Consider the following 461,373-nt stretch of genomic DNA (forward strand, 5'->3'; position numbering starts at 1 on the left):
GCTCCTGGCCCATCGCCAGCCGATTCAAGCCGATCTCGGCTTGTAGGCTTCCTTTACCATCGCCCAACGCGGCGGCCTTGCCGAACATTATGTTCGCCATGTCGTGTTTGCCTGCCTGCATAAACGCATTTCCTAATAGGTAGGCCAATCGAGAGTCTTGCGGGTTGTGGATTTGGATAGGGCGAAGTAACTCGATCGCTTGCTCCGGTTCGTTTTTTTTCAACAGAATTGTGGCTAGCAGTGTGTATGGGCCGGACTGTTCGGGGAATTGCTTGACATAAAGGCGGAGATATTCGGCAGCGAGATCGAATCGCTGTAGGCTGTAATTTACTAAGCCGGACAGCATCAAGGTCGAGCCATGCGCGGATAAGTATTCCGGCTTTATCGATGAAATTATATCTGCGGCGGCTACCAGCTCCTTGGCAGCGGCTTCCTTTTGCTTATTTTTATCCAGTAACACTGCGTTTAGGTAAGCAGCCTTGGGTTCGAACGGGTAGGTCTTCCGCACGTATTCCAAATCCTGCTTGGCTTTATCGTCCTGTTTTAAGTCCATCAACAAACCGGCCCGCGCCAAACGGGTGTCGACGTGGTCGGGATTCAGTTCGACCGCCTTGTCGTAAAACTTGAGCGCTTCCTCCAGCTCCATATTGGCATGCTTGATAGAACCTTTGGCGAACCAGGCGCCGTGGTCGTCTGGTTGGATCTGCATGGCTTTATCGGCAGCCAGATCGGCACCTTTCCGGTCGCCGCGCTTTAACAGCGCATTGGCGCGGCCGACGACCGCGGCGACGTGGCTGGGATCGATTTGCGCCGCACTGTCGAATTCGTTCAAAGCTTCGCTGATTTGATTGAGCTGAAGATAGGCGTTTCCGCGGTAGACATGCAAAATCGGACGCAACTCATTGTTGAACTTGACCGGATCGATTTCCTTGATCAAGTCGTTGTAGCGGATTTCATACGTATAGAGTTTGGCCAGATTCTCGACGATTAAAGAAGGGTCTGCGCCCAGTTGCTTGGCCAGGTTCAATTGCACTTCCGTTTCGGAAAGCGATTTTTGTTGCAAGTAGATATCGCCGAGTAACACGTGGGCAGCGACGTAACGTTCGTTCTGCTGCAGCGCGTTTTTCAGCTCGATAATGGCTGCTTCGTTGTTATGTTCCCGATAGGCCTGCAACGCCCGCTCGTAATATTGTCCGGCCAGCACGTCGTCGGCTAGAGCGTAGTTTATGGGCGCAATACCGGCAACCAATAGCCATGTGCCGAAAGTGATACGCGAGGGTAGTTTGGATATGCGCATGGGGGGGGGGACCGTTTTCGTTCAAAAAGTCGGCATAGGATAGCCGCAAAGCGGATTTGTCTCCAGTTAAGCGACATCCGCATTTCATAACGTCCGGCGCTGGGTTGCCGTCTGGAAGCGCGGGCCGCATTCGGCTTGCGTTTGATCGGAATGGTGTCCGTCAAAATCTTGGCATTGAGTTGTAACGCTCTGTTTTTGAATCAAATATTATTGTGGTCTGCTTTTTGCTTTTCGGCGATTAAAGTAATTTGGTGAAATATCGATGAACTCTTTATCGTTTCAGCAACAGCAAAAAGCCGAACGTCTGACCGACGCGTTTCGCTTGTTCAACGAGCTTTCCGCGAATTTGACTCATTCCTACCAGGGCCTGGAAGAACAAATCGCCAGGTTGAATCGGGAACTGGCCGCCGCCCGCGACGAGCGTCTGCGCACCTTGGTCGAAAAAGAGAGGTTGGCCAGCCGTTTGCAGCAAATTCTGGCGGCATTGCCGGCGGCGGTGGTGGTGTTGAATGCGCAAGGCGTTGTAGTCGATTGCAACAACCATGCGCTGGATTACCTCGGCGAACCGTTGCTCGGCCAATTCTGGTCCGATGTCGTGGGCAGAAGTTTGCAGCCGGTGTTCGAATCTCCGCACGAGCGGCAATTGCGCGACGGTCGTAAAGTCAACATCACCCACAACGTGCTCGGTAACGATGCCGAGCAGGTCATCCTGCTGTCCGATGTCAGCGAAATCCGTTCGTTGCAGGAGACGCTGGTGCAGCAGAAGCAGCTCAGCGCGATGGGGGAAATGGTGGCCGGTCTGGCGCATCAAGTACGCACGCCGTTGGCGACTGCGATCCTGTATGCCTCGCAAATGAATCGGCCCGGAATTGCCGACGACAAGCGCCGCCAGTTTTCCGCAAAAATTCTGGAGCGCCTGCATTACCTGGAGCGGCAGGTCAACGACATGCTGATCTTCGCCAAGCAGGGGCGGATGGCGATGCAGGGTTTTTCATTGAACCGGTTGATGGCGCATTTGCGCGAAGCCAAGGATGGCTTTAGCGGCGAATTGGATATCGACAACTCGGTCGGAGACCTGTTGTTGTTCGGCAACCAGGACGCCCTGCGCGGTGCGTTACTGAATTTGATCAACAACGCCGCGGAAGCCGGTGCGCGAAAAATCAGCGTGCGGGCGACGGTCGGGGTTGGCGGCATCGCTATCAGCGTCGCCGACGACGGTCCCGGAATCGCACCCGAGCAACGCGCCAAATTGTTCGAGCCTTTTTTTACTACCAAATCCAACGGCACCGGTCTGGGTTTGGCGGTCGTCGAAAGCGTTGCCCGTGCCCACGGCGGCACGGTCGGTTGCCGCTCCGCGCCGGGAAACGGCGCCTGCGTTACCTTGACGCTGCCCTGCAGCAACCAAAACGCGTTGAGCCTGTCGGCCGGCGCCGCCGCTACGGAGAAGAGCCATGAAGCAGTTTGATGTATTAATCGTTGAGGACGACGCGGCGCTGTGCGAAGCCTTATGCGATACCTTGGAAATCGAGGGTTACCGCGTCGCCGCCGCCAAAAACGGTACCGAAGCGCTCAGCCAGTTAGCCAAGCATTCGGTTCGGCTGGTGGTCAGCGACGTACAAATGCCGGTGATGGACGGCTTTCAGTTACTGCGCAATATGCAGCAAAAATTCGCCGATACTCCGGTGCTGTTGATGACCGCTTACGGCACGATCCCCAAGGCGGTCGAAGCGATGCAGGCCGGCGCGGCCGATTATTTGATCAAGCCCTTCGAAGCGACGGCATTGGTCGACAAGGTGGCGGCGTTGATCGCACCGTTGCCGCAGGTTACCGTCGAGCGAGTGGTCGCCGACGATGCGATGAAAAAACTGTATGCTTTGGCCGGCAAGGTGGCGAAAACCAACGTGACGATGCTGTTGGAAGGCGAAAGCGGCGTCGGCAAGGAGATCTTGGCACGCTATATCCATAAAAATTCCCACTACCATGCCGGACCGTTCGAGGCGATCAACTGCGCGGCCATTCCGGAGAACATGCTGGAAGCCATGTTGTTCGGCTACGAAAAGGGCGCATTCACCGGCGCAATCCAGTCCGCACCCGGTAAGTTCGAGTCGGCGCAGGGCGGCACTTTGCTGTTGGACGAAATCTCGGAAATGGATATCGCACTGCAGGCCAAATTGCTGCGGGTATTGCAGGAAAAGGAGGTCGAGCGGCTCGGCAGCCAACGCAAGATCGCGCTTAACGTCAGAATTTTGGCGACCACCAACCGCAAGTTGAAAGACTATGTCCGGGAAGGCCGGTTTCGCGAAGACCTGTATTTCCGCCTCAGCGTATTTCCGTTAAAGATACCGGCCTTGCGCGAGCGGCCGGCGGATATCGTGCCGTTGGCGCAGCAACTGGTGCAAAAACATACCGCGCCGGGCCGGCCGCTGTGCCGTTTCGACGACGCGGCATTGGACAAGCTGTGCCGGTATGCGTGGCCGGGCAATGTGCGCGAATTGGAAAATGTCGTGCAGCGCGCGTTGATCTTGCAAAATAACGGCGTTATCGGCGCCGACGAGCTGATTTTGGACGACGAGACCGCGATTTTGCCGGCCCAATCTGCCGCCGGGCAAACAATTGCCGTAGAATCCTGGGCCTACGACCCGGCTATCGATATCCACGAGGCCGGCAGCTTGGGCGAGGGCGTGCGCTCCGCCGAAGAAAAAATTATTTTGCAAATGCTCCGCGACGCCAGCGGCAGCCGTAAAGCCACGGCGGCCAAGCTCGGCATCAGCCCCCGTACCTTGCGCTACAAGATTGCGCGAATGAAGGAAGCGGGGGTGGCTGTGCCTGGCTAGGAGTATTGGCCTGGAAAATGCTTGCCTAGTGGCAGGCAATACACACGAGTCAATATCATGTCAGATATCAATGTCAACCAAGTCCTGGCCCAGATGCGGGCCATGTCCATCGAAGCCGGCGGCAAAGCGCAGCCGGCCGATAGCGGCGGCGATTTTGCCGCGATGCTGAAACAGTCCATCGATTCGGTCAACCAGACGCAGCAAACCGCCAACAATTTGGCGAAGTCTTTCGAAATGGGCCAGAGCGACGTCAGTCTGGCCGAAGTCATGATTGCGTCGCAAAAAGCCAGCGTGTCGTTTCAAGCCATGTTGCAAGTACGTAACAAGCTGGTCGATGCGTACAAAGACGTGATGGGCATGTCGATTTAAGCGTAGCGGAAGCCGGCCATGAGCGAGTTGGACAGAAATCTACCGATGGATTCGCGGCCGCAAGCGACGGCCGAGAACGGTAAAATGCAACAGGCGCTGACCAGCCTGAGCAAGTTGCCGGTGTCGCGCCAAGTCGGTCTGATGCTGGGGTTGGCGCTGAGCGTGGCCATCGGCGTCGCGGTGGTGCTGTGGTCGCAGGCGCCGGCTTACGATTTGCTGTTCGCCAGCGTCGCCGAAAAGGATTCGGCCGAGATTCTCGATAGTCTGGCCAAATTGGGCGTGGACTACAAAGTCGAGACCGGCTCCGGCGCGATCATGGTGCCGGCCGATAAAGTCAGGGAATTGAAGCTGAAGCTGGCCGCGCAAGGTCTGCCGCGCAGCGCCAGCCTGGGCTACGAACTGTTGGACAAGGAGAACGGTTTCGGTACCAGCAAGAGTGTCGAACAAATGCGCTTTCAGCGCGCCTTGGAAGGCGAAATCGCGTTAACCATCCAAACCATTCAAAACGTCAAGGCCGCCAAAGTCTTGCTGGCGATTCCGGTGCAATCGGTGTTCGTCCGCGAACGAAAAAAACCCAGCGCATCGGTCGTGGTCGAGCTCTACCAAGGGCGCTCGCTGGAAAAAGAGCAAATCGAATCGATCGTGCATCTGGTGGCGTCCAGCGTGCCGCTGATGGAAGCCAGCCAAGTCACCGTGGTCGACCAAAAGGGCCGGCTGTTGAACAGCAAAGAAGGCGGCGAAGACATTTCGCTGTCCAGCAAACAATTCGAGTACAAGAAAAATATCGAAGAACACTTGCGCGAGCGCATCGAGAATATCTTGACGCCGCTGGTCGGCGGCGATGGCATGCGCGCGCAAATTTCGGCCGACGTAGATTTTACCGTCACCGAAAAAACCCAGGAGATGTTCAATCCGGATTTGCCGGCCTTGCGCAGCGAACAAACTCAGGAAGAAACCAATTCTTCGTCTAAAGTTCAAGGCGTGCCGGGGGCGTTGTCCAATCAGCCGCCGCCGACCGGCGTCGCGCCGGAAGTGGCCAGCGGCCAGGAAAAATCGGCGACCGGCGAATCCGGTGCGGCCAGCAAGTCGGCTACGCGCAATTACGAATTGGATAAAACCATCACCCATACCCGCTTGGCGACCGGGGCGTTGCGCCGGCTGTCGATCGCGGTCGTGGTCGACGACAAAAAAGTGGTGCAAGCCGACGGCAAGGTCGCGCAACAAGCTTATTCGCAGGAAGATTTGAACCAACTCCGGGATCTGGTCAAGCAGGCGGTGGGTTACGATAACAGCCGCGGCGATCAGGTCACGGTAACCAATGTGGCGTTCAAACTGCCCGAGGCGTTGGAAGACCTGCCTTCCGAACCGATTTGGGACCAACCCTGGTTCGCCAGCGCGCTGAAGCAGTTGGGTGCGGTGTTGGTGGTGCTGCTGCTGATCATGGGCGTGTTGCGGCCGGCGCTGAAAAGTTTGATCACCAAAGAAGAACAATTAAAGGCTCTGGAAGAAGCGCGGGCGATTGCCGAAGCCACCGGCGGCGTGGTGCGTTTCGACGAAGAGGGTCGGCCGGTCGCGGTTCCGGTCGAGGTCGACCAGGAAACCGGCGAAATTCATGCCTTGCCGAGCGCGATGGAAGACTTGTTATTGCTGGAAGCGCCGCAAAGCTACGAGAAACGTTTGGAATACGTACAAAAAATGATCGACGAAGACCCGAAATTGGTCGCGCAGGTCATCAAATCCTGGTTGAAAGACGATGGCTGAGGACGACAAGTTTAACAAAGCGCAACGCGCATCTTTGCTGCTGCTGGCGGTCGGCCAGGATAGGGCGGCGTCGGTGCTGCGGCACATGGGGCCCAAAGAAGTGCAGTTGGTCGGCTCGACTATGGCCCAGCTCGGCTCGATCACGTCCAGCATGATCGACCAAGTGTTGGAAGAATTCATCATCGAAATCAAGAACGAAACCGGCCTGGGCCTGGATTCCGACGAATACATCCGCAATATGTTGACCAATGCTCTGGGGGCGGACAAGGCGGGCAGCATCATCGACCGCATTCTGCTCGGCGCCAACAGCAAGGGTATCGAGCAGTTGAAGTGGATGGATACTCGCGCGATCGCCGATTTGATCCGGCTGGAGCATCCGCAGATCATCTCCATCATTTTGTCTTTGCTGGACGCCGACCAGGCCGCAGACGTGCTGACTCTGCTGCCGGAAAACATGCGGTCCGATATATTGATGCGGATCGCTACGTTGGAAGGCGTGCAACCGGCGGCATTGCGCGAGTTGGACGACATCATGGAAAAACAACTGACCGGCAGCGAAGGCGTCAAGTCTTCGCAAATCGGCGGTATCGACGCCGCAGCCAACATCCTCAACTTCATCGAAAGCGGCATCAGCGATCCGATGATGCAGGATATCAACGAAATCAACTCCGATCTGGGCCAACGCATCCAGGACAAGATGTTCGTGTTCGGCGATCTGATCAACGTCGACGACCGCGGTATTCAAACCCTGCTGCGCGAAGTTTCCACCGATCAATTGTTACTGGCATTGCGCGGTGTCGAGGCGGCGCTGCGCGACAAAGTGTTCGCCAATATGTCGCGCCGCGCCGCGGAAATGCTGCGCGACGATCTGGAGGCTGCACCGCCGGCACGGCTCAGCGAAGTCGAGGCTGCACAGAAAGATATCCTGGCGATCGCCAAACGCTTGGCGGATGCCGGCGAATTGAGCTTGGGCGGCGGCGGCGGCGATGAGTTCGTCTAAACCCACCAAGTTTTCCGAAGACGAATTACAGGCCTTGAATCCCTGGACCGGCCTGCAGGATTTCAAGGCGCCACCGCATTCGGAGCCGGTGGAATTGGAACAGGCGACCGAAGTTTTGACGGTCGAACAGATCGAGGAAATCCAAAAACAGGCTTACGAAGAAGCCTTCGAACAGGGTCGGCAACAAGGTTTTGCCGAGGGCAGGGCGGAAGGCCTGGAAGCCGGTCGCAAGCAAGGTTACGAGGAAAGCCTGCATCTGCTGCAAACCCAGGCCGCCGAATTGGCCGGTTTGCTCGACGCGTTAAGCGAACCTTTCAAAAAGCTCGACGATGCCGTGGAGCAGGAATTGGTGAAACTGGCGATTGCCATCGCCAGCCAATTGATCCGGCGCGAGCTCAAATCCGAACCCGGCGAAATCGTTGCCGTGGTCAGGGAGGCCATCAAAGTCCTGCCGCTGGCTGCGCAGAAAGTCACCGTGAATTTGCACCCCGAGGATGCGGCATTGGTACGCAGCGCGCTGAAATTGGACGAGAGCATGCCGCCTTGGCGGTTGCAGGAAGATCCGTTGTTAAGCCGGGGCGGCTGTATCGTCGAAACCGAAGTCTCCCGAGTGGACGCCAGCGTCGAAAGCCGGCTGGCGGCCGTCATCGCCAACGTGCTGGGCGGCGACCGGCGCGAGGACGTCGAGAAATGATTCCGAATGCCGACCGTTCCGAGTTGTGGTTGGCCCGCCTGCGGCCTTACCGGCAACGCTTGCACGAGCCGCTGGAAATGGTGGTCGAGGGCAAATTGTCGCGCATGGTCGGCTTGACTCTGGAGGCGGAGGGTTGCCGGGCTGCCATCGGTTCGTTGTGCCAAGTCGTCACCAAGTCCGGCAAAATCATTACCGCCGAAGTGGTCGGTTTCAGCGGCGCCCATCTTTACCTGATGCCGACCGGCGACACCCACGGCCTCGAGCCCGGCTGCCGGGTAATTCCGATGGGAAAGAACAGTTTGGCTCGGGTTGGATTCGGTCTGCTGGGCAGGGTGCTGGACGGTTCCGGCTATCCGTTGGACAACAAAGGCCCGCTGGATACCGATGCCAAGGTGTCGTTGGCCGGCACTCCAATCAACCCGTTGAGCCGCAAACCGATCCGCGAAGCCTTGGATGTCGGCGTCAGAGCGATCAACGCCGTCCTCAGCGTCGGCCGCGGCCAGCGGATGGGCCTGTTTGCCGGCACCGGGGTCGGTAAAAGCGTGCTGTTGGGGATGATGACCAAATTTACCAACGCCGACGTGGTCGTGGTCGGGCTGATCGGCGAACGCGGCCGCGAGGTCAACGAATTCGTGTTGAAAATTCTGGGCGAGGAAGGCTTGCGCCGGGCCGTGGTGGTGGCGTCGCCGGCCGACGACTCGCCGTTGATGCGGATGCACGGTGCGATGTTGGCGACCAGTATTGCGGAGTATTTTCGCGACCAGGGCCTGGATGTTCTGCTATTGATGGATTCTTTGACGCGCTATGCCCAGGCCTACCGGGAAATCGCGTTGGCTATCAACGAGCCGCCGGCGACCAAGGGCTATCCGCCGTCGGTATTCGCCAAACTGCCGCAACTGGTGGAACGGGCCGGTAACGGCGACGAGGGCGGCGGTTCGATTACGGCTTTTTATACAGTTCTGGCCGAAGGCGACGACACCAACGATCCGATATCCGATGCGGCACGCGGCGTTCTGGACGGCCATGTCGTATTGTCGCGCAGCCTGGCGGAATCCGGACACTATCCGGCCATCGATATCGAAGCGTCGATCAGCCGGGTGATGCCGGACATCGTCGAGGCCGAACACATGCAGATGGCGCGGGACTTACGCCGGCTGTATTCGATTTACCAGCAGAACCGGGATTTGATCAGTGTCGGCGCCTACCGCGCCGGCTCCGATCCGCGTATCGATCGCGCAGTGGCCAAGAACGCCGCGATCATGGACTTTCTGCAACAGAGTATGGACGAGTCGGTCGATCTCAGCCGCAGCATTAGCGAGCTGGCGCAATTATTGGCAAGCTGATGAAAAAGTCGCAACGCCTGAATGTGGTCATCGAACTGCAAGCCCGCCAGGAACAGGATGCGTTGGCGGCATTGGGCGCCGCTCAACAACGCTTGCGCGAACAGCAAGCGCAATTGGATAGCTTGCAGAATTACCGGGTGGAGTATTTGCAAAATTTCGCCGCGCGCCAGCAAAGCGGAATACCGGTCAGCCAACTGCTGGAGTTCAGAGCGTTTTCGGAAAAACTGGACAGCGCAATCGATAGCCAACGGCAGGTGGTAGCGCAATACGAACGCGAGGTACAACGGGCACGCAAGCATTGGGAAGATTCCCGGCAACGGACCAAAAGTTTGCGGAAAGTCAGCGAGCTGGCGTTGGCCGAAGAAGTCAAAATCGAACAAAAGCGGGAACAGGCCGAGCAAGACGACCGGGCTGCGCGCATGGTAAACGGCAATGGCACGGGAAGTGCTTGATGCCAGAAAAACGTCAGGAGAATGGTCATGAATATACAAAGCTCTAATCCGCTGTCGATGCTGGCCGCGTCAGATGCGGCGGCCGGTTTGGGCGCCGGCATGCTCGGCGACGGCACAAATGCCGGCCTGTTTTCCGCAACTTTCCTGGATCAACTGGCGCAACTGCAGCAATGTTTGGCAATGAAGGTCGCCGGAAACGGCGGCGAATTGGCGAATTTGCCGCAGTTGGGCGGTTTGTCTGCCGAAAATTTGACCGGCCGCAACCTGCAGGAATTTGCCGCTCTGTTCGGCAATAACGTGCCTGCGGCAACCAAACTCGATCAAGATATCGATTTGGACGATACGATGGCGGCTTTGGCCGACGTCTTGCAGTATTTGCAGAACCTGGATGCTGCACCGGCCGTGGCGCAAACCGTCGCTGCCGATTCCGGTGCGCCGGCCGCAGGCGCTGACGTTGAGGCCAAAGCCGATGCCGCAGCCGATGCACAGACGGCCGCTATCGTCGGCTCGCCGCTTCAGAATTTCACTAAACCGGCCGAAACGCCGATGACTCAGGAAGCGGTGTTGGACGACGCGTTGAAAAATGCCGATGCGCTGGGTCAGGCCTTGGCCGTGGTCAAGAAAAATGGGTCGGACTCGGTCGGGCAAAACCGGCAAGACGCTACGTCGCTGCTGGGTAAAGGCGAGCCTTCGGCTGCGTCCGCTGCCGATGCCGGTCTGGCGCAGGCCGTGTCCGGCCAGAACGCCGCCGGGCAAGGTACTCAGGATAACGCCAGCAACGAACCGGCTGCCGAGCCCGATGTGCTTGCGCCGAAAAGCGCCGCGGTTTCGGCCGAGCACGGCAAGGGATTTTCGGCGCTGGCGGCCGATATCGCCCAGTTGTCGAAATCGGCCGACGCGGCCGCACCCACTGCCGCGCCGCAAATTTCCAGGCATTTGAACCATCCGGAATGGAATGCCGAACTCGGCGAAAAATTGCTTTGGATGCACAAACAGGATATCCCGTCGGCCGAGATCCGGCTTAACCCCGAACACATGGGGCCTATTTCGATCAAAATCGACGTCAACCAGGATCAAACCAGCGTGTCGTTCACCACTCAGCATGCCGGAGTCAAAGAAGCCATCGAAGCTGCCTTGCCGAAACTGCGCGAAATGTTGAGCGAGCAAAAATTGGATTTGGCGGACGTGAACGTATCCCAACAACACGCCGAACAAAAACAGGGCCGCGAATCCTACCAAATGGCCGGCGACCAGCGCCGGAGCGGCAATCAAGATCCCGATTCGAACGACACCGCGGCCACCAACGCCGCCGCGGCCAACATTCTGGACGAAATCGAAGCCGGCCGCGCCATCGCCAGCAACGGTTTGCTGAGCCTGTTCGCCTGATCCCCGACCGGCGTTGCCGCAAAAATCGCTTTGCAAAAACAACGCCGGTTTCTATAATGCCCAGCTTTTTGGGGTCTTATGGCTCCGAATCCTTGCTTCACTGCCCGCGGGCGGGAAGCTTTTCAAACCGTAAGGAGAAATCATGCGACATTATGAAATCGTCTTCTTAGTCCATCCTGACCAAAGTGCTCAGGTGCCGGCTATGGTAGAACGTTATAAATCCACCGTTGAAGAAGCCGCAGGCAAAATTCACCGGTTGGAAGACTGGGGCCGTAGACATTTGGCCTATCCGATCAAGAAAATTCACAAAGCGCACTACGTGCTGATGAATATCGAATGCGACCAAGCCACTCTGGAAGAACTGGAAGCCGGTTTTCGCTTCAACGACGCGATTCTGCGTAGCCTGACCTTGACGAAAAAGGAAGCTATCACCGGTCCTTCCGTGATTGCCACCAGCGGCAGCGACGGCCAGAAATCGGCCGGCCGAGCCAAGGGAGAAGCCGAAGAAGAAGTGGAAGCTGAAGCTGAAGTCGAAACCAGCGACGAAGCTGAAGTAGTCGCCGATTCAGAGTAACCCAACTTAACGTAGAGAATTTTCATGGCACGTAACAATATCAGACGTAAAAAAGGTTGCCGTTTCAGCGGCGAAGACGCAATCGTGATCGATTACAAAGATCTGGATTTGCTCAGCGAATACATCACCGAAACCGGCAAAATCATTCCGAGCCGGATTACCGGTACCAGCGCGAAATACCAACGGCAGTTGACTGCAGCAATCAAACAGGCTCGTTTCCTGGCTTTGTTGCCGTTTTGCGACGCGCATAAGTAACGGATTCGCAGCGCGGAGGAAGCAGGCATGCAATTCTTGGCCGCTTTCATCATGAAGGGAAGGATGCAAGCGATGACCGTTGCATCCAGTTTGGCTTTGTTTTCCCTGCTGTTCCCTCCGATAAGTATCGTTAGTTCGGCCTCGCTCGCATTGGTCACGTTGCGGCGCGGAGCCGGCGAAGGCATGTACGTGTTGGTGTGCTCCTGCTTGGCGGCCGGGATATTGAGCCTGCTGTTGCTAGGTAACTACCAATACTCGTTGATGTACGGTCTGGCGTTCTGGTTGCCGGTGTGGTTGATCTCGATCGTGCTGCGCGAAGGCAGGCATCTGGTCGTGGCAATCGAAATCGCCGTGTTGCTCGGAGTCGCCGCAGTATTCAGCATTTACAGCTTTCAGGAACATCCGGCGCAATTTTGGCGGCAAGTCCTGGAATTCATGATTCAGCCGATGCTGAGCGGGCAGAGCGATGCCGCCGTAGAGCAGATTCATCAATCCGCCGACACGTTGGCGCATTACATGACCGGCGTCGCGGCGGCGGGCAGCGTTTGCGGCTTGTTGTTGGGGCTGTTTTTGGCCAGATGGTGGCAGGCGGCGCTGTTCAATCCCGGCGGCTTCAGAAGCGAGTTTCTGGCTTTGCGAGCGCACATGCCGTTCACGCTGGTTACGCTGGCGCTGATGGCGGTGGCCTGGTTGAGTCCGGAAGGCATTGCCGAATTTTGCTGGAACGTGTTGTTGGTTGCGTTCGTGCTGTACGTCTTCGTCGGTACTGCGGTGCTGCACGCGGCTTTTGCCAACAGCAAGGGCGGCCGGTTCATGGTGCCGTTCCTGTATATCACGCTGATGTTGGTGCCGCACGTGACTGCCGTGGTCGTCCTATGCGGCTTGAGCGATACTTGGCTGGATTTGCGAAACAAATTTAAACCCAATGGAGCGTAAAGCTCCCGATTTTTCGACATTCGAGTCGAACCAAGAGGTATAAACGATGGAAGTCATTCTTCTGGAAAAAACCGCCAACCTGGGCAACCTGGGCGACAAAGTCACCATTAAAGCAGGTTATGGCAGAAATTACCTGATTCCGCAGGGTAAAGCCGTTCCGGCAACTCCGGCTAAAATTAAGGAATTCGAAGAGCGCCGCGCCGAGTTGGAAAAACAAGCTGCCGAGAAATTAGCCGCTGCCAACGCTCGCGCCGAAGCTTTAAGCAAGTTGGCTATTACGATTGCCCACAAAACCGGCGATGAAGGCCGTCTGTTCGGTTCGGTCGGTACTCAGACCATTGCCGATGCGATTGCCGCGGCCGGCGTCAACGTCGAAAAACACGAAGTGCGCCTACCGAACGGCGTGATCCGTAACATCGGCGAATACGACGTCGCGATTAATTTGCACTCCGACGTCGTCGCCACGCTGCCGATCAAAGTCGTAGCGGAGTAAACCCTTGATCATCGTAACCGGTGGCGCCGGCTTCATCGGCAGTAATCTGGTATTGGGTCTGAACGCCCGCGGTTACGATGACATCGTGGTGGTCGACCATTTAAGCAACGGCGTTAAATTCCGCAATCTGGTCGATTGCCGCATTGCCGACTATCTCGACCGCGCCACTTTTCTGGAACGCTTGCAACAAGGCGTGTTCCGGGCCGAATCGATAGAGGCCGTATTCCATCAGGGGGCCTGTTCCAGCACTACGGAATGGGACGGACGCTACATGATGGAAAACAATTATGAATACAGCAAAACCCTGTTTCATTATTGCCAAAGCCACAAAATCCCATTCATCTATGCATCTAGCGCGGCAACTTACGGCGCCGATCTAACCTTCAAGGAAGAACTGGCCTACGAAGGGCCGTTGAATGTGTACGGTTATTCCAAGTTTCAATTCGACCAATATCTGCGCCGCCAGACCAAGTTGACGGCGCAGGTGGTCGGTCTGCGTTATTTCAACGTTTACGGGCCGCGCGAGGCGCACAAGGGCAGCATGGCCAGCGTGGCGTTTCATTTGCATAACCAGATCCAGCAATCCGACGAGCTGAAATTGTTCGAAGGTTGCGACGGTTATGGCGACGGCGAACAACGCCGCGATTTCGTCTACGTCGGCGACGTGGTTGACGTGAACTTATGGTTTCTGGATCATCCCCAAGCCAGCGGCATCTTCAATTGCGGGACCGGCCGCAGTCAGACTTTCAACGACGTCGCCAACGCGGTGATTCGTTACTACCAACGCGGACATATCCAATACATTCCGTTTCCGGAGCATCTGAAAGGTTGCTACCAGAGTTTTACCGAGGCCAATCTGGAAAAACTCCGAGCCGCCGGTTGCAACCATCAGTTTAAAGCGGTGGAAGAAGGCGTGCAGCTCTATATGGAGTGGCTGAACCGATAGCGTTAGCCCCGCTCATTCCGAAAAATCCTGGTTACGGTCGCATTCCAAGCGCGTATGCTTATAGCGATAAGCATAAAAACAGCCAAGGAGCACCAAATGTCCCAAGCCTACCGATACATTCGTTGGTTTAACCAACTGAGCATCCAGGATATCCCGCTGGTTGGCGGCAAGAACGCGTCGCTCGGCGAAATGTACCGGGCCTTGGCCGGCGAGGGCATCCGGGTGCCGAACGGTTTCGCGATCACTGCCGAAGCCTATCGCTACCTATTGGATCAAGCCGGCGCCTGGCCGCGGTTGCACGAACTGTTGGACGATGTCGACGCCGATGACGTCGCCGATCTGGCGCGCCGCGCCCAACAGGCGCGCGAGCTGGTCTACGCTGCGCCGCTGCCGGCCGATTTGCAGGCCGAGATCAACGCCGCATTTGCCGAGTTGCAGTGCGAATATGGCGCCGACATGAGCGTTGCGGTACGCAGTTCGGCCACTGCCGAGGATTTGCCCAACGCCAGTTTCGCCGGCCAGCAGGATACCTATCTGAACATCCGCGGCGGCCAGAGTTTGCTGGATGCCTGCAAGCGTTGCTTTGCCAGCCTGTTTACCGACCGGGCGATCCATTACCGCATCGACCAGGGCTTCGACCATTTCAAAGTGGCGCTGTCGATCGGGATCATGAAAATGGTGCGTTCGGACCTGGCCGCCAGCGGCGTGATGTTTTCGTTGGATACCGAGTCCGGATTCAAGGATGCAGTGTTCATTACCGGCGCTTACGGCTTAGGCGAAAACGTGGTGCAGGGGGCGGTCGATCCGGACGAGTTTTACGTGCACAAACCCACCTTCGCTCAAGGTTACCGCGCGGTGCTGCGGCGCAATCTGGGCGCGAAAAAAATCAAGATGGTCTACAGCGACGGCAGCACCCGCGAACCGGTGCGCAATGTCGCTACTGCCAACGACGAGCGCCGCCGCTTCTGCATCAGCGATGGCGAGGTGCTGGAATTGGCCGATTATGCGATCAAGATCGAACGCCATTACGGCCGGCCGATGGACATGGAATGGGCCAAAGACGGGCTCGACGGCCGGCTCTACATCGTCCAGGCTCGACCGGAAACCGTGGCTTCGCAACGTAGCGGCAATGTGTTGGAACAATATCGATTGTTGGGGCAGGGCCCGGTCGTCGCCCGCGGTCACGCCGTCGGTAGCAAGATTGCGGCCGGCAAGGCGCGGGTGATCGCCGGCGTTGCGCAATTGTCCAGCTTCAAGCCCGGCGAGGTGTTAGTCGCCGACATGACCACGCCGGACTGGGAGCCGGTCATGAAAACCGCCGCGGCGATTGTCACCAATCGTGGTGGCCGTACCTGCCATGCGGCGATCATCGCTCGCGAACTGGGCGTGCCGGCGGTGATCGGTTGCGAAAACGCGACGACGGCAATCGCCAGCGGCAGCGAAGTCACGGTCAGTTGCGCCGAGGGCGATGCCGGCAAGGTTTATCAAGGCCGAGTCGAATTCGATGTGTTGCGGACCGATCTGGCGCAAATGCGGCGGCCTAAGACCAAGATCATGCTGAATCTGGGCAATCCGGAACTGGCCTTCAAGCATAGCTTCCTGCCGAACGACGGCGTCGGCCTGGCGCGGATGGAATTCATCATCACCGAATACATCAAGGCTCATCCGCTGGCCTTGATTCATCCGGAGCGAGTCCGAGATGCCGGCGAGTTGCAGCAACTAAACCAATTGACCGAGGGCTACGCCAAAGCCGAAGAGTTTTTCATCCAGCGCCTGGCCGAAGGCGTGGCGACCATCGCCGCCGCGTTCTATCCCAAACCGGTCGTGGTCAGGATGTCCGATTTCAAAACCAACGAATACTCCACTTTGCTGGGCGGGCGTTGGTTCGAGCAGGACGAGCCCAATCCGATGATCGGCTTTCGCGGCGCCTCGCGTTACGTGCATCCGGCCTACGCCGAGGGCTTTGCGTTGGAATGCGCGGCGATGAAGCGGGTGCGCGAGACGATGGGATTAAGCAACCTGATACTGATGATCCCGTTTTGCCGGCGGCTGGACGAAGCCGAAAAAGTACTGGCGGCAATGGCCGGCCACGGCTTGAAGCGCGGCGACAACGGTTTGGAAATCTACGTGATGTGCGAGATTCCCAATAACGTGATTCTGATCGATGAGTTCGCCAAATTGTTCGACGGTTTTTCGATAGGGTCCAACGACTTGACCCAATTGACGCTGGGCGTCGACCGCGATTCGGAAATCGTCGCCAACGACTTCGACGAGCGCGACCCCGGCGTCAAAACCATGATCCGGCTGGCCGTGGAAGGCGCGCGCCGCAACGGCCGCCATTCGGGTTTGTGCGGCCAGGCGCCGTCGGATTATCCGGAAATGGCCGAATATCTGGTCGAAATCGGTATCGATTCGATGAGCCTCAATCCGGACACGGTGCTGGCGACGACGCAACGGGTATTGGCGTTGGAACAGCGCTTAGGGCGGTAGCCAAGCGATTGCTTGCATAGGCCGCTGTTGTTGCCGCGCAAGCCGGCAGTTGCCGTTTTCTGTGTGGTTGCCGGAGCGGAGGTGCAAAAACCGCGCTATGCCATTTCTCCAAACTGCGTTGTTATAATTTCCGCCTATTACTCGGGAGAACTCCATGCCGGATTTTCTGCTTCATGCCGCACGCCAGGAAACCGCTACGCCGGCCGGCGCGGGTTAATTTGCTTATGAGAATCCTCTACACGCTGCTGTTTCATCTGGCGTTGCCGATGGTGTTGCTTCGCTTGTATTGGCGCGGGGCCAAAGCTCCCGAATACCGGCGGCGCTGGCGCGAACGCTTGGGGATTTACCCGTTTCAATCGCGGCAGGGCGTACTCTGGTTCCATGCGGTATCGGTCGGCGAAGCCGAGGCGGCGTTTCCGTTGATCAAATTGATGCAATCAAGATATCCGGAACTGCCGGTTTTGGTGACGACGACTACGCCGACCGGTTCGGCCCGGGTGCGAGCGGTTTTGGCCGAGCGTGTCGAGCATGTTTACTTGCCTTACGATTTGCCGATCGTAGTGCGACGCTTTATCGCGCATTTCCGGCCGCGTCTGGCCGTGGTGATGGAAAAGGAGATCTGGCCGAATCTGTTTGCCGCTTGCGCCGAGGCGGCCATACCGTTGTTTATCGTCAATGCGCGTTTGTCGGCGAGGTCGGCGCGCTCTTACCAAAAAATTCCGGGCTTGGTGCGGCCGGCTTTGGCCAGTGTCGTAGCGATTGCGGTGCAAACCGATGAAGATCGCGCCCGGTTTATCGAGATCGGCGCTGAACCCGGAAAAGTTCGGATGCTCGGCAATATCAAATTCGACGTCACCATCGACCCGGCGGCGGTTGCGAAAGGGCAAAGCTTGAAGGCGCAGGCGTTTGCGGGGCGCTGGGTATTGGTCGCGGCCAGTACCCATCACGGCGAAGAGGATGCGCTTGCCGACTTGTATCCGCAACTAAAAGCTGCGCTACCCGAGTTGTTGCTGCTGATCGTACCGCGCCACCCCGAACGCTTCCAGCCGGTCAGAACGTTATGCGAGCAACGCGGTTTGCGCGTGGTGATGCGTAGCGAGCAGCAGCCTTGCAGCGCACAGACCGACGTTTATATCGGCGATAGCATGGGCGAATTGAAAATGCTGTATGCCGCGGCCGATGCCGCATTCGTCGGGGGCAGTTTGGTGCCGGTCGGCGGGCACAACGTGCTGGAACCGGCGGCTGTCGGCGTACCGGTAGTGTTCGGTCCGGAAATGTTCAATTTTCAGGAAATTGCCGAGCGCATGCTTGCCGCGGAAGCAGCGATTCAATGCGCCGATGCCACAGCATTGTCGGCCGCGGTATTGCGCCTGCATCGGGACGGCGCGTTTAAACACCGTCTGGTGGGCAACGCCAGGCAGTTTGTTGCCGACAATCAAGGTGCGGCTGAGCGGACCGTTGCGTTATTGGCTGAAAGTTTAAAGGTTTGAACCCGGCTCGGCGGTTTGGCGGAAAGCGCGCGGTGTTTTCCGTTATAATTCGTCGGTTTTTAATTTTTTAGGTGTATAGCGGATTATGTCGGATATTAAAAAAGTGGTGCTGGCCTATTCGGGCGGTCTGGATACTTCAGTAATCTTGAAATGGCTGCAAGACGTTTACCAATGCGAGGTGGTGACGTTTACCGCCGACATCGGCCAGGGCGAAGAGCTGGAGCCGGCACGGGCCAAGGCCAAAGCAGCCGGCATCAAGGAAATCTATATCGACGATTTGCGCGAGGAATTTGCCCGCGATTTCGTATTTCCGATGTTTCGCGCCAATACCATTTACGAAGGCGAATATCTGTTGGGTACCTCCATTGCCCGGCCGCTGATCGCCAAACGTTTGATCGAAATCGCCAACGAAACCGGTGCCGACGCGATTTCCCACGGCGCTACCGGCAAAGGTAACGACCAAGTGCGTTTCGAGCTGGGCGCTTACGCCTTGCGTCCGGACATTAAAGTCATTGCGCCATGGCGGGAATGGGATCTGAATTCCCGGCAGAAGCTATTGGATTACGCCGAACAACACGGTATCTCGGTCGAGATGAAGAAGGGCAAATCCTCGCCGTACTCGATGGACGCCAACTCGCTGCACATCTCTTACGAAGGCCGGATTCTGGAAAATCCGTGGACCGAGCCGGAAGAAGATATGTGGCGCTGGAGCGTGTCGCCGGAAAACGCTCCGGATCAAGCCACTTACGTCGAATTGGACTATCGAAACGGCGATATCGTCGCTATCGACGGCGAACCGCATACGCCGCACCAAGTCATGGAAAAACTGAATAAAATCGCCGGCGCCAACGGCGTGGGCCGTTTGGATATCGTCGAGAACCGTTACGTGGGCATGAAATCGCGCGGCTGCTACGAAACTCCGGCCGGTACCGTGATGTTGAAAGCCCATCGTGCGATCGAATCTCTAACGCTCGACCGGGAAGTGGCGCATTTGAAAGACGAATTGATGCCGCGCTACGCCTCGCTGATTTACAACGGTTACTGGTGGAGCCCGGAGCGCAAGATGTTGCAAACCATGATCGACGCCTCGCAAGTCAACGTTAACGGCAAAGTGCGGGTCAAGTTGTATAAAGGCAATGTGATTGTGGTCGGTCGCCAATCCGAAACCAATAGCTTGTTCGACGAAAATATTGCGACCTTCGAGGAAGACGGCGGCGCTTACAACCAAAAAGACGCCGAAGGCTTTATTAAGCTCAATGCGCTGCGGATGCGGATCGCCGCAAAAAAAGGCCGTTGAAGGCGAGGGCAGAAAACAGGACATTTTTATTCAAGCTTGTATAATGCCCCGATAACTTACCGCCGGCCGTACGGTTTTCTTGGCCGGCGGGCGGTAAAGCTTCCCGATTAGCAACATTAAAACAATAATGAGCGACATGCCTGAGATTAATCTGGATGAAGTCACCAGCGACAAGCGTGAGATTGTCTATTTGCGGACCGCAAACCAGCATCAGGGATTGGTAAAAGCCAACCGCGTATTGTTACTGTTGGTGATGGGATTGATGGCCGTCGTATTCGTGCTGGGCTTTGTGTTGTTGCCCCGGCAAAACCTGCTGACCGAAATCCAAAAACATCAAGCCATTTCCGCGGTTTATGCTACCCAGAATCCGGCGTTATCGGCCGAGATCAGCGCCTTGAAAGGGCAATTGTTCGGTTTGTTGAGCGGCTCTATCGAAAGCAAATTGCGCACCTTGGAAGAGAATATCAAAAAAGGCAGCGTGGCCGATTCTTTGGATACGATACGCGATTTGAAAGGCGACGTAAAAATTCTGACGACCTATTCGATCGACTCTCCGGCTAGAGTCGACGGTGCCGCAGTTAACCAAGCCTTGATCAAGGAATTGAACGATGTGAAGGATTTGGTTTATCTGACCTTCGTCTCTTGCGGTTTGATGATCGCGGCCATTGCCGGAGTTTGGTTGCGTAGCCGCTACCGTCTAACGCATCAACGCAGTAGCCAGACTTATCTCGGCAGAGGCGATTAGCCCGCTTTTATGTAGGCAACAAAAAAGCCGCTATCCGTTTGGATAGCGGCTTTTTATTTGCCTATTGATGGCTACGATTATTTTTTCAGATATTCGTAAACAGCGTCGATAGCTTGGTCTTCAGTGTAACCGGCTTTTTTGACAGGACCGACTTCCATGATTGCTGCGGTCGCTTTAGGCATGCCGTTTTTGCCGTTTTTCAGAACGCTGGAGAACTGGTCTTTTGGCAGTTTGCCGGCTTTGATCAGTTCTTTCAGTTGTGGGTTGGAAGCGATGTCATGGCAAGCGCCGCAACCACGGCCGAAAGCGCGCTCGTAAATTTTTGCGCCGATTTCTTCCGCTTCGTTAGCTGCAACTTGGCCGCTGATCGCGATAAGAGCTGCGCCTACTAATAAACCGAATGATTTTTTCATTTTCTTCTCTCGTTGTGTTTAAAAAAAGAACTGCATATTGTCGTTTTGAATAAGCAGCTCATTGGGAAGTTAAGCGGGTAAAGGATAGGGAACTTTAGCAAAAAATTCAATCGATTTTCTGTTTCGCTCCGGCCTTTAACCCGCTTGCGGCCTGATTTTTCCAACCAAAACTTAAATTTGGCTGAAATCGGGAAATTGTCCCGCAACCGCCCATCAGACGGGTTGAAACCACTCCAATTGCTCGCGCAAGCGCACGACGGTGCCGACGATAATCAGGGTCGGCGGCTTTATATCGGCATTTTCCACTTTTTGCGGCATATCGCTCAGCGTTCCGGTAATCACACGTTGGTGGCGAGTGGTGCCTTGTTGAATCAGTGCAATCGGTTGGTCGGGCGGACAGCCGTGTTCGATCAAGGATTGGCAAATGTTTTCCAGTCCGACCAAGCCCATGTAGATCACGATGGTTTGGTTGGGGGCCGCCAATTGGCTCCAATTCAGATTGATATTGCCGTCTTTCAAATGGCCGGTAACAAAGGTGCAGGATTGGGCGTGGTCGCGATGGGTCAACGGGATGCCGGCATAGCTGGCGCAACCGGCTGCTGCGGTGATGCCGGGTACCACTTGAAACTGAATACCCTGTTGCAGCAACGTTTCGATCTCTTCGCCGCCGCGGCCGAAAATAAACGGGTCGCCGCCTTTCAAGCGCGCCACCCGTTTGCCGGACAAGGCCAGGTCGGCGAGTAGCTCGTTGATGGATTCCTGCGGCAGACTGTGGTTGCTGCGTTGCTTGCCGACGTAGATTTTCTCGGCGTCGCGGCGGGCCATTTCCAGAATCTCTTTGGAAACCAGCCGGTCGTAAACGACCACGTCCGCCTGTTGCATCAACCGCAAGGCGCGAAAGGTGAGCAGGTCCGGATCGCCCGGTCCGGCGCCGATCAGATAAACTTCGCCGCGGGGGAGAGCCTGTTCGGCCGCATCGAGTTTGGCCCGCAATTCGGCGGCGGCTTGGTCGCGGCGCCCGGAAAATACCAACTCGGCGATATTGCCTTGTAGCGCGTCTTCCCAAAATACTCGGCGCCGCGCCGCTTCCGGCAAGCGTTGTTTGACCAAAGATCTGAATTCTTCGGCAAATTGCGCCAGCAGGCCAAAGGCGCCGGGAATGGCGGCTTCGACCTTGGAACGCAGCAAGCGAGCTAAAACGGGCGATACGCCGCCGGAAGATACCGCGACGGTCAATGGCGAGCGGTCGACGATGGCCGGAAAGATGAAGCTGCATAAGTCCGGATTATCGACCACGTTGACCGGTATGTTGCGCGCATTTGCCGTTTGTGCGACCGCTTCGTTGACGCTTCTGGTGTTGGTAGCGGAAACGGCCAGACACATGCCGTCCAGATCGCTAGCGGCGAAATTTCTTTGCAACAGGGTAACCCGGCCCTCGCTTGCCAACTCGGCAATGCTGTTGCCGATCTCCGGCGCGACCACGCTAATTTTGGCGCCGGTTTTTAGCAATAGCTCAATTTTCCGGCTGGCGATTTCGCCGGCGCCTACCACCAGACAAGGCTGGTCTTTGAGTTTTAAAAATAGCGGAAAGTAATCCATGGTCCTTGATTTTCGCGGTCTGGGGTTGATGTTATGATACTCGGCGTTAAGTTAGGATTGAGCGAATACCGATATGATTGAATTTGATTTGGAAGTCGACGCCAGCGGTTTACAGTGTCCGTTGCCGTTGTTGCGCCTGAAAAAAGCCATCATGGAAATCAACAGCGGCTCGGTGGTCAAGGTGATTGCCACCGATCCGGCCGCTCATTTGGATTTCGGCGTTTACATCGATCAAGCCGGCCATCAATTGGTTCACAATTTAAAAGACGCCGACCGGCAAATTTTCTACATCCAAAAAAAATAACCCGCTTAGCGCAGGCTGATGATAGGCCAGTTGGCCAGCTCTGCAGCTTGGCGCAACTTTTCGTCGGGATCGACGGCGACCGGCCGGTCCACCAGATTCAACAGCGGCAGGTCGTTGTGAGAGTCGCTGTAAAAACAGGAACCCGCCAGCGTTTCCGCCGATTCTGCCAACCAATCCCGCAATAGCTCGACTTTACCTTGTTGAAAGCAGGGCGTGCCTTCGAATTTGCCGGTATAGCGGCCGTCTTTGAATTCGGGCGTCGTCGCCAGCAAGTTGTCGATGCCGTAAAGTTTCACGATCGGTTCGGTCACGAACCGGTTGGTCGCGGTAATCACCAGCAGCGTGTCGCCGGCCTGGCGGTGCCGGTCTATTAGTTCCCGTGCCGCCTCCAGCATGATCGGTTTAATCAAGCTGTCGATAAATTCATCTCGCCAGCGATAAAGCTGTTCGGCATCGTGCCGCGCCAGCGGCGCCAGCGAAAAATGCAGAAATTCGACGATGTCCAGCGTGCCTTGTTTGTAATCCTCGTAAAACTTTTTATTGGCCTGCTCGTAATGGTCTTTGTCGACGATGCCGCGATCGACCAAAAATTGCCCCCATAAAAAATCGCTGTCGTCGGCGATCAGCGTGTTATCCAGATCAAAAATCGCTAAGCTCACGGCAAACCTGTCGTCGTAAAGAAAAAGATAAGGCCTGTAGCGTCGGCCGAGTATTTGTGGAACAATTGCGGCATTAATTTTAATGGCCGCACCGTTGTTGATTTTAACATTCCGGCATTAACAACCGGGCGGCAAATGATACAGGTTTTTTACATGATAGACTCGAAAGGATACCGGCCGAACGTCGGGATTATCCTTTGCAATGACGAGGGTCGTGTGTTTTGGGCCAAGCGCAAGGGCGCAAATTCGTGGCAGTTTCCGCAGGGCGGAATCGACGGCGACGAGGACCCGGAAACCGCGATGTACCGGGAGTTGTGGGAGGAGACCGGACTGCGCGCCGAACATGTGCAATTGCTGGGTAGAACCCGTTACTGGTTGCGCTATAAATTACCCGACCGTTATATCCGCAAAAATTCCACGCCGCTATGCATCGGACAAAAGCAGATTTGGTTCATTTTGCGCCTGAACACCGACGAGTCGATGGTGCGCTTCGATTGCGGACACAAACAGGAATTCGATAGCTGGAAATGGGTCGAGTATTGGTATCCGCTGAAGGACGTGGTCTACTTCAAACGTCGCGTTTACCGCAAGGCGATGGACGAGTTGGGCGCTTTGCTGATTGCCAACGATGTCGGCGTAAATGCCGAAAGTTATTTGTCAGGCAGATTGGAGGCCGGCTAGTAACTGTTTAAATCCAGCCGCAATTCCGGCTGTTCGGCAGCGATCCTGTGGCAGGCCGTTTTCAGGCTGCCGTCGGCGTACAGTTCGAACACGCGGTAACCCGGGGGCTTGATATCCAATGCAAATTCCGTTGCGCCGGGCTTGAATTGGAAGCAACTGGCCGGTGCCGAGACGATTTGGATAGTCCGCTGTTGCTGGGCAATTTCCTGATGCACATGGCCGCAGGTAATGGCTTTGACTTGCGGATAGTTTTCCGCAATCCGTAACAATTCTTCGCCGTTCTCGATCATCATCGTATCCATCCACGGGCTGCCGCTGGCAACGCATTGGTGGTGCACGGCCAGCAAGGCCGGCAAAGCGCAAGCCGCCAAGGTTCGATCTAAAAAGTCCAATTCCTCGCCGGTCAAATAGCCGCCGGGACTTCCCGGTTTTTGGCTGTTCAAACCGATAATTTGCCAATCCGGAAATAACCATTGCTTGCGGCAACTCAACGCGCCTGCGTTCAATTCGCGCTGCATTAACGGCCAATCGTCGTGGTTGCCGGGCAGGCACAAGCAGGGCGTAGCGTAATGGCGTAAATGGCCGGCGATACGGCGGTAACTGTCAGGAGTGGGGTCTTGGCCCAAGTCCCCAGTCAATAAAACCAAATCGAATGTGCCGTGGCTTTGAAACGCTTCGTTCAAGATTCGCGCGAAGTAATATTCGGTATCCACGCCCAACAGCGTGTCGCCGGCATGCGGCAGGACATGCAGGTCGCTTAGTTGCAGGACTTTCAGCGCGGGCATGGCTTAACGCAGATAAGGGAAGTAGGCTTGGCTGTTCGGGTGTACCAAGCTCAACTCGTCGTCGGCACCGATCCATTTGTAGGCACTGTGTTGCTGAGCCGGTAGCCGGGACGACTCTATCCCCAGACTCAGTTGGTAGCCCAACACCACGTAATGGGTGTTGATGCCCGGCGCGTCGGCAAAATTGGTGTCGTATAGATGGGTAAACGCACCCAATAAGCGGCCATCGGCAATGTCGCGGGCGTCGCCCAATTCGGTTGCAGTGATACGGCGGAAGGCTTGTTCCAGCGTTTCCGATTTGAAAATTCTGCCGCCCGGTACGAACCAATAGCCTTGGGCCGGCTGATTGACGCGTTGGCCCATCAGAATCTTGCCGTCAGTAGAGCTGACGATCAAATCGATCGATACCAGCGGTGTCAAATTAACTACGTTAAGAAAGTCCTGTTTGGCGAGCATTGATTCCCTCCGGGGCAAGCGCGAATTCGAATTAAAGTACGTCTTTATACAATAACTTGGAGTTGCGTTGGTAGTTGTAGGCGCTCTGCATCGGCGCGGGCAAATCCTCGACCGAGCAGGGTGTGAAGCCGCGCTCGACGAACCAGTGCAAAGTCTGGGTAGTGCGGACGAACAGACGGCGGATGCTGCGGGTCCGAGCCTGGCTGACCAGATAGTTCAGCAGGCTGTCGCCGCGGCCGCCGTTGCGGTAGTCGTTATGGACCGCCAAGCAGGCCAATTCGGCACTGCCCGCATCGGCCATAATATGGAATGCGGTGCAGCCGATGATCAGGCCGTCGCGCTCGATGACGATGTAATCGCCGATTTCCATCTCCAATTTTTCCCGCGAACGTTTGACCAGGATGCCCTGGGCTTCCAGCGGTTTGATCAGCTCCATGATGCCGCCGATATCGTCCAGCGTCGCCGGCCGAATGGTTTCGAAGGCGGTGGAACTGACCAGCGTGCCGACGCCGTCGCGGGTGAATAGCTCCAGCAGCAATGCGCCGTCGACATGGCGGTTGATCAGGTGGGCGCGCTGCACGCCTTGCCGGCAGCTTTGCATCGCCGCCGTCAGCGATCGGGCCACGGCGTCCGGTAGTGCCGGGGTTTTATTCAACAATTCAGCGGCTTGCTCGGTAGTTAGTTGCAATAGCGCTGCGCCGGACGCCGGGTCTATGCAGCTTTGTTCGGTCAATAAAATCAGTTTTTCGGCCTGCAACGCAATGGCCACTTCGGTCGCCACTTCTTCGGCCGACAAGTTGAACACCTCGCCGCTGGGCGAATAGCCGACCGGCGAAATCAGCACCACATTGTTTTGGTCCAGTTGCTGGTGAATGGCCTGAGCATCGATCTTGCGCACCGTACCGGTGTAGCAATAGTCGATACCGTCCAGCACGCCAAGCGGTTTTGCCGTGACGAAGTTGCCGGAGGCGACGCGGATTTGGGCGCCGGCCATCGGCGAACCGGAAACGCCCATCGACAACAACGCTTCGATTTCGACTCGTACCAGGCCGGCCGCCTGTTTGACATATTGCAACGTGGTGGCGTCGGTGATCCGCAAATGGTGGTGGAATTTTGGCGTATCGCCGTGTTCCGCCAATTGTTCGTCGATCTGGGCTCGGATACCGTAGACCAGCACCAGCCTGACGCCCAGGCTTTTCAACAGCGCGAAATCGTGAATCAGATTGTCGAAATCGGCTTCGCCGACCGCATTGCCGCCGAAAAAAATCACGAAGGTGCGATTGCGGTGGGCGTGGATATAGGGCGACGAATTTCTGAACCAGGCGACGAAGGTAGACTGTGGTGCCATTCGGTAGGTATCGTAAAAAGTTAAGACTCAAGCCTATTCCGCCGGGGCGGGGCAGAATGGGAGTATCAAAAAATCCTGGGATGAATTTGCCCGATTTTCCCCGCCGGAACCCAGCTTGCGCGGGATGTCATTTACCATCAAGTGATTGGCAAATCGCAATCGGTTAGTTTAACCGTCTGCCGCAAAGGCCGCTACCCGCACGGGCAAACCGATTACTTCAAAGATTTCCAGCGGCCGGCGACGTAATCCAGCGCTTCCTGGATATTCAGGTCGCGGGTGCCGCCGCCGGTACGGACGAAAAACTTAGGGGTGTTGGCGATATTGAGAAACACCGGCCGCAAGGCCGGCGAAACGATCACCCGGCACACGTCTTTGTTATCGATCCTGTGAAACAGAATATGTACGAAGCGGCACAAGTCGGCACCCAAGTTCTCGGCGATCGCCGTAATCAGGGTTTGCTCGAAACCGTCCTGGTCGCTCTTTTTCAAGGTCTGAAAGTCTTGCTCAAGGCCGACGATCTCGCCGTTGTCGGCCACGCCGATCAATAAGGTGCCGCCGACGTGACTGTTGAAAAATCCGGCCAGCGTTTTCAACACCACGCCTTCCAGGGAACGGTTGACGCGTTGTTCCTGCAAATCCCAGCGTAGCGTCGATTTGAATTCCAGCAACGGCCCTTCGCCCTGGCGGATGATGGTCGGCAAGTCTTTATCCAACTCGGCTTTCAGCGCATCCAAGTCGACCAGGCGTTTATGCAGCACCTGGTAAAAACCGAGCGACAGCAAACCCAGCAGCGCGCCGATTTCGGCATAGAACAGGATTAGATTGTTCTGGTTGATCTGCCCCGTCATCACCTCGGCAAATTGGCCGATGACGAATTCTATCGACGAAATTGGATCGGCATTACGTTCGCGCGAGCTGATGTAATCGTAACTGGGCGCCAACAGAAAAATCCCCATCCCGGCGCCGATCCAGGCGGCCAGAAAATAGATTTTCAGTTTTTGCTTCCAGATGTTCAGCAGCAGCAGGAAAAAACGTTTCACGGCGGAGTTGGGATTTTGAATCGAGTCGCGTTAGGGGAACAACAGCCGACCTTGTTCGGGAAAGCTGTGTTTGCGTAGTTGTTCTGTCGTCAAGCTCGGGCCTTGCCAAACGTAGGCTCGGGATGCGCCGGCCATGCTGGCCAATTCGGCGAAAGCGCGAATTTCGATTTGAGTTAAGCCGCCTTCCAGCATCGTTAATGGATGCATTACGACGATGGGGCGGCGCACGAAAAAGCCTAAGGGTAAAACCCGTTTGATCAGGTGCGCCAGAGTCCGTTGGGCAGCGGTGAAGTCGGCCAGCAACGTGCGTGGATGGGAGAAGCCGTTTTCGATGCGGACATTGGGCTTACCGGTTAGGTGCTTTGCCATCGATCCCACTGCAATAACTGAATCTCGGCCCCGCTTAGTCTCAATTGCCAGTAACGGCGGTTCGGCCAGTTTGCGTCCGGTTTCGGCATGGGTGATTTCGATCAACTCAGGCGTTACAGCGATGTAAAGCGTATGGCGAAACAGGTAGAGCATGGCGTCGTTCATAATTCGGCTGCGTTGGCGTTTAAAATCTGCTTATTCTACTCAACGCTGCTCAAGGGTTTGAAACCCTACAGAGTCTCAAACCCGGCTATCGCACAATTACACTGCTGCTTTGGCGAGTTCAGTCTGCTTCGAGCTTCGACAAATCCCTTACAGCACCTTTGTCGGCGGAAGTGGCAAACGCGGCGTATGCTTTTAAAGCGACAGAAACTTTGCGCGGCCGCAGCTTGGCCGGCTTCCATCCCAGCTTATCCTGCTCGGCGCGGCGTTGAGCCAATTCCTCGTCGGACAGCAAAACGTTGATAGAGCGATTCGGAATGTCGATGCGAATGCGGTCGCCGTTTTTTAGCAAGCCGATGGCTCCGCCGGCAGCCGCTTCCGGTGAACAGTGGCCGATCGACAGGCCCGAGGTGCCGCCGGAAAAGCGGCCGTCGGTCAATAGCGCGCAGGCCTTGCCCAGACCTTTGGATTTGATGTAGCTGGTCGGATACAGCATTTCCTGCATGCCGGGGCCGCCCTTGGGGCCTTCGTAGCGCACCACGACGACATCGCCGGCCTTGACTTTGTCGGCCAGGATGTTTTCCACCGCTTCGTCCTGCGACTCGACTACATGGGCATTGCCTTCGAACACCAGCAGGCTGTCGTCGACGCCGGCGGTTTTCACCACGCAACCATCCAGCGCGATATTGCCGTGCAGTACCGCTAAGCCGCCTTCTTGGCTGAAGGCGTGTTCGAACGAGCGGATGCAGCCTGCGGCGCGGTCCAGGTCCAGACTCGGCCAGCGCGCGCTTTGGCTGAAGGCGACCTGAGTCGGAATGCCGCCGGGACCGGCCAGGTAAAAGGTTTTCACCGCATCGCTGGGATTGTTCATCACGTCCCATTGCGCCAAGGCATCGCCCAACGTTTTGGCGTGTACGGTCGGGACGTCGGTGTGCAGTTTACCGGCCCGGTTCAACTCGGCCAGAATCGCCATGATACCGCCGGCGCGGTGTACGTCCTCGATATGGTATTTGTTGGTGTTGGGCGCCACCTTGCACAACTGCGGCACCACGCGCGACATGCGGTCGATGTCGGCCATCGTGAAATCGATGTTGGCTTCTTGCGCGATAGCCAGCAAATGCAGAATGGTGTTAGTCGAGCCACCCATCGCGATGTCCAATGCAATCGCGTTCTCAAAGGCCTTGAAACCGACCGAGCGCGGCAACACCGATTCGTCGTTGTGCTCGTAATATTGTTTGGCCAGTTCGACGATGCGGCGGCCGGCTTGTTTGAACAATTGTTCGCGGTCGGCGTGGGTAGCGACCACGGTGCCGTTGCCCGGCAACGACAAGCCCAGCGCTTCGGTCAGACAGTTCATAGAATTGGCGGTGAACATGCCGGAGCAAGAGCCGCAGGTCGGACAGGCCGAGCGTTCGACCGCTGCCAAATCGTTGTCGGAGACTTTGCTGTCGGCCGCCATCACCATCGCGTCGATCAAATCCAGTTTTTTGATGTCTGCGCCTTCGGCCAGACGCACTTTACCGGCTTCCATCGGTCCGCCCGAGACGAAAATCACCGGGATATTTAGCCGCATCGCCGCCATTAGCATGCCGGGGGTGATCTTGTCGCAGTTGGAAATGCAGACCAGCGCGTCGGCGCAGTGGGCATTGACCATGTATTCGACGCTGTCGGCGATCAGGTCGCGGCTGGGCAGGCTGTACAGCATGCCGTCGTGGCCCATGGCAATGCCGTCGTCGACCGCAATGGTGTTGAATTCTTTCGCCACGCCGCCGGCCAGTTCGATCTCGCGCGCGACCAATTGGCCCAAGTCTTTCAAATGCACGTGGCCGGGTACGAATTGGGTGAAGGAGTTGGCGACCGCAATGATCGGTTTGTTGAAATCGCCTTCTTTCATGCCGGTGGCGCGCCACAATGCGCGCGCACCCGCCATGTTTCGGCCTTGAGTAGTGGTATATGAACGGTATGCAGGCATGGTGATTCCTACTAAAAGTAGAAAGCGGCAACGGTAGATTGCCGCGTTGAAAAGGGTGTCGTTAACCGCGGCAGAAGCCGATGGTTAAAACCGTTAACGATTAAAACGTATCCCAACCGCTGGAGCGGCGGCGCCAACTTATTTTTGGCAAAATGAAGCCGAGCAGTACGCCAAACAACGATAGGCCGCCGCCGTAAAGAAACCAGTCCTGGTTGGTGTTGTCGGTCAATGCCAGGTTTTCCCGCTTCAGTTGTTGCAGTTCGCGTTCGACTGCGATGACGCGTTCCTGCAACTGGTCGCGTTGTTGTTTCAGTTGGATCGCGTTGGCCGCGGTTTGTTGCAATTCGCTGAGGTCGGCACTGAGTTTGTCGCGTTCCTTGCTGATTTCCTGGCTGCCGGCCTGGGAAGCTTTCAGTTGCTTGTTTTCTTCCTGCAACGCTTCCAGTTTTTTGTTCGCGGCTTCGAGTTGGTTGCGGGCACTGGGTTCGCCGCTCAAATAACGCGTCAGGATAAAGCCCTCGGAGCCGCTGCCGGTTTGGATGTAGGTGTAGCCGTTCTCGGTGTTGTCGCCCAATACTGTAACCGGCGCGCCGTTTTCCAGCATCTTGACGATTTTACTGCGTTCGCTTTCGCCGCTGCGTAAGGGCACTTCGACTTTATCCGTGACGTAAGCCGTTTTGGCTAGCGCGATATTGGTGAAAAACAGGCTGGCAAACAGGCAGATAAAAGGCTTTTTCACGGTATCACTCGTCGGTCGGCTTTTGAATAAAGCGGCGATTCTAGCGAAATTATCGGCAGATGAGAAATTCCAGTAACGCTTTCTGGGCGTGCAAACGGTTCTCCGCTTCCGGAAAAACCACGCTTTGCGGGCCGTCGATCACCTCCGCGGTGACTTCTTCGCCGCGGTGTGCAGGCAAGCAATGCATGAACAGCGCGTCGGCCTTGGCCGCCGCCATGGTAGCGGCGTTGACTTGGAAGTCTTTGAATACGAATTCGCGTTTCTTTTGCTCTTCTTCCTGGCCCATGCTGGCCCAAACGTCGGTGACGACCAAATCGGCCTGATGCGCGGCCTGTTCCGGGGTATTGAAGAATGCGACCCGGTCGCCGGCCGGATCGACGATGCTTTGCAACGGGCGGTAATCGACCGGGCAGGCGATGTTCAGTTTAAAGCCGAACTGGCGCGCGGCGTTGATGTAGGAGTGGCACATGTTGTTGCCGTCGCCGATCCAGGCCACGGTCTTGCCGGCGATGTCGCCGCGGAATTCGAAATAAGTCTGCATGTCCGCCAGCAATTGGCAAGGATGCTTTAGATCGGTCAGACCGTTAATCACCGGAACCCGCGAATGCTTGGCAAAGGTGGTGACGGTCTCGTGTTTGTGGGTGCGCAGCATGATGCAATCCACCATGCTGGAGATGACTTTGGCGCTGTCTTCCAACGGTTCGCCGCGGCCCAGTTGGGTATCGCGCGGTGACAAAAACAATGCCGTACCGCCGAATTGGGCCATGCCGGCCTCGAACGAGATTCGGGTCCTGGTCGAGGATTTTTCGAAAATCATCGCCAGCACTTTGCCTTTTAACGGTTGGTAGTCGGGATCGCGATGGCGTTTCAGCTCGATTGCCCGATGGATCAAAGCGATAAGCTCGGCGCTGGTTAAATCCAGCAGGCTGGTGAAGTGTCTGGGTTGCATGGCGATTTACCTGCTAAAGTCCTGAATGAGCGCCGCCAAGGTTTCGGTCAGCGTAGCGATTTGGGCGTCGTCGATGATCAACGGCGGCAATAACCGGATGGTGTTGTCGGCGGTGACGTTGATCAGCAGGCCTTGAGCCAAGGCCATGCCGACCAGTTGGGCGCAAGGCCGATCCAATTCGATGCCGATCATCAAGCCTTTGTTGCGGATCGAAACGATATGCGGATTGCCGGCCAGGGCTTGCTGCAACGCTGCATGGATTTTTTCGCCTTTTTCGGCCGCTTGGGCTATCAAGCCGGAGCCGGTCAACGTTTCCAGTACCGCCAGCGCCGCACTGCACGCTAACGGGTTGCCGCCGAAGGTCGAACCGTGGTTGCCGGCCGTCAACACCTCGGCCGCTTTGCCGCGCGCCAGGCAGGCGCCGATCGGCACGCCGTTGCCCAAGGCTTTGGCCATCGTGCAGACATCGGGCAAGATGCCGTTGTGTTGATAAGCCAGAAATTTTCCGGTACGGCCGACACCGGTCTGGATTTCGTCCAGTATCATCAACAAGTTATGGCGGTCGCACAATTCGCGAATCCGGTTTAGATAATCGGCGGCCGGGATATTGACGCCGCCTTCGCCTTGCACCGGTTCCGCCATGATCGCCACAATGTTGCCATCCGCCGCGATGGCGGCTTCCAGCGCCGGAATGTCGTTGTACGGCACGTGGCTGAAGCCGGCCAATAACGGTGCGAAACCTTGTTTGATCTTGCTGTTGCCGGTCGCGCTCAAGGTGCCCATGGTGCGGCCGTGGAAGCTTTTTTCCATAGTCAGCACCACCGGATTGTCGATGCCGCGTTGGTGGCCGTATTTGCGGGCGATCTTGATTGCGGCTTCGTTGGCCTCGGCGCCGGAGTTGGCAAAAAACACGTTGTCCATGCCGCTCAGCGCGATCAAACGGTCGGCCAATTGCGCTTGCAGTTCCACACCGTACAGATTGGAGGTGTGCAGCAGGGTCTTGCTTTGCCGACACAGGGCTTCGTGGACGGCAGGATGCGCGTGCCCCAAGCTGCACACGGCAATACCGGCTACCGCGTCCAGATAGCGTCGGCCTTCGCTGTCCCACAACCACGCGCCTTCTCCGCGCGAAAAAGTGACCGACTGGCGGGCGTAAGTGGGCATGATATGGCTGGTCATTTGCAAGGCTCTGAAGGTGTTTTAAAAAACGCAGTTCGCTTGAAAAAAGCGCGCGATTATATTTTTTAAACGCTAGCGAAGCAAACAATAGTTTCAGCCTGGCTCATTTTTCAAATTCCCGCAGTTTTCGGCAAACTCGCGCCGGTCAGCGCCGGTGCGCTGTTATAAATTTGTAATATAGATGCAGTAGAGTTCCGTCATTTAAAGCCGTTTCGGCGGCTTGGGCTTGGCAGGCTACTAACTTTCAAGGGATTTGCGTTGAACGAGAACGAGCATCTGATAGACGATAAAAAACACATCGTTTCGATAAGGCTGAATAATTCCGACCGGATTGCGGTGCGTTCGACCGCCGCCAGACTATTGGTGCGCGAATCCGAGTTGTACCGCTTTGCCGTCTACCATTTACTGAATCGTTTGCACAAACTCCACGACGACGCTTGCGTCGGCAGCGATTTATTGCCGTTGTTCATCGAGTTCAAAAACGAGCTGAATACCTACTTGGGCCTGAAGAAGCACCAGTTGTTTAAAATCTTCAATGGCCGCAATCCGGAACCGGAAAAATTCGTGTCGATGGCCGATATCGAATTGTTGCTGCTGCCGCGGCACGCCGTGCGCCAGCGCTTACAACAAATGAACGAAGCCTTGCCGCAAAAACGGGCCGATACCGACGCATGGTTGCACGCCTATTTGCAGGAAAAATACCGGTTCAGCGCTTCGCTGGAAGACGGCGAGTTGACGGCGCTCGACGATAACGCTGCGGAACCCGGCGCCGTTTGAAACGGCTGCGGTCGCGGTTGCAGCCTTCGGGGCTGGCGAAGCGCCGGCTCGGACACGATAACCTAAGACCGGAATAACCTATGGCGGCCGCCGCCGGCTGGACAGACCGCCCGCGCTTTGGCTATGCTCGGCCTTCATGCCGAACCGCACCAAACCACGCTAAAAACAAGGGGTTACGGTTGCGGCGTGGCTGGGTGCGGGTGGTTTTGGCGGGGTAAAGTGGAAAGAAAACGGAAAGCTAAGCCGGTTTGCATTTCCCTTTTTTGGTGTCTTGGTTATACCAGCATTCGCGGCCGTTTCGGATAATCCTTATCCAGTGTTCCTTTACTTCGGTTTCTTCTGCTTCGGTGTCTTCTGGGGTTGCTTCTGTTGCCGGCTGTTGTTTTCGTTTCAGCTTGGCTCTGCGTTCGGCGTCCTTTTTTAGCGAGTCTTGTTCCAGCATCTTGAAGGCGTGCATTGCTGCGGCGTATTCAATTTCCATCGGGTTTAGCCAGCGTAAGGAACGATAAACCTTTTTTAGTGAAACTGGTTGTGCTGGCGGCTCCTTGGTCTTCTCTTTATCGTCTAGGGCGGCTGCTAATCCGATAAAGCAAATAATCCAAAAAGCAAGTTTGATCCTGCGGACTCGTGCGGGTTCTCTGTATCTCATGGCTACTCTGCGGCCAAGCGTTCCACCCTTCCCGCAAGGGCTGAAACGTCGTTACTGGTAACGTTTTTTCCATCGCCGGCTTACCTTAACCGCTAAGGCTAAGCCTGCTTTAGTTTTGCTCTGGTGTTCTCAATCTCTGGGCTGATTTGCCCGATCTCTGGCGCGGTTTGGTCCGTCATTAGCCAAAGTGCGTATTCCGGCCAATTGTGTGTAATCGCCAAAAGGTGTTCTTCGTTCGCCTTCTGTTTCCCTAACTCGATGTTTGCCCATGTCTTGGCGTTTATGCCTGTGACGTGTTCGAACTGAGTTCGGTCGTATCCAAGTGTTTCTCTTATTTGGCGTATTTTTCTTTTCATTCTAGGTAAATATTACTTGACTAATATTTACCTAGTGGGTAATATTTAGCCATCTTCTTAAAACCGTCCACAACCAACCAAAACCAACCGAGGCAATCATGGAACAGGACAATACAAAAAGCAATATTCCGGGCCCGTCGCCCTTCGTGCCGTTGTTGACCATGCATCGCTATGGCGAGTTAACCGGCCAGACCTACGATGCCATCAAGTTTCAAGCCTTGAATGGTGACTTACCTACCTTAAAGGTCGGCAAGCGTCGGATGGTCAACATTTTGAAACTTTGCGAAATCGCGGCGGAGTAGGGGGTTTTATGGAAAATCAATTACACCATTCGGCCTTTACTACTTTTGAATGCGAGATTGAGTCGGTCCTTTACCGTGTTCAGCGCGGATCTGTGTCTTTTACTGCGGTTCGCGAGCTACGTGAAAAGGCTGATTTTGTCGCTCGTATATTTTCGGAGTCGTCCGTTATGTGGGCGCGCTTTCGGGCTCTTTGGGAAGCTATCGGCGATTGTTACCGTTTTGCCTGCCATGCTGATATGGCTGATTCCGCCAGTCGCTCTAGCCTGGTCTCTAAACTTCAAAAATTGGTCGAAATCGTTCGTTGCTGGCGGTTGCAGGCTAGCCCATTGCGGGAGGCGTTCTAATGTCTCGCCAAAAGCTTTTCTACTCCCGCACCTTTCGCCGCCGGATACGAAACGGTGCCATTGTTTACGCCGGTTCTCGTTATGTCTCGCCTGCGTTCGATTATCTGGAAGGCACGGAAGTGGATGTAACTAAGTTCGGCTACGAAGTCGGCACCTTTGATATTTCAAAGCTGTTTGTACAGGTGCGGCCGTTCTCGTTGGTTTGTCCTGGCTTCTGGTGTTTTCCTACCAATGGCGAGGGGGTTTTATGCTAATCAGCGCCAAAACCCTAGCCGATACCTGCGACTATCTTGTCAATTCCTGCCGTCGTGACATCAACCGAGCGCCCGACGAACTGGAACGCTGCAAGGCTCGTTACCGTGAAAATCTGCGTGGTTTGTCTTTGCTGTTGATCGGTCGGCGCGAAAAAAGCCACGTAGAAAACGCCATTAAGCAAATTGAAACCATACAACCCCGGAGGGCCAAACATGGCTAACCAAACACTTGACCCGTTGGCCGACGCCGATTTGCCGGCCGACTACATGCCCGAGCGGGCCGACATGGCCGAAGCCAAGGCGAAAGAGCGCACCTTCCGTACCGGCGTAACCAATGACATTTATTTCAAGCTTGAAAAGGAAAGCGTGGAACGTGGCATTAAGCCCTATGGTTTGACACAGCGCGTCATGACTCTTTACGCCCTGCGAAAATTGGTCTACGTCCGCGACCTGCCGGCGGAGCTACAAACCGCAATCGCGGCCCACTACGCCGCCCAGCCTCCGCTTGTCATATGAGTGCGGCCAGACACTTCTGGGGAATGGGGCCTTTGCCGGTTCAATTCTTTCTAGTGGGTTTAGGTTGGGGGGGAGCCTCTCGCCGTCGCATCGGTCGCGGCCCAACCTTGCGCGGGCCGGTGAGGGCGTCAAGGGCGCAGCTTGCGGAGAGCGAAGCGGCCCTTGACGCCCTCGGCGGTTTGCGCAAACTCGGCCGCAAACTGACCGATGTGCCGGCTAGGGGCTTCTCCCCAACCGGCCTGGGGGGGAGTCTTGAGCCCGAGCGGAGGGAGCAAATCAAAATAAGCGGCGCAGCCACATTAATTGGCAAGCGGAGCGCGCAGCGTAGCGGAGGCGAGAGGGATTGTAGCGTAAATGGCCGGGCTTACGCGGTGTTAGCAATGATGCCCGGTTATTGTAGCGGAAAGCCCGGCCCGTAGGGCTCGCACTATGCACTACAGCTATCAGCCCGACTACATGCAAAAGCCACGGCCCGACCTGCGGCACTACGCGCCAAAGGCCGAGCTAATCGACTTTTTCGAATCACAGATTGAACGGCTATCGATCCAGCTTGAAGACGAAACCTTAACCCCGAAACAACAGGCGGTAAAAGACCAGCTACTTCAAAACTATCAGCACCACCTAAACAGATTAAACCAACCGGCGCTTATCGCCACCCACAACCAACCGTAACAAACTGAGGCAATCAACATGCAAACCAATGACCTGGAAACCATAACTACAACGTTCGTCGGTCAAGTCGAATCTGCCACCAAATACGAGATTGACGCCGATAACAAAGGCGCGTCCTTATGGGTGACTAAGCCCACCAGCGGCCGCAATCCCAACGTAATCGGCCGCGAAATCATAAAAGTACGCATGCCCCACGACATGTTCGCCAAACTCAAAGCCGACCACGACGCCGGAGATATTCAATTCCCGTGCTTAATGGAAATCCAAGCCGAAGTTGACATGGGCGGCGGCAATCGCGCAGCACTAACGGCAATTAGCATCCGCAAACACATACCCGAGCCGTTAGATGTTTCGGCCGACAAAATCGACACAACGACCGGCGAAATCCTACCCGGTCCCGGTGCGGCCATGGCTGAAGGCCTAAAACCCGATGCCAAAACCGACATAAAACCAGACAACAAAACCAAATAAACAGCCATGCAGACAATTGCCTGCAATGGCGAACTGACCATAACCGGAACCGCTACGCTAATCACCGATGCGAGCTGTTCTGGTACATGGGTTGCGGTCGGAGTGGGTGAGCCATTCAACCCCGCAACGCTTGACCCGTCTGCCGTCGTCGGTGCGATCGGCAGCGGCTTTATAGTGGCCGGAATCCCTCTGTTAGTGGTTCTTCTCGGTCGTATCGTCCTTGAACAAATTAGAGGTTCAAACAATGACTAACTCAAAACGCAAAAACGCAAGCTTTCTACTGAAAGCTTTTCTGGGCTTATTCCTGATGGCCTTCGGTCTGGATGCCTTCGCGGAACCTCCAGACTTCACCGATCTGACCGATGCGGTTGATTTTTCAACCGTCATAACCGCCTTGATGACAATCATGGGCGCGTTGGCCGGTGTTTACATCGTCAACCGTGGCGGCAATATGATCCTCGGCAAGATTGGCGGTCGTCGCTAATCAAAAAACAACGGCCGGGAAACCGGCCGTTTCCTTATTCAAAAACTTAAACAACAGGGGGCAACATGCCAACGCTTCCGCCGTGCCCGTCTGACGGCTCCATACAACCGCCGGCCTGCAAAATCGACCAGTTCAAAGACTTTATGCATACCATTGTAGAGGGAATCGGCGCCTTTCCGTCTGCGCTGATCTCTGTAATGGCGACCGCGGCCGGGCTCTATATCGTCGTAGCCGGCGGCAACATGATCCTTGGCAAAATCAGCGGCCGAACCGAAACCAGCGGTACAGAATCGAGCGGTACAGATTTAGCCGTTGCTGACGACCGCGCCGATTATTACAACAACTCTAGCTATGAAACCGTTCACGATGACTACATCGACGTTCGGGATTATCGTCGGGTTCGGGACGATGACTAGCCAAACCAACCAACAGGGGGCAACATGGCCGACCTTTATTACTGGGCGTTTTTCTGTACTGGCATTGGCATTGCTTTTGTTGCTTTTAAGCCCTTTCGTTAATGCCGCGGACCTTATTCACTGCGCTAACTATCCGGGTACATCAACCGCTACGGGTGACTATCAGTGTGATTATGTAACGTCTCGAACTCGCCCGTTAGGCCGCATGGATAACAACGGCCAGTTGTGTCTAGCTTCAAATAGTTGGAGCGCTACCGCGTTCGCTGATAGGTGCGGAACGTTGCAGGCCCCGGCGCAGACTGCCATGCAACCTTGTGCTGAGGGTGTCAATTCGTCTTGCTACGACACTCTTTCTACGTTCCAACCTGCCTGTGCCAGCGGCGAAACGCGCGGCGCTGACTTGGTTTGTCATGCGCCGGCGCAATGCCCCGAATTCCATACCGGCACTCCGCCAAACTGCTTGCCGCCGTGCGTCGGTGGCGAGCACCGAAACGAACAAGGGATCTGTACGTTTAACCCCAACTGCTACCAAACCAGCGGGCCGGGGTTCTATTTCGACATTAACGAACGCCAATGCATAACGGAACCGAACGTGGTTGGCGAGTGTACCGGCAGCCGGAAGCAATATTGCACGCCTACAAACGATTGCATTTTCGAAAACGAAACCTGCTCAAACAATCCGCTCGATAAAGTCGCGCGGGAGCTGCTGCGGTCCGATTGGAACCCTCCAAGCCATGATCGAGTTGAACAGGCAGATTCAACCGTCGATCAGTACAAATTAGCCGCACAACAGGCCGTTAGCAATTTCCAAGATATAGCCGACCAGGCCCAGGCCGACTATGACGACGCTCAACAAGCGTACCAAAACGACCCAACGCCAGAAAACCTTAACAACATGATTGAGGCCGCTAATAACCTGGCGAGCGCTCAAAATGACCTGGCCGGCGCTACGGCGTCCTCTCAAGCCATCGGCAACAAGTCGAACAAAATAAACGAAATAGACGAAAACTTCGACGAAGAGGAAACCATGCCAGGCATCGGCGAAAACTACGCCGAAAACGCCGAAGAAGAGGCCGAAGAGGCCTTCGATGACCTAGACGACGCCCTAGACGGCGATTATCCCTGTGAAGAGTTCTTTGATTGGGTCGTTTGCTATGAAGAAGACGGCCCAACCGACGGCGATCCCGACGGGGACGGCGGCACCAGCGGCGGTTCGACCGATGAAGGTTCCGACATTAACGAGGGCGACATAAGCAACGGCCAAGGCCCGAAGTTCGGCGAAACTGACACGGTCGGCGAAACCGGTGAAAAGTGGGTTGATGCGCTGGAAAAGTGGGAGCCTGTTAAGGGCATTAACGAAATCCGCGGAATGGATTTTTCCGCCAATGGTGAATGCCCGATTCTCGAAATCGACACGACCGAAGACTTCTTCGGCGTCTTGTCCACCGACTTTCACTGCGAATTAATCGGCGAACATTACACCATGATTCAGAATTTCGCCCGGCTGAGCTGGGTTATCGGTGCCTTTTTCTTATTTCTGATGATGTAGGGGGTTATATGTACCAAGTCGGTTATTTACAGGACATATTTAAATTTTTTATTGATCTCATTAAATACGCGCTGGAAAAAATAGGCGAGTTATTACTTGAGGCCTTAACCGCAATTTTCGAAATTTTACCCGACCCCTGCTGTGTCAAAGAGGCGGTTAGCATGTTTCGCTGGCTCTCTAATTCCTTGCATTCTGGCGGTCATTTCTCTTTGTTGTCTTGGGTATTCGATGTAATCGATTTCGAATTTGGTTTCCGCGTTATTCTCTGCACCCTAATCGCTCGTTTTATTATTCGTCGGCTTCCAGGGATCGGCTAATATGAACGATCATATATTTGTTTATTTGTGTCCTTCTGTTGCCAGGCGTATATCTTACCCGCTTTGCAATTGTAAAAACCCTGTTTACGGTTACTGGGGTTTTAAGGGCAAAAACCATCCGCATTACCGGAAACCCTTTGCGGATCGCGTGTGCTGCGACCGGTGCGAAACCTTCGCCGTTCTCGCCTAAATGGCTATCCCGGCGCTAGTAGGCCTTCCAGGTCATGGCAAAAGCTATTCAGCGGTTGAGCTATTTATTATTGCGGCGATAACCGAAAAGCGCAAAATAGTTACCAATATCCCGCTAAATATCGATAATTTAAAGCGCGATTATCCCGACTATAATTTCGACGGGTGTTTAATCGATATTGATTTAGACAAGCTCAAAACCGCCGGCCCGGAAGCCTGGCGCGATCCGGCTACTATGCCGCCTTCAGCCTTATATCTGCTCGATGAATTATGGAAAATATGGCCGGCCGGCCTTAAGGCGTCGAATATTCCGCCTTATCAACTCTCGTTTATAAAAGAACACCGCCACTATCTGGACGAAACCGGCCGGGAGCCCGATATAGTCCTCGTGACTCAAAACCTTGAGGACATTTGTAACGCCGTTCGAACGATGGTTGAAACAACCATTATCTGCACGAAATTAACCGCGGTCGGTAAAAAGGGCAATTTCCGCCGCGATTACTACGAAGGATCGGTAAAAGGTTTTCAGGGTCCGAAAAGTAAGTTTATTCGGTCCGATCACATGGTGAAATATCAAGCTGAGGTCTGGCAATATTACAAAAGCCACACAAAGGCCAGCGGTAACGTTACCGCCGTCAATAATACCGGCGTTGTCTCTGCGACGGTATTTAACGGCCTCGGCTTTAAGATTGGTGTAGCTGCCTTGGTTCTATTTATTTCGATGGCTATTTGGGGTTACTTTAAAACATCAAGCGATGTTGAAAAACTCACAAAAAAACCGGTAACAATCGCAAAACCCGCGCCCCCTGCCACCGTCAACGCCGCCCCTCGTACTGCGCAGCCCCAAAACCAACCAAAACCAACACAGTTGGTTTCGTCCAGTTACCGCCTGGCCGGTATTTACGTGCTGCCGGGGTCGTCTATCGCGGTGATAGCGACCAATGACGGCCGGTCGATTCGGATTGATGCCACTAAACATTGCCATTTAGATATTGAGTATTCCTGCGATTTTGAGCAACAGAAAGTAACCCGTTATAGCGGCTCTTCCGGTTCAATCTTATCTTCTCCAAAAGATTCAGCCGGCTAACCCTCATGCCGTTTTTTAAAAGCCTAAACAGTGAACAGAACGAACCGGCGGCGGCTGAGAGTGTAGCGGTTCAGTTGCCGCCGGTCACGTCCTTGTATCACGTGACAGACTAACCCTTAAAAAGTGTGGATAAGTAGCATTATGAAATATTCAGATAGATATGATTTAGCTGCGTTGTCGTCCTATGATCCAACGCCGAACCAAACCGGTTCAATTTTCATTAACGATGTCGGCTTTTACGATCTGTCGAACGTGTCGATAGTCGGTCGTTTCGTCGATACCGTTCGCCAGTTGTTTTATGGCCTGCCACGGCCCGAAATGATTCGCCGTCTTGAAACTTTTTCGGAGGCAAAAACGCCGTTGGTCACATTGAACGAGAATGGCGGCGATTTATGGCATTTTTCCAAAATGGGTAAAGTCGCCCGGTATCGCTACAAATTGCAAAATAACGACTTAGGGATAGTTATCCTGTTCGGTTCGTACTTTCAAAAGCTCGATTCGATAGGCCAGCACCTAAAAATTGAACTGTCGCCACATTTCATAAGCCAACGCAGTATAACGAAAATATGGCAACGCCTTTTTTCTGGCTTTGGCTCTTTTGCTAACGCCTTTTTAGAAAATCCCATTCCTAAAGGTTGTGCTGTCCATTTGGCGGTTGATTATCAAAACTTTGCGTTACCCGCCGATTTCGTTTCTAACGTTAAATGCTACGCTCGGACTATTCGAGCATTTGACGATGTAACGGAATTGGATTTATCGCAATTAACGGCGGGGGTTTCCTCGTTCGGTGGTCCTGGTGTTGAGCAAAATTATTTAATCGGTTCAGCCTCTAATTTCCAGGTTTGTCTATACGATAAAACCAAGTCGGCCATTCGCGACGACAAAATCGACTATTTTAAAGCCCAGTGGCAAAACCACGACGAAAATCAAAAGGTTCGGCGTATTGAATTACGCTTTCACCACCAAATTACCCGTGAGGTAGGGCAGCATCTAGGGAGGAGCCTGGAAGCCTGGCCGGATGTTGCAGAAGTGCTAACCGATCTGTGGCGCTATGGCATGGGGCTTGTTCGTTATCATCTTGATAAAAATCTAGTTCACCCTATTTGGCAGCTATTAACCTTTGATGCACAGTTTTACGTTCCGGCCGACGGCCTAAATATTAGCCGAAAAAAAAAGGACTCTATCGACCCTGTAGCGAAGAACGTCGCGATGATGATCGGCAATATAATTACACTGGCGGCGCGTCGTGGATTCAATGCGAAACAAACGCTATCGCAACTCTATAAACTCACGTTTTACGATGAAATAATTAGTTATTACCGGTCCAGGGGGTTAGGCGAATCCGATTTGCAGGAAACTATCGAAAAGGGTTTGGCGTTACGAAAATTAATAGGCAAAGCTGCGTAAATAATAGGGGGTTAATGTGGGATTCTTTTCGAGTTATCGCGACCAAATCGACCTGCCAACAGGTTACACGGTGCAAACATGTATTTCCGATTCGTTGAACGCAATGGATTTAATACCGGCGCCGTTTTTTATCCTCGGGCTTATTTTGGGTTGGGCGTCGTTCTGGCTTATTGCCTATTCAATCGATTATCGAGCGTTGAAGTATTGGATAATTCGTTTTATGCGGTCGCGTCGTGGTTGAGCCAAAAAAAAGCGGTGATAAGTGGCTAGTAGACTTTCGGCCGGACGGTGTGTCCGGTCGTCGTATCATTCGAAAATTTGAAACTAAGGCCGACGCTAACCGCTTCATCAAAGATTTTCTATCAGGCCGAATTGAGCCGCTAGCAGGCTGGTGAAAAACTCCCAAAGCTGCAGTCATCAAGGCGCATAGCCTCAGCAAACAAGTAAAATAGCGCATCTAAATTGGAGAAGCCCCCCATGCGCGGACACGATGCCATTCAAAATAGCTGGTTCAGCTACGTTAGCCTGGAAGACCGTATTCCCAAACAGCATCCGTTGCGTCGTTTACGGCTACTCGTCGATGGCGTATTGGCCTCTATGGATGCGGTCTTTGCCGAATGCTACTCCCATACTGGCCGCCCGTCGATTGCGCCCGAAAAACTGCTGCGCGCCTTGCTATTGCAAGTGCTGTACACCGTTCGTAGCGAACGCCAGTTGATGGAACAGCTGGACTACAACCTGCTGTTTCGCTGGTTTGTCGGTTTGGGTATCGACGATGCTGTCTGGGAACGCAGCGTGTTCAGCGCCAACCGCGAGCGCCTGCTGTCCGAAGCACTGAGTCGCGAGTTTTTTGAGCGGGTCTTGGCCATTGCCGAATGGCAAAACCTGGTGTCCGACGAACACTTCAGTGTCGACGGCAGCCTGATCGAAGCCTGGGCCTCGCACAAAAGCTTCGTGAAGAAAGACGGCAGCGGTCCTGATAAACCCGCCGGCCGCAATCCCGAGGTCGACTTCAGCGGCGAAAAGCGCAGCAATGCCACGCATCAGAGCACGACAGACCCCGAAGCGCGGCTTTACAAGAAAGGCGAATACACCGAGGCCAAACTGCGTTACATCACCCATGCCCTATCCGAGAATCGTAACGGCCTGATTGTCGATGTCGAAACCACCCAAGCCACCGGCACCGCTGAAATCGAAGCCGCGCAAACAATGATCAAACGCCGTGTTCCCAAAGGCGGCAGCGTCGGTGCCGACAAAGGCTATGACCAACCGGCGTTCGTCAACAAACTCAAGACGCAAGACATCAAAGCCCATGTTGCTCGCAAAAAGACCGGCAGTGCCGTCGATGGCCGCACCGCGCGCGGCAAAGCGTACGCTCAAAGCCTCAAGCGCCGCAAAATCGTCGAAGAAGCCTTCGGCTGGATCAAGACCGTCGGGGGCCTGCGTAAAACCCGCCACATCGGCTTAGCCAAAGTCGCAGGTCAGGCCTTGTTTTGCTTTGCCGCCTACAACCTGACGCGCTTGCTCAACCTATTGGTGTTCACGCCGAAACCGGCGTGGAGTGCGCCCACCTAGGGCGAAGTGCGCCTGAAAACCGTCCACAGACGGCTTCAGGCGAATAAAAAGCCCTTGAAACAGGGGCAAAACGGTTGAAACTCGATGTCATGACCGATTTCAACACGAAAAAATCACGGAAACCGTGGGTAAGGGGAAATATCAGTGGGTTTTTCACCAGCCTGCTAGGCGATAATCGGCGTTTATCTCAATTAATTTCCGATTGGTACGACTTGCACGGGGTAAGCCTGAAAAGTGCGGTTGGTACGAAAAGACGCCTTTTAGCGTTGGCGCATTCTCTTGGTGATCCGGTTGCCCAAAAGTTAAGCGTTCCTGATTTTTCCAAGTATCGCCGCTCTCGGCTCGATGCTGGCATTTCGCCGGCAACTCTCAATCGTGAGCTGCAAACGCTTAAAGCGGTGTTTCGGGAGTTGAAGCGATTGTCTGTCATTGACTACGAAAGCCCGCTGCAAACCGTTCGCAAGCTTCACCAGGCCAAAACCGAATTGAGCTATTTGACCCATAATCAAATCGCCCGGCTGTTGAGCGAGTGCCGAAAATCCCGCAATCGTGGCTTGTTCTATGTGGCTTTGGTCTCGCTGGCGACCGGTGCCAGGTGGTCGGAATCGGAGTCTTTGACGTTGCGGAACTGTAAAAATGGCGGGTTCACCTTTTGCAATACCAAAAACGGATCCGATAGATTCGTACCGGTTTCGGCCGATGTGTTCGAAGTCGTTACCGCCTTTCTCGGTTCTGAGTCCTTCACCTCTTGCCGTACTTCGTTTTCGCGAGCGTTGAAGCGCGCGTCTATTCAGTTGCCACCCGGCCAGGCTACCCATGTGCTTCGCCATACGTTCGCGAGTCATTTCGTTATGGCCGGCGGAAACCTTCGCAGCCTTCAAACAATACTCGGCCATTCCTCTTTGACCGTAACAACGCGTTACGCTCATTTGTCCCCGGATTACCTTGGCCAGGCTGTTACGTGCGGACCGTTATCAGTTTTTACAGGTGGTAACAATGTGGAAAGCGGCGATACTGCTCTAAAAATAACGGATTTTTAATGGCTTCAAGCCATTGATATTAAACAAGAAAAATTGAAGGTTTCGCGGGGCTGGTAACTGGTGCGAGCATTGGCTATGCTCGGCCGTTTTCAGATATCGTTCAGGAGGCGGCATGCCGATTACCCCCGTTATTTTTCCGGAGTTGGTCCGGGCTTTGATCGCCGTTATCGACGCTAACGCCGCTGAGGTTACCGAATTGGACCAGGCGATAGGCGACGGTGACCATGTCTTTAATTTGCAACGCGGTTTGCAGGCGTTACAACAGCATGCCGAGGAAATTGCGGCGCTGGATTGGCCGGCGGCCTGGCAAAAGATAGGGATGACCGTGATGTCGGCCGTCGGCGGCGCTTCGGGATCGTTGTATGCTACGCTGTTTATCGGCTTGGCCAAGCATGGCCGCGACCAAGCTGCGGACGTTTGCGGTTTTTCGGAAGCGTTGCTGCAAGCGGTGGAAGCGGTCAAGCAGCGTGGCAAGGCGGATGTCGGCGAAAAAACCATGTTGGATGTATTGGTGCCGGCCGCTCAGGCCTTGCATGCGGAGGCGGCGGCGAATAGCGCGCTGCCGACGATTTTGGCGCGTTTGCGCCAAGTCGCCGCGGACGGGGCCGAAGCCACGCGGGATATGGTGGCAACCAAGGGCAGGGCCTCGTTTCTCGGCGAACGCAGCAAAGGCCATGTCGATGCCGGTGCCAAAACCGCACAGTTGATGATCGCAGCGATCGCCGACGTGCTGGATAAGACGCCTACTTAAAGCCGGCCTGGGCGGGCTAACAGCCCCAGCGCAGTGCTGCAGTATTTACCGGCGCGTCCCAGTAGGCCAGCATCTCGTCGTCCAGCAGGGTCAAGGTCAGCGAGCAGCCGGCCATGTCCAGTGACGTCGTGAAATTGCCGACCAAACTACGTTGAATGTTCAGTCCGCGCCGGTTGAACTGCTGCCAGGCCAGTTCGTAAATCGAATGCAGCTCGATTAACGGCGTTGCGCCGAAGCCGTTGACGTGCAGCAAGGCATGTTGCCCGGCGCCAATCTGCAATTCGTCGGCAATGTGCTCGGCCAATTGGGCGACGATTTCGCTGGCCCCGGCCAGTTTGACGGTTTCCCGGCCGCGTTCGCCGTGGATGCCGACGCCGTATTCCATTTCGTCCTCGGCCAGCGCGAACGTGGGGTGGCCCAGCGCGGGTACCGTGCAACTGGTAAGCGCTACGCCCAGCGATGCGGTTGCTTGATTGACGCGTTCGCCCAGGGCCTTGCAACTGGCAAGGTCGGCACCGGCTTCCGCCGCGGCACCGACGATCTTTTCGACAATCGTAGTGCCGGCTACGCCGCGCCGGCCGATGCTATGCGATTTCGGCAGAGAGATGTCGTCGTTGACCAAGACGCTGGCATTCGGCAGCGCTAGCATTTCCCCGGCCATTTCGAAATTCATCACGTCGCCGGCGTAGTTTTTGACGATGAACAATACGCCGGCGCCGCCGTCGACGGCTTCGGCTGCGGCCATCATCTGGTCCGGCGTCGGCGAGGTGAACACTTGGCCGGGGCAGGCGGCGTCGAGCATGCCGAAGCCGACGAAGCCGCTATGCAGCGGTTCGTGGCCGGAGCCGCCGCCGGAGATCAGCGCTACCTTGCCGGATTTCCGTTGTTTGCGGTAGACGAAGCGCGGTTCCGGATTCAAGTCCAGGATGTCGGCATGGGCCTTGGCAAAGCCTTGCAGGCTGGTATCGAGCAAGCTGTTGGGATCGTCGATGAATTTTTTCATGGAATGTCTCCGCGAATTTAAAGAGAGAATCAGGCCGGTAAATCCAGCAGCATCCGGGTGACGTCGCGGATATCCGGCACGATCCAGGTCGGGCCGAAGTCGGCGGCTTCCACGTCGGCCCGGCTGGAAACGCCGCTGAGTACCATCAGGCTGCGGATGCCGGTACGCACAGCGCCGAGAATATCGGTATCCAGGCGGTCGCCGATGGCTATGGTCCGCTCGGGGGGCGTGTTCAGCAAGCCCAGCGCTTGACGGTAGATGATCGGCTCCGGTTTGCCGATGATCATCGGCTTGACGCCGGTGGTGGCGGTTAACGCTGCCAGGATCGCGCCGTTGCCATGGGTTTCGCCGCGCTCGGTGGGTAGCGACATGTCGCCGTTGGTACCAATGAAGTGCGCGCCGGCTCGCAAGTTCAGCGTTGCGGTAGCAAGTTTGTCCCAGCTCAGCTCGCGGTCCATGCCGCAAACCACCAGGTGTGCCCGGGTTTGCGGTTCGGTATCGTTGAGTCCGGTCAAGGTAAAGCCCAAATCGATCAAAGGTTGGCGGGCGCCGATGCCGCCGATCACAAACACTCGGGTCGATTGCGGTTGGTAGCGCTGCGCCAAATATAAAGCGGTGGCCATGCCGGAGGTCAGAATTTCGTGTAAGCCAACTTCGACGCCCATGCCGGCCAATTTGGCAACATACTGTTCGGCGGTCATACTGGCGTTGTTGGTGGCCAATACAAAGGGCAGTTGCCGATTGCGCAGGGCCTGGAAGAAATCGCCGATGCCGGTCTGGGCGCGGTCGCCATGCCATAACACGCCGTCCATGTCGATGATTAAGCCGCGGACGTCGTTGAATTCTTGCATAACTGGTTTCGATGGTCGATGTTGGCGAAATGGCAAATGCCGGCTCGTAAACGGGTCGAAAACGAGCGGAACCGGGCTCTAAACGGCCGGCTAACAGGCGGCGAAGAATTGCATAAAAAGCCGTGCGTTGTCCAGTTCGTGGCGGAGTGCGTGTTTTTGCTTGACGAAATGCGGATAACCTAGTTTAATGGACGGCTCTTAACGCCGCCCAGGTAGCTCAGTCGGTAGAGCAGAGGACTGAAAATCCTCGTGTCGACAGTTCGATTCTGTCCTTGGGCACCACAGATTTTTTGGATAGGCCGTAGCCCAGGTAGCTCAGTCGGTAGAGCAGAGGACTGAAAATCCTCGTGTCGACAGTTCGATTCTGTCCTTGGGCACCATTCCTAAGCGTGGTTTGAAAAACCGAAAGCCCCTTTATGGGGTTTTTTGTTTTGTGGGCTTTCGAAAACGGAATCCCAAGGCAGTGTTTGACGTTTATGGAAGAGCCTGAGGCTCTTTTTTTTTGGGTTTGAAAAGGCGAGACGGCAATGAAACAGGCTCCGGAACACTTGGTGGATTTGATTGAGCCCATCGTGGAAGGATTGGGTTACGAATGCGTGGGCATCGAATATAACCCGCATCCTTCGCACGGTATGCTGCGCGTTTATATCGACAGCGAACAAGGTATTTTGTTGGACGACTGCAGCAAAGTTAGCCACCAGTTGAGCGGCATGCTCGACGTCGAAGATCCGATTCCCGGCGAGTACCAGTTGGAAGTGTCTTCGCCCGGCGCCGACCGGCCGTTTTTCAAACCAAGCCAGTTTCAGCGTTTTGTCGGCAGTAAAGTCAATATCAGCCTGTTTAAGCCGATCGATAAGCGGCGCAAACTCAGCGGCGAAATCAAAAGCGTCGACGGCGAGGCGGTAGTGATTCAAGAAGGCGAAAAGTTATTCAGCGTGCCGTTTCAGGCAATGAGCAAGGCGCGCTTGGCGCCGGATTACGATTTTAATAGAGGAGGTCGCAGTGGCGAATAAAGAAATTCTATTGGTGGCGGATGTTTTTGCCAACGAAAAAGAAATCGATAAGGAAATCATCTTTCAGGCGATCGAATCGGCACTGGAAGCGGCCACCGTCAAACGTTACGAAAATCCGGTTAAAGTTCGGGTTGCGGTCAACCGCCAGACCGGGGACTACCTGACCTATCGCCGCTGGCAAGTGGTCGACGCCAATCCGGAAATCAACGGCGATGTCGAGCATCCCGGCTGGCAGATTCTGTTGGAAGCCGCCCAGCTCGACAACCCCGAGGTGCAGGTCGGCGATTACGTCGAAGAAGAGATCGAATCCGTTGCCTTTTGCCGGATTGCCGCACAAACCGCCAAGCAGGTGATTATCCAGAAAGTGCGCGAAGCGGAACGCAAAAAAATCGTCGAGGCATACCAGGACCGGGTGGGCGAGCTGGTGACCGGCGTTGTCAAACGGCTGGAAAAGGGCAGCGTGTATCTGGATTTGGGCGGCCACGTCGAGGCTTACATTGCGCGCGAAGATATGATTCCGAAAGAGCCGGTACGCATGGGCGACCGGGTGCGCGGTTACTTGAAAGCGGTGCGTTCCGAACCGCGCGGCCCGCAGTTGTTCGTCAGCCGTACCGCGCCGGAGTTGCTGATTGCCCTGTTTCGCCTGGAAGTGCCTGAAGTGGGCGAGGGTTTGATCGACATTCTGGCTGCGGCGCGCGATCCGGGGTCGCGGGCAAAAATCGCCGTCAGAGCCAACGACCCGCGCTTGGATCCGGTCGGTGCCTGCGTCGGTATGCGCGGTTCGCGGGTGCAGGCGATTTCCAACGAATTGGCCGGCGAACGGGTGGATATCATCCTGTGGAACGCCAACGACGCCCAGTTCGTGATTAATGCCATGTCGCCGGCCGAAATCCAATCGATCGTGGTCGACGAAGATAAGCACAGCATGGATGTGGCGGTCGCGACCGACAGCCTGTCGCAAGCGATCGGCCGCGGCGGCCAAAACGTGCGTTTGGCCACCGAATTGACCGGTTGGGAATTGAATATTCTCGATGCCGCCCAGGTCGGTAAAAACCACGATGAAGCGGCCGCTAAGGCCAAGCAGCAGTTCATGGATTTGCTGGACGTCGATGAAGAAATCGCCGGCATCCTGGTCGATGTTGGATTGAATAACGTCGAGGAAATTGCCTATATCCCGGTCGACGAAATGCTGGAAATCGAAGGTTTCGACGAGGAATTGGTCGAAGCTCTGCGCAGCCGCGCCAAAGACGCATTGTTGATCAGTGCGATCGCCTCGGAAGAGAAAATCGAAACCGCCGAACCGAGTCCGGAGTTATTGGCCATGGAAGGTATGAGCGAGGAGTTAGCTAGAGAGATGGCGGCCAAAGGCATCGTGACTTTGGACGATCTGGCGGAGCAGGCCATCGATGATATTATCGAATTTACCGGAATGACCGAAGAGCGTGCTGGTAAACTAATCATGAAAGCCCGCGAGTCTTGGTTCGCAGAGGATAAGGGCTGAGACCGGAGGATATTATGAGCGATAAAACAGTACAGGAATTAGCGGAAGTTGTTGGCATCCCTCTGGAACGTTTTTTGGAACAGCTAAAAGAGGCCGGCCTTAGTGCCAGCGCGCCGGACGACGTTATCGACGACGACGAAAAAGTTAAGCTGCTGGCCCATCTGCGTAAGCGTCACGGTAAGACCGATGTCGACCAGGAAGCGGCCACGCCGAAACGGATCACATTGAAGCGCAGTACCAAGACCGAACTGAAACAATCGACTCCGCCCGGTGCGGCGGTCAAGACGGTCAGTGTCGAAGTCCGTAAGCAAAAAACGTACATCAAACGCAGCGATTTGCTCGGCAACGAGGAGCAAAGGCAAGCGGAGCTGGCTAAGCAGGCCTTGGAAGAGCAGCGTAAACAGCAGTTGCTGGACGAGGAAAAACGTAAGCAGCAAATCGAACTTAAAGCCGAGGAAGAAGTCGCCGCCGTCGCGGTAAGCAATGATGCGACCGTTCCGGAGCCGGTGCCGGTTCAACCGAGCCCGGCACCGGAAGCGCAGCCGGAAGTTCCGGCGGTTGAAGCTCCGGCTCCCGCCAAGCCGGTGGAAATGACCGAAGAGCAGCGGTTGGAAGAAGAAAAGAAACAACGTCTGGAAGCGGCGGTACAACGAACTGCCGAGAAGGTCAAAAAGAAAGCCGAAGCCAAGCAGCAACAAACTCTGCACAAGAAAAAAGCCGAATTCAAGCCTTCGCGCGGACCGACGCCGGATGTCGAAGTCGGCGGCGGCGACGCGCGGCGCGGCAAGGCCAAGAAAGCGAAACCGGCCCCGCGGCGGGAAAAACCTGAGTTCGAGATCGATCTGCACCAGGGTCGGCATAAGTTCGAAAAACCGCAAGCCCCCACCGTTTACGATGTCACGATTCCGGAAACCATTGTGGTGTCCGATCTGGCGCAGAAGATGAACATCAAAGCGGCGGAAGTGATCAAGCATTTGATGAAATTGGGCATCATGACCACGATCAACCAGACCATCGACCAGGAAACGGCGGTGATCTTGGTTGAAGAGATGGGTCACAAAGCCATCATGCAGAGCGAGGACGATTTCGAGCAGGAAATGTTGGCCGAAGTGATTGGCGATGCCGGAGACGTCAAGCTGTCGTCGAGAGCGCCGATCGTCACGATCATGGGCCACGTCGACCACGGTAAAACCTCGTTGCTGGACTACATTCGCAAAACCCGCGTCGCCGCGGGCGAGGCCGGCGGTATTACCCAGCACATCGGTGCATATCAGGTTAAGACCGACCACGGCGCGGTTACCTTCCTCGACACCCCGGGCCACGCCGCGTTTACCGCGATGCGCGCCCGCGGGGCGGAAGTCACCGATATCGTAATCGTCGTGGTTGCTGCCGACGACGGCGTGATGCCGCAGACCAAAGAGGCGATCGAACACGCTCGTGCCGCGAACGTGCCTATCATTGTCGCCCTGAATAAGATCGATAAGCCGGAGGCCAATCCGGACCGGGTCATGCAGGAGTTGGCCACGCTCAACGTGGTGCCGGAAGAATGGGGCGGCGACGTCCAGTTCTTGAAAGTGTCGGCGAAAACCGGCGCCGGCATCGACGATCTGATCGAAGCGCTGATCGTTCTGGCCGAGGTGTTGGAGTTGAAAGCGCCCAAAGACGGTATCGCATCCGGGGTCTGTATCGAATCGCGGCTGGATAAAGGCCGCGGTGTGGTCGCTACCGTGCTGATTCAGAAAGGTACGCTGAACAAGGGCGAGTTTGTCTTGTGCGGCCATGAATACGGTCGGATTCGGGCCATGTTCGACGAGAATTCGCATGCGATCAAGTCGGCCGGCCCAAGTGCGCCGGTGGAAATTCTGGGCTTGTCCGGTACCCCGGATGCCGGCGACGAGTTCCTGGTGGTGCAAAACGAGCGCGTGGCGCGGGAATTGGCGGCCCACCGGGAAGAGCGCAAACGATCCAGCCGCCATGCTGCGCAGCATGCGTCGAAACTGGACGACGTGTTCTCCCGGATGTCGGCAGGCGAAACTTCGACCCTCAACGTCGTCATCAAAACCGACGTGCAGGGCAGTCTGGAAGCCTTGCGCGAATCTTTGGTCGGCCTGTCGACCGAGGAAGTGCAAGTCAAGTGCATTTACGGCGGGGTCGGCGGTATCAACGAGGGCGATGCCAACTTGGCTTTGGCTTCCAGCGCGATTCTGATCGGCTTCAACGTTCGCGCCGATGCGGTGGCCCGCAAGTTGATCGAGGAAAAAGACATCGATCTGCATTACTACAGCATCATTTATGAAGCGATCGACGAAGTGAAACGCGCCATCAGCGGCATGCTGGCGCCGGACATTCAAGAGAAAATCGTCGGTCTGGCCGAAGTCCGCGACGTGTTCCGTTCGCCGAAGTTCGGCGCCATCGCCGGTTGTATGGTCGTCGACGGTTTCGTCAAACGCAATTTGCCGATCCGGGTGCTACGCAACAACGTGGTGATTTTCGAAGGCCAATTGGAATCGCTGCGCCGTTTCAAAGACGATGTCAACGAAGTCAAAATGGGCATGGAGTGCGGTATCGGCGTGAAAAACTATAACGACGTCAAAGCCGGCGACCAGATCGAGGTTTACGAACGTATCGAAGTCAAGCGGGAAATCTAAATATGGGTAAAGAATTCGGCCGCAGCCAGCGGGTCGCTTCGGAGATGCAGAAGGAATTGGCCGCTATTATGCTGCGCGACGTCAAGGATAGCCGGCTCGGTTTCGTGACGATCAACGATGTCGAGCTGTCGAAGGACTTGGCGGTGGCGAAAATTTTTGTCACCGTCTTGAATGCCGACGACGCCGGCAAGGCGGCTAATGTCAAAGTGTTGAACGAAATATCTCCGTTTATTCGTCACGAGTTGGCCAAGCGCATGCGCTTGCGGCATATCTCCGAATTGCATTTTTATTACGACAATTCCTTCGATACCGGTATGCGGGTCGCGGCCCTATTGCACGATTTGGAAGGCGGTAAGCCCGCTGCTGCTGGCGACGATACTCCGGAGCAGGACGCTTAATGGCAAAACGCAAGACCGGGCGCGATGTGCATGGCATCGTGCTGCTCGATAAGCGGCTGGGCGTGTCTTCGAACCAGGCGCTACAGGAGGTCAAAAGATTGTTCAATGCCAACAAAGCCGGGCATACCGGGGCTTTGGACCCGCTGGCGACCGGCCTGTTGCCGCTCTGTTTCGGCGAGGCGACCAAAGTGTCGGCGCTGATGCTCGACGACGACAAACGCTATTTGGTGACACTGCAGTTGGGGGTGATGACCGACACCGGCGACAGCGAAGGTAAAGTCATTGCCGAAATGCCGGTTCCGGCCTTCGACAACGTCCGCTTGCGCGACTGCTTGGCCGGATTTGTCGGCGAGATCGAACAAGTGCCGCCGATGTATTCCGCGCTTAAGCACCAAGGCAAGAAATTGTACGAGTTGGCTCGGGAAGGCAAGACCGTGGAAAGGCAGGCCAGGCGTATCAGAATACACGAGCTGCAGTTGATCGAAGCCGATATCGAGCATGGGAGGCTGACGCTGGACGTTTCGTGTTCTAAAGGGACTTATATCCGTTCCTTGGCCGAAGACATCGGTCACAGCTTGGGCAGTTGCGCCAGCGTAACGATGCTACGCCGGACCGCGGCCGGCATGTTTGGCATTGGCCAGGCTCATACCCTGACGGAGTTGCAAGCGATGAACGCCGAACAATTGCAGCAGGTTTTGATCGCATTGGACCAGCCTTTGCTTGGTATGCCGGAAATTGCATTGACAGCCGAACAAGCCGAACGCATTCGCCAAGGCCAGCGCATTCGCGTGGCGGAAGCCGCGGCGGAGCGGGTCAGAATCTATTCGCCGGAATGCTTTTTGGGGTTGGGGGAAATTTCAATGGATGGTAAACTAGCCCCGAAAAAATTGTTTCATCTGGATAGCCAAACTGCTTGATTATCCGGGTAAATGCACCGTCGCTGCACCCTATTGCGGAGACGGTGCCATCCTCGCCATCGCCAGATGGTTTTTTAAATCAAAATTAATCGATAGGGATTAAGAATGTCATTAACCGCAGAACAGAAAAAAGCCGTCGTTGAAGAATACCGTTTGTCGGAATCCGATACCGGCTCCACCGAAGTCCAGGTTGCCTTGTTGACCGCCAACATCAACCAACTGACTCCGCATTTCGCTACCCACAAGAAGGACAACCACTCGCGCCGCGGCCTGCTGCGCATGGTTAACCAACGCCGCAAACTGCTGGATTATTTGAAAGACACCGATGTGGCGCGTTACCGTTCCTTGATCGAACGCCTGGGTATTCGTAAGTAGCACAATCTGGAAACGGCGCATGGGGCGCCGTTTCTGCTTTAGGGCAAAATTTTCAGCATAACCTTTAACCGAAGGAACCTTATAGTGAATCCTATCAGGAAACAATTTCAGTACGGCGATCGTCTCGTCACGTTAGAAACCGGCGAAATTGCCCGCCAAGCCAACGGCGCGGTGATTATCGACGTCGAAGGCACCACACTGTTGGTGACTGTGGTCGGCAAAAAAGAAAGCAGCGGCGGCGATTTTTTTCCGTTGACTGTCGACTATCAAGAGAAAGCCTTTGCCGCAGGCAAAATTCCCGGTGGTTTTTTCAAACGTGAAGGCCGTCCGAGCGAGAATGAAACGCTGATCTCGCGCCTGATCGACCGCCCGATTCGCCCCTTGTTTCCCGAAGGTTTCACCAACGAAGTACAGATCATTGCCACCGTACTGTCTTTGAATCCGGAGATAGACACCGAGGCGCCGGCTATCCTAGGCGCTTCCGCGGCACTGGCCGTATCCGGCCTGCCGTTCAACGGACCGCTCGGCGCGGCGACCATCGGTTACATCGATGGCCAGTATGTGTTGAACCCTACCTTGCCGCAACTGAAGGAATCGCGTTTGCGTTTAATGGTTGCAGGTACGCAAAAAGCCGTGCTGATGGTCGAATCCGAAGCCGATTTGTTGCCGGAAGATGTGATGCTGGGCGCAGTATTGTTCGGCCACGAGCAAATGCAGGTTGCGATTAACGCGATCAACGAATTTGCTGCGGCAGCCGCGACCCCGGTAATCAGTTGGGCGCCGCCGGCCGACAACGAAGCCTTGAAAGCGGCTGTTGCCGCCGAAGCCGAAGCGCAAATCAAAGCCGCATACCAAATCCCCGAGAAATTGGCCAGACAGGATGCGTTAAGCGCGATCCGCAGTGCGGTGGTCGAAAAATTGACCGCGGAAGGCCTTTACGACGAAAAAGAAATTCGCAACGTCATCGAAACGCTGGAATATAACATCGTGCGCGGTGCGATCCTGAACGACCGCAAACGTATCGACGGTCGCGATTTGACCACGGTGCGGCCGATTACCATCCGTACCGGCGTACTGCCCAGAACCCATGGTTCCGCATTGTTCACCCGTGGCGAAACCCAAGCGTTGGTCGTCGCGACATTGGGCACAGAGCGAGATGCGCAAATCATCGACGCGCTGGCCGGCGAATACAAAGATACCTTTTTGTTTCATTACAACTTCCCGCCGTTCAGCGTCGGTGAAACCGGCCGTACCGGCTCGCCGAAACGCCGCGAAATCGGCCACGGCCGTCTGGCCAAGCGCGGTGTGCAATCGGTGTTGCCCAACATGGGCGAATTCCCTTACGTCCTGCGCGTCGTATCGGAAATCACCGAATCCAACGGATCCAGTTCGATGGCGTCGGTCTGCGGTAGCAGCTTGGCGTTGATGGATGCCGGCGTGCCTATCAAGGCGCCGGTAGCCGGTATTGCAATGGGTTTGATCAAGGAAGGCGACCAGTTTGCCGTGTTGTCAGATATCCTGGGCGACGAAGACCATTTGGGCGATATGGATTTTAAAGTCGCCGGTTCCGAGAGCGGCGTCACCGCGTTGCAGATGGATATCAAGATCGACGGTATCACGCCGGAGATTATGAAAGTTGCTTTGGACCAAGCCAAACAGGGCCGCCTGCATATTCTGGGCGAGATGAACAAAGCCTTGTCCAGCTCGCGTACTCAAATGTCCGACTTTGCGCCGCGTATCATCAGCTTCAAAATCGATCCAGCCAAAATCCGCGAAGTTATCGGCAAAGGCGGCGTAACGATTCGAGCCATCACCGAACAAACCGGCGCCAGCGTCGATTTGACCGACGACGGTACCGTCAATATCGCTTCGGTCGATAAGGCAGCCGGCGAAGAAGCCAAGCGCATGATCGAAGAGATTACCGCCGAAGTCGAAGTGGGTAAAACTTACGAAGGTAAAGTAGTACGGCTGATGGATTTCGGCGCGTTCGTGACTATTCTGCCTGGCAAAGACGGTTTGGTGCACATTTCGCAAATTTCCGACGAGCGCGTCGAGAAGGTCAGCGACAAGTTGTCCGAAGGCGATGTGGTCAAGGTCAAGGTATTGGAAATCGATCGCCAAGGCCGGGTGCGTTTGAGCATGAAGGAAGTCGATAGCGACTGATTTGTTGCCGTTGTTGCGTCGATTGGAAAAGGGCCGTACTACGGCCCTTTTTTTTGCGCCGCTGACGGGTTCGAATACTCGGCAGCGGATTACGCTGTGAGCGGTGGGTTATGGTAATGCGGGAGGGGCGTTGCGTTTTGCCGGTTTTCTGATTAGCGCCGGCTTCGCATATCCGGGCTTCCGACGTCGAAGCGGCAGAATTTCGTCGGCTCGGGTAAAATCAGCAAGATTTTTTTGGCTTTTGTTATGTTGGATTCGAATTGCTTTAACCAGGATTGTCGGGATTGCCAGCGTTTGGCAGGATTTCTCGATAACGTCAAGCTTAAATACCCTGATTACCACGCCCAGCCGGTTGCGCCGTTCGGCGATCCTGCTGCGCGGTTGCTGGTGGTCGGTCTGGCGCCGGGTATGCATGGCGCTAATGCCAGCGGCCGGCCTTTTACGGGAGATTATGCCGGGCTGCTGCTGTATCAAGCCTTGTACGATTTCGGTTTCAGTAATCAAGCGGATTCGGCCGCTCTCGACGATGGCTTGGTTTTGAACAATTGCCGGATCACCAATGCGGTGAAATGTCTGCCGCCGCAAAATAAACCTACCGGCGACGAAATTAAACGCTGCAATCGTTATCTGGCCGCCGAGATCGAGACTTTGCCGGACAATGCCGTCATTTTGGCTTTGGGTAATATCGCCCACCAAGCCGTGTTGCGCGCTTATGGCTTGAAAAGTAGTGCCGCCAAATTCGGCCATCACCAGTGTTTTCAGTTGCCCGGCGGCAATGTTTTGGTCAGCTCCTACCATTGCAGCCGCTACAATGTGCAGACCAAGCGTTTGAGCATGGCGATGCTGGCCGACGTATTTGCGACCATTCGATCTTTGTTGGCGGGCCGTGACTGATAGCGACGCAGCAGGCTTCGACGCCAAGGCTTTCATCAAAACGCTGACGCAACGTCCGGGCATTTACAAAATGCTGGGCGACAAAGGCGAGATTATCTACATCGGCAAAGCTAAAAACCTGAAGAACCGGGTGTCGAGTTATTTCAGGAGTAACGCCGCTTCGCCCAAACAGCAAGCGATGGTCGCTAAAGTCGCCGGCATTGAGGTCACTGTGACTCATACCGAAGGCGAAGCGCTGTTGTTGGAAAGCCAGCAGATTAAGCGCCACAAGCCGCGCTATAACATTAGTTTGCGCGACGACAAGTCGTATCCGTATGTGTTTATTTCCAGTTTTCACGACTTTCCGCAATTGACTTTCCACCGAGGCGCCAAAAAGCGGCGCGGCAGATATTTCGGGCCGTACCCGAGCGCCAGCGCCGTTAAAGAAACCTTGAAACTATTGCAGAAAATATTTCCGGTGCGGCAGTGCGAGGATTCCTATTACAACGCCCGTTCCCGGCCGTGCTTGCAGTATCAGATCGAGCGCTGTACTGCGCCTTGCGTCGGATTAGTGGCTAGGGAGCGATACGCCGCGGATGTCGACAACACTATTCTGTTTCTGGAGGGAAAGGGCGGATTGCTGATCGATCGGCTGGTCGGCAAGATGGAGGCGGCTGCAGCAGCGCTGGAGTTCGAACAGGCCGCTGCGTACCGCGATCAAATCGCGCGGTTGCGTGCGGTGCTGGAGAAACAATGCGTGGAAGGGGAGCGCGGCGATGTCGACATCGTTGCCTGCGCCGCAAAAACCGGCATGGCGTGTGTGCAAGTGTTTTACATCCGTAATGGCCAACACTTGGGCAATCGGCAGTTTTTTCCGAAGATGCTGGAGGAAAACCGTCCGGAAGAAATATTGCAGGCGTTTATTGCCCAGTATTATCTGGATAAGACGGCGCCGCACGAACTTATTGTCAGTCATGCTTTGCCGGAATCGGCTTTGGTCGGCGAAGTGCTGGCCGAGCAGGCCAAGCACGCGGTGGCGATCTCGAACAATGTGCGAGGGGAGCGATTGAAATGGTTGCAAATGGCGGTTACCAATGCCGAGAACGCGTTGGCCGCTCGTCTGGCGGATAAGCAGGGACTGTTCGGCCGATTCGCCAGTTTGCAGCAGGAGTTGGCTTGTGACGCCATTCCCGAAAGATTGGAGTGTTTCGATATCAGCCATACCCAAGGCGAACAGACCGTGGCGTCGTGCGTGGTATTCGACCGGGAGGGGCCGGTGAAAAGTGATTACCGGCGGTTCAATATCGAAGGCATAAGGCCGGGCGACGATTATGCGGCGATTTACCAGGCGGTTTACAGACGGTTCAAGCGCTTGAAGCAAGGTGAGCACCGGGCACCGGATATTCTGTTTATCGATGGCGGCAAGGGGCAGGTTGCGGAGGCGGAAAAGGCTTTGGCCGAATTGGAGATAAACGATGTTATGATAGTCGGGGTTGCCAAGGGGCCAGATCGCAAAGCCGGCATGGAAAAAATCATTCTGGTTGGTAATAGCCAGCCGTTGGATGTGACACCGGGAGCGTCCGCTTTACTATTGATTCAACAGATTCGCGACGAGGCGCATCGTTTTGCTATAACCGGGCACAGACAAAGGCGCGGTAAAGTCAATAAGCAATCGGTATTGGAGGATATCGCCGGACTGGGGCCGAAAAGAAGACAGGTTTTGCTGAAGCAGTTTGGCGGTTTGCAGGGGGTGTCCAGTGCGGGTGTGGATGCTTTAGCCAGTATAGATGGCATTAGCCGACAATTAGCGCAGCGGATTTACGATACGTTTCACCACCAAGATGGCCATTAGATTCACAATTCCGACTTATTTGACCTTGCTGCGGATCGCACTGATCCCGTTGTTGGCCGTCGTGTTTTATTTGCCTTGGCAATATTCGAATATCGCCAGTACGCTAATTTTTCTGATTGCCGGCGTTACCGATTGGTTGGACGGTTATTTGGCGAGAAAGATGAATATGCAAACGGCTTTCGGCGCCTTTTTGGATCCGGTTGCCGATAAATTGATGGTAGCGATCGTTCTGGTTTTGATTGTGCAGGAGCAAGGCAATCCTTTTTTGGCGGTGCCGGCGGCCGTTATCATCGGCCGTGAGATTGCCATAGCGTCGCTACGGGAATGGATGGCGGAGATCGGTCAACGGGCCAAGGTTAAGGTGTCGGTGTTGGGAAAGTGGAAAACCACTGCGCAAATGACTGCAGTCAGTTTGCTACTGTACCGGGAAGACTTATTCGGCTTGCCGATCAACTCTATGGGTTATTGGCTATTATATTTGTCGGCAATTTTGACGTTGTGGTCGATGGTCAATTACCTTGTAGCGGCTTTTTCCACCATCAGCGAATAAAATAATAAAGCGGTATTAATACTGCAATAACAGAGAGTAAACAGCAGGTAAAGCTGTATATAAGAGCATGGAACAAGAATTAGAATTAACATCAGAGAATACGCAGAAAAAAACGGTTAGCCAGGACGAAGTATTGCAGGCGGCGCTGAAACTGTTCGCCGAAAAAGGCTATTTCAATACGTCGTTGACCGATATCAAGAGTGCGCTGGGTATTAAAACCAACAGCGGGATTAACCAGTTTTTCAAAACCAAACAAGCCATCGCGCAGACTTTACACGAGAATATTCTCGATAGTTTAAGTATCTCGATAGACGATATTCGCCGCCGCAACCGTAAGGCGGCGGAACAATTGCGGGAAATTGTCGATTTATTGTTCCGACTAACCGACGATGCGCCCGAGGTTGTGCAGTTTCTGCTATTTGTCAATAGCGATGAGTTTTTGTCCGAACCCAAACCTTTAATCGAGACGGCTGCATTCGTCAAAATCAAGCGTATCTTTCAGAACGGCGTTAAAGACGGTGAAATCAAGGCCATTGATCCGTTGCTAGCCTACACTTACTTTTTTGGCATCATCAACCATACTTTGGAAATGGTGTTGAAAGGGGGGCTTCCCAAGACCGCCGATAGCTACCTCTCGCAAGCTTGGTTGGTGGCATGGGGCTGCATCGCCAAAAAATAACTCACTTAAAAAGTATCAGTCCGGCAGTGGAGGAATTAGTCGATGTTGGATAACATAAAAATTGGCATGATTGGTTTGGGCTATGTCGGATTACCATTGGCGGTCGAGTTTGGCCGTAAGTATCCGACAGTGGGTTTCGATATCAATCGGCATCGAATTGAGGAATTGCGTGCCGGGCGCGATCACACTCTGGAAGTCAGCGAAGAAGAGTTGGCTGCCGCCACAAAGCTGACCTACAGCGCCGATTTGCAGGATATAGCCGATTGTTCGGTCTACATTGTGACGGTGCCGACGCCGATAAACGAACACAAACAGCCCGATTTGACGCCGTTGCAAAAAGCCAGCGACCTGCTGGGCAAGGTTATTAAACGCGGCGATATCGTGATTTACGAATCGACAGTCTATCCCGGCGCCACCGAGGAAGTTTGCGTGCCGATTCTTGAGAAAGTTTCCGGTTTGAAATTTAACCAGGATTTTTACGTCGGCTATAGCCCCGAGCGAATTAATCCCGGCGACAAACAGCATCGGGTGACCAATATTCTGAAGGTAACTTCCGGCTCGACGCCGGAGATTGCCGAAAAAGTAGACGCGCTATATAAAAGTATCATTACTGCCGGCACCCATAAAGCCAGCAGTATCAAAGTCGCCGAAGCCGCTAAAGTGATTGAAAACACGCAACGCGACGTTAATATCGCGTTGATCAATGAGTTGGCATTGATCTTCAATAAACTGGGTATCGATACCGAAGAAGTACTATTGGCTGCCGGCACCAAGTGGAATTTTTTGCCGTTTAGGCCTGGCTTGGTGGGCGGGCATTGTATCGGCGTGGATCCTTACTATTTGACTCATAAAGCCCAAGCGATCGGTTATAACCCGGAAGTGATTCTGTCCGGTCGCCGCATCAACGACGGTATGGGCGTTTATGTGGTATCGCAACTGGTCAAATTGATGCTGAAAAAGCGTATCCACGTCCAGGAAGCCAATGTACTGATCATGGGTTTGACCTTCAAGGAAAATTGCCCGGATATACGCAACACCAGGGTAGTGGACATTGTTGCCGAGTTACATACTTACGGGGTTAACGTCGACGTATACGACCCTTGGGTCAATGGCGAAGAAGCGCGCCACGAGTATGGTATATCTCCTGTCGATCACCCGGAAAAAGGCAAATACGACGCAATTATTCTGGCAGTGGCCCACGATCAATTCCGACAAATGCCTATTGCCGAGATCAGGAGCTTAGGTACGCCGCAGACCATTATCTACGATTTGAAGTATTTGTTCCCGGCCGACCAAACCGATGCAAGGTTGTAAGCGATGAGAATTATGGTGACCGGCACGGCCGGTTTTATCGGCAGCCATTTGGCGATTAAACTGCTGGAACGCGGCGACGAGGTTATCGGTATCGACAATCTCAACGACTATTACGACGTCAATCTCAAGCTCAGCCGTTTGGCTCGAATCAAAGATTATTCCGGGTTTATCGACGTCAGATTGGATATTGCCGATCGGACAGGTATTGACGCCGCTTTCAAACGGTACCAGCCGCAAAAAGTTGTCAATTTAGCGGCGCAGGCCGGCGTCCGGTATTCGCTGGAAAATCCGCACGCCTATATCGATAGCAATATCGTCGGGTTTATCAATATTTTGGAAGGGTGCCGACACCACAACGTCGAGCATCTGGTTTACGCCTCCAGTAGTTCGGTTTACGGTGCCAATGAATCGATGCCGTTTTCGGTACATGACAATGTCGACCATCCGTTAAGTTTGTACGCCGCCTCGAAAAAAGCCAATGAATTGATGGCGCATACATACAGCAATCTGTATCGGTTGCCGACCACAGGGCTGCGTTTTTTCACGGTTTACGGACCTTGGGGGCGTCCGGATATGGCGTTGTTTTTGTTCACCAAGGCTATTTTGGCGGGTGAAAAAATCAAGGTGTTTAACTACGGCAAACACCGGCGCGATTTTACTTATATAGACGATATCGTCGAAGGCGTCATGCGTACGCTGGATCATAATGCTCAGCCCAATCCGGACTGGAACGGATTGAACCCGGACCCGGGCACCAGCAGGGCGCCCTGGCGCGTTTACAATATCGGTAACCAGAATCCGGTAGAATTGATGGCATACATCGAGACGTTAGAGCGCTATTTGGGCAAAACGGCGGAAAAAGAGTTATTGCCGCTACAACCGGGCGATGTCCCGGATACCTACGCAGATGTCGAAGCTTTAGTCAGCGATGTCGGTTATAAACCGAATACCAGTATCGAGCAAGGTATAGCGCGTTTTGTCGAGTGGTATTTAAACTATTATCAAGTGTAAGCGGTCGCGCAATTTTGCCGATTTTTTCTAGCAGGAGGCCCGAAAAAATCTTTCGGCAAATAGTGACTCTCCGAGCCGGGTTTTTGCGTGCCCATCAAGCATGCAATTTCTACTATCGGTTTGAATACTGGTATTCGAAAAAAATCGGCGTTCACGGGGGGGGGGGGGCGACTAATTGGTGTCAAATTTTTATTTTTTTCCTTAAATTATAGACTCAATTGGTCGCAAAAAAGAGTTTTTCATCAATCTGTTAGGCCAAAATAATCTAACTCTATTAATCTACATTGGCTTTATCAGCGAACAAATCTGATATTCTGAGCTACTAGAATCGCGAAAAACCATCGTGTTTTAAACAAAGTAGAGGTTACTCACTGCTGCGGGGCGGGTTTAACCGGGTCGTTCGCGATATGTGTATCCAATAGTACTTTCAGCTTATCGAATATATCCGGGAATTGATTAATAACATCTTTATATGGATCGGTTTCCAAATCATATAGCTGATAAATTGGGCCGTCATAAGTTGGAATGTATATCAGCTTCCATTTTTGATTTTGTATGGATCTGTTTTTGGCATAGATAACGTCCGGGTAAAATTTCTCGTTAACGACCAATGTTCCGCTATTTTTATTAGGTATATCCAATAACTCGACAATATTTGGATAGTATATTTGGCGTGGATGTAATCCTGGGATTTTCCCCAGCCATATCCCGGTTTCTTGGTACGCGAAAAGCTCAGGAGATGTCTGATTCTCGATATTAGGAACTAAACTAGTGCCGTCTATATTCTCTGGCCTTGGAATATTCAAAAGTTCCAGCAAGGTCGGCATTACGTCGATCGAGCGAGTAATTGGCTCGAATTCTATACCTTGTGGAATGCCGGGTCCTTTTAAAATCAATGGAATCTTACCGCTCGGGTCGTTTCCGATAAGGGTGTTTCCCTGTCCCCAGCATCCGGTTTCGAAGAAGTCGGCTCCGTGATCACTGTAGATTATGATGATTGTATTGTCTGACAAACCGGATTTATCTATATAGTCTATGATTTTGCCAACCTCGTCATCGAATTGTTTTACACAACTGTCGTAGAGATTGATAATTTGTGGTACGTCGAAAAACTCACTGCTTTTTTCTTGTTTGTTAATAACTTCTTCAGGGGACGCCAGTCGAGTCATTATAAATCGCGACTCTCCTTTGTAATCTCTGGAAGTGAATAAATTATAGTAGGGGTATTCGGAATTGAACGGGACGTGCGTAGTGGACGTGAACAAGTTGATAAAAAAAGGTTGTGAACTTTGTGCGCAGCGGGCCAAATATTTTCTGCACTCGCGGCCCAGTTGGCTCGTTAATGTCGCACCTGCCAAGTAATAAAATTCGGGTAGAAAACGTTTACCTAGTGCATTTTTTGCGAACAGCGATAGAACGTTTCTAATTAGAGAAGGTCCTTGGCGCAATAAAAGTTTAATGTTCCATTGGTCTTCAGCTACAGACGTTTCAGAAAAGTTAAAACTTAGTTTTGCAAAATCACCACCGCACCAGTCGGATATTGCTGCTGTGAGATATCCATGCTGATTAAGTATATCGATCAATGATGCGTGCGGTAACTTGCAATCCGGCTCGGAGGGATAATTGTCTCGAATACGGTGGTTCTGTGGCCATAGGCCGGTAAAAAGCGATGCAATACTCGGAGCAGTTCTGGCCAGAGGGGTGATGCAAGTTTTTAATCTGACGCCTTGGATTCTTAGTTTGTCGATGTTTGGAGTGAGATCGCGTGGGTAACCGTTGCCACCGATACGATCAGAGCGTAACGTATCGGCGCCTATCATGACAATGTTGGTTTTTTTTTGTTTGATTGATCGAATTAGCGGCGGCTCTTCTTCATGCACGGCATAGTAAATAGATAGGTAAAAAATAGCTGTAGCCAATGTGTAAAAAAGAAACGGCAGGTCATGTTCCTGTGCAGAGAAACAAAGTGCAGTAATCCAGGTCAAAATAAAAAATGATAATAATATATTCTTTATTAACCCAATTAAACTGGGGGATAAAAGCTCCCATAAGAAAAATAATCTTGAAAATCTATATTGAAAGGAAATTTGAATGCTTCCTGGAGAGTATAGTAGTTGGTGTAGAAAAAAATAAAATGTGATGGCTGCGCTTGAAATAAAGCAGCCGGGGTAGTTGCTAATCAAATTGAAACTTATATGAGAGGATATTTTTGAAATCGAATAAATAGCAATGCTGCCAGGTAGTGAAGTTAAATTGAATATAATAAATAACCAAAGCGCCAATCTTGCTGTAGCAAGTACTAGGTAGTAGCCAAATTGCTTTTCAATTTCCTTTCGAATTCTGGGGCCGGTTCTTGAATAGTTGCTCGCGGCAAGTGTTATAATGGTAATCGTTAAACAGAGTGCGGTAGTGAAACAACTATAAAGAGATATTAATAAGTTTTCCATCTCTAACGAATGGCTGAGTTTAAGTTACTATCAATGGCTTGTCTTCGGTTGGTTGTTAGTTTTTCGGAGGAGAGTCTTTCTTTTTCTGAAAATTCTTGCATGGCAAATTGCTTTATTAGTACCGATATAAATATCAAATGGTATATCAGATCCCAATAGGACAAGCCTAAAAAGGCGGTGCCTATCATATAGCAAATAATAGAGGCTCTGATCATAGAACTGTAGTGAACTACCCATTCCATGCCGTTAATCTGCTTGGCTTTTCCTTTCAAGCGGGTTAAATTTACAACGCTGCCAATTATCATGGATAGCCATAATCCGAAGGCGATAAAGCCGTGTTCGGCAAGCATTTCAATGTAAGAGCTGTGCCAATCGCGCATGGTGACATGTATCCAGCCATCGAATCCAGCGCCGGTAAATGGGTGACTCAAGGCGTAGTTCCACCCGTCTGTCCAAGCCTCTATCCGTGACATTGCCGAGGCGTCTTCCTCATAGGTCTCGAGAGTATGCATGCGCCCGAACCATTCATCAGGCATGGCTGGTATCATTAAGAATATTCCTGCAATAATAATCGGTATTATCAGGTGTTTACGTCTGCTATTTGAAATCAACATAAAAGTTAATGCTATCATCGTCAAAAGAGCTCCTCGTGACCAAGAAGATAACGAGGCTGCATAAATAACTGGGATGGATAGCGTTATGCCGGTTTTAAGCCATTTTTTAGTTAATTCTTTCTCCAAAACCAATAAAAGAGGGATGGCCATAAGCATGGCTACTGCAAACAAATTATTGTCTTCGAATTGCGTATTTGGCGGGCCGTAAACACGGTGTCCAAATGCAGTTAAAATTGCAAAAATGCCGCCTTTAACAGCTACAATACCAATTGAGGCGCCTATTGTTGAAATCAGGTAATAAAGCTTTTCTCTTGTATTGATTAATACCCATGTAAAATAAAAAGGTATAAATATTTTGCAAATAAACCAAAATTTTGCCCATGCGATTTCCTGTAGTGGCGCCTGAGTTGTTGTAAAAATAAAATATATCCAAAGCGCTATAAAGCTAGCGATGCGCCAGTCTCTAGGAATTGGTTGTTTATCTTTCGTTGCGAATGTACTGGCCGTTACCACTAAAAATAGAACGTAATAAACCGGCAGAGATCTTACGAATCCCCATGCGTAAGCGTGCGGATTTAGATAGCTGAATACTGCTAATGAAAGTACGCCCCACCATGGCTTTTTTATTGCAGCGATAATACAAGCTGCTAAAAATATCAGAACAACAATGTCGCGCACAAAATTATATTTTAATCGGATTGAATGGTGGTGGCTCTTGATTTATTCATATTTCCAAATAAATAAGCAGCCGATGATTTCGCCAGCAGTATAGCTGATGTTCATTGCTTGTCTCAAGCCGCTTCCTGTTTTTAGTAATTGCATTAACCATTTATAGGTTTGTTTAATGCTTTGCACTATTAAAAACGGCGGTACACCAAAAATTGCCCGATTGTATTCTGGGGAGTCATTTAACGCACAGCGGTACCCGGCTAGATAATGAATTTTTATAAAATATTCTTTTTTAAGGCGCCAAGCCTCTATTGCGTGCAGAATGACCATATCCGGCCTGTAACGAATTTTATGTTTCGATTTTAGTAATTGGTTGAACATAATTACGTCTTCGCCACCGCCTATAGTTTTTCCCTTCCGGTCGAATCTTTTATCGAATCTCAGCTCAGGGGTATTGCGGAATAGGTTCATGTCGTAAGCGATATTTCCAGCCCAGATTGGAGTACTCGCATCTTCGATCCAAAAAGCAGAGTTTCCGTGATCCAGTGCGCCTAAAAAACCCAGTAATTCGTCGCTCAGCCAATTTGGGCGTGCCAGCGTTCTAAAATCTATGTCGATGCGGCCGCCCACACATTCGGCGCCTTCGTTGATAATAGCGTCTACCGCTGCTTGCAACAGTCCGGGCTGAGGAAGTTCATCGTCATCGATAAAAACCAGAATGTCGGAGTCGAGAGATTCGGCAATCGCCCGATTACGCGCCGCTACGATACCTTGATTCGGCTCATGTGCGTATCTAAGCTTGGGTCCCGGAAGTTTTGATATACGCTCCAAAACGCTGTGCGTGTCGTCGTCGCTGTTATTATCGATGGCCAGTATTTCGAATGGAATCGGGCATGTTTGCATACGCATTGATGCCACTAAATTCGGCAATCGCTCTGCCCGGTTGAAGGTGCAGAAAGCAAAGGTAAGTTTTCGGCCCGAGCGATTTTTATCCATTTCAATTCGATTGCGGTCGAGAATAGTAGTTTATGTTCGGTAATTGCGAGCAGTCTGGCGTCGTCAAATAGCTTCCCCGTCGGGGAGGCTGTCGATCGAACGGGTTTTTGGAATTTCGTTTAACAGGCCATTACCGATTGCAGTTGTCACTGGATGCCGACATTGATGTGCAACTTGCTTAGTATGCGGCCAGTATAGTAATTCACGATTTTTTTCCAAGAAACGTCGTTGTCGGCATAGGCTAGTTTTCTAGCCAGTACGCTGGGGCTGTCGCCGGAAAATATCGCTATGCGGCGTACTAGAAAGGGGTTGTTTTCGCTTCCGAACCAACCGGGGCGGGTTGTGCAGGCGCGAGAGTAGCCCGAGCGTTCAGCAGCGGCAATCGAATCGGCGTTGAATCGGCCAAACGGATACGCCAAGCTTGTCACTGGGGTGGACAATAAGTTCTCCAGCACTTTTTTTGCGGTTTCGAATTCGGCCAATTGCTGGTCGTAGCTAAGCAGCGATAGGTCAGGATGCGAGCATGTATGGGACGCTATCTCCATGCCTGCTGAATGCATTTCGAGCAACTGTGCGGCGTCGAGCATTTGTGTTTGCCCGGAAGTTTTGCCTAGCCAGTGGGCGTGGCCGCCGATGCAGTCAGTTGTGATAAACCAAGAAGCCTTCATGCCCTGTTCCGCCAATGGTAAAAAAGCCCCTTGGAAGTTGTCTTTGTAACCGTCATCGAAAGTCAGCACCACGCTTTTCTCGGGCAACGACTGCGCTTGGTCCAGGTCCTTGAACAGAACGGTGCTCCAGCCGTTTTGTTGCAGGTATTTTAGGTGCTTGGCGAATACTTGAGATTTTATCGAATACACCGAATCCGGCGTTTCGTCCGGGGTGCCGTGGTACATCAAAATGATGGGGCTGCGTATGTGTGACATTGTTACAACTAATTCGGTGTCGGTTTACGGCTGAGTAGGCTAAAAGTGTATTGCAAAAATCCAAATGTTTCAGTGAAAGTTGGATTGCAATTATACGAGCACGGTTTCGGCGGGCCAGAACGAGTCTTTTGACAGCAATCTGTGTGCGGTAGAATAACCAAGCTATTTACTCGGAATTTAAAGTAGACTAAAATGGTCCTAATTTTGGAGGACGGTGAATGTTGCGGCTGAGTAAATTAACTGATTATGCAACGGTAATCCTAAGCCACATGGCTCGGGAGGCAGATCGTTTACACGGTACTTTTGAGCTCGCCGATGTTACCGGGATTGCCCAGCCGACGGTCAGTAAAATTTTGAAAATTTTGACCAAGGCGCATGTCGTCGTATCGGTGCGCGGCGCTAAAGGCGGATATGCTTTGGCCCGGGAGCCGGGGAGAATCACAGTGGCCACAGTGATTAGCGCCCTCGAAGGGCCAATAGCCTTGACCGAATGCAGCGCTTCGCACAAAGGCTGCGATCAGGCCAGCGGTTGCCGAATTCAGGGTAATTGGCATCTGATAAACCAGAAAATTGCGAATGCGCTGGAATCGGTCACTCTGGCCGATATGGTGTCGCCATTTAAGCAGCCGGAAGAAGTATATATTTCGGTTAACCAATTGTTTCGATAAGTATTAAAAGCCTATGTCCACATCCGCTCAAGAAATCGAAAACCTGATCAGCCAGGAATACAAACAAGGCTTCGTCACCGAACTGGAAGCCGATACCTTTCCGCCGGGCTTGGATGAAGACGTGATTCGCCGTTTGTCCAAGGTCAAAAACGAGCCCGAGTTCATGCTCGAATACCGGCTGAAGGCGTTTCGCCATTGGCAAACCATGCCGTCGCCGGATTGGGCGCAACTGAAAATCGACCCGATCGACTATCAGGCCATCAGTTATTACTCGGCGCCAAAGTCCAAGAAAGATGGCCCGAAAAGTTTGGACGAAGTCGATCCCGAGTTGCTGGAAACCTATAAAAAGCTCGGCATTCCTTTGGATGAACAAGAGCGCTTGGCGGGTATAGCGGTTGATGCCGTGTTCGATAGCGTCTCCGTTGCCACCACATTTAAAGGCAAGCTCAAAGAAGCGGGAGTGATTTTTTGCCCTATTTCCGAAGCGCTGCAAGAACATCCGGAGTTGGTTAAACAATACCTCGGTAGCGTGGTACCGGTTGGCGACAATTTTTTCGCCGCGTTGAATTCTGCAGTGTTTACCGACGGTTCCTTCGTTTACATCCCCAAAGGCGTGCGCTGCCCGATGGAGTTATCCACCTATTTTAGAATCAACGCCGCCAACACCGGCCAATTCGAAAGAACCTTGATCATCGCCGACGAAGGCTCGCATGTGTCCTATCTGGAAGGCTGTACCGCGCCGATGCGCGACGAAAACCAGCTACATGCAGCGGTGGTCGAGTTGGTCGCCCTGGATAACGCCCAAATCAAATATTCCACCGTGCAAAACTGGTATCCCGGCGATAAGGATGGCAAGGGAGGGATCTACAACTTCGTGACAAAACGCGCCGAATGTCGCGGTCACAATTCCAAAGTCTCCTGGACCCAAGTCGAAACCGGTTCGGCGATCACCTGGAAATACCCGAGCTGCGTGCTGTTGGGCGACGATTCGGTCGGCGAGTTTTATTCGGTGGCGTTGACCAACAATCTGCAACAGGCCGACACCGGCACCAAGATGATCCACATCGGCAAGAACACCCGCAGTACCATTGTGTCCAAGGGGATTTCTGCTGGCAAGGCCCAAAACACTTATCGCGGCTTGGTGAAGGTTGCTAAATCCGCCACAAACGCCCGCAACCATACCCAATGCGATTCGTTGTTAGTCGGGGATAAATGCGGCGCGCATACTTTTCCCTATGTTGAAGTGAAGCAACCGACTGCGCAGGTCGAACACGAAGCGACCACATCCAAGATCAGCGAAGATCAATTGTTCTTTTGCCAGCAGCGTGGTTTATCGGCCGAAGATGCGGTGTCGATGATTGTGAATGGTTTTTGTAAGGAAGTGTTTAAGGAATTGCCGATGGAGTTTGCGGTTGAGGCGCAGGCCTTGTTGGGGATTAGTTTGGAGGGGGCCGTTGGGTAATGGGCAAATACGATAAGCTGCTGTATAAGATTCTCGGCGGCAGATCGGATGGCAATATCGCCTTTGCCGAGTTGATGCAGTTACTCCAACGAATGGATTTCGAGGTCAGAATCCGCGGCGACCACCACATTTTTACTCGCGTCGATATTGCGGAAATTTTGAATTTGCAACCAAACGGCGCAATGGCAAAAAGCTATTAAGTCAAACAAGTGCGACAAGTGATCGTCAAATATCAATTGGGATTACGTGATGAATAAATACGAAATGATTGTTTATTGGAGCGAGTCGGATCAAGCCTATCTTGTGGAAGTGCCGGAGCTATCAGGTTGCATGGCTGATGGCAAAAGTTACCAAGAGGCTGTCAAAAATGCCGAGGTGGTGATCCAGGAGTGGATCGATACTGCTTTGGAGCTGGGTAGAGTGATTCCTGAACCCAAGGGGCGATTGTTGTATGCGTAAATTGTTGGTTTTCGTAGGTTGGGTTTACCCCTTAGGGCATAAAAGGCGATAACCGTAACCCAGCACGATGGTTTTCGGATTATTTGGTGGCTTTTGTTTTTGTGGTGTCGCTATCGCGAAGGATGGTTTTGAAGTCGGGTCTCGGCCCGACGGCCGAGTGACTTTTCTTTGCTTGGCCAAAGAAAAGTCACCAAAAGAAAGGCCACCCGGAATTCCGCCAATTTCCTGCGCTTTTACGAAAACCATCCATGGTTTTCGCCTTGCGGGCCAGCCTATCGGCTGTTCAAATTTGCTCCAGGCAAATTTGTCGCTTTTGGCGAGGGTTTTCGGAAGGGGCTTCCCAGCCCCTCCGAAAACGAGCGGCATCCCTGCCGCTCCCCTGCGGGCTGATCTCGCCAAATACCCAAAGGGCACAAGAGCTGCGATGCTCGGGGCGGAATAACGGGAATAACCCCTTCTTGGATTTAAAGCGATTGGAGTTTTGGATGGGCAAAAATTTTTAGGATCTGCCGACGAAAGGAGGCGCATAGTTAGTGCTAGATGCGCTTCACTCCGTTCAGCACAGCCTACGAGTTGCTCAACTCATCCTATAAACACTATTTGAAATAAATATTGGGTTTAATAGGTGAAGAGTTAAAGATGCGAAAATCGGAAGCGAATGTATTTAAAACGAAAGAAATGATTTTTATATACGCAATTGTTTTATTTGTTTTTGCTAGCTATTTTATCAACTTTAATGATCAAATTTCGAATGATACTCAAGTTTGGGCGGCATTTGGGAGCTATATAGGTGGTATCCTCAGTCCTATCGTGGCTGTATTTGCTTTTTACTTGATTTGCAAGACTTATGAATTGCAGAAAGATGAGCTTGAAAAGACAAGGCAGTTGCTACAGCAATCAACTGATGCGCAAGAGAAGAATATAAAACTAGCTGCACTAACTCAATTTATCAATATAAATTTAGAACGTATTAGTGTTTTGCAAGTTGAATATGATCGAATGTTAAATTGTCTTATTTCTGGAGTTAATAATACGCAGATTGTGCATAGATTAATGTTTCTCGAAAAGTATAGAGGACTTGGAAATGTTTCTCCAGATGACCCTCAATTTGAAAAAGAGATAGAAGAGTCTGATCAACGATCTGCTGAGTGTGATTCGCTCCAAAATGAACTTAGGGAAATTGGTGAAGAGTTTTCAATGATGTTTTTTAGGTTGCGGAGTATAGAAATAGAGATTTTTGAATATAATATGGACATCGACAGTTTAAAAACAAAAATCATAAACATTTAACCCAGAGTAGGTCCGATTAGCGAGGCGTAATTGGACCTACTATTTCGATTTATAGCTTTAATTTGCGGGGTGGTTTTCTTCCCGTTTTGCCGCGCCGAGCACCGGAGGGTTGAGCGGAGTTGCCCGCAGGGGCGATGCAGGGATGCATCGCGTTTTCCGAAGGGGCTGGGGAAGCCCCTTCGGAAAACCCCGCTCAAACCTGAGGAGCGCAGGATTAACGCGGCATTCGGGTCGCCTTTTCTTTGGATACTTTCTTTTGGCAAAGCAAAAGAAAGTATCTCGCCTGTCGGTGCGAGAACCGACATTAAAAAACCGTCGCGATAGCGACACTAAAAGTAGAGAAAATAACTAAACCCCAATGCCTGAAATATCTCGCTTCTACGGAATTATTATCCGAATGTTCTTGATCGATAAGGAGCATCCTCCTCGTCATATTCATATCAAATACGGCGAATATCAAGCAGTAATGGAGTTGGAGAATTTGAATATCATTGACGGCAGTATTCCCAGAAGATGTCGCATATTAGTTAGAGAATGGGCTGAATTACATCAGGATGAATTGATAGCCATGTGGGATAGTCAAAACTTTCACAGTATCGCCCCTTTGGAGTAAAGAAAATGAAGCTTAAGAAATTTGAACATCTCGATGGATACAGTTTTGAACTGGTCTTTGAAAATGGCCAAACATCCAAAGTAAATTTGCAGGATTTAATCAGTCAATATGTTTCTCCGGATGAGGTCAAAACGGCCCGGATTGATCCTGAATGGGGCTGTTTGGAATTTAACGATGGCGCAGCGGATATTGAGCCAAAAACGCTCTATCAATTTGCCATGAAAACGACGATACAACATGCAGCCTGATTGGGCGGCCCGAATTTTTTATCCTTAGGTAGACACATGCTCAGCATCAAAAATCTCCACGTAACCATCAACGACAAACCCATACTAAAAGGCCTAACCCTGGATATAAAACCCGGAGAAGTCCACGCCATCATGGGCCCCAACGGCGCCGGCAAGAGTACCTTGTCGCACGTGCTGTCCGGCAAACCCGGTTACGAAGTCACCGAGGGTAGCGTGACTTACAACGGCAAAGACTTGCTGGATATGGCCCCGGAAATCCGTGCCCGCGAAGGCGTTTTTCTGGCGTTTCAATATCCGGTCGAGATTCCCGGTGTGAGTAATATTTATCTGCTGAAGGCCGCATTGAATGCGATGCGGAAGCACAAGGGTCTGCCGGAAGTCGATGCGATGGACTTTTTGACCATTGTCAAAAGCAAGGTCAAGTTGCTACAGATGGACGAGAAGTTTTTGTACCGCGCGGTCAACGAAGGCTTTTCCGGCGGCGAAAAGAAGCGTAACGAAATTTTGCAGGCGGCGGTTTTGGAACCGAATCTTTGCATTCTCGACGAGACCGATTCTGGCCTGGACATCGACGCCTTGCGTATCGTCTCTGATGGCGTCAATTCCTTGCGTTCCGCCGAGCGGTCGTTCCTGATGATTACCCATTACCAACGCTTGCTGGATTACATCAAGCCGGACGTGGTGCACGTGTTGGCCGATGGCAGAATCGTTAAATCCGGTGGGCCGGACTTGGCCCTGGAGTTGGAAGAGAAAGGTTATAGCTGGCTGGAGGGGCAAGCCGCATGATCGCCGCCGAACAATCCGCTTATTCGTATTTGAACGCGTATCAGGACTTGGCAGCGTCATTGCCGGGTCACAATTTGCCGTGGTTGCAGCAACTGCGTGCCGAGGGCTTGGCCGCATTTGCCGAGCGCGGGTTTCCGAATATTCGCGAGGAAGAATGGCGTTACACCAATCTGGCGGCGTTGAACAAAACTGTGTTTGCGCCGGCCGCGGAGCAGGGCGTTGACACCGAGTGGTTACAGCAATATCGCCTGGAAGATGCTTATAGCGTGGTGCTGGTTAATGGCCGGTTTGATTCGGGCTTGTCGGCATTGGCCGGTTTGAGCAACGGCGTTAGCGTCCGCAGTTTGGCCGAGGTGTTGACACAAAATCCCGAGTCGATTGCCGGCCAATTGGGACAAGCCGTGGCCAGTAGCGAACATAACTTGATCGCGTTCAATCAAGCCTGGTTTGCCGACGGTGTGGTAATCGAAGTCGCCGCCAAGCAGCAACTGGATAAACCAATCCAGATTCTGCATGTGGCTACCGAAGCCAATGCGCTGGCCGTGACTCGCAACGTGTTCATCATCAATGATCAGGCCGAAGCGGAAATCATCGAGACTTATCTCGGCAGCGCCGACAGCTATTTCACGGCATCGGTCAACGAATGCCTATTAGGCCGCAATGCCGGTTTAACGCTGTACAAAGCCCAACTGGAAGCTGCCAAGGCCCAACATTTTGGCGGCACTTACGTCAAACAAGCGCCCGACAGCCGCTTCGCTCATCATAATTTCGCGTTGGGTAGCTTGCTGGCGAGGACTGACATTCATAGCGATCTGGACAAGGCGTCGGAATGCAGCTTGAACGGCTTGTTCGTCGCCGGCGGCCGCCAGCATTTGGATAATCACACCCGCATCAACCATTTGCAGCCGCGTGGCATTAGTCGCGAGTTTTACAAAGGGGTGCTGGATAACAGGGCACGCGGCGTGTTTCAGGGCCGGGTCATCGTTGCCGAGGGCGCGCAAAATACCGATTCGGAAATGAACAACCGCAACCTGCTGTTATCGGCCGATGCCGAAGTGGATACCAAGCCGCAGCTGGAAATTTACAACGACGACGTCAAATGCTCGCACGGCGTCACCGTCGGCCAGTTGGAGGAAAAGTCGGTGTTTTATCTGCAATCGCGCGGCGTCGATGCGGAAACGGCTCGGAATATTTTGACCTTCGCCTTTGCCAACGAGATGGTCGATAAAGTAGGCCATGCCGAGCTGAGAGGCTTCCTGTTGCAGGAGCTGCTGGCGCGGTTTCCGGCGATGAGTTTGTAGTGGGCTAACGCCTACAGGATGTCGGCGACTTGAACCTGAATCTCCGTTAACGAAACCAGATTGATATGATCGGTCTTGGCTAACGTAATCTGCTCCCGGTAATCGCCATTTTCCGGCTGCCGGTATATTTCCAGGCAGTTGTCGATTAGATTGACGATCCAGTATTCGGGAATTAGGTGAGTGGCATATAAAAGGCGCTTTTGTTCGCGGTCGAAGCGCAAGGTGCTGTCGGATACTTCGATCAATAACAGTACATCGGCGGCCTTGGGATGGCGGGTAGTATAGTCATCAATCTCTGGCGTCAATAGCGCCAAATCAGCGTGGGGTTCGGAGAACGCGCTCAATTGTATCGGATGATTTATGCCGACGATTGCCGGTAAATCGGGTAACAAGTTGAAACGACTTGTTAAGCGCATACGGTGTCCGGCATGATTGGGGCTTATCGGCCCCATATCCAGAATTTCGCCGTCAATCAACTCTAAATGATTTTCGGGATCGAAGACATTGGCTTCTCCCATGCGATGCCATTCTTCAACATGAAATCGGTGCGAAATTGGGGATTCAAAAATCATTCTCGGATTTGATAGATGATTGACAGCAATAGGATAGCGGTTTTTATCGATGCCGAAAATGTTGGCAGTTGGATCAAACAAGGTGGCGTCGAGATCCTAATCAGCGAACTGAAAGCGTTGGGACAAATAATCATTCGGCGCGCTTATGGCGTTTGGAGCAGACCTCATTTAGCAATGTATCAGGCGACGCTAAATAAGCAGGGATTCGAATTGATCCATTGTTACCATCCGGCATCAGGCAAAAACTCAGCGGATATTTATATGACGGTCGATGTCATGGAATGCGCTTGGCAATTTAATAATATCAATTATTTTGTTCTGGTTACCGGAGATTCGGATTTTAGTCCGGTTTTTCGCCGGTTACGAGCGATCGGCAAAGAAGTAATTGGTGTTGGGCAAAGTTCGACCTTGAGTCAGTGTGTTGAGGGAACGTGCAGTCGGTACATCTATACTGATGAGTTTGTCGAATGTTCGCAAAATTTGCCAGAAATAAACGCTAGCATCGAAGGTCTTCCACAAGCAAATGTGCCTTGTAAAACTCAAAAATCGTCAGATCAAGATGTGATTAAACAAAAAATATTGAGCGTCGCAATTGAGTTAACGAAAACAGTTTTGAAATCCGAGAAAGGGTCAATTAATATTTCGCAATTGCGTAATAAGTTGGTGGCGAGAGATAAGGCTTTTGATCATAAAGTATTGGGTTTTAGCCAGTTCAGCGCCTTTCTTGCGGCGATTAACGGTATCAAACTGGAGAAAAAAGGGACAGCCCAATTTGCGTCCTTGGTTAATAAGGCCGAGAAGGATAAGCCGGCTAGTACGATCGAAAAAATAAATTTAGCAGAAAAATACAAAGACTTGTTGCATAAAAAGGGAGTTTTTCTGGTTGATGTTGAAAAGCTTAAATTGATTTATAGCTTGTCTTGTAAAGCGAATTCGGCATTCTCAGACATTTCGGTTGAAGAGTTTATGGCTGAATTGTCCGTTCAGAAAATGAAAATCAATAAAGATGACATAAGAAATGCCATAGATTTATTTCGCAGGGCAAACTTAACAATTAATAAGAATGGAAACATCGCGCTAAAAAAGCTATCGACTCAGGAATTTCTTTCAGCTATAGATGTTATGTTAATTGCTGAGTTAATTGAAATTAAAAAATCAATTTCTCTGGAACTTAAGGCTAAAGAAATTAAAAAATTATCTTTTTCTACTATTAGTAAAGACGAAATCAAAAATATTATTAAGGTTGGTTAATTAAATTTTTTATATTATGAGTTATCCCATTGAACAAATCCGTGCCGACTTCCCAATCCTCGGCGAGAAAATCCGTAACAAACCCTTGGTTTACCTGGACAACGCCGCCAGTTGCCAGAAGCCGCAAGCGGTGATCGACGCCATCGTCCACACCTACAGCCACGAATACGCCAATATCCACCGCGGGGTGCATACCCTCAGCGTCAAGGCCACCGATAAATTCGAAGCGGCGCGGGAAAAGGTCAGGGCGTTTATCAACGCTAACAGCGACAAGGAAATCATCTTCGTGCGCGGCGCCACCGAGGCCATCAATCTGGTCGCGCAAAGTTACGGCAAGTCGCAACTAAAAGCCGGCGACGAGATTGTCATCAGTGCCATGGAGCACCACGCCAATATCGTGCCGTGGCAGATGTTGTGCCAGCAGATCGGCGCGGTGTTGAAAGTTGCACCGATCAATCAACAAGGCGAATTGCTGTTCGACGAGTTTGAAAAATTGTTGAACGCCAACACCAAATTGGTGGCCATCACCCATATGTCCAACGCTTTGGGGTCGATCAATCCGGTCGATAAAATCATCGCCGCCGCGCATGCCAAAAACATTCCGGTGTTATTGGACGGCGCCCAGGCTATCCCGCACATGGCGGTCGATGTGCAGGCTTTGGATTGCGATTTTTACGTGTTTTCCGGACATAAATTGTACGGCCCGTCCGGCACCGGTGTGCTTTACGGCAAGCAGGCCTTGCTGGAAGCGATGCCGCCGTACCAGGGCGGTGGCGACATGATTCGGCAAGTGACCTTCGAAAAAACCACCTACGCCGGCTTGCCGCACAAATTCGAAGCCGGCACGCCGGCTATCGCCGAGATTATCGGTTTGGGCGCGGCGATCGATTACGTCAGCGCGATTAGCATGGACAAGATTGCCGCGTACGAAGCGGAACTGCTGGATTATGCGACCGAACAAGCGCGGGAAATCAAAGGACTGAACATCATCGGCCAAGCCGAGCACAAGGGCGGCATTCTGTCGTTCACGCTGGACCATATTCACCCGCACGACATCGGCACCATGCTCGACAGCCTGGGCATCGCCGTGCGCGCCGGCCACCATTGCGCGATGCCGGTGATGGATTTTTACGGTGTGCCGGCGACGGCGCGCGCTTCGTTTGCCATGTACAATACCCGGCAAGAAATCGATGTTTTGCTGCAAGGCATCAAGTCCCTAATTGAGGTGTTTGGCTAATGTTTGACGAACTACGCGACCTGTACCAAGAGGTCATCTTCGACCACAACCGCAACCCGCGCAACTTCCGCATCATGGCAGACGCCAACCGGCGGGTGGACGGGTTTAATCCGCTGTGCGGCGACAAGCTGACGCTGTTTTTGAAAATCGACGATGACCATGTGATCCAGGATGCCAGCTTTCAGGGTTCCGGCTGCGCAATCTCCACCGCCTCGGTGTCGCTGATGACTGAGATCATCAAAGGCATGAGCGAGGACGAGGCGGAAGCCTTGTTCAAGCAATTCCATGAAATGACCACCGGCAAGACCGAGGACGTCAACCTGGAAGCGATCGGTAAATTGGCGGTATTGGCTGGCGTCCGCGAGTATCCAGCGCGCGTTAAATGCGCGACGCTGGCTTGGCATACGCTGGACGCGGCTTTGAAAAATCAGCAGGAAGCGGTTTCGACCGAATAGTGGCTGCATCCAACCTGTCCGTGTTGCGCAGCGATGACCAGCGAGATGCTAGTCTGGCGCAACATTTGGATGTCGATTTGCTGGGCATGGAGCAAGCGCTGGCTGGCGATGGAGAGATTTTCCTGGCCTATCGCGACGGCTGCTTAAAACTACTCGACCGGCAAACCCTGAAAAAAGGTGGTCTAGCGGTTGAGGTTGATCCGCGCCCCGGCGAACAGCATTCTTATCCGGCGCCGAAAAAAGAATTGCTGGCGCAGGCGGTCGGCAAGAAAACCCATACCATCGTAGACGCGACCTGCGGCTGGGCCCAGGATAGTCTGGCTTTGTTTCGGATGGGTTACCAAGTGACTTGTATCGAGCGCTCGCCGGTGATGGCTGCCCTGATTCAGGACGGTTTCGAACGGCTGGCCAAGAAAGACTGGGTGTTGCGACGCGAACTCAGTCCGCCCAAATTGCTGCTCGGCAACGCCATCGAATTGCTGGCTAACTTGCCGGAGCAGCCCGACTGCATTTACCTGGATCCGATGTTTCCCGCCAAGAAAAAGCAGAGCGCGGCGACGCGTAAATCGATGGCGATCCTGCGCGATATTCTGGGCGACGACCTGGACCGGCAGGCATTGTTCGACGCGGCCTGGGCGGCAACCGGCAGACGGGTTGTCGTCAAAAGCCCGGATTACGCCGAACCGCTGGGCGGCAAGCCGAGCGAGAGCTTGCACGGCAAACTGTTGCGCTACGATGTGTATTTGAAATCGTAGCAGCGACGCTTTGGTCGCGAAACAGGCCTAGCGCCTGCAACCGCAGGTCTTTCATTTTTCGGGGCGATACAAGCTTTCTTATGATTTTTAGAAATAACAAGCGAGAACGGCATGACTGAGTGGATTGATGTGGTGGCCGCATCGGCCTTGGCCGACGGCGAACATGTGGTAGTGGATGTGGATGGCGACGACGTCGCGGTGTTCAACATTGGCGGCGAGTTTTACGCGATTGCCGATGTCTGCACCCACGACGGCGCCGAGATCGCCAGCGGCGAGCTGGACGGCGACGAGATCGTCTGCCCACGCCACGGTGCCCGGTTTTGCGTAAAGACCGGCCAGGTCAAATGCGCGCCAGCGTACGAGGATGTCGCCACGTTTCCGGTTCGGGTCGCGGGTGGCAGGCTTCAGGTGGCCGCCCCGACCTGAAACCGATCCGCACAAAAGGTCGAAATTACACCAACATATAACCGACGCTACCGGCCAAAAAGGCGAATTCGACCAACAACAATTGCAACTTCTGCAACACCGGCAACATGTCCCAATAGGCCTGCCAGCGCTGGCGCAATCGCTCGCAGCATTGAATACAGTAGCGTTTAGCCTGCTTCAACCACAACGGCAAATGGCGGGCCATACGGTACAAAATGCCGGCGCCGATGGCGCAACTGGTGTAGAACACGATCATCTGCGCCTGGAACTTGCTGAAACCGAACACGTGCGTCAACAACTCCTCGACGGCAAAAGCCACGCTTTCATAAACGGTGTGGGCCACCCCGGCAAAAAAGTGCAAGGTCTCGACAGGGAACTTAATGCAGACGATCAACAAACCGATAAACAACAAAGCCTTGATCGTCGTCGTTCGAGAAAAATTCGCATTGTCAGATTTTCTAATCATACTCATCACCTCATTGTCCGTAATCCAAAGGTGCGGCGACCGTGGCTTGAAAGTCGGCATGGGCCTTAAACAGGCTGGCCGCCGCATCGGCCGCTTGCAGCGTCGCATCGCCGCTGGCTATCTCGCGTAAATTGACAAATAACAAAGTCGTTTCGCCCCATTCGAAGCGGGTGCGTTCGCCTTCCTCCAACTTGCGGGCGGCCTGGCGTTGCTGTTCGCTCAGCGTCAGGCGCTGGCGGGCGGCGTTCAGCGCCGACAGCACGTCCTTCACTTCGGCGTTAATCCGGTCTTCGGTGCCGGTCCGTTCCCAGCGCAGGCGGCGTAGATTGGCCGCCGCCGCTTGGGCCCGGCCGCCGGCGACCCGCTGTTGGAGCGGTATATCGACATTCAAACCCAGATAGAGTTCGTCGCGATTCAGCTTATCTTTGGCGTAGCCGATGTCGCTGGCACCCATCACCGAGAAATCCACGGCCGGGTTGCGTTGGTTGTTTTGCAACGCCAGTTCGGTTTCGGTTTGTTGGCCTTGCAGTTCCAAACGTTTTAACTCCGGACGCTGGCTGCGGGCCAAATGGGCTGCGGATTCGAAATCGGCTTCGATTTTGGGTTCGCGTTCCGGGAAACCGTTAGGCAGCAATTCGTCGGTCGGCAATTGCGGTTGGCCGTCGGCGTCGCGCCAATATAAGGACAACTGGATAGCGCTTTGTTCCAGCAAGCGCTTGGCGGCAACCAGCCGCTCGCGGCGCTCGATGATGGCGCGCTGGTTGTCCAGCGCTTCGAAATCCGGAATGTCGCCGGCGGCGACCCGCTGCAAAATGCCGTCGTTGCGTTGTTCGGCGATCTGCAACAATTGCGCTGCGGTACGGGCACGCAGGCCTGCCAACACCCAGTCCCAATAACGGTGGCTGGCTTGGCGCCGCACTTCCAGCAAGACTTGGTCGAACTCGTGGCCGGCGATCAGTTTGCCGAGTTCGGCTTGCTGCAAGCTGGCCCGGCGCCGGTCGATCTCGCGGTTGCGCCACAACGGGATATTGACGCCGATGCGGGCTTCGCCGTCGTCGGCGGTCTGGCTCTTACCTTCGTAAAGCGGATATTGGCCGGTACCGCGCCGCCAGCCGCCGAAAAAGGTCGCCCCCCACAGACTGGTCGGTTGTTCGATCACGACATCGTAATTGCGGTTTTCGTAGATGCCGGCCACCGACCAACGGTTTTGCGATTTCAACAAGGTATCGAATCCGCCTTCTGCCGTTTGCAACTCGCCTTCGGCAACCTGTTTGCGCTGTTCCGCCGCCAATAGACCCGGAAAGGCCCGCAAAGCCGCATCCAGCACTTCCGCCAAGGCCAACGGCCGCGGCGCGGGGGCAGGCTCGGCCGAGGCCAGCAGCGGCAGCAAGAGCAAAATCAGCACAGTCGCCTTGGTCTTCATTCTTTTTTCTCGCCGCTGTCGGCTTTCTTGTCGTCGCCTTTACCGCCGTCTTTAACTTCGGGTTCCGGCAACACCAGCGGCGGAAAGCCGTTGAAGATCCGCCATAATTCGTAGCCCAGCGTGACTTGGCCCAGCAGTACCCAGCCGTTGACCCGTACGCCTTGGCGTAGAAAGCGCACTTCCGGCCAGGGAATGTCGTCAGGATCGTGCTGTACCAGGATGCGGAAATGGCCTTTGCCGTCGTCGGTGGCGTCGATCAGCACCACTCGGCCGCCGAACGAGCCGATGGAGAATTCCGGCCAGCCGCCGAACTGAATGGCGGGGTAGCCTTCGAATTGCAAGCGTACCTTGCTGCCGGACACGATCAACGGCAGGTCGTTGCCGTCGACCCATAATTCCACCGCGCGCTGGTCGGTGTCAGGCACCAGAATCGCCAACGGTTGGCCGGCCTTGACCATCTCCGCATTCGGGTTGGCCAGCAGCCTTAACACAGTGCCGTCGCGCGGCGCGGTGATGGTTTGGGTTTGCTGGCGGGCCAGCCGGGTTTCGACTTTCAGCAAATCCGCGCGTAGGTAATTTTGGTCCTCGATAGCTTTATTCAGCTCGGCGCGGGCTTTCTCGACGCCGGCCGTGGTGTCGGCGGTTAGCTTGCGCAAGTCGGCGCCCAGCGCGTCGACTTCGCTCCTGGCCGCCGCCAGCGCGGCGTGGGCGCGGTCGAGGTCGGCGCTACGCTGGGCTATTTCCAGTTGCGCCAGTTCCAGCGTGCGCCGCGAGGCCAGGCCTTTTTCCTGCAGGGTTTGCTGACGGGTCAAATTCAACGACGAGGTCAACCGGGCGGCGCTGGCGGCTTCTGCGCCTTGCACCGCTTGGCGCTGGCGTTGCCGGGCCATTTCCAAACGCGATTCGGCCGCAGCCAACGCTTGCGGCCGCGCTTGTTCGGCCATGCGCAATTGTTCGCGGAAGGTCTCCACCCGGTTGTCGATCGCGGTTTGCCGGCCGAGCAAGGCCTGGCGTTCGCCTTCCAAACGTTGCAGCAACAAAGGATCGTTATCGCGCAATTCGGCGATCACTTCGCCAGCCTTGACCTTGCTGCCTTCTTTGACCAGCCAGCGCGAAATACGGCCTTCGACCGGCGCGCCGACCGTTTGTTGGCGGTCGCCGGGAATGTAGGCCACGACGCGGCCGATACCGCGCACGTTTTGCTGCCACGGGGTCAGTAACAGCAAGAACAGCAGCACGATCAACAGCAATATCAGGGAACGGGCGAGCTTGCCGGCGATCGGCGCGGTAATCGCATCGGTCAACAATTTCAAACGGGTATCCGGCAGCCATTCTTCGGTTTTGCCATGCATGGTTATGCTCCTTCGGTCAGCGTTTCCTGTAGCCGGCCCTCGACCAATACCGCTTGGCGCCGAAAACGGGCCAGCACCAGCGGCTCATGGCTGATTACCAGCAAGCTCCAGGGTGCATCGGCTGCGGTCAGGCATTCGAGTATGCCGGGTAAGTAACGGGCGTCGATCCGGTCCAGCGCCTTGTCGATTAGCAACAATTGCGGCTTAACGGCGATGGCGCGGGCCAGCGTCAGCCGTAGGGCCTGTTCTTCGCTGAGCGGTGCGCCGTGCGGGCACAGTGCGGTATTCAAGCCGTCGGGCAGGGCCGAAATGGTTTCGAGCAGTCCGACCTGGTCGAGGGCGCGGCGCATGTCGGCCAAGGCCAGGTCGCTGCCCAAGCTCAGGTTTTCCGCAACGGTGGCCTCCACCAGTTCGGCATGGCGTACCAGGCCGATGCTGTCGCGTAGATATCGCAAACTCAGGTCGCGCAGGTCCTCGCCGTTTAACAGGATTTGTCCGGAACTCGCCGCACGTAACCCAAAAATCGCATCCAGCAGCGTGCCGCGTTCGGCACCGGTGCTGATAGCAAGGCGCTCGCCGGGCTCCAGGGTCAAGTCGAGCCGGTTGGCCGGGTCGGAATACGGCGTGTCCGGCAAGCAGAGCTGTCTGATTTCGACCCGGCAGCCCCGCTCGAAATGTTGCGGTTGTCCGCCGTGGCCGGCTTCCTGCGGCAGATCCAGCAGGTAGCCGATTTTGTCGACGCTGGCGACCAGTTCGTAAAAGTTATCCAGGGTTTTGCCGAGCCGGGTCAGACCGTAGACCATGGCGTTGACCACCAGCTCGGCGGCGATCAATTGGCCCAGGCTGAGCTGGCGTTCGATCACCATCCAGCCGCCCATACCCAACAGCGCGGTATTGGCCAGGGTATGCAATACCAGTGCGCCGATATTTTGTCTGGACAGGATCCGGAAGTGGTTAACGCAGGCGGCAAGATAATGTCTGGCGATGCGCTCGGTCTGTTGGTTGACGAAGTCCTCGCCGCGCCGGCTCTTGCCGAGTAAGGGGTTGGCGGCGATATTTTCCAGCCAGGCGGCGGCCGTGTATTTGGCTCTGGATTGCTCGATCGCGGTCGGGATGCCTTGTTTGCCCATCACGAACAGGATCAGATACAGCGCCGCAACCAGAAACAAATCGAACGCCAGCAACAAGGGGTGGTAAAACGCCAGCAACAGCATTCCGATTAGGGTTTGCAATAAATAACCCAAGGTTTCCAGCAATAACGACGCGGCGGTTTTTTGCAGCGACACCACGTCGAAAAAGCGGTTGGCCAATTCCGGCAGGTATTGTTGGTCGCGTACCGTGATCGCCGCATTGCGCAGCCGTTCGGCGGCTTCGCCGAACAGCCGGACGAACAGACGGCGTTGCAGCATTTCCACCACGTAGAATTGCAACGCGACCAGACTGTTGCTGAACGACAGCAACACCAGCAGAATCAGCGTCAACACCACCAAGGGCTGCAACAGCGCGCCGAAGGCGATGGTATTGACCAGTGCCTGTACCGCGACCGGCGTGGCCAGCGACATCAGGCCGATACCGACGCCGTAAGCCACTAACGAGCCGATATCCTCCCGTTCGATCAGGATTAGCTGTTTCAAACGTTGTAATGGATCGTGCGATGCCATGCTTAGCTCCTTGTGATGTTCCTAACCGGTGTTGCGCATCCCGGCGGCAATGGCGTTGATGGTGCGCAGCAAGGGTTGCATGGCCGGGATGTCGCCGTCGTTCTCGTCGGCTTGGCGTACCGCCCGCAGCAGGTCGGCCTGCAAAAAGTTCAGGGGGCCGAGGTAGTCGTTGCGGCGGTTCAGCGACGCCGCCAGTTCCGGATTGTCGGCCAATAGCCTGTCGCTTTCGGCGATTTCCAGAATCCAGTCCACGCAGCGCCGGTGCTCGGCCGCAATCAAGCCGTGAATGCGCTTGCCGACTTCCGGATCGGCGCACAACGCAGCGTATTCGCGGGCGATGTCCATGTCCGACTTGCTCAACGCCATTTGCGCGTTGCTGAGCAGGTTGCGGAAGAACGGCCAGGTGCAGTATAGCTCGCGTAAGGTTTTCAGCCGCTCCGGCTTGCCGGCGCACCAGTTTTCCAAGCTGGAGCCGATGCCGTACCAGGCCGGGAAGGTCTGCCGGGATTGGGCCCAGGCGAAGACCCAGGCGATGGCCCGCACCGATTTTTTCGAGCGGTCTTGCTTTTTACGGTGCGACGGCCGGGAACCGATATTAAGCTGGCCGATTTCGGTGACCGGTGTGGTTTCGTAAAAATAGTCCAAAAAGCCGGGCGTATGCTCGGTCAATTGCCGGTAGCCGCGCTCACCGATTGCCGCCAATTCGCTCATGATCGTCAGCGCTTCCGGCTGGTCGGTTGCGACGGGCCGGACCAGGCTGACGCTGGCTTTCATCAGGCCGGTAATGCCCATCGTCAATTCGTAGACGGCGGTCTCCATGTTGTTGTAGCGGTAAAACAGCACTTCGCCCTGTTCGGTGAATTTGATTTGGCCGCGCACGGTGGCCGGCGGTTGCGCCAGAATCGCCTGATGGGTCGGCCCGCCGCCGCGGCCAACGGTACCGCCGCGGCCGTGGAACAAGCGGCAAGGAATGCCTTCGCTGTCGCTGATTTCCATGACCAGTTGTTGAGCCCGGTACAGGCCCCAGGCCGAGGCCAGAATGCCGCCGTCCTTGCAGGAATCCGAATAACCCAACATGACTTCCTGGCGGTGGCCGTAAGCCTGTTGCAAGGCGCGGTACACCGGCTGCGCCAGCAGGGTGCGCAAAACCGTGTCGATATGGCTCAAATCTTCGATAGTCTCGAATAATGGCGAGACGCCGACGTGGCAATACCAGCGCCCGCCGATGCGGCCGGCCAGGCCGGTTTGCGCGGCTAGCAGCAAGACCTCCATGATGTGGCTGGCCGAGTGGGTCATCGAAATGACGTAGCGGCTGAAGCAGTCGGCGCCGATTTCCCGGCGCATATCGGCCATCACTTGAAACACTTCCAGGGTTTCCCGGGTGGCCTCGCTCAACAACTGGTTGTCGTAGCTCAAGCTGCCGGGGGCCGAGATCGCTTCGCCCAATAACTGCAAGCGTTCGGACTCTGCCAGGGCCTGGTAGTCGATTTGCAGCGCCAGTGTAAAGATTTCCGCCACCGCGTCGCTGTGCCGGGTCGATTCCTGGCGCACGTCGAGCTGCATCAGATGAAAGCCGAAGGTCTCGACTAAGCGGATCAGATCCAGCAATTCCAGGTCCGCCACCGCTTGGTCGCCGTGGCTGATCAGGGATTCCCGGATCAAATGCAAATCGGCTAAAAACTGCGGGGCGCCGGCATAGGCGTGAATGTCGCCGGCGCCGGAGCTTTGTTCTATACGCTGTTCGACCCGGTTCAATGCCGCTTCCAACCGGTATTTCATCAGGCTGAGTTTGTGCCGGTACGGTTCCTGGCGGCAGCTACGCTCCAACGCAATGGCAACATCGCCCAGCAACTCGCGCTGGTGTTGCAGGCTTTGCAAAAAAGCGTCGGTGGGTCGGCACAAGCCGTAGGAGTAGGATAGTTGCTCGCGTAGCGCGGCTACCCGGGTGATGTAGGCTTGTAACACGGTACGGGTTTGCATGCGCAGTGCCAATGCGGTCGTTTCCGGTTTGACGTTGGGGTTGCCGTCGCGGTCGCCGCCGATCCAGGAACCGAACACGAGGAAATTGGGGATTTTGACTGCGGCGGCGTCGCTGCCGTAGACGTCGTGCAGGGCGCGCTGGAAATTGCGGTAAACCCGGGCGGTGGCTTCGAACAACGACAGCGGAAAGTAGTACAAACCGGCGTCGATTTCGTCGACTACGCCCATGCCGCGGGCGCGGACTTCGTCGGTCTTCCACAGCAATTGGATCTGGCCATGCAGCCGCTCCAGCACATCCGCCCGGAAATAGCCTTTCAGGCGCGGGTCGTCGAGTTTCTCGTGGCTGAGGAAGATGTTGCGCAACGCGCCGCGTACCGCCCGGCGCTTGGCTTCGGTCGGATGTGCGGTCATGACCGGCATGTAGCTCAGATTGTCGAGCAAACACTGCAACTGCTCCGCATCGACGCCGGCTTGGCGTAAGTTAAGCAGCGTATCGTGGAATGAGCCCGGCCAAAAATGCTTGTCGTTTTCCGCTAGACGCCGGCGCTGGTGCAGGTTGGCCGATTCTTCGGCGATGTTGAGCAGGCTGAAGAACATGCTGAAGGCGCGGATCACTTCGGTTTGCGCTTCGGGCGGCAGCTTGTTCAGCGTGTCGGACAACTGTCGGCGCCGGCTGGGAGTGTTGTCGCGCTGCAATGCGGCGAATTGGCGTTGCAATTGCTCGACCATGCCGGAGATGTTCGGGCCGGCTTCGGTTTTGAGCACTTGCGCCAGAATTTGTTTCAGCAAGCGGAAGTAGCTGCGCAGCGCTTTATCGTCGTAGGTCTGAGCGTTGGTCATGGGCGATCTCGGAAAAATTTGGCTTGACCAAAAGATAGGGCTTGTTAGAAAAATAGTAAAATCGGATAAATAAATTTATTTCATAGAAAATCCCGATGTAATAACGCCATGGATCGAATCAATTACCAGCATCTGTACTATTTTTGGGTCGTTGCCAAACACGGCAGCATCAGTGCCGCCTGCGAAGTATTGCATTTGGCCCAGCCCACTATCAGCGGCCAATTGGCGATTTTCGAACAGGCCGTGGGCTGCCAACTGTTCGTCAAGCAAGGCCGGAAATTGGTGCTGAGCGATACCGGCCGTGCGGTATTTCACTACGCGGAGGAGATATTCAGTCTGGGACGCGAGTTGACTCATATGCTGAAAGGCGGTGCCGGCCGCGGCATGCGTCTGAATTTGGGCATCAGCGATGCGTTGCCGAAATTGTTGTCGTACCGCTTGGTTGAGCCTTTGCTGCGTATGGCGGAGCCGGTGCAAATCCATTGCCTGGAAGACAAGACCGAGCGCTTGTTGGCGGAACTGGCCCTGCACGGTGTCGATCTGGTGTTGTGCGACGTGCCGGCCACGCCGGCCAGCGGCGCCCGAGTCTTCAACCACTTTCTGGGCGAGTCGCAGGTGGCGATTTTTGCCGCTCCGGCTTTGGCGGAACGTTACCGGCGCGATTTTCCGCGGTGTCTGAACGGTGCGCCGTTTCTGTTGCCGACCGCCAATACCGCATTGCGCCGCTCGTTGGACCAGTGGTTCGATGTCAATCAAATCAGCCCGATGGTGCAAGTCGAGGTCGAAGACAGCGGTTTGCTGAAAACCTTCGGCGCCGGCGGCAGCGGTTTGTTTTTCTCGCCGCTGGCGGTGGCGGAGGCGATCGAAAGCCAATACGGGGTAGCCATGCTGGGTATCGCCGACGGCGTGGTCGAGCGGTTTTATGCGGTGACCGTCCAGCGCCGGCTGAAACATCCTTTGGTCAATACGATTCTGGAACAAGCGCAAAAAGGCCTGTTTGGCTTATTGGGCAATGCCGCGCCCGCTTCGGAATTGTCGCTGTCGGCCGGGCCGGCTAAGCGCGGCGATTAGCTCGGTGGATTTGCCCCGGTTTTTGTAACCTAGTAACCTTTACCGATCTCAAACTTGCTCATTACCGTCATGGAACACTTGATCTGGAACATCGATCCGATTCTGGTCGATTTCGGTTTTTTAAAAATTCGCTGGTATGGATTGTTGTTTGCTTGCGGCTTCGTCGGCAGCTTTTTGACTATGCAATGGATTTACCAGCGCGAAGGCAAGAATGTCGAGGAGCTGGATAGCTTGCTGTGGTACATGGTGGTAGCCACCATCGTCGGCGCCCGGCTCGGGCACACGCTGATTTACGATCCGGGCTATTATCTGTCGCATCCGCTGAAAATCCTGGCGGTATGGGAAGGCGGCTTGGCCAGCCACGGCGCCACCCTGGGCATCATTTTGGCGTTGTACCTTTACCGGCGCAAATACGGCGATAGCTATTTCTGGCTGCTGGACCGGGTCAGCATTCCGACCGCGTTGGCCGGCGCTTTGATTCGGATCGGGAATTTTTTTAATTCCGAGATTTTGGGTATCCCGACTCAACATCCCTGGGGAGTGGTATTTTCCCGTATCGACCACTTGCCGCGCCATCCGGTGCAACTGTACGAGGCGTTTTGCTATTTGCTGGTTTATGCGGTGTCGCTGAGGATTTACACCCTGCGCGGCAACCAGCCCGGTTTCACGTTCGGCAGCTTTATTGCGATGTTGTTCAGCGTGCGCTTTGTGCTGGAGTATTTCAAAACCGAGCAAGCCATGTACGACAACGGCCTGGCTATCACTACCGGCCAGTTGTTGAGCGTACCTTTTGTACTGGCCGGAATCGCTTGTATCGTTTGGTCTTTCCGCACGCGGGAATCCAAACCGGCCGGCTAATCGTTTATAATTGCCTGTTTTTTATCTGCGCCGGGTTTTACGCCCGGCGTTTTGTTTGAGCATAGGTTCATGCAAGAAATTAATCCGATCAAATACAAGATTGCCGATCTGCGCGAGCGTAGCGCCGGGTTGAAGAACTATCTAGATTTCGACAGCAAAAGCGAACGTCTGGTGGAGGTCTTGCGCGAACTGGAAGACCCGGCAATCTGGAACAAACCGGAACAGGCGCAGGCGATGGGTAAGGAACGGGCGATGCTGGAAGGTATCGTCAATACCATCAAGGACCTGGAACAAGGCCTGAACGACGCCGAGGAATTGCTGGCGATGGCGGTCGAGGAGAACGACGAGGATACTGTCGATACCGTCGCCGCCGATTTGGAAGGCTACGAGAAACAGGTCGCCAATCTGGAATTCCAGCGCATGTTCGCCGGCGAGATGGACCCGAATAACGCCTTCTTGGACATTCAGGCCGGTTCCGGCGGCACCGAGGCTCAGGATTGGGCGTCGATGATCGAACGCATGTATTTGCGCTGGGGCGAAGCCAAGGGTTTTAAAACCGAGTTGATCGAAGAATCGCCGGGCGATGTGGCCGGCATCAAGAGCGCCACCATCAAATTCGAAGGCCCATATGCCTTTGGCTGGCTGCGAACCGAAACCGGTGTGCACCGCTTGGTGCGCAAATCGCCGTTCGATTCCGGTAACCGCCGTCACACCTCGTTTGCGTCGGTGTTTGTCTCGCCGGAAATCGACGACGATATCGAAATCGACATCAACCCGGCCGATTTGCGTATCGACGTCTACCGCGCCAGCGGCGCCGGCGGCCAGCACGTCAATAGAACGGAGTCGGCGGTGCGGATCACCCACGCCCCCAGCGGCATCGTCACCCAATGCCAAAGCGACCGCTCGCAGCACAAAAACAAAGACACGGCGATGAAGCAGCTCAAAGCCAAACTCTATGAGATGGAAATGCTGAAACGTAGCGAAGGCTTGCAGGCCATCGAAGACTCCAAGTCCGACATCGGCTGGGGCAGCCAGATTCGCTCCTACGTGCTGGACCAATCGCGGATCAAGGATCTGCGCACCAATGTCGAAACCGGCAATACCCAGGCGGTTTTGGACGGGGCACTGGATCAGTTTATTGAAGCTAGTTTGAAGAGCGGGTTGTAAAACGAACCTTACCTGAATCGGAGGGCGTGATGAAAAATTTTCAACGGATTACTTTCGACCCGAGTCTAATGGGGGGGAAACCTTGCATACGCAGCCTTAGGGTTACCGTTGGTACGGTGGTCGGTTTGGTTGCCAGCGGTTATTCGGTGCAGCAGATTCTCGATTTATACCCTTATTTAGAAGCTGACGATATCACCGAGGCGTTGCACTTTGCGGCTTGGAGAGCCGAAGAGATCGAATTGCCTTTGCACGCAGCGTGAAACTGTTGCTGGATATGAACCTGTCGCCGGCGTGGTTGCCAGTGTTAGTCGGCGCCGGTTTTGAAGTGCTGCATTGGTCAGAAATAGGCGCCGCAAATGCCGCTGATCACGTGTTGTTTGAATGGGCTCGTGAGAATGGCGCCGTGGTTTTTACCCATGATCTGGACTTCGGGACTTTGTTGGCGCTGACGGGTGCTGAATCGCCCAGTGTTTTTCAAATTCGCACTCAAAACATCGCACCGCAAGCGTTGGGACCGCGGGCAATCGAGTTGTTGTGCCGTTTTCATACTGAACTCGAGAACGGCGCTCTGGTTGTTGCCGACGAGTTACGCGAACGGGTGCGCTTGCTGCCGCTGGACCGATAGTTAATTTTTATTTTTGCTTTAGTTTTTAAGAACATGTCAGAACTCGAACACGACGAACAGGAACAAATTAGACAACGCCGGGAAAAACTGAATGCCATCCGCGAGGAAGGTATTGCGTTTCCGACCGATTTTCGACGTAACGTGGTGGCCGGTGAATTGCTCGCCGAATATGGCGATAAATCCGAAGAAGAATTACTGGCCGAACCAGTCCGTGTCAAGATCGCCGGGCGGATGATGACGCGCCGGATCATGGGCAAGGCCAGTTTCTGCCATTTACAAGACATGTCCGGGCAGATTCAGGTTTACGTGGCCCGCGACAACTTACCGGAAGGCGTTTACAACGACCAGTTCAAGAAATGGGACATCGGCGACATCCTCGGCGCCGAAGGCGTGCTGTTCAAAACCAAGGTTGGCGAGCTCAGCGTCAAGGTCGACGACATCCGGCTGTTAACCAAAGCCTTGCGGCCGTTGCCGGAAAAATTCCACGGCATCGCCGACCAGGAGATCAAATACCGCCAGCGTTATCTGGATTTGATCATGAGCGACGAGACGCGCAAGACCTTCGTAATGCGCTCGAAAATCGTCAATTACATTCGCGAGTTTCTGGTTCAACGCGACTTCTTGGAAGTCGAAACGCCGATGATGCAGGTCATTCCTGGCGGGGCGACGGCAAGGCCGTTCACGACCTTCCACAATGCGCTGGACATGGAACTGTATCTGCGCATCGCGCCGGAGCTTTATTTGAAACGCTTGGTGGTCGGCGGTTTCGAGCGGGTGTTCGAAATCAACCGCAACTTCCGCAACGAAGGCCTGTCGACCCGCCATAACCCCGAATTCACCATGATGGAGTTCTATCAAGCCTATGCCGAATACGGCGACTTGATGGACTTGACCGAAGCTTTGTTGCGCGGCATCGCCGAAGACATCGTCGGCAAAACCATCATCGAATACCAAGGCGAAACCTACGACTTCGGCAAACCATTCGAGCGCATGACGGTGCTGGAGTCGATTTTGCATTTCAATCCGGAATTGACGCTGGCCGATCTAAGCACTCGAGAAGCGGCGGTCAAGGTTGCCGAAAATCTGAAAATTCCGGTCAAGGACAGCTACGGCTTGGGCAAGGTGCAGATCGAGATTTTTGAAAAAACCGTCGAGCACCGCTTGATGAACCCAACCTTCATCACCGCCTATCCGGTTGAAGTGTCGCCGCTGGCGCGTCGCAACGACAACGATCCGCATGTCACCGACCGTTTCGAATTTTTCGTCGGCGGCCGTGAAATCGCCAATGGTTTCACCGAGTTGAACGATGCCGAAGATCAGGCAGAGCGCTTTAGAAAGCAAGTCGAGGACAAAGAAGCCGGCGACAACGAAGCCATGCATTACGACGCCGATTACATCACCGCGCTGGAGCACGGTATGCCGCCGACCGCCGGGGAGGGCATAGGCATCGACCGGCTGGTGATGCTGTTCACCAACTCGCCGAGCATACGCGACGTGCTGTTGTTCCCGCACATGCGGCCTAAAAATTGACGAAATAGTTGGCGTAATTCCGGCCACGGGCGTTCCGTTGCCGGGTTTGTGCCGCCACCAATCGCGAAACTGCACGAATCTTAATCTTACGGGAAGTGACTGATCATGGGTGTCGAAGCTAAACAATTCAAAGGTGCTCTGAAATTATGGGCCAGCGGGGTAACGGTGGTGACCACCCAAAGCCGCGAAAATCAGCCCAAGGGTATGACCGCGACCGCTTTCAGCAGCGTTTCGCTGGATCCGCCGCAAATTCTGGTGTGCCTGAACCAGGCCACCGATACCGGTGCCGCGTTGCTGGAGAGCCGGCACTTTGCAGTGAATATCCTGAGCGAAGCCCAAGAAGACGTTTCCAACCAGTTTGCCGGCAGCACCACGCAGGAGCAGCGGTTCGCGGCCGTACCTTGGCAAGCCGGGGAAAACGGTGCGCCGCTGTTGAGCGACGCGCTGGCGGCTCTGGAATGCCGGGTGGTGCAGCAAATCCAGGCCGGGAGCCATTGGGTGGTTATCGGCGAAGTCGACCGCGTCGTTTGCCGCGATGGCGATCCATTGTTGTATTACCACTCCGCGTATCGGCGCGTGGCCGCGGCAGATTAATTGGCGGGCGGTTTGCCGATTTGTCGTATTGTTGGGTTTACGACAAATTTACTAGAGTTTGTAAGGGAAAACGTTGAGCGCGGTTAGCGGGTCCCGTTAAATCGCCGCGAAAGCAGTGATATTTCCGATTTAATAACTGGCAGAAATTTTGCTTCCATGGAAATGGATTTCATCCATTTTCAGTAATACCACGGAGTGAACAATGTCAGTAAAGGTTATTAAAGAATTTTCCGAAAAAGCCAAAGTCGATCAGGACTTGAAAGAAAAGCTCAAGGCCTGCTTGAAAATCAAAGAATTGATTTTGTTGGGTAAAGAGTACGGCTTCGATATAGACGAAGTCTCTTTGTATCCGCCGAACGAACCGCAATTCGTCGAGGAGCAATTGTCGGAGAGACTGGTTAAAGCCTTGCTCAGAGCTTGATCCACCCGCCGCCTCGCTCGTTCCAGGGTGAGGCGGCAGTCTGCCGGTTCCATGCACCGGTCCCCTATATTCTCTCCGAGACGGTAAACTATCCGGCTGTCTTCGAAGAGAACCAAAGCATGTTCAACCTCAGCGATAAACCCCAATTGATGGGGATCCTCAATGTCACCCCCGATAGTTTTTCCGACGGCGGCAAGTTTTCCGGTCTGGCAGCAGCGGTGAGCCAAGCTGAGAGAATGATCGCCGAAGGTGCCGACATCATTGACGTCGGCGGCGAATCGACCCGGCCCGGTTCCGATCCGGTCGCGGCGGAAGAACAAATTCGCCGGGTGGTCCCGGCAATTACCGCAATTCGCCAACTCAATCCGACGGTACGAATCAGCATCGATACCATGTCCAGCCGGGTGGCCGCCGCCGCTCGCGATGCCGGTGCCGACATCGTCAACGACGTATCGGCCGGGCAGGCCGACAGCGATATGCTGGCTTTCGCCGCCCGTAGCGGCATGGCCATCGTTTTGATGCACATGCAAGGCGAGCCGAAAACCATGCAGGATCGCCCCTACTACGAGAACGTCGTCGAGGAGGTGGCGGCAGCGTTGCAGCAACGCATCGATGCGGCGTTGGATGCCGGAATTGCGCCGCAGAATATTGCCATCGACCCCGGCATCGGTTTCGGTAAACGCAAGCAGGACAATTTGCAATTGTTGGCGCATCTGCAGCGCTTCGTCGGCATGGGCTATCCGGTGCTGCTGGGCGCCAGCCGCAAGCGCTTCATGGGCAATATCTGCAATGTAGAACAGCCCGCCGAGTTAGTCACCGCCACTGCGGTAACCACAGCTTTGGGCGTGATGGCCGGGGTGCGGATGTTTAGAGTGCACGACGTAACCGCCAATCGCCAGGCCATCGACGTGGCCTGGGCGATCAAAACGGCGCAGTGAGCGGCCTGCATCCCAGGCTCCAAGCGTTTCAAACGCGATTGCAGCGGTCGCCGCTGGCCCGGATCGACGACCCGCTTGTGTCCGAACGCGGTATCTGGCTTTGGCTGAAGCGCGACGATTTGTTGCACCCCGTCGTATCCGGCAATAAATGGCGCAAACTTAAATACATCCTGAACGATGCGTTGCATCGCGGCGCCGATACCGTGCTCAGTATGGGCGGGGCCTACTCCAACCATTTGCACGCATTAGCCTTCGTTGGCCGCGCCTTAGGGTTAAATACGGTGGGCTATATTCGCGGCGAGCGGCCGGCCGAGCTGAACCCGACGCTGCTTGATTTGATCGCCTGGGGCATGGAGTTGCGCTTCGTATCGCGCCAAGACTACCGGCAGTTGCGCGGTTTTAAATCGTGCGACAGCTTGCCGGGTCTGAAATCGGGCCAATATTGGCTCGCGGAAGGCGGGGCAACGGCGTTGGCATTGCAGGGCGTCGCCGAATCGGCCGCCGAAATCGATGTCGCGTTCGATACCTTGGCGGTCGCCTGCGGCACCGGCACGACCTTGGCGGGTTTGATCGGCGCTGCGCCGGCAAGTACCCAATTGATCGGCGTCGCCGCGCTGAAAGGCGGCGGATTTCTTACCGAAGACATCGCGGCGTTGCTTAACCGCAGCGGCGGGGCGGACCGGGCCGTGTGGCGGGTGCTGACCGATTACCACTGCGGCGGCTTCGCCAAGACCACTCCGCAGTTGCTCGATTTCATCGCCGATTTTCAGCGCCGGCATATGATCGAGCTGGAGCCGGTCTACACCGGTAAATTACTGTATGCGCTATACGACCTGATCCGGAGCGGCTATTTTCCGGCCGGGCATTGCATCGTCGCCGTGCACACCGGCGGTTTGCAAGGCAAGCGTAGCGAGGCTTAACCGTCGGAAAAACAAAGCGTATTGAGTCGCGAGGCAAAATGGCGATAATAACGGCTGCCGAAAATAATAACGATAGGTGGCACCGTGGCGACAGTAATCCTGACCAAATCCCAACCCGACACCGCCCGGCCGATGGCGGTGTCTTTCCGTTTTTTGCTGAGTTTGTACGCCATCGTGCCGTTGAGTCTGGCCTTGGTTTGGCTGGACAGCGCCGGATTCGACCATGCCTTGCGCGAAGCCTTGCCGACCAGCCCCAGCCATTTCCTGTTGTTTCAGGTCTTGTTCGGCACGCCGCATATCGTCGCCAGCAATTTATTGCTGGCCAGCCACTCCGACTATCTGGCGGCCTACAAAGGCAAGTTAATCGCGATGACCGGGTTTATCGTGCTGTTTTTCGGGGTCGGCAGTTTGTTTATTCCGTACCGGGTGTTATATCTGATCAGCGCCTGTTGGACCGTTTACCACGTGTTGAAACAACAGCACGGCGTCGCCAAAGCGGTGTGCCGTTTGCCGAATTGGGCGTTTCATCTGCAATTGTGGCTCAGCGTTAGCGCCGGCATCTTTACCTATATCGGCATCTTCATGCACAACAGTCTGGAGCCGGAACAGGCGGCGCAGGTGTTACAGATCGCAGTGCTGTTGACCGCGGCTTTGTGCATTTCCACCTTTGTCTGCCAACGCTATGTGCCGAACCGCTTGGGCTGGTATTTTTTGTGGGCCAATACGTTGTTGGTGGTCGCCAGTTGTTATGTCTACAGCCAACAGTATTATTTTTTGGCTATTTTGATGCCGCGCCTGGTGCACGATATTACTGCCTACAGTTTTTACGTGACCCACGACGTCAACCGCCACGGCAATCGCCCCGAAAACGCCTTGTTCCGCTTGGCGGCAAGTTGTCGGATTCCGCCGGCGGTGGTGTTGCCGTTGTTATCGTTTCTGTTGACTTACCTGTTGCAGGCCTACGGCGACGATCTGGTGAATCTGCTACTGCAAACGCTGTTTGCCACCCAGGTTTACAAGGCCGTCACCTTGGGCCTGATCGGTTATCTGGCCTTGATGCATTACTACACCGAGGCTTTCGTCTGGACTGCCGGCTCGCCGTTGCGGCATTACATCCGGTTCAGCGGTGTCTGACACGCCTTCGAAACTCTTGCTTAACGGCGGCAGCATAGGCTATGCCGCCGGCAGTTGTTCTTTGGGCGCTGTCCTGGTCGCCGGCGGCGTAAACGGCGTTTGCGCCATTGCGCTGGGCGACGTTGCCGACAGCTTGGTCCACCAAGTGCGGTTGCGGTTTCGGGACGCGGAAATCGGCCGCAGCGATGCCGATTGTGCGGATTGGCTGCAGCAAACCATCGCTTTTATCGAACAGCCGGCAACGGAATTGGCCTTGCCCTTGGCGCTAAGCGGTACGCCGTTTCAACGGCGGGTGTGGCAGGTGTTACGCGAAATTCCGTTGGCTGCGACGCTAAGTTATAGCGCTATCGCCGGCCGTATCGGCGCGGAACGGTCGGCACGCGCGGTGGCTGCGGCTTGTGCGGCCAATACGCTGGCGTTGGCGGTGCCTTGCCACCGGGCGGTTCGCAGCGACGGCAAACTGGCCGGATACCGCTGGGGGCTCGAGCGCAAAGCCGAATTGCTGAAACGCGAACGCGAGGCCTTGGCCGCCGGCCAATAAGCGCGGCTCAGACGCCGATGTCTTCGTTCCAGAGTTTCGAGGCGGGCGGCGATGAAATTGCGCATTAACAGGCTGGTGAAAAACTCCCAAAGCTGCAGTCATCAAGGCGCATAGCCTCAGCAAACAAGTAAAATAGCGCATCTAAATTGGAGAAGCCCCCCATGCGCGGACACGATGCCATTCAAAATAGCTGGTTCAGCTACGTTAGCCTGGAAGACCGTATTCCCAAACAGCATCCGTTGCGTCGTTTACGGCTACTCGTCGATGGCGTATTGGCCTCTATGGATGCGGTCTTTGCCGAATGCTACTCCCATACTGGCCGCCCGTCGATTGCGCCCGAAAAACTGCTGCGCGCCTTGCTATTGCAAGTGCTGTACACCGTTCGTAGCGAACGCCAGTTGATGGAACAGCTGGACTACAACCTGCTGTTTCGCTGGTTTGTCGGTTTGGGTATCGACGATGCTGTCTGGGAACGCAGCGTGTTCAGCGCCAACCGCGAGCGCCTGCTGTCCGAAGCACTGAGTCGCGAGTTTTTTGAGCGGGTCTTGGCCATTGCCGAATGGCAAAACCTGGTGTCCGACGAACACTTCAGTGTCGACGGCAGCCTGATCGAAGCCTGGGCCTCGCACAAAAGCTTCGTGAAGAAAGACGGCAGCGGTCCTGATAAACCCGCCGGCCGCAATCCCGAGGTCGACTTCAGCGGCGAAAAGCGCAGCAATGCCACGCATCAGAGCACGACAGACCCCGAAGCGCGGCTTTACAAGAAAGGCGAATACACCGAGGCCAAACTGCGTTACATCACCCATGCCCTATCCGAGAATCGTAACGGCCTGATTGTCGATGTCGAAACCACCCAAGCCACCGGCACCGCTGAAATCGAAGCCGCGCAAACAATGATCAAACGCCGTGTTCCCAAAGGCGGCAGCGTCGGTGCCGACAAAGGCTATGACCAACCGGCGTTCGTCAACAAACTCAAGACGCAAGACATCAAAGCCCATGTTGCTCGCAAAAAGACCGGCAGTGCCGTCGATGGCCGCACCGCGCGCGGCAAAGCGTACGCTCAAAGCCTCAAGCGCCGCAAAATCGTCGAAGAAGCCTTCGGCTGGATCAAGACCGTCGGGGGCCTGCGTAAAACCCGCCACATCGGCTTAGCCAAAGTCGCAGGTCAGGCCTTGTTTTGCTTTGCCGCCTACAACCTGACGCGCTTGCTCAACCTATTGGTGTTCACGCCGAAACCGGCGTGGAGTGCGCCCACCTAGGGCGAAGTGCGCCTGAAAACCGTCCACAGACGGCTTCAGGCGAATAAAAAGCCCTTGAAACAGGGGCAAAACGGTTGAAACTCGATGTCATGACCGATTTCAACACGAAAAAATCACGGAAACCGTGGGTAAGGGGAAATATCAGTGGGTTTTTCACCAGCCTGTTAAATCGACGCCGCTGGTCTTGGGCTATTTCCAGCGTTACGCAGCGTTGGCGCAGTAATTGTTCTTCGCCGACGAAGGTTTGGTTTTCGCCGATGACGACGCGCGGGATGCCGTATAGCAAAATGGCGCGGCTGCAGATCGGGCAAGGCGACCAGGTGGTGTAGAGCATGTCGCGCTAGACCTGAGCCGGCAAGCGGCCGGCATTTTCCAGCGCATCCATTTCGCCGTGCAGAACCGCGCTGCCGTGTTGTACCCGGCGGTTATGGCCTCAGCCTATGATGCGCGGTCCCGGTAAACCAGCACCGAGCCGATCTGAATGCCGCCTTTCGCTAAACCCGCTTCGGCTTCGGCGATGACCGCTTGGAGAAAAACATCCATCGCCGCCGGATTCAGTCGAGCGTGTAACCGACTTTGATTGTCACCTGCCAGTGGGCGATTTTGCCGTCGGCGATATGGCCGCGGGTTTCGATCACTTCGAACCAGCGCATATTGGCCACTGATTCGCCGGCTTTGGCTACGGCGTTTTCCACCGCATTCTCAATGCTGACAGTGGACGAACCGGTCAATTCGATTTTTTGGTAAACATGGTCTGGCATGGCGGCCTCCGCAAAAATTAAAACAATGCCCGGAAACGGCGCGCGGCCTCGAACGGATCGCCGTCGAATACGCCGCCGATGACGGCCAATAAGTCTGCACCGGCAGCCAATAACTGTCCAGCGTTTTCCGGCAAAATACCGCCGATGGCGACGATAGGCACCGGCAAGCTGCGCTTGGCTTCACGTAGCGTGCCGATTTCGGCCGGCGCCGCCAACGGTTTGGAACCGGACGGAAAAAACCGGCCGAAGGCGACGTAATCGGCGCCGGCCGCGACGGCTGCGGTCGCTCTGGCGATATCGTTGTAACAGGACACGCCGATGATCGCGTCGGCCCCCAGCTTTGCTCGGGCTGCCGCGATGTTGCCGTCGTCGCGGCCCAAATGCACGCCGTCGGCGCCGACCGCCAGCGCCAGCTCGACGCTGTCGTTGATAATCAGCGGGACATGGTAACTGCGGCACAGTCGTAACAGGCGGCCGGCTAAGCCTTCGCCATCCACGGCCTGTTTGTCGCGGTATTGCACCAGCACCGCGCCGCCCTTTAACGCCGCTTCGACTTCGGCGATGACTTGTTCTGCGGTTTTGCCTTCGGGTTGGGTGATCGCGTACAGGCCGCGGCGGGGAAGTTTCATGATTCCACCCAAAAAAAACGTTCCGGATTATGCTGGCCGCGGCCGGGTCGGTAGGCGGCTGCGAGGCTTTGCCACGTGTAGTCTTGCGCCTCGCTGATCGCGCTGAACGGGTCCAGGCCTTGCGCCAGTAACGCGGCGATTGCGCTGGCCAACGTGCAACCGGAGCCGTGGTAGCTGTGAGGCAGCCGTTCCCAATTGAAGGTTTCGTTAACGCCGTCGGCCAGGTACAGGCGGTTGTGTACCAATTCCGAGTCTTCGTCGGCTCCGGTGATCAAGACGTACTCCGCGCCGCTGTGTCGCAGCGCTTTGCCGCAGGCGTCGAGGTCGGCCAGCCCGGTCAGGCGGCGGGCTTCGTTGGCGTTAGGCGTTAATACCGTGGCTAGCGGCAATAGCCGGTTATTGATGGCATCGATCAAACCCTGGCCGGCCAAATCGCTGCCGCCGCCGGCGGCCAGCACCGGGTCCAATACCACTGGAATTCGCGGACAGCTTTGCAATACGTCGGCAATCGCCTCGGCCAGTTCCGCCGAGCCGATCAAGCCGATTTTGATGGCCGCGACCTGCATATCGGCCAGCACGGTTTGCGCTTGGCTGGTCAAGTCCGCCGCCCGCTGCGGCAACAGTTTTTTGACGTTGCGGCTGTCTTGTTCGGTCAGCGCCGTGATCACACCGGCGGCATGGCAGTGGTGGCTGGCGATGGTTTCGATGTCGGCTTGAATCCCGGCGCCGCCGCTCGGGTCGTGGCCGGAAAAACATAATACGACCGGCCGGCTCATTGCCCGTCTCCGTGCAGCAAGGCCAGAAATTCCGTCTCGCTGATCACCGTCACGCCTTTTTCGCGCGCGGTGTTGGTCTTATTGGCGCCGACGTTGTCGCCGGCTACCAGGTAGTCGGTTTTGGCCGATACCGAACTGCCGACTTTGGCGCCCTTGGCTTTGGCTTGTTTGCTGAGCTCGTCGCGGCTGCCGCTGTGCAGCGTGCCGGTAAATACCAGGGTTTTGCCGGCCAACGGGTGAGCGTTTTCGTCCGGTTGAGCCTGGCTGGCCTGCAGGTTAAAACCCAGCGCCATCAACTGATCGAACAAGGGTTTGATGTTGGCGAAGCCTTCGGCAATCACCGCGGCGGTTTTCTCGGCAAAGCCTTCGATCGCGACAATGTCCGTTTCGCTGAGTTGGAAAATGTTTTGCAACGGATGGTGGGCCAGCAAACGTTCGCAATTGCCCAAGCCCATCCGAAATACGCCGAACGCGGCCAGAAAGCGCCAGTCTTCGACTGCTTCCCGCCGGCTGCGCAATAATTGGTCGACCAGGTTTTGCGATTGTTTCGGGCCGAAGCCCATGTTTTCGAATTGCTCGGCATCGAGAGCGTAAATTTGATCGACGCGGCGGATACCGTGTTCGTAGAGGCGTTTGATCGTCGCAGCGCCGAAGCCGTCGTTGTTTTTCAATACTCTGAAAAAGTGCTCCATGCTGTTGCTGATTTGCGCCGGACAAGCCAGGTTGTTTGGGCAAAGCAGATAGTCGTTATCCCATATCAAAGCATGGCCGCAACTGGGGCAGGCCTCGGGGATGTCCGGTTCGGCCGGATTGATTACGGCCTCGATTTTCGGAATTACCTCGCCGGAGCGCGCCAAGCGGATCAGTGCGCCGGGTCCGATGCCTTTGTCGACCACCATCTTGTAATGGTGGGCCGTAGCCCGCGACAGCAGCGCGCCGCTGAGGCGGGTCGGTTCCAGTTCGGCGACCGGCGTGATCCGGCCCGAGCGCGAAGTTTGCGGTACGACCTGCAGAATTTTGACTTCGGCCGTTTCCAGATTTTCCTTGTAAGCCAACTGCCAGCGATGGTGGTGGCGGGTGGCGCCGAGATAGGTTTTCAATTCCTCGTCGGCAATTTCCAGTATCACGCCGTCGACGTCGTAGTCGACTTTATGCCAGATGGTTTTGACGTGGCCTTCGAAGTCGGCGATCAATTCGGCCCAAGAGCCGGTCCAGGCAGGCAGCAATGCAAACGGATAAAACACCGCAGCATGGTCCTCAATGGCTTGTTGCGCGTGTTCGTCCAGTTCTTTTTCCTTGATGACGCTGGCTTGAAAATTCCGCGGGTTGTCGAAAAAGTCGGCCAGATTGCGGTCGAAATAACTGCGGCTGACTACGATTTCGCCGGCGCCCAGCCCGCGTCGGCCTTGGTTGGCGACCTGCAAGCCGCGTTCGAACACGCGGCTGATGTCCTGGCCTTTGCGGCCGTCGCCGCGGGTATACAGCATCCGGCCGTCGTCGTAGGCGGCGTAGCCGTCCAACTTCGGCGTGATCTTGAATTGCAGGTCGGCAAAGTTCTTGCCCAGTTCCTCGGCCGCTTTCTCGATGCGTGCCGCCCAGCGTTCCACTTCGTCGCGGCTGTAAGCCTTGTCGGTGGACAGCATCATGACCGGCAGGTCGACGGTTTTGCCGGCGAAAGCCGGCTCCGGTTCCACCTCGTGCAACAAAGGATGGTCGGGCTGGCGTTTTTTTAATTCGGCCAGAAAGATGAAATCGTAGTCGCTGTCGCTGATGGCCGGCTCGCCGCCGCGGTAGAGGGCGTTAGCGATTTTCAGAAAGGCGACCAGTTCGCCGTCGCCGGCCGATTCGATTTGTTGCGGATGGCGGCACAGCTCGCAAAAGCGGTGTTCGCCGATGTCCTGCAACACGGCTCCGGCTTGGCGGAGCAGATGTGTTTGGCTGTCGCTGAGCATGCGGGGAGGATTCGGATTAGGATAGGCCGGCGATTATAGGGGGATCGTCGGGCAAAAAAAAGGCGGGAGAGGTAAACTCGCCCGCCGAGTATCTATCTTTCAAGAGGATCATGTCGACGGTAGGAAATCGTTCGACACGGCTATAGTTTAGGGGATTGCCGCTGATAAGCATTGACCTGGATCAATGTTTGTCGGCTTTTTCCGACGCTGCGGCAGAAACAGATTTACAGGATCGGCATAGGCCATGGATTTCGATGGTTTTGCGTTGCGGGACGAAGCCGGCATCGCTTAATTCCGTGCCGAGCGCGCTCAATACGGCGGGGGCGGCGCGTTCTTCGACGGTATGGCAGGCGGTACAGATCAGCAATAGCTGGTCGTGCTGGGTGCCGGAGCAATGGCAGCCGACGAAAGCGTTCAGGCTTTCCACCCGGTGAATCAGTCCTTGCTCCAGCAAAAAATCCAGCGCCCGGTATACCGTCGACGGTTTGGCGGCATCGTTGACCGGACGGATTTGGTCGAGCAAATCGTAAGCTTTGACGGCTTTATGGCTGTTCCAGATCAACTCCAGAATTTTATGGCGGATCGGCGTCAACTGTACGCCGCGTGACAAGCAAAGCTGTTCCGCTACACTTATCGCATTTCGAATACACAGGTTGTGGTCGTGTTCCGGATGGCTGATACGCTCGGGTTCTGATTCGGTCATTTGCGGGAAGAGTGATAAGGTTCATTCATTTGGCGGTGCGGCTTGTTTATAGTGCCAGCATCATCAGGCCATTTCAATTCATATCGAAGTTGTCTGCTGCTATGATGTGGTGGCGTTCGCCCGGGCGCCATAGTATGGTTGTTGGATATATGGCCGGTGAGGGGCGCGGCGCGGCGGCAAGTAATTTTTGAGGCAATTGATGAGAAGGATTACGTTCCTGGTTTATGCGGTGCTATGGCTAATGCTGCTTAGCCTAAACCTATACCAGCAAGTAATGGATACTAAACAGTACGCGCAGAATATCGCCACCCGCCAAGCCGAGATGTTTTTCGACCATATCATTCTGGTCAGAAAATGGAATGCTTCGCACGGCGGCGTGTACGTGCCCGTCGACGCCGGCACTCAGCCCAACCCCTATCTGAAGGTGCCGAACCGGGATTTGGAAACCAAGGAAGGCGTCAAACTGACCTTGGTCAATCCGGCGTACATGACCCGGCAGTTGGCGGAAATGAGCCAAAGCCAAACCGGCATCAATTTTCATATCACCAGCACCGAGCCTCTGCGGCCGGAAAACGAACCCGACCATTGGGAGGCTCAGGCTCTGGCCGGGTTTCGGAAAGGTCTGAAAAGCGTCAGCGGCTCGGGCGAGATCGACGGCAAACCGTTTTACCGCTACATGGCGCCGCTGCTGGTCGAAGCGGAATGCTTGAAATGCCACGACCAGGACGGCTACAAGCTGGGCGACGTCAGGGGCGGCGTCAGCGTGAACATACCTGCCGCGACGCTGGAGAGTTTCGTCAACGAGCGGGTAGACCATCTGGTCATTACCCATACCATCGTCGCGTTGATCGGTTTGATCGTGCTGCTGTTGTCCTATTTGGCGCAGGCCCGGCTCAGCAAACGCCTGGACAAGGCGCAGAGCCGCCTGCAATTGGCCTACCTGGACTCGCTGACCTTGTTGCCGAACCGGCGCTATTACGACGCCTTCGTCAAACGCGAATGGAAACGGGCGTTGCGGCACCAATACCCGCTGTCTATGATTATGATCGACATCGATTTTTTCAAATCCTACAACGACAATCTAGGCCATCTGGAAGGCGACCAATGTCTGCGGCAAGTGGCGAGAACCTTGAAGCGCTTTTTCCGCCGACCCGGCGATTTGATCGCCCGCTACGGCGGCGAGGAATTCTGCGTGGTCGCAGCTTGCGACGCCGAACAAATACTGGTGTTGGCGGAGATATTGCGGAAGGCGGTCGAGAACATGCGGATGCCGCACCCGGATTCGAAAATTTCCGAGTTCGTCACGATCAGCCTCGGCGTTGCCACCATTATTCCGGGCCACGATCAGGCTTTCGACGGTTTGTTGTATCGCGCCGACCAAGCCCTTTACGACGCCAAAGCATCGGGCCGGAACCGAGTCGGACGTTACCGGGAATAAACAGCCGGCGCCAGTTTCCGGCACCGGCTGTTTAGGCTTATAGCTGTTTAGGCTTATATCGGTTTATGCTCCAGCAGTTTTGCATGGGCCGCCGCCAGCCTGGCCACCGGAATCCGCGGCGCCGAGCAGGAGACATAGTTCAAGCCCAATTTGTGGACGAAACGGATCGAACGCGGATGGCCGCCGTGCTCTCCGCAGATGCCGATCTTCAAATCCGGCCGATGTTGCCGGCCCAATTCGACCGCCATTTTCATCAGTTTGCCCAAGCCTTCGATATCCAGCGTTTCGAACGGGTTGTCTTCCAGTAATCCGGATTCTTCGTACAACGGCAGGAATTTGTTTTCGGCGTCTTCGCGGGAGAAAGAGAAGGTGGCCTGGGTCAAGTCGTTGGTGCCGAACGAGAAGAAACTGGCGGTCGCCGCCAAGCGGTCGGCCCGAGTGCAGGCCCTGACGGTTTCGATCATCGTACCGAATTTAAAATTGAGCTTAAGTTTGTACTGCGCTTCGACCTCTTCCTGAATCTGGTCGACATAGCTTTTCACCTTTTTTAACTCCTGGGCGGTGATGACTTGCGGCACCATGATTTCCGGCTCGACCGGGATGCGTTGCTTGATGCAGCGCGCCGCCGCTTCCAGAATCGAGCGGATTTGCATCTTGTAGATTTCCGGGTAGCTCATGCCCAGCCGAACCCCGCGATGGCCTAACATCGGATTGACTTCGTAAAGCTCAAGTACCTTGTCCAGCATCATCTGCTTTTTGGCAATCGCTTCCAGAATCACGTCTTCGTTCAAGCGGTTGAACGGCGCCGGCAGATCGCCGGCATTGGCCAACGTGTCCAGCGTCACCCTCTGGCCCTTGACGACGGTCAGGTAATGTTTCAAGGCGTCCAACTCATCGGTCAACTGGTGTTCGTTGGGCAGAAACTCGTGCATCGGCGGATCCAACAGGCGCACGGTAACCGGATGCGGCGACATCGCCTCGAACAATTGTTCGAAGTCGTCGCGCTGGATCGGGAACAGTTTGGCCAGCGCCGCTTCCCGCTCTTCGGTGTTGTGGGCCAGAATCATATCGACCACCAGCGGCAGGCGGTCGGCGGCGTTGAACATGCGTTCGGTGCGGCACAAACCGATACCTTTGGCACCGTAACTTACCGCCAGCCGCGCGGTTTCCGGCGTGTCGACGTTGGCGTGGACCCGGAGGCGGGCGACCTCGTCGGCCCAGCCGAGTAAGATTTTCAAGTCCTCGGAAAAACGCGGTGCGATGGTCGGAATCCGGCCCAGGTAAATATTGCCGTTACTGCCGTCGATTGTGATCAGATCGCCTTCCTTGATATGGATGTCGCCGACGATGGCCAATCGCGCCCGAACGTCGACTTTGATGTCCTCGGCGCCGGCGACGCAGGCTTTGCCCATGCCGCGGGCCACGACTGCGGCGTGCGAAGTTTTGCCGCCGCGGCTGGTCAGTACGCCTTGGGCGGCAAAGAAGCCGTGAATGTCTTCCGGTTTGGTTTCTTCCCGCAACAGGATTAGATCCTGGCCGGTTTTTGCTAGGCGGACGGCACTATCGGCGTCGAATACGCAATGGCCGCAGGCCGCGCCGGGAGAAGCCGGCAGGCCGGTGGCGATCGGTTTGTTGTTGTGGTCCGGCGCCAATTGCGGATGCAGCAATTGCTCCAACAGCTCCGGATTGATGCGCAATAACGCTTGTTCTTTGTTGATCAAGCCCTCGCTGACCATGTCTATCGAGGTTTTTACCATCGCCGCCGCGTTCATCTTGCCATTGCGGGTTTGCAGGCAGTACAACACGCCGCGTTCGATGGTGTACTCGTAGTCCTGGACTTCGTGGTAATGCGCTTCCAATTTGTTGCGCAATTCCACCAGTTGCCGGTATTGCTCCGGCATTTCTTTGGCCATCTCGTGTACCGGTTTCGGCGTGCGGATGCCGGCGACCACGTCTTCGCCTTGGGCGTTGACCAAATATTCGCCGTACATCTCGTTTTCGCCGGTGCCGGGGTTACGGGTGAAGCCGACGCCGGTGGCGCAGTCGTCGCCCATGTTGCCGAACACCATCGTCACGATGTTGACCGCCGTGCCGTTGGCAATGTCGGGCGTGATGTGGAATTCGCGGCGGTAATCGACCGCGCGCTTGCCCGTCCAGGAATTGAATACCGCGCAGATCGCAATCTCCAATTGCTGGTAGACGTCCTCTGGAAACGGCCGGCCGGTTTCTTCGTGGACGACCATCAAAAACAATTCGCTGATTTCCTGTAACTGGTCGGCGCTCAAGGCAACGTCGGCCTTGATGCCGGCGCCACGTTTGACGTTGTTGAAATGCATATCGAATTTCTCGTCGTCGATGCCGAGCGCAACCTTGCCGAACAGTTGGATAAAGCGGCGGTAGGCGTCGTAAGCAAAACGCGGGTCGGAGGTTTCCTCGATCAGACCGGCCAGGGTCTGCTTGTTCAAGCCCAGGTTAAGGATGGTGTCCATCATGCCCGGCATCGAAATGGCCGAGCCGGAACGCACCGAAACCAGCAACGGATCGCTGGCGCCGCCGAAACTTTTGCCGGTCACCCGTTCGATGTCGGCGATTTGCGCCCGCACTTCGTCCATCAGGCCGTCCGGCAAGCGTTTCTGTTCCAGGTAACTGAGGCAGGTCTGGGTGGTGATGACAAAGCCCGGCGGTACGTTGAAGCCCATTTGGGTCATTTCGCACAGATTGGCGCCTTTTCCGCCCAGTAAGGCTTTGTTTTTACCGTCGCCGGTGGTGAATGAGTAGCTGTATTGTGCAGTCATTATCGCTCTTGTCGAAGTGGTGAGGGTCTATGGCTTGCAAGCCGGCGGCGCGTGGCCTGGAGCGGCGCCGCGGCGTGCGGAGAAATGCGGTTAGAATACCCGGACTTTTTACCGATTTTTTTATGTCATTACAAGCAGTACGGAATGGATAATTCAGACGTGGTCATTGTCGGCGCCGGCGCCTCCGGTTTGATGTGCGCCATCGAGGCCGGCAAACGCGGCCGCAAGGTTAGGGTGCTCGACCACGCCAACCGGCCCGGCAAAAAGATTTTGATGTCCGGCGGCGGCCGCTGCAATTTCACCAACTACACGATAGCAGCCGAAAATTACATTTCGCATAACCCGCATTTTTGCAAATCGGCGTTGAGCCGTTTCACCCAGTGGGATTTCATCGACTTCGTACAGCGGCATCGGATTCCTTACCACGAGCGTTTGCACGGTCAATTGTTCTGCGACGATAGCGCCAAGGATATTCTGAACGCGTTGCTGGCCGAATGCCGGCAATACGGCGTGCTAATCGAATTGAACTGCCGGATCGACAAACTGCAAGTGGCCGCAAACGGCGGTTTTTTGCTGCACACCAGCCTCGGCGAGCGCCGGGCGGAGAGTGTCGTCATCGCCAGCGGCGGCTTGTCGATTCCGAAGATGGGCGCCACACCGTTCGGTTACCGCATCGCCGAGCAATTCGGCATCAAGGTTTGGCCGACTCGGGCTGGCCTGGTGCCGCTGACCTGGCAGGCCGACGACAGCCAGCGGTTTGCGCCGCTATCCGGAATTGCCGTTCCGTGCCGGGTCGATTACGGCGAGCGCAGTTTCCGGGAAAATTTGCTATTCACCCATAGGGGGTTGAGCGGCCCGGCGATTTTACAAATATCGTCGTATTGGCGGCCGGGCGAGGCGTTAACGATCGATTTGCTGCCGGATCTGGATATCGGCGAACGGCTGCGAGCCGAGCGTAGCGCCGGCAGCAAGGCCAAGCTACAGAATTCGCTCGGCGAATACCTGCCCAAACGCTTGCTGCAAGCCTTGCTTGACCAGAATTTGCTGGCGGCTGCGGCCGCAAACTGTTCGGACAAACAAATCGCCGCCGTCGCCGAACGCTTGCATGGCTGGAGCGTGAAACCGAACGCTAGCGAAGGTTACCGTACCGCCGAAGTGACTGTCGGCGGCGTCGATTGCGACAGCGTGTCGTCGAAGACTCTGCAAAGTTTGCAGGTACCGAATCTGTATTTTGTCGGCGAAGTCCTGGACGTGACCGGTTGGTTGGGCGGTTACAATTTTCAATGGGCCTGGTCGTCCGGATGGTGTGCCGGCCAATATGTCTGACGCTATTGTCCGGCAGGCGATTGGGCGAATTGAAAACCGGTTAAAAATCTCCGAGCGACAAGATTGCGTGGGTTTTTATGCTTAACGATGCGTGCGGGATTTTATTTCTGGGAACCTCTAAAAATTGCGCCCGGCGAGTAAAATGAGTCGGAGCTAAAGACCTGGAGAGCAGAGATGACGGTGGCACAAGACGACCTTTTCGGTTCCCTGTTTGAACATCGAGATCGTCGGATCGATCGTTTGGGCAATCCGTTGTTGGAATTGGACGCGCAAGTGGATTGGGAGGCGTTCCGTCCGTTGCTGGATCAAGTGCGTCACAAAGTCCGTAAATCGTCTGCCGGGCGAAAGCCTTGGGATGGGGTGTTGATGTTCAAAGCGTTGGTCATCGCCAGCCTCTACAATCTGAGCGACGAGCAACTGGAGTTCCAAATCGAAGACCGGCGCAGCTTCCAGCGATTTATTGGTTTGTCGGATGCCAAGCACGCGCCGGATCGCAACAGTTTCTGGCTGTTTCGTGAGTCACTCAAAGCACTGAAACTCACCGAGACGTTATTCAACGAATTCAACCGACAATTGGACCGTGCCGGCTTGATCGCCCGCAAGGGTCAACTGATTGACGCCAGCTTCGTCAAGGCGCCGGTGCAGCGTAATACCCCGGACGAGAACGCCCGGATTAAAGCCGGCGAAACCGTCGAGGACTGGTCAGTCGCCAAACGCAGTCAGAAGGATACCGATGCGCGCTGGACCAAGAAAGGTGACAAGAGTTATTACGGGTACAAGAATCACGTCAACGTTGATAATGCCCACAAGCTGGTACGCAAATACACGGTCACCGATGCCAGCGTCCACGACTCTCAAACCCTGAACGGCTTGCTCGATAGCGGCAATACCAGCCGGGATTTGTGGGCCGACAGTGCCTATCGTTCCGAAGCGGTGGAAGAACAGTTAAAAGTCCAAGGCTACCGCAGCCGGATTCACCGCAAAGGGGTGCGCGGCAAACCGCTGACCGACCGGGAAAAACAAGGCAACAGCACCCGCTCCAAAACCCGTTGCCGGGTCGAGCACGTGTTTGCCTGGATGGCGCAATGGGGCGGTAAGGCGATCCGTTGCATTGGCCTAGCCCGCGCCGAAGTACGTATCGGCTTCATGAATCTGGTGTACAACATGCGACGTTTTTGCGCCATTCGCAGGGTAGCTGCGTCTTGATGCCGCCCATCGGAGCTGAAAAGGCTTCGAGTTGAAGGTAGTCCGCTTGGAAATGTCAGCTTTCGAGCGCGTTTTACGCCCCGAATCTGATTAATCGTGGATTTTTAGAGGCTCCCTTCTCTGGTAACTTCCGGTAGGTTTTCAGGATAGAACTCGGCTGGCGACGTGGAAGCCGATGGATGCAGGGAAATTGGGGGCGTTGCAGTCGGACCAATGGCTCTGGCGAGAGCCCCCAGAGCGATTTGTGTAAATCTGGGGAGCTTGCGGTTGGCGAAGAGCTACTTCTTATCTTGGAGGTCCGTGATAGTGGCTTGTGGTTTGGATCCAGCTTGGCCTGATGCTATCGGAATAACAAATTTCTGCAGGTTAGCGGTTCGCGTAGCCGATGTCGGCCTTGTCTACCGCGCTGGAATGGTGGCAGCGGCCGTAGCGCAGGCGCCGCTTGAATAGTCGACAAATTCCGGTAAAACTGGGTTAGAGTATCCTGAGAACACATAATCAACGAGGGCGAAGCTCATGATAGATAAGCAAAAAATCGGCGAGATTTACCGGATTGCGGTCGAATGGCTAACCGCTGCCTGGGCTTGGCTGCAAGCGCGTTGGCAAGCTTTTAACGCCAAAAATGCGGATAACGCCGGCCAGTCCGGCAACGAAGCGCCGAAGCCGTCGCGGTTCTGGTTGTATCTGCTGCTGGGTATTTTCCTGTTGTCGATTTTTGCCGGCGGCGAACGCATCCAAGGCCACGAAATTCCTTACAGCCAGTTCATCGCTCTGGTCAACGAAGACAAAGTGGAAAATGCCGTGGTTACCCAGCGCTTCATCAACGGCACGTTGAAGCAGGAAGACAAGAAAATCGGCAAGCAGTTTTTCACGATACCGCTGTGGGACGAGGCCTTGGTCAAAAACCTGCAGGCGCATAAGGTCGAGTATGTGGTCAGGAGCGGCGATAACTGGGCCAGCAGCCTGCTGTTCAATTGGATCATTCCGATCGCGATTTTTGCCGGCATCTGGATGTGGCTGTTGCCGAAAATGGCCGGTGGCGGCGGCCGCGGTTTTCTGAATCTGGGCAACAAGATGCGCATCCAGCAGGAAACCTCGAAAACCACGTTCGACGATGTGGCCGGTGCCGATAGCGCCAAACAGGAACTGAAGGAAACCATCGATTTTCTAAAGGCGCCGGAAAAACTGCAAAAGCTGGGCGGGCGGATGCCGAAGGGCGTGTTGTTGGTCGGTTCGCCGGGTACCGGCAAAACCCTGCTGGCGCGGGCCGTTTCCGGCGAAGCCGGCGTGCCGTTCTTCAATATCAGCGCTTCCGAATTCATCGAGCTGTTCGTCGGCGTCGGCGCCGCGCGGGTGCGGGATTTGTTCGAACAAGCCCGGCAAAAAGCGCCCTGCATCATCTTTATCGACGAACTCGATGCGATCGGCCGCTCCCGCGGCGGGCCGGTGGTGATGGGCGGCAACGACGAACGCGAGCAGACCTTGAACCAGTTATTGACCGAAATGGACGGCTTCGACGCCGCTTCCGGCGTTGTGGTGATGGCCGCGACCAACCGGCCGGAAATTTTGGATAAGGCCTTGTTGCGGGCCGGCCGCTTCGACCGGCAAATCGTGGTCGACAAGCCCGACCAGTTGGACCGGGTGGCAATCTTGAAATTGCACAGTAAAGCCATGCAATTGGACAAAGACGTGGATTTGGCCATCGTCGCCAAGCGCACGCCCGGCTTTGTCGGTGCCGATTTGTCCAACATCGCCAACGAAGCGGCGATCCTGGCTGCCCGCGCCGGCCGCGATACCGTGAACATGGCCGATTTCGAAGCCGCAATCGATCGGGTCATGGCCGGTCCGGAAAAGAAAAACCGAGTACTCGGCCCGGAGGAAAAGCGTCGGGTGGCTTATCACGAAGCCGGCCATGCCTTGGTTGCCGAGAACGTGCCGACCGGCCAGCCGGTGCACAAAATTTCGATCATTCCGCGCGGCGTGTCGGCGCTGGGCTTTACCTTGCAACTGCCGGTCGAAGAAAAATATCTGTCCACCGAAGCGGAACTGAAAGACCAGTTAGCGATCCTGTTGGCCGGGCGGGTCGCCGAGCAACTGGCGCTGCAAAGCGTTTCCACCGGCGCCCAAAACGACTTGGAAAAAGCCAGCGAAATTGCCCGCAACATGGTGTGTTATTTGGGTATGAGCAAAAAACTGGGGCCGTTGATTTACGGCCAACGCCAACAACTGCAATTTCTGGCCGGCGATATATCGGAACAGCGCAACTACAGCGAAGAAACCGCGCGTGTGGTCGATGCCGAAATTCGCGGCCTGATCGAGGACGCCGAACGCCGGGCGCAGCAGATTCTGACCGGTAAACGCGGCCATCTGGATAAGCTCGCCGAATTGCTGCAAGACAAGGAAGTGATTCAGCGCGAGGAAATGTTGGAGTTGATCGGCGGCGTCTGACGGCCAGGCCTCTGCTTCGGCCCGACCCGAAGCGGAGGCCAGTTTTGCCGATTTTCCGGTGTCGCCGGATCATACAAACCCAGCCTAAGCCGTATCTGCCGACTGAGAGCGTGCGGCCGATTAATCGACATTAAAAGTATTGAAGTAGTTTTGTCGAAATATTTTACAACGTGTTGTTAAGCATGCGATTTGATCTTGTCTTCGGTGCCGTTAATCCGGCCGTTACCGGCCGTTTTCCAGCGAAAATTTATGCCTCTGGGTCTAGTCGGAAATTTTTACACATTGCTGTAACAGATACTTTTTGCTGTGAGCTGAATCACATAAAGTGGTTATTTTCTATTGATTATTCAAAAGGCGCACATATTTTGCTTGTTGTCGATGCGTAGGGAAAGTCTTTAAGAATTGTGAATTTAGCGATAGCGAGGCAAAGATTATGGACACCAAGAAAAACGACACGGCAAACAAAAATCACGACGGCGACTGCAGCCACTCGTCTTTGGCGAAAGAATTCGTATTGGGCTTGCCTACCGGCAATTTCGTTTGCGCCCATTGCGGTCGGCCCTTGTCGTCGATATTAAGGGTTGACAGAAGATAGGTTACCGCCGGCGCGGACGACGGGCTAGCCACCGGCTACTGCCGAATCCAGCCTGTCGCTCCTCCGCTGCTGCCGGCTCGCGCCGACAAACTCCGATACCGCGTTCCGGTTAACGCCGCAACCGGTTCAACATTTTTCTCGCCGCTTTGCCACTCCAGGTTTGTATCCGCGGCCACTGCACGGCCCAGATTGCTCCGGCTTGCGTGGCGGCGTTTGCTGTTTTGCGCCGGATTTTGCCGGCCAACGCCGGCCAATCGATATGGCGGTCCGCGATCCAGCCGTGCCGATACAGCCAATGCAATAAGCCGGAAACGAACAACAGGGCAGGGGCCAAACCGGCGCAGAACCACAAAAACCGGCCGCCGGCGCCGAAGGCTTCTCCGGTATGCAAAGGCCATAGCCAGACCGTAAATGTCTGGCCCGGCGAAAACCGGTGCGGATTGCGTACGTCTCTGATTTGGCCGCTCCAACGGTCGACCCAGACCGTGGTGAACGGGTGGTGTTGGTTGATTTCGTCGCGCTGGCGCAGATTGACGCGATATACGCCCAGTTCGCCGGCCGGGGTGGTTACCCGCCTGACCTCGGAACTGGGAAACGGTCCGCGCGCAACCAAAATCGCTTCGGCCAGCGTTACCGGCCGCTGGTTCGGCACCGCGGTACTGCGCACGTTGGAACCGGCATCGCCGTGGCCCATGCCTTCCGCCGAAGTCAGGCTTTCTAACAGCGGCGGATAAGCCAAATGCAGGCCGGTGAACGCCAGTAACAGCAAAAATCCGGCCGCCGCTAAGCCCAACCAGCGGTGGAGGTCGAATATCAGCCGGATCAGGCTACCGTCGCGGCGGAGGCGAAAAGCGCCGGCCAGATTTCGCCAGCCCGGCCACCACAGATACAGGCCGCTGATGGTAGACAGTATCAGTAAACCGCCCAGAATGGCCGTCGCATAACGGCCGGTAGCGTCCAGTTGCAGTTGGGCGTGCAAGTCCAGAATCCAGGTGCCGAAGGTTCGGCCCCAAAATCGGCTGTCCAACACGGCTCCAGTGTAGGGGTTGATCGAAACCATTAACGGCGCGTAAAACGCGTCGACGCTTTCCTTGGGCTTGTCGAACCAGGCGGTAAGCGGCCGGTCCGGCGCCAGCGGCATTTCCAGAGTCCAGGCACCGTGGCGGTCGGGATGGGCAGTTCGCAACGAACCCAGAATTTTATCCGGCGGCAGCGGCACAGCATCTTGCGGAATCTCGATCCGCAACTGCGGATTGAGCAGGCTGTCCAGTTCCTCGCGGTAAACGCTGAGGCTGCCGGTCAGACCGATCAGCGCAAAAACCAGCCCTAGGCCGAGCGTCAACAGCAAATGGCATTGCCGCCAGATTTTTCTGGCGTCGACGATGAAGCGGGGGCGGACGATCAGTGGGTAATGCGGTTCGGGCATCGTTGGGTTTTCGCTAAATGGCAGTGGTCGATCGCGGCATGGCGCATGGGCCGTTACGGCGCTTTCTGTTCGTTGGCGAGCGCAGCGGAAAAAAATCGGCGCAGTTTAACCCGTTTCCTGGCCGCGGTTGGCCGAAAAATCGGCTAGACTGGCCGAGTCGTTCAGCCGCGTATATTAAATGGTAGAGTTCAACTTGCAGACCGCTCCGAACCTTCCGGGCGGAAATCCCCGATGATCCGCTACAGCCTGGCGTTCTTTGCCGGCATTGTCGCGGTTCAGCAATTCAGCCGATTGCCGAATTCGCTGGAATGGTTCGGCATCGTGGCGCTCGGATTGCTGGCCTGTGTCCGGCGCCATTATGCCGTGTTGAGTTTGTTGCTCGGCTTGGCATGGGCCTGCGCATTCGGCGCCTGGCGCTTGGCTCAACAATTGCCGGACCGTTACCAAAATGCCGAAGTCGAAATCGAGGGTTATATCGCCAGCCTGCCGCTAGTTCAGGAGCAGCGCATCGGTTTCGACTTTGTCGTGACTGCCGCGGCGGACGGCGTTCCGCAGAAGATCCGCTTGTCCTGGTATTCTCCGGAGTCGCTGCCGGCGGCCGGGCAGAGCTGGCGATTGCGAGTCAAGTTGCGAAAACCTCACGGCCGCTTCAATCCCGGCGGCTTCGATTACCAAGCCTGGCTATTCTCCAATCGCATCGGCGCGACGGGTTACGTCAAGAACAAGCCGCCGCCGCAACGGATCGCCGGCACAGCCAGCCTGGGCCGTTATTTGGCGCTTTGCCGCGGACTGATTGCCGACAAGATCGCTGCGGCCTTACCCGGCAGCCCGCAACTCGGTGTGCTGCAGGCATTGACGATCGGTACCCAGAACGCGGTCAGCCAAAGCCAGTGGCAAGTATTCCGCATTACCGGCGTGGTGCATTTGATTGTGATCTCCGGCTCGCATATCGGCCTGGTGGCCGGTTGGGTCTATCTGGCGATGCGGCGCATCTGGGCCTGGTCGGGCTTGCTGGGGATGTCGCCGCCACGGGCCGCTGCGGCGCTTGCCTGGTTGTCCGCACTGTTTTATGCCGCTCTGGCCGGATTTTCGCCGCCGACTGAGCGCGCGGTGGTCATGCTCGGCGTCGTGCTGGCGGCGATTGCCTGGCAACGCAATCCGGCCCCCGGCCAAGTACTGGTGTGGGCGTTATTGGCCGTTGTAATCGCCGATCCGTTGGCGGTATTGTCGGCCGGCTTTTGGTTGTCGTTTGCGGCCGTGGCGTTACTGCTGTACGTCTCGGCCGGCCGATTGGCCCGCCCCGGCTACTGGCGGGAACTGGCTGCCGCGCAATGGGCCAGCTTGATCGGACTGGCGCCGTTACTGGTATTGTTTTTTCAACAGGTGTCGTTGATTGCGCCGCTGGCGAACTGGTTGGCGGTACCTTTGATCGGCTTGGCGGTGGTGCCGTTGGCGTTACTGGCCGTCGCGATGTTGTCGGTTTGGCCGGCCCTGGCATCGTTGTTATTACAATGGGCGGATACGCTACTGCAGGTTCTGTGGTGGCTGCTGGAACGCTTGGCCGGGTTGCCGCTGGCGCAGTTGGGTTTGCCGCCGCCAACTGGATATGCCTTACCGTTGGCGGCGATCGGCGTGCTGCTGGCTTTAGCGCCGCGCGGGTTTCCGGGGCGGTATCTGAGCCCGTTGCTGCTGATTCCGCTATGTTTTCCGCCCGTCGCCAAGCCCAAACCGGGAGAATTCTGGTTGACGCTATTGGACGTCGGCCAGGGTTTGGCGGCGGTGGTACAGACTGCCGAACATGTGTTGCTGTTCGACACCGGCGCCAAATATTCCGAATTCAACGACATGGGCGAATCGGTGGTGTTGCCGTACTTGCGTTGGCGCGGCATTAGCCGGGTCGACGCGCTGGTGGTCAGCCACGGCGATAACGACCACGCCGGCGGCGCCGATTCGGTGCTGGCCGAGGTGCCGGTGGCAGCGTTGTTCAGCAGCGCGGCGGCATGGGCCGCGCGCAAGGACGGCAGCTATTGCCGGGCCGGCCAGGAGTGGGTTTGGGACGGTGTGCGCTTCCGCATGCTGGCGCCGCCGCAGCCGGCATTCGATAAGGAAAACGACAACTCTTGCGTCGTGCAAGTGCTTGCGGCCGGGCAGAGTGCGTTGTTGACCGGCGATATCGAACAGGCCGCCGAGCGTTGGTTGGTCGCGGCATACGGCGGAGAACTGTCCAGCCGGCTGTTGCTGGCTCCGCACCACGGCAGCAAGACTTCGTCGACGCCGTTATTTTTGGATGCGGTCAAGCCCGATTGGGTTTTGATTCCGGCCGGTTACGCCAACCGTTTCGGTTTTCCGCATAGCCAGGTAGTGCAACGCTATCGGCGCATACCGGCGGCGGTCATGAATACCGCCGAACACGGCGCCATCGAAGTTTTCGGTAACGGCCAGCCTCCGCTCGCCGAGCGGCAGCGGCGCAGGCGCTACTGGCACGCGGACTAGGCGGTTCGTTAGGGCTGAAAACGCGGATCAATTGTGCCGTCCGGAGGTTTGTGCCTATACTCTGGCAAACCGAACACAGGAGTACAGATTCGTGCAAAACGAAAACCGCAGCAGAATACGTTTTAATCCGGCCGGATTGGTCGCGCATATCATTATCGATCCGCCGCCGCCGGGCGGAGAAATCGTGATCGACGGCCAAGTGGTGGACATGAGCTACAGCGGGATCAAGATTCGTTTGCGCGAGCCTTTAGGCCAGTCTATCGAAGAGGCCGAATTGCGCATCTCGATCATCTTGCCGGAGTCCGGCGTGCCGGTATCGATCCACGGCACGATCAAGCACATTCAGCAAGAACACGAATGCGGCTTGCAATACGACGCCGACAGGCACCAGGAGCACGAGCTGGACGATTTGATGTTCGAGTGCGTCAAATTCGCGCCGCACGCCGATGCGGAAAACGCTGATGAAATTTAATCCGCAGGCGTGGCTGCAGCTCTGGCGCAATTTGAACGGCGACGCGGCCTATCAACGCTACTTGCGGCATTGGCAGGCCGAGCACGCCGGCCAACAGGCCGAACCGCTCAGCCGCAAGGCTTTTTTCGCCGCCGAAACCCGGCGCAAATGGAGCGGCGTCAAACGCTGTTGCTGAGGCCCGTCAATCGATGGTCTGGATCCAATGGCAACGTTCATTGACGACGGGCGCGGTTTGGTCGTTGGCGATACCTTTGGCGATCATCGCCACCACACGCTCGTCGGTATCGTAGCCGATGTGGGCATCCATCGGGTTGGCCAGCTTGCCCAAGCCGAACGCGTCGTACACCCGGGCCACGTTGATGTTGATGTTGGTGACGTTAATGCACAGCCGCGAGTCCAGATACTTGTTGACGAAGTCGTGCGGGATCGCATAACTGAGTAAATCATTGGGGTCGCTGAACGCAATCACCGACGTTTTCGCCAATATCCGTTCGCCGTATTTGGCGCCGTCGCTGTTGCAATAGGCGTCGGGTTGATTGGCGACTTCCGGCAGGCTGCGCCCCAACTGCAACATCGGCAGTTGGTTGGACATCATGTAGATCGGCACTTCCTTGTTTTTCAGGACATTGGTCAACGCGGTGTAATAGTTGGCGGTGTCGCCGTTACTCAGTTTCGACGCCAGATGCTGCAGGCCGTCGATGGTGATCCGGCTGCCCAGGCTATGGGAAACGAAGGCGTAACTGTCGTTGTAAAACGGTGTGACGTTCTTGGTGGAGCAGCTTTGCTGCACATCGTCCGGCAGGCTGTTCCAGTCGCCTTGTATCATCCAGCAAAACGACTGGGCGAAGGCCGACAAAATGTCTTCGCGTTTCTCGCCCAGGTAAATGATCGGGTCCGGGCCGGTATCGTTGGAGAACTTCTTCAACAAGTCGTTGACCTCGGCCCGGCGGAATGACTGCTCGCCGGAATTGTCGTAAGACAAAACTTCCTTGTCCTTGGCGCTGATCTCGGACCAGGTCAGTTCGTAGAACAGCATTTCCTGGGTCCGGTCGGCGTTCAGATAGCGGTTGATGCGCAAATTGCCCAGCGGCCGCTCCGGGCCTTTGGCGTCGGTCAAACGGATGTTTTTCACATTCCGGGAAGTGACGGTCAGGTCCAATTCCTTTGCCAACTTTTCCATAAACTGGGTGGAATAGCCCGGCAAATGGTTGCCGACGCCGTGCACCATCAACAATTTCATTTTCCGGTTGGCGATTTCCAACTGCGGTTTGATGCCGCCGAATTTTTCGCCTTTGATCTCGCAGATGCGGGTATCTTCTTCTTCCTGTTTTTCCAGGATGGCTTCGGTGATGCCTTTGCCGATACTGGCGCAGCCGGACGATAACAGTGCCAGCGCCAATAGCGGCAGCTTCAGTTCAAGTATTTTCATGTGTTGCGTTTACGGGCAGGGTTGCTTGGTTGTTGCCGGCTGCGGGCTGGGGTTGCCGCGCCGGGTGCGCTATTTATCCAGCTTTTTCTTCGCGGCGTCGGCCTGGGCGCCGACTTTTTCCACGATTTCCCGGTATTTGGCTTGGGCCTGGTTGGCGCTGTCGGCGATGGTGGCATTATCGGCGTTGGCCTCCTTGATCATGCACTCGAAATAATCGCGCGACTTTTGTTGCCAGGTGTTGATTGCGGCAATGCTCTTATTGAAGGCGTCGACATCGCTGTCGTCGACGACCGGCGTTTCCGGCGGCGCACCGCATGCGGCGGGAACCCAGGTACCGTTACCTAGAGTGCCGGCTGTCGTCATGCTGCTGGATATTGCCAGCAGGGCGGTGGTCGCTAAAACGGTAATTTTCATTCGCTGTCTCCATGGCGGATTTAAACGGAAGTTTGCCGGCGGGATTATTCCGCAACCCGTCGCCAAAGCCAATCGCCGCAACCAAAAACGGCGGATTAAGTCAGCATTTGCCGGATGTGTTCGATCTCGTCTTTGGCCTGGTCGAGAATGTTGATGCTGAGATCGGCGTCCAGGTTCCCGGCCGCCAGTTTTTTGTAGGCCGGCAGTTCGTCCATCTTCGGCATTTGTTTGACGTCGACTTTGCCGATGAAACTGTGCAGCTGCGAAATCATCACGATGTCGCTGTAGCTGGCCGAGGCGCCGCTGTCGCGCCGCCAGTTTTCGGCGTGGATGACCACGTCTTCGAAATCGGCCGGAAAATCCCATTTGCGCACGATCTGCACCCCGATCGGGCTGCGCAACTCGCGTACGGCTTCGGCCAGGTCGCCCGGATTGTCGAGAATGTCCGGCTGGCGGTCGGCGTAAGCCAGGATCGGCACCACGCCGATGTCGTGGATCAGGCCGGCCAGCATGGCCCGGTCCGGATCGAAGCCGGGCGTCTTGTGCGCGAGTACCGCGCTGATCGCTGCGACGTAACTGCTGTGGGCCCACAGCTCCTGCATTCTGCGGCGGATCACCGGCGAGCGGGCATTGAACACGGCTTTCAAGGCAAAGGCGGTGATGATGTCCTGGGCCGCTTTCAAGCCCAGCCGGGTCAAGGCTTCCGGGCAACTTTCGATGCGGCGTCGGCCGCGGTAGAGCGGGCTGTTCGAGATCTTGACCAGCCGGGCGGTGATGCTGGGATCGATTTGGACCACGCGGGCGATCTTGTTGCTGTTGGCGCTGGGTTCGTTGATCGCGCGGCGGATTTTCAGCGACACGTCCGGAATGGTCGGCAAGGCCAGCGAATCGGATTGCATGTATTTGAAGCAATCCTGGTACAAGCGGTTTTTCGCCAGCTTGGCGCTGAGCGGATGGGTTGCGGCCTCGGTCATGGACATTGCTTTATTCGGACAAGCGGCAGGGGTTTGGTTTAAAATCCGCCGCTGCATTTTTTACACACGGATACGCTATGACTATAACAGGCCCGGATGTTATTACAACCCTGAGCAGCATTCGAGATTACATCCGCTGGGCCGCCAGCCGCTTCGCCGAACACAAGGTTTTTCTCGGCCACGGTACCGTCACGCCGCTGGACGAAGCGGCAGCAATCGTGTTGCACACGCTGTATCAACCTTACGATCTGGCCGACAGCTATCTGGACAGCGTATTGACCATGGCCGAGCGCCAGCAAGTGGCCGAACTGGTCGCGCGGCGCATCGTCGAGCGCAAGCCGTCGGCTTATCTGACTCACGAAGCCTTGTTTGCCGGTTTGTCGTTTTACGTCGACGAACGGGTACTGGTACCGCGCTCGCCGATTGCCGAATTGATTGCCGAACGCTTCGAACCTTGGGCCGACGAAACCCAGGTATTCAACATTCTGGATTTATGCACCGGCAGCGCCTGTATTGCCATCGCGTGCGCTTACGCCTTCCCGGAAGCGCAAGTCGATGCGGTGGAACTGTCCGACGCCGCGCTGGCCGTAGCCCGCATCAATGTCGACAAGCACCAGTTGGCTGAGCAGGTCGAACTCTACCAATCGGACTTATTCGAAAAGCTACCGGCCAAACCCTACGATATCATCGTCAGCAATCCGCCTTACGTCGCCATTGCCGAATGGGAAAGCCTGCCGCCCGAATTTCATGCCGAACCGGCGTTGGGTTTCAAGGGCGGCGAACACGGTCTGGATTTGGTGTTGCGGATTTTGGCCGACGCCGGACGCTACCTGGCCGAGCGCGGCATCCTGGTGGTCGAAGTCGGCAGTAGCGCCCAGACTTTGCAAGACATGTTTCCGGAAGTGCCGTTCCATTGGCTGGAATTCGAACGCGGCGGCGACGGCGTGTTTCTGCTGACTGCCGCACAAGTTTCCGCTTACCATCAACTCTTTACCAACGCGCTTTAACCATGTCCGGAAATACCATAGGCAAACTGTTTACCGTCACTACCTTCGGCGAAAGCCACGGTCCGGCGCTCGGCGCCATCGTCGACGGCTGTCCGCCGGGTCTCGAGCTGTGCGAAGCCGATTTGCAGATCGATTTGGATCGGCGCAAACCCGGTACTTCGCGCCATACGACCCAACGCCGCGAGGCCGACGAAGTCAAGATTCTGTCCGGCGTGTTCGAAGGCAAAACCACCGGTACGCCTATCGGTTTGTTGATCGAAAACACCGATCAGCGCTCCAAGGATTACGGCAAAATCGCCGAGAGTTTCCGCCCCGGCCACGCCGATTATACCTACCACCACAAATACGGCATCCGCGACTACCGCGGCGGCGGCCGTTCTTCGGCGCGGGAGACGGCGATGCGGGTGGCGGCCGGCGCGATCGCCAAGAAATACCTGTACCAGCAACACGGCATACAAGTGCGCGGTTATTTGTCGCAACTCGGGCCGATCAAGATCGAACAATTCGACTGGAACGAAATTCCGAATAATCCGTTTTTCTGCCCCGATGCCGGCAAGGTCGCCGAAATGGAAAAATACATGGATGCCTTGCGTAAGGAAGGCGAATCGATCGGCGCCAAGATCGAAGTGGTGGCCGGCAACGTGCCGCCGGGCTTGGGCGAGCCGATTTTCGACCGGCTCGACGCCGAATTGGCTTACGCGCTGATGAGCATCAATGCGGTGAAAGGCGTCGAAATCGGCGACGGCTTCGACTGTATCGCCAGCAAAGGCACCCAATTTCGCGACGAAATTACGCCTGAAGGTTTTCTGAGCAACCACGCCGGCGGCATTCTGGGCGGTATTTCCACCGGCCAGGATATCGTCGCCCGCATTGCCCTGAAACCGACCTCCAGCCTGCGTTTGCCGGGCCGCAGCATTAACACCAAGGGCGAGGCTATCGAAGTCGTCACAGAAGGTCGCCACGATCCCTGTGTCGGCATCCGCGCCACGCCAATCGCCGAAGCGATGGTGGCGCTGGTATTGATGGACCATCTGCTGCGCCACCGCGCCCAAAACCTGCACGTCGACTGCGGTTTGCCTGTCTTGCGTTAAATGCCCGTCCCCTATTGGCGGTTATCCGGCTTTTATTTTTGCTATTTCGCCACGCTCGGCGCGTTTCTGCCGTTCTGGAGTTTGTACCTGAAACAGGCCGGTTTCGCTGCCGAGCAAATCGGCGAGCTGACCGCGCTGATGGTGGCGACCAAAATCGTCGCTCCTAACTATTGGGGCTGGCTGGCCGACAAAACCGGCCGCAATCTGCGTTTGGTCCGATTGACGTTGCTGCTGGCGGCGTTGAGTTTTGCCGGATTTCTGCTGCGTAACGATTATCTCTGGTTCGCTCTGGTCACCGTGGTGTTCAGTTTTTTCTGGAACGCGACCTTGCCGCAGTTCGAGGCGGCAACCTTGTTTCATTTGCAATCCGAGCCGCAGCGCTACAGCCACATCCGCTTGTGGGGGTCGATCGGGTTTATCGCCGCCGTGCTCGGCATCGGCCGCTTTCTCGATTATTTCAGTATCGCCAACTTGCCGCTGATCATCGGCGGCTTGATGCTGTCGAACTGGCTGGCGGCGCTGCTGACGCCGGAAGCGCTGCCGCGCGGCGATCGCGGCCAAGCCGGTCCCGGCATCTGGCAGATTTTGTTGCGCGGGGAATTGCTGGCTTTTCTGCTGGTATACCTGTTGCTGCAAGTGGCCCACGGCCCGTATTACGTGTTTTACTCGGTTTATTTGAAGCAACACGGCTACACCGCCACCGAAACCGGCCTGTTATGGGCGACCGGCGTCGCCGCGGAAATCGTGTTGTTTTTGGCGATGCGCCGCCTGCTGAGTTGGTGCCGGCCGCGTAGTCTGTTGCTGTGGGCGATTGCGCTCAGCGTCGTGCGTTGGTGGTTGATCGCCGACGGCGTCGATTCCTTGGCGTTGACCATCGCCGCGCAACTGCTGCACGCCGCTACCTTCGGCGTGGCGCATGTCGTCGCGATGCAGTTGCTGTACCACTATTTCGGCGAACGCCACCAGAGCAAGGGCCAGGCCTTGTACAGCAGCGCCAGTTTCGGCGTCGGCGGCATGGCCGGCAGCCTGTATAGCGGTTATTTCTGGGATTTGCTGGGCGGCCGCGAAGTTTACCTGGTTGCCGCGCTGGTCTGCGGTGTAGCTTGGCTGATCGCCTTCGTCGGCGTGGCTCGGGAATCGCAGCCGAGATTGGGTTAAAATTGGGCCGGTTAATCAACTTGGGATAGGAAACAGTGTTCGAGGTAATCAAAAACGGCGGCTGGATGATGGCGCCGATCATTCTGTGTTCGATCGTGGCGATGGCGATCATCGGCGAGCGGTTCTGGTCGCTGCAACGTAAACGCATCCTCCCGGCCGACCTGGTGCCTTACATCTGGCAATTGCACCGCGAGCACAAGCTCGACGAAGCGACGATTCGCCGGATCAAGCTCAGTTCGCCGCTGGGCCGGATATTGGCCGCCGGCTTGTTGAACCGCAAACACGGCCGCGAGATCATGAAGTCCAGTATCGAGGAAGTCGGCCGCCAGGTCGCCCACGAACTGGAGCGCTATTTGAACGCCTTGGGCAGTATCGCCTCGATCACGCCGTTGCTGGGCCTGTTGGGCACCGTGGACGGCATTATCCGGGTGTTTTCCGACATTGCCGTCGGCGGCATGGGCGATCCGGCGGTATTGAGCGGCGGCATCTCCGAGGCTTTGATCTGTACCGCTTCCGGTTTGACCGTGGCGATCCCGAGCCTGTTTTTTCACCGCTATTTCGAACGCTTGGTCGACGACCACGTGGTACGAATGGAAGAGGAGTCGTTGCGCCTGGTCGATATCATGCAAGGCGCCAGAGAGGACGCGTAATGGAATTTCGCCGCCGCCGCCGGGCTCCGGTCGAGATCGGTTTGATCCCGATGATCGACGTGTTGCTGGTTCTGCTGTTTTTCTTCATGGTGGCGACCACGTTCCGCCACCATTCCGAACTGAAAATCAATTTGCCGGAAGCGCAGGGTAGCGATGCGGCCGAGCCTGGCAAAACCATCAACCTCTATGTCGATGCTAAAGGCGTGTATTCGCTGTCCGGCGAAGACAACCAGTTTCACGAGCTGGTCAACCAAAACCTGGACGGCCTGAAAGCGGCGCTGGCCCAGTTCGCTGGCGAAACCCGGCAATTGCCGTTCATCATCAGCGCCGACGGCAAAGCGCCGCACCAAGCCGTGGTCAGCGCGTTGGACGTGGCCAACCAACTCGGTTTCCACCACATCACCTTTGCCGTCAACCAGCCGGAGAAGCCATGAACAAAAAACTGGTGAAATGGTTCGAAGACGCCTGGTACAGCGAAATGTACATCTCGGCCTGGTTCATGCCGCTATCGATGCTGTACGTCGATGCGGTGCGCCTACGCCGCTTCGCTTATCGGGTCGGCATCAAGAAAAAAACCAAGCTGCCGGTGCCGGTCATTATCGTCGGCAATATCACGGTCGGCGGTACCGGCAAAACGCCTTTGGTGGTGTGGATGGCCGAGTTTCTGCGCCAACAAGGCTACAAGCCGGGCGTGATCAGCCGCGGCTATGCCGGCGCTAAAGACCGGTCCGGCCCGCAACTGGTTACTGCGGAGAGCGATCCGGCCGTGGTCGGCGACGAGCCGGTGTTACTGGCCCGGCGTTGCGGTTGCCCGGTGGCAATCGGCCGGGACCGGCCGGCGGCGGCCAAACATCTGCTGGCAAATCATCACTGCGATGTGATTATTTCCGACGACGGCTTGCAACACTATGCGCTGGAACGCGACATCGAAATCGTCGTCATCGACGGCCAACGCCGCTTCGGCAACGGCTACTGCCTGCCGGTAGGGCCGTTGCGGGAGCCGCCGGAGCGCGTGCGCGAAGCCGATCTGGTCGTGGTCAACGGCGGCGCAGAGCTGCTGGAAGGCGAGTGGGGCATGCAATGCCGCGGCAGCGAATTGGTCAACCTGAAAACCGGCGAGCGCCGGCCGTTAAGCGAATTCCGCGACGGTCGCTGCGATGCGGTCGCTGCGGTGGGTAACCCGTCCCGTTTCTTCAAACAATTGGCCGATGCGGGCTTGGATTGCGAGACTCACGCCTATCCCGACCATCATCCGTTCAGCGCTGCCGATCTGCAATTCAAACAACAGCGGCCGGTGATCATGACCGAAAAGGATGCAGTCAAATGCGCCGGTTTTGCCGGCGACCGGTTCTGGTATCTGCCGATAGCCGCCGAATTGCCGGCGGAGTTTTCTCAACAATTGCTCAAATTACTCAAAGACAAAAACCATGGATAAAAAACTGCTCGATATACTGGCCTGCCCGTTGTGCAAAAGCTCGCTGATTTACGATAAAGACAAGCAGGAATTGATTTGCAAGGCCGACAAATTGGCGTTCCCGGTCCGCGACGGCATTCCGGTCATGTTGGAAGACGAGGCGCGGGAATTGAGTTTCGAAGAAGCCGAAGCCCTGAAAAAATGAGTGCCGGCTTTAAGGTCGTGATTCCGGCTCGCTACGGTTCCACCCGTTTGCCGGGCAAGCCGCTGCTGGACATCGCCGGCAAACCGATGATCGTTCACGTCTGCGAACGGGCTTTGGCCGCGGAAGCCGAGCAGGTGGTGGTAGCGACCGACGACCGGCGTATCTTCGACGCGGTCGGCAATCTGGGGTTGCAGGCAGTGATGACCGATCCCAACCACCAGTCCGGCACCGAACGTATCGCCGAAGTGGCTAGCATCATGGGTTGGGCCGACCAGCAAATCGTCGTCAACCTGCAAGGCGACGAACCATTGATTCCACCGGCTTACATTCGCGATGCGGCACAGGCTTTGGCGGGACAAAACCGGGCCGGCATTGCCACGTTGGCGGCAAAAATTGCGGATGCGGCAGAAATTTTCAATCCCAACGCGGTAAAAGTGGTGTTGGATAAAGACGGCTACGCGCTGTATTTCAGCCGGGCGCCGATTCCGTGGAATAGGGCGACGTTTCCCGACAAGCACGATATCGCCGCCGCGGCCTTACCGCATTTGCGCCACATCGGCATGTACGCCTACACGGTCGGATTTTTGAATCGGTATTGCCAGTGGCCGGCCTCGTCGCTGGAGAGCGTCGAATCGCTGGAGCAGCTCCGGATTTTGTGGCACGGCGAAAAGGTGTTGGTGAAAATCGTCGACAAGACGCCGGAGGCGGGGGTGGACACGGAGGAGGATTTGGTGAGGGTTTCTAGGCGTTTGGCATCAACTAAGTAGTTATGACCACGCGAGTTGCCTCAAAAGAAACCGTGACGGTCTCAAAGTCGTAAAAGAAGGCTTCGTTCTCATTCAACTACTAACGCGAACATAGCCTAAAAGAATGTCATGCCCGGCACCCTTTACCAAAGAGGCATCGATCAATCCGGCATCTCGGAAACCACCAAACAGGTTCTTCGAGAACAGCATGTCAAGCTCAATCCATTTGAGCTCGAAGGCGCCATAGAGCAACAATTGAAACACATCTTTTCGCATATTCAGGCTACCTCTGATGTGACGCAATGACCTTGATTCTTCGGTTGCCTTTCTCCATGAGGCAGCGGATTGTCTATTCAAATTTCCTAAAAACACGCGCCCAAACCGCAATTTCAGTAACGGTTTGCTGGTTGAAAGTTGGTGTCGATATTTTTTACATTTGATGCTGTCACATTATCCTAATTGATCAATATATTATTGATACTTAAAGATATTATCTAATGGCCTGCACTTTGCTTATAAAGCGGATGGATTCAGTGGCTAAGCCCCTGGCCCCGGCCGCTTTGCGCAAAATAAGTCAGCCAGTCGGACCGGGCTTTAACAGACAGGAGATCATTTGTTCATGTTTGGCCTTAAATCGGAGCGTGATAGGCACATAGCTGTTTTGCGCTACCAAATCAGATTAGATATAGAACGATATCGCAGCAATTTCGGATGCTCACTGGCGTTATTAGCTGCTTTCTTGACACCCACCGGGTTGATTGCGGCCGAATTGTCTAATTTTACGGTTACCGATGTCACGACGCGGGCATTTTCAATTGTTTGGGTGGCTGACCAACCGGTTGAGTCCGCCAAAATTAAAGTATTTAACGACGAACAGGGGATATCGGAAATTACCCAGAATGTGTCGGTCAAGTTGGTCAGTCCTAGTGCTGCACTACAGCGGGGAATTGTAAAAATCGATGTTACAGGACTGGTTGCCGAGACGCCCTATTATGTGTCGGGAGAAATTACTGATAGAGCGGGTGCGCTGAGCTCCTTCCCGAAAAATGCAGAACCGCTGTTAGCGGTTCGTACCGCCAAAGAAGCCAATCGTATTGACGGTGACGGCCAATCGATAGCCAATGACCTGATTCGGCAGCCCGTGGCTGACGTAGATGGTAGCTCGGCTGCCGGCGGAACCCTCGTCTTAATCGATGTACCCGCTAAATCCTTATACCCGGTTGCCGCGTTTGTCAATCAAGACCAATCTGGGTCAAGCGTACTTGTCGACTTGAACAACGTGTTTGCAAAATTCAATTCCTCAAGCTTGAAGATCAATCCCGGAGAACCTCTGGAAATTAAGCAGTTTCGGGGGAATGTCTGCGATGAATCAAAACAGGTGTTATCGATTTTTCGGCGCCTGCCTAAGTCCGACGTAGCAGTTAACGCCGCAAAAATTACAGAACTTCAGACCTGCTTCAGCCCGGATGGTAAAGCCACCGATTTTAATTGCGACGGCAATATAGGGTTTGGAGATTTCAACTTATTTTTGGGTAAATTCGGTACTACCAACGACAGCCAATCCCCAAGTTGCAGTTTTAACCGCGACTTTGACCTGAACAACGATAAAACAATCGATTTTGGAGATTTCAATTTGTTTTTATCGGTGTTCGGCAAAGTCGAAAAGCCGGATTCGCAACCCTAGCACAAGCTGGATAAACATAGAGCTCATGGCTGACCTCACTAATAATTACGCTAAATATCTTACTCTTGCCGCTTCTGTCGTTTGTGCCAATTTCGCAATTGCCGACAATGTTGTTGCTAGGCCAGAAATAAAGATACTGCCTGCATTGATCAGACCGGACGCCAATCGAGTGATACGTTTTTCGGTTGGCGTCAGCGACATCGCCGAGCCCGGACTTTCGTCTTTTGCTCTCGACCTGGAATTTTCAGGTCCGATAAACCTGGTTCAAACCATACAAAATCAATCGGCCTCACCGATACCGGCCGATAAAATTACCTGCGCCGCGGGGCTAAATTCCGGATCACCCAGCGAGACGATCATCCCAAACGTATTTGTGCAGCTCCAGTCAGGCTTGGGCGATTTTTTCCTAAGCGGCAAGGGCACTGGGACTGTATTAGCGCTAAAAAATGAATTCAACGGCAGCAGCGCCCGCTACGCTTTTGGTTTGGCGGGTGATGCATCCAAAATCACGCCTAAAACCGGATCGGGCTCGATTATCGAATTCCGTTGCATGGCGGGAGCCAATGTCTCAAATTCCGCGCAGATCGTCGTAACACCCAAATTCATTTTCGGCAACAGCGGCGCCTTGTTCTTGTTCGGTCAGGGCAGTCCGATTGATAGCGGCATAACCGAGGGTGTTATTCGTTTAGCCGAACCCGGAGTAGCGCCGATAGCGCATAACGACGAAGTTAGCTCACGTGTCGGAGAAACGTTGATTATCGATGTCGTGGCGAACGACACGGATACAGAGGACGGTATTCCGACGGGCAATTTGTCCATTAAGTCAGATCCAGTTAATGGTAGTGTGGCCGTTCTTAATCGGCAGATTCGTTACGTACCCGGTTCTAATTTCAAAGGTAGCGATAGCTTCACTTATGCTGTGCAAGACAGCCAGGGACTGGAGTCCAATCCGGCAACGGTACAAGTACATGTGGGAGCTATCAACAGCCCTCCGGTAGCCGAGGACGACCAGGCTAATACCCAAGAAGACTCTGCAGTTACCATCGATTTGTTGGCCAATGATAACGATCCCGACCAGGACTCCCTGGTTTTACAGTCGTTGGGTTCCGCCAGCAACGGTAGCTTGGCGAATAATGGCACTAGCGTGATTTACACGCCTAAGCCAAACTTTCACGGTACCGACAGTTTCAGTTACCAGATAAATGACGGGAACAACGGCACCAGTTCGGCCACCGCCTACATTACCGTGGCTTCGGCCAACGATCTGCCGCTAGCCAATCCGGACCATGCGTCGACGGCAGAAGACCAACCTGTCGTTATAGCGGTTCTCGGGAATGACACGGATATCGACGGCGATTTATTGAGTATTGCCTCGGTGACTCAAGGCAGCCATGGCAGCGTCGAAATTTCCGGTAATCAGCTAAGCTACCGCCCAAATCGCGATTATTTCGGTGCGGATAGCTTTATTTATACAGTTTCGGATGGGAAGGGCGGTTTGGCTCAGGGCAATGTCGCCGTGGTCGTCGCTTCGGTTAACGATGCTCCCGTCGCTAAGGTTCGCGTCCCCCAAAACCAGTTATTGAACCAACAAATCGTTATCGACGGCTCTGGGTCGTCGGACGCGGATTACGATTCCTTGACTTTCCAATGGTCGCTCAAGCCACCGGCGGGCAGCAAAGCCAAACTTAATTTGCTAAACAGCGTTTCGCCGCTATTGACGCCGGATTTGCCTGGCGATTACCAGATAAAACTGGTCGTTACGGATGCAAACGGTGTGAGCGATAGCAGCGAAGCACTCGTCAGTGCCGCCGATCCGTCGCAAGGCAATCTCGCGCCAAATGCGTTGATCGCGTCGTTGCCCAAGGAAGTTCCCGTCAACGTGCTGCTTGATCTGGATGGTGGTCCCAGCGTTGATCCTGATGACGCTCCGAGTCCGCAACTCAGCTTCGCCTGGAAATTGACCAAGGTGCCAAACGGTAGCGCCGCGCAATTGATATCCGCGGGCCAAGCACAAAGTGCATTGGTTCCGGATATCGAAGGCGACTACAGTCTGGAATTGTCGGTCAGCGACGGTGCGAAACAGTCGAAAGCACAAGCCGTTTTCCACGCAACAGTTGGTAACGTGGCGCCTGTTGCCGTTGCCGGAACCGATCAAACCGTTACTAAAGGCGTTCCGCTGCTGGTACGCGGAGCCGATAGTTACGATGCCGACGACGCATCAAATGCGCTTGCGTTCAAATGGACATTGGTTACCGCACCGGCGGGAAGCACGCTAAAAACTGCGCTCCAGGGAGTGGCAGAAAATAGCGAATTGAACCTAACTCCGGATTTGGCGGGAGATTACCTACTACGTTTGGATGTCGCCGATCCGCAAGGCAACGCCGATTTCGATCAGGTACTGGTTACCGCCAGATTGGCCGGCGATCTGGATTTCGATAACGACGTCGATATCAACGATTTGAATCTGTATAAAGCCGCGCCGACCGACATCAACAAGGACGGCGTCGTCAACGTTCTTGATTATCGGGCGGCCACATTACTGTGTACTCGGCCCAAGTGTGCAACGCAGTAAAAGCAATATACGGACAGGCGATTATTGTCAGGCTGACCCAAGCCAATTGCCGCGATAAACCTTTTCATTAAATTTAAGTTACAGCAGACAGGAGCAAATATGTCGAAATTTTCACTTTTAACCGTATCGGGATTGGCTCTGGCACTGAGCGCATTCTCTGCATCGGCAGCCACGCTTTCTGTGGACATGGTTCCCGGCGGAGTCATTGATCAGAATCTGATAATCACCGACAGCCCAAGCTTTAGCGTTAATATCTTGGTAGCGGATGTCGCCGATCTGGCCGGCTTTGAATTCAACCTCGATTTCGACGGCACACTAATTTCAGCGGACTCCATCATCAGCGGCAATCTGTTCGGTGCCGATACCTGGCCGATAACCAGCCAGATCAATGCAAATTCGATCAGCTTTTCCGAGACAACTTTTGCGGCAGGTTTGGAAATAAGCTCGCCGGTCATACTGGCAACCATCAATTTTCAAGCGGTAAGTCCGGGTAGCAGCAGCCTGACGCTGTCGTCCGTGCTGTTGTCCGATTCGCTTGCCGCCAGTATCTCGCCGGTCGGTATCGAAAACGGCGGCGTATATCTGGCCCCGGTTCCGCTGCCTCCTGCTTTTCTGTTGTTTTCAAGCGGCTTAGCCTGGCTTGTCGGTAGATCTCGGCAAAAATCCCTGCAAGTAGCCTAAAGCTCTGAGACCGAAGCCGCCGGCTCGGTCCCCGGCCGGCAAGTTCGGCTGAATAAACGTCTGGTTATAGCCGCTGAGCCAAGCCGATGTAGCTGTGGTTCCAATCGGCCTGTAACCCAAAAAATTCGCAAAGACTCAAAAAATCCCGGTTTTACCACCGAAGGAAAATAAACATGGTATTGGGCAGAGTTCAACTCACGTTAGTGATGGTTGTTGCACTACTGTTATTGTCGCTGCAAGGCGCCCAGGCAATCGTCGCCGGCCCGCCCAATCAGGACATACCCGCCCAAACCATTACCGCCAATACCACCTGGCCGAATATCGGCGTTCCTTACCATGTAAATGGCAGCATAACAGTTGCCGCTGGCGTAACCCTGACGATTGCCGCCGGCACGGAATTGGCTTTTGCGCCTAACGCCACGTTGAATGTTAACGGCAATTTGTTCGTCCAAGGCTCGGCCGAGCAAAACGCCCAATTTCATCGCCTCGATCAGGCCCAGACGTGGGGCGGCATTATTCTCAACGCCGGTTCAACTTCGAATATTCGCCATGCCGAAATTGGTGGAGCGGTCACATGCTTGACCGTAAATGGCGGCGCTCAGGACATCGCGAATAGTGTGCTCAGCGAATGTACCAGCTATGGTGCTTACCTCTCGTCGGCAAATACTGTGGTGCTCGCCAATAGTCATATCGTCCAAAATCAAACCGGCGTTTATGTGAACAGTGGTTCGCCTCGCATCGAGAACAACCTGATCGTAGAGAACAGCAGTTACGGGATCTTTTCGAACAGCTCGGCATCGCCGAAGATTCGCTACAACACCATTGATTTGAACGGCGGTGAAGGGGTGTATTTTTACGCTCCGTCGGCGAGTCTGGTGTTCGAAAACAACATTGTGACGCGTAATAGGACTGGGCTTTACGCTTATGGCAGCGACTTTGTGCGCGGCTACAACAACGTGTGGGGCAATGGTACCGACAGACTTAATGGGGGTTACACCACTATAACAACCCCGAAAGCGAACGAGATTTCCAGCGACCCACAATACCAAAGCCGGTACTTGGGCGATTGGCGGTTGACCGCCGGTTCGCCATCGAAAACCGCGTCGGCGAGCGGCGGCGAGATCGGCGCTTACGGCAACGGCGGCAACGTCGCGGTGTACCAGTCCGGCTACAGCACCACACCGACCACCAGCGGCAGCCTGACGCAGAACGAGCGTTGGAGCGGCGAAGTGGTCTTGACCGGGTCTGTTACGGTCAACTGGCCGTGGCGGCTGGTGATCGAGCCGGGCACGCGCATCAAGGTGCCGGCCAATGCCAGCCTGAACGTCAACAGTTTGGCCAGTCTGGTGGGCACGGCGGCAGCGCCGATCATCTTCGAGCCGGCGGCGGGCGGCCAATGGAGCGGTCTGACGATCGGCAACAATGCCGCGGCCAGTGTGGTACGGCACGTGCACATCAGTGGTGCCAACACCTGCTTGAGCCTGTCCGGAGTGCCGCATGAGATCGGCCATAACAACTTTATTGGTTGCGGCACGGCGATCATGGTCAACTCCGGTGCGCCGACGATCGAGAACAATCTGATTGTGGAGAACAGCAGTTACGGGATCTTTTCGAACAGCTCGGCATCGCCGAAGATTCGCTACAACACCATTGATTTGAACGGCGGTGAAGGGGTGTATTTTTACGCTCCGTCGGCGAGTCTGGTGTTCGAAAACAACATTGTGACGCGCAACCGGACGGGGCTTTATGCCTATTACGGCAGCGACTTCTCGCGCGGTTACAACAACGTGTGGGGTAACGGCACCGATCGGGCTTCTGGCGGTGATAGCTACATCAAGACGCCGAAAGCGAACGAGATTTCCAGCGACCCACAATACCAAAGCCGGTACTTGGGCGATTGGCGGTTGACCGCCGGTTCGCCATCGAAAACCGCGTCGGCGAGCGGCGGCGAGATTGGTGCCTATGGCAACGGCGGCAACGTTGCGGTGTACCAGCCGAGCTTTAGCACCACGCCGACCACCAGCGGCAGCCTGACGCAGAACGAGCGTTGGAGCGGGGAAGTGGTTTTGTCGGGCGATGTTACGGTGAATTGGCCGTGGCGACTGGTGATCGAGCCCGGCACGCGAATCAAGGTGCCGGCCAATGCCAGCCTGAATGTCAACAGCCTGGCCAGTCTGATAGGCACGGCGGCAGCGCCGATCATCTTCGAGCCGGCGGCGGGCGGCCGATGGAGCGGCCTGACGATCGGCAACGATGCCGCGGCCAGTGTGGTACGGCATGTGCAAATCAGTGGCGCCAACACCTGCTTGAGCCTGTCCGGAGTGCCGCACGAGATCGGCCATAACAACTTTATTGGTTGCGGCACGGCGATCATGGTCAACTCCGGTGCGCCGACGATCGAGAACAACCTGATCGTGGAGAACAGCGGTTACGGGATCTTTTCGAACAGCTCGGCATCGCCGAAGATTCGCTACAACACCATTGATTTGAACGGCGGTGAAGGGGTGTATTTTTACGCTCCGTCGGCGAGTCTGGTGTTCGAAAACAACATTGTGACGCGTAATAGGACTGGGCTTTACGCTTATGGCAGCGACTTTGTGCGCGGCTACAACAACGTGTGGGGCAATGGTACCGACAGACTTAATGGGGGTTACACCACTATAACAACCCCGAAAGCGAACGAGATTTCCAGCGACCCACAATACCAAAGCCGGTACTTGGGCGATTGGCGGTTGACCGCCGGTTCGCCGTCGAAAACCGCGTCGTCCAGTGGCGGCGAGATCGGTGCCTATGGCAACGGCGGCAACGTTGCGGTGTACCAGCCGAGCTTTAGCACCACGCCAACCACCAGCGGCAGCCTGACGCAGAACGAGCGTTGGAGCGGGGAAGTGGTTTTGTCGGGCGATGTTACGGTGAATTGGCCGTGGCGACTGGTGATCGAGCCCGGCACGCGAATCAAGGTGCCGGCCAATGCCAGCCTGAATGTCAACAGCCTGGCCAGTCTGATAGGCACGGCGGCAGCGCCGATCATCTTCGAGCCGGCGGCGGGCGGCCAATGGAGCGGTCTGACGATCGGCAACAATGCCGCGGCCAGTGTGGTACGGCACGTGCACATCAGTGGTGCCAACACCTGCTTGAGCCTGTCCGGAGTGCCGCATGAGATCGGCCATAACAACTTTATTGGTTGCGGCACGGCGATCATGGTCAACTCCGGTGCGCCGACGATCGAGAACAACCTGATCGTGGAGAACAGCGGTTACGGGATCTTTTCGAACAGTAGTGCGGCGCCGAAGATTCGCTATAACACGATCGATTTGAACGGCGGTGAAGGGGTGTATTTTTACGCTCCGTCGGCGAGTCTGGTGTTCGAAAACAACATTGTGACGCGTAATAGGACTGGGCTTTACGCTTATGGCAGCGACTTTGTGCGCGGCTACAACAACGTGTGGGGCAATGGTACCGACAGACTTAATGGGGGTTACACCACTATAACAACCCCGAAAGCGAACGAGATTTCCAGCGACCCACAATACCAAAGCCGGTACTTGGGCGATTGGCGGTTGACCGCCGGTTCGCCATCGAAAACCGCGTCGGCGAGCGGCGGCGAGATCGGCGCCTATGGCAACGGCGGCAACGTCGCGGTGTACCAGCCGAGCTTTAGCACCACGCCAACCACCAGCGGCAGCCTGACGCAGAACGAGCGTTGGAGCGGGGAAGTGGTTTTGTCGGGCGATGTTACGGTGAATTGGCCGTGGCGACTGGTGATCGAGCCGGGCACGCGAATCAAGGTGCCGGCCAATGCCAGCCTGAATGTCAACAGCCTGGCCAGTCTGGTGGGCACGGCGGCAGCGCCGATCATCTTCGAGCCGGCGGCGGGCGGCCAATGGAGCGGTCTGACGATCGGCAACAATGCCGCGGCCAGTGTGGTACGGCACGTGCACATCAGTGGTGCCAACACCTGCTTGAGCCTGTCCGGAGTGCCGCATGAGATCGGCCATAACAACTTTATTGGTTGCGGCACGGCGATCATGGTCAACTCCGGTGCGCCGACGATCGAGAACAATCTGATTGTGGAGAACAGCGGTTACGGGATCTTTTCGAACAGCGCGTCGCCGAAGATTCGCTACAACACCATTGATTTGAACGGCGGTGAAGGGGTGTATTTTTACGCTCCGTCGGCGAGTCTGGTGTTCGAAAACAACATTGTGACGCGCAACCGGACGGGGCTTTATGCCTATTACGGCAGCGACTTCTCGCGCGGTTACAACAACGTGTGGGGTAACGGCACCGATCGGGCTTCTGGCGGTGATAGCTACATCAAGACGCCGAAAGCGAGCGAGATTTCCAGCGACCCGCAATACCTTGATCCGTACCAAGGCGACCGCCGCCTGGCGGCCGGTTCGGCCTCGAAAACCGCGTCGGAGACCGGTGGCGAGATTGGTGCTTACGGCAATGGCGGCGACGCACCGTTATTCGATCCGGTTTACAGTACCACGCCGACCACCAGCGGTAGCCTGACCCAGAACGAGCGTTGGAGCGGAGAAGTGGTATTGACCGATAGTGTCTCGGTCAACTGGCCATGGCGGCTCGACATCGAGCCCGGCACCGTCATCAAAATGCCGGCCAGCGCCAGCCTTACGGTAAATAGCGTCGCCAGTATCGTCGGCACCGCCCAGCAACCGATAGTATTCGAAGCGGCATTTGCCGGTAGCCAATGGAGCGGCATCGTTATTAGCGACAGCGCGTCGGGTAGCGTTGTCAGGTATGCGCAAATCAGCGGTGCCAGCACTTGTCTTACCGTGCAAGGCTCGGTACACGAAATCAACCGCAATCTGATCAGTGGCTGCGGCACTGGGATAATGGTCAACAACGGATCGCCCCGTGTCGAAAACAACCTGATCGTTGAAAACCGCAGTTACGGGATCTATTCCTATAGCAGTGCGGCGCCGAAGATTCGCTATAACACGATCGATTTGAACGGTGCCGAAGGCGTTTATTTTTACAGTCCGTCGGCGAGTCTGGTGTTGGAAAACAACATTGTCACGCGCAACCGGGTAGGGCTTTATGCCTATTACGGCAGCGATTTCACGCGCGGTTACAACAATGTGTGGGGTAACGGTACCGATCGGGATTCTGGCGGTGATAGCTACATAAAGACGCCGAAAGCCACCGAGCAATCCATCGACCCCCAATACTCCGATAACGACCGCCATCTCGCCGACACTTCGCCATCCAAAGCAGCCAGCAGCGACGCTACCGAGCTCGGCGCTTACGGTGGATCGGTTTTGTTGCCGTTACCGACGGTTAACCCGGTCGCTTCGCCAACCGCCGATACTGAAGCCACGCTGTCCGGCTTGAAAGCCGCTGGAACTGGCATCGCGCTGAACGGTATAACCGTTGTGGCGCCGGATGCGCAAACCTCCTGGTCATTACCGGTGTCTTTGATTTCCGGTACCAATCTATTGGCCCTTTACGCAGTCGACGAACTGAACCACCGCAGCGACAGCGTAATGGTCAGAGTCGTTCGAGATTCTTCGGCGCCGACCATCTCAGGTAGTACTCCCGCCAACGGCGCGCGGGTGACAGGGCCGTTGTCCGAGGTACGGCTGCGTTTGTCCGATAGCCAAGGCGCTATCGATTATGGCCAAGCGTTGGCTTCCGCCCGGGTGGCCGGTCAGGCTCAAGGCTTGATCGCCGGCCAATGGAGCCGTGCCGGCAACGAATTGGTGTTTGCCGCCAATACGCCATTGGCCAAGGATATCTACAGCGTCAGTGTCTTGGTGAAAGACAATTTAGCTAATTCCGGCTTGGTGTCAGTAATTTTTACAGTGGTCGACGGCGCCGATTTGCCGCAATCGCTGCCGGTGATTTCCAATATACGCTTCAATAACCAAGCATTGGCTAGCGGCGCGACACTGGCTAAATCCGGAACCTTGAGCCTGAACGCCGACGACAACAACGGCATCGGCCGCGTCGAGTTTTCGCTTGACGGCCAATTGTTTGCAACCGACAGCATCGGTTCCAATAGTTTTTCCGCCTTTTGGGATATTGTAAAAATTTCTGACGGTGCTCATACGTTGGAAATCCGCGCTTACGACACCTTGGGCAACAAAGCCACCACCACGGTCAATGTTACTGTCGCGCTCAGTGCGCCCGGCACGCCCAGCCTGGAGTCGCCGGTGAATGGCCTTCTGACGAACCAGATGCAGACCATGGTCAGCGGGGTGGCGGAAAAGGGTAGCCAGGTGTTGCTTTTCGATAACGGGGTTCAAGTCGCCGGTCCGCTGGCGTTGGACGGCGCCAATCGCTATTCCGGTTCGATTGCGTTGCAATTGGGTAGTAACTCGCTGCAGGCCGCCGCCGAGAATCGCGGTGGCCGCAGCCCGTTGACTGGGGCGGTACAGGTCATGGTCGATGCATCGATACCGCCTGCGCCGGTTAGCTTGAGCGCAACCGGCCGCGAGTCGGGCACTATTCGCTTGAATTGGACCGCCGTTCAGGCCAACGGCTTGGCCGGGTATGCGCTGTACCGATCCACCGGTCCGTTCGACACCACGACGCAAGCCATACGGGTGAACAGCCAATTGCTGGCCGGCACCAGTTTCGAGGATTTTCCGGGCGTCGATGGTCAATACTATTACCGCTTGGTTGCCGTCAATCATGCCGGTACCGCCAGTGCCGTGTCCAACCAGGTTAACGCCGTGGCCGATGCCACGCCGCCGCGTGCCACGACGATTTCCTATACTCCTGCCGGCGCTTTCGATGCGGCCACGGGACGCATGGGGCCGGGCCGCGTTGCCGTGGACATTGAGGTCAGCGAAATCCTGTCCGAAAAACCGTTCCTGACTTTGACGCCGGACGGTGGCACGCCGATTGCCGTTGAGCTAGCCAAAGTAAACGACACCCGTTACCAGGGGGCATTCGATATCGCCGATGACACTCTGACCGGTACCGCCTATGCCGTGTTTTCCGCCCGCGACCGCTTCGGCAATCGCGGCACTGAAATCGATAGTGGCTCGACAATCCGGATCGATACCGACGGCCCTAAAGTCGTTCGACTCAATGTCGCACCCGGCGATCCGATCAAAAACGATCCGCAACCGGCGACGCTACAGATTGAGCTGGAACTGGATACCGAGTTGCCGACGAACGCTAAGCCGGAATTGGCATACCAGCTTTCCGGCCAGGGTAGAGCGTTACAAAAGGCCGCATTAAGCCAGGCTGCGGCTAAGGTGTGGACTGCCAATTTTACGCTGCCCGCCGACGCTGGATTGAATGCAATCGAAACGCTGACCTTGTCGTTGTTGGCTCCAGATGACTTGGGTAACGCGGCTCAGACCATTGAAGGCGGCAATCGCTTCCAGGTTTACCAAGGCCAACTACAGCCGTTGGAACCTCCCGCCGGATTGTCCGGCGAAGTATTGGCCGGCGGCCGGGTTAAACTGCAATGGTTGCCGGTGAACGGCGCCGTCGATTACCAATTATTCCGCGCCGCGCCGGGAGAAACCGAACTGACGCCGTATCGGCGCACCGGCTTGATTAGCGAATGGATCGACCAAACAGCGGTTGACGGTGTTCATCGTTATGCGATTGCCTCGGTTCGCGCGGCCAATACCCAAGAAGCGGTCAGCGGTTATGGCGAAATCGTCGAGCTCAACGCCGATGCCACGCCACCGCAAGCGCCGAATGGCTTGGCTTTGGTGTTGACGGGTTCGGGGATTCGTGCTGACTGGCAAGCCCCCGCCAACGAACAGGACTTGAGCTACCGCTACTATCGCCAAGCTCAACCCATACAGTCGGTAAACGGCCTAACGCCGATTTTGGCCAATATCTCCAAACTGTACGCGTGGGATACGACGCCATCTCCCGCCGACCACTATTACAGCGTCACAGCCGTGGATGCCGCGGGCAACGAGTCGTTGCCGGCCGCTTCCCAGTACCTGAATTTTAGCTTGTTACCGGTCAGCGACCTTTTGGTGGTGCAGACCGACCAGGCATTGCCGGACTTAAGCTGGCAGACCGGCGGCGGCCAAAACGGCTATAACGTTTATTTGCTTGATAGCGGCCAATGGCTGAAGTTGACTCAAAATCCGCTGAATCTAACGGCTTATACCGACACCGGTTATGCGGAAACTGAACGTCACTACGCGATAGCTCAGGTCGATGCCAACGGTGTCGAGAGCCCGCGCCGCGAGGTGTTCTTGCCGAAAATCGGCTTGCAAGCGCCGACCGGCGGTCTGGCGCGCGGCCTGATGAATCGTCTGGAATACGCCGTCAGCAACGGCAGCGACCGGCCGCTATCGGTTTTGAGCGTCACCGCCCAAATCGGTAATCACGCCTATCGCTCCGACGGTGTGACGCTGGCAGCGGGCGAGACGCGCATTATCCCGGTTGTTTTTGCCGGCCATGACGATTTGCCGGATACGGCCGATTTGACCAGCACGGTTGAGGTGGCCGCCGAAACCGGAGAGGTCTCCCGCATTGTCCGCAATTCCAAAATTGCGGTGGGCGAAGGCGCTCTGGCGGCGAATTTGTTGAGCGCGGATTTTACCCGCGGTGCCGGCGGCCAGGTGCGTTTCAGTTTGTTCAACAGCAGTTCCGCCGAAGTCGAGATCGTTTCGGCATTGGGCCGAGGCGAAAGGGATTCCGACGAAATTCGCTTCCAGTTGCGCGACCAGGACGGCAACGTGCTTGCCACGCGCGCATTCCGTCAGCCTTTGGACCAGAAGGCAACCACCTTGGCGGACGGCCGCACCGTCATTCGGATTCCGCCCGGCGAAACCTTTGTTTCGCAACCCATGCTGATGCCGGTGCCGTTGGCAGCGCCGGAGAATGTTTACCTCTATGCCGAAATAGACCACTTTTATTACCATCTGGGCCGCAACGGCCAGGCCGCTATTACCGGCAGCAAGGCGCAACGGCCGCTTAAATTGGTGGATGTCGCTTATCGCGGCGAGATCGATTCGATCAGCCCGGCGCATTCCTTCGGCAACGAAGATGTCGTGGTCAGCGGCCGGGCCATGGACAATGGCAGCAACCAAGCATTGGCTTGGGCGCCGTTGAAATTGGTCATTAGCGTCAACGGCTTCGAGCGGGTGGCGGACGTGGTCAGCAACCGGCTAGGGCAGTTCAGTTACCGCTTCAAGCCGCTACCCGGCGAATCCGGCCGCTACCAAGTTGCGGCGATTCATCCGGATTTGCAGGATCGTCCGCTACAGGGCGAATTCACCATTGGTCGGGTACTAAGCGATCTTTCGCAAATCAAACTCACCAGTCCGCGCAATGTCGATCAGACCATCCCGCTGCGGTTGAGCGCGGGCACCGGACTGCCGGCAACCGGCGTGAAAGTGGTATTCGAAGCGGCCGATCAGCCGCTGGGCGTATTGCCGGCCGGCATTCAACTCAGTTTGCCGTCCGCTTTGGATTTAGCGGCGGGCGAATCGGCGCCGGTAGCGGTTAATTTCCGCGCCGACAACAACGCGCAAGCCGTCGGTGTGTTGGTATTGTCGATCAGGAGCAACGAAGCCGGCAATCAAACCTTGGCCAAGGTTCGCGTCGATTACACCCTGACCGAAGCCAAGCCGGTATTGGCGTTCAATCCCGGTTATATCGAGACCGGCGTGGCGCGCGGCGATTCGGCCACCGAAACCTTGACCTTGGAGAATCGAGGCCTGGCGGATCTGCACGACTTGCGCCTGGACTTGTTGACATCGGCCGGCAGTCCGGCGCCGTCTTGGGTATCGTTGGTGTCGCCGGCTCAAGTCGATACCGTGGCAGTCGGCCAGACTACAGCCGTAACACTAGCCTTTGCACCCAATCAGGCGGTTGCCGAAGGTTTGCAGGAGTTTCGCTTGCGAATTTCCAGTGCCGATACCGACCCGGTTGACGTCAATGTCTATGCCGCGGTCACCCAGTCCGGCATCGGTCAGGTTAAATTTCATTTGTCGGATATTTATACCGCAACGCTGGACAAGAACGGCGTCGCGATCCCCGGCCTTGCCGGCGCGCAGATTAGGCTGCAAAACGAGGCGGTTACCTCGATAGACCTGACTCAGGCCAGCGATCAAGCCGGCGAATCTGTGTTTACCGACCTGCCGGCGGGACGCTATAAATTTAAAGCCACGGCAGCCAACCACCAGGAAGTCATCGGCCGCTTGACCGTCAAGCCCGGTCTGACTCAAGTGCAGGAAGTGTTCCTGGATTACGACTTGGTCACGGTCGAGTGGAACGTCACTGAAGTACCGTTGCAGGATCGCTATGAGATTACCCTGAACGCCACCTACGAAACCGACGTGCCAGCGCCGGTGGTGGTGATGGAGCCGGGGGCGATCAATCTGCCGAAAATGAAGGCCGGCGAGGTGTATTACGGCGAGTTCACCTTAACCAACCACGGCTTGATTCGCGCCGAGGATTTACAGTTCAACCTGCCGACCGACGACGCTTTCCGCATCGAATTGCTGGGCGGCTTGCCTACCAGTCTTGAAGCCAAGGAAGTGGTGACGATTCCTTACCGGATCGTGGCCCTGAAAACGCTGGACCCGGGCGAAGACGGCGGTTCCGGCGCCGGTTGCCAACTGAAGCAGATTCCGCTTTGGGTCACGTATACCTATCACTGCGTCAATGGTACTTGGCGGCGCGACGGGATTCAGAATTACGCCTATTATCCCTACGGCCAATGCAGCGTGCCGCCCATTTACGGCGGTATTGGCGGTGGCGGTTACGGTGGCGGTTACGGTGGCGGTGGCGGTGGCGGCGGTTTTGGCGGCAGTGCCGGCGGTAGCGGTTCGATCGGTGCCGCTTCGCCGAGTGGGGCCTACGTCCCGCCTTCCATTTTGCCTGTGGGTAAACCCTTGGACGGCGATCAATGCCAGCCGGCGGCTGAACCCAAAGAGCCTGAAGATAAGCTGGACCCCCTGGTCAAACAGTGTACAGGTAGCTGGGTCGATTCCGTCATGCGCCAGTATCAGGACCAAATGACGGATTTGAGTGTTAAGGTTGTTGGCGGCTACGCAACGATTAAACGCCGATACTACGACGATGCTTGGCATTGGGAGCATGAAAGAACCCGATTAAAACTGACGCGCGATCTGTATTCCGGGCTGGTCGTGGCTATCGATCGGGGCGGAGTGGCTTACAAACCGGCCGCATTCGGTTCGGAGCACGTCTTTTTAAATGGCGCTTACCGTATCGTAAAAACTCAAACAGGATTTACTTGGGAAGACGCCAATGGCAATTGGCAGCAGTATGATGCCAACGGCCGGGTGCTGGCGCATGGAAGTAAAGGGTCTCAGTTGTGGCAATTGGTCTACACCGATTCTGAAACTTTGCATCCTGCCGCAATTGCCGACCGCAACGGCAACCCGGTGCTTTGGCTGGCGTACGACGCCGACGGCCATTTGCTAAGCGCGACCGACAAAACCGGCCGCAAAGTCCAATACCGCTATACCGGCGATTTGTTGACCCAAGTGATAGCTCCAACCGGCGCGGAATCCACTTACAGCTACGACGGCAAAGGTCGTCTGATTCGCAAGGTCGATGGTTTGGGCCGGGCCGAGCAAATCAGTTATCGGCGCAACGGTGATGTGGAGTCGGTGGTCAACGACGAAGGCCGTGCTACGTATTTCGAATTCGGTTACGACAAAGCGGTTAAGGAGCGCTACGCCCAAATCAAAACCGCGGCCGGCAAGGTCACCGAAGTCTGGTACGACGACGACGGCGACGTGCTGCGCGCCGCGGTTAATGGCCGGCGTACCAAAACTGAAGAAACCAGCGGCCGTACCGAGATCGGTACCGACGAAAAAGGCAACGTCACCCGCATTACCCGCGACGAATGGGACAAAATTACCCGTATCGTTTACCCGGACGGCAGCGAAGCCACGTTCGAATACGAAAACGTCTACCATCAAATCAAACGCCAAACCGACCCGCGCGGTAATGTCACCGAATACAGCTACGATGCCAATGGCAATCTGACCCGTCGGGTCGAAGCCAAAGGCACGGCCGCCGAACGGGCAGTGGTTTACGCTTACGACGCGAACAATCAACTGACCGAAATGACCTTAGTCGGCGATGACAACACTGCGGCGGCGACCACGCGCTTGAGTTACGACGCCAGCGGTAATCTGGCCAGTTTAACCGATCCGGAAGGAAACAAGACCCAGTTCCAGGCCTACGACGCGTCAGGCAATCCGTTAAAAATCAAAGATGCCCGCGGCAACGAATGGACTTTTGCCTACGATGCCAACGGCCGCTTGACCGGCAAGACCGATCCGGAAGGCAACCACACCGCCTACCAATACGACGGCGCCGGTAACCGGGTGGCAACGGTCGATGCCGACGGCCAACGCCACGAGTATGCTTACAACCAGCGTAACCAAATCGTGCGCGCCACCGATCCGTTGGGCCATGCCAAAACCATCGCTTACAACAGTGACGGCTTGCCGGTGTTGGCGACCGACGAAACCGGCAAGCAAGTGGTCAACGATTACGACAACGAGCAACGTTTGTTGGCGACCAGCATCGGCAGCGACACCGAGTCTTACCAGACCCGTTATCGTTACGACGAAAGCAACGCTTCGTTCGCCGGCTCGGATCGTCCGGTACAAATCGATTATCCAACCTACAGCAGCCGTTTGTATTACGACCGCCTGCAACGCCTGGTTCGCAATACCGACCAGTTGGATGTCGACACCCAACAAATCGTCAGCCGTGAATACGACGCCACCGGCAACGTGGTCTCAGAAACCGACCGGGAAGGCCGTACCACTTACCATGAATACGATGCCTTGAACCGCTTGCGGCAAACCACCGATCCGGCCGGCGGCGCGACCCGGTTTGCCTATAACGACCTAGGCAAACTGATCGCCTTGACCGATGCCAACGGCGGCGTTACCCGCTTCGAATACGACCGCAACGGCAGGCTGAGCGCCGAAATCCGGCCTCTGGGCGAAACCACCCAATACCAGTACGATGCGGCCGGTAACCGCATTGCCTTGCTGGATGCCAAAGGTCAGGCGATTCGCTACCAATACAGTGCGGCCAACCGCTTGCAGCGCGAGCAGCATTTTGTCGATAGTCAAAGCCAAACCCCGGTTAAAACCATAGACTACAGCTACGACAAGCTGGGCCGGCTGACCGGTTACGACGACGGCACCACCTCGGCTGCCTACAGCTACGATGCGCTGGGCCGCTTGACCGCCACCGCCACCGACTACGGCAGTTTTACGTTGTCCACGGCCTACAGCTATTACGCCAACGGCTTGAAGCAAAGCTATACCGGTCCGGACGGTCTCAGCTACCGCTACTTTTACGATGCGGCTAACCGCTTGACTGCGGTGGAATTGCCGGACGGCAAGCGCGTGACCTACAACGGCTACACCTGGAACAGCCCGAACCGCGTTACCTTGCCGGGCGGCGTCACCATCGATTACGCCTACGATGCTTTGCAACGGGTTAATCAGATTCACAGTAAAGACCCGCTGCAAGCCACCTTGATGAATTACCGTTACCAGCGTTCGGCCGGCGGCAACATCACCGCCAAACTCACCGAGCACGGCGACTATGGCTATCAATACGATGTGCTGGATCGCCTGACCGCTGTCGATAACCCGACCCTGGCTGACGAAGCTTACAGTTACGATGCCTTGGGCAACCGGAAAACGGCAGCCAACACCAGCGGCGAATGGCAGTATGACGCCAACAATCGCTTGTTGTCCTATCCGGGCAATAGCTTCGCTTACGACGCCAACGGCAATCTGCAAACTAAAACCGCGCCGGGCAGCCAGCGTGTCTATCGTCACGACACCAGCAATCGCTTGGCCCACGTCGAACGCAGCGACGGTTCGACGCTGGCCGAGTATTACTACGATCCGTTCGGCCGGCGCTTATGGAAGGATGTGGCCGGCGTCAGAACTTATTTCGCTTACGCCGAGGAAGGTCTGGTCGGCGAATTCGATGGCCAGGGTGGGTTGATCAAGTCCTACGGTTATCGGCCGGATGCGATGTGGACGACCGGGCCGTTATTTCAATATGTTGCCGGTCAATATTATTGGTACCAGCACGACCATTTAATGACGCCGCAGAAACTGGTGGATGGCAATGGCTTAGTGGTCTGGAGCGCCAGGCAGGAAGCGTTCGGTAATATGCACGTATCGCTGGCGGCGGTGGGGAATAATTTGCGGTTTCCGGGGCAGTATTATGATTCGGAAACTGGGCTGCATTATAATTATATGAGGGACTATGATCCGAGGGTTGGGAGGTATATCGAAAGTGATCCTATTGGGTTGGCTGGGGGAAATAGCCTTTATCTTTACGTGGATAGCAATAGTGCAAATTTTAGTGACAACTTAGGGAAATTTAAGATCGGTGTTGAATTTTATCGTTTATTGGGTGGTGGTGTTGCGATAACAATTAATCCCGATGGTACAGTGTATGGATCATTAAAGTTTGGTGTTGGTGTTGGTGGTGGTATAGATGTCTCCCCGAAAGAAAATTCGCCTAGTTATTCTGAACCATCAAATAACTGTAACAGTAATTCTGACAAGCCAGAGCCATTCCTGAATGTAAGACAGGGTGTCGACCTATCTTGGGGAATAGGCTTTCTTAGTGATGGAGTAGGTTATTCAGGAGGATTTGATTTGACGGATGGAGAATTCGGTACGAGGGTTAAACCTGTTCCTTTTAAATTGGAACCCACACTCAGTGTATCTCCACTTGAAAAATTTAAAATTGGTGCTCAGGCGTCAGCGGGAATAGAAGGTAATTTGAAATTAGGCAATTTATCCAATATTAAAATGTCACCCGCGATGAGTAATCGATATTTTGCCAGCACGTATTTACTTGGGACTACGATCATGTGGTTGGCTCGTTGACTGGGTACCGCGTAAGTCGGAACGATGCGTAAGTTGGATGAGCGGCGCGAAATCCGACATTTCGGAGCCGGTGACGGTGATGTTAGGTTTGGTTGTTCCTTGTTGCCGGCGGTTTGGTTTTTTTGGGCGGTGATATGGCGGAATGCGCTTTGCTTTTCCGCCCTACGTTTTTTCTCGTGACCAATCGCTGTGGATTATTTTGAAGGAGGAAAATGTGCCGAATTATCGTCGTTATCGGGTGTCCGGCGGGTGTTATTTCTTTACTGTAAATTTATTGGAAAGGAAAAACACTTTGCTGGTTGACCATATCGACTTGCTGCGGGAATCGGTACGTTTATGCAAGCGGGAAAAGCCGTTTAATATTGATGCTTGGGTGGTGTTGCCGGAGCATATGCATACCATCTGGACTTTGCCGGAAGGCGATGACGATTTTTCGACTCGCTGGAAATTGATCAAAACCCATTTTTCCAAAGGCTTGCCGGCGGAAGAAAGACGTTCCAAGGTTCGTATCAAAAGAGGTGAACGCGGAATTTGGCAACGACGGTTTTGGGAGCATTTGATCCGCGATGATCGTGATTACGAAAACCATATGGATTATTTACATTTCAATCCGGTGAAACATGGTTGGTCCCAAAAGGTTATTGACTGGCCTTATTCCAGTTTTCATCGTTTTTTTAAAATGGGCGTGTATTCTGCCGATTGGGCCGGCGCTAATTGTTTGGACATTGGATTCGATGAGTATCAAAACTGCATAGGTGAACCATGAATATTTCAGAACATAAATTAAATATTATTCGGGCAGTTGACCAATTGCCGGAAGAATCCTTGCTCGAATTGGAAAAACTCATCCAAACATTACATCCCCCAAAACAACCGGTTTCAAAAAGGCAATTTGGTTGCATGAAAGGCTTGGTTATTTCGATGGCGAGTGATTTTGACGCGCCGTTAATCGACTCCAAGTCAAACTAATTTAATAACAACATGAAAATAGCTGCTTTCCGATACTCAGCTTTAATAGTGCTTTTTTGCTATTTATTGACCAACAACATGTTGGCTGCTGCAGCGGAAAATACTCAAGCCGAATCGGAAAACACCAAGGATTGCTCCGAAATTGAAGTAATTAAAACGCCGAGTACAGCAAAACCTATGCAAGCGCTGCTTGATTTAAACAAAGGCCAGTTTAAATCGGGCAATATCAAACCCGATACGCGTGGTTTTATCAGTATTGCCGAGCTTAATAATTTACCTGGGGTGGATAAGATGCTGTGGGTGGATATTCGCGATGCCGTGCACTATGCAAACTACCACATACCGCAGGCCATCAATATCCCGGCCAACGATTTAGCTAGCAAGCAGTATTTAAAAAATAAGCCGCTGTTATTGATTGATCAGGGGTTTGCCATTTCAAAAGTCACGGCTGTATTCCAACAACTGATAGCGGCCGGATTTAGTGATGTCAAGGTGCTGGCCGGCGGTTTGCATGCTTGGCGGCATGCAAACCAAGCATTGGCCGGCGATATATTCGTCCAACAAAGCATAAACCGAATTACGCCGCAACAGTTTTACCTGGAACGTGATTACAGCGATGTACTGGTGCTGGATCTGTCCGTTAAGGAATTAGCCAAGCCTAAAGACGCTCTGCAAAAGTATTTGCAGCAGGTGATGGCAAAGCAAGCGTCGAGCAAAAATTTGGGTGATATACGCATTTTGCTAATGACAGACCAGGGCCAAGGCTACGAAGTCGTCGAGCAGGCGCTTGCCGGACTGGCTTGGCCATCGGTGTTTTATCTGGAAGGCGGTAAACAGGCTTATCGGACATTTCTGCAAAGCCAGCAAGCTTTGTGGAATCGTCCTACCGAGAAACAAGGCAAAACCATTACCTGCGGCAGAAGAAAGCGATGAAGTACGACAAACGCGTCGTCAGTGCGCTGGCGATTATTGCATTGGCAGCTGGGGCTTGGTATGGCTGGCAAGCGGCTACTGCGCCGGTTTACGACAGCACGAAGACGGTTAGTTACAGCTTTACTTTGAGAAATGCCAACAATCGGCTACTAGAAAATGCCGAGTTCTGGACTTATGCGCCGGTACGGCAAACCTCGGGGCAAACTTGTTGCCAACGGCTGGACGTGTCGCATCCATATCAGTTGGAAACCGACGACTTGGGTAACCAGGTATTGCATTTTAAATTTGCAAAACTGCCGCCCTATGCGGTGCGGATGATCCGGGTTACCGCGCAATTGCAAATGGCGGAAAAACCCAATTGGTTTTTTGGGTTTAAACCCCAGCGCTTCTTAAGCGAGGAGCCGTTGATGGAAAGCGGGCATCAAGCCATTAAAGCGGCGGCGAAGTTATCCACCGATGCCTTGTTGCAAACCACCCGCAAGACCTATGACTGGGTGGTAGCTAACGTTCGAGATAGCGGTTATCTGCGTGAGGAACGCGGGGCTTTGTATGCACTGGAAAACCAGCAGGGCGATTGTACCGAAAGTGCCTATCTGTTTACGGCCCTGGCGCGCGCGAATGCGATTCCGGCGCGAGCTGTTGCCGGTTATGTGCTGGAGAATAATGGTTTGCTCCGGGCAGCGGAGTATCACGAATGGTCCGAGTTTTACGACGATGGTACCTGGCGGATTGCCGATCCGCAAAAACGCAGTTATGACCAAAACTATGACCATTACGTGGCAATGCGCTTGGTCGATAATCGGCCGGATGCGGTGTTTAAGTTTGCCCGTTACCGCTATTCCGGCAATGGGCTTGAAGTCGAGATGGAATAGGGCGCTACGCCACTTAAGTTAATACTGAAAATCATGGATTATTCGCGATGAACCTATTTGCCAATCTTCTCTGTTGCCGTCTGCCGTATTCGATACTTTGGCTGGTTTTGCTGATATTGCCGCTACGGGTGATGGCCGAAGAGACCTTTTGCGCCAAGGTGAGCATCGAAATCAAACAGGAATTAACCTTGGAGCGGCAAGCGTTCGACGCCCACATGCGGATCAATAACGGCGTTGAAGGCTTTCCGGTGGAAAACGTACGGGCGGATGTGAAATTTGCCGATGAAGACGGCAATCCGGTGCTCGCCAGTTTCGACCCGGATAACACCCAAGCCAAGTTTTTTATCAAGCAAGACAGTTTGAGCGGAATCGATAATGTCACCGGTAGCGGCGTGGTGGCGCCGGCGTCGTCCGCCGACATTCATTGGTTGATCGTTCCTGCGCCCGGCGCGGCCGGACAGTTGGCCGGGGGCAAGTTATATTTTGTCGGTGCCACTTTGCAATACACGTTAAACGGCGAGGCTAAAACCACGGAAATCACGCCGGACTTTATCTACGTCAAGCCGATGCCGCAGTTGACGCTGGATTACTTTTTGCCGAAGGACGTGTTTGGCGACGATGCCTTCACCCCCAGTATCGAGCCGCCGGAGCCGTTTACCTTGGGTGTCCGAGTGAGCAACAAAGGCCAGAGTGTAGCGCCGGCCTTAAAGATCAATTCCGCGCAGCCGCGCATCGTCGAGAACGAGTTAGGTTTGCTGATAAATTTTCGCATTAACAGCGGCTTTGTTAACGACGCGGCGGTTGCGCCCAGTTTATTGCTGGATTTCGGCGACATTGCCGCGAATTCGGTCAAGATGGGCCGCTGGCAAATGGAGACGACGTTGTCCGGCAAGTTCATCGAGTTTACGGCTGACTATTCTCATGCCGATGAGTTGGGCGGCGAGTTGACCTCGTTGATGACGGCAGTCAATACCCATCAGCTGTTGCGCGACGTGTTGGTCGATTTGCCGGGGCGCGATGCTGTCAAGGATTTTCTGGCGAGCGACGGTAGCACTTTGCGAGTCTACGAATCCAATGGCGTCGATTCTCAAGTCACAGACCAATCGGCATTTGCCAGTACGGTAATCGGCGGACAGCAGGGTGGTCCGGCCAGTTACCAACTAAATTTGCCGGTAACAGCCGGGTTCTTTTATGTCCGCATCCCGGACCCACACGCCGGCAAAAAAGATGTGACCCGTCTGCTGCGAGCGGATGGCAAGACTTTGAATAAGGCTAACGTGTGGCTTTCCAAAACCCGCGCCGCCAATAACGGCTGGAATTACTTTATCAATGTGTTCGATCAGAATGGCGGCGGACAATACAGTCTGACGATGGACGATTTCCCGGTAGTGCCGCACGCGCCGGTATTGCAATTCATAGCCGACCGGACGGTGAGCGAGGGTAAATCCGTGGGCTTTATCGTCGAAGCGAGCGATGCCGACGGTACCGTACCGGTTTTGACGGCGGCGCAGTTGCCATTGGGTGCGGTATTTGCGGATCGCGGTGATGGAGTCGGATTTTTTAGTTGGACGCCCAAACATGATCAGGCGGGCGTGTATTACATCAGCTTTACCGCATCGGACGGCGCACTGAAAGCGCAACGTACGGCGAAGATTACCGTTGTTGACGCGCCGGTCGCCACGGCTAATTACGAAGTATCCTTTGAAGCCGGATTCAATATCTTTACTTATCCGGTGCAAGTGGCCGCGCAGCATCAAACCTGTCTGGGCTTGTTGAACAGCCTGGGCGATGCAACGGTGGTGGCGAATATCAGCCGCTTCAATACCGCCAGCCAGAAGGTCGAACAGTGCAGTTACGCGAGTGGCGGCGATTTTGCCATTAAGGCCGGCGACGCATTGGCTATTCAGATGTTGAAACAGAAAACCTTGCAGTTCGACGGCGAAAAAACCTGCCCGGTGTGGTTCGTTAATCCCGGACCGAACTATGTCGGCCATCCTCTGGCACCGGCCGGTTTTAGCTGCTACGACGTGGCGAATTTAACCAAGTCCAAAGTCAGTTTGACGCAGTCGTTCAATAAATCGAATGGCCGCTTTGAAAGTTGCGGGTGGGATAACCAGGCGAACCAACCGATCGGTGTCGACTTCCTGATCGGCGCGACCGACGGTTTGATCGTCAATGCACTGAAACAGGAGTTGGTCGTGTTGCCAGGGTGCGAATAGCGGGCATGCTCGCCATGAATTTTTAATACACGGCGCGAGGTACAAAGGCAATCGGTCGACTTTATCTGGTGTAAAGGCCGGCTCCGGCGAGTTGGGAGTAGACCAATAATTGCGTGAAATTGCTAAGTTTTTGTAACTGATTAGAACGGTGCCTTCACTTTTGCACCCGTTCTCGCCTAGCTTCCATCGGGTTTTTTCGCAACGGCCGGTAGATTTCCACCCGGTCGCCGTCGGCCAGAACTTTATCCCTGGTGCAAACCGCGCCGAAGATGCCGATGGTTTGCTGCGCCAGGTCGATGTCGGGGAATTGGTCAGCGATGCCGGAGGCTGAAATGGCCTGGTCCGCCGTGCTGCCGAGCGGTAACGCCAGCGGAATCAGCAATTGCCGCTCCGGCAGCGCGTAGGCGACTTCGACGTTAATGCGATCAACCGCCATACAGGGCTTTGGCGCGTTGGGTGAAGGAGCCGACCATCGTGTTGCAGATTTGGTTGAACACCGGGCCGAACGCCAAGCTGGCGAAAGCGTTGGAAATTTCGAATTCCAGATCCAGCGAGATTTTGCTGGCGTCCTCGCGCAACGGCATGAAGCTCCAGAACCCTTCCAACGACTTGAATGGGCCGTCCAGCAGGCTGATTTGAATGCGGCCGCCGCGGTCGATTTTGTTGCGGGTCGTGAACGACTTGTGAAAGCCGGCTTTGGCGATGTCGATTTGGCCTTCGACGATGTCGCCTTCCCGGCGCAATACCCGGCTGCCGGAGCACCAGGGCAAGAATTTCGGATAGGATTCGATATCGTCGACCAGATCGAACATCTGCTGCGCGGAGAATTTTACCAGCGCGCTTTTTTGTATCACCGTAATCATTTACAGCACCCCGAGTACGTGCAGGAATACCAGAAAGACCGAGGCCGGCGCGACGTATTTGATCAAAACTTGCCAGACCTGAAAACCTTGCGCCGGCATTTCCAATTCCTGCTCGGTATCGGCTTGGCGCATGGTCCAGCCGGCGAATAAGGCGATACACAAACCGCCGATAGGCAGCATCAGATTGGCGGTCAAATAATCCAGCAATTCGAACAGGTTTTTGTCGAACCATTTGTGGCCGGACCAGATGTTGAACGAAAACACCACGGCCACGCCCAAGGCCCAACAGGCGCTACCGGACCAGATGCAGGAGCGGCGGCGTTCGATGTTTTTGTTCTCGACCAGCCAGGCTACGGTCGGCTCGATCAACGAAATCGACGAGGTCAGCGCTGCGAAAAACAGCAGCACGAAAAACAGTACGCCGAACAGCCAGCCGCCGCCCATGTGGCCGAAGGCCAGCGGCAGCGTCTGGAAAATCAGGCCCGGTCCGGCCGCCGCTTCCAAGTTGTTGGCAAAGACCAACGGAAAGATGGCGATGCCGGCCAGTAGTGCGACGATGGTATCGGCGCCGGCGATAAAGAACGTAGTTTTAGCGATCGAGACGTGGCCGGGCAGGTAGGAGCCGTAGACCATGATCGCGCCCATGCCCAAGCTCAACGTGAAGAAGGCGTGGCCCATCGCGGTCAACACCGCGTCGGCGTCGATCTTGCTGAAATCGGGGCTGAACAGGAAGTCGATGCCTCGTTCGTAGGCCCCGGAAGACATCGCGTAGGCCACCAGAATCATCAAGATGACAAACAGCGCCGGCATCAAAAAGCGGACGGCTTTTTCCAGGCCGCCCTGCACGCCGCGCATTACCACCTGCATCGTGATGAACATGAACAGCGTGTGCCAAAACAATTGCTGAAGCGGGCTGGCCATCAGGCCGTCGAACATGGCTTTGACCTCGCCGGCATCGGTGCCGAAGAACCCGCCGAAGAAGGCTTTGAAGATATAAGCCATGGCCCAGCCGGCAATCACGCTGTAGTAGGCCAGGATCAGAAAGCCGGCGATCATGCCCAACCAACCCAGGTAATGCCAGCGCGGATCGGCGCCGGCTTCGGCGCTGAGGCGCTGCATCGTGTTGATCGGGCTTTGCCGGCCGCGCCGGCCTAACATGATCTCGGCGATCATGATCGGCACGCCGATTGCCGCGACGCAGGCCAAATACACCATGACAAAGGCGCCGCCGCCGTTTTGGCCGGTGATGTACGGAAATTTCCAAATGTTACCCAATCCCACCGCCGATCCGGTGGCGGCCAAAATAAATGCAAAGCGGGAGGACCACTCGCCGTGAATGGATCGGGTTTTATCGCTCATGTGTTGCGCCCTGTGTTTTTTAAGTCGTTATTTAACGGGTGTGTGAGTAAAATAACAAAATTCCCGTTTTCAGTCAGTCTAAAAATCCGAGCTACATGGCCGCCAAAAAATCCAAAAAGGACTCCAAAGCCAACGACAACACCATTGCCCTAAATCGGCAAGCCACCCACGAATACACGATAGACGAACAATTCGAGGCCGGCTTGGTGTTGGAAGGTTGGGAAGTCAAGAGTCTGCGCGACGGTCGAGTACAGTTGAAGGAAAGCTACGTCGAAATCAGACGCGGCGAAGCCTGGCTGTGCGGGGCGCACGTCTCGCCGCTGCTGTCGGCCTCGACCCACGTCAACCCCGACGCGGTGCGGCGCAAGAAGCTGTTGCTGCACCGGCGCGAATTGAACAAGTTGATCGGTTCGGTGGAGCGTAAAGGCTACACCCTGATCCCGCTGGCGATGTATTGGATCAAAGGCCGGGCCAAACTGAAAATCGGCTTGGCCAAGGGCAAGAAACTGCACGACAAGCGCGCGGCGGCCAAGGACAAGGATTGGCAGCGCGACAAAGCGCGCATCATGAAACACGGCTGAGCCATGTCTTCCCATCCCAATTTACTCGACGCGAATCACAGCGTCCTGCTGCTGGTCGATATCCAAACCCGGCTTAGTGCGGCGATGGCGGCAGAAGCCGCCGGGCAAATGGCGCTGCACAGCGAGCGCCTGCTAACGGCGGCATCTTTGCTGGAAGTCCCGGTATTGCTGACCGAACAGTATCCGCAGGGCTTGGGGCCGACCCAAGCTAACCTGCTGGAACTGTTGCCTGCCGCAGCGCAAGTTTTCGCCAAAACCGGATTTTCCTGCTGTGCGGCGGAGGGTTTTTGCGCGGCGTTGGCGGCGCTGGGTCGAAAGCAGATAGTGCTGGCCGGCCAAGAAAGCCACGTGTGCGTGTTGCAAACGGCGCTCGAGTTGCAGCATCTGGGGTACCGGGTACATGTAGTCGCCGATGCCGTCTGCTCGCGGCGTGCCGAACACAAAGCCTTGGCCTTGCAACGCATGCAGCAACAGGGCATAACGCTGAGCTGCCACGAGTCGGTATTGTTCGAATGGTTGCGCGACGCCAAGCACGAACGGTTTAAAACAATTTCCAGCTTATTGCGTTGAACACATTGTAGTGGGGGATAAATGATACGGACGGCATGGATCGGACCGATACTGGGAGCGTTCTTGCTGGCGGGCTGCGGCGGCGAGCCGCAGGTGCCGGTGCAGAAATTCGAGGGCTTTGCCCAAGGCACCACTTACCATGTCAGCTATTGGTCGGAGCCGGCTGTCGATGTTAAACAAGTGCAAGCCGAAGTCGACAAGACGCTGGCCGAACTGGACAAATTGTTGTCGAATTACCGGCCCGATTCCGAAATCGAGCAATTCAATGTTTCTTCTGCGACGGTCGGCCAGACCGTGGATGCGCAAATCGTCGCCCTGGTCAGAGTCGCGCAAACCGTCAGCCAGCTCAGCGGCGGTTGCTACGATCTGACGATCAAGCCTTTGTTCGAATTGTGGGGCTTTCAAAACGACGAATTGCACGTGCCGGAGCAGGCCGCTATCGATGCCGCTTTGGCCAATGTCGGCATGTCTAAATTGGAAATCGTCGACGACGCCCATTTGTTGAAGAAATTGCCCAATCTTCGCGTCGACTTGTCGTCCATCGCCCAGGGCTACAGCGTAGGCAAAGTTGGCGAAACCCTGGAAAAATTGGGGCTGGACAATTATCTGGTCGAAATCGGCGGCGAATTGAAATCTCTGGGCCATAAACCCGACGGCAAAGCCTGGGTCATCGCCGTCGAGAAGCCGTTGCCCGGCGAAAGAACCATGCACAAGGCGGTGACCTTGCCGAAGGATACGCCGATGGCGGTGATGACCAGCGGCACTTACCGGCACTATTTCGATCTGAAAGGCCAGCGTTACAGCCACATCCTCGATGCGCGCACCGGCAGGCCGGTCGCGCACGATTTGGTGGCAGTCACCGTGTTTCACGAAAATCCGACGGTCGCCGACGCCTGGTCGACCGCGTTGCTCTGTCTGGGCCAGGACGAGGGCATGAAGCTGGCCGATAACCAGAAGCTGCAGGCCTTGTTCATCCAGCAGCGCGACAGCGAATTCGTCGAGAGCAAGACGCGGGCGTTGACGACCTCGACCACCGTCACGATCAATTAAGCCAAGGCCGGAGCGCCGAAACCAGGGGGATTCATGTTGGGACTAGACAGTCAAATCCGATTTTCGATTCATGGCGGTGCCGACAGCGGCGGTGTAGCCGGCGGCGTCGACAGTCTGCTGGCGTTTTTGGAAAGCGCAGTGCGGCAATCGCCCGCCGAAACCTTTCACAGTTTATTGCCGGGCATTGAGGCATTGCAGAATTTGCATCCGCTGTTCGTGCATTTTCCGATCGCATTGTTGAGTCTGTTTTTTGCGCTGGATCTGGCCGGTAGTTTGGCCGGACGGGCGGAGTGGCGCCGGGTCGCCAGTTGGTTTTTGTATCTCGGCGTCGCCTTTGCCGGAATTACCGCGACCTTCGGGTTTGTTGCGGCCGATACGGTCGCTCACGGCGGCGATGTCCACGAGATTATGGAAAGCCACGAACATTTGGGGATATCCGTATTCGGCCTGGCTGCGTTTCTGGCGGTATGGCGCGGGATTGCCAAAGCCCATCCGGCCGGTCCGGCCAATGCCTTCTACTTGGCGCTAGCCGGTCTGTTGGCCGGTTTGTTGGCGTTCACGGCCGATTTGGGCGGTTTGATGGTTTACAAATACGGCGTGTCGGTCGAGGCGGCTGCCGATGCGAACCGGGCTGCAGCATTGCGCCACGAACACGGCGAGCCCGATTTCGACCAACCGGTCGATCACGACGAACCCGTCGTGAAACAGGAGCTGGGCTTGGGCAGTGCGATTCATCAGGACGAGGACGGCGCGGCGCATCCGCAAGCCGAGCCGGCGCCGGCGGCCGCCAGCCACCAGCACGAGCATAACCACAAACATGACCATTGAGCGGCCGAAATCGGCGCGGCAAAGGCTGGTTCGTCCGGCCTTTTTATTTGGCCGCGGACATGATTTCCCGCTGAGCTGTGGTATCCTACGCCGCCATTTTTTATGAGCTTGGCCATGCGTACCCGCGTTAAAATCTGCGGCTTTACCAATGTCGACGATGCCGTGCAAGCCGGCCGGCTGGGCGCCGATGCGATAGGTTTGGTGTTTTATCCGCCCAGTCCGCGTTACGTCGAAATTGCGCAGGCGGCGGCGATCAGCGAGGCCTTGCCGGCTTTCGTCAGCGTGGTAGCCTTGTTCGTCGATGCCGAGCCGGATAGGGTCCGGGAAGTGCTGGGCCGGGTTAGGGTGGATTGCCTGCAATTCCACGGCGACGAGCCGGCGGAAGCGTGCCGGATCTACCGCAAATCCTATATCAAGGCGGTGCGGATGCGACCGGGAATTGACGTGGCACAGTTGGAAAGCCGATATGCCGATGCGGCGGGACTGTTGCTGGACGCTTACCACCCGGGCCTGCCGGGCGGTAGCGGCAGCGGTTTCGACTGGGATTTGATTCCGCAGAGCCGATCATTGCCGCTTATATTGGCCGGCGGCTTGACAGCCGACAACGCCGCCGAGGCGGTGGCTGCGGTTAAACCGTATGCATTGGATGTCAGCAGCGGCGTAGAGGCCCGGAAAGGCATCAAGGATGCGGCGAAAATGGCCGATTTCATAAGAATAACTAATCGAGCGACTTGAGAATTATGACTGACACATACCCTTTGGGGGACAAGTACGATATGCCGGACGCCAGGGGCCATTTCGGTCCCTACGGCGGTATCTTTGTGGCCGAGACGCTGATGCCGGCGATTACCGAACTCAACGCCGCCTACCAGCGCTACATCGACGATCCGGATTTCATCGCCGAATTGGATGCCGACCTGCGCGATTACGTTGGCCGGCCGTCGCCGTTGTACCATGCGCAACGTTGGAGCGAACATCTGGGCGGCGCGCAGATTTATTTGAAGCGGGAAGACCTGAACCACACCGGCGCTCATAAGGTGAACAACACCGTCGGCCAAGCCTTGCTGGCCAAACGCATGGGCAAGACCCGCATCATCGCCGAGACCGGCGCCGGCCAACACGGCGTCGCCACCGCGACCGTCGCCGCGCGGCTGGGTTTGGAATGCGTGGTCTACATGGGCGCGGTCGACGTCGCCCGCCAGGCGCTGAACGTCTACCGGATGAAGTTGCTTGGCGCCACCGTGGTGCCGGTCGAGTCGGGTTCGAAAACCCTCAAAGATGCATTGAACGAAGCCCTGCGCGACTGGGTCACCAATATCGACAACACGTTTTACATCATCGGCACCGTGGCGGGGCCGCATCCTTATCCGGCGATGGTGCGCGATTTTCAGGCGGTGATCGGCCGCGAAGCGCGTAAACAATGCCTGGAACAAGCCGGCAAATTACCCGACGCTTTGGTCGCCTGCGTCGGTGGCGGTTCCAACGCCATCGGTTTGTTCTATCCCTTCATCGACGACGCCGGCGTCAAGATGTACGGTGTCGAAGCGGCCGGCGACGGCATCGCCACCGGCCGCCATTCCGCGCCGTTGTCGGCCGGTCGTCCCGGTGTATTGCACGGCAACCGGACCTATTTAATGGCCGACGACGACGGCGAAATCATCGAGACCCATTCGATTTCGGCCGGCCTGGATTATCCCGGCGTCGGTCCGGAACATGCCTGGTTGAAAGACATCGGTCGGGCCGAGTATCCCAACATCACCGACGACGAGGCCTTGCAGGGTTTCCACGCGCTGACCAGAATGGAAGGCATCATTCCGGCGCTGGAATCCAGCCATGCCATGGCCTATACCATGAAGCTGGCGCCGACGATGCGCAAGGATCAGGTCATTGTCGTTAACCTGTCCGGCCGCGGCGACAAGGACATGCACACCATCATGCAACGCGAGGGAATCAGCCTATGAGCCGTTTAGCCGCCAAATTCGCCGAATTGAAAGCCTCCGGCCGCAAAGCCTTGATTCCGTTCATCACTGCCGGCGACCCGTATCCGGAATTCACCGTGCCGATGTTGCACGAAATGGTCAAGGCCGGCGCCGACGTGATCGAGCTGGGCGTGCCGTTTTCCGACCCGATGGCCGACGGCCCGGTGATCCAGCGCGCCAGCGAACGCGCCTTGGCCCACCATGTCGGCTTGCGCAAAGTGCTGGCGATGGCGATGGAGTTTCGCAAGACCGACCAGACCACGCCGCTGGTGTTGATGGGTTATTTGAATCCGATCGAAATCATGGGTTACGAAGGTTTCGCCAACGCGGTACAGCGGGCCGACGTCGACGGCGTATTGACGGTGGATTTGCCGCCGGAAGAGTCGGAAGACTGCGTCAAATTGCTGCGCGAGCGCGGTATCGACCAAATTTTTCTGTTGGCGCCGAACACGACGCCGGATCGGATTCGTAAGATGCACGAAGTCGGTAGCGGTTACCTGTATTACGTTTCGCTGAAAGGCGTCACCGGTGCCGGTCATTTGGATGTCGCCGATGTCGAAGACAAGTTAACCATGATCAAAGCCAACACCGACTTGCCGGTCGGCGTCGGTTTCGGCGTGAAGGATGCCGAGACGGCGCGAACGATTGCCGCCATCGCCGACGGCGTCGTGGTCGGTAGTGCTCTGATCAGCAAAGTCGAGGCCAATCTCGACGATCCCGAGCAGGCCAAACGCGAAATCATCGAACTGTTGAAATCCATGCGCCACGCAATGGACCACTGAAGCATATAGCGGAGAACACCCCGAATGAGTTGGTTTGAAAAACTGGTCCCCTCTGCGATAAGAACCGAATCGTCGCAAAAACGCACCACCGTGCCGGAAGGTTTGTGGAACAAGTGCCCGCGTTGCGACGCGATACTGTTTAATGCCGAGCTGGAAAAAAACTTCAGCGTATGCCCGAAGTGCGAACACCATTTGCGCATTTCCGCCCGGCGGCGGTTGAACATTTTTCTGGACGAAGGCAATTGCCAGGAAATCGGCGCCGGGCTGAAACCGGCCGATCCGCTTAAATTCAAGGACAGCAAACGCTATAAAGACCGGATTAGCCAGGCGCAAAAGCAAAGTAACGAAAACGACGCGCTGGTGGTGATGAAGGGCACCTTGAAAGGCTATCCGATCGTCGCGGCTGCGTTCGATTTCGGTTTCATGGGCGGCTCGATGGGCTCGGTGGTCGGCGAGCGTTTCGTGCGCGGCGTCAACGAAAGCTTGCGCAGCGGAGCGCCGTTCATCGTCTTCACCGCCAGCGGCGGTGCCCGGATGCAGGAATCCTTGTTTTCGCTGTTCCAAATGACCAAAACCAGCGCGGCTTTGACCAAACTGGCGGACGCCGGCATTCCGTATATTTCTTTCATGACCGACCCGACCATGGGCGGGGTATCGGCCAGTCTGGCGATGTTGGGCGACATCAACGTCGCCGAGCCCGATGCATTGATCGGCTTCGCCGGGCCGCGCGTGATCGAACAGACCGTACGCGAGAAATTGCCGGAAGGTTTTCAGCGCAGCGAGTTTCTGCAGGAGCACGGCGCCATCGACATGATCATTGATCGCCGCGAGATGCGCGATAAAATAGCCGGCATCCTGGCGATTTTGCGCGGCGGCGTTAGCGTTTCGGCAGTCGCGGCCGGCGAAAGCGGCGATTTGGCCCAAAGTCCAGTCAGCGAAACCTTGCCGATTCAGGATTAAAGCCGGTCGAAATGGCGCGTTTCGATTCGCTGCAAGCTTGGCTGGCCTGGCAGGAACAATTACATCCGCGCTCGATAGATTTGGGTTTGGCGCGGGTCGCCGGCGTTTATCGGCAGTTGAACCCGACCCAGGCCAAACCTTTGACCGTCACGGTGGGCGGTACCAATGGCAAGGGTTCCTGCGTGGCGATGCTGGAGGCGATATACCGGGCGCAAGGCTACAAAGTCGGCGCCTACACTTCGCCGCACATCTTGCGCTACAACGAAAGAATCCGCATCGATGGCCAGGCGGTTGCCGACGCCGACATTTGTCGGGTATTTTCCCGAATCGACGCGGCTCGCGGCGAGACCAGCCTGAGCTATTTCGAGTTCGGCACGTTGGCGGCGCTGTGCTTGTTCGCCGAAGCCGGCCTGGACGTACAGCTATTGGAAGTGGGTTTGGGCGGCAGGTTGGATGCGGTAAACATTGTCGATCCCGACGTCGCGTTGGTAACTACTATCGCGCTGGACCATGTCGATTGGTTGGGTAACACCGTGGAAGCGATAGGCCGGGAAAAAGCCGGCATTTTTCGGCAGTCGGTGCCTGCCGTGATCGGCGACGCAGCGGCACCGGCCTCGTTACGGCAGGTAGCCGAGCGGATTGGCGCCAAGGTTTACCAATTGGAACATGACTTCGCTTACCGCAAACAGGGCGAAACCTGGGAATGGCAAGGCGGCGAGCGAGCTTACCGCGATTTGCCGGCTCCGGCGTTCAAAGGCGAACAGCAATACCGGAATGCCGCAGCGGTGCTGATGGCCGTTTCGGCGTTGCAGGAGCAGTTACCGGTCGACGACGCGGCGATCCGAGCCGGTTTGCGCCAGGCCAGCCTGCTGGGCCGGTTTCAGTTGGTCGCCGGCAAACCGCGCGTATTGCTGGATGTCGGCCACAATCCGCAAGCGGTCGGCACGCTGATCGATTATCTGCGCGATTATTTTCCCGCCGCCACGATCCATGCCGTATTCGCGATGATGCGCGACAAAGATATCGCTACCGTGGTGCAGATGATGCGGGAGCGGGTGGCGCGGTGGTATCTGGCGCCGCTGGATAATCCGCGCGCCGCCGAGCCGGCATTGATCGAATCCCATTTTCGGCAGTTGGATATGGCGAACGTCGACAGCGGGTTCGCCGATTTTTCGGCCGCATTCCAAGCGGCCCGGGCAGCGGCGGGGCCGGACGAGCTGGTTCTGGTGTTCGGCTCGTTTTTTCTGGTATCCGAATATTTGGCAAAATTTTCTTAGAGGTGATCGGAATGGATCAAGAATTGAAACAGCGATTGATAGGTGCGGCGGTCATTACCGCGCTGGCCGCGATTTTCGTACCGATGTTGTTCGACGATCCTATCGACGAAACCGGTAAAAATATCAGCGAACTGAAAATTCCCGAATTGCCTGCCAAAGCGCAGGATGTCGAAATCATGCCGCTTCCGGAAAAAGTGGAAGACGTGGCCGAGGCTCCGGCCGAAGCTGCCAAGCCGGCTCCGAAATTCGTCGAAGAAGGCGAAGCCGAAACCGAATTCGAGCCAGCGAAGCCGCAAATCAAATTGAGTGCGCGGGAAGCGGCGCCGCTAACGCCTTCCGCTGCATCGCCGGCAAAGCCGTCGCCGCGGGCCCTGGCGCCTGCCGACGAAGAGCCGGCCGAAGCGGAGGATTTGCCGATCGCGCCGAAGCCGGCAAAACCGGCCGCTCCGGTACAGCCGCTGACCAGCGTCGCGCCGGTCCCGAAACCGTTGAAACCGTTGGCGAAACCGGCCGAAGCCAAATCCGAGCCTTCGGCTCAAGCCCCGCTGGCCGCGCCGGCTGCCAAGCCTGCCGCCGCAGCCGAGGAAACCAACCGCTGGTATTTGCAGGTGGGAACTTTCAGCCAGAAAGCCAATGCCGCCAGTTTGCAGGAGAGTTTGAAGCAACAGGGTTTCGCGGCAACGGTTAAGGAAGTGGCCGGCGATAAAGGCACCGTCTTCAAAGTCCGTATCGGACCCATCGTCGACAAAGCCAAAGCCCAGGCGGTCAAGGCCAAATTGGCGCAGATCAACGTTAACAGCTTCGTTTCCGCCGACGAATAATTGGTTTTGCCCGGTTTGGTTATTTCGATAGTTTACTGAGCGATGCCGGATTTGGTGCCTTGGGACAAACTGCTGTGGGTTGATTACACCATTATTGCCGTCATATCCATGTCGGCGGTGATGGGCTTGGTGCGCGGTTTTATCAAGGAAGCCTTTGCGCTGGTGCTATGGATTGCGGCAGTTTGGGTGGCGACCCACTACAGCCGCGAGCTGTCGGTGTTGCTGCAATCCACGATCAGCTACCCGTCGGCCCGCATCGCCGCCAGCTTCGGCTTACTGTTTTTCGCGACGTTGATATTGGGCAGCCTGATCAGTTTCCTGTTGAGCCAATTGATCGAGAGAACCGGCCTGAGCGGCAGCGACCGCCTGCTCGGCATGTTGTTTGGCATCGCCCGCGGGGCCGTGCTGGTTTCCATGCTGGTGATTCTGGCCGGGGTCACGCCGCTGCCGGAAGACCCGTGGTGGAAACAGTCCGTACTCATTCCTCCGTTTCAAGCCTTGGCGGTCTGGTTGAAAAGCCAGATGCCGACCGGTTTGGCGGATTACATTCATTATCGATAATCCGGATCAGCTATGTGTGGTATTGCCGCTATTGTTTCCAATCAAAGTGTTAACCAAGACCTGTACGATGCCTTAACCGTGTTGCAGCACCGCGGCCAGGATGCTGCCGGCATCGTCACTTGCGACGGCGGCCGCCTGCATTTGCGCAAGGACAACGGTTTGGCCCGCGACGTGTTTTCGCCCGAGCAAATGATGAAGCTGAAAGGCAACATGGGCATTGCCCACGTGCGTTATCCGACCGCCGGTTGCACCAGTTCCGCCGAGGCCCAGCCGTTTTACGTCAATTCGCCGTTCGGCTTGACGCTGGCCCACAACGGCAATCTGACCAATACCGAGGAATTGAAGCGGCAGGTGTTCGTAGACGATCAACGCCATATCAATACCGATTCCGACTCGGAAGTGTTGTTGAACGTATTCGCCCACGAATTGCAGCAATTCGGCAAACTGCGCTTGACCGTGGACGACGTGTTTCAGGCTGTCAGCGCGGTGCACAATCGCTGCCGCGGCGCTTACGCGGTGGTGGTGATGATTGCCGGCTTCGGCGTATTGGGGTTTCGCGACCCGCATGGCATCAGGCCGATCGTGTTCGGCGAGCGTCAAACCGAGGACGGCGTCGATTACATGATCGCGTCGGAGAGCGTCGCGCTGGACGTGCTGGATTTTCGCCTGATCCGCGATCTGGCGCCGGGCGAAGCCGTGTTCATCGAGGCTTCCGGCAAATTGCACACCCGCCAGTGCGCCGAAACCATCGACCATTGCCCGTGCATCTTCGAATACGTCTATTTCGCCCGGCCGGATTCGATCATCGATAACATCTCGGTTTACAAAGCGCGGATGCGGATGGGCAAAAAGCTGGCCGAAAAAATCCAGCGGGAATGGCCGGACCACGACATCGACGTGGTGATTCCGATTCCGGATACCAGCCGCACTGCCGCATCGCAGATCGCTCACGATCTGGGGGTCAAATTTCGCGAAGGCTTCATGAAAAACCGTTACATCGGCCGTACCTTCATCATGCCGGGACAGAAGCTGCGGAAAAAGTCGGTCAAACAAAAGTTGAACGCGATTTCGCTGGAATTCGACGGTAAAAACGTATTGCTGGTGGACGATTCCATCGTCCGCGGCACCACGTCCGAACAGATCATCCAGATGGCGCGCGACGCCGGCGCCAAAAAAGTTTATTTCGCCTCCGCCGCGCCGCCGGTGCGTTACCCCAACGTCTACGGTATCGATATGCCCGCCGCGCGCGAGTTAATCGCCCACGGCCGCAGCGAAGACGAGGTGTGTAAGGCGCTGGGGGCCGATAAATTGATTTACCAGGATCTGGACGATTTGATCGAAGCGGTCGGCCGCGGCAATCCGAAGATCGCGCACTTCGACACGTCCTGCTTCAGCCGCGACTACGTGACCGGCGATATCGACGATGCCTATTTGGCGAAGATCGAGGCCTTGCGCAACGACCACGCCCAGGAAACCCGTAAAAGCAGCAGTTTTATTATCGAAATGCAGGTGGCGAAATAATATGAACCAACCGGATTGGCAAGATTATGCCGCGGAAACCCAAGCCATACGCGCCGGCCAGAAGCGGAGCCACGAGGGCGAGCACAGCATGCCGATTTTCGCCACCTCCAGCTATGTGTTCGGCTCGGCCGAGGAAGCCTCGCTGAAGTTTACCGGCCAGCAGCCCGGCAATATCTATTCGCGCTTTACCAACCCGACGGTCGCTACCTTCCAGGAACGTCTGGCGCTGATGGAAAAAGGCGAACGCTGTCTGGCGTTCGCATCCGGCATGGCGGCCATCATGGCAGTGGGTATGGCGCTATTGAAGGCGGGCGACCACGTGGTTTGCTCGCGCAGCGTGTTCGGCAATACGGTACTGGCCTTTCAAAATTATTTCGGCAAATTCGGCGTCGAAACCGATTTCGTCAAGCTGACCGATCCGGCCGCCTGGGAAGCCGCGATTAAGCCCAATACCCGCTTCCTGTTTCTGGAAACGCCGTCGAATCCGCTGATCGAAATTGCCGATATCCGGGCCTTGGCCGATATTGCTCACCGCCACGGCTGCCTGCTGGTGGTCGATAACGTGTTTTGCACGCCGATCTTGCAGCAACCGCTGGCTTTGGGGGCCGATATCGTCGTGCATTCGGCGACCAAATACATCGACGGCCAGGGCCGTTGCGTCGGCGGCGCGGTGGTCGCTAACGAAGAAATCATCGAAAAGCAGGTCTATCCCTATTTGCGCACCGGCGGTGCCACGTTGAGTCCGTTCAACGCCTGGGTGTTTGCTGGCGGTTTGGAAACGCTGGCGATTCGGATGAAAGCCCATTGCGACAACGCGTTCGAATTGGCCAAGTGGCTGGAGCGTCAAGACGCCGTCGGCAAAGTGCATTATCCTGGCTTGGCCTCGCATGCCCAGCACGAACTGGCCAAACGCCAGCAAAGCCATTTCGGCGCGGTGGTTAGCTTCGAATTGAAGGGCGGTAAGGAAGAAGCCTGGCGCTTGATCGATGCGACGCGGATGTTGTCGGTTACGGCCAATCTGGGCGACGTCAAAACCACCATCACCCATCCGGCCACGACCACCCACGGCCGGCTGACGCCGGAAGCCCGCGCCGAGGCCGGGATCAAGGACAGCCTGGTACGGATCTCGGTCGGCTTGGAAAATATCGACGATATCAAGGCCGATTTGGCCGCCGGCTTGGCTGCGGCCTGATGCGCCGCAGGCCGGGGCAGCGAACGTAAAGCCAAAAATAAGCTATCTTTGTCCGAAATTCCCCAGAGATTCCGAGCATGTTCCAGGATAGAAAAGAGTACCGAAAAAACTTCAATGCCGAGGGTAAGCTTTACGTCGGCGGCGAAACCTTAGAGATCAATTGTTACGACGTGTCGTTGAACGGTGCGATGCTGGAAGTCATGCCGGGCGATTTGCTGACCACGATTCGGGATTTCGAGGTATTGCTGGAGCAGAGCCGGCGCGCGGAAATTTTCGTCGCCGAATTGCAGTTAGCCGGGGAAGTGGACATCGTCTGGGTCAAACGCGACCGTAACCGGATCATGATGGGATTGGAGTTCCGCGATGTGGTGCACAACGCGCAAAAACTCTGGCGCAAGCGGCGCGGTTACCGCAAGGCCGAGCGTTTCCAGGCGGAGTTGTTCGTCGAGAAGGAACGCTTTGCGGTGGAGGGTTTGGACCGTTCGGTGGAAGGCATGTGTTTGAAACTGGCGGGCAGCTCGCCAGCCATCAAAATCAACGCCCCGGTCAAAGTGCAGTGCCCGGAGTTGGGTTTGAGCGCTCTGGGTAAAATCGTCTGGTACGACAGTAACGAAATCAGTACCCGCATCGGCTTGCAATTAGTCACGATGCGCTAAAAGGCCGGCTTCGGAGGCGGCGGGCGCCGCCCCCGCAGGCCGGTTCCATTCAATCCTGTAGTAGCGGATCCAGTTCTTGGTTCATGTCCAGTGCGTGCAAATCGTCGAAGCCGCCGATGTGGCGTTCGCCGATATAGATTTGCGGAACCGTGCGCCGTTTGGTTTTTTCCATCATCTGTTCCCGCAAACCCGGCTCGGCGTCGACGTTGATTTCGGTATAACGGGCTCCCTTGCGCTCCAGCAAGCGTTTCGCCATCGTGCAATAAGGGCAAATTTTCGTGGTATAGATGATGATTTCCGGCATGGATAAATTAATGAATGCTAATAAAGTCGCCATTCTAACGGTCGGTCCGGTTTTGCTCAAGCGCCAAGGCCAGCGCCAACTGTCCGATCAATAGCTCGGCCGCTTGCCTTAGCGAAGTGCCGAACGCCACGACGCCGTCCTCGTGTCCCAGCATGGTAAATATGCCGCTCTCCGTTTTTCCCAGCGTTTGCAAAATGCTTGTCACGGCGCGTGCCATTTCCGGGGTGCCGTAAGGGATGTGCGCTGCGGTATGCGCCAAGCGCAATTTTGCGGTATTGCGCCAAATTTCCGGACAATGCCCGTGAATCACGGCCTGCACGCCGGGCAATCCTTGGTAGATCACGGCGTGAGTCAAGGCTTCCGAAGACGGTTGCGCCGGGCCTTGGGCTTGCAGGTAATTCTGTTGCGGCGCTGCGGCGGTGACCCAGGCATAATGCTCCGGGCCGAGCTGCGGCAGGTGGCCGGTCTGGGTAGCGGAAACCAAAAAACCGTCCTGGCCGGGCTCGCGCCGGCTGCTGATGTTGCCGAAGCCGAGCCCGTCGTATTTGCCGGCGGTGCGGCCGATCAGCCCCAGCCGGTACACGATGCTGCGCCAGGCGTTGATTTCGGCTAAATCCGCATCGCTTGGCAACGCTCGGTATTGGTGGTCGAGACGGTATTTGATCACGCCCTCGCGATCATGCGGCATAAAGACTCCAGACGGCTAATTTCGATTTAAGCTGAATACACTAATCCATGAACGTAAAATTTTTTCTGCACGGCCTGTTTTTTTTAGCGGCGTTGCTGGCGGCCGATGCCGGCAACGCCGCCCAGCCCGCCACTGCGATCAAGGCCGTGTCGCGGGCGGATATCCAACAACGCGTGCAATCGGTCAAGGATAAACAGAATCTGGCCGAAGACGTCAAGAACCGCATCCTGGCCGCCTACCGCGAGAGCGAGGACAACCTGAGCGAGGCCGAAGCCCAGGACGCCCAAGCCGAGTCCTTCAAACAGGCGCTGAATCTGTATCCGGTGGTGGCCAAACAAATTGCCGGCCAGATTACCGAGGCGGAAAACGGCCTGAAAAACCGCAAACCGGAAAAACTGGCCCTGGTCCCGACCGACGAGTTGGAACAGCGCTTGATCATCGAAAAAACCCGGCTCAGCGATCTGGATGCCGAAATCAGCCGGATCGAAGCGCAAATCGGCGAGTTGAACGGCCGGCCGCAACTGATTCGGGAAAAAGTCGCCGAAATCAAAAACAAGCAGGCCTCCAGTTTACAGGAGCAGCAAACTTTGGCTGCACGTGCCGCCGACAACATCTACGAGCGCGAAGCGCGGCAGATCCAAGTGGATACCCGGATTCGGTTGCTGAACAGCACGTTGAAAACCTTGGAGCTGGAAAATATCAGCAGCCCGTTGCGGCTGCAGGTCGAAAAAGACCGGATGCATCTGGCCACGCTGCAGCGCGAGTTGCAAGGTCTGGCGATCGCCGATCTGGATAATTTTTTACTGGACCGGCGCCAGCAGGAAATCGACAAGGAGCAGGCCGAATTGGCGCAGGCGGAGAAGGATGCCGAGGGCAAGCATCCGTTCATCCGAGATGCGACCAAAACCAACATGCAGTACAACCACAGCCTGCAGGACATCAATAAGAACATGGAGCAGTACCTGCTGCAAAAAACCGAGATCGACGCCCGCGGCAAGCAGTTGGAAAAAGACTTTCAAAGCGCCGAGCAAAAAATCAACTTGGCCGGTTTGAGCCCGGCCTTGGGCAATTTATTGCGCGAACAACGCCGCAACGTGCCGCAGCGCAAACAGTTCGCCCATTTGGCCGACGACATCCAGGAGCAGATCGCGTTGGCCAGTCTGGAAATGTTCAAGCTCGACGAAGCCAAGAAAGAGCTGGCCGACGTCAACCAAGTGTTATTGAACCAGATCGGCCGATTGCCGGCCGATACCGACGACGCTGAAAAATTGCGGATTCGCACCGAATTGCGCATGCTGCTGAACGACCGCAAGGATCTGGTAATGCGCCTGGCCACCAGCTACAACGAATACGGCAGGCTATTGGGGGATGTCGATTTCAGCCTGCAACAAATGCTGGGCGTAGCCGACAAGTTTAGTGCCTACCTCGACCAACGCCTGCTGTGGGTACCCAGTGCGCGGGTGATCGACAAATACTATGTGAAAGACATTTTTTCGTCGCTGGTCTGGTTTTTCAGTCCCGACAACTGGTTGCGGGTGGCGGCGAATTTCGGCGAGAGCATCGCCAATTTTCCGCTATTGGTCCTGGTCGGCTTGGGCATCGTGGTGTTGCATTGGCGTTTTCGGTTAAACCTGAAACGCAGGCTGACGCATCTGCTCGACAAAAATCCGCTAGGCCATAGTTTCGGCGAAATTCTGTCGGGGATGGGCTATTTGATGCTGCTGTCGCTGTACGGCGCTTTATTGATGGCCTGGATCGGCGGCGTATTGCTATTGAACGCCCGCGCCGATTTTTTTAGCCATGCTTTCGCCGAGGGTATGGTCGCGACGGCCTTGTCGCTGTTCGTCGTGCAGTTTTTCTTTCGTCTGTTCAAACCCGACGGCATTGCCGAAACCCTGTTCCATTGGCCGGAGCATGTCACCAACTTGCTGTACGGCCAAATGAAGTGGGCCCGCTTTCTGTTGTTGCCCAGCGTGTTCATCATGTCGATGACCGGCAGCGACTTGTTTTCCGAACATAGCTATGCCTTGGGCCGTACCGCGCTGATCGTGATGATGCTGACCTTCAGCTACGTATTTCACCGCTTGGCCCAGCCGCAAACCGGCCTGGGCCGCTATTTCTACCAACAGTCCGCCGGCTGGTTCAGCCGTTTGCGTTACGTCTGGTATGCGATTGCGCTGCTGACGCCGTTGGCGATCATCGGTTTCGCCGTGGCCGGTTATTACCAAAGCGCGTTGGAGCTGGAACAAAAGCTGATTGACAGCTTGCGGTTGGTGTTCTTCGTCTCTCTGTTTCAGGCTCTGGTATTGCGCTGGTTGCGTAATACTCAGCGCCGCTTGGCGCTGAAGAATGCCCGGCAAAAACGCAAGCAGATCGAACAGGCTGCTGCGGCGGCAGGCACCGAGGGCGGAATTCCGCTGGATGAGGAATTGCTGGACATCTCCAAAATCAACCAGCAAGGCCACAATTTTCTGGCCACCGTAACCGGGGTAATGATCGCCGTCGGCGCCTGGCTGATCTGGAGCGATATCCTGCCGGCGTTTTCGGTGTTCGACCAAGTCGTATTGTGGCAACACGCGCAAGTCGTGGACGGCAAGGAAGCCCTGCAACCGGTGACCTTGATCAATCTGCTGCTGTGTCTGGTCTACATCGGTCTGGCGTTTTTGTTTGTCGGTAACTTTCCGACCCTGGTCGATTTGGCGACCGCCGGCAAATTCGCCATGACCGCCGGCGGCCGCTACGCCCTGATCCAGTTGGTGCGTTATAGCTTGGTCTCGGTCGCTTTTTTGGCGGTCGCCAACGAGCTGGGCGGTAGTTGGTCGCAGGTGCAATGGCTGGTGGCGGCGCTCAGCGTGGGTTTGGGTTTCGGTTTGCAGGAAATCTTCGCCAATATGGTGTCGGGTATCATCTTGCTGTTCGAACGGCCGATTCGGGTTGGCGATACCGTCACGGTCGGCGACGTTACCGGCCGGGTCAGTCGGATCCAAATGCGGGCAACGCATATTGTGGACTGGGACCGCAAAGAATTGGTGGTGCCGAACAAAACCTTCATTACCGACCAACTGATCAACTGGACCTTGTCCGATACCGTGACCCGGGTAGTGGTGCCGGTCAGCGTATCCTACGGCACCGATATCGAGCTGGTGGAGCAGATTCTGAGCCAAGCAGTGAAAAATACCGAACAGGTGCTGGCCGATCCGGAGCCAGCGATCAGTTTCGTCGGCTTCGGCGAAAGCGCGTTGGAATTCAAAGTCAACGTATTCGTGCGCGAGTTGAGCGACCGTACTGTCGCGACCCATAAATTGCATATACAGATTTACGAAGCGCTGCAGGCGCACCATATCGAAATTCCCTATCCGCAACGCGACGTGCATATCCGTTCGGTCGCCAAAGGCGTGCTGAACGAGGGTGGCGCCAATTATTAGCCGATTTCAATATAACCGGGTTCTGTAATAAAATGCGGCGCTTTAAACCGAGCTCCGATTTTTAACATGCGTTGTCCGTTTTGCGCTGCACAAGACACGCGGGTGATCGATACCCGTCTGGCCGACGACGGCGACCAAGTCAAGCGCCGGCGGGAATGCGTAGCCTGCAAGGAGCGGTTTACCACGTTCGAAGTGGTCGAGTTGACGCTGCCGCGCATTATCAAACGTAACGGCGCCCGGCAAAGTTTCGACGAGCAAAAATTGCGGGCCGGCATACAACGGGCGCTGGAGAAGCGGCCGGTACAGGTCGATGCGGTCGAAGCCGCGTTGAGCCGGATCAAAAAGACGTTGACGGCCAGAGGCGAGCGGGAGATTCCGGCGCGCGAACTGGGCGAGATGGTCATGAACGAACTGAAGGCGCTGGACCACGTCGCTTTCGTGCGTTTCGCATCCGTTTACCGCAGCTTCCAGGACGTCTCCGATTTCACCGCCGTCATCGAAAATTTGCAGAAACATGACGTCTAGCCAAGACGCCGCCTTTATGGCGCGGGCCTTGAAACTGGCGCAAAACGGCCTGTACACGACCGATCCCAATCCCCACGTCGGCTGTGTGTTGGTCAAACTTGGCGAAATCATCGCTGAGGGCTGGACCCAGCGCGCCGGATACGCCCATGCCGAAGTGGACGCATTGAGCCGGGCCGACGATGCCCGCGGCGCCACTGCCTACGTCACGCTGGAGCCCTGCAGCCACCAGGGTAAGACCGGGCCTTGTACCGAGGCGTTGATCGCGGCCGGCGTCAGCCGGGTGGTCGCCGCAATGCAAGACCCGAATCCGCTGGTGTCAGGCCGGGGTTTGCAGCAGCTCGCCGCGGCCGGGATCGAAGTCGTCTGCGGCGTGTTGCAAAGCGAGGCGGAAAATTTGAACCGCGGCTTTTTCAAACGGATGAGCCAGGGCTTGCCCTGGATTCGCAGCAAGCTAGCCATGAGCCTGGACGGGCGTACGGCGATGGCCAGCGGGGAAAGCCAGTGGATCACCTCGCCGCAGTCGCGCCAGGACGTTCAACGTTGGCGAGCGGCCAGCAGCGCGGTTTTGACCGGAATCGACACGGTGCTGGCCGACGATCCGTCGTTGAGTGCGAGAGTCGATTTCGATGTGGTCCAGCCGGTGAAAGTGGTATTGGACAGCCGGTTGCGCATGCCGCCGGCAGCGCGGATGTTGCAGGATGCTGCGGAGGTCTGGATTGTGACTTCGAGTAGCGACTCGGTAAAACGGCAGCGTTTGCTCGATGCCGGTTGTAAAGTGTTTCAAGTCGACGCTCAGGGCGGACGCACCGATTTGCCCCAAGTTTGCAGGTTGCTGGCAGAGCGGCAGATCAACACGGTGTGGGTCGAGGCCGGTGCGACCTTGAACGCGGCTTTGCTGAATAGCGGCCTGGTCGACGAATGGTTGATTTATATGGCGCCTTGCATATTGGGCGACAGCGGGCGCGGGCTGTTCCGGCTGCCGCAGTTGCAACGCCTGCAAGACAAGAAGCAACTTTATTTGGCGGAAGCGCGGCAAGTGGGCCCGGATTTACGGTTGCAATACCGGCCGCAAGCGATTTCCGATTAGGGTTATGCCGTTATGAAGATTGTTACAGTTTGTCTATTGCTATTGTTGTCGCTACCGGGCCTGGCCGGCGCGGAGGAAGACGATTCGAAACCGGCGAAAACCGTTAAAATCGAAGGCGGAAAATTCGTCGGCGAGGAACATGAGATCGAAATTTACGATTACCATAGCGGCGTCTACCAGTCGGTAACCGTTTATCGCAAGCCGGAAAAAGCCGATAAAACCCAGCAACCCGCCGCGCAACCGGCTGAACAGCCTAAACGCTGACGCTTCCTGCCAACCCGAATCATCGAGCGAAATACCATGTTTACCGGAATTGTTTTAGCCGTCGGCCGCATCGCCGCCGTGCAACCCCGAGGCGGAGATTGCCGGTTGAGTATCGACACCGGCAAACTGCCGCTGCAAGACTGCGCGCTCGGCGACAGTATTGCCGTCAACGGCGTTTGTCTGACCGCGGTCGAATTGGCCGAGCATCGTTTCAGTGCCGACGTGTCGAACGAAACCTTGTCGCGCACCACGTTAAGCCAGGCCAAGGCCGGCACGCCGGTCAATCTGGAATTGGCGCTGACGCCGTCCAGCCGGTTGGGCGGGCATATCGTCAGCGGCCATGTCGATGGCATCGGCCAGGTTCTGGAAAAGCGCGCCGACGGCCGCTCGTGGCGCTTCAAATTTAAGGCGCCGGACTCGCTGGCCAAATATATCGCCGAAAAAGGTTCCATCTGCATCGACGGCATCAGCCTGACAGTAAACAGCGTCGACGGCGCCACGTTCGCGGTGAATATCGTGCCGCATACTTTGCAGGAAACCACGCTCGGCCACGCCGAAGTCGGCGACCAGGTCAATCTGGAAGTCGATTTGCTGGCCCGCTACCTGGAGCGCTTGATGCAGGGCGACGCCGCCGCCCGCGGCCGGGGATCGATCACCGAGGCGCTACTTCACGACGCAGGTTTTATCCAATGAATAGCATAGAAGAAATTATCGGCGATCTGCGCCTGGGTAAGATGGTCATCATCATGGACGACGAAGACCGGGAAAACGAGGGCGACTTATTGATGGCGGCGGAATTCGTCCGCCCGGAAGACATCAATTTCATGGCCAAGTACGGCCGCGGCCTGATCTGTTTAACCTTGACCCGCGAACGTTGCCAGCAATTGCGCTTGCCGTTGATGGTCAACGACAACCGCACGCCTTACACCACCAATTTCACCGTTTCGATCGAAGCGGCCGAGGGCGTTACCACCGGCATTTCCGCGGCGGACCGGGCGTTGACGGTGCAAGCCGCAGTGGCCAAGCATGCCCAACCCGGCGATTTGGTGCAGCCCGGCCATATTTTTCCGCTGATGGCGCAGGCCGGCGGCGTGTTGAACCGGGCCGGGCATACCGAAGCCGGTTGCGATCTGGCGCGATTGGCAGGCGTGGAACCGGCGGCGGTAATTGTCGAAATTCTGAACGACGACGGCTCTATGGCCCGCCGTCCCGACCTGGAGGCGTTTGCCGAACGCCACAACCTGAAAATCGGCACAATTGCCGATTTGATCCATTACCGGATCAAACACGAAAATACGCTGGAACGCATCAGCGAGTGCGTTTACCCGACCGAGTTCGGCGATTTCCGGTTATACGCCTACCAGGATTGCAACGACGACAACGTCCACTTGGCCTTGGTCATGGGCGACGTGGCCGGCGACGAACCGGTCTTGGTGCGGGTACATGCGCGTAACCTGATCGACGATTTGCTGTTTTCCAAGCGCAGCGATTGCAGCCTGCCGGTGCGCGAGGCGCTGAAAAACATCGCCGAGGCCGGCCGCGGCGTCTTGGTGCTGATCCGGCAAAAAGAAAACAACAAAGATTTGGTCGAATTGATCCACAGCTATCAAATGCAGGACCACGGCGTCAAACACGGCCGCGATCTCAGCGCCGACGCCGATTGGCGTACCACCGGCGCCGGCTCGCGGATTTTGTCCGATCTGGGCGTGCGCCGGCTCAAGGTGATGGGCGCGCAGAAAAAATATATAGGCTTGTCCGGTTTCGATTTGGAAGTGGTCGAACATATCGATGCCGGCAACTAAATCCAGGTAATTTCAATTTCTCATCCATTAGGTAAATACATGGCAACAGTGACTACCGTCGAAGGTAATTTTTCCGCGCAAGGCGGCAAGTTTTGCATCGTCTCTTCGCGCTTCAACAGCTTTATCGTCGAACAATTGGAAGGCGGTGCGATCGATGCGTTGGTGCGCCACGGCGCCGACCGCAACGATATTACGCTGGTCAAGGCGCCCGGCGCCTTCGAACTGCCGATGGTGGTGCAACGCATTGCCGCCGGCAAAAAATACGATGCGATTATCGCTTTGGGCGCGGTAATCCGCGGCGGCACGCCGCATTTCGAATACGTGGCCGGCGAATGCGTCAAAGGCATCGCCCAGGTTGCATTGCAATACGATATCCCGGTCGCATTCGGCGTGTTGACGGTGGATAGCATCGAGCAGGCGATCGAACGCGCCGGCACCAAAGCCGGCAACAAAGGCGCCGAAGCCGCCCTGTCCGCGATCGAAATGGTCAGCCTGTTCCAGGCCTTGAACGGCAACCAGGGCAGTTAATGAGCCAGGCAAAAACCAACGCCAGAAAATGTGCGGTGCAGGCCTTGTACCAATGGCAGATGTCGGGCGACAGTCTGACCCGGATCGAGACCTATTTTCTGGAAGAAGAGCATTTGAAAGGCGCCCAGAAAACCTATTTCAGCGAACTGTTCCACGGCGTGCCGAAACAACTGGACGTGATCGACGCCGCGTTGGCCGAATTCGTCGACCGGCCGGTGGAGAAAATCGATCCGGTAGAACGGGCCATCCTGCGCATCGGCGCTTACGAATTGATCAACCGCCTGGAGACGCCGTACAAGGTCATCATCAACGAGGGCGTCAATCTGGCCAAGGATTTCGGCGCCGACGGCAGCCACAAATACGTCAACGGTATTTTGGATAAGGTGGCGCAGAAGCAACGCGCGCAGGAAATCGCCGCCAAACAGCGCCACAAATCCGGCGACTGATGGCGCTCGGCGAATTCGACCTGATCCGGCGCTTCTTCGCCGGAACTGCGTTGCAACACCCGTTCAACCAACTCGGCATCGGCGACGACTGCGCTTTGCTGAATCTGCCGGACAGCTACCAAATCGCCGTAACCGCCGACACCATGGTCGAGAACGTGCATTTTTTTGCCGATGTCGATCCGAATGCCTTGGGGCATAAGGTATTGGCCGTCAACCTCAGCGATTTGGCGGCGATGGGTGCGGAGCCGTTTGCGGTGACGTTGGCATTGACCTTGCCAAAAGTCGACGAAGCCTGGTTGCAAGGCTTTGCCGATGGTTTTCTGGCACTGGCCGGGCAATACCGCGTGGATCTGGTCGGCGGCGATACTACCGCCGGACCGCTAACCTTGACGGTACAGGCGATGGGCGCAGTGCCGCGCGGCCAAGCTTTGCTAAGGTCCGGGGCTAGGCCCGGCGATTTGATTTTCGTCAGCGGTCCGCTCGGTAATGCCGGCTTGGGCTTGAAAATCAGGCAGGGTTTGCCGGGCGCCGACGGCGGTTTGGCCTTACAAAGTTTCGACCGGCCGCTGCCGCGAATCGAAATAGGCCTGGCCCTGCGCGGCGTTGCCAGCGCCTGTATCGATATTTCCGACGGTTTGGCGGCCGACCTGGGCCATATTCTGCAACAGAGCGGCGTCGGCGCTGTGATCGATTGGGACAATCTGCCGTTGTCGGCGCCGGTGCGCGAGTACATTGCAACCAGCTCGGACTGGACCCTGCCGTTGAGCGCCGGCGACGACTACGAACTGTGTTTCACCGTGCCGATGGCCGCGGCGGCAAAGGTGCCGTCCGGTTGCCACTGCGTCGGCGCCGTCGAGGCCGAGTCCGGTTTGCGCATTCGCCGGGCAGGGCGTATCGAGCAACTCCAGGCCAGAGGGTATCAGCATTTTGCTTAGAGAATATTACGGTAACAACCGGTTAAGTGCCCGGCAAATCCTTTGCGACCCGGTATTGTTTTTGGCCTTCGGGTTCGGTTCCGGCTTGTCGCGGTTCATGCCCGGCACGTTCGGTACCGCTGCCGCGATTCCGCTGTATCTGTTATTGGCTCAAACCGGCAGCGTCGTCTACGCCGTGGTGACCATGGTCGCCATCGTGGCCGGTGTGGCAATTTGCGGCCGCGCCGCGCACAAGCTTGGCGTGCACGATTTCGGCGGTATCGTCTGGGACGAGATTGCCGGCTTCCTGGTGACCATGCTCGGCGTTTCCCTGTCTTGGCAGAGCCTGCTGGCCGGATTCGCGCTATTCCGGCTATTCGATATTCTGAAGCCTTGGCCGATCAAATGGCTGGACCGCCAAGTCGACGGTGGCTTGGGCATCATGCTCGACGATGTCGCCGCCGGCGGCGTTGCCTGCCTGATCCTGCATTACTGGTTTTGAAGCGGTTGGCTTACTTCGCTGGCCTTACGCCGGCTTCGCTACTGCCCTTGCGGGCGGTTGACCCCTAATCGTTGCCGAGACTAGAATCCGAACGCGGCTGGCTTCTCGGAGTCAAGCCGGCTTTGCTGGCGGCAAACGAACATTGCATTGGTTTGCCGAATCCAAATTACAACAACAATAACGAGGTAAAAGATATGAATTCGAAACTGGTACTTGGAGCTTCGCTGGCGGCATTGCTAAATGCCGGCATCGTATCGGCCGATTGGGATTTTGCAGGCGGTAAAGGGATAGGCTCAGCCTGTAAGGGGCTGCCTAGCCACGCTGCGTTGAAAACTGCGTTGGATCAGGCGGTCAGCGCCGAAACCAGCGGTTTGAATCTGCATATGTGGGCGACTATCGTCAACCGCGACGGCGTGGTTTGTGCCGTGGCATATTCCGGTATCAACCGTGCGGCGCAGTGGCCGGCCAGCCGGGTGATTTCCGCACAGAAAGCCAATACCGCCAATTCCTTGAGCCTGGATTCGTCATCGGCTTCGGCCGGTTCCGGCATGAATAAAGGTTTGGCTTTGTCGACCGCGAATTTATATTCGGCAGTCCAGCCGGGCGGCAGCTTATTCGGCCTGCAAGAGAGCAATCCGGTCAATACCGAAGCGGCTTATGGCGGTAACCAGGGCCTGTACGGTACGCCGGTCGATCCGTTGGTCGGTAAAAAAATCGGCGGCGTCAACGTGTTCGGCGGCGGCCTTGGTTTGTATGCTGCAGGGCAAACCCTGGTCGGCGGCGTCGGTTTGAGCGGCGATACTTCGTGTGCGGACCACAATATCGCCTGGCGGGTCAGAAACAATTTGGGTCTGGATCATATCCACGGTGTAGGTGGCGTCAGCGGCGATGCGCTACGCCCGGATAACATCGTTTACGATATCGGTGCCGATGGCAAAAGTGCCGGCGGCTTCGGTCATCCGACTTGCCTGAACAGCACCAGCGCCGCAGAATTGCCGGCCGGCATTCCTTAACGCTGCAGAGGGAGTGCCCGCAGGTTTTCGCGGGCATGGCGGTGTAGCCTAAACCGCCTTCGCTTCGCCAGGTGCCGTCGAAAACGGCACCTTTCTCGATACCCGGAGCGGATTCGTTCCGGGCCATGTTTCGGAGTTACGATGAAACGGCGTAACGTCCGACATAAGGGTTGCTGCGCATCTCGGCAGCGAAGGTCGACATCGGACCGTGGCCGGGGATGAATTTGATGTCTTCTCCCAGCGGCCAGAGCTTGTTGACGATCGAATCGATCAGGGTTTGGTAATCGCCTTTCGGGAAATCGGTGCGGCCGATCGAACCTTTGAACAAGACGTCGCCGACCAGCGCCAGCCGTTCAGTTTCGCTGAAAAACACCACATGGCCGGGGGTATGGCCCGGGCAGTGGATGACCTGTAACACTTCGTCGCCGACCTTAACCGTATCGCCGTCGTTCAACCAGCGTTGCGGCGTGAAGCCGGCCGATTCCGGGAAACCGAACATCCGGCATTGCTCGGGCAATAATTTGATCCAGAAATCGTCTTCCAACTGCGGGCCGATGATAGGCAGCGACAGCTTGGCGGCCAATTCGGCAGTGCCGCCGACATGGTCCAAATGGCCGTGGGTCAACAGCAGCGACTCCAGTTCCACGCCTTGGTTTTGCACTTCCTCCAGCAATAAATTGATGTCGCCTCCGGGATCCACCAAGGCGGCTTTATTGCTGTGTTCGCAGATAAGCAGGGTGCAGTTTTGTTGGTAGGGCGTAACCGGGATGATGGTGTAGCGCATGTCTGTGCGGTCCGAGAAAGGCGCCGACGTATAACTTGCCGGCGCCGAAAGGCTAGATGTTAAGCAATAGATGCGCCGGGGCTTCCAGGCATTCCTTGATTATACCGAGGAATTGTACCGCTTCCTTGCCGTCTACCAGGCGGTGGTCGTAAGACAAAGCCAGGTACATGATCGGGCGGATCACGATTTCGCCGTTCTCGACCACCGGCCGGTCCTTGATCGCGTGCATGCCCAAAATGGCGCATTGTGGCGGATTCAAAATCGGCGTGGACAACATCGAACCGAAGATGCCACCGTTGGTGATGGTAAAGGTGCCGCCGCTGAGGTCCTCGACGCTGATCGAGCCGTTGCGGGCCTTGTTGCTGAAATCGTGGATGCCTTTTTCGATGCCGGCGAAATCCAGTTGGTCGGCGTCGCGCAAAATCGGCACGATTAGGCCGCGTTGGGTCGTCACGGCGATGCCGATGTCATAGTAGCCGTGGTAGATGATGTCGTTGCCGTCGATCGAGGCGTTGATGGCCGGGAAGCGCTTTAAAGCTTCGATCGAAGCCTTGACGAAAAACGACATGAAGCCGAGTTTGATGTTGTGTTTGGCTTCGAAACGGTCTTTATATTGGTTGCGCAGCTCGATCACTGCTTTCAGATTGACCTCGTTGAACGTGGTCAACATCGCGGCGTTTTGTTGGGCCTGCAACAGGCGTTCGGCAACCTTGGCCCGCAGCCGGGTCATCGGTACCCGTTGTTCCGGCCGCAATGCGGCGATGGCCGTCGCCGAAAGCGGCGAATGGCTGGTGTCGGCCGCCGGTGCGGCAGCGGCCGGCGCCGGTTCCGGCTGCGCTTGTTGGTCGTGCATAAAGTCCAGCACATCGCTCTTCAGAATCCGGCCGTGTTTGCCGGAGCCCTGGATCGAGTTGGGGTCCAGCTCGTTTTCGGCTACCAGTTTGCGTACCGACGGGCTGAGCGGGGCATCTTCCTGCTTCGCCGCAGCCGGGGCCGCCTTGGCGCTTTGCGCGTCCAGTTTGGCCAGCAATTGGCCGCCGACCACGGTTTCGCCGTCTTGAACGACGATGGCTTCCAGCGTGCCGGACTTGGGGGCCGGTACTTCCAGAATCACCTTGTCGGTTTCCAGATCGGCCAGATTTTCGCCTTCGTTGACCCATTCCCCGGTCTGTTTGTGCCATGCGACCAGTGTGGCGTCGGACACCGATTCGGGGAGGCTGGGTACCAAAATATCAAAGCTCATGTTTGTTTCCTTCGTTGTTTCCATAGAGAGCGGCATGAACTACCGCACGTTGTTCTTGTAAGTGGGTTTTGTAGTTGCCCACCGCCGGCGCCGCGCAAGGCGGGCGGCCGGCATAATGAATCGGAATGTTGTTATCCACCAAGTCGAAGAAATGGTGTTTGCTTTGGTACCAGGCGCCCTGGTTTTTCGGTTCCTCCTGGCACCAGTAGATTTGTTCCAGATTAGGGAATTTGTCAATCTCCTGTTTGAATCGGTCGTTTGGAAACGGGTACAGTTGTTCGATACGGACGATGGCAACGTGTTGCAATCCGTCTGCGCGCCGGGTCTCCAACAGATCGTAGTAAACCTTGCCGGCGCACAGAATCAAGCGGGTGACGTGAAACGGATCGATATCGTCCTGTTCGCCGATCACGGTCTGAAATTCGCCGTTGACCAGTTCGTCCAGCTCCGACACCGCCAGTTTATGGCGCAGCAGGCTTTTCGGGCTCATCACGATCAGCGGCTTGCGGTATTCGCGCACCACTTGCCGGCGCAGCAAATGGAAAATTTGCGCCGGGGTGGTCGGTACGCAAACCTGGATATTCTGGTCCGCGCACAATTGCAGATAACGCTCCAGCCGGGCCGAGGAATGCTCCGGGCCTTGGCCTTCGAAACCGTGCGGTAACAGCATCACCAAGCCGCTGAGTTTGCCCCATTTGGTTTCGCCGGAGCTGATGAATTGGTCGATCACGACTTGGGCGCCGTTGGCGAAGTCGCCGAATTGGGCTTCCCAGATGACCAGCTTGTTCGGCTCGGTCGAGCTATAGCCGTATTCGAAACCGAGCACGCCGGCTTCCGACAGCAGCGAGTTGAAGATCTGCGCCCGGCCTTGGTTTTCGGCCAGATGTTTCAGCGGAATATAGTTTTCGCCGTTGGCTTGGTTCAACAGAATGGCGTGGCGGTGAGAAAAGGTGCCGCGGCCGATGTCCTGACCGGTCAGGCGCAAGTCGTAGCCGTCCATCAACACCGTGGCGTAAGCCATGTTTTCGGCAAAGCCCCAATCCATCGGCATTTCCCCGGCCGCCATCTTGTTGCGGTCTTCCATCACCTTGGCGACGCGCGGGTGCAATTCGAAACCCTCGGGAAACGATTGCAGGCGCTGGTTGCAGAACCGAATGCGTTCCAGCGTCACCGCGGTCTCGGACGGCATGTCCCAATGTTTGTTCAAAAACCGTTCCCAGCGTGCCGAGTAAGAATAAGCCTTGTTTTCGATGATGGGCCGCGAGACCGGCAGGCCCTCGTTCAACTGTTGCAGATAATGTTGTTCCAGTTGGTGTACGCCGGCCTGGTCGATGACGCCGTCGGCGATCAGTTGTTGCGCATAGATTTGCGGCGGCGTCAGATGGTCGCGGATGGCTTTGTACATCATGGGCTGGGTCGCGGCCGGCTCGTCGGCCTCGTTATGGCCGTGGCGGCGGTAGCAAATCAAATCGATCACCACGTCTTTATGAAACGTGTTGCGGTAATCCAGCGCCAACTGGGTGATAAAAATTACGGCTTCGGGATCGTCGCCGTTGACGTGGAACACCGGCGCCTGAATCATGTTGGCCACATCGGTGCAGTACAAGGTCGAGCGGGCGTCGAACGGATTGCTGGTGGTAAAGCCGATTTGGTTGTTGATGACGATATGCACGGTACCGCCGGTCGAAAACGCCCGGGTCTCCGACATGTTCAGCGTTTCCATGACAATGCCTTGGCCGGCGAACGCCGCGTCGCCGTGGATCAAGATCGGCACGATCGCATCGATGCCGCCGACGCCGTGCCTGTCTTGGCGGGCTTTGACCGAGCCTTCCACGACCGGGTTGATGATCTCCAAATGCGACGGGTTGAACGCCAGCGTCAAATGGATCGGGCCGCCGGGCGTGGCGATATTCGACGAAAAGCCCTGGTGGTATTTGACGTCGCCGGTCAGCACGCCCGGCGACGAGGTGTGGGTGCCCTCGAATTCGCCGAACAGCACGGCCGGGCTTTTACCGAGAATATTGATCAATACGTTGAGCCGGCCGCGGTGGGCCATGCCGATTACGATTTCCTTGATCTTGTGTTCGCCGGCGCGCTGAATCAATTCGTCGAGAATCGGGATCAGCGATTCGCCGCCTTCCAGCGAAAAGCGCTTTTGGCCGACGTATTTGCGGTGCAGGAATTTTTCCAGGCCTTCGGCGGCGATCAAAAGCTTCAACAACCAGATGCGTTTTTCCGGATGGCTGGAGAAATCGGGTTTGGCACCTTCCAGCTTGTCCTTGATCCATCGCTTGGACTCGTCGTCAACGATGTGCATATACTCGCTGCCGATGCTGCCGCAGTAGATTTCCTTCAAGGTTTGCAGGATGGCCTTCAGCGGCAGGCGGTCGATGCCGCACAAACCGCCGGTATCGAATAGCGTGCTCATATCGGCTTCGGTCAAGCCGTAATACAGCGGATCCAGATCGGCCGGGACGGTCTTCGATTCGCGCAACGGATTGTTGGCGGCGATTTGGTGGCCCTTGACCCGGTAATGGTTGATCAAACGGGCCACCGCGGATTGCTTCTTCACGCTTTGTTCGGTGAAACCTTGCATCCGGGCCAGTTTGCCGGGTTCGGCGATAGCCAGCCTTTCGAAGCGGTCGATGATGGTACTGTGCGGAGTGTCTTCGGTCGAGCCGCTACGGATTGCGTCGAAGCGGGCACGCCAACTGGGGTTTATCGTCTCCGGCGCGTTCAGGTATTGTTCGTACAAGTACTCGACGTAGTGGGCGTTGCCGCCGTACAGCGATGAAGACTCTTCGAATTCTTTAAGCAGGCTACTCATTGCAAACGTCCTGGTTATCGGCAAGTGGGGGTTAATTATGTTAGAGCTAAAATGCTATATTACCAAGCACCGGTTGTAGTTCCGGTTCTCGGTTTTGGCGCAGGTTCGGTTTTTATTAATAGGAAAAGGCATGGCGGATAATAGAGTCGTTATCAAAATAAATTACGATAAATCTAAAACGGCAACGCCGGCAACCGAGCCGCAGACTATTACTGTTTGGCATACGGGTAGAATTGTTATTGCCTTGGTTTTGTTGGTGTTATTTTCGCTGTTTTTGTACTTTGCGTTCAGCGGCGGCGACCGCGCCGGCAATACTCAGACTGAAATGGTTGAGAAAGTTCAAGAGCCGCAATCGAATCCAATGTCCGCAGCCAGCAACCCGCAGCAGGTGGTCGCCGAGGGCAAGGACAACAATATAAAGGTAGAATCCGCGGCCGTTTCGCCGACGCCCACGCTCGATAACGCTAAGGCTGGGCTGCAAGCCAGCAGTCCGGTCGGTATTATTTTCGATCGCCGGGTGATTCGAGCATCCTTGAATACCCGATTAAAGGACAACGAACCGGACCAGCCGGTCCAAGGTGCGTTCGCCGTAGTGAAAGGAAAACCTTTGGAATTGTTTTATTTTACCGAGATTCGAAATCCCGGAGGGCTGGGGTTATTCCACGAATGGTTGCGAAACAAACAGGTGGTTCAGCACAAGCAATTGGATTTAAAAGATATCCGTTCCAAGGTTTGGTCCAGTCGAGTTTTATCGTATAAGGACGTCGGAGACTGGCAAGTAAGGTTGTCGGATAAGAAAGGTAAGGTATACTCTGAAGTGAAATTTTCATTATCCGCGGAATAATAGTTTTTTTCGCTAAAAGTTAGTGATAGAATTTATTCCGTCTTTTCATTAAAGAGGAAAATATGACTGATTTTAATAAACTATCCGAAGCCGAGTTACAAGCCGTTATCGATAATGCCGAAAAAGCTTTAAAAGAAAGGCAGTCCAGCAAGCGTAAAGAAGTTATCGCTCAGATTAAGGAATTGGCCGCGTCTATCGGCGTAGTAGTCGATATCCACGATGGCGATAAAAAATCCGAGCGAAAAGTATCCAAAGTCGCGGCTCGATACCGCAACCCGAATAATGCGGCGTTGACATGGTCAGGCAGAGGACTGGCGCCGAAATGGATGCAGGAATTGCTGGCGGCCGGCCACGATAAGTCGGAATTCGAAATCAAGTAATTTCGGATAGCTGTTGCGTCCAATCCTGCAGGCATTTAGCCACCCAAATTCCGTCATCCAGTATCAGGTCGTGACCGGCCCAAGGGTGGCTGACTAAAGGGATACTCCACCGGCTATGGATGGCCTTCGAACATTCCTGGGCGACGATTCTGTCGCCTTTTCCGTTTAGCAACAATACCGGTGTTTGCTGCCTGTAAGGGGCCGGGCGATAGCGCGACGCGGCGCATAGCTGGCGTAGCGCATTGCTGATGGTGACCGGCCGTTGTTGTTGAATATTGGCCCAGATTGCAGCCAATTCGTGATCGGATTCGCGCCGGTTACTGGTCAGGCGGATTATTGCCAACTCTCTCCGGTAAACATCTTTTTCCAGCAGAATTTGCAGAAACCGCCGATAACTCTGCCAGCGCAGCCGGTGGAAAAACGGGCTGAGCCCGGCGAAGCTGGTATTCAATAGCGCAAGGCCGGCGATATCGTCCGGATAGCGTTGCAACCATTCCCAAGCTACCATGCCGCCTAACGACATTGCCAGAATCGTCGCAGGCCGCTCCAACAAGCCGTTTGCCGCCGCCCGTTGCCGCACCGATTCGGTTATCAGTTCTATCCGTTTCGGGCTGGCTTCGTCGTGGAACGTGCCGGCCCCCGGCAAATCGAGACAACGGACGCGCGCACCCGGAAATGCCGATTGCAGCAGGCTGGGAAAATCGCCCCAATGGCCGCTTTCCCGGCACAGGCCGCGCAACAGCAACCAATCCTGGCCGACGCCGCTAGCCATACCATAACTCCATAGCTTGGCGCTGGTTCTCTTCCGCTTGCGGCGTATCGAGTTTTGCCCATTGCCGCGGATACAGCAGACAACGAAACAGAAAGTCGAACAATGTCAAATGCCGGCGCAATATCCGCTGTTGACGGTGCGGTAACAACGGATGGAATAAGCCGTGGCGTTGGAATAAATGGGTCGGGCTTTTCCGCAGCCACAGCCAGGATCCCATCTCCAGCGTCAGCGGTAAAAACAGTTTGCGTTGCCGATAGCGGTCGGTGAAGTCGTCGTACAAGTAATCCCATAAATCGCCGCTGATTACGTATTCCTGGCTCATCGGCTCGATTTTATAGAAATGGTGGGGGTAGCAACGGTCGAACAACTGCTTTAAGGCATAGGCGTCGGCCAGGTCGGGGAAGGGCGTTTGCCGAGATGCGTACGGAAACCAGAGTCGGTCGTGGATTCCGAAGCCGGAATGCAAGTCCACGGCAATGGCCAGCGGCGCGTCGAACAAATGGCGATGAACCACCCGACATAGCGCCTGGGCTTCCTTTTCCATCTTGGAATCGTCGCCGCGGTACCAGGGCAGTTTCGGGCTGAAACGCTGGCCGCTGTACAAGCGGGTATTGCCGTCGCTTTCGATCGGCGAATTGCGCATCAGGTCCACGCCGTGGCCGTTGCAGCGGGTGCCGCGAAACACGCCGACCGGATTGACCAGCGGCATGAACACCAAGCGCGATTTACTCAAGCGCCGGTTCAGTTCTTCGTCCCAGTCCAGCAATTCGCACAGCGTATGTAGATAGGCCAATATGACTTCGGACCCGATTTTTTCCAAGCCATGTACGCCGCCGAAGTAGGCCAGGACCGGCACATTCGGTGCGCTGGAACCCAGCGTCAGGCAGTGGATCGGAAATCGGCGGCCGGCGTGTTCGACCGTTTCGACGATCTCGCAATGGGCACGATTGCCTAAGCGGGCGGCAATCGTTTCCAACTGCTCCAGTTCCGGGAATGCGCGTTGTTTCATGAGTCGGGTTGCAGAGGAGGCGCGGCTCAGCCGGCCAACGATTTTTCGATATAGCGCTGGCGTTTTTTCGGCGCGATTTTATCGACTTCGACCATGATCAGGCTGTCGATGCAATTGTTGAAGTCCGGGTCGATATTGAAATCGATGAAATGGCAGCCCTTGTCCACGCACAATTCCACGTATTGCTTGTACAAGGTCGGTACTTTGACGCCGAGCTTTTTCAATTCGCTATTCAACACTTTGAAGCTGGTCGAATAGTCGGCATTGAATTCGCTGGCGGCGAAGGCCCGGCCGGCCTCGGAAATGACGAACGGCTTTCTGGCCTTGGTTTGATGCGGCTCGGCGCCGAATTGCTGGCGGTAAAAGCCGATGATCAATTCCTTGGCAGCGTGCGGATAGGCGTTGCTGATGCTGACCGGGCCGAACAGGTATTTGATGTCCGGCCGTTCCCGCAGATAAGCGCCGATGCCGTACCACAAGTAATCCAGGCTATGTTGGCCCCAATAACGCGGTTGGACGAAGCTGCGGCCAAGCTCGATGCTGTTGGGCAGATAGTCCACGAACTCGCCGCGCAAATCGAATAGGGTCTGCGTATAAAATCCGTCGATGCCGTGGCTGGCCATGATGGCCGGGCCGTCGCCGATACGGTAGGCGCCGACGATTTCCAGATCGTTGTCGTCCCACAACACGATGTGGCTGTAGTAAATATCGAACTTATCCAAGTCCAGGGCCAGGCCGGTGCCTTCTTCCACTGTGCGGAAGGTCAATTCCCGCAGCCGGGCAATTTCCTGCATGACCGGGCAGTCGTCGCGGAACCGGTATAAAAAAATCTTTTTGCCGTCGCGGGTTTCGCCCAGCAGGCGAGATTGGAACAAGGCCTTTTTGACCGCCTTGGTATCCGACGGGTGGACGACGGTGGCGACGGTGTCGAACAGCGGCGCTTTGTTTTTCTTTCCCAGGTTCTGCACGTGTTTGCGGAAGCGCTGGCTCAGTTGTTTGTTGGTTTCGGTACTGTCGGCGAGCGCTTGATACGGCACCGGCGCGCCGACCAGGAATTTGATTTCCTGGCCTTTCTTGTTGAACATTTCCTTAACCAGCAACATCGTGCCCAACGGTTTGTAAAGCGTCGATGCGCTGTAAAACAAGGCCGAATTCTTGGCTTTGATATAAATTGGCAACACCGGCGCTTGCGTCTTGCGCGCCAGTTTGACGAAGCCGCTTTGCCAGGCGCCGTCGCGGATGCCCTTCGGCGTGATGCGCGAGACTTCGCCGGCCGGGAAGAAAATCACGGCTTCTTCGTGTTCCAGCGCATCGATCATCGTCTTGTAAACGTCCTTGAATTTCTTTTTTTCCGACAGCACGTCGACCGGTAGGAAGATCGATTGCAACGGTTCCATATGCGATAACACGCGGTTGGCGACAATTCGCACGTCGGGCCGGACCGAGCGGATCAGTTTGACTAAAGCCAGCCCATCCAGCGTGCCGATCGGGTGGTTGGCGACGATGATCAGCCGGCCTTCGGCCGGGATGTTGTTGTAAGAATCGTTACCGACCTGGTAACTGAAGTTGAAGTATTTCAGCAGTTTGTCTAAAAATGCAAAGCCGCGTAAATGCTGGTTTTTGCGGATCACGTCGTTGAAATCGTCTTCGTGGATCAGCTTTTTCAAAGCTTTAACCACCAATTTGTTGTCCTTGCCTAATTTGAAGTCGGGGTAGGTTTCATGCAGTATGCGTTCGGCGTCGATCATCGAAGAGAGTCCAGAAAAAACGGTATGGCGCGAATTCTAGACAGCGAATATGTCAGAAATATGTCAACAGTTGCAGCGGGTTGGGAAGCGGAGAATCAGCACTTTACCGAAAGGAGGGAAAGGCCGGCCTATCTTGTGGCAGACAGGCCGGTTACCGGTAATGTCAACCCAGCTTCAGAAACTTGCCGATAAAACTGATTTGGCAGGGCTGGTGGGTGATCGACGAGGCTATGGTTTTTTGCGGTAAAAAATAAGAATCGAACAGCGAGGCGGCGTCGTGCGATTTTAAATTGGCGAATACTTCGTAACCTTTGTGCATTAAAAAAGTTTGGTTGATCTGTTCGGATAACGTAATGGAATACGCGGATAAGGGAGGTTCGGACATGGTGTTCTCCTGGCGGTTGAAAATGGCAAAACCATAATCCGATTAGGCGTAAAAGTCTGTTAGTCGAATAGGGTATTTAAATTAAAGATTCGGGAAATTGGCGATTATTTGAAACGGTGCGCGGATTTATTCGATGGCAGAATTTCGACCGCGCCAAAATGGGTTTGTGCGGGGCCGGATTTTTGAGTAGGCGGGGCCGGGGTTGAACCCAAGCGCTTGGGTTACGCTTGAATCCGGCCGCGGCGAAACGCTAACGCCGCGGCCGAAGAGACTCCGTTACGGTCAGTCTTGCAAGGCTTTCAGTAAGGCCTGCAATTTATCGTTGGCGTCGCCGAACAACATCCGGGTATTTTCATGGACGAACAACGGGTTGCCGACGCCGGCATAACCCGAAGCCATCGACCGTTTCAAGACGATGGTCGTTCCGCCTTTCCAGCATTCCAGTACCGGCATGCCGGCAATCGGGCTGTTCGGGTCGTCCAAGGCCGACGGGTTGACGATGTCGTTGGCGCCGATGACGATAGAGACGTCGACGTGTGGAAAGTCCTCATTGATTTCGTCCATCTCGAACACGATGTCGTACGGCACCTTGGCTTCGGCCAGCAGCACGTTCATATGGCCCGGCATGCGGCCGGCGACCGGATGAATCGCGAAGCGGACTTTCTTGCCGTGGCTGGTCAGATACTTGGTGATTTCGTTGACCGTGTGCTGGGCTTGGGCGACGGCCATGCCATAGCCCGGGATGATGACGATCTCTTTCGAGTCGCGCAGCAATTGTGCGGTTTCCTCGACTTCGATCGGCTGCACTTCGCCGACCACTTCCGCCGCTTCGCCGCCGCCGCTGCCGAAACCGCCGGCGATCACGCTCAAGAAGTGGCGGTTCATCGCCCGGCACATGATGTAGCTCAGAATCGCACCGCTGGAGCCGACCAGCGCGCCGGTGACAATCAGCAGATCGTTGCTCAACATGAAGCCGGTAGCCGCCGCTGCCCAGCCCGAGTAGCTGTTCAACATCGATACCACGACCGGCATGTCGGCGCCGCCGATGGCCATGACCATGTGCACGCCGAATACCAGCGCGATGGCGGTCATGATCAACAGCGGGGTCATGCCGCCGCCGCTTGCGCTGCCGTCCAGGAAGCTGCCGCCCAGAAAAAAGGTGGCGACGAACATGCCGAGGTTCAGCCAGTGCCGGGCCGGTAGCAATACCGGTTTGCCGTTGATTTTGCCGCACAGTTTACCGAAGGCGATCACCGAACCGGAGAAAGTCACCGCACCGATGAAGATGCCGATGTAAATTTCCAGCTCGTGGATGGTGCGCTCGACGCCGGTCAGCGTGTTGGAGTGGTCGAGAAAACTGGCGTAACCGACCAACACCGCCGCCATACCGACCAGGCTGTGCATCAATGCCACCAGCTCCGGCATTTGCGTCATTTCTACTTTGGCGGCGGCGCGGGCGCCGATGGCGCCGCCGATCAGCAAGGCCACGCTCAAAATCGCATAAGCCGTGACGTTGCCGCTGAACACGGTGGCAATGATGGCGATGGCCATGCCGACCATGCCGAAATAATTGCCGCGCCGGGAAGTGTCCTGCCGGCTCAAGCCGCTCAGGCTGAGGATGAAAAGAATCGAAGCCGCAATATAGGCCATGGTTACCATTCCGTTAGACATTGCGTTTCTCCTATTTTCTGAACATGGCGAGCATGCGCCGGGTGACCAGGAAGCCGCCGGCGATGTTGATCGAGGCGATCAGGATCGCCAATCCGGACAGGCCGGCGACGATTTCGGTCGTGGACGAGACTTGCACCAGGGCGCCGATGACGATGATGCCGCTGATGGCATTGGTCACGCTCATCAACGGCGTGTGCAATGACGGCGTCACGTTCCAGATCACCATGTAACCGACGAAGCAGGCTAAGACGAACACGGTGAAATGGGCCAGAAACGAGGCTGGTGCCACGGCGCCGGCGCCGAACAGCGCCAGGCCGGCCAACACCATCGGCAAAAACTGGCGTACCGGTTCCGGCAATAACGGTTTTTTCGGTTCCGTAGCCACTGCAGCGGATGCCGCCGCGGCCGCTTTGGGTGCTGCCGATAACTGCGGCGGCGGAGGCGGCCAGGTGATTTTGCCTTCTTTAATAACGGTAGCGCCGCGTATTACTTCGTCGTCGAAATTGACGTTCAAGGTGCCGTCCTTATTCGGACATAAGTCGGTCAACAAGTGGCGCAGGTTGGTGGCGTAGAGCTGGCTGGACTGATTGGCCAGGCGGCTGGGTAGGTTGGTGTAACCGATGATGGTGACGCCGTGTTTGACCACGACCTGGTTTTTCTCGGTCAGCGCGCAATTGCCGCCTTGCTCGGCGGCCAAGTCGACGATGACGCTGCCCGGCTTCATCGAAGCCACCATCTCGGCCGTGATCAGTTCCGGCGCCGGCTTGCCCGGAATCAAGGCCGTCGTGACGATGATGTCGACTTCCTTGGCCTGCTGGGCGAACAACGCCATTTCGGCTGCGATGAATTCCTTGGACATCACTTTGGCGTAGCCGCCGCTGCCGGAACCGTCTTCTTTGAAATCCAGCATCAGGAATTCGGCGTCCATACTTTCGATTTGTTCTTTCACTTCCGGCCGGGTGTCGAAGGCGCGGACGATGGCGCCCATGCCCTTGGCGGCGCCGATCGCGGCCAGACCGGCCACGCCGGCGCCGATCACCAGCACTTTGGCCGGCGGAATCTTGCCGGCGGCGGTGATTTGGCCGGTGAAGAAACGGCCGAAATGTTGGGCGGCTTCGACGATGGCGCGGTAACCGGCGATATTGGCCATCGAGCTCAACGCGTCCATTTTCTGCGCCCGCGACATGCGCGGTACGCTGTCCATCGCCAATACCGTGGCGTTTTTGGCTGCCAGTTTCTGCATCAGCGCTTCGTTTTGCGCCGGCCAGATGAAGCTGATTAAATGTTGCCCGTCGCGCAGCAATTCGGCTTCGTCGACGCCTAGTTGCGGATGCTGCTGCGGGGCGCGGACTTTCATGACGATGTCGCTTTGCTGCCACAGTTCCTGGGCCGTTCCGACAATCTGCACTCCGGCCGCACGATAAGCGTCGTCGGAGATATTGGCGTCGGCGCCGGCACCGCTTTCCAGCAGGACTTCGAACCCCAGCTTTATTATTTTTTCCGCGGCTTCGGGCGTCGTGGCGACGCGTTTTTCGCCGTCGTAGACTTCTTTGGGAACACCGATTTTCATGATTTCTCCTGTTATGTGGAGGGAAATTACGGATTGGATAGGCCGAAAAACCCGCGGGCGAGAATAGGTGATTGATTTGGTTTTATCAATTGTTTTCTGTGCCGAACCGGATTTAAGCTATCATCCGCAACCTACCCGTGCCGTTGCTAATTTGACGATGAAAATTTTGGTGGTTGACGATAGCAAAGCGATCCGACAGCTTGCTGCCGAGTGTTTGCAGGACATGGGCCACGAGGTGGCATTTGCCGAAAACGGCGCCGATTCGCTGCAATACGTCGCCGACCATGATGTGGATTTAATCCTGATGGATGTGGAGATGCCGCATTTGAGCGGGTTCGAAGCCACCAAGGCGATTCGGGAACTGAAGAAAGCCGATTGGTTTCCGGTGATCTTTCTGACCGTACACGACGACGACGCGTCTTTCGTCAACGGCGTGTTGTCCGGCGGCGACGCCTATCTGGCCAAACCGTTGAATCCGCTACGCCTGCGCTACACGATAATGGCGATGGAACGGATTTACATGATGCGGGCGAAACTGCAGCAGACCCAAATGGAACTGCAGCGGGTTAACCGCGAATTGGAGCGCTTGACGCTGGTCGACCAACTCACCGGCTTGGGCAACCGCCGCCAGTTCGATGTTAATTTCCCCTTGCAGTTTACGTTGGCCCAGCGTACCAAATTGCCGTTAACCCTGCTGATTTGCGACATCGATTACTTCAAGCAGTACAACGATAGCCGCGGCCATCCGCAAGGCGACGTTTGTTTGGTCGAAGTGGCGAACACTATTTCGGCCCAATTGCAGCGCGACAACGATCTGATCTGCCGTTACGGCGGCGAGGAGTTTGCTGCGGTATTGCCGGGGACGCCCTTGTCCGAGGCCAGGCGGCTGGCGGAAGCGATTCGTCGGGATGTCTGGAACAAGCAGTTGCCGCACGAAGTGGCGCCGGAGCGGCGTATCAGCCTCAGCCTGGGGCTGGCGACTTTCGTCGGGCAATACAAAACGCCGCACGCGATGTTGGAAGCAGCCGATGCCGCGTTATACAAAGCCAAACAAAACGGCCGCAACCGCGTCGAGATCGATTGAGCTCGTGTATTTAGCCAAAGACTTCGTCGAAACCGCGGAAGGCCTGATCTTTGCTGTGGTCAGCAACGGCTTGGAGCAGGGCAAGGTGCTGTGCTTTTTACGCTATCTGCGTATCGACGGCTGCTGGCGCAAAGCCGGCACCGACTTTGCCAACGATTTCCTGCGCCAATCTTATCCGCACTACCTACATTACTCGTCGGCGATCGATGCCGAGGTGCATGCGGTGCCAGCCGCGGCAGTGGTCCGCCATTACCAACCCCGCAGGCAACTGGAGGCACTGTTGCGGCAGCAGCCTACCGATGCCGTGTTGGCCGATCTGCAGCATTTGTGCCGGCTGTTTGCCGACAGCGGTTTGCAACTGGACCAATTCGGCGTCACCGGGTCGTTGCTGGTGGGTATGCAAAACCACGATTCCGATATCGATCTGGTGTGTTACGGCCGCGACCAGTTTCACCGCGCCCGGTTTAGCGTACAGGCTTTGATTGCCCAGGACCGGATTCAGGCCTTAAACGATAGCGATTGGCTGGAGGCCTATCGCCGCCGCGCCTGCGATTTTGCGCTGGACGACTATATCTGGCACGAACAACGCAAATACAACAAAGGCATGCTCAACCAACGCAAGTTCGATTTGTCGCTGCTGTGCGCTGTCGATGTTGCCGGCGGCCGCTACCGCAAGCTGGGCTTTGCCCGGATCGAAGCCGAAGTGGCGGACGACCGATTCAGTTTCGATTACCCGGCTTGTTTCCCGCTCAAGCACGCCGAGATCGGTAGCGTGGTTTGTTTTACCGCGACTTATAACGGTCAGGCCCAAAAAGGCGAATGGATCGAAGCCGCCGGCTGGATCGAAATTGACGAACAAGGCTGCCAGCGGCTGGTGGTCGGTTCGACCCGCGAAGCCATCGGCGAATACATCAAAGTGTTGCGGTGAATAGGTTGCGGTTGGCGGCGTTGATATTCGACATGGACGGTTTGGTGCTGGACACCGAGACCACTTATTTCGCGGCTTGGCGCCGGGCGGCGGCAGATATCGGATGCGAGTTGACCGAGCAGTTTTGCGCCGGCCTGTCGGGCTGTTCCGGGGAAATCGTCCGGCAACGCTTGCAGGATTATTGCGGCGCCGAATTCGACGTCGCCGCGTTTCAGCAGTTGAGCGGCGTTTACTGGACGCGGCATGTAGAACGCCACGGCATAGCCGTCAAGCCGGGTTTCCGGGCGGCGCTGGCAGCGGCCGACCGCCGCGGTTTGAATTACGCGCTGGCGACCAACAGCCGCCGCGCCAATGCCGAGCGTTGCCTGCAAGCGGCTGGCTTGCAACAAGTGTTTTCCGTCATCGTGACTGCCGATAATGCGATGCAGCCTAAGCCGGCGCCGGACCTGTTTCTGCGCGCGGCGGAGGCGTTGGCCTGCCCGATTGCCGATTGTCTGGTATTGGAGGATTCGCCAGTCGGCGTCCGTGCGGCAAAAGCCGCCGGTGCGCGTTGCATTATGGTGCCGTCGGCCGCAGCGGCCGAGCCGGAGGCGGCCGAGCTGGCCGATCTGGTGCTGGCCGATTTGTACCAGGTAGCCGATTTAATCTCGGCGCAAGGCCCGCTTCCGCTATAATGCCGCCTCATTTTTGCTAAGGGAATCCTGGTGGTGAAAGCGCAATTCCAAACAGTCACGGTGACCGCTCCGGCCCGGCTGCATATGGGGTTTATCGATCTGAGCGGCGGCTTGGGACGGCATTTCGGCAGCATCGGCGTAGCGTTGAACGAAATCAACACCCGGCTCAGCGTCAGCCTCGCCGACGAATTGACGGTGAGCGGGCCGGGCGCCGAACGGGCGCGCCGCTGCGTTGGCCGGTTTTGCGAATATGCGGGTGTGCCGGACCGGTTGCATATCGAAATCGCGGCGGCCATTCCAGAACATATCGGCCTGGGATCGGGCACGCAAATGGCGCTGGCGGTCGGTGCCGCAATTAACCGGTTTTACGGCCTGGGCCTGTCGGTCCGCGAGATTGCGCAATTGTCCGATCGCGGCGCGCGCTCCGGCATCGGCATTGGAATTTTTGAGAAAGGTGGCGTCATCGTCGACGGCGGCCGCGGGCCCAATACCGCGACACCGCCGGTAATCGCGCAAATGGCGGTGCCGGAGCCGTGGCGCTTCATTCTGGTATTCGACCAGCGCGGCCAGGGTTTACATGGCGAACAAGAAGTCAGTGCGTTCAGCGAATTGCCGCCGTTTCCGCAGGCGCAAGCCGAACGCTTGTGTTATCTGTTGCTGATGCGCGGTTTGCCGGCCTTGGCGGAACAGGATCTGGCGCAATTCGGCGAAGTGATCACTCTGTTGCAGCAAGCGGTCGGCGAACATTTCGCGCCGGTGCAGGGTGGCGTGTTCACCAGCCCGGAAGTCGCCGCGGCAATGGCTTATCTGGCGGAGCAGGGCGCGGTCGCCATCGGCCAGACCTCGTGGGGTCCGACCGGTTTTTGTGCCGTGGCCAGCCCGGAGGTTGCGGCTGGTTTGCTAACGGCATTGCAGCGGAAATTTGCCGGTTCGCCGTTGAGTTTCATGGTTGCCAGCGCCAGAAACCAGCCCGCCGAGCTCATCGGCGGTTAGCGGTTAAGCTCGATTCGATGTTCGGCGCTGTCGCCGGCGCCATGGTTGTCGCGCCAGGCGACCCGCAGCACGTCGCCGTCCGCCGCCTGCTTCAGCCGAAAACTGAAGAACGGGTTCTTCGCCACACTGCCCGCCATATTCACCGTTACCAGCGGTTGCGAATTCAATGTCAGCGCTAACTGTTCGATGAAATGGGCCGGAATCAAGTTGCCTGCGGCGTCGCGGTTGCGGCCGTTTTCCATCGGATGTTCGATCAACACCTTCAGCTCGAGAAATTCCCCTTCGCGCCGGCTGCGCACCCTGATGCTGCCAGCCATCAACCGCTCCCGCAGCCGCCGCGCATCACCTTGACCCAACGGCTACAGCGCAATAACTGACCTTCGCGGCTGGCAACCAACGTCACTCGGCTGGATTCCGCCAGTTTGATGCGCGCGGTCAGATGTAGTGCAAGCAACGGCGTCAGTTCGAATTCGGCAACCAGCGGCGTCGGGTTTTTATCGGCCAATAGATAAAGCCGCTCGATGCCGTCCAGCTCGCTGCTGATTGTGACCGGCACTACGGCGCCGTCTTCGGCGATTTCCGGCAAAATCAATTGGATAAGTTCGCTTTCGCTGACGGTTTGGTCGCCGAACAGGCTGGCGTAGCGGCCGGCAAAGTCGCCGGTGGCAAAATCCTCGGCCAAGCGCGCGGCGCGGCTATCGCTTGCTCCGGCGGCTAACAGTCCGCCGGTCGCCAATACGCCGCTGGTCTTCAGAAAATTTCGCCGAGAACAGGTCATGGGTTGGCAATAACCTTACAAATATTGACGTATATCAAAATTCGGTTAGAGTCCTTTGTTATCTTGTGCCGCGTTGAAAACATTTTCAGCACCACCACTAAAAACCAGAAAAGGAAGGTACAAAATGAGTGAAGTACAAGAAAAAGATAATTTTTGGACATACATTGCTGTTGCCGTCGTATTGGTCGCCGGCGCGGTGCTGATGGTAAAAAATGCCGAGCACGATAAATATGCAACAGCAGCCAAAAATATCGCCGAAGATTCCAGCAATTCGGCTTACCGTTCCGACGTACTGCATCAAGGCGGTCTCACCAAATAAGGCCAAGGAGCCGCGCCGGGGCGATCTTCTCCGCAAACGGCCGGCGCGGTTTCTCAAGCTCTTATAGGAACCGTGGGTGTCGGTTCCGACCTTTCACGGGGGGTGGCGCAATTGTCCGGGTCGCGCCAGCTCCCGTTTTTCGTTCAGCCGCCTGTCGCCGACAGTACCGTTGCCTGCAACAGCGCTATGGCATTGCTCATGCCGGTCAGCAGATTTTTTTCGATTTCGGCCATTGTAATTTCGCCTTCGACGATGCCGGCTGCCCAGTTGGCTACCACCGAAATGTTCGCATAGGGTATTTCCAGTTCGCGGGCCAGCGCCGCCTCCGGCATACCGGTCATACCAACCAGATCGCAGCCGTCGTTGGCCATGCGCTTGATTTCGGCGACCGTTTCCAATCTCGGTCCCTGCGTACAGCCGTAGACGCCGCCGTCGTATGCGTCGATTCCGGCGGATGCCGCCGCCTGCACGATCCGCCGCCTTAAGCTCGGCGTGTAGGGTTCGGTGAAATCGATATGGGTGACGTGTGCCAGGTCGTCGGCAAAAAAGCTATGTTCGCGGCCGTAACTGTAATCGATCAATTGGTCGGGAATCGCGATGCGAGCCGGACCCATTTCCGCGCCTATGCCGCCGACGGCGGCGACACCGATGATTTCCGTTGCGCCCAGTTGTTTTAAGCCCCAGATATTGGCGCGGTAATTGATTTTGTGCGGCGGAATCCGGTGCGGATTGCCGTGCCGAGCCAGAAATATCAAGGATTGTCCGTTCAGTTCGCCGAATACATAGGACGCGGAGGGCGCACCGAACGGCGTTTCCAGCTCGCGTTGGCCGGTAATGTTGAGTTGTTCGATTTGGGTCAGGCCGGTGCCGCCGATAATTGCCAATGTCATAACACGTCCTTGCAGGCGTATACGCCCGCTGCGTTTCTCAGATAACCCTTGTAGTCCATGCCGTAGCCGAACAAGTAGTGGTTGGCGACCGTCAGGCCGACAAAATCGGGGCTAACCGGTTTCTCCCGGTCCAGTTGTTTGTCGAACAATACGGCCGTGAATACTTGTTGAGCCCCCTGGTCCGTACAATAGTCGGCAATGGCGTGCAGCGTATGGCCTTCGTCGAGGATGTCGTCGACGATTAGTACCGAACGTCCGGCTAGCGAAGTGGTCGGCTTGTACAGCCAATGGATGTCGCTGCCGGAAGTGGCATTGCGGTAGCGGCTGGCGTGGATACTGTCCAGGGTCAACGGAAAATTGAGTCTAGGCAGTAATTTGCCGGCGGCGATGACGCCGCCGTTGATCACGCACAACACCAACAGATTGCTGTCGGCCAAGGTCCGGTTGATGTGTGCCGCCATATCGTCCAGCGCCGCTTCTACTTCGGCCTCGCTGTGCAAGAGCAGGGCCTGTTGTTCGACCAAGCGGATTTCTTCAAGCAAGGGATTCATAAAACTCGCTGATTTGTTGGGAAAATTGGCGCCATTGCGGGTGGGCCGGCAGATCGTCCAGGCCCAGCGAGCCGCGGCCGCGCATGGCCTGCAGGCGTCGTTCGCGTTTTTCGTTGCGGCTGGGCGGTAAACTATCCAGCACCTGTTCCGCCGCGGCCGGATCGTTGCAAACCAACAGCATGTCGCAGCCGGCTTGCAGGGCCAACCCGGCGCGTTCGTTGAAGTCGCCGATACTGGCGGCGCCGGCCATACTCAAGTCGTCGCTGAAAATGGCGCCGTCGAAGCCCAATTCCTGGCGCAGTATCCGTTGCAGCCAAATTTCGGAGAAGCCGGCCGGATAGCGGTCGACCTGCGGATATAGCACATGCGCCGGCATCACCGCTTCCAGGCCTTCGGCAATCAAACGCCGGAACGGAACCAGATCTTGGCGGCGGATATCGTCCAGGCTGCGTTCGTCCACAGGCAAGTCCAGATGCGAATCCAAGGCTACCGCACCGTGGCCGGGAAAGTGTTTGCCGGTGGCGGCCATGCCGGCGGCACGCATGCCGGCGCGGAACTTGCCGGCCAGATCCGCAGCTCGCTCCGGATCCGGCGAGAACGAGCGGTTGCCGATGATTGTGCTGACGCCGCAATCGACATCCAGCACCGGCGCGAAACTGAAGTCGGCGCCCACGGCCAGAATTTCGCTGGCCATCAGCCAGCCGGCGACTGCCGCCAGTTCCGGCCGCTCGGCATAGTGCGCCGCCGCCGGCAAGCGGGTAAAACCGGTTTGAAAGCGCTGGACGCGGCCGCCCTCCTGGTCCACGGCGATCAAAATATCGCCGTTGCGGGCCTGGCGGATGCTGCGGATCAATTCGGCAACTTGTTGCGGACTTTCGTAATTGCGGGAAAACAGGATCAGGGCGCCGGTGTTGGGATGTGCGATTTTTTCTTGGTCCAGCGCGGTCAGGCTGTGGCCTGCGATGTCTATCATCACCGGGCCGATAGCGAGTGGTTTCATCGTGATAATTGCGGAAAATGGAATATACTTTTTGGCGTTGCCATCACATTATATGAGGAATCCGTGCGAACATTTATTTTGTTGTTCTGTTTAGCGTTATCGCCCGTTCTGGCGCAGGCCAACTCGGGCGAAAAGAAAGCCGAGGAAAACGCCGGGCCGGTGATCGAATATATCGAAATGAAGCCGAAATTTACGGTGAATCTGGCCGAGCCGAAAAGATACCTGATGATTAACGTGCAGTTGTTGGTCGAAGGCGCCGAGCACGTCGAAAAAGTCAAAAAACATATGCCGTTGCTGCGGCACGAAATGATCATGATGTTGAGCGGCATGCACGTTGCCGATCTGCAATCGATGGAGCAGCGCGAAGGCTTGCGCCTGAAAACCAAACAACTGATTACCGATTTGCTGACCAAAATCCAAAACAGCGACGGTTTCAGAGACGTATTTTTTTCCGAATTCTTAATCCAATAACCATGCTCCCAGCGCTTCGCGCATCCGCGCGAGGCGCTGCTCGGGCTGGTCTCCGTTATACGGTACGGCCGGAAATTTTCCCCAGATCGGCGCCGGCCAGGCTTTATCGGTTTGATAACGCACCACGTGGTGCAAATGCAGTTGCGGCACCAGATTGCCGATTGCAGCAATATTCAGTTTGTCCGGCCGGTATTGTTCGCTCAAGGTCTCGGCCAGTAAGCACGATTCGTTAAGCAAGGTCTGCCTGTCCGCCGCGTTCAATTGGTGGATTTCTTTAATATTTGCACGCCGCGGCACCAGGATGAACCAAGGGTATTGGCTGTCGTTCATCATCAATAACTCGGACAAAGCCAGGCTGCCGATTCTAAAACAATCCTGTTGCAGTTGCGGGTGAAGTTGAAAATCGGTCATCGATGTCTCTGCTGAATTTTTGGCGAATTGCTGAGGCCGGATCGGCGGCGGCCCTTTGGAAAGGGCGGATTTCTTCAAATTGAGCCATGCTACCCAATATCCGGCGTTCCGACAAATCGAGACCATGCCGCCGCTGCTGCGGATCGGCCCGGCGCTATTCGAATGACGGCGAAAACGGGATCAATCGCGGCAAATGTCGGTGATCCGGCTAACGATGCTGCCGTCGGCGAAGCGGGTGTCGAGCAAGTCGCCGGCGTTTAGCGGGCCGATCGACTTGACCAACTGCGGCGAGCCGTGGTGTTGGACGATGGCATAACCGCGTTCCAGCGTCGCCAGCGGACTGACGGCGTGCAGGGTTTGCGCCGCGGCGGCATGGCGGCTTTTCAGCATCGCGATTTTGCCGTGCATCGCGGCCTGTAGCCGTTGCCGGAAAAATTGCAATTGCCGTTGCTGGGACTTTATCGCTGCCAGTGGTTGGTTACGGTATAGGCGTTGTTCGCGGACCGCCAACTGCTGGCGGGCCTGGCTCAGTCGATTTTGCAAAGCATGCTGCAAGCGCAGTTCCAATTCGTCCAGGCGCTGGGCGTTGCGTTGCAGCTTTTGGCCGGGATGCTGACTGCCTAAGGCTTTTTGCAGCCATTGCAGATGCTGCTGCTGGCGCAGCAATTTTTGCTGCATCAGCCGCAGGATTTGGCGCTCGAAGCCCACGAACGCGCCGAGCAGGGTATTCGCATCCGGCACCACCCGTTCGGCGGCAGCCGACGGGGTCGGCGCGCGCAAATCGGCGACGAAATCGGCAATGCTGAAATCGACTTCGTGGCCGACGGCGGAGATGACCGGAATCTCGCTGGCGGCAATGGCGCGGGCGACGATTTCTTCGTTGAAAGCCCACAAATCCTCCAGCGAACCGCCGCCGCGGGCCAGAATCAGAACGTCGGCTTGCGGATCGCGGTTCGCCTTGGCCAAGGCTGCGCTGATTTCGAATTTAGCGTTGTCTCCTTGTACCGCAACCGGATAAACCAGTACCGGTATCGCCGGAAAACGCCGTTTCAATACGCTGAGAATGTCGTGGATCGCGGCGCCGCTGGGCGAGGTGATGACGCCGATGCGGCTTGGCAGGGCGGGCAGCGGCTTTTTTCGTTCCTGGTCGAACAAGCCCTCCGCCAGCAATTTCTGTTTCAGGCGTTCGAAAGCCAGCCGCAAGGCGCCGTCTCCGGCTTCGGCCAAATGTTCCACCACCAATTGGTAATCGCCGCGCGGCTCGTACAAACTGACCTGCGCTGTGGCCACGACCAAGTCGCCGTTGGCCGGTTTGAAACGTAAACGTTGTTGTTGGCCCTTGAACATCGCGCAACGGATCTGCGCCTGGGTATCCTTCAAGGTAAAGTAATAATGCCCGGACGAGGGCAGGCTCAGGTTGGATATTTCGCCTTGCACCTGCACGGTTCGGAAATGGTTGGCCAATAAGCGCTTGGTCTCGCGATTAAGTTCGGAAACGCTGTATATCGATTCGGAATCGGTCATTGCACGGAGTAGGGTAGATCGTCGGGCGATAGCGCTATTTTAAGCGGTTTCCGCCGTTTCCGGTCGGCTTTCCCGGTGCGGCGGTTTTTGCCGGTGAGCTAGGTTAGAATGGCGCAATAGAGGTTTTGGTTGGACGACAAGGATTCGACTCATGCATGAACATCAACTCGGCAATTGGCAACATTCTCACGATTTCGCCCGAATCAACCGTAAAGGCGAACGCCGCACCAAATGGGTATTGGCGCTGACGTTTACTACGATGCTGGTGGAAATTGCCGCCGGCATGCAGTTCCACTCGATGGCGTTGCTGGCCGACGGCTGGCATATGGCGACCCATGTCGTTGCCTTCATGATCGCGATTTTTGCTTACCGTTATAGCCGCATCCATCAGCACGACCAGACTTTTGCCTTCAGTCCGGCCAAAGTCAGCGTATTGGGCGGTTTTGCCAGTTCCATCGCGTTGGCGATGGTGGCATTCGTCATGGTGGCCGATTCGATCGAGCGGTTGTTGGCGCCGCAAGCCATCCATTTCGACGAAGCGATTTTGGTGGCCGAAGTGGGTTTGTTGATCAATCTGTTGAGCGCGTTGTTATTGGGCGACCACCACCACCACCACGGCGACCATCATCACCACGACCACGACCACGACCACGACCACGACCACGACCACGAGCATGAGCATGAGCATGAGCATGAGCATGAAAGCCGCGGCCACCACGACCACAATCTGCGCGCGGCCTATTTGCATGTGGTGGCCGACGCCTTGACCTCGGTGTTGGCGATCGTGGCGCTGCTGTCCGGCAAATATTACGGTTGGGCTTGGCTGGATACGGTGATGGGTTTCGTCGGCGCGACGGTAATCTTGGTTTGGGCGGCTGGTTTGATTCGGGACACCAGTCCGATTCTGCTGGACCAGAGTATCAATGCCGGCTATGCCGCCAAGATACGGACCGCTTTGGAACAGGACGGAGAATGCCGAGTCGTCGATTTGCACATCTGGCCGGTCAGCGCCAACCATTATGCGGTTATTGTCGGTTTGGTGACGCAGCATCCGCAATCGCCGCAACATTACAAGCGCCTGTTGGCCGGATTCCGCAAGTTGGACCACATCACGGTGGAAGTCAACGGCTGCGTCGGTGCGGATTGCGTTGCAGAATAATGACGTCGCTGCCGATGAATTCGATCGCGCAATCGTAGCGTTCCGCCAGCCAAAGCAAGGTCGACCGCGAGAAAAACGCGATATGGGTCGGATCGTTCTTGTAATGCCAACGGCTGAATGCGTCGGCACCGATCACTAATTTGGTCATGATGCCCAACCAGCCTCCGGGGCGGATCAGTCCGAACAGCCGGGCGAACTCGGCGCCGGGCTCGCGGAAATGCTCGATGACTTCGGTGCAGGCGACAAAGTCGTATTGTTGCTGTAGAAGTTCGCGGCGATTGGCGTAAATCGGATCGTACAGTGCGATGCGGTGGCCGTATCCCTCGAGCAAGCCGGCCAATGCCGGGCCGGGGCCGCAGCCGTAATCCAGGCCTTCCGAGCCGGGCGGTAACAGGCCCGCCAACGGTAACGCCAGTCGCGATAGAAAGTTCAGGTAGCCGGGGTCGTCGTTCCGGTTCTGGTGCAGGTCGTAAACCGCTTTTTCCGCATCCGTGCTCAAATGCTGGCTGCTATCGACAAACACCAGTCGACATTGCGCGCAGCGGTGGTATTCGCGTTGCCGGTCGCGATGAAAATGGCCGGTTTCTTGGCTGGTGCAAAGCGGGCAGGTTAAGTTGGCCATTGTCGATACCGATTATTTTACTTGACCGTATTTTAACAGCTCGTATAATGAGCGGCTCACCAACGCGGAGCGGTAGTTCAGTTGGTTAGAATACCGGCCTGTCACGCCGGGGGTCGCGGGTTCGAGCCCCGTCCGCTCCGCCAATCTGTTTTTCTCTCCATCCCCTCCCGAATCGCAATAATTTCCGCAGATTTTTCCGGCTTGCAAAGCTGGTCCAATTTTGTATCATCGCATTTCCCGTAGAAACTATAAGGAGAAATGTCATGAGCAGCTTGAGTCCATTTGTCGGCGGTAATCTGTTTGACGAGTTGTTTCGGGATATCAGTCCGGGCTATTTGGTTCGCCCATTACACGGCGATCCGTTGCCGGCACAGATTAAAGTCGATATCAAAGAAAATCCGAACGAATATGTGGTTCACGCCGAATTGCCCGGCGCCGGCAAGGAAAATATTCACGTCCAGATCGAAGGCAACGTGGTCAGTATCCGCGCCGAAATCAGCCAGATCGATACCCAGAATAAAGACGACAAGCCGTTACGCAGCGAGCGTTATTTCGGCCAGGTATCGCGCAGTTTTCAATTGCCGGTGGATATCGACCAGAACGCCAGCAAAGCCCGCTACGATAACGGTATTCTGACGTTGAATCTGGTCAAGGCCCAAAGCAAGGGCGGCCAGCGCTTGAGTATCGATTAAGTTTCCGCAGGCGGAAAGTGTTGCCGATAATGCCGCCAAATGATTTTGAAAGTTTCGGTCAAGGTCGGGTCGTCCCTGGCGACCCGATCGTCTAAGGCAGGGCGTGAGAACCAATCGCCTTCGTCTATTTCGTCGGCAGCCAGTTCGAACGGACCGTTGTGCTCCGCTCGGTAGACCTGAATAAACTCCATGCCCAGTTCCGGGCAAGCCTGTAGTTTAAATAAAGCTCTCAAGTCGGCCGCCGCCACTCCCAATTCTTCTTTAAGCTCGCGCGGTGCGCAATCGCCGTAGGTCTCGCCGGCGTCGACGTGGCCGGCGGCCGAGCTATCCCACAAGCCTCGGTTCAGATCTTTCAGCATCGAGCGTTTTTGCAGAAATAATTCGCCGCGGTCGTTGAAAACCAAGATATGTACGGCGCGGTGGCGTAAGCCGGATGCGTGGATTTCCCGGCGCCTGCGCCGGTCCACGATGCAGTCGAGTTCGTCGACGACGTCGAGCAGTTCGTTTGACATGTTTACTATCGATTCCTGGGGCTAGGTCGTGTATCGTAACCATTTTTTGCGGTTTATCGAACGAATATGGCAAGAAGAAGCGAGCATAGTCAGGAGCAAATCCGGGAAATGGTGCTGAAGGCGGCGGAAACCATAGTCATAGAGGACGGTTTCAACGCTTTGACGGTCAGGAAGATTGCGCTGGAAATCGGCTATACGGTCGGTAGTATTTACATGGTATTTGCCAATATGAACGATTTGGCAACCCATGTTAAAGCCAGGACTCTGGACGAACTCGCCGAGCATTTGCAGCAGGGCGGGGCGGAAGGCGGCGCCGAACGCCGGTTGATGGCGCTGGCGAACACGTATCTGCAATTTGCCGCCAGCCATTTCAACCGTTGGCGGATGATTTTCGATGCCCAGAGCGATGCGCCGTTACCGGACTGGTACCAGGCCAAAGTCGAGCAAATGTTTGCAATCGTCGAAGCGCTGTTCGGCCAATTGGCCCCGGAAATCTCCGCGGAGCAAAATCGGCTGGCTTCGCGGGCGCTATGGAGCGGCGTACACGGCATCTGCATTCTGTCATTGACCGGCGAACATCAGCCCGGCGAAGTCGAAGCCGCGGGAAAGGCGGTGGAGTTGTTGGTTTGGACGTTTATTCAGGGCTGGAAGATTGCACCGAATCCGGCAAATGCCAGACCACCAGAATAGTAGCCACAAGCAATATCAGCCCCAATCCGACTAAAGCGGCAACCGGAGTCACCTGTTGCGCTGCCGCCAGGGTATAGCAACCGACGGCCAGCAGCATTGCCGCGTTCTGAAAGAAATTCTGCATCGCCACCGCACCGCCGCTGCCGATACTTTGTTGGCCGATTTCCTGCAAGGCGGCATTGATCGGCACGATGAATAATCCGCCGGCGGTTCCCATCAAGAACAGTACGCCGCGTGCCGGCCAAATCGCGTCGGTAAAGCTTAATGCAACAATCAGTGCGCTCATCGCATAAGCCGGTATCCGTGCCCGGCGCAAATGCTCGAGCGGGATCAACTGCGGCGCCAGCGCCGAACCGGCGATGATGCCCAGCGCCAGGAATAGCGTCAGGTTGGCGATGTCGCTGGCATTGTGCAGCATTAACACCAGCGGCGCCCAGGCGATGATGATGACTCTGACGCTGGCCGCCGCCGCCCAGAACAACGAGGCGCCCAACACCGCGAAACGCGAGCGCGGTACCGACAGAAAATCTTTGACCTCGCGGTAGAACAGCAGGATTTTCGAACCGCTGCCGACCGGTTTGCGTAGGCCTACCGGCAACACCAGCGTCGTCGCGGCCGAGACTGAATACAGGCCGATTGTCGCCAGCAAAGCCCAAGTCACCGAATGGTCGGCCAGTTTGGCGCCGACCAGCATACCGGTCAAGATCGCTAAAATCGTCGATCCCTCGATCCAACTATTGGCTTTGACCAAGGCGCCGTGTCCGGCGAGCTCCGGCAAAATGCCGTACTTGGCCGGGCTATAGAGCGTGGCGCCGACACCGACCAGGCAGTAGGCCAACAAGGGCTCGACCTTGAACAGCAGCAATACGGCACCGCCGGCTTTGATCAAATTGGCGATTATCAACACCCTCGATTTGGGCTGGCTGTCGGCAAAACCGCCCGCCCAGGGCGCCAATGCGACAAAAGCCACCAAGAATACGCTTTGCAAGGCCGGTACGTACCAACTGGCCGGTTCGGCTTGTTGCATCACCATGGCGATCACGGTAAATAAAATGGCGTTGTCGGCAAAGGCCGAGAGGAATTGAGCGACCAGCAACGGGTAAATGAATTTGTTCATGGTGAGGTCTAGTGTCGGAAGCGATTGCCGAGCGAATTAATGGTCTTCGTCGGCGGTATGGGTTTGCGTCAATTGCGCCGCTAACGCCGTTGCGCCCGGATAATCGGTCTTACCGGTGGCTAACACCGGCAGTTTTTCCAGCACGAACAATTTCTTCGGCAGATTGATCGCGGCGACGCCCGGCGCGGCTTCCGCCAGTTGCTTCAAGCTGCCGTCGCGCTGGGTGGTCAGCAGGATGATTTGTTCGCCCTTGCGCGGGTCGGGCAGGCTGACCGCGGCGTGTTGCGTGTCGGGCCAGGCCTGGATCGCCAATTGCTCGACCGCGGTCAGCGAAACCATTTCGCCGCCGACTTTGGCGAAGCGTTTGCTGCGGCCGCGGATATGGATAAAGCCCTCGTCGTCGACGTGAACGATGTCGCCGGTATCGTACCAACCCTCGCCGTAGACCGGCGAATTGGGCGGCGTCAACACGCCGGGGTTATCCGGCAACAAGTAGCCTTTCATGATGTTGGGGCCGGCGACGTGCAGGCGGCCGGCGCCTTCTATGCCCGGGACCGGCTCCAGGTGGTGCAGCATGTCGGGCATGAACCGGCCGACGCTGCCGGCTTTGTAGTCCATCGGCGTGTTGACCGATGTGACCGGGGCGGTTTCGGTGGCACCGTAACCTTCCAGAATCCGGATGCCGAACTTGTTCAGCCATAACGAGCGGGTGGTTTCCTGCAGTTTTTCGGCGCCGGCCACGACGTAACGCATCTTGTAAAAATCGTAAGGGTGGGCTTTTTTCGCGTACGCGGCCAGAAAGGTATTGGTACCGAACATGATGGTGGCGCCGACTTCGTAGGCCATTTCCGGTATCACCGCATAATGCAGCGGGGAAGGGTAGAAGAAGCTGACCATGCCGTTCAATACCGACATCATCGTGCCGACGGTGAAGCCGAAGGAATGGAACATCGGCAGAAAATTCAACACCACGTCGCCCGGTCCGAAGTCGATGCGGGCGCGAATTTGTTTATGGTTGGCGAGAATGTTGGCATGCGACAACACCACGCCTTTCGGCAAGCCTTCCGAACCGGAGGTGAACAGTACCACGGCGGCATCGTCGGCATCGTAGTCGCGGCTTCTGTACCACAGCTTGGCAGTCTTGCCTTGCAACCATGCCGCCGCTTTGTCTCGACCGGTCAAACCCGCCGCCAGATCCTCCAGATACACCACATTGACCTGTTGCGCCAACGCATCGGCTTCGGTTTGCAAATGGGCGGCTTCGATGAACTTGCGTGAAGTCAATACGGTTTTGACTTGGCCGGTACGGCAGGCGGCAGCCATACCGGCGGCACCCAGCGAGTAATTCAGCATGGCCGGCGTGCGGCGGTAAAGTTGCAGCCCCAGGATTACGTTCAAGGTTTTGCAACTGTTCGGCAGCAACACGCCGACGTTTTCGCCGGATTCGGTAATGGATTTAACCAATTTGCCGACCGCGATGCTGCGCGCGATCAAGGCGTCGTAACTGACCGGTTTGCGCTCCAGGTCCTCGGCAATGGCGTAGTTGCCGCCAAAAATGGTGCGAGCTTCCAGTAGCGCGGCAAAAACGGTTTGCCGGTAATGGCTGGTGGCAAACATCATTTCGCTCATGATGTCCGACAAAATATGGCCGCTATGTTTGCGGCGGGCTTTGCCGGTCACGTCGCCGTGGGTTTCGATTCGGGTGGGTGGCAGGATGTGGATGTGGATGCGCGGGAACCAGCGTTGTCTGACCTTGTCGCCCAACTTGGAAAAGCGGCTGAATTCGGCGCCGTCGATTCGCACCGGCAATAGCGTGGCACCGGATTTGTCGGCGACCATGCCGGTGCCGTCGTAGATTTTCATCAAGGTTCCGGTCGTCGTGATCCGGCCTTCCGGGAAAATCACGGTCTTGGTGTCTTGCTGCATGTGGTGGATCAAGGCTTTTAACGACAGCGGATGGGTCGGGTCCATTGGGAACACTTTGGAAAGCCTTAAAAACGGTTTCAACCACCAGCGTTCGGAGATGTGGGTGTTGATGGCAAAGGTGATATCGTCCGGTAGAAACACCCCCAATAGCAACGGATCGAGAAACGAGGTGTGGTTAGCGACGATCAGCACTCGGTTGCCGGCGGCGGCGTAATTTTCCAGACCGTTGACCTTGACCCGGTAAAGTAGGGTTAACAGCCAGCGCAATACGATTTTCAACATAAATTTCCTCCCCCGACGCAGTTTAGCAGACAGTAAAGATAAAGACCGCAGCTACTATAAAATCAAATTAAACAATGTTCAATTGAATTTTTCGGCGCCTGCCCGGCTAGGGAAAAGTCCCGGCTGCTATCAGCGGAGGCGAAGTGGCGCAACGCATTTCGCATTTTTTTGCCGGATTTCATTATCATGTCGCTGCGCCGAGCAGCCGACGCCGGCGAATGAGGCTATGGCACCATTCAAAAAACCGCCGCGGCTCCCCGTTCAACGACTATTCGAGAACCAGCATGACCCAGATTTCCAGTCCCGCGCCGGCTCCGGCCATTTCTGTTTGGCTGACCAGCGCCGACCGCAGCCGTCTGTTCGAATGCACCGAGAACGCGGCGTTTTTCCAAACCGGCGCTGGCGTCGGGCCGGCCATTACCCTGGACCCGGCACAAACCCGGCAAACTATGGAGGGTTTTGGCTTTTCGTTGACTGGCGGTAGCGCCATGTTGATTAGCCGCTTGCCGACAGACGTCAAACAAAACTTGTTGAATGAGTTGTTTTTGGCCGACGCCGACGGTATCGGCGTCAGTTTTTTGCGCTTGAGTATCGGCGCGTCGGATTTGAGCGAGTGCAGTTATTCCTACGACGATCTGCCGGCAGGGCAAACCGACTTTGAGTTGGCCAATTTCGACCTCGATGCTGGCGACAGGGAGGTGGTGCCGTTGTTGCTGGAAATCCTGGCATTGAATCCGGCCATCAAAATCATCGCCACGCCCTGGTCTGCGCCGCGCTGGATGAAAACCAACCAAGGCTCGGTCGGCGGCAAGTTAAGGCCGGAATGCTACGCGGTTTACGCCCAATATTTCGTCAAATATCTGCTGGCGATGCGCGAGCGCGGCATCGCCGTTCATGCCATTACGCCGCAAAACGAGCCGCAAAATTTCAAAAACGATCCGAGCATGGTCATGGATGCGGCCGAGCAGGCCGAGTTCGTCAAAACTTACTTGGGTCCGGCGTTGGTGGAGGCCGGTTTGGCCGAAGTCGAAATCTTGTGCTGGGACCACAATTGCGACGTTAAAGAATATCCGTTGGCGGTGTTCGCCGACACCGGCGCCCGCAATTATCTGCGCGGCTCCGCCTGGCACTTGTATGGCGGCGATATCTCGGTGTTGTCGGAAATGCACGCGGCCTATCCCGACATGAAATTGTATTTCACCGAACAATGGGTCGGCTCGGACGGCGAATTCGGTGGCGATTTGATGTGGCATATCCGCCATGTCTTGATCGGTGCCTGCCGCAATTGGAGTAGCGCTGTGCTGGAATGGAATTTGGCGGCCGACCCGTTCTGCTGTCCGCACACGCCGGGCGGCGAAGCGCGCTGCGTCGGCGCGTTGACTATCGACGGCGACCGGGTCGAACGTAACGTGGCTTACTACATCATCGGCCATGCTGCGAAAGCGGTCAGGCCGGGCGCGGTACGAATCCATTCCAGCGAGGATCTGTTGCCGAACGTGGCGTTTTCGACTCCGGATGGCAAATTGGCACTGATCGTTTTGAATGACGGCGACACGGCGGTCGGTTTCGATATCCGTTACCGAGAGCTTGCAGCCCGCGCCGAAATTCCGGCCAAGAGCGTCGCCACTTACCTTTGGCCGGCCGATTAATCCATTTCCTTGGAATCCCTTAACTAAAAAGCCATGTTGCAGTCCATCAACTCATCTTCGATACCCGATATCGCCCGGCAAAGCCGCTTGGCCGCCCGCCAATTGGCACCGGCTTCCGATGCACAACGCAATTTGGCGCTGGCAAAAATGGCCGAAGCGCTGCAGGCTGTCAGAGCGCGGGTTTTGACCGTCAACGCCGATGAAGTCGCCAAGGCCCGCGACGCCGGCCAAACCGAGGCCATGGTCAAGCGCCTGACCATCGACGACAAAATGTTCGACTACATGCTGTCGCGATTGAACAAGGTCGCGCAATTGCCGGACCCGCTCAACCGCATCCTGACCGGCCATACCAATCCGGCCGGACTGCGGGTCTATAAGAAATCGGTGCCGCTGGGCGTGATCGGCATGATTTACGAATCGCGGCCCAATGTCACCACCGACGCCGCCGGCGTCTGCATCAAAAGCGGCAATGCGGTGATTCTGCGCGGCGGCTCGGAAGCCTTGCAAACCAACGCCATCTTGACCGACGCCATGGTCGAGGGTGCGGTCGCCGCCGGTTTGCCGCAACACGCGATCCAGATCGTCCGCACGCCAGGCCACGAGGCAGTCGGCGAATTGCTGCAACAAGACCGATACATCGACGTATTGATCCCGCGCGGCGGCAAAAGTCTGATCAAACGCATCGCCGAAGGCACGCGCATCCCGGTCATCAAGCATTACGACGGCATCTGCCATTTGTATTTGGCCGCCGATGCCGAGCCGGACAAAGCCGTGGCGTTGGCCGTCAATTCCAAATTCCAAAGCGTACAGGTCTGCAATGCTTTGGAGACTTTATTGGTCGATGCTGCATGCGCCGAAAGGTTGTTGCCGCTGCTTTACGAAGCATTCAACGCCCAACAGATCGAATTGCGCGGCTGCGAACAAACCTTGCAGCTACTGCCCGGCATCGCCGCCGCAGCCGAGGAAGATTGGTCCAGCGAATACCTGGCTCCGATTCTGTCGGTCAAAATCGTCGCCGGCATCCAGCAAGCCATAGCCCACATCAACCACTACGGCTCCGGCCATACCGACGGCATCGTCACCCAAAGCCTGAGCTTGGCTAGGCAATTCGAGGAACAGGTCGATTCGGCATCGGTGATGATCAACGCCTCGACCCGGCTATCCGGCGGCGGCGATTACGGCCTGGGTTCGGTGGTCGGTATCAGCACCGACAAACTCCATGTCCGCGGCCCGGTCGGCCCGGAAGGGCTAACCACTTACAAATGGGTCGCAGTAGGAGACGGGCATTTGCGGGAATAAGTACAGTGGCCTTGTCAAACGGGTTGGCGGTGGCAAATATCTCGAAACGAGAAAAGCTGTTTCGAAGCGATAACCCGCTAATTTGTTTGGTGTCCCGTCTCCGAACCTGTTCATATATTTACATTGCGTTGATCAAATCTCCCGCCAGGATAGGGATGATCGATCCCATCAAATCGTAGCCCGGACTAGACAGCGTTGCTATAGGAACGGATATGCGGTACCGAGTCGAGCTCAAATGTCGCCGCTGAATCGGCCGCAGGCATTTCCTTATTCCGAAAAGTCAGCAAGGTTTGATCCTTGTATTGCACTGCAGTGTATTGCGGTCGATAAAACTGGTGTTGGCTGATGATGATCCGGCGGTTGGCTGTCGCCTTGACATTGCCCGATCCGGTAGCGAGGTTGGCGAATACCTCAAAATTGGAATCGCTATCAGCCAAGCCTTAAGGGAACCTCTAAAAATTGCGCCCGGCGAGTAAAATGGGTCGGAGCTAAAGACCTTTGGAGAGCAGAGATGACGGTGGCACAAGACGACCTTTTCGGTTCCCTGTTTGAACATCGTGATCGTCGAATCGATCGTTTGGGTAATCCGTTGTTGGAATTAGAGGCGCAAGTGGATTGGGAAGCGTTCCGTCCGTTGCTGGATCAAGTGCGTCACAAAGTCCGCAAATCGTCTGCCGGGCGTAAGCCTTGGGATGGGGTGTTGATGTTCAAAGCGTTGGTCATCGCCAGCCTCTACAATCTGAGCGACGAGCAACTGGAATTCCAAATCGAAGATCGGCGCAGTTTTCAGCGATTTATTGGGTTGTCGGATGCCAAGCACGCACCGGATCGCAACAGTTTCTGGCTATTTCGTGAGTCACTCAAAGAACTGAAACTCACCGAGACGTTATTCAACGAATTCAACCGACAATTGGACCGTGCCGGCCTGATTGCCCGCAAGGGTCAGCTGATTGACGCCAGCTTCGTCAAGGCGCCGGTGCAGCGTAATACGCCGGACGAGAACGCCCGGATTAAAGCTGGCGAAACCGTCGAGGACTGGTCAGCCTCCAAACGCAGTCAGAAGGATACCGATGCGCGCTGGACCAAGAAAGGCGACAAGAGCTATTACGGGTACAAGAACCACGTCAACGTTGATAATGCCCACAAGTTGGTTCGCAAATACACGGTCACCGATGCCAGCGTCCACGACTCGCAAGCCCTGAACGGCTTGCTCGATAGCGGCAATACCAGCCGGGATGTGTGGGCCGACAGTGCCTACCGATCCGAAGCCACGGAAGCCAGCCTTAAAGCGCAAGGTTACCGCAGCCGGATTCACCGCAAAGGGGTTCGCGGCAAACCGCTGACTGACCGGGAAAAACAAGGTAACAGTACCCGCTCCAAAACCCGTTGCCGGGTCGAGCACGTGTTTGCCTGGATGGCGCAATGGGGCGGTAAGGCGGTTCGTTGCATTGGCCTAGCCCGGGCCGAAGTGCGTATCGGCTTCATGAATCTGATGTACAACATGCGACGTTTTTGCGCCATTCGCAGGGTGGCTGCGTCTTGATGCCGCCCATCGGAGCTGAAAAGGCTTCGAGTTGAAGGTAATCCGCTTGGAAATGTCAGCTTTCGAGCACGTTTTACGCCCCGAATCTGATTAATCGTGGATTTTTAGAGGCTCCCTTAAAAGGGCGCAACAGATCGAAACGTTAACCTTCGGTTAAATGACATTAATTTATCACCGACCATTCGGTACTCGATTCCAAAACAACACCTGGCTTTTCTACCAAAATCCGCTATAGTAAACGCCAAGGGACTTCAAGGTTAAAGCATTCCGACAACGTTTCTGATAGCCGGTAAGGCGAGGAGGTTTACGACATTGCTTCAAATTAACATTGAGAAATTCGGTCGTTGCGACCTTTTTGATTTTTGAAATCAAATATATCCAATGCATGGCTGCGAACCCCGAAAGCGCAATGCCTTCGGGGTTCGTGTAATCGGCTTCCTGCCAAATTCCAACCGCCATCAACAAAATCAATGAAGCGTGCAGAGATGGGCCTTAGCGGCCAATCGATTCGCCCGGATGCTTCGCCCGCTAACGGTAATCTGAAAAATCGGATTTGAACAATGAGGCAGGGTAGCTACGAGTGCGAGTTGGCCGTCCGTTTAGTTGAAAGCCCAACGTTTTGTGTCCGCTAGGACTGCGGTGGCGATCTTTATTTCGGTTGTACTCGATTTCGGTCCTGCCGCAAAATAGCGAACTTCAATCATTGCCAGAATAATCAGCGGCTTCATCATGGCGTTAAATTCGGATCGAACTGTCAACATGCTTGTTCTGCTTTGCATTGCGTTAATAGCGCTGGCGATGTTTTGGTTGGACAGTAAGTTCGAAAGAATGAAAAAAGACTGCGAAATCATGGGCGGCAAGTTCTATTCGATCTCGTTCACCGAAAACATTTGCGTTGAAGGCGAACGAGTCCGGCAACTCCAATAAACCGGACAAACCGTAATTTTGCCTGCGGGCGATATCGGCGAACGGCAAATTTTGCGGCAGTTCGCACCAAATCTAGCGGCTCAAATCCAAAGGCCAATATTAGCCGTTACTCAATAAATCCGGGTTATACCGCAATAGGGAGTATGATCGAGGCTTCAGGCACTTTTTGCCCGACGTTTAACGCGGGGCTTTACCGGAGTAAATTATGGCTTCACTGGATATGCACGGCGCTTACGATCTAAGCTTGGCTAAGATCGACGAATTGGTTACTAAAATCTCCCACGGCAATTATGCCTTGGGCGTCATCAATCAAAATACGCATAAATTCGTCGTCAAGTATGTCGGGCGGGCCGAGGAAGATCTCAACGTGCGTTTGAAACAGCATGTCGGTAAATACCCCAAATTCAAGTTTAGCTACGCGGCGTCGCCGCAAGCGGCGTTCGAGAAGGTATGCCGCAACTTTCACGATTTCGGCGGTACGCAAAAACTGGGCAATACCGTCCATCCCAAGCCGCCGGTGCACGCCGATTGGAAATGCCCTTGCTGCGGTACTTCCGTCGATTGACCGCCTGTTCTTAAGCCTCAACGTTAATGTGAGGCTTTGACATAACGCTCTCCGCGAGTAGCGGCCCGCTTGCGGAAATTACTGCTTGATCCCGGCGGAAACGAAGGTGCCCAAGACATTGTCGCTGCAGGTCGCGGTGATCTGGTTGCCGTCGCTGCTGACGGTGCCGCTGCAATTGCCCTGCGAGGTCCAGCCGTTTTGGTATTGGGCGAAATAGTTGTAGCTGATGTTTTGGGCGACCACAGTCCCGCTGCCTTTGGACTCGTAGCCTATGCCTTGCGGCAGCATGCCCCAACTGCTGAATTGAAAACCGGAGTTTTGCTGGACAATGCGCGAGCCGTTGGCCGGTGCGCTGGGGTTGTACCAGGTGCCGCTGATGTCGATGACCGCAGGCGGCGGGACTTCGAAATTGCCGTTGGCTAATGGAATGCCATTGGGAGCTGGTTGAGGAGCGGCTGATGTTACCGGCGGCGGAGAGACTTGCGGTTTGGGGAAAATTTTATCCCAATTGCTGATCACCGCGACCGCGACCGAGCCGATCACGGTGATTACGGTAGCAATGATGGTGGCGTTCGAGCCGGATTCCGCCATGATGTTCTCCTGCTGGCTGTTTGCGGCGGATTATAGCGCGGCCTGCGAATTCGCTGCAGGGCCTTAGGTGCTGAACGAAGCGAAGCGCATCGATCGTGTAATCCGGTGCATGTTGTGATTGAGATGCCTCGGTTTTAATTGTGTCGCTACCGCGAAGCCAAGTTTAACGCCGGTTCGCGGACCGGCATTCAAAAAGCATTTGTCGCGAATGCGTGCGACGTTCAAGCCTTCGCCAACCAACTAGACCGTTTGCTGGCCCGAGCTGCCGGCAAGCGTTAAGCCGCCCGGTTTCGGTGTCGGCTGTCACCGACACTGGAGCGGCACAGTTTCTATAGCGTTTGATTTCGGTTTCAACCAGGAGGTGGGGATGAAAAAAATCAGTATTCTGTACCCTAACCGGGCGGATGCCCGCTTCGATTTTGCTTATTACGTGGATTCCCACATGCCGCTGTCGATAGAACGCCTCAGCGCCCACCCAGGGTATCGCGGGGTATCGGTCGAACGAGGGTTGGGCGGTGCGGTGCCGGGTAGCCCGCCGGCTTATGTCGCCATGTGCCATTTTCTGTTCGAATCGGTGGAAGATTTTTTGGTCGCGTTTATGCCGCATGCCGCCGAGCTGCAGGGCGATATGCCGAATTACACCGATATTGAACCGGTGATTCAGTTCAACGACGTGTTGATTTCGGCGCAAGCCGGCGACTTGACGAGACCGGATCAATGATAGCCGGAGAGATGATTGGCCGATTATTGGGTTGCCATCGCTCGCTGAGCCTGAGCTTTCGTCGCAATGCGGTTGGCCGCTATTGCCGTTAGAGCGGGCGGCTAGAAAGGGTCCAACAACACCGGCGCTTTGCCGAACTCGGTCTTGTATTCGCCGTTTGGCACGTACCAACCGGCGCCTTGAGAGCCGTTCATCCAAGCCACACGCTTGCCTTCCGAGGCCCATTTCTCAAGTTTCTCGCCGCTTTTGGTCAGGTAGTTGGATGCGTAGCAAACGGTATTCAGCCAGGGGTCGATGATCAACCAGGACTTGGCTACTTTAAGGTTGGTGAAATCGGCCATCGACGCATAGTCTTGCGCCGAATCGGGGATTGCTTCCTGGGAAACCAGGCAAAAGGCGTGGTCGCCTTTGTCGTGAACGATGCCGATGTAGAGTAAGTCGCGCTTGATATTGTAGATTTTCTTAGCGTAATAAGCGCTCAAGGCTGCCATTTCGCCGCAGTTGCCCGAACGGTCGGCAATGGTCATCTTGACCAATTTCTCGGCCAATTCCAAGTGCGATGTGGCGCCGTTGAGCCTGTGTTTGCCAGACTCGTCAGCTTCATGCAATCGGGTCTTGCCTTTAGCGCTCATATTCACTAGAACGGCATGCCCGGCAAGGTCCACGTCGTAAAGCTTGTTACTGGACTTATGGCCTTTTTTAAAGAACTCTCTGACTAGAACCTTGATTTTTTCGCCTTCGTCCACCAGCATGGTTGTACCCTGCAAAATCTGATCCACTGCGTTTTTTAGACGCCCCGCTTACCGCCGCAGCTTGCGGACGAACGGGTTCGCCTTACTCGGCATTACGGTTCTCGGCGGCGTATGCTTAGTATAAACGGATACCTTATAGTTTATAAGGATGACTGGCGTCGGACGGTAAACGGCGCATAGGCCGCGCTCTAGCGCGGCCGGTTAAAGGCGATCTATGATTTCGATACAACGCTGGAACGCACTCCGGATAATGAAGAAGGTCATCGCTAACGGAAACGATAGATAATGTTCCGGCAGCGCCAGGCACACCAGCAGCAGCGCCGCAATCAAGCAGGGCGTGGCGCGGGACAGGTAAGTCTCGAAATAGCGGAAAGTTTCTTGCGATTCCCAATCGAAGCGCGGGCTGCGGTTGATAAACCCGAACAGCATCCAGGCGGCGAGCAGTGCGAAATAGACCGGAAACACGCTGAATTGCGGCGAACCTTCGCTGAATAGCGGCTTCCAGTAACCGTACCAGGCCCATAGGCAGGCGCAGGCGAAACCGTCGTGCCAGACCGCGCCGCTAAGCCGCTTCGAGCAGCCGCCCAGCAAGAATATCGCCGCGATCAGGGCTGCGGACATCCAAAAGGCTTCCAGATTCAGTAAGGGCAAAACCGGGTTTTGGGTTTCGATCAGTGTGGTCAGGATCAGGCTGCTGGCTATGAATACAGGCATCGGCGTCGTCCGGTCTAAGAGGATGCGACAGTCTGCCCTAAAATCGCGATTAACCCAAGATGCGCAACGCGGCATACCGGCCTTTGCCGGTACGCCGTTGCCGATCAAGCCCAGGTGTAACGCTCGCTCAGGCCCACATCGGTATATTGTTGCCGGCGCCGGCATTGCTGTCGGCCAAACGTTCGGAATAGGCGTCGCCTTGGCGGAACACCCATTCGTCGACCGCGCCGAGTAAATGGAAGATAAAGCCGAAAGCGCCCAGATTCAGCGAATGCCCCGATTCGTGTGCCATGTGCCAATCGCCGGAATTCATGTCGACGAAGGCGAAATTACCCATATTGAAGGCGGTGTCCCAGATGTTGAGGTTGCTGACCAGGCCGCCTTTAACGAAAATCGTGCCGGTCGGCCAATCGACGCGCAGGCCTTGCAATTTCAGATACTGCACTTGAAAACCGGTGACCGCGGCCAGCAACAGGCTGAACAACAGAAACAGCAAACCCAGCAACACGATGGGCCAGCTCATCGGCAGGCACCAGTTAGACCAGCCGATCAGTGCTTGGTACACCTCGAATTGGGAAATCCATTTGACGATCGCCAGCAGATTCAACCCGAAAAAACCGATTGCCACGCCCTGCGCCAAACCGGCATTGCCGGTCTGGCTCAGCAGTTCGAACAGGATCAGCCCGTTCAACGAGGCATTGCTGCCCACCAACATACCGCGCATGAATTCGGAAAAGCCGGTCGCGGCGGACACCGTCGTCGCGGCTAGAATATAGAACAGCAGCATCGCCCCGGCATATACGCCGAAAGTGATGCCCATATTCTTCGCCAGGAAGAATATCAGAGCAAACAAGCCGACAGCCGTCAGGCCGCCCAGAATGACTATCCACGTTTTTATGGTCATGGCAATTCTCCTCATCAAGAATTAAACCGGCGATCCGACGGTGCCGAATCGCAGTGTCCGGGCCGGCGCTTGCCGAAATGGTATCCGGGCTGCGGCACCGGTTGTTTGGCGGCTGATTCGAGCCGTCGATTCTCCTTACTCCAATGTAACGGCTTATGCAACCGATTTTCGTTTTTGGATGCCGAGCGCCGCCATCACGCCGGACAAAAACAGCCAAATACCGGCCGGCAGCGGCACGGCCGCGACCGAGTAGCTGACCACCGAGAACCGGATTTGGTCGTCGGCGAAATTAGGCAGATTCGGCACGTTGAAATCCAGCCAACGCCAGCCGGGGCCGTTAATCGCCGCCAACGACACTAAGGACCAATCGTGCAAATCCGGCGGCAGCGTATCGTGCCAGAGTTGGCCGGCAGCGTTGTCTTGGCGCAAACCGAACTGCATTGTCGGGTTGGAAAGTCCGTTCCAATCGGTATTGGAAATACTGGCGCCGGCGACAATCAAACCGTCCGCCGCTAATGTGGCGGAGCCGTTTTGCTGGTCGTTTTGTACGAATAGGTTAACCGGCGCCGCCAAATGGGCGGTAAAGCCGTTGCCGAAGGCATGGCTGAACTGGCTGACGACGCCGGTGCCGACATCGTAAGTAAACGAGCCCGCCAGCGTGCTGCCGACATCGACGCCGTTACCGGCCAGCAAGGTGCCGATTTCGGTGACGGTGCCGGTGTAATCGACCCGTATCGACTGAGCCTGGCCGGACAGCGGCAACAACAGGCTGCTGCTGGCAATCAAAACATGGGCTAAAGTAAGTTGCATGGTAACTCCTATCGAAAGTGGCTTTGGATCGGCCGGTGGGCACCCTTAGGCCCAATTACGGTTATGGCGCCGCCGCATGCCGATCGGCTGAATGGGTAGGAGTAATTTATCGGGCGCGGTACGGTTGAGCAGTGAGCAATTTCACTCAGTCGCGGTGGACTTGTCCGCATCGGACGCCGATTGCACCGGGTGCTTTGGCTGTTGATGCCAGTTACAAACGCAAGACAGGGTTGCGATGACGAAAAACATACCCGATAAGTTCGGATTGGCAGTGTTGAAGTTGCTGATGCTTACAGCTTGCACGGCGGCCGTTCCTCCGCTCGACACGCCGACCGCTTTGCCGAACGGCCGGCTGACGCCAATTTTCGTGACCGCGGCCCGTCAGAAAGCGGAGGTTAAACCAGCGTTGGCAGCAGCCGGTTTCCGCGTTGTCGACGCATTGTCTGACGACGCACTGCTGCTGCGGGCGACGATAGGAATCGACCAAGGCGAGCAAGCCTGCGGCACGATGAATAATGTCCGGTTGCAATTGCGCCGGGAAAGCAACACTGTTGCTGAAGTTGCGGGTAAGGGTTGGACCGGGAGTTGCCAGCCGAATATACTCGACGAACTCAGCCGCAAGTTATGGCGGCAGCTTTTCGACCAACCGCTGCAATAGGAACCAGACCGATGCCATCGATATTTTGCCGTCCGCTTCGCGTTACCGTCGCCGCAATCTGCATTGGCTTGTCGGGCTGCGCGTACATCACCGAAGGCACCAAGCTAGGGCCGATTTCGCCGTCGGCCAACAACATGAAACCGATGGTGGAACATACCGTCGGGGATTTTGCCTTCACGCTGGAAGGCGGCAAGATGGTGACCTCCAATCTTGCCGGCACGCTGATTAACCAGAGCGTAATGGATGCCTGGCAGGACAAGGGCTACATTCGCGACCACGAAGCGGTGGAGCCCGGAGAGTTTACCGGTAAAGCCGATTACGAATTGACCCTGAGCGGCAGCCAATACGGCGATTCCAGCATCGGTATGCAGATTCTGAGTGGGCTGACGTTGACCCTAATCCCTTATACCGTCACGCAGAATTACGATATCCAATACACGCTGGCCGACGTCAAAACCGGCAAGAAATATACCGGTAGCATCGAAGAAGCCAACAAGGGCTACGTCGAACTATTCATGCTGTTTGCGTTGCCGTTTTCCAAGCAGAACCAAGATGCCATGTTCGAGCGGATCGGCGATCATCTGTACGACCAGCTTTACCGCAACGGCGCCTTTCAAGCGGCACCGGTCCGGTAATCGGTCGGCGCCGGCCGTAATTTTTCAAGCAAACCCGGAGGTAAATGCCATGTTGGAAATCATCCTGCTCTTGGTCGCCGTTGCGTTGGCGGCATTCGCGGTGCTGGCCTGGCGCCAGCCGGACACGTTTAGCGTTAGCCGCTCGTTGGCGATGGCGGCGCCGGCATCGGCGGTGTTTGCCCAGGTCAACGATTTGCGCAAATGGGAGGCCTGGTCGCCCTGGGCCAAGCTGGATCCGAAGGCGCAAAACAGTTTCGAAGGGCCCGATGCCGGCGTCGGCGCGGTGATGCGTTGGTCGGGCAACAATCAGGTCGGGCAGGGCAGTATGGCCATCGTCGACAGCCGGCCGGACAGCTTCATCCGCTTTAGCCTGGAGTTCGTAAAGCCGTTCAAAGCCAGTAACGTCGCCGAATTCAGCTTCGCCGAGGCCGGCAACGAAACCGTGGTGACTTGGACCATGTCCGGGCGCAATAATGTTGTCGGTAAGGCGATGAGCGTACTGATGAATTGCGACAAAATGGTCGGCGGCCAATTCGAACAGGGTTTGGCGGCAATCAAGCGTATCGTCGAAGCTGGCGCCTGATACTGCGGGGGCGGGTTTTGCGGTAGTGCCCAAGCCTGGGCCTGGGCACGTGGGGTTGGAAGTCGGGCTTCCGCTTAGTTAAGCCTGGCCTGAGCTAGCTCGCCAGGCTGTCGGCCTCGAGCGATACGTCTTCCAGAAAGCTCAAACAACCCAGTTCTCTGGCGAATTCCTGAATTTCGCCGGCCATGTGAAAGTTCAAGATCGCGTTCGTTTTCAGATCGACAACCGCGTATTCGACGAGTGGATTGTCGCTTTTTAACCTTGGCTGGTATTTTAGTAATTTCTTCGATTCCTTAGCCAACTTCCGATTGATCCTGGCGGTCAGTGCCCGAATTGAAACCAATTTTTTCATGCTCAATCTCCTTAGGTTGTTAGGAGAGCTGAGTATAGTCCCGCTGGCCGCGAATTACACGCACCGATCGCAGCCGCGGCCGAACGCGCTACCGAGCCGGCTCGGCCGCCGGCGCCTCGCGCCTTCCCACCGCCGCTCCGGCAGCAATCCCGGTTCCAGTTAGCCGGGATGCGAAAAAAACCGAAATGCCGGCCGGACACCCGCGTCCGCAGCCGGGTTCGCTAGCCCGAACCCGCTAGCCAACGCGGATTCCGGCACAGCGGAATCCGTTAGCGGGTGCGATCACGCGATATGGCAGGAGGTCGCACACTGCGGGCAGCCGTTAACTTGGCGGAACGATTCGGCGGCTTTTTTGACCGCGCTGGCGCAACTGGCGATGGAACCTAAATAGCGGATGCCGTCTTTGGCCGGCAACAGCGAACAAGCCGCGTTGTGAACCAGGTGATCTCCGTTTGCTTGGGCGTTAATTTCGACGTAAAACTCGGCCATGGTCTGTACCTCGTAAAGGATAGGTTTGTCGGAATCGGCTCGAGCGCCCGGCTACTGTTCTTGCAGCAGTAATTCTTTGAAATTAAACTGGAAAATGAAAGCCGGGCCAACCTCGGGCTCGATTTTGCCCGAGCAATCGGCATGCCACATTTCAGGGCGGTGTGGCCGGGGCGGTTGCGGCGCAACGGCGGTTTCGCCGTCGCAACGCCGGAAATTCGCGGCCTGCCGCGCCGTCGGCGCCGGGTGGTCATGGCTGTTGCGGTTCGCGGTTGCCGGAGCCAATCGGCGGCCTTGGTTTGTCGCATAACCGACAAAATTGCTGGGTTTTGTCGTTTGCCGGCGCCAACCGGTCCGCGCAAACCGGCTAGCGTGGCATGGTGCGGTTTTTGCTGCATGCTTTCCCTCCGCCACAGAGGAAAATTGCCATGCGCTACCAGCCCCATCGAGATGAAATTGCCGCCGTCCCGGATATGTCCGACGAGGAGCGGTTGGAGTATTTTTTGTACCGCGTGTTCGAGACCGACGAAGTTTGGTGTCTGAAAGATGCCGGGCAACCGGTCATACGCGACGTGGCTGGCCGGGACACGCTGCCGGTCTGGCCCTATAAAATCTTTGCCGAGGCCGCCGCCACCGGCGATTGGGAAGGGCTGCAGCCGGTGCCGGAATCGGTGGATTATTTCACCTACCAGACCCTGAACCGTGCCGCCGGCCAGGAGGTGACGCTGGAAATCATGCCGCGCGGTTCGGCGCCGGGATGTTTGATCGCGCCGCAGCGCCTGTTCGGCATGCTGGAAAACATGATGGAGTCGCGCGACTACACGGTCGGCGACTGAGCCGGTTACCGAACCCGAACCGTCGGCAACGCCAGTGGCGGCGGTCGTCGATAAAAGCGTGAACGGATAATGCCGAAGCGGTATAAATAGGGCTTTCGGCCATTTCTGATTTGTGCTTATGCAAGAGCTTATGTACGACGTCAACGGTCTGCTGATCGCACTGGCGCTGTTTTTCTCGATGATGTTGGCGATAGAGATCGGCTACCGTTTGGGCCGGCGCATCATGCCCACAGTGCACGACGACTTCAAGGCCCACGTCAACGCGAACTCGGCGTCGTTGCTCGGCATTCTGGCCTTGTTGCCGGGTTTTACCTTTCCGCTGTCCTTGCAGCGTTGCGATAGCCGCCGCGAGGCGGTGGTCGACGAGGCCAACGCCGGCGCACCGAGCCCGGTTGCCACCGGACTGTTCATTCCGGCGTTGCACGATCCGATCGACAATTTCGGCAAGCGCGACGCCGAGATGAACCGGCACGTATCGGAGTTCGTGCGGTTGTTGTATATCACCTTTCTGATGACCGGCACCATCGTTGGTTACGCCACCGGCCCGGCCGGGCACCGGGCGTCTTTCGTCACCCATATTATGGTTGGCTTGATCGCGGTCCTGGTGTTCATCATCGTCGATCCGGATCGGCCGCACCGCGGCTTGATTCGGGTCAATCAGGATAGTTTGATCGGGTTGCAAGCCTTCATGCGCGAACCGGTTGCAAACGCAGGCAGCAATTGAGCGGAGGGGTTAGGGGCATGGACCCGCACGATACCGATAGATCCGACCGTGTCCGGCCCGACCGGCTGGCGCCCAGCTTGCACTGGTTTCATTTGGTCGCGCTCGGCGTCGGCGCCATCGTCGGCACCGGCATTCTGACCTTGATCGGGGTCGGTGCCGGCAAGGCCGGGCCGGCCGTGGTCGTGTCGTTTGTATTCGCCGGCCTGGTCTGCGCCAGCGCCGCGTTGGCGTATGCGGAAATGGCGACCGCGATTCCGCAGGCCGGCGGTGCCTACACCTACGCCAGGGTCATGCTCGGCGAGCGGATCGCCTGGCTGGTAGGTTGGAGCCTGATTTTGGAATATTCGCTGGTGGTCAGCGCCGTTGCCGTGGGTTGGTCGGGTTATGCCGCACCGTTGCTGCACGAGATGTGGGGCATGCCGATGCGTTGGATGCAAGCTCCCGACGCCGGCGGCGCGCTCAACCTGCCGGCCGTCGCCATCATCGCCGCGGTGGCGGCGGCTTTGGTTTACGGCACGCGGGAAAGCGCGACTTTCAACGCGCTGTTGGTCGGTTTGAAATTGATCGCGTTGCTGCTGTTCGTCGTACTGGCGGCGCGCGAGTTCGATCCGCACAATCTGCAACCTTTCATGCCGTTCGGTTTTGCCAAACAAACCGGTGCCGACGGCGTCGAGCGCGGCGTAATGGTGGCCGCCGCCATCATTTTTTTTGCATTCTACGGCTTCGATGCGATTGCTACCGCAGCCGAGGAAGCCCACTATCCGGAACGGGATTTGGCGATAGGCATCGTCGGCTCGATGCTGGTCTGCGTGGCGATTTATCTTGCCGTGGCGCTGGCCGCGTTGGGCGCGCTGAGTTACGCGCGGTTTGCCGCCAGTCCGGAACCGTTGGCCTTGGTGCTGCGCGAACTGGGCCAGCCGTTGGCGGCGCGGTTTCTGGGCTTGTCGGCCGTGGTCGCGTTACCGACCGTGATCCTGGCGTTTTTTTACGGCCAGAGCCGGATTTTCTATGCGCTGGCGCGGGACGGCTTGTTACCCGCCGCGCTGGCCAAAATCTCCCGGCGCGGCACGCCGGCCGGCGCCACGGCGTTTACCGCGCTGCTGGTCGGCGCGATTGCCGGGACGTTTCCGTTAGCCGAGATCGCGGCATTGGCCAATGCCGGAACCTTGCTGGCGTTTAGCGCGGTCGCCGCCAGCATGCTGATCGCCCGCCGGCAAGGTCCGCCGCCGCCGGGCCGCTTCCGCGCGCCGTTGCCCTGGCTGACCGGCCCGGTCGCCATTCTGGGCTGCGGCTATCTGTTCGTCAGCCTGCCTTGGCAAACCCAAGCCTATTTCCTGATCTGGAATTCATTGGGCGGTGTGGTGTACTGGATTGCCGCCAAACGCCGCCGATCTTGAATTTGCCTTAACCGGCGCCGGCCGTCCGGCTTTCCCTCGTTCCCACGCTCCGGCGCACCCGGTAGGGCATAAACGGGAATGCATACCGGCCTCCTCAGTAAAGTCCGTGATAGACAAGTGCCGTCATGCCCGCAGGACGCGGGCATCCAGTGCCATCGACGGCAGCTTCCAGCGATCCTTGCAGCCTGGATTCGCTTCGCGGTCTGCGGCTCCGGACTAAATCTGTCCGGAACGGATTTGCATTACCCGCAGGGTGTCAGGCAATCTCGTTAAGTTACGGATGGCCCGCTCCTACAGGATGTGAACCAGCCGTTCTGTTCCTTAACTTCACGGCATTGGGGGGTAAGGCAGGACTGCCTGACATGAATCCCTGCGTGAATGACGGTTATCAAACAACGATGTGTATAACGGCGAGCGAAGGACCGTCGGAATCAGTAAACCAGCTAGTCGTAACTTAACTTTCCCCAGCTTCATCGCCGGCTCGACCGCCGCGAACCGGGCAATCGATTTGCGGCCACACTACTGCGCCAATTTATTTTCAAGTTTAACTGAGCCGTAACATACCTCCCTTATTCTTTATCGCATTATTTGCATAAGGTGCCGCCAACGTCGTTAAACGGTCGCAAAATTGCGGGAAAAATTCGCCAATTTAACCGAACGTGCCGGATTTTTGCGGTGCTGGGGTGGTTCCTGTCCCATTATCTAGGCCGCTAGCCAAGCGGAGCCTAGGGTAGGGCCCGTTTATGTCGTCAGCGGATATGTCTGTGAAAAATTTCACGAACTTTTGGATAAGTCCGTTACTGATTCGAAGTTCCAAAAAAAATATCGTAACGCTGCATCGGCGAACGATGAATTTGTTAGGCAAACCACCCCGATCCGAAACGAAGCAATTCCTGAAGAGTAAAACCCGTGAGTAGCGATTCAATGAAAGCTGTGCCGGCTAACGAGCAAAACAAAGCAGATTCGAGCGGAGCCGGAGCGCCGGTTGCCGATTTGATGGGCTTGCTGGAGTACCGCGCCGAGACTCAGCCCGATTTTCCGATTTACCGTTACCTGCGCGACGGCGAGGACGTGGCGGAAACGCTGTCGTTTGCTGAGGTTGCGTTAAAGGCAAAAACCGTGGCCGCGGCCTTGCAAGGCATTGCCGCCGCGGGCGAGCGGGTCATGCTGCTGTATTTGCCGGGTATCGAATTCGTCACCTCTTACTTCGGTTGCGTTTACGCCAAGAACATCGCGATTCCGTTGCCGCCGCCGCGCCAATCGCGGATGCTGCAAACCCTGGAAAAAGTTCTGGAAATCGCCCGTTCGGCCCAGCCGGTAGCGGTTCTGACCACCCAGGCCGTCAAGGAAAAGGCCGAAGAACATTTCGCCAGCTTGCCCGAGTTCGCGGCGATGCGTTGGCTGGCGACCGACACGCTGGCCGCCGAGCTGGCCGCCGACTGGCGCCAACCGCAGATCGCCGCCGAAGATATCGCCTTCCTGCAATATACCTCGGGTTCGACCTCGTTGCCGAAGGGCGTGATCCTGACCCACGCCAACCTGATGCATAACATGCGCTACTTCGACCAAAGCGGGATTCATAATAAAGAGTCCCGGCTGTTGACCTGGTTGCCGCCGTTTCACGATTTGGGTCTGATATACGGCCTGCTGACGCCGGTCTATTGCGGCATGGCCTGTTACATCCTGCCCAACGCTGCTTTCGTGCAACGCCCTGCGCGCTGGCTGGAAGCGATCAGCCGCTTCGGCATCACTCATACGATGGGGCCGAACTTCGCCTTCGACCTGTGCTTGAACGGTGTCGGCGACGAGCAACTGGCCGGTCTGGACTTAAGCCGGTGGCAACACGCGTTGAACGGCGCCGAGCCGGTGCGGATGCAGACTATGCGCGCCTTCGCCGAACGTTTCGCCGCGGCGGGTTTCGATCTGCGGGTATTCAGCCCCAGTTGGGGGCTGGCCGAAGCGGCCTGTATCGTTACCGGTCTACACTATGCCGGCAGCGGCCAGCGGCGGCAGGAGCGGCCGGCGCCGCAAGAAGTCTGGGTACTCGCGGCTGAATTGCAGCGCAACCGCCTGGTATTCGCCAGCCCGGACGATCCGGCGGCTATGTCGCTGGCCGGTAGCGGCTATCCCATCGCCGATACCGAACTACTGATCGTCGATCCCGAGACCTTGGCGCCTTGCCCGGCCGACCGGGTCGGCGAAGTCTGGGTGCGTAACGGTGCGGTGTCGCCGGGCTATTGGCAAAACCCGGAACAGACCCAGGCCACTTTTCACGCCTGTGTGGCCGGCGACCCATCCGGCAAGCGCTGGATGCGCACCGGCGACCTGGGCTTTTTATACGACGGCCAACTTTATATTACCGGCCGTTTTAAGGACGTCATCATCGTCCGCGGCCAAAACCATTACCCGCAGGACATCGAATGGACGGTGGACAAGGCCCACCCGCTATTGAAGATGGGCGGCGCCGCGGCGTTCACCGTCACGGCCGACGCCGAGGAACGCCTGGTCGTCGTCGCCGAAACCTCGCGCCGTTTCAAAGCCGAGCAGCATGCAGCGGAATTGTTCGCGGCGATCCGCAAGGCGGTGGCCGACGGCCACGAACTGCAAACCGCCGCCATCGTGCTGTTGCGGGAAAGTGCGATTCCGAAAACCACCAGCGGCAAAATCCAGCGCGCGGCGACCAAACGCGGCTTTCTGCAACAGAGCCTGGCGCCGTTGGCGCAGTGGGTCAACCGCAATCTGGAACGGCAACTGGCGCTAGCCGAACCCGCCGCTGCCACAGCCCGGCCCGATAGCGAGGCGGTACGCAACTGGTTGCGGCGGCGGGTCGCCGAAATTGCCGGGTTGGACCGCGCAGAAATCGGTTGCGATGCTGCGTTCGGCGAGTTCGGTTTGGACTCGAATGCATCGGTGCGCCTGACCGACGAGTTGGCAAAAGCCTTCGGTTTCGGCTCGCTGCCGGCCAATTTGTTGTTCGACTATCCCAGCATCGACCGGGTCGCGGACTATTTATGCCGTGGCGAAGATGCCGCGGCGGCTGCCGGCGCCGATCAGGCGCCGGAGGCGGACATTGCCGTGGTCGGCATGGCTTGCCGTTTTCCCGGCGCCGATGGCACCGCGGCGTTCTGGGACTTGCTGAGTTCCGGAACCAGCGCGGTGCGGCCATTACCGGCGGAGCGCAAGGCCTTGCTGGCCGGCTTGGCGGACGACGTCGACGCATTGGGTGCTGCCGGCTGGCTGGACGGCATCGACTTGTTCGATCCGGCACCGTTCCATATCTCGCCGAAAGAGGCAGCGATTCTCGATCCGCAGCAACGCCTGTTATTGACTGCGGCCTGGTCGGCGTTGGAGCAGGCCGGCATTAGCCGTGAAGAATTGGCCGGTTCCGCCACCGGCGTGTTCATCGGCATCAGCGGTTCGGAATACGCACAATTGGCCTGGCACAGCGCCAGCGGCCAGGACGGCCACGCCGGCACCGGTACCGCATCGAGCATCGCCGCGAACCGGCTGTCTTATTTTCTGGATTTGCGCGGTCCCAGTCTGGCAGTGGACACCGCCTGTTCTTCGTCGCTGGTTGCGGTGCATCTGGCTTGCCGCAGCCTGCTGGCCGGCGAATGCGACACCGCGTTGGTCGGCGGCGTCAATCTGCTGTTGAACCCGGCCTTAACGCGGGCGCTGGCCAAGGCCGGCATGCTGTCGGCCAGCGCTGCTTGCCACAGTTTCGACAGCGCAGCCGACGGTTACGTGCGCGGCGAAGGCGTCGGCTTGGTGGTGTTGCGCCGCGCCGCGCTGGCCGCCGAGAGTGGTAATCCGCTGTTGGCTTTGATCGCCGGCAGCGCAATCAACCAGGACGGCCATAGTTTCGGGCTGACCGCCCCCAACGGCGTTGCCCAACGCGCCTTGTTGCGCCAAGCTTACGCCGCCGCCAAACTCGCGCCGGGCGCAGTCGATTATCTGGAAGCGCACGGCACCGGCACCGCCTTGGGCGATCCGATAGAAGCCGGCGCATTGGCGGAAGTGCTGGGTGCCGGCCGCGAGCGGCCCTGTCTGCTCGGCTCGGTCAAGGCCAATATCGGCCACCTCGAGGCTGCGGCCGGTATCGCCGGCCTAATCAAGGCCGTGTTGTGCCTGCAACATAATGCGGTGCCGCCGTTGGCCGGTTTCCGCGGGTTGAATCCGCATATCCGCTTCGATCCGCAGGCGCTGGAGATCAATACCCAACTGCGCCGCTTCGCCGCCGAGCGGCCGTTACGCCATGTCGGCGTCACTTCGATGGGGTTCGGCGGCACCAACGCCCACGTCGTATTGCGCCGGGCGGATAGCGCCGCCGTCGCGGCTGCCGCGCCGCAACGCTCGTATTACGCCTTACTGTTATCGGTCGAGCGTCCCACGGATTTGGCGCCGCTCGCCGCGAGTTATCTCGATGTACTGCAATCGCACCCCAAGCAATGGGCCAGCCTGTGCTACCGGGCCAATGCCGGCCGCAGCGGCTTAGCGTACCGCACCGCTTTACATGCCGCCGACGCCGGCGAAATGCTGGCCGGATTGGCGCGGCTGGCGCAAGGCACTGCAGCGGCAACCGCCTCGGTCGCCGGCACGCCGAAACCGCTGGCGTTCCTGTTCACCGGCCAGGGTAGCCAATATCCCGGCATGGCCCGCGATTTGTACGCCCACGCCCCGCGGTTCCGGGCCACGGTCGACGAATGCGATTTGTTGCTGAGCGGGGCCGGCATGGCGCCGGTAGCGCCGCTGCTGTACGGTTCCGACGCGCTGGACGGCGACGGACTGGCCGAAACCGCGACCGCGCAACCGGCGTTGTTCGTGGTCGGCTACGCCCTGGCCCGCTATTTCGAAAGCTGCGGCTTGGCCCCGGCAGTCGTCGTCGGCCATAGCCTGGGCGAGTACGTCGCCGCCTGCTTTGCCGGCGCGATGTCGTTGGCCGACGCGCTGCGGCTGGTCGTGTTGCGCGCTCAATTGATGCAACGTTGTTCCGACCAAGGCGGCATGGTGGCGATGCTGGCGGACAAAGCCGCCGCGCTGGAGTTGATCGGCGCCGATTCGGCACTGGCGTTGGCGGCCGACAACGGCCCGACCCAAGTCACGGTATCCGGCCCGCACCAATCGTTGGCGGCATTGGCCGAACGCGCCAAGGCGGCCGGTATCGCCGTGCTGCCGCTGAAAGTGAAACGCGCCTTCCACAGTGCCGACATGGAGCCGATACTCGCCGAATTCCGCACCGTCGCCGCCCAAGTGGCCTGGCAGCCGCCGCGTCTGCCGGTAATCGGCAACCTGACCGCCGCGGCGGTGGACCGTTTCGACGCCGACTACTGGGTCGAACATTTACGCCGCCCGGTGCGCTTTCGCGAATGCATCGCCGCCGCCGAGGCGCTCGGCGCCGGGATGTTTCTGGAGATCGGCGCCCAGCCGGCTTTGACGGCGATGCTGCGCCGTTTCGATCCGGCGCCGGCCGCGGTAGCCAGCCTGGATGGGCAACGCCCGGACTGGCTGGCGGTCAATTCGGCACTGGCCGAACTTTGGCGCGCCGGCCACCGCGTCGATTTCCGTAAGGCTTGGGCCGGCGAAACTTTCGACCGCGTCGAACTGCCCGGCTATCCGTTTCAACCCAGCCGTTTTTGGCTCGAACCCACCACCAGGAAACCCATGACGACCGCGACCGCCACTAACCCGACCGGCGAACTTGCCCGTTTGCTTGCTCCCTTGCTGAAATGCGCACCCGAAGATATAGCCGCCAGCCGCTCGTTCCTGGAACTGGGCGCCGATTCTTTGGTGTTAGTGGAATTTCTGCGCCAGGTGCAAGGCCGTTACGGCGTGCAAGTCGCGATGCACAGTTTGTTCGAGGACTTGCGCGACCTCACCGCGCTGGCCGCCTGGCTGGCGGAGCAGGGCGCCGACTTCGGCGATAGTCCGGCGGCGGCAGACCGCGTCGAGCCGCAGGTCGCCGGCTGGTTGCAACAGCAACTCGGCCTATTGTTGAAACGTCCGGCCGCCGAACTCGACCCGCGGCGCAGTTTCCTGGAATTGGGCGCCGACTCGCTGGTGTTGACCGAACTGCTGCGGCTGATCGGCGAACGCTACGCCGTCGATATCGGCATGGCGCGCTTGTTCGCCGAGCTGTCCAGCATCGAAAGCTTGGCCCCGGCTATCGCCGCCGTCAGCCCGAAACTCGAATCCGCGCCCGCCGCCATCGCCGCGCAGCCGGCTGCGGCCGCTCGCGTGGCTCAGCCGTTACCGGCCGCCGCACCAAACGCCGTTGCATCCAGCGAATTGCAAGGCCTGTTGGCACGGCAATTGGACGCCTTCAACCAATTGGTGCAAGGCCAGCTCGGCCTGTTGCACGGCGCTGCCGCGCCGCTGGCGTTGGAACCGGCAGCACCGGCAGCGAGTCCGGCGCCGGCCGCAGTTCAGCCGTTAACGGCAGCAATACCGTTGCCGACCGCCGCCAAGGCCGCGGCCGGCGGTCTGAATCCGGCGCAACAGCAACACCTGCGCGAGCTGGCTGCGGCCTACCAAGCCAAACATGCCGCCTCGAAACGTTACGCCGAAACCTACCGCGAGGTATTCGCCGATTACCGCAGTTCGCTCGGCTTTCGCCAGGCCACCAAAGAAATGATTTTCCCGCTGGTGGTCAATACCGCCGCCGGTTCCCGGATTTACGATTTGGACGGTAACGAGCTGATCGACCTGACCATGGCCTTCGGTTCCAGTCTGCTCGGCTACAACCCGGATTTGGTCAAGCAAGCCTTGTCGGCCCAGCTCGAACAGGGTATCCAGGTCGGGCCGAAAAGCCCGTTGGTCGGCGAGGCTGCGCAATTGGTGCGGGACCTGACCGGCTGCGAACGGGTCGCCTTCGCCAATTCCGGCACCGAAGCGGTGATGACGGCGGTGCGCATGGCGCGCGCCGTCACCGGCCGGACCCGCATCGTCCGTTTCGCCGGCTCCTACCATGGTCATTCGGATACCATGCTGGTCAAAGCCGGAGGCGAGGGCGGCAGCGGTTTGCCGATTGCGCCCGGCGTGCCGCTGTCGGTGGCGCAGGATGCCATCGTGCTGGCCTACGGCGACGACGCCTCGCTGGAAACGATACGGCGCCATGCCGGCGAACTGGCCGCAATCGTGGTCGAACCGGTGCAAAGCCGGCGCCCCGGCCTGCAACCGCGCGAATTTCTGCATAGTCTGCGGGAAATCGCCAGCGCCGCCGGTTGCGCATTGATATTCGACGAAATCATCACCGGTTTCCGTTTGGCGCCGGGCGGGGCTCAGGAATACTTCGGCGTCCGCGCCGATCTGGTGACCTATGGCAAAGTCGCCGGCGGCGGCATGCCGCTCGGCATCGTCGCCGGCAACGCCCGTTTCATGAACGCTATCGACGGCGGCCCCTGGCAATTCGGCGACGCCTCTTATCCGGCAGCCACCGCGACCTTTTTCGCCGGCACCTTCAGCGGCCATCCGCTGACCATGGCGGCCTCGGTCGCGGTATTGCGCCATTTGCGCGATGCCGGTCCGGCCTTGCAGGCCGGCATCACCGCCAAGACTGCGCGCTTGGTGCGGGAACTGAACGACTATTTCGCCGCCGAGGGCTTTGCCATTCGGGTCAACCATGCCGGATCGTTGTTCCGCTTCGTGTTTTTCGACAATTACAGCGTCGAATTCCAACCCATCGAAGCCAATCTGTTTTTCTACCAGATGACGCAGCGCGGCGTGTACATCTGGGAAGGCCACACCTGCTTCCTCAGCAGCGCCCACAGTGAGGCCGACGTCGACGCCATCGTCCGCGCCGGCCGCGAATCGGCCCAGGCTCTGCGCCAGGGCGGATTCTTCCCGCCGGCCGGCGGATTACCGCCGCAACCCGGCCAAGCCAAGGCCGATGCCGACGCGGCGGCGCAGGCATTGAACGCCTTGGCTACTGCGCTGGCGGCGCAGAGCTTGCAAGAGTTGCAGGTATTGCCGGCCCAGGTCGGCGGTTTGTGCAACGTCGATAAAGCCGCGGCGGCAATCGGAGTGGCGCCGAATCGCCGCCGCCTGTTCGGCCGCTTGTTCGCGCTGCTGGCCGAGGCCGGCTGGCTGCGCGCCGCCGGCGAAGACTGGGAGCTGCGGCAATCGGCGCCGAGTACGACCGCGAATCTGGAACGCGAGGCGCGCAGTTCGGCCGACGCTGCAGCGGTCGACTTATTGCTGCATTGCGCTGCGGCCTTGCCGGACGTTTTGCGCGGCCGCAGCGATGCGGCGCAAGTACTGTTCGGCGGCGAAAACTACGCCTTATTGCAGCGGCTGTACCGCCAAGCTCCCGGCGCCGCAGCGGCCAACCAGGCTCTGGCGCGCGCCGCATCGGCCGCCGTCGCCAATGTCTCCGGCAACGCCGCAGTATTGGAGGTCGGCGCCGGCACCGGTTCGGCCACCGCGCAACTTTTGCCCGATCTGAGCCGGCAGCAACTGCGCTATGTATTTACCGATCTCTCCAGCGCCTTCCTGCACCGGGCCGAACGCGAATTCGCGGCTTATCCGCAAGTCGAATACGCGACGCTGGACATCGAACGCGATCCGCTACAGCAAGGCTTCTCCGCGCAATCCTTCGATTTGATCGTCGCCTCCAACGTACTGCACGCCACTGCCGACCTGAGCCGAACCTTACGCCATCTGCACAGCCTGCTGGCGCCGCACGGCCGCTTGCTATTGCTTGAATGCGTCGGCCGCCAACCCTGGCTGGATCTGATCTTCGGCCTGACCGACGGCTGGTGGGCTTTCGCCGACGCCGAACTGCGCGCCGACTATCCGCTGCTATCCGCTGCGGCCTGGACCGAGCTGCTACAGCGCTGCGGCTTTACCGAGGCCGCCGCCGAAGTCTACGCCGGTTACCAAGCCGTCGTCACCGCGGCAACTGCGCCGGCCGCAGCCGCATTGCCGCTGAATAGCGCGCAGCAGGACATCCTGGTGCACCTGGAGTTAAGCGAGGAAGTACATGCGGCTTACAACGAAGTGGTGTTGTTCGAATTGGCCGGAACCCCGGACCGCGCCAAACTGCAGCAGGCCTTTCGCGGCGTGTTGGCGCGGCACGATTCGTTGCGCGCCGCGTTGAGCGAGGACCGCAAGCAGATTCTGATCGCTGCGGAAGCGGACGCCACGCTGGCCGAAGCCGATTTCGCCGATTTGCCGGCGGCACTGGCCGAAGCCAAGGCACGGGAGTGGGTGTTGGCGCGCAGCGCCGAACCGTTCGATCTGACCCGGCCGCCGCTGGTGAAAGCCTTTCTGGCGCGCCTGGCCGACGACCGCTATTGGTTGCTGTTCCTGGCCCACCACATGATTATCGACGGCATTTCCTACGGCTTGCTGATCCAGGAAGTCGTGGCGTATTACCGCCATCTGCGCGAAGGTTCCGCGTTGGCCTTGCCCAAACCGGTCACGCTGGCCGAAGCCAACCGCCGGCTTGCCGCGCAGCGGCCGCAGGACCGCGAATTCTGGTTGCAACAGTTCGGCCAAGGGGTGCCGGCGCTGGATTTGCCGACCGACTATCCGCGGCCGTTGGAACAACGTTTCGCCGCGCAGCGCTGCTGTCTGGCCCTGGATAGCAGTGTCGCCGCAGCGTTGAAAGACCTGAGCCAACGCAGCAATGCGACGCCGTTCATGGTGATGCTGGCGGTATACCGCTTGCTGCTGAATCGATTGAGCGGCCAGCAGCGTTCGGTGGTCGGCGTGCCGGTGTCGATGCACGGCGACCGGCCCGGCGAAAGTTTTATCGGTTTCGGCGTCAACGTCTTGCCTATCGTCGGCAGCAGCGACAGCCGGGTTACTTTCGCCGACTATCTGCAGCAGGCCAAACAGGAGTTTTTGCAAGCTTTCGAACATCGGGCTTTTCCGTTCGCCGAATTGGTACGTGCGGTCAACCCGGAACGCGATCCGAGCCGGCCGGCGCTGGTCAGCGCAGTGTTCAACTACGAGGCGGTCGGCTCGCTGGCAGGCGGCGGTTTGCGCTGCACGCCGCTGGTACCGCCCAGCGCGCATACCAAATACGAATTGACCTTGGACGTGGTGGCCGACGCCAGCCAAACCGTGCTGGTTCTGACCGCCAACAGCGCGCTGTTCAGCCGCGAGACCGCAGAACGCCTGCTGGCCCGTTACGCCAAGCTGCTGGCGCAACTGGCATCCAAGCCGGAAACCCGTCTCGGCAGCATCGACCTGTTGCTCGACGCCGAGCGCGCCAGCCTGGGGATGAATCCGAACAAGCCTTACCACAATCGCTGCCTGCACGATCTGGTCGCAGACCAAGTTGGGCGCAGTCCGGATCGGGCCGCATTGCGCTGGCACGATAGCGAGTTGAGTTACCGGGAACTGGATGCCAAGGCCAACCGGCTGGCGCATCTGCTGCAAGGCCAGGGCGTCGGCGTGGAAGATCGGGTGGCGGTGTGCCTGGCGCGCGGCCCGGAGTTGGTGGTGGCCCTGCTGGCGGTGTTGAAAGCCGGCGCCTGCTACGTGCCGGTCGACCCGAATTATCCGGCCGAACGCCGCGAAGCGATTTTGCGCTGCGCTCAGGCCAAATTGCTGATCGCCGCCGGCAACGAAATAACGGCGGCGGCCGACGCCCCGGTGTTGAGCCCGGCCGATCCGCGCCTGGCGGACTGCCCGGACACGGCGCCGGGCAGCGCGGTGCGCCCGGAACATCTGGCCTACATCATTTTCACCTCCGGCTCCACCGGCACGCCCAAAGGCGTGGCAATCGAACACCGCAACGCGGCGTCGATGATCGAATGGGCGGCGCAGGAATTCGATTTGGCGGCCGGCGACGGCATGTTGGCCTCGACTTCGGTGTGTTTCGACCTGTCGGTTTACGAAATCTTTTATCCGCTGGCGCACGGCGCCAAGGTGGTCGTCGTCGACAACATCCTGCATCTGCCGGAACTGGCGCGGCAGGACGATATCGCCGTGATCAACACGGTGCCGTCGGCGATGGAAGAAATCCTGCGCCAGCGGGCGGTGCCGGCCTCGGTGCGCTACATCAATCTGGCCGGAGAAGCGCTGCCGCTGGCCCTGGTGCAAGGCATCCAGCAGCACTATCCCGGCGTCGCGGTCTACAACCTGTACGGCCCGTCGGAAGATACCACCTACAGCACTTTTGTCCGTTTCCCGGACCGGTTCCAGGGGCCGGTCACGGTGGGCCGGCCGCTGCCCGGCAGCCAGCTTTACCTGTTGGACGCCGATCTGAATCCGGTGCCGGCCGGTAGCAAAGGCGAGATTTATCTGGCCGGCAACGGTTTGTGCCGGGGCTATTTCGGCAATGCCGCCGCGACCGCAGCGGCCTTCCTGCCGGACCCGTTTTCGGGCGTGGCCGGTGGCCGCATGTACCGCACCGGCGACCTGGGACGAATGACGGCGGACGGCATGGTCGAATACCTGGGCCGCTCCGATTATCAAGTCAAGATTCGCGGCCACCGCATAGAGCTGGGCGAAATCGAAACCGTACTGGCGCAAGTACCGGGCGTACAGCGGGCCATCGTTATCGCCGACGGCGAAGCCGGCCGCCAACGCCTGCTGGCGTTCTACACCGGCGCCGGCGAGTTGCAGGACGCCTTGAAGCAGGCCGCCGCGGCCAAACTGCCGCAGTTCATGCTACCCAGCGTCTGGACCCAACTGGCTGAATTTCCGTTGAGCCCGAACGGCAAGATCGACCGCCGCCAACTGGCGCAACTGGCTCATAGCCTGGAGCAGGCCGAGGCCTCGGCGGACGCGGAACTGCCGCGCAATGCGCTGGAAAGCGAAATCGCCGCAATCTGGGCCGAGCACCTGCAATTGGAGCGCATCCACATCGGCGACGATTTCTTTGCCCTGGGCGGCCATTCGCTGCTGGCCACGCAAATTCTGTACGAAATCAACCGCCGCCACGGCTGCCGTTTGCGGCTGACCGACATCATGAAACATCCGACCGTGGCCGAACTGGCGGAGTGCGTGTTGGAACAGGCGCTGCAGGATTCGCCGGAACTGCAGGAACTGCTGGCGGAACTGGCGCGCGACGGCGCCGAATTGGCCGCGTCCTAAGCGCACGGCTTAATTGGAGACAACGAGATGGCAAACACGCAAACACTGATCGCCGAACTGAGCAACGAACAACGCCAGCGTCTGATGGCCAGGTTGCAACAACGCTCGCAGAACGACAGGACGGCGGCGCAAACCGAGTTCTACGTGCCGAAACTGCAACCGATGGGCGAGGCCCGCTTCGAACCGTTTCCGCTGACCGACATCCAGCAGGCTTACTGGGTGGGGCGGCAGGCGGCGTTCGACCTGGGCAATATCGCCGCCCACGGTTATATGGAAGTGGATTGCCGCGGTCTGGATTTGGCGCGGCTGGAAACGGCTTTCAACCGCTTGATCCTACGCCACGACATGCTGCGCGCCGTGGTCAATCCCGACGGCCGCCAACAGATTTTAAAAACGGTCCCCGACTACCGCTTCGCGCGGCTGGACGCCAGTGCAGCGGGGGAGGAGAGCGACGCTAACCTAGAACAAGTACGCCGGGAAATGTCGCACCAGGTACTGGACACCGCAGTGTGGCCGCTGTTCGACATCCGCGCCAGCTTATTGGCGGACGGCGTGGTGCGGCTGCATCTGAGCATAGACGTGCTGATTTTCGACGCGTTGAGCTTCGACATCCTCAGCGAGGAATGGCGCCGCCTTTATCAGGGCGAGGAGCTGCCGCCGCTGGAACTGTCCTACGCCGATTACGTGCACGGGCTGAGCTTGATGAAGGACACCGCCGCCTACCGCGAATCCTGCGTGTATTGGCGCGAAAAAATCAAAGACTTGCCGCCCGGTCCGGATTTTGCGTTGGCCGTGGCGCCGGAAAGCATCGCCCGCCCCGAGTTTAGAAGGCTGTCCTCTACCCTGGACGCCGAGCGCTGGGGCCAAATCAAAAGCCGGGCCCAACGCCTGGGTGTGACGCCGTCGGCGGTGTTGCTGGCGGCCTACGGCGCCGTGGTCGCCCGCTGGAGCAGCCGCAAACGTTTTACCCTGAACCTGACGCTGTTCAACCGCTTGCCGTTTCACCCGCAAGTCAACGCGCTGGTCGGCGACTTTACCTCGGTGGTATTGCTGGAGCTGGATTATTCCAAGCCGGCCAGCTTCGCCGAGCGGGTCAAGTCGGTGCAGGCCCAGTTATGGCGCGACATGGACCACCGTTACGTCAGCGGCGTGCAAGTGTTACGGGAATTGACCGAACAGCGCCGCGATGCCAATGCCTCGTTGTTTCCGGTGGTGTTCACCAGCGCGATCAAACCGAATCCGGCCGACGACAGCCCGGCGGCGATGGCCTGGCTGGGCGACGTGCATTACACCATCACCCAAACGCCGCAGGTGTGGCTGGACCACCAAGTCACCGAAGACGCCGGCAAACTGGAATACGATTGGGACTCGGTGAGCGGACTGTTCCCGGACGGCTTTCTGGAAGCGATGTTCGACGCCTACCGGCAACTGGTGGCCGGTCTGGCCCACGACGACGTGCTGTGGCAACGGCCGGAACTGGATCTGTTGCCGCGCGAGCAACGGCAACTGCTGGCCGAGGCCAACGCTACCGCGGCGCCGGTGCCGGCCGGTTTGTTGCACGAACCCTTCGTCCGCCAGGCCCACGCAACTCCGGAGCGGATCGCGGTCATCGATGCCGAAGCCGAACTCAGCTACGGCGAGTTATACCGCTTGGCCAATCTGCTGGCCCAGCGCTTGTGGCAGAGCGGCGCCGGCAGCGGCGAACTGGTCGGCATTCTGTTGCCGAAAGGCCGCTGGCAGGTCGTGGCCGCGCTGGGCATCCTCGAAGCCGGCGGCGCTTACATGCCGATAGAGCCAAGCTACGGCCAGGACCGCATCGCCCAAATCCTAGCGCTGTCCGGCGTCAAGCGGGTGGTAGCGGCCGATGCCGCCGCCGCATTGCGCTTGCCGGCCGGAACCGAAGTGCTGCCGGTCGCCGAATTGGCCGGGTCCGCGCTTCCGGTCAAAGCCTTGCCCACGCTGCGGCGGCCGACCGATCTTGCCTACGTGATTTATACCTCCGGCTCCACCGGCACGCCGAAAGGGGTCATGATCGACCATCGCGGCGCCTTGAACACTTGCGTCGATGTCAACCAACGCTTCGCGGTCGGCCCGGACGACCGGGTGCTGGGTTTGTCGGCACTGAATTTCGACTTGTCGGTTTACGACATTTTCGGCGTGCTCGGCGCCGGCGGCGCCCTGGTGTTGCCGGATGCCGACAAACAGCGCGACCCCGGCCACTGGGACGAGATGGTGCAACGCCACGGCGTCACGCTGTGGAACACCGTGCCGGCGCTGATGGACATTTACACCACCTACCTGGACGAAGTGGCGCGGCAGCCTAACCATAGCCTGCGCCTGGTCATGATGAGCGGCGACTGGATTCCGTTGCCGCTGCCGCAGGCGATTCGGCGCAGTTGCCCCAACGCGCAGCAGTTCAGCTTGGGCGGCGCCACCGAAGCCTCGATTTGGTCCATCGTCTATCCGATCGGCGAGATCAGCCCGCAATGGCACAGCATCCCCTACGGCAAGGCCATGCTCAATCAAAGCTTTCAGGTATTGGACGAGCAGATGCAAGCCTGCCCGGTCTGGGTGCCGGGCGAGCTTTACATCGGCGGTATCGGCGTGGCAATGGGCTACTGGCGCGATGCCGAGCGGACCGCGGCCCAATTCGTCACCCATCCGCGCAGCGGCGAAAAACTGTACCGGACCGGCGATCTGGGCCGGCTGCTGCCTTGCGGCAACATCGAATTTCTCGGCCGCAAGGATTTTCAAGTCAAGATCAACGGTTTCCGGGTCGAGTTGGGCGAAGTCGAAATCAATATGGCGCGCTTTCCCGGCGTCAAAGCCGCGGTCTGCGCCGTCAGCGGCGACAGCGGCCGCGCCCGGCAGTTGATCGCTTATTACGTGCGCGATGCGGACCAGCCGGCCGCCAAAGCCGAGGACAACGCAAAAATCCGCTTTCGCCTGTCGCAGCCCGGCCTGCGCCGTTTCGGCGCCGATAGCGAGGCGACCGCGCTGGCCAGCGATGCCGCTCTGGCAGCGGAAAGCTACCGCCGCCGTTCGCAGCGGCTGTATCCGGACACGGCGGTCGATCTCGACAGCCTGGGCCGGCTATTGAGCCACTTGCGCCGCAATCCGCAGGCGGCCAGCCCCAAATACCGTTACGGTTCGGCCGGCTCGCTGTATCCGGTGCAGCTTTATCTGTACGCGGTGCCGGGCCGGATCGCCGGTCTGGCCGGCGGCATGCACTACTACGACCCGGACCAGCATCGGCTGGTGCGTTTGCCCGGCAGCGGCCGGATCGACGCCGGTTACTACGGCAGTTGGAACGCGGCCATGGTCGACAGCGCCGCCTTCCATCTGTTTCTGGTCGCCAATCTGGAGGCGATAGAACCGCTGTACGGCGCCGATGCCATGCACTTGTGCCGGATCGAGAGCGGCCTGATCACGCAAATTCTGGAACAGGAAGCGCACCGCTTCGGTTTGGCCACCTGCCAACTCGGCGGTTTCGATTTCGAACGCGCCAAGCCGCTGTTCTGCCTGGAGCAACGTTCGGCTTATCTGCATGCGCTGGTCGGCGGCGTCGAACTGAGCGAGGCCGAACTGCGCGAACTGCAACTGGAACAAGCCCGTTTCGACCATTCCGACGCCGGTTTCGAAAGCCGGCTGCGCGACTATCTGAGCCAAAAACTGCCGGATTACATGGTGCCGGCTGTGTTTTGCCGCTTGGCAGAGCTGCCGCTGTCGGCCAACGGCAAACTCGACCGCAAAGCCTTGCCGCAGCCGCGCAAGGAAACCGAAACCGTCGCGGCCGCGGCAGTAACCGATTCCGAATTGGCTCGGCAAATCCGCGAGGTGTGGCGCGAGGTATTGAACGTCGACAGCGTCGGCCCCAGCGACAACTTCTTCGATTTGGGCGGCACCTCGGTGGACATGATCAAGATCCATACCCGGCTGCGGCCCTTGCTGAGCAAGGACGTGCCGTTGCTGGACATGTTCTTCGTCTATCCGACCATCGCCGCGCTGGTCGACTACCTGCAACCGAAACCAGCGGACGCGCCGGCGGCCGCAGCAACCGGAGCCAGCGCGCGCCGGGAGCGGGCCGGCCGGGCGCCGCGCCGCCGCAGCGGCAACGACTAACGCCGGCTTAAGCCGCCGCCAACCTTATCGAAACATAGACAACGGAAGCAAAGCACATGCAAGCGAATCAAGCCAACTCGGGCGCCATTGCCATCATCGGCCTTGCCGGCCGCTTTCCGGGAGCGAATTCGGTCAGCGAATTCTGGGACAATCTGGTCGCCGGCCGCGACGCGTTGCGGCATTACACTCAGGACGAAGTGCAGCAGGGGATCGCCGCCCACGACGTCGCCTCCATTCCCTACGTGCGCAAGCAAGTGGCGGGCGGCTCCTGGGTCGCCGCCGGTTATTACCTGGACGACGTCGACAAATTCGACGCCGGTTTCTTCGGCTATACCCCGGCCGAAGCCGAGCTGCTCGATCCGCAGCAGCGCTTGTTCCTGGAGTGCGCCTGGGCGGCGCTGGAAGATGCCGGTTATATCCCGGACGACTGTCCCGGCACGGTCGGCGTCTATGCCGGCACCGCGTTGTCGCGCTACTTCTTCAATAACATCTTTCCGAACCGGGACATCATGTTCGCCTCGTCCAAGGACTTGATCGCCGGCATCGGCAACGAACCGGATTACATCACCAACCGCACCGCCTACAAGCTGAACCTGACCGGACCGTCGATCACGGTGCAAACCGCCTGTTCGACCTCGTTGGTCGCGATCCACCTGGCCTGCCGGGCCTTGCGCGCCGGCGAATGCGACTCGGCGCTGGCCGGCGGCGCGTTGGCGACCGTACCCGGCGGCCTGGGCTACCAATACCAGGAAGGCAGCATGGCGTCGCCGGACGGCCTGCTGCGTACCTTCGACGCCAACGCCGAAGGCACCGTGTTCAGCGAGGGCGGCGTCGGTATCGTCGTGTTGAAGCGGCTGGAAGACGCGGTGGCCGACCACGACCGGATTTACGCGGTGATCCGCGGTACCGCCGTCACCAACGACGGCGCCTTCAAGGCCGGTTACACCGCGCCCGGCATCGACGGCCAGATGCACGTGATCGAACGGGCCTTGGCCGACGCCGGCGTCGATCCCGAGCAAATCAGTTATGTCGAAGCCCACGGCACCTCGACCCCGCTGGGCGACCCGATCGAAATCACCGCACTGGCGCGGGCCTGGCGCAAGCATACCGAGCGCACCGGCTACTGCGCGCTGGGTTCGTTGAAAACCAACGTCGGCCACTTGGCGCCGGTGGCCGGCGTCGCCGCGGTGATCAAGACCGCATTGGCGCTGTGGCACCGCACCATCCCGCCCAGCCTGCATTTCGCTACCCCCAATCCGCGCATCGATTTCGAAAACAGCCCGTTCTTCGTCAACGACACCCTGCGCGACTGGGACTGTGCCGGTACCCGTTACGCCGCGGTCAGTTCGTTCGGCATCGGCGGCACCAACGCCCACGCCATCATGGAACAGGCGCCGCCGCAGCCGGTTACCCAATCCGGCGACAAATTGCGCACCTTCGTGCTGTCGGCCAAGTCGGCCAAGGCCTTGAGCCGGGCCGCCGACAATCTGGACAATTTTCTGCGGCGCGAACCCGGCGCCGACCTGGACGACGTAGCCTTTACGCTGCAAGAGGGTCGCAAAGCCTTCCCGGTCCGCGCCGCCGTCGCTGCCGACAATCTGGCCGCGTTGCAGCAAGGGCTGGCCGCGATTCGCGACAATCCGAGCAAGGCCAAGGCGTTGCCGGCCGACGCCAAGAAGGTATTTCTGTTTACCGGCCAGGGCAGCCAGTATCTGGCGATGGGGCGCGGGCTGTACCAAAATCTGCCGGTGTTCCGCCAGGTATTCGACGATTGCTGCGACAAACTGCACGGCCACTTGGGGCTGGATTTGCGCGAGTTCGTATTGGCCGCCGACGCTAACGATGCGGCGCTGGCCGAGCGCCTGGGCCAGACCCGCCTGGCGCAGCCGATGCTGTTCGCCTTCGAATACGCGCTGGCCAAACAAATGCAGGCGCTCGGCATCGAGCCGGACGCGATGATCGGCCATAGCCTGGGCGAATATGTCGCGGCTTGCCTGGCCGACGTGTTCGATTTGGATGCGGCCTTGGGCCTGGTGGCCTTGCGCGGGGCGTTGATGCAGGCCATGCCGTCCGGGGCGATGCTGTCGGTGTCGCTGGACGAAGCGGCCGCGTCGGCCTATGTCGGCGGCGAGGTCAGTCTGGCCGCCGTCAACAGCCCCAACGCCTGCGTATTGTCCGGCCCGCACGAAGCGATTGCCGCAGTGCGGGAAACGCTGGAAGCGGCCGGCGTCGGCTGCCGGCCGCTAATGACCTCGCATGCCTTCCATTCGGCGATGATGCAGCCGATGATCGCCGACTTTACCGCCGCGGTGCGCCGGGCGGCACCGAAAGCGCCAAGCCGGCCCTATGTGTCGAATCTGACCGGCGGCTGGATGGCCGCCGCCGACGCGGTCGATCCCGATTACTGGGCCAAACATTTGCTCGGTTGCGTCCGCTTCCGCCAGGGCATGGAGACCCTGTTGGCCGGCGGCTGCAGCTATTTCATCGAAATCGGCCCCGGCAACGTGTTGAGCACCTTTGCCCGCCACGCGATCAATGCCGCCAAATCGGCGGCGGCGGTGGTGCAAACCGTGCGCCATCCCAAGGAGGCCAAAGCCGACGCGCTGGTGCTGCGCCAAGCGTTGGCCGATTTGTGGGCGGCCGGGCTGGAACTGGATTGGGAACGGGTGGATAGCGACAACCAAGGCCGGCGCATCTCGCTGCCGACCTATCCGTTTGCTCGCGAACGCCACTGGCTGGAACCGCCTAAAGCCGGCGACGCCGGCAGCGAAAACCCGGCGCAACGCCTGGCCGATCCGGCGCAGTGGTTTTATGCGCCGTCGTGGAAACGCCAGCCCGGCCGTTTGCCGGACTGCGGCGATTGGTCCGGCGAACGGGTGTTGATCCTGGCCGAGCGCAACGGCTTGAGCCGGGCTTTGGCGCAGCGCATCGAGGCCGCCGGCGGCAGCGCGTTAATCGTCGCGCCCGGCGCCGGCTTTGCCGACGATGCCGATAAAGGCTTCAGTTTGGACATCGGCGCCGGTGCCGATTTCGAACGGCTGGCGGCCGCTTTGGATCAGGCTCAGCCGACCGCAATCGTGCATGCACTGTGCGCGACGCCGCGCTCAACCGCCGGCTTGGACAACGAAGACGATTGGCTGGAACGCAGTTTTCACAGTCTGGTGTTTCTGGCGCAGCAGTTCTCGGCCGAGGCCGGCGAACGCAATCTGCCGTTGTTGACGCTGTCCAGCGAAATCCACGACGTGCTGCCGGGCGAGCCGCTGAATCCGTTGAAGGCGGCGTTGCTGGGCGTGCATTTGTGCCTGGGCCACGAATACCGCAAATTCCGCAGCCGCAACCTGGATTTTTGCCCGGACGATCTGAACGATGCCGACGCCATCGCCGATTGCGCCTTGAGCGAATTGGCGCAATTGCGCCGGGAAACCAAACCGCTGTTGGCGCCGGCCGACCATTTCGTCGCCTGCCGCCACGGTTACCGCTGGGCCGCGCATTGCGAACCGACCCGGATCGAAGCGGCGGCTCTGGATTTCAAGGCGGAAGGCGCCTATCTGGTCACCGGCGGCCTGGGCGGTTTGGGCCTGGCCGTGGCCGACTACATGGCCGCCCGCGGCGCCAAACATATCGTGCTGCTCGGCCGCTCCGGCCTGCCGGCCAAAGCCGAATGGCCGCGTTGGCTGGCCGAACACGAGGCGCAGGACCGTACTGCCGAGCGCATCCGCAAACTGATGGCGATAGAAGCCCGCGGCGCCGAAGTCGAAATATGCCGGGGCGACGTGGTCGATGCCGAGCGGATGGCCGAATTGGTCGCCGAGTTAGTGCAAAACTACGGTCGGATTGCCGGTGTGGTGCATTCTGCCGGCGTCGCCGGCGGCGGCCTGATGCAATTGAAAACCCGCGCCGCGGCCGAAACCGTGTTGCGGCCCAAGGTGCGCGGCATTTTGGCTTTGGAGCGGGCCTTCCGCGCCGCCGACGCCGAGCCCGGTTTCGTCGTGTTGTTCTCGTCCTTGTTCGCCGTGATCGGCGGTATCGGCCAGGTCGATTATTCCGCCGCCAATAACGTGTTGGACGCCTACGCCCGCGCCGGTTTCGGCGCCGGCAAGGTGCTGTCGTTGAATTTCGGCGGCTGGCGCGAAACCGGCATGGCGGTCGACGCCGGCCTGTACGCCCGCCGCGAATTGCCGCCGCTACCGGCCGGCAAGACCTTGTCGCATCCGTATCTGCATTCCTGCCGGGAAAAATCGGCGCAACATGCCGCTTACACGGCATGGTTGCGCGAGCCCGACCACTGGGCGCTGATCGAACACCGGATCGAAGGCGTCGCGACGATGCCCGGTACCGGCCTGGTGGAAATGGTGCGGGCGGCGTTCCAGGATTACCGCGGCGCCGAGCAGTTGGCGATAGACAATCTGTATTTCTACCGGCCGTTGATGGTGCCGGCGGCGGACATGGCCGAAGTGCATTGCGACTTTAACGCGTTGCCCGGCGGCGGCTACGGTTTCGAGGTCTATACCCGCGAAGCCGGAGTCAAGGCGCCGCTGTTGGCCGGCGACATTTACGCCGCCGAACTGGCGGTGGCCCGGATCGATCCGCAGGCATTGGCGGCCAGTTGCGACGGCGAACTGCTGGATTTCAGCGACGGCCGGCCGCAGGCGGTGCAGGACGATTCCGGCTTTTTGAGCCTGGGGCCGCGCTGGCAGGCGCTGCGCGAAATCCGCTGCGGCGGCGACCATTTGCTGGGCAAATTGCAGTTGCCGGAGGCCTTTGTTGGCGACCTGCAACAGTTCGTTTTGCATCCCAGCCTGCTGGATATGGCCAGCGGCCCGATCACCGGCCATCTGTTGCGGCGGCTGGATTTGGACATCGACGGCGAATACCTGCCGTTCGGTTACGGCCGGCTGACGATAGCTGCGCCGCTGCCGGCCGAGTTTCTCAGCCACGTCTGTTTCCGCGGCCTGAGCGGCGACCGCGAATCGCTCGGTTTCGATATTGCCTTGTACGACATGTCGGGCCGGCGTCTGGCGCAAATCGACGAATTCACGTTGAAAAGAGTGCCGGCCGGCGCCTTTGCCGCGCCGCCGGCTGCGGCCGGCGACAGCCACGCCGAAGACGACAGCCTGTCCACCGCCGAAGGCCTGGAGATTTTCCAACGCGCCTTGGCCAGCGCCGGATCGCCGCAATGGGTGATCAGCCCGCAGCCGCTGGATGCCTTGCTTAGCCGGATGCAGGCGCAACGCGCCGCCGAGGAAGCCGGCGTGCAGGGCGGCAAGCCCAAGCTGCAGCGCGAGGACGCCGATGTTGCCCCGCCGACCAATCCCACCGAAGAAATCCTGGTCGGCATCATGGAAGGGGTGTTGGGCATCGAGCCGGTCGGCATTCACGACAATTTCTTCGACATGGGCGTCGATTCGGTGATGGGGATACAGGTCGTGTCGCAAGCCAAGCGTTTCGGCCTGACCGTCAAACCCAACCAATTGTTCGAACACCAGACCGTCGCCGCGTTGGCGGCGGCCATCGGCGATGCGGCGGATGCGCTAGCCGAACCGGCCTGGCTGACCTTCGGCCAGCGCGAATTGCTGGCGGCCGGTCCGGGCTGGGACAGCTTGCATGTGGAACTGGCCGATGCGCTGGCCAGCACCGATTTGGCCGCGGCATTGGCAGCCGTCGCGGCGGACTATCCGTTGGTCAAAGCCCGGATCGAGACTGCCGGCGATGCGCCGTATTGGGCGCAAGCGGCAGCCGTCGAAATCCTGGCGCCCAGCGCGGCGGCCGCAACCGAGAGCCGGGCGGCGTTCCGGGTACTGGCCGACGGTGGTGCGCTGGTGTTGCAAGCCCGGCCGGTGCTAGGTTTGGATGCCGGCGGGTTGGGCCGAATCGGCGCCGCGCTGAGCGCGCGTTTGTCCGGTGCGGCCGCTGCGGCGCCGGTGAAACCTTGGCGCCCGGCTGCCGCCGCCGATCTGGCCGCTGCGGCCGGCGAGCGCGGCGGCCCAGCCGATGCGGCCGCCTTTGCCGCGCTGCTGGAGCAATCCTTAAGTCTGGCAGCGAGCGGGGTCTGTGCCGCCGCGGCCGATGTCCGCATCGACGCCGGCCAACTCCAGGGGCTGCAACGCTTGCGCGCCGCCTTGAATCTGGACGCCGAAGACCTGCTGCTGGCGGCCTTGGCGGCCAGCGTCGGCGAATGCTTCGGTTCGGCGCCGCTAGTCTTGCGTTACGTGCAAACCCGGATCGGCGACGACTCCGGCGCGGTGTTGCGCTACGGCGTTCCGCTCAGCCTGGCAGCAGACGCCGATGCGCTGGCGGCGATGACCCAGGCCAAGGCCGCACGCAAGGCCGAGCCCGACGCCGGTTTCGGTTTCGAGCGAGTAGCGGCCGAGCTGGCGCAACGGCCGGCGCTGCGCTTCACCTGGCTCGGAGACTACGGCTGCGGCCGGTTCGAGCCGGATGCCGCGCTCGCCGCCGGCGAGGCGTTTTCGGTCAGTGCCTGTCTGGCACCGGACGGCTTGTTGTTGCGGCTGGCCGCCGATGCCGAGCAGGCCGAGCAACTGCCGCGCTTGGCGGCGGCGCTGGAGCGGACCGTAATCGCCTATCTGGCGGCGGCCGCGCAGGCCCAGGGTCGGGGCTTTACCGCCGCCGACTTCGGCGACGCCGGTTTGTCCGAAGAAGACTTCGATACCTTGTTCCAAACCATCGAATAACGAGTTAACAGAACCATGACCATCGATCGCGCCAACATCGCCGACATTTACAAGCTGACTCCGATCCAGGAAGGCATGCTGTTTCATTCCTTGAGCAGCCCCGAGTCGGGGGTGTACGTCGAACAGTTCAGCCAAACCGTGCCGTTCGGCGTCGACGCCGACCTGTGGCAGCAAGCCTGGAATCGGGTGATTGCCCACCACGACATACTGCGCAGCGGATTTTTCTGGGAAGGCCTGGAAAAACCGGTGCAAGTGGTGCAACGCCAAGCCGAAATCCAGGTTAGGGAAGCGGATTGGTCGGATCTGGCCGAAGTGGAACGCGCGCAACGGCTGCAAGCCCTGCGCGCCGCCGACGCCAAACAGCCGTTCGATTTGGCCAAAGCGCCATTGCTGCGGCTGCAAGTGATTCGCACTGGTGCGGAACAGAGCGTGTTGCTGTGGACCTACCACCACATTCTGCTCGACGGTTGGTCCGCTTTTATCGTGCTGGACCAGGCCCTGCAAGCCTATATGGCCTTGGCGGACGGCCGCGAGCCGGCGCTGCCGGTCAGCGCGCCGTATAAAAATTACCTGCGCTGGCTGGGGCAACAGGACCGGGCAGCGGCGGAAACCTTCTGGCGTTCCTATCTGGCCGGCTTTGCCGCGCCGACGCCGCTCGGTCTGGTCGAGGGCAATCCCGGCGCCGAGCCTGACTGCGACTACGCCGTGGTTCGCCGGGCGCTGGGCCAGGCGCGGGCGGAGCGCCTGCGCGAATTCGCCCGCGCCGCGCGCTTGACGCCGAATAGCGTGATTCAAGGCGCCTACGGCTACTTGCTGGCCTTGTACAGTGGCGAAGACGACGTCGTGTTCGGCTGCACCGTATCCGGCCGGCCGCCGGAACTGGAACACTCGCAGAATATGGTCGGCCTGTTCATCAACACGCTGCCGTTACGGCTGCGCATCCGCCCCGGCCAGCCGGTGGCGGCCTGGTTGCGCGAGCTGCAGGACGGTTTGCTGGCCTTGCGCAATTACGAACACAGCCCGTTGGTCGAGATCCAGGCCTGGAGCCCGATTGGAGCGGGGTTGCCCTTGTTCGATTCGATGCTGGCCGTGGAATCGTTTCCGCAGTCCAGTCAGGTACAGTTGCCGGACGTGACCGTGGCGCAGAAAACCAACTATGCCTTGACGCTGGTGGTCGAACCGGTGGGAGAGATGAACGTACGCGCCATGTTCGATCCGCGCCGCTATGCGCCGGCCGTGGTCGAGCGTTTGCTCGACCATTGGCAAACCGTGTTGGACGAAATGATGCTGGACGGCGAGCGGCCGTTGGCCACGCTCAGTGCGATGAGTGCAGCCGAGCGCCTGCGCCAAGCGGCCTGGAATGCCACCGCCGCCGATTTTCCGCGCGAACGGGATTTGGCCGTGCTGTTCGCCGAACGGGCGGCGCAGCACCCCGAGCGCACCGCGCTGGTGGTCGGTGCCGAGCGCTTGAATTATGCCGAATTGGATCGGCGCGCCAATTGTCTGGCCCATTTTCTGCTGGCGCGCGGCGCCGTAGCCGGCGGCCAAATCGCGCTGTTGCTGGAGCCGTCCGTCGAACTGATTATTGCGATACTGGCCGTGGTCAAAACCGGCAACGCTTACGCGCCGCTGGATCCGAAGGCGCCCGATACCCGTCTGGCCGGCATGTTGCAAGACCTGCGCTTCGGTTTGCTGTTGAGCCACCGCGGCCGCGGCGACGGGTTGGCGGCGGACGGCTTGCAGATTATCGATCTGGACCGCAGCGGCGCCGACTGGGCCGGACAAGCGGACACCGCGCCGGCCGTGGCTATCGACACCCGCCGCCTGTTTTACGTGATCCATACCTCCGGTTCCACCGGCAAGCCCAAAGCCGCCGGCGTCTACCACGACAGTTTCATCAACTTTATCTTGTGGTGGAACCGCGAATTCGGTTTCGGCAATGCCGACAAATGCCTGTTGATTAACAAAATTACCTTCGATTTGGCGCAGAAAAACGTCTGGGGCGCGTTGCTGACCGGCGGCGAATTGCATCTTGCCGTCGGCGACCATTTCGATCCGGAATACGTCCGGCAAACCGTGGCCGGGCAGGGCATCACCTGGATCAATTGCACGCCGAGCATGGCTTACGCACTGGTCGAAGGCGACGATATCGACTACCGCGACTTGGCGTCGCTGCGTTATCTGCTGCTGGGCGGCGAGCCGGTCAATAAAGCCAGGCTGGCGCCGTGGCTGTTGTCGGAGCATAGCCGCTGCGAATTGGTCAACACCTACGGCCCGACCGAATGCACCGATTTGTGCACCACCCACCGTTTCAGCCGCGAGGAGTTAGAGCAGCCGCAGTGGCCGGTCACGGTCGGCAAAAACCTGCCCAACGTGCGCATGCTGGTATTGGACCGCTTCAACAATCCGTTGCCGGCCGGCATCGCCGGCGAGGTCATGATAGGCGGCGCCTCGCTCGGCGTCGGCTATCTGAACAATCCGGGCCTGACCGCCTGCCAGTTCATTCCGCATCCGCAGCCGGAAATCGCCGGCGAACGCTTATACCGTACCGGCGACTTGGGCTATTTCCGCGAGGACGGCAGCATCGTCGTCAAGGGCCGGGTGGATTTTCAAGTCAAGCTGCGCGGCTACCGGATCGAGCTGGAGGAAATCGATACGGTACTGCGCGGCCACGCCGACGTGCAGGATGCCGTGACTGTGGTCGGCGGCGGCGAGCGGCAACAATTGGTGAGTTACTTGGTGCCGGCGGCGGGCGCGGCGGAAGCGGCCGAATTTCGCGCCGGCCTGCGCGAATATCTGGCGCAACGGCTGCCGGATTACATGGTGCCCAGCGTCTTCGTGCCGCTGGCGGCGATTCCGTTGAACGCCAACGGCAAGGCCGACCGCTCGGCGCTGCCGGCGCCGGACGAGGCCGATGCGGTGCAGTCCGGGCCGATGCAGGCCCCGGCCGACGCGGTGGAGGAGGCCTTGCTCGGCATCTGGCAAAAAGTGCTGGGCCGCGACGACATCGGCGTCAACGACAATTTCTTTGCCTTGGGCGGCCATTCGCTGACCATCACCCAGGTTTTTTCGCGGATTCCGAAGCTGTTCGACGTTAAGCTGGGTTTGTCCGAGCTGTTCCAACATCCGACCGTCGCCGGCCAGGCGGCACTGATTCGCAACCGGCAAGCCGGCGGCGCGGCATCCTATCCGGCCTTGACCCGTAAGGAACGGCCCGAGCCGTTGCCGTTGTCTTATGCCCAGAGCCGGCTTTGGTTCGTGCAGGAATTCGAACCGGGCAACCCGGCCTACCACGTGCCGAACGCGGTGGCCTTCGCCGAACCGGTCGCGGTCGAGGCGATGCGCCAGGCGTTGGTCTGGCTGACCGACCGCCACGAGTCCTTGCGCACCCGCTTTCCGGCCGCAGCCGGCGAACCGCGCCAGGAGATTTTGGCCGACTTCGTGCCGGCGCTGGCCGTCGACGATTTGACTGCGCTGGCGGAAGCCGAGCTGGAGCAGCGCATGGCCGAGATCGCCACAACGGAAGCGCGTACGCCGTTCGATTTGGCGGCAGCGCCGCCGGTCCGGTACCGGCTGCTGCTCGGTAGCGACAGCGCCGTATTGCTGGCGACCTTGCACCACATCGTCACCGACGGCTGGTCCACCGATATTTTCGTGCGCGAGTTGCGCACCGCCTATGCCGCGTTCCGTAACGGCGGCGAGCCCAATCTGCCGGAGCTGGCCGTGCAATATGCCGATTACGCCTTGTGGCAGCGCGAGTTTTTGCGCGGCGAAATCCGCGAGCGGCAGTTGGCCTACTGGCGCCGCGAACTGGACGGCGCGGTGCATAGCATCAGCCTGCCTTACGACTTTCCGCGCCCGGCGCAATTGTCCTGGCAGGGCGGCATGGTCCGCGACCGCTATGCGCCGGAACTGGCGCAGGGCTTGAAAGCGCTGGCCGAATCGCAGGGCGCGACCTTGTTCATGGCGCTGATGGCGGCCTTCGAGCTGCTGTTGTACCGCTGGTCGGGCCAGGACGATTTCGTGCTGGGCACGCCTATCGCCAACCGCCACCATGAAGAAGTGGAGCCGGTGATCGGCTTCTTCGTCAACACCTTGCCGATCCGGGCCAGAATAGAGGCCGGCACCAGTTTCAACGACCTGTTGGCGGCGGTGAAACAAGCCGCGCACGGCGCTTACGAGCATCAGGACCTGCCGTTCGAAATGCTGGTCGACGAATTGAAGCCGGCGCGCAGCGCTGCCTACAACCCGTTCTTCCAGGTCTGCTTTGCCTTGCGTAGCGCTTACGAGGACATGTCGCTGGTCGACAGCGGCGATTGGATTGCGCGCTGGGATTTGTACGTAGTGTTCAACGAGCAGGACGGCCTCAGCGGGCAATGGGAATTCAGCCGCGCGCTGTTCCGCCCGGAAACCGTAGAACGTCTGGCGCAAGCGTTCGCGGTGCTGTTGCCGCAACTGGTGGCCGATCCCGACCGGGCTTTGGCCGATTACGAGCTGTTGGACCAACGCGGCGCCGCGGAAATGCTGGCATTGGGCAAAGGGCCGCAGCTCGATTTGGCGCAACGCCTGTTTCCGCACATGTGGCTGGAACAAGTCCGCGACCGGCCGGAAGCCCCAGCGGTCCTGTTTCAGGATAGCGCTATCAGTTACGCCGAGTTGAACCGGCGCGCCAATCGCTTGGCGCATTATTTAATCCGCCTGGGCGCCGGCAGCGAACTGCGGGTCGGCATATGCCTGGAGCGCAGCCCCGACTGGATCGTGTCTATCCTGGCCGTGTTGAAATCCGGCGCTGCTTATGTGCCGCTGGACCCGAACTACCCGGCGGACCGCCAGCAATTCATGCTGGAAGATTCCGGCTGCTGCTGGTTGCTGGGCCATAGCCATCTGGCGGAACGCATCTCGTTGCCGGCCGGCATTCGGGTGTTGGCTTTGGACGGCGCCTATCTGCAACAGGCGATTGCCGGCGAATCGGTCGAGGAACCGGACGTTGCCGCGATACCGCCGCAGCAACTGGCGTACATCATCTATACCTCCGGCTCGACCGGCCGTCCGAAAGGGACGTTGATCGAACACCGCAACCTGGCGCTGGTCAGTGCGGCGTTGGCGCAACGCTTCGAGTTTCGCGGCGGTAGCCGCATGTTGCAATTTGCCTCGTTCAGCTTCGACGCCTCGGTCTGGGAGTGGGCCGTGGCCTTGGCCAACGGCGGCTGTTTGTGCATGGCGGCCGACGACGTGATCAAAAGCCCGGAGCGCTTGGCCGACTTTATCGCCGCCGCCGCGACCAGCCATGCTTTACTGCCGCCGTCGCTTTTGGCCTATCTCGACCCGGCGAAATTGGCTTGCCTCGACCATATGCTGGTCGGCGGCGAGGCTTACCAGCAGGCGTTGGCCGAGGCCTGGAGCCCGAACCGGCGCTTTTTCAACGCCTACGGCCCGACCGAAACCACCGTGATTTGCATGGCCGCCGATTATCGGCCGGGCGATGCCAAATTAAGCTTGGGCCATGCCGTGGCCAATACCGAGTTGTTTATCCTCGACGCCAAGCAGCGGCCGGTGCCGCTCGGCGTGCCGGGCGAATTGTGTATCGGCGGCGGCGGCGTCTGCCGCGGCTACCTGAACCGGCCCGAATTGAATAGCGAAAAATTCATCGCCCATCCGTTCCGGCCGGACAGCGGCGAGCGCTTGTACCGCAGCGGCGACTTGGTGCGCTGGCTGGCGGACGGCAGCATAGAATTCCTCGGCCGCATCGACAACCAGATCAAAATCCGCGGTTTCCGCATCGAGCTGGGCGAAATCGAAGCCCGGCTGATGGAGCATGCCCAGGTCCGCGATGCGCTGGTGCTGGCGCGCGATATTACTGCCGGCAACCGGCAATTGGTCGGCTATGTGCTGGCCGATGCGGTGCCAGGTTTATCTGCCGAGCTAATGGCGCGGCTGAAACAGAACTTGCCGCAGTTCATGGTGCCGATGGCGGTGATCGTGCTGGACGCCTGGCCGATGACGGCCAACGCCAAGATCGACCGGCGGGCGCTGCCTCTGCCGGCCGAGACCGATGCCACCGGCGGCGTTTGCGAACCGGCAGCCAACGAGCGCGAACGCTGGTTGGTCGAGCTGTGGCAGGAAATCCTTGGCGTCGATACGGTCGGCGCCACCGACGACTTTTTCGCGCTGGGCGGCCACTCGCTGAGTGCGACCCGGCTGATGGCGCGGGTGCGGGAGGAGAGCGGGCGTTCGATGCCGCTGAAAGACTTCTTCGTGGCGCCGACCGTGCGCAGCATGGCCGCCTATCTGGACGCGGCCGGATCGGAGTTGTCAGCCGACGCGGCGGAAATCGAGCTGAACTTGCCGCCGCGGCCGGTGGATTTGGAGGCCGAGTCGGCCATCGCGTTGCCGACGCCGTTACCGCCGTCCGGCGGCATGATGCAAAACGTATTGCTGACCGGCGTTACCGGTTTCGTCGGCGCCTATCTGCTGGAACAAATGCTGGAACGCTGGCCCGGCGCCACGGTGCATTGCCTGGTGCGGGCCGATTCGGCGGAGGACGGTTTGCGCCGCATCCGCGCCAATCTGGAGGAATACGGCTTGTGGTGGGACGGTTATGCGCCGCGGATCAAGGTGGTGGTCGGCGATTTGGCCAAGCCCAACCTCGGCCTGAGCGGCGAGGTGCGCGACTACCTGGCGTCCGAGATCGACCTGATTATGCATAACGGCTCGCATCTGAACCACGTGTTGCGCTACGGCCAACTGGCCGCGGCCAACGTCGGCTCGACCAAGGCGCTGTTGGAATTGGCCGCCTACAACCGGCTGAAACGTTTCGCCTACGTCTCGACCGGCGGCGTGTTCAATACCGAGATCGGCGGCCGCCGCAAAGTCGACGAAGACACCGATTTGTCCGGCGAAGGCTTTACCGATATCGAGGGCTACAACGCTACCAAATGGGTAGCGGAAGCGGCGGTCAGAAAGGCAGGGCGCATGGGCCTGCCGATCCAGATCTTCCGCCTGGGCCGGGTCGCGGTGGACAGCCGCAGCGGCGCCGGCCGGGCTGACGATTTTATTGCTTTGTATCTGCGCACCTGCATCCAAATCGGGGCCTACCCGGATTATCCGCTGGTGGAAAAAGCCGTGCCGGTGGATTACGCGGCGCGGGCGATTATCGCGCTGGCAGGCCAACCCGGCGGCGGCGAAGTGTTCCACTTGATGGGCGACGAGGCGTTCGACTGGAGCAAGCTGCTGGCGCGCCACGTGGCCGGCAGCGTCGGCCTGAAACGCCTCCGCGCCGACCAATGGGTGGACCGGGTTAAACAGGCTTCCACCGAAACGCCGCTGCCGTTTGCGCCCTACCTGTTTTATTGGGATACCGACCGCGGCGCGCCGGACAAACGCCGGTTGGAGATCGATCAAGCGAAAACCCAACGCCGCTTGGCCGAGTTGGAGCTGCCGGCGCCGCGCATCGACCAAGATGCCTGGCAACGCTTCATCGGCCGCTTGTTCGTTATCGAGGGCCGCGATGTGGCGTTCAAACGCCGCGGCTGGTTTTAGCGGCACGTTTGGCCGCAGGCATTGAACTTAATTTAAGCATTGGAGAATGGTCGTTATGGCTGAAGAATTGGAAACGCGTTTCGTCGTGGTCTGCAACCACGAACAGCAACACGCCTTATGGCCGGCTTTCAAGCCGGTACCCGCCGGTTGGCAACAGGTCAAGTCTGCCGACAGCCGGGAAAACTGTCTGGATTACGTCAACCGGAGCTGGACCGACATCCGGCCGCTGAGCTTGCAAGCCTTATGAAGCCGATGAACGCTGACGAAGATTTCAACGCGCGGCCGCCGTCGCCGGTGGTGCGCACCGTCACCTTGGGAATGAACCTGGACCCGGACCAGCCGGAGCGCGGCGCGGAATCGGCCCGGCGTTTTTTCGGCCGGGCCGGCAACCGCCTGGCGGAAAGCGGCTTGCGCGCCCGTTGTTTCCGGCTGGCCGGACAACCGCTCGACCGTTTGCTGCACGGCCGGCGGATTCGGGCCAATGCCGCGGCCGAATTCGCGGTGCGGATGGAGAACGCGCTCGGCGATATCTGGTTCTGCATGCCCGGCCCGTTTTTCGTCGATGCCGGCGACGATCCCGAGTTGCTGGCGCTGGTGCCGGCCGTGATCGGCGCCACCCGCCACGTGTTCATGAACACGCTGGTCAGTTCGGCCGCCGGCATGCACCGCGGCGCGCTGCGCCGGGCCGCCGCCGTGGTGCGCGAACTGGCGCTGTTGGACGAACAGCACCAGGCCAATTTCCGCTTTGCGGTAATGTCCAACGTCCAATCGAATACGCCGTTTTTCCCGGCCTCCTGGCACCAGGGCGAAGCCGGATTCAGTATCGCTTTGGAATTGTCGGAATTGGCCAACGCCGCGTTTTCGCAGCCGTTGCCGTTCGACGAGAAACTGGCCCTATTTCGCAATCAGGTGCGGCGCTCGGCGCAGGAGGCAGCGGATTGCGCCGCCGTGCTGGCCGCCGAGACCGGCGTCGGTTTTCGCGGCATCGATTTCTCGCTGGCGCCTTACCCCGGCGAGGACACCAGCGCGGTCAGCGCAATCGAGGCGTTGGCCGGCAGTCCGGTCGGCAGTTTCCAATTCCTGTTTTCGCTGTATGCGGTGAATAATTTGCTGAAGCAGGGTTTGGCCGATTTTCCGCAAGTCGGCTACAACGGCACGATGCTGTCGGTGTTGGAAGACAGCCATCTGGCGCGGGCGGTCGGCAACGGTAGCGTCGATGTCAAGGATTTGCTGCTGTACTCGACGGTGTGCGGCTGCGGTCTGGATATGGTGCCGTTGCCGTTGGATGTCGGCGTCGGCCAAATCGCGGCGTTGATCGAAGCGATTTGCACCGAAGCCATCAAATGGAACAAACCGTTGATTACCCGCTTGTTGCCGAGCAGCGTCGGCGCCAACGGCGAGACCAATTTCAACCACCCGTTCATCGTCAATACCCGGCCCATCGCCTTGAACCGCAACGCGTTCGCGCCGGCCAACGATAGCGAGGCCTTTTTCGATCCGCAACGCTGGGCGCCGACGGCGCTGCCGGCTTAATTCCACTATTGGGCAAGACATACCGATGATTACCGACAACTGGTTTACCGATTTCAATCTGGGCGGCAGGGCGCCTTATCTGCTGATTTGCTTCCCGTATTCCGGCGCCGGCGCCAACGTGTTCCGCAGTTGGGCCGGTGCGCTGGACAACGCCGACGTGCTGGCCGCGCTGCTGCCGGGCCGGGAACGCCGCATCGCCGAGCCGGCAATCGGCGATTTGGAGGAACTGGTCGCCGCGTTGCTGCCGGCGCTGCTTGCACGCCTGGACCGGCCTTATCTGCTGTTCGGCCACAGCATGGGGGCGTTGATCGCTTACCGGGTGGCGCTGGAACTGGGCCGGCGCGGGGTGCGGCCGCCGAAACGCCTGATCGTGTCCGGCTACCGCTCGCCGGAATTGAGCAGCCGCAACCGCTTGTTGCATACCTTGAGCGACAGCGAATTCGTCGTCGAACTGCAACGCTACGGCGGCACACCCAACGAAGTGTTGCAGCACGAGGAAACCATGCAGTTGTTGTTGCCGATGCTGCGCGCCGATTTTCGCATCCACGAAACCTACCGCCACGCGCCGCAACCGGCGGTCGAGTTTCCGATTGCGGCCTTCACCGGCCGGGCCGACCATCTGGTGCCGGGCGAGGACATGGCGGCCTGGCGCGACAAAACCGAGTCTGATTTCCAACATCGCCTGTTCGACGGCGGCCACTTTTTTATCAGCGAGCAGCGCCAGGCCGTGCTCGCTGCGCTGCAAGACATCGTCAACGAGCATATCAAGGACGATATTTTGTTGCCGTTGGCGGGTATCACCCATGCCGCCGCCGGTTTCGAACCGGCGGTTTAATTGACGAGACTATTATTTATGACGCAACCGATCATCAAATTGGAACATATCAGTAAGTCCTACGGCCACGGCGACGGTGCCGTGACGGTGTTGCAGGACTTGAGCCTGTCGATTCAGCAGGGCGAGTTCACCTGCATTTGGGGCGCTTCCGGCAGCGGCAAATCGACGCTGCTGAACCTGATGGGCTTGCTGGACCGGCCCGAGCAGGGCCGCATCATCATCAAAAACGAGGCGGTGCTGGGCTTGAACGACAATCGCCTGGCCGATTTCCGCAGCCGCCACCTGGGCTTTATCTTCCAAAGCTTTAATCTGGTGCCGGTGTTGTCGGCCCAGGAAAATACCATGCTGCCGTTGCAAATTCGCGGCGAAGCCGACAATACCGCCCGGCGCAAGGCGCGCGATTTATTGGCGGAACTGGGGCTGGAGCGGCATTTGCACAAGCGCCCGGACGAAATGAGCGGCGGCCAGCGGCAACGGGTGGCGATTGCCCGCGCCCTGATCGGCGACCCCGACATCGTGCTGGCCGACGAACCGACCGCGAATCTGGATTCGGCCAATAGCGACGCGATCATTTTGTTGATGCAAAAGCTCAATCAAAAACGCAAAGTCACGTTTCTGTTCGCCACCCACGACACCCATTTGTTGTCCTACGCGGCGCGCTCGATCCAGGTCCGCGACGGCCGCATCGTCGACGACCGCCACAACACCTATTTGAGAGAGGCCTCCTGATGTCCATGTCACTCGCAATGCGCTGCAAACTGGCGGCGCGCAACGTTCTGAAAAACCGGCGCAGGAGCCTGGTCACCGTGCTGTCGGTGGCGATCGGCTTTCTGGCCCTGAGTTTGTTCGAAGGTTATTTCACCTACGTCTACCGGATTTTGAAAGACCAAGCCATCGTCGGCGAGCGCCTGGGCCATTTGACCGTGGTTCGCCGAGGTTTCTTCGACCAGGGCACGCTGGACCCGGAAAAATTCCAACTCGATGCCGCGGCGCTGGAACTGGTGACCCGTACCGTGCGCGAGGTGCCGGGCGTGAAATTGGTCAGCCCGCGTCTGGCCGTCAGCGGCTTGGTCAGTAACGGCACCACCTCGCACATCTTCATCGGCGAAGCCATTTCGGCGGAAGACCAGATGGCGCTGCGCGGCGCCGAATACGCCTACTTGCCCGGCAAGCTGGCGCCGGGCCAGGACGATGCGGTCGTGATCGGCCAGAAGATGGCGAAAATCATGGGCTTGCAGCAGGGCCGCGACGGCGTGTTGATGGCGTCCACGCTGTCCGGCATGGTCAACGCGGTCGATTTCCGGGTCGGCGAAGTGGCCAATACCGGTTCGATGGGCACCGACGACAAGTTCGCGTTGCTGCCGTTGGCTTTGGCGCGCAAGCTATACGGCAGCGACGGCGCCGACCGGGTCGTTGTGTTGCTGGATTCGGTCGAGTCGATTCCGGCCGTGAAGCCGGTATTGCTGGAGAAACTGAAGGCGGCCGGCTTCGACGCCGAGATCAAGGAATGGAGCGAGTTGTCGGTGTATTACACCCAAGTCAAAGGTTTGTTCGACATGATGTATTTGTTCATCATGGTCGTGGTGGTGATGGTGGCGATGACCAGCGTGGTCAATACCATGACGATGGCCATCGCCGAGCGTACCCGCGAAATCGGCACTTTGCGCGCCATCGGCATGCGCTCGATGACGATCAAGAGCCTGTTCGTCATCGAAGGCGTCATCATCGTCTTCGTCGGCTCGCTGGCCGGCATGGCGCTGTCCTATGCCGTCGGCGCCGGCATCAATCTGGCCGAGATTACCTACTCGCCGCCGGATTCGTCGGAACAAGCCGCGCTGGTGATCGAATTGTTGTTTAATAACATGTTCGGTTCTTTATTCACTCTGTCGGTGCTGGCCGCGGTCGCTTCTTATTTCCCGGCCCGCCACGCCACGCAAAAAACCATTGTCGGAGCCCTAGGCCATGTTTGAATACGTCCGCACCCTTTTTCTTGCTACATCCATGCTGGTTGCCACCGCCGCCGTTGCCGACCCGACGCCGCTGGAACTGTTGCAAGCCAGCGACCGCGCCCGCGGCGGCGAGATCGGCGGTATTACGATGACCAGTACCGTGATTGCCTACCAAGACAACGTCGAGGATAAAAGCTACACGCTGAAGATCGAGGCCGACCAGGACAATTCCCTGGTTACTTTCCTGAAGCCGGCCACGTCGGCCGGCAAGATGATGCTGATGCAGAACCGCAATATGTGGTTCCTGTCGCCCGACGTCAGCAAACCGGTGCCGATCTCGCCGCGGCAACGCCTGCTCGGCGAAGCCAGCAACGGCGACGTCGCCACTACCAATTACAGCCGCGATTACGACGCGACGCCGGCCGGCGAAGCGGACGTGGCCGGGCAGCCGTGTTACGTGCTGGAATTGAAAGCCAAGGACGCCAACGTGGCCTACGACAAGATCAAGTATTACGTCGCCAAGGACAGCCAACTGGCGTTGAAAGCCGAATACATGACGGTTTCCGACAAGCATTTCAAAACGGCATCGATGGAGTACGCCAACCGGATCGACTTCGCCGGCAAAAGCATGCCTTTCGTCAGCAAGATCGAAATTCAGGACGAAGTGCAAACCGGCCAGAAAACCGTATTGCTCTACGACAAGGTCGAAGCCGCCGCAGTACCGCCGAGTCGCTTCGATTTGCGGGCCTTGCTCAGCCGCTAACGGCAAATGGTTTCGGTGAACGCTCTACGCGGCTTGCGGCCGGCGTTGCTGGCCGCATCGCTGCCGGGCCTCGCCGCCGCCGCGGATAACGCCTTCGAGTTCGAACACAGCTTCATGTTGCAAAGTTTCGGCGCGATTTACGACATTGCCGAGAACAGCAACTTGAACCCGGACAACCAACTGGCGCAACTGGACAACTTTCAGCAGGGTACCCGGCTGCGCTCCAAGTTCACCGCCCGCTACGGCGGCTTCAGCGCCAAGCTCAGCCCGCGCTTCGGTTACTTTTTAAGCAACCAAGCCGACGGCGGCAACGTCGTCGCCGGCGAGCATTATTTCCAGGATTGGCTGGTGCAATATGCGACCGACGACCTTAGCCTGTCCTACAGCCGCGAGCTGCTGTATTGGGGGCCGTCGCTGTTCGCCTCGCCGTCCAACCCGTTTTTCCCGAACAGCAACCAGACCAACCCCTTCATCGAACCCGGCGCCCAGGATTTCGTGCAATTGCAGTATTTTCACGATTATTCCAACACGCTGGCATTGATCGGCAGTCTGGCCCGGGGCCGTTCGACCATGGTGACGCCGGATTTCCAGCGGTCGGTGGCGGTGAAGTACGACCATCGCGGCGACGATTATTCGTTGAGCGCAATCGCCGGCTACCGCGAAACCGACGGCTTGCCGCAGGGCGGCATGTTCGGCCAGTGGACGCTGAACGATTCCACGCTGCTGTATTTCGACGTGGGCATGAAGGGCAAAAGCTACGGCCTGTATCCGCATGCCTCGGATTCGCCGTTGGGCTACGAATTGGCGCCGAACGGCGACGGCCGCGGCTGGTTCGTCGATTTTCTGGTCGGCGGTTCCTATACCTTCGGTAATGGCGACGTTTTGAATCTGGAATACCGCCACACCAACGAAGGCTACGGCGCCGCCGATTCCGCCGCCTACCGGCGCATGGCGCAGAACGCCGCCGGCATGCTGCAGGGTGCCGATCCCAATTTGCAAGGTTTGGCCGCCGGCACCTTGGCCCAGGCCTCGTCGGTACAAATCCGCTCGTTGAACCAGAACTACCTATACGCCAATTACCGGGTGCACGAAATCGTCGAAGACCTCAGCCTTAATGTGCTGTATTCGCAAAACCTGCAGGACGGCGGCGCGCAATTGGTGCCGATAGTCGAGTACAACCTGTTTGGCCAGGTCAATTTGGCCGCCAATCTGGTGTTCAATCTGGGCGGCAGCGATACCGAATTCGGCGGGTATCTGAATAACATCTACTTTCTCGGCGTCAAATACTACTTCGATTGATTGCCCGCCGATGCCTACAAATACCGCTACCTGCCGCCAACCGGGAAATGTCGCGGCCGTCGGCCCAATTGGGCGCTTATCCGGCTTTAGTCCGGCGATAGGGAGCGCTTGAATGGCCGCTGCGGTTTCCGCAATAACCGAGCGCCTTCCGCCGCCGGCACACGGCGAGGCGCACGTCTGGCTGGCCTGGACCGAGCGCTTTGCCGCCGCCGAAACCCTGGATTATTGCCGCACGCTGTTGGCACAGGATGAGCTGGAAAAGTGGCGCCGGTTTCATTTCGAACGCGACCGTCAACTTTACTTGGTTGCCCATGCCATGGTCCGCCAGGTGCTGGCCGCTTATCTGGCTATCGCCCCGGAACGTTTGCAGTTCGCGGCCAATCGCTACGGCCGCCCGGAACTGGTCCGCGAACCGGGCATGCCCGACCTGCGCTTCAATCTGTCGCATGCCCGTGGCTTGGCGGCGCTGGTCGTGACCCGTTCGGCGGATTGCGGTATCGATGTCGAGGTCCGGCGCGAGCTGGGCGATCTGGCGGCCATGGCCGGCCAAGTGCTGACCGCAGCAGAACGCGATTATCTTTGGCGCTTGCCGGACACGGAGCGGAATTGGGCGTTTCTGAAGCTTTGGACGCTGAAGGAAGCCTACATCAAAGCAGTGGGCAAGGGGCTGTCGCTGGCATTGCATGAAATTGGATTTGCCCTCGGCGCGGACATCTCAATCCGCTTCCAAACCGGCAGCGGCGACGCTGCCGGCGAGTGGCAGTTCGCGCAACGCTTTCCGGGGCCGGACCACGTGTTGGCGCTGGCGTTGCGTAGCGGCGACGGCCCGGAACTGCATAAGTCTTATTACGAATGGCTACCGCAGCGGCCGGTTGGATCGCGCGTTGCCGCGTGGCAAAAGGAAAACACCGCGATAATTCGATATCCCGATAGTTAGATTATCAGGGGATTGGGGTTAAATTTTTCAGACTTAAGGAAATTGGACAGCCGGTTACGACCCCAAGGCGCTTTCGAGAAACCTTTTGAATGTCGCCATCCCATTCATAAGCGAACAATCATTATATCAAAAGACACCAGCGCTCTTTTTTTGCCATATCAACGAAAATACTTCGTAAACTGAAAAATACTATAACCATTATCAACAAGAAAAAGCTAAACCCACCTTTAGGCCATAGTTACGACGGCGGACTTTTTCTTCAAACCCGCTCTATTCGTAAAGATTTTTATTCCTTAATCGCCGCCATCAATGCACCGCTTTGCTTGCGCATGTTGTCGATTGCTGGGTGCATGATTTTTAATGCTTCTTCTGCTCGTTTTCTGTCGATTTTTGGTTTTGACCCCGTAATGTTCACCGCTTCATATTCATCGTTGAGTGAATGGCCCGCAGAATCGAATTCACGTACTGATTTCATGAAGGAATCAAATTGACTAGCTTCGTTTTTCCCCCAATATTTCCTAACCCAAGACTGGAAAACAAATTCTTTTTTGCGAAGCGTCTTGATGGATTCGTTATAGTTGTTCAACAAATTTGTCATTGCGGTTTTGGTTGTCCAATCATGCTCAATAAATTCCGTGACCAACTCGGCTGCAAACAAATACTGACTGACTTCAGTTGCTAATTCTTCGTATTGTTTTGTCCGTAGATCAACCCGATTCAGCGTAAATTTTACTTTTTCTGTAATTTGCTCGGGGAAAACTCCAAAAAATCCGATGAAAAATGCAATCAGCCAAGTCACTGTTTGGGTCTTTATCGATGATTTTATGTTGCTAAGCCAGCTATCTTGATTGTCAGTGACCGTCATAACTAGTTACTCCGCTTTTCCTGGCTCAGGCTCTCTAACCTGCCTGGACGGCCGATTACCTTGGCCGATTTGATCCTTCGATTTTCCAAGGACATAACCAGCAATTGCAGCAAGGAGCGTTCCTATTTGTTCGGAGCCAAGCGTGTCCAAGATACCCAAAATTAGTGCAGAAAAAATGATGACAACGATGGCCGTAAATTCTAAAACGAACGCAGGCCCCCGTCCTCTGAAAATAGAAATATCGACGTCGGCGGCTTTGTCTGAAGCTTTTTTTGCCTCCTTTCGCACTTGATCAAGTTCCTGGTGATAAAGATCATCTGCTTCTTTGTTCAACTTTTGGTTCCAAATCTGATTATGTTTGGTCGCATCATTCCATTCTTTTTTAAACGCTTCATATGATGCCCTATAACCCTCGAACTTAGTGATGTCACTGCCTTCCGGGGGGGTGTAGATTCTATTAACATCCAAAAATGTCGATGGATGATAAGTCTCATCATCGAGAGTTGTACATCCAGCTTTGTCGTATCCGCCGTAGCCGGGAGCAGAACCGAGTCCGCCCGAGCCACTTTGTCTATTTGGACCGCCATATCCACCGTCTCGTGTTTTACGAAATTGATCCAACTCTGGCGGTAGTATTGGAAGTGCTCTCTCAGGGTTATCTCTAAGCCAGTCGACTTTTAGACGAGCCTCTCTTTTATATTCACCATCCATCATTTTTTGGACAATATTCACTTTTCGTCTATTGAACTCGAATGCTAATACTGTTTCAGAATATATTTCTCCCAAGTAACTTGCCTGTTCATTTCGTTGCGACCATTTGAATAAAAGGTAAAAAAGCACGGCTAATAACAGCAACATCGCAACGGCAAGGACTACCTGCTCCTCAGAGTAGTGCTTAAATTTATTAACTACAGGGTCGTCACAAAGAGCAATGCCCGGAATAATTAAGGCAAAAGCCCCCGCGAAGCTGACGAAGTCTGTTCTGAAATGAACCAAGCTGGAAAACGATTTATTAACCATGGCATAAACTCCTTAAATTGAATTATTGATAATAGTAAACTTGTCGTGAAGCGAGACAAACTAATTAGATCAAGGACACTATTGCCTGAAATGAGTTGATCACCCCGCGTAGCGAATACAAAATTTATCTCTCAAAGCTTACCAAGAGTTGGTATTGAATAGCTAAAAGGCGCGAACAAAACGCAGTTTGCACGTTGCGGCTTTACCGTTGCTAACCAAACTCCCATTTGCAAAGTTCAGAGACCACGCCGTATGGTCACCGCTATCGTTTGAACTCCAATAAAAGCCGTCAGAAAAACTCCCTACAATGTTTTTTTGTTGATATAACAAACTTAGCTCAGCTTTTGACGGTAAATACCAATCTCCATAACAAATTTCTCCGTACTCACCGAAACAGAGATCACCGTCTTCCCTTCTACTATAGTCTGCAGCAAATTTTGCAGCAAAGTTACCCCCTGGATAATCGCTGATTTGCATTGCTACTAAGATAGCTGTATTCATTTCGCCAGCATAAACTCCATCGCCGGAAGTTCCCGTAGTTTTATCAACTCGGTTATGCCATGTAGCTAGAGCGCCATAATCATTTAAAGCTGCAATTAAACCGTGTTGTCCAGTATCATCCACGTAAAAGATTCTTCCCCCAGCATAAAAATCGCCTACATAGTGTTGCCGTCTATTTATATCGGAAATTTGATTTTGAAGGTTATTGTGAACATTAGAGTTAACGACTGATTCACCATAAATTAAATTGCGTAAGTTATTGTCCGAATTTGTTCGATAGGTGGTTTCAGTATTCAAGTCGTTGCGAAGAGCCTCCAGGGAATCCCTTGCCAGAGCGGTCAATGATGCTGCCGACAAGGCCAGAAAAACGATGAATAATTTTATGATCGAGTTGTTCTGTTCTTTCATGTCGTACTCCAAATCCAAATCAAGGGTGAATAAGTGGAGGGTTTAAAAAGTCCTGATAGCTCGCACGTTGTAGTTTTCATTCTTCAGGTGAGTGCCTTGAGAACCCGTATTGAAGCCCTGTGTCCAAGAACTTACGGCACTAGATTCTGTAGAAGACCAGTAGTAGCCTAAGGCAAAACCACCTGCATTTGTTAAAGGGCCTGCCGCCCCTCTGCCTATGTTTTTGTACATCAAATCCAGTTCGAACTTGGAAGGTAAATACCAGTCATCAAAGCTATTATGGCTATACGTATCAACGGCTTGAGCCGCAATGCCTGGCTCTTGGCAAAAGCTCATTATCATTGCAGTATTTTTTTTGCCATCGTATTCAATAAGAAATGGGGCATCTGAAAGAATACTTTGTCCATAACATCCCCATACAGCATTACTTTGATCCACGGACGCTGCTTCTAAGCCATGCATGCCGGTTGTGTCAGAAAGGTAAAAAACAATGCCTCCAGCTGGTCCCATGTCACCAATGTGATAAATGGTCGAAGGCGCTAATTTATCGACTTGTGCCTGCAGAGAATTGATTTGTATTTGTTGTGTCGCATTTTGATTTTGCAAGGCATTGATTTTGGTTGCTGCCGTGTTTAAATCGTTTCGCAGAGATTCCAACGAATCGCGAGCCTGAGCAGTTAATGGTGTTTGCAATAAGGTGAAAGCTAATATAGATAATTTTTTTATTGTTAACAAATGTTGTTTCATATGGCGCTCCGGCTGTAGTAATTTAAGGACTGAATTGTTAAAAAGCCCGAATAGGAATCACCTGTAGCGCAGAATTTTTATCGCCACTGTAATATTGAAAGCCATTCAAAAAGGATTGTCTCCACGCTGAACTAGCGCTGATTTCCGTAGAAGACCAGAATTCACCACCAGTAACTCCGATCACTGATCTTTGTAAATACAGTAAATTTAACTCATCTCTAGAAGGCAAAAACCAATCGCTATATCCATTTAAGCTGTATGAATGGACAAAACCAGCGGCACTGTAAGTATTCTGGCATCCCGCCAATATATCAGAAGTATTTTGTGCACCACTACCAACTCCTCTATCATAGGCACCTTGTATTTCTACTCCATTACACCCCCAAGGATAAATCTGGATAATAGGCGCGGCTTCTAAACCGTGTGTACCACCATAAGTTAGATGAAACACAATGCCGCCAGACGGCCCCGTATCACCGATTTCATAAACCACGGGTGTTAGTGCATCGACTTTTGCTTGTAATGACATAATCTGATTTTGCAAACCAGTTACCGCTACATTTAAATCATTGCGAAGCGCCTCCAGAGAATCGCGAGCCTGTACCGTAAAAGACACAAGCGACATTGCAAAGAACAATATCAATGGTTTTAATTTTTTACTTTTTGAATTTAAGTTCATGTCGTACTCCCTAATGATGGTGATGACTCGGCGTTTCTGTTTTATAATCCGATCACCATATTGTTTGGAACAGCTAGAAAGCCTTTGCTCTGGCGTCTTGCCTAGCGGGCAAAAAACTGGAGCATTCAAAGATTGAATATTGCTCCGTTTGGTTACGATCTGGCTTTAATGTTACCTAGCATTGGGATCAAACCAGCCATCAGCAGCCATATTACCGAGGGTGTTGGGACCGAGTTTGATGACATTTTCGCTGTGGTGATGTCGTCCACGTTATATAAAAAGCAACCTCCGCAACTCAGGGAGGAAACCTCCACGCTGCTAAACGTATTGGTATCGTCGACTATTCCCAAAAAATAGGCATTGTTCACGGCATCCAAGGCTATTGCTTCACTGGCAATTAAGGAGGCAGTCGTTGAATTGACGATTAGTTCTATGTCATGGTCGAACATTGCGTCGGCACTAATAAAAAACATACCGATCGCATGGCTAGCAGAGAAACTTAAACTAAAGCCATCACCCGCCTGAAATAAGTCGCCATCATCGGTTCCAAGAAAATTTAGGCCGGAAGCCGTAGGTGAGCCGGTAACTATTTGCATCGACACGCCGAATGAGGCCAGGGTTGGATAGTTAAAAGTTATGCCACCGAATATGCCGCCATTTGCGATTAGGCTGCCGGCAGAGCTTCCGTCAAAATTCAATGTCGACTTTGAATAGCTATTAATTTCAGCATCGAAGGCTGCTGAATTGGTATAAACAACCGGTGCAGCTTGCGCGGTGATAGAGCAAAGTAAAATGAGTAGAAAACTGAGTTTTTTTGTAATTGCGTTCATGACTTTATCCTTGGCCTGAAATGTTGTAATTTTTTATCCCTTGAATTAGATTTAATATTGAATTATCAATGGTTTGTCGGCGCAGCCTATCCATGAAACATAATTTCTTCCTGATTAGCCCAGAAATTATTCTCCTGGGAATTTGTGATCCTTGTCGCACAATTTATTTAACATTTCAACTGAGCGGATTTGTCGGGTATTTAACTATCTGATTAATTTAATCAATGGGTAATGCATGACGAATGAGTAACGCGAAAAGTAAATTGCATGGCTGAAGTTGCTTGAGATGAGCAGCGTTCGAAAGAGCCATCGAAATGCCAATTTTTCTGGTTGCTTGCTCCGGACTTCACTGCTGACGATGGCTGGAAGACTCCGGCTTTCCGTTAGTAACCGATTCCAGACGAATCTCATCCCTAGCCTCTAGCAAGCCAGTGTAGTGAGCCCACGGAGAAATCGGCCTTACATCCCCTTATTGTCGGCAAGCGCGCATCCGCTACTAGGCCTCGGCCTGAATCTCACTTGTCCTGCCTTAACCAGCTCTATTTGTGCGTCGAACCGACAATAACGCCCATCAGACGGCAGACTTACCGATCTTCCCTAACATCCCAAGTCTCCAGGTTAATAACTGCACAGCCGGGCAGTGCAATTTGTCACTGCCTGCGGCCGGGCGGCGTCTCTAAAGTATCTACACCCGCCGCCGGCTAGCGGCTGCAGGCGGGGGCGGTTGCGAGGCGGCCCGATGGCTGTATCCGCGCCGCATGTTTCCGACGCCGGACCCGGTCCGGATTTTTCTTTCCGATGGAGCAAGCACATGTCCAAACCACAAACATTTACCACTGACCTTAAGGTGTTGTCGGCTCAGGAGTTGAACTTGGTCGCCGGCGGCCTGATCGGTCCCGAAGGCGATTTGAGCCAATTTCCGCGCAAATTCTGGCCGGTAATCAATCCCGGCGCGAATGTGATCAACGTTAAAACCTTGGCCCAGAACGTTCTGGTGCGCTAGGGATTTTGTAACCGCAGTCTGGAGAACAGTCATGTCAAACAAAACAACCCGGATTTCCGCCGACGATTTGTCCGCTTTCGCCGAACAAGGCAAGCAACGTGCATTGCAGGCCCGCGCCGAAGCCGGCAGCGAATTGAGCGCTGCCGAGCTGGAGCAAGTCAGCGGCGGCGCCGCGGCCAGCCTGGTGCTGAGCAAAGGCATCATCGCCGGCGGCCCATGGTTCGACCAATTCAAAGCCGTCAACGGCTTGGCCACCAACCCGGCCGCCGGCGGACTGGCGGCCGGCATTCAAGGAGCAACCCTGCAGGGTTGAGCGCGCCATGGCCTCGGATAACGCAGTGTTATGCCCCAGCGCCCAGCCGGAATGGGAAGGAGCCCAGGTGATCGGCGTGATGGCCGGCACCCCGGAGCGGCCGGAAATGGCGTATTTGAATACGCCGCAACCGGTCACCGAGCACGTGCTGGCGATGGCCGGCCCGGTGACGCCGGCCGAAGTGTTTCGTTTCTCGGCGCCTTGCGCCTGCAGCGGCTGCGGGCATTTTGCCGCCGAAGCATCGAAATGCCGGCTGGCCGAGAAGGTGGTGCGATTCACGCCGTCGGTTACCGAGCAATTGCCGGTGTGCGCGATCCGCGCCGATTGCCGTTGGTGGAACCAAGAGGGGAAGGCGGCCTGTTTCAGATGTCCGCAAGTGGTGACCAATAACCTCAAACCCAGCGACGAGATGCGGCTGGCGGCCGATTACGGCGTTATCTGAGCGCTTTGGTCTTGGTCAGGGGAAAGGCAGCATGAAACAACCATTATTTCGACAACAAGCCTTGGATTTTAAAAAAGACAAGCCTTTGGGGGAGGTGATACGCGTGGAAGCTTTGCCGTTTTCCGTTCTGACCGCGTTGGCGGTCGGCAGCGCCGCGCTGCTGATCGCTTTCGCCTTTTGGGGCGAATATACCCGCAAATCCCATGTCAGCGGCTATTTGGCGCCGAGCATGGGTTTGATCAAGGTTTACCCGCCGCAAGCCGGCACCTTGATCGAAAAACACGTCAAGGAAGGCCAAACCGTAAAAGCCGGCGATACGCTGTTCGTGCTGTCCACCGACAGCAGTTCCCGCGACACGCCGCAGGCCCAGGCCGCGGCGATCGAACAACTGAAACAGCGCCGGGAAAGCCTGGAAGCCGAATTGGGCCAGCAGGAACACATCGACCGAATCCAATACCGTGCCTTGCTGGACCGCTTGCACGGTATGCAACGCGAACTGCAGCAAGTCAACAGCGAGATCGCGACCCAGCAGCAACGCCTGGCCGGCGCTGAAGCCACGTTGCAGCGCTACCAACAATTACTGCCGACCAAATTCGTCTCGGCGGTACAGGCCCAGCAAAAACAGGACGAATGGCTGGACCACCAAGCCAAACTGCAAGCCTTGCAACGGCTGCAAATGACCTTGGAACGCGACATCCGCGCTACGCAACTGGAAGTGGACAGCAGCCAGATGAAGTTTAAAAACCAGCGCGCGGCGATAGAACGCAGTATCTCGACCTTGAACCAGAACATCACCGAATCCGAGTCGCGCCGCAACATCGTCATTACCGCACCGCACGACGGCACCGCGACGGCGATTCTGGCCGAACAGGGCCAGAATGCCGGCACCGCCAACCCTTTACTGTCGATCCTGCCGGCCGGGGCCGAGCTGCGCGCCCAGTTGCTGGTGCCGTCCAGCGCGGTCGGTTTCGTCGAGACCGGCCAAACCGTGGCGATCCGTTACCAGGCCTTTCCGTACCAGCGTTTCGGCAGCCAGCGCGGCCGCATCGTCGAGATCGCCAAGACCCTTATAACGCCGAAGGACGCCGACTTACCGGTGGCGTTGCAGGAAGCGGTATACCGCGTCACGGTGGTGCTGGATAAACAGTCGGTGCAGGCTTACCGCCAGGAGATTCCGTTGCAGTCCGGCATGCTGCTGGACGCCGATATTTGGCTGGACCACCGTCGTTTGATCGACTGGATCTTCGAACCGCTCTACAGCATTGCCGGACGGGTGTAACGATGAGCATACAAGCCATGCTGGATTTTTCCGGCCGCAAGAAAACCCCGCTGATTCTGCAAACCGAAGCCGCCGAATGCGGGCTGGCCTGTCTGGCGATGGTGGCATCCCACCACGGCCACCGGCTCGACATCGCCAGCTTGCGCCGCAAGTTTTCGGTGTCGCTGAAAGGCTCGACTTTGAACCATATGATCCGTATCGCCGACCAGTTGCATCTGGCCTCGCGTCCGGTCAAGCTGGATTTGCCCGAGCTGGGCAAGCTGAGCCTGCCGGCGATTCTGCATTGGGATTTCAACCACTTCGTGGTGTTGGCTCAGGTCAAGCGCGGCGTGGCGACGATACACGATCCGGCCAAAGGCCTGTTGAATCTGCCGTTTAGCGAAATCTCCAAACATTTTACCGGTATCGCTTTGGAACTGGCGCCTACCCAAAGCTTTACGCCGAAAACCGAACGTCAACAAATCAAGCTCTCCCGCCTGATTGGCCAGTTGGATGGGGCCGCCGGCGCGATTTGGCAAATCGTTTTATTGGCTGCGGCCATTGAAGCGTTTGCCATCGTCGCGCCGTTTTTTATGCAATTGGTGGTCGATAACGCAGTCGTGTCCCGCGACGACAATCTGCTGACGGTGCTGGGTTTGGGCTTTTTGTTGCTGTTTCTGATCCAGACCGCGATTACCGCGTTGCGCTCCTGGGTGGTCCTGGTTTTGAGCACGTCGGCCAATCTGCAATTGTTGGGCAATCTGTTCGGACACTTATTGCAACTGCCGATGAGTTTTTTCGAAAAACGCCATCTGGGCGACATCGTCTCCCGCTTCGAATCGCTGAACGTGATCCAACGCACGCTGACCACCAGTTTTCTGGAAGCCATCGTCGACGGCGCGATGGCAATCGTCACGTTGGCGATGATGTTGGTCTACAGCTGGAAACTGGCCGCCATCGTCTGTCTGGCGGCTGCGCTATACGGTTTATTAAGGCTCGGTCTGTTCACGCCGTTAAGGCTGGCGACCGAGGAGCAAATCCTGCGCGGCGCCAAACAGCAGAGCAATCTGCTGGAAACTGTGCGCGGCATGCAGAGCGTGAAGCTGTTCAACCGCGAGTTGCAGCGCCGGGCCGGTTACCAAAATCTGATGGTGGACCATTTCAACGCCGGCATCCGCGTGCAAAAGCTGGGCATCGTCTACAAGGCGCTGAACAGCCTGTTGTTCGGCCTGGAAAACATCGCCGTGGTCTGGCTCGGCGCGCTGTTCATTCTGGACGGCGGCTTTTCGGTGGGGATGCTGTTTGCCTTCATGTCGTTCAAGGACCAATTTACGCATCGGGTCGGCAGCTTCATCGAGAAAAGCATCGAATTCAAAATGCTGGGCCTGCATACCGAGCGGGTGGCCGATATCGCCCTGGCCGACACCGAGCGCAACGGCTTGGGCTGCGGCCAGCGCGACTTGCCGGCCTGCGTGCAAATCCGCGATTTGGAGTTCAGTTACGCCCCGTCCGAACCGCCGGTGATCAGCAATTTGAGTCTGGATATACAGGCCGGCGAGTCGGTGGCCATCGTCGGTCCGTCCGGCTACGGCAAGACCACGCTGGCCAAATTGATCCTCGGTCTGTTGCAACCGAGTTCCGGCGAAATCCTGGTCGGCGGCGTGCGTTTGCCGCAAATCGACAACCGCGATTACCGCGACATGGTTGCGGCGGTGATGCAGGAAGACCAGCTCTTCGCCGGGTCGATTGCCGACAACATCTGTTTCTTCGATCCGGAACCGGACCAGGCTTGGATCGAAACCTGCGCCCAACTGGCGGCGGTACACCAGGATATCGTGGCGATGCCGATGACCTACAACACGCTGATCGGCGATATGGGCACCGTGTTGTCCGGCGGCCAGAAACAGCGGGTATTGCTGGCGCGGGCCTTGTACAAGCGGCCGAAGATTCTGGTATTGGACGAAGCCACCAGCCATTTGGACGTGGCGCGGGAGCGCTTGGTCAACGGCGCGATTCAGCAATTGAAACTGACTCGCATCATCATCGCCCACCGTCCGGAAACCATTGCCTCGGTGGACCGGGTGATCGATTTGCAGGCCCTGGCGCAGCGCGGCCGGCGCGAGGCGGTATCTCAGCCGGCCTGAACGGTTCCGGAGCGGAAGCCTTGCCCGAAGGGGGTAAGTTCCTGATCAGAACCGGTTCGGGTGTCGCTTCCGCCCCGGACCGAAACCGAGGAAACCCGAAATGAAAGCCCTAATAACTTATCTATTGGTTGCATTCGGCGTATTCGCCAGTGCCGCAGCGGTTTCGGCGCCGGCCGACATCGCCAAACTATTCGGCCGGCTGCCGACGATTACCAAATACGAGCGCAGTTGCGTGGTGAGCGCGGCGACGCCCGCCGAATTGCGCGCTTGTATCAACAATCTGCCGAATACCGAGTATTACAGCCGGGAACGCAGCCGCAGTCTGGCGCGGCTGGAGAGCTTGAATACCATCGTCGCCGATTTGAATGCGGTACCGGAGCTGACTCCAATCGAGAAATTCTGTTTGTTCACCTCAACGCCGGCCTGTATGGAGGCCTGTATTCAAGGTTGGGTTTGTTCCGCCGATTAGCGGCGCGGCTTCGAGTTAAGGAACGGCTTTAGGCTGCGCCATCGAGCGGACGCAGCCAAAAGCCGATGCCGGGCCGGCGGTAAGGATGCGGCCGGCCCGGCCAAGGACGATTTCTCCCGGCTAAATCCGCAACGCCGGCCAAACTTCACCTTCGCTTCACCATCCCGACATCATGGTTTCACCTCCGGCGCGCATGCTACGCAGCGTATTCAAACCTGTGGAGAACTACGATGCGAAACAAACTCTGGCAAAAATTGGTGGCGATGGCGCTATTGACGCTGTTGCTATTGATCCCGATAGGCATGGTCAAGGATCTGGCCAACGAACGCGAGAACCGGCAGTTGCAGGCGGTGAACGATATCGCCGCCAGCTCGGCCGGGCCGCAAAAATTGTTCGGCCCGGTGTTGGTGGTGCCGTACCGCGAAATTTGGAGCGAAGTCTCCGAAACCATCCGCGACTGCACGGCGGTGCGCGAGGTGTTGCAACGTAGCGAGTCGCGTTATTTGTATTTCCTGCCCGAGCAACTAAAGCTGTCCGGCGAGCTGGCCACCGAGACCAAGCGCCGCGGCTTGTTCGAGGTCCGCTCTTACGTGGTGAATCTGTCCGGCAAAGGCGAGATCAAATTGCCCGGCGGCTACGGCAATCCGGCGCCGTTGCACGGCGGCCGCATTGAATTCGGCACGCCTTATCTCGGCATCGCCTTGTCGGATATGCGCGGCGTGTTGCAGGCGCCGGGCGTGGAATGGGCCGGCAAAACCTATGGCTTCGAACAAGGTTCGAATTTGCCGCTGGAGGATGCCAGCGGCATGCATGCCAATCTGGAGCCGATGCCGGTCGAATTCGGGCCGATCTCGATTCCGTTCGGGTTCGATTTGAAACTGCGCGGCATCGAAGCGCTGGAATTCGTCCCGGCCGGCAAGCATACCCAAGTCGAACTGGCCTCGGCCTGGCAACATCCCAGTTTTTTCGGCCGGTTTTTGCCGGACCCGAGCAGCCAGCAGACCGGCACCGACGGCTTTCGCGCCGCCTGGAGCGTGGACGCCTTGGCTTCCAACGTCGGCCGCAATCTGAGCGGAGTGCGCCATATCGCCAGCTACGACAGTTTCGGCGTGCGCCTGATCGAACCGATCAACGTCTATTCGTTGTCGGATCGTGCCGCCAAATACGGTTTCTTGTTCGTCTGCCTGACCTTCGCTGCGATTTTTCTGTTCGAACTGCTGAAAAAACTGGCAATCCATCCGGCCCAATATGCCTTGGTCGGTCTGGCATTGGCGATGTTCTTTTTACTGCTGCTCAGCCTGTCGGAACATCTTCGGTTCGGCGTGGCTTATTGCCTGGCGAGCGGGGCTTGCGTGGCGTTGATTGCCGTCTACCTGAGCGCGGTCTTGCGCAGCGCGACGCGGGGCGCCGCGGCCGGCGTGTCGCTGGCGGCCTTGTTCGCCAGCCTGTACGGTTTGCTGGAATCGGAAGATAACGCGCTGATGCTGGGTTCGTTGCTGTTATTTGCGGTGCTGAGCATAGCGATGCTGGCGACGCGCAAACTGGATTGGTATGCGTTAGCCGAAACCGGCGCTGGCTCCGTAGCAAGCGGGAGGGAATCATGCTGATCGCCCATTTGCCGGCCGGCTATATCGTCTCGGTGCTGACCTATCCGCTGCTCAGGATGCCGCAAGTCGATGGCAAAACCTATCTGCGTTGCGGCATGTTCGGTGCGGTGGCGCCGGATCTGGACATGATTTACTTCTATTTGGTGGACGGCGGCAGGCATCCACACCACAGTTACTTCAGCCATTTTCCGCTGACTTGGCTGCTGCTGGCACTGGCGGCCGGCGTTTACTACCGGTGCAGCGCGAACCGGCGGCTGCCGGTGCTGGCCTTGGTATTCGCCGGCAACGGCTTGCTGCACATGGTGTTGGATTATCTGGCCAGCAATATTTATTGGCTGGCGCCGTTCGTGCTGAAGCCGTTTTCGTTGACGCTAGTGGAACGGGTGTACCAGCCCTGGTGGCTGAACTTTCTGTTTCACCGCTCGTTTGTGTTGGAGATCGCGATAGTGGCAACGGCCTTGCTGATTCGGCACCGGCGGCGTTCGCAGCCATCCGAACCGCCGGCCTTAGCGGCGCCAGCCGCTGCGGGCGGGGAAGGTTCCTGATCTACCGGCCCCCCCCTGCATGTGTTAAGCGTTGGCGCCCGATCTATCCCTCTTTGAAAAAGTAGCTGTAAGGCATTTAAGGGGCAGCAGGGGATTTAGCAGGCTGGTGAAAAACCCACTGATATTTCCCCTTACCCACGGTTTCCGTGATTTTTTCGTGTTGAAATCGGTCATGACATCGAGTTTCAACCGTTTTGCCCCTGTTTCAAGGGCTTTTTATTCGCCTGAAGCCGTCTGTGGACGGTTTTCAGGCGTACTTCACCCTAGGTGGGCACACTCCACGCCGGTTTTGGTGTGAACACCAGCAGCTTGAGCAACCGCGTCAGGTTATAGGCGGCGAAGCAAAACAAGGCTTGGCCAGCGACTTTGGCTAAGCCAATGTGACGGGTTTTGCGCAGGCCACCGACCGTTTTGACCCAGCCAAAGGCTTCTTCGACGATTTTGCGGCGCTTGAGGCTTTGGGCATAGCCTTTGCCGCGCGCGGTGCATCGACGGCACTGCCGGTCTTTTTGCGAGCAACATGGGCTTTGATGTCTTGCGTCTTGAGTTTGTTGACGAACGCCGGTTGGTTATAGCCTTTGTCGGCACCGACGCTACCGCCTTTGGGAACACGGCGTTTGATCATTGTTTGCGCGGCTTCGATTTCAGCGGTGCCGGTGGCTTGGGTGGTTTCAACATCAACGATCAAACCGTTACGATTCTCGGATAGGGCATGGGTGATGTAACGCAGTTTGGCCTCGGTGTATTCGCCTTTTTTGTAAAGCCGGGCTTCGGGGTCGGTCGTACTTTGGTGGGTGGCGTTGCTGCGCTTTTCGCCGCTGAAGTCGACCTCGGGATTGCGGCCGGCGGGTTTATCGGGACCGCTGCCGTCTTTCTTCACGAAGCTTTTGTGCGAGGCCCAGGCTTCGATCAGGCTGCCATCGACACTGAAGTGCTCGTCGGAAACGAGGTTTTGCCACTCGGCTATGGCCAGTACCCGCTCAAAAAATTCGCGACTCAGCGCTTCGGACAGCAGGCGTTCGCGGTTGGCGCTGAACACGCTGCGTTCCCAGACAGCATCGTCGATGCCCAGACCGACAAACCAGCGAAACAGCAGGTTGTAGTCCAGCTGTTCCATCAACTGGCGTTCGCTACGAACGGTGTACAGCACTTGCAACAGCAAGGCGCGCAGCAATTTTTCGGGCGCAATCGACGGACGGCCAGTGTGCGAGTAACGCTCGGGAACCTCTAAAAATTGCGCCCGGCGAGTAAAATGAGTCGGAGCTAAAGACCTGGAGAGCAGAGATGACGGTGGCACAAGACGACCTTTTCGGTTCCCTGTTTGAACATCGAGATCGTCGGATCGATCGTTTGGGCAATCCGTTGTTGGAATTGGACGCGCAAGTGGATTGGGAGGCGTTCCGTCCGTTGCTGGATCAAGTGCGTCACAAAGTCCGTAAATCGTCTGCCGGGCGAAAGCCTTGGGATGGGGTGTTGATGTTCAAAGCGTTGGTCATCGCCAGCCTCTACAATCTGAGCGACGAGCAACTGGAGTTCCAAATCGAAGACCGGCGCAGCTTCCAGCGATTTATTGGTTTGTCGGATGCCAAGCACGCGCCGGATCGCAACAGTTTCTGGCTGTTTCGTGAGTCACTCAAAGCACTGAAACTCACCGAGACGTTATTCAACGAATTCAACCGACAATTGGACCGTGCCGGCTTGATCGCCCGCAAGGGTCAACTGATTGACGCCAGCTTCGTCAAGGCGCCGGTGCAGCGTAATACCCCGGACGAGAACGCCCGGATTAAAGCCGGCGAAACCGTCGAGGACTGGTCAGTCGCCAAACGCAGTCAGAAGGATACCGATGCGCGCTGGACCAAGAAAGGTGACAAGAGTTATTACGGGTACAAGAATCACGTCAACGTTGATAATGCCCACAAGCTGGTACGCAAATACACGGTCACCGATGCCAGCGTCCACGACTCTCAAACCCTGAACGGCTTGCTCGATAGCGGCAATACCAGCCGGGATTTGTGGGCCGACAGTGCCTATCGTTCCGAAGCGGTGGAAGAACAGTTAAAAGTCCAAGGCTACCGCAGCCGGATTCACCGCAAAGGGGTGCGCGGCAAACCGCTGACCGACCGGGAAAAACAAGGCAACAGCACCCGCTCCAAAACCCGTTGCCGGGTCGAGCACGTGTTTGCCTGGATGGCGCAATGGGGCGGTAAGGCGATCCGTTGCATTGGCCTAGCCCGCGCCGAAGTACGTATCGGCTTCATGAATCTGGTGTACAACATGCGACGTTTTTGCGCCATTCGCAGGGTAGCTGCGTCTTGATGCCGCCCATCGGAGCTGAAAAGGCTTCGAGTTGAAGGTAGTCCGCTTGGAAATGTCAGCTTTCGAGCGCGTTTTACGCCCCGAATCTGATTAATCGTGGATTTTTAGAGGCTCCCGCTCGGCAAAGACGGCATCCATAGAGGCCAATACGCCATCGACGAGTAGACGTAAACGACGCAACGGATGCTGTTTGGGAATACGTTCTTCCAGGCTAACGTAGCTGAACCAGCTATTTTGAATGGCATCGTGTCCGCGCATGGGGGGCTTCTCCAATTTAGATGCGCTATTTTACTTGTTTGCTGAGGCTATGCGCCTTGATGACTGCAGCTTTGGGAGTTTTTCACCAGCCTGCTAGCGGAATAAATCCCCTGCGTTCCCCTTTGCAAAGGGGAGTATTGCTTAACTTAGCGGTACGGCACCATCGGCAGCCGTACGCGAGGATGCAAAAAATAATTTGGTATCGAATCGATATTTAACTACAATCATGCCGAATCCGTCGAGACACTTCACCCCCCAAGGGAATGCCGGCGGATTTTCCGCTGATGGCGGGCTTTCAGCACGCCATCACGGCCGAACAATCTGCGGCCGGCGCTCACGGCGTCCGGTACTTGAAACGATGAGTTATCGCTGATTAAGGAGGCACAGGCATGATTAAGCAACATCTGGATTTAATAGCCGTGGCCGGCCTCGGAGCCGGTGTGGCAATGTACGACGTGACGATAGACCTGGTTTTCGGTGTCGCTCATTTCTTGTTCGAGATGCTGCATCTGGCATTCGAATGGTTCGAACTCGGTATCGAACATGCCGTGGAGCATACCTTTCACACCACGCGCCACGGCAGCCAGATCGTGACCTTTTATATCTTGTTGGCACTGGGCAGTGCGGCGCTTTACGCGTTGTGGAAAGCCTTGCCGCGGATACGGCGGCGCTTGCAGCAGGCGGCCATGAATGCCTGGGTGCGGCGGAAAACCGAATGCGAGCTGTATTGGCAATCGCTGACTTTGCCCAACAAACTCGGCTTGGTGTCCACGCTGTTGGGCGCGGTCTACCTGAGTACCTTTTTCGCGATGTGACGGAATAGGGCGAGCGGGTCGGGCTAGAACTCGATCCGCTCCGGCGCGACCCTGAGTATCTCGTCGATGGTGGTGATGCCGGCCGCCACTTTCTCTGCGCCGCTGAGCCGCAACGGCCGCATGCCTTCCTTGATCGCCTGTTTTTGCAGCAGTGCGGTGTCGCAGCCTTCCACAATCAACTTTTCCAGCGCCGGGCTGTTTTCGAAAATTTCGTAAATGCCGACCCGGCCGGCAAAACCGGTATTGCGGCATTCCTTGCAGCCGACGGCTTTGTATAACTGCTTGGGTGGCGCCACCTTGAACGGCGCCACCAGCGCCCGCCACTGGTTTTCGTCGGTCGCTACCGCCGCTTTGCAATGTTTGCATAACACCCGGATCAGGCGCTGGGCCATGATGCCGAGCACGGTTTGCTGGATCAGGTAACCCGGCACGCCGATATCCAGCAAGCGGGTCACCGCGGCGGGCGCGTTGTTGGTGTGCAGCGTCGAGATCACCAAATGCCCGGTCAGCGAGGCTTGCACTGCCATTTCCGCCGTTTCCAGGTCGCGTATCTCGCCGACCATGATGATGTCCGGGTCCTGCCGCAGCAAGGTGCGGATGCCGCTGGCGAAATCCAGGCCGATGTTGGCCTGCACCTGCATCTGGTTGAAGGCCGGTTCGATTTGCTCGATCGGGTCTTCGACGGTGCACAGATTGATTTCCGGCGTCGCCAGCCGTTTCAAGGTGGAATACAGCGTCGTGGTCTTGCCGGACCCGGTCGGACCGGTGACCAGAATGATGCCGTGGGTGTGGCCGACCAGACGGTTCCACAACGCCAATTCCTGCTTGCTGAAGCCGAGTTGTTCGTAATCGCGCAGCAACACTTCCGGGTCGAAAATCCGCATCACCAGCTTCTCGCCGAACGCGGTCGGCATCGTCGATAGCCGCAGTTCGATTTCCTTGCCGTTGCTGTTTTGGGTTTTGATCCGGCCGTCCTGCGGCAGCCGCTTTTCGGCGATGTTCATCCGGCCCAGAATTTTCAAGCGGCTCAACACCGCATTCATGATCGGCGTCGGCAATTGGTAGACGTTGTGCAGAATGCCGTCGATCCGAAAGCGGACGTTGCCTTGCAAACGGCGCGGTTCGATGTGAATGTCGCTGGCGCGCTGGTCGAAGGCGTATTGCAACAGCCAGTTCACCAGATTGACCACGTGCTGGTTGTTGGCGTCCAGATCGGCCATCTTGCTTAGCTCGACCAGTTGCTCGAAATTCTGGCCCTCGGCGGCACGGCCGTCGTTGTGGCTTTGCGCGCCCTTCAACGACTTGGAAAAATTATAAAACTCGTCCAGGTAGCGCTTGATTTCGTCGGGATTGGAGAACACGCAACGAATCTTGCCGTGGTGCATTTTCGCCAGATCGTTCTGCCAGGCTCGGATGAAAGGCTCGGCGGTGGCGACCACGATTTCGTCGTCGCTGATCTTGATCGGCAAAATGTTGTAATTGGCGGCGTAAGCCTTGCTGAACAAGGCCGTCACGGTAGGCACGTCGATTTTCAACGGATCGAAATAGTAGTAGGGCAGGGCCAGTTTCTTCGCCAGCCACTGGGTCAAATCCTCCTGCGACAGCGCCTTGCCCAGCTGGGTTTGGTCGGACAGCTCGCACTCGGCCAGCACCTTGAGCGGATGTTTGTGCAGATTGATCTTGGCCACCGCATACTGCCGGCATTTCTGCAAATCCTGCGCCGACAGAATCCTATCCTCCTGCAACCACTTGATGACCTGTTGAATCTCCAGTTTTCTGTCTTCGGTTTTGCTTTCTTCCCGCATGTGCGCGCCGTTCCTGATTGGTTTGGCGATAGTCTAGCCAAATATTTCCGGCCCGGTTCGGATTTAGCGCGGATTGACGCTAACGGAAAGGGTCAGCAATAATCCGGGCTCCCGCAAAAGGAAAAACCCGGCATGGAACAACTCACCGACCTGAAAGCCATCCTCCACTCCAAGCGCGCCAACATTTACTATCTGGAAAAATGCCGGGTGATGCAAAAAGACGGCCGCGTGCTGTATCTAACCGAAGCCAAGGACGAAAACCTGTATTGGAACATTCCCATCGCCAATACCACCGTCATCCTGCTCGGCACCGGCACCTCGATTACCCAAGCCGCGATGCGCATGCTGGCCAGCGCCGGCGTGTTGGTCGGCTTTTGCGGCGGCGGAGGCACGCCCTTGTTTAGCGGCAGCGAAATCGAATGGCTAACGCCGCAAAGCGAATACCGCCCTACCGAATACATCCAGGGTTGGCTTAAATTTTGGTTCGACGACGGCCAACGCCTGAATGTCGCCAAAGCCTTTCAACTAGCCCGCGTCGACTATATCCGCAAGGTCTGGAGCAAGGACCGCGAACTGCAAGCCGAAAACATCTTCGCCGACGACAGCGCCATCGCCGCCGCGCTGGACAATTACGCCGGCAACATCGGTAGCGCGGAAAAAACCGGCGACCTGCTGCAACGCGAAGCGCTATTGACCAAACAACTCTATCGCTACGCCGCCAAGGCCACCCAACACGGCGATTTCACGCGCGATCACGACGCCAGCGACCTTGCCAACGGCTTCCTGAACCACGGCAATTATCTGGCTTACGGCCTGGCAGCAACAACGCTTTGGGTACTCGGCATCCCGCACGGCTTCGCGGTGATGCACGGCAAAACCCGCCGCGGCGCCTTGGTGTTCGACGTCGCCGACTTGGTCAAGGACGCCATCGTCCTGCCCTGGGCCTTCGTCTGCGCCAAGGAAAAAATGAGCGAGCAGGAGTTCCGTCAGCAAATCCTGCAAAAATTCACCGACCATAAAGCGCTGGATTTCATGTTTGAGCAGGTCAAACAGCAAGCGATTCAATCCCCTCCGAGAGAGCAAGCCACTCAGTCCCCTCTCCCTGAGGGAGAGGGCTAGGGTGAGGGGGGAAAATACATGATGGTCACCTTCGTCAGCCAATGCCAGAAAAAAGCCCTGGCCCGCACCCGCCGCGTCCTCGACGCCTTCGCCAACCGCATCGGCGACAACACCTGGCAAACGGTGATAACCGAAGAAGGCCTGATCGCCGTCAAAACCCTGCTGCGCAAGACCGCCACCAAAAATACCGCCGTGGCCTGCCATTGGATCAGGTCGCGCAGTAGGAGCGAGTTGGTCTGGATAGTCGGTAACCGTAAGTGTTTTAACAAAGAAGGTTTCGTGCCGGTCAACACTACGCAGAAAAGTTTGTTGAACAGCCAATGGGAAAATAACTGGACCTATCTGCCCGCCATCAAAGCCTTGGTGGCGGTTGCGGCTTTGCTGCACGATTGGGGCAAAGCCACAGCCTTGTTCCAGAGTAAGCTTAAATCCTCGACTAACCAAGGCGACCCGCTACGCCATGAATGGATTTCCTGCCTGCTGCTGAATGCTTTGGTGCGCATGGCTGGCGGCGAAGATGAAGCTTGGCTAAGGCTGTTAGGGGATGACAACTGGGATGAAGCGGCGCTAAAAAATCTTACCGCCGAAAGCCTGAAAAACCCGTTGGCTGATCTACCGCCGATTGCGCAATTGGTTAGCTGGTTAATCATGAGCCATCACCGCTTGCCGAGTCGCTTCAAGCCGAACGACGAATCGGGACAGAAAAGGGAAAGTCTGGCGCGGATGCTGAAAAGTTTGAATGCCGACTGGGGTTACCAAAATCCGAATGACGACGATAAGCGTCTGAAGGCCTGCTTCGAATTTCCACAAGGTTTGTTGTCGCAATCCGCGCCGTGGCGCAAACAACTCAAAAAATGGTCGGCCAAATTGTTGCAAAACCAGGCGTCTATCCAAGCGTTACTCGACAACGGCGCCTATCGCCTGTTGCTGCACCATGCCCGCTTATGCCTGATGCTGGGCGACCATTATTACTCGTCCTGCCAAGCCGACGGCGAATGGCAGTCGGCCATCGACCTTTACGCCAACACCGACAGCCAAAAACGGCTGAAGCAAAAATTGGACGAACATTTGGTCCGCGTCGGCGATCAAGCCTTGAAAATCAGCCAAACCTTGTCGCGCTTCAGTAGCGAGATGGATGCGGCCTACGACATCAAAAGTCTCAAGCAAAAAAGTCCCGCCGGCTTCGAATGGCAAGATAAAGCCGTGGACGGCATTGTCCGCTTCAAAGCCCAACACCAAACCTTGCAAGAACAGGGTTACGGTTGGTTTGTGGTGAATATGGCCAGCACCGGTTGCGGCAAAACCGTGGCCAATGCCAAAGTCATGCGTGCGCTGGCGGACGACGGCGACAGCTTGCGCTACGTGCTGGCCTTGGGTTTGCGAACCTTGACCTTGCAAACCGGCAACGAATACCGCAACCGCTTGGGTTTGACGGACCAGGACCTGGCGGTTTTGATCGGCTCGGCGGCAATCAAACAGCTTTACGACAAAGTCGCGCGGGAAAAAGACCAGCCGCCGGGTTACGAAGATATCGGTTCCGAGTCCCGAGAGCAATTATTGGCGGAGGATTTGGATTTCGGCGACATGCCGCACGCCGAATTTCTCGACGTGCTGTTTCCCAAGCATCAACCCAAGCTGGCCGAGAAGCACAAGGCGTTTTTATACAAGCCGGTGTTGGCTTGCACGATAGACCACATCATCGCCGCCACCGAAACCCGGCGCGGCGGAAAATTCATCCTGCCGTGCCTGCGCCTGTTGTCGTCCGATCTAGTGATCGACGAAGTGGATGACTTTGATGGCACCGATTTGATCGCCATCGGTCGTTTGATCCATTTGGCCGGCATGTTGGGCCGCAAGGTGATGATTTCTTCCGCCACGATTCCGCCGGATTTGGCCGAAGGTTTTTTCCATGCCTATCAGGCCGGTTGGCAATTGCACAGCCATTTCAAAACCGCTCATCCGTTGGTGGCGTGCGCCTGGATCGACGAGTTCGGTACGCAAGTCGAGCGATTGGACAACGTAGACTCCGATAGCCGTTGCCGGCAATACGCGCAGTTACACCGGCAGTTCGTTGCCAAACGAGTCGGCCATCTGCACAAGCAACTCGTCAAACGTAAAGCCATTATCGAGCGTTGCGACGAGTTGTTGGCCTTGAAGAACCAGCCTGCGGAACAGCGCCAACAGTATTTCGCCAAAATCCGCCAGGCTGCCGAACACTTGCACTCTCACCACCACAGCGTCGATGCCAAAACCGGCAAGCGGGTTTCGTTCGGCGCGGTGCGGATGGCAAACATTCCGCCCTGTATCGCGCTGACACGCTACCTGTTGCAAGCGGATTGGGGCAACGGCATCGAACCGAAAATCATGGCCTACCACAGCCGGCAAGTGCTGTTATTACGTCATGAACAGGAAAAACATCTGGACGAAATTTTGCAGCGCAAGGAAAAGCCGGGCCAAACACCGAAAGCATTTCAGGACCCGGTAATCCGCCGGCATTTGGATTCCGCGGCAGCCGATGACGTCTTGTTCATACTGGTAGCGACACCGGTGGAAGAAGTCGGCCGCGACCACGAATTCGATTGGGCCGTCATCGAACCGTCGTCGTTTCGATCCATCATCCAGTTGGCGGGGCGCGTGTTACGCCATCGCCGCATTTTGGCCGATGTCGAACATGCCAATATTGCCGTGATGCAATACAACCTGAAAGCCTTGCGTCAAGCGGGTGGCCCGGCCTATTGCCGGCCGGGTTACGAAAACGGCAAGAGTTTGAGGCTGACCAGCCATGACTTCGCTCGATTGGTGGACGAAGCCGCGTTGAACCAAGTCGTCAACGCCGTGCCGCGCATTCAACGCCCGGAAAAGCTGGAGCCGAAACAGCGTCTGGCCGACCTGGAACACCAAGCCCTGCATCAAAGCCTGACCGATTACCGGCAACAAGGTCCGCAAGCCTTGCAGGCTTGGCTACACGAAAGCTGGTGGCTGACCGCCGTGCCGCAGCAAATCAACCCGTTTCGGGCGGGCAATCCGGAAACTTCGCTATTTTTGGTTTGGCGAGATGGTAAAGCGCTGTTTTGCGAGAAAGATGAACGCGGCCAGTTCATCGCCCGCCAAGCCGTGCACAAGATCGTGGTGGCTGAACCACTACCGGAGCTGGAACAAGCCCGATTATGGCTGGATAGAGCTTATGAAAATATCTTGCGCCAACACGCCGAAACCGAACCGTCCGGGGACGATGCCGATTCGGAACAACGATTGCAAACCGCATCCGAGCGTTATGGCGAAATCATGGTACGTCCGAACAGCGACAAACCTTGGTTTTATTCGGACCAGTTAGGTTTGTTTCAAGATATGAATTAGCGGGTAGGCCGGAATAAGCCGATAGGCGTTTCCGGCAGATAGGCTTTGCCGGAAACGCCTATCGGCTTATTCCGGCCTACTGGATTTGGCGTTATTCAAACCAATCCGGTTTGATCAAAGAATTGAATCATCCAGCTCACAAATGAAAAGACATTACGGGAGGCAAACATCAATGCACGAATCGATCACAACGTTTTTCGCCGAGCGCAAAGCGACTTGGCTGAAAGCTAAACTAAAAGCCACGGACGACCCGGATAAACAAACCGCTATCCAACAAGAAGCCGAGGACAAATTTTCCTTACCGACCTGGTTGCCCGATGCGGCGCGACGGGCCGCCTGGTTATCCATGTCCAGCCATCCCGGCAAATTCAGTCATCCCAGCGCCAAAACCAGTTCGGTAATCGCCCAAGGACAACAGGCCAATGACGGCTACCTGCGTACCGGCAATGTAGTTTATGAACTGGATGTTTCTGCAAAAACTGCGGCGGCGATGGATGTTTACACGTTTTTGAATCTACCGCTGGATGACGGGCAAACGCTGTTGCAGCACCTGGAACGGGACAGCGATCAGGCCAAGCGTTTGCTTAACGTGCCAACCGCCAGCTACGACAGTCTGCGTTCCGGGTTTCTGGCGGTCAAACAAAGCGACGTCGTTACGCGAACCGACGGTTTAGTCAAGCAAGTGTATTTCCCGGTCGATGCCGACTATCACCTGCTGTCTATTCTGACGCCATCCGGCATCTTGGCCCAAACCAAAAACCGCATCGACACGATGCGCTTTTCCGAAGCCACCAAACAGTCCAAGGACAGCCGGCGTAAGAACGACCACCATGCCGACGGTTTCGACGACATGCTGGGGTTGACTGTCACCGTTTACGGGGGGGCTAATAAGCAAAACATCAGCTTGTTAAACGTTCAAAATGCCGGCCGCGCGTATTTGTTAAGCAGTGTGCCACCAATCTTCGAGCAGCGGCAGGTGAGGTTACCGACGCGACATTTCTTCAGAAACTCGCTATCCGCCCGCCGTTTTCAAGACAACTTCCAGACGCTGGACCGCTTGATGCGCAGTGGCGTCAACAACATCCACGTCCGCGACGGCATCCGCAATACCCTCAAATACCTGATCGATTCGGTGTTGCGACTAGCCTTCGCCATTCGCGCCACCGGTCCCGGCTGGTCGCAAGCCGAGCATTACCGCGAATTACCGCTGGCTCAACGGATTTGGCTCGACGACGTCTATCTGGAACAGCGCGAGCAATCCGAAGCTTGGTTGGACGAGGTGGCCGGCGATTTTGCCCGTTGGATCATTCGAACTTACGAATACTTATGCAAGGACTGCCGCACCAAGCTCGGTGACGACGAATTCCATGCGTTGGCAGCGTTGGCCGAGCAAGCGGTTGCCGCCGACCAGGAGTTTTTCAAATGACGCGCCGTTTACTGTTAATTCCGCATCTGCAAATTCACAACGCCAACGCGATGAGCAGTCCTTACACCATCGGCTTTCCGGCCATGACCGCCTGGCTGGGCGGCGTGCATGCCTTGCAGCGCCATCTGCGGCAACAGGGGTTGACCGACATCGAATTGACCGGGGCGGCGATAAGCTGCCATCGCTTCGATTTACAGACCCACAAAGGCCAAGGCGATTTCGTGCATTCCATTGTCGGCACCGCCAATCCGTTGGATAAAGACGGCGGCCGGCCGGCCTTCGTCGAAGAAGCCCGCTGCCATTTAGAAGTATCGCTATTGATCGAATTGCAAGGCTTCGATACCGACGAACGGGAGCGCCTCGAAGCCACGCTCAACCAGCAACTGTGTAGGATGAAATGGGCCGGCGGCGACGTGCTGGCCGTCAAACCGGTGGAAATTCATACCGTCGATGAAGACGACGACCATAGCGTCAGAAAACTGCTTAACCGGCTGATGCTCGGTTACGTGCTGGTCGAGCGCCGGGAACTGATGGTGCAGGTCATGCGCGACGAGGGCCGGGACGCGCTGGACGCTTTACTGGATTTTCTAAAGCTCATGCATCGTAGCGAGCAGGATGAAAACGGCAAAGTCACCTGGAGCAGTCAACGCAAGGCGCCGGGTTGGCTGGTGCCGATTGCGGTGGGCTTCCAGGGTATTTCCGAGTTAGGCCAAGCCGCCAACCAGCGCGACCTTGGCACGCCGCACCGCTTCGCCGAAAGCGTGGTCACGCTGGGCGAATTCAAAATGCCGTACCGCATTACCAATCTGGACGACGTGCTATGGCAATACCACGCCGATACCGAACGCAATCTGTACCTTTGCCGAACCCTCACCGCAGCAAATCTTATTGGAGACTAAAACATGGCAGCAAAAAACGACGCAACCGTATTGGCTTTCGAGAAAAAACTGGTGCCTTCCGACGGTTATCTGTACGGCACGACTTGGAACGACCGCAGCAATCTCAAACCACTGGCTTTGACGCCGAAATCGGTACGCGGCACGATTTCTAACCGCTTGAAACCAGCATTGCAAAACGACCCGTTAAAACTCAACGCCGAAGTCGAAAAACCCAATCTGCAAACTGTCGATGCCTGCGCGTTGGCCGAAGATCAAGACACGTTAAAACTGAGCTTTACCTTGAAAGTGCTGGGCGGCGTTGACAAACCGTCGGCCTGCAACGGACCAAATTTCAACGCCAGTTATCCTGGCGTCGCCCAAGCTTATATCGAACAAGAAGGTTTTACCGAGCTCGCCAAACGTTACGCCGTCAACATTGCCAACGCCCGCTATTTGTGGCGTAACCGGGTCGGCGCGGAAAAAATCGAAGTGGTGGTCGATACCGGCGACGGCGAGCAACTGGTCTTCGACGCCAAGCAATTTTCCCTGCGCGATTTCAATGCCGCTAACATGGATTTACAAAAACTGGCCGGTAAAATCGCCGATGCCTTGTGCGGCCGTTTGCCGTATTTGCTGATTAGCGTCGAAGCTTACGCCTTGGTCGGCAAAGCCCAGGAAGTGTATCCCAGCGAAGAGCTGATCCTCGGCAATGGCAAGGGCGACAAAAGCAAAATCCTCTATGCCGTCAACGGCACTGCCGCCTTACATTCGCAAAAAATCGGCAACGCCATCCGCACCATCGACACCTGGTACCCGGGCCACGACGACGGCGCCATTGGCATCGGTCCAATCGCCATCGAACCTTACGGCGCGGTCACCAACCTGGGCAAAGCCTTCCGTACCCCGAAAGATAAAGCCGACTTTTACTCGTTGTTCGACCGCTTTGCCTTGGGCGAAAAACTCAGCAATAAAGACCAAGAACATTACGTGATGGCGGTACTGGTGCGCGGCGGCGTATTTGGCCAAAGCGGCAAGGAATAAGTCATGCGCTTTTACTTGGAAATCACCTTGCTGCCAAATCCCGAAGTTGGGCTGAATTTTCTTTGGTCCAAAGTATTCCATCAACTGCACCTGGGCTTTGTCGAGATGCTGGATGCGGATAAACGCGGCGCCATTGGTGTCGGTTTTCCCAAACATTGCGCCGATGGTAAGCGACTTGGTTTGGGCGACAAATGCCGCTTGTTTGCCGAAGATGAGGCCACGCTGGAACGCTTCGCCGCGCCGCAGCGTTTGGCGCGTCTTAGCGACTATGTGCATTGCACCGGCATCCGGCCGGTGCCGGACAAACTGTTGGGGTATGCGGTTTACCGGCGGGTGCAGCCGAAGACCAACCCGGAACGCCTGGCCCGGCGCTACGCCAGACGCCACGGCGTGGATCTGGCGACCGCGCTGAACATGACGGTTGAATTGCGCGCGGCGGGCGATAATCCGGCGTACCCGCTGTCGTTTCGCTATTGCGACATGCTCAAGCCTTCCGTGGCCTTGCCGTTCATCCGCTTGCAAAGCTTGAGCGGTGGGCAAACCTTTTGTCTGTGGATCAGTAAAACTGAAACGGTCGCGCCGGTGACCGGCAGTTTCAGCGCCTACGGACTGAGCAGCGTCGCCACCGTACCCGAATTTTGACCCAAAAATTTTTCGCTCTTTAACAATGTGAATTAAATCAGCCGGTTACGGTTAAGGCTTTTGCAGATGGTAAAAATGGGTCAAACCATCCGCAACCCTTGTCGCGACCGGCTTTCCGTTTATTTATAATCAGTCCGCCGCCGCACAGGCGGCTTAGAAACAAACCGGCAAGCCTTCTAGCTGATGCACGGCGTCCGCCGCCGCACAGGCGGCTTAGAAATTTATCGTTAAATTCCTGGCATAAATGCCTGGGTCCGCCGCCGCACAGGCGGCTTAGAAAAAGAATAAATTCCATCATCTGTAAGCCCTCATGTCCGCCGCCGCACAGGCGGCTTAGAAATATGCCTGGCTGGGCCAATCCCCGGCGATGCGGTCCGCCGCCGCACAGGCGGCTTAGAAAATGAAGCGTTTCAGGTGCTTCAACGTCTGCTTGTCCGCCGCCGCACAGGCGGCTTAGAAAACGGTGTAGCCGGCGCCGGTGATGGTTATGGTGTCCGCCGCCGCACAGGCGGCTTAGAAAACAAGCCGCGGATCATTTTCGACTGGGCATCGGTCCGCCGCCGCACAGGCGGCTTAGAAACAAGTGATTGTGCACGTCCGATAGCTTGTTCTTGTCCGCCGCCGCACAGGCGGCTTAGAAAAAAAGGCGATAAGACTGACGTGGCCGGGGTTGGTCCGCCGCCGCACAGGCGGCTTAGAAAGGCATGTTTTGCAACAGCAATTGCGCCGAATAGTCCGCCGCCGCACAGGCGGCTTAGAAAGAAACTACAATCCGGGTTGCGTATTTTTTAACGTCCGCCGCCGCACAGGCGGCTTAGAAAAGTCAGTTGGAAGCCATGCTGAATAAGTTGCGAGTCCGCCGCCGCACAGGCGGCTTAGAAATCGCGCCCATTCGGCATGAAGCGCAAATCAACGTCCGCCGCCGCACAGGCGGCTTAGAAATACAGCGGCCAGGGCGGCTTTGCCGATGGTTCGTCCGCCGCCGCACAGGCGGCTTAGAAAAGCGCGCCGCACAGGGCGATAAACATCAGGGCGTCCGCCGCCGCACAGGCGGCTTAGAAATTCATCGCGTTACCCTGCAAGATGCCCTGGATGTCCGCCGCCGCACAGGCGGCTTAGAAAATACGCTAACAAAGACTTCTCCGGTGTAGTCTGTCCGCCGCCGCACAGGCGGCTTAGAAATGCTCAGTGACGCTGCCGCGCTGTTTGAGTGCGTCCGCCGCCGCACAGGCGGCTTAGAAATGGGCGATGGCGCAGTAATGCCACAGCAAACCGTCCGCCGCCGCACAGGCGGCTTAGAAATATCGCACTTGGAAGGCCAAACCGTTTCGATCGTCCGCCGCCGCACAGGCGGCTTAGAAAAACTCACACGCTCGGCAAAATCATCTTGCTGTGTCCGCCGCCGCACAGGCGGCTTAGAAATATAATCTTGCAACCAATAATGTATTGAATTCGTCCGCCGCCGCACAGGCGGCTTAGAAAACCGAAAAAGGTTCGCTGGCTGGTGATGTGCTGTCCGCCGCCGCACAGGCGGCTTAGAAAGACGCTGGAAAGACAAAAACGGCGAGAGAAAGGTCCGCCGCCGCACAGGCGGCTTAGAAAAACGACCATTTCGCCCAGCGATGGCGACCATCGTCCGCCGCCGCACAGGCGGCTTAGAAAAATCGTGCGGAACTACGTCATCCCACGCAAACGTCCGCCGCCGCACAGGCGGCTTAGAAAAGATGTAATCTGGGAGGTTTCAGAGGGCGCGCGTCCGCCGCCGCACAGGCGGCTTAGAAAAATCTTTGCTAGCTCGCGCAAAACCATGTCTTGTCCGCCGCCGCACAGGCGGCTTAGAAACACAGAATCAGCCACGCAACCAGGCACGATTTGTCCGCCGCCGCACAGGCGGCTTAGAAAGCTAATCACCGGTTCCGCCGGTTCGGTGTGTTGTCCGCCGCCGCACAGGCGGCTTAGAAAACCACGCCGTTGCGGGCCGGCTGGTAGATCGGGTCCGCCGCCGCACAGGCGGCTTAGAAAAACGCGCACCGAATATCGGCCAAGTCTTGCCGGTCCGCCGCCGCACAGGCGGCTTAGAAACGGCAAAAAAAACGCCGCAAAGCCGATCACAAAGTCCGCCGCCGCACAGGCGGCTTAGAAAAGGACATCCCATTTTAGATGAGCGACGACCGCGTCCGCCGCCGCACAGGCGGCTTAGAAACACTTGCCGACGGCGGCTTGTTTTATGTCGATGTCCGCCGCCGCACAGGCGGCTTAGAAATCGGACACATTTCACAAGTGCCGTTTGATTCCGTCCGCCGCCGCACAGGCGGCTTAGAAATACTAGAGAATTAAAATTGTCAGAGCCTACAAGTCCGCCGCCGCACAGGCGGCTTAGAAAAAGAAAACACCAGGGGCATTCGCTCAGATATTGTCCGCCGCCGCACAGGCGGCTTAGAAACGAAGCGGCTCAGGCAAGAAAAGCGATTTGGGGTCCGCCGCCGCACAGGCGGCTTAGAAATCGCCAACCCCTGATCGCGCTTCATGAATACCGTCCGCCGCCGCACAGGCGGCTTAGAAATTTCGGCTCTTTTTCCCCTTTTTCCTGTCTAAGTCCGCCGCCGCACAGGCGGCTTAGAAAAGCCGCTGGCGGCGTGTCTAGCGCTACTACGCGTCCGCCGCCGCACAGGCGGCTTAGAAAGACGGCGGCTTGTTTTATATCGATAACCGTCAGTCCGCCGCCGCACAGGCGGCTTAGAAAATGGCGAATCAGCCGCCGCAGCCATCGCCGGAGTCCGCCGCCGCACAGGCGGCTTAGAAATATTGTCAAAATGACTTCATCCCTAAACGCTTGTCCGCCGCCGCACAGGCGGCTTAGAAACTTCCGCCACGGCGAGGACTTTCTCAGGTTTGAGTCCGCCGCCGCACAGGCGGCTTAGAAAAGGCACGTTCGCGCCGTGACTGGCTCGCCGCCGTCCGCCGCCGCACAGGCGGCTTAGAAAACGGAAGGCGCCTCACCCCAACCCGCATTTTCAGTCCGCCGCCGCACAGGCGGCTTAGAAAAACACGTCATTGGAACAATGCCGGCCATGTTCGTCCGCCGCCGCACAGGCGGCTTAGAAATCGTAAATAATGTCGCTGGCAATAGCTGGCACAGTCCGCCGCCGCACAGGCGGCTTAGAAACACTGTTCGGCAACCCAACCCACTCAAGATGTTGTCCGCCGCCGCACAGGCGGCTTAGAAAAACAGCGTCGCCAGGTTGCCCGGTGCCGGGTCGTCCGCCGCCGCACAGGCGGCTTAGAAAACCGAATAGCCATACAGCACCGCGCCGAGCATGTCCGCCGCCGCACAGGCGGCTTAGAAATGAAATCGAAGGATGCCGGGGTTAAATTGGCAGTGGAGTTTGACTACATCAAGAAAGGCAATCCGGCCGTCAATATGATCGTTTCCGGCTTTAGTCAGGCTACCAGAACCATTGAGGAAAAGATTCGAGGGGGATTTATCAGGCGGTGGAATGAGAGCGGGAGGCCGGCCGTCCCTCCATTCGTCTACTCTTACGAGCCACGCCACGTGGAAGCCGAATTTCCACGCCTCGCTCTCATCTGGCGATTATCATAGGTCGAGTCATGATTGAAGACAACAAAAATAGGAAGCTCTATTTGGTGCCTTATCGGAATGTTCGCCGCCGCCAAAAGCGACGACGGCATGCTGTTACCGGAAGCTATCGCCGAAACCTATTGGCAATTGCATTGCCTGCATTCCCGCGCCTGGAGCCACAAGATCGACCTGCGCAAGTTCAACGAGACTTTCCGAACGGCACCGGCGGCCGGGCTATTCCTGGTCCCACAACACCGGAAACGCCTTGCGCACCCGCTCCAGATCTTCCGCGCTGACGTTTTTGCCGCGCAGGGTGACCAGCAAGGCGTACAAATCCTGGCCGGTGACTTTGAAGGTTTGTTTCGGCGCGGTCTGGATCGATGCCGTCAGCCGTTTCAGCGTGGCTTGAAACGGTAGCGGTTTGGCCGCGGCGGGGGCTGCGGGCCGAGCCAGTTCTTGTTCGATGATTTGTTTTTCGTTGCCGGGCGGCGCGTTCAACGCCTTGCGCAGGATTTCCCTGGCCCGGTTCCAGGACAGTTCGCCGCTGGCCAGCTTTTCCCGCATCGCTTCGGTGGTCAGCGGCGCGAAGCGGACGATGTCTTCTATCCAACTGACGCTTTTGTCGAAAAATTCGGCAATGCGCTCTTTCGACCAGTTGGCGTTGTTCAGATAAATCACCGTTTGAAAATAGTCGGTGATGCGGGTATCGACCCGGTCCGAGTTCAGTTTCAAATTCAGCGCCTTGATTTCGTCCGGATCGCCGGTGACGACGCGCACGTCGACCCGGTCGAAATAACCCGGATTGGCGCGGCGGATGCCTTGTATCGCTTCCATTCGGTGAAAGCCGCCGACCAGGTAATATTCGCGGCTGTTGCGCTCCCAGACTACCAACGGCTCGAACAGGCCGTTGCTGAGAATGTCCTTTTCCAGATGGGTGACCTTGGCCCGGTCCAGATCGCGGTGGTTGGTCAGGGTATGGTGAAACTCGATTTGCTCGATAGGCAGGTATTCGTATCGCTTGGTGGCTAGCATGGTGAACTCCCTTCGTGAAGCCGGAATCGGCGGCGGCCTTTATCATACCGGCATTTACCGCAACGGCCCACCGCGGCGCGGTTAAGGTCGAAACCCAAAACGCGCCTGCCGTGGCGGAGGTCGCGGTAAAGGATTCGAAGCAAAGCGGGCCGACTAAGTACTTTGGCTGGGTCGATTGCTGTTCTTGAGTTAAAAATCACTCCCCCTTTGCAAAAGGCTATGTTCGCGTTAGTAGTTGAATGAGAACGAAGCCGTCATCCCGGCATACCCAAAGGGCACAAGTGGATTGCCGGGATCCAGGGCACAAGGATGTGTTGAAACTCTGCCATCCGTGGCTTCTGGGCCCCGGCAATCCATGCCGGGGCGACGCCAACTACTAACGCGAACATAGCCTTGCAAAAGGGGGCAAGGGGGATTTGTTCGAACAATCTCCCCAGCGCCGGGAGCCGGAGTTACTGCCGGATCAGGCAGTCACCCCCAAAGTCCGTGGTTTGGCCCGTAGTCGCCGCAACGCCGGCGTGTCTGGCCAGATTGCAACTGAAGCGTTACGCACATGGTTGCGACAACTTTCCCGGCGCCGTTAACCAGTCGTTCGCTGCGGATTGCCGCCCGTGCGGTATCGTCCGAAAAATGCATCTAACGACTAGGTTAATCAATAAGATAGCTTGATTGGCATAGTTCGGAAAAGGTTTGGCTAAGCCGGCGAGTCGTTGTATAACTGTGCCCCTGCGCAGTCATTGACCAGCATCGAGCCGCCGATGCCGCTTTGACCGAGCCAGCCAAATCGATCGAATTTTAGAGTGTTGAATTAGTGGTTCATGTTACGCAGCACAACCCCATACTGGCCAAAGCGTTCCTTATCTCGATTTGCTGCGCGATATTGGCGGCTTGCCAAGAATCTCCGCCGCAAAGCCGCGGGCTGCTGCCGAAAATCACGGTAGCCTTCACTGACCAACCTGAATCTGTGCTGATGCATGTCGCGTTGGCACAGGGCTTTTTTAGCGAGGAGGGATTGCAGGTGGAGCCGCAACTGCACGGCTTCGGCAAGGCGGCCTTGCAAGCGGTGGTCGACGGTAAAGCCGATTTCGCCACCGTCGCCGAAACGCCGTTGATGTTCAGCATATTGCGCGGCGAACACATCGCGGTAATCGCTAACATCGTCACCAGTTCGAGTAACCATGCGGTAGTAGCCAGACCAGATGCCGGCATTGCCAAACTCGCGGACTTAAAAGGAAAACGCATCGGCTTTATCGCCGGCACCACATCGGAATTTTTTCTGGATTCCATTTTGACGGCATCCGGCCTGACCAGAGCGGAAATCGAGCCGGTTGCCATCCAGCCCCAAGACATGCAGGCCAGTATCGAGCTCAAGCAGGTCGATGCCGTGTGCACCTGGAACTACCCGTTGATACAAATTCAGCGGCAACTCGGTCCTGCGGCGGCGGTTTTTTACGACCGGGATATTTATACCGAGACGTTCAATATCGCCGCACAACAAGCCTTTATCGAACAAAACGCCGAAACTGTCGAACGCTTGCTGCGCGCCTTGGTCAAGGCCGAAACCTTCGTTGCCGAGCACCCGGACGCGGCTCAAACCCTGATGGCAAAGCTGGCGCAGTTGGAATTGAGCCTGGTCAAGGACGTTTGGGCCAATTTCAATTACGAGGTGGCGCTCGATCAGACGCTGCTGATTACCCTGGAAGACGAAACCCGCTGGGCGATGAAAAACCGACTGGTCGATGCCGCGGCCATGCCCGATTTCCGGCAACACATCCACCTCGATAGTCTGGCGCGCGTCAAACCGTCTGCCGTTGCGATCCAGCGTTAGGCGCCCATGCGCATCGTCAAACGCTTAAAAATTCTGTCGGCCGCCGCTATCGCCACGGTTGCGGTACTGCTGGCGATCCTGTTCTCGACCATTGCGCATTATCAGCAAGAAAAAGACGGCCACCTGCTGGTCGATAAATTGGTACGCGGTTTGTTCGAATTAACCGCTTTCAGGGACCAGTATCTTCTGTACCGGGAGCCTCGGCCGCTAACGGATTGGGAAAACCGCAGGGAAAGCGTAAACCGGTTGCTAGACCGGGTCGCCGGCCAATCCTCGTTCGCCAACGAGGCGCCGGTTTTGGCCAAATTGCGCGCCAGCTTCGACAAATCTGCAACCATCTTTCAGCGCATCGCCGCAAACAGCGCGTTATTAAACCAGGCCGGCGACCGGCAGGACGTTTATGCCGAGCTGGACAAACGGCTGGTCAGCCAGCTTTTGTTGCGCGACGCCAATAATCTTAACCTGGCCAATACTTTGCTGGATGCCGGCAACCGCCGCGTCGAAAAAAGTTACCAATATTTGGTCGGCATCGTCGGCCTGTTCGCATTGTGGTCGGCATTGGTCACCATTATGAGCTTGATCCGGCTGAGCCGGCTGATTAACACCCGGCTATTACCGTTGCATCAGGGGGCCAAACGCATTGCCGAGGGGAATCTGGATTACCGGATTGCCTGCAGCGGTAACGACGAATTCAGCGAACTTGCCGCCGCCGTCAACGGCATGACGGCTCGGCTACAGGATTTTGCCGCGCAGCTTCGCGGAGAAGCGGTCGAACGCGAGCGCCTTGCCCAGGAAAGAGAGCAGTATTTTCGATTCTTCCGGCTCACCACGGAACCGATGTGCATTGCCGATCCGCAAGGTTGTTTTATGCAAGTCAATCCGGCCTTCGAATTATTGGTCGGCTTCGACGAAAGCGAGTTGCTGGCCAAACCGTTTCTGGAATTCGTTTGCGACGAGGACAGGCAAAAGACCGCAGAGGAAATGGCGCGCCAAATATCGGGCCATAAATCGATGGCCTTCGAAAACCGCTATGTTTGCAAAGACGGCCGACTGGTGCATTTGTCCTGGACCGCTTATTACGACCCGGACGACGGCGTGACGTATGCCACGGCGCGCGACATCACCCAACGTAAATTGGCGGAAGCGCAACTGGCCGAAAGCGAGTTTCGTTGGAAATTTGCCATCGAAGGCTCGGGGGACGGGGTTTGGGATTGGAATCTGGTTACCAATCAAGTGAATTTTTCCCGACGCTACAAGGAGATGTTGGGTTATTCGGATCGAGACATTCGCGGCTTTAAACAGGAATGGGTAGACCGGCTGCATCCTGACGACAGGGCCAATGTCGCGGCGGTCCTCGAGGAATATCTGGCGGGCAAGACACCGGTTTATGCGGTTGAGTTCAGGATGCGATGCAAGGACGGCAGCTATAAATACATTCTCGCCCGCGGCATGGTGGTTAACCGCGATGGCGCCGGCAACGCGTTACGGATGATAGGCACGCATACCGATATCAGCGAACGCAAGCAGCTCGAACAAAAATTGCAACTTGCCGCCAGCGTGTTCACCCACGCTCGCGAAGGCATCATGATTACCGGCACGGATGGCGTCATCATCGACGTCAATGAAGCGTTTAGCCTGATCACCGGCTACAGCCGCGAGGAAGCCATCGGCCGGTTTCCCCGCTTTCTGCATTCCGGGCGCCACGACCCGAGTTTCTACGCCGATATGTGGCAGCAATTGGTCGAGAAAGGCCACTGGTACGGGGAAATCTGGAATCGGCGCAAAACCGGCGAGATTTATGCGCAGATGGAGTCCATCAGCTCGATACGCGATGCCGCCGGCAATATCAGCCAATACGTGTCGTTGTTCTCGGACATCACGACGCTGAAGGAGCATGAGAAGCAACTGGAACATATTGCCCACTTCGATGCGCTGACCGGCTTGCCCAATCGAATTCTGTTGGCGGACCGCTTGCGCCAGGCGATTGTGCAGGCGCAACGCAACGGCGACATCTTGGCGATCGTCTATTTGGATCTGGATGGATTCAAAGCCATCAACGATTCCTATGGGCACGAAGCCGGCGACCGCTTGCTGACCGCAATTTCGGCCAGAATGAAACAAGCCCTGCGCGAAGGGGACACCTTGGCCAGGATCGGCGGCGACGAATTCGTCGCCGTGTTGCCGGAGTTGGCCGATGCCGATTCGAGCATACCGCTGCTGGAGCGATTGCTGACGGCGGCTTCCGACCCGGCAGACTGCGGCGATTTAATGTTCAACGTCTCGGCCAGTTTGGGCGTCACCTTTTACCCGCAGACTGAAGAAGTGGATGCCGACCAGTTGCTGCGCCAGGCCGATCAGGCCATGTATCAAGCCAAGTTGGCCGGCAAAAACTGCGTTTGCCGGTTCGACGCCGACCAAGACAGTTACATCCGCACGCGCCACGAATCCTTAAACCGCATCGGCCAGGCCATGCTTGGCCGCGAATTCGTTTTGTATTACCAGCCCAAAGTGAATTTGCGCAGCGGAGCATTGGTCGGCGCCGAGGCGTTAATCCGCTGGCATCACCCGGAGAAAGGCCTGTTGCCGCCCAGCGAATTTCTGTCGGTGGTCGAGGATCATCCGCTCGCGGTCGAAATCGGCGAATGGGTGATCGACAGCGCCCTGACCCAAATCCAAATCTGGCACGAAGCCGGTCTGAGAATTCCGGTCAGCGTCAACATCGGCGCGCGCCAATTGCAACAAAAAGACTTTGTCGAACGCCTGCGCCAGTTGCTGGTAGCCCATCCTGAAGTCGCTGCCGATTGCCTGGAGCTGGAGGTGCTGGAAACCAGCGCGATCGAAGACATCGGCCACGTCTCCAACGTGATTTATGCCAGCAAGGAGCTGGGGATCGCGTTCGCCCTGGACGATTTCGGCACCGGTTATTCCTCTTTAACTTATTTGAAGCGTTTGCCGGTGGCGATGTTGAAAATAGACCGCAGTTTCGTCTGCGACATGCTGGACGACCCGGACGACTTGTCCATCCTGAATGGCGTCATCAGCCTGGCCGCCGCCTTCGGCAAGCAGGTAATTGCCGAAGGCGTCGAAACCGAGAAACACGGCGAATTGCTGCTGCAACTCGGCTGCGAACTGGCGCAAGGCTACGGCATTGCCAAACCGATGCCGGCCGCGGCAATGTTCGATTGGTACAACGACTGGCGTTCGAAACCATTTTGGCTCAATCCCGGGCAATGAGCCTGGTTTCGCGAGTCTACCCTGTAGCCGCTTCAGCCGCCGAGTCCCTGGTAGGTTTATCCGGGAAGGGCCGGGGACAGCCAAGCTCGCGCACCGTTCGACTCCCACTGTTCCAGCAGGCTTGCGTTCGGTAAAGCGCCAGGCGATCTCTGCTATAGTCAGTCGAACAAGAACCGCCGCTCAGGAATCCCAATGGCAGAGCCCGTCCAGCCGCAGAAAAAGACCATTCTCGTCGTCGACGACACTCCCGACAATCTGGTGTTGTTCGGCGAATTGCTGATGCCGCATTACCAGGTGCGCGTCGCCAACAGCGGCCTTAAAGCGTTGGCCGCGGCGGCGGCAGAACCTCGGCCGGATTTGATTCTGTTGGACGTGATGATGCCGGAGATGGACGGTTACCAAGTCATCGCCCGCTTGAAAACGGAGCCGGAGACGCGCGATATTCCGGTAATGTTCATCACTGCGCTAGACCAGATCGAGGACGAAGTGCGCGGCTTGGAACTCGGCGCGGCCGACTACGTTACCAAACCGGTCAAGCCGGCCATTCTTTTGGCCCGGGTACGCGGCCAATTGGATTTGAAGGAAGCGCGGGATATCTTGCGCGACAAGAATGCCTGGCCGGAAGCGGAAGTCGAGCGGCGGGTTCGCCAATACCGAAAAGTGCAGGACGCCAGCATGCGGGCTTTGGCCAGCCTGGCCGAGGCGCGCGATTCGGAGACCGGCAACCATATTTTGCGGACCCAAGGCTACGTCAACATCCTGGCCGGCACATTGGCCGCTCAGCCCAAATACGCCGCCATCCTGACGCCGGCCGTCATCGAAACCTACACCAAGGCCGCCACGCTGCACGATATCGGCAAGGTCGGCATCCCCGACCAAATCCTGTACAAACCGGGCCGGCATACCCCGGAAGAATGGGAGATCATGAAAACTCATGCCCAAATTGGCGCGCAAGCGATTTGGCGGGCGATACAACACGAAGACGATTTGGAAGCGGTCAATTTTTTGTGCGTGGCAATGGAAATTGCCGGGAAACACCATGAAAAATGGGACGGCAGCGGTTACCCCAGAGGCCTGGTCGGCGAGCAGATTCCGCTTTGCGCCCGCTTGATGGCGGTAGCCGACGTGTTCGACGCCTTGGTGAGCCGGCGGATTTACAAAGCGGCATTCACGATTGAAGAAGCCAAGCGGATCATCGTCGAGAACAGCGGTTCCCATTTCGATCCGGAAATCGTCGCGGCATTTTGCCAATGCATCGACGAATTCCATAGTGTCGCCGCGCGTTACCAAGACGACGGCGAGCACGAGGAGCACAATCCGCCCGCTTAAGAGGGCTTTGCCGCCAGATCGCGGCACTCGGCTAAACAAAGTTGCACCATGACAAAAAAAATCGCTTGGTCCGTGCTGTTACTGTTCCTATTGGTCCCGTTATTGGGGCTGATGTTTTACCGGACGCAAACCGACAAGGTGGAACGGGCGGCACTGCAGACTTTGGATAGCATCGCCAAACTGAAAAGCGAAGAGCTGCTTAGTTATCTGCGCGAAAGGCAGGGCGATTGCGAGATTTTCCGCGACTCCGAAAACATCAGGGCACGTGTCGAGCAATTTCTGCAACAGCCGCAGGAAGCGGAGCACAAGCGAATTCTGCAGTCGCGCTTGGCACTGATGCAGAAGGCTTACGGCTACGAAAGCGCAGTCCTGACCGATACCGCAATGCATCCCCTGGTCAGCGTAGCCGGCGACGTGCCGATTATCGGAGCGGACGCAACCCCGCCGCCGCTGTTGGCCGATATCTTCGGACAAGCGATGGCCGCCAACCTGATTCTGCATACCGATTTTTACCGGCATGCATCCGGGCAGGTTTATATGGATTTCGTCGTGCCGATCTCAGCCAAGGATTCGGTAAACCCGGTTCCTATCGCCGCCGTAATTCTGCGGGTCGACACCGCACATGTTTTGTTTCCCAAACTTCAAGCCTGGCCGATTCAATCCGAAACCGCCGAAGCTCTGTTGCTGCGCGCCGAGGGCAACGACATCGTTTATTTGACCGAACTGCGCTATGGCTTGGATAGCCCGGCCGATCGGCTCGCTACGCCGGACCGGAACCGGCCGGAATCGTGGTCGTTTTCCGCCGAGGCGCCGAATTCGGGCAAGCGGCTCGGCCGCGACTATCGCGGAGTAGCGGTACTGCTGGCTTATAACCGGATACCAGGTACGCCGTGGACCCTGGTCGCGAAAATTGACCGGGCGGAAGTATTGGCGCCGGTGATACGGGCTCTGTACTGGCTCGGCGGCTTGACATTTCTGGCTGTCACGGTGGTCGGCCTGTTGCTGGCCCGGGCCTTGCGTCAGCAATACCGGATTCAGGCGCTGGAGCTCGACGCCCATAAAGCTGTGGCAGCCAAACAGGTGGAGGCCCTGGGCAACAACATTCCCAACGGCTGCGTTTACCGCTTTCAACGGACGCCCGCCGGAGAGCGCCGCATACTCTATATCAGCGCCGGCGCGGAGCGCATGCTCGGCTTTACTGCGGACCAATTGATTGCCGACATAACGCTGTTTCTGCAATTGATGGACGACGAGTCCGCCCGGCAATACCAAGCGGCCGAAGCCAGCAGCGCGGAAACGTTGTCCACTTACAGCCAGGAACTGAAGTTGAATTTGGCGGATGGCCAGACTTTGTGGGTGCAGCTCAATTCGCAGCCGCATCGGGAAAGCGACGGTTCCATCGTCTGGGACGGCGTTTGCCTGAACGTGACCGACAGCAAGCTGGAACAGCTACGGTTGGAACGTTTTAATAGCCTGTACCGCGATTTGTCTCGGATCGGCGAATCGATACTGTATGCGCAGGACGAGCACAGCTTGCTGGAACAGTTATGTTGGATTCCGGTACACAGCGGTTTGATGAAAATGGCCTGGATTGGCGTCGAGGACCCGCAAACCCGCCATCTGCAGGTTAAATACCAGGCGGGCGAGGCCGGCGATTACTTGCAGGCCGTACAAATTTCCACCGATCCCGAACTGGCGGAGGGCCAAGGTCCGGCGGGCTGCGCCTGGCGCGAGCAAGCGCCGCAAATCAATAACAGTTTTCGGCATAACGCGGCGCTAGCGCTATGGGCGGAGAGCGCATTGAAGCGCGGCTGGCAATCCTGCGCCAGTTTTCCGCTGTTCAGAGGCGGCCGGATATTTTCGGTGTTTACGGTTTACAGCGCGTGGGAGGGCTTTTTCGATCCGCAAGTCGGCGCGATTTTGCAATCTTTGGTCAATAACATCGGCTTCGCGCTGGATGCGCGCAAGTGTTTGCAACAGAGCGAAGAATTGACCCGCTTGATTCTGAATTCGGCGAATAGCGGCATCTGCGGCATGGACCTGCAAGGCAATACTATTTTCGCCAATCCGGCTGCATTGACCATGCTGGGCTATAACGAGGCGGAATTGGTCGGCAAGCCGTTGCATCCGCTGCTGTACCGTTCTACGCCGGATTGCCCGGAGCCGGCTGCGGAAACCGGTGCCGGCTACCCGAATTTCGCCGACGGCGACAAACGACATATTCACGGCGACGAGTTTCGCCGTCAGGACGGCACGCTGTTCCCGGTGGAATACGATACCCATCCGATCCTGCGCGAAGGCGTTTTGATCGGATCGGTTTTGGTATTTCAGGATGTGAGCGAGCTGCGCCAATTGGAGCGGGAAAGCAAACGGCGCGAGGAAATCTTCCGCGCCATCGTCTCGCAAGCGCCGGATGCGATTACGCTGGTCGATGCCGAGACCTTGGAATTTGTCGAATTCAACGATGCCGCCTGTAACGGATTGGGATACAACCGGGAGGAGTTTGCCCGGTTGCGTTTGCCGGATATACACGGCGAATTCGACGAGCCGGCTATCCGGCAGAGGATGGCCGACTGTCTGCGGGCCGGCTCGATGCGCCTGGAAACGTTCCACCGTACCAAGCACGGCAAGCTGTTGAATATCATGGTCAGTTTGCGGGCCATTCAGTTGCAGGGGCGTCATTACTTGTCGCTGATCTGGTCCGACATCACCGAAACCGTTCAAATTCGGGAGCAGTTGGCCAAAGAACGCGAACGTCTGCAGAACATTATCGACGGCACGCATGCCGGAACCTGGGAATGGGATCTGCAAACCGGCGAGGCGATTTTCAACGAGCGTTGGGCCGAGATTTTCGGTTACCAACTGCGCGAATTGGAGCCGTTTACCAAGGATACTTGGGCCGAATTCGTCCATCCCGACGATTTACAGCGGGCCAACGCGCTGTTGGGACGGCATCTCGACGGCCAGTCCGACTATTACGAGTGCGACGTGCGTATGCGGCATAAGAACGGCCGTTGGGTGTGGATCTCGGATCGGGGCAGGGTGACGCGGCGGGATAGCCAAGGCAGGCCGACGGTGATCAGCGGTACTCATGTCGATATCTCCGAACGCAAGGCGGCGGAGCAACGGGTGCTGGAAAGCGAGGAGCGCTTCCGCCGTTTGTTCGAGGACTCCCGGCAACCGTTGATGCTGGTGGAAGACGGCCGCTTTATCGACGCCAATCGGGCCGCTTTGGATATTCTGGGTCTGGCTGGGTTGACGGAGCTGATCGGTAAAACACCCGCACAGTTCTCGCCGGAATTGCAGCCGGACGGCAAACCTTCCGCCGTAAAAGTCAAAGAAGTGATGGACACCGCTCTGCGCGAGGGCTGCCATCGCTTCGAATGGGAACACTGCAAACTGGATGGTAGCCATTTCTTTGCCGAAGTGATGTTGACGCCGATCCGCTTCGGCGAACGATCCATCATCCATGTGGTATGGACCGACATTACCCAGCGTAAATTGTTGGAAGCTCGGATGAAGCAATTCGAAGCGATCGTCCGCTTTTCCGACGACGCCATCATCAGTAAGGATCTGGACGGAATTATCGTCAGTTGGAACCACGGCGCGGAATTGATGTACGGCTACAGCGCCGAGGAGATGATAGGCAATTCGATCCGCCGCTTGTTACCGTTGGATCGGCTCGACGAGGAAGATTTGATTTTGGAAAAAATCAAGCGCGGCGAATACGTCGAGCACTTCGAAACCGTGCGGATACGCAAGAACGGCGAGACGATCCAGATTTCCGCAACCATTTCCCCGATTCGCGACGACAAAGGGCGGGTGGTCGGGGCCTCGAAAATTGCCCGCGATATTACCGAGCGTAAAAAATACGAGGCGGAATTGGATAAGTTGTCCTTGACGGTGGAGCAGAGCGCCAACGTCGTGATAATTACCAATCTGGATGCCGAGATCGAATATGTCAACGCCCGCTTTTTAGAGGCGACCGGCTATAGCCGTGAAGAAGTGACAGGCCAAAATCCGCGGGTGTTGAAATCCGGCATTACGCCGGAACGTACCTATATCGAACTGTGGGACGCGCTGACAAACGGCAAGACCTGGCAAGGCGAGTTTGCCAATCGGCGCAAAGACGGCAGCGAATTTTACGAGGCGGCGCTGATCATGCCGTTGCGCGGCCGGGACGGCAAAATTACCCATTACGTCGCCATCAAGGAAGACATTACCGAGAAAAAACGTAACGAAGAAGAGCTGCGCCGCTATCGTTTGCATCTGGAAGAACTGGTGGAAACCCGAACGGCGGAACTGGAACACGCCAAGCGCCAGGCCGAAGCCGCCAACCAATCGAAAAGCACTTTTCTGGCCAATATGAGCCACGAAATCCGCACGCCGATGAATGCGATCATCGGCTTCGCCCATCTGTTGCGCGGGCAGTTGCTGGCGCCGGACCAAACCGAAAAGCTGGATAAGATCGTTGCCGCCGGCAAACATCTGTTGGGCATCATCAACGATATTCTCGACCTGTCCAAAATCGAAGCGGAAAAACTGCAACTCGAGGACAAAACCTTTAGAGTCACAACCACTATCGACCATGTCTGTAGCATGATGCTGGACCGGATTGCCGAAAAAGACTTGCTGCTACGACAAGAGATCGATCCGCGCCTGAACCAGCTGGCCGTAGTCGGCGACCCGTTGCGCCTGGGCCAAATCTTGGTCAATTACTTGAGCAATGCGGTTAAATTTACCGATCTCGGCACCATCACGCTGCGGGCGAAAATTGTCGACTTAGCCGCAGCGGAAGCGACATTGCGCTTCGAGGTCGAGGACACCGGCATCGGTATCGGCGTAGCGCAGCAGGAAAAATTGTTCGAGGCCTTCGAACAGGCGGAAACCTCTACCACGCGCAAATACGGCGGAACCGGACTGGGTTTGACCATCTGCAAACGTCTGGCGCGGATGATGGGCGGCGATACCGGGGTAGCCAGCGTGCCGGGGCGAGGCAGTAACTTTTGGGTGACGCTGCGCTTTCGCCTGGGCCAGGCCGCCGATATTCACGAAGAATTCGACGGCGGCGCCGACCGGCTGCGCGCCGGCGCCCGCGTTCTGCTGGTGGAAGACAACGAAATCAATCGGGAAGTGGGCAAAGCCATCCTCGAACGCCTGGGTCTGCAGGTCGATCTAGCCAATCACGGCGGTGAAGCCTGCGAAATGGTGGAGCGCCAACGCTACGACGTGATTGTGATGGATATGCAAATGCCGGTGATGGACGGGCTGGAAGCGACCCGCCGCATCAGGCAAATGCCGCTCAGCCGCGACGTACCGATTTTGGCGATGACCGCCAACGCCTTCGAGGAAGACCGCAAGCGTTGCCGGGATGCCGGGATGAACGGCTTCGTCGCCAAGCCGGTAGAACCGGATCGCTTGGCGGCGTTGTTGGCGAGATGGATTCCGCACACTTCGGAGCTGGCGACTGCCGCTCCGGAAGCGGCCGGTTCGACCGCCGCCGGCCTGATTAGCGGCGCGGATATTGTGCCAATCCAGCACCTACAACCGGAAAAGGGTCTCAAGTACGTAAAAAATCCGCAGACCTACTACCCGCTGTTGGCCAAGTTCGTCGACCAGCACGCCGACGACGCGGTCCATATCGAACGGTTGCTCGGCGCGGGCGACCGTGCGGCTGCGGAAATTGCCGCGCACAGTTTGAAAGGCCTGGCATTGATTTTGGGTATGCCGCAAGTCGCCGAGATCGCCGGCGGAATCGAACTGAGCATCCGCAACGGCGGCGCGGACTGGACCGAGGCTGTGCGGAATTTGCGCGATGCGCTGGCGGCTGCGGTCGCAGCCATCGAGGCGCTGCAATTGCCGGGGGCGGCCGACCCGGTCGCGGTGGATGTCGAGCAAATCAAAACCGCGCTGGCGGACTTGGCTGCACTGCTGGAAGTGGACGACATCAAAGCCTATTTGCTTTGGCGGGATTTCGAGCCGATGCTGGCCAAGGCCATCGGCCAGGAATGCGCCCGGCTGCTCGGCCGCCAGATCGAACAATTCGATTTATCCGATGCGCTGGTGACGTTGCAAACCGTGTACGAAAACCATCCGGAGCTGAAGTTGGAGTGATATTGGATGGGCGCCGTTCCACCGGCTCGAATTCGCGCGCGTAAACTATCCCATTCACTTTGCCCGGTGTTTGCCTTTCCGCAATTTAGCCGGCTTGAACTGCAACGGAAATAATCTAAAGCGCCGCACCAGCCACTTGCGGCATTCTTCCAAGGCCAGCATGCCCAGTGCGAAGGGCAGCGCGAACAGCCAGACTTCGCCGCCTATCGGCGCGGCGCCGAACAGGGCATTGCCCCACGGCGTGTAGACAATCGCCAGAATCAACCCGATTTCCAGCAGGATGCCGGACAGGATCAGTTTGTTGTCCAGTAGCGCGGTGCCGAGCAGGCCGCGTTGGCGCTGTTTGCAGATAAAGACGTTGGCAATCTGCATCACGATGATCGCACTGAGGCAGGCCGTCGTCGCCTGCAAATACAAGGGCTGGCGGCCGTGCAGAATTTGGCCGTATTCCCAGCCGCCGCGTTCCAGCACGAAAAAGAACGCCGCCATCGCCGCGACCGCCTCCAACAGGCCCAGGAAGCCGTAGGCGCGGGCCAACAGCCGCCAGTCGATCAGGGTTTCTTTTTGCGAACGCGGCGGTTGCTCCATCACGGCCGAGTCGGGTTTTTCCGCACCCAGGCCCAATGCCGGCAGCATGTCGGTACCCAGATCGACCGCCAGGATCTGGATGATGGTCAGCGGCAGCGGGATTTTGAACAGTACGAAGGCCAGGTAGGGCACTACTTCCGGAATGTTCGAGGTCAGGATGTAAGTCAGGAATTTGCGGATGTTGTCAAATACGGCGCGGCCTTCCTCGATTGCGGCGACGATGCTGGCAAAGTTGTCGTCCAGCAAAATCATGTCGGCCGCTTCCTTGGCGACGTCGGTGCCGGCCTTGCCCATCGCGATGCCGATGTCGGCCTTTTTCAAGGCTGGCGCATCGTTGACGCCGTCGCCGGTGACGGCGACGACATGCTGCTTGCGTTGCAGGGCGGCGACGATTTGCATTTTCTGGTCGGCGCCAACCCGGGCGAAAATGATCTCTGGCGCATCCAACGCCACTTGCAGTTGGCTGGGCGTCAGCTTTTTCAATTTGTCGCCGACGATGACCTGGGGATGCTCGCTGCGCACCAGGCCGATTTGGCGGGCGATGGCGACCGCGGTGTGCGGGTGGTCGCCGGTCACCATAACGACTTTGATGCCGGCCCGGTGGCATTGGCCGATGGCGGCGGCGACTTCCGGCCGCGGCGGATCTTCCAGGCCGACCAGTCCGGCCAGGATCAGGCTTTGTTCCGGATCTTCCGGCAGTTGTTCCGGCAACGGCCGATAGGCCAGCGCCAGAACCCGCAACCCCTGGTCGGCCATGGTTTGCAGCGCTTTCGCCAACTGTTGGCGGTGGCCGTCGTCCAGCGTTTCGATCCGGTTACCGGCGGCGATCTGCCGGCACAGCGGCAGCACCATTTCCAACGCCCCCTTGCAAAACAGCATGGTGCCGACCGGCGTGTCGTGCAGCGTGGACATGCGCTTGCGGTCGGTATCGAACGGCACTTCGCCGATCTTCGGATAGTCGATGCGCATGCCCTGGGCGTGCGCCATGTCGGCCAACGCGATTTCCATCGGATCGCCGAGCGGGGCGCTACCTTCGATGCGCTTCAAGTTGTGGCACAGCGCGGCACAGGCCAGAAACGCCGCGTGCTGTTGCAGGCTGTGGCGGTCCAATTGCTCCGGGCCGCAATGGCGGCCCTCCAGAAACAGTTGCTTGACCGCCATCCGGTTCTCGGTCAGCGTGCCGGTCTTGTCGGTGCAAATCACCGTGGTCGAGCCCAGGGTCTCCACCGACGGCAGGTTGCGGATCAGCGCGTTGCGTTTGGCCATGCGTTGCGTCGCCATCGCCAACGATAAGGTCACGGTCGGCAACAGGCCCTCCGGCACATTGGCCACGATCAGGCCGATGGCGAAGATGAAGTTTTCCCAAAACGTCAGGCCGATGGCCTGGCCGATGAAGAAGAATGCGACGCCCAGCGCCAGTGCCAACAGGGCGACGAAGCGGCTCAAGCGGGCGATTTGCTTTTGCAGCGGCGATTGGCTTTTTACCGTGGTTTTCAGGGTATGAGCGATTTTGCCGAACTCGGTGTGCATGCCGGTGGCGAACACGACTGCCTTGCCTTCGCCGGCCACCACCGAGGTGCCGGCCAGCAGGATGTTGCGGCTTTGGCCGATGTCTTCGACGGCGGACGGCTGGGCGTCGCGGCCTTTCGGCAACGATTCGCCGGTGATGGTGGCGTTGTTGACCCGTAGCGCAAACGCTTCCACCAAACGGCAGTCGGCGGGGACGTTATCGCCTTCCTGCAATACCAGCAGGTCGCCGGGCGCCAGCTCGTCGGCGTAGACCAGGCTCAGTTCGCCGTCGCGGATGACTTTGACCTGGTGCGGCAGCAGTTTTTGCAATGCGGCGATGGCTTGTTCGGCCTGGCGCCGCTGCCAGAACGAAAAACAGCCGTTGATGGCGATGACGCCCAGAATCGCGTAAGCCAAGGTCTGCATGCCTTCGCCGGGTTGTTGCGCTTCGGCGAAGAAAGCCAAGCCGGCCGCCAGCCACAGGATTAACGCAAAAAAATGCAGAAACTCCCGGGCAAACAGCAGCAGCGCCGGGGGCTTGCGGGTTTCTTCGATGCGATTGAAGCCGAATTCGCGCAGGCGGCCTTCGATCATGGCGTCGTCGAGGCCGTTCATACTCGACCCCAAGCTTTCTAGCGCTTCGGCGGCGGTTAAATGGTGGATTTTCATCGGTCGGCGGCAAGCGGCAGTGGCGAACGGCAACAGTGTAAACCTAAATTTTTTCGCTGGGGACGAGTCCGAGCGCTGAGGCTGCCCGAGGCATCTGGAAAAATGCGATTGTGTTTTCTCCGGCTCCGCGTGCAAACTTATCCGGTTTTTGCCGACCAGTTTGCAACGATGCCTAATTTTTTCGATCACCTACCCTCCTTGCGGCGCTTGCCGGCCGCCCTCGGCATCGCCGCGCCGTTATTGTTGGCCGGTTGCTTGTCGCCGTTGGCGCTGGACCGGGCGGTGGTCGAATACGACAAAGCCACGGCCGATACCTTGTCGCGGCAGTTGTTGCTCAACATCGCCCGCGCCCACCAGCATCAGCCGCTGCATTTCACCGGAGTTTCCAATATCGCCGCGACCTTTAATTTTCAACTGAATGCCGGGGCAACGCCGGCGGCCACCGGCGATAACGGTTCGTTGTTGACGCCGGTGTTCGGCGGCACCGTCTCGGAAAATCCGACCATCAGCATCGTGCCGATCGAGGGCGAGGAATTCACCAAGCGCATGCTGACGCCGTTTCCGGAGAGCAGGTTGACGATGCTGTTGCGCCAGGGCGTCGACGTGGATTTACTGTTGCGTTTGCTGGCCGGCGAACTGCGGCTGGCCGGCGGCGGGCAAAACGGCATCTATTCGAACCGGCCGGCCGACGCCGCCGGCTACCGGGCGTTTCGCCAGGCGGTGCTGCATTTGTCGTCGATCCAGGACCGGCACCAACTGTTCGCCGAACCGCTGATGTTCGAACGCGAGTGGCTGTTGCCGGCCGCTGCCGTGGCGGCGGAACATTTGGCCGAGCTGGAAAAAGACTACACCGTCGACTTGCTGCCGCAATCCGGACAAGTGCGGCTGAAGAAACGGGTGGTGGGGCGTATCGTGCTGACCAACTACGACCCGGCGCAATTGAGCAACGCCGAGCGGCAGCGGCTGCACGAGGAGGCCGGGCAGGGCGCCGACAACGATGTCGGCGTCGACATCCGCGCCGGTTATCCGGGCGGCGAATGGCCGTTGCACGGCGTATTTCGCCTGCGCAGTTTCCACAATGTGTTGAATTTCATCGGCCAAGGCCTCGGCGACGAACCCGAGTTTGCGGTGGACAAGCACCCGGCGACGCCGGAGGTGCGCGAGAATCCGGTGCGGACCCTGGCGTTGGAGATGGATGGAGACGGCGGCGAGCTCAGCGTCGAATTCGGCGGGCACAATTACGCATTGCCGGCGGAAACCGGCTACCAGTGGAACCGCGAGGGTTTCCGCCTGCTGTGCCAAATCTTTCAGATGACGGTCGCCAATTTGAACCAGCAAGGCGCGCCGGCCATTACCATTGCCAAATAGGCGGAGAAACTTTTGAACCAGGCCATCGATAATTCCAAGGTCATGCGTTGCGTGGCTTATCAGAAAGGCGTCGGTATCGGCGACGTCACCATCGCAGACATCAGCGAAGTGCTGCTGAAGGAGGATACCTTCGTCTGGTTGGGGCTGCGCGAGGCCGATAGCAAGATATTGCGGGCGATCCAAATCGAGTTCGGCCTGCACGACTTGGCGATCGAGGATGCCTGTTCGGCCCACCAGCGGCCGAAAATCGAGGAATACGGCGATTCGCTGTTCATCGTGTTGCAGACCGCGCAATTGGTGGACGATAGCGTCGCATTCGGCGAAACCCATTTGTTCGTCGGTCCCCGGTTTTTGGTGACGGTGCGCCACGGCGCCTCGCACAGTCTGGCCCGGGTCCGCGAACGCTGCCAGGCTATGCCGCAGTTGCTGGCCAAGGGCTCGGGGTTTGCGTTGTATTCGATCATGGATTTCATCGTCGACAATTACATGCCGGTCATCAACGGCCTGCAGGAACGTTTCGACGTGCTGGAGTCGGCCATCTTCCAGAACCGGCCCAGCCGGCAAACCATGGAAGGCTTGTACGAACTGAAGCGCGAGTTGCTGTTGCTGGAAGGAGCGATCAATCCGGTGATCGATATTTGCAACGAGTTGATGCGTTTCCACGGCGGCTTGATCCACAAAGACGTGCGCTTTTATTTTCGCGACGTCGCCGACCATATCAAGCGGGTGGATCGGGCGATCCAGGGCATGCGCGAAATGCTGCTGGCGGCGATGCAAGTGCATCTGACCTTCGAAACGGTGCGCCAAAACGAAGTGGTCAAGCGCTTGGCCGGCTGGGGCGCGATTCTGGCGATTCCGACCATGGTATTCAGTTGGTACGGCATGAACTTCCGCCACATGCCGGAATTGGAGTGGATGTTCAGCTATCCGCTGGTGCTGGCCGGCGTGGCGGTTGGCAGCCTGGGGCTTTATTGGCGGCTGAAGCGGTCCGGCTGGTTGTAGCCGCATGGCCGGCGATTTTTGGACTATAGTAGCTTGGCCGGTAAGCGGATGCGGTTGGCGCGTTAGAATCGCCGGACCGAAATAACCCCCGCCGCCGGCTTGGCGCACTTGGAACGGGAGGTTGCGATGAAGGCGACGAAATGGCTGGGTTTGGGCATTGCCGGCCTGAGCTGCGGGATGGCGCAAGCCGACTACCGGGACGACATCGGTTATCGGCAATTGCAGCAGTTGTTGGGAAGTGGCGTGCCGACAGGGGCCGGCGTTAATGTGGTGCTCGCCGAAGCCTCGACGGTCACTGAGTCCGACACGCTACGCTACCCCCGTTACGCGCCCGACACCGGACAAAGCCGCTTCGCCGGCAAAACCTTCAGTTATCCGGGGCCGCAAGCCAGTACCGGCATATCCGACCATGCCACCGGGGTTGCCGCCGCATTTTTCGCTAACGATTCCATCGCGCCCGGTATCGCCAACATTGCCGTTTACAACGCCGACGACTGGTTGAGCGGCTTGGTCGCCGCCGCGGCCGAGGCTCCGGTCGCGGGCAGCCGCATCGCCAACCATAGCTGGATCGGCGGGGCCGACAGCGAAACGGCAGCCGATATCGGCGCCTATCTGCGCTTGGTGGACCGCGTCGTGCAGCGTTACGAATTCATCCAGGTGGTCGGCATGGACAATGGGCCGAGCAACTCGCCGCTATTGGGCAGCGCCTACAACACGATTGCGGTCGGCCGTAGCGACGGCGGCCACGACCGAGGCTCGGACCCGGTCGACAGCGTTTACGGCGCCGGCCGTAGCCGGCCCGATTTGGTAGCGCCGCGCACCACCACCAGCGGGGCAACGCCGCTGGTCGCGGCGGCAGCGGCTTTGTTGGTCGAAACCGGCCACAGCGGCGCCGGCCAGTTATCCAAAGCCGGGCAAGCGATAGCCGGTATCGGCCAGGTCTACAACGCCGAGCGGGCCGAAACGGTCAAGGCGGCGTTGATGGCCGGAGCGCAGCGGGAAACGGACAATACCGCCGGCTCCGCCAATATTGCCGATTACCGCAGCGCCGGCCACCAAACCGCAAACGGCTTGGACGACCGCTTCGGTGCCGGCCAGCTCGACGTGTTCGGCAGTTACCGGATTATCGCCGGCGGCGAGCAGGACAGCGTCGAGGACGGCGGCGGCGCGGTATTGGCAGAGGCGGGATTCGATTTCGATCAGGCCTTCGGCGGCCTGGGTTCGAACCGGACCGCCAGCTACCGAATCAGCGCACTCAGCGATCTGCAGTTGGCGGCATCTTTGGTTTGGAATATCGGCGTCAGCGACGACAGCAGCTTGGCCACGGTTTTCTACGACCTGGATCTGGAATTGTTCGATACCACGTTGCAACGTACCGTCGGTTTATCGAACAGTCGAGCCGACAACAGCGAAAACCTGTGGCTGGCCTTGCGCGGCGGCCACGATTACCAACTGCGCGTGGTTGCCGCCACCAGCGCCGATTTTGTCTGGGATTACGCGCTGGCTTGGCGAATGGAACCGCTGACCGCGGCGCCGGTACCGTTGCCGGCATCGGCCTTGCTGTTTTCCGCCGCGCTGCTCGGGTTTGCGGTATCGGCCCGCGGCGGCCGGCTGGGCGCCAGTCGGGTTTAGCCGCGCGCAATCGTGCGCAGCCGGACCGCTCCCGCGGCGAAAGGGCGCAGCTCAAGCCGGCCGCGCCTGCGCCGGGCCAGGAAACTAAAACTGCGGCAAATGCCATAGTACCTAAGTCATATCACCTATCTATTACGCGGTTTTTGTCGAGTCAGTTTGCGCGTAGCCGTCGGTAAATCCTCAGTTATTCATTTTGGTATGTGATTTGCATCACGCTGATCGGTTCGGCTACGAGCCAACGATGGCCAGGGGCGGGTCGCGCCGGAATCAGGGATGCCGCCGCCAGTCCGGGCCGAACACACTGGAAGATGCAAAAGTGCGGTTTCGCGAAACCGGGGATTTCGCGCGCCGCCACGACAAAAATTACGAGGAATTCGAATGAAATTCGCAAAAAAATCCGTTGCCAAACTGTTGACCGGCGCGGCTTTGGCGTTAACCGCCACCCACGCCAGCGCGTTCAGCTTGGCGACGATGACCGCCAATGGCCAGGTCGCCAGCGTGACTCCCGGATCTTCCTACAGCCACAACGATACCGTTGCTGCCAAGGCCTGGGCCGACGGCGGCGGTCCGGCCGGTTCCGGCTGGGGCCATACCTCGGATTGGTACCAATTCCAAGTCACCAGCGCGACCGACGTTAAAATCGTGGTCAGCGCCAATAATGCCAACGCCTTGTTGCACCCCGGCTTTTCGATCTGGTCCGTCAACGGCCCGGTCGACCATTCCAGCGGCGCTCACCGTTACAGTCAGGTCAGCGGCCCGGAAGCCAGCGGCGGCGCCCATAAAAACCAATGGATGAACGGTCTGGGCGCAGGTACGCCGCCGGCGACTTCGACTCACGTCACCGGTTTCGTCGGTTATTCGAACGGTAACAGCAATGCGGCGGACAGCAATTTTACCAACGGCGCCGGCTATGCGGTCGGAACCGGCAGCGCCGGGTCAAGCCGCGGCAGCAGCGGCGGCCTGGATTGGGCCGCTCTGGACTTGGCGAATTTGGCGCCGGGTTACTACATCATGGCCGTCGGCGGCAGTTGCTATAGCCAAACCAACTGCGGCACCGGCAACGGTTCCGGCGGCTGGCTGGCCGGTTCGTATAACGTGCAAATCAATGCGGTCCCGGTTCCGGGCGCGGTTTGGTTGTTCGGTAGTGCAATGCTCGGCATGCTGGGCATGAAACGGCGCCAAGCCGTGGCGGCTTAATATCGCCGTCAATTAACGTTAACGGTCAAACCGCCCAAGGATGCACGGCTACGGACACGGAAGTCCGGCCCCGGCAGGGAACGCCGGGGTTGGCGGGCAGGCCGCAATTTCCATTCGATTCTGTATGCCCGGCCATAGGCCTGAAAACCGGCGCCGCCGCGTGCGCTGATGGTAACGGCATAACCCAAAGGCCATTCGGAGACTGAAATGATCAAATACGCTTTATCCGCCGCGTTGGCGGCGATTTTGTCGGCGGCCGCGCCGGCGCAAGCCAATACCCTGGTGGTCGACGGCACCCTGTTCCGCCAAGCGGGCGGGACCACGTTCGACGTTTGGAAAATTAATATGCAAACCGCCGGCAGCTTCAGCGTGAATCTGGCCGCCTACGAGGCCGCGCAAAATAATGTGGCTACCGCCGGCTACGCGACGGCCGATTTGAACGGCGACGGCGAGCTGACTTGGCTGGACCCGGACACCCATTGGTATCTGGACGACGGTTCTGCAACCTTGTCTGCCGCCAACCACTTGGCCCGCTGCGATGACATCGCCAATAACTGCGCGACGGTCAGCAACGGCACCATCAATTTGGCGTCGCAGAGCCAAGCGCAGGGTGCGGCCGACGGTTCCATCCATTTTCGCCGCGATCCGGCCTTCGACATCTCGTTGGCGGCTGGCGCTTACCAATACGTCATCGCCGATTACCGTTTGACCGACGCCGAAGCGGCGGCCGGCATCAACAGCGGCGACACCTTTTCCCAACCGGGCGGTTACGCCGATCCGATTCTGGACTACGCCGATTACCGGATTACCTTCAGTTCCGACACGCTGAATTTCGCCCGCAGCGACAATACCATCACCGTATCGCAAGTGCCGTTGCCCGGCGCCTTCTGGTTGTTCGGCAGCGCCGTCGCCGGTTGCAGTTTGCGCGCCAGGCGCAAAACCGCGGCCGCTTGATTCGGCACCGCACCGATCTGCTGGACGGGAGGGCCGGTTGCGGTTCTCCCGTTTTTGCGTTTAGCGTTTATCCTGCAAGCTGTTTGCCGAAACATTGATCCATGAATTCGAACCCTTTGGCCAAACCGGGCCGCAACGAAGCCTGCCCGTGCGGCAGCGGCCGGAAATACAAACATTGCTGCGCGGACCGAGCGGCGCCGGCCGGCGCACCCGGCCTGCAGCAGTTGTTGGAAACGGCACGCCACCATGCCTACCAACGCCGCGATTTCGCCGCGGCGGAACATAGCTACCGCCAGGTGCTGGCGCTCAAACCCAATCATGCCGAGGCCTTGGCCGGCGTCGGCCAGGGCCTGTGCTGGCGCCACCGTCTGGCCGAAGGCAAGCGCTATCTGGCCCGCGCCGCCAAAGCCTTGCTGCGCCAGGCCGATAAAACCGACGGCCGGGTGTTGCTGGGTTTTGCCGAGCAAATGCAAATCTGGGGCGATATGGAATTGGCGCTGCAATTGGCGCGGGCGGCGGTGAAAAGCATGCCGGACGACGCCTCGGCGCATTACGGTTTGGCCGCCTGTTTACAGCGTTTGAACCGGACCGACGCGGCGATGGCCGCACTGGAAAAGGTATTGAAATTGGTGCCGGGGGATTCCGGCTCCCATATTTTGCAGGCAATCCTGGAGTTCGACCAAAAGCAGTACGATGCCGCCCGCCAACGCTTGGAGCAGGTGGTCGCCGCCGAAACCGACGCCAAGCAACTGGCGCGCGCTTGTCTGGAATTGTCCAAGGTTTACGATAAACAAAAACGCTACGCCGAGGCCTTTGCCATGTTTGCCAAGGCCGGCGAACTGCAACGGCAACTGCCCGAGATCCGGGCGCTCGACGCCGATTACATTTTCAACAGAATCGAGTTGTTCAAACGGGGCTATAGCGACGATTTGCTGAAACGCTGGACGCCGGAGGAACTGGGCGACGCGTTGCCGGCGCCGGTATTTCTGATCGGCTTTCTGCGCTCCGGCACGACCCTGACCGAACAAGTGCTGGCCGCCCATCCGCAAGTGTTGACTTCCGACGAAAACCACCTGCTCGAAGAACTGTCGGCCGAACTGGCGGCGCTGGCCGGCGCCGGCGAAGACACGCCGGCGGCGTTGCGCCGGATCGGCATCGATCAGGCCAGGCAATTGCGCGCCTACTATTGGCGGCGGGTGGCCGAAGAGTTCGGGCCGGAGGCCTTGCGCAAACGTTTCGTCAACAAGGTGGCGTTGAACAGTATCGAAACCGGATTGATCAGTTGCCTGTTTCCGGATGCCAAGATCGTGTTTGCGTTGCGCGACCCGCGCGATGTTTGCCTGAGCTGCGCGATGCAATCCTTCGCCGCGTCGCCGGCCACGGTCAATCTGTTGTCCTGGCAAGGCGTGGCCGCACAATATGCCGCGGTCATGGATTTGTGGCTGAGCCTGCGCGACAGGATTGCGCCGGCCTGGCTGGAGCTGCGTTACGAAGACGTGGTCAACGATTTCGAAGCCAGCTTCCGCCGGGTATTCGACTTGCTCGGCGTCGATTGGCGGCCGGAGGTGGCCCGCTTTCACGAACGTGCGGCCGGACGCTACGTGGCGACGCCCAGTTTCGCCGCGGTGTCGCAGCCTTTGTACAACTCGGCGCTGGCGCGGTGGCGGCCTTACCAGGCTCAGTTCGGCGAGGTGATGCCGCAGCTGGCGCGTTTTATCGACGCTTTCGGCTATCGATAGCGCCGGTTGCCGCTCCGCGGTGGCGGTCGATTTCGGCCGCAAAACCGAACACTTGCTAGAATGAGGCCGACCCGTTCCGGAAACGATGATGCCTGCCGACCTGAAACTGATTTTAAGCGGCGCCAGCCTGTTATTGCTGGCGACCGCCGCGATATTGCCGTTTGCCGGCGAAAGCTGGCTGGCGTTGCTGGACAACGTGCATTGGACCGTCAGCGCCGCTGCGGCCTGGGCGATTGCCTGGCTGGGAGCCTTGCGCGGCGCTGCCGGACAATATGTCTACCGGCGTTGGTTTTGCTACGGTACCGGCCTCTATTTTGCCGGCCAGTGCTGCTGGAATCTGCAAGAACTGTTTTACTGGAACCCGTTTCCGGCGCCGGCCGACGTGTTTTATCTGGCAATGGGGCCGTGCTTCGGCGTCGGCTTGCTGAAAGCATTGCGGCGCCAGGTGTCTCCGGCCCGCTTGCTGGCGGCCAAGCTCGATACGGTGGCGATGACGCTGGCGCTGCTGGGCTTCATTTTGGCCTTGTATCTGCCGCACGCGGCGAACGCCGATGCATTGGAGCTGGCGGTGCTGGCCGTTTATCCGTTGGGCCTGCTCAGCGCGGCCAGCCTGGCGCTGCTGGCAATTCCGTTTTTGTCGCTGGAATTGGCTTGGGCCGGTTGTTTGCTGCCGGCGGCATTGCTGGTGGAAGGCGGCGTCTGGATGCAATGGAATCTGCAGGCGCTGACCGGAACCAACCAGGGGGCGTCGCCATTGAATTGGGCTTTTTCGGTGAACGGGTTGCTGGTTGGCCTCGGCGCTTACCTGTGGCGCGCCGACGGAGAGGGAAGCGCCTGCCGCCGAACCTACGCTCGGGTGATGCGGGCAATACCGGTCGCGGCGGTGCTGGTCAGCGCCGCGACGCTGGCGCTGAGCCTTGCCGGCCAACCCGCGCATCGGGCGGCGGTTTTGGTTGCGGCGGTGTCCGGCGTATCGGTGTTGCTGTTGTCGATTTTACGCCAGAGCTTGCTGTTGGCGGAAAGCGAGAAATTATTGGAAGCCGCGGCGCATCGGGGGCAGAGCGAATTGGATTACCCGACGCCGGCGCAGACCGGCGAGCGCCGGGAATGCGAAGGCGAACCGCAACGCGGTATGCAGCAAGGCGAATAGGCTTTGTATTAGCTGCCGGTATTCGGCGAGTGCGGCGACGCGGTATTGGCCTGGTCGGCGCCGAAGTCCTGATCTAGCGGCGGACGGCGAAACGCTGCCGGCCGAGTCATCGATTGCCGGTGCAGGCCAGGGCAGCTTGCAGCGGGCAATTGCCGGACGGTTTCAAATTCTGGATCGGCCTGTCGCCGATGCCGGCTCCCGCAATCCCCGAGTTTGCCGCCGGCTGCGCGGATTCGCTCGATTAAGTCACCTATAATTCACCGGAATTTTCGATCCAACGCTAAAGCTCGGTTGACCGGGCTATAATGTTTGGGTCTACTTACCTGACCTTGGGAGCGGCATATGAACAAGCAACCATTTCTCACCTCGTTTGCGCTGACGGCTTTGTTGGCCGGATGCGCAACGGAACCCGAACCTAAACTCGCCGTCGGCGACGATCTCAGCGCCACCATGCCCAGTCCGGCGGCGGGGATGGCCGGCGAGCCGTTATATTTCTCGTCCAGGGAAGATGCCGAAAAAGCCTTGGGCGGTTACAACTACGTGCTAAAAGCGCTACCGGACGGCAAGGTGCAGGCCTATGTCTCCGGCCTGATCGATTCCGGTGCCGACAATCCGATGACGCTGGCGCAGGCCGCCGTTGCGGCTGGACCGGCTGCTGCTGCGACTGCGCCCGGCGACGGCAGCGAAAGCCCGTTTCCGCAAATCAGTATCTCCGAAAAGAAAAACGGTAAAGCGGCAATCGACGCCTTGGGCGATAAGCTGGAAGCGGTTGCCCGCGCCTACGACATGTCGGCCGAGCGCTTGGCCGAGATTTTAGCCAGCGATTCGACCGCCTGGATCGACGAAAGCGGCCGTTTGCTCTACATCGATTCGTTGCCGCAAGGCGACGCCGGCGGCCAGGAGGCCACCGCCACCGCGCCGGCCGAAGCCGGCAGCGGCGGCATGAGCGTCGCTTCCAGCACCGACGCTTTCGCGTTGCACAGCAAAGCCGGCGCCAACCGGGTGATTTATCTGGATTTCAACGGCCACGTGGCCAGCGCTACCGCCTGGAATTCGGGGACGTTGACGGCGCCGGCCTACGATATCGACGGCAACCCGGCCGCCTTCAGCACCACCGAGTTGAATAACATCAAACAGATCTGGCAACGGGTGGCCGAAGACTACGCGCCGTTCGATGTAGACGTGACCACGGAAGAGCCGAGTTCGGACAAATTGTTTCGCACCACTGCCGACGATGGCCAGTACGGCACCCGTGCCGTGATTACCCGCTCGATGCCGCAATTGTGTAACCAGGCTTGCGGCGGCGTGGCTTACGTCAACGTCTATTCCTACTATTCGGCCAGCAAGCCGGACCGCTACCAGCCGGCCTGGGTGTTTCTGGACAAATTGGGCAACGGCTTTCCGAAATACGTCGCCGAAGCGGTATCGCACGAGGTCGGCCACAATTTGAATCTGAGCCATGACGGCAATGCCTCGACGTCTTACTATTCCGGCCACGGTAGCGGCGCGACGGGGTGGGGGCCGATCATGGGCGTCGGCTATTACAAACCGGTCACGCAATGGAGCAAGGGCGAATACCCCGGCGCCAACAATCTGCAGGACGACATCTCGGTAATCCATGCCGCCGGCACACCGCTGAGGGTCGACGATTACGCCAATAACTCGGCCGGCGCCGGGCCTATCGCCGGCGACTCCAGTGCCGTCAACCAGCGCGGCATTATCGAACGTAGCAGCGACGTCGACGTGTTCGCCTTTAACACCGGCGGCGGTAGCGTGCAATTCAACGCCGCGCCGGATTCGGTTTCGCAAAATCTGGATATTCAACTGAAACTGCTGGACGGCAAAGGGGCGACGGTGCAGCAAGCCAATCCGGCCGACAGCCTGGCGGCCAGCGTCAGTGCAGTATTGAATCCGGGCCAATACTATCTGCAGATCGAAGGCGTCGGCTTCGGCGATTTGGCCAGCGGATATAGCGATTACGGCAGTCTGGGCCGCTACCAGATCAGCGGCAGCTATCCCAAAGCCGTCGAGGCGCAAGCGCCGACCGCGGTAGTCAGCGCGTTGCCGACCCAAGGCTATGCGCCGTTGAACGTGGAATTGAACGGCTCCGGCTCCAGCGACCGCGATGGCTCGATTGCCGCTTACGAATGGAATTTCGGCGACGGCAGCGGGGTCAGCCGGTCGGCGACTGCCACCCACAGCTACAACACGCCGGGAACTTATACGGCAACCTTGACCGTGACCGATAACAGCGGTCTGAAAAACAGCGCCAGAGTCGACCTGCAAGCGCAGCAGAGCCCGGTAAGCACCAGCATGAAAGTGGCGACGACCCGGATTCTGCGGCGGACGCTGGCCGGCGGCAAGGCGCAGTGTGTGGCCAGCGTGACGCTGAAGTATTTAAACTCGACGGTATCCGGCGCCGCGATCTACGGCTATTGGAGCGGCGATTTGACGGCGGGCGCCAGCAAAACCCAGCTTGCCACCTCGGCGATAGGCTTTACCGGCACCACCGGTCTGGCGACTATCACCAGTCCGCTGTTCGCCAGCACGGCCAAGGGCAGTTGCGCTTTCAGCGTCAGCAGCGCGTTTAAAACCGGATATCTGTACGACGGCAGCGGTTCGGTGACCGGCAGCTTTTCCTGGTAACACCGAGAAGTATCGGCGGGGACGGCTGCGGCCGTTCCCTATCCGTCGAATTTCCCCGTCGCGGTTAACCGGCCGGAGGGCGGGTTTCAGTTGACGGCGTAGTGGGGTTTTGCCACCAGCGCCTCGCTCAAAGCCAGGTGTTCCGCGCTATCGAACAAGATTTGCCGTTCGCGGCAGAATTCGGCGCCGGCATCGATGGCGTCCTGCATCACCGCAATCACATAACGCTCGGCATGGGCCGAAGCTACCATCTTGTCCGGCACCGCCGCTTCGAACTGCAGGCTTTGCGCCGCCGGGTCAAAGCCGCGGATACGCAAGCCGGTGAACTGCACGCGTTCCTGACTACCGGGCAACATAAACATCACATCGATTAACGGCAGACGTTTTTGTACCGGCAGTTGCCGATAGCCGGCCAATGCAATCGCAATTTTGGTGATGGCTTGGCTGATCGCACTGTCTGCCAATGCTCGGTCCGGCGTCATCGAAGCAATCAATATACTCATCGTTATTTCTCCTGGAGCTTGCTGTAACAGTCAAAACGTACCGCGTTTCCGCCGACAACGGGCTGTTAAGCTCCCCTCCCGGAAAAAGCGTTTGCTAAGTAAGCAGCAAGATTGGTTCCAGAAATTCGCGGCTAGCGACGATAGGCTGAAATGCCCCGCGTCGGCCCGAAGCCGCCGGGCTAGGCCATAGCCGCAGCGGCTGCGGTTTTAAGGCACGACCCGAGGTTGCCCGTGGTTTTGTGGCAAAGCCTACAAAAAGCCGTGCCGGCCGGCGTTAAACGCGCAAGCCGGCCGGTTGAGCGTTAACGGTTGCGGTGCAGGCGTTTGAACAGGTAGAAGCCGGCAAACATCGCGCCGACAAAAGCATAATTTCCGGCTAAGCCGGCGCTCAAGCCGACCAGTGCCGGCCCCGGACAAAAGCCGGAGATACCCCAGCCGACGCCGAAAATCGCCGCGCCGGCCACCAGCCGGACGTCGATTTCGGCCGGTGCCAGGCCGCTGTCTTGTTCGCGATCGGCGGCGTCGGTATTGCGGTGCAGCCAATAGCGGGCGCCGCCCAAGGTCGCCAGTGCGCTGGCCATGACCAGTGCCAGGCTCGGGTCCCAGGCGCCGGCCACGTCCAGAAAGGCGACGACTTTGGCCGGATTACTCATGCCGGCAACCAGCAAGCCGATGCCGAACAACAGGCCGTAGCCGAAGATAATCAATCCGTGTTTCATGTCGATGGCCCTCTCGGTCAAAGCCAATGGCGGATCAGATAAACCGTGATTCCTGCGCTAAGCATGAAAGTCAGCGTGGCGACGATAGAGCGCGGCGACAGCCGGGCGATTCCGCAAACGCCGTGGCCGCTGGTGCAGCCGCCGCCGAGGCGGGAACCGTAGCCGACCAGCAAGCCGGCCAGAGCCAGTAGTGCCGGCGAAGCCTGTAACTGGATTACCGGGTCGGCGCCGGCCAGTGTCGCCAATGGCGCGCTGGCGACCAGGCCGGCCAGGAACCAGACGCGCCAGGCGTTGCCGGCCGGCCAGGGCGGCAACAGGCCGGCGGCGATTCCGGAAATGCCGGCGGTATGTTTGTAACTAAACAGCAGTAGCGCCGCAGAGGCGCCGATCAGGATGCCGCCGATAACCGCGGCCAGAGCAGATGGGTAGTCCATGAATTCAGCATATTAGGAAAAACCGTTATTGAAGCAGAAAAGCCCGGCACTGGCGAGCGCCGGCCGCTTTATCGCCGGTATTCGGTCCGGCCGAGTTCGCCGCGCTCGTTTCGGTCTGCCGATCTGTAGCTGATCGTTGCAGCCTGCGCTTTCGCTGCTGTCTGCGGCGGCCGCGGCAAAATTGAGCCGTTGCCGGCCGGCACCATCACATTTTTCGATTCCGGGCCGTCGGCGCCGGCGCCGAGCGGTTATAGTCGCGCGCCGCACCCGGCCCGATGCCGGGGCGGTCTGGTGAGTTGGGCGAAATTCGCTAAGCTTGTTGGCAAATGCCCGACTCTTGTTCGCTATCCAAAGGAATTCGCATGACTGAAAACCCATTCTGTATTTTTGTAGTGGATGACGATGCCTTGTTGCGGCTGGTCATAGTCGATCAATTGCAGGGCCACAATTACCGGATACACGAGTTTGCCAACGGCGCCGATTGTCTGGCCGCATTGGATTTGCAACCCAATTTGATTCTGTTGGACATCGAAATGCCGGGATTGAGCGGTATCGACGTTTGCCGGCAGATTCGGGCCGAGGGCAACGACGAGGTGCAAGTCATGTTCGTCTCTGCGCACGACGACCTGGAAATCCTGTTGACCGCGTTCGATGCCGGCGGCAACGATTTCATCCCGAAAAACGCCAAAAAGGAAGTGTTGCTGCGTAAGGTCGAATTGGCGATAGAAACCGAACAGCAAAAACGCAATTTGCGCAGCCAGCTCGATTACGCCCGGCAAACGGCGTTCACCGCCATGTCCAGCTTGGGCGAGACCGGCGCGATTCTGCATTTTTTGCGGACGTCGTTTCAATGCCGAACCCCGGAGCAATTGGGCCGCTTGATCATCGAGACTCTGCCGCAATACGGCGCCAACGGTCTGGTGAAATTGGCCGATGCCTTCGGCGAACACGATTTCGGCCCGGAGCCGGTTTGTTCGCCGTTGGAGCGTTCGATTCTGACTTATGTGATGAAACTGGGCCGGATTTACCAGGCCGGGGACCGGTTGGTTTTGAATTTTCCCTATGTCACGTTGTTGGTGAACGGGCTGGACGTCAACGACCCGGATGCGATAGGCCGGTTGCGCGACCATCTGGCGATTTTGGTGGAAGGCGCCAGCGCCCGGATGGAAGCGATGGTCAGCGAACAGCAGCGGCAATTGCAGGCCAAGGTCAGGCTGGAGAGCATCCGCGAACTGAATGCCTTATTGAGCGAAATCGAGCAGAACCAACAGGCCAACCACGTGCAATTGGTCAACCTGTCCGAACAGCACCGCAGCAATATGGAAAACGCCTTCGTGCATTTGGGCTTGACCGACAGCCAGGAATTTTTACTGCACGGCTACGTCGACGAGTTGACCACGCAATTGGACCAATTGTTCGACAAGGACAACCAGTTGGCGCTGCGCCTGCACCAGATTCTGGAAAAGCAGAATGCGCTGTTGGCCGGCGGCGAAGATGGCGGAGCGGTGTGACCGCTTGGCTGCGAGCGTCTGGGAGCGGGCGATGAGAGCCTTGTTTTTGCCGGCGGTGGCGGTGATGAACCGCTTAAGTTTCAGCAAAAAATTCGCCGTGATCGGCATATTGTCGCTGTTGGCGGTGCTGGCGGTATTTTTTAACCTCCACCAAAACCTGAACCGCTCGCTGACCAATTCGCAACGGGAACTGGCCGGTTTGAGTCAGATTGCCCGGGCGACGCGGGTGTTCCAGTTGGTCCAGCAGCATCGCGGCCTGTCGGCCGGACTGATCGGCGGCGTGGAAGCGTTACGGCCGCGCCGCGAAATTGTGGCTGCTCAGGTGACGGCCGCGATCGGCGAACTGGCGGCCGGCATGCCTGGCGGTTCGCTACCCGAATCAATCGTCCATAACCTGCAAGCCGAGTGGGCGCAGTTGTTGCGGCAACAGCCCGATCTGGACTGGCAACGCAACTATCAGGCGCACGGCCGATTAACGTCAGGGCTGCTGGATCTGGAGGGGGTTATCAGCGACGAGAGCCGCTTGGTCTCGGAATCGAGTCTGGATTCCTACCATTTGGTCATGGTGGTCGTGGAGCAACTCCCCAAAGCCCTGGATAACGTCGGCCGCTTGCGCGGAATGGCCGTCGGCATTCTGGCCGCCAAACGCATCGACGCCGCGCAGAAGCTGGAACTGTCGGTGCTGCAAAGCCGGATCGCAGACGACATCGCCAGGCTGGAACATACCGCAGCGGATTTTTTACGTTATAACCCGGCGCAGCATCCGCTGATGGCGGCGACTTTGGCGCATATGCGCCAGGCGGCCGACCTGCTGACCGGCCAGGTGGTAGACGACTTGTTGCAAGAGCGGTTTAGCGTCGGCCCCGAATATTTTTTTTCCGCGGCTACGCTGGCGATAGATAGCGGTTTCGAGCGGATTTACACCGGATTTTTGCCCGAAGCGGAGCGCTTGATCCGCAACCGGATTGTCGAGATGCGGACCACATTGGCGGTGAGCGTCGGCATCCCCGGCTTTCTGTTGGTATTGATCGCCTATTTTTCGATTGGCGCCCATTTGTCGCTCAGTGCCAGCATCGCCGGCTTGGCCAAAGCGGCAAAGGCCTTTGCCGAGGGCGATTTGCAGCAGCGACTGGCACAGGACTCCGGCGACGAAATCGGCCATGTGGCTGGCTATTTCAACCGCATGGCCGACGGTTTCGCGGCGCTGTTGGCCGGGCGCAAACAGGATGAGATCCGCTTGCGCAGCATCGTCAATACCGCCCTGGACGCCGTCGTGCAAATGAACGACCGCGGCGAAATCAGCGGCTGGAACCGCCAGGCCGAGGCGATATTCGGTTGGCAGGCCGACCAGGTTTTAGGCCGTCCGCTGCACGAAACGATTATCCCCGAGCGCTTACGTGCGGAGCACGGGCAAGGCTTGCAACACTATCTGGCCGGCGGCGAGGGTGGGGCGTTGAACCGCCGCATCGAAGTCGCCGCTGTGCGCCGTAGCGGCGAAGAGTTTCCGGTGGAATTGGCAATCACGCCGATCAAGTTGGCCGACACCACCGAATTCAACGCGTTTATCCGCGATATTTCGCTGGAGAAGCAATCCGCCGCAACGATGCTCGACAGCGAACAACGCTATCGTGCGTTGTTCGAGTTTTCGTTGGACGCCATCATGACCTTGAGTCCGGAACGTGGTTTCCTTTCCGCCAATCCGGCTGCGGTCAAGCTGTTCGGTTGCCGGGACCTGGCCCACCTGTTGACGTCGACGCCGGTGTCGTTGTCGCCGGAGTACCAACCGAACGGCACGGCGTCGGCCGAGCTGGCCGCCCGCTACATCGGCCTGGCGTTATGCGACGGCGCGCACCACTTCGAATGGCAACACAAGCGGGTCAGCGGCGAGCTGTTTTTCGCCGAAGTGCAATTAAGCCGGCTTGCCATCGGCAACGAGCAACTGGTGCAAGCCACCGTGCGCGACATCAGCGAGCGGAAACGGGCCAAGCTGGAACTGGTGGCGAGCGAAGCCCGCAACCGGGCGATACTGCGCACCATGGCCGACGGCGTCGTGTTGATCGACAGCGTCGGCAGCATATTGCTGGTCAACGATGCGGTTTGCGAATTGTTCGGTTACGAGGAGCACGAGTTGTTAGGATGCAACGTCAGCCTGTTGATGCCGGAACCGCACCGCTCCCGCCACGACGGCTATCTGGCCAATTACATGACCAATCGCACCTACACGATATTGAACCGCTGCGTCGAGTTCGAAGGGGCCAGAATCGACGGCAGTATCTTTCCGCTGGAATTGACGGTCAGCGAACTGATCGACGACCAGGGCAGCACCTTTATCGGCGTGATCCGCGACATCAGCGAGCGCAAGGCGGTGCAGGCGGCCCAGGAGCAGGCGCGGCTGCAGGCCGAGCATTTGGCGCAGGTCAAAAGCGATTTTCTGGCCAATATGAGCCACGAAATCCGCACGCCGTTGAATGCGATCCTCGGCTTGGCCAAGATCAATCTGCGCGATGCCGGTAGCGAAAATCCAAACATGGCAAAAATCTACGAGGCCGGCCAGCATTTGCTTAACGTGGTGAACGATATTCTGGATTTTTCCAAAATCGAATCCGGCAAAATGCAGTTGGACCCGCATCCGTTCAAGCTGGCCGAATTGATCGGCGAAGTCCGCGATTTACTGGAGTTGCGGGTGCGGGAAAAGCAGTTGACGCTGGTGGTGCAGTTCGAGGGCGAACTGCCGGAATGGGTGCTCGGCGATGGCTTGCGTCTGCGGCAGATATTGCTGAATTTATTGTCCAATGCCGTCAAATTCACCGAGCGCGGTTACGTCGCGGTCAAGATCGGCCGCCGCGGCGACGACGTGCGTTTTACCGTGATGGATAGCGGTATCGGCATGACCGAAGAACAGTTGCAGCGCCTGTTTACCGCGTTCGAACAAGCCGACACCTCGACCACCCGCAAATTCGGCGGCAGCGGCCTGGGCTTGGCGATTAGCCGCAATCTGGCGCGGCTGATGGGCGGCGACATCGAAGTCCAAAGTAGTCACGGCGCCGGCAGTACCTTTGTATTGACGTTGCCGCTACCGGCTGCCGAACCCGGTGCCGGCGATAGCGGGGTACTGCCCGCCAGTGGCCTGCGCTTGCACGGTTTGCGGATTCTGGCCGCCGAGGACGTGGAATTGAACCGTCTGGTGTTGGCCGACATTTTGGATAGTGAAGGTGCTGAAGTGGTTTTTGCCGAGAACGGCCAGCAGGTGCTGGACTTGCTGCAACAACACGGCATTGCCGCCTTCGATCTGGTGTTGATGGATATTCAAATGCCGGTTATGGACGGTTACCAGGCCGCGCGCCGGTTGGCGGAAATCGCGCCGGATTTGCCGGTCATCGGTCTGACCGCCCATGCTATGGAAGACGAACGCAAACGCTGCCTGGACGCCGGGATGAAAGACCGGGTGACCAAACCGGTCGACGAAAATGCGCTGGTCAAGGCCATACTGAAGGCGCTACCTTACCGGGCGCCGCTGTCTGCCGCAGCCCCGTCGCTAGCGCAAGTACCGGCAGCCACCGCCCCGGAACCCGAAGCACAGCAATTGCCGCCGAGTTCGACGCTAATCGATTGGCAGGCGATGCTGGAGCGTTTCGACGGCCGCCAGGCCTTCGTCGACAAGATCATCGACAACGCCCTGGACGGCAGCCAACAACAAAATCTGGAAAAACTAAGGCTGGCAGCGGAGCAGGGCGATCTGGCGGCGATCAAGTTTGTCGCCCACAACCTGAAGGCCTTTGCCGGCATTTTTCAGGCGCAGGGTTTATTGCAACTGGCGCAGCAAACCGAAGCGGCGGCCAGGGACGGCAATGCCGCCGCTACCGCATCCGCAAGCGAACTGGCCGGCGTGTTGCAGCAAATCTTGCAAGAATTGCGGGATAAGCGCAGCGCTTGAGTTCAGGCTGGGCGGCATGGGAGGCGCAGCGGGCGCTATGCAAAAAAAATGGCGGGTCGCGAAACCCGCCATAAACAACGTCCCTGTAGCTAGGAGGAGGTTAGCCACAGATAACAACCGCTGCCGTTGGACTAGCCGGTTGTTATGCTAGCGAGCTAAACCTCTACAATAAAACGATATAATTAGATCTTTATATCTTCGGATTAGATTTCTGGGTGCAGTCGACTAACAGTATAGGTTAGTCCTGAAAACATGCCAGGGCGGCGGCGATTTTTTGAGGTAGCGGATGAATTTAAACCAACTGGAACTCCTGCGTAACCTGCAGGAAACCGATTACAACCTGAGCAAGGCCGCGGAAAAGATGCATGTGGTGCAGTCGGCGGTGAGTCGGCAACTGCAATTGTTCGAAGCCGAATTGGGCTCGCCGTTGTTTATCCGCCAGGGTAAAAAACTGACCGGCCTGACCCCGCTCGGCGAAAAAATCATGGAAGAGGTCGACTTAATCAACCAGGCGAAGAAGAATATTCAACTGATCGCCGACGATTTTCTCGACAACAGCCACGGCACCTTCCGTATCGCCACCACGCATACCCAGGCCAAATATTTGCTGCCGGGGCCGATCGCCCGATTCCGGCGCAAATACCCCGGCATCAAAATTTATATGGTGCAGTCCTCGCCGGATAATCTGGTCAACCTGCTGCATCGGCACCAGGCCGATATCGCCATTTGTACCGAAAAGCTGGCCGACGACGATAAATTGGTGGTCAAGCCATGTTACGAATGGCACCACGTCGCCATCATGCCGGTCGGACACCGGCTGGCCGACGGCGACATTAGCTTGCAGCGCTTGTCTGCAGAACCGATTTTGACCTACTCGCCCGGATTTACCGGCCGCAGCGCCATCGAAAAAGCCTTCCAGAATGCGCATTTGCCGCTCGACATCACGTTGGCCGCCGCCGATTCCGACGTGATCAAGACCTACGTCCGGCTGGGCATGGGCGTCGGTATCATCGCCGGCACGTCCTACGAACCGGGCCAGGATAGCGACTTGCTCGCCAGAGACCTGGCCGGCCTGATACCCAGTTCCACCACCAAGATTGCCTATCTGAAACAACTCTACGTGCCGAATTACTGCCGCTACTTCATCGACGAATTATTGGCGGAAGCGGCGGCCAAGCATGCACCGGCGGGCTGAGTCAGTTTGCCGCGGTTGGGCGATATCGCCCGTTTGGTTTGCGCCATTTAACATAGCTCGTTAGCTTTCGCTGCGGCTGCCAACGGGAGTAGCCGGCATAGCTTGCTGATTACAAGCGGTTTCCGGCTGGCGGCGTTAATTTTGCTGCCCAATGTGTCTGACATCATTCAGCAGCCGAAGCCGACCTGCCAGCCATGCCATTTTCGACCAGCCAATCCTTGCAAGAGCTCTATCTCGACTGTCGCAGCGAGCTGGAAGCGGTGCTATTCGCCCGATTGCGTTGCCGGGAAACCGCGGCCGATCTAAGCCAGGAAGCCTTCGTTCGCTTGTGCCGCAGCGGCGACCTGAGCCAGGTCGGCAATCTGAAGGCCTATCTATTCCGCACCGCGCAGAATTTGTTGTTCGACCACTACCGCAGCCAGAACGTGCGTAACGCCGCCATCGCCGACTGGCCGGAACCGACCTTGCCCGATGCGCCCGATCTGCGTTGCGCCGAAACCGTGGCCTTGGGCGAGCAAGCGCTGGACAGCCTGATCGGCGCTCTGGCCGAGTTGTCGCCGCTGTGCCAGCGCATTTTCTATCTGAACCGCTTCGAAGGCCTGAAACAGCGCGAAATTGCCGAGCAACTCAATGTCTCGGTGCGTACCGTGGAAGACAACATCAAACGCGCGTTGCTGCACTGTGCCCAAACGCTGGGCCAACCCTAGCCGCAATCTGGTTCGGGTTAGCCGCCTGGTCTATGATATACCGCCCTCACCGTTGACTCAGGAAACCGCCATGACCACCGCACCGCTGCCGGACGACGACTCGCGTTTGTTGGAGCAGGCCTGCGCTTGGCTGGCGAAACTGCAGTCCGGCGAGGATTCCGCCGCGGACCGCAAAGATTTGGCCGCTTGGCGAGCCGCCGCACCGGCCCACGAACGGGCCTGGCAACGGGCGCAAGCGGTCTGGCAGGGGCTGGAGCCATTGCGCGGCCGGCCGATTCCCGGCGCCGAACCTTTGTTGCAGGAGCGCAGCCGGCAGGCCGCCGCCGCGGCAGGGGCTGGTCTTCGGCAGATGCCGCGTGCGTCAAACCGCCACCGCCGGCAACGGTTCACGCTGGGGCTGGCGGCGTGTGCACTGTTCGCTTTAACCGTGGCTACGTTTTATCCGCCGCTGTTATGGCAGGCAGACTATGTGACTGGCAAGGGCGAGCAGCGCCGAGTCTTGCTGGCCGACGGTTCCCGCGCCATTTTGAACGCCGACAGCGCGTTGGCGATTCGTTTCAATAACCTGCAACGCCGGGTCGAGTTGTTGCGCGGCGAGGCTTTTTTCGAAGTGGCTAAGGATGCGCAGCGGCCGTTTTTGGCCGCCACCGATGCCGGCGAAGTAAAGGCTATCGGTACTGCCTTCGGCGTGCGCCGCGCCGGTGGGCAGACCCAGGTCGAACTGGTCGAAGGCCGGGTCGAAATTCGCGCCGGCGGCCTGGTCAACCCCTTGGCCGCCGGGCAAACCGCAGCAATAGCCGCCGGCCGGATATCGGTCGCGCCCGGCCGAGCGGAAAACATGGCGGTATGGCGCGACGGTTATCTGCAATTCGACGGCGTGCCGCTGGCCGAGGCCGTCGAGCGCATCAACAGTTACCGGCCCGGCAAGGTATTGCTGCTAAACTCGGCTTGGGCGGACAAGCGGATCAGCGGCCTGTTTCGGCTCGATGCCCTCGATCAGGCCGTCGCCGGCCTCGGTTCCGCCGTGCCTGGCTTACGGATCGTGGAATTGACCCGTTACTTGGTGGTGTTGCGTTAGCCGCTTGGTTAGCGCCATTTTTGCCAAAACGGGCTTTAACCATCGCAGATCAGCCGCCGATTTTGCGGCGCAGCGGTGCCATCGGTGTTTAACTTTCGGAGCTTACTAAGATGAAGCCAATGCCGCTGAACCAAGCGTTCACATTGATCGAACCCGGCCCGGTGGTGTTGGTGACGACCAACGACGGCCAACGCGACAACGTCATGACTATATCTTGGACCATGGTGATGGATTTCACGCCCAGATTTGCCATCACTACCGGACCGTGGAACCACTCCTACCAAGCGCTGAGCGAATCCAACGAGTGCGTCATTGCGATCCCGGCATTGGATTTGATCGACCAAGTGGTTGGCATAGGCACTTGTTCCGGCGCCGATACCGACAAATTCGCAACATTCGGTTTGACGGCAATGCGCGGCAAACAGGTCGCGGCGCCGCTGATCCGGGAATGCCTGGCAAACATCGAGTGCCAGGTAGTCGACATCGTAGAACGCCATAACATCGTCGTGCTGCAAGGGCTGGCCGCTTACCTGGACGATGAACGCGAAGAACGCCGTACCCTGCATGCCGTCGGCGACGGCAGCTTCATCGCCGACGGCGTCAAATTGGACCGGCGGGAACTGATGGCATCGAAACTGCCCGACGGCGTTTGATTGCCGAGTCCCGGCTTTGGAGCTGGTGAGCTGTGCTAAAAAAGATACCCAGCTAACGTTTATCCTCAAACTAATCCGACCGATAACGGTTTGGCCTTAGCCGTGGCCTGTGTGATAATCGGATTTGGCTGCTAAGCTTCTGCTATCAGAATACTGAGGAAACCATGTCAAACGAGACTTTAACGGTGCGGCACAACGCCACCGGGAAAGAAGTGGAATATCCGTTGTTGAAGGGGTCTTTGGGTGCAGATACCGCGGACATACGCTCCTTGAACAAGGATTTGGGCTGTTTTACTTACGATCCTGGCTTTATCGCTACCGCTAGTTGTAAAAGCAAAATCACCTATATCGACGGCGACAAGGGTATCTTGTTATACCGAGGTTATCCGATCGAGCAGTTGGCCGAGAACTGCGAATTTACCGAAGTGGCCTACTTGCTGATGAACGGCGAGTTGCCGGACCAGACTCAGCTACGCGACTTTAACGAGGAAATCAGCGACCGGGCTACTATCCACGAATCGTTGCGTAAGTTCTTCGACGGTTTTCATTACGACGCCCATCCGATGGCGATGTTGGTCGGGGTGGTCGGTTCTTTGTCGGCGTTTTACCACAGCGATTTGAATATCAAAGATCCCGATAGCCGGCGGATTTGCGCGGCAAGGCTGCTCGGTAAGATGCCAACCATCGCAGCTGCCTCTTACCGGCATTCGGTCGGTCGGCCCTTTGTCTACCCGCGGATGGATTTAAGCTACTGCGAAAACTTTCTGAACATGATGTTTTCGCGCTCTTCGCAAAACTACATCGACCAAAACCACTATATCGACCCCAATCTGGTCAAGGCTTTGAACTTACTGTTCATTCTGCACGCCGACCACGAGCAAAACGCCAGCACTTCGACGGTAAGAATGGCCGGCAGTACCGGCGCCAATCCTTATGCCTGCGTTGCGGCCGGTATCGCTGCGCTATGGGGGCCGGCTCATGGTGGTGCCAACGAAGCGGTATTGAACATGTTGGCGCAAATCGGTAGTGTCGAGAACGTGCCGAAATACATCGCTAAAGCTAAGGACCATAACGACCCGTTCCGCTTGATGGGTTTTGGGCATCGGGTTTATAAAAACTTCGATCCGCGGGCCACCATCATCCGCAAAACCTGCTACGAAGTGCTCAACCGCACCCAGACCAACGACCCGTTGTTCGAATTAGCGTTGGCTTTGGAAGACTATGCGCTGAAGGATGAGTATTTCATCGAGAAAAAACTCTACCCCAACGTCGATTTTTATTCCGGCATCATTTACAAAGCGCTGCATATCCCGGTGGATATGTTTACCGTCATGTTCGCCATCGCCCGTACTGCGGGTTGGGTTGCGCATTGGCTGGAAATGATGGAGGAAGCCGTCACGCCGATCAGCCGGCCGCGGCAATTGTACGTCGGCCCGCCGCGCCGCGATTTCGTTGCGATTGGCGAGCGCCAGCCGTTGATCAAACCGATATGAAGAAAATGCACGATAAAACCGATCGGGTCGCCGCCGAGGAGGCGGATACGTTACCGGCTCAGCCTGCCGGGCAATCTCCGGTGAAACCAGAAGAGTTCAACGGCCCGAAAGGGCCTGAACCCACTCGCTTCGGCGATTGGGAGCGCAAGGGACGCTGCGTCGATTTTTGACGCCGTAATCATTTCAAACTCAAGATAGGGTCATTTATGTCCGCTAATCGACCGCTTTCCCCCCATTTGCAGGTTTACCGCTTACCGTTGACCGGCTTGGTGTCCATCACGCACCGGATGACCGGCGTGTTTTTGTCGATGGGCCTGGTATTGTTCGTATATGTCTTGTTCGCCATCGCGGCCGGCGAATCCGCCTATCTGGCGATGCAGGCGTTCATGGCCTATTGGTTATTCAAGCTGGTGTATTGGGGCTTTATTTACGCGTTGTTCTTCCATCTGGTACACGGGATCCGGCATTTAATCTGGGATGTCGGTAAGACCTTCGAACGGGCGACGCTGGATAAATTTGCTCTTTACGAACTGGTGTGTTCGGCGTCGTTGACACTGTTGACGTTTATAGTTTCCTGATTAGGGAGGATGGTTATGGATTACAAAGCCTGGGTGGAAAAAGCCGCCGATTTTTTCTCGGTGCACAGTGGATCGGGCCATTTTTGGTACCAGCGGGTAACCGCGGTTGCGTTGGTGCCTTTATCGATATGGTTGTTGGTATTGCTGCACAAAGCCTTAAATGCGCCTTATGCAGACACCGTGGCCTGGTTGTCGTCGCCGTTCAATACCTTGGCCATCATCGCTTGGACCGTCGCCGTGGTTTACCACGCCGCTTTGGGCGTGCAAGTGGTTATCGAGGACTACGTATCGACGATTCCGGTGCGGCATTTGGCGATTCGGGCCACCAATCTGACTTTTTTGGTTTTGGGTATCGCTGCGTTAATCGCGATCGTCATTATTCTTTTGGCAAGGTAAATCATGGCCTCAGCATATAACATCATTGAACACCAGCACGACGTTGTGGTGGTTGGCGCCGGCGGAGCCGGTTTGCGGGCAACTTTCGGAATGGTGGAGAAGGGGCTGAAAACCGCTTGTATCAGCAAGGTGTTTCCGACCCGCAGCCATACAGTGGCAGCGCAGGGTGGAATTAGCGCGGCATTGGGCAACATGGGCGAAGACGATTGGCGGTTTCATATGTACGACACCGTCAAGGGTTCCGATTGGCTCGGCGACCAGGATGCGATCGAATATATGTGCCGCGAGGCGATTCCGGCCATCATCGAGCTGGAGCACTACGGCGTGCCGTTTTCTAGGACCGCGGAAGGCAAAATTTACCAGCGCGCGTTCGGCGGCATGTCGACCCATTATGGTAAAGCCCAGGCGCAACGTACTTGCGCGGCGGCCGATGTGACCGGCCACGCCATTCTGCACACTCTGTACCAACAGGCTTTAAAGCACAATGCCGAGTTCTTCGTCGAATACATCGCGCTGGATTTGATCATGGAAGACGGCGAATGCCGCGGCGTGTTGGCCTGGTGTCTGGACGACGGTTCCATTCATCTGTTCCGCGGCCACCAGACCGTACTGGCGACCGGCGGTTACGGCCGAGCGTTTTTCTCCTGCACCTCGGCGCACACTGTGACCGGCGACGGTAACGGTATGGTTTTGCGGGCCGGTTTACCGTTGCAGGACATGGAGTTCGTGCAATTCCATCCGACCGGCATCTACGGTTCCGGCTGCTTGATTACGGAAGGCGCCAGGGGCGAGGGCGGTTACCTGACCAATTCCGAAGGCGAACGTTTCATGCCCAATTACGCGCCCAACGCGAAGGACTTGGCGTCGCGCGACGTGGTCAGTCGGGCTATCACGATGGAAGTTAACGCCGGCCGCGGCGTCGGTCCGAAAAAAGACCATGCCTTGCTGCATTTGGAACATCTCGATCCGGCGATCATCCACGAACGCCTGCCCGGTATCGCCGAAACCGCGCGCATCTTTTCCGGCGTCGACGTTACCAAGCAGCCAATCCCGGTGATTCCGACCGTGCACTACAACATGGGCGGGATACCGACCAACTACAAAGCCGAAGTTGTGACCCTGAAGGACGGCGATCCCGACACCGTGGTGCCGGGCTTGATGGCCATCGGCGAAACCGCTTGCGTGTCGGTCCACGGCGCCAACCGGTTGGGATCCAACTCGTTGCTCGACTTGGTGGTATTCGGCCGGGCTGCTGCTATCCGTGCCAACGAACTGATCAAACCGGGCATGGCGCATAAGCCGCTGGCTAAGGATGCTTGCGATAAAGCCCTGTCCCGTTTCGATACCATCCGCCATGCAAACGGCAGCCGTAAGACCGCTGAAATCCGTCTGGATATGCAAACCACGATGCAGGCCAAAGCGGCTGTGTTCCGCACAGCGGAAACCTTGCAAGAGGGCGTGGCACGCATCGGCGAGATTGCCGCGTCGTTTAGCGATGTCAACGTCGGGGATAAATCGCTGATTTGGAACACCGATTTGGTCGAAACCCTGGAGCTGGATAATCTGCTGGGCCAAGCTCAGGTTACGATTACCGCCGCTGCCAACCGCCAGGAGAGCCGCGGCGGCCATGCTCGAGAAGATTTTCCGAAACGCGACGACAAAAACTGGCTGAAACATACATTGACGTGGCGGCAGGATAATCAGGTGAAAATCGATTATCGTCCCGTCCATTTATATACGCTAACCGACGAAGTGGAAGTCGTGGCGCCTAAAGAGAGGGTCTACTAATGGTTGAATTCACTTTGCCCAGAAACTCTGTCGTCAAGAAAGGCAAGCTTTACAAAGCCGACGGGGCGACCAATATCCGCTTGTTTCAGGTGTATCGCTGGGATCCCGACTCGGGCGAAAATCCGCGGATCGACAGCTACGAAATCGATATGGACCAGTGCGGGCCGATGGTGCTGGATGCGATTTTAAAGATCAAAAACGAAATCGACAGCAGTCTGACCTTTCGCCGCTCATGCCGGGAAGGCGTTTGCGGCTCCTGTGCGATGAACATCAACGGTAAGAATACGCTGGCTTGCATCAAAGCGATCAGCGACTACCAAGGCACCATCAAGATATTCCCGCTGCCGCACATGTCTGTCATCAAAGATTTAGTGGCCGACATGAGCCATTTTTTCGAGCAGTATGCCTCGATCAAACCCTGGCTGACGGCTTCCAGCGAAGCGCCGGCAGACAGCGAACGGCTGCAGAGCCGGGAAGATCGGGCCAAGTTGGACGGCTTGTACGAATGCGTGTTGTGCGCCAGTTGTTCGACCAGTTGCCCGAGTTATTGGTGGAACAGCGATAAATATCTCGGGCCGGCGATTTTGCTGCAAGCCTACCGCTGGCTGGCGGATAGCCGCGACGAGAACGATCAGGAACGCCTCGACGAATTGGACGAATCGTTCAAGTTGTACCGTTGCCATACCATCATGAACTGTACCGACACTTGTCCGAAAGGTTTGAATCCGGCCAAAGCCATCGCCGAAATCAAGAAGCGTCTGGTGGAACGCGATCATTTGTGAGTGAATTGAATAAGCTGCGCTGGCGCTGCCGGCGCGGCACCCTCGAATTGGATTTGCTGTTGCTTCGCTATCTGGAGCGCGCTTATCTGTCTGCAACATCGGAACAGCAACAGGCGTTCCTGCGCATATTGGATTTGGAAGATACCGAACTGATGCCATATTTAATGGCGGATCGGCTGCCGGCCGACGCTACTTTGGCGCAACTGGTTATCGCTATCCGCTCCTTACCAGCCACACTACAAACGGGCGAACAAGCCGCGACCATTAACGGCGCGGCGAATTGACGCCGAGTTTTCTATCCTGACCTATTCCGGGTTTCTGAATGCCCCGGGTGTTTTATTGTTGCCGAACTTATCATGAAAAAGAGCGACTTCAATTACCGCTTGCCTGACGAATTAATCGCCCAATACCCGTTGCCGGAACGTAGCGCCAGCCGCATGTTGCATTTGGATAAACTCAGCGGTGCAATAATCGACCGCCAGTTTACCGATTTGCTCGAGTTGTTGTCGGCAGACGACTTATTGGTATTCAACGATACCAAGGTAATACCCGCCCGTCTGTTCGGCCGCAAAAGCAGCGGCGGTAAGGTTGAGATTTTGATCGAACGCATCGAGAATCCGCAGCAGGCCCTGGCCCACATCAGAGCCAGCAAGTCGCCGAAGCCGGGATCTTTGATCGAATTGGAAAACGGCTGCTGTTTAGAAGTGTTGGGGAGGGAGGCGGATTTGTTCCGATTAAGCTTGCCCGGCGCTAACGGCTTGCTGGAGTTGTTGGCCGAAGTCGGGCATATTCCGCTACCGCCTTACATCGATCGCAATGATGAACGTAGCGATCTCGAGCGTTATCAGACCGTGTTCGCCGACCGCGCCGGCGCTGTCGCGGCGCCAACCGCCGGCCTGCATTTCGATCAAGCGATATTGGAAAATCTGGATCGGAAAGGGGTGAAGCGGACTTTCGTTACCTTGCATGTCGGCAGCGGCACGTTTCGGCCGGTGCGGGTGGACGATTTGAGCCAACACACCATGCATAAAGAATTTTACAGCGTTGGGCAGAATGCGGTGGACGCCGTCGAAGCGGCAAGGGCGCGAGGTGGCAGGGTGGTCGCGATAGGTACTACTGCAGTCCGAGCATTGGAGTCAGCTTCCGCCGGCGGGCATTTGGCGGCGGGAATCGGTGATACCGATTTATTCATTACGCCCGGTTATAAGTTTAAATCGGTCGATGCTTTGTTTACCAATTTCCATTTGCCGGAGTCGACGCTGCTGATGTTGGTTTCGGCATTTGCCGGTTACGACGCGGTAATGGCGGCTTACCGGCATGCCATAGAACAGCGCTACCGTTTTTTCAGTTATGGCGATGCGATGCTTATAATCTGATAATCCGTTCTGCGCAACCAGCCCTGACCGAATTCGGTTTGGTACCAGTGCTTTGATGGGGTTTATTTACTCCAGCAGGCGGTAGCGTCTAAGCTGGCTCCAGATACGCTTTTCGTACCGATATTGTTAATGATAAGGGTGCCGCATTTGTCTGCGGACTGCCTGCCGGTCGGCGCGGCTTGGATCGTGTAGGAATTCTGTGTTGCGGCAGAGATCGTCAAATTGTAGGTTGCGGTTCCGCCGTCAATGGGCACTTGAGTAGCATAAATCGACGGCGCCCCGGTGTCGTTGGAGTTGGTTCCGCAACTATCCGCTCCGCCGGTTCCTCCGGCATCGCAATACGAATTGGTGGCGGTGAATTGCCGCTCCAATGCATTCGCCAATCCCAGTAAAGCGCCTTTGGCATCGCTACGCCGCGAGCGCATTACATAGTCCTGGTAACTGGGGATGGCAATCGCGGCTAGAATGCCAATGATGGCTACAGTGACCATCAGTTCAATCAAAGTAAACCCGATCTGTTTCTTCATGATTCTACATCTCGCTTCAGCCTGGAGTTAGGTTTACTCCATCAGTCCGGGCCATTTGAATAAGGTTATTGAATTTGAATCCAATAGTCCCGTTTCACGGTACCTGTACTACCTGTACCGCCCCCACTACCGCAACTATTGCTAATCGTCATGATTTCTCCGCTACTGCCCGACATTTCCTTAAATGCGACACATTTGCTGCCCTCAATTGTTTCCAACCATATTGGAGCTTTTGCGATGCCGACCGTCGATTGTAAACCGGTGACAGAGAATAGAACGCCGTTTATGCTGATCTTGTCGCTATCGTTGAATTTCGTGTCGTTATTCAAATCGAAGGATGAGTTTATTGGGGCTCCGCCGGTGACCAAATCGATTTCGTTTAGCCACGTCGTACCTCCCGATTCGCAGGGGTCCGAATGAGGAATGGTTGTAGCGAAAATGACTCTCCCGTACTTAATTAATGGTGCGGAGTTCACTCGTTCGCCAACACTCAAATCGAGATACCAGCCCCTTTTTGTCGACCAGTCGACTGAATTACTGGTCGTTAAGCGAATAGTCGAACCGAATGCCGTAGTCGTGGTGACGATTGTTTGCGACTGTAATGCCGAACGTAACACCGTTCCTGACGTGCTCGGCTTATCCCAAATGCCGTAAAAAGTTTGACCATTGGTGTTTGAGGCGTCGGTTGTCGTGATATAGCTACCGGTACCGAAATAAACCAGAAATCCACCGTCGGGATGGCCGCCGGCTAATGGTGAAGAAGTGATAGGCTGCCTTTGATTCGAACTATTAATCGCCGTAAATAATGGCGAGCCTCCGTTACCTAATCCCCAGGCGGTGGAATTGTTTGCGCTTAGATCGAATTTCCATAAATTTCCCTGTAAATCGCCGGCATAGACTGAATCGATTATTTTGTCTCCATCGGCATCCAGGAGGTAAGGTGTCGATAGACCGTTGCTGGTTTCATTATTGGTTGCGATCTTTTTGATCAGACTGCCATTGGACAAATTAACGATGTATAAGAACGCTTTGCCGGATGGGCTGTTGTAACCGTTGCCAAAAATCGCTGCCCAGATAACGTTGGTACCGTCACGAAGTAGACCAATTTGCGGTTGGCTAAAGGTGTAGCCTAAATCGGTCGTTATGGTAGAGTCTGCTAGTAAATTTGCACTGTTCGGGAACTCCCACATCACTTTGGTTTGATCGAAGTTCGTAGGGTCGGTTACATCCAAAGCATAAACGGTTTTGCCTCCTTTTCCCAAGCCTCCCACCAACACGGTTTTCCAGACGCCAGATAAATAAGCGTCGCTGGCTTTCGGGCCGGAATCTACAAAATAGCGATGGTTATAATCCGGACTCGTGAGGGCGCTTAATTGGTCGTAAACGCCGGCCGGAACATAGGCAAAAATTTCCTTTCCTGAATTGGTTTGACCGGTATCGGCTTGGAAACCGTGCAACATACCGTCATTAGCTCCGACATACACCATTGGAGTCCTATTCAGGTTATTTGCGACGTAAGTTGCATAGGTGGATTGTCCGGCGGTACCCGACGGCAGACTGGTGAAACCGAAGTCGGTATTTTTCACAAAATAAGGGTCGGAGTTTACGATATCGCCCAGAACGGTGTTTTTACGGGCGCGAAAATCGTTGATGGTTGTCCCCCTCAGCCAGTTAAGCCGATCTGTACAACGATTGTCCGTGCTGTTTAGCGCAGCTTGTTGGGTCGAGCTCAGAGAGGCACAACTTGCGAAGCTGACGCCGATACTACCGTCATAAGTAAATATTTTACGGTCAGAAGCTGTCGGAATCAGGCTGGCAGCGTCCCAGGCGCTTGCTAGCGGTACTCCCGTAGTGGGATTAATTGGCTTGGCGTAAAAGTGCCCGGACCAGTCGGAGGGGTCAAATTGCGCTTGGTAAAGTAAGGTTGATGTTTGCAAACCGGTTGAATTGGCTGCCAAGGCTGCAGCTGTCATGCTCTCGTCGGCCACTTCGTGCAGGATGCTATTGAACGCGTCGACCAAGTCGGCCGCACTCTCGGTGCCGAAGAATTTGCCTCTGCCGCTGATCGCCGCGTGCCACAAGTCGTAAACTTTACTGGGTGTTGATGCCACATAGCCCGCGCAGCTTTCCCCGTTTGCCGTGTAGGGCCAGCAATAGCGGGATGCCGCGCTAGAACTTGTAGTACTGGTCGGGCAAGAAGTGCCTGCCACTAACTTGTCATAGTCGCCTGAGAAGGTATTACCTCCCCAATTCGGATATGGACTTATAAGGCTGCCGCTTAAACCCAACCCAACCGAATAGGTGTTCAAATGTTGCCAGGTTGCCGGGTCATTTTTTGGATTGAACCATTCTTCCGATTTTTTGGCGGCGAGGTCGGTATTGGTAGACGCTTCACGAATCAATGGACTCAGTTTGTTGTCTATCCCTGTTTGCAGATCTTTGGACCAGTAGTAAAAGGCGATGTCGGCGAGATTGGTCGATTGCTTATCCCGGAATGGAAAACTCGGAGTCCAACTGTAGTTGGTGCTGCCGTCAGGGCCCAACGGAACGCTGGTTGCGGTACTGTTGGTGTCGCCGATACCTGAATAGTCGGTAGATGTATCGCCACACCAGCTACCGTCTGTCATCATCAGGTGCACGCTACGTCGACAGGCGTAATGACTGCCATCCAAAATTTGTGGGTCTTCGGCGTAAGGGTGGTTGATGTTGACAGTACCTTGAAAATATTTGCCGGCGTTATTAGCTGCTTTCAGAAGGTAGGTGCCGCCCAAAGCCGGAAACCTCGACAGCCAGTTAAATAGATCTTCCTTATGTGTGATATCCCTGGTTTCGTAAACGGTAGTGGTCACCGTTTCGTTCCAAGAGATTACTACGTTGGAGATATTGGAAGAATCGGTGGCGATGCTGTTGGGTACCGTGATTCGGTATACGCCGCTGTTAATGGAGGTTCCGGTGGTGACATAATTTTTACAATAAGTTACGTTGCTGCAACTTGCGGTGATAATGCCGGAGTTCGCATTGGCCGGTGAACCTTGGCCAGACGTAGGCGGAAAACCAGTTCCGGCGGTAGGTGATGTTTGGGTACAATTGGTGAGTTCGATGCGGTCGTCGCGGCCTAGGGCGTTTCTCTCATTAAACAACGCAGTACAGGTATAGCTGTAATTAGTGGTGGTTACGTTGCTACTCAATACAGTATTTGTAGTCTCGGTATGGGTAACTGCGTTGAGCCGGCGAATGCGGTTATCGATATTTTGGCCTGGGTCGCCCCAGCCGTTACAACTGGTACCAAAACTGTTACAAGAATTGATAGATTGCCAAGCGACGCGAATGCTGCCACTGAGTCCGGCAAAGCCGTTCATAGCCGCGGATACTGTCGCCAGATTGCGAGTACGATAATAGGAATACCAGTTGGCGAAATTTTGCTGAGCGGTGGCCGAAAGAGTTGTGACATCGTAGTAATCGTAACAATCTTCATCCCCTTTAGTCCCGTCGCAACTAGCATTTGTGCTATCGAACAAATAGTAGAAGGCATGTCCCCCTGTCGCTGGAGACGAAGCAAAAGTTTGGGAGTTGCTGCTCGGATTGTATTCCAGCGTCACCCGGTAGTTGCTAGATAAATTAACCGTACCCAGGCTGGTATCGAAACCGTTAAGTGGCGCAGCGGTAAAGCTGACGTTCGGATAGCAGGTGGAAGGATTGGTATTGTCCAATTTACAGTTGCCCCCGTTATATTTTGGCGGCGGAGTATAGGTTACGGCTGGGTTGTAATAGATAGCATTGAAATTGGCGGCTTTGAAGCGTTTTGTACCTTGATTAATATCCAAGTTATCCGGTACATAGCTCCAAGCCATGCTGCCCGAGTCGTCTAGAGTAAGTAGAACGTTAGGCGGCATACTTGCGGTTACGAACAACGGCACATCAGCTATGTCGAGGTCCGTTGAGTTGGCTGGAGCGTTGATTATAAGAGCCAGCGCAACGGTCAAAAAACTGAGCGTTTTATTTGAATAGAATTTCATATTCGACTCCCTAACCGAAACCGGCTGGATCAAGGACTTGGCGTGTAGCTAAACGCCGCCTGCAGAATGACTACTGCGCTGGTGTCTCCGCCCACAGCTCGGGCGGTGACGCGATAATGCTCAACTGTTCCGACGTCGGGCATTTTTTCAATTATGTAACGCGGATTCTCCGCTACGCCGCTTACTGTGAATGACTTGTAATTCGTCCAGTTGGCAATATTGCCCCAATAGCTGCTGTCGTTGGCGTGTGAAGGATTATTGACCAATCCTGCCGGCATTGTTCCGGTCCATGGCCCAACTCGCCATGTAGAAAGTGTATTGCCGGCGTTTTTCAACGCAGCTTCCGCGGCTTGAAAGGCCATATCCCGATTCCGAGTGTTCCCGGCCATACGCTCTTCCAGACCGCTGTTTTGAACGGCGTTGTTACCGATTAGCATCAATGCAACCAGAAAAATCAATGCGGTAAATAGAACAACCCCTTGCTGTTTGCCCGGATATCGGCTGTAGTGTAAGTGTTTCATCAAAGCCTCACAGGCGATTACGGATCGCAATGGTGGTAGTGAAGACTTTTCGCAACAGATTGTCTGCTGCTGTCGTGCTAGCTCCGTTGTAAGTGTAAGTTTGGGCTTGCGAGGTGATGCCTTTTTCGTCCTGGCGGGAGACCATCAGCAGACTGATGCGCAAGCCGAGCACTCTAGACCAGTCAGCCACGTTGTTGGCAGTGACGTAACTGTCTATGTTTTGGTCTGCCGGAACCGTGGTATCTACACCATAAGTGACTTGCATGTTTTCTACGCCGTCGATCAACTCTTCGGCTATTGTCTTTGCAGTTGGTGTGCCGCCGACAATTTCGGAACGCAGCCTTTCTCTGTACAACGCCGGTTCTCCGGCTGCGTTGGTGCGGATGTAATAGGTGTTGGCGCTTAATTCGAATACGCCGCTGTTTGCAGCAAAGGTTATAGCGGAACCCGGATTTGCGCAGTTGACCGGAGTCGGTATTACCCCTAACTCCGTAGTACAGTTACCGGGCGATATGCCGGTCTTGCCGTGAGTGACCGTGGTGCTCGTCACGGCGCTTGCCTGAAAGATGGCTGTGTTGGTCGTGCCGCTAATGATTAAAATGTCTCCAGCGCTGAAGGTATGCGCGGCACTCAGCGTAATAGTCGGCGGTACATGGCTGCTGACCGTCATTTCGGTCGCCTTGTCGGCCCGAATCACGCTGAACGAATCTCCGCGCAGGCGATCGCCGGCAGTCATGTCTGCCGGTAGGCTGTCTTCGTAGCCTCTGAGCGGCTGGGTCAACAATTTTTTGCTCCACCAAGTTGCTGATGAATTGGTAACGTCATTGCACTCTGAGGATGTGCAGGCGACATAGCCGGAAAAGCCTACCATTCTGATATCTCTATCCATCGCTTCGAAGGCGAAGCGGGCATTCTCTTGCATGCGCGACATCACTTCCTGTACTCGGAAACTTTGCCGGCTAGCCAGGAATATACTTGCAATGGCTCCGATTATTATCAAACCGATGGTTAATGCCACCATTAGCTCAATCAGCGTGACGCCCCTGCATTTAGAGCCGGTGCAAGAGTAGCGGTTATAATGAGAATAGCGGCTCATATCAGGCTACGGGTCGAAAAGCTGGTCACGACGCCATCGCCGTCTTCGTCCCACTGCACGTTGATGACCGCGGCTCCGGTATTGTTGACGGACAGGCTAGCGTCGCCGGCTGGTAGGACAGCACTGACGGTATTCTTCCAGTCGCCCAGATCGGAGCGTAACGCCGCGGCACAATTGGTCAAGGTGTTGGGAGCGTTCGGCGGAGCCGCACCGAATGCGACGTTGCAATTGCCGGTTATCGCAGTTGTGCGGTTTAGTCTGAGCCGTTCCAATACGTCGTTGGCTAAAAAGGTGGCTTGGCTCCGTAAAAAAGCGGAATTATTGTTTTTTACCGTTGTAGCCAACAATCCTGCGTAGCCGAGCAAACCGATTGCAACGATCAGCATTGTAACTAATACTTCGATCAAGCTGCTGCCCGACTGCCGCGCACAGTGCTGTTGACTCGATGCTGCAAACTGTTTTGTTGGGATAATCATCAGGGGTTGGTGCATGAACTGAGTTCGCTGGCTAAGTCGCTCTTTTCCGGTATGCCGTCGTTGTCGCTGTCCCGCCCTTGACCAACACGTCCGGTAGGCCCGATTACAACCAAGCGCGAAGTTCTGGGTTCCGGGATGTTGTTGCCGTCGTTATTGTCGCAAATCGCAAAGGAGCCTTGTGTATTGCTATCACCGGTCGGTTTGTAATGGATGTAATCAGTGAAACTGTTGGAGCGTAACGTGAAATTTGCCGGGAGTGCTTCGTAGACACGTAATACGCAATCTTCGTCCGATTCGCAAAGGTTACCGTCACCATCGTCGTTAAAGGTATTTTTGTTCGCATTGCTAGACCGATCCACATCGATAAATACTTGCCAGCCGTTTTCCCATTGGCTGCCGGTTTTCGCTGCAACGACGATTTGGCCGCGCTTTATCGCTTCGTTGCGGGTGTAGTTCAGCGCGGTAACTAGCTGGTTGGCGGTGGAGGTCAGACGACTGCTGCGGATCGCAGACGTAAAGCTGGGAATCGCCACCGCGGCCAGGATGCCGACGATGGCGACTACTATGATCAACTCTACGAGGGTAAAGCCGAGCAATGGCGCCGATTTGCTTTTCATTTTTCGGGGTGGCTCCAAAATGACAGGACGGCGGTTCGTCGAAACTTAATAAAACGGAGCTGAAGATAGCACAGTATTAAACAAAGTTATGAGAGCTGAAACAAAATTCGGCGGAGCCTCGCAAGATCGGATTTCAGTAACTACACTGTTAACCGAGCTTGGCTACAATTGCCTCGTCTCGGAATTGTCCTGGAGCTTGGCGCTCCGGCCAAAGCGGCAATTTCGACTACGTTTTTAACGAGTCTTAAAATTGGAGGAAATAATTGTGGCAACGATTCTTGCCGTAGACGATTCGGCATCGATGAGACAAATGGTGGCGTTTACCTTGAAGGGGGCTGGCTTCAGCGTGGTGGAGGCCGTCGATGGTGTGGACGCTTTGAATAAAGCCAAGGCACAGGCTTTCGATTGTGTGGTGACCGACGTCAATATGCCGAACAAAGACGGAATCGAATTGATCAGGGAATTGCGCGCGCTGCCCAACTACAAATTCACGCCGATGCTGATGTTAACCACCGAGGCCGGCGCGGATAAAAAACAACAGGGCAAGGATGCCGGCGCCACCGGATGGATCGTTAAGCCGTTCAATCCCGACCAGTTGCTGAAAACGATCAAGAAGGTAATGGGTTAAGTTTCCGTTAGCGTCGGGGCAGCAAATTCTGGGTGGTTGTATGACAATCGATATGGCGCAATTCCATCAGGTGTTCTTCGAGGAAAGTTTCGAAGGGCTGGATGCGATGGAATCCGGTTTGCTGCACATGGATATCGGCGACGTCGACGCCGAGGATATCAACACGATCTTTCGCGCCGCCCATTCGATAAAAGGTGGGAGCGGAACATTCGGCTTTACCGCGGTTTCGGATTTTACCCACGTCATGGAGACCTTGCTCGACGAGATGCGGGACGGCCGGCGCAAGGTTACCCAGCCGGCCGTCGATGTTTTGCTCGGCTCGGTGGATTGTTTACGCGACATGTTGCAGTCCATCCGCGACGGCGCGGAAATCGATCAAGCCACCGTCTCGGCGCACAAGTTGGCGCTGGACAATGAATTGCATAATCCCGGTGCCGAGACGAAGCCTGTCGCCGTGGCAGAGCCGTCGTCCGCCCGCCAGGCAGTGTCGAGCGATGCTGGCGAAGCATTGGAAATCAGCGGCTGGACGATCGCATTCAGCCCGCATCTGCATCTACTGAAAACCGGTAACGAACCGGTCAGGATGTTCAGAGAGTTGGCCGCTTTGGGGGAGTTGACGACCACGGTCGATTTACAAGGCTTGCCCAGCTTGTACGATCTCGATCCGGAAGAATGCCATCTGTCATGGAAATTGCAGGTGTCCGGAAATATTCCGGCCGGGGAAATCGACGAGATATTCGATTGGGTCGAAGACGACTGCGATTTGGCCAAACAGCCGAGCTATCGGGCGAACCGGCCGGCGGCGGCACCTGCGCAAGAAACGCATGGAACCGGCAGCGCTGCGGCCGATGCGGTTCCGGCAACTCAATCTGCAGAAAACGCAGCCGAAATCGAGAACCAGCCAACGGATGCGAAACCGGCTAAAAAGGAAGAGGCTAAAGCCGCCGGCAAAGGTTCCAGTTCGATTCGGGTCGATACCGCCAAGATCGACACCTTAATCAATATGGTCGGCGAATTAGTGATTACCCAATCGATGCTGAGCTTGTTGGGCGACCATTTCGAGATGAACAAGCTCGACCAGTTAAAAAACGGCCTGTCGCAGTTGGAACGCCATACCCGCGAGCTGCAGGAAAGCGTGATGAATATCCGGATGTTGCCGATCAGCTTCGTGTTCAGCCGCTTCCCGCGCTTGGCGCATGATATTAGCGCTAAGCTCGGTAAAAAAATCGAGCTGAAACTGGTTGGCGAGAATACCGAAGTGGATAAAACCGTGGTGGAGTTACTGAGCGATCCGTTGGTACACCTGGTTCGCAACAGTCTGGACCATGGCATCGAGCTGCCCGAAGTCCGCATCGCGGCCGGTAAGCCGGAAACCGGCACCGTTACGCTGGAGGCCTACCACCGCGGCGGCAACATCGTGATAGAAGTATCGGACGACGGCAAAGGATTGGATAAAGACAAGTTACGCGCCAAAGCCATTGAGAAAGGCTTGATCGATGCCGACGCCGTGCTGACCGAGAAACAAACCTACGAATTGATCTTCATGCCCGGCTTTTCGACGGCGGAAAAATTGACCGATATTTCCGGCCGCGGCGTCGGTATGGATGTGGTGCGGCGCAACATTCTGGCTTTGGGCGGCGATATCGAAATTTTATCCGAGTTGGGAAAGGGCTCGACCATTGCCATCCACTTGCCGCTGACGCTGGCGATCTTGGACGGCCAATCGATTGCCGTGGGTGACGAAACCTACATATTGCCGCTGGGCTCGATCATCGAATCGTTGCATATCAAGGAGGATAGGATTAACCGGGTGGCCGGCAAAGGCGAAGCCTTTTTGCTGCGTGGCCAATACCTGCCTATCGTCCGCATCCACGAGATTTTCAAAGTGCCAGGCGCCAAAACCACCAAGTTGACGGAAGGCCTGATCGTCGTCGTCGAAGGCCAAGGCGTACGCTGCGGCTTGTTTGTCGACGATTTACTCGGCCAGCAGCAAGTGGTGATCAAATCGCTCGAAGCCAATTACCGGCGTATCGAAGGCGTCTCCGGCGCGACCATCTTGGGCGACGGTTCGGTGGCGTTGATCCTGGATATACCGGGTTTGGTGCGCCTGGCTAACCAATAACCGGCGGCAGCACTGTCGAGCAGAACTTATCGAAATCAGCGATATGGAGCAGCAAGATTTGAAACAAGCCGAGAGCGATCTGCAATTTTTGAGTTTTACCCTGGGCCGGGAAGAATACGGTGTAGATATTCTGCGGGTGCAGGAAATCCGGAGCTGGGAACCGGTATCGAGGATTCCGAATGTGCCTGCCTACGAAAAAGGCGTGGTGAATTTGCGCGGCGCGATCGTGCCGATTATCGATTTGCGGGAGCGGTTCCAGTTGGGGCATAGCCCTTATACGCCGTTGACGGTGGTGGTGGTTTTGCAGGCCCGCGAGGCCGACAAGACCCGGATTATGGGAGTTGTGGTCGATTCGGTTTCCGATGTAGTGGATGTCAATCGAAAAAGCATTCAAAGCGCGCCTGATTTTGGCTCCAAAGTCAGTACCGAATTTATCAACGGTTTGGTTTCGGTCAACGACCGCATGGTCATGCTGCTGGATGTGGATAAATTATTAAAATTGGATGGCGTGGATGGTGAAGATGAAAGCTGAACAAAAAGCTGTTGACGGCTGGGCTGTACTGGAGGAAATGCAATGAAACTCAATCACCCTGTGACTGATCGCGAAGTTCTGATGAAGCCGGGTACCATTTTGGTCACCCGTACCAATCTGAAAGGCGTCATTACCTATGCCAACGATGCATTTATAGAGATCAGCGGCTTTAGCAAGGACGAACTGATCGGCTCCAACCATAACGTTGTCCGCCATCCGGACATGCCGTCCGCCGCTTTTGCCGATTTGTGGATGTGTTTGAAGAACGGCAAGCCCTGGACCGCTCCGGTCAAGAATCGCACCAAATCCGGCGATTATTATTGGGTGGAAGCCAATGTCACGCCGGTATTCAAAAACGGCAAAGTGCAGGAATATCTGTCGGTACGCTATGCGCCGTCGCGAGAGCAAATTGCTCAGGCCGAGTCGCTTTACGAAAAGCTCAATGCCAACAAGGCCAGCATGCGCCCGAAAGGCTTGGTGGCAGCTATTAAAAAAATTTCGGAAATCGGGTTTTGGAAAAAAGTCGCAATTATCTATCTGATCTTCCTGCTACCGACCTTAAACTCCATCTACGGCCACTATGTCGAGCAAAAGTATTTGGAGATGTCCTTGTTTTTGGGGCTTGCTACCTTTGCTTCGGTAATGGGATATATGCTAATCAACAGTGTCATTAATGCATTTGAGAAGGCGATAGGTATTTGCTACCGGATGGCCGATGAGCAGTTTCGCAACTCTATCGATCTGGATCGCGGCGACGAAATTGGCGATTTCTATCGGGCGTTGTACGGTATGCAGGTAAAACTGAATTCCGATTTGGCCTTCTCCAAACAAGTCGCCTCCGAAGCGATGCGGATCAAGCAAGCGCTGGATAATGTGCAATCCTGCGTGATGGTCGCCAATAACGATTTGGACATCATTTACATGAATAAAACCGTGTCGGAGATGTTTCAAAATGCACAGCAAGATATTCGCAAACAATTGCCGAAATTCGATGCCAGTAACCTGCTGGGCGCCAATATCGACCAATTCCACAAAAATCCGGGCCATCAGCGCCAACTGCTGGCAAATCTGAACGCCACCTTCAGCTCGGCGCTGGTGATCGGCGACAGGCACATGAATATCGTTGCCAATCCGGTCAGAAACGACGAAAAAGAGCGCATCGGCGTCGTGGTCGAGTGGTTGGACCGGACCCACGAAGTGAAAATCGAACAGGAAATTGCCGGTATCGTCGAGGCCGTGAAGGCCGGCGAATTGTCGAGCAGGATCGAACTGGCCGACAAACGCGGCTTTTTCGAAAAACTCAGCGAGGGCATCAACGAACTGACCGATGTGATCGAAAACGTGTTTCGCGATATCGGCAGTACCATGCAAAGCATGGCCGCGGGGGATCTGACCAACCGGATTACCAGCGAATACGAGGGCGTCTATTTGAATTGCAAAAATGATATCAATGCCACCATCGATAAACTGAACGAAATCTTCGGCCAGGTCAGCGAGTCGGCTCACTTCATTAACAATTCTTCGCAAGAGATTGCCAGCGGAAACAATAATTTATCGCAACGTGCCGAGCAGCAGGCGGCCAATCTGGAACAAACCGCGGCGAGCATGGAAGAGCTGACCAGTACGGTGAAAAACAATGCCGACAACGCCCAGCAAGCGAATTTGGTGGCCAACAACGCCAAGGAGTTGGCGGAAAAGGGCGGCAATGTCGTCAAAGCGGCCGTCTCGGCGATGCAGGAAATCAACGAAAGCAGCAACAAAATCGCCGACATTATCGGCGTGATAGACGAGATCGCATTCCAGACCAATTTGCTGGCATTGAACGCTTCGGTGGAAGCGGCCCGCGCCGGCGAACAAGGTCGAGGCTTCTCCGTGGTTGCTACCGAGGTCAGAAATCTGGCGCAGCGCAGCGCGACCGCCGCCAGAGAAAGTAAGGAATTAATTCAGAACAGTGTGCAAAAGGTTAGGGCCGGTACCGAGTTCGTCAACGAAACCGGTAAGGCGTTGACCGAAATCGTCGCCGGCGTTAAGAAAGTCGGCGACATTGTGGCCCAAATCGCTGACGCCAGCGTCGAGCAGTCTGCCGGCATCGGTCAAGTCAACCAAGCCGTAGCGCAGATGGACGAAATCACCCAGCAAAATGCCGCGTTGGCCGAAGAAGCCTCGGCGGCCAGTATATCCATGAGCGATTTGTCCACCAATATGGTGGAAATGCTGGCGTTTTTTAAGACCGAGAACAATGCCGGCCAACATCCGGTCGCGCAGCGCGGGCACGCTGCCGGCGCGATGCGAACGGAGCCGGCTCGCACCGTTTCGGCTCCGGTATCCAATAGCCAACCGGCATTTGTCGCGAGATCGAACGATATGGACGACGAATGGCAGGATTTTTGATCGGAGTCCGCGGCAGGTCGGTCTCTCCACAAGGAAAATAAGCCATGGCAACGAATAAACAGGTTGAACAGTTCCTGACGTTCGAGTTGGCCGGTGACGCTTACGGTATCGATATCTTGAAAGTCCAGGAAATCAGAGGCTGGGAACCGATCCGGAAAATTCCCAATGCTCCGGCTTTTGTCAAAGGCGCGCTGAATCTACGCGGAACGATTGTGCCGATTATCGATTTGCGCGAGCGGTTTCAGATGGAAAAAGCCGAGTATACGCCCGTTACCGTAGTGATCGTGTTGAGTATCGATACCGCGGCGGGTGCCAGCGTGATGGGCGTCGTGGCCGATACCGTTTCCGACGTATTGGATATCGATCCGGCGGATATAAAACAGGCGCCGAACTTGGGAACCAAAATCAACACCGAATACATGCGCGGCATGTATGTCGGAAAGAAGAATATGGTCATGCTATTGGATGTCGACAGGTTATTGAATCCTGAAGAGTTTATCGAGTTCGCCAGTTTGCAATGAAGGCGAAAATCATAGCCGTGCTGAATCAAAAAGGCGGCGTCGGGAAAACCACGACCTCGGTGAATCTGACCCACGCCTTGGCCAGGATGGGCAAAACGGTGACGGTAATCGATTTGGATCCGCAAAGCCATTTGGCGGTATCCCTCGGAGTCGTTGCGCCGCAGCAGGGCGGTATCGACGAAGTCATGCTGGCCGATTGCGGGTTGCAGGGCCGGTTGTTACCAGTAAGAAAGAATCTGAATCTAGTCGTTTCCGGACCGCGCTTGCAAGAAATCGAACAACTCAGCGAAGGCGGTTCCTGCCGCGGCGATTTACTGAAAAAGGCTTTGGTGTCGTGCCTGTTGGATCAGGATTTCGTTTTTATCGACTGTCCGCCGTCTTCCGGCGTGCTGGTGGCCAATGCCTTGTTCGCCGCCGACGAGATTTTGATTCCGATGACCTCCGACTATCTGGTGCTGCAGGGCTTGTCGCATTTAATGGGGACTATCAAGAAATTCGAAGCCGCATTGAAACGGCAATATCGATTCTCGCTGGTGATGTCCCGCTACATTCCGACGCGGCGCTTGTCCAGAGAGGTATTGGAATTGGTCAAAAGCTATTTTCCCGGCAAAGTACTGGCGACACCGATCCGCGAGACCGCGTTGCTGGCCGAATGCCCGAGTTTTGGCAAGACTATTTTTGAGTATCGTCCAGGCTGTCGCTCGGCGCGGGATTTCACCGAACTGGCCAAGGACTTTTTGGAAAATAGGGTGATGTAATGGCTGAGAACGGCGAGAACAGTTTAATTGGCTACGATCCGCTGGCCTGGATGAAGGCTGACGCTGGCGGCGAGCCAAGCGGCGTACCGGTGCCGGCTGTCGAGCCAGCCGGCAACATCGCATTGGAGCCGCAGTTACCGGATGGCGCCGGTAATGCCGATGCCGATGCAGAGTCCGTAGACTCAGCATCCGAGCCTGAGCCCCAGGCGGTCGGCAAAGGGACAGTGGTGTTGGAGCCTTTATCCAATATTCAGGGTGTCGCCAGCTTGCACCATACGTTGATGCAGATGTTGAACCAGTATGACGCGCTGGATATCGATGCTTCAGCGGTTACCAGCATCGATACCTCGACGCTGCAATTGTTGGTGGTGTTGAAATGTACCGCCGCCGGTTTACAAAAGGTGGTGGCGATCGATTTTCCGTCCGAGAAATTTGTCGAGGCTGCGCAGTTACTGGGCGTGTCGGAAATGCTGGAAGTCGATGCAGCCGTGTCCGGCTTTTTTTAAGCCGTTCCGGATCGGTTTAGCAAGTCTGCGCTCAACATGAAAGATAATATTCGCGAATTCGAATATACCCAGGCTGATTTCGATATTCTGCGAAAAATTTCCAATCAGCACTCGGGGATTTTGGTACCGGACGATAAGTTCGATATGTTTTATTCCCGGCTGGCGAAGCGGCTTAGGTTATTGGGGCTGGCTAGCTTCAAGGAATATTGCCAATATTTAACCGACCATCCCGCCGATGAATTTACCGAATTCATCAATTCCGTCACGACCAACCTGACTTCGTTCTTTCGGGAAAACCACCATTTCGAATATTTGACTGAAACGGTGGTGCCGGAGCTGTTGAAAAAGAAGGCTGCGGTAAGGCAGGTCAAAATCTGGTCGGCCGGGTGTTCGACCGGGGAGGAGCCTTACTCGTTGGCGATGGCGTTGAAGGAGAGTCTGCCGGCCGGTTGGGACCTGAAAATATTGGCCACCGATCTCGACACCAATGTGTTGGCAACGGCGGCCAATGGCGTTTACAGTGCCGATCGCGCCGCCGGCATTTCCGAGCAACGGCTGAAGCGCTGGTTTCAAAAAGGCCGCGGACGGCAAGCAAACAAGGTCAGAGTCAAGCCGGAATTGCGCGCGGCGGTCACGTTCAGACAACTGAACCTGATGCGGGACTGGCCGATGCGCGGCCGTTTCGATGTCATCTTTTGTCGAAACGTGCTGATTTACTTCGACCGGCAAACCAAAACCAAGCTCGCCGAACGCTATGCCAGCCTGCTCGAAACCGGCGGCTATCTTTTTATCGGCCATTCCGAATCGCTGCATCAGCTCGATACGGCCTTCGAACCCATCGGAAACACCATTTACCGGAAAACAGCCAAGTGAGTCTGACTCATACTTTAGTAAAACCGCCTATCGCCGGGTTCGAGGGGGTCAACCGCTACTGGGACCAAGAGAACCAAATCGTCGCCGCGAAATTGATGCCGGGCGACTATTACGTCACTAGCCAGGATGAAATGATCACGACGGTGCTCGGTTCCTGCGTCGCCGCTTGCATTCGCGATTGCGAAACCGGAATCGGCGGCATGAACCATTTCATGTTGCCGGAAACCAGCGATAGCCGGTTGAGCGCCCGCGATGAGGCTGTAGTGGGTAATGCATTGCGCTACGGCAACTATGCGATGGAGCACCTGATCAATACCATTCTGCAAAACGGCGGTAAACGGAAAAACCTGGAGGTCAAGTTGTTCGGCGGCGGCAAGATCATCGCTTCGCTGAGCAATGTCGGCGCCCGCAATGTGAAATTCGTCTTGGATTATGTCGATACCGAGGCGTTGAAGCTGGTTTCTCACGACTTGGGAGATATTTATCCGCGCAAAGTCAATTTCTTTCCGCGTAGCGGCCGCGTCAGAATGAAAAAGATCAAGGATCTGCATAACCAGACCATTTTCTTGCGCGAGAAACAATACAGTTACAGCATCAAGGACGCGCCGGTCGAAGGCAGCGTCGAGTTGTTTTAGGAGCGGGAGTGGCAAAAATAAAACTACTGATCGTCGACGACTCGGCTCTGATCCGGCAGATGTTGACGCAGATATGTAACCAAGCGGACGATATCGAAGTGGTCGGCACTGCCGGCGATCCGTTGATTGCCCGCGATAAAATCAAGACCTTAAATCCCGACGTGCTGACGTTGGACGTGGAAATGCCGCGCATGGACGGGCTGACCTTTCTACGGAACCTGATGCGCCTGCGGCCGATGCCGGTCGTGATGATTTCGACCTTGACCGAAAAAGGCGCCGAGGTGACGTTGGAGGCTTTGGCGCTGGGAGCGGTGGATTTCGTGGCCAAGCCCAAAGTCGACGTATCGCAAGGCTTGAAGGCTTACGCGGACGAAATCGTCGGCAAAATCCGCATGGCCGCCCAGGCCAAGGTCAAGGCTCTGGAAACGCCTAAAGCCCAGGCAATAACCCGTCAGCCGGAAGGCTCGGCACACACCGTTATGAAGAAACATTTTAAGACCACCCACAAAATCGTCGCACTCGGTTCGTCCACCGGCGGTACCGAAGCGGTCAAGCAATTGGTACGGACTTTGCCGCGGACCGCGCCGGCGATCGTTATCGCTCAGCATTTGCCGTTAGCGTTCAGCGCTTCGTTCGCCAAGCACGTCAACGATGCCACCGAAATGGCAGTGGCTTTGGCTGAAGACGGACAGCCGATATTGCCGGGCCACGTTTACATCGCGCCGGGCGACCGCCACTTCCTGGTTGCCCGCGACGGCGCCCGCTACATGTGCCGGCTGGACGACGGTCCGCCGGTGAATCGGCATAAACCGTCGGTCGAGGTTTTGTTCCGCTCCGTAGCGCAGAACGTCGGCGGTAATGCGATCGGCGTAATGCTGACCGGAATGGGCGCCGACGGCGCGAAGGCGATGGTGGAAATGCGCGATGCCGGCGCCGTCAATATTGTGCAGGACGAGGCTTCCAGCGTGGTGTGGGGTATGCCCGGCGAAGCCTTCAGGCTGGGGGCCGCGCATCATGTGTTATCCTTGGACAAAATCGCGGAAAAAATTTTGGTGTTGGCGGAATAGATTCATATGGTGCAGTTCTTGAAAGATAACGGCGTGTTAGTCGGTTTGACCGGTATGGTGCTGATGCTGCCGTTATTCTTTGCCGATACCCGGATTTATTGGGGAGCGAGCGCGTTGCTCAGCCTGCTGTGGATGTTCCGCACCTTTCGCGCGCAAACCGTTTCCACGCTGGGGAAAACCGGGCAAACCGAGCGGTATGAAGTGGATATGACCAGAGCGGTCGATAGTTATCTGGGGCATCTGGCGGAGTGTATCGAACAGGAAAGCAACCGCTTCCGGGCCGAGTTGGAACAATTGAAGTCGATGCTGGCCGATGCCGTCAGGACCATGTCCAACAGTTTCAATAGTTTGCATGCCTTGGCCAGCGGACAATCGGACGTGGTTGGTTCGTTGGTGTCGGATCTGGAGGACAGCGTCGAGCAGGATAGCCAGGCGATCAATTTCACCCGATTTACCCACGAAACCGACAAGGTGCTGCAATTCTTCATCGACCATATCCTGCAAATCAGCAAGCAGAGCGTGGAGATGGTCGCGGTGATCAACGACGTCGGCGAGCATATGGCCCATGTCGAAAAACTGTTGGGTGACGTGCAGAAGATCGCCGACCAGACCAATCTGCTGGCCTTGAATGCGGCGATTGAGGCGGCGCGGGCCGGCGAAGCCGGCCGGGGCTTTGCCGTCGTGGCCGGCGAGGTGCGTAACCTATCGAAAAATTCCGATAAGTTCAGCGAAGAAATCAAGGTGGTGGTCAAGGCTTCCAAGGACAACATCCGCGAAGCGCAAAACATGATCGAAGTCATGGCGTCGAAGGACATGAACGTGGCGATCAGTTCTAAAGCCAATATCGACAAGATGATGGACGACATTGCCGTCATCAATGCCAACATCGCCAAAAACGTGGCCGAGATTTCCCAGATGACCGGCCAGATCGAAATCAGCGTCGGCAATGCCGTCAGAGGGTTGCAGTTCGAAGATATGGCTCGCCAGTTGATCGAACACATGCAGGCTAATCTGGAACATTTCTCCGCGTTGAAAGACGAGGTCGCCATCGGCATGGCCATGTTCAAAACCGGCAACCGCGCGGATTGGCAAGCCCAACTGGGGCAGGGTGCCGACCGCTTGCGGCAGATGAAACAACAGTGGCAGATCGTTAAATCCCGCGTCGTCTCGCAATCGTCGATGGACGAGGGCGATGTGGATTTATTTTAAAAACCGGTCGCTACCGACATTATTGCAATGAGGAGGAACCATGGGGATTGACGCAAGAGTGGACTCGGGCGTGTTACATATCAAAGTCAGCGGAAAATTCGATTTCGGCGTGCATAACGAATTCCGGGAAGCCATCAAATTGGCCGAAACCGGCTTAAAACAAATAGAAGTCGATTTGGCGGGCACCGATTATATGGACAGTTCGGCGCTAGGCATGCTGTTGGTGCTGCGCGATAAAATCGGCGGCGACAAAACGGCGATACGGATAAAAAATGCCCGCGCCGAAGTAAAAAAGATTCTGGAAATCGCCAATTTCGATAAACTGTTTTCTTTGCTTTAAGCCGTCACTTTTGCCCGCCCGCCAGTTGGGTACCGGTTCTTGCCGGACCTTTGTCAGCCCGCCATGAACCAGTACAGCAACCATTCCAGTTATAGCGTCGTCCGCCATTTTTTTCGGCGTTTTTTTCCCGATTCGCAAGTCGCCGCATTAGCAATCATATTACTGGGCGGATTTTTATTGATATACAGCCTGCTCGGGCTGTTGATGCCGGTATTCGTCGCGGTCGTGTTGGCCTATCTGTTGGAAGGCTTGGTCGCCAAATTGGAAATGCGCGGCGTGGCCCGCCTGATCGCGGTCCATCTGGTGTTTTTTGCCTTTATGGCGGCGCTGGGCTTCGTATTGTTCGTGTTGGTGCCCATGGTATCGGAACAAACCGTGCAACTGGTGCAACATATACCGGAAATCGTGTCCAGAACCCAGGCGGAAATCATGCGTTTTCCGGAACGCCATCCCGAGTTGATTTCGGAAACCCGGATTCGGGAAATCATGTTCACGATCCAGCAGGATTTGCTCAAATACGGCCAGGATCTGATTTCCGGCTCCGCCCAGTCCTTCGTCGGTTTGGTGGCCGTTGTGATTTATCTGTTTCTGGTGCCGTTGATGGTGTTTTTCTTTTTGAAAGACAAACGGCTGCTATTGGGCTGGATGCTGCAGTTCCTGCCTTCGGACACCAGCTTGAGCCTGCGGGTCTGGCAGGAAGTCGACAAACAAATCTCCAACTACGTGCGCGGCAAGTTTGTCGAAGTGTTCATCTTGTGGGCGATCAGCTATCTGGTGTTTTGGTGGCTGGGTTTGAATTACGCCATGTTGCTGGCGGTGTTGATGGGCCTGTCGGTCGTGATCCCTTACGTCGGCGCAACCTTGGTCACTTTTCCGGTACTTGGCGTGGCCTACGTGCAATGGGGCGTCGGCGGCGGCGACCAGTTCATGTACGTGTTCATCGCCTACTCGGTGATTCAGGCGCTGGACGGCGTGATATTGGTGCCGTTACTGTTTTCCGAGGCGGTGAATTTGCATCCGGTGGCGATCATCGTCGCTATCTTGTTCTTCGGCGGCCTGTGGGGATTCTGGGGCGTGTTTTTCGCAATTCCGTTGGCCACGCTGGTTAAAGCCGTGTTAACCGCGTGGCCGCGCTGGGAAGCGAACGGAACCTTGGCCGGATAGCTTACAAATTGTCCGAGGCGAAATCGGCCAAGCGCGAACGTTCGCCGCGGCGCAGAGTAATGTGTGCGCTGTTCGGCCAGTTTTTGAAGCGGTCCACCACGTAGGTCAGGCCGGAACTGGTCGCGGTCAGGTAAGGCGTATCGATCTGCGCCAGATTGCCGATGCAGATGATTTTGGTACCCGGCCCGGCCCGGGTGATCAGAGTTTTCAATTGCTTGGGCGTCAGGTTTTGCGCTTCGTCGATAATCAGATAGCGGTTCAGGAAAGTACGGCCGCGCATGAAATTCAGCGAGCGGATTTTTACCCGGTTCATCACGACGTTTTGCGACGCGCCTTGCTCCCATTCGGTGTTGCCGGCCCGGCTGCCCAGCAGTTCCAGGTTGTCCATCAGCGCGCCCATCCAGGGTGCCATTTTTTCTTCTTCGCTGCCCGGTAAAAAGCCGATGTCCTGGCCGACCGGCATGGTTTCGCGGGTCATGATGATTTCCTGGTACAGCTTCCGCTCCAAGGTCAGCGACAGGCCGGCCGCCAACGCCAGCAGGGTTTTGCCGGTACCGGCCGAGCCGATCAGGGTCACGAAATCCACGTCCGGGTCCATCAACGCATTCAATGCAAAATTCTGTTCCCGGTTTTTGGCGAAAATGCCCCAGATGTTGTTGTGTTTGCTGCGGAAGTCTCTCGCCAATTGCAGTACCGCGGTCTCGCCTTCGCAGCTTTTGACGATGGCCTCGAAGTTATCCTCGCCCTCCATGTACAGGTATTGGTTCGGATACCATTCGCTGACCGCCGGTCCGCTGATCCGGTAGTAAGTGTTGTTGTTATCCTGCCAGGACTCCATCTTGCCGCCGTTTTCGTCCCAGAAATCGGCATCCAGCGCCAGGCTGCCGCTGTAAAGCAGGTCGATGTCTTCGATGGTCTGGTCGTTGTGGTAATCCTCGGCGTTGATTTGCAGCGCGGCGGCTTTGATGCGCATATTGATGTCTTTCGACACCAAAATCACGTTGACGTCCGGATATTCCTTGCTCAGAGCCAGCATGATGCTGAGGATGGAATTGTCGGCGATTTGGCCCGGCAGGTCGGCCGGTAACAGATGCGACAACTGCCGGGTTTGGAAAAACAGGCGGCCGTCGAATTCGCGCTCGCCGGCCAACCCGTGTTCGATGCGCGACAGCGGCAGGCCGTCCTTGATCGATTGCTGGTCGGCGTCGCGGATCAATTCGTCCAAAAACCGGCTGACTTGGCGAACGTTGCGCGAGACGTCGGACAGGCCTTTCTTGGCGTGGTCCAGTTCTTCTAACACCACCATCGGGATAAATACGTTGTGCTCCTGAAACCGGAAAATCGACGTCGGATCGTGCATTAACACGTTGGTGTCCAGGACGAACAATTTTTTGCCGGCGGATTGTATATTCATGGTTTCCTTGTCGAGGTCGGTTTGGTATCGGGCGGCGCGGACACGCTTTACTGCCTGTCTTTCTACTCCATACTGCGCGTGATAGTCAACCGGGCCCGATTTCGGTGCGATAAGGCAATTTGCCCGCAGAGTTGCAAATGCCTGCCGCCGCGAGCACGCCGACGCCGGCGAATTTTCTATAATGAAGCCGACGCCATGCCGAGCCGCAGAGTCGGTTACAATATCCGCGATTGGCTGTCGATCCCGAATCGATACACTTATTTCCAGGATTGCTTTATGAACTATTCAGCATCAAACCATCCCGATTTGGATTGGAGCCAAATCAGGGAGACGATCAAGTTGTTGACCGTGTCGGTGGCCCAAGTCGAAGGCAGCATCAAAGACGGCGACGAATCGGTCAACGAGTTGGCCAGCACGTTTACGCTGATGGTCGACGACATGCAGAAAATTCAGGAGTTCTTGGCCCGAGTAGCTCCGGACGAGGCAAATTCGGCGGCGCTGGGCTATTGCGAATCGATGCAGGACAAGATCAACCAGGCGATCGTGGCGTTTCAGTTTTACGACCGGATGCAGCAATGCCTACAGCATGTGTCGAATAACCTGAAGGGCTTGTCCGAGATTATCGATACCCCGCATCGGCTCTACAACCCGATGGAGTGGCACAAATTCCAGGAAAGCATTCGTAGCCGTTACACGATGGAGTCGGAAAAAGTCATGTTCGACGCCATCCACCAGGGTAAGAGTATCGAAGAGGCGTTGCAGTTGTTTGCACAGGCAAACCGGCAGGGCAGCCCCGACGAAATCGAACTGTTTTAACCTTCATCTGTTTGAATTGGCATTTCTAATGAAAAATAAATCTTTGCTGGCCTTGGTTCCGTTGTTGATTCTCGGAATCGGCTGTAGCAGCGTGTCCGAACCGCCGGTGGCCGGTAGCGCACCCGCGAAAAAAACTGCGAAAAAACCGGCGGCAAAAGCCCCGGCAACGGCCGCAGCTCCGAAAAAGCCGGTGGCCAGCGCCAGCCCGACCGCAACCTATGCGATTGACAGCGGCCCCAGCAGTATCAAAGTCGAGCCCAATTTACCGGCTTTCCGGGCCGAGCCGTTGATGCCGCCGGCCGACGTGCCGCCGCCACAGCCGGGAGCGGTTGCCGCACCTGCAGTACCGGTCAATCCGACGACGCCGTTGACCAGCGTACCGGCGCCGAAATATCTGGTGGAGGATGCCGCGATCCCGAGCGGAACGCCGCCTGCCGTGTTGGCGCTGGTGACCGAGGCCGACCGCAGCCGCAGCAGCGGCGATCTGGATGCCGCCGTCGTCGTGATGGAACGGGCGCTGCGCATCGATGCCCGTAATCCGACTTTGACTTATAAACTGGCGCAACTGCGCCTGAAGCAAAATAAGCCGCAACTGGCCGAAGAACTGGCCGGCAAGGCGGCGTTGTTGGCCGGCGGCAATTTGGACCTGAAGCGCAAAAGCTGGATACTGATCGCCGAAGCGCGCAATATGCAACAGAACCCGCAGGGCGCCAAGGAAGCCAAGGCCAAGGCCGAAAGCTTTTTCGGGCACTAACCGTCCCGGAGTTTAGCGGAGTCCGTTTCAGCGTGAGTGAACTGGCCGAAGTGTTTGGTAGCGATGGCGCTTTGGCCGGCGTCATCGCCGGTTACTCGCCGCGTGCGGCCCAGATCGAGATGGCGGAAAAGATCGCCTACGCCATCGAATCGCAACAAAACTTGATCGCCGAGGCCGGCACCGGGACCGGCAAGACCTTTGCCTACCTGATTCCCGCCATCCTGTCCGGCAAACGCGTGATCGTTTCGACCGGCACCAAAAATCTGCAAGACCAATTGTTCAACAAAGACCTGCCGCTGATTCGCAAAGCCTTGGCCAAGCGGCCCTTCAAAGCCAGCTTGTTGAAAGGCCGCGCCAATTATTTGTGCACCTACCGTTTGGAACAGGCGCTGAATGCCGCCTTCGGTTACAGCCGCGAAGAGGCGACGGCGTTGGCGCAAATCAAAACCTGGTCCAAGCGCACCAAAACCGGCGACGTTTCCGAAGCGGCCGACGTGCACGACGGCGATCCGGTCTGGTTTCACGCCACGTCGACCACCGACAACTGTCTTGGGCAAAACTGCCCGGACTACGCCGATTGCTTCCTGACCAAGGCTCGCAAACAGGCGCAGGAGGCCGATATCGTGGTCGTTAATCATCACCTGTTGTGTGCCGATTGGTCGATCCGCGAAACCGGCTTCGGCGAGCTGCTGCCGGATGCCGAAGTCGTCGTCATCGACGAAGCCCATCAACTGGCCGACACTGCGTCCAATTTTTTGGGCGTGACGATTAGCGGCAAACAACTGGTCGATTTGGCCGACGACAGCCTGGCCGAGTATTTCACCGACGCCAAGGATATGCCGGACTTGCGCACCGCCTGCGAGGACCTGCAACACGAAGTCAAGGATTTGCGCTTGGCGTTTGGCCTGGAATTGCGCCGTGGCGACTGGCAGGACATTGAAACCAACCCCAAGATCGCCGGCGCGTTGGAATCCTTGCAAAAACAATTGGCGCGACTGACCGATCAACTGGAACGCGCCTCGGTGCGCAGCAAAGGCCTGGAATCCTGCTTCGACCGAGCCGAAGCGCTGGACGCGCAACTGGAAACGCTGATCAACGATAAGGACGGTCAGTGGATCAAATGGTACGAGACCTACAGCAAGTCGTTTACGTTAAGCCGGACGCCGCTGGATATCGCCAAGGAATTTCGCGGCTTCATGGCCCGGCATAAAGCCACCTGGATTTTTACTTCGGCGACCTTGAGCGTGGCCAATAACTTCGTGCATTTTTCCAAAAGTCTGGGCCTGAGCGGTGCGCTGAGCCAAAGCTGGGACAGTCCGTTCGATTACCCGAATCAAGCGTTGTTTTATCACCCGAAAGGTTTGCCGCAGCCCAGCGATCCGGAATTTACCGACAAAATTGTCGAGTTCGCTTTGCCGGTGCTGGAAGCCAGCCGGGGCAGGGCGTTTTTCCTGTTCACCAGCCACCGCGCCTTGCAGCGTGCCGCGCAGTTACTGGAAGGCAAGCTCGACCACCCGCTGTTGGTGCAAGGTACCAAGTCCAAAGGCGTGTTGCTGGACCAGTTCAAGGAGCTCGGCAATGCGGTGCTGTTGGCCACCGCCAGCTTTTGGGAAGGCGTCGATGTGCGCGGCGATGCGTTGTCTTGCGTGATTATTGACAAGCTGCCGTTTGCATCGCCGGGCGATCCGGTATTGAAAGCGCGAATGAACGCGATGGAAAAACAGGGCCGCAACCCGTTTTTCGAACACCAACTGCCCAGCGCCATCATTATGCTGCGCCAGGGCGTGGGCCGGCTGATCCGCGACGTCAACGACCGCGGCGTATTGATGGTTTGCGATCCGCGCTTGTTGAAACGCTCCTACGGCCAAATGTTTCTGGATAGCGTGCCGGCCATGAAACGTAGCCGCGATATCGCCGACGTCCGCCAATTTTTTGCATCATGAAGGAAAGGCTTTGAAGTTACTAGCGGTAGAAACCTCGACCGACGCCTGTTCGGCGGCCTTGTTTATTAACGGCGAAATTAGGGAGCAATTTGCCGTCGCCCCGCGCGAACACACTAAATTAATCCTGCCGATGATCGACCGTCTGATGGCCGATGCGCAATTGCGGCCGCAGCAGTTGGATGCCGTTGCGGTTAGCCGCGGCCCCGGCTCGTTTACCGGCGTCCGCATCGCCGGCGGCGTGGTGCAGGGTATCGCCTTCGGCGCCGATTTGCCGGTAGCGCCGGTTTCGACGCTGGCCGCGATCGCTCAAGATTTCTTCAATAAGCGGAGCGAACCCGAAATTGCCTTTACCGCGATGGATGCGCGGATGGGCGAAATTTTTTGGGGTGTGTACCGGCGTGGCGAATTGGGTTTGGCCGAATTGCTCGGCGCCGAAGCGGTCACGCCCGCCTCGGATATTCAGGCCGGCGATGAAAGCGGCTATGGCGTCGGCTCCGGCTGGCGGGCATATGCCGAGCCTCTGGTGCAGCGATTGGGCCAACGTTTGCTGGCCGTCGAGGCCGAAGAAATTTGGCCGCGGGCCGCTTGCATCGCCCAACTCGGCGCTTATCTGTGTGCCAACGGCGGCGCAGTGCCGGTCGAGCAGGCCATGCCGGTTTACCTGCGCGATAAGGTGGCGAAAAAGCAGTCGGAAAGGTAATAAATTAACGGATTCAGCCAGTTAGGTTGTTCTCGCTGGCCGGCGCAGCAAATGTCCGGCAAGGTTTTCCGCCGCTTGTGCGGTACAATGGCGCTCTTTAAGCCGACTTTTTCTGCCCATGGCGCAATATTTCGAAATCCACCCGAAGAATCCGCAACCGCGCTTGATTCAACAAACGCTGAGTATTTTGCGCGAAGGCGGCGTGATCGCCTATCCGACCGATACCTCCTACGCACTGGGTTGCCAGATCGGCGACAAGGCGGCGATGGATACCATCCGCGCTATTCGGCGGCTGGACGATAACCATAATTTCACGTTGATTTGCACCGATTTATCCCAGGTGTCGACTTTCACCAAAATGGGTAACGACGCGCACCGGCTGATCAAAAAATTGACGCCGGGGCCGTTCACGTTTTTGTTGGATGCGACGCGGGAAGTTCCGCGCCGGCTGCAGCATCCGAAAAAAAAGACCATCGGCGTGCGCATTCCCGACCATGCGATTGCCAGAACCTTGGTCGAGCAGTTGGGCGAGCCATTGCTGACCACGACCCTGATCATGCCCGGCGAAACCGATGCGCTGGCCGATCCTTACGACATCAGGCAGCGCCTGGAGAAAGAACTGGCGCTGGTCATCGATGGCGGGGTGATCGAACACCAACCAACCACGGTGATCGCCTGCGGCGATAAAACCATCGAAATCGTTCGGCAAGGTATCGGGATCGCGCCGATGCTCGAAGCGGTATGATGGGGCTGGTCGGTTTCGATGATCCGGTAGGGCCGGTACCGGCCGTCGCCAGTTTGTTGACGGCTCTACTGACTGCTGCGTTACTGCACAAGCGGTTCGGCGTTTCGGCAAGCCAAGGCCGCTATGCCAGCATCGATGGCCTGCGTGGATTTCTGGCGTTCTTGGTTTTTATCCACCACTCGGCGGTTTGGTATTTCTACCTGAAAACCGGGCATTGGACATCGCCGCCGTCCAATTTATACGTTTACTTCGGCCAGGGCAGTGTCGGTTTTTTCTTTATGATTACCGGTTTTTTGTTTTTTTCGAAGCTACTCGAGGGCAGGCATAGGCCGGTCGACTGGTTGAAATTGTTGGTATCCAGGGTGCTGAGATTATTGCCGATGTATCTTTTCGCAATCGGCCTTTTGCTGTTGATCGTGTATTTCGTATCTGGCGGCGTGCTTAACGATCCGATGCCAATTTTGTTGAAAAACATCGTGCGTTGGGTCGGGTTTACGATCAAGAGTGCGCCGGATCTGAATGGCGTAAAGCAAACTTATATTATCGTCGCCGGCGTATTTTGGTCCTTGCCTTACGAGTGGTTGTTTTATTTGTCTTTGCCGATACTTTCGTTGGCGGTGTTACGCGTCCCGCCGCTGCCCTATTTGCTGATCAGCCTATTTTGTCTTGGCGTTTTTGTGTACATAGGGCGGATCAAGCCTGAGCTGCTACTGCCTTTTTTCGGCGGCATAGCCGGGTCTTTTTTGGTGAGACTCAATGTTTTTTGCCGATATGCGGCTAAAACGGCGTTGTCGCCGCTGGTCGTGGCTTTTATTGCCGGGGCGGTGGTTTTTTACGATTCGGCATGGGAAGCCGGGGCGGTTTTCTTGCTGTCGAGCGCCTTTGTCTTGATTGCTGCCGGTAACACGCTGTTCGGCATCCTGATACACCCGGTTTCGCGGGTTTTGGGCGAAATGGCTTACAGCATTTATCTATTGCACGGTATGGTGTTATACGTGTTGTTCAACTTCGTTGTCGGCAGTTCGGCGGCGACCGAATTTTCGGCATCCGTCCACTGGCTGTGGATAGTCGGGATTACTCCGATCGTTGTGCTGCTCAGTTTTGCCACCTTCCATTGGATCGAGGCTCCGGCTATGCGGGCTACGCCTTGGGTAACCGTTTGGTTGCGTTCCAAAATTACTATATTCTCGAAAGAGGCGGCACAATGATGGACGAATTAACCCTGGTGCAGCGCATCGTGGTTTGGATTTTACCGGTGATTTTTGCGATTACCGTTCATGAGGTCGCTCACGGTTGGGTTGCCAAACTGTTGGGCGACAATACCGCGGCAGCGCAAGGCCGATTGACGGTGAATCCGCTCAAGCATATCGATATCCTGGGAACCCTGATCATTCCCGGTTTGTTGCTGTTGACTTTCACCGGTTTCGTATTCGGCTGGGCCAAGCCGGTGCCGGTCGATCCGCGCAATTTCAAAAAACCGCTGCAAGGCATGGCCTGGGTAGCCTTGGCCGGACCGGTGTCCAATCTGTTGATGGCCGCGGCTTGGGCCTTGATCGCCCGATTGGGCGTGATGCTGGAAATAGAATTTATATCGATGCCGTTCATCTATAGCGGCGTGGCCGGCATCAGTATCAATCTGGTGTTGGCTTTGATCAATATGTTGCCGATTCCGCCGCTGGACGGCAGCCGGATATTGTCCGGAATGTTGCCGCATTATTGGGCTTGGCAATATAACCGTCTGGAACGGTTCGGTTTTGTGATACTGCTGATTTTGCTGGCGACCGATGTGTTGAAATACATCTTGGCCTACCCGTTATATTACGCCCAGCAATTGTTTTTCAGTTTGGCGGGAATGTAGGTTGAACGAAACTGCTTTAGCCGTCGAGTCCACGCCGCCGCCGTTGGCGTTGGTGCAAGGCCAGCCCTTCCAGGAGCTGCCGGAAGACCTGTATATTCCGCCCGATGCGCTGGAAGTTTTTCTCGATACATTCGAAGGGCCGCTGGATTTGCTGCTGTATTTGATCCGCCGCCAGAATCTGGATATTCTCGATATTCCGATTGCGCAGATCACTCGGCAGTACATCGCCTACATCGAGATGATGGAAAATTTGCGCCTGGAGCTGGCCGCCGAATATTTGGTCATGGCGGCCTTGCTGGCCGAAATCAAATCGCGGATGCTGTTGCCGCGCCAGCCGGAAAGCGAGGAAGAAGAGGAAGACCCCAGGGCGTTTTTGATCCGCAAATTGCAGGAATACGAGGCGATCAAGAAAGTCGCCGAAGAGATCGATCTGTTACCCAGAAACGAACGCGATACCTTCGAATTCGGCGTCGACACCTCGACCGTCAACGTTCGGCAAATCTTGCCGGACGTGGAACTCAAGGAACTATTGCTGGCCTTTCAGGACGTGTTGAAACGCGCGGAACGGCTCAGCCACCACCACATAACCAAAGAGCCCCTATCAGTCCGTGAACGAATGGCAGCCATTTTGGAAAAACTTAACCGAGCAGATATCCTCCCTTTCCCAGCGTGTTTTACCCGAGGTGAAGGAAAAAACGGGGTGGTTGTCGCGTTTCTTGCCATCCTTGAGCTCTCCAAGGAGCGAGTCATCGACATCTTCCAGCCCGAGCCCTACGCCGGCATCCACGTCCGCTTCAGAGTCAATAGCAGCACTGGCGATTGAGCCGTCGCCGTCCGTCAGCGTTGCCGATCATGCCCATCAATCCGCCAAGCCCAGAACCCCGCGCAAACCTCGGATCAAGCCGGAGCCTATCAAGATCTTCGTGCCGGTCAAGCGCCGAGCCGTGCGGTTTCCGGGCGCTTGGCATAAGCAACTCAGGAGTGGCCCGGCCATATCGGAACCGGTGCAAACGCCGCAGCCGGTCTTACCGGTTCCCGTACGCCGTCGCGTTACGGTCCGATTGCTGCCGGCCTGGCGCGGTGGCTGGGATAAACCGGCTGCGCCGCCGCCCGATGCCGTCTCGCGGCGCCGGGCGGCAACCCGGCTGCCGGCGCCTTGGGCAGCAGTCATCCGCGCCAGCGAACATCAGGCCATCATTGTCGAACGCCATTTGCCGGCGCCGGAACGGGTCAAAGACTGCGACATGAACACCAAACGCATCGTCGAAGCCATTTTGTTCGCCGCGAATCGGCCGATGACCATACGCCAGATCCAGGAAACCTTTCCGGAGCTGGAACAGCCGGATACCTTGGCGATTCAGATGGCCCTGGAAGACATCGCCCGCGATTACGCCGACCGGCCGATCGGCCTCAGGCAATTGGCCAGCGGTTACCGGTTTCAGGTGCGGGAAGGCCTGTCGCCTTACGTGACGCGTTTGTTCGAGGAAAAACCGGCCCGTTATTCGCGGGCGCTGCTGGAAACCCTGGCCATCATCGCATATCGTCAGCCAGTCACCCGCGGCGAAATCGAGGACATTCGCGGCGTAAGCGTCAGCAGTTCCATTATCCAAACCCTGTTGGAACGGGAGTGGATTCGGGTCATCGCCCATAAGGAAGTGCCGGGCCGGCCGGCTTTGTTCGGCACCACCAAACAATTTCTGGATTATTTCAATTTAACTTCGTTGAACGACTTACCGACTTTGCAAGAAATCGCCGATTTCGATTTCGGTAATCCGCCGCAACCGCAGACCGAGCAGGACCACAGTGAAAGACCGCAAACCGTCCAAACCGAAACAACCGTCAACCCGTCCGGACAACCGGAAACCGATGGAGCCGAACCCGAACCGCAAACCGAAGTCGGCGCCATTTCGCAAACCGAGACCGGCGCCGGCGGCGAAAACGTCACCCTCCATTAGCGCCGCTGCTGCGGGCGGCGAGCGCATCCAAAAATTGCTGGCCCGTGCCGGCCTGGGCTCGCGCCGGGAAATCGAACGCTGGATCGGCGAAGGTAAGTTGCTGGTCAATGGCAACCCGGTACAGTTGGGTTACCACCTGAAGCCGGGCGACCATCTGCAAATCAACGGCCGTATCGTCAAATGGGAAAAATACGCCGAACAGCCGACCCGGGTACTGGTTTACCACAAGCCGGTCGGCGAGTTGGTGACGCGGCGCGACCCGGAGGGGCGGCCGGTGATTTTTACCCAGTTGCCGCGGCTGCAGGTCGGGCGCTGGATCGCGGTCGGTCGGCTGGACATCAACACGTCAGGCTTGATTCTGGTCACCAACAACGGCGAACTGGCCAACCGCTTGATGCACCCGTCGCGGGAAGTGGAGCGCGAATACGCAGTACGCATCCTGGGCGAAGTCGACGACGCGATGCTGGAACGCCTGAAACAAGGCGTCGAGCTGGACGACGGCCCGGCGCATTTCGAAGACGTCAGTTTCTACGCCGGCGAGGGCGCCAACAAATGGTTCTACGCCACGGTGAAGCAAGGCCGTAACCGATTAGTGCGGCGTTTATGGGAATCGCAAGGCGTAAAAGTCAGCCGTTTGATCCGGGTTCGCTACGGCGATGTGACCTTGCCGGAGCGGGTTAGGGCGCATTCGTTTTATGAGCTGGAAGTTAAGGAATTGGCGGCTTTGATGGAGTTTGTGGGTTTGTAGTCGCGTTGAACTAATCGATGCTGCAATCGGCAAGCCGTGTCCGTTGCGCGACGATGGCCTTAATCGTTCAGTGCACGCTTGAGGCCGGATTCTCTTCGGTGATGGTTGCGATCATTCCATTAATGATTTGGTTGATTCGAGTCTTTTCTTGTTCCAGAAGATTTTGTACTGGGGGACACGTCAGGGTCATGGTGAATACGCTTCGTTTTGTGCCGATAGTGAAGTGAGAAACCTGGAATAGTTGGTCGCGTTCTTGTTTTATTAAGGGTGGGACTGGAATTATCGCCTTGCCGTTAGCTGAGTACTCGACCGTCATCCCGTGCTTTTCCGCAGATTGTTTGACCAGATATACCCCAAATTCTTCGGGATATTCCGGACCATCTGAGTGGACTCTCGAAATTTCAAGCCTACAGATGTAATCCTCGCCAAAGGTTGCGTCGATCTGGTCGGCGGGCGTTTTAGAAATACGCACGTAGTGCGGGAGCATCACAGATACCGATTCTTGTTGGAATTTGACCTTTACGGTTGCCGGCCTGTCAGGCCTGCCGAACAAGAGTTCGTCGGTATCGCTTAGGAAGTATTTGACGTTTTCGGGACTTGTGCTGACAACTCCTGCACGCAAACTACGTTGAAAATCCAAAATTTGAGCCGCCGATCTCATAGCGACCGAAGCTCGACTTTGCACGCTGTTCTCGGTATTGGCTAAGGTTTCGTCATGGTTGTTCTTGATGTTTCTTAGAATTTTTGCCACGAATTGGCAGTAGGCTTGGTATGGTTCGTCGCTAGCCGAATAAATTGCGGCAAAGATACCGGCTTTTTGTTTTCGTTCCGCGTGGCTCGTTGGTAGAAACACCAAATTGTCCAGCGAATTGAGATCCCAAATGAATGGTCCGCCTGGAAAAGTCAGCGACGCGGTACGGATATAGCGTAGAAATTCGGCAATATCCTTGGTAGTCGCGACCTCGTGCGGGATTAGGTAATGCAATTTGCCGGACACCCATAAGTCCGGATCCCAAGACCAAGCAAGCGGGTTATTTTCTGCTTGGATATTCGGCAGTGCCGCTCTTAATATCTTTTTGAGTTCTTCCATGTCGGTTGGCGTCAGATTGACGGCTGGATAACTGTCCATTGCGTTCTCGGTCGGCGAAACTTTTTTCTTAAATAAATTCTTGAACATTTATCCGCTCTTGATGGCCCAATACTGCCCTTACGTAGTGACGATTTAGGTTGTTTGCGACTCAATATAGTCGGTAGTTCTCCAAATTCAAAACTCCCCTGTCTTCTTGTAATAGTGCTGGCGTCATGTGTTGCTCAAGCGCACCGCTTGCCGGCACAATCGCCTTTTCGCTGCGAAAAAAGCCACCGCACCTTTAGTCGTCATTATGGGCCAACATCAAGGCACGAGCGGCCTATAAAACGCACGCCGAACGTGTGGTTATCTGAATCGATTCGTCAGTTGACCGACCCAGGGGCGAGTTTTTCAAGTCCCAACTGTTCTTGGATTTAACAATAACCTGCTAACGCTCGGCTTGATCCGCTGCCGGTTTTCTAAAGCGCAATGTCATACGGTCGCTTTCGCCGATGGCTGCGTATTTGTCCCGGTTTTTGTCGCCCTGGTTAAAATTCGGCGGCAAGCTGCCGACGCCGCCCGCATGGTCCTTGGTATCCGCCGGATTGGCGTTGATTTCGCTGGCGGCTTCCAACACGAAGCCGGCCTGTTCCGCCCAGGCAATCACTTGGCTTTGTGTGGTGTAACCGGCACTGCCGCCGTTAGCGGTATCCGGATTGGCCCGATGTTCGACCACGCCCAGAATGCCGCCGGGTTTTAGCACTTGGAAAAAGCCGCGAAACATCGCTTCTGCGCTACCTTTTTTCCGCCAGTTATGCACGTTACGAAAGGTCAATACCGTGTCGGCCGAGCCGGGTTTGCCGAACACCGGCCGCGCTTCGTCGAAACGGCGGACTTCCGGCCTGCCGTAAATTTTAGGTAAGCGTGCCAGCTTGATCTTCAGCGCTTTCAACTGTCGGCCGTAGTAGTGTTTCGAATCTGGATTTACTGCGTTGTCGGGATCGATTACGGCGGCGATGTATTGGCCATGCACCCGCAGTAAAGGTGCCAGGATTTCGGTGTACCAACCGCCGCCGGGAACGATTTCAATTACGGTTTGACCGGGAGTCACCTGGAAAAAGGTTAAAGTTTGCTCCGGATGCCGCCAAATGTCGCGAGCGACGTTGGCCGGCTCGCGCCAATGGCCGGCAATCGCGGCCGCCAGCGGCGGCTTGGCCGCTGCGGCATTCTCGTCGGGCGGAGTGCATGCGGCCAAGGCGGTCAGCACGAATAAAGCGTGAGCTATTCTAGCCATAAATTTCAGGCGTCGTTTCTGAGATGGAAATGCCCGGCACGGGGGCACGTTGGTCAATATAACTCGGCCGTTTCTGCCGGCAAAGTAAAGAAGCCGCTAAGGCCGGGTTTTTAAAACGGCCGGCCACGTCAATGAAAATCCCGCGACTTAGTCGCCAAATCGCCGATCCAACTGCTCCAATCCTCCAGTTTGCCGGCTATCAGATGCAATACGCCGTCTTCCTGTTGGATCGTGCCGGTTACCGATAGTAGGCGTGCTTTCAGGAGCGGTTTGCGTTGGGCTAAAGCCGTGGCCGGCCAGACCACCAGATTGACCTGGCCGGTTTCGTCTTCCAAAGTCACAAAGGTTACGCCGGACGCGGTCATAGGCCGTTGTCGGCAGATCACCAGGCCGGCGACCTGGGCGATGCTGCCGTTGCGGCGTTGCCATAGCGATGCCGCCGTCGTTACGCCTCGGCGGCGCAGGCGGTCGCGCAACAACGCCAATGGATGGCTGCGCAAGGTCAACCGGGTACTGGCGTAATCGGCCAGCACGTCCTGGCCGAGGCTGGGCGGTTTTAACAGCGGTGTCGCTTCGGTAAGCGCCGGCACGCCGAACATTGGGGTTGGCGCTTCGGTGCCGCCGGCCGCCCAAAAAGCGTGGTGCCGGTTGCCGGCTAGGGGTTGTAAGGCATCGGCGGCGGCCAGATGTTCCAAATCCTGCCGGTTGAGGCCGGCGCGGGCCGCCAGATCGGCGATGCCGGCAAACCGGCCTTGCTGTCGAGCCTGGACGATGGCATTGGCGGCGGCCGGGGCCAGGCTTTTTACCTGATTGAATCCCAAGCGCAAGGCCGGCGCTGCTGCGGCCGCGAATTCCAGGGAACATTCCAACAAACTGGTCTGCACGTCCACCGGCCGCACCTCGACGCCGTGGCGGCGCGCGTCCTGTACCAATTGCGACGGCCCGTAAAAACCCATCGGCTGGCTGTTCAACAATGCGCAGCAAAATGCCGCCGGATGGTGGCATTTCAACCAGGCCGAGACGTAAGCCAGTAAGGCAAAGCTGGCGGAATGCGATTCCGGAAATCCGTAATCGCCGAATCCCTTGATTTGCTGAAATATGCGCTGGGCAAATTCGGCGCTGTAACCGCGGGCCCGCATGCCTTCCAACAGTTTACGTTCGAACGGTTCCAAGCCGCCCTTGCGCTTCCAGGCCGCCATTGCCCGCCGCAATTGGTCGGCTTCGTCCGCGGTAAAGCCGGCCGCGACCATCGCCAATTGCATGACCTGTTCCTGAAAGATCGGGATACCTAAGGTGCGTTCCAGCACCGCTTTGACTTCCGGGCTGGGGTAGTCGACCGCTTCCAGACCCTGGCGGCGGGCCAGATAGGGATGCACCATTTCGCCTTGAATCGGGCCGGGGCGAACGATGGCGATTTCGATGACCAGATCGTAATAATTGGCCGGTTTCAAACGCGGCAGCATCGTCATCTGCGCCCGGGATTCGACTTGGAATACGCCGATACTGTCGGCTTGTTGCAGCATGCGGTAAACGGCCGGGTCTTCGGCGGGGATGTCGGCCAGGGTCCAGGCGAAGTCGGGTGAGTTTTTCGTTTCGGTAGCTGGAATTACGGTCGAAACAGACCCTTCTCCCTCGGCAGGCTGTCGTAAATGCTCCCTCTCCTCGCGGGAGAGGGTTGGGGTGAGGGGATTTGAATGAGTTAAACCATTGATTTGCATGCCCTCACTCAGCCCTCTCCCGGGGGGAGAGGGTCCCGTTTTGACTTTTTCGGCATCCTTTGGAGGGCGAAGGGATTTGTTTTTATAAGGAAAATCAGGCGGTCGGCAGTATTGGCCAAGATATGCCAAGGCCCGCCGAATCGCGCTGAGCATGCCCAAAGCCAGTATGTCCACTTTCAATAAGCCCATCGCTTCCAGATCGTCCTTTTCCCATTGGATCACGGTGCGGTCGGCCATGCTGGCGTTTTCCACCGGTACCAGCCGCGATATGGCGTCGCGGGCGATAACAAAACCGCCGACATGCTGCGACAAATGCCGCGGGAAGCCTTTGATTTGTTCGACCAGGGCCGCCAGACGTTGCACTGTCGGACTGGCCGGGTCGAAGCCGCATTCTGTCAACGCTTCCGGCATTAATTTGTAACCGTCCCAGCGGTCGACCGTGCCGGCCAAGCGTTCGATCTGCGCCTGATTCAGGCCCAATGCCTTGCCGACATCGCGCACCGCGCTACGGGAACGGTAAGTGATCACCGTCGCCGCCAACGCCGCCCGGTGGCGGCCGTATTTGCGGTAGATGTATTGGATGACTTGCTCGCGGCGCTCGTGTTCGAAATCGACGTCGATGTCCGGCGGTTCGTTGCGTTCGCGCGATAGGAAACGTTCGAACAACAGATTCATCCGGTTTGGGTCGACTTCGGTAATGCCCAGGCAAAAACACACCGCCGAATTGGCCGCCGAACCGCGGCCCTGACAAAGGATGCCTTGCTCGCGGGCGAAGCGGACGATGTCGTGCACGGTCAGAAAATAAGGCTCGTAGGCCAGTTCGGCGATCAAGGCCAATTCGTGCTCGATTTGGCCGCGAACTTTGTCGGGTACGCCTTGCGGCCAACGCCGCGCCGCGCCGGCTTCGGTCAAATGCCGCAACCAACTCGTGGGCGTATAACCTGTCGGGCAGACTTCGCGCGGATATTCGTAACGCAACTCGGCCAGCGAGAATCGGCAACGTGCGGCAATCGCCAACGATTGTTGCAGCCAATCCGCTGGGTAAAGCTGGGTCAGCCGAGGTAGTGGGCGCAGATGGCGCTCGCCGTTGGCGAATAAGGCGTAACCCAACTCCGCCAGCGGTCTGCCCAGGCGAATCGCGGTCAAGGTGTCTTGCAACGCCTGTCGCGAACGGCGGTGCATGTGCACGTCGTTGCAGGCTACGACAGGGATGCCGGCGCTGTGCGCCAAGTGCTTGCATTCGGCCAGCCAGGCGTCATCGTTGCCGGATAGGAAACGGCCGGCGCCCAGCCATAGCTGATTACCGAACAATTGTTTCAGCCAAGTGCCGTCCGCTGCCGGCGAACCGGAGCTGGGTAGCCAGATTGCCAGGCAACCGTGCGGTAAATGGGCGGCGAGATCGCTCCGGCTCAAACGGTAGCGGCCTTTGCCTGCCTGGCGGCGGGCCAGCGTAATCAAGGTTGAGAGTTTGCCGTAACTATCGCGGTCGCTGGCTAACAGTAATAGCTTTAAGCCGTCGTCCAAGCGAAATTCGCTGCCGACGATTAAGTGGAGGTTGTGCTTGATTGCGGCCAGATGGGCACGGACCACACCGGCCAGCGAGCATTCGTCGGTCAAGGCCAGCGCTTGGTAGCCCAGCGCCGCGGCAGCTTCGACCAGTTCTTCCGGATGCGAGGCACCGCGCAGAAAACTGAAGTTGGACAGGCAATGCAGTTCGGCAAAGCCTATGTCGGTCGCCGGGTTGCCGTTAGCCGAACAAGCCATGCAGATACCAGCCCCGGTCCCCGGATAGTTCGCGGAACAGCCAAAGTTTGCGGCCCAGACGGTCCTGGCCGATGAAGTAGTCGCGGCGTACCGCTTGATTGTCCCACCAGCCGGATTCGATGCGTTCGGCCGGCGACAATAGCGTGAAACTGTCACCGGATAAGGGTTCCGGAGCGGGTAGCAGCCAAAGCGGCCGGGGCGGCGCCGCAGTCTGAGTTTCGGTTTCGGCTGCATTGCTTTGGTGGGCGCGTTCCGGGCGGTGGTCGGCGGCGACGGCGAAGCGCTGCAAAGCGTGATGGCCGAGCCGGTTTTGCAATTGGTCCAGCGTGGCCTGCCATTCGCTGTCGGTTTCCGCAGCAGGCTCATCAGCGAAGAGCGAGCAGGCTGCCGGTTGATACGGCGCGATTTCGTCGCTGAGCAGTTCGACGCCAATCACCGGCGCCGGCAGCGGACTGCGCTCCAGTTTTTCCCGTAATAAGGCCAGACAATGGTCGACGTCGCGGTTCCCGTGGCGAAAGCTTAATTTCAGTCGGGTCGGTGGCCGCCGATAGTGGTGTAGGTCCAGGGCAACCGCCAGCGCTACCGCGTCGCGCTGTTTCAGGAATTCCGCCCAAGCCGCGGCCAATTGTGCGATGGCCGGGAAAAAATGTTCGAGTCGGGTCAGTTCGGTCGGCAACTCGCAGCTGGCGGCAAAGGCCGGCGGGTTATGAAAGGCGTTGAGCGCAGTGGGTTGTAGGCCGAGCAAGCCGTCCAAGCGCTGTAATAAACCGCTGCCGTAACGTCTGGCCAGGCCGTCGCGCGGTAAGCGCCATAGGTCGACCAGGTAGCGAACGCCGGCATTGCCCAGGCGGCCCAAGGTTTTACCGTCCAATGCCAGTGCTGCGATCGGCAAAGGGCCCAAAGCCGATCGCAGCTCGGCGCGTGCGCCGATTTGCATTTCCAAACCCAAACCGGCCAACAGTTCTGCGGCTGGGGCGGTCGGGGCTATCGCTATTACCGGCGAGTAACCGGCGGCCAGACAGGCGTCGCGCAGGTCTTGCTCGAGGCGGTCGCTGCCGCCGAAAAGTTTCAAGCAACTGCCGATTTCAATTAGCAGGCAATCCGGCCGGTCCAGACTGACCCAGGGGCTGAAATTCAAACCGATTCCGGCCAGTTGTTGCAGAGCCGCTTTTTCGGCTTGCGGATTACGCGGCAACAGGCTCAATGCCGGACATAAGGCTTGGGCAGCGCTTTGGCTCATACCCGGTTCGACGCCGGCCTGGCGCGTCGCTGCCGAAACGGCGTAGAGGCCGGGCCGGCCTTTGCTGGTTTCTAGCGCGGCGACCGCTTGCGCCGTATCGATTTTCAACGCCTCTAACGCCAATGCCGGGAAATAGGCGCACAGCCAGAGTTTGGCAGGGGACTTCGATGCTCCGGCGGGTGCGGCCGGACCCGGTGCTAGCTGTCGATTAAGGGCGAGGGCGGTGGCGGCCATCGGCGGTTTATAGGCTTAACATCAACGACGCGCGGCGCAAACTGCCGCGGGCTTTGACAATGTCCACTGCCAAACCGCTTGCACTCGGACGGACGGCGACACGTAAAACCGCACCGGAGTAACTTTGGCCGGGCAGGGCGAACAATACCGCCAAGGCCGAGCCGGTTTCGGCGGCCAATTGCAACCGGCGGATTTGCCGGGCGTCGAGCCGGCGCGGCCATAACAACACCATGCCGCAGCCGCCGCTACGCAGCAGTTTTTCCGCACACCAGGCTATATCGTGGTCTTTGTCGGCGTTGACGGTCAGCAGTTGGGTCAACGCCACGCCGGCTTGTGACAGCGCCGGGGCGTAGGGTCGATACGGCGGCGCGATCCAGGCTATCCGGCGCCCGGCGCGGCTCAAACCGGCGATGGCCGGCAACAGCAGGCGCAATTCGCCGCAGCCCGGCGCCGGGATGGCGATTTCCGCCAGCGTGCCTAATGGCCAGCCGCCGCCCGGTAGTGACGCATCCAGCTCGGCAAAACCGCTGCCGACCACGGCCCAGGCGGCATGGTCGCAGTGCAGGCCGCGCCAGATGCCGGCCCGGCTGCGCAACAAATCCGCCAAGGCCGGGTTCATAACGCTATGCGGCGAATCACGCCGACCACGATGCCTTCGATGGCTAACGCATCGCGGTGCAAGTCGATACCTATGGTTGTGAAATCGGGATTGGCCGGTTCCAGATAAGCGATATCGCCGTCCAGCCGCAGCCGTTTCACGGTGGCTTCGTCGCCGATCCGCGCCACCACCAGTTGCCCGCTACGCGCGTCGGGCCGGCGTTGCACGGCCAGTAAGTCGCCGTCCAAAATTCCGGCGTCGCGCATGCTCAGGCCGTGTACTCGCAGTAAGTAATCGGCCCTCTGCTGGAATAATTCGGGGCCAATCTGGCAATAGCCTTCGATATGTTGTTCGGCCAGAATCGGTTGTCCGGCGGCGACCCGGCCGATCAGGGGCAGGCCTTGGTCGGTGCCAGGCTTGAGCAGACGAATGCCGCGCGAGGCGCCCGGCGTCAGTTGAATCGCGCCTTTCTTGGCCAAAGCTTGCAAGTGGCCGCGAATAGCGTTGCCGGAACCCATGCCGAAGGCCGCGGCGATTTCGGCTATGGTCGGCGGAAAGCCTTCCCGAGCCAGAGTGTGCTCGATGAAGTCCAGAATTTGCTGCTGGCGGTGGGTAAGGGGTTTCATGCTGTTTTTATGAATACTGTTTATATATACAGTATATTTTGGCCGGAGCCGGTGTGCAACAGCCTCAAGGCTAAACAAAGCGAATCGGAAAACTGGTTATACTGGCGGTGAAAAATCGATTTGCCTTAAAGTCCAGTGTTTATGGGCTAAGATAAATGGGAACATGTCCAGGTATCCCTTAAGGTTCGGGTCCTGAATTTTTTCCGTCTAACTGCCATAAAGCGGCTGATTACGTTCAATTTAGTGCAACAGGCATGGCGTTTTGCAAAATCGGCTTGATGTGTTTTGCTCGGCAAGTCAGGTTTGATTGGTGCGCCGTTGCAATAATATAGCTAGCTGGTTGGTGAAAAACGTTTCAAATATTCAAATATGCAGATATATGTTATGGGTTTAAATTTAATGGTTAGTCGTGCCTTCAATTGTTAGAAATAGTTGGAATCGAATATTAAAATCATGAGTGGTAGTAAAATTTATTATGGTCGCGCCTTAGATTATTGCTTGCTCTTTATTGCTGGTGCGCTATTGCTGTCGATGGGGCTTAAAGCAGTATTTGATATCGATAGAAATTTCGATAGTTGGGCCTACCATTTACCGTTTGCAGCCAAGCTATGGGGAATTATTCCCGGCGAAGCCTATTTATTGGATGGATATTGGCAGCCAAGATTTGATGGTTTCGGTTTGCTCGGTGAATTCTTTCAAGGTTTTTTCTGGTTTATTAGCGGAAGGCCTGAGACGACCAATCTGGTGGCTTATTTCAGCCTTCTGATTTATTTTTTATTTTTAAAAAAGTATTTCAAAATTCCATTGCATTTGTCGGTGTTGGGCTTGCTGGCGATTCCGCTGGTACAAATTCATGCCACAGTTTCCTATGTCGATTTGCCCAGTTCGATAGCTATGGCGGTTTTAATTATGATCACCTACCGCAGCTATGTTTCATCGGAGCCGATCACAACGGCGGATTTGATAATACTATTTGTCTCGGCTGCGATAGCTGCCAATATGCGCTTGCAATTTGTGCCGATTGTTTTTGTCGTGCTTTGTTTTACCGGGTACCAATTATGGATAAAATCGGCAAAAGTATACTTCGAATCGGGCAGGAATAGTTGGTTATTATTTTTTTTAGTTGCGTTGGCTCTACTGGTTATATTCGCTACGCCGATTAAAAACCTGTTTCTGCATGGTAATCCGGTTTATCCGGTCGTTGTTAAAATTGCCGGAATTGAATTGAATCATAGAGAACTCCCGCCATTGGAGCCAAGAATTCCCGGTAATGATTTAGCCAGGCCGATATTGTGGTTATATTCGCTATTTGAAACCATTCCAAAACCCTACTTTAATGGCTGGTCAATTGGCGGTGGCCAGGAAACCGTCGGCGACCAATTCGGCGGATATTTCGGCGCTTACGTTATTTTAAATGTTCTGTTGTTGCTTGGATTAAGTTATTTGAATTGGGCTAAGGAGACCAAGCTAGCCATCATTGCGATGGTTTTGATGTCAGTGGTCGTCGCTTTGATGCCCAGTTCGCCGCGGCTTAGATACTATATGTTCTGGATGATAGTATTGGTCTCGTTGAATTTTTATTTGATTTGCAATCTGGCATTTTCCGTTGCACAGGCAAGATTTTTGAATTCGCGCAATGCCGGATTAATTTCTGCATCAGTACTCAGTTGGGTAATCATCGTTACTCAAGGCGTGTATGTTCGGCCCTATTTTTACTCTTTCGAAGAGTATTATAAAAAACATGTTGACTTTGTGTTGCTAAAGCAAATTCAGGATGGGGATAAAGTTTGTATCAAAATCCCGCGCGAACACGAGCATTGGCTGTTTCTATATTCATCAGTTTTCCAGCGTCCGCTTCAGTACGCGATCAAAAGTGGAGCCACTGCTGAGGATTGCAATGGCTGGAAAATGTTGGAAGAAGTTAAAGTTGGGTCTTAGTTTCTAAAATCTATTATTTAAGGGTTGAACATGTTGAACGATAAAAGGGTGGCAGTCGTATTGCCGGCATATAATGCTGAGGCGACTCTGTTGGCTACTTTCAATGAAATTCCGATGAATATTGTTGACGATGTGATTTTGGTCGACGATAAAAGTACCGATCGTACTGCTGAATTGGCTCGAGAGTTGGGGATTCATACGATTGTACATCCTGAAAATCGTGGCTATGGCGGCAACCAAAAAACCTGTTACCAAGCCGCACTCCAACGCGATGCCGATATTATCGTAATGTTGCATCCAGACTACCAATATACGCCGAAATTAATTACTGCTATGGCTTCTATGATTGCCGAAGGTGAATTCGACGCAGTATTGGCGTCCCGCATTCTTGGTATAGGTGCGCTCGCCGGAGGTATGCCGCTGTATAAATACATCGCCAACCGCTTCTTGACATTTACTCAAAATCTATTGGTTGGCCACAAATTATCAGAGTATCACACAGGATATAGGGCTTGGAGCAAGAAAACACTGGAATCGTTGCCGTTGTTAAATAATTCGGACGATTTTGTTTTTGATAACCAAATGCTGGCGCAAACGATATATCAAGGCTTTAGAATCGGCGAATTATCTTGTCCGACCCGTTATTTTCCGGAAGCCTCTTCGATCAACTTCAAACGTAGCGTTATCTATGGCCTGGGTGTTTTACACACGTCAATCCAATTCCGCTTGCAACGTTTAGGTTTTAAAAAATACGATCTGTTTTCCGACGAAGCCTCAGCCCGATTAAATTACAAAAATAAAGTCTAATGAATACGCCGGGTTCACGAAAAACCGGCCCTAGTACCGGGCTGAAAATTGTGGTATCGATTTTTCTGTTGACATCGGTGGCTATCCTAGGCTTCATAATACTGGGCGGGAAACAGCAAATTTCAACTGCCGTTCTACAGTTGGCCGAGCTATTGACCCGCTACGGCACTGAGGGCCAACTCGTATTTTTGCTGGTATTTTTCGTCGCCTCCCTGACTGGAATTATTCCGCTTTCTTTATTGGCTGTGGCTAGCGGCGGACTTTACGGATTATGGAAGGGATTTTTGTTGTCGACGATAGGTACCAGTTTCGGCGCTTTGATGGCGTTTTTACTGAGCCGTTATGCTTATCGGTCAAATATCGACGAGTGGGAGAATCAGCATTTGTCGATCCGCCATCTCGATCAGGAAATCGCCCGGCGCGGTTGGATATTCGTGCTGTTGTTGCGCTTGTCGCCGGTGGCACCTTTCAGTTTGGCCAGTTACGCGTTTGGCTTGACCAAAATTTCCCTGATGGCCTACATGCTGGGTTCGATCGGGGCAACGCCGGCGTTACTGGCTTACGTTTATACCGGCTCGATTTCCGGTACCGCCTTGATGGCATTGACCGGGAATGGAGGCGAACTGAATCAAGCGCAGTTAATCACCTTGGTCTTGGGTTTTTTGGCCACAGTTGCCGGGGTAGTTTATTTTGCTCATATCGCCAAAAAAGGTCTGGCCGGTTTAGAAAACGCCGATTAAACAGCGGCCGGTAGCATACTGGCTCAATCCGGCTCCAAAACCCGATACAACATTTCCTTGACCGTCTGCGGATTGAAGGGTTTGTCGCAGATGCCGGATACGCCGGCTTTGTGGACGTTGGCGAGCCGGGTTTCGTTGTCTTCGCTGGTAACCATCAGGATCGGGATGATCGAGTTGCCCAGATCCTGGCGGATGGCACGGATCAATTGCTGACCGTCCATGACCGGCATGTTGTAGTCGGTGACGATTAGATCGAAGCCGTTTTGGTCGCGGCTGAACACATCCAGCCCTTCCTTGCCGTCTTGCGCTTCGGTGATTTTCTCGATTCCCATATTGTTAAGCACCCGGCCGATATGCTTGCGGGCGAGCTTGCTATCGTCGACCACCAGCACCCGGACGTTTTCGATATCGTAATGTTCCAGGCTGATCTCTTGCGGATCGATGAATTCGATCGTCGAGCGCAACGCATGTTTCAAATCGTCGTGGGCGAACGGTTTCGGCAATATCGCCACAACGCCGGCCTGGCGGATGCTATCCAGCACTTCGAAGCTGGATTCGCTGGAAATCAGCATGAAGGGGATATGGCTCAATACTTCGTCTTCCCGGAGTTGTTCGATCAGAGCGGTCGCCATCATGTCCGGCAGATACAGGCTGCTGATAATCAAATCCGGCCGGTGGCAATGCAAGCTCTCCAGCGCCGCCGCACCGCTCGATACGCCCTCGACCTTGGCGATACCTTCGCCGCGCAGGTGTTGCAAGATGACTTTGAGTTGCGTCGGCGACGGTTCGATCAGCAGAATCGACAGGTCGGCAATGTGGATGGCATGCATAGTAGGGCGCTCAGTTTTATAACGGCCGTGGCGGCCGCGGGCAAAAAAATGACCCGATCGGTGCCGGCAAGATTAAAATTATCCGTTGCTCCGCCTGATGCCAGGCGAAATTCACGATTCAGGATAGACCTAAACCCTCATGATTCAAGAAACCCTGATAACCACTGCCAATGCTCAAGGCCAGGTACATATCGCACCGATGGGTGTGCATATCGACGGCGAGTGGCGGATTATCCTGCCGTTTCGGCCGTCCGCGACGCTGGAAAATCTGTTGCTGAACCGAACCGCAGTTATCAATTTTTGCGACGACGTCCGGATTTTTGCCGGTTGCTTGACCGGGCGCCGGGATTGGCCGTTGCGGCCGGCCGAACGCGTCGCTGGCTTTTATCTGGCCGACACGTTGGCCCATGCCGAATTGCAATTAGAGCGGATCGAGGAAGACGAATTGCGGCCCAAATTATTTTGCAAGGTGGTCCATTCGGTTAACCACCGGCCGTTTCAGGGGTTTAACCGGGCGCAATACTCGGTATTGGAAGCGGCGATTTTAGTCAGCCGGCTGGATATGTTGCCCCCGGAAAAAATTCGGGCCGAGTTGGATTATTTGCGGATCGGTATGGACAAAACCGCCGGCGACAACGAACGGCAGGCGTGGGGCTGGTTGATGGACGCCATCGAACGGCACCGTTGCGGAGGCCAAGCATGACCGGGATGTTGGCCAGCGTGAACAGTCTGGCGGAAGCGTTGCTGGTGCAACGCGCAGCCGTCGATATCATCGATTTGAAACAACCGGCGCAAGGCGCGTTGGGAGCGTTAGCGACCGCCAGCGTCGCCGAAATCGTCGCTACGTTACCTGTCGCGACCCGGATCAGTGCGACGGTCGGCGATCTGCCGATGCTGCCCGAACGGCTGTTGCCGGCGGTTCGGGAAATGGCGGCCACCGGCGTCGATTATGTGAAGATCGGTTTTTTCCCGGGCGGCGATTGGCCGGCCTGCCTCGAAGCGTTGCAAGCCGTTGCCGGGCAAGGCATTGCCCTGATTGCCGTATTGTTTGCCGATACTCGTCCCGATTTCGCCATGATCGCCGAACTGCGCCGAGCCGGTTTTCGCGGCGTAATGTTGGATACGATGGATAAGGGCCGCGGCTCCCTGACCCAATGCATGGATGCGTCCGAATTGCGTACTTTCGTCGATGCGGCGCGCGCGCAGGGCATGTTGACCGGTCTGGCCGGTTCTTTACGCTGCGAGGATGTACCGGGTTTGCTGGCGTTGGCGCCGGATTATCTGGGTTTCAGAGGTGCGCTGTGCCGCGAGCATTGCCGGACTGCGCAGTTGGACCTTAACCGGATTCGGCAAGTTCGCGCCCAGTGGCCGGCCGAGCTTGCCGCGCTGTCTGGGGACCAGTGTTATTCGGCCGTATAAACCGCCGAGGGGCTGATTGGGCTGGCTGCCGCGCTACGGCGCTCGCAGGGGGTGTGGTCGGTGCCGGGCTGCCGGTTGCAATCGTACAGACGGTAGCGGTAACAGATCGCGCAACGGTTCAGCCGGCGCTGGTAGCGGGCGTAAGCCAGGATCAACAGCCGCTCCAGCCGCCGGTTTTGTTGGGTTTCGGTGTGGCGCTTGATCAGCAACCCGGCGTAGAGCCGGCGTGCCTGATCGATCAGAGTATCGTTGTCCATGATGGCCGCCTGCCGGTTTGATGGGTAGCTGTGTTCTAGGGCCGGCATAGCCAAGTTTCCAAGTCTGGTCGCTTGACCGGCCGGCGCCGGATTCATTGTCCACGGTCTCGATCCGGCGCGCAATCCGGCGCTTTGCGCGTGTGCAGCTTAAGCTGGGCCAAGCTCGGCCCAAGCCAGTGCCTCACCAAAATTCGGCCGGCCGGTGCTGGCGTTCGCGTTCTTCGATGTTTTTCTGCCAATAACGCTGTTCGGCGCGCTCCAGCCACTGTTGTTGCGCGGTATCGATTTTTTTGACGTACACCGAATAATCTTCCCCGACAAAATGCACGTTTCTGCCGATATTGCCGCCCAAACCGGCTCCGACCAGCGGAATATGTTCGTTATGCAGAAATTGTTTAATGAAAAGCACGTTGACGTCGCCGACCGATTTTAGGTCCGGGTTGTTTTCGCGTAGATGCAAGACGTTGCCGCCGCCGAAACATTTCGCCTTCAGTTTATGCCGGTCGGCGCCCAGCTTCATCATTTGGTTGATCAGAAGTTCCATGGCGAAGATGCCGTAACGGCCTTCCTCGGATTGCAGCAGCGGCAGGTGTTCGGGATTGCGTCGGTAAGCCAACAGGAAGTGGTTCATGCCGAACACGCCGTTATCGGGGTCGTACAAGCAGGCGGCAACGCACGAACCCAGCAAGGTCGAAATGACTTCGGCTTGCCGCGAAGCATAATATTCGCCGGGGTCGAGAATGATACGGCGGGTGCCTTTGTAGGGAAGGATTTTCACGGTTTGCGGTATATCGACGGGCTTATCTGCTGCAGCGGTCCGCTGATACCGTGCAGGCTCTCCGAATGGCTGATGAAAAAATATCCGCCTGGCTTTAGCGCCGAGAGTAAACGTTCCACAACCTGTTTCTTAGTGTCGTGATCGAAGTAAATCAATACGTTACGTAAAAATATCAGGTCGAATTTGCCTAAGCTGGCCGGCGGCGGTTTCATCAGATTGACTTGTTCGAAACTGACTCGGCCGCGCAGTTTAGCGTCCACTCTGAAATAGCCCTGTTGGCTGCGTACCCCTTTCAAGCAGTATTTGCGCAACAGGCGTGCGTCCATCTGTTCCAAGCGGTCCATTGGGTAAAGCCCGTGGCGGGCGGTTTCCAATACCCGGCTGCTCAAATCGGAGCCGACGATTTCCCAAGTCTTTACGCCCAGGGTTTCGGCGCAGACCATTGCCAAAGAATACACTTCCTCGCCGCTGGAACAGGCCGCGCTCCAGGCTCTAAACGGGCCACCGCGCCACTGCCGCAGTATCCGTTCGCGGACGAATTCGAAGTGCTTGGGTTCGCGAAAGAAATAGGTTTCGTTGGTGGTCAGAATGTCGACCATAGTTTGAAACTCGTGGGGATAGCCGTCGCCCAAGGCCAAATCGTAATAATCGCCGTAACTGTCCAGATTGTAATAATCCAGGCGTTTCGCCAGGCGGCTGGCAACCATGACTTTCTTTTCCGGGCTCAGGGAAATGCCGGCATGATTATAAATTAATGCGCGGAAGCGTTCGAACTCCGCCGCGCTCATGATGGATGTGCCGATAATCAAGGTGCTCCGAGGCTAAATGTTAAGTATTTTCAGATATTTTTTCCGAAATGCCGGAAATTTAACAATACTGAAATCCCAAATATGGTGCTAGGTTGAACGCTGTCCTAAAACTCTCTACTATCCCAACCATGGCTCAGTAATTTAATGGAAACTACATGTCTGGTACAACAAGCGGCCCAACCATCAAAGATATCGATACACGCGCTTACTACGGATTAACGGTGGGCCTGGGATTGGCGGGCGGCTTATTGGCAGCTGCATTGGCCGGTTTCAGCCTGGCCAGCGTGCTGGGCGCGGTGGTGTTAGTACTGGCCGGGGCTCTGGCCGGTTCGGTCTTGGCCGCTAAGCAACAAGCGGCGTTAAACGACGTAAACCGGGCGTGGCGCGGCGACGAAGAGGTCAAGCTCAAAGACCTCGAAGCTTACGTGGTCGAATTGGAGCGATTGTTTTTACAGGTGGTGCCGATCCTGCTACGCCAAGTGCAGACCTCGCGCACCCATACCGAGCAGGAAATTACCGTGTTAACCGACCGTTTCGCGGCGATGGTTACCCAACTGGAGCGTTTGCTTGCCGGCGGCAGCCGCCACCGCGAAGACCGGGGTGTCGACGTGTTATTCAACGAAACCCGGGAAGCGTTAACCACGGTATTGCGGGTATTGAGCCAAATTCAAGACGTCGAGCACGCCGTGGTCGATGAGGTCAGAAAATTATCCACCCATACCAAACAACTGGATTCGATGGCGCAAGAAGTGCGTAAGGTCGCCGAACAAATCAATTTGTTGGCCTTGAACGCCGCGATCGAAGCCGCCCGCGCCGGGGAAAATGGCCGCGGCTTTGCCGTTGTGGCCGACGAAGTGCGCAAATTGGCCGGCTTTTCGTCGGCAACCGGCGAAAAGATCAGCCGGGCGATCGAAGGCATCAATTTGGCGATGGCCTCGACGCTGAAAATGTCCGAAGCGTCCGGCACTTCGGACGACAAAGCCATCCGCGACGCCGAGCAGGCGATTCGCACCGCACTCGACGATCTGCATAAAGCGTTGGATATGTTCAAAGACGATGCCGACAATCTGCGCGGCAACAGCGCGCAGATTCGCGACGAGATTTACAGCGTGCTGACTGCGTTTCAATTTCAAGACCGCGTCAGCCAGATGCTGTCCCACGTCGAACACAACTTGAACAATTTGCAGCGTGCGGTGGATGCGATCAGAACCGCCGGAGTCCGCCATGCCGATAGCCTGGATGTTAGCGAGACTTTATCCAGAATGGAACTTAGCTACACGATGCCGGAGGAGTTGCTGAACCACTCGGCGTCCGCGGCGATTAACCGGCAAAGTTCCTCGGGCAGCGAAGAGATTACCTTTTTCTAAGATCTGTTAAGGAAGAAACCATGGCCAAAACCATCATGATTGTTGACGATTCGGCGTCGATCCGCCAAGTGGTCGGTATCGCCCTGAAGGGCGCCGGCTACGACGTGGTCGAGGCTTGCGACGGCAAAGACGCGCTGGCTAAATTGACCGGGCAAAAAATCAATCTGATTATTTCCGACGTCAACATGCCGAACATGGACGGCATTAGCCTGGTCCAGGAAATCAAAAAATTGGCGGCCTACAAGTTTACCCCGATCATGATGCTGACCACGGAAGCGGCCGACGATAAAAAACAAGCCGGTAAAGCCGCCGGCGCCAAGGCTTGGTTGACCAAGCCGTTTCAGGCGCCCACCTTGCTGGATGCCGTATCCAAATTGGTACTGCCTTAATTCGTTTTTCAAGCGGCCCCGGAGGCAACGGCCATGGCTATCGAAGTCAAACAACAGCGGCCCGGTAGCGTCCATCTCGCTATCGACGGCGATATAACAATATACAACGTCGCCGAATTGAGACAGGCCTTGTCGGCCTATCTGGATACGGTTAAAGAGATACAGCTCGATCTGGCCGGCGTCGCCGAAATCGACGGCGCCGGTGTGCAATTGTTGATGTTTTTAAAGCAGGAAGCCCTAGCGAAAGGGGGCGAGTTGAGTCTGGCCCGGCACAGCGAAGCCGTCGTCGAAGTGTTGGAATTGCTAAATCTGAGCACGCATTTCGGCGATCCGATAGTCATCTCCGCCGATTGGAAGTCTTTATGAACGAAATGGATACCGCGCTAGCCATCTTCGCCCAGGAAGCCGAGGAACTCCTGGTCGACATGGAAGACGCGCTGTTAAGTCTGGACAGCGATCCGGACAACGGCGAAACCGTCAATTCCTTGTTTCGGGCGATGCATACCATCAAAGGCTCTTCCGGTTTGTTCGGTTTCGATCCTATCGTGGTGTTTACCCACGAGGCCGAAACCGTGCTGGACAAGGTGCGCCAGGGCGAACGGCAGATCGATTCGAATTTGATCGCAGTATTGCTGGAAAGCAAAGACCACGCCGCCAAGTTGATCGAACATTGCCTTAAAGCCAACGGCACGGCAGTGCCGGCTGAACTGGCCGCGACCGGTTTACGTCTGATCGCGCAACTGAACGGCGGTAAAGAAACTGCGATTCAACAAAGACCCGACAGCGTTGAGGATCAGGTGCTGAGCGAGGGCGGAGGCGAGATTGCGGTCGACGAACATTGGTTGATATCGCTGGAGTTCAAGCCAGATTCGTTTCGAGACGGCATCGACCCGTTGTCGTTTTTACGCTACTTGAAAACTCTCGGCGATATCAAACAGATTGTGACGGTCGCCGAAGGGATGCCGAGCGGCGAGGCCATGGATCCGGAAAGTTGTTATCTGCATTTCAAAATCGCCTTTCAAAGCGAGGCCAGCAAGGAAACCATCGAACGGGTTTTCGAATTCGCCGCCGACGATTGCGAGATCAAGATTTTGCCGCCGAACGCCAAAATCGGCGAATACCTGCAATTGTTGGACGCCCAGGACGAAACCCGCTTGCGCAAGATTGGCGACATGCTGATCCAGGTCGGGGCCTTAACCGAACACGACGTCGAAACGGCCTTGCAGACGCAAACCGGCAGTGCCGGAGGCGAAGCGGAGGCTGGTACAAAAGCCAAGCCGTTAGGCGAAATCCTGGTGGAGCAGCACGTGGTGCAGCAGCCTTTGGTCGACCAGGCGTTGAAGAAGCAGGAACAGACCAAGCAAAAAATCGCCAGCGAGGCCAATTACATTCGGGTCGACGCGACGAAATTGGGCCATCTGATCAATTTGGTCGGCGAATTGGTGATTTCCAGCGCGGCGATGAACCTGATCGTCGAAAAGCACGGCTTGTCGGATGCCAGCGATGTTGCCGCCGGCATGAATTCGCTGGTCAACAGCATCCGCGATACCGCCCTGGAATTACGCATGGTGCAAATCGGCGATACCTTTTCGCGTTTCCGCCGGGTAGTGCACGACGTAAGCAAGGAATTGAACAAGGACATCCAACTTCTGATCAGCGGCGGCGAGACCGAGTTGGATAAGACCGTGGTGGAGAAAATCCAAGATCCGTTGACGCATTTGATCCGCAACGCCCTGGATCACGGTATCGAACATCCCGCACAGCGCCTGGCCGCCGGCAAACCTGCGCAAGGTACGGTGCAACTCAATGCCTACCACGAATCCGGCCACATTGTGATTCAAATCGCCGACGACGGCGCCGGATTGAACAGCGAAAAAATCCTGGAAAAAGCCCTGGCGAATGGCTTGATCAAAAAAGACCACGGCCTGTCGCAGCGGGAAATATACAGCCTGATCTTTGCCGCCGGCCTCAGTACCAAGGACCAAGCCACCAGCTTGTCCGGGCGCGGAGTCGGCATGGATGTGGTCAAGAGAAACATCGAGGCCTTGCGCGGTTCGGTGGAAATCGACAGCGAGGAAGGCCAAGGTACCACCATTTCGATCCGCCTACCGTTAACCTTGGCCATCATCGACGGCTTCATGGTCGGAACTGCGGCCGAACGCTTCATCATTCCGTTGAGCATGGTCGACGAATGTATCGAAATGTCGGCCAACGAATGCGAGATCGACGAGGTTCAGCATTACATCAATCTGCGCGGCAAGGTGTTGCCGTATTTGCGGCTCGGCGACTATTTCGGCACGCCCGCCGGCAACGCCAATCAGCGCGAAAGCGTCGTCGTCGTCAAGTTCGGCCAAACCGAGGCCGGCTTGGTGGTCGACGAGCTACACGGCGAGCATCAAACGGTGATCAAACCCCTGGGCAAGGTGTTCGAGCGCTTGAAAGGCATTACCGGCGCCACGGTCCTGGGCGACGGCACCGTCGCGTTGATCTTGGACGTGCAAGGTCTGATTCAAGCCGCCATCGAACATAAGCCCAGGCCGTTGGCCCACAAACCGGCGTTACGCCGGGTCTGATTTCGGCGGATTGCTCATAAATAACAACACGAGAATAGCAGATGAACATCAACGATTTGAAAATTAAAACCAAGATATTGACGGGAGCGATGTTGTTGGTGGCCATCACCATCGCTTTCGGGGTGTTGTCGAAAATTTATATCGGCAACGTGGCGGGAGCCTTGTTCAATATCACCGACAACAACGGCAAGTCGGTGGAATACGCCACCGGCGTGGAAAGGATGGCCTTGCAGACCATCATGGAAGAAAAGAATTATTTACTCTTTGAAAAAGATGAAATACACCAACGAGCCGAGGAAAACGTCAAAAATCTGATGGCCTATTTGGATAAGGTCGATCAGATTGCAAAGCAATACAACAACTCCGAGTTGTTGACGCAATCGAAAGTCGCACGGGAAGGAACCGCGAATTATGCTGAAAAGTATCGTGCCGGAGTCGCCGCATTAAAAAACAATAAGAAATTGGTTGAGGATATGGTCGAGAAGGGCGGTATCGTCGCTAAAGCCGCTGATAATTTCTTGAATCGGCAAGTTCGACTATACCAAGAAGCGATGAAAAAAGGCGCCAATGCACAAGAGCTGGATGGTTACGTGCAGCGCTATATCGGAGCCACGCGGATTTATGTAAAAGCGATGGAAATAATGCGCGCAGAGAAAGAGGAGGTAAATTATAAGGATCGTAACGCCTGGAAAAACATGCAAATCTGGCTGCCGGAATTAATGGGCTATTATGATGATTTGCAAAAAATCGTAAATTCAGAAGATGCGTTGCGACTGATTGACGAAGCGCGCAAAGCGACTCGCGATTACCAACAGTCTGCCCAGAATTGGATCAAAAACGACGACGAACTGAAAGTCATCCTCAAGGAAATGTCTGAATTGGGCGCCAATGTGATTAAACAGGCGCAAACGGCCGAAGATTCCGGTTATGCCCAACTGGGCAAAGCTCGCGAGGAGGCTGATAAGCTGGTTGACGAAGCCAATTCCATTATTTTAGGCACTATCGCTGCGGCGTTTATTTTGGGAATTATCATTGCGATGTTCCTGGCCAATCTGATCACTGCGCCTATTATCGTCGGCGTCCAATTCGCCAAATCGCTGTCCGAGGGAGATTTGACGGCAAAACTGGATGTGAACGGCAAGGACGAGATCGGCCAACTGGCTCAGGCCTTGCGCGACATGCGCGACCAGTTGAGCAGCGTGGTCAGCCAGGTGCGGGCGAATTCCGATACCTTGTCCAGCGCATCCGAGCAAGTCAGCGCCACGGCCCAGGCGATGAGCCAGATGGCGACCGAGCAGGCCGCCAGCGTCGAAGAGACCACTACTTCGATCGAGCAACTCAACGCGTCGGTGCAACAAAATACCGAAAACGCCCATGTCACCGAGCAAATGGCGACCAAATCCGCCAACGAAGCCCGCCAGGGCGGCGAGGCGGTGACCGAAACCGTTGCCGCGATGAAAAACATCGCCAAAAAAATCGGTTTGATCGAAGACATTGCCTACAAAACCAATTTACTGTCGCTGAATGCGGCAATCGAAGCCGCGTCCGCCGGCGAACACGGTAAAGGCTTTGCCGTGGTCGCAGCCGAAGTCCGCAAATTGGCCGAAAGCAGCCGAATTACCGCCGAGGAAATCAACGAACTGGCCACCAACAGCGTTGCCATCGCCGAAAAAGCCGGCAATCTGATTACAGCAGTAGTGCCCAACATCGTTAAAACGTCCGACTTGGTGCAGGAAATCAACGCGGCATCCGTCGAGCAATCCGGCGGCATCAACCAAATCAACGACGCCATGCGCCAACTGGATAAAGCCACCCAGCAAAATGCGGCCAGCGCCGAAGAACTGGCGGCCACGGCCGAGGAGTTGAACGGCCAGGCCACGCAGTTGCAGCAGGTGGTGGCCTTCTTCAAATTGGATGCCAATGCCAGGAAAAACCAAGGCTCCGGCCGCGGCAACTCGAGCGGCCGCTCGCCGCGTCCGACCGCCAAACCTTCGCGTGCGCCTAAGCCCAATGTCTCGGCCGCCGGTACCGCTGAGAGTTCTTTGGACTTTAACGAAGCGGATTTCGAACGTTTTTAACGCCGCCGGAGCATCATGAGATGAGTAGTCTGATTCGGAAAGAAAGCGCGACTGCGGTGGCTGCACAGGAGCAGGTCGGCCAATACCTGACGTTTTTGGTCGGCGGCGAAACGTTTGCCGTCAGCATCCTCGACGTCAAGGAGATCATCGAGATCGCCAGCGTTACCCGCGTCCCCTTGACGCCCGACTATATCCACGGCGTGATCAATTTGCGCGGTAACGTGGTTGCGGTGATCGACCTGTCGGCAAGATTGAGCCGGTCGCCGTCTCAGGTCAGCAAGCGCAGTTGCATCGTGCTGGTCGCGATGGAAATCAACGAAACGCTGCAGTTGGTCGGGATGCTGGTCGACGAAGTGCGGGAAATACTGGAGATTCCGGCGGCGAACATTCAACCGGCCCCCGATTTCGGGGCCGATATCCGTACCGATTTTATCGAAGCGATGGCGCGCATCGACGACGTGTTTATTATCCTGCTGGCTTTGGATCGGGTTTTGTCGTTGGAGGAGCTGTCGCTGTTGGGCGACTTGACCGCAGCCGAAGCGTTACGTTCGGCGCCGACCGAATGAGTGCCGCCAAGTCAGCCCAGCAAACTGGGTAAACCAATCGGCGATTGCCTGCGGCGAGCGTTGGTTTGGGCACGAGTCCGCCCGATGCTCGCCATGCGGTAAGTTATTTACATAGGGGTGTTCTCGGTGGCGGAATGATCCGACGCGGATGAAGTTACTCCGCTGGCCGCTATCCTTTAGTAGCCCGACCCGCCACGATCAAGACTCCCAGATACGCTCGACGGCGGCGATACCAGCCGCCAACAATGGCCTGTCGAGCACTGCGCCTTGATCGGAAGGCTTACAGTCACAGTAGAGCGGCTGCAAAGCCGCCGTTTGCGTTTCGGCATTGCCCTGGCGGGAACGCCGGCTACGCTTGTTAAGCTTCAAGTTTCAGACCTTTATCGCGGAAATACTCGCCGATTGCCCTGTCTTCAGTTTGGACGTGCTGAATCCAGTCGTGCATGAAGTTCAAGGTATCGTTTTGGTGCCAGGCCCCGCGCTGGATGATTTGGCTGGCTTCGACCAGTTTGTCCAGCATTAGATTGTGCGAGGCGGTATGGGCTTGGGTTAACGGGTAAGCGTTGTTTTTCATGAAGGTTTCTTCGGCCTCGAAATGCTCCCGGCAGTGCCGGTACAGCCGCATTACATTTTCCTGGAGTTGCGGTTGGTTTTCGGATTGGATTAAATCGTTAGCCAGCGCGAACAGTTGCCGGTGTTGAACGTTGATGGTTTCTTCGGCCACCAGATAATCGTCGCTCCATTCAAATTGGTTCATAGCAAATTCCACCTCGATTTTGGTTGATTAGCGGATTTTAAAAAATCCGATTTGTGCCACCAGGCTTTGGCTTTGCTCGTTCAACGCTTCGGCCGTGGCCGCCAGTTGTTCGGAAGCCGCGGCATTATGCTGGATGGCCGTATTGAGCTGCGCCATTGCCTGATTAATCTGATGCACACCGACGGCCTGTTGTTCCGATGCCGTTACGATTTCCTGCACCAGGTTTGCCGTGTTGGCAATGCTGGGGGCCATTTCCGAGAAAATGTCGCCGGCTTTTTGGGCGATTTGCAAACCGCTTTGTGCCAGTTCGCCGATTTCGGTGGCGGTGGACTGGCTGCGGTTTGCCAACTTACGGACTTCCCCGGCCACTACCGAGAATCCGGCGCCGTGTTGGCCGGCCTTGGCGGCGACAATCGACGCGTTCAACGACAGCAGATTGGTCTGGTAGGCGATACCTTCGATCAAGCCGATTTTTTCGGCGATTTTTTGCATCGCCGCGACGGTTTGCCGCACCACCTGCTCGCCGGTTTGCGCCGACTGCGCCGCGGCCAGCGCGATTTGTTCGGTGGAGCGGGCGTTGTGTTGATTGTGTTCCACCGAGCCGCTCAACTGTTCCAGTGCCGCACTGGTTTGCTCGATGCCGGCTGCCTGTTGGCAACTGCTTTGGCTTAGGGTTTGCGCGGCGCGGCTGACTTCGTCCGCCGCCTGCGAGATTTGCTCCGAGCAATCGCGTAATGCGATCACAACGTCGGTCAAGCGCTGCTGCATGCTCAGCATTGCCGCCAAGATGCCGCTGTGGTTTGCCGCCGTTTGGCCGTCTTGTGCCGCGAGTTCCCCGGCGGCGACTTTAACCGCCAGAGCTTTGACGTGAGCCGGCTCGCCGCCCAATTGCTCGGTAATGTCTTTGCGCAGAAACCAGAATAATCCGAGCGACAGGCCGAGTACCGCAGTCACCAATAAGCTATTCAGCAGCAGTTGCCATTGGGCGTCCTGTTGGATCGCATTGGAACTGGCGGTGATGTCGCGGGCGATATAGTCCTCGACTTGCTTTAACTGGTTGATTTTGCCGGTCTGCATCGCAAACCAGTGGGCCGGGTCGACGCCGAAACCTTGACCGCCGTTATCGGCCAGCGCTTTGCGCCGCATCGCCGCGGTTTCGTCGACGAATTGGCCGCGCAGGGTGTTGTTGGAAAAATCCAGATAATTGTCCGGCGCCGTCGCCGCGAACAAGTCGAGGTAAGCATTTTGCAACGCAATCAGCGCGATTAGCTTCTGGTACATGCCGGGGCCGAACGCGTTCTTGGCAAAGGTGTTGGCCAGCACCGCGCGTTCGATACCGGCTTGTTCCTTGCCTTTCAGAAAATTGGCATAGGCGGCTAACTGCTGGCTGAGTTTTGCATCCGCACTCAATTTCGGCAATTGGGCCAGGATCGTCAAATAGGCCGCGTTCAATTCCGAATAGTAGTTCACGGTGGCCTCGCCGCCGGCGCTTAAAGCGTCCACGCCGGCGCGGGTTTGCGTTAAGGCGGCGATACGCCGGCTGACATCCGCCAAACCGGCGGAAAAAAATTCCGCGCCGCGGGTGTCGACACTCTGCAGAAAACCGTCCAGCTTTGCCAGTTTTATATCGGTTGCCTGCCGCTGTTGCCCCAGTTCGGTTCTGAATTTTTGCCCGCCGCTGCCGAGAAAACCGCCCGACAGGCCGCGCTCTTTTTGCAATTCATGCACCAGATCGCTGGCCAGCACCGAAAAACCGGCCAATGCGGCGACATTGCCGGCCGATTGCATTTGGTGCAACTGGTTGTGAATCACAAAGGATGCCATCAGTAGTAAGCCGGCTAACGGCAATAACGCAAGCGCGGCGATTTTATGGCTGAATTTCAGCGAGCGCAGGTCAAACATGGCATTCCCCCGACGGATTTCGGATCAGCGATCTGTTTCGCCGCACAAAGCTGTATCGGCAGGCACGCGATTGCATAAGCATAGCCGGATAGTGCGCAGCCGTCGCCAGCCGGCCCGCACTGACCGATTCGCCACGGCTAGAACAAACCGCTGATCACGCCGTTGTCGTCGATATCGATCCGTTCCGCAGCCGGGACTTTCGGCAAGCCCGGCATCGTCATCATGTCGCCGGCGATGGCAACGATAAAGCCGGCGCCGTTGGCCAGCCGCACTTCGCTGATTTCGACCGTGTGGCCGCTGGGTGCGCCTTTGGCGTTGGCGTTGGTCGAGAACGACATTTGGGTCTTGGCCATGCAGATCGGGAAATGGCCGTAGTTGGCTTGCAAGGCTTTGATTTCGCCCATCACTTTCGGACTGGCGCTGACTTTGCCCGCGCCGTACAGCTTGGTGGCAATCGCTTCGATTTTGCCCCACAACGGCAGTTCGTCGTTGTAGACATAGCTGAAACCCGGTTCGCGCCGGTCGACGATGTTCAATACTTCGCGGGCTAAATTTTCCGCGCCGGCGCCGCCATGGGCCCAGTGTTTGGCGACCACGCATTTAGCGCCCAAAGCCTCGCACTTGGCTTTCAGCAGCTCGATTTCGGCGTCGGTATCGAAGGTGAAATGGTTGATGCTGACCACGCAAGGCAGGCCGTAGTGGTTTTGGATGTTGCTCAGATGGCGTTCCAGATTGGCGAAGCCTTTTTCCAAGGCTTCCAGGTTTTCCTGGTTGAGTTCGTCCTTGGCGACGCCGCCGTGGAATTTCAACGCCCGCACCGTGGCGACCAATACCACCGCCGACGGCTTCAGGCCGGACATCCGGCATTTGATGTCCAAGAATTTCTCGGCGCCCAAATCGGCGCCGAAACCGGCTTCTGTCACCGCATAATCGGCCAGTTTTAACGCGGTTTTGGTCGCGGTGACGGTGTTGCAACCGTGGGCGATGTTGGCGAACGGGCCGCCGTGGATAATGGCCAAATTGTTTTCCAGGGTTTGTACCAGATTCGGCTTGATCGCGTCTTTCAACACCGCCGCCATCGCGCCGTGCGCCTTTAAGTCGCTGGCATAAACCGGAGTGACTTTGTCGGACTTGTAACCGATGACGATGCGGCCCAGCCGCTCCTTCAAATCGGCGCGGCTGCTGGCCAGACACAAAATCGCCATGACTTCGGAAGCGACGACGATGTCGAAGCCGTCTTCGCGCAGATAACCGTTGGCGGCACCGCCCATACCGACCACGATCTTGCGCAACGCTCTGTCGTTCATGTCGACGACGCGTTTCCATTGGATGCGGCGCGGGTCGATGTCCAGCTTGTTGCCGTGGTTGATGTGGTTGTCGATCAAGGCCGACAACAGATTATGCGCGACGCCGATGGCGTGGAAGTCGCCGGTGAAATGCAAGTTGATATCTTCCATCGGTACCACTTGGGCATAACCGCCGCCGGCCGCGCCGCCTTTAACGCCGAAGCAGGGGCCCAATGAAGGCTCGCGCAGGCAGATGATGGTTTTCTTGCCGATCCGGTTCAATGCATCGCCCAGACCGACCGTGGTAGTAGTCTTGCCTTCGCCGGCCGGAGTCGGCGAAATGGCCGTGACCAGAATCAGTTTGCCGTCGGGTTGATCGGCCAGACTGTTGACGTATTCCAACGATATTTTTGCTTTGTAATGGCCGTAGGGATCGAGATGCTCGGCGGGGATGCCGAACGCTTCCCCGGCCAAATCGATAATAGGGCGCATTTTTGCCTGTTGGGCAATTTCAATGTCTGACATGTTTTCCGGTTCCTGAAATACTTTGGGATGCAATGGTGAAACGGGTTGGAACGGCCGAGCGCGTCTGCCGTTGCAAATGGCGGATATTTTAGGGTTTAACGGCGGAAGCCGCCAAAAATATTGAGGTTTATCGGTTTTTGCGGGGCGGTGGATTATGCGGTAAAACGGGCGGCGAACCCGCCGCGCCGATGCGGCGGCGAGTTCGCGCCGAATAAAGCGCTTAGTAACTGATGACTTCGCTACCCTTGCCGACCAAGACCACGTCGGCGTCGCGCATCGCGAACAGGCCGTTGGTGATGACGCCGGGGATGTTGTTGATCGCTTGTTCGGTACCGATCGGGTCGACGATGCTCATGTTATGCACGTCCAGAATCTCGCAGCCGTTGTCGGTGATGTACGGCTGGCCGGTTTCCTTGTTCATCCGCAAGATCGGTTGGCCGCCCAGTTTGACCAATTGGCGGGCGACGAAGCTGCGCGACAACGGCAGTACTTCCACCGGCAGCGGGAATTTGCCCATCACGTCGACGCATTTGGTTTCGTCGACGATGCAGACGAACTTCTTGCTGGCGCCCGCGATGATTTTTTCCCGGGTCAGCGCGCCGCCGCCGCCTTTCAGCATTTTGCGGTGCGGGGTAACTTCGTCGGCGCCGTCGACGTAAATGTCCAGGTCGCCGCTATCGTTCAATTCGATGACTTTGATGCCGATCGATCTGAGGTGCTCGGTGGTTTTGATCGAGCTGGACACGGCGGCTTCGATATCGTTTTTGAAGTCGCAATCGGCCAATTGGTTGATCAAATGCGTCACCGTCGAGCCGGTGCCCATGCCGATGATCGGTACGTTTTTCAGGTATTGCAATGCGGCGGCGGCGACTTGTTTTTTTAATTCGTCTTGAGTCATGTGTGATGGTCCTGATGGTTATGCTCTTATGAATCCTGACGCGGCTTTCAACCCGTCATTGTATGGGATAATACCCGATTAACGCTGATCGCTCAGCAGTTTTTAAGGCCAGGAATGCTGTGTGCGACAGGACGCTCGTACCGAGGATAGCGATGCTGAATTACATAGAAAAAATATTGCGGGCCCGGGTTTACGACGTGGCGGAAGAAACCCCGCTGGACTACGCGCCGACCTTGTCCGAGCGGGTCAACAACCGGGTTTATTTGAAACGCGAAGACCTGCAACCGGTGTTTTCGTTCAAGCTGCGCGGCGCTTACAACAAGATTGCGTCATTGACGCCGGAGCAAACCGCCAATGGCGTGATCGCCGCCTCGGCCGGCAACCATGCCCAGGGTGTGGCGTTGGCGGCCAAGCGGCTCGGCATCAAGGCCTTGATCGTGATGCCGAAAACCACACCGGAAATCAAAGTCAAATCGGTCAAGGCGCGAGGCGCCAAAGCCGTGTTGCACGGCGACTCCTACGACGATGCCTACGCCCATGCCATGGAATTGGCTGCGGAAAAGGGCATGACCTTTATTCATCCCTACGATGATCCGGACGTGATCGCCGGCCAGGGTACCGTGGCGATGGAAATTCTGCGCCAGTACAACGGCGACATTCACGCCATCTTCGTGCCGGTCGGCGGCGGCGGTTTGATTGCCGGCATCGCCGCTTACGTCAAATTCGTCCGGCCGGAGATTAAAGTTATCGCCGTCGAGCCCGACGATGCCGATTGCTTGAACCAGGCGTTACGCGCCGGCGAGCGGGTGGTGTTGGCGCAGGTCGGATTGTTCGCCGACGGCGTCGCGGTCAAGCAAATCGGCGCGGAGCCGTTTAGGATCGCCCGCCAGTGGGTAGACGAAGTGGTCACGGTCGGTACCGACGAAATCTGCGCCGCGATCAAAGACATTTTCGACGACACCCGTTCGGTGGCCGAGCCGGCCGGCGCTTTGGCCGTGGCCGGCTTGAAGAAATACGCCGAACGCCACGGCTTGCAGCAGCAAACTCTGATTGCCATCGACAGCGGCGCCAACATCAATTTCGACCGGCTGCGTTACGTCGCCGAGCGAACCCAGGTCGGCGAACACCGCGAAATTCTGTTGGCGGTGGCGATTCCGGAACTGCCGGGCAGTTTTCTCAAGTTTTGCCGGGCGCTCGGCAAACGCAACATCACCGAGTTCAACTACCGTTATTTCGACCCGGCGATGGCGCAGGTCTTCGTCGGCATCAGCAGCAGCGGCGCCGAAGCCGACCACCGGCAACTGGTGGAACATCTGGCCGCAGAAGGCTTCGCCGTAACCGATATGACCGGCAACGAGCTGGCCAAGGACCATATCCGTTACATGGTCGGCGGCCATGCGCCGTACGATGTCAAAGAGCGGGTCTACAGCCTGCAATTTCCGGAACGGCCCGGCGCGTTATTGAAATTCCTGATGGCACTGGGCAGCCAATGGAATATCAGCCTGTTCCATTACCGCAACCATGGCGCGGCATTCGGCAAGGTGTTGATCGGCTTGCAGCTCGGAGATGCGGAATCGGTGCATTTCGAACAATGTCTGAACGCGTTACAACTGGTTTACCGTCGCGAGACCGATAATCCGGCTTACCGCTTGTTTGCCGGCGGCGCGTCGGCTTAGCCCGTTTCGGCAAAAATCCGCGGGCGTGCTATTTTCCAGTGGATACTTAAACCCGGAACAGGCGGCGGACATGAGCAAAAAACACCCGGAACAAGCCGAAAAACCCGATTACAAGGACGTGCTGCAGCAACTACAGGTCGAATTGGTCAAGCTGCAAAACCACATCATCAAGCACGGCGACAAGATCTTGATTTTATTCGAGGGGCGCGACGCCGGCGGCAAGGACGGCACCATCAAGCGCATCATCCAACATCTAAGCCCGCGCGAGATTCGCGTAGTCGCGCTGGGCAAGCCTTCGGACCGCGACAATAGCACTTGGTATTTTCAACGCTATACCGCGCATTTGCCGGCGGCGCAGGAGCTGGTGTTGTTCAACCGCAGTTGGTACAACCGGGCCGGAGTGGAGCGGGTCATGGGCTTTTGTTCGGACAACGAATACCACGAGTTCATCGAAACGGTTTCGCATTACGAGCAACTGCTGGTGCGCTCCGGCATCAAGTTGCTGAAGTATTATCTGGATATCAGCAAGGGCGAGCAGAAAAAGCGCTTGGCGCAACGCCAGCAAGACCCGTTAAAGCAATGGAAAATCAGCCCTATCGACAAGGAAGCGCAAAAGCACTGGCAAGCCTACAGCGAGGCGCGCAACATCATGTTCGCCAGAACTCACCATTTATCGGCGCCGTGGACCATCGTCAAAGCCGACGACAAAAAACTGGCCCGAATCAATCTGATCAAGGATCTGTTGTTTCGGCTGGATTACAAAGGCAAGAACGAAGCCTTGGTATTGCCCGATGCGAATATCGTGTTCAGCTACGAGGAAAGCTATTTGCACAACGGCATGATCGCGCCGTGAGCGGGGGCTTCGGTTAAGGCGAACTGGCCAATCGACTTTTTGGGTTCTCCGGCTCCCATTTATGCGATTCGGGTACGGTCCTTCGCTCATCAGTCATAAATCAAGTCTCGTCATGCCCGCAGGATGAGGGCATCCAGCGCCATGGACGGTAGCTTCAAACTATCCTTCTAACCTGGATTCGCTTAGCGGTCTACGGCTCCGGCACAAATCGGTCTGGAACGGATTGCATTACACGAAAAGGGTGTCAGGCAGGTCAGCCTGACATGAATCCCTGCCGGAATGACGGTTACCAAACAAAGATGTGTATAAGGACGAGCGGTTACGCATTCCCACGCCGGAGCGTGGGAACGAGGTTAAACGGCCTGCGCGCTATTTTTTCGTGTCCGCGGGTTTGGCCGGAGCCGGGGTGGCGGGCTCGGTGTTGGCCGGTTCGGCCTTAGTTTGTGCTTCAGCCGCTGCCGGCGGCGTTTCCGGTTTTGGCCCGATGTAGCCCTTATGCCAGGCAAACGCCGCACCGGCCAGCAAGGCCAGTAGTAGCAATACACTCGGCCACGGGCTTTTTTTCTCGCCGAACGGATCGGCTAGTTGCCGTTCCGCGTCTTTCGGCAGTTTGGCGACATCGGTCAGCAAATGGCCGAACGGAATGTTGATGTAGGCCTTGGCGTTGACCGCCCAGCCGCAGGCGTCGAGCAGCGGCGCCAGGTTGCGTTGGCGCAGCTTCAGCCAGGCGATGAACATCGACGGGCCGGAAATGGCCAGCAGCACGCCGACGATTGCCAGCGGCATTTGCCACCACAGCAGCGCCATGAAACCGCTGACCACGGCGGCCAGCGCGGTGCCGATAGCGCCTATCGCCAAACCGATTGCGGCGAAAATACCGGCGAATTTGGCGACATCGAACGGCGCCGGCGGCGCTTTACCCTGTTCGGCCTGGGTTCCGGCTTCGGCGACATCTTTAAACGCGCCTTCGTGCGCGGCTTTGTCGCGGGCCGAGGCCGACTTTTCCAGTTGTTCGTTGACCATCCGGCCGACTCGTTTATACGGCGCCCAGAAGGCTTCGTGGATGCTGATCGGGTTTTCGATGATTTTGACGATGGTCGCGTCCCAATCCAGGCCGTTGCGGTCGTAAAACACGCCGTTGCGGCCGACGCGCAGATTGTCGCTGTCGCCGTCGGTGAAGGCGGCGACGATGGTCAGGCTCCCGTTTTCGCCGGCGCGGCGGCATTCGCAGTAGGCCAGGAAGATTTTGCTCAATTCGGCCAGTTTGCTGTGTTGGCCGATGTCCTCGACTTTGACGCACAACTGGCAGCTTCTGCCGTCCAGATAAAGCGTGCCGGCCTGGAAAATGGCATGCGGTTGCGGGCAATAAAAGTCGCGGAACGAAACGAAATTGTTCAGCAGCGTATACAGGTCGCGGTAGTAATGCTGCAAGCGCACCACCGAATCGATGGCCTCGGCTTCGGCTTTGAGCGCCAGGTCTTGTTCCACCAGCGCGGCCAGCGTCGCTTGGGCGCCGCTTTCCAGCAAGAATTTGATCCGCTCCGGCCCCAAACTATCGACGACCGTAGTCGGCTTTTGTTGCAACCAAGCCTGGTAATCGGCAAACAGGCCGCTGACGTCCTGCCATTGCGCATAGCTCAAACTCTCGAGTTCGCCGAGCAGCGGCTGCACGATTTGGGTTTTGAACTGGCCGACCGCCTCGCGCCAGGCCGGATTCAAGCCGGCGCTCAACGGCAGCGCGGCGCCGGCAGCGATTGCGGCTAGCGGCAGTTGCGCCAGTTCGGCGTTGGCGGCGGACAGATCGGTGCCGGCCAGTTGTTCGTAGCGGCTATCAGCCGGATTCAACAATGCAGCGGCGCCGGCGTCGAACTCGGCCAGTTGGCAGCGGGTGAAAAAATCGTCGATTTTCGGTTTCAGCTTGTCCAACAAGGCTGCCGCAGCCTCGGTGTCGGCGATTTGTTTGCGGATGCGCAAGGCTTCGGCAGCGCAGTGCTGCCACCACTCGTGGTAACTGGCGGCATCTTTAAAAAACAATTCGATCTTTTCCAGATTTATACCCGGATCGCCGCAGCGGTCGGCCACTTCGCCGCAACAGGCCATGATCTGCTCGATCAATTCGCTGCCGGCGGCGTCGGCCGCGGCTTTGGCCGGGATCACGCCGTCGCCGTTGAAGCGGGTGTCGGCGAATATTTTGGCCATGTCGGCCAGATCGTCGCTGCCGATTTCCGTAGCATCGGCCTTGCCCAGGTTTTTCAGGATTTCCTTGGCCGAGGCCAGCAATTGTTTGCCTTCCGGGTCTTGGTCGTTAATCGCCGCCAACGGCAGTACCGGTTTTTGTTGCACCAGATCGGCGGGATTTTTCAGCACCCGGCAGGCCCAACTGACCGCCGCGGTCACCTCGTGCGCCCGAATCCGGCCGTCGTGGTCGCTGTCGAGCAAATCCAGGGTGTTTTGATCGAAAAACAAGCCGTGGGTCGGGCAACTCAGCGCCGCCCACAGTTTCTGGTCCAATTCCGGCAGCGCCAGCAAATCGCTGGTCCGCTTCAACTCGACTTGATCGAAACCGCCCAATTGGGCGAAACGCCATTTATCGGCACCGGACCGGCTGGATATTTGCGGCATAAACTACCTCCTGCACTCGTTATTTTTGTTATGGGGTTCACGATTTTAGCTAGTTTTACAGGCTTAATTCGCCCGATGCAACTTGCTTAACCGGAATGCAGGCCGGGCAGGAGACTTGCAGCAATTCGCCGCTGTGGCGGTGGCGGATCGGCCGCGCCCGGCCGTCGCTTCGATTCATGGCTTGGAACAATTGGTTTTCGGCGACGATGACTTCGTGCTCGTGCTCGAACGGGTACAGCCCCGGCGCCAGACCGCCGCCGGCGATGAAATGTTCGCTATCCAGCAGCATCAGTTTGGCGTGCAGCAATTCGTGCAACAAGGCGTCGGCCGGGGCGATGCTACAGGCCGGCGTCGCCTCGCAGCCGGGATCGCCGAGCAATTGCGCGCCGAGGCGGGTATCGAAATGGATGGTGACGCTGGCAATGCCGAATTGGTTGCCAAAAGCCACGGTTTGCCAGGTGCCGGATTGGTAATTCAGCTCGATTTTTTGGCCGCGCAATTGTTCGATCAGCGCCACGGCCTCGGGATAACGCGAAAAATACTCGGCGATGGTTTGCAGATCGGCGCTCAGTGCAGCCGGGTCGCCTGATTTTTTCCGGTAGACCTGATTTAAAAACTGGGCGATGTCGGCCGCCGCTACCGAGTCGGTTTGCAAGGCGGATTGTTTTTGGCTGTAAGCGGCCAGTACTTCAGCGGCCGAAGGCGGCCGCCGCTGGCGCAAGCGGATTATGCCGTCGCCGCTATTGCCGGCAACCCCGGCTTGGACGGTCAGCGCCGGCGCTGGCAATTGCCGGCCGCCGGCCACGACCTTGACCGCTTGCAATTCGTCGGCGCCGACGCTGCGCGAGGCTGCGCTGAGGCCGATACAAAAGCTCAACACTAAACCCAATCCGCGCCGACGGTTGCCGTCCGCCCAGCCTTGCGCGCTGCGCCGGGCGTCTTCTTTTAGATACAGCGCATAGCGCTCGGCAATGGCTTGCAATTCGGCGAAGGCCGCCGGATGGGTCCGGCTCAAGTCGGCCTGGCAGACCAAGGCCGGGCGGCCGTCGATTTGGCACGGGTGCAGGAAATTGCAGTGGCTGTGTTGCAGATACCAGCGGTTCAGCGCGCCGGCCAAGTCGGATAAATCGCCGACTTGCGGCTGCGCGCCATGAAAGGCCTGGTGCAAAAGCTCGATTTCAGTCATGCCGGAAAGGTTGGATTTGGATCTGGTGGTCTGCGGCGACCCGGCGCCGGGTCTGTCAGTTCGCCACTGTAACAGCGGCGTAACTGGGCCGGCAAGCCTTGCCGCCAGATGCCGTTACCGCGGCCGGCCCAAGCCGGAAAAGCCGATTTGCCAAGCGATACAACGGCATAGCGATCCGCGGCGCGGCCGATTCAGGCTGCCGTGTAATACGTTTGTATTACGTTTCATCAAACTGTAACCGACGCGTAACGAAAAACGCCGATTTGAACTGGAATAATTCGCCGCAACTGGAACAGCGCCGCAGGGCGCGATGGTTCATCGAGTTTATGGATCGGCTAGGGATCAGGGACGGCACGCAGACGGAGCGGCGAGGGAAGAGGTTAGGGAGTAGGCAGCGGTAGCAACAACGGTAGCGGGGAGAGCGGCGCCATTTCGGTGCAAAAGTAGGACTTAGGAAGCGTGTAAAAGCCAAACCCGTCGCGAGGCGGGGACGGAAAGCCACGGATGTTGCCGCCAGGCAAGATGGCCGGGTTGTCACCTTATGTATTTATAGTTTTTTAAAACATGAGGCTAAAAATGAACAAATTCTCAAAAACTTTGGTTGCGGCCGCGCTGTTGGCCGGCGCCGGTGCGGCTAACGCGAGTATCCGTGTAAGCGGTACTACCGATGCGACCCGCGAACTGTATTTCCAAGCGTACGACAGCGTTTCCAAGCTGACTTATAGCCTGGATTTGGGTATCACGCTGGCTGATTTGATTGCCAATGTTGCCAGCGAGACATACACCGTCAACCGCGATTTGAGCAGCGATGCCAACTGGACTGCGTTGACTTCGGTGGCGAGCTACAACCCATCTAACGTGCAATACGTTTTGGCGGTGGGCCGTTCTTCGAAATTGTTCATTACTCAAAAAGAAGGCAACGCTTTACCAGCTTATGACGCGACAGCTACAGCCGCGGGCGTAGCTACCGTAATTAGCAATCACGCTCAAGAAATCAATGTTGGTTTGGTAAACGATCCTACGTTGAACGTAAGTAAGCTCGTTTCTGACACAGATCCTGCCGGTACTGGTCAATGGGCAACTGGCTTGGGTAATCTGCCTGATGATATCTGGGGCACTACCGGCGGTTCAGCGGCCGCAGTTGCATTCGGCCAAAAAGCCGATTTTTGGTACGCGCAAAGCACCAACGTAACCAAAGCCGCTGGCCAATGGCTGTTGTCCGGCAATACTCTGGAATACAAAGTATTCCCGGTAAGCCAAGTGCCGCTGCCGGGCGCAGTCTGGATGTTCGGCGCCGGCCTGATGGGCATGCTGCGTGCGACCCGCCGTAAATGGGCGGTTGCCGAGTAAGCCGCTTCACGGGCGGCGGTTCGGCCGCCGTCCGCTTTCCAGTTTTTATCCACACGAGACATGATCATGAAAAAATTAGTTTTAGGCGCGGCTATTGCCGCGGCAATGTTCGGTGCGGCGGCGCAAGCGGCGATCCCGACTATCGACCCTGCTACAACCCGCGTGTTGTACATTTCCGGGGCTTCTGCCGCGGCGACCTTCATCGACAAGCTAGTGACCTCTACTGCCGTCGATCCGACCGACCGCATTTGCGACCCGGCCAGCCAAGTCTACCGTTTCAGAGACACTGCCAACACCGAACAATTTGCGATTTACTGCAAAGCTAACAACACCGGTGCGGTCGGCGTGAAAAACCCTAACCTGCCGACCGGCACGGCTAACGCCAACTTGCTGATCTACAAACGCAACACCGGCGGATCTGGCAACGGTGTGGTGCCGGTGGCCCAAGCTACCCCACTGGCTTTTTTGAATATCTCCAGCGGTTGTACCGAAAAAAGTGCTGGTAGCTTGATTGCTCCAGCGGATATCGAGTGCACCAACATCAACAACAGCCAAATCCCGGATATGGGGTTGTCCGATGTCGACCCGATTCAGTTCAAAGGTAACAATGCCATTGACAGTACCGATGTATCTTCAACTGATGTTTCGAAATTGACTGTTAAGGCTGCTGCCGCTGTAACTTTCGGCGCGCCGGTAACTTGGGATTTGTACAGAACCCTGCAAGCCGCGCAAAAATCCACCAACGACTTGCCTTCGTCTTGCTTGATCGGGGATAGAAGTGAAGCCTGTATGCCTAGCTTGACTTCGGCACAAATCGCTTCTATTCATGCCGGTAAGTGGGCGGATTGGGATGCGTTGAAAGTAGGGAATGGCGCCAGCGCCAAAGGCTTGCACGCTTGGGCCTTGACTCAAACTACTCCGGTTTCTGCCTTTGGCGGTGGTAGCGTAACCATCTCCGATTTGGCGCCAGCTGATGCGCCGTTCCTGCACACCTGCCGCCGTGAAGTCGGTTCAGGTACCCAGGCTCAATCCAACATCATCTTCCTGGGTGATGGTTGTACAGCTGCTGCTTCATCATTAACTCCGCTAAACGCTACGGACGCCGATTTTGCTGAAGGTGATGGCATCGCGATCATTCACGCCAACGCTTCTACCGGTCGGGTCGATGCCTGCTTGCGCGACCTGCAAAACGGTAACGATGCGGTTTCCGGCTTTACCAACGATTGGGGTCACCGTTGGGCTATCGGTATTTTGTCTTTGGAAAAAGCTAACGCAGCTTACGAGTTCGTCAAAATCGACGGCGTAGCGCCGACTTTGGCTAACGTAGCCGAAGGCAAATATAAGGATTGGGCGGAAAACACCTTCCAATACCGTAACAACACTTCCTCAGCCCCGTTGGCCGGCGACAAGAAAACCCTGGCCGATGCGATCATCAAATCAGCCGGTGCGCCAACAGTGATGGCCGATTTGAACAACGGTTTCGTTCACACTTTCGGTAACGGCGCTTTCTTGGCGGTACCTTCCAACTTCGCTTCGGTTAACGGCAGCTTTGACGCGGCCAGACCGGTAAGCCCATACAGCCACGCTGTGAAAACCGGTGCTACCACCTTCGCTCCGACTAACGCTTGCCGCGTACCGACCATCTGGGGCGGCGGCGCAGGCCAGCTGTAACTGGATTTTTAAGTTAGCCGGGGCAATCCCGGCCGGAGCCAGGGACGGCTCCAAACCTGCAAAACCAGCCGTTTTCGGACGGCTGGTTTTGCTTTTTTGAGGGGGGGGCTGCTGCCCAAGGATTTCGTTACAAATAACTTCCCCCTTTGAAAAAGGGGGATCGAGGGGGATTTATAAAAAATCTCCCCCAGCCCCTCGGCAACTGCTCCATGCGTTGCTCTACCTTCTGCATCCATGCAGTCGTCTTTGTCAAAGAAGGGACAGTAATCGCGTCATTCCGAACAATTCGAATTCCGGGAAGTTATTTGCATCAATGTCCAAGCGAATGGTAACAGCGCTGTCATAAAGTTTTAACGTGGCGGCAATAGAATTTGCGGTTATCGGTTTTCAGCGGGAAAACCGGGCTTTGGGAAACGACATCGACTTATGCAGGACACCAGAACGATAGCGCGCAGGCCATGGCTCAGGCTGGTTTGCGCCACAGCAACCCTGTTGGCGGTTGCGCAGGCAAATGGAGCGGAAGTACAGACAACGGCGGCAGCGCCGGAGCAGGCCGCAACGACGCAGGGCGCGGCCGAACCGCAAGCCCCGGCAACCTTCGATTTGCTGGAATTGCGCGTCAAAGGCAGTACCTTGCTCGACAAAAAACAACTGGAACGCACCGTTTACCACTTCCTCGGCCCCAACAAGAGCATCGACAACGTCGAAGCCGCCCGCGCCGCGGTGGAAGACTTGTACCGCACTAACGGCTACCAGACCGTCGCCGTCGATATTCCGGAACAGGACGTCAAGAACGGCGTGGTCTACTTGCAAGTGGTGGAAGGCAAGGTATCGCGCTTGCGAGTCAAGGACAGTCGTTATTTTTCGCTGGGCAAGATCAAGGCCGGCGTGCCGGAATTGGCCGAAGGCAATGTGCCCAACTTCAAGGCTATGCAACAGCAATTGACGCAACTGGCCGGGCAGAGTCCGGACCGGCAGATCGTGCCGGTGTTGCGCGCCGGCGAAACCCCCGGCACGCTGGAAGTGGATTTAAACGTCAAGGACGAACTGCCGTTCCACGGCAAGGTGGAATTAAACGGCCGCAATACCTCCAGCACCTCGCGTCTGCGTTTGGTGTCGTCGCTGCGTTACGACAACCTGTGGCAGGAGATGCATAGCGCCTCGTTGATGTATCAGGTGTCGCCGGAAAACACCGCGGAAGTCGACGTTTGGGCCGGTACTTACGCCATGCCGCTGTTCGACAGCGACAGCCGGCTGGCGCTGTATGCGGTCAGTTCGTCGTCGAATGCGCAGATCGCCAATGCCGGCGCCTTGTCGGTGATCGGTATCGGTAACATCTACGGCGCCCGGCTGGTCAAGCCGTTGAAGCCGGTGGCGGACTATTTCCATACCGCGACGTTGGGCATGGACTACAAGGACTTTCAAGAAGATTTGAATCTGCTCAGCGCCGATTCGATCAAGACGCCGATCAGCTACCTGCCGTTTCTGGCCCAATACAGCGGCAGCCTGCGCGGCGCCGAATCGTTCACCAGCTTCGATCTGGGTTTGCATGTTTCCTTCCGCGGCTTGGGCAATAACCAGAAGGAATTCGAGAACAAACGCTATCTGGCCAAAGCCAATTACATGTTTTTGACCGGCGATCTGAAGTACCAGCACGACCTGCCGCTGGGAATGGAACTGTACAGCCATGTTGCGGCCCAGGTAGCCGATACGCCGCTGATCAGTAACGAGCAATTTTCGCTGGGTGGCGACGAAAGCGTGCGCGGTTATTTCGAAACCCAGGCGCTGGCCGACGATGCCGTGTTCGGTTCGGTGGAATTGCGCTCGCCGCATCTGGGGCCGAGCGATTGGGAGTTTCTAAACAAATTCAAGTTGTTGGGTTTTCTGGATGTCGGCCGCGGCTGGATCAAGAATGCGTTGCCGGGCAACGTCCGCAGCAATTTCCTCAGCGGCGGCGGCTTCGGTTTACGGTTTCAGATGTGGCGCAAACTCAGCGGCGCGCTGGATGTCGGTATTCCGCTCACGACTCTGGCGCCGGTGCAAAGCGGCGATCCGCGCGTGCATTTTAATATTGCTACCGAGTTTTAAAACAGTATTTCCCGGAGTTTTGTAATATTTCGGTAATTATTGGCGGTCTATTTTTTATATATGTTTAGCGGTTGAAGTCTGTTATGTTTTTCTAGTTTAAATATTAGATATTGTCATAATTTCGTCATAAATATTATTTAATACCTTGGTACAGTTATTAAATTGGATTGGGTATTTAAACTGTAAGGGCACAATTTTTCGAATTTCCGTGTTTTCGATCCGGCGGCTATATATGGCGCTGGTAAAGTTGAATTTAGCTTTGGTGTTGCAGGTTCCATTATTTGGAAAATAGGGTTTAGATCGGGTGTTGAATAAATCCCTGTTTTTTTTAAAGGTCCTTTAGGAGCAGGCCGTGCCTGCGACCGAAGTCGTTTGATCGCGGGCACGGCCCGCTGCTACCGTCGTTAACTTAACGACATTGGGATAAGCCGGAACGGGGTTTTAATTTTAGAAGTTTCCTGCAGAGATTTCGAATTCTCGGATTCGTAGGATTCAACTCGGGCCGGTTCGTAATATTGAGTTGATAAAAGTTGGTTTGGGCTGGCTATTCAGCCAAAACCAATCTTTTGCGGAAAACGTTTTACCGGCCTGAGAAATCGGCGCTAGGCAGAACGTCGTAAACAAAGCCGAACGAACAAGTTTCAGGCAGGTTTTTTAAATTTTATTGCAATTGCCAAACCCGTTGCGAAGCGGGGACGGAAAGCCACGGGTCTTGATGCCAAGACAGCCGGGTTGCCACCAGACCGATGGTGAACCATTTTTGATCGAGGCAACCGAGACATGGCTAAATCCGCGGCATTTCCACGGCAGACATCCTGCGAACCGTTCCGACTGAATCCTTTGGTGGCCTGCGTCCGCTTGGCGCTGACCGGCGGTATGCTGGTCGGCGGCGCCAATCCGGCTTGGGCCGAATTGCCGATTCCGGCGGCGACCTGGGTCACCAGCGGCGCAGCGACCAGCCAAGTGATCGGCAATACCCTGCGGATCGACCAGACCACCGACAAAGCGATTCTGAACTGGGACCAGTTCAACGTCGGCCGGGAAAACACCGTGCAATTCGTGCAGCCGAACAGCCAATCGATCGCGCTGAACCGGATCAACCAACACGATCCCAGTCGAATTTTCGGCCAGATCGTCGCCAACGGCCAAGTCTACCTATACAACAAAAACGGGTTCGTGTTCGGCAAGGATGCGGTGATTAATACCAACACCGTGGTCGCGACCACGTTGAACATCAGCGACGAAATATTCAACCGCGGCATTACCCGGGTATTCGACGAAAACAACAGTGCGGCATTGGCGATAGAGCCGATGGCGCCGGGCGATACCTTGGACCCGAAGACCGCGAAAATTCTGATTGAGGCCGGCGCCAAAATTTCCACCGATAACAACGGCCGCATCATCATCGTCGCGCCCGAAATCGAGAACCGCGGCACGCTGAGCGGCGGCAAGCAGGGCCAAATCATCCTGGCCGCCAGCCAGGACAAAGTCTATTTGCAAACGGCGAACAAAGACGATCCGTTCGCCGGTCTGATCGTGGAAGTGGATACCGGCGGCAAGGTCACCAACGCCACGTCCGGTAACATCAGCGTGCGCCAGGGCAACGTGACGATGGCCGGCTTCGTCGTCAATCAGCAAGGCCGGGTCAGCGCCACTACCTCGGTCAACGTCAACGGTTCGATCCGCTTGCAAGCTGCCGAAAAGAGCGGTGTGCTCGGTGCGCGTCTGGTGGCGACCCGTACCGACCGCGCGGCCGATGCCGGCGACGGACTGGGTACCAAGGCGAGCGTGACCTTCGGCGCCAACAGCAACACCGAGATTGTGGCCGACGCCGAGGGCGGCAGCGCCGCCGATGGCCAAGTGCAGCCCGATTCCTATCTGGCGGCGACGGCCAATACTATCGTGGTCGAGGGCGGCGCCAGCGTCAAAGTCCCCGGCGGTAAAGTCAACTTGACCGCGACCGACAATCTGGCCAAACCCAATTTGGGTACCAAGGGCAGCATCCGCATCGACAGCAACGCGGTCATCGACGTTTCCGGTTATAAAAACGTCGCGGTGGCGATGGAACGCAACGTCGGCGAGGTGTCGGTACAAAGCTTCGATTTACGGGATGCGCCGTTGCAGAAGTCCGGGGTATTGAAAGGCAAAACGGTTTACGTCGATTTGCGCGGCGACACCCAAATCGTCGATACCGCCGGCGCCAAGGACCGTATCAGCCGCAGTATTCAAGAACGGCTGGCCGAGGGCGGTACGATTACGCTGACCTCCGGTGGCGACATTGCCGTCAACCAAAACGCGAAGTTCGACATATCCGGCGGCTCGGTCAGTTATGCCGGCGGTTACGTCAATACCACCAAGTTAATGAACGAGTACGGCCAGATCGTCGATATCGGCGACGCCGATCCGAACGACCATTACATAGCGGTATTAGGCGTGGTCAACCAGACCCACAAAAAATGGGGCGTTGAAAAGATCTATAACTTGTTGGGAGCCGGCTCCTTCGCCCAGTTCGAACGCGGTTACAGCGAAGGCAAAAGCGCCGGCAGTCTGAACCTGCAGACGGCGCAACTGGCCTGGAACGGCGATTTGGCGGCTGGCTCCCAAGCCGGTATCTATCAGCGCGATTTGGCGAAACTGCCCGGCGCCGGCGAATTCAATATCGATTTGGCGCTGTTTTTGTCGGCGCAGGATGTTAAGTTGCAAACGGCGCCCGGCGCGGTTCGGATCGCGGCGGATCAAGACTTCCCGCTGCAAGGCAACGGCCGGCCGGCGGATTTGCTGATTTCCACCGCCAAACTGGAACAATCCGGCGTCGGCAAGTTTTCGTTAAAAACGCTGGGTAGTGCCACGGTCGGCGCGGACGTTGCCATTGCGATGCGGCCCACCGGCAGCCTGAATCTGGAAGCCGGCAGCGTTAACTTCGCCGGCGATTTCAAAGCGGCCGGCGGTAGCATTACTCTGGCGGCGTCCAACAACGCCAAGTTGCCCGGTTCCGGCGGATTGTTGTTGGCTGAGACAGCCGATTTGGACGTATCGGGATTATGGGTCAACGACCTGCAAAAAGGCTTCGATGCGGCTCCGACCGATGCGTTGGCGCTGGCCGGCGGTAAGGCCACACTCAGATCGCAAGGCGAGTTGACGGTCGCCGCCGGTTCCCGGATTCGGGCTGATGGCGGCGCCTGGTTGGCGCTGAACGGCGAGCTTAAGGCCGGCAAGGGCGGCGATATCACGTTGGCAGCCACGGCCAGCGGCTTGAGCTACCCGGTATTGAACGTGGCCGGCGACGTGTCCGCCTACGGCCTGGAACAGAACGGCAGTCTGACGTTGGAGAGCGGCAAGATCGTGGTCGGTACCCCGGCAGCCGGCGAGGCCGATCAAGCCTTTGTGGTCGGTGATGGCGGCTTCGACGCCTCGCGTTTCGCCGCATTCAATGCGGTCAATCTGGTCGCCAATACGGCCGCCGTCACCGTCAAATCCTCCACCGATCTGAATCTGCGCGCCAAAAATCTGGAATTGAATGCCGACTACCAAAACCGCGCTACCGGTGCCGAAATGCGCGGTTTCAGCCGCATCGTCGATTTGCCGGAACACATGCGCCAACCGATGGCGGTCAAGTTGCAAGGTTTTACCGAAGTGGCTTTGGAAACCGGCAGTGCGATCCGCGCCGATAAAGGTTCCAGCATCAGTCTGGTCAGCTCCGCCGGCAGCATTTACGTCGACGGCACCGTGCAAAGCGACGGCGGCAAAATCAACTTGACCGCGACCTCGGTCAACGATCAGGAATACGACGACAAGCAGGTGATCTGGTTGGGTGCGCACGCCAAATTGCTGGCGCAAGGTACCACCCGTTTGAACCCGGCCGACGTGTTCGGCCGACGCACCGGCGTGGTGTTGGACGGCGGCGAAGTCGTGTTCGATGCGTTGCGTGGGGCGGTGGTGTTGGAGAACGGCTCTTTAATCGACGTTTCCGGTACCAGCGCCGAACTGGATATCCAGCAAAAAGGCAATCCGTTGGCGAATAACTTCGCCCGGCAGCGCATTGCGTCGAATGCCGGCAAGGTTAAGGTCACCGCCGCCGAGGGCGCGGTGCTGGAAGCCGATTTCCGCGCTAACGCCGGTTCGCCGTTAGCCCACGCCGGTAAGTTGGAACTGGCGCTGGACCGTTTTCGCCGCAACCCGCCGTCTCTGCCGGAAATCCCGTTCCCCAGCAATCCGCTGGTGATTAATGTCAGCCAATCTTCCCGGCGCTCTTCGAACCAGGAGCCGGTTTACGGCGAACCCTTACCGCTGGAGCTGAACGGGCAAATGTCGCTCAGTGTCGACCGCTTCGCCGCCGGCGGCTTCAGCGATTTGAGCCTGACCGCGGACCAGGTTGTATTCCACGGCCGTGTCGAACTGCAAGCCGGCGAGCGCATCAAAATCGACGCGGCCAAGGTCAACGCAGTCGGCATCGACGGCCAGGCCGCCGACGTCGAGTTGAATACCGTATTCCTGCAAATCGGTTCGTCGTTGAACCGGACAGTGGCCGACACGGCCGACATCGGCAGCGGCCGTTTTAGCGGCAATGCGCAATGGATACAACTCAACGGCGCCACCCAATGGAATGGCTTCGAACGCATTGCGCTGAACAGCCAACACGATTTACGTGCGGTCGGCATCCGCGAATCCGGCGACCAGCGCGATTTTATCGGCGGTTTGGTGACCGCCGCCGATTTGTATTTGCAGGCTAGCCAGATTTATCCGACCACCTTGAGCAATTTCACGTTCGCGGTGAAAAACAACGCCGACGGCAAAATCGTTATCACCGGCAACAATACCGACACCGATAACACGCCGCTGTCCGCAGCCGGCCAGTTGATCTTCGATGCGCCGACGATTCGCCAGGCCGGCGCGATCAAAGCGCCGATGGGCACGATAACCCTGAAAGCCGGCCGCGAATTGACGCTGGAGCAAAACAGTCTGACTTCGGTCTCGGCCCGCAACATGAAATTCGACGCTACAAGCCAAACCTGGGTGGCCGGCGCGGATATGACGATTCCGTTCGGCGTGACCCAGGGCGGCCTGGATTGGCTGTATCCGCTGGACGACGCCGGCCGCAAGCTGGTATTCGATACTGCACCGGAAAAACGGCTGGTGTTGTCGGCGCCCGATATCGATATCAAAACCGGCAGTACGGTGGACGTAGCCGGCGGCGGCGATTTGCTGTCCTACGAGTTCCAACCCGGAGCCGGCGGTTCCTACGATTATCTGCAAGCGGGCAGCCCGTCTTATCAGGGCGGCTTTGCGGTATTGCCCAGCCTGGGTTCCGACTTGGCACCGTTCGACCATTACGAAAGCCAGTATTTGCCTTACGCCTTCGGCAGCAAGATTTATCTGGAAGGCGGCTCCGGCTTGGCGGCCGGCGAATATGTGATTTTGCCGGCACGTTATGCGCTGTTGCCCGGCGCTTATTTGGTGACGCCGCAAGCCGGTACCCTGGACTTGCCCGCCAACCAAGCCACGATAGACGGTCGGGCTATCGTACCGGGCTATGGGGTGCAGGCCGGTACCGGCATCCGCGACGCGCGCAGCAACGGTTATTTGATCGAGACCGGCGCCGACGTGCGCATGCGCTCCAGTTACGACATTCACACCGCCAACGATTTCTATCGGCAACGGGCAATCAAGAACGAACAAGCGGTGCCGCTGCTGCCGAAAGACGCCGGCCAGATTTCGTTGGTGGCGCAAAACCAATTGGTCATGGACGGCAAGTTTTTGGTCGAAGCGGCCAACGGCGGACGGGGAGCGAAGATGGATATCGCCGCCAACCGGATCAGCGTGGTCGAGCAACTCAGCCTGGCGCCGGCAGCCGGCGTGCTGGAAATATTGGACAGCGACCTCAGCGCGTTGCAGGTCGATAGCTTGTTGCTGGGCGGCGCGCGCAGCCGTAACCAAAGCAAAGCCGGCGAAACCGATATCCAGGTCACCGCCAGCGAGGTGGTGTTCGGCGAGAACGTGGATTTGAGCGGTCCGGAAATCATGGCTACCGCGACCGGTTTGATCGACGTGCGCGCCGGCGCGGTGCTGGAGGCGGATAGAGCTGCCAACAGCGGCGACAGCGTGTTGAACATCGCCGGCGACGGCGCGATTCTGCGCGTGTCCGGCGATAAGCAAGTAGTCTTCAATCGCAGCGAGACTTCGGCCGATGCGGTCAGCGGCGAACTGCGGGTTGCGGCCGGCGCTACCCTGAAATCGGCCAAATCTATGCTGTTGGGCGCGACCCGCTCCACTCAGTTGCTAGGCGAACTGGAAATGGACGGAGGTTCGTTGAACCTGACCGCCAATACCATTAACCTCGGCGAAGTCGAGGCATTGGCCGGCGCCAACGCTCTGAACTGGTCGAACCGCAAATTGTCTGCTCTGGCCGTCGACGAGTTGGTATTGACCGCGCGCGACAGCGTCGGCATCTACGGCAATCTGCATATGGTCAACGCCGACGGCTCGGCTGCGCTCGATGAGAACGGCGCCACCCGTGCGATCCATTTCGGCAGTTTGACCTTGAACGCGGCCGGCATTGCCGGATATGGCGCTAGCGGCGACCGCGCCCAATTGTCTGCCGATAGCCTGACGCTGCAAAACAGCGCCGGCGCGCAAAGTTTGCGCAGCGGCAGCGGCAGCGGCGGCTTGGCCTTAACCGCCGATAGCCTGAAAGTTGGCGACGGCAGCTTCACAATCGACGGTTTTACCGTGGTCGGCGTCGAGGCGGCTAAAGAATTTCGAGCGGCCGGCCAAGGTACGCTGAAAGTCGCTGCCGACCTGAATCTGGCCGCCGGCGTCGTGACTGCCGACGGCGGCAGCCGGATTACGCTGGATGCGGCCGGACACGACGCCGTTTTCACCGCCCTGGATAGCGACGCTGCCGTTGCCGACGGCTTGGGCGGGGCGATTCGTGCCGTTGCCGATAGCATCGACTTTAACGCCAAAGCGGTACTGGCTTCCGGCGCGCTGGAATTGCACGCCTTGACCGGCGACGTAACCATAGGCAGCGAGGCCGATATCGATCTGGCCGGCCGTAGCGTGCGTTTCGCCGACCAAAACCAATACACCGCCGGCGGCAGTTTTAAAGCCGTGGCCGACAATCGGCGGGTTGTGGTGCAACAGGGTGCCGCGATCGATGCCGACAGCGGCGGCGGTAACGCCCAAGGCGGCGATATCGTGTTAAGGGCGCCGAACCAGGCGTTGCTGTTGCAAGGTCAAATCCACGCCAACGGCGGCAGCGCCACGATTGAAGTAGACCGCTTCGATGCCAACGCCGATTTCGGCCAGTTAATGGCCATCGTCAATAATGCCGGGATCGACCGGTCCATCTACTTCCGCGTGCACAACGCCAATATCGATCAACAGGCCGGCAACGTTATCGCCGCCCGCAAGGTCACGTTGGCCAGCGATAACGGCAGCGTGAGCCTGGCCGGGACCATCGATGCCGATGCGGCCGGCAATGGCGGCGAGATCAACATTTACGCCGGCCACGGCATCGCGCTGAAAAGCGGCGCCGAGTTGTCGGCGGTAGGTATCGGCGACGGCGCCAAGGGCGGTAAGGTATTGCTGTCTTCGACCGATGCCGATAGCGACGGGATCGCTATTGCGTCCGGCGCGAACATCGACGTATCCGGCAACGGTGCGGCCGGCGGCGAGGTTACACTGCGGGCCAGACGCACAGCGGACGGTATCGATATCCAGCAGGTCGGCGGCACGGTAACCGGCTATACCAAGTTTTACGCCGAAGGCGTCCAGGTGTATGGCAATTCGGCGCTGGGCGACGACGGCGAAATCAATGCCGCCGACATCGAACAGATCAAACAGGATACCGCGGCCTATATGACGGCACAGACCATGCAAAACGTCGCCGCGCTGGCGCCGGGCTTGCAGTTGCTGGCCGGCGTCGAGATCGATTACGACGGCAATCTGGCCTTGCAAGACCGCTGGGATTTGGCCGATTGGCGCTACGGTAACCTGGCAGACGGCAACGTCTGGAACGACACGCCGGGCCGCTTGGTGATTAAAACCAGCGGCGATTTCAACGTGAACCAGTCGCTGAGCGACGGCTTCAAAACCGAGCTGTTCCGCTATCCGGCCGCGACGGGTACCGGCACTAACACCGCGCGTATCGTCGATAAATTGCAGGGCGGCGAATCTTGGTCCTACAACATCGTGGCCGGTGCGGCCGGCGGCAGCGCCGATTTCAACGCCGTTGCCGGCAGCGGTGGTTTGAATATCGCCGAAAACACCGTGATTCGCACCGGTAGCGGCGACATGTGGATCGGTGCCGCCGGCGACATCAGTTTTGCTGCCGGTTCCGCTTCGGTCTACAACGCCGGCCGGCCGACAGAAACCACGCCGTTCGGCAACTTCAAAGACCGTTTCATCGGTACCGCGTTTTATACCGAGTATCCGGTAGACGGCGGCGACCTGACCTTGGCGGCCGGCGGTAATATCAACGGTGCGGTAACCGACAACAACTTCAACAACTGGCTGCTGCGGATCGGCAACTGGACCGCGGACGGCAGCCATGCTCAGGAACGGCCCACGGCCTGGGGCGTGGCGCTGGGCTACATTACGACGGGCGGCGGCAATAACGTCGCCAAGGGCAACGCCCCGTTCTTCCAGCAAAACGTCGGCTCGTTCGGCGGCGGCAACGTCAACGTCGTCGCCGGCGGTTCGATCAGCAATCTGGACGTGATGATGCCGACCACCGGTAAGCAGGTCGGAACGCCGAACAATACCGACAACACCAATCCGAACCGGTTTTATACCAACGAAGTACAAGTCAGCGGCGGCGGCACGATGCAGGTCAATGCCGGCGCCGATATCGTCGGCGGTAACTACTATCTGGGCAAAGGCAGCGGCGCTATCGCCGCCGGCGGCAAGATCGCTGCGGCCGACGCCTCCGCCAAAGGTCCTAAGCTGTTGGTCGGCGATACCCGGATCGATGTCAGTGCCCGCGCCGGTGTGGATTTGTCCGGCGTCTCCGATCCGATGATGCTGCACAGCGGCGATGTCAACTTTTTCAGTTACAGCGCGAATAGCGGCGTCAACGTCGAATCGCTGGCCGGCGACGTGGTGTTGCATGCCGACGGCAACGTATTCGGCCCGCCGGATTCCATCGTCAGCAGTGCCCAGGCCGAACTGGCCCGGATTTATCCGGCGACCTTGAATGCCGTGGCGGTAACCGGCAGCGTGCGTATCGCCGACAAGATCGTATTGTTCCCGGCACCTGCCGCTCAGCTCGGCATTTTGGCCGGCGCAAACATCACCGCGGAGCAGGGCACGCAATTGTTCATGTCCGATTTCGACGTTAGCCTGCTGCCGACCGCGGCGTTGCCGGTGAAAAAAGACGAGGACGTGATGGCCACCATCGGCGCCAATATCGCCGAATCGCACGCGACCGAGCCGGTGCATGCCGCGGATATCTCGCCGGTACGTTTGGTCACGCGCACCGGCAATATCGAAAACATCATTTTCACGCTGCCGAAGCACGTGTTACTGAGTTCCGGTAAGGACTTGTTGGACGTTTCGGTCGCTGCTCAACACGTTGCAGCCGATACCGTATCGTTGATCGAAGCGGCGCGCGATATCCGTTACAGTTCGCTGCGCAGTCCGAATACCGGCATTCTCACCCCGAACGAGAACAAAATCGAAGTGGCCGGCGGCGGCGACGTGCTGGTCAAGGCTGGCCGCAACATCGATTTGGGGGCTTCGTCCGGGATATCTACCACCGGCAATCTGTTCAATACCAGCCTGGCCGAGCGCGGCGCGAACCTGCATATCCTGGCCGGCGCCAACGGCGAGCTGGATTACGCCGGCTTCATTACCAAGGTCATGCAGGACAATCCGCAATACGCGGCCGAGTTCCATAAAGCTAGCAGCGTGATTTTGACGTTCATGCGCCAGCATTTGCACGACGATACGCTGGATCGCGCCGCGGCATTGGCCGCGTTCGCCGAGTTGAGCAGCCGCGATTTCGTCGAGATACAACCGCAATTGAACGCCGTGTTGTTACCGGTGCTGTTCGATGAAATCAAGGCGTCCGGAACGGCATCGGCCGGCACCAGCGATCTTGGTAATCAACGCGGTTTCGATGCGATTAACGCCTTGTTTGCCGGTAGCGACTGGCAGGGCGATCTGAGCATGTTCTTCAGTAAGATCCATACGCTGGACAACGGCAACATCAATATCCTGGCGCCGGGCGGCCAAGTCAACGTCGGTTTGGCGGTGTCCTTTGCCGGCGAGAAGGACGAGTCCGAGCTGGGTATCGTGGCCTGGCGCGAAGGCGATATCAACGTCATGGTCCGCGACGATTTCTCGGTCAATACCTCGCGGGCTTTCGTATTGGACGGCGGCGATATTCTGGTGTGGTCGTCGGAAGGCAACATCGACGCCGGTCGCGGCGCCAAAACTGCGCTATCGATTCCGCCGGTCGAGCCGACCTACGATAAGAACGGCAATTTGACCAGCGAGCCGCCGGCCATCATTTCCGGTAGCGGTATCCGTACGGCGGCCAACTCGGCCGGCCGGACTCCGGGCGACGTATTCCTGTTCGCGCCGAAGGGCGTAGTCGACGCCGGCGAAGCCGGTATCGGCGGCAAGAACGTGTTCATTGCCGCGACCGCGGTGCTCGGCGCTCAGAACATTCAGGTCAGCGGCGTCGGCACCGGCGTCCCGGTCGCGGCCAGCGGCAGCGTCGCCGCCGGTTTGACCGGAACCAGCAATCTGAACGCCGGTGTCAGCCAGATGGCGGAAAGCTCGGTCAACAACGGCGTCGGCAAGGACAACGGCAACTCGATCGCCAAGGCGATACTGGGCATGCTCAGCGTCGAGTTGTTGGGCTTCGGCGATTAGCCAGCCGTAGCGGGCGGCAGCGAATCCAACCTGGAAGGATCGCTTGCAGCTACCGTCCCTGGCGCTGGATGCCCGCGTCCTGCGGGCATGACGGCACTTGACGGGTTCCCATCGCCCTCCGTGGCAACCCGTACCGAGTTGAGCGGCTGGCAGGTATTCCCACGCCGAAGCTCTAATCGTCATTCCGGCAGGGATTGCCGGAATCCAGGTTGCAAGGATAGCTTGCAGCTACCGTCCCGAGTTGACTGGCCGGTAGGCATTCAACGCCGTAACGGCGGAACAAGGGGAGTCCGGGCCGCAGTCGGTTCGGCCGGTAAATTTCACGAAAGTGTCATAAAAATGTAAAGAAAAGTCGGGATAATTCGCTAAGTACCTTGTTTTGAGAGAGAAAATGAAGCGGATTGCCTTGTTAATGTTGGTCCTGTCGATGATGCCCGGATTGGCGCAAGCCTGGTGGAACGACGACTGGGGCTATCGGAAGAAAATCACGATAGACGCGGCGCAGTTGCAGCAAAGCGGCGTCAAACCGGTAGCCGAGGGTTTGGTGCCGGTGCGGCTGCATACCGGCAATTTCGGTTTTTTCGCCGATCTGGCCGAGAACGGTAAAGACCTGCGGTTTTTGGCGGCCGACGACAAGACGCCGCTGAAATATTTCATCGAGAAAATCGATACCGTCAACGAGATGGCCCTGATCTGGGTCAAACTGCCCAAAGATATTGCCTCGGCCGACGAGGCCATGTTCTGGATGTATTACGGTAATCCTAAGGCGGTCGACGCCCAGGACGGCGCCGGCATTTTCGACGTGGCCCAAGCCGTGGCTTACCACTTCGAGGCCGATGCGGCCAAAGATGCGACGGCATACGCCAATCAGCCGGCCAGCGCCACATCGACCCGGATCGAAGGCGGTGCCGTCGGCGATGCCGGCGCGTTCAACGGCAGCCAGGCGGTGAAGATCGCGGCGACGCCGGCCGTGCAAATGGCGGTGGAGTTCGGCTGGACCGTGTCGGCCTGGGTCAAAATCGACCAAGCGCAAAGCGACGGCGTGATTTTTCAGCGCGACGGCCTGACCTTATCTGTTAGAGGCCAGACGCCGGTGTTGGAAGTTAATCGCAAGGAATTGGTCAGCCCGACCGATTTGAATCTGGCGACTTGGCAATTCCTGGCCGTTAGCGCCACCAAGGAAGGTTTCACTTTATACGTCGACGGCAAACCGATGGGTGTGTTGCCGGCCAGCGTCTCGGCGCTGCTGGGCGACAGCAGCATTGGTGCGGCAGTGGACGGTTCCCGCGGCTTCGCCGGCGCCATCGACGAGTTCGGCATCGCCAAAGTGGCGCGCGACCAAAATTATTTGCAATTCGCCGCGCTGATGCAGGGCCAGTCTTCCGCATTGTTGAACTATGGCGAAGACAGCACGCCGGATAGCGAAGAGGGCGGCGAATCCTATCTGATGGCGACGCTGGACAACGTCACGCTGGACGGTTGGGTCATCATCGGCATTCTGGCGGTGATGTTCATCATTAGCTTTCTGGTGATCGTCAGCAAGGCGATCATTCTGAACCGCACCCGCAGCGAAAACAAAAAGTTCGAGGAAGCCTTCAGCCAGCTCGGTTCCAAAAACCTTACCAACCTCGACCATCAGGATGAAGACGATCAAGCGGATTTCGACGAATCGCCATTGCTACTGTCGTTGACCGGTAACCATGCGGCCTTTGCCGGTTCATCCATCTACCGTATCTACCATACCGGCGTTCAGGAAATGAACAAACGCTTGGCAAAAGGCGTCGGCGCCGATGTCCACGACCAAGCCTTGTCGGCCCAAGCCTTGAATGCGGTGAAAGCGTCGATGGACGGCGTGCTGGTACGCGAGCTACAAAAACTCAATTCGCAGATGGTGTTGTTGACCATCGCCATTTCCGGCGGCCCGTTCCTGGGTCTGCTGGGTACCGTGGTCGGGGTCATGATCACCTTCGCCGCGATAGCCGCCAGCGGCGAAGTCAACGTCAACGCCATCGCACCGGGTATTGCCGCAGCCTTGGCTGCTACCGTCGCCGGTCTCGGCGTGGCGATTCCTGCGCTGTTTGCCTACAACTACCTGGGTAGCATGATCAAGGCAATCACCGCCGATATGCACGTCTTCGTCGACGAATTCATCGCCAAACTCGCCGAACAACATAGCTGATACCCCATTGGCAAGGTACGCATTGCGTGCCTTGCCGACATTTGCCGGTACGCAGAGCGTGCCCTACGCAATCACGAGAATACCCAATGAAAGTTCAAGAAGAAAACGCCGCCTACGACGAAATCAACGTCACGCCTATGCTGGACCTGGCTTACGTGTTATTGGTGGTGTTCATCCTAATGACCACCGCCGCAGTGCAGGGCGTGCAGGTCAATTTGCCCAAGGCCAGCAACACGCCGAGTTTGTCCAAGCCGCAGACCAAGGCCATCACCGTCACTGCCGACGGCACCATTTTTCTGGATACGTTTCCGGTAACGATGGAACAACTCGAATCGACCCTGCTGCAATACAAGGCGGCGAATCCGGAATTGCCGGTGGTGGTCAAGGGCGATGCCACCGTGCAATACCAAAGCGTGGTCGACATTCTGGCCTTGCTGGGCCGATTGGAAATCACCCAGGTCGGTCTGGTGACGCAAAACCTCGTGAAATAAGTTGGCGCCATGTCGAAGAAGAAGCATTGGCGGGTTTACATCCCTATGGTGTTAGGCGTCTTGATCGCCGCGGTAGCGATTTTTTATATCGTCAAAGTCATCATCGACTTCGCGGGTAACAAACCGGCCAAAAACGAAAAGAAAATCCAGCCGATCACGTTGCTGAAACCGCCGCCGCCACCGCCTCCGCCACCGAAAGTGGAAAAGCCGCCCGAGCCGGAGATCAAAGAAAAAATCAAGGAACCTGAGCCGGAACCCGAGCCGGAACCTGAACCCGAGCCGGAGCAGGCGCCGCCGCGCGATCTGGGCCTGGACGCCGAGGGCGCAGCCGGTTCCGACGGTTTCGGTTTGGCGGCGCGCAAGGGCGGTACCGGCCTGTTCGGCGGCGGCAACGGCAATCCTTATGCCTGGTACGGCGGCCTGATCAAAAACGGCATTGCCAATCTGTTGGGCAACCACGAGGAACTGCGGCGCAAGGGCTATACCGCCATCGTCAAGGTCTGGTTGAAGGCCGACGGCGCCGTGGAGCGGATCGAATTGGCCAAGGGCAGCAACGATCCCGAGATCGACGAGCTGTTGAGCCGTTTGCTGAACAAGTTCGACCGGGTCGCGGAACCGCCGCCGCCCGGCATGCAGCAACCGGTCAAATTGAAGATTTCATCGAGAATTTAAAACCATAGGTAGAACATAACAATGGCGAACAAAACACGGCTGATGGCCCTGGCGCTGTCGGGGTTGATCGGCAGCGTGCAGGCCGGCGAGAAGGAAGAATTGCTGAAGCTGCGCAACACCACCACCAATTTGATCAAGCAATTGGTGAAGCAGGGCATTTTGACCGACAAGGCGGCCAACGAGATGATCAAGCAAGCCGAAGTCGAGGCCGGCCAACAGGCTGCTGCCGCCAAAGCCGCCGGCCAGAAAGAGGCCGTGCCGGCCGATGAGGTGCGGGTGGCTTACGTGCCGGATTTCGTCAAAGACGAGATTCGCCAGCAAGTGCGTAGCGAACTACGCGAGGAAGTGGTCGGCGACGTGATGCAAAAAGCCAAGAACGAACAATGGGGCTTACCGAATGCATTGCCGGAATGGACCCGCAAGTTCAAATTGTCCGGCGATATCCGCTTGCGTTCGCAGCACGATTACCAGGCGCCGGACAATATCCCCAACTCCTATCTGGATTACCAGGCCATTAACGACGCCCGCGGCGTGACCAATGCCGGTCTGGATGCGTTTTACAACACTACCGAAGACCGCCAGCGTTTCCGGGAACGGCTGCGGATCGGTATCGACGCCAACGTCGCCGACAGCCTGAAAGCCGGCATCAGGCTGGCGACCGGCAACCAGCGCGATCCGGTATCGACCAACCAAAATCTGGCCAATTACGGCAACCGTTACGATTTCACGGTCGACCGCGCCTATCTGCAATACGATGCGATCGACGACAACAAATTCAAATGGCTGACGCTGAGCGGCGGCCGGATCAAAAACCCGTGGTATACCGGCGGCGGCGAGTTTACCGGCGGTAGCGAGCTGGTTTGGGATACCGATTTGTCGTTCGAGGGTTTTGCAGCGACGCTACGCCACCACTTGGGCGAAACGGACCGCTTGATGGACAACGGCGACCAGAGCCATCAGGCTTATCTGACGGTCGGGGCGTTTCCGTTGCAGGAAAGCAGTTTCAGCAGCGACAAATGGCTGCTGGGCGGCCAGGCCGGCATGGATTGGCTATTCGCCAATCAGGATAATCTGAAGTTGGGCGCAGCCTACTTCGATTACGTCAACATGCAGGCCAAGCAAAATACCACCGGTTCCGGTACCTGCGACACCAATAACCGGGCCAATACCGCCTCGCGGCCGGAATTTATGCAGGGCGGCAATACTCTGGCGACGATCTGTAAGGAAGGCACCCGGTTGGCGCCCGGCACCTTGCCGGCCATGGTCGGCTTGGCGTCCGATTTCAATATCGTCAACCTGAACGCGTCTTACGACATGGCCTTGTTCGCACCTTACCACTTGCGCTTCAGCGGCGATTACGCCAGAAACATCGGCTTCGACAAACAGGAAGTCAGTCGCCTATACGGTTCCGCCGTCGATGCCAAGACCACAGCCTGGCAGTTCCGCGCCGATTTCGGCTGGCCCAAGGCGGAAGTGGCCGGCCATTGGAACGTGTTCGCCGCGTACAAATACGTTGGCCGCGACGCGGTGCTGGATGCGTTTACCGATTCCGACTTCCATTTGGGCGGCACCAACTTCAAAGGTTGGTTCATCGGCGGCAACTACGGCTTGATGAAAAACGTCTGGTTGACCGGACGTTGGCTGACCGCCGACATGATCAGCGGCCCGACCTGGGGCGTCGATGTGCTGCAAATGGATATCAACACCCAGTTCTAGGCGAGGAGGCGACATGAAACGGCATCACATCGGCGGACGTTTGCCGGCAACTCTGTTACTGGCGCTGGCGGTTTCGGCGGCGGTATCCGCCGCGCCGCGCGAGGCCGGCAAGGACAGCGGCGCGGTCTTGAAGCTGCAAGGCATGGTGAAAAGTCTGACCGCCGAGCGCGACGCGGCCAAGGCCGAAATCGCCAAACTGAGCGAGCAAGTCCAGCAATTGGAACAACTAAAGAAAGACCATGCTGCCGCCGTCGCCGCCAAGGAACAACTCGGCAGCGAATTGTCGGCCCAGCGCAACGTCGCCGGCGAAGTGCGCGAACGCCTGGAAAAAACCAACGTCCGGCTGCAGGAAGCTTTCGAAAAAAACCGGGAGGCCAACCAGGCCAAAGCCGATTTAGCCGCACAGTTGGCGGCGTTGAAAGGCAAGCAGCAGTCCACCGAGCAACAATTAAACGTCTGCGGCGACCATAACCTGAAACTCTACCAGGCAGGCAAGGAGTTGTTGCAACGCTACCAGAACAAGGGCGCGTTGTCCGGCTTGCTGGAGCAGGAAGCGCTGTTGCAGTTCAATAGCGTGGAAATGGAAAACATCGTCCAGGAATACGAAGACAAATTGCGTGCCGGCAAGCTGGCGGAACAATCCGCCGCCGAGACCGGCAATCCCGTCCCATAAGCCTCCGCGGCACCGGGGGTGCGGCGACATGTCGCACCTTTTCGCCTGGCAAATTCCCGAACCAGCTACCAGTTTGGTCGCGCAAATAAGTTAAAATCGGGCAGGCAGCGTTTTTAAAGCAGCTAAGGAATCGCTGATCGAATGTCCGCGTCGCGTGTAACAGTGCGACCGTGTCGATATAAGATCTTGATTTATAAGATCCCGCGCAGGATTGCCGCGGCAGGTCTACAATCGCCAGCTTCGACCGGCGCGTCCGAAACAACCACACGCAAGAATCATCGAGATACTCATGACAACACATAAATTTTTAAAAAATCTGGGCATTGTTGTTTTGACGACCGGATTGGTGGCCTGTAACGGCGCCGAGGATCGGAAAGCGAAATACATGGAAGAGGGTAAGCAGTTGTTTCAAGCGGGCGATTACGAGAAAGCCCAATTGGCCTTTAAAAACGTGCTGCAAATCGATCCGAAAGACGCCGAAAGCCGCTTCCAAATGGCCGAAGCGCTGAGCAAGCAAGGCAAAATCGAAGCGGCGTTCAAGGAATACAGTTCCGTGGTGGCCGGCAACGAAAACCATGTGATGGCGCGGGTGCGGGTTGGCCAATTGCTGCTGCTGAACCGGATGGTCGACGACGCCGAGAAAATGGCCGGCGAAGCGCTGGCGAAAGAACCCAACAACGTCGAAGCCCTGGTTTTGCTGGCCGGCGTGCAATCGGCCAAGAATAATAACGACGGCGCCATCGCTTCGGTCGAGCGGGCGTTGAAACAAAGCCCCGACGACGTGCCGGCCACGCTGATGATGGCTTCGATTCAAACAAGGCTGGATAAAGCCGACCAGGCCATCGCCATGTTGAAAGAGGCGATTGCGAAAAAAGCCGATAACGTGCCGCTGCGCAGCATGTTGGCCGGCTTGTACGCCAAAACCAAAAATGCGGCCGAAGCGGAGAATACGCTGGCCGAGATCGTCAAGATCGAACCGCAACAACTGCAGCATTACCGTAGCTTGGCGCTGTTCCAAGTCAGCACCCAGCAAGTCGACAAGGCCGAAGCTACCTTGCGCGATGCCGTGGCGAAAATGCCGGACAACGACACCGCCAAAACTTATCTGATCGATTTTCTGCTGGAAAAACGCAGTCCGGAAGTGGCGATTGCCGAATTATTGCCGATGATCGAGCAAAAGCCGGACGCCTACGAATTGAAATTTAAGTTGGCCAATATCCATCTGGCTAAAAAAGAATTCGACAAGACCGAAGCGACCTTGAAAGAAATTGTCGACCGCGACAAGCTGGGGCCCAGTGCGATCACCGCGCGCAACAAACTGGCCGCCTTGTATGCGTTGACTAAACGCGGCGACGAAGCCAAAGGCCTGATCAAGGAAGTGTTGGAGAACAACCCGCGCGACGCCGAAGCGTTGACGATGCGCGGCCAATTCGCATTGGCGGAAAACCGGATACCGGACGCGATTGCCGATTTCCGTGCCGTGCTGGTCGACCAGCCCAACAACACCGGCGTGTTGAAAATGCTGTCGGCGGCGCATCTGCGCAATAATGAAGACGAATTGGCGCGCGAGAATATGGAAAAAGTCGTGTCGCTGGCGCCGGCCGACGAAACCGCGCAATTGGATTTGGTCGGCTTGATGCTGAAAGGCAACAAGCCGGACCAAGCTAAACAGCAATTGGAAACCTTGCTGAAAGCCAATCCGAAAAGCCTGAAAGGCCTGGAAGCCTTGTTCAAGCTGGAAGTGACGCAAAAGCATTGGGACAAGGCCCAAGCCGCAGCCAAGCAAGTCCAGGAACTGAACGACAAGGACGCCACCGGCTTTTACATGTCGGGTTTGGCCTACCAGGCGGAAAACAAACTGGCGGAAAGCGTCGACGCTTTTCAAAAGGCGCTGGAGCGTAAACCGGATGCGGTGGAGCCTTTGACCGAGATGGTGAAAAGCTATCTGGTGCTGAAGCAATCCGACAAGGCCCTGGCCAAATTGCAACAGGTGGTCAAACAACAGCCTGACCATTTCGTGGCCTACAACCTGATCGGCGGCGCTTACCTGAACGAGCAGAAGTTCGCCGAGGCCAAAACCGCTTACCAAAAGGCGCAGTCGATCAAACCCGACTGGTACAGCCCGTACCGCAACCTGGCGCTGATCGAACTGGCGCAAAAGAACAAAGCCGGAGCGATCGATATCTATAAAAAAGGTATCGAGAAAACCGGCGGCGCAATGGAATTGGTCGACGATTTGGCCCGGTTGTACCATCGCGAAGGCCAGAACCAGGAAGTGCTGGCCCTGTACGAAACGTCGTACAAGCAGCATCCGGATTCGGCGGTGGCGATCAACAATCTGGCCAGCTATTTGTCCGATTTTGCGGCGACGCCGGAAAATCTGGAACGGGCGGCGAAATTGGCCGAACCGCTGCTGAAAACCAACAACCCGAACATGCTGGATACCGTGGCCTGGATTGCTTACAAACAGGGCAATTTCGACAAGGCCAAGGAAATCATGGCTAAATCCATCGAGCGCGACGCGCAATCGCCGATCGCCAATTACCACATGGGTATGATCTATTACAAAATGAACGACCCGGTCAAAGCCCGCGAGCATCTGCAAAAAGCGGTGGACAAGAAAGTCGAGTTCGACGGCTTGGCCGAAGCCAAGGAAGTGCTCGGCAAGTTATAAGCCAATCCGCTTGCCGCACCCCGAAAACGCCGTCCCGCAAGGGCCGGCGTTTTTTTTGGCCGCTGAATAATGGCTGTTACAGCAGGCTAGGGAACCAGCGCCAAGTAATACTGTGCGGCGAGTTGTCAGGCGAGGTGCCGCGTCAAGATAGCGCAAAACCTGCTGACGGCGTGTTGCGGCACTGGTTGAGTCGAAACAGATAAGTTGGCAGCGCTGCCAAGGCTTAGCCCAAATGGGCCGGGGGGAAACAAAAGATTCCCGCAACTGCGGGAATCGGTATGCGTATCAAAAAACGCCCGGCCGGTTTAATCGTCGGTGTCGCGTTTGGATTTGTGACCCGGTTTGGCTTTAACCGGGTATAGCGACAACAACGGCCGGTACAGCTTGTTTTTTTGCAGCTTGGTTTCGGTCGGTAAGCCTTGATAGAACGCCCAACCGTCGCGGTCGTCGCCGTTGACCACGCCGTCGTTATTCAAATCCAGCGCAACCAACGGTTGGGTCGGCGTCGCGCCGGTGTAAGCGTATTTCGGTTGGCCGTTATAACCTTCCCAGATGTTTCGAACATTGGTGTAGTTGCCGTATTTGGCCAATGCGTTCGCCGCTTGCACGCTGCGGTGGCCGGTCGCGCAGAGGATGTACAGCGGTTGGTCCTTGTCCGGGAAAAGCGATTCGACATAGTCGACGAAGTTTTGAATCGGCAATGTGCCGTCCTTGGCGGACTGGTCGAGCAGGAAGCCCACCTCCGGATCGACCGAAATATCGTAGCCGATGTAATCGGTTTGATCGTTGGCTTCGCTTGGGCTGCCGGTCACGTGCGGAAACGGAATGCTGTAAGCGCCCACCGGGTGGCCGGCGACGTATTCCTCGATCCGGCGCACGTCCAGTATTACCGGTTTTTTGCGGCCGTGCTCGTCGTCGTCATGGTCCCCGGCTTCTTGCTCGTTCCGACGGTCCTGGCTGACATCCAGCCAGGCGCGGGCCGAACTGATCTCCGAATGGTAAAGCACCGGGTAGCCGTAACGGTTGCCGGTATTTTCCGCGGCTGCCGCAGCCGCGTAGCAGGTGCCGAGTGCCGATAAGATGGCGATGGTTAAGCTGTGTTTCATGATGGATTTTCCTTTTCGTTGAAATTTTAGCGTTGGGTGTTGTTGAGTCCCGCCACTGAATTTGCAATACCAGTGCCAAGCTCGGCGTCGATATTCGGAATAGGCAGAAAAATTGCTTGGCTATAAAGGTATAGCCTGCACGAATGCCGGGTTTAATCCGACCCCGGCGGGAAAAATGCGCTTTGTCAATCGGTACCGGGCTTGGTCGATTGCTGGTTTCGCAGCAGATCGGCAACATTTGCTGTTGAGCCTTCAGCAGGTGCGGGGCAGGCTCGATGCGGCAGCGAATGTTGCCGTTATCCGGTCCGACCTCAAAATCTGGCGTTTGTTTGAAAGCGTAAGGCCATTGTACTTAGGTACAGGTGTTTGGTTTTATTACTGAATTGTTTCAAACCTGCCGGCCGGCGATTTTGGCCTTGCCGCCTAAATTCCCTATTAATCCCGCATATTTTTTATTTGCCGGATTGCTGATTTATCAGCAGCCGATCAGCAGCGCTTGCTGAAATATCAGCAGCTTTCCATCTTCGCTTTTTCCGAAAACTGTTAAGTATCACGCATTTACCGTGTTGGCACGCTTACTGCTGGATCAGGTTGGCGAGAAATCGCGCTTTCTAAATCTTCAGCTGTACGGTTTTTGCCAATGACTGGCGGGCCTGTTTCTAATCTGACTTGAGGTAATCACATGAAGACAACGTACAAACTTGCGGCGGCGATATCGTTCGCGCTGTTTGCCGGTAACGCGGCGGCGGCGATCGACACCGGCTTCGGTTTTGCAACCGGCGACGCCAAACCAGGTTCCTTGGTGTTCAGCGCGGTGGACGATGCCACCAAACAAACCTTTATTTTGAACCTGGGCTTGGCGACCACGAGCGGCGTCAGCGGCCTGAATTATGCCGACTTTGCCGGCAACAAGCCGGGGGCGGCCGGTTTTTCCACGGTGCTGAGCGATGCGTTGACGGCTAACGGCGGCAAGCTGGTTTGGAATCTGAGCAGCTACAGCCAATTCGGCAGCTTCATCAGCAATGTGGCCAATTTGCGCTGGTCGGTATTGGCCGGTTACGAGAAGGACAACGTCAATGTCAGCAACTATGACAAGTACGGTGTAGAGCCAGGCTTCGATGGCTTTTACTCGGATGCTTACAACACGCAATGGGGTGCTTTGGTTACCGCCCCGGGTGTCGGCTCGTTGGACCCGAACAAGATTGCCGCGCTGGAGAGCAATCCAAGTAGTTCAGGCACGACCGGCGCTTATCTGGCAGCAGTAAACGCCAAGATCGCCGCAGAAGGCGAAAATGCCGACGTAGCTTCTCTCGATCCTATCAACGGAGTTGCATTCTACGACACCAAAATTACCGGCTGGAGTGGTGATGCTGCGCCTGGTGTGCCGACTAAAACCGGTGCCGGCGAGTATGACTTCATCTGGGCCACCAATCCGTTCGCCGACGGTAAAAACCAGTTCACCTCGTTGGGTAAATTCGTGCTGGGTACGGACAACACTTTGACCTTCAGTGCGCAAGTTGCCGCGGTCCCGGTGCCGGGCGCAGTCTGGCTGTTCGGTTCGGCGCTGGCCGGCCTGTTGGGCGTAACTCGCCGTAAAGCCGGCGGATTGGCGGTTTAAGCGTTTGGGCGGCAAGCCCGGTCTTGCCGCCTGACAAGGACATCAAATTTTTGAGGATTAAGTAATGACACAAGCACACACCATTAAAACGCTAGCCGCGGCTGTTTCGTTATTGGCAGTAGCGCAAAGCGCAAATGCGCTGACGCCGTGGGATAACGGTCCGGCCGAAGTCAAAATTTTTACTTCCGGCGGCGCCGCGCAAGACCGCGCCATCGAAGAAGCCATCAAATTCGGTTTGGCGGCGCCGGGCACTTTGGACGTGTTCCAGGACTTGCAAGGCACTAACAAAGGCCGCCGCTTCCAGGGCTTTTATTTTACCGGTGCCGCCAGCCTGCCGGCCGGATTGGCCGGTAAACGGATTTACGTCGAAAAACGTTCGTTGGGCGCGGCCGGTTACGGTGTAGTGCCGCTGGCCGGTAATATCGGTTTGGACCATCTGGATATTTTTCTGCCCAACAAAGGCGACGGCACCTTCGGCTCCAGTCAGTTGGGCGCCTGGCAGGCCGACGGCGCCAAATTCTGGAAAGCCGAAATCACCAATACCGGCGGCAGCTCCGGCCAATCCGCCTGGAACAACTATCTGGTGCAAAACACATTGTCCGACGGCGGCTTTACCGGCGTCGATGCGCCGGCCTTGTTGGCGCCCGGTACCGACAATTATCCGGAAGTGGTCAAGGAGCCTAGCACCAATGCCAATGCCGCCGGCTGGAACACCAGCCTGACGCCGGCGGCGTTGACCGCCAACAATATTGCCCGGGTACCGACCGGCGGTCTGGTCTACGGCATCGGCGTACCGCTGGACTTTTATAAGGTGTTGCAAGTCGCGCAATACAAGAGTGGTCAATTGCCGGCCGATACCCTGGCCAATATCGGTAAATACGACGACGAAAGCTACATCCCGTCTTTGAGCCGAGATTTTCTGGCCAGCCTGTTGGCCGGCAGTATCAAAAACTGGAGCGACGTCAAAATCGTCGACCGTAGCGTGGCCGGCCAACCGGTATTGCCACTGACCGACGCCTCCATCGTCGGTACGGCCGGCGTTGCATTGCCGCCTTCGACCAAGGTCGCGATCGGCCGGCGTAACCCGGGCGCGGCGATTGGTGCGGTGCCTTATGCCAAAATCCTGGGTTATCCCTATGTCGCGGGAGCCGTTAAACCTAAGGCTGCGACCGCTAATATCGCAGCAATCGATAACGGTGCGACCGCGCCGATCGCAAAAAATCCGGGCGGCGCCAACGCCACCGATGCCTTGCTGGTCGATTGGCAGAACGGCACCAACACCAGCGGTTTCAATCCGGCTTTGAAAAAATTCTGGGGTTTTGCCGTTCACGGCGGCGACCGCAACGCCAACGTCAGCCAGCCTTGGCGCTACGTCAAAATCGACGGCGCGGCACCGACCATCGCCAACGTGGCTAACGGCAGTTACCCGTTGTGGGCGGAAGGCGAAGTCTTGATTCGGCCGGCCAGCGCGATCGGTGCCGATAAAGTCGCCGCGCTGGAAGCCTTTGCCAGCGCCTTGGCTAACGTCTCGGTATTGAAAACCGTCAACACCAATGCAGTGCTGCCGTTCGGTCAATCCGGCGTATTCGCCACTACCAAAACCGATAGCACCGCGTCGGTATCGGTGCCGTTCGATCCGGAAAACCCGGTCGTACCACTGTCTCATTTGGTGGATGGTGGCTTTACCAGCCTGGGTGTGGCGCCGGTGGCTTTCAACAACGGCGTTGCCAACCCGGATTTCGGCGGCACCACCAATACCGTCATCGAGCTGAAGTAAGCGGCAAGCTTAACTTATGGAGCAGTAACGGCCAGGGACGGCCGACCAGCCAAGGACGATTAGGGCGAGCAGGAGCCGCCCGAAACGGATTTTTTCAGGAACGGCCGCAAGGAAACCGGGAGGGCCGACAGGATAGGGACAGCTTATTGGGCTGCGTCGGCTTCGGCTTTTATAAGCTGGTGGCGGCGCGGCTTAATTTTTGCCGGCCACCGCCGGTTGTTCCGCCGCCGGTATCGGCTCGTGCCAGGCGGACGGCGCAAGGCCAGGGAGTCCGCACAAATCGCTTATTCGCCGGAGCGCATTGCTCCGTTACCGGATAAACGATTTTTGTGGTTTCCCGAGTTCGAATGCGGTCCGGATTTACCGGGCCGCCAGCCATTTCAGAATCCGATTAGTTATGAAACATCAGCCCTTGTTGAGTTCCGACCTTCCCCTCAGCCAACCTAAACCCTTAGCCGCGGCGATACGCAGCCTGATCGCCGGCGGTTTGGTGTTCGGAGCCGGAGCGGCGCCGGCCGTAGCCGACTCGCCGCTACCGGTGGCGGTCAATCCCGCGGCTTTGGCGACCAGCGGCCAAGCCACCGCATCGGTGGTCGGCAATGCGATGACGATCAACCAGGTCACCAACAAAGCGACTCTGGACTGGCAAAGCTTCAATATCGATAAAGGCTATAGCGTCGAATTCAAACAACCCAGTTCCACCTCGATTGCGCTGAACAACATCCACCAACAGGACGCCAGTAAAATTTTCGGCTCGCTGACCGCGAACGGCCAGGTCTACCTGATTAACCAAAACGGATTTTTGTTCGGCAAGGATGCCCAAGTCAACGTCAATGCGTTGGTGGCTAGCACCTTGAACATCAGTCAGGCCGATTTCGAAAACGGCATCACCAAGGTATTCGATTTAAACAAGAACACCAATAACTTCGCCAACAGCGCGGCGGCTTTGAAGGGCAACGGCGAATTGTTTTTGAAGAACGCCAACGGCGAGTATGTCAAAGATGCGGCCGGCAATAAGGTCAAAATCGAGATTTTCGTGCAACAGGGCGCCAGCATCAAAACCCATGGCGAAGGCGGCCGGGTGATACTGGCCGCACCCAGCATCACCAATGCCGGTACCATCGAAACGCCGGACGGCCAGACCGTGCTCGCTGCTGCGACCGATAAGGTTTACCTGCAGGAAGCCAGCGACGATCCGAACGTGCGCGGCCTGCTGGTGGAAGTCGGTACCGGCGGCGACGTCAACAACGTCGGCAAAATCATCGCCGAACGCGGCAATGCCAGCCTGATCGGTTTTGCCGTCAACCAAAAAGGTATTGCCTCGGCCACCACGTCGGTAAAATTGAACGGCTCGGTACGGCTGTTGGCGCGGGAAGGTATCCAAACCCCAAGTTCGGTCGGCGGCAAATTGCTGGGCAAATCGACCAAGCGCAACAGTGTATTGCCCGGCCAGGAACAGCTAGGCACCAGCGCTACCGTCGATCTGGCGGAAAACAGCCGGACCAGCGTCGATCTCGACGCCGACAAAACCCTGACCGCGATCGACGCCCAAGAACAGACGCCGTCTTACGTCCAGGTCAGCGCCCACAAAGTCTATCTGCGCAACGGTTCGCTGATCGAGGCCAAATCCGGCAACGTCGAGCTACAGGCGCTGGATAACTTGTCGAATCCGGCCGAAAAGGGCAGCGCCAGAATTTTTCTGGATAGCGGCGCCAAGATCGACGTATCCGGCGTCAAGAACGTGGTGCAGTCGGCCGAAAGCAATGTGGTCGAAGTGGAGTTGCGCAAAAACGAATTGCGCGATGCGCCGCTGCAACGCGACGGCGTGTTGTACGGCAAAAAAGTCAAAGTCGACATCCGCGACGCGAATCTGGTTTACGATGCGGACGGCAAATTGGTCAGCGCTGCAATTCCGGTGGCCGATATCAAAGGCGCGGTCGATCGGGTGGCGAAAAACATAGACCAGCGCAGCACCGCCGGCGGCAGCATCGACTTGAAATCCAGCGGCGATGTGGTTACCAAAGTCGGCAGCAGCTTGGACGTATCCGGCGGCTCGATAGCCTACCAAGGCGGCAATATCGTCACCACTAATCTGGCAGCCGGCAATCGGATATTCAATATCGCCGATGCCGACCCGGACTTGGCCTACGACAATCTGTTCAATTACCAGCACTACAGTCCAGGCTACGTCGAAGGCAAAGCCGGCGGCGATTTACAGATTAGCGCGTACGAAGCCTTACTGGAAGGCAATCTGCAAGGCAGCACCGTCACCGGCGCCTTGCAGCGCCATCCCGAACAATGGGCGGCCGGCGCCAGTTTGCTGATCGATTTGATCAACGGCAACGATTTCAGCAGACAGAACGTGACCTTCGACAGCCGGGCCGTGGTGCAGTCGTTGGGGCCGACCGACCCGATTCCGCGCCGCAGCAGCGGCAATCCGGCGCCGGTGGCGTTGAATATCAATCCCGATACCTTGCGCAACGCCGGCTTTCGTAATTTGACCGTGCGCGCCAACGGCGACCTGCTGCTGGCCGACGGCAACCGCCTCGATCTGCCGGCTGGCGCCAAACTGGATCTGACCGCGCGTAATTTCGAGCTGCGTGGCAGCATCGTCGCGCCGTCCGGCAGCGTCAATTTGCAGCCGGTGGTGATGGGCCAGGTCATGCAACCGTCGTCGATTACTTTGGCTGCCGGCGCTTTGATCGATGTCAGCGGTTTGTGGATTAACGACGCCTTGGATATGCAACAAGGCCGGGGGTTAAGCCCGATTGCCATCGATGCCGGCAGCGTCAGTTTACGCAGCGAGCAGCGCGACTTGGTCTTGGAGGCCGGCAGCCGCATCGTCGCCGACGGCGGCGCCTGGCGCAAGGCCAATAGCCATGTCCAAGCCGGCCAAGCCGGCAGCATCGATTTGCGGGCGCAAACCCATTTGGCCGGCGTGACGCCGGCCAGTCTGGTCCTGAACGGTTCGTTGCAAGCCTGGGGTTTGGCGCAGGGCGGTAAACTGCACCTGGAAAGCAACGAAGTCGTGATCGGTTCCGCCAGCGACCTGCCGCCACGCGCCGGCACGGCAAAACCTCTGCTGCTGGCGTCGGGCTTTTTTCAGCAGGGCGGCTTTGCCGATTTCGACATCGTGGCCAACCGCTACGGTCTGAAACTGGCCGATCACGTGCAGATCGATTTGCAGCCGCGCAATCGGCAACTGCTGGCCTCGTCCGGGGCCGCTGCGTCGGGCAGCAAGTTGGTCGATGTCAGCCGCGAATTCAGTCTGCCCGAATACTTACGCCAGCCGGTCAGTCTTAACCTGTCCTACGCCGAAATCGCCGAGCACAGCCCCGGCGAACATCTGAGCATCGGCTCCGGCGCCGCGATTCGCACCGGCATCGGCGGTTCGGTGACCTTAAACTCCTCGACCTCGATTTTCCTGAACGGCACGATAGATACGCCGGCCGGCCGGATTGCGCTGAATATCGTCAATCCGCCGTTAATCACCGGCTTCAACGACGCGCAAGGTATCTGGTTGGGTAGCGAAAGCCGCTTGAGCGCCAGCGGCGCTTATCTGCACCAACCCAGCGCCGCCGGCCTGCTGGCCGGCCAAGTGCTGGCCGGCGGCAGCGTCGCGTTGGCTGCCAACCGCGGCTATATCGTCGGCAAAGCCGGCTCGCAGATCGATGTCTCCGGTAGCGCGGCGTTGCTGAATATTGCGCAACTGCGCAACGGCCGCCTGACTTACGCCAGGCAGTCTATTGCCTCGGCCGGCGGTAGCATTGAGTTGATTGCCGGCGAGGGTATTCTGGCCGACACCGCGCTACATGCCGCCAGCGGCGGCGCGAGTGCGGCCGGCGGCAGCCTGGCGGTCACGCTGGACCGCGGTTTGCGCGGCAAGCCGGAAATTCCGATTGCCGGCAGCCTATTCCCGGACGACAGAAAGCCGAACCAGCCCTATCGGATTGAAATCTCCGCGGCCGACACCGCCAACGTTCCGGCCGGTTTGGCGACCGGCAGCGCTATCGATCCGGCGCTATACGGCGGCAGAGCCTTATTGAACAGCCGGCTGATCAACGCCGCCGGCTTCGATTCGTTGGCGTTCGAAACCGACACTACGCGAGTCGGCGGCCAATTGAATAGCGGCATCCTGTTCAAGGGTAACGTCGAATTGCACAGCGGCCGCCAAATCGTATTCGATACCCCCAGCCTGCAAAGCGACGGCGGCTCGGTGCAACTCACTAGCGCCTACCTGGCGCTGGGTTCGTCGCAAAGCCGGGTTGGCGACAGTCTGGCACCTGCCGCCAGCGGCGGCAGCGGCCAATTTAGCGCCAATGCCAACGCGGTCGAATTGGTCGGCGGCTTGGCCTTTAACGGCTTCGATACGATACGCGTCAACAGCAGCGGCGATATGCGCCTGCGCGGTTTGCTCGGCTCAACTCAAAAAGATTATGTCGGCCGCTTGAACGTGGCAGGCGATTTGATCTTGCAGGCCAATCAACTGTATCCGGGCACGCTGACCGATTACCTGATCGACGCCGGCAGCCGTTCCGTCACGTTCTTGAATAGTGCGGGCCAGCATACGCCGGTGTATTCGGCCGGCGGCAGCCTGACCGTCAATGCCGCCAATATTTACCAGCGCGGCACGCTGAAAGCGCCGTTCGGCAGTTTGAACTTGAATGCGGCCAATACCCTGCAGTTGGCAGCCGGCAGCGTGACATCGGTGTCCGCGGACGGCTTGCTGGTGCCTTTCGGCCGCGGTTCCGGCGGCACCGATTGGCTGTATCCGCTGGATGCCGGCCAAACCGCCAATATCGTGGTTACGGCGCCGCCGGAGAAAAGTCTGCACTTGAACGGCCAAGATGTCGACTTGCAACAGGGGGCGCTGATCGACCTGTCCGGCGGCGGCGATCTCTATGCCTACGAATTCATCCCCGGCCCGGGCGGCAGCAGCGACGCTTTGGCGGCCGGCAACGGCAGCTTTGCGGTACTGCCCGGTTTCAATTCCAGCTTGACGCCTTACGATCCGTTGGAATCGCCCGGCGCCGGCTTGCGCAACGGCGATAGCGTTTATCTGGCGGCCGGCAGCGGTCTGGCCGAGGGCTGGTATACCTTGTTGCCGGCGCGTTATGCCTTGTTGCCCGGCGCCTATCTGGTAACACCGGTGGCCGGCAGCCAGGATGCAGTGATCAATACCACCAATAACGCCGGCAGTCCGGTCGTGGTCGGCCGCTACGGCGTTGCCGGCACCGCGATTGCCGACCAGCGCAGTAGCAGCTTTGTGGTCGAACCCGGCGCGATTGCCCGCACCCGCTCGCAATACATAGACTATTACGCTAACAGCTTCTTTGCCGACAAAGCCGAGGCGGCCGGCGAAGCGGCGCCGCAATTGCCGCGCGATGCCGGCAGTCTTGTATTGTCGGCGCAGCGCAGCCTGAAATTGGCGGCGGATTTGGCGGCGCAACCGGCTTTGCGCGGTGCCGGCGGCCAAGTCGATATCACCGGCAACCGTCTGGCCGTGGTCGGCAACAGTGCCGATCTGGCCGGACTGGAGACCGGAACGGTGGGCTTGGTGGCCGCCGATTTGAACAAATTCAACGCGCCCAGCCTGTTGTTGGGCGGCCAGCGCAGCAAGGAGGCCAAAGGCCAGCGCTTGACCGTCTCCACCAATAAACTGACAGTCGCCGGCAATGCGGTGTTGCAGGGCCAGGAAATCTTGTTGGCCGCCACCGATTTGGTTCAGGTTGCCGCCGGCGCGCAATTGATCGGTGCCGGCTCGGCCGGGCTGTCCGGCGGCAACTTGTTGGTCTCCAACGCGGCAGGCGGCAGCGACGGCGCTCTGCTGCGGGTCGCGGCCGGCGGCCAGGCCGAAGTCGGCCGCGATCAAACCGTCAGCGGCAACCGCGGCGAGTTGGTCGTGGCTGCCGGCGCATTGATTAAAACGGCCGGTTCGGCGCTGCTGGATGCGACCAAAAACACCGTGTTCGACGGCAGCATCGATATGGCGGGCGCCGCGTTGGCGTTGAACGCCGGCCGCATCAGCATCGGCGCGGCACCGGCCAATACGCCCGGCCTGGTGTTGGCAAACACGGACTTCGACTTGAAAGAGTTGCGGCTGAACAGCCGCGGCGATTTCGATATCTACGGCGGCGTCAATTTGAATGTCGACAACTTGCTGATTTCGGCGGCGGCGATCAACGGCTTTGCCAATCAGGGCGCGGCGGCGAATATCAATGCCGATTCGATAGCTCTATTCAACCAGGGCGCCGCCAGCAACCGTAGCGGAACCGGTAGCGGCACCTTGAATTTGAACGCGGACGACATCCGTCTTGGCGCCGGCAGTTACGGCATCAGCGGCTTCGGCAACGTCAATTTCAAAGCCAACGCCGGCATCGGCGGCATCGGCCGCATCGTCGATCCGGCAACCGGTAACAGCCGGTTTGCCGATCCCGGTAAATTGAAGGTGGCGGCCAATCTGACGCTGGACGCGGCCTATATCGGCGGCGATAACGGCGCGACGACCAGTATCGACGCCGCCGGTTACCGGGTCGATCTGCTGGCCGGCAGTGCGTTGCCTGCCGATTTGGCGCCGGGTTTGGGCGTGCAATGGTCCATCGCCGGCAACAGTATCCAAGGTAGCGGCCGGTTTTTGCTACCGTCCGGTAGCTTGAGCCTGCAAGCGCTGAACGGTCCGGTCAGTCTGGAAAGCGGTAGCGTCGTCGATTTGTCCGGCCGGGCTCTGGCCTTCGCCGATACCGTTAAATACTCCGCCGGCGGCAATTTGGTTCTGCAGGCCGGCAACGGCGACGTAGTGCTGAAATCCGGCACCCAAATCAATCTAGGCGGCGGCCAACGGACACTGAACGGCGCGACTTACCAGGCCGCCGACGCCGGCCAAATGCGGGTCAGCGCGGTTCAAGGCAAATTCGACTGGCAAGGCGCTATCGACGGCAAAGCCGCTCTGCACACCGATGCTAATTTCAAGCAGGCCAGCTTGGCGTTGGATGTTAAAGATCTGGGCGATATTTCCACGTTGAGCGCAAAACTGGCTCAAGCCGGTTTCGCCGAACAGGTATCTTTGAAACAACGCCACGGTGATATCGCGCTGGATGCCGGCACTACGTTGAGCGCTCGCCAATTAGTATTAGAGGCCGATCAGGGCGCGGTGACGATTGCGGGTACCTTAAATGCTTCGAATGCCAAGGCCGGCAGCATCGACGTTTACGGCCGCAACGGCATTAGTTTGGCCGCAACCGGCCGCATCCTGGCCCAGGCCACCGCTAACGGCCAGAACGGCGGCCAGGTCACGCTGGACACGCTGCACCGCGACGATAGCGGCAGCGATTTACTGGATTTGGCCGCGGCCGCGGGAATCATAGACGTATCGGGCGCTGCCGGCGGCAGCGGCGGTGCGCTGCATTTGCGTACCGGCCGCAACGGCAATCAAGTCAACATTTCGGCGATCAATGCCACGATTACCGGTGCCGATCCGCAGCGCAGCGCGGTCGAAGCGGTAAGGGTTTATACCGGCGTATCGACCGTTACCAGCGATCTTATCGCGACCTGGCGCGACCAAACCGCCCAGTTCATGCAAAACCGGCCGGCTCTGAGCGGGCTGTCGGCAAGCGCCCTGGAAATATTGCCCGGTATCGAAGTCCGCAGCAGCGGCAATCTGACCTTGGCCGATAATTGGGATTTCATGTCCGGCCAGTGGGCGGACAACGGGATCGATTGGCAGTCGGATTGGCGTTACGGCGACGGCCAATTGCCCGGCTTCCTGACCTTGCGCGCCGCCGGCCAGTTGAACGTCAACGCCTCGTTGAGCGACGCTTTTGCCAATACCTCGCTGCCCGGCCAGGAACAACAGGATCTGGAAGCGGCCTTGGGCAGTAAACTGCTAACCAAGGACTTGTTGCAACCCGGTTTATCCTGGAGTTACAAGCTGATTGCCGGCCAGGACGTGAATCTGGCGGCCACCCACGGCGACGAGCAGGTCAAAGTCAGAACCGGGACCGGATCGATAGACATCGACGCCGGCGGCAGTATCCGCTTCGTGCCGAAAAGCGGCAATAACCAGGCCGCCGCCGCGGTGTACACGATGGGCACCAGCGCACTGTACAGCCGTAGCCAGTTGTTAAACGGCGAGATTCCGGGCATCCCGGCGCAAAATGCCGGCGAGAGCGTGCAAAATTACTTGGCCCGGTTGAGCCAGGAGCAACTGAATCGGGTGCTGCGTTACGGCTTGCTGGATCAGGACAGCATCGTGCAGGGCATTGCCCTGTATGCCGAGTTTCCGACTCAAGGCGGCAACATCGGTTTGCGCGCCGGCGGCGATATCAGCGGCATCCAAACCGGACAAAGTATCGGCGATTGGCTGGTGCGCGACGGCCAATGGCAGGCCGGTAGCGATACTAACCAGGCCACGGCCTGGGGTATCAATATCAGCGGCAACCGCGATTTCGAGCAATTGGAATCCGATGCCGATGGCAATATGCTGTTTGCCGGCGCCAACCGCTATTTCAACCAGAACGTCGGCGCCCTGGGCGGCGGTAACGTCGATGTCTTCGCCGGCGGCAATATCAGCAATTTGTCGGTAATGATTCCGACCACCGGCAAACCGCTCGGTACGATAGACGCAAACGGCCGCTGGTTGCAGACCGGCACCTACATCAACGGCGGTGGCGACCTTAGCGTGGTTGCCGGAAACGATATCGTCGCCGGCGAGTTTTACACCGGGCGCGGCAGCGCCGAACTGATCGCCGGCGGCAGTATCGCCAAAGGCGCGGTGCCGGGATCGGCGCAAAAAGTCGGCGTGATGCTGGATGTCGGCGATGCCGAGTTTCAGATCAGGGCGCGGCGCGATATCGAATTGGCCGCCGCGTTGAGCCCGACCGCGCTGAAACAAAAAATTCCGAGTTTTCCCGGCGACGGCGTCGATAGCCGGTTTTTCAGCTATACCGCCAACAGTGCCGTCAACCTGACCTCGACCGCCGGCAATCTGGTATTCGAAAACGACTACGATACGGTCAAAGCCGTGAAGAAACTGGCGTCGAACGACGGCAGCGGATTCGAGTATTTCGTTTATCCGGCCACGTTGCGCGCCGCGGCATTGAGCGGCGATATCAGGATCAACGGCTCGATGACGCTGTATCCGGATGCTGCCGGCGATCTGGAATTGCTGGCCAACGGCAATATCGGCTCGGATACGCCGGTGGCCTTGGCGAAGAAGATCAGCGTCAACATGTCCGATACCGATCCGGCTTTGCTGCCCGGCATTGCCAATCCGGCGCGCAATCTGGACGGCGATTACGTGTCCGGTAACATTCAGGCTCAGCAATTATTGGATGCCAATTCGCCGAAGCCGGCGACGATACATGCCGTGGTTCCGGTGCATTTGCACGACCAAACTCGGCCGTTGATCGTGGCTAAAACCGGCAGCATCGGCTTTGCCGCCGGGCTGGAAGCGACGTTCCATATGCCGCAGGCCGCCAGTTTCATCGCCGGCCGCGATATCAACAACCTGTCGGTCAACGGCCAGAATTTATCGAGCAGCGACGCTACGTTGATCATGGCCGGCGGCAACATTAATTTCGATACCGTCACCGACAGCGACGGCAACGTGGTGTTTACCCGCAACAATCCGCAATTCTTCCGCCTGGGCGGCCCCGGCCATTTGCAAGTGGTCGCCGGCGGCGACGTGGTATTGGGCAGTTCCGGCGGGATTCAGACCGTCGGCAATTTGTTGAATTCGGGATTAGGCAACGTCGGCGCCAGCATCGATTTGTTGGCCGGCACCGCCGGCGGTATCGACCTGGCCGGATTTATCGATAAATACCGCTCGGCCTATCCCACATGGTTAAACGGTCTGGAAAGCCAGGCATTATCGGAGCAGCAGCGTTATCTCGGTAACGTGCTGGCGGTATTGTTTGCCGAAATCGACCAATCGGCCAAAGCCGCGGCCGCGGCAGGGGAGGGCCAACGCGCCGCACAGTATAAGCGCGGTTTCGATGCGATTCAGGCCTTGTTTCCGAATGCCGAATACAGCGGCGATGTCAGTCTGGTGTTCAGCGCCGTGAAAACCCTGGCCGGCGGTAGCATCAACATCGCGGTGCCGGGCGGCAAGCTCGACGTCGGCCTGACCGGCAAAAAAGCCGCCGACGAATTGGGTATCGTCGTGCAGCAGGTCGGCAATCTGAACATATTCACCCGCGACAACGTTAACGTGAACCAATCTCGCGTGTTCACCCTGGGCGGCGGCAATATCGTGGCCTGGTCTTCCAAAGGCGACATCGACGCCGGCAAGGGCGCGAAGTCGGCCTTGTCGGCGCCTAAGCCGATCACTACGGTCGATGCCAACGGCAATATCGTCACCGTGTTCCCGCCGATTATTTCCGGTAGCGGCATTCAGGCCATCGGCGGCGGCAACGTCACACTGGCGGCGCCGCAAGGCGTGGTCGATGCCGGCGAGGCTGGCATCAGCGGCGGCGACATTACCATCGCCGCCACCGCGGTGATCGGCGCTTCCAACATTCAGGCCAGCGGCACTTCGACCGGCGTACCGACTGCAGTAGCGGCCCCGGTGGTGCCGACCGGGGCCGATAGCGCCGCCACCGGCGCCGCCAAGTCGGCAGGCGATGCGCCCGCCGCCGGCAATAAGGATGCCGACGGCAAAAATGGCGGTGGCGATACAAAAGCCCCGATTGCCGTGCTCAGCACCGATATCGTCGGCTACGGCCAGTGCAGCGTCGGCGATATCCGCGACGGCAAGGCCGGTTGCGGCGGTTGACCACATTAGTCCTCGCGCAGCGGAATCCCGGCTCAGGCCGGGATTTTTTTTTTGCGCAATACGGCGGCCTGTTGGCTGGAAAACAAAGATTGTTGCCGAATCAGCATTGCTAAAGCTGCTGCTGAAATATCAACACACGATCAGCAACAAATGCTGATTAAGCAGCAGCCAATAAACAGTTTGCTTGCTAAGTGCTTGATTTCATCAGGATACGGATTGGCACGCTTACTGCAAAACATAAGACAGGTATTTTTAATCAGGCGTCCTAATGCCGTTTGCAGCAAGCCACTGCGCTTGCCGCTCCGTGGTTGTCGGTGGCGCCGTTACATTTTGATAGCAGAATTCAATGTTTAAAAAGTCTTTACTGTTCGGTTTTGCCGGTCTGTGTTTTCCATTGCTCGCCCAAGCCTGGTGGAATGCCGACTGGAGTTCGCGGCGGCAGGTGGCGGTGGATGCCTCGGCGACCGGGGCGGACGTGCAGGAGACCTTGGCTGACGTGCCGGTGTTGGTGCGGCTGCACGCCGGCAACTTCGGCTACTTTGCCGAACTGGCCGACAACGGCCGCGACTTTCGGGCAATGAAAGACGAGCAGACCCCGCTGGCCTACCAGGTCGAGCAAGTCGATGCGCTGAGCGAGATCGGTTTGCTCTGGGTCAAGCTGCCACAAGTGCGCGGCGGGGTGGCTACCGACGACTTCTGGCTCTACTACGGCAACGCCAACGCCGCCGACGGTTCCGATCCGAAGAGTTTGTACGACGTGGCCCAAGGCCTGGTCTACCACTTCAATGCGTCCGAGACGTTGCCGCAAGACGCCACCGCTTACGCTTCCCATGCCAGCGACTCCAAAGCCAGCATTCAAGCCGCCGGCTGGATCGGTGCCGCCGCCCAATTCAGCGGCGCCGGACCGATTACCGTCAACCCGGCGCCGCAACTGGCGCTGGATCCCAGCAAAGGCTGGACCTTCGCCACCTGGCTGAAGATCGACCAGGCCAACCCGGCCGCCACCCTGCTCAGCGCCCAAGCCCCCGGCCTGGACCTGCGCCTGACCCTGCAAGGCAACGCCCTGACCGCCGTCGCCGGCAGCGCCAGCACCCCGGCCGCATCTCTGACCCTGGGCAAATGGCAACATGTGGCCCTGGTATTGCGCCCGGAAAACTTGGCCGCCTACACCGGCGCCAAAGCCGCCGAAAACCCCAACAGCTACGCCCCGCCGCAAATCGTCGAACTCTACCTGGACGGCGTCCCGGTCGGCAGCGTTAAAACCCAAGTCGCCGCCGGCCAACCCGCCATCCGCCTGGGCGACAACTACCAAGGCTGGCTCGACGAAGTCCAAATCGCCGCCACCGCCCGCAGCGCCGACTGGCTCAAATTCGCCTACCGCAGCCAAAGCCCGGATTTTGCCGTACTCAGCTTCGGCCAGGACGAGTCCAACGGCAGCGGCGACGCCGGCCACTTCATGGTCATTGTGCAAAACGTCACCGTCGACGGCTGGGTCGTCATCGGTCTGACCCTGATCATGCTGATCGTGGCCGTCATCGTCATGGTCAGCAAAACCTTAGTCATCAACCGCATCGGCAAAGACAACCGCGCCTTCCTGGCGCAATACCGCCAGCTCGACCCGAACACGCTCGGCGCGCTGGATCAGGCCGAAACCGCCGAAGAACACGAACTGGCCGACTCCGATTGGCTGACCGCCCTGGTCGGCAAACACGACCACTTCCAAAGTTCGGTGCTCTACCACCTGTACCACACCGCGATCCAGGAACTGAACAAACTGCAAGGCGGTGCCGACCAAGTGGTGACCCGCGAAGCCTGGGATTACCTGCGGGTCAAACTGGATAGCCAGATCGTCCACGAAGGCCAACGCCTGAACAAACACATGGTACTGCTGACCATCGCCATCGCCGGCGGCCCGTTCCTGGGCCTGCTCGGCACCGTAGTCGGCGTCATGATTACCTTTGCCGCCATCGCCGCCAGCGGCGACGTCAACATCAACTCCATCGCCCCCGGCATCGCCGCCGCCTTACTGGCCACCGTCGCCGGCCTGGCCGTCGCCATCCCGGCGCTGTTTGCCTACAACTACCTGCTAACCCAGATCAAAGACATCAGCGCCGGCATGCGCGTGTTCAGCGACGAATTTCTGGCCTTGTTATCGATGCGCGCCGCCCGCCAGGCCGCCGCCCATCAAACCAACGCCCGCTAAGCCCGGAGACGCAACATGAAAGTCGAAGAAGAAGGCAAAGTCTACGACGACATCAACATCACGCCGATGCTGGACGTGGCCTACGTGCTGTTGCTGATTTTCATCATCATGACCACCGCCACCGTGCAGGGCATTACCGTCAACCTGCCCAAGGCCAGCAGCACGCCCAGCCTGTCCAAACCCAAGACCAAGGCGATCTCGATCACGCCGGACGGCAGCGTTTACCTGGATACCTATCCGGTGTCCTTGCAAGAACTGGAAACCCGCTTGGCGCAATACAAGGCGGCGACGCCGGACCTGCCGGTGGTGGTCAAGGCCGACGCCAGCGTGCAGTACCAGAAGGTGATCGAGGTCTTGGACATTGTGACTCGGTTGCAGATTAGTCAGTTGGGGTTGGTGACGCAGAAGTTGGTGAAGTAAAGGATGTGTCGCTGGCGCGACGGGTTTTATTTTAAGTCGGGTCTCGGCCCGACAGCCGAGATACTTTCTTTTGCATCGCCAAAAGAAAGTATCCAAAGAAAAGGCGACCCGGCATTCCGCCTTGATCCTGCGCTTCTCGCTTTTGGCGAGGGTTTTCGGAAGGGGCTTCCTGCCCCTCCGAAAACGCGCGGCCTCCCTGCCGCGCCCCTGCGGGCCGATCTCGCCAAAAGCTGCGATGCTCGGGGCGGAATAACGGGAGCAACCCCGTCCCGCGCGTAAAACGACCAGGTGGATTGCCGATGCCGCTATTGCCTTGGACGTAGGGTGGGCACGGTTTATGTGCCCACGCGGAATGGCGCGATGCGTGCTGTGGACACCAATAGCGCCCACGCGGAATCAAACCGGCGCGGAATCAAACCGGGGAAAACCAGGCCGGGTATCGGCCGGATGGATTGGAGAACACGGCGCACTGGGCGTTGTGGCGACGACTGATTGAAACGAGATGACAAACAAATACGCCTGGCTGCGGCGCTTGCCGGTGGTGTTGGGGATAGGGTTGAGCCTGTTGATTGCGCTGGGCGTGTGGTGGTTGGCGGACAAGTTCGAGAAGCCGCCGCAGACCAAAAAGCAAGTGCAGCAGATCACGATGATCCAGCCGCCGCCTCCGCCACCCCCACCGCCGGAGCAAGCGCCGCCTCCGCCGGAAGAGATCAAAGAAGAAAAGATCGAGCAGCCCGAGCCGGAACCCGAGCCCGAACCTTCGCCGGAGCCGGACGAAGCGCCGCCGGCCGAAGACCTGGGCGTGGATGCCGACGGCACCGCCGGCAGCGACGGCTTTGGCCTGCAAGCCCGCAAGGGCGGCCGCTCGATCCTGGGCGGTGGCGGCGGCAACGCCATCCTCTGGTACGGCGGCCAGATCCAGCGCCAGGTCGAGACCGGCCTGCAAAACCTGCTGACCGACACCCCGGCCGCGCAAGCCGGCTACAGCGTGATCCTGGAAATCTGGGTCGGCCCGGACGGCCGCATCAGCCGCAGTGAATTGGCCGGCGGCAGCGGTAAGGCCGACATCGACCAAGCCCTGCGTGCGGCCTTGCCGCGGCTGCGGGCCAGCGTCGGCCGGCCGCCGCCGGAGAGCATGCCGCAGCCGATTCGGATACGGTTGAGTTCGAGGGTTTAAGCAATAGTGCTTCAGCTCTTGGTAGGGCATGGCGTTGTGTCGCTGGCGCGACGGCTGATTTTAATGTCGGTTCCCGCACCGACAAGCGGGTTTCTTTCTTTTGCTCGGCCAAAAGAAAGAAACCAAAGAAAAGGCCGCCCCGCTGCCGCTTGAATCCTGCGCGCCGTCGGGTTTGGCAAGGGTTTTCGGAAGGGGCTTCCTGCCCCTCCGAAAACGCGCGGCCTCCCTGCCGCGCCCCTGACGGGCTGATCTTGCCAAACCCGCCGGTGCTCGGCGCGGCAAAGGGGAGCAACCGGCGAACCGGTATTCAATCGTTGTGGCGGTAGCGAAGCCTTTAAAAACCCCGCGTCCGATTGCGCTGGGGGCAATCGGACCGATCCAGACAGAAGATTTACCCGTGTTGTTCGGTGAGTCTGCCGGTAGTGGGAGGGTTTTATCTCCCGTTTGCCGCGCCGAGCACCGCCGCTTTTATCGAGAATTGCCCGAAGGGGTGCGGCAGGGATGCCGCACGGCGGCGGAGGGGCTGGGAAGCCCCTTCTGCCGGCCCTCGATAAAAGCGGTGGAGCGCAGGGAATAAGCGGCATCCGGGTGGCCTTTCTTTTGGTGGCTTTTCTTTGGCCAAACAAAGAAAAGCCACTCGGCTGTCGGGCCGAGACCCGACATTAAAAAAGCTTCGCGCTAGCGAAACCTTAAAAACACAGGCGTCCGATGACGCCGACGCGAATCGGACTTACATGAGCTACTTCGGCTAGCGAACTATTGAAAACCAAGCAATAACCGAAAAACCAAAATGAATACCGTAAGCAAATCCCTGGCCCTGGTTTTGACCGGCAGCCTGACCGCCAGCGCCGGCGCGGCGCAAGCCGCCACTCCGGCCCCGGCCGACGCCGTGATTCCGGTCAAGAAATCCACCCTGGTCAACCTGGTCGACCTGCTGGTGCAGCGCGGCGTGATTAACCAAGATGAAGGCCAAGGCCTGGTGCAGGCCGCCGAACAGGAAGCGGTCGCCGCGCAGGCCAAAGCCGAATCGGCCAATGCCGCGCGCGCTGCTAATCCGGCCGGCAATAGCGGAACCTCGGCTACGGCCACCCCGGACGCCGCCCAAACCGCGGCCGACTGGGCCGGCGAGCCGGCCAATGTTGCGGGTAAAACCGGCAAAACCAAACACGTCGCTTACGTGCCCGAGTTCGTCAAAAAAGAAATCCGCGACCAGGTCCGCGCCGAACTGAAGGCCGAGGTGTTGCAGGACGTGAAGCGCGACGCCAAAGACGAAGGCTGGGGCATTCCCGGCGCGTTGCCGGAGTGGGTGGCGGCGATCCATCCCAGCTTCGATATCCGTATCCGTTTCGCCGACGAGTTCTACGGTAAAGAAAACGCCGGCGGGGTCGAGAACGTCGGCCTCGATGCGGCCGGCAACTTCGTCGGCCCCTACAACTGGCTGGCCATCAACCGTGCCGCCACCGGCAACCAGGCCGGCTTGACCACCCAGGTCTCGCTGAACCCGAACGAGGCCATCATTAACAACCAAAAAGACCGGCTGCGGCTACGCGAACGCTTCCGTCTCGGCTTCGAAGCCAACCTGGCCGACGGTTTGAAAGCCGGGGTGCGCTTTGCCACCAGCAACATCAACAACCCCGTCTCGAACGACCAGACCCTGGGCAACACCGGCCAGTCCTACCAGTTCGCCATCGACCGCGCCTATCTGCAATACGATTTCCTGGACGAACGTAAGACCAACTGGTTTAGCTTGTATGCCGGCCGCATCATCAATCCGTTCCTGTCCACCGACGTGGTGTTCGACCCGGATTTGAGTTTCGAAGGCGTGGCCGGCAGCTTCCGCTTGCCGTTCAATCGCGGCAGCAACAAACTGGCCGGCTACAAAACGCCGAACCCGACCGCCCGCTTCGGCATCAACCAGGGCCAGCAGACCCCGGACAGCCTGTTCGTCACGCTGGGCGTATTCCCGTTGCAGGACATCGACGTCTCGGTCAACGACAAATGGTTGTATGCCGGCCAGGTCGGCGCCGACTGGCTGGTGTGGCAGGACTCGCGGTTGAATCTGGCCGCGTCGTATTACGAATTCCACAACGTCCAGGCCCGGCGCAATCCGGTCGGCAGCCATGCCTACGACTGGACCGCACCGCAGTTCGTGCAGAAGGGCAACTCGATGGTGGCGATCAGCGACGCCAACACCTTGCTGCCCAACTGCACCGACACGGTGGGCTGCTTGTTCGGCCTGGCCTCCGAATTCAAGGTGTTCAATGCCACGGCCATGTTCGATTACGCCGGCTTCGGCGACACCCACGTGCTGTTCACCGCCGATTATGCCCAAAACCTGGGCTTCAACCGGCAGAAAATCCTCAGCCAGTTCGGCACCGCCTTCGCCAGCACCGACCTGCAACCGCGCACCAAGGCCTACCAGGTGCGGGTCGACGTCGGCGTGCCGGAACTGCGGCGCTGGGCCGACTGGAACGTCAACCTGGCTTATCGCTACGTGCAGCGCGACGCGGTGCTGGACGCCTTCACCGACTCGATCTTCCACCAGGGCGGTACCGATGCCAAGGGCTGGGTGATGGGCCTGCAATACGGCCTGGCCAAAAGCACCTGGCTCAACCTGCGCTGGTTCAGCACCGACGCCATCGACGGTCCCCGCTACAGCATCGACACCGTCAACGTCGATTTGAATGCGCGGTTCTAGGAGGGCAGGCGATGGCTAAGCAACAACCCTGGCGCTGGATTTATGTCCCGCCGTTATGCCTGCTACTGCTGTTGGCCGGCATTGAAACCAGTGACGCCGAACCCAAAGCCGCCGTCCCCGGCGGCGACGCGATCAAAAAGGCCCAAGGCCTGATCCGCCAGCTCAGCCAGGAAAAGCAAGCGCTGGAAGCCGAGAAAGCGGCCTGGCTCAACGAAAAGGCCGGTCTGGAAGCCAAGCTGAAAAGCCTGGAAGCCGCCGTGGCGCAACTGGCGCCGCTGCAAGGCGAAGTCGCGCGCTATAAAAACGGCTTGGAAGCGGTCAAAACCAGCCTGGAAAGCCAGCTCAGCCAGCAGCGCCAGCGCGAACAGGCCCTGGTGCAAAAACACAACGATGTGGTGGCCAAAGCCCGCGCCATTCGCGACGACAACCAATTGTTGGTGCAGGCGGTGCAGGAACGGGAGCAGTGGATCGGCCAATGCGGCCAACTGAACCAACAGTTGCGCGAGCTGAACCAAAAAGTGGTCGAGCAATACGAACAGAAAGGCCTGTGGCAGCAACTGGCGGAACTGGAACCGCTCACCGGCATCGCCAAGGTCGACAGCCAAAACCGGGCCGAGGCATACCGTTATCAGCTCAAGCAGTTGAAAGTGACGCCGTTCGAGGCCGGTGCGGCGTTAGCGGCCGGCCAGGCCGCGGCCGAGCCGGCGCAGGAAGCGTCAGAGCCCATCGACACCGCCACCCGCGCCGAGCCTGGCGCCGATAGCGCCGGCGGGCAGCCGGCAGAAGCGGCCAGCGCAACCGCAGCGTCCTCAGCCGCAGTGCCGCTGGGTGACAGCGAATCCGCAGTGGCATCGCCACAAACGCCTGTCAATCGGGGGGCTGGGCAATGAAACGCTGCCAACCGTTAACGCCGGCCTGGCTGGCCGCCTGCTGTCTGCTCGCTAGCGCAGCCGATGCCGCGCCGCCGCCGGCGCCAACGCCGCCCGGCGAGGCCGCCCGCGGCGACAGCGCGGCCGCAGCCGGTACCGGAAAGGACGCCGCCGACACCGCCACGCAATGGGCCGGCGAAGCGCAGCCGCGCTTCGACGTGCTGGACTTTCAGATCGACGGCAACAGCCTGCTCGACGACGAAACTCTGGAACAGGCGGTGTATCCCTATCTGGGGCCGGAGAAAACCGTGGCCGATGTGGAACAGGCCCGGGCCGCGCTGGAGCAGGCCTACCGCGCCGCCGGTTACCCGACCGTGGTGGTGTCGATCCCGGAACAGGACGTCAACGAGGCCAGCGTCAGGCTGCAAGTGGTGGAGGGCAGTATCGAGACCTTGCACATCAGCGGTTCGCGCTATTTCGACTTGGGCAAGATCCGCGCCGGGGTGCCAGCCCTGGCCGAGGGCCGGGCGCCGCATATGCCGCAGGTGCAGGAACAGATCAACGCGCTGGCCAAGCAATCCGGCGACCGCTCGATCACGCCGGTGTTCCGCGCCGGCTCGACCCCGGGCAAGATGGAAGTGGAACTGAAGGTCAAGGACGAACTGCCGCTGCACGGCAGTCTGGAGCTGAACAGCCGCAACTCGGAACATACCAGCTACACCCGGCTGCAAGGCAGCTTGCGCTACGACAACCTGTGGCAGAAGTTCCACAGTGCTTCGGTGCAATACCAGGTCTCGCCGCAAAACGCCGAAGAAGTCGAAGTCTGGTCCGGCACCTACGTGCTGCCGACCGGCTGGGCCGACACCCGGCTGGCGCTGTACGGCATCGGCATCAGCTCCAGCACCCAGCTCGGCGTCAACGTCGGCGGCCTGTCGGTGGTCGGCGCCGGTTCCATCTACGGCGCCCGCCTGGTGAAACCGCTGGACGGCGCCAGCGACGGCGTGCTGCACAGCCTCAACTTCGGCGTGGATTACAAGAGCTTCGACCAGCAGATCGCCCAGTTCGCCGGCAGCGGCAGCCCGATCAGCTACGCCGCCTTCGTCGCCGGTTACGACGGCGTCCGCCGCGGCGACGGTTATGCCAGCAGCCTGAACCTGAGCGGCCACTTCAGCTTCCGCGGCCTGGGCAACGACGCCGAGCAGTTCGAAAGCAAACGCGCCGGCGCCACGCCCAATTTCCTCTACCTGACCGCCGAGCTGAAACACCAACAGCAACTGCCGGGAGACTTTCGGCTGCAAGCCCGCGCCGGCGGCCAGGCCAGCATGGCGAAACTGATCAGCAACGAACAGTTCTCGGCCGGCGGCCCGCTCAGCGTCAGGGGCTACCACCAGACCCAGGTGCTGGGCGACCACGGCGTCAACCTGTCGCTGGAGCTGTACAGCCCGCACCTGCTGCCGAATGAGATCGACACCGCGCAAAACCTGCGCCTGCTCGGCTTCATCGACTGGGCCCACCTGTGGACCGATGCGCCGATTGCACCGACCCCGGCCAGCGAAACCCTGGCCGCGGCCGGCATCGGCCTCAGGCTGCAACTGCTGAAACGCCTGAGCGGCGAACTGGACTGGGCCTACCCGTTCCATTCCCACGGCACCGTCGACATCGGACAACAACGCCTCGATTTTAGGATGGCTTATGAGTTTTGATCCTGAGATTGAGCGTACGGAAAAGCAACAGCCAAGCAACAGCAACTGTTGCTATTCCAACTTTTGGCAGCGGGTCTTTGTTCCGATTCGGTCAGTTTGCTGCTTGATCCGAGCCACCAGGTTGGCTCGCGAGCATCGAATAAGCAGTAACTTGCGCCGAATTGGCCTGGCGAGTACGAGTCGGGCCGCTCGGCAAGCCTACTAGCCAAGCGGTAAGCTCCGTTTGAGCATAAATCGATACGGATATCGATTTTTTGGAATGGAATCTGCTATTCAGATCACGGTATTGCTTGGGCTTACCGAAGAACCCGGCCGGCGAGCGGCATTTAGTGGCAACTTAGACGTTTATATGAACAGTTATGGATACAGTGCTTAACCGCGATTTCGACAATCCGGCGGAGGATGCCGCCGCGCCGTTATTGGCATTCGACGAATCGCAATCCAGAAAGCTGGCGTTATCGACCCGCGCCACGGCAATGGTGTTCGAAGACCCGGTGTCCAGGCGTTTGTTGGAACAAATCGAGCGGATTGCGCCGAGCGACGCCACAGTACTGGTGATCGGCGAGACCGGCACCGGCAAGGAGTTGGTAGCTCGCCATATTCATGCGTTGAGCAAACGCAGCAAGTATATGTTCGGTGCGCTAAATTGCGCGGCCTTGAGCGAGAATTTGATCGAAAGCGAATTGTTCGGCCATGAAAAAGGCGCGTTTACCGGCGCCTTGACGTCGAAAGAAGGCTGGTTCGAAACCGCCGATAAAGGTAGCTTGTTTCTGGACGAAATCGGCGATTTGCCGCTGGGTTTGCAAGCCAAATTGCTCCGGGTGTTGCAGGAACGCGAGGTGGTCAAAGTCGGTTCGCGCCAACCGAAACCGGTCGATGTGCGCATCATCGCCGCGACCAATATCAACCTGGAAGAGGCGGTGGCGGCCCAGCATTTTCGGGCCGATTTGTATTACCGCTTCAATGTCGCGACCATCCATTTGATGCCGTTGCGCGAACGCCCCGGCGATATTCTGCCTTTGGCGCGGCATTTTCTGAAAATCTACGGCGAGCGCCTCGGCCACGATGAAGTGAAATTATCGCCCGGCGCCGAATTGGCTTTAGTGAATTACGATTGGCCGGGCAATATCCGCGAGCTGGAAAATGCAATTCACCGCACCTTGCTGGTCTGTCCCGGTAACCGGCTTGGGCCGGAGGACTTCAAACTGTCCGGCGTGCGTGCGCCGGAGCATGTGCCGGCGGTATCGGTCGATTCGCTGGAAACCGCGTTGGAACGGCTGTGCGAGCAGGCACCGCCGAAATTGTTCGAGATAATCGAAGAAACCGTGATTCGCATCGCCTTCGGCTATTGCGAAAAGAACCAGGTACAGACTGCGAAATTGCTGGACATCAGCCGCAATGTATTGCGCCATAAGCTCGAGCTTTACGGCATGTTGCAGCAGGTCGGTAAACGCGGTTCGGTGCTGCATTTAGAGCGCTAACGCGGTTTTTTTCGATCGGCGGGCGGGCTCGAACCGGCCGCTCGCTATATTGCCCTGTCGGCGCCGAATCTTCCCCATTCTCTATCGACGGTCCTCGCCTTGTTTGGCGAATAACTGACGGTCGCTTATCGGTTTTTTAGATGAATAAATCGATATTTACCGTTTCAAATGGTCATTTGTTTTTCGTACCATGCTGCGCAACGGACCGAATACAACTAGTTGAAATTTATAGGAGGCCAAATGGATATCCAGTTCGAAACCGAACCCGCCAAGTCGGCGCAGCAGCAGGAATTGGTAGAGCAGATCGTGTCGATTTTGCAAGGGCTGCGTTTCGGTTCGGTGGAAATCGTGGTTCACGACGGACGAATTGTGCAAATCGAAAAACACGAAAAATTCAGAGTCAAAACCGCGGCAAACGCCCATTGAGTTCTACCGCACCAGCGGCGATTAATCTTTAACGATAAACCGATAACCGACCGGATCGCCGGACGTTACCGATCCAGGAACCCTGTTTCCTTAACCGATACCACAACCACGGGTTAAACATGAAACGAAAACAAATCAGCGCGCTATCGGCGACCGGTGCGATCGGCTTATTGTTAAGCTTGCCGGGAGCCGTCAGCGCAGAGGACTACTACCAAAAAACCAAAGGCTACCGGGTCGAGCCGGAGCCCGATCCTCCGAGCTATGTCCGTAACTTGAGCAAGACGCAATTCGAGCAATTCCGCGATGTGGATTGGCTGGATGTCGGTCTGGATTTTCGGAGTCGCTACGAATACCGGGAAAACGATTACCGGCCTACCGGTTCCAAATTTAAAAACGATCCGGACAACATTTGGTTGCTGAGAACCCGGGCCTATATCGGGGTTCACGACATTTTGGACCCGTTCCGCTTCGTGGTCGAGGCGCAGGACTCGCGCAGTTATAACAGCCTGTACGCCAAGACCGGTCAGGATGTGAACGAGTTCGACCTGATTCAAGGCTACGGCGAGTTATATTTCGATAACGCCTTGGGCCACAATCGGCCGTTGAGCATTCGTGCCGGCCGGCAAAGCCTGGAATTGCTGGATCGGCGTTTGATCGGTAACAACCAGTTTCGTAATACCACCAACAACTTCGAGGGTTACCGGGTCCGTTTCGGTAAGAAGCAGAATAATTGGGACCTGGATACGTTCGCATTGCAACCGGTAGACCGGATCATGAACGAATTCGACCAACCCGACGAAGACACCTGGATTTACGGTGCGGTATTGAGTATTAAGCAGTGGTCTGAGTTCATCACGATTCAGCCGTATTTCTTGGGACGTAAAGTGGACGGCGATCCGAAAAATCTGATTGTCGCCAACCGCAAGGCGGATATGGATATCTATGCGCCAGGTTTGCGGGTGTATGGCGTGATCCCGGATACCGCTTTTGATTACGACACCGATATCAACAAACAATTCGGCCGCTTCGGCAAGTTGGATGCGACCAAGCCGAGCGGCGAAGTTTTGCAGCAGCACGACGCGATCGCTTACTCGCTGGAATTGGGTTACACCTTTGACCACGACTGGAAGCCAAGGGCGAGCGCCTATTACGGATACGGTTCCGGCGACAAGCGCAGCGGCGATAGCTCCAACCAGCGCTTCGATGCGTTTTACGGTTTTAACCAGCCATGGTCGCGTAACGATTATTTTTCCTGGGACAACATTCACGCGCCGAAGGCACGGCTCGAATTCAGCCCGTACAAAGGCGTGCAGATCGACACCGGTTACAACGCCTACTGGATGGCCAGCGACGGCGGCGGTTGGAACCGGGCCGGCCTAACCGGTGTGAACGGCAAGACCTTCTTGGGGCACGAATTCGATATTCGTTTGCGGCATAAGCTCAATGCCTATGTCGATTGGAGTTTGAGCTACGCGCGTTTTACTCCGGGCGATTACACCACGTCGCAGAATGGGGTGAAGCAGTCGGCGACAGCAACCGGTACACCGTTTACCAACGAGCCGAGCAACTTCTTCTATTTCGAAGTTTCGTTGAACGCCTTCGGCGACGGCAAACCCAAATACCATTAAACCTTAACTGCCCGGCAGCGGCGCCTGGCAAATCGGCCAAGCGAGGCGGAGTTACGTTTTTATATATCCAATTAATAGATAAATATCTCGAAAACTATCATTTTAAATCAGATAAAAGGCCGCGTAACATATCGCCAAAGCTGTTAAAGCCGGGACGTTTCGGCGGCCGAGCACCGAATAAATCTCTTGAGGAGCCATTATGAAGCTGAGTTACACCGTTAAATCTGCACTGATCGCGCTAGGCCTGTTGGCCAACGCTACTGCGTCGGCAGACCGAACCATCCTGAACGTGTCGTACGATCCGACCCGCGAGTTTTACCAAGATTTCAACAAGGAATTCATCAAATACTGGAAAGAAAAAACCGGCGAGGACGTTAACGTCCAGCAATCGCACGGCGGTGGCGGTAAACAAACCCGTGCCGTGATCGACGGCCTGGAAGCCGACGTGGTGACCTTGGCGCTGTCCTACGACATCGACCAAATCGCCGAAAAAGCCAATTTGTTGCCGAAAGACTGGCAAAAGCGCCTGCCGGATAACAGTCTGCCTTATACCTCCACCATCGTGTTCCTGGTGCGTAAAGGCAATCCGAAAGGCATCAAGGACTGGGGCGATCTGACCAAGGAAGGTTTGCAAGTGATTACCCCGAACCCGAAAACCTCAGGCGGCGCCCGTTATAACTATCTGGCAGCCTGGGCCTACGGCGAGAAGAAATTCGGCAGCAAGGACGCCGCCAAGGATTTCGTCAAAAAGTTGTTTAAAAACGTGCCGGTACTGGATTCCGGCGCCCGCGGCTCGACCACCACCTTTATTCAACGCGGTATCGGCGACGTGCTGATTACCTGGGAAAACGAAGGCTTCCTGGCCTTGAAAGAATTCGGTGCCAGCGAGTACGAAATCGTGGTCCCACCGACCAGCATCAAAGCGGAAACGCCGGTGACGGTGGTCGACAAAGTGGTCAAGAAAAACGGCACCCAAGATTTGGCCGAAGCCTATTTGAACTACCTGTACACCTCGGTCGGGCAAAAACTGGTGGCCAAGCATTTCTATCGGCCGTCGCATCCCGAGTATGCCGATGCCGAAGACCTGAAACGCTTCCCGAAACTGGAGTTGTTCACGGTTAACGAACGCTTCGGCAGTTGGGCGCAAGTGCAGAAAGAGCATTTCGACGACGGCGCCAACTTCGACCAGATCTACACGCCTTAAAGCGCGGGGCGGGGCGTCGGAATGGCGGATGCCCCGCCGCGTTGCCGGCTTAGAGCCGGCTCGCGAAAAACGGATGAGAGATATCACACCGCTGTTTTTTCTAACTAAAGCCTGATACCGAACTTATGCCACAAAGCCACATCATGCCCGGATTTCGTCCTGCTCTGGGATTCACCTTGCTCTACCTGACGCTGATCGTATTGATCCCGCTCAGCGCATTGTTGCTGAAATCGCTGAATCTTAGTCTGGAGCAGTTTTGGGGGATTTTGACCAACAAAAGGGTCATCGCCTCGTTTCAAGTCAGTTTCGTCGCGGCATTGATCGCTGCCGCCGTGGCCGCCGCCTTGGGCTTTGTGATTGCCTGGACCTTGGTGCGCTATCCGTTTCCCGGCAAAAAAATCTTCGATGCACTGATCGATTTGCCGTTTGCGTTGCCGACCGCGGTGGCGGGTATCGTGTTGGCGACGATCTACGAACCCAAAGGCTGGGTCGGTAAATGGGTGATCGAGGCTACCGGCGTGCAGATTGCGTTTAAGCCGTTGGGTATCGTGTTCGCGTTGATATTCATCGGCCTGCCGTTCGTGGTGCGTACCGTCGAGCCGGTATTGCAGGAATTCGATCTGGCGATGGAAGAAGCCGCCGCCAGCTTGGGCGCCAGCCGCTGGCAAGCCTTCGTCAAAGTTATTTTCCCGAACATTTTGCCGGCGACGATTACCGGTTTTGCTCTTGCTTTTGCCCGCGGCGTCGGCGAATACGGCTCGGTGATCTTCATAGCCGGCAACATGCCTTATATCTCGGAAGTGGTGCCGTTGCTGATCATCACCAAACTCGAACAATACGATTACGCCGGTGCCACGGCGATAGGCCTGACCATGCTGGTGATTTCGTTCCTGTTGTTGCTGTTAATCAATAGCCTGCAATGGTGGGTTCGCCGCCGCAGCGGCCAACTTTAAGGAGATAAGGATGAGCGCGATTTCCACATCGATAGGACAGCCGGCGCAGGCTTTGGCACTAAAAGATGCCGACTGGGTAAGGTTGGTCTTGATTGGCGTCAGTCTGGTGACCATCGGCCTGTTTTTGGTGTTGCCGCTGGCGACGGTATTAATCAATGCCTTCAGTAAAGGCTGGACGGCATACAGCACCAGTTTGCATCACCCGGACGCGTTGGCGGCGATGCGTCTGACGTTGCTGACCGCGGCCATCACTGTGCCGTTGACCACCGTGTTCGGCGTATCGGCGGCCTGGGCCATTGCCCGTTTCGAATTTCGCGGCAAGAGCCTGCTGGTTACGTTGATCGATCTGCCGTTTTCGGTATCGCCGGTGATCGCCGGGTTGATCTACGTGCTGATCTTCGGCTCGCAAGGCTGGTTGGGGCCGCTGTTGGCCGAACACAACATCAAGATCATCTTCGCCGTGCCCGGCATCGTCTTGGCGACCTTGTTCGTCACCTTTCCATTCGTGGCCCGCGAGCTGATCCCGCTGATGCAGGAAATCGGTCACGAGGAAGAAGAGGCCGCCTTGTCGCTGGGCGCCAGCGGTTGGCAGACCTTTTTCAAGATCACCTTGCCCAACATCAAATGGGGCTTGTTGTACGGCGTGCTGCTCTGTAACGCCAGAGCGATGGGCGAGTTCGGCGCGGTGTCGGTGGTGTCGGGCCATATTCGCGGCCTGACCAACACGCTGCCGTTGCACGTCGAGGTTAGTTATAACGAATACGACTTCGTCGGCGCCTTTGCCGGCGCCTCGATCCTGGCCGGTTTGGCGATTGTGACCTTGATCTTCAAAACCCTGCTGGAATGGAAACAAAACGAAGAGCGGAAAAAGGCGAAGGAATAAATACCGCATAGATCGGGTTGCATGCGCAACCCGGCGCGTCGGCTTTCAAACCCTTAGCCAATTCAGACTCATAGAGGCACAAAATGAGCATCACCTTACAAAACATCAGCAAACAATTCGGCGATTTCAAAGCGCTGGACAACATCAATCTGGACATTCCGGAAGGCGAGTTGGTCGCGCTGTTGGGACCGTCCGGCTGCGGCAAGACCACACTGCTGCGCATCATCGCCGGCCTGGAACAGGCCGACCAGGGCGAGGTTTACTTAAAAGGCGACAACGTCACCCAGCAACCGGTCAAAAACCGGCAGATCGGTTTCGTGTTCCAGCATTACGCCTTGTTCCGGCACATGACGGTGTTCGACAACATCGCCTTCGGTTTGCGGGTCAAGTCGCACAAGGACCGGCCCAGCGAAGCCATCATCCGCAAGAAAGTTCACGACCTGTTGAATTTGGTGCAACTGGATTGGCTGCACGACCGCTTCCCCGACCAACTGTCCGGCGGCCAGCGTCAGCGCATAGCATTGGCCCGGGCATTGGCGGTCGAGCCGTCGGTATTGTTGTTGGACGAACCGTTCGGCGCGTTGGATGCCAGTGTGCGCAAGGATTTACGGCTGTGGTTGCGGCATTTGCACCACGAACTGAACGTGACCAGCATCTTCGTCACCCACGATCAGGAAGAGGCGATGGAAGTATCGAGCCAGATTGTGGTGTTGAACCACGGCAGGATCGAGCAGAAGGGCACGCCGAGCGAGATTTACGACCATCCGGCCAGCGACTTTGTGTCGCGCTTTATCGGTCAGACCAACGTGTTCAAACTCGACGATGAAGAGCATTTCTGGCTCAAGCAAAGCGGCGTGATCGTCGACGACTCTAAAGGCATTGTCGCCCACGTCCGGCCGCACAATATCGGCATCGAAAAACCGGCCGATCAAGCCAAGGCGCCGGTTTATCTGAAAGATTGGCAGCATTTGGGCGGCACCATTCGGCTGGAGTTGAACCGCGACGGTGCCAACGGTTCCGGCGCAACCATTTACGCCGAAATGCCGAACGAACAGTTCCGCGAGCTGGCCTTGCAGAAGGGCGACCGCGTGGCGCTGAGGATAAAGCATGCGCACTGGTTCAATTGATGGCTAGCCGGCGCAAACACAGGAGTGTCAAACCATGAATTTCAGCCAATTGGAACTGCTGCGCCTGTTGCCGGAGACCCAATTCAACCTGTCCAAGGCGGCCGATAAGGTCAATATCGTCCAATCCGCCGCCAGCCGCCATATCCAGTTGCTGGAGGAGGAATTGGGCTCGCCGCTGCTGGAGCGGCACGGCAAGAAAATCCTCGGTTTTACGCCGTTGGGCGAACGGGTGATGCAGGAAATCGAGGGTATCGATCTGGCCAAGCGCAACATCCAAACCATCGCCGACGATTACCAAGCCAACCGCAACGGTGCGCTGCACATCGCCACCACGCACACCCAAGCTAAATATTTGCTGCCGGAACCGATCCGCAAATTTCGCGAGCAATTTCCCGGCGTGACGATTTACATGGTGCAGTCGTCGCCTGGCGAAATCATCGATTTGCTGTACCGGCACGAAGCCGACATCGCGATTTGTACCGAAAAAATGGAAGACAGCGAGAAACTGGCGATCAAGCCGTGCTACGAATGGAACCACGTCGCGATCGTGCCACAGGGCCATGCGTTGGCAGCCGCCAAGGTGACGCTGGAGAAACTGGCTTCGTATCCGCTATTGACCTATTCGCCCGGCTATACCGGCCGCTCGAATATTGAAAAAGCCTTCGCCAAGCAGGGGTTGGAACTGGATATCACGCTGTCGGCAGCCGACTCGGACGTAATCAAAACCTACGTCAGGCTGGGTTTGGGGGTAGGCATCATTTCCGGCGCGTCCTATGAGCCGGGCAACGACAGCGATCTGGTCTGCATCGATCTGGCGCATTTGATTCCACGCTCGATGACCAAATTGGCGTATCTTAAGCAACTGTATCTGCCCACTTATTTACGTTGCTTTATCGATGAATTGTTAAATGCCGGCGTCGGCCGGCCAGCGGCTTGAGAAAGCGTGACGGACAATGAGAGGGGATTTTTTCAACGCGTTACAGGCATTCGCGCCGCTCCGGCGCAAGGATAGGAACATGGCATATTGGTACCCCGACAATTCGCAATCGATCGGCAACACGCCGCTGGTCAGACTTAACCGCATCACCGAAGGCGCGCCGGTGACCCTGTTGGCCAAAATCGAAGGCCGCAATCCCGGTTATTCGGTGAAATGCCGGATCGGCGCGGCGATGATCAACGACGCCCAACAGCGCGGCTTATTGGGGCCGGGCAAGGAAATCATCGAACCGACCAGCGGCAATACCGGCATCGCCTTGGCCTTTGTCGCCGCAGCCCGCGGCATTCCGCTGACGCTGACCATGCCGGAGACGATGAGCATCGAACGCCGCAAACTGCTGGTGGCCTACGGCGCCAAACTGGTATTGACCGAAGGCGCCAAAGGCATGAAAGGCGCAATTGCCAAAGCCGAGGAAATCGTCGCCTCCGATCCGGAACGCTACGTGCTGCTGCAACAGTTCAAGAACCCGGCCAATCCGGCAGTACATGAACAAACCACCGGTCCGGAAATCTGGCGCGACAGCGACGGCGCCATCGATATATTCGTATCCGGCGTCGGCACTGGCGGTACCATTACTGGCGTCTCGCGCTACATCAAACTGACCCAGG

General features: G+C 57.1%; 375 protein-coding genes, 3 tRNA genes, 2 pseudogenes, 1 CRISPR repeat array and 2 riboswitches (2 of these 383 only partly in view). Of the genes and pseudogenes, 270 read left to right on the forward strand and 110 right to left on the reverse strand.

The window, feature by feature from the left end; genetic code table 11:
* A protein-coding gene (gene prsT / locus MKFW12EY_RS08570; RefSeq protein ID WP_221054369.1) for an XrtA/PEP-CTERM system TPR-repeat protein PrsT crosses the window boundary here: on the reverse strand, nt 1-1,297 show its 5' portion. The gene continues 1,517 nt to the left of window position 1, outside the view; 1,297 of the gene's 2,814 nt are visible here — the first part of the coding sequence; its start codon is at nt 1,295-1,297; the stop codon falls past the left edge of the window.
* 262 nt (nt 1,298-1,559) lie between these two features.
* Between prsT and MKFW12EY_RS08575 the strand changes: the two genes are divergently transcribed.
* The 18 genes from MKFW12EY_RS08575 to MKFW12EY_RS08660 all read left to right on the forward strand — a co-directional run bounded on the left by MKFW12EY_RS08575 (nt 1,560) and on the right by MKFW12EY_RS08660 (nt 20,362).
* Entirely contained in the window at nt 1,560-2,762 is a 1,203-nt protein-coding gene (locus MKFW12EY_RS08575; protein ID WP_054758659.1) for a sensor histidine kinase, read from the forward strand.
* A complete protein-coding gene (locus MKFW12EY_RS08580) occupies nt 2,749-4,131 on the forward strand; it encodes a sigma-54-dependent transcriptional regulator (protein WP_221054370.1) in 1,383 nt (460 codons plus the stop codon). Before MKFW12EY_RS08575 ends, MKFW12EY_RS08580 begins: the two co-directional genes overlap by 14 nt.
* Before the next feature lie 57 nt (nt 4,132-4,188).
* Nucleotides 4,189-4,500 carry a flagellar hook-basal body complex protein FliE gene (fliE, locus tag MKFW12EY_RS08585; RefSeq protein ID WP_054758660.1) on the forward strand — a complete coding sequence of 104 codons (312 nt, stop codon included), beginning with the start codon at nt 4,189-4,191 and terminating at the stop codon, nt 4,498-4,500.
* Nucleotides 4,501-4,518: 18 nt separating this feature from the next.
* Nucleotides 4,519-6,261, forward strand: a complete 1,743-nt coding sequence (fliF, locus tag MKFW12EY_RS08590; protein ID WP_054758661.1) for a flagellar basal-body MS-ring/collar protein FliF — start codon at nt 4,519-4,521, stop codon at nt 6,259-6,261.
* Nucleotides 6,254-7,261: a flagellar motor switch protein FliG gene (gene fliG, locus MKFW12EY_RS08595; RefSeq protein WP_054758662.1), complete on the forward strand. Its 1,008-nt coding sequence runs from the start codon at nt 6,254-6,256 to the stop codon at nt 7,259-7,261. The genes fliF and fliG overlap by 8 nt, the downstream gene beginning before the upstream one ends.
* A complete protein-coding gene (locus tag MKFW12EY_RS08600) occupies nt 7,248-7,955 on the forward strand; it encodes a flagellar assembly protein FliH (RefSeq protein ID WP_221054371.1) in 708 nt (235 codons plus the stop codon). The genes fliG and MKFW12EY_RS08600 overlap by 14 nt, the downstream gene beginning before the upstream one ends.
* A complete protein-coding gene (gene fliI / locus MKFW12EY_RS08605) occupies nt 7,952-9,298 on the forward strand; it encodes a flagellar protein export ATPase FliI (RefSeq protein ID WP_064025133.1) in 1,347 nt (448 codons plus the stop codon). The genes MKFW12EY_RS08600 and fliI overlap by 4 nt, the downstream gene beginning before the upstream one ends.
* Complete coding sequence (gene fliJ, locus MKFW12EY_RS08610) at nt 9,298-9,750, forward strand: flagellar export protein FliJ (RefSeq protein WP_054758664.1); 453 nt, start codon at nt 9,298-9,300, stop codon at nt 9,748-9,750. Before fliI ends, fliJ begins: the two co-directional genes overlap by 1 nt.
* 27 nt (nt 9,751-9,777) lie before the next feature.
* On the forward strand, nt 9,778-11,136 hold the full coding sequence (locus MKFW12EY_RS08615; protein WP_221054372.1) for a flagellar hook-length control protein FliK: 1,359 nt from the start codon (nt 9,778-9,780) through the stop codon (nt 11,134-11,136).
* A gap of 142 nt (nt 11,137-11,278) precedes the next feature.
* Entirely contained in the window at nt 11,279-11,710 is a 432-nt protein-coding gene (rpsF, locus tag MKFW12EY_RS08620) for a 30S ribosomal protein S6 (RefSeq protein WP_054758674.1), read from the forward strand.
* Between the two features lie 24 nt (nt 11,711-11,734).
* On the forward strand, nt 11,735-11,965 hold the full coding sequence (gene rpsR, locus MKFW12EY_RS08625) for a 30S ribosomal protein S18 (RefSeq protein ID WP_054758676.1): 231 nt from the start codon (nt 11,735-11,737) through the stop codon (nt 11,963-11,965).
* Between the two features lie 27 nt (nt 11,966-11,992).
* Nucleotides 11,993-12,901 carry a DUF2232 domain-containing protein gene (locus tag MKFW12EY_RS08630; RefSeq protein WP_054758679.1) on the forward strand — a complete coding sequence of 303 codons (909 nt, stop codon included), beginning with the start codon at nt 11,993-11,995 and terminating at the stop codon, nt 12,899-12,901.
* Between the two features lie 46 nt (nt 12,902-12,947).
* Entirely contained in the window at nt 12,948-13,394 is a 447-nt protein-coding gene (rplI, locus tag MKFW12EY_RS08635) for a 50S ribosomal protein L9 (RefSeq protein ID WP_064022018.1), read from the forward strand.
* A gap of 4 nt (nt 13,395-13,398) precedes the next feature.
* Complete coding sequence (rfaD, locus tag MKFW12EY_RS08640; protein WP_221054373.1) at nt 13,399-14,340, forward strand: ADP-glyceromanno-heptose 6-epimerase; 942 nt, start codon at nt 13,399-13,401, stop codon at nt 14,338-14,340.
* Nucleotides 14,341-14,436: 96 nt separating this feature from the next.
* On the forward strand, nt 14,437-16,830 hold the full coding sequence (ppsA, locus tag MKFW12EY_RS08645; protein ID WP_221054374.1) for a phosphoenolpyruvate synthase: 2,394 nt from the start codon (nt 14,437-14,439) through the stop codon (nt 16,828-16,830).
* 224 nt (nt 16,831-17,054) lie between these two features.
* On the forward strand, nt 17,055-18,320 hold the full coding sequence (gene waaA, locus MKFW12EY_RS08650; protein WP_221054375.1) for a lipid IV(A) 3-deoxy-D-manno-octulosonic acid transferase: 1,266 nt from the start codon (nt 17,055-17,057) through the stop codon (nt 18,318-18,320).
* An 85-nt stretch (nt 18,321-18,405) separates the two neighbouring features.
* Complete coding sequence (locus tag MKFW12EY_RS08655; protein WP_054758681.1) at nt 18,406-19,617, forward strand: argininosuccinate synthase; 1,212 nt, start codon at nt 18,406-18,408, stop codon at nt 19,615-19,617.
* A gap of 136 nt (nt 19,618-19,753) precedes the next feature.
* Entirely contained in the window at nt 19,754-20,362 is a 609-nt protein-coding gene (locus tag MKFW12EY_RS08660; protein ID WP_245006471.1) for a hypothetical protein, read from the forward strand.
* A 77-nt stretch (nt 20,363-20,439) separates the two neighbouring features.
* On the opposite strand, the gene MKFW12EY_RS08665 is transcribed toward MKFW12EY_RS08660, so the two are convergent.
* Together MKFW12EY_RS08665 and cysG are read right to left on the reverse strand one after the other, a co-directional pair.
* Nucleotides 20,440-20,775, reverse strand: a complete 336-nt coding sequence (locus MKFW12EY_RS08665) for a c-type cytochrome (RefSeq protein ID WP_054758685.1) — start codon at nt 20,773-20,775, stop codon at nt 20,440-20,442.
* A gap of 213 nt (nt 20,776-20,988) precedes the next feature.
* Entirely contained in the window at nt 20,989-22,374 is a 1,386-nt protein-coding gene (gene cysG, locus MKFW12EY_RS08670) for a siroheme synthase CysG (RefSeq protein ID WP_221054376.1), read from the reverse strand.
* Between the two features lie 73 nt (nt 22,375-22,447).
* Here cysG and MKFW12EY_RS08675 point away from each other — a divergent pair, with 73 nt between their 5' ends.
* A complete protein-coding gene (locus MKFW12EY_RS08675) occupies nt 22,448-22,678 on the forward strand; it encodes a sulfurtransferase TusA family protein (protein ID WP_064022011.1) in 231 nt (76 codons plus the stop codon).
* 5 nt (nt 22,679-22,683) lie between these two features.
* On the opposite strand, the gene MKFW12EY_RS08680 is transcribed toward MKFW12EY_RS08675, so the two are convergent.
* A complete protein-coding gene (locus MKFW12EY_RS08680; RefSeq protein WP_054758689.1) occupies nt 22,684-23,337 on the reverse strand; it encodes a histidinol-phosphatase in 654 nt (217 codons plus the stop codon).
* Nucleotides 23,338-23,490: 153 nt separating this feature from the next.
* On the opposite strand from MKFW12EY_RS08680, the gene rppH reads away from it, so the two are divergent.
* The gene (gene rppH, locus MKFW12EY_RS08685) at nt 23,491-24,018 is read left to right on the forward strand and encodes an RNA pyrophosphohydrolase (protein ID WP_064023519.1); all 528 of its coding nucleotides are present in this window, start codon (nt 23,491-23,493) and stop codon (nt 24,016-24,018) included.
* On the opposite strand, the gene MKFW12EY_RS08690 is transcribed toward rppH, so the two are convergent.
* From MKFW12EY_RS08690 to MKFW12EY_RS08730, 9 genes are all read right to left on the reverse strand, one after another.
* On the reverse strand, nt 24,015-24,803 hold the full coding sequence (locus tag MKFW12EY_RS08690; RefSeq protein ID WP_054758690.1) for a metallophosphoesterase: 789 nt from the start codon (nt 24,801-24,803) through the stop codon (nt 24,015-24,017). The two genes, rppH and MKFW12EY_RS08690, sit on opposite strands and share 4 nt — an antisense overlap.
* A gap of 3 nt (nt 24,804-24,806) precedes the next feature.
* Entirely contained in the window at nt 24,807-25,259 is a 453-nt protein-coding gene (locus MKFW12EY_RS08695) for a GDP-mannose mannosyl hydrolase (protein WP_054758692.1), read from the reverse strand.
* A 31-nt stretch (nt 25,260-25,290) separates the two neighbouring features.
* Entirely contained in the window at nt 25,291-26,607 is a 1,317-nt protein-coding gene (gene argA, locus MKFW12EY_RS08700; protein WP_221054377.1) for an amino-acid N-acetyltransferase, read from the reverse strand.
* A 212-nt stretch (nt 26,608-26,819) separates the two neighbouring features.
* Nucleotides 26,820-27,647 (reverse strand): AlbA family DNA-binding domain-containing protein, encoded by an 828-nt coding sequence (locus tag MKFW12EY_RS08705; protein ID WP_054758694.1) that lies wholly within the window; start codon nt 27,645-27,647, stop codon nt 26,820-26,822.
* 30 nt (nt 27,648-27,677) lie between these two features.
* Complete coding sequence (locus MKFW12EY_RS08710; protein ID WP_221054378.1) at nt 27,678-28,181, reverse strand: rod shape-determining protein; 504 nt, start codon at nt 28,179-28,181, stop codon at nt 27,678-27,680.
* Nucleotides 28,182-28,299: 118 nt separating this feature from the next.
* Nucleotides 28,300-30,150 (reverse strand): dihydroxy-acid dehydratase, encoded by a 1,851-nt coding sequence (gene ilvD, locus MKFW12EY_RS08715; protein WP_054758698.1) that lies wholly within the window; start codon nt 30,148-30,150, stop codon nt 28,300-28,302.
* A gap of 100 nt (nt 30,151-30,250) precedes the next feature.
* Entirely contained in the window at nt 30,251-30,889 is a 639-nt protein-coding gene (locus MKFW12EY_RS08720) for a TIGR04211 family SH3 domain-containing protein (protein ID WP_054758700.1), read from the reverse strand.
* A gap of 49 nt (nt 30,890-30,938) precedes the next feature.
* Nucleotides 30,939-31,838 carry an ornithine carbamoyltransferase gene (argF, locus tag MKFW12EY_RS08725; RefSeq protein WP_064025161.1) on the reverse strand — a complete coding sequence of 300 codons (900 nt, stop codon included), beginning with the start codon at nt 31,836-31,838 and terminating at the stop codon, nt 30,939-30,941.
* 6 nt (nt 31,839-31,844) lie between these two features.
* The gene (locus MKFW12EY_RS08730) at nt 31,845-33,017 is read right to left on the reverse strand and encodes an acetylornithine transaminase (RefSeq protein WP_054758738.1); all 1,173 of its coding nucleotides are present in this window, start codon (nt 33,015-33,017) and stop codon (nt 31,845-31,847) included.
* 258 nt (nt 33,018-33,275) lie between these two features.
* Between MKFW12EY_RS08730 and MKFW12EY_RS08735 the strand changes: the two genes are divergently transcribed.
* A complete protein-coding gene (locus MKFW12EY_RS08735; RefSeq protein ID WP_174893218.1) occupies nt 33,276-33,794 on the forward strand; it encodes a hypothetical protein in 519 nt (172 codons plus the stop codon).
* Between the two features lie 238 nt (nt 33,795-34,032).
* Here MKFW12EY_RS08735 and MKFW12EY_RS08740 read toward each other — a convergent pair whose 3' ends face one another.
* Nucleotides 34,033-34,443: a hypothetical protein gene (locus MKFW12EY_RS08740; protein ID WP_054758705.1), complete on the reverse strand. Its 411-nt coding sequence runs from the start codon at nt 34,441-34,443 to the stop codon at nt 34,033-34,035.
* Between the two features lie 454 nt (nt 34,444-34,897).
* Between MKFW12EY_RS08740 and MKFW12EY_RS08745 the strand changes: the two genes are divergently transcribed.
* From MKFW12EY_RS08745 to dhaL, 16 genes are all read left to right on the forward strand, one after another.
* A complete protein-coding gene (locus MKFW12EY_RS08745; RefSeq protein WP_054758707.1) occupies nt 34,898-35,101 on the forward strand; it encodes a hypothetical protein in 204 nt (67 codons plus the stop codon).
* Nucleotides 35,102-35,109: 8 nt separating this feature from the next.
* Nucleotides 35,110-35,445: a hypothetical protein gene (locus MKFW12EY_RS08750; RefSeq protein ID WP_157199156.1), complete on the forward strand. Its 336-nt coding sequence runs from the start codon at nt 35,110-35,112 to the stop codon at nt 35,443-35,445.
* On the forward strand, nt 35,445-35,699 hold the full coding sequence (locus tag MKFW12EY_RS08755; RefSeq protein WP_157199157.1) for a hypothetical protein: 255 nt from the start codon (nt 35,445-35,447) through the stop codon (nt 35,697-35,699). The genes MKFW12EY_RS08750 and MKFW12EY_RS08755 overlap by 1 nt, the downstream gene beginning before the upstream one ends.
* Nucleotides 35,693-35,920: a hypothetical protein gene (locus MKFW12EY_RS08760; RefSeq protein WP_221054379.1), complete on the forward strand. Its 228-nt coding sequence runs from the start codon at nt 35,693-35,695 to the stop codon at nt 35,918-35,920. Before MKFW12EY_RS08755 ends, MKFW12EY_RS08760 begins: the two co-directional genes overlap by 7 nt.
* The gene (locus tag MKFW12EY_RS08765) at nt 35,913-36,215 is read left to right on the forward strand and encodes a hypothetical protein (RefSeq protein ID WP_221054380.1); all 303 of its coding nucleotides are present in this window, start codon (nt 35,913-35,915) and stop codon (nt 36,213-36,215) included. Before MKFW12EY_RS08760 ends, MKFW12EY_RS08765 begins: the two co-directional genes overlap by 8 nt.
* A gap of 429 nt (nt 36,216-36,644) precedes the next feature.
* Nucleotides 36,645-36,887, forward strand: coding sequence for a hypothetical protein (locus MKFW12EY_RS08770; RefSeq protein WP_054758713.1), 243 nt, complete (start codon nt 36,645-36,647; stop codon nt 36,885-36,887).
* Between the two features lie 18 nt (nt 36,888-36,905).
* On the forward strand, nt 36,906-37,358 hold the full coding sequence (locus MKFW12EY_RS08775) for a hypothetical protein (RefSeq protein WP_082409612.1): 453 nt from the start codon (nt 36,906-36,908) through the stop codon (nt 37,356-37,358).
* Between the two features lie 244 nt (nt 37,359-37,602).
* Nucleotides 37,603-37,842 carry a hypothetical protein gene (locus MKFW12EY_RS08780; RefSeq protein WP_054758719.1) on the forward strand — a complete coding sequence of 80 codons (240 nt, stop codon included), beginning with the start codon at nt 37,603-37,605 and terminating at the stop codon, nt 37,840-37,842.
* 65 nt (nt 37,843-37,907) lie between these two features.
* Entirely contained in the window at nt 37,908-38,258 is a 351-nt protein-coding gene (locus tag MKFW12EY_RS08785) for a hypothetical protein (protein ID WP_221054381.1), read from the forward strand.
* Nucleotides 38,259-38,562: 304 nt separating this feature from the next.
* Nucleotides 38,563-39,807: a hypothetical protein gene (locus MKFW12EY_RS08790; protein ID WP_221054382.1), complete on the forward strand. Its 1,245-nt coding sequence runs from the start codon at nt 38,563-38,565 to the stop codon at nt 39,805-39,807.
* A gap of 8 nt (nt 39,808-39,815) precedes the next feature.
* Nucleotides 39,816-40,124 (forward strand): hypothetical protein, encoded by a 309-nt coding sequence (locus tag MKFW12EY_RS08795; RefSeq protein ID WP_054758726.1) that lies wholly within the window; start codon nt 39,816-39,818, stop codon nt 40,122-40,124.
* Between the two features lie 190 nt (nt 40,125-40,314).
* Nucleotides 40,315-41,400, forward strand: a complete 1,086-nt coding sequence (locus MKFW12EY_RS08800; RefSeq protein WP_054758728.1) for a zonular occludens toxin domain-containing protein — start codon at nt 40,315-40,317, stop codon at nt 41,398-41,400.
* A 141-nt stretch (nt 41,401-41,541) separates the two neighbouring features.
* Nucleotides 41,542-42,807 carry a hypothetical protein gene (locus tag MKFW12EY_RS08805; RefSeq protein ID WP_054758730.1) on the forward strand — a complete coding sequence of 422 codons (1,266 nt, stop codon included), beginning with the start codon at nt 41,542-41,544 and terminating at the stop codon, nt 42,805-42,807.
* A gap of 477 nt (nt 42,808-43,284) precedes the next feature.
* Nucleotides 43,285-44,382: an IS5 family transposase gene (locus tag MKFW12EY_RS08810; RefSeq protein ID WP_221053058.1), complete on the forward strand. Its 1,098-nt coding sequence runs from the start codon at nt 43,285-43,287 to the stop codon at nt 44,380-44,382.
* A gap of 89 nt (nt 44,383-44,471) precedes the next feature.
* A complete protein-coding gene (locus tag MKFW12EY_RS08815; RefSeq protein WP_221054383.1) occupies nt 44,472-45,422 on the forward strand; it encodes a phage integrase in 951 nt (316 codons plus the stop codon).
* Nucleotides 45,423-45,534: 112 nt separating this feature from the next.
* Nucleotides 45,535-46,173 (forward strand): dihydroxyacetone kinase subunit DhaL, encoded by a 639-nt coding sequence (gene dhaL, locus MKFW12EY_RS08820; protein ID WP_054760637.1) that lies wholly within the window; start codon nt 45,535-45,537, stop codon nt 46,171-46,173.
* 16 nt (nt 46,174-46,189) lie between these two features.
* Here the strand turns inward: dhaL and dhaK are convergent, their stop codons facing one another.
* Together dhaK and MKFW12EY_RS08830 are read right to left on the reverse strand one after the other, a co-directional pair.
* Nucleotides 46,190-47,176: a dihydroxyacetone kinase subunit DhaK gene (gene dhaK / locus MKFW12EY_RS08825; protein WP_221054384.1), complete on the reverse strand. Its 987-nt coding sequence runs from the start codon at nt 47,174-47,176 to the stop codon at nt 46,190-46,192.
* Between the two features lie 29 nt (nt 47,177-47,205).
* A complete protein-coding gene (locus MKFW12EY_RS08830) occupies nt 47,206-48,027 on the reverse strand; it encodes an HAD-IIA family hydrolase (protein ID WP_054760638.1) in 822 nt (273 codons plus the stop codon).
* Between the two features lie 206 nt (nt 48,028-48,233).
* Between MKFW12EY_RS08830 and MKFW12EY_RS08835 the strand changes: the two genes are divergently transcribed.
* From MKFW12EY_RS08835 to MKFW12EY_RS08905, 15 genes are all read left to right on the forward strand, one after another.
* Nucleotides 48,234-48,309: transfer RNA gene (locus tag MKFW12EY_RS08835), tRNA-Phe, on the forward strand.
* A 22-nt stretch (nt 48,310-48,331) separates the two neighbouring features.
* Nucleotides 48,332-48,407: transfer RNA gene (locus tag MKFW12EY_RS08840), tRNA-Phe, on the forward strand.
* A 147-nt stretch (nt 48,408-48,554) separates the two neighbouring features.
* Entirely contained in the window at nt 48,555-49,040 is a 486-nt protein-coding gene (gene rimP / locus MKFW12EY_RS08845; RefSeq protein ID WP_054760642.1) for a ribosome maturation factor RimP, read from the forward strand.
* A complete protein-coding gene (gene nusA / locus MKFW12EY_RS08850; protein WP_054760645.1) occupies nt 49,030-50,541 on the forward strand; it encodes a transcription termination factor NusA in 1,512 nt (503 codons plus the stop codon). The genes rimP and nusA overlap by 11 nt, the downstream gene beginning before the upstream one ends.
* A gap of 14 nt (nt 50,542-50,555) precedes the next feature.
* Nucleotides 50,556-53,189, forward strand: a complete 2,634-nt coding sequence (gene infB / locus MKFW12EY_RS08855) for a translation initiation factor IF-2 (RefSeq protein ID WP_221054385.1) — start codon at nt 50,556-50,558, stop codon at nt 53,187-53,189.
* 2 nt (nt 53,190-53,191) lie between these two features.
* Nucleotides 53,192-53,587: a 30S ribosome-binding factor RbfA gene (gene rbfA / locus MKFW12EY_RS08860; protein WP_221054386.1), complete on the forward strand. Its 396-nt coding sequence runs from the start codon at nt 53,192-53,194 to the stop codon at nt 53,585-53,587.
* Nucleotides 53,587-54,504 (forward strand): tRNA pseudouridine(55) synthase TruB, encoded by a 918-nt coding sequence (truB, locus tag MKFW12EY_RS08865; RefSeq protein ID WP_221054387.1) that lies wholly within the window; start codon nt 53,587-53,589, stop codon nt 54,502-54,504. The genes rbfA and truB overlap by 1 nt, the downstream gene beginning before the upstream one ends.
* Nucleotides 54,505-54,609: 105 nt before the next feature.
* Nucleotides 54,610-54,879, forward strand: a complete 270-nt coding sequence (gene rpsO / locus MKFW12EY_RS08870) for a 30S ribosomal protein S15 (protein ID WP_054760647.1) — start codon at nt 54,610-54,612, stop codon at nt 54,877-54,879.
* A gap of 84 nt (nt 54,880-54,963) precedes the next feature.
* Nucleotides 54,964-57,042, forward strand: coding sequence for a polyribonucleotide nucleotidyltransferase (gene pnp, locus MKFW12EY_RS08875; RefSeq protein ID WP_221054388.1), 2,079 nt, complete (start codon nt 54,964-54,966; stop codon nt 57,040-57,042).
* Between the two features lie 246 nt (nt 57,043-57,288).
* Nucleotides 57,289-57,936 (forward strand): uracil-DNA glycosylase, encoded by a 648-nt coding sequence (locus tag MKFW12EY_RS08880; RefSeq protein WP_054760691.1) that lies wholly within the window; start codon nt 57,289-57,291, stop codon nt 57,934-57,936.
* The gene (gene uvrC / locus MKFW12EY_RS08885) at nt 57,929-59,767 is read left to right on the forward strand and encodes an excinuclease ABC subunit UvrC (protein WP_221054389.1); all 1,839 of its coding nucleotides are present in this window, start codon (nt 57,929-57,931) and stop codon (nt 59,765-59,767) included. Before MKFW12EY_RS08880 ends, uvrC begins: the two co-directional genes overlap by 8 nt.
* Nucleotides 59,757-60,317, forward strand: coding sequence for a CDP-diacylglycerol--glycerol-3-phosphate 3-phosphatidyltransferase (gene pgsA, locus MKFW12EY_RS08890; protein ID WP_054760649.1), 561 nt, complete (start codon nt 59,757-59,759; stop codon nt 60,315-60,317). Before uvrC ends, pgsA begins: the two co-directional genes overlap by 11 nt.
* A gap of 67 nt (nt 60,318-60,384) precedes the next feature.
* Nucleotides 60,385-60,996 (forward strand): TetR/AcrR family transcriptional regulator, encoded by a 612-nt coding sequence (locus tag MKFW12EY_RS08895; RefSeq protein WP_064025185.1) that lies wholly within the window; start codon nt 60,385-60,387, stop codon nt 60,994-60,996.
* Between the two features lie 42 nt (nt 60,997-61,038).
* Nucleotides 61,039-62,310 carry a Vi polysaccharide biosynthesis UDP-N-acetylglucosamine C-6 dehydrogenase TviB gene (gene tviB / locus MKFW12EY_RS08900; protein WP_221054390.1) on the forward strand — a complete coding sequence of 424 codons (1,272 nt, stop codon included), beginning with the start codon at nt 61,039-61,041 and terminating at the stop codon, nt 62,308-62,310.
* A 3-nt stretch (nt 62,311-62,313) separates the two neighbouring features.
* The gene (locus MKFW12EY_RS08905) at nt 62,314-63,321 is read left to right on the forward strand and encodes an NAD-dependent epimerase (RefSeq protein WP_221054391.1); all 1,008 of its coding nucleotides are present in this window, start codon (nt 62,314-62,316) and stop codon (nt 63,319-63,321) included.
* Nucleotides 63,322-63,689: 368 nt separating this feature from the next.
* On the opposite strand, the gene MKFW12EY_RS08910 is transcribed toward MKFW12EY_RS08905, so the two are convergent.
* The 4 genes from MKFW12EY_RS08910 to MKFW12EY_RS08925 all read right to left on the reverse strand — a co-directional run bounded on the left by MKFW12EY_RS08910 (nt 63,690) and on the right by MKFW12EY_RS08925 (nt 68,904).
* Complete coding sequence (locus MKFW12EY_RS08910; protein ID WP_221054392.1) at nt 63,690-65,768, reverse strand: sulfatase family protein; 2,079 nt, start codon at nt 65,766-65,768, stop codon at nt 63,690-63,692.
* A gap of 2 nt (nt 65,769-65,770) precedes the next feature.
* Nucleotides 65,771-67,060: a putative O-glycosylation ligase, exosortase A system-associated gene (locus tag MKFW12EY_RS08915; RefSeq protein WP_054760653.1), complete on the reverse strand. Its 1,290-nt coding sequence runs from the start codon at nt 67,058-67,060 to the stop codon at nt 65,771-65,773.
* Between the two features lie 42 nt (nt 67,061-67,102).
* A complete protein-coding gene (locus MKFW12EY_RS08920) occupies nt 67,103-68,047 on the reverse strand; it encodes a glycosyltransferase (protein ID WP_054760655.1) in 945 nt (314 codons plus the stop codon).
* Nucleotides 68,048-68,193: 146 nt separating this feature from the next.
* A complete protein-coding gene (locus MKFW12EY_RS08925) occupies nt 68,194-68,904 on the reverse strand; it encodes a polysaccharide deacetylase family protein (protein WP_245006472.1) in 711 nt (236 codons plus the stop codon).
* Between the two features lie 284 nt (nt 68,905-69,188).
* Here MKFW12EY_RS08925 and MKFW12EY_RS08930 point away from each other — a divergent pair, with 284 nt between their 5' ends.
* Genes MKFW12EY_RS08930 through MKFW12EY_RS08945 form a run of 4 tightly spaced genes read left to right on the forward strand, consistent with a single transcriptional unit; the run spans nt 69,189 to nt 71,559 of the window.
* Nucleotides 69,189-69,638, forward strand: coding sequence for an SUF system Fe-S cluster assembly regulator (locus MKFW12EY_RS08930; RefSeq protein WP_054760659.1), 450 nt, complete (start codon nt 69,189-69,191; stop codon nt 69,636-69,638).
* A 13-nt stretch (nt 69,639-69,651) separates the two neighbouring features.
* The gene (gene sufB, locus MKFW12EY_RS08935; RefSeq protein WP_064021901.1) at nt 69,652-71,100 is read left to right on the forward strand and encodes a Fe-S cluster assembly protein SufB; all 1,449 of its coding nucleotides are present in this window, start codon (nt 69,652-69,654) and stop codon (nt 71,098-71,100) included.
* Complete coding sequence (locus tag MKFW12EY_RS08940) at nt 71,100-71,300, forward strand: hypothetical protein (protein WP_054760662.1); 201 nt, start codon at nt 71,100-71,102, stop codon at nt 71,298-71,300. The genes sufB and MKFW12EY_RS08940 overlap by 1 nt, the downstream gene beginning before the upstream one ends.
* Nucleotides 71,301-71,349: 49 nt before the next feature.
* Nucleotides 71,350-71,559 carry a type II toxin-antitoxin system HicB family antitoxin gene (locus MKFW12EY_RS08945; protein ID WP_054760663.1) on the forward strand — a complete coding sequence of 70 codons (210 nt, stop codon included), beginning with the start codon at nt 71,350-71,352 and terminating at the stop codon, nt 71,557-71,559.
* Nucleotides 71,560-71,583: 24 nt separating this feature from the next.
* On the opposite strand, the gene MKFW12EY_RS08950 is transcribed toward MKFW12EY_RS08945, so the two are convergent.
* The gene (locus MKFW12EY_RS08950) at nt 71,584-71,925 is read right to left on the reverse strand and encodes a hypothetical protein (RefSeq protein ID WP_245006473.1); all 342 of its coding nucleotides are present in this window, start codon (nt 71,923-71,925) and stop codon (nt 71,584-71,586) included.
* Between the two features lie 273 nt (nt 71,926-72,198).
* Between MKFW12EY_RS08950 and MKFW12EY_RS08955 the strand changes: the two genes are divergently transcribed.
* The 5 genes from MKFW12EY_RS08955 to sufD all read left to right on the forward strand — a co-directional run bounded on the left by MKFW12EY_RS08955 (nt 72,199) and on the right by sufD (nt 75,797).
* On the forward strand, nt 72,199-72,849 hold the full coding sequence (locus MKFW12EY_RS08955; protein ID WP_221054393.1) for a hypothetical protein: 651 nt from the start codon (nt 72,199-72,201) through the stop codon (nt 72,847-72,849).
* Between the two features lie 358 nt (nt 72,850-73,207).
* On the forward strand, nt 73,208-73,462 hold the full coding sequence (locus MKFW12EY_RS08960) for a DUF4160 domain-containing protein (RefSeq protein ID WP_054760667.1): 255 nt from the start codon (nt 73,208-73,210) through the stop codon (nt 73,460-73,462).
* Between the two features lie 5 nt (nt 73,463-73,467).
* Nucleotides 73,468-73,710 carry a DUF2442 domain-containing protein gene (locus tag MKFW12EY_RS08965; RefSeq protein ID WP_054760669.1) on the forward strand — a complete coding sequence of 81 codons (243 nt, stop codon included), beginning with the start codon at nt 73,468-73,470 and terminating at the stop codon, nt 73,708-73,710.
* 36 nt (nt 73,711-73,746) lie between these two features.
* Complete coding sequence (gene sufC, locus MKFW12EY_RS08970) at nt 73,747-74,496, forward strand: Fe-S cluster assembly ATPase SufC (protein ID WP_054760672.1); 750 nt, start codon at nt 73,747-73,749, stop codon at nt 74,494-74,496.
* Nucleotides 74,493-75,797, forward strand: coding sequence for a Fe-S cluster assembly protein SufD (gene sufD, locus MKFW12EY_RS08975; protein WP_054760674.1), 1,305 nt, complete (start codon nt 74,493-74,495; stop codon nt 75,795-75,797). Before sufC ends, sufD begins: the two co-directional genes overlap by 4 nt.
* Nucleotides 75,798-75,808: 11 nt before the next feature.
* On the opposite strand, the gene MKFW12EY_RS08980 is transcribed toward sufD, so the two are convergent.
* Nucleotides 75,809-76,369, reverse strand: coding sequence for a Uma2 family endonuclease (locus MKFW12EY_RS08980; RefSeq protein WP_054760676.1), 561 nt, complete (start codon nt 76,367-76,369; stop codon nt 75,809-75,811).
* A 15-nt stretch (nt 76,370-76,384) separates the two neighbouring features.
* On the opposite strand from MKFW12EY_RS08980, the gene MKFW12EY_RS08985 reads away from it, so the two are divergent.
* From MKFW12EY_RS08985 to MKFW12EY_RS09005, 5 genes are all read left to right on the forward strand, one after another.
* Nucleotides 76,385-77,620 (forward strand): NYN domain-containing protein, encoded by a 1,236-nt coding sequence (locus tag MKFW12EY_RS08985; RefSeq protein WP_054760677.1) that lies wholly within the window; start codon nt 76,385-76,387, stop codon nt 77,618-77,620.
* Between the two features lie 16 nt (nt 77,621-77,636).
* Entirely contained in the window at nt 77,637-78,857 is a 1,221-nt protein-coding gene (locus MKFW12EY_RS08990) for a cysteine desulfurase (RefSeq protein WP_221054394.1), read from the forward strand.
* Nucleotides 78,857-79,312 (forward strand): Fe-S cluster assembly sulfur transfer protein SufU, encoded by a 456-nt coding sequence (gene sufU / locus MKFW12EY_RS08995; RefSeq protein WP_054760681.1) that lies wholly within the window; start codon nt 78,857-78,859, stop codon nt 79,310-79,312. The genes MKFW12EY_RS08990 and sufU overlap by 1 nt, the downstream gene beginning before the upstream one ends.
* 86 nt (nt 79,313-79,398) lie before the next feature.
* A complete protein-coding gene (locus tag MKFW12EY_RS09000; RefSeq protein ID WP_157199290.1) occupies nt 79,399-80,067 on the forward strand; it encodes a class I SAM-dependent methyltransferase in 669 nt (222 codons plus the stop codon).
* A gap of 111 nt (nt 80,068-80,178) precedes the next feature.
* Nucleotides 80,179-80,493 carry a non-heme iron oxygenase ferredoxin subunit gene (locus MKFW12EY_RS09005; protein ID WP_221054395.1) on the forward strand — a complete coding sequence of 105 codons (315 nt, stop codon included), beginning with the start codon at nt 80,179-80,181 and terminating at the stop codon, nt 80,491-80,493.
* A gap of 25 nt (nt 80,494-80,518) precedes the next feature.
* Here the strand turns inward: MKFW12EY_RS09005 and MKFW12EY_RS09010 are convergent, their stop codons facing one another.
* From MKFW12EY_RS09010 to ppc, 5 genes are read right to left on the reverse strand one after another with little or no spacing between them, the layout of a single operon-like run.
* Complete coding sequence (locus MKFW12EY_RS09010) at nt 80,519-80,959, reverse strand: hypothetical protein (RefSeq protein ID WP_054760685.1); 441 nt, start codon at nt 80,957-80,959, stop codon at nt 80,519-80,521.
* Nucleotides 80,960-80,969: 10 nt separating this feature from the next.
* Complete coding sequence (locus MKFW12EY_RS09015; RefSeq protein WP_082880912.1) at nt 80,970-82,382, reverse strand: TolC family protein; 1,413 nt, start codon at nt 82,380-82,382, stop codon at nt 80,970-80,972.
* Nucleotides 82,379-83,734, reverse strand: coding sequence for an HlyD family secretion protein (locus MKFW12EY_RS09020; RefSeq protein WP_221054396.1), 1,356 nt, complete (start codon nt 83,732-83,734; stop codon nt 82,379-82,381). Before MKFW12EY_RS09020 ends, MKFW12EY_RS09015 begins: the two co-directional genes overlap by 4 nt.
* Nucleotides 83,735-83,736: 2 nt before the next feature.
* Nucleotides 83,737-85,395, reverse strand: a complete 1,659-nt coding sequence (locus MKFW12EY_RS09025; protein ID WP_221054397.1) for an ATP-binding cassette domain-containing protein — start codon at nt 85,393-85,395, stop codon at nt 83,737-83,739.
* A gap of 21 nt (nt 85,396-85,416) precedes the next feature.
* The gene (ppc, locus tag MKFW12EY_RS09030; protein WP_054763017.1) at nt 85,417-88,215 is read right to left on the reverse strand and encodes a phosphoenolpyruvate carboxylase; all 2,799 of its coding nucleotides are present in this window, start codon (nt 88,213-88,215) and stop codon (nt 85,417-85,419) included.
* Nucleotides 88,216-88,323: 108 nt separating this feature from the next.
* On the opposite strand from ppc, the gene MKFW12EY_RS09035 reads away from it, so the two are divergent.
* From MKFW12EY_RS09035 to MKFW12EY_RS09095, 13 genes are all read left to right on the forward strand, one after another.
* Nucleotides 88,324-89,286: a LysR family transcriptional regulator gene (locus MKFW12EY_RS09035; protein ID WP_082409905.1), complete on the forward strand. Its 963-nt coding sequence runs from the start codon at nt 88,324-88,326 to the stop codon at nt 89,284-89,286.
* Between the two features lie 54 nt (nt 89,287-89,340).
* Nucleotides 89,341-90,144: a prolipoprotein diacylglyceryl transferase gene (gene lgt, locus MKFW12EY_RS09040; protein ID WP_245006475.1), complete on the forward strand. Its 804-nt coding sequence runs from the start codon at nt 89,341-89,343 to the stop codon at nt 90,142-90,144.
* Nucleotides 90,145-90,213: 69 nt separating this feature from the next.
* The gene (prfB, locus tag MKFW12EY_RS09045) at nt 90,214-91,311 is read left to right on the forward strand and encodes a peptide chain release factor 2 (RefSeq protein WP_221054398.1); all 1,098 of its coding nucleotides are present in this window, start codon (nt 90,214-90,216) and stop codon (nt 91,309-91,311) included.
* Nucleotides 91,312-91,340: 29 nt separating this feature from the next.
* The gene (locus MKFW12EY_RS09050) at nt 91,341-91,571 is read left to right on the forward strand and encodes a DUF433 domain-containing protein (protein ID WP_054763018.1); all 231 of its coding nucleotides are present in this window, start codon (nt 91,341-91,343) and stop codon (nt 91,569-91,571) included.
* Nucleotides 91,568-91,936: a DUF5615 family PIN-like protein gene (locus MKFW12EY_RS09055; protein ID WP_054763019.1), complete on the forward strand. Its 369-nt coding sequence runs from the start codon at nt 91,568-91,570 to the stop codon at nt 91,934-91,936. The genes MKFW12EY_RS09050 and MKFW12EY_RS09055 overlap by 4 nt, the downstream gene beginning before the upstream one ends.
* Before the next feature lie 33 nt (nt 91,937-91,969).
* A complete protein-coding gene (gene lysS / locus MKFW12EY_RS09060) occupies nt 91,970-93,466 on the forward strand; it encodes a lysine--tRNA ligase (protein ID WP_221054399.1) in 1,497 nt (498 codons plus the stop codon).
* A gap of 105 nt (nt 93,467-93,571) precedes the next feature.
* Entirely contained in the window at nt 93,572-94,060 is a 489-nt protein-coding gene (locus tag MKFW12EY_RS09065; RefSeq protein ID WP_221054400.1) for a flavin reductase family protein, read from the forward strand.
* Nucleotides 94,061-94,262: 202 nt separating this feature from the next.
* On the forward strand, nt 94,263-94,481 hold the full coding sequence (locus tag MKFW12EY_RS09070; RefSeq protein ID WP_054763020.1) for a Nif11-like leader peptide family natural product precursor: 219 nt from the start codon (nt 94,263-94,265) through the stop codon (nt 94,479-94,481).
* 119 nt (nt 94,482-94,600) lie between these two features.
* Nucleotides 94,601-95,419 carry a dihydropteroate synthase gene (gene folP, locus MKFW12EY_RS09075; protein WP_054763021.1) on the forward strand — a complete coding sequence of 273 codons (819 nt, stop codon included), beginning with the start codon at nt 94,601-94,603 and terminating at the stop codon, nt 95,417-95,419.
* A 77-nt stretch (nt 95,420-95,496) separates the two neighbouring features.
* The gene (locus MKFW12EY_RS09080; protein WP_245006476.1) at nt 95,497-96,339 is read left to right on the forward strand and encodes a 1-aminocyclopropane-1-carboxylate deaminase/D-cysteine desulfhydrase; all 843 of its coding nucleotides are present in this window, start codon (nt 95,497-95,499) and stop codon (nt 96,337-96,339) included.
* 132 nt (nt 96,340-96,471) lie between these two features.
* A complete protein-coding gene (locus MKFW12EY_RS09085) occupies nt 96,472-97,473 on the forward strand; it encodes a hypothetical protein (protein ID WP_221054587.1) in 1,002 nt (333 codons plus the stop codon).
* The gene (locus MKFW12EY_RS09090) at nt 97,466-98,014 is read left to right on the forward strand and encodes a methylated-DNA--[protein]-cysteine S-methyltransferase (protein ID WP_054763022.1); all 549 of its coding nucleotides are present in this window, start codon (nt 97,466-97,468) and stop codon (nt 98,012-98,014) included. The genes MKFW12EY_RS09085 and MKFW12EY_RS09090 overlap by 8 nt, the downstream gene beginning before the upstream one ends.
* A gap of 161 nt (nt 98,015-98,175) precedes the next feature.
* Entirely contained in the window at nt 98,176-99,273 is a 1,098-nt protein-coding gene (locus MKFW12EY_RS09095) for an IS5 family transposase (protein ID WP_221053058.1), read from the forward strand.
* Here the strand turns inward: MKFW12EY_RS09095 and MKFW12EY_RS23010 are convergent.
* From MKFW12EY_RS23010 to MKFW12EY_RS09125, 6 genes are all read right to left on the reverse strand, one after another.
* Nucleotides 99,239-99,607 (reverse strand): cytidine/deoxycytidylate deaminase family protein, encoded by a 369-nt coding sequence (locus MKFW12EY_RS23010; protein WP_245006478.1) that lies wholly within the window; start codon nt 99,605-99,607, stop codon nt 99,239-99,241. The genes MKFW12EY_RS09095 and MKFW12EY_RS23010 overlap by 35 nt on opposite strands.
* A gap of 220 nt (nt 99,608-99,827) precedes the next feature.
* The gene (locus tag MKFW12EY_RS09105) at nt 99,828-100,034 is read right to left on the reverse strand and encodes a dodecin (RefSeq protein ID WP_054763253.1); all 207 of its coding nucleotides are present in this window, start codon (nt 100,032-100,034) and stop codon (nt 99,828-99,830) included.
* A 17-nt stretch (nt 100,035-100,051) separates the two neighbouring features.
* Entirely contained in the window at nt 100,052-100,663 is a 612-nt protein-coding gene (gene thiE / locus MKFW12EY_RS09110; RefSeq protein WP_221054401.1) for a thiamine phosphate synthase, read from the reverse strand.
* Complete coding sequence (thiD, locus tag MKFW12EY_RS09115) at nt 100,660-101,439, reverse strand: bifunctional hydroxymethylpyrimidine kinase/phosphomethylpyrimidine kinase (protein WP_221054402.1); 780 nt, start codon at nt 101,437-101,439, stop codon at nt 100,660-100,662. Before thiD ends, thiE begins: the two co-directional genes overlap by 4 nt.
* Nucleotides 101,436-103,391: a BRCT domain-containing protein gene (locus tag MKFW12EY_RS09120; protein ID WP_221054403.1), complete on the reverse strand. Its 1,956-nt coding sequence runs from the start codon at nt 103,389-103,391 to the stop codon at nt 101,436-101,438. Before MKFW12EY_RS09120 ends, thiD begins: the two co-directional genes overlap by 4 nt.
* Nucleotides 103,392-103,572: 181 nt before the next feature.
* On the reverse strand, nt 103,573-104,094 hold the full coding sequence (locus tag MKFW12EY_RS09125; protein WP_054763252.1) for a transcriptional repressor: 522 nt from the start codon (nt 104,092-104,094) through the stop codon (nt 103,573-103,575).
* A gap of 274 nt (nt 104,095-104,368) precedes the next feature.
* Between MKFW12EY_RS09125 and MKFW12EY_RS09130 the strand changes: the two genes are divergently transcribed.
* Nucleotides 104,369-105,532: a diguanylate cyclase domain-containing protein gene (locus MKFW12EY_RS09130; protein WP_245006479.1), complete on the forward strand. Its 1,164-nt coding sequence runs from the start codon at nt 104,369-104,371 to the stop codon at nt 105,530-105,532.
* Between the two features lie 53 nt (nt 105,533-105,585).
* Here the strand turns inward: MKFW12EY_RS09130 and ppdK are convergent, their stop codons facing one another.
* Nucleotides 105,586-108,327 (reverse strand): pyruvate, phosphate dikinase, encoded by a 2,742-nt coding sequence (gene ppdK / locus MKFW12EY_RS09135; RefSeq protein ID WP_221054404.1) that lies wholly within the window; start codon nt 108,325-108,327, stop codon nt 105,586-105,588.
* 144 nt (nt 108,328-108,471) lie between these two features.
* Here ppdK and MKFW12EY_RS09140 point away from each other — a divergent pair, with 144 nt between their 5' ends.
* The 3 genes from MKFW12EY_RS09140 (at nt 108,472) to ftsH (ending at nt 113,307) form a co-directional block, all read left to right on the forward strand.
* Complete coding sequence (locus tag MKFW12EY_RS09140) at nt 108,472-109,653, forward strand: BaiN/RdsA family NAD(P)/FAD-dependent oxidoreductase (protein ID WP_054763254.1); 1,182 nt, start codon at nt 108,472-108,474, stop codon at nt 109,651-109,653.
* A 174-nt stretch (nt 109,654-109,827) separates the two neighbouring features.
* Nucleotides 109,828-110,859: an IS5 family transposase gene (locus MKFW12EY_RS09145; protein ID WP_054763844.1), complete on the forward strand. Its 1,032-nt coding sequence runs from the start codon at nt 109,828-109,830 to the stop codon at nt 110,857-110,859.
* Nucleotides 110,860-111,375: 516 nt separating this feature from the next.
* Nucleotides 111,376-113,307: an ATP-dependent zinc metalloprotease FtsH gene (ftsH, locus tag MKFW12EY_RS09150; RefSeq protein WP_082409973.1), complete on the forward strand. Its 1,932-nt coding sequence runs from the start codon at nt 111,376-111,378 to the stop codon at nt 113,305-113,307.
* Nucleotides 113,308-114,011: 704 nt separating this feature from the next.
* Here the strand turns inward: ftsH and MKFW12EY_RS09155 are convergent.
* On the reverse strand, nt 114,012-115,328 hold the full coding sequence (locus MKFW12EY_RS09155) for a PepSY-associated TM helix domain-containing protein (RefSeq protein WP_082409972.1): 1,317 nt from the start codon (nt 115,326-115,328) through the stop codon (nt 114,012-114,014).
* A 231-nt stretch (nt 115,329-115,559) separates the two neighbouring features.
* On the opposite strand from MKFW12EY_RS09155, the gene MKFW12EY_RS09160 reads away from it, so the two are divergent.
* The 3 genes from MKFW12EY_RS09160 to MKFW12EY_RS09170 all read left to right on the forward strand — a co-directional run bounded on the left by MKFW12EY_RS09160 (nt 115,560) and on the right by MKFW12EY_RS09170 (nt 118,468).
* Complete coding sequence (locus MKFW12EY_RS09160; protein ID WP_221054405.1) at nt 115,560-117,821, forward strand: DNA internalization-related competence protein ComEC/Rec2; 2,262 nt, start codon at nt 115,560-115,562, stop codon at nt 117,819-117,821.
* Between the two features lie 91 nt (nt 117,822-117,912).
* The gene (locus tag MKFW12EY_RS09165) at nt 117,913-118,293 is read left to right on the forward strand and encodes a PilZ domain-containing protein (RefSeq protein WP_054762973.1); all 381 of its coding nucleotides are present in this window, start codon (nt 117,913-117,915) and stop codon (nt 118,291-118,293) included.
* On the forward strand, nt 118,283-118,468 hold the full coding sequence (locus MKFW12EY_RS09170) for a YbdD/YjiX family protein (protein WP_054762972.1): 186 nt from the start codon (nt 118,283-118,285) through the stop codon (nt 118,466-118,468). The genes MKFW12EY_RS09165 and MKFW12EY_RS09170 overlap by 11 nt, the downstream gene beginning before the upstream one ends.
* A 6-nt stretch (nt 118,469-118,474) precedes the next feature.
* Here MKFW12EY_RS09170 and MKFW12EY_RS09175 read toward each other — a convergent pair whose 3' ends face one another.
* The 3 genes from MKFW12EY_RS09175 to MKFW12EY_RS09185 form a co-directional block, all read right to left on the reverse strand.
* Nucleotides 118,475-119,722 carry a hypothetical protein gene (locus tag MKFW12EY_RS09175; RefSeq protein WP_221054406.1) on the reverse strand — a complete coding sequence of 416 codons (1,248 nt, stop codon included), beginning with the start codon at nt 119,720-119,722 and terminating at the stop codon, nt 118,475-118,477.
* Between the two features lie 69 nt (nt 119,723-119,791).
* Entirely contained in the window at nt 119,792-120,136 is a 345-nt protein-coding gene (locus MKFW12EY_RS09180) for a hypothetical protein (RefSeq protein ID WP_221054407.1), read from the reverse strand.
* Nucleotides 120,137-120,231: 95 nt separating this feature from the next.
* Entirely contained in the window at nt 120,232-121,110 is an 879-nt protein-coding gene (locus MKFW12EY_RS09185) for an HDOD domain-containing protein (protein WP_064023499.1), read from the reverse strand.
* 77 nt (nt 121,111-121,187) lie between these two features.
* Between MKFW12EY_RS09185 and prmB the strand changes: the two genes are divergently transcribed.
* From prmB to kdsB, 8 genes are read left to right on the forward strand one after another with little or no spacing between them, the layout of a single operon-like run.
* Nucleotides 121,188-122,117 carry a 50S ribosomal protein L3 N(5)-glutamine methyltransferase gene (prmB, locus tag MKFW12EY_RS09190; protein ID WP_054762971.1) on the forward strand — a complete coding sequence of 310 codons (930 nt, stop codon included), beginning with the start codon at nt 121,188-121,190 and terminating at the stop codon, nt 122,115-122,117.
* Between the two features lie 2 nt (nt 122,118-122,119).
* Entirely contained in the window at nt 122,120-123,208 is a 1,089-nt protein-coding gene (aroC, locus tag MKFW12EY_RS09195; RefSeq protein WP_054762970.1) for a chorismate synthase, read from the forward strand.
* On the forward strand, nt 123,209-124,366 hold the full coding sequence (locus tag MKFW12EY_RS09200; RefSeq protein ID WP_054762969.1) for an MFS transporter: 1,158 nt from the start codon (nt 123,209-123,211) through the stop codon (nt 124,364-124,366).
* Nucleotides 124,367-124,401: 35 nt separating this feature from the next.
* Complete coding sequence (locus tag MKFW12EY_RS09205) at nt 124,402-125,016, forward strand: MotA/TolQ/ExbB proton channel family protein (RefSeq protein WP_054762968.1); 615 nt, start codon at nt 124,402-124,404, stop codon at nt 125,014-125,016.
* A complete protein-coding gene (locus MKFW12EY_RS09210) occupies nt 125,016-125,450 on the forward strand; it encodes an ExbD/TolR family protein (protein ID WP_054762967.1) in 435 nt (144 codons plus the stop codon). Before MKFW12EY_RS09205 ends, MKFW12EY_RS09210 begins: the two co-directional genes overlap by 1 nt.
* Nucleotides 125,447-126,451, forward strand: coding sequence for a tetraacyldisaccharide 4'-kinase (lpxK, locus tag MKFW12EY_RS09215; protein ID WP_054762966.1), 1,005 nt, complete (start codon nt 125,447-125,449; stop codon nt 126,449-126,451). The genes MKFW12EY_RS09210 and lpxK overlap by 4 nt, the downstream gene beginning before the upstream one ends.
* A complete protein-coding gene (locus MKFW12EY_RS09220) occupies nt 126,444-126,635 on the forward strand; it encodes a Trm112 family protein (protein ID WP_221054408.1) in 192 nt (63 codons plus the stop codon). The genes lpxK and MKFW12EY_RS09220 overlap by 8 nt, the downstream gene beginning before the upstream one ends.
* On the forward strand, nt 126,632-127,402 hold the full coding sequence (gene kdsB, locus MKFW12EY_RS09225; RefSeq protein ID WP_221054409.1) for a 3-deoxy-manno-octulosonate cytidylyltransferase: 771 nt from the start codon (nt 126,632-126,634) through the stop codon (nt 127,400-127,402). Before MKFW12EY_RS09220 ends, kdsB begins: the two co-directional genes overlap by 4 nt.
* Nucleotides 127,403-127,474: 72 nt before the next feature.
* On the opposite strand, the gene MKFW12EY_RS09230 is transcribed toward kdsB, so the two are convergent.
* Nucleotides 127,475-127,738 (reverse strand): hypothetical protein, encoded by a 264-nt coding sequence (locus MKFW12EY_RS09230; protein ID WP_157199476.1) that lies wholly within the window; start codon nt 127,736-127,738, stop codon nt 127,475-127,477.
* 262 nt (nt 127,739-128,000) lie between these two features.
* Between MKFW12EY_RS09230 and MKFW12EY_RS09235 the strand changes: the two genes are divergently transcribed.
* The 9 genes from MKFW12EY_RS09235 (at nt 128,001) to MKFW12EY_RS09275 (ending at nt 152,181) form a co-directional block, all read left to right on the forward strand.
* Nucleotides 128,001-129,065: a hypothetical protein gene (locus MKFW12EY_RS09235; protein ID WP_221054410.1), complete on the forward strand. Its 1,065-nt coding sequence runs from the start codon at nt 128,001-128,003 to the stop codon at nt 129,063-129,065.
* A 25-nt stretch (nt 129,066-129,090) separates the two neighbouring features.
* Nucleotides 129,091-131,637, forward strand: a complete 2,547-nt coding sequence (locus tag MKFW12EY_RS09240; RefSeq protein ID WP_221054411.1) for an Ig-like domain-containing protein — start codon at nt 129,091-129,093, stop codon at nt 131,635-131,637.
* 132 nt (nt 131,638-131,769) lie between these two features.
* On the forward strand, nt 131,770-132,318 hold the full coding sequence (locus MKFW12EY_RS09245; RefSeq protein ID WP_221054412.1) for a cohesin domain-containing protein: 549 nt from the start codon (nt 131,770-131,772) through the stop codon (nt 132,316-132,318).
* A gap of 173 nt (nt 132,319-132,491) precedes the next feature.
* On the forward strand, nt 132,492-147,188 hold the full coding sequence (locus MKFW12EY_RS23175; protein WP_221054413.1) for a right-handed parallel beta-helix repeat-containing protein: 14,697 nt from the start codon (nt 132,492-132,494) through the stop codon (nt 147,186-147,188).
* A gap of 214 nt (nt 147,189-147,402) precedes the next feature.
* Complete coding sequence (locus tag MKFW12EY_RS09255) at nt 147,403-147,954, forward strand: REP-associated tyrosine transposase (protein WP_054762310.1); 552 nt, start codon at nt 147,403-147,405, stop codon at nt 147,952-147,954.
* A complete protein-coding gene (locus MKFW12EY_RS09260; RefSeq protein WP_157199419.1) occupies nt 147,951-148,157 on the forward strand; it encodes a DUF2281 domain-containing protein in 207 nt (68 codons plus the stop codon). Before MKFW12EY_RS09255 ends, MKFW12EY_RS09260 begins: the two co-directional genes overlap by 4 nt.
* A 12-nt stretch (nt 148,158-148,169) precedes the next feature.
* Entirely contained in the window at nt 148,170-149,090 is a 921-nt protein-coding gene (locus MKFW12EY_RS09265; protein WP_082409859.1) for a rhodanese-like domain-containing protein, read from the forward strand.
* Entirely contained in the window at nt 149,087-149,962 is an 876-nt protein-coding gene (locus tag MKFW12EY_RS09270; RefSeq protein ID WP_221054414.1) for a transglutaminase-like domain-containing protein, read from the forward strand. Before MKFW12EY_RS09265 ends, MKFW12EY_RS09270 begins: the two co-directional genes overlap by 4 nt.
* A 47-nt stretch (nt 149,963-150,009) precedes the next feature.
* Complete coding sequence (locus MKFW12EY_RS09275) at nt 150,010-152,181, forward strand: Ig-like domain-containing protein (protein ID WP_221054415.1); 2,172 nt, start codon at nt 150,010-150,012, stop codon at nt 152,179-152,181.
* Nucleotides 152,182-152,335: 154 nt separating this feature from the next.
* On the opposite strand, the gene MKFW12EY_RS09280 is transcribed toward MKFW12EY_RS09275, so the two are convergent.
* The 3 genes from MKFW12EY_RS09280 to MKFW12EY_RS09290 are packed head-to-tail and all read right to left on the reverse strand — an operon-like array spanning nt 152,336 to nt 154,403.
* A complete protein-coding gene (locus MKFW12EY_RS09280) occupies nt 152,336-152,617 on the reverse strand; it encodes an RnfH family protein (protein WP_221054416.1) in 282 nt (93 codons plus the stop codon).
* Nucleotides 152,607-153,044: a type II toxin-antitoxin system RatA family toxin gene (locus MKFW12EY_RS09285; RefSeq protein ID WP_082409860.1), complete on the reverse strand. Its 438-nt coding sequence runs from the start codon at nt 153,042-153,044 to the stop codon at nt 152,607-152,609. The genes MKFW12EY_RS09280 and MKFW12EY_RS09285 overlap by 11 nt, the downstream gene beginning before the upstream one ends.
* Nucleotides 153,045-154,403, reverse strand: coding sequence for a sodium-dependent transporter (locus MKFW12EY_RS09290; RefSeq protein ID WP_054762302.1), 1,359 nt, complete (start codon nt 154,401-154,403; stop codon nt 153,045-153,047).
* A 95-nt stretch (nt 154,404-154,498) separates the two neighbouring features.
* On the opposite strand from MKFW12EY_RS09290, the gene smpB reads away from it, so the two are divergent.
* From smpB to MKFW12EY_RS09360, 14 genes are all read left to right on the forward strand, one after another.
* Nucleotides 154,499-154,984, forward strand: a complete 486-nt coding sequence (smpB, locus tag MKFW12EY_RS09295) for an SsrA-binding protein SmpB (protein WP_054762304.1) — start codon at nt 154,499-154,501, stop codon at nt 154,982-154,984.
* 3 nt (nt 154,985-154,987) lie between these two features.
* A complete protein-coding gene (locus MKFW12EY_RS09300) occupies nt 154,988-155,554 on the forward strand; it encodes an isochorismatase family protein (RefSeq protein WP_221054417.1) in 567 nt (188 codons plus the stop codon).
* A gap of 21 nt (nt 155,555-155,575) precedes the next feature.
* A complete protein-coding gene (locus MKFW12EY_RS09305; RefSeq protein ID WP_054762306.1) occupies nt 155,576-156,604 on the forward strand; it encodes an FAD:protein FMN transferase in 1,029 nt (342 codons plus the stop codon).
* Between the two features lie 33 nt (nt 156,605-156,637).
* A complete protein-coding gene (locus MKFW12EY_RS09310; protein ID WP_054762308.1) occupies nt 156,638-157,432 on the forward strand; it encodes a DUF2231 domain-containing protein in 795 nt (264 codons plus the stop codon).
* A 114-nt stretch (nt 157,433-157,546) separates the two neighbouring features.
* Nucleotides 157,547-158,167, forward strand: a complete 621-nt coding sequence (locus MKFW12EY_RS09315; RefSeq protein ID WP_054762313.1) for a phosphoribosylanthranilate isomerase — start codon at nt 157,547-157,549, stop codon at nt 158,165-158,167.
* Between the two features lie 5 nt (nt 158,168-158,172).
* On the forward strand, nt 158,173-159,393 hold the full coding sequence (trpB, locus tag MKFW12EY_RS09320; protein WP_064021861.1) for a tryptophan synthase subunit beta: 1,221 nt from the start codon (nt 158,173-158,175) through the stop codon (nt 159,391-159,393).
* Nucleotides 159,390-160,193: a tryptophan synthase subunit alpha gene (gene trpA, locus MKFW12EY_RS09325; protein ID WP_054762426.1), complete on the forward strand. Its 804-nt coding sequence runs from the start codon at nt 159,390-159,392 to the stop codon at nt 160,191-160,193. Before trpB ends, trpA begins: the two co-directional genes overlap by 4 nt.
* 24 nt (nt 160,194-160,217) lie before the next feature.
* On the forward strand, nt 160,218-161,153 hold the full coding sequence (gene accD / locus MKFW12EY_RS09330) for an acetyl-CoA carboxylase, carboxyltransferase subunit beta (protein ID WP_054762428.1): 936 nt from the start codon (nt 160,218-160,220) through the stop codon (nt 161,151-161,153).
* Nucleotides 161,154-161,164: 11 nt separating this feature from the next.
* Complete coding sequence (gene folC / locus MKFW12EY_RS09335; protein ID WP_221054418.1) at nt 161,165-162,430, forward strand: bifunctional tetrahydrofolate synthase/dihydrofolate synthase; 1,266 nt, start codon at nt 161,165-161,167, stop codon at nt 162,428-162,430.
* An 11-nt stretch (nt 162,431-162,441) separates the two neighbouring features.
* On the forward strand, nt 162,442-163,251 hold the full coding sequence (locus MKFW12EY_RS09340) for an SPOR domain-containing protein (protein WP_221054419.1): 810 nt from the start codon (nt 162,442-162,444) through the stop codon (nt 163,249-163,251).
* A 42-nt stretch (nt 163,252-163,293) separates the two neighbouring features.
* Nucleotides 163,294-163,812, forward strand: a complete 519-nt coding sequence (locus MKFW12EY_RS09345) for a CvpA family protein (protein WP_064029632.1) — start codon at nt 163,294-163,296, stop codon at nt 163,810-163,812.
* Nucleotides 163,813-163,824: 12 nt separating this feature from the next.
* Nucleotides 163,825-165,333 (forward strand): amidophosphoribosyltransferase, encoded by a 1,509-nt coding sequence (gene purF / locus MKFW12EY_RS09350; protein ID WP_054762434.1) that lies wholly within the window; start codon nt 163,825-163,827, stop codon nt 165,331-165,333.
* 1 nt (nt 165,334) lies between these two features.
* Nucleotides 165,335-166,525, forward strand: coding sequence for an O-succinylhomoserine sulfhydrylase (locus MKFW12EY_RS09355; RefSeq protein WP_221054420.1), 1,191 nt, complete (start codon nt 165,335-165,337; stop codon nt 166,523-166,525).
* Between the two features lie 77 nt (nt 166,526-166,602).
* Complete coding sequence (locus tag MKFW12EY_RS09360; protein WP_054762436.1) at nt 166,603-167,181, forward strand: PilZ domain-containing protein; 579 nt, start codon at nt 166,603-166,605, stop codon at nt 167,179-167,181.
* Between the two features lie 49 nt (nt 167,182-167,230).
* On the opposite strand, the gene grxC is transcribed toward MKFW12EY_RS09360, so the two are convergent.
* Both grxC and MKFW12EY_RS09370 read right to left on the reverse strand, forming a co-directional pair.
* Nucleotides 167,231-167,485: a glutaredoxin 3 gene (gene grxC, locus MKFW12EY_RS09365; protein WP_054762461.1), complete on the reverse strand. Its 255-nt coding sequence runs from the start codon at nt 167,483-167,485 to the stop codon at nt 167,231-167,233.
* Nucleotides 167,486-167,519: 34 nt separating this feature from the next.
* Nucleotides 167,520-168,173 carry a class II aldolase/adducin family protein gene (locus MKFW12EY_RS09370; protein WP_054762438.1) on the reverse strand — a complete coding sequence of 218 codons (654 nt, stop codon included), beginning with the start codon at nt 168,171-168,173 and terminating at the stop codon, nt 167,520-167,522.
* Between the two features lie 47 nt (nt 168,174-168,220).
* Between MKFW12EY_RS09370 and MKFW12EY_RS09375 the strand changes: the two genes are divergently transcribed.
* The 11 genes from MKFW12EY_RS09375 to MKFW12EY_RS09425 all read left to right on the forward strand — a co-directional run bounded on the left by MKFW12EY_RS09375 (nt 168,221) and on the right by MKFW12EY_RS09425 (nt 178,679).
* The gene (locus MKFW12EY_RS09375) at nt 168,221-171,598 is read left to right on the forward strand and encodes a mechanosensitive ion channel domain-containing protein (protein WP_221054421.1); all 3,378 of its coding nucleotides are present in this window, start codon (nt 168,221-168,223) and stop codon (nt 171,596-171,598) included.
* A gap of 66 nt (nt 171,599-171,664) precedes the next feature.
* Nucleotides 171,665-172,123 (forward strand): transcriptional regulator NrdR, encoded by a 459-nt coding sequence (gene nrdR / locus MKFW12EY_RS09380; RefSeq protein ID WP_054762448.1) that lies wholly within the window; start codon nt 171,665-171,667, stop codon nt 172,121-172,123.
* Nucleotides 172,113-173,210, forward strand: coding sequence for a bifunctional diaminohydroxyphosphoribosylaminopyrimidine deaminase/5-amino-6-(5-phosphoribosylamino)uracil reductase RibD (gene ribD / locus MKFW12EY_RS09385; RefSeq protein ID WP_054762450.1), 1,098 nt, complete (start codon nt 172,113-172,115; stop codon nt 173,208-173,210). Before nrdR ends, ribD begins: the two co-directional genes overlap by 11 nt.
* Before the next feature lie 12 nt (nt 173,211-173,222).
* Nucleotides 173,223-173,474, forward strand: coding sequence for a hypothetical protein (locus MKFW12EY_RS09390; protein ID WP_054762452.1), 252 nt, complete (start codon nt 173,223-173,225; stop codon nt 173,472-173,474).
* Between the two features lie 36 nt (nt 173,475-173,510).
* Nucleotides 173,511-174,167 (forward strand): riboflavin synthase, encoded by a 657-nt coding sequence (locus tag MKFW12EY_RS09395; RefSeq protein ID WP_054762454.1) that lies wholly within the window; start codon nt 173,511-173,513, stop codon nt 174,165-174,167.
* Nucleotides 174,164-175,276, forward strand: a complete 1,113-nt coding sequence (gene ribBA / locus MKFW12EY_RS09400; RefSeq protein ID WP_064041858.1) for a bifunctional 3,4-dihydroxy-2-butanone-4-phosphate synthase/GTP cyclohydrolase II — start codon at nt 174,164-174,166, stop codon at nt 175,274-175,276. The genes MKFW12EY_RS09395 and ribBA overlap by 4 nt, the downstream gene beginning before the upstream one ends.
* Before the next feature lie 39 nt (nt 175,277-175,315).
* Complete coding sequence (gene ribH / locus MKFW12EY_RS09405) at nt 175,316-175,804, forward strand: 6,7-dimethyl-8-ribityllumazine synthase (RefSeq protein ID WP_064029648.1); 489 nt, start codon at nt 175,316-175,318, stop codon at nt 175,802-175,804.
* A complete protein-coding gene (nusB, locus tag MKFW12EY_RS09410) occupies nt 175,804-176,250 on the forward strand; it encodes a transcription antitermination factor NusB (RefSeq protein WP_054762456.1) in 447 nt (148 codons plus the stop codon). The genes ribH and nusB overlap by 1 nt, the downstream gene beginning before the upstream one ends.
* On the forward strand, nt 176,250-177,185 hold the full coding sequence (thiL, locus tag MKFW12EY_RS09415; protein WP_054762458.1) for a thiamine-phosphate kinase: 936 nt from the start codon (nt 176,250-176,252) through the stop codon (nt 177,183-177,185). Before nusB ends, thiL begins: the two co-directional genes overlap by 1 nt.
* A complete protein-coding gene (locus MKFW12EY_RS09420; protein WP_054762459.1) occupies nt 177,169-177,666 on the forward strand; it encodes a phosphatidylglycerophosphatase A family protein in 498 nt (165 codons plus the stop codon). The genes thiL and MKFW12EY_RS09420 overlap by 17 nt, the downstream gene beginning before the upstream one ends.
* 194 nt (nt 177,667-177,860) lie before the next feature.
* A complete protein-coding gene (locus tag MKFW12EY_RS09425; protein ID WP_054762463.1) occupies nt 177,861-178,679 on the forward strand; it encodes a heme-binding protein in 819 nt (272 codons plus the stop codon).
* 136 nt (nt 178,680-178,815) lie between these two features.
* Here the strand turns inward: MKFW12EY_RS09425 and MKFW12EY_RS09430 are convergent, their stop codons facing one another.
* Genes MKFW12EY_RS09430 through MKFW12EY_RS09440 form a run of 3 tightly spaced genes read right to left on the reverse strand, consistent with a single transcriptional unit; the run spans nt 178,816 to nt 183,533 of the window.
* The gene (locus MKFW12EY_RS09430; protein WP_221054422.1) at nt 178,816-179,463 is read right to left on the reverse strand and encodes an MBL fold metallo-hydrolase; all 648 of its coding nucleotides are present in this window, start codon (nt 179,461-179,463) and stop codon (nt 178,816-178,818) included.
* 52 nt (nt 179,464-179,515) lie between these two features.
* A complete protein-coding gene (odhB, locus tag MKFW12EY_RS09435) occupies nt 179,516-180,706 on the reverse strand; it encodes a 2-oxoglutarate dehydrogenase complex dihydrolipoyllysine-residue succinyltransferase (protein ID WP_221054423.1) in 1,191 nt (396 codons plus the stop codon).
* Nucleotides 180,696-183,533, reverse strand: coding sequence for a 2-oxoglutarate dehydrogenase E1 component (locus tag MKFW12EY_RS09440; protein WP_221054424.1), 2,838 nt, complete (start codon nt 183,531-183,533; stop codon nt 180,696-180,698). The genes odhB and MKFW12EY_RS09440 overlap by 11 nt, the downstream gene beginning before the upstream one ends.
* Nucleotides 183,534-183,663: 130 nt before the next feature.
* Here MKFW12EY_RS09440 and MKFW12EY_RS09445 point away from each other — a divergent pair, with 130 nt between their 5' ends.
* Entirely contained in the window at nt 183,664-184,377 is a 714-nt protein-coding gene (locus MKFW12EY_RS09445; protein WP_221054425.1) for a DUF2914 domain-containing protein, read from the forward strand.
* Nucleotides 184,378-184,439: 62 nt separating this feature from the next.
* The gene (locus MKFW12EY_RS09450; protein ID WP_054763545.1) at nt 184,440-184,757 is read left to right on the forward strand and encodes an H-NS histone family protein; all 318 of its coding nucleotides are present in this window, start codon (nt 184,440-184,442) and stop codon (nt 184,755-184,757) included.
* On the opposite strand, the gene MKFW12EY_RS09455 is transcribed toward MKFW12EY_RS09450, so the two are convergent.
* The 6 genes from MKFW12EY_RS09455 to MKFW12EY_RS09480 form a co-directional block, all read right to left on the reverse strand.
* On the reverse strand, nt 184,750-185,529 hold the full coding sequence (locus MKFW12EY_RS09455; protein ID WP_054763546.1) for an alpha/beta fold hydrolase: 780 nt from the start codon (nt 185,527-185,529) through the stop codon (nt 184,750-184,752). The genes MKFW12EY_RS09450 and MKFW12EY_RS09455 overlap by 8 nt on opposite strands.
* Nucleotides 185,522-186,538, reverse strand: coding sequence for a M14 family zinc carboxypeptidase (locus tag MKFW12EY_RS09460; protein ID WP_221054426.1), 1,017 nt, complete (start codon nt 186,536-186,538; stop codon nt 185,522-185,524). The genes MKFW12EY_RS09455 and MKFW12EY_RS09460 overlap by 8 nt, the downstream gene beginning before the upstream one ends.
* 26 nt (nt 186,539-186,564) lie before the next feature.
* Nucleotides 186,565-188,286: a bifunctional ornithine lipid synthase OlsF gene (gene olsF / locus MKFW12EY_RS09465; protein WP_221054427.1), complete on the reverse strand. Its 1,722-nt coding sequence runs from the start codon at nt 188,284-188,286 to the stop codon at nt 186,565-186,567.
* 163 nt (nt 188,287-188,449) lie between these two features.
* The gene (locus MKFW12EY_RS09470) at nt 188,450-188,671 is read right to left on the reverse strand and encodes a hypothetical protein (protein ID WP_054761653.1); all 222 of its coding nucleotides are present in this window, start codon (nt 188,669-188,671) and stop codon (nt 188,450-188,452) included.
* A 282-nt stretch (nt 188,672-188,953) separates the two neighbouring features.
* Nucleotides 188,954-190,342 carry a Re/Si-specific NAD(P)(+) transhydrogenase subunit beta gene (pntB, locus tag MKFW12EY_RS09475; RefSeq protein WP_221054428.1) on the reverse strand — a complete coding sequence of 463 codons (1,389 nt, stop codon included), beginning with the start codon at nt 190,340-190,342 and terminating at the stop codon, nt 188,954-188,956.
* A gap of 10 nt (nt 190,343-190,352) precedes the next feature.
* Nucleotides 190,353-191,912, reverse strand: coding sequence for a Re/Si-specific NAD(P)(+) transhydrogenase subunit alpha (locus tag MKFW12EY_RS09480; protein ID WP_221054429.1), 1,560 nt, complete (start codon nt 191,910-191,912; stop codon nt 190,353-190,355).
* Nucleotides 191,913-192,069: 157 nt separating this feature from the next.
* Between MKFW12EY_RS09480 and MKFW12EY_RS09485 the strand changes: the two genes are divergently transcribed.
* The 4 genes from MKFW12EY_RS09485 to MKFW12EY_RS09500 are packed head-to-tail and all read left to right on the forward strand — an operon-like array spanning nt 192,070 to nt 195,591.
* Nucleotides 192,070-192,996, forward strand: coding sequence for a GGDEF domain-containing response regulator (locus MKFW12EY_RS09485; protein ID WP_054761688.1), 927 nt, complete (start codon nt 192,070-192,072; stop codon nt 192,994-192,996).
* Between the two features lie 4 nt (nt 192,997-193,000).
* Nucleotides 193,001-193,924: a hypothetical protein gene (locus tag MKFW12EY_RS09490; RefSeq protein WP_054761655.1), complete on the forward strand. Its 924-nt coding sequence runs from the start codon at nt 193,001-193,003 to the stop codon at nt 193,922-193,924.
* Nucleotides 193,921-194,598 (forward strand): HAD family hydrolase, encoded by a 678-nt coding sequence (locus MKFW12EY_RS09495; protein ID WP_231914741.1) that lies wholly within the window; start codon nt 193,921-193,923, stop codon nt 194,596-194,598. The genes MKFW12EY_RS09490 and MKFW12EY_RS09495 overlap by 4 nt, the downstream gene beginning before the upstream one ends.
* Nucleotides 194,599-194,631: 33 nt before the next feature.
* Nucleotides 194,632-195,591, forward strand: coding sequence for a beta-ribofuranosylaminobenzene 5'-phosphate synthase family protein (locus MKFW12EY_RS09500; protein WP_221054430.1), 960 nt, complete (start codon nt 194,632-194,634; stop codon nt 195,589-195,591).
* Here the strand turns inward: MKFW12EY_RS09500 and soxZ are convergent.
* Together soxZ and MKFW12EY_RS09510 are read right to left on the reverse strand one after the other, a co-directional pair.
* Nucleotides 195,588-195,908 carry a thiosulfate oxidation carrier complex protein SoxZ gene (soxZ, locus tag MKFW12EY_RS09505; RefSeq protein WP_054761659.1) on the reverse strand — a complete coding sequence of 107 codons (321 nt, stop codon included), beginning with the start codon at nt 195,906-195,908 and terminating at the stop codon, nt 195,588-195,590. The genes MKFW12EY_RS09500 and soxZ overlap by 4 nt on opposite strands.
* Nucleotides 195,908-196,369 (reverse strand): thiosulfate oxidation carrier protein SoxY, encoded by a 462-nt coding sequence (locus tag MKFW12EY_RS09510; protein ID WP_054761666.1) that lies wholly within the window; start codon nt 196,367-196,369, stop codon nt 195,908-195,910. The genes soxZ and MKFW12EY_RS09510 overlap by 1 nt, the downstream gene beginning before the upstream one ends.
* Before the next feature lie 124 nt (nt 196,370-196,493).
* Between MKFW12EY_RS09510 and MKFW12EY_RS09515 the strand changes: the two genes are divergently transcribed.
* Complete coding sequence (locus tag MKFW12EY_RS09515; RefSeq protein ID WP_054761668.1) at nt 196,494-196,688, forward strand: hypothetical protein; 195 nt, start codon at nt 196,494-196,496, stop codon at nt 196,686-196,688.
* A gap of 143 nt (nt 196,689-196,831) precedes the next feature.
* Here MKFW12EY_RS09515 and MKFW12EY_RS09520 read toward each other — a convergent pair whose 3' ends face one another.
* Genes MKFW12EY_RS09520 through nagZ form a run of 3 tightly spaced genes read right to left on the reverse strand, consistent with a single transcriptional unit; the run spans nt 196,832 to nt 199,129 of the window.
* Nucleotides 196,832-197,578 (reverse strand): S-methyl-5'-thioinosine phosphorylase, encoded by a 747-nt coding sequence (locus MKFW12EY_RS09520; RefSeq protein ID WP_054761669.1) that lies wholly within the window; start codon nt 197,576-197,578, stop codon nt 196,832-196,834.
* Nucleotides 197,575-198,129, reverse strand: a complete 555-nt coding sequence (locus tag MKFW12EY_RS09525; RefSeq protein WP_054761671.1) for a hypoxanthine-guanine phosphoribosyltransferase — start codon at nt 198,127-198,129, stop codon at nt 197,575-197,577. Before MKFW12EY_RS09525 ends, MKFW12EY_RS09520 begins: the two co-directional genes overlap by 4 nt.
* The gene (gene nagZ, locus MKFW12EY_RS09530; RefSeq protein ID WP_245006480.1) at nt 198,113-199,129 is read right to left on the reverse strand and encodes a beta-N-acetylhexosaminidase; all 1,017 of its coding nucleotides are present in this window, start codon (nt 199,127-199,129) and stop codon (nt 198,113-198,115) included. The genes MKFW12EY_RS09525 and nagZ overlap by 17 nt, the downstream gene beginning before the upstream one ends.
* 63 nt (nt 199,130-199,192) lie before the next feature.
* Between nagZ and MKFW12EY_RS09535 the strand changes: the two genes are divergently transcribed.
* Nucleotides 199,193-199,600 (forward strand): flagellar basal body-associated FliL family protein, encoded by a 408-nt coding sequence (locus MKFW12EY_RS09535; protein ID WP_054761673.1) that lies wholly within the window; start codon nt 199,193-199,195, stop codon nt 199,598-199,600.
* Here MKFW12EY_RS09535 and MKFW12EY_RS09540 read toward each other — a convergent pair.
* Both MKFW12EY_RS09540 and xseA read right to left on the reverse strand, forming a co-directional pair.
* Nucleotides 199,589-200,011: an HIT domain-containing protein gene (locus MKFW12EY_RS09540; RefSeq protein WP_054761675.1), complete on the reverse strand. Its 423-nt coding sequence runs from the start codon at nt 200,009-200,011 to the stop codon at nt 199,589-199,591. The two genes, MKFW12EY_RS09535 and MKFW12EY_RS09540, sit on opposite strands and share 12 nt — an antisense overlap.
* A 180-nt stretch (nt 200,012-200,191) precedes the next feature.
* Entirely contained in the window at nt 200,192-201,535 is a 1,344-nt protein-coding gene (gene xseA / locus MKFW12EY_RS09545; RefSeq protein WP_054761678.1) for an exodeoxyribonuclease VII large subunit, read from the reverse strand.
* Between the two features lie 151 nt (nt 201,536-201,686).
* Here xseA and dmeF point away from each other — a divergent pair, with 151 nt between their 5' ends.
* The gene (gene dmeF / locus MKFW12EY_RS09550; protein ID WP_221054432.1) at nt 201,687-202,694 is read left to right on the forward strand and encodes a CDF family Co(II)/Ni(II) efflux transporter DmeF; all 1,008 of its coding nucleotides are present in this window, start codon (nt 201,687-201,689) and stop codon (nt 202,692-202,694) included.
* Here dmeF and MKFW12EY_RS09555 read toward each other — a convergent pair.
* The gene (locus MKFW12EY_RS09555) at nt 202,657-203,316 is read right to left on the reverse strand and encodes a class I SAM-dependent methyltransferase (protein ID WP_221054433.1); all 660 of its coding nucleotides are present in this window, start codon (nt 203,314-203,316) and stop codon (nt 202,657-202,659) included. The genes dmeF and MKFW12EY_RS09555 overlap by 38 nt on opposite strands.
* 66 nt (nt 203,317-203,382) lie before the next feature.
* On the opposite strand from MKFW12EY_RS09555, the gene MKFW12EY_RS09560 reads away from it, so the two are divergent.
* Both MKFW12EY_RS09560 and MKFW12EY_RS09565 read left to right on the forward strand, forming a co-directional pair.
* A tRNA-Asp gene (locus MKFW12EY_RS09560) sits at nt 203,383-203,459 on the forward strand.
* Between the two features lie 120 nt (nt 203,460-203,579).
* A complete protein-coding gene (locus tag MKFW12EY_RS09565) occupies nt 203,580-204,008 on the forward strand; it encodes an Hsp20/alpha crystallin family protein (protein ID WP_054761680.1) in 429 nt (142 codons plus the stop codon).
* Here the strand turns inward: MKFW12EY_RS09565 and MKFW12EY_RS09570 are convergent.
* On the reverse strand, nt 204,005-204,520 hold the full coding sequence (locus tag MKFW12EY_RS09570) for an NUDIX hydrolase (protein ID WP_221054434.1): 516 nt from the start codon (nt 204,518-204,520) through the stop codon (nt 204,005-204,007). The genes MKFW12EY_RS09565 and MKFW12EY_RS09570 overlap by 4 nt on opposite strands.
* A gap of 66 nt (nt 204,521-204,586) precedes the next feature.
* On the opposite strand from MKFW12EY_RS09570, the gene MKFW12EY_RS09575 reads away from it, so the two are divergent.
* Nucleotides 204,587-205,210: a TetR/AcrR family transcriptional regulator gene (locus MKFW12EY_RS09575; RefSeq protein ID WP_054761682.1), complete on the forward strand. Its 624-nt coding sequence runs from the start codon at nt 204,587-204,589 to the stop codon at nt 205,208-205,210.
* Here the strand turns inward: MKFW12EY_RS09575 and lplT are convergent.
* Nucleotides 205,155-206,327, reverse strand: coding sequence for a lysophospholipid transporter LplT (gene lplT / locus MKFW12EY_RS09580; RefSeq protein WP_054761684.1), 1,173 nt, complete (start codon nt 206,325-206,327; stop codon nt 205,155-205,157). The two genes, MKFW12EY_RS09575 and lplT, sit on opposite strands and share 56 nt — an antisense overlap.
* 36 nt (nt 206,328-206,363) lie before the next feature.
* Complete coding sequence (locus MKFW12EY_RS09585) at nt 206,364-208,535, reverse strand: AMP-binding protein (RefSeq protein WP_221054435.1); 2,172 nt, start codon at nt 208,533-208,535, stop codon at nt 206,364-206,366.
* Between the two features lie 284 nt (nt 208,536-208,819).
* Between MKFW12EY_RS09585 and MKFW12EY_RS09590 the strand changes: the two genes are divergently transcribed.
* The 3 genes from MKFW12EY_RS09590 (at nt 208,820) to MKFW12EY_RS09600 (ending at nt 213,026) form a co-directional block, all read left to right on the forward strand.
* On the forward strand, nt 208,820-210,184 hold the full coding sequence (locus MKFW12EY_RS09590; RefSeq protein WP_221054436.1) for a glycoside hydrolase family 30 protein: 1,365 nt from the start codon (nt 208,820-208,822) through the stop codon (nt 210,182-210,184).
* Nucleotides 210,185-210,217: 33 nt separating this feature from the next.
* Nucleotides 210,218-211,483: a glutamate-5-semialdehyde dehydrogenase gene (locus MKFW12EY_RS09595; protein WP_245006481.1), complete on the forward strand. Its 1,266-nt coding sequence runs from the start codon at nt 210,218-210,220 to the stop codon at nt 211,481-211,483.
* Nucleotides 211,484-211,994: 511 nt separating this feature from the next.
* Nucleotides 211,995-213,026 carry an IS5 family transposase gene (locus tag MKFW12EY_RS09600; protein ID WP_245006482.1) on the forward strand — a complete coding sequence of 344 codons (1,032 nt, stop codon included), beginning with the start codon at nt 211,995-211,997 and terminating at the stop codon, nt 213,024-213,026.
* A 599-nt stretch (nt 213,027-213,625) separates the two neighbouring features.
* Here MKFW12EY_RS09600 and MKFW12EY_RS09605 read toward each other — a convergent pair.
* Complete coding sequence (locus MKFW12EY_RS09605; protein WP_157198175.1) at nt 213,626-213,787, reverse strand: hypothetical protein; 162 nt, start codon at nt 213,785-213,787, stop codon at nt 213,626-213,628.
* On the opposite strand from MKFW12EY_RS09605, the gene MKFW12EY_RS09610 reads away from it, so the two are divergent.
* The gene (locus MKFW12EY_RS09610) at nt 213,786-213,953 is read left to right on the forward strand and encodes a hypothetical protein (RefSeq protein ID WP_157198174.1); all 168 of its coding nucleotides are present in this window, start codon (nt 213,786-213,788) and stop codon (nt 213,951-213,953) included. The two genes, MKFW12EY_RS09605 and MKFW12EY_RS09610, sit on opposite strands and share 2 nt — an antisense overlap.
* Before the next feature lie 205 nt (nt 213,954-214,158).
* Nucleotides 214,159-214,518: a hypothetical protein gene (locus MKFW12EY_RS09615; protein ID WP_064021820.1), complete on the forward strand. Its 360-nt coding sequence runs from the start codon at nt 214,159-214,161 to the stop codon at nt 214,516-214,518.
* Between the two features lie 78 nt (nt 214,519-214,596).
* Here the strand turns inward: MKFW12EY_RS09615 and MKFW12EY_RS09620 are convergent, their stop codons facing one another.
* Complete coding sequence (locus tag MKFW12EY_RS09620; RefSeq protein ID WP_054763387.1) at nt 214,597-215,109, reverse strand: hypothetical protein; 513 nt, start codon at nt 215,107-215,109, stop codon at nt 214,597-214,599.
* 367 nt (nt 215,110-215,476) lie between these two features.
* Here MKFW12EY_RS09620 and MKFW12EY_RS09625 point away from each other — a divergent pair, with 367 nt between their 5' ends.
* A complete protein-coding gene (locus MKFW12EY_RS09625) occupies nt 215,477-215,830 on the forward strand; it encodes an EthD family reductase (protein WP_054763386.1) in 354 nt (117 codons plus the stop codon).
* Nucleotides 215,831-215,931: 101 nt separating this feature from the next.
* On the opposite strand, the gene MKFW12EY_RS09630 is transcribed toward MKFW12EY_RS09625, so the two are convergent.
* The 4 genes from MKFW12EY_RS09630 to MKFW12EY_RS09645 form a co-directional block, all read right to left on the reverse strand.
* Nucleotides 215,932-216,582 carry a hypothetical protein gene (locus MKFW12EY_RS09630; protein WP_157199560.1) on the reverse strand — a complete coding sequence of 217 codons (651 nt, stop codon included), beginning with the start codon at nt 216,580-216,582 and terminating at the stop codon, nt 215,932-215,934.
* Nucleotides 216,583-216,783: 201 nt separating this feature from the next.
* Nucleotides 216,784-217,296, reverse strand: a complete 513-nt coding sequence (locus tag MKFW12EY_RS09635; RefSeq protein WP_054763384.1) for a hypothetical protein — start codon at nt 217,294-217,296, stop codon at nt 216,784-216,786.
* A 127-nt stretch (nt 217,297-217,423) separates the two neighbouring features.
* A complete protein-coding gene (locus MKFW12EY_RS09640; protein ID WP_054763383.1) occupies nt 217,424-218,200 on the reverse strand; it encodes a hypothetical protein in 777 nt (258 codons plus the stop codon).
* 153 nt (nt 218,201-218,353) lie between these two features.
* Nucleotides 218,354-219,010 carry a hypothetical protein gene (locus tag MKFW12EY_RS09645; RefSeq protein WP_054763382.1) on the reverse strand — a complete coding sequence of 219 codons (657 nt, stop codon included), beginning with the start codon at nt 219,008-219,010 and terminating at the stop codon, nt 218,354-218,356.
* Between the two features lie 235 nt (nt 219,011-219,245).
* On the opposite strand from MKFW12EY_RS09645, the gene MKFW12EY_RS09650 reads away from it, so the two are divergent.
* From MKFW12EY_RS09650 to MKFW12EY_RS09660, 3 genes are read left to right on the forward strand one after another with little or no spacing between them, the layout of a single operon-like run.
* Nucleotides 219,246-219,668: a hypothetical protein gene (locus MKFW12EY_RS09650; protein WP_054763381.1), complete on the forward strand. Its 423-nt coding sequence runs from the start codon at nt 219,246-219,248 to the stop codon at nt 219,666-219,668.
* 11 nt (nt 219,669-219,679) lie between these two features.
* A complete protein-coding gene (locus MKFW12EY_RS09655) occupies nt 219,680-220,303 on the forward strand; it encodes a hypothetical protein (RefSeq protein WP_054763380.1) in 624 nt (207 codons plus the stop codon).
* A gap of 49 nt (nt 220,304-220,352) precedes the next feature.
* A complete protein-coding gene (locus MKFW12EY_RS09660; protein ID WP_054763379.1) occupies nt 220,353-220,886 on the forward strand; it encodes an SRPBCC family protein in 534 nt (177 codons plus the stop codon).
* 94 nt (nt 220,887-220,980) lie between these two features.
* Here MKFW12EY_RS09660 and MKFW12EY_RS09665 read toward each other — a convergent pair whose 3' ends face one another.
* Together MKFW12EY_RS09665 and MKFW12EY_RS09670 are read right to left on the reverse strand one after the other, a co-directional pair.
* Entirely contained in the window at nt 220,981-221,238 is a 258-nt protein-coding gene (locus MKFW12EY_RS09665) for a hypothetical protein (protein ID WP_054763389.1), read from the reverse strand.
* Nucleotides 221,239-221,520: 282 nt separating this feature from the next.
* Nucleotides 221,521-221,727 (reverse strand): hypothetical protein, encoded by a 207-nt coding sequence (locus tag MKFW12EY_RS09670; protein ID WP_054763756.1) that lies wholly within the window; start codon nt 221,725-221,727, stop codon nt 221,521-221,523.
* Nucleotides 221,728-222,152: 425 nt separating this feature from the next.
* Between MKFW12EY_RS09670 and MKFW12EY_RS09675 the strand changes: the two genes are divergently transcribed.
* The 15 genes from MKFW12EY_RS09675 (at nt 222,153) to MKFW12EY_RS09745 (ending at nt 262,395) form a co-directional block, all read left to right on the forward strand.
* The gene (locus MKFW12EY_RS09675; protein WP_054763758.1) at nt 222,153-222,560 is read left to right on the forward strand and encodes a DUF2750 domain-containing protein; all 408 of its coding nucleotides are present in this window, start codon (nt 222,153-222,155) and stop codon (nt 222,558-222,560) included.
* A gap of 118 nt (nt 222,561-222,678) precedes the next feature.
* Nucleotides 222,679-223,284: a hypothetical protein gene (locus MKFW12EY_RS09680; RefSeq protein WP_221054437.1), complete on the forward strand. Its 606-nt coding sequence runs from the start codon at nt 222,679-222,681 to the stop codon at nt 223,282-223,284.
* 17 nt (nt 223,285-223,301) lie between these two features.
* Nucleotides 223,302-224,681 carry an amino acid permease gene (locus MKFW12EY_RS09685; RefSeq protein WP_221054438.1) on the forward strand — a complete coding sequence of 460 codons (1,380 nt, stop codon included), beginning with the start codon at nt 223,302-223,304 and terminating at the stop codon, nt 224,679-224,681.
* 909 nt (nt 224,682-225,590) lie between these two features.
* Complete coding sequence (locus MKFW12EY_RS09690; protein ID WP_221054439.1) at nt 225,591-236,726, forward strand: non-ribosomal peptide synthetase/type I polyketide synthase; 11,136 nt, start codon at nt 225,591-225,593, stop codon at nt 236,724-236,726.
* Nucleotides 236,727-236,753: 27 nt separating this feature from the next.
* Nucleotides 236,754-240,848 carry a non-ribosomal peptide synthetase gene (locus MKFW12EY_RS09695; protein ID WP_221054440.1) on the forward strand — a complete coding sequence of 1,365 codons (4,095 nt, stop codon included), beginning with the start codon at nt 236,754-236,756 and terminating at the stop codon, nt 240,846-240,848.
* A 56-nt stretch (nt 240,849-240,904) separates the two neighbouring features.
* Nucleotides 240,905-247,540 carry a type I polyketide synthase gene (locus tag MKFW12EY_RS09700; protein ID WP_221054441.1) on the forward strand — a complete coding sequence of 2,212 codons (6,636 nt, stop codon included), beginning with the start codon at nt 240,905-240,907 and terminating at the stop codon, nt 247,538-247,540.
* A 15-nt stretch (nt 247,541-247,555) separates the two neighbouring features.
* Entirely contained in the window at nt 247,556-255,079 is a 7,524-nt protein-coding gene (locus tag MKFW12EY_RS09705; protein ID WP_221054442.1) for an amino acid adenylation domain-containing protein, read from the forward strand.
* A 55-nt stretch (nt 255,080-255,134) separates the two neighbouring features.
* Nucleotides 255,135-255,326, forward strand: coding sequence for an MbtH family protein (locus MKFW12EY_RS09710; protein ID WP_157198172.1), 192 nt, complete (start codon nt 255,135-255,137; stop codon nt 255,324-255,326).
* A 5-nt stretch (nt 255,327-255,331) separates the two neighbouring features.
* Nucleotides 255,332-256,612, forward strand: coding sequence for a DUF711 family protein (locus tag MKFW12EY_RS09715; RefSeq protein WP_221054443.1), 1,281 nt, complete (start codon nt 255,332-255,334; stop codon nt 256,610-256,612).
* 25 nt (nt 256,613-256,637) lie between these two features.
* Nucleotides 256,638-257,447 carry a thioesterase II family protein gene (locus MKFW12EY_RS09720; RefSeq protein WP_221054444.1) on the forward strand — a complete coding sequence of 270 codons (810 nt, stop codon included), beginning with the start codon at nt 256,638-256,640 and terminating at the stop codon, nt 257,445-257,447.
* 18 nt (nt 257,448-257,465) lie between these two features.
* Complete coding sequence (locus MKFW12EY_RS09725) at nt 257,466-258,176, forward strand: ABC transporter ATP-binding protein (RefSeq protein ID WP_221054445.1); 711 nt, start codon at nt 257,466-257,468, stop codon at nt 258,174-258,176.
* Nucleotides 258,176-259,417: an ABC transporter permease gene (locus MKFW12EY_RS09730; RefSeq protein ID WP_221054446.1), complete on the forward strand. Its 1,242-nt coding sequence runs from the start codon at nt 258,176-258,178 to the stop codon at nt 259,415-259,417. Before MKFW12EY_RS09725 ends, MKFW12EY_RS09730 begins: the two co-directional genes overlap by 1 nt.
* Nucleotides 259,410-260,159 carry an outer membrane lipoprotein-sorting protein gene (locus MKFW12EY_RS09735; RefSeq protein ID WP_082409923.1) on the forward strand — a complete coding sequence of 250 codons (750 nt, stop codon included), beginning with the start codon at nt 259,410-259,412 and terminating at the stop codon, nt 260,157-260,159. Before MKFW12EY_RS09730 ends, MKFW12EY_RS09735 begins: the two co-directional genes overlap by 8 nt.
* A gap of 15 nt (nt 260,160-260,174) precedes the next feature.
* Nucleotides 260,175-261,458: a hypothetical protein gene (locus tag MKFW12EY_RS09740; protein ID WP_221054447.1), complete on the forward strand. Its 1,284-nt coding sequence runs from the start codon at nt 260,175-260,177 to the stop codon at nt 261,456-261,458.
* 112 nt (nt 261,459-261,570) lie between these two features.
* On the forward strand, nt 261,571-262,395 hold the full coding sequence (locus tag MKFW12EY_RS09745) for a 4'-phosphopantetheinyl transferase family protein (RefSeq protein ID WP_221054448.1): 825 nt from the start codon (nt 261,571-261,573) through the stop codon (nt 262,393-262,395).
* A gap of 286 nt (nt 262,396-262,681) precedes the next feature.
* Here MKFW12EY_RS09745 and MKFW12EY_RS09750 read toward each other — a convergent pair whose 3' ends face one another.
* The 6 genes from MKFW12EY_RS09750 to MKFW12EY_RS09775 all read right to left on the reverse strand — a co-directional run bounded on the left by MKFW12EY_RS09750 (nt 262,682) and on the right by MKFW12EY_RS09775 (nt 267,445).
* Entirely contained in the window at nt 262,682-263,260 is a 579-nt protein-coding gene (locus MKFW12EY_RS09750) for a hypothetical protein (RefSeq protein ID WP_221054449.1), read from the reverse strand.
* A gap of 6 nt (nt 263,261-263,266) precedes the next feature.
* Nucleotides 263,267-264,280, reverse strand: a complete 1,014-nt coding sequence (locus tag MKFW12EY_RS09755; protein ID WP_157199507.1) for a hypothetical protein — start codon at nt 264,278-264,280, stop codon at nt 263,267-263,269.
* 162 nt (nt 264,281-264,442) lie between these two features.
* Nucleotides 264,443-265,189, reverse strand: a complete 747-nt coding sequence (locus MKFW12EY_RS09760; protein WP_157199508.1) for an Lcl C-terminal domain-containing protein — start codon at nt 265,187-265,189, stop codon at nt 264,443-264,445.
* A gap of 42 nt (nt 265,190-265,231) precedes the next feature.
* Nucleotides 265,232-265,936 (reverse strand): DUF1566 domain-containing protein, encoded by a 705-nt coding sequence (locus tag MKFW12EY_RS09765; protein WP_054763168.1) that lies wholly within the window; start codon nt 265,934-265,936, stop codon nt 265,232-265,234.
* A gap of 37 nt (nt 265,937-265,973) precedes the next feature.
* On the reverse strand, nt 265,974-266,615 hold the full coding sequence (locus MKFW12EY_RS09770) for an Lcl C-terminal domain-containing protein (RefSeq protein WP_082409924.1): 642 nt from the start codon (nt 266,613-266,615) through the stop codon (nt 265,974-265,976).
* A 152-nt stretch (nt 266,616-266,767) separates the two neighbouring features.
* Complete coding sequence (locus MKFW12EY_RS09775; protein WP_221054450.1) at nt 266,768-267,445, reverse strand: hypothetical protein; 678 nt, start codon at nt 267,443-267,445, stop codon at nt 266,768-266,770.
* Between the two features lie 811 nt (nt 267,446-268,256).
* Between MKFW12EY_RS09775 and MKFW12EY_RS09780 the strand changes: the two genes are divergently transcribed.
* From MKFW12EY_RS09780 to MKFW12EY_RS09815, 8 genes are all read left to right on the forward strand, one after another.
* Complete coding sequence (locus MKFW12EY_RS09780; protein WP_157199509.1) at nt 268,257-268,448, forward strand: hypothetical protein; 192 nt, start codon at nt 268,257-268,259, stop codon at nt 268,446-268,448.
* A gap of 31 nt (nt 268,449-268,479) precedes the next feature.
* On the forward strand, nt 268,480-268,761 hold the full coding sequence (locus tag MKFW12EY_RS09785; RefSeq protein WP_221054451.1) for a hypothetical protein: 282 nt from the start codon (nt 268,480-268,482) through the stop codon (nt 268,759-268,761).
* 7 nt (nt 268,762-268,768) lie between these two features.
* Entirely contained in the window at nt 268,769-269,203 is a 435-nt protein-coding gene (locus MKFW12EY_RS09790; RefSeq protein WP_064030087.1) for a hypothetical protein, read from the forward strand.
* Nucleotides 269,204-269,234: 31 nt separating this feature from the next.
* On the forward strand, nt 269,235-270,482 hold the full coding sequence (locus MKFW12EY_RS09795; protein ID WP_054763555.1) for an HlyD family secretion protein: 1,248 nt from the start codon (nt 269,235-269,237) through the stop codon (nt 270,480-270,482).
* A 2-nt stretch (nt 270,483-270,484) separates the two neighbouring features.
* On the forward strand, nt 270,485-272,605 hold the full coding sequence (locus MKFW12EY_RS09800; protein ID WP_245006483.1) for a peptidase domain-containing ABC transporter: 2,121 nt from the start codon (nt 270,485-270,487) through the stop codon (nt 272,603-272,605).
* 100 nt (nt 272,606-272,705) lie between these two features.
* The gene (locus MKFW12EY_RS09805; protein ID WP_054763554.1) at nt 272,706-273,074 is read left to right on the forward strand and encodes a hypothetical protein; all 369 of its coding nucleotides are present in this window, start codon (nt 272,706-272,708) and stop codon (nt 273,072-273,074) included.
* A gap of 230 nt (nt 273,075-273,304) precedes the next feature.
* Complete coding sequence (creD, locus tag MKFW12EY_RS09810; RefSeq protein WP_221054452.1) at nt 273,305-274,681, forward strand: cell envelope integrity protein CreD; 1,377 nt, start codon at nt 273,305-273,307, stop codon at nt 274,679-274,681.
* The gene (locus MKFW12EY_RS09815; protein ID WP_221054453.1) at nt 274,675-275,226 is read left to right on the forward strand and encodes a metal-dependent hydrolase; all 552 of its coding nucleotides are present in this window, start codon (nt 274,675-274,677) and stop codon (nt 275,224-275,226) included. Before creD ends, MKFW12EY_RS09815 begins: the two co-directional genes overlap by 7 nt.
* A gap of 370 nt (nt 275,227-275,596) precedes the next feature.
* Here MKFW12EY_RS09815 and MKFW12EY_RS09820 read toward each other — a convergent pair.
* Nucleotides 275,597-276,511 (reverse strand): annotated as a pseudogene (locus tag MKFW12EY_RS09820) (IS5 family transposase); the annotation flags it as partial.
* Between MKFW12EY_RS09820 and MKFW12EY_RS09825 the strand changes: the two are divergent.
* Complete coding sequence (locus tag MKFW12EY_RS09825) at nt 276,511-277,542, forward strand: IS5 family transposase (protein ID WP_054763844.1); 1,032 nt, start codon at nt 276,511-276,513, stop codon at nt 277,540-277,542. The pseudogene MKFW12EY_RS09820 and the gene MKFW12EY_RS09825 overlap by 1 nt on opposite strands.
* Nucleotides 277,543-277,665: 123 nt before the next feature.
* Here MKFW12EY_RS09825 and MKFW12EY_RS09830 read toward each other — a convergent pair.
* Nucleotides 277,666-277,800, reverse strand: a pseudogene (locus tag MKFW12EY_RS09830) (IS5/IS1182 family transposase); the annotation flags it as partial.
* Nucleotides 277,801-278,189: 389 nt separating this feature from the next.
* Here MKFW12EY_RS09830 and MKFW12EY_RS09835 point away from each other — a divergent pair.
* On the forward strand, nt 278,190-278,615 hold the full coding sequence (locus MKFW12EY_RS09835; protein ID WP_054762948.1) for a hypothetical protein: 426 nt from the start codon (nt 278,190-278,192) through the stop codon (nt 278,613-278,615).
* 23 nt (nt 278,616-278,638) lie between these two features.
* Here MKFW12EY_RS09835 and tfpB read toward each other — a convergent pair whose 3' ends face one another.
* On the reverse strand, nt 278,639-280,420 hold the full coding sequence (gene tfpB, locus MKFW12EY_RS09840) for a type IV pilus assembly ATPase TfpB (protein ID WP_221054456.1): 1,782 nt from the start codon (nt 280,418-280,420) through the stop codon (nt 278,639-278,641).
* Nucleotides 280,421-280,552: 132 nt separating this feature from the next.
* Here tfpB and cas1f point away from each other — a divergent pair, with 132 nt between their 5' ends.
* The 6 genes from cas1f (at nt 280,553) to cas6f (ending at nt 288,883) form a co-directional block, all read left to right on the forward strand.
* Nucleotides 280,553-281,539 carry a type I-F CRISPR-associated endonuclease Cas1f gene (gene cas1f, locus MKFW12EY_RS09845; protein ID WP_221054457.1) on the forward strand — a complete coding sequence of 329 codons (987 nt, stop codon included), beginning with the start codon at nt 280,553-280,555 and terminating at the stop codon, nt 281,537-281,539.
* A gap of 18 nt (nt 281,540-281,557) precedes the next feature.
* Nucleotides 281,558-284,896, forward strand: a complete 3,339-nt coding sequence (gene cas3f / locus MKFW12EY_RS09850) for a type I-F CRISPR-associated helicase Cas3f (RefSeq protein WP_221054458.1) — start codon at nt 281,558-281,560, stop codon at nt 284,894-284,896.
* Between the two features lie 172 nt (nt 284,897-285,068).
* The gene (gene csy1 / locus MKFW12EY_RS09855) at nt 285,069-286,322 is read left to right on the forward strand and encodes a type I-F CRISPR-associated protein Csy1 (RefSeq protein ID WP_054762952.1); all 1,254 of its coding nucleotides are present in this window, start codon (nt 285,069-285,071) and stop codon (nt 286,320-286,322) included.
* On the forward strand, nt 286,319-287,221 hold the full coding sequence (csy2, locus tag MKFW12EY_RS09860) for a type I-F CRISPR-associated protein Csy2 (protein WP_221054459.1): 903 nt from the start codon (nt 286,319-286,321) through the stop codon (nt 287,219-287,221). The genes csy1 and csy2 overlap by 4 nt, the downstream gene beginning before the upstream one ends.
* A 3-nt stretch (nt 287,222-287,224) precedes the next feature.
* Nucleotides 287,225-288,241: a type I-F CRISPR-associated protein Csy3 gene (gene csy3 / locus MKFW12EY_RS09865; protein WP_054762954.1), complete on the forward strand. Its 1,017-nt coding sequence runs from the start codon at nt 287,225-287,227 to the stop codon at nt 288,239-288,241.
* 3 nt (nt 288,242-288,244) lie between these two features.
* Nucleotides 288,245-288,883, forward strand: coding sequence for a type I-F CRISPR-associated endoribonuclease Cas6/Csy4 (gene cas6f, locus MKFW12EY_RS09870; protein WP_221054460.1), 639 nt, complete (start codon nt 288,245-288,247; stop codon nt 288,881-288,883).
* Nucleotides 288,884-289,015: 132 nt separating this feature from the next.
* Nucleotides 289,016-292,230: a CRISPR direct-repeat array (repeat unit 28 nt; unit sequence GTCCGCCGCCGCACAGGCGGCTTAGAAA).
* Between the two features lie 467 nt (nt 292,231-292,697).
* Here cas6f and MKFW12EY_RS09875 read toward each other — a convergent pair.
* Entirely contained in the window at nt 292,698-293,495 is a 798-nt protein-coding gene (locus tag MKFW12EY_RS09875; protein ID WP_221054461.1) for a ParB/RepB/Spo0J family partition protein, read from the reverse strand.
* Between the two features lie 811 nt (nt 293,496-294,306).
* Between MKFW12EY_RS09875 and MKFW12EY_RS09880 the strand changes: the two genes are divergently transcribed.
* The 4 genes from MKFW12EY_RS09880 (at nt 294,307) to MKFW12EY_RS09895 (ending at nt 306,000) form a co-directional block, all read left to right on the forward strand.
* Nucleotides 294,307-295,323 (forward strand): ABC transporter substrate-binding protein, encoded by a 1,017-nt coding sequence (locus tag MKFW12EY_RS09880; RefSeq protein WP_082409888.1) that lies wholly within the window; start codon nt 294,307-294,309, stop codon nt 295,321-295,323.
* Between the two features lie 6 nt (nt 295,324-295,329).
* Nucleotides 295,330-298,557: an EAL domain-containing protein gene (locus MKFW12EY_RS09885; RefSeq protein WP_054762795.1), complete on the forward strand. Its 3,228-nt coding sequence runs from the start codon at nt 295,330-295,332 to the stop codon at nt 298,555-298,557.
* A gap of 192 nt (nt 298,558-298,749) precedes the next feature.
* Entirely contained in the window at nt 298,750-299,886 is a 1,137-nt protein-coding gene (locus MKFW12EY_RS09890) for an HD domain-containing phosphohydrolase (RefSeq protein WP_221054462.1), read from the forward strand.
* Nucleotides 299,887-299,934: 48 nt separating this feature from the next.
* Complete coding sequence (locus tag MKFW12EY_RS09895; protein WP_221054463.1) at nt 299,935-306,000, forward strand: PAS domain S-box protein; 6,066 nt, start codon at nt 299,935-299,937, stop codon at nt 305,998-306,000.
* A gap of 54 nt (nt 306,001-306,054) precedes the next feature.
* Here the strand turns inward: MKFW12EY_RS09895 and MKFW12EY_RS09900 are convergent, their stop codons facing one another.
* Entirely contained in the window at nt 306,055-308,766 is a 2,712-nt protein-coding gene (locus tag MKFW12EY_RS09900; protein WP_221054464.1) for a cation-translocating P-type ATPase, read from the reverse strand.
* Between the two features lie 168 nt (nt 308,767-308,934).
* On the opposite strand from MKFW12EY_RS09900, the gene MKFW12EY_RS09905 reads away from it, so the two are divergent.
* The 8 genes from MKFW12EY_RS09905 (at nt 308,935) to MKFW12EY_RS09940 (ending at nt 320,454) form a co-directional block, all read left to right on the forward strand.
* The gene (locus MKFW12EY_RS09905) at nt 308,935-310,134 is read left to right on the forward strand and encodes a hypothetical protein (protein ID WP_245006485.1); all 1,200 of its coding nucleotides are present in this window, start codon (nt 308,935-308,937) and stop codon (nt 310,132-310,134) included.
* A gap of 42 nt (nt 310,135-310,176) precedes the next feature.
* The gene (locus MKFW12EY_RS09910; protein ID WP_054762799.1) at nt 310,177-311,136 is read left to right on the forward strand and encodes a magnesium and cobalt transport protein CorA; all 960 of its coding nucleotides are present in this window, start codon (nt 310,177-310,179) and stop codon (nt 311,134-311,136) included.
* Nucleotides 311,137-311,262: 126 nt separating this feature from the next.
* The gene (locus MKFW12EY_RS09915) at nt 311,263-312,768 is read left to right on the forward strand and encodes a hypothetical protein (protein WP_221054465.1); all 1,506 of its coding nucleotides are present in this window, start codon (nt 311,263-311,265) and stop codon (nt 312,766-312,768) included.
* 378 nt (nt 312,769-313,146) lie between these two features.
* A complete protein-coding gene (locus MKFW12EY_RS09920) occupies nt 313,147-313,965 on the forward strand; it encodes a hypothetical protein (RefSeq protein ID WP_064030039.1) in 819 nt (272 codons plus the stop codon).
* A 207-nt stretch (nt 313,966-314,172) separates the two neighbouring features.
* Nucleotides 314,173-314,919 (forward strand): hypothetical protein, encoded by a 747-nt coding sequence (locus MKFW12EY_RS09925; RefSeq protein ID WP_157199728.1) that lies wholly within the window; start codon nt 314,173-314,175, stop codon nt 314,917-314,919.
* Nucleotides 314,920-315,020: 101 nt separating this feature from the next.
* Complete coding sequence (locus MKFW12EY_RS09930) at nt 315,021-316,658, forward strand: sulfotransferase (RefSeq protein WP_221054466.1); 1,638 nt, start codon at nt 315,021-315,023, stop codon at nt 316,656-316,658.
* An 85-nt stretch (nt 316,659-316,743) separates the two neighbouring features.
* Nucleotides 316,744-317,808, forward strand: coding sequence for a hypothetical protein (locus MKFW12EY_RS09935; RefSeq protein ID WP_054763730.1), 1,065 nt, complete (start codon nt 316,744-316,746; stop codon nt 317,806-317,808).
* 342 nt (nt 317,809-318,150) lie between these two features.
* Nucleotides 318,151-320,454, forward strand: a complete 2,304-nt coding sequence (locus MKFW12EY_RS09940) for a PKD domain-containing protein (protein ID WP_221054467.1) — start codon at nt 318,151-318,153, stop codon at nt 320,452-320,454.
* Between the two features lie 86 nt (nt 320,455-320,540).
* On the opposite strand, the gene MKFW12EY_RS09945 is transcribed toward MKFW12EY_RS09940, so the two are convergent.
* The 3 genes from MKFW12EY_RS09945 to MKFW12EY_RS09955 form a co-directional block, all read right to left on the reverse strand.
* A complete protein-coding gene (locus MKFW12EY_RS09945) occupies nt 320,541-320,957 on the reverse strand; it encodes a hypothetical protein (RefSeq protein WP_245006486.1) in 417 nt (138 codons plus the stop codon).
* Nucleotides 320,958-321,259: 302 nt separating this feature from the next.
* A complete protein-coding gene (locus tag MKFW12EY_RS09950) occupies nt 321,260-321,676 on the reverse strand; it encodes a DUF6691 family protein (RefSeq protein WP_054763749.1) in 417 nt (138 codons plus the stop codon).
* A gap of 17 nt (nt 321,677-321,693) precedes the next feature.
* A complete protein-coding gene (locus MKFW12EY_RS09955; protein WP_221054468.1) occupies nt 321,694-322,110 on the reverse strand; it encodes a YeeE/YedE family protein in 417 nt (138 codons plus the stop codon).
* Between the two features lie 362 nt (nt 322,111-322,472).
* On the opposite strand from MKFW12EY_RS09955, the gene MKFW12EY_RS09960 reads away from it, so the two are divergent.
* From MKFW12EY_RS09960 to queA, 14 genes are all read left to right on the forward strand, one after another.
* Entirely contained in the window at nt 322,473-323,621 is a 1,149-nt protein-coding gene (locus MKFW12EY_RS09960) for a response regulator (protein ID WP_054763426.1), read from the forward strand.
* 31 nt (nt 323,622-323,652) lie between these two features.
* Nucleotides 323,653-327,555, forward strand: coding sequence for a PAS domain S-box protein (locus MKFW12EY_RS09965; protein WP_221054469.1), 3,903 nt, complete (start codon nt 323,653-323,655; stop codon nt 327,553-327,555).
* 286 nt (nt 327,556-327,841) lie between these two features.
* Complete coding sequence (locus MKFW12EY_RS09970; protein WP_054763428.1) at nt 327,842-328,750, forward strand: LysR substrate-binding domain-containing protein; 909 nt, start codon at nt 327,842-327,844, stop codon at nt 328,748-328,750.
* Nucleotides 328,751-328,944: 194 nt separating this feature from the next.
* Entirely contained in the window at nt 328,945-329,457 is a 513-nt protein-coding gene (locus MKFW12EY_RS09975) for an RNA polymerase sigma factor (RefSeq protein ID WP_221054470.1), read from the forward strand.
* A 70-nt stretch (nt 329,458-329,527) separates the two neighbouring features.
* Nucleotides 329,528-330,535 (forward strand): FecR family protein, encoded by a 1,008-nt coding sequence (locus tag MKFW12EY_RS09980; RefSeq protein WP_221054471.1) that lies wholly within the window; start codon nt 329,528-329,530, stop codon nt 330,533-330,535.
* A 110-nt stretch (nt 330,536-330,645) separates the two neighbouring features.
* Nucleotides 330,646-331,188, forward strand: a complete 543-nt coding sequence (locus tag MKFW12EY_RS09985) for a flavin reductase family protein (protein WP_054760789.1) — start codon at nt 330,646-330,648, stop codon at nt 331,186-331,188.
* Between the two features lie 164 nt (nt 331,189-331,352).
* Nucleotides 331,353-332,681: a citrate synthase gene (locus MKFW12EY_RS09990; RefSeq protein ID WP_064021436.1), complete on the forward strand. Its 1,329-nt coding sequence runs from the start codon at nt 331,353-331,355 to the stop codon at nt 332,679-332,681.
* The gene (locus MKFW12EY_RS09995; RefSeq protein WP_197485044.1) at nt 332,678-332,851 is read left to right on the forward strand and encodes a DUF1674 domain-containing protein; all 174 of its coding nucleotides are present in this window, start codon (nt 332,678-332,680) and stop codon (nt 332,849-332,851) included. The genes MKFW12EY_RS09990 and MKFW12EY_RS09995 overlap by 4 nt, the downstream gene beginning before the upstream one ends.
* A gap of 36 nt (nt 332,852-332,887) precedes the next feature.
* Nucleotides 332,888-333,259, forward strand: a complete 372-nt coding sequence (gene sdhC, locus MKFW12EY_RS10000; RefSeq protein ID WP_054760786.1) for a succinate dehydrogenase, cytochrome b556 subunit — start codon at nt 332,888-332,890, stop codon at nt 333,257-333,259.
* A gap of 15 nt (nt 333,260-333,274) precedes the next feature.
* A complete protein-coding gene (gene sdhD, locus MKFW12EY_RS10005; protein WP_054760784.1) occupies nt 333,275-333,655 on the forward strand; it encodes a succinate dehydrogenase, hydrophobic membrane anchor protein in 381 nt (126 codons plus the stop codon).
* Nucleotides 333,656-333,658: 3 nt separating this feature from the next.
* Nucleotides 333,659-335,443 (forward strand): succinate dehydrogenase flavoprotein subunit, encoded by a 1,785-nt coding sequence (sdhA, locus tag MKFW12EY_RS10010; protein WP_054760783.1) that lies wholly within the window; start codon nt 333,659-333,661, stop codon nt 335,441-335,443.
* Nucleotides 335,443-336,225, forward strand: a complete 783-nt coding sequence (locus tag MKFW12EY_RS10015; RefSeq protein ID WP_280637651.1) for a succinate dehydrogenase iron-sulfur subunit — start codon at nt 335,443-335,445, stop codon at nt 336,223-336,225. The genes sdhA and MKFW12EY_RS10015 overlap by 1 nt, the downstream gene beginning before the upstream one ends.
* Complete coding sequence (locus MKFW12EY_RS10020; RefSeq protein ID WP_221054472.1) at nt 336,222-336,509, forward strand: FAD assembly factor SdhE; 288 nt, start codon at nt 336,222-336,224, stop codon at nt 336,507-336,509. The genes MKFW12EY_RS10015 and MKFW12EY_RS10020 overlap by 4 nt, the downstream gene beginning before the upstream one ends.
* 72 nt (nt 336,510-336,581) lie before the next feature.
* Nucleotides 336,582-337,601, forward strand: a complete 1,020-nt coding sequence (queA, locus tag MKFW12EY_RS10025) for a tRNA preQ1(34) S-adenosylmethionine ribosyltransferase-isomerase QueA (protein ID WP_054760781.1) — start codon at nt 336,582-336,584, stop codon at nt 337,599-337,601.
* 62 nt (nt 337,602-337,663) lie between these two features.
* Here queA and MKFW12EY_RS10030 read toward each other — a convergent pair whose 3' ends face one another.
* From MKFW12EY_RS10030 to MKFW12EY_RS10055, 6 genes are all read right to left on the reverse strand, one after another.
* Nucleotides 337,664-338,128 (reverse strand): type IV pilin protein, encoded by a 465-nt coding sequence (locus MKFW12EY_RS10030; RefSeq protein WP_054760779.1) that lies wholly within the window; start codon nt 338,126-338,128, stop codon nt 337,664-337,666.
* A 65-nt stretch (nt 338,129-338,193) separates the two neighbouring features.
* Entirely contained in the window at nt 338,194-342,144 is a 3,951-nt protein-coding gene (locus tag MKFW12EY_RS10035) for a pilus assembly protein (RefSeq protein WP_082409756.1), read from the reverse strand.
* 29 nt (nt 342,145-342,173) lie between these two features.
* The gene (locus tag MKFW12EY_RS10040) at nt 342,174-342,665 is read right to left on the reverse strand and encodes a pilus assembly PilX family protein (protein ID WP_064021445.1); all 492 of its coding nucleotides are present in this window, start codon (nt 342,663-342,665) and stop codon (nt 342,174-342,176) included.
* Between the two features lie 7 nt (nt 342,666-342,672).
* Nucleotides 342,673-343,761, reverse strand: a complete 1,089-nt coding sequence (locus tag MKFW12EY_RS10045) for a PilW family protein (protein WP_221054593.1) — start codon at nt 343,759-343,761, stop codon at nt 342,673-342,675.
* A complete protein-coding gene (gene pilV, locus MKFW12EY_RS10050) occupies nt 343,758-344,252 on the reverse strand; it encodes a type IV pilus modification protein PilV (protein ID WP_054760769.1) in 495 nt (164 codons plus the stop codon). Before pilV ends, MKFW12EY_RS10045 begins: the two co-directional genes overlap by 4 nt.
* Complete coding sequence (locus MKFW12EY_RS10055) at nt 344,237-344,854, reverse strand: GspH/FimT family pseudopilin (protein ID WP_054760768.1); 618 nt, start codon at nt 344,852-344,854, stop codon at nt 344,237-344,239. The genes pilV and MKFW12EY_RS10055 overlap by 16 nt, the downstream gene beginning before the upstream one ends.
* Nucleotides 344,855-345,119: 265 nt before the next feature.
* Between MKFW12EY_RS10055 and MKFW12EY_RS10060 the strand changes: the two genes are divergently transcribed.
* The 13 genes from MKFW12EY_RS10060 to MKFW12EY_RS10120 all read left to right on the forward strand — a co-directional run bounded on the left by MKFW12EY_RS10060 (nt 345,120) and on the right by MKFW12EY_RS10120 (nt 357,600).
* The gene (locus tag MKFW12EY_RS10060) at nt 345,120-345,482 is read left to right on the forward strand and encodes a response regulator (protein ID WP_096876742.1); all 363 of its coding nucleotides are present in this window, start codon (nt 345,120-345,122) and stop codon (nt 345,480-345,482) included.
* Between the two features lie 40 nt (nt 345,483-345,522).
* On the forward strand, nt 345,523-347,604 hold the full coding sequence (locus tag MKFW12EY_RS10065) for a chemotaxis protein CheA (RefSeq protein WP_221054473.1): 2,082 nt from the start codon (nt 345,523-345,525) through the stop codon (nt 347,602-347,604).
* A 43-nt stretch (nt 347,605-347,647) separates the two neighbouring features.
* Nucleotides 347,648-348,136 carry a chemotaxis protein CheW gene (locus MKFW12EY_RS10070; protein ID WP_064021449.1) on the forward strand — a complete coding sequence of 163 codons (489 nt, stop codon included), beginning with the start codon at nt 347,648-347,650 and terminating at the stop codon, nt 348,134-348,136.
* 42 nt (nt 348,137-348,178) lie between these two features.
* The gene (locus MKFW12EY_RS10075; protein WP_054760766.1) at nt 348,179-350,527 is read left to right on the forward strand and encodes a methyl-accepting chemotaxis protein; all 2,349 of its coding nucleotides are present in this window, start codon (nt 348,179-348,181) and stop codon (nt 350,525-350,527) included.
* A gap of 44 nt (nt 350,528-350,571) precedes the next feature.
* Nucleotides 350,572-351,048, forward strand: coding sequence for a chemotaxis protein CheW (locus MKFW12EY_RS10080; RefSeq protein WP_054760764.1), 477 nt, complete (start codon nt 350,572-350,574; stop codon nt 351,046-351,048).
* Nucleotides 351,045-351,806, forward strand: coding sequence for a ParA family protein (locus tag MKFW12EY_RS10085; protein ID WP_054760763.1), 762 nt, complete (start codon nt 351,045-351,047; stop codon nt 351,804-351,806). The genes MKFW12EY_RS10080 and MKFW12EY_RS10085 overlap by 4 nt, the downstream gene beginning before the upstream one ends.
* The gene (locus tag MKFW12EY_RS10090; RefSeq protein WP_221054474.1) at nt 351,806-352,312 is read left to right on the forward strand and encodes an STAS domain-containing protein; all 507 of its coding nucleotides are present in this window, start codon (nt 351,806-351,808) and stop codon (nt 352,310-352,312) included. The genes MKFW12EY_RS10085 and MKFW12EY_RS10090 overlap by 1 nt, the downstream gene beginning before the upstream one ends.
* Nucleotides 352,313-352,348: 36 nt before the next feature.
* Nucleotides 352,349-353,185: a CheR family methyltransferase gene (locus MKFW12EY_RS10095; RefSeq protein WP_054760758.1), complete on the forward strand. Its 837-nt coding sequence runs from the start codon at nt 352,349-352,351 to the stop codon at nt 353,183-353,185.
* A complete protein-coding gene (gene cheD, locus MKFW12EY_RS10100) occupies nt 353,182-353,820 on the forward strand; it encodes a chemoreceptor glutamine deamidase CheD (protein ID WP_054760756.1) in 639 nt (212 codons plus the stop codon). Before MKFW12EY_RS10095 ends, cheD begins: the two co-directional genes overlap by 4 nt.
* An 8-nt stretch (nt 353,821-353,828) precedes the next feature.
* A complete protein-coding gene (locus tag MKFW12EY_RS10105; RefSeq protein WP_221054475.1) occupies nt 353,829-354,887 on the forward strand; it encodes a protein-glutamate methylesterase/protein-glutamine glutaminase in 1,059 nt (352 codons plus the stop codon).
* A gap of 6 nt (nt 354,888-354,893) precedes the next feature.
* Entirely contained in the window at nt 354,894-356,096 is a 1,203-nt protein-coding gene (locus MKFW12EY_RS10110) for a methyl-accepting chemotaxis protein (RefSeq protein ID WP_221054476.1), read from the forward strand.
* 40 nt (nt 356,097-356,136) lie between these two features.
* On the forward strand, nt 356,137-356,436 hold the full coding sequence (locus MKFW12EY_RS10115) for an STAS domain-containing protein (RefSeq protein ID WP_054760754.1): 300 nt from the start codon (nt 356,137-356,139) through the stop codon (nt 356,434-356,436).
* A gap of 63 nt (nt 356,437-356,499) precedes the next feature.
* Entirely contained in the window at nt 356,500-357,600 is a 1,101-nt protein-coding gene (locus MKFW12EY_RS10120) for an AI-2E family transporter (protein ID WP_064027847.1), read from the forward strand.
* A gap of 1 nt (nt 357,601) precedes the next feature.
* Here MKFW12EY_RS10120 and MKFW12EY_RS10125 read toward each other — a convergent pair whose 3' ends face one another.
* On the reverse strand, nt 357,602-359,014 hold the full coding sequence (locus tag MKFW12EY_RS10125) for a PhoH family protein (protein ID WP_054760752.1): 1,413 nt from the start codon (nt 359,012-359,014) through the stop codon (nt 357,602-357,604).
* A gap of 276 nt (nt 359,015-359,290) precedes the next feature.
* Between MKFW12EY_RS10125 and MKFW12EY_RS10130 the strand changes: the two genes are divergently transcribed.
* The 10 genes from MKFW12EY_RS10130 (at nt 359,291) to rluB (ending at nt 368,533) form a co-directional block, all read left to right on the forward strand.
* Complete coding sequence (locus MKFW12EY_RS10130) at nt 359,291-359,830, forward strand: hypothetical protein (RefSeq protein ID WP_054760793.1); 540 nt, start codon at nt 359,291-359,293, stop codon at nt 359,828-359,830.
* 28 nt (nt 359,831-359,858) lie between these two features.
* Nucleotides 359,859-360,584 (forward strand): tetratricopeptide repeat protein, encoded by a 726-nt coding sequence (locus MKFW12EY_RS10135; protein WP_221054477.1) that lies wholly within the window; start codon nt 359,859-359,861, stop codon nt 360,582-360,584.
* A 32-nt stretch (nt 360,585-360,616) separates the two neighbouring features.
* Nucleotides 360,617-362,527: a DNA repair helicase YoaA gene (yoaA, locus tag MKFW12EY_RS10140; RefSeq protein WP_221054478.1), complete on the forward strand. Its 1,911-nt coding sequence runs from the start codon at nt 360,617-360,619 to the stop codon at nt 362,525-362,527.
* A gap of 10 nt (nt 362,528-362,537) precedes the next feature.
* A complete protein-coding gene (gene tsaB, locus MKFW12EY_RS10145) occupies nt 362,538-363,227 on the forward strand; it encodes a tRNA (adenosine(37)-N6)-threonylcarbamoyltransferase complex dimerization subunit type 1 TsaB (protein ID WP_054760750.1) in 690 nt (229 codons plus the stop codon).
* 118 nt (nt 363,228-363,345) lie between these two features.
* Nucleotides 363,346-363,972: an L-threonylcarbamoyladenylate synthase gene (locus MKFW12EY_RS10150; RefSeq protein ID WP_064021459.1), complete on the forward strand. Its 627-nt coding sequence runs from the start codon at nt 363,346-363,348 to the stop codon at nt 363,970-363,972.
* Nucleotides 363,969-365,180 carry an acyltransferase family protein gene (locus MKFW12EY_RS10155; RefSeq protein ID WP_221054479.1) on the forward strand — a complete coding sequence of 404 codons (1,212 nt, stop codon included), beginning with the start codon at nt 363,969-363,971 and terminating at the stop codon, nt 365,178-365,180. The genes MKFW12EY_RS10150 and MKFW12EY_RS10155 overlap by 4 nt, the downstream gene beginning before the upstream one ends.
* Nucleotides 365,177-365,830 (forward strand): site-2 protease family protein, encoded by a 654-nt coding sequence (locus tag MKFW12EY_RS10160; RefSeq protein ID WP_064027839.1) that lies wholly within the window; start codon nt 365,177-365,179, stop codon nt 365,828-365,830. Before MKFW12EY_RS10155 ends, MKFW12EY_RS10160 begins: the two co-directional genes overlap by 4 nt.
* A gap of 1 nt (nt 365,831) precedes the next feature.
* Nucleotides 365,832-366,653: a segregation and condensation protein A gene (locus MKFW12EY_RS10165; RefSeq protein WP_054760747.1), complete on the forward strand. Its 822-nt coding sequence runs from the start codon at nt 365,832-365,834 to the stop codon at nt 366,651-366,653.
* Between the two features lie 238 nt (nt 366,654-366,891).
* On the forward strand, nt 366,892-367,785 hold the full coding sequence (scpB, locus tag MKFW12EY_RS10170; protein WP_342394035.1) for an SMC-Scp complex subunit ScpB: 894 nt from the start codon (nt 366,892-366,894) through the stop codon (nt 367,783-367,785).
* Nucleotides 367,697-368,533: a 23S rRNA pseudouridine(2605) synthase RluB gene (gene rluB, locus MKFW12EY_RS10175; protein WP_245006487.1), complete on the forward strand. Its 837-nt coding sequence runs from the start codon at nt 367,697-367,699 to the stop codon at nt 368,531-368,533. Before scpB ends, rluB begins: the two co-directional genes overlap by 89 nt.
* A 67-nt stretch (nt 368,534-368,600) precedes the next feature.
* On the opposite strand, the gene MKFW12EY_RS10180 is transcribed toward rluB, so the two are convergent.
* The 6 genes from MKFW12EY_RS10180 to lexA form a co-directional block, all read right to left on the reverse strand.
* Complete coding sequence (locus MKFW12EY_RS10180; RefSeq protein ID WP_054763700.1) at nt 368,601-369,710, reverse strand: hypothetical protein; 1,110 nt, start codon at nt 369,708-369,710, stop codon at nt 368,601-368,603.
* 340 nt (nt 369,711-370,050) lie between these two features.
* Nucleotides 370,051-370,896, reverse strand: a complete 846-nt coding sequence (locus MKFW12EY_RS10185; RefSeq protein ID WP_245006488.1) for a class I SAM-dependent methyltransferase — start codon at nt 370,894-370,896, stop codon at nt 370,051-370,053.
* A gap of 128 nt (nt 370,897-371,024) precedes the next feature.
* Nucleotides 371,025-374,378 (reverse strand): error-prone DNA polymerase, encoded by a 3,354-nt coding sequence (locus tag MKFW12EY_RS23180; protein WP_280637652.1) that lies wholly within the window; start codon nt 374,376-374,378, stop codon nt 371,025-371,027.
* The gene (locus MKFW12EY_RS10200; protein WP_245006489.1) at nt 374,362-375,726 is read right to left on the reverse strand and encodes a Y-family DNA polymerase; all 1,365 of its coding nucleotides are present in this window, start codon (nt 375,724-375,726) and stop codon (nt 374,362-374,364) included. The genes MKFW12EY_RS23180 and MKFW12EY_RS10200 overlap by 17 nt, the downstream gene beginning before the upstream one ends.
* Nucleotides 375,727-375,859: 133 nt before the next feature.
* Entirely contained in the window at nt 375,860-376,471 is a 612-nt protein-coding gene (imuA, locus tag MKFW12EY_RS10205; RefSeq protein ID WP_221054480.1) for a translesion DNA synthesis-associated protein ImuA, read from the reverse strand.
* Entirely contained in the window at nt 376,468-377,076 is a 609-nt protein-coding gene (gene lexA / locus MKFW12EY_RS10210) for a transcriptional repressor LexA (RefSeq protein WP_221054481.1), read from the reverse strand. The genes imuA and lexA overlap by 4 nt, the downstream gene beginning before the upstream one ends.
* A 453-nt stretch (nt 377,077-377,529) precedes the next feature.
* On the opposite strand from lexA, the gene MKFW12EY_RS10215 reads away from it, so the two are divergent.
* The 3 genes from MKFW12EY_RS10215 to MKFW12EY_RS10225 are packed head-to-tail and all read left to right on the forward strand — an operon-like array spanning nt 377,530 to nt 380,561.
* Nucleotides 377,530-379,014 (forward strand): hypothetical protein, encoded by a 1,485-nt coding sequence (locus MKFW12EY_RS10215; protein WP_221054482.1) that lies wholly within the window; start codon nt 377,530-377,532, stop codon nt 379,012-379,014.
* A 30-nt stretch (nt 379,015-379,044) separates the two neighbouring features.
* The gene (locus MKFW12EY_RS10220) at nt 379,045-379,821 is read left to right on the forward strand and encodes a glycosyltransferase family 2 protein (protein WP_054761982.1); all 777 of its coding nucleotides are present in this window, start codon (nt 379,045-379,047) and stop codon (nt 379,819-379,821) included.
* 50 nt (nt 379,822-379,871) lie between these two features.
* On the forward strand, nt 379,872-380,561 hold the full coding sequence (locus MKFW12EY_RS10225) for a TVP38/TMEM64 family protein (protein ID WP_221054483.1): 690 nt from the start codon (nt 379,872-379,874) through the stop codon (nt 380,559-380,561).
* A 23-nt stretch (nt 380,562-380,584) separates the two neighbouring features.
* Here MKFW12EY_RS10225 and MKFW12EY_RS10230 read toward each other — a convergent pair whose 3' ends face one another.
* Nucleotides 380,585-381,391 carry a response regulator gene (locus MKFW12EY_RS10230; RefSeq protein ID WP_054761962.1) on the reverse strand — a complete coding sequence of 269 codons (807 nt, stop codon included), beginning with the start codon at nt 381,389-381,391 and terminating at the stop codon, nt 380,585-380,587.
* Nucleotides 381,392-381,530: 139 nt separating this feature from the next.
* Here MKFW12EY_RS10230 and MKFW12EY_RS10235 point away from each other — a divergent pair, with 139 nt between their 5' ends.
* Complete coding sequence (locus tag MKFW12EY_RS10235; protein WP_054761964.1) at nt 381,531-382,094, forward strand: DUF447 domain-containing protein; 564 nt, start codon at nt 381,531-381,533, stop codon at nt 382,092-382,094.
* A complete protein-coding gene (locus MKFW12EY_RS10240; protein ID WP_221054484.1) occupies nt 382,091-382,810 on the forward strand; it encodes a (5-formylfuran-3-yl)methyl phosphate synthase in 720 nt (239 codons plus the stop codon). The genes MKFW12EY_RS10235 and MKFW12EY_RS10240 overlap by 4 nt, the downstream gene beginning before the upstream one ends.
* On the opposite strand, the gene MKFW12EY_RS10245 is transcribed toward MKFW12EY_RS10240, so the two are convergent.
* From MKFW12EY_RS10245 to MKFW12EY_RS10255, 3 genes are all read right to left on the reverse strand, one after another.
* On the reverse strand, nt 382,795-383,115 hold the full coding sequence (locus MKFW12EY_RS10245; protein WP_245006490.1) for a hypothetical protein: 321 nt from the start codon (nt 383,113-383,115) through the stop codon (nt 382,795-382,797). The two genes, MKFW12EY_RS10240 and MKFW12EY_RS10245, sit on opposite strands and share 16 nt — an antisense overlap.
* A gap of 133 nt (nt 383,116-383,248) precedes the next feature.
* Nucleotides 383,249-383,845 carry a chemotaxis protein CheD gene (locus MKFW12EY_RS10250; protein ID WP_064021472.1) on the reverse strand — a complete coding sequence of 199 codons (597 nt, stop codon included), beginning with the start codon at nt 383,843-383,845 and terminating at the stop codon, nt 383,249-383,251.
* Nucleotides 383,842-384,654: a CheR family methyltransferase gene (locus MKFW12EY_RS10255; RefSeq protein ID WP_245006491.1), complete on the reverse strand. Its 813-nt coding sequence runs from the start codon at nt 384,652-384,654 to the stop codon at nt 383,842-383,844. The genes MKFW12EY_RS10250 and MKFW12EY_RS10255 overlap by 4 nt, the downstream gene beginning before the upstream one ends.
* Nucleotides 384,655-385,196: 542 nt before the next feature.
* On the opposite strand from MKFW12EY_RS10255, the gene MKFW12EY_RS10260 reads away from it, so the two are divergent.
* Genes MKFW12EY_RS10260 through MKFW12EY_RS10285 form a run of 6 tightly spaced genes read left to right on the forward strand, consistent with a single transcriptional unit; the run spans nt 385,197 to nt 391,627 of the window.
* Nucleotides 385,197-386,021, forward strand: a complete 825-nt coding sequence (locus tag MKFW12EY_RS10260) for a methyl-accepting chemotaxis protein (protein WP_373280601.1) — start codon at nt 385,197-385,199, stop codon at nt 386,019-386,021.
* A gap of 20 nt (nt 386,022-386,041) precedes the next feature.
* Entirely contained in the window at nt 386,042-386,410 is a 369-nt protein-coding gene (locus MKFW12EY_RS10265) for a response regulator (protein WP_064021475.1), read from the forward strand.
* A gap of 33 nt (nt 386,411-386,443) precedes the next feature.
* Nucleotides 386,444-386,776, forward strand: coding sequence for an STAS domain-containing protein (locus MKFW12EY_RS10270; protein WP_054761968.1), 333 nt, complete (start codon nt 386,444-386,446; stop codon nt 386,774-386,776).
* The gene (locus tag MKFW12EY_RS10275; protein ID WP_221054485.1) at nt 386,773-388,983 is read left to right on the forward strand and encodes a chemotaxis protein CheA; all 2,211 of its coding nucleotides are present in this window, start codon (nt 386,773-386,775) and stop codon (nt 388,981-388,983) included. Before MKFW12EY_RS10270 ends, MKFW12EY_RS10275 begins: the two co-directional genes overlap by 4 nt.
* A 41-nt stretch (nt 388,984-389,024) precedes the next feature.
* Nucleotides 389,025-391,061: a methyl-accepting chemotaxis protein gene (locus tag MKFW12EY_RS10280; protein ID WP_054761970.1), complete on the forward strand. Its 2,037-nt coding sequence runs from the start codon at nt 389,025-389,027 to the stop codon at nt 391,059-391,061.
* Nucleotides 391,062-391,081: 20 nt separating this feature from the next.
* Nucleotides 391,082-391,627, forward strand: a complete 546-nt coding sequence (locus tag MKFW12EY_RS10285; RefSeq protein WP_221054486.1) for a chemotaxis protein CheW — start codon at nt 391,082-391,084, stop codon at nt 391,625-391,627.
* Between the two features lie 358 nt (nt 391,628-391,985).
* Here MKFW12EY_RS10285 and MKFW12EY_RS10290 read toward each other — a convergent pair whose 3' ends face one another.
* The 4 genes from MKFW12EY_RS10290 to rpiA form a co-directional block, all read right to left on the reverse strand.
* Nucleotides 391,986-392,384, reverse strand: coding sequence for a bacteriohemerythrin (locus tag MKFW12EY_RS10290; protein WP_064021480.1), 399 nt, complete (start codon nt 392,382-392,384; stop codon nt 391,986-391,988).
* A 27-nt stretch (nt 392,385-392,411) separates the two neighbouring features.
* On the reverse strand, nt 392,412-394,286 hold the full coding sequence (locus MKFW12EY_RS10295; protein WP_221054487.1) for a methyl-accepting chemotaxis protein: 1,875 nt from the start codon (nt 394,284-394,286) through the stop codon (nt 392,412-392,414).
* Nucleotides 394,287-394,423: 137 nt separating this feature from the next.
* The gene (locus MKFW12EY_RS10300; RefSeq protein WP_221054488.1) at nt 394,424-396,097 is read right to left on the reverse strand and encodes a formate--tetrahydrofolate ligase; all 1,674 of its coding nucleotides are present in this window, start codon (nt 396,095-396,097) and stop codon (nt 394,424-394,426) included.
* A gap of 220 nt (nt 396,098-396,317) precedes the next feature.
* Entirely contained in the window at nt 396,318-396,995 is a 678-nt protein-coding gene (gene rpiA / locus MKFW12EY_RS10305; protein WP_221054489.1) for a ribose-5-phosphate isomerase RpiA, read from the reverse strand.
* 152 nt (nt 396,996-397,147) lie between these two features.
* Between rpiA and ilvA the strand changes: the two genes are divergently transcribed.
* Together ilvA and ppk2 are read left to right on the forward strand one after the other, a co-directional pair.
* Entirely contained in the window at nt 397,148-398,671 is a 1,524-nt protein-coding gene (gene ilvA / locus MKFW12EY_RS10310) for a threonine ammonia-lyase, biosynthetic (protein ID WP_221054490.1), read from the forward strand.
* A 70-nt stretch (nt 398,672-398,741) separates the two neighbouring features.
* A complete protein-coding gene (gene ppk2 / locus MKFW12EY_RS10315) occupies nt 398,742-399,524 on the forward strand; it encodes a polyphosphate kinase 2 (protein ID WP_064021484.1) in 783 nt (260 codons plus the stop codon).
* Nucleotides 399,525-399,893: 369 nt separating this feature from the next.
* Here ppk2 and MKFW12EY_RS10320 read toward each other — a convergent pair whose 3' ends face one another.
* Nucleotides 399,894-402,146: a hypothetical protein gene (locus MKFW12EY_RS10320; protein WP_221054491.1), complete on the reverse strand. Its 2,253-nt coding sequence runs from the start codon at nt 402,144-402,146 to the stop codon at nt 399,894-399,896.
* Nucleotides 402,147-402,201: 55 nt separating this feature from the next.
* The gene (locus tag MKFW12EY_RS10325) at nt 402,202-403,332 is read right to left on the reverse strand and encodes a hypothetical protein (RefSeq protein WP_221054492.1); all 1,131 of its coding nucleotides are present in this window, start codon (nt 403,330-403,332) and stop codon (nt 402,202-402,204) included.
* Nucleotides 403,333-403,789: 457 nt separating this feature from the next.
* Nucleotides 403,790-403,871: riboswitch (cyclic di-GMP riboswitch) on the forward strand.
* 76 nt (nt 403,872-403,947) lie between these two features.
* Between MKFW12EY_RS10325 and MKFW12EY_RS10330 the strand changes: the two genes are divergently transcribed.
* The 10 genes from MKFW12EY_RS10330 (at nt 403,948) to MKFW12EY_RS10375 (ending at nt 427,724) form a co-directional block, all read left to right on the forward strand.
* A complete protein-coding gene (locus tag MKFW12EY_RS10330) occupies nt 403,948-404,682 on the forward strand; it encodes a PEP-CTERM sorting domain-containing protein (protein WP_157199315.1) in 735 nt (244 codons plus the stop codon).
* A gap of 66 nt (nt 404,683-404,748) precedes the next feature.
* Nucleotides 404,749-406,353, forward strand: a complete 1,605-nt coding sequence (locus tag MKFW12EY_RS10335) for a hypothetical protein (protein ID WP_157199314.1) — start codon at nt 404,749-404,751, stop codon at nt 406,351-406,353.
* A 426-nt stretch (nt 406,354-406,779) separates the two neighbouring features.
* Entirely contained in the window at nt 406,780-408,441 is a 1,662-nt protein-coding gene (locus tag MKFW12EY_RS10340) for a ShlB/FhaC/HecB family hemolysin secretion/activation protein (RefSeq protein WP_082409765.1), read from the forward strand.
* Between the two features lie 662 nt (nt 408,442-409,103).
* Nucleotides 409,104-409,181: riboswitch (cyclic di-GMP riboswitch) on the forward strand.
* Between the two features lie 40 nt (nt 409,182-409,221).
* Nucleotides 409,222-419,319 (forward strand): filamentous haemagglutinin family protein, encoded by a 10,098-nt coding sequence (locus MKFW12EY_RS10345; protein WP_221054493.1) that lies wholly within the window; start codon nt 409,222-409,224, stop codon nt 419,317-419,319.
* A 391-nt stretch (nt 419,320-419,710) separates the two neighbouring features.
* Nucleotides 419,711-421,498, forward strand: a complete 1,788-nt coding sequence (locus tag MKFW12EY_RS10350; RefSeq protein WP_221054494.1) for a DUF2341 domain-containing protein — start codon at nt 419,711-419,713, stop codon at nt 421,496-421,498.
* Between the two features lie 86 nt (nt 421,499-421,584).
* On the forward strand, nt 421,585-421,989 hold the full coding sequence (locus tag MKFW12EY_RS10355; protein ID WP_054760949.1) for an ExbD/TolR family protein: 405 nt from the start codon (nt 421,585-421,587) through the stop codon (nt 421,987-421,989).
* Between the two features lie 9 nt (nt 421,990-421,998).
* On the forward strand, nt 421,999-422,661 hold the full coding sequence (locus MKFW12EY_RS10360) for an energy transducer TonB family protein (protein WP_245006492.1): 663 nt from the start codon (nt 421,999-422,001) through the stop codon (nt 422,659-422,661).
* A 21-nt stretch (nt 422,662-422,682) separates the two neighbouring features.
* The gene (locus tag MKFW12EY_RS10365) at nt 422,683-424,377 is read left to right on the forward strand and encodes a putative porin (protein ID WP_221054495.1); all 1,695 of its coding nucleotides are present in this window, start codon (nt 422,683-422,685) and stop codon (nt 424,375-424,377) included.
* A 13-nt stretch (nt 424,378-424,390) separates the two neighbouring features.
* The gene (locus MKFW12EY_RS10370; RefSeq protein ID WP_054760947.1) at nt 424,391-425,050 is read left to right on the forward strand and encodes a hypothetical protein; all 660 of its coding nucleotides are present in this window, start codon (nt 424,391-424,393) and stop codon (nt 425,048-425,050) included.
* Between the two features lie 289 nt (nt 425,051-425,339).
* Complete coding sequence (locus MKFW12EY_RS10375; RefSeq protein ID WP_221054496.1) at nt 425,340-427,724, forward strand: tetratricopeptide repeat protein; 2,385 nt, start codon at nt 425,340-425,342, stop codon at nt 427,722-427,724.
* 305 nt (nt 427,725-428,029) lie between these two features.
* On the opposite strand, the gene MKFW12EY_RS10380 is transcribed toward MKFW12EY_RS10375, so the two are convergent.
* Nucleotides 428,030-428,830, reverse strand: coding sequence for a rhodanese-like domain-containing protein (locus tag MKFW12EY_RS10380; protein WP_054760937.1), 801 nt, complete (start codon nt 428,828-428,830; stop codon nt 428,030-428,032).
* Nucleotides 428,831-429,512: 682 nt separating this feature from the next.
* On the opposite strand from MKFW12EY_RS10380, the gene MKFW12EY_RS23035 reads away from it, so the two are divergent.
* From MKFW12EY_RS23035 to cysK, 18 genes are all read left to right on the forward strand, one after another.
* Nucleotides 429,513-430,448: a hypothetical protein gene (locus MKFW12EY_RS23035; protein WP_054760934.1), complete on the forward strand. Its 936-nt coding sequence runs from the start codon at nt 429,513-429,515 to the stop codon at nt 430,446-430,448.
* A gap of 64 nt (nt 430,449-430,512) precedes the next feature.
* Nucleotides 430,513-432,225, forward strand: a complete 1,713-nt coding sequence (locus tag MKFW12EY_RS10390) for a hypothetical protein (protein ID WP_221054497.1) — start codon at nt 430,513-430,515, stop codon at nt 432,223-432,225.
* Nucleotides 432,226-432,622: 397 nt separating this feature from the next.
* Entirely contained in the window at nt 432,623-442,996 is a 10,374-nt protein-coding gene (locus MKFW12EY_RS10395; protein WP_221054498.1) for a filamentous haemagglutinin family protein, read from the forward strand.
* A gap of 346 nt (nt 442,997-443,342) precedes the next feature.
* On the forward strand, nt 443,343-445,199 hold the full coding sequence (locus MKFW12EY_RS10400) for a DUF2341 domain-containing protein (RefSeq protein WP_221054499.1): 1,857 nt from the start codon (nt 443,343-443,345) through the stop codon (nt 445,197-445,199).
* A gap of 15 nt (nt 445,200-445,214) precedes the next feature.
* Complete coding sequence (locus tag MKFW12EY_RS10405) at nt 445,215-445,619, forward strand: ExbD/TolR family protein (protein WP_064021505.1); 405 nt, start codon at nt 445,215-445,217, stop codon at nt 445,617-445,619.
* A 502-nt stretch (nt 445,620-446,121) separates the two neighbouring features.
* Complete coding sequence (locus tag MKFW12EY_RS10410; protein WP_221053715.1) at nt 446,122-446,796, forward strand: TonB C-terminal domain-containing protein; 675 nt, start codon at nt 446,122-446,124, stop codon at nt 446,794-446,796.
* Nucleotides 446,797-447,586: 790 nt separating this feature from the next.
* Complete coding sequence (locus MKFW12EY_RS10415) at nt 447,587-449,494, forward strand: putative porin (RefSeq protein ID WP_054763733.1); 1,908 nt, start codon at nt 447,587-447,589, stop codon at nt 449,492-449,494.
* Between the two features lie 11 nt (nt 449,495-449,505).
* Nucleotides 449,506-450,384, forward strand: a complete 879-nt coding sequence (locus MKFW12EY_RS10420; protein WP_221053714.1) for a hypothetical protein — start codon at nt 449,506-449,508, stop codon at nt 450,382-450,384.
* Nucleotides 450,381-452,066, forward strand: a complete 1,686-nt coding sequence (locus MKFW12EY_RS10425; RefSeq protein ID WP_221053713.1) for a ShlB/FhaC/HecB family hemolysin secretion/activation protein — start codon at nt 450,381-450,383, stop codon at nt 452,064-452,066. The genes MKFW12EY_RS10420 and MKFW12EY_RS10425 overlap by 4 nt, the downstream gene beginning before the upstream one ends.
* 359 nt (nt 452,067-452,425) lie before the next feature.
* Nucleotides 452,426-453,547 carry a sigma-54 interaction domain-containing protein gene (locus MKFW12EY_RS10430; RefSeq protein ID WP_082409813.1) on the forward strand — a complete coding sequence of 374 codons (1,122 nt, stop codon included), beginning with the start codon at nt 452,426-452,428 and terminating at the stop codon, nt 453,545-453,547.
* Nucleotides 453,548-453,787: 240 nt separating this feature from the next.
* Nucleotides 453,788-453,973: a YezD family protein gene (locus tag MKFW12EY_RS10435; protein WP_054761580.1), complete on the forward strand. Its 186-nt coding sequence runs from the start codon at nt 453,788-453,790 to the stop codon at nt 453,971-453,973.
* A gap of 119 nt (nt 453,974-454,092) precedes the next feature.
* Entirely contained in the window at nt 454,093-455,601 is a 1,509-nt protein-coding gene (locus MKFW12EY_RS10440; RefSeq protein WP_064026832.1) for an alginate export family protein, read from the forward strand.
* Nucleotides 455,602-455,800: 199 nt separating this feature from the next.
* The gene (locus tag MKFW12EY_RS10445; RefSeq protein ID WP_221054500.1) at nt 455,801-456,805 is read left to right on the forward strand and encodes a sulfate ABC transporter substrate-binding protein; all 1,005 of its coding nucleotides are present in this window, start codon (nt 455,801-455,803) and stop codon (nt 456,803-456,805) included.
* Between the two features lie 125 nt (nt 456,806-456,930).
* The gene (gene cysT, locus MKFW12EY_RS10450; protein ID WP_221054501.1) at nt 456,931-457,758 is read left to right on the forward strand and encodes a sulfate ABC transporter permease subunit CysT; all 828 of its coding nucleotides are present in this window, start codon (nt 456,931-456,933) and stop codon (nt 457,756-457,758) included.
* Nucleotides 457,759-457,768: 10 nt separating this feature from the next.
* On the forward strand, nt 457,769-458,641 hold the full coding sequence (gene cysW, locus MKFW12EY_RS10455) for a sulfate ABC transporter permease subunit CysW (protein ID WP_054761578.1): 873 nt from the start codon (nt 457,769-457,771) through the stop codon (nt 458,639-458,641).
* An 83-nt stretch (nt 458,642-458,724) separates the two neighbouring features.
* Nucleotides 458,725-459,768, forward strand: coding sequence for a sulfate/molybdate ABC transporter ATP-binding protein (locus MKFW12EY_RS10460; protein WP_221054502.1), 1,044 nt, complete (start codon nt 458,725-458,727; stop codon nt 459,766-459,768).
* A 34-nt stretch (nt 459,769-459,802) separates the two neighbouring features.
* Nucleotides 459,803-460,705 (forward strand): LysR substrate-binding domain-containing protein, encoded by a 903-nt coding sequence (locus tag MKFW12EY_RS10465; protein ID WP_054761577.1) that lies wholly within the window; start codon nt 459,803-459,805, stop codon nt 460,703-460,705.
* A 79-nt stretch (nt 460,706-460,784) separates the two neighbouring features.
* Nucleotides 460,785-461,373: the 5' portion of a cysteine synthase A gene (cysK, locus tag MKFW12EY_RS10470; RefSeq protein ID WP_054761582.1), read on the forward strand. 389 nt of this gene lie beyond the right edge of the window; the window shows 589 of its 978 coding nt (coding positions 1-589); its start codon is at nt 460,785-460,787; its stop codon lies beyond the right edge, outside the window.

It is taken from the genome of Methylomonas koyamae (assembly GCF_019669905.1).
Taxonomy (GTDB): Bacteria; Pseudomonadota; Gammaproteobacteria; order Methylococcales; family Methylomonadaceae; genus Methylomonas; species Methylomonas koyamae.

Coding starts and splice junctions, on each gene's coding strand:
- MKFW12EY_RS10185 (WP_245006488.1), bottom strand. CDS start 370,896: ATGGCTAGAATAGCTCACGCTTTATTCGTGCTGACCGCCTTGGCCGCA.
- MKFW12EY_RS09315 (WP_054762313.1), top strand. CDS start 157,547: ATGCGTACCCGCGTTAAAATCTGCGGCTTTACCAATGTCGACGATGCC.
- MKFW12EY_RS08955 (WP_221054393.1), top strand. CDS start 72,199: ATGCGAAAATCGGAAGCGAATGTATTTAAAACGAAAGAAATGATTTTT.
- MKFW12EY_RS09720 (WP_221054444.1), top strand. CDS start 256,638: ATGATTACCGACAACTGGTTTACCGATTTCAATCTGGGCGGCAGGGCG.
- MKFW12EY_RS09780 (WP_157199509.1), top strand. CDS start 268,257: ATGTCCAAACCACAAACATTTACCACTGACCTTAAGGTGTTGTCGGCT.
- MKFW12EY_RS10375 (WP_221054496.1), top strand. CDS start 425,340: ATGACAACACATAAATTTTTAAAAAATCTGGGCATTGTTGTTTTGACG.
- MKFW12EY_RS10335 (WP_157199314.1), top strand. CDS start 404,749: ATGAAAAAATTAGTTTTAGGCGCGGCTATTGCCGCGGCAATGTTCGGT.
- MKFW12EY_RS09520 (WP_054761669.1), bottom strand. CDS start 197,578: ATGACATTGGCAATTATCGGCGGCACCGGCCTGACCCAAATCGAACAA.
- sufU (WP_054760681.1), top strand. CDS start 78,857: ATGTTTGACGAACTACGCGACCTGTACCAAGAGGTCATCTTCGACCAC.
- MKFW12EY_RS09920 (WP_064030039.1), top strand. CDS start 313,147: ATGAAATTCGCAAAAAAATCCGTTGCCAAACTGTTGACCGGCGCGGCT.
- MKFW12EY_RS09210 (WP_054762967.1), top strand. CDS start 125,016: ATGGAATTTCGCCGCCGCCGCCGGGCTCCGGTCGAGATCGGTTTGATC.
- MKFW12EY_RS09025 (WP_221054397.1), bottom strand. CDS start 85,395: ATGGCATCGCACGATCCATTACAACGTTTGAAACAGCTAATCCTGATC.
- MKFW12EY_RS09930 (WP_221054466.1), top strand. CDS start 315,021: ATGAATTCGAACCCTTTGGCCAAACCGGGCCGCAACGAAGCCTGCCCG.
- MKFW12EY_RS09935 (WP_054763730.1), top strand. CDS start 316,744: ATGATGCCTGCCGACCTGAAACTGATTTTAAGCGGCGCCAGCCTGTTA.
- MKFW12EY_RS09695 (WP_221054440.1), top strand. CDS start 236,754: ATGGCAAACACGCAAACACTGATCGCCGAACTGAGCAACGAACAACGC.
- MKFW12EY_RS09015 (WP_082880912.1), bottom strand. CDS start 82,382: ATGAAGACCAAGGCGACTGTGCTGATTTTGCTCTTGCTGCCGCTGCTG.
- MKFW12EY_RS08780 (WP_054758719.1), top strand. CDS start 37,603: ATGACTAACTCAAAACGCAAAAACGCAAGCTTTCTACTGAAAGCTTTT.
- MKFW12EY_RS09735 (WP_082409923.1), top strand. CDS start 259,410: ATGTTTGAATACGTCCGCACCCTTTTTCTTGCTACATCCATGCTGGTT.
- MKFW12EY_RS10245 (WP_245006490.1), bottom strand. CDS start 383,115: ATGCCGGCCCTAGAACACAGCTACCCATCAAACCGGCAGGCGGCCATC.
- waaA (WP_221054375.1), top strand. CDS start 17,055: ATGAGAATCCTCTACACGCTGCTGTTTCATCTGGCGTTGCCGATGGTG.
- thiE (WP_221054401.1), bottom strand. CDS start 100,663: ATGAAACTTCCCCGCCGCGGCCTGTACGCGATCACCCAACCCGAAGGC.
- csy3 (WP_054762954.1), top strand. CDS start 287,225: ATGGCAGCAAAAAACGACGCAACCGTATTGGCTTTCGAGAAAAAACTG.
- MKFW12EY_RS10440 (WP_064026832.1), top strand. CDS start 454,093: ATGAAACGAAAACAAATCAGCGCGCTATCGGCGACCGGTGCGATCGGC.
- MKFW12EY_RS09670 (WP_054763756.1), bottom strand. CDS start 221,727: ATGGCCGAGTTTTACGTCGAAATTAACGCCCAAGCAAACGGAGATCAC.
- MKFW12EY_RS09910 (WP_054762799.1), top strand. CDS start 310,177: ATGCGTTGCGTGGCTTATCAGAAAGGCGTCGGTATCGGCGACGTCACC.
- MKFW12EY_RS09180 (WP_221054407.1), bottom strand. CDS start 120,136: ATGAAAATTACCGTTTTAGCGACCACCGCCCTGCTGGCAATATCCAGC.
- MKFW12EY_RS09345 (WP_064029632.1), top strand. CDS start 163,294: ATGCCGGATTTGGTGCCTTGGGACAAACTGCTGTGGGTTGATTACACC.
- MKFW12EY_RS09770 (WP_082409924.1), bottom strand. CDS start 266,615: ATGAACTTAAATTCAAAAAGTAAAAAATTAAAACCATTGATATTGTTC.
- MKFW12EY_RS09710 (WP_157198172.1), top strand. CDS start 255,135: ATGGCTGAAGAATTGGAAACGCGTTTCGTCGTGGTCTGCAACCACGAA.
- MKFW12EY_RS08760 (WP_221054379.1), top strand. CDS start 35,693: ATGCTAATCAGCGCCAAAACCCTAGCCGATACCTGCGACTATCTTGTC.
- MKFW12EY_RS08655 (WP_054758681.1), top strand. CDS start 18,406: ATGTCGGATATTAAAAAAGTGGTGCTGGCCTATTCGGGCGGTCTGGAT.
- MKFW12EY_RS09125 (WP_054763252.1), bottom strand. CDS start 104,094: ATGACCGAATCAGAACCCGAGCGTATCAGCCATCCGGAACACGACCAC.
- dhaK (WP_221054384.1), bottom strand. CDS start 47,176: ATGAAAAAATTCATCGACGATCCCAACAGCTTGCTCGATACCAGCCTG.
- MKFW12EY_RS10080 (WP_054760764.1), top strand. CDS start 350,572: ATGGCAACGAATAAACAGGTTGAACAGTTCCTGACGTTCGAGTTGGCC.
- MKFW12EY_RS09510 (WP_054761666.1), bottom strand. CDS start 196,369: ATGACCTGTTCTCGGCGAAATTTTCTGAAGACCAGCGGCGTATTGGCG.
- ppsA (WP_221054374.1), top strand. CDS start 14,437: ATGTCCCAAGCCTACCGATACATTCGTTGGTTTAACCAACTGAGCATC.
- MKFW12EY_RS10130 (WP_054760793.1), top strand. CDS start 359,291: ATGAACTATTCAGCATCAAACCATCCCGATTTGGATTGGAGCCAAATC.
- MKFW12EY_RS09995 (WP_197485044.1), top strand. CDS start 332,678: ATGAAGAAAATGCACGATAAAACCGATCGGGTCGCCGCCGAGGAGGCG.
- ppc (WP_054763017.1), bottom strand. CDS start 88,215: ATGACCAACGCTCAGACCTACGACGATAAAGCGCTGCGCAGCTACTTC.
- lexA (WP_221054481.1), bottom strand. CDS start 377,076: ATGAAACCCCTTACCCACCGCCAGCAGCAAATTCTGGACTTCATCGAG.
- MKFW12EY_RS08775 (WP_082409612.1), top strand. CDS start 36,906: ATGCAAACCAATGACCTGGAAACCATAACTACAACGTTCGTCGGTCAA.
- lysS (WP_221054399.1), top strand. CDS start 91,970: ATGTCAGAACTCGAACACGACGAACAGGAACAAATTAGACAACGCCGG.
- MKFW12EY_RS10160 (WP_064027839.1), top strand. CDS start 365,177: ATGATGGACGAATTAACCCTGGTGCAGCGCATCGTGGTTTGGATTTTA.
- MKFW12EY_RS09260 (WP_157199419.1), top strand. CDS start 147,951: ATGAATATTTCAGAACATAAATTAAATATTATTCGGGCAGTTGACCAA.
- MKFW12EY_RS08770 (WP_054758713.1), top strand. CDS start 36,645: ATGCACTACAGCTATCAGCCCGACTACATGCAAAAGCCACGGCCCGAC.
- MKFW12EY_RS10095 (WP_054760758.1), top strand. CDS start 352,349: ATGAAAGATAATATTCGCGAATTCGAATATACCCAGGCTGATTTCGAT.
- MKFW12EY_RS09370 (WP_054762438.1), bottom strand. CDS start 168,173: ATGCCGCATGATCGCGAGGGCGTGATCAAATACCGTCTCGACCACCAA.
- MKFW12EY_RS10295 (WP_221054487.1), bottom strand. CDS start 394,286: ATGTTTGACCTGCGCTCGCTGAAATTCAGCCATAAAATCGCCGCGCTT.
- MKFW12EY_RS09795 (WP_054763555.1), top strand. CDS start 269,235: ATGAAACAACCATTATTTCGACAACAAGCCTTGGATTTTAAAAAAGAC.
- tfpB (WP_221054456.1), bottom strand. CDS start 280,420: ATGCGGGAAGAAAGCAAAACCGAAGACAGAAAACTGGAGATTCAACAG.
- MKFW12EY_RS08930 (WP_054760659.1), top strand. CDS start 69,189: ATGTTGCGGCTGAGTAAATTAACTGATTATGCAACGGTAATCCTAAGC.
- MKFW12EY_RS09940 (WP_221054467.1), top strand. CDS start 318,151: ATGAACAAGCAACCATTTCTCACCTCGTTTGCGCTGACGGCTTTGTTG.
- MKFW12EY_RS09035 (WP_082409905.1), top strand. CDS start 88,324: ATGGATCGAATCAATTACCAGCATCTGTACTATTTTTGGGTCGTTGCC.
- smpB (WP_054762304.1), top strand. CDS start 154,499: ATGGCCGCCAAAAAATCCAAAAAGGACTCCAAAGCCAACGACAACACC.
- MKFW12EY_RS10070 (WP_064021449.1), top strand. CDS start 347,648: ATGGAGCAGCAAGATTTGAAACAAGCCGAGAGCGATCTGCAATTTTTG.
- MKFW12EY_RS08960 (WP_054760667.1), top strand. CDS start 73,208: ATGCCTGAAATATCTCGCTTCTACGGAATTATTATCCGAATGTTCTTG.
- rimP (WP_054760642.1), top strand. CDS start 48,555: ATGAAACAGGCTCCGGAACACTTGGTGGATTTGATTGAGCCCATCGTG.
- ribD (WP_054762450.1), top strand. CDS start 172,113: ATGACGTCTAGCCAAGACGCCGCCTTTATGGCGCGGGCCTTGAAACTG.
- MKFW12EY_RS09155 (WP_082409972.1), bottom strand. CDS start 115,328: ATGCCCGAACCGCATTACCCACTGATCGTCCGCCCCCGCTTCATCGTC.
- sdhA (WP_054760783.1), top strand. CDS start 333,659: ATGGCCTCAGCATATAACATCATTGAACACCAGCACGACGTTGTGGTG.
- MKFW12EY_RS10290 (WP_064021480.1), bottom strand. CDS start 392,384: ATGAACCAATTTGAATGGAGCGACGATTATCTGGTGGCCGAAGAAACC.
- truB (WP_221054387.1), top strand. CDS start 53,587: ATGGCAAAACGCAAGACCGGGCGCGATGTGCATGGCATCGTGCTGCTC.
- argF (WP_064025161.1), bottom strand. CDS start 31,838: ATGCAACCCAGACACTTCACCAGCCTGCTGGATTTAACCAGCGCCGAG.
- MKFW12EY_RS09440 (WP_221054424.1), bottom strand. CDS start 183,533: ATGAGTAGCCTGCTTAAAGAATTCGAAGAGTCTTCATCGCTGTACGGC.
- MKFW12EY_RS09570 (WP_221054434.1), bottom strand. CDS start 204,520: ATGTCAAACGAACTGCTCGACGTCGTCGACGAACTCGACTGCATCGTG.
- olsF (WP_221054427.1), bottom strand. CDS start 188,286: ATGATCGACGCCGAACGCATACTGCATGAAACCTACCCCGACTTCAAA.
- imuA (WP_221054480.1), bottom strand. CDS start 376,471: ATGAACCCGGCCTTGGCGGATTTGTTGCGCAGCCGGGCCGGCATCTGG.
- MKFW12EY_RS10445 (WP_221054500.1), top strand. CDS start 455,801: ATGAAGCTGAGTTACACCGTTAAATCTGCACTGATCGCGCTAGGCCTG.
- MKFW12EY_RS09675 (WP_054763758.1), top strand. CDS start 222,153: ATGCGCTACCAGCCCCATCGAGATGAAATTGCCGCCGTCCCGGATATG.
- fliE (WP_054758660.1), top strand. CDS start 4,189: ATGTCAGATATCAATGTCAACCAAGTCCTGGCCCAGATGCGGGCCATG.
- MKFW12EY_RS10360 (WP_245006492.1), top strand. CDS start 421,999: ATGTCGAAGAAGAAGCATTGGCGGGTTTACATCCCTATGGTGTTAGGC.
- prmB (WP_054762971.1), top strand. CDS start 121,188: ATGACTATAACAGGCCCGGATGTTATTACAACCCTGAGCAGCATTCGA.
- MKFW12EY_RS09890 (WP_221054462.1), top strand. CDS start 298,750: ATGGCAGAGCCCGTCCAGCCGCAGAAAAAGACCATTCTCGTCGTCGAC.
- MKFW12EY_RS10320 (WP_221054491.1), bottom strand. CDS start 402,146: ATGCCGCAAATATCCAGCCGGTCCGGTGCCGATAAATGGCGTTTCGCC.
- infB (WP_221054385.1), top strand. CDS start 50,556: ATGAGCGATAAAACAGTACAGGAATTAGCGGAAGTTGTTGGCATCCCT.
- MKFW12EY_RS09240 (WP_221054411.1), top strand. CDS start 129,091: ATGGCTGACCTCACTAATAATTACGCTAAATATCTTACTCTTGCCGCT.
- MKFW12EY_RS09905 (WP_245006485.1), top strand. CDS start 308,935: ATGCCTAATTTTTTCGATCACCTACCCTCCTTGCGGCGCTTGCCGGCC.
- MKFW12EY_RS23035 (WP_054760934.1), top strand. CDS start 429,513: ATGAAGACAACGTACAAACTTGCGGCGGCGATATCGTTCGCGCTGTTT.
- MKFW12EY_RS10045 (WP_221054593.1), bottom strand. CDS start 343,761: ATGAGCCGCTATTCTCATTATAACCGCTACTCTTGCACCGGCTCTAAA.
- pilV (WP_054760769.1), bottom strand. CDS start 344,252: ATGCACCAACCCCTGATGATTATCCCAACAAAACAGTTTGCAGCATCG.
- MKFW12EY_RS08940 (WP_054760662.1), top strand. CDS start 71,100: ATGGGCAAATACGATAAGCTGCTGTATAAGATTCTCGGCGGCAGATCG.
- dmeF (WP_221054432.1), top strand. CDS start 201,687: ATGCATGAACATCAACTCGGCAATTGGCAACATTCTCACGATTTCGCC.
- MKFW12EY_RS09130 (WP_245006479.1), top strand. CDS start 104,369: ATGGATACTAAACAGTACGCGCAGAATATCGCCACCCGCCAAGCCGAG.
- MKFW12EY_RS10135 (WP_221054477.1), top strand. CDS start 359,859: ATGAAAAATAAATCTTTGCTGGCCTTGGTTCCGTTGTTGATTCTCGGA.
- cas3f (WP_221054458.1), top strand. CDS start 281,558: ATGATGGTCACCTTCGTCAGCCAATGCCAGAAAAAAGCCCTGGCCCGC.
- sufC (WP_054760672.1), top strand. CDS start 73,747: ATGCTCAGCATCAAAAATCTCCACGTAACCATCAACGACAAACCCATA.
- grxC (WP_054762461.1), bottom strand. CDS start 167,485: ATGCCGGAAATCATCATCTATACCACGAAAATTTGCCCTTATTGCACG.
- MKFW12EY_RS23180 (WP_280637652.1), bottom strand. CDS start 374,378: ATGGCTTGTTCGGCTAACGGCAACCCGGCGACCGACATAGGCTTTGCC.
- MKFW12EY_RS09955 (WP_221054468.1), bottom strand. CDS start 322,110: ATGGACTACCCATCTGCTCTGGCCGCGGTTATCGGCGGCATCCTGATC.
- MKFW12EY_RS08765 (WP_221054380.1), top strand. CDS start 35,913: ATGGCTAACCAAACACTTGACCCGTTGGCCGACGCCGATTTGCCGGCC.
- MKFW12EY_RS08945 (WP_054760663.1), top strand. CDS start 71,350: ATGAATAAATACGAAATGATTGTTTATTGGAGCGAGTCGGATCAAGCC.
- sufB (WP_064021901.1), top strand. CDS start 69,652: ATGTCCACATCCGCTCAAGAAATCGAAAACCTGATCAGCCAGGAATAC.
- prfB (WP_221054398.1), top strand. CDS start 90,214: ATGCAAGAAATTAATCCGATCAAATACAAGATTGCCGATCTGCGCGAG.
- MKFW12EY_RS09650 (WP_054763381.1), top strand. CDS start 219,246: ATGACGAAAAACATACCCGATAAGTTCGGATTGGCAGTGTTGAAGTTG.
- MKFW12EY_RS09170 (WP_054762972.1), top strand. CDS start 118,283: ATGAAATTTAATCCGCAGGCGTGGCTGCAGCTCTGGCGCAATTTGAAC.
- MKFW12EY_RS10280 (WP_054761970.1), top strand. CDS start 389,025: ATGAACATCAACGATTTGAAAATTAAAACCAAGATATTGACGGGAGCG.
- MKFW12EY_RS09375 (WP_221054421.1), top strand. CDS start 168,221: ATGAACGTAAAATTTTTTCTGCACGGCCTGTTTTTTTTAGCGGCGTTG.
- rpsF (WP_054758674.1), top strand. CDS start 11,279: ATGCGACATTATGAAATCGTCTTCTTAGTCCATCCTGACCAAAGTGCT.
- rplI (WP_064022018.1), top strand. CDS start 12,948: ATGGAAGTCATTCTTCTGGAAAAAACCGCCAACCTGGGCAACCTGGGC.
- MKFW12EY_RS10180 (WP_054763700.1), bottom strand. CDS start 369,710: ATGTTCAAGAATTTATTTAAGAAAAAAGTTTCGCCGACCGAGAACGCA.
- MKFW12EY_RS08580 (WP_221054370.1), top strand. CDS start 2,749: ATGAAGCAGTTTGATGTATTAATCGTTGAGGACGACGCGGCGCTGTGC.
- MKFW12EY_RS08785 (WP_221054381.1), top strand. CDS start 37,908: ATGCCAACGCTTCCGCCGTGCCCGTCTGACGGCTCCATACAACCGCCG.
- MKFW12EY_RS09095 (WP_221053058.1), top strand. CDS start 98,176: ATGCGCGGACACGATGCCATTCAAAATAGCTGGTTCAGCTACGTTAGC.
- MKFW12EY_RS09790 (WP_064030087.1), top strand. CDS start 268,769: ATGGCCTCGGATAACGCAGTGTTATGCCCCAGCGCCCAGCCGGAATGG.
- MKFW12EY_RS09270 (WP_221054414.1), top strand. CDS start 149,087: ATGAAGTACGACAAACGCGTCGTCAGTGCGCTGGCGATTATTGCATTG.
- MKFW12EY_RS10075 (WP_054760766.1), top strand. CDS start 348,179: ATGAAACTCAATCACCCTGTGACTGATCGCGAAGTTCTGATGAAGCCG.
- MKFW12EY_RS10085 (WP_054760763.1), top strand. CDS start 351,045: ATGAAGGCGAAAATCATAGCCGTGCTGAATCAAAAAGGCGGCGTCGGG.
- MKFW12EY_RS08675 (WP_064022011.1), top strand. CDS start 22,448: ATGATTGAATTTGATTTGGAAGTCGACGCCAGCGGTTTACAGTGTCCG.
- MKFW12EY_RS09590 (WP_221054436.1), top strand. CDS start 208,820: ATGACCCAGATTTCCAGTCCCGCGCCGGCTCCGGCCATTTCTGTTTGG.
- MKFW12EY_RS09005 (WP_221054395.1), top strand. CDS start 80,179: ATGACTGAGTGGATTGATGTGGTGGCCGCATCGGCCTTGGCCGACGGC.
- MKFW12EY_RS09425 (WP_054762463.1), top strand. CDS start 177,861: ATGAATTCGAAACTGGTACTTGGAGCTTCGCTGGCGGCATTGCTAAAT.
- MKFW12EY_RS08690 (WP_054758690.1), bottom strand. CDS start 24,803: ATGCCCGCGCTGAAAGTCCTGCAACTAAGCGACCTGCATGTCCTGCCG.
- MKFW12EY_RS10350 (WP_221054494.1), top strand. CDS start 419,711: ATGAAGCGGATTGCCTTGTTAATGTTGGTCCTGTCGATGATGCCCGGA.
- MKFW12EY_RS09800 (WP_245006483.1), top strand. CDS start 270,485: ATGAGCATACAAGCCATGCTGGATTTTTCCGGCCGCAAGAAAACCCCG.
- MKFW12EY_RS08985 (WP_054760677.1), top strand. CDS start 76,385: ATGATTGACAGCAATAGGATAGCGGTTTTTATCGATGCCGAAAATGTT.
- MKFW12EY_RS09715 (WP_221054443.1), top strand. CDS start 255,332: ATGAACGCTGACGAAGATTTCAACGCGCGGCCGCCGTCGCCGGTGGTG.
- MKFW12EY_RS09655 (WP_054763380.1), top strand. CDS start 219,680: ATGCCATCGATATTTTGCCGTCCGCTTCGCGTTACCGTCGCCGCAATC.
- MKFW12EY_RS09430 (WP_221054422.1), bottom strand. CDS start 179,463: ATGCGCTACACCATCATCCCGGTTACGCCCTACCAACAAAACTGCACC.
- MKFW12EY_RS09895 (WP_221054463.1), top strand. CDS start 299,935: ATGACAAAAAAAATCGCTTGGTCCGTGCTGTTACTGTTCCTATTGGTC.
- MKFW12EY_RS09565 (WP_054761680.1), top strand. CDS start 203,580: ATGAGCAGCTTGAGTCCATTTGTCGGCGGTAATCTGTTTGACGAGTTG.
- trpB (WP_064021861.1), top strand. CDS start 158,173: ATGACTGACACATACCCTTTGGGGGACAAGTACGATATGCCGGACGCC.
- MKFW12EY_RS09220 (WP_221054408.1), top strand. CDS start 126,444: ATGGATAAAAAACTGCTCGATATACTGGCCTGCCCGTTGTGCAAAAGC.
- nusB (WP_054762456.1), top strand. CDS start 175,804: ATGAGCCAGGCAAAAACCAACGCCAGAAAATGTGCGGTGCAGGCCTTG.
- MKFW12EY_RS09630 (WP_157199560.1), bottom strand. CDS start 216,582: ATGCTGGTGGACGAAGGCGAAAAAATCAAGGTTCTAGTCAGAGAGTTC.
- MKFW12EY_RS09725 (WP_221054445.1), top strand. CDS start 257,466: ATGACGCAACCGATCATCAAATTGGAACATATCAGTAAGTCCTACGGC.
- MKFW12EY_RS10345 (WP_221054493.1), top strand. CDS start 409,222: ATGGCTAAATCCGCGGCATTTCCACGGCAGACATCCTGCGAACCGTTC.
- MKFW12EY_RS09960 (WP_054763426.1), top strand. CDS start 322,473: ATGACTGAAAACCCATTCTGTATTTTTGTAGTGGATGACGATGCCTTG.
- MKFW12EY_RS08600 (WP_221054371.1), top strand. CDS start 7,248: ATGAGTTCGTCTAAACCCACCAAGTTTTCCGAAGACGAATTACAGGCC.
- MKFW12EY_RS10405 (WP_064021505.1), top strand. CDS start 445,215: ATGAAAGTCGAAGAAGAAGGCAAAGTCTACGACGACATCAACATCACG.
- MKFW12EY_RS10115 (WP_054760754.1), top strand. CDS start 356,137: ATGGGGATTGACGCAAGAGTGGACTCGGGCGTGTTACATATCAAAGTC.
- argA (WP_221054377.1), bottom strand. CDS start 26,607: ATGGCACCACAGTCTACCTTCGTCGCCTGGTTCAGAAATTCGTCGCCC.
- MKFW12EY_RS09290 (WP_054762302.1), bottom strand. CDS start 154,403: ATGAGCGATAAAACCCGATCCATTCACGGCGAGTGGTCCTCCCGCTTT.
- ribH (WP_064029648.1), top strand. CDS start 175,316: ATGGCAACAGTGACTACCGTCGAAGGTAATTTTTCCGCGCAAGGCGGC.
- MKFW12EY_RS08895 (WP_064025185.1), top strand. CDS start 60,385: ATGGAACAAGAATTAGAATTAACATCAGAGAATACGCAGAAAAAAACG.
- MKFW12EY_RS09680 (WP_221054437.1), top strand. CDS start 222,679: ATGCAAGAGCTTATGTACGACGTCAACGGTCTGCTGATCGCACTGGCG.
- MKFW12EY_RS09515 (WP_054761668.1), top strand. CDS start 196,494: ATGAGTGAAGTACAAGAAAAAGATAATTTTTGGACATACATTGCTGTT.
- MKFW12EY_RS10410 (WP_221053715.1), top strand. CDS start 446,122: ATGACAAACAAATACGCCTGGCTGCGGCGCTTGCCGGTGGTGTTGGGG.
- MKFW12EY_RS09605 (WP_157198175.1), bottom strand. CDS start 213,787: ATGTTGACAGTTCGATCCGAATTTAACGCCATGATGAAGCCGCTGATT.
- MKFW12EY_RS09985 (WP_054760789.1), top strand. CDS start 330,646: ATGAAGCCAATGCCGCTGAACCAAGCGTTCACATTGATCGAACCCGGC.
- MKFW12EY_RS09730 (WP_221054446.1), top strand. CDS start 258,176: ATGTCCATGTCACTCGCAATGCGCTGCAAACTGGCGGCGCGCAACGTT.
- MKFW12EY_RS09445 (WP_221054425.1), top strand. CDS start 183,664: ATGGCGGATAATAGAGTCGTTATCAAAATAAATTACGATAAATCTAAA.
- MKFW12EY_RS09705 (WP_221054442.1), top strand. CDS start 247,556: ATGACCATCGATCGCGCCAACATCGCCGACATTTACAAGCTGACTCCG.
- MKFW12EY_RS09485 (WP_054761688.1), top strand. CDS start 192,070: ATGAAAATTTTGGTGGTTGACGATAGCAAAGCGATCCGACAGCTTGCT.
- MKFW12EY_RS09625 (WP_054763386.1), top strand. CDS start 215,477: ATGAAAAAAATCAGTATTCTGTACCCTAACCGGGCGGATGCCCGCTTC.
- MKFW12EY_RS10270 (WP_054761968.1), top strand. CDS start 386,444: ATGGCTATCGAAGTCAAACAACAGCGGCCCGGTAGCGTCCATCTCGCT.
- MKFW12EY_RS09990 (WP_064021436.1), top strand. CDS start 331,353: ATGTCAAACGAGACTTTAACGGTGCGGCACAACGCCACCGGGAAAGAA.
- MKFW12EY_RS10355 (WP_054760949.1), top strand. CDS start 421,585: ATGAAAGTTCAAGAAGAAAACGCCGCCTACGACGAAATCAACGTCACG.
- MKFW12EY_RS09825 (WP_054763844.1), top strand. CDS start 276,511: ATGACGGTGGCACAAGACGACCTTTTCGGTTCCCTGTTTGAACATCGA.
- MKFW12EY_RS10120 (WP_064027847.1), top strand. CDS start 356,500: ATGAACCAGTACAGCAACCATTCCAGTTATAGCGTCGTCCGCCATTTT.
- MKFW12EY_RS10235 (WP_054761964.1), top strand. CDS start 381,531: ATGATTCAAGAAACCCTGATAACCACTGCCAATGCTCAAGGCCAGGTA.
- MKFW12EY_RS09480 (WP_221054429.1), bottom strand. CDS start 191,912: ATGAAAATCGGTGTTCCCAAAGAAGTCTACGACGGCGAAAAACGCGTC.
- fliJ (WP_054758664.1), top strand. CDS start 9,298: ATGAAAAAGTCGCAACGCCTGAATGTGGTCATCGAACTGCAAGCCCGC.
- pntB (WP_221054428.1), bottom strand. CDS start 190,342: ATGTCTAACGGAATGGTAACCATGGCCTATATTGCGGCTTCGATTCTT.
- MKFW12EY_RS09390 (WP_054762452.1), top strand. CDS start 173,223: ATGAAGATTGTTACAGTTTGTCTATTGCTATTGTTGTCGCTACCGGGC.
- MKFW12EY_RS10065 (WP_221054473.1), top strand. CDS start 345,523: ATGACAATCGATATGGCGCAATTCCATCAGGTGTTCTTCGAGGAAAGT.
- MKFW12EY_RS10420 (WP_221053714.1), top strand. CDS start 449,506: ATGGCTAAGCAACAACCCTGGCGCTGGATTTATGTCCCGCCGTTATGC.
- MKFW12EY_RS08630 (WP_054758679.1), top strand. CDS start 11,993: ATGCAATTCTTGGCCGCTTTCATCATGAAGGGAAGGATGCAAGCGATG.
- MKFW12EY_RS08950 (WP_245006473.1), bottom strand. CDS start 71,925: ATGCCGCTCGTTTTCGGAGGGGCTGGGAAGCCCCTTCCGAAAACCCTC.
- MKFW12EY_RS09010 (WP_054760685.1), bottom strand. CDS start 80,959: ATGATTAGAAAATCTGACAATGCGAATTTTTCTCGAACGACGACGATC.
- MKFW12EY_RS09915 (WP_221054465.1), top strand. CDS start 311,263: ATGAAGGCGACGAAATGGCTGGGTTTGGGCATTGCCGGCCTGAGCTGC.
- MKFW12EY_RS09175 (WP_221054406.1), bottom strand. CDS start 119,722: ATGAAAATACTTGAACTGAAGCTGCCGCTATTGGCGCTGGCACTGTTA.
- MKFW12EY_RS09685 (WP_221054438.1), top strand. CDS start 223,302: ATGGACCCGCACGATACCGATAGATCCGACCGTGTCCGGCCCGACCGG.
- MKFW12EY_RS09615 (WP_064021820.1), top strand. CDS start 214,159: ATGGCTTCACTGGATATGCACGGCGCTTACGATCTAAGCTTGGCTAAG.
- MKFW12EY_RS09275 (WP_221054415.1), top strand. CDS start 150,010: ATGAACCTATTTGCCAATCTTCTCTGTTGCCGTCTGCCGTATTCGATA.
- MKFW12EY_RS10260 (WP_373280601.1), top strand. CDS start 385,197: ATGGTTACCCAACTGGAGCGTTTGCTTGCCGGCGGCAGCCGCCACCGC.
- MKFW12EY_RS10265 (WP_064021475.1), top strand. CDS start 386,042: ATGGCCAAAACCATCATGATTGTTGACGATTCGGCGTCGATCCGCCAA.
- MKFW12EY_RS08745 (WP_054758707.1), top strand. CDS start 34,898: ATGGAACAGGACAATACAAAAAGCAATATTCCGGGCCCGTCGCCCTTC.
- MKFW12EY_RS08660 (WP_245006471.1), top strand. CDS start 19,754: ATGCCTGAGATTAATCTGGATGAAGTCACCAGCGACAAGCGTGAGATT.
- cas1f (WP_221054457.1), top strand. CDS start 280,553: ATGGAACAACTCACCGACCTGAAAGCCATCCTCCACTCCAAGCGCGCC.
- MKFW12EY_RS10055 (WP_054760768.1), bottom strand. CDS start 344,854: ATGAAAAGCAAATCGGCGCCATTGCTCGGCTTTACCCTCGTAGAGTTG.
- MKFW12EY_RS09185 (WP_064023499.1), bottom strand. CDS start 121,110: ATGACCGAGGCCGCAACCCATCCGCTCAGCGCCAAGCTGGCGAAAAAC.
- lplT (WP_054761684.1), bottom strand. CDS start 206,327: ATGAACAAATTCATTTACCCGTTGCTGGTCGCTCAATTCCTCTCGGCC.
- MKFW12EY_RS09525 (WP_054761671.1), bottom strand. CDS start 198,129: ATGAATCCCTTGCTTGAAGAAATCCGCTTGGTCGAACAACAGGCCCTG.
- rluB (WP_245006487.1), top strand. CDS start 367,697: ATGGAGCCGAACCCGAACCGCAAACCGAAGTCGGCGCCATTTCGCAAA.
- MKFW12EY_RS08905 (WP_221054391.1), top strand. CDS start 62,314: ATGAGAATTATGGTGACCGGCACGGCCGGTTTTATCGGCAGCCATTTG.
- MKFW12EY_RS09745 (WP_221054448.1), top strand. CDS start 261,571: ATGGCCGCTGCGGTTTCCGCAATAACCGAGCGCCTTCCGCCGCCGGCA.
- MKFW12EY_RS10300 (WP_221054488.1), bottom strand. CDS start 396,097: ATGTCAGACATTGAAATTGCCCAACAGGCAAAAATGCGCCCTATTATC.
- MKFW12EY_RS09085 (WP_221054587.1), top strand. CDS start 96,472: ATGGCGGTGTCTTTCCGTTTTTTGCTGAGTTTGTACGCCATCGTGCCG.
- MKFW12EY_RS10340 (WP_082409765.1), top strand. CDS start 406,780: ATGCAGGACACCAGAACGATAGCGCGCAGGCCATGGCTCAGGCTGGTT.
- MKFW12EY_RS08810 (WP_221053058.1), top strand. CDS start 43,285: ATGCGCGGACACGATGCCATTCAAAATAGCTGGTTCAGCTACGTTAGC.
- cysT (WP_221054501.1), top strand. CDS start 456,931: ATGCCACAAAGCCACATCATGCCCGGATTTCGTCCTGCTCTGGGATTC.
- MKFW12EY_RS09805 (WP_054763554.1), top strand. CDS start 272,706: ATGAAAGCCCTAATAACTTATCTATTGGTTGCATTCGGCGTATTCGCC.
- MKFW12EY_RS08980 (WP_054760676.1), bottom strand. CDS start 76,369: ATGATTTTTGAATCCCCAATTTCGCACCGATTTCATGTTGAAGAATGG.
- rpsO (WP_054760647.1), top strand. CDS start 54,610: ATGTCATTAACCGCAGAACAGAAAAAAGCCGTCGTTGAAGAATACCGT.
- MKFW12EY_RS23175 (WP_221054413.1), top strand. CDS start 132,492: ATGGTATTGGGCAGAGTTCAACTCACGTTAGTGATGGTTGTTGCACTA.
- ribBA (WP_064041858.1), top strand. CDS start 174,164: ATGAATAGCATAGAAGAAATTATCGGCGATCTGCGCCTGGGTAAGATG.
- MKFW12EY_RS10285 (WP_221054486.1), top strand. CDS start 391,082: ATGAGTAGTCTGATTCGGAAAGAAAGCGCGACTGCGGTGGCTGCACAG.
- MKFW12EY_RS08910 (WP_221054392.1), bottom strand. CDS start 65,768: ATGGAAAACTTATTAATATCTCTTTATAGTTGTTTCACTACCGCACTC.
- MKFW12EY_RS10035 (WP_082409756.1), bottom strand. CDS start 342,144: ATGAAATTCTATTCAAATAAAACGCTCAGTTTTTTGACCGTTGCGCTG.
- MKFW12EY_RS09965 (WP_221054469.1), top strand. CDS start 323,653: ATGAGAGCCTTGTTTTTGCCGGCGGTGGCGGTGATGAACCGCTTAAGT.
- thiD (WP_221054402.1), bottom strand. CDS start 101,439: ATGAGCCGGCCGGTCGTATTATGTTTTTCCGGCCACGACCCGAGCGGC.
- rppH (WP_064023519.1), top strand. CDS start 23,491: ATGATAGACTCGAAAGGATACCGGCCGAACGTCGGGATTATCCTTTGC.
- MKFW12EY_RS09070 (WP_054763020.1), top strand. CDS start 94,263: ATGTCAGTAAAGGTTATTAAAGAATTTTCCGAAAAAGCCAAAGTCGAT.
- MKFW12EY_RS10230 (WP_054761962.1), bottom strand. CDS start 381,391: ATGCATGCCATCCACATTGCCGACCTGTCGATTCTGCTGATCGAACCG.
- MKFW12EY_RS10215 (WP_221054482.1), top strand. CDS start 377,530: ATGAGTGGTAGTAAAATTTATTATGGTCGCGCCTTAGATTATTGCTTG.
- MKFW12EY_RS10435 (WP_054761580.1), top strand. CDS start 453,788: ATGGATATCCAGTTCGAAACCGAACCCGCCAAGTCGGCGCAGCAGCAG.
- ftsH (WP_082409973.1), top strand. CDS start 111,376: ATGATAGATAAGCAAAAAATCGGCGAGATTTACCGGATTGCGGTCGAA.
- MKFW12EY_RS08805 (WP_054758730.1), top strand. CDS start 41,542: ATGAAATATTCAGATAGATATGATTTAGCTGCGTTGTCGTCCTATGAT.
- MKFW12EY_RS09665 (WP_054763389.1), bottom strand. CDS start 221,238: ATGAAAAAATTGGTTTCAATTCGGGCACTGACCGCCAGGATCAATCGG.
- ilvA (WP_221054490.1), top strand. CDS start 397,148: ATGCTGAATTACATAGAAAAAATATTGCGGGCCCGGGTTTACGACGTG.
- ppk2 (WP_064021484.1), top strand. CDS start 398,742: ATGAGCAAAAAACACCCGGAACAAGCCGAAAAACCCGATTACAAGGAC.
- thiL (WP_054762458.1), top strand. CDS start 176,250: ATGGCGCTCGGCGAATTCGACCTGATCCGGCGCTTCTTCGCCGGAACT.
- MKFW12EY_RS09750 (WP_221054449.1), bottom strand. CDS start 263,260: ATGACGGTCACTGACAATCAAGATAGCTGGCTTAGCAACATAAAATCA.
- MKFW12EY_RS09980 (WP_221054471.1), top strand. CDS start 329,528: ATGACCACCGCACCGCTGCCGGACGACGACTCGCGTTTGTTGGAGCAG.
- sdhD (WP_054760784.1), top strand. CDS start 333,275: ATGGATTACAAAGCCTGGGTGGAAAAAGCCGCCGATTTTTTCTCGGTG.
- MKFW12EY_RS09945 (WP_245006486.1), bottom strand. CDS start 320,957: ATGAGTATATTGATTGCTTCGATGACGCCGGACCGAGCATTGGCAGAC.
- rpsR (WP_054758676.1), top strand. CDS start 11,735: ATGGCACGTAACAATATCAGACGTAAAAAAGGTTGCCGTTTCAGCGGC.
- MKFW12EY_RS09765 (WP_054763168.1), bottom strand. CDS start 265,936: ATGAAACAACATTTGTTAACAATAAAAAAATTATCTATATTAGCTTTC.
- MKFW12EY_RS09160 (WP_221054405.1), top strand. CDS start 115,560: ATGATCCGCTACAGCCTGGCGTTCTTTGCCGGCATTGTCGCGGTTCAG.
- MKFW12EY_RS09760 (WP_157199508.1), bottom strand. CDS start 265,189: ATGAAAGAACAGAACAACTCGATCATAAAATTATTCATCGTTTTTCTG.
- MKFW12EY_RS09970 (WP_054763428.1), top strand. CDS start 327,842: ATGAATTTAAACCAACTGGAACTCCTGCGTAACCTGCAGGAAACCGAT.
- MKFW12EY_RS09600 (WP_245006482.1), top strand. CDS start 211,995: ATGACGGTGGCACAAGACGACCTTTTCGGTTCCCTGTTTGAACATCGT.
- MKFW12EY_RS10240 (WP_221054484.1), top strand. CDS start 382,091: ATGACCGGGATGTTGGCCAGCGTGAACAGTCTGGCGGAAGCGTTGCTG.
- odhB (WP_221054423.1), bottom strand. CDS start 180,706: ATGAGCTTTGATATTTTGGTACCCAGCCTCCCCGAATCGGTGTCCGAC.
- MKFW12EY_RS09925 (WP_157199728.1), top strand. CDS start 314,173: ATGATCAAATACGCTTTATCCGCCGCGTTGGCGGCGATTTTGTCGGCG.
- MKFW12EY_RS09640 (WP_054763383.1), bottom strand. CDS start 218,200: ATGACCATAAAAACGTGGATAGTCATTCTGGGCGGCCTGACGGCTGTC.
- MKFW12EY_RS10365 (WP_221054495.1), top strand. CDS start 422,683: ATGGCGAACAAAACACGGCTGATGGCCCTGGCGCTGTCGGGGTTGATC.
- nagZ (WP_245006480.1), bottom strand. CDS start 199,129: ATGAAACCACTCGCTATCGGCCCGGTGATGATAGACATCGCAGGCCAC.
- rpiA (WP_221054489.1), bottom strand. CDS start 396,995: ATGACTCAAGACGAATTAAAAAAACAAGTCGCCGCCGCCGCATTGCAA.
- queA (WP_054760781.1), top strand. CDS start 336,582: ATGAAAAAGAGCGACTTCAATTACCGCTTGCCTGACGAATTAATCGCC.
- dhaL (WP_054760637.1), top strand. CDS start 45,535: ATGCCGATTACCCCCGTTATTTTTCCGGAGTTGGTCCGGGCTTTGATC.
- MKFW12EY_RS09065 (WP_221054400.1), top strand. CDS start 93,572: ATGGGTGTCGAAGCTAAACAATTCAAAGGTGCTCTGAAATTATGGGCC.
- MKFW12EY_RS09145 (WP_054763844.1), top strand. CDS start 109,828: ATGACGGTGGCACAAGACGACCTTTTCGGTTCCCTGTTTGAACATCGA.
- MKFW12EY_RS09395 (WP_054762454.1), top strand. CDS start 173,511: ATGTTTACCGGAATTGTTTTAGCCGTCGGCCGCATCGCCGCCGTGCAA.
- MKFW12EY_RS08695 (WP_054758692.1), bottom strand. CDS start 25,259: ATGCTCGCCAAACAGGACTTTCTTAACGTAGTTAATTTGACACCGCTG.
- MKFW12EY_RS08665 (WP_054758685.1), bottom strand. CDS start 20,775: ATGAAAAAATCATTCGGTTTATTAGTAGGCGCAGCTCTTATCGCGATC.
- MKFW12EY_RS09975 (WP_221054470.1), top strand. CDS start 328,945: ATGCCATTTTCGACCAGCCAATCCTTGCAAGAGCTCTATCTCGACTGT.
- MKFW12EY_RS08710 (WP_221054378.1), bottom strand. CDS start 28,181: ATGAACGACGCCATGCTCTACCTGTTTCGCCATACGCTTTACATCGCT.
- MKFW12EY_RS09610 (WP_157198174.1), top strand. CDS start 213,786: ATGCTTGTTCTGCTTTGCATTGCGTTAATAGCGCTGGCGATGTTTTGG.
- MKFW12EY_RS10150 (WP_064021459.1), top strand. CDS start 363,346: ATGGCGCAATATTTCGAAATCCACCCGAAGAATCCGCAACCGCGCTTG.
- MKFW12EY_RS09470 (WP_054761653.1), bottom strand. CDS start 188,671: ATGTCCGAACCTCCCTTATCCGCGTATTCCATTACGTTATCCGAACAG.
- cysW (WP_054761578.1), top strand. CDS start 457,769: ATGAGCGCGATTTCCACATCGATAGGACAGCCGGCGCAGGCTTTGGCA.
- tviB (WP_221054390.1), top strand. CDS start 61,039: ATGTTGGATAACATAAAAATTGGCATGATTGGTTTGGGCTATGTCGGA.
- MKFW12EY_RS10380 (WP_054760937.1), bottom strand. CDS start 428,830: ATGAAACACAGCTTAACCATCGCCATCTTATCGGCACTCGGCACCTGC.
- MKFW12EY_RS08740 (WP_054758705.1), bottom strand. CDS start 34,443: ATGAGATACAGAGAACCCGCACGAGTCCGCAGGATCAAACTTGCTTTT.
- MKFW12EY_RS09340 (WP_221054419.1), top strand. CDS start 162,442: ATGGATCAAGAATTGAAACAGCGATTGATAGGTGCGGCGGTCATTACC.
- MKFW12EY_RS09360 (WP_054762436.1), top strand. CDS start 166,603: ATGTTCCAGGATAGAAAAGAGTACCGAAAAAACTTCAATGCCGAGGGT.
- folP (WP_054763021.1), top strand. CDS start 94,601: ATGTTCAACCTCAGCGATAAACCCCAATTGATGGGGATCCTCAATGTC.
- MKFW12EY_RS10015 (WP_280637651.1), top strand. CDS start 335,443: ATGGTTGAATTCACTTTGCCCAGAAACTCTGTCGTCAAGAAAGGCAAG.
- MKFW12EY_RS08965 (WP_054760669.1), top strand. CDS start 73,468: ATGAAGCTTAAGAAATTTGAACATCTCGATGGATACAGTTTTGAACTG.
- rbfA (WP_221054386.1), top strand. CDS start 53,192: ATGGGTAAAGAATTCGGCCGCAGCCAGCGGGTCGCTTCGGAGATGCAG.
- MKFW12EY_RS10465 (WP_054761577.1), top strand. CDS start 459,803: ATGAATTTCAGCCAATTGGAACTGCTGCGCCTGTTGCCGGAGACCCAA.
- folC (WP_221054418.1), top strand. CDS start 161,165: ATGGCGCGTTTCGATTCGCTGCAAGCTTGGCTGGCCTGGCAGGAACAA.
- MKFW12EY_RS10390 (WP_221054497.1), top strand. CDS start 430,513: ATGACACAAGCACACACCATTAAAACGCTAGCCGCGGCTGTTTCGTTA.
- MKFW12EY_RS10125 (WP_054760752.1), bottom strand. CDS start 359,014: ATGAATATACAATCCGCCGGCAAAAAATTGTTCGTCCTGGACACCAAC.
- purF (WP_054762434.1), top strand. CDS start 163,825: ATGTGTGGTATTGCCGCTATTGTTTCCAATCAAAGTGTTAACCAAGAC.
- fliF (WP_054758661.1), top strand. CDS start 4,519: ATGAGCGAGTTGGACAGAAATCTACCGATGGATTCGCGGCCGCAAGCG.
- MKFW12EY_RS09310 (WP_054762308.1), top strand. CDS start 156,638: ATGTTGGGACTAGACAGTCAAATCCGATTTTCGATTCATGGCGGTGCC.
- MKFW12EY_RS08615 (WP_221054372.1), top strand. CDS start 9,778: ATGAATATACAAAGCTCTAATCCGCTGTCGATGCTGGCCGCGTCAGAT.
- MKFW12EY_RS09200 (WP_054762969.1), top strand. CDS start 123,209: ATGCCCGTCCCCTATTGGCGGTTATCCGGCTTTTATTTTTGCTATTTC.
- MKFW12EY_RS09020 (WP_221054396.1), bottom strand. CDS start 83,734: ATGCATGGCAAAACCGAAGAATGGCTGCCGGATACCCGTTTGAAATTG.
- sdhC (WP_054760786.1), top strand. CDS start 332,888: ATGTCCGCTAATCGACCGCTTTCCCCCCATTTGCAGGTTTACCGCTTA.
- MKFW12EY_RS09305 (WP_054762306.1), top strand. CDS start 155,576: ATGATACGGACGGCATGGATCGGACCGATACTGGGAGCGTTCTTGCTG.
- MKFW12EY_RS09265 (WP_082409859.1), top strand. CDS start 148,170: ATGAAAATAGCTGCTTTCCGATACTCAGCTTTAATAGTGCTTTTTTGC.
- MKFW12EY_RS09775 (WP_221054450.1), bottom strand. CDS start 267,445: ATGAACGCAATTACAAAAAAACTCAGTTTTCTACTCATTTTACTTTGC.
- MKFW12EY_RS09285 (WP_082409860.1), bottom strand. CDS start 153,044: ATGATTACGGTGATACAAAAAAGCGCGCTGGTAAAATTCTCCGCGCAG.
- MKFW12EY_RS10460 (WP_221054502.1), top strand. CDS start 458,725: ATGAGCATCACCTTACAAAACATCAGCAAACAATTCGGCGATTTCAAA.
- MKFW12EY_RS09450 (WP_054763545.1), top strand. CDS start 184,440: ATGACTGATTTTAATAAACTATCCGAAGCCGAGTTACAAGCCGTTATC.
- trpA (WP_054762426.1), top strand. CDS start 159,390: ATGAGCCGTTTAGCCGCCAAATTCGCCGAATTGAAAGCCTCCGGCCGC.
- MKFW12EY_RS08800 (WP_054758728.1), top strand. CDS start 40,315: ATGGCTATCCCGGCGCTAGTAGGCCTTCCAGGTCATGGCAAAAGCTAT.
- csy2 (WP_221054459.1), top strand. CDS start 286,319: ATGACGCGCCGTTTACTGTTAATTCCGCATCTGCAAATTCACAACGCC.
- MKFW12EY_RS09900 (WP_221054464.1), bottom strand. CDS start 308,766: ATGAAAATCCACCATTTAACCGCCGCCGAAGCGCTAGAAAGCTTGGGG.
- MKFW12EY_RS09635 (WP_054763384.1), bottom strand. CDS start 217,296: ATGCCTGTATTCATAGCCAGCAGCCTGATCCTGACCACACTGATCGAA.
- MKFW12EY_RS09460 (WP_221054426.1), bottom strand. CDS start 186,538: ATGAAACAACGCGCATTCCCGGAACTGGAGCAGTTGGAAACGATTGCC.
- MKFW12EY_RS08790 (WP_221054382.1), top strand. CDS start 38,563: ATGCAACCTTGTGCTGAGGGTGTCAATTCGTCTTGCTACGACACTCTT.
- cas6f (WP_221054460.1), top strand. CDS start 288,245: ATGCGCTTTTACTTGGAAATCACCTTGCTGCCAAATCCCGAAGTTGGG.
- MKFW12EY_RS09595 (WP_245006481.1), top strand. CDS start 210,218: ATGTTGCAGTCCATCAACTCATCTTCGATACCCGATATCGCCCGGCAA.
- MKFW12EY_RS09540 (WP_054761675.1), bottom strand. CDS start 200,011: ATGACCGATTTTCAACTTCACCCGCAACTGCAACAGGATTGTTTTAGA.
- ilvD (WP_054758698.1), bottom strand. CDS start 30,150: ATGCCTGCATACCGTTCATATACCACTACTCAAGGCCGAAACATGGCG.
- kdsB (WP_221054409.1), top strand. CDS start 126,632: ATGAGTGCCGGCTTTAAGGTCGTGATTCCGGCTCGCTACGGTTCCACC.
- MKFW12EY_RS09140 (WP_054763254.1), top strand. CDS start 108,472: ATGGATAATTCAGACGTGGTCATTGTCGGCGCCGGCGCCTCCGGTTTG.
- cysG (WP_221054376.1), bottom strand. CDS start 22,374: ATGGATTACTTTCCGCTATTTTTAAAACTCAAAGACCAGCCTTGTCTG.
- MKFW12EY_RS09700 (WP_221054441.1), top strand. CDS start 240,905: ATGCAAGCGAATCAAGCCAACTCGGGCGCCATTGCCATCATCGGCCTT.
- MKFW12EY_RS09620 (WP_054763387.1), bottom strand. CDS start 215,109: ATGGCGGAATCCGGCTCGAACGCCACCATCATTGCTACCGTAATCACC.
- MKFW12EY_RS10325 (WP_221054492.1), bottom strand. CDS start 403,332: ATGACTGAAATCGAGCTTTTGCACCAGGCCTTTCATGGCGCGCAGCCG.
- MKFW12EY_RS09835 (WP_054762948.1), top strand. CDS start 278,190: ATGATTAAGCAACATCTGGATTTAATAGCCGTGGCCGGCCTCGGAGCC.
- MKFW12EY_RS09455 (WP_054763546.1), bottom strand. CDS start 185,529: ATGGCTAGCGGCGTCGGCCAGGATTGGTTGCTGTTGCGCGGCCTGTGC.
- MKFW12EY_RS23010 (WP_245006478.1), bottom strand. CDS start 99,607: ATGCTCTACACCACCTGGTCGCCTTGCCCGATCTGCAGCCGCGCCATT.
- fliI (WP_064025133.1), top strand. CDS start 7,952: ATGATTCCGAATGCCGACCGTTCCGAGTTGTGGTTGGCCCGCCTGCGG.
- MKFW12EY_RS08815 (WP_221054383.1), top strand. CDS start 44,472: ATGACCGATTTCAACACGAAAAAATCACGGAAACCGTGGGTAAGGGGA.
- MKFW12EY_RS09280 (WP_221054416.1), bottom strand. CDS start 152,617: ATGGCGGTTGATCGCATTAACGTCGAAGTCGCCTACGCGCTGCCGGAG.
- MKFW12EY_RS10415 (WP_054763733.1), top strand. CDS start 447,587: ATGAATACCGTAAGCAAATCCCTGGCCCTGGTTTTGACCGGCAGCCTG.
- aroC (WP_054762970.1), top strand. CDS start 122,120: ATGTCCGGAAATACCATAGGCAAACTGTTTACCGTCACTACCTTCGGC.
- MKFW12EY_RS09050 (WP_054763018.1), top strand. CDS start 91,341: ATGAAAAATTTTCAACGGATTACTTTCGACCCGAGTCTAATGGGGGGG.
- MKFW12EY_RS09355 (WP_221054420.1), top strand. CDS start 165,335: ATGAACCAACCGGATTGGCAAGATTATGCCGCGGAAACCCAAGCCATA.
- MKFW12EY_RS10155 (WP_221054479.1), top strand. CDS start 363,969: ATGATGGGGCTGGTCGGTTTCGATGATCCGGTAGGGCCGGTACCGGCC.
- MKFW12EY_RS09300 (WP_221054417.1), top strand. CDS start 154,988: ATGTCTTCCCATCCCAATTTACTCGACGCGAATCACAGCGTCCTGCTG.
- MKFW12EY_RS09000 (WP_157199290.1), top strand. CDS start 79,399: ATGGAGCAAGCGCTGGCTGGCGATGGAGAGATTTTCCTGGCCTATCGC.
- sufD (WP_054760674.1), top strand. CDS start 74,493: ATGATCGCCGCCGAACAATCCGCTTATTCGTATTTGAACGCGTATCAG.
- MKFW12EY_RS09235 (WP_221054410.1), top strand. CDS start 128,001: ATGTTTGGCCTTAAATCGGAGCGTGATAGGCACATAGCTGTTTTGCGC.
- MKFW12EY_RS09815 (WP_221054453.1), top strand. CDS start 274,675: ATGCTGATCGCCCATTTGCCGGCCGGCTATATCGTCTCGGTGCTGACC.
- MKFW12EY_RS08990 (WP_221054394.1), top strand. CDS start 77,637: ATGAGTTATCCCATTGAACAAATCCGTGCCGACTTCCCAATCCTCGGC.
- MKFW12EY_RS09555 (WP_221054433.1), bottom strand. CDS start 203,316: ATGGCCAACTTAACCTGCCCGCTTTGCACCAGCCAAGAAACCGGCCAT.
- MKFW12EY_RS10395 (WP_221054498.1), top strand. CDS start 432,623: ATGAAACATCAGCCCTTGTTGAGTTCCGACCTTCCCCTCAGCCAACCT.
- MKFW12EY_RS09105 (WP_054763253.1), bottom strand. CDS start 100,034: ATGCCAGACCATGTTTACCAAAAAATCGAATTGACCGGTTCGTCCACT.
- MKFW12EY_RS09585 (WP_221054435.1), bottom strand. CDS start 208,535: ATGTTGAAAATCGTATTGCGCTGGCTGTTAACCCTACTTTACCGGGTC.
- MKFW12EY_RS08880 (WP_054760691.1), top strand. CDS start 57,289: ATGTTGGATTCGAATTGCTTTAACCAGGATTGTCGGGATTGCCAGCGT.
- MKFW12EY_RS09950 (WP_054763749.1), bottom strand. CDS start 321,676: ATGAAACACGGATTGATTATCTTCGGCTACGGCCTGTTGTTCGGCATC.
- csy1 (WP_054762952.1), top strand. CDS start 285,069: ATGCACGAATCGATCACAACGTTTTTCGCCGAGCGCAAAGCGACTTGG.
- MKFW12EY_RS08920 (WP_054760655.1), bottom strand. CDS start 68,047: ATGGATAAAAATCGCTCGGGCCGAAAACTTACCTTTGCTTTCTGCACC.
- MKFW12EY_RS09575 (WP_054761682.1), top strand. CDS start 204,587: ATGGCAAGAAGAAGCGAGCATAGTCAGGAGCAAATCCGGGAAATGGTG.
- xseA (WP_054761678.1), bottom strand. CDS start 201,535: ATGACCGATTCCGAATCGATATACAGCGTTTCCGAACTTAATCGCGAG.
- pgsA (WP_054760649.1), top strand. CDS start 59,757: ATGGCCATTAGATTCACAATTCCGACTTATTTGACCTTGCTGCGGATC.
- ppdK (WP_221054404.1), bottom strand. CDS start 108,327: ATGACTGCACAATACAGCTACTCATTCACCACCGGCGACGGTAAAAAC.
- accD (WP_054762428.1), top strand. CDS start 160,218: ATGAGTTGGTTTGAAAAACTGGTCCCCTCTGCGATAAGAACCGAATCG.
- MKFW12EY_RS09785 (WP_221054451.1), top strand. CDS start 268,480: ATGTCAAACAAAACAACCCGGATTTCCGCCGACGATTTGTCCGCTTTC.
- MKFW12EY_RS10090 (WP_221054474.1), top strand. CDS start 351,806: ATGGCTGAGAACGGCGAGAACAGTTTAATTGGCTACGATCCGCTGGCC.
- lpxK (WP_054762966.1), top strand. CDS start 125,447: ATGAACAAAAAACTGGTGAAATGGTTCGAAGACGCCTGGTACAGCGAA.
- MKFW12EY_RS10425 (WP_221053713.1), top strand. CDS start 450,381: ATGAAACGCTGCCAACCGTTAACGCCGGCCTGGCTGGCCGCCTGCTGT.
- MKFW12EY_RS10430 (WP_082409813.1), top strand. CDS start 452,426: ATGGATACAGTGCTTAACCGCGATTTCGACAATCCGGCGGAGGATGCC.
- MKFW12EY_RS08795 (WP_054758726.1), top strand. CDS start 39,816: ATGTACCAAGTCGGTTATTTACAGGACATATTTAAATTTTTTATTGAT.
- MKFW12EY_RS10275 (WP_221054485.1), top strand. CDS start 386,773: ATGAACGAAATGGATACCGCGCTAGCCATCTTCGCCCAGGAAGCCGAG.
- MKFW12EY_RS08575 (WP_054758659.1), top strand. CDS start 1,560: ATGAACTCTTTATCGTTTCAGCAACAGCAAAAAGCCGAACGTCTGACC.
- MKFW12EY_RS10400 (WP_221054499.1), top strand. CDS start 443,343: ATGTTTAAAAAGTCTTTACTGTTCGGTTTTGCCGGTCTGTGTTTTCCA.
- MKFW12EY_RS10030 (WP_054760779.1), bottom strand. CDS start 338,128: ATGAAGAAACAGATCGGGTTTACTTTGATTGAACTGATGGTCACTGTA.
- MKFW12EY_RS09885 (WP_054762795.1), top strand. CDS start 295,330: ATGCGCATCGTCAAACGCTTAAAAATTCTGTCGGCCGCCGCTATCGCC.
- MKFW12EY_RS08730 (WP_054758738.1), bottom strand. CDS start 33,017: ATGACCAGCCATATCATGCCCACTTACGCCCGCCAGTCGGTCACTTTT.
- MKFW12EY_RS09875 (WP_221054461.1), bottom strand. CDS start 293,495: ATGCTAGCCACCAAGCGATACGAATACCTGCCTATCGAGCAAATCGAG.
- MKFW12EY_RS09660 (WP_054763379.1), top strand. CDS start 220,353: ATGTTGGAAATCATCCTGCTCTTGGTCGCCGTTGCGTTGGCGGCATTC.
- MKFW12EY_RS09645 (WP_054763382.1), bottom strand. CDS start 219,010: ATGCAACTTACTTTAGCCCATGTTTTGATTGCCAGCAGCAGCCTGTTG.
- creD (WP_221054452.1), top strand. CDS start 273,305: ATGCGAAACAAACTCTGGCAAAAATTGGTGGCGATGGCGCTATTGACG.
- MKFW12EY_RS10040 (WP_064021445.1), bottom strand. CDS start 342,665: ATGAAACACTTACACTACAGCCGATATCCGGGCAAACAGCAAGGGGTT.
- MKFW12EY_RS08755 (WP_157199157.1), top strand. CDS start 35,445: ATGTCTCGCCAAAAGCTTTTCTACTCCCGCACCTTTCGCCGCCGGATA.
- MKFW12EY_RS09120 (WP_221054403.1), bottom strand. CDS start 103,391: ATGCTCAGCGACAGCCAAACACATCTGCTCCGCCAAGCCGGAGCCGTG.
- soxZ (WP_054761659.1), bottom strand. CDS start 195,908: ATGGCTGGCAGCATCAGGGTGCGCAGCCGGCGCGAAGGGGAATTTCTC.
- MKFW12EY_RS10220 (WP_054761982.1), top strand. CDS start 379,045: ATGTTGAACGATAAAAGGGTGGCAGTCGTATTGCCGGCATATAATGCT.
- MKFW12EY_RS09755 (WP_157199507.1), bottom strand. CDS start 264,280: ATGGTTAATAAATCGTTTTCCAGCTTGGTTCATTTCAGAACAGACTTC.
- MKFW12EY_RS08830 (WP_054760638.1), bottom strand. CDS start 48,027: ATGCAAGAATTCAACGACGTCCGCGGCTTAATCATCGACATGGACGGC.
- MKFW12EY_RS10110 (WP_221054476.1), top strand. CDS start 354,894: ATGGTGCAGTTCTTGAAAGATAACGGCGTGTTAGTCGGTTTGACCGGT.
- nrdR (WP_054762448.1), top strand. CDS start 171,665: ATGCGTTGTCCGTTTTGCGCTGCACAAGACACGCGGGTGATCGATACC.
- MKFW12EY_RS10370 (WP_054760947.1), top strand. CDS start 424,391: ATGAAACGGCATCACATCGGCGGACGTTTGCCGGCAACTCTGTTACTG.
- MKFW12EY_RS08750 (WP_157199156.1), top strand. CDS start 35,110: ATGGAAAATCAATTACACCATTCGGCCTTTACTACTTTTGAATGCGAG.
- fliG (WP_054758662.1), top strand. CDS start 6,254: ATGGCTGAGGACGACAAGTTTAACAAAGCGCAACGCGCATCTTTGCTG.